Annotated in this window: 437 protein-coding genes, 9 tRNA genes and 1 pseudogene; 259 read left to right on the forward strand and 188 right to left on the reverse strand. The window is 49.4% G+C overall.

Annotation, left to right across the window (positions count from 1 at the left end):
- Window positions 1–18: 18 nt before the first annotated feature.
- Both WC593_00005 and WC593_00010 read right to left on the reverse strand, forming a co-directional pair.
- Window positions 19–93 (reverse strand) — tRNA-Glu (locus WC593_00005).
- 89 nt (window positions 94–182) lie between these two features.
- On the reverse strand, window positions 183–3707 hold the full coding sequence (locus WC593_00010; GenBank protein MFA4823520.1) for a PAS domain S-box protein: 3525 nt from the start codon (window positions 3705–3707) through the stop codon (window positions 183–185).
- 1016 nt (window positions 3708–4723) lie between these two features.
- Between WC593_00010 and WC593_00015 the strand changes: the two genes are divergently transcribed.
- Together WC593_00015 and WC593_00020 are read left to right on the forward strand one after the other, a co-directional pair.
- Complete coding sequence (locus WC593_00015; protein ID MFA4823521.1) at window positions 4724–5836, forward strand: GTP-binding protein; 1113 nt, start codon at window positions 4724–4726, stop codon at window positions 5834–5836.
- 149 nt (window positions 5837–5985) lie between these two features.
- Complete coding sequence (locus WC593_00020) at window positions 5986–7038, forward strand: PAS domain-containing sensor histidine kinase (protein MFA4823522.1); 1053 nt, start codon at window positions 5986–5988, stop codon at window positions 7036–7038.
- A gap of 39 nt (window positions 7039–7077) precedes the next feature.
- On the opposite strand, the gene WC593_00025 is transcribed toward WC593_00020, so the two are convergent.
- On the reverse strand, window positions 7078–8199 hold the full coding sequence (locus WC593_00025; GenBank protein ID MFA4823523.1) for a tRNA (guanine(10)-N(2))-dimethyltransferase: 1122 nt from the start codon (window positions 8197–8199) through the stop codon (window positions 7078–7080).
- 60 nt (window positions 8200–8259) lie between these two features.
- Here WC593_00025 and WC593_00030 point away from each other — a divergent pair.
- From WC593_00030 to WC593_00040, 3 genes are all read left to right on the forward strand, one after another.
- Window positions 8260–8334 (forward strand) — tRNA-Arg (locus tag WC593_00030).
- A gap of 57 nt (window positions 8335–8391) precedes the next feature.
- Window positions 8392–9231 (forward strand): geranylgeranylglycerol-phosphate geranylgeranyltransferase, encoded by an 840-nt coding sequence (locus tag WC593_00035; protein MFA4823524.1) that lies wholly within the window; start codon window positions 8392–8394, stop codon window positions 9229–9231.
- 85 nt (window positions 9232–9316) lie between these two features.
- On the forward strand, window positions 9317–9730 hold the full coding sequence (locus WC593_00040; protein MFA4823525.1) for a polymer-forming cytoskeletal protein: 414 nt from the start codon (window positions 9317–9319) through the stop codon (window positions 9728–9730).
- On the opposite strand, the gene WC593_00045 is transcribed toward WC593_00040, so the two are convergent.
- From WC593_00045 to WC593_00060, 4 genes are read right to left on the reverse strand one after another with little or no spacing between them, the layout of a single operon-like run.
- A complete protein-coding gene (locus tag WC593_00045; GenBank protein MFA4823526.1) occupies window positions 9695–10396 on the reverse strand; it encodes a DUF116 domain-containing protein in 702 nt (233 codons plus the stop codon). The two genes, WC593_00040 and WC593_00045, sit on opposite strands and share 36 nt — an antisense overlap.
- A gap of 22 nt (window positions 10397–10418) precedes the next feature.
- Window positions 10419–11462 (reverse strand): S-methyl-5-thioribose-1-phosphate isomerase, encoded by a 1044-nt coding sequence (gene mtnA, locus WC593_00050; GenBank protein ID MFA4823527.1) that lies wholly within the window; start codon window positions 11460–11462, stop codon window positions 10419–10421.
- Entirely contained in the window at window positions 11459–12739 is a 1281-nt protein-coding gene (locus WC593_00055) for a CoB--CoM heterodisulfide reductase iron-sulfur subunit A family protein (protein ID MFA4823528.1), read from the reverse strand. The genes mtnA and WC593_00055 overlap by 4 nt, the downstream gene beginning before the upstream one ends.
- Window positions 12732–13229, reverse strand: coding sequence for a gamma carbonic anhydrase family protein (locus WC593_00060; protein MFA4823529.1), 498 nt, complete (start codon window positions 13227–13229; stop codon window positions 12732–12734). The genes WC593_00055 and WC593_00060 overlap by 8 nt, the downstream gene beginning before the upstream one ends.
- Before the next feature lie 30 nt (window positions 13230–13259).
- On the opposite strand from WC593_00060, the gene WC593_00065 reads away from it, so the two are divergent.
- Window positions 13260–13718 (forward strand): phosphopantetheine adenylyltransferase, encoded by a 459-nt coding sequence (locus WC593_00065; GenBank protein MFA4823530.1) that lies wholly within the window; start codon window positions 13260–13262, stop codon window positions 13716–13718.
- A gap of 693 nt (window positions 13719–14411) precedes the next feature.
- Here the strand turns inward: WC593_00065 and pyrI are convergent.
- Both pyrI and pyrB read right to left on the reverse strand, forming a co-directional pair.
- Entirely contained in the window at window positions 14412–14885 is a 474-nt protein-coding gene (gene pyrI, locus WC593_00070; GenBank protein MFA4823531.1) for an aspartate carbamoyltransferase regulatory subunit, read from the reverse strand.
- Entirely contained in the window at window positions 14882–15784 is a 903-nt protein-coding gene (gene pyrB / locus WC593_00075; GenBank protein ID MFA4823532.1) for an aspartate carbamoyltransferase, read from the reverse strand. The genes pyrI and pyrB overlap by 4 nt, the downstream gene beginning before the upstream one ends.
- A 215-nt stretch (window positions 15785–15999) precedes the next feature.
- Between pyrB and WC593_00080 the strand changes: the two genes are divergently transcribed.
- The 3 genes from WC593_00080 to WC593_00090 are packed head-to-tail and all read left to right on the forward strand — an operon-like array spanning window position 16000 to window position 19451.
- Entirely contained in the window at window positions 16000–17094 is a 1095-nt protein-coding gene (locus WC593_00080) for a DegT/DnrJ/EryC1/StrS family aminotransferase (protein ID MFA4823533.1), read from the forward strand.
- Complete coding sequence (locus tag WC593_00085; protein MFA4823534.1) at window positions 17095–18006, forward strand: Gfo/Idh/MocA family oxidoreductase; 912 nt, start codon at window positions 17095–17097, stop codon at window positions 18004–18006.
- A 14-nt stretch (window positions 18007–18020) separates the two neighbouring features.
- Window positions 18021–19451, forward strand: a complete 1431-nt coding sequence (locus tag WC593_00090; protein MFA4823535.1) for a nucleotide sugar dehydrogenase — start codon at window positions 18021–18023, stop codon at window positions 19449–19451.
- 58 nt (window positions 19452–19509) lie between these two features.
- Here the strand turns inward: WC593_00090 and WC593_00095 are convergent, their stop codons facing one another.
- From WC593_00095 to WC593_00105, 3 genes are all read right to left on the reverse strand, one after another.
- Entirely contained in the window at window positions 19510–19926 is a 417-nt protein-coding gene (locus WC593_00095) for a type II toxin-antitoxin system VapC family toxin (GenBank protein ID MFA4823536.1), read from the reverse strand.
- A complete protein-coding gene (locus WC593_00100; protein ID MFA4823537.1) occupies window positions 19913–20149 on the reverse strand; it encodes an AbrB/MazE/SpoVT family DNA-binding domain-containing protein in 237 nt (78 codons plus the stop codon). The genes WC593_00095 and WC593_00100 overlap by 14 nt, the downstream gene beginning before the upstream one ends.
- Before the next feature lie 586 nt (window positions 20150–20735).
- On the reverse strand, window positions 20736–21593 hold the full coding sequence (locus WC593_00105) for a helix-turn-helix transcriptional regulator (protein MFA4823538.1): 858 nt from the start codon (window positions 21591–21593) through the stop codon (window positions 20736–20738).
- Between the two features lie 170 nt (window positions 21594–21763).
- Here WC593_00105 and WC593_00110 point away from each other — a divergent pair, with 170 nt between their 5' ends.
- Window positions 21764–22801 carry a hypothetical protein gene (locus WC593_00110; protein ID MFA4823539.1) on the forward strand — a complete coding sequence of 346 codons (1038 nt, stop codon included), beginning with the start codon at window positions 21764–21766 and terminating at the stop codon, window positions 22799–22801.
- Entirely contained in the window at window positions 22752–23651 is a 900-nt protein-coding gene (locus tag WC593_00115; protein MFA4823540.1) for a hypothetical protein, read from the forward strand. Before WC593_00110 ends, WC593_00115 begins: the two co-directional genes overlap by 50 nt.
- Window positions 23652–23669: 18 nt before the next feature.
- Here the strand turns inward: WC593_00115 and WC593_00120 are convergent, their stop codons facing one another.
- From WC593_00120 to WC593_00135, 4 genes are read right to left on the reverse strand one after another with little or no spacing between them, the layout of a single operon-like run.
- Window positions 23670–24395, reverse strand: a complete 726-nt coding sequence (locus WC593_00120) for a protein-L-isoaspartate carboxylmethyltransferase (protein MFA4823541.1) — start codon at window positions 24393–24395, stop codon at window positions 23670–23672.
- The gene (locus WC593_00125; protein MFA4823542.1) at window positions 24392–24733 is read right to left on the reverse strand and encodes a nascent polypeptide-associated complex protein; all 342 of its coding nucleotides are present in this window, start codon (window positions 24731–24733) and stop codon (window positions 24392–24394) included. The genes WC593_00120 and WC593_00125 overlap by 4 nt, the downstream gene beginning before the upstream one ends.
- A complete protein-coding gene (locus WC593_00130) occupies window positions 24657–25211 on the reverse strand; it encodes a PUA domain-containing protein (GenBank protein MFA4823543.1) in 555 nt (184 codons plus the stop codon). The genes WC593_00125 and WC593_00130 overlap by 77 nt, the downstream gene beginning before the upstream one ends.
- Window positions 25156–26556, reverse strand: a complete 1401-nt coding sequence (locus WC593_00135) for a DHH family phosphoesterase (protein ID MFA4823544.1) — start codon at window positions 26554–26556, stop codon at window positions 25156–25158. Before WC593_00135 ends, WC593_00130 begins: the two co-directional genes overlap by 56 nt.
- Before the next feature lie 55 nt (window positions 26557–26611).
- Between WC593_00135 and WC593_00140 the strand changes: the two genes are divergently transcribed.
- The gene (locus WC593_00140) at window positions 26612–28021 is read left to right on the forward strand and encodes an NAD(P)H-hydrate dehydratase (GenBank protein ID MFA4823545.1); all 1410 of its coding nucleotides are present in this window, start codon (window positions 26612–26614) and stop codon (window positions 28019–28021) included.
- A 4-nt stretch (window positions 28022–28025) separates the two neighbouring features.
- Entirely contained in the window at window positions 28026–28493 is a 468-nt protein-coding gene (moaC, locus tag WC593_00145; GenBank protein ID MFA4823546.1) for a cyclic pyranopterin monophosphate synthase MoaC, read from the forward strand.
- 153 nt (window positions 28494–28646) lie between these two features.
- Here moaC and WC593_00150 read toward each other — a convergent pair whose 3' ends face one another.
- A complete protein-coding gene (locus WC593_00150) occupies window positions 28647–28856 on the reverse strand; it encodes a hypothetical protein (GenBank protein MFA4823547.1) in 210 nt (69 codons plus the stop codon).
- Between the two features lie 121 nt (window positions 28857–28977).
- On the opposite strand from WC593_00150, the gene WC593_00155 reads away from it, so the two are divergent.
- The 12 genes from WC593_00155 (at window position 28978) to WC593_00210 (ending at window position 35063) form a co-directional block, all read left to right on the forward strand.
- A complete protein-coding gene (locus WC593_00155; GenBank protein MFA4823548.1) occupies window positions 28978–29253 on the forward strand; it encodes a hypothetical protein in 276 nt (91 codons plus the stop codon).
- Window positions 29213–29479, forward strand: a complete 267-nt coding sequence (locus WC593_00160) for a hypothetical protein (GenBank protein ID MFA4823549.1) — start codon at window positions 29213–29215, stop codon at window positions 29477–29479. The genes WC593_00155 and WC593_00160 overlap by 41 nt, the downstream gene beginning before the upstream one ends.
- A gap of 340 nt (window positions 29480–29819) precedes the next feature.
- Window positions 29820–30410 (forward strand): 50S ribosomal protein L15e, encoded by a 591-nt coding sequence (locus WC593_00165; GenBank protein ID MFA4823550.1) that lies wholly within the window; start codon window positions 29820–29822, stop codon window positions 30408–30410.
- A gap of 31 nt (window positions 30411–30441) precedes the next feature.
- Window positions 30442–31086: an RNase P subunit p30 family protein gene (locus WC593_00170; protein MFA4823551.1), complete on the forward strand. Its 645-nt coding sequence runs from the start codon at window positions 30442–30444 to the stop codon at window positions 31084–31086.
- On the forward strand, window positions 31083–31646 hold the full coding sequence (locus tag WC593_00175) for an Rpp14/Pop5 family protein (protein ID MFA4823552.1): 564 nt from the start codon (window positions 31083–31085) through the stop codon (window positions 31644–31646). Before WC593_00170 ends, WC593_00175 begins: the two co-directional genes overlap by 4 nt.
- The gene (gene psmA / locus WC593_00180; protein MFA4823553.1) at window positions 31618–32340 is read left to right on the forward strand and encodes an archaeal proteasome endopeptidase complex subunit alpha; all 723 of its coding nucleotides are present in this window, start codon (window positions 31618–31620) and stop codon (window positions 32338–32340) included. The genes WC593_00175 and psmA overlap by 29 nt, the downstream gene beginning before the upstream one ends.
- 15 nt (window positions 32341–32355) lie before the next feature.
- Window positions 32356–33060, forward strand: a complete 705-nt coding sequence (locus WC593_00185) for a ribosome assembly factor SBDS (protein MFA4823554.1) — start codon at window positions 32356–32358, stop codon at window positions 33058–33060.
- 43 nt (window positions 33061–33103) lie between these two features.
- Complete coding sequence (locus tag WC593_00190) at window positions 33104–33400, forward strand: 50S ribosomal protein L37ae (protein ID MFA4823555.1); 297 nt, start codon at window positions 33104–33106, stop codon at window positions 33398–33400.
- 11 nt (window positions 33401–33411) lie between these two features.
- Window positions 33412–33546, forward strand: a complete 135-nt coding sequence (locus tag WC593_00195; GenBank protein MFA4823556.1) for a DNA-directed RNA polymerase subunit P — start codon at window positions 33412–33414, stop codon at window positions 33544–33546.
- Between the two features lie 80 nt (window positions 33547–33626).
- On the forward strand, window positions 33627–33872 hold the full coding sequence (locus WC593_00200; protein MFA4823557.1) for a KEOPS complex subunit Pcc1: 246 nt from the start codon (window positions 33627–33629) through the stop codon (window positions 33870–33872).
- A gap of 170 nt (window positions 33873–34042) precedes the next feature.
- Entirely contained in the window at window positions 34043–34405 is a 363-nt protein-coding gene (locus WC593_00205) for a prefoldin subunit beta (protein MFA4823558.1), read from the forward strand.
- Window positions 34406–34484: 79 nt separating this feature from the next.
- Window positions 34485–35063 (forward strand): HD domain-containing protein, encoded by a 579-nt coding sequence (locus tag WC593_00210; protein MFA4823559.1) that lies wholly within the window; start codon window positions 34485–34487, stop codon window positions 35061–35063.
- An 18-nt stretch (window positions 35064–35081) separates the two neighbouring features.
- Here the strand turns inward: WC593_00210 and WC593_00215 are convergent, their stop codons facing one another.
- A complete protein-coding gene (locus WC593_00215) occupies window positions 35082–36599 on the reverse strand; it encodes a 2-isopropylmalate synthase (protein MFA4823560.1) in 1518 nt (505 codons plus the stop codon).
- Between the two features lie 152 nt (window positions 36600–36751).
- Here WC593_00215 and WC593_00220 point away from each other — a divergent pair.
- A tRNA-Tyr gene (locus WC593_00220) sits at window positions 36752–36857 on the forward strand.
- A gap of 16 nt (window positions 36858–36873) precedes the next feature.
- Window positions 36874–36946, forward strand: a tRNA-Asp gene (locus tag WC593_00225).
- A 297-nt stretch (window positions 36947–37243) separates the two neighbouring features.
- Here the strand turns inward: WC593_00225 and WC593_00230 are convergent.
- The gene (locus WC593_00230) at window positions 37244–38665 is read right to left on the reverse strand and encodes a cache domain-containing protein (protein MFA4823561.1); all 1422 of its coding nucleotides are present in this window, start codon (window positions 38663–38665) and stop codon (window positions 37244–37246) included.
- A gap of 151 nt (window positions 38666–38816) precedes the next feature.
- Between WC593_00230 and WC593_00235 the strand changes: the two genes are divergently transcribed.
- A complete protein-coding gene (locus WC593_00235) occupies window positions 38817–39419 on the forward strand; it encodes a cache domain-containing protein (GenBank protein MFA4823562.1) in 603 nt (200 codons plus the stop codon).
- A gap of 81 nt (window positions 39420–39500) precedes the next feature.
- Here the strand turns inward: WC593_00235 and WC593_00240 are convergent, their stop codons facing one another.
- Together WC593_00240 and WC593_00245 are read right to left on the reverse strand one after the other, a co-directional pair.
- Window positions 39501–39971, reverse strand: coding sequence for a YkgJ family cysteine cluster protein (locus tag WC593_00240; GenBank protein ID MFA4823563.1), 471 nt, complete (start codon window positions 39969–39971; stop codon window positions 39501–39503).
- Between the two features lie 100 nt (window positions 39972–40071).
- Window positions 40072–40692 (reverse strand): hypothetical protein, encoded by a 621-nt coding sequence (locus WC593_00245; GenBank protein MFA4823564.1) that lies wholly within the window; start codon window positions 40690–40692, stop codon window positions 40072–40074.
- 114 nt (window positions 40693–40806) lie between these two features.
- On the opposite strand from WC593_00245, the gene WC593_00250 reads away from it, so the two are divergent.
- The 4 genes from WC593_00250 (at window position 40807) to WC593_00265 (ending at window position 45088) form a co-directional block, all read left to right on the forward strand.
- A complete protein-coding gene (locus WC593_00250; GenBank protein ID MFA4823565.1) occupies window positions 40807–41256 on the forward strand; it encodes a hypothetical protein in 450 nt (149 codons plus the stop codon).
- A gap of 146 nt (window positions 41257–41402) precedes the next feature.
- Window positions 41403–43241: a zinc-ribbon domain-containing protein gene (locus WC593_00255; GenBank protein MFA4823566.1), complete on the forward strand. Its 1839-nt coding sequence runs from the start codon at window positions 41403–41405 to the stop codon at window positions 43239–43241.
- A gap of 54 nt (window positions 43242–43295) precedes the next feature.
- Window positions 43296–43931, forward strand: coding sequence for a PH domain-containing protein (locus tag WC593_00260; protein ID MFA4823567.1), 636 nt, complete (start codon window positions 43296–43298; stop codon window positions 43929–43931).
- 392 nt (window positions 43932–44323) lie between these two features.
- Entirely contained in the window at window positions 44324–45088 is a 765-nt protein-coding gene (locus WC593_00265) for a response regulator (GenBank protein MFA4823568.1), read from the forward strand.
- A 181-nt stretch (window positions 45089–45269) separates the two neighbouring features.
- Here WC593_00265 and WC593_00270 read toward each other — a convergent pair whose 3' ends face one another.
- A complete protein-coding gene (locus WC593_00270; GenBank protein ID MFA4823569.1) occupies window positions 45270–46181 on the reverse strand; it encodes a DUF4349 domain-containing protein in 912 nt (303 codons plus the stop codon).
- A gap of 362 nt (window positions 46182–46543) precedes the next feature.
- Here WC593_00270 and WC593_00275 point away from each other — a divergent pair, with 362 nt between their 5' ends.
- Complete coding sequence (locus WC593_00275; protein ID MFA4823570.1) at window positions 46544–47146, forward strand: HEAT repeat domain-containing protein; 603 nt, start codon at window positions 46544–46546, stop codon at window positions 47144–47146.
- A gap of 277 nt (window positions 47147–47423) precedes the next feature.
- Window positions 47424–49577: an ATP-binding protein gene (locus WC593_00280; protein MFA4823571.1), complete on the forward strand. Its 2154-nt coding sequence runs from the start codon at window positions 47424–47426 to the stop codon at window positions 49575–49577.
- A 23-nt stretch (window positions 49578–49600) separates the two neighbouring features.
- Here WC593_00280 and WC593_00285 read toward each other — a convergent pair whose 3' ends face one another.
- Entirely contained in the window at window positions 49601–50908 is a 1308-nt protein-coding gene (locus WC593_00285) for an acetyl-CoA hydrolase/transferase C-terminal domain-containing protein (GenBank protein MFA4823572.1), read from the reverse strand.
- A 1281-nt stretch (window positions 50909–52189) separates the two neighbouring features.
- Here WC593_00285 and WC593_00290 point away from each other — a divergent pair.
- Window positions 52190–53557 carry an ATP-binding protein gene (locus WC593_00290; GenBank protein MFA4823573.1) on the forward strand — a complete coding sequence of 456 codons (1368 nt, stop codon included), beginning with the start codon at window positions 52190–52192 and terminating at the stop codon, window positions 53555–53557.
- Between the two features lie 309 nt (window positions 53558–53866).
- Here WC593_00290 and metG read toward each other — a convergent pair whose 3' ends face one another.
- Window positions 53867–55855 carry a methionine--tRNA ligase gene (gene metG, locus WC593_00295; GenBank protein MFA4823574.1) on the reverse strand — a complete coding sequence of 663 codons (1989 nt, stop codon included), beginning with the start codon at window positions 55853–55855 and terminating at the stop codon, window positions 53867–53869.
- A gap of 40 nt (window positions 55856–55895) precedes the next feature.
- Here metG and WC593_00300 point away from each other — a divergent pair, with 40 nt between their 5' ends.
- Window positions 55896–56687 (forward strand): hypothetical protein, encoded by a 792-nt coding sequence (locus WC593_00300; GenBank protein MFA4823575.1) that lies wholly within the window; start codon window positions 55896–55898, stop codon window positions 56685–56687.
- A 32-nt stretch (window positions 56688–56719) separates the two neighbouring features.
- On the opposite strand, the gene WC593_00305 is transcribed toward WC593_00300, so the two are convergent.
- Window positions 56720–57244 (reverse strand): hypothetical protein, encoded by a 525-nt coding sequence (locus tag WC593_00305; protein MFA4823576.1) that lies wholly within the window; start codon window positions 57242–57244, stop codon window positions 56720–56722.
- A gap of 75 nt (window positions 57245–57319) precedes the next feature.
- Window positions 57320–58291: a phosphoesterase gene (locus WC593_00310; GenBank protein MFA4823577.1), complete on the reverse strand. Its 972-nt coding sequence runs from the start codon at window positions 58289–58291 to the stop codon at window positions 57320–57322.
- A gap of 105 nt (window positions 58292–58396) precedes the next feature.
- Between WC593_00310 and WC593_00315 the strand changes: the two genes are divergently transcribed.
- From WC593_00315 to WC593_00340, 6 genes are all read left to right on the forward strand, one after another.
- Window positions 58397–58470 (forward strand) — tRNA-Phe (locus WC593_00315).
- A gap of 93 nt (window positions 58471–58563) precedes the next feature.
- Window positions 58564–60552, forward strand: coding sequence for a cation:proton antiporter (locus WC593_00320; protein ID MFA4823578.1), 1989 nt, complete (start codon window positions 58564–58566; stop codon window positions 60550–60552).
- A gap of 205 nt (window positions 60553–60757) precedes the next feature.
- Window positions 60758–62653 carry a propionyl-CoA synthetase gene (locus WC593_00325; protein MFA4823579.1) on the forward strand — a complete coding sequence of 632 codons (1896 nt, stop codon included), beginning with the start codon at window positions 60758–60760 and terminating at the stop codon, window positions 62651–62653.
- A 115-nt stretch (window positions 62654–62768) separates the two neighbouring features.
- Window positions 62769–63047, forward strand: coding sequence for a hypothetical protein (locus WC593_00330; GenBank protein MFA4823580.1), 279 nt, complete (start codon window positions 62769–62771; stop codon window positions 63045–63047).
- Window positions 63044–63211, forward strand: a complete 168-nt coding sequence (locus WC593_00335; GenBank protein MFA4823581.1) for a hypothetical protein — start codon at window positions 63044–63046, stop codon at window positions 63209–63211. Before WC593_00330 ends, WC593_00335 begins: the two co-directional genes overlap by 4 nt.
- Window positions 63212–63220: 9 nt before the next feature.
- Entirely contained in the window at window positions 63221–64522 is a 1302-nt protein-coding gene (locus tag WC593_00340; protein MFA4823582.1) for a hypothetical protein, read from the forward strand.
- 11 nt (window positions 64523–64533) lie between these two features.
- On the opposite strand, the gene WC593_00345 is transcribed toward WC593_00340, so the two are convergent.
- Together WC593_00345 and WC593_00350 are read right to left on the reverse strand one after the other, a co-directional pair.
- Window positions 64534–64902 carry a response regulator gene (locus WC593_00345; protein MFA4823583.1) on the reverse strand — a complete coding sequence of 123 codons (369 nt, stop codon included), beginning with the start codon at window positions 64900–64902 and terminating at the stop codon, window positions 64534–64536.
- The gene (locus WC593_00350) at window positions 64892–66682 is read right to left on the reverse strand and encodes a PAS domain-containing sensor histidine kinase (protein ID MFA4823584.1); all 1791 of its coding nucleotides are present in this window, start codon (window positions 66680–66682) and stop codon (window positions 64892–64894) included. Before WC593_00350 ends, WC593_00345 begins: the two co-directional genes overlap by 11 nt.
- A gap of 88 nt (window positions 66683–66770) precedes the next feature.
- On the opposite strand from WC593_00350, the gene WC593_00355 reads away from it, so the two are divergent.
- From WC593_00355 to WC593_00430, 16 genes are all read left to right on the forward strand, one after another.
- The gene (locus WC593_00355) at window positions 66771–67451 is read left to right on the forward strand and encodes a 2,5-diamino-6-(ribosylamino)-4(3H)-pyrimidinone 5'-phosphate reductase (GenBank protein ID MFA4823585.1); all 681 of its coding nucleotides are present in this window, start codon (window positions 66771–66773) and stop codon (window positions 67449–67451) included.
- Window positions 67452–68092: 641 nt separating this feature from the next.
- Window positions 68093–69304 carry an anion transporter gene (locus WC593_00360; GenBank protein ID MFA4823586.1) on the forward strand — a complete coding sequence of 404 codons (1212 nt, stop codon included), beginning with the start codon at window positions 68093–68095 and terminating at the stop codon, window positions 69302–69304.
- A 144-nt stretch (window positions 69305–69448) separates the two neighbouring features.
- Window positions 69449–69679, forward strand: coding sequence for a ferredoxin (locus WC593_00365; protein MFA4823587.1), 231 nt, complete (start codon window positions 69449–69451; stop codon window positions 69677–69679).
- 51 nt (window positions 69680–69730) lie between these two features.
- The gene (locus WC593_00370; protein ID MFA4823588.1) at window positions 69731–70066 is read left to right on the forward strand and encodes a cupin domain-containing protein; all 336 of its coding nucleotides are present in this window, start codon (window positions 69731–69733) and stop codon (window positions 70064–70066) included.
- 227 nt (window positions 70067–70293) lie between these two features.
- Entirely contained in the window at window positions 70294–70662 is a 369-nt protein-coding gene (locus WC593_00375) for a cupin domain-containing protein (GenBank protein ID MFA4823589.1), read from the forward strand.
- Window positions 70663–70666: 4 nt separating this feature from the next.
- Window positions 70667–70951: an NAC family transcription factor gene (locus WC593_00380; protein ID MFA4823590.1), complete on the forward strand. Its 285-nt coding sequence runs from the start codon at window positions 70667–70669 to the stop codon at window positions 70949–70951.
- 87 nt (window positions 70952–71038) lie between these two features.
- On the forward strand, window positions 71039–71962 hold the full coding sequence (locus WC593_00385) for a DUF475 domain-containing protein (protein MFA4823591.1): 924 nt from the start codon (window positions 71039–71041) through the stop codon (window positions 71960–71962).
- A gap of 153 nt (window positions 71963–72115) precedes the next feature.
- Window positions 72116–74548, forward strand: coding sequence for a heavy metal translocating P-type ATPase (locus WC593_00390; protein MFA4823592.1), 2433 nt, complete (start codon window positions 72116–72118; stop codon window positions 74546–74548).
- A gap of 16 nt (window positions 74549–74564) precedes the next feature.
- Window positions 74565–74705 carry a YHS domain-containing protein gene (locus WC593_00395; protein MFA4823593.1) on the forward strand — a complete coding sequence of 47 codons (141 nt, stop codon included), beginning with the start codon at window positions 74565–74567 and terminating at the stop codon, window positions 74703–74705.
- Between the two features lie 141 nt (window positions 74706–74846).
- On the forward strand, window positions 74847–75449 hold the full coding sequence (locus WC593_00400) for a DUF5698 domain-containing protein (GenBank protein ID MFA4823594.1): 603 nt from the start codon (window positions 74847–74849) through the stop codon (window positions 75447–75449).
- A 128-nt stretch (window positions 75450–75577) separates the two neighbouring features.
- Window positions 75578–76591, forward strand: coding sequence for a hypothetical protein (locus tag WC593_00405; protein MFA4823595.1), 1014 nt, complete (start codon window positions 75578–75580; stop codon window positions 76589–76591).
- On the forward strand, window positions 76588–77046 hold the full coding sequence (locus WC593_00410; GenBank protein ID MFA4823596.1) for a tetratricopeptide repeat protein: 459 nt from the start codon (window positions 76588–76590) through the stop codon (window positions 77044–77046). The genes WC593_00405 and WC593_00410 overlap by 4 nt, the downstream gene beginning before the upstream one ends.
- Window positions 77047–77798: 752 nt before the next feature.
- Window positions 77799–78221: a ferritin gene (locus WC593_00415; protein ID MFA4823597.1), complete on the forward strand. Its 423-nt coding sequence runs from the start codon at window positions 77799–77801 to the stop codon at window positions 78219–78221.
- 481 nt (window positions 78222–78702) lie between these two features.
- Window positions 78703–79809: a DUF362 domain-containing protein gene (locus WC593_00420; GenBank protein MFA4823598.1), complete on the forward strand. Its 1107-nt coding sequence runs from the start codon at window positions 78703–78705 to the stop codon at window positions 79807–79809.
- A gap of 261 nt (window positions 79810–80070) precedes the next feature.
- Window positions 80071–81660 (forward strand): glutamate synthase-related protein, encoded by a 1590-nt coding sequence (locus WC593_00425; protein MFA4823599.1) that lies wholly within the window; start codon window positions 80071–80073, stop codon window positions 81658–81660.
- Between the two features lie 270 nt (window positions 81661–81930).
- Window positions 81931–83520, forward strand: a complete 1590-nt coding sequence (locus tag WC593_00430; GenBank protein MFA4823600.1) for an FMN-binding glutamate synthase family protein — start codon at window positions 81931–81933, stop codon at window positions 83518–83520.
- Window positions 83521–84679: 1159 nt separating this feature from the next.
- Here WC593_00430 and WC593_00435 read toward each other — a convergent pair.
- Window positions 84680–85411: a winged helix-turn-helix transcriptional regulator gene (locus WC593_00435; protein ID MFA4823601.1), complete on the reverse strand. Its 732-nt coding sequence runs from the start codon at window positions 85409–85411 to the stop codon at window positions 84680–84682.
- 206 nt (window positions 85412–85617) lie between these two features.
- On the opposite strand from WC593_00435, the gene WC593_00440 reads away from it, so the two are divergent.
- From WC593_00440 to WC593_00555, 24 genes are all read left to right on the forward strand, one after another.
- On the forward strand, window positions 85618–86592 hold the full coding sequence (locus WC593_00440; protein ID MFA4823602.1) for a hypothetical protein: 975 nt from the start codon (window positions 85618–85620) through the stop codon (window positions 86590–86592).
- Window positions 86589–87920, forward strand: a complete 1332-nt coding sequence (locus tag WC593_00445; GenBank protein ID MFA4823603.1) for a hypothetical protein — start codon at window positions 86589–86591, stop codon at window positions 87918–87920. The genes WC593_00440 and WC593_00445 overlap by 4 nt, the downstream gene beginning before the upstream one ends.
- A gap of 144 nt (window positions 87921–88064) precedes the next feature.
- Window positions 88065–88727 carry a hypothetical protein gene (locus WC593_00450; GenBank protein MFA4823604.1) on the forward strand — a complete coding sequence of 221 codons (663 nt, stop codon included), beginning with the start codon at window positions 88065–88067 and terminating at the stop codon, window positions 88725–88727.
- Complete coding sequence (locus WC593_00455) at window positions 88724–88963, forward strand: hypothetical protein (GenBank protein MFA4823605.1); 240 nt, start codon at window positions 88724–88726, stop codon at window positions 88961–88963. The genes WC593_00450 and WC593_00455 overlap by 4 nt, the downstream gene beginning before the upstream one ends.
- A gap of 15 nt (window positions 88964–88978) precedes the next feature.
- Entirely contained in the window at window positions 88979–89914 is a 936-nt protein-coding gene (locus WC593_00460; protein MFA4823606.1) for a hypothetical protein, read from the forward strand.
- Window positions 89915–90031: 117 nt separating this feature from the next.
- The gene (locus WC593_00465) at window positions 90032–90484 is read left to right on the forward strand and encodes a hypothetical protein (protein MFA4823607.1); all 453 of its coding nucleotides are present in this window, start codon (window positions 90032–90034) and stop codon (window positions 90482–90484) included.
- An 87-nt stretch (window positions 90485–90571) separates the two neighbouring features.
- Window positions 90572–91441 carry a hypothetical protein gene (locus tag WC593_00470; GenBank protein MFA4823608.1) on the forward strand — a complete coding sequence of 290 codons (870 nt, stop codon included), beginning with the start codon at window positions 90572–90574 and terminating at the stop codon, window positions 91439–91441.
- Between the two features lie 5 nt (window positions 91442–91446).
- Entirely contained in the window at window positions 91447–93636 is a 2190-nt protein-coding gene (locus WC593_00475; GenBank protein MFA4823609.1) for a hypothetical protein, read from the forward strand.
- Between the two features lie 61 nt (window positions 93637–93697).
- Window positions 93698–95035 (forward strand): hypothetical protein, encoded by a 1338-nt coding sequence (locus WC593_00480; protein ID MFA4823610.1) that lies wholly within the window; start codon window positions 93698–93700, stop codon window positions 95033–95035.
- A 46-nt stretch (window positions 95036–95081) separates the two neighbouring features.
- Complete coding sequence (locus WC593_00485) at window positions 95082–96188, forward strand: hypothetical protein (protein MFA4823611.1); 1107 nt, start codon at window positions 95082–95084, stop codon at window positions 96186–96188.
- A complete protein-coding gene (locus WC593_00490; protein MFA4823612.1) occupies window positions 96185–98599 on the forward strand; it encodes a hypothetical protein in 2415 nt (804 codons plus the stop codon). Before WC593_00485 ends, WC593_00490 begins: the two co-directional genes overlap by 4 nt.
- Before the next feature lie 36 nt (window positions 98600–98635).
- Window positions 98636–99886: a PQQ-binding-like beta-propeller repeat protein gene (locus WC593_00495; GenBank protein ID MFA4823613.1), complete on the forward strand. Its 1251-nt coding sequence runs from the start codon at window positions 98636–98638 to the stop codon at window positions 99884–99886.
- Between the two features lie 2 nt (window positions 99887–99888).
- Complete coding sequence (locus tag WC593_00500) at window positions 99889–101247, forward strand: hypothetical protein (protein ID MFA4823614.1); 1359 nt, start codon at window positions 99889–99891, stop codon at window positions 101245–101247.
- Window positions 101248–101447: 200 nt separating this feature from the next.
- Window positions 101448–101945 (forward strand): hypothetical protein, encoded by a 498-nt coding sequence (locus WC593_00505; GenBank protein ID MFA4823615.1) that lies wholly within the window; start codon window positions 101448–101450, stop codon window positions 101943–101945.
- Window positions 101945–102367, forward strand: a complete 423-nt coding sequence (locus tag WC593_00510; GenBank protein MFA4823616.1) for a hypothetical protein — start codon at window positions 101945–101947, stop codon at window positions 102365–102367. The genes WC593_00505 and WC593_00510 overlap by 1 nt, the downstream gene beginning before the upstream one ends.
- Window positions 102364–103359: a hypothetical protein gene (locus WC593_00515; protein ID MFA4823617.1), complete on the forward strand. Its 996-nt coding sequence runs from the start codon at window positions 102364–102366 to the stop codon at window positions 103357–103359. Before WC593_00510 ends, WC593_00515 begins: the two co-directional genes overlap by 4 nt.
- 779 nt (window positions 103360–104138) lie before the next feature.
- Window positions 104139–104402, forward strand: coding sequence for a hypothetical protein (locus tag WC593_00520; GenBank protein ID MFA4823618.1), 264 nt, complete (start codon window positions 104139–104141; stop codon window positions 104400–104402).
- A gap of 201 nt (window positions 104403–104603) precedes the next feature.
- The gene (locus WC593_00525) at window positions 104604–104807 is read left to right on the forward strand and encodes a hypothetical protein (GenBank protein MFA4823619.1); all 204 of its coding nucleotides are present in this window, start codon (window positions 104604–104606) and stop codon (window positions 104805–104807) included.
- The gene (locus WC593_00530) at window positions 104804–105199 is read left to right on the forward strand and encodes a hypothetical protein (protein ID MFA4823620.1); all 396 of its coding nucleotides are present in this window, start codon (window positions 104804–104806) and stop codon (window positions 105197–105199) included. Before WC593_00525 ends, WC593_00530 begins: the two co-directional genes overlap by 4 nt.
- On the forward strand, window positions 105196–105603 hold the full coding sequence (locus tag WC593_00535; GenBank protein ID MFA4823621.1) for a hypothetical protein: 408 nt from the start codon (window positions 105196–105198) through the stop codon (window positions 105601–105603). Before WC593_00530 ends, WC593_00535 begins: the two co-directional genes overlap by 4 nt.
- The gene (locus WC593_00540; protein ID MFA4823622.1) at window positions 105600–106016 is read left to right on the forward strand and encodes a hypothetical protein; all 417 of its coding nucleotides are present in this window, start codon (window positions 105600–105602) and stop codon (window positions 106014–106016) included. The genes WC593_00535 and WC593_00540 overlap by 4 nt, the downstream gene beginning before the upstream one ends.
- A complete protein-coding gene (locus tag WC593_00545) occupies window positions 106013–106384 on the forward strand; it encodes a hypothetical protein (protein MFA4823623.1) in 372 nt (123 codons plus the stop codon). The genes WC593_00540 and WC593_00545 overlap by 4 nt, the downstream gene beginning before the upstream one ends.
- Entirely contained in the window at window positions 106374–106613 is a 240-nt protein-coding gene (locus tag WC593_00550; GenBank protein MFA4823624.1) for a hypothetical protein, read from the forward strand. Before WC593_00545 ends, WC593_00550 begins: the two co-directional genes overlap by 11 nt.
- Window positions 106606–107259, forward strand: a complete 654-nt coding sequence (locus WC593_00555) for a hypothetical protein (GenBank protein MFA4823625.1) — start codon at window positions 106606–106608, stop codon at window positions 107257–107259. Before WC593_00550 ends, WC593_00555 begins: the two co-directional genes overlap by 8 nt.
- A gap of 73 nt (window positions 107260–107332) precedes the next feature.
- Here the strand turns inward: WC593_00555 and WC593_00560 are convergent, their stop codons facing one another.
- Both WC593_00560 and WC593_00565 read right to left on the reverse strand, forming a co-directional pair.
- Window positions 107333–107734 carry a HEPN domain-containing protein gene (locus tag WC593_00560; protein MFA4823626.1) on the reverse strand — a complete coding sequence of 134 codons (402 nt, stop codon included), beginning with the start codon at window positions 107732–107734 and terminating at the stop codon, window positions 107333–107335.
- Window positions 107712–108035, reverse strand: coding sequence for a nucleotidyltransferase domain-containing protein (locus tag WC593_00565; GenBank protein MFA4823627.1), 324 nt, complete (start codon window positions 108033–108035; stop codon window positions 107712–107714). Before WC593_00565 ends, WC593_00560 begins: the two co-directional genes overlap by 23 nt.
- Before the next feature lie 68 nt (window positions 108036–108103).
- On the opposite strand from WC593_00565, the gene WC593_00570 reads away from it, so the two are divergent.
- Window positions 108104–108247 (forward strand): hypothetical protein, encoded by a 144-nt coding sequence (locus WC593_00570; GenBank protein MFA4823628.1) that lies wholly within the window; start codon window positions 108104–108106, stop codon window positions 108245–108247.
- Between the two features lie 891 nt (window positions 108248–109138).
- Here WC593_00570 and WC593_00575 read toward each other — a convergent pair.
- Window positions 109139–110287 (reverse strand): hypothetical protein, encoded by a 1149-nt coding sequence (locus WC593_00575; GenBank protein MFA4823629.1) that lies wholly within the window; start codon window positions 110285–110287, stop codon window positions 109139–109141.
- A gap of 173 nt (window positions 110288–110460) precedes the next feature.
- Between WC593_00575 and WC593_00580 the strand changes: the two genes are divergently transcribed.
- Complete coding sequence (locus WC593_00580; protein ID MFA4823630.1) at window positions 110461–110820, forward strand: hypothetical protein; 360 nt, start codon at window positions 110461–110463, stop codon at window positions 110818–110820.
- Window positions 110821–110954: 134 nt separating this feature from the next.
- On the opposite strand, the gene WC593_00585 is transcribed toward WC593_00580, so the two are convergent.
- From WC593_00585 to WC593_00600, 4 genes are all read right to left on the reverse strand, one after another.
- Window positions 110955–111284: a P-II family nitrogen regulator gene (locus tag WC593_00585; GenBank protein ID MFA4823631.1), complete on the reverse strand. Its 330-nt coding sequence runs from the start codon at window positions 111282–111284 to the stop codon at window positions 110955–110957.
- Between the two features lie 15 nt (window positions 111285–111299).
- Window positions 111300–112514, reverse strand: coding sequence for an ammonium transporter (locus WC593_00590; protein ID MFA4823632.1), 1215 nt, complete (start codon window positions 112512–112514; stop codon window positions 111300–111302).
- 547 nt (window positions 112515–113061) lie between these two features.
- The gene (locus tag WC593_00595) at window positions 113062–114258 is read right to left on the reverse strand and encodes an ammonium transporter (GenBank protein MFA4823633.1); all 1197 of its coding nucleotides are present in this window, start codon (window positions 114256–114258) and stop codon (window positions 113062–113064) included.
- A gap of 220 nt (window positions 114259–114478) precedes the next feature.
- The gene (locus WC593_00600) at window positions 114479–115804 is read right to left on the reverse strand and encodes a glutamine synthetase family protein (protein MFA4823634.1); all 1326 of its coding nucleotides are present in this window, start codon (window positions 115802–115804) and stop codon (window positions 114479–114481) included.
- A gap of 120 nt (window positions 115805–115924) precedes the next feature.
- On the opposite strand from WC593_00600, the gene WC593_00605 reads away from it, so the two are divergent.
- From WC593_00605 to WC593_00645, 9 genes are all read left to right on the forward strand, one after another.
- Window positions 115925–116977: a glutamine amidotransferase family protein gene (locus WC593_00605; protein ID MFA4823635.1), complete on the forward strand. Its 1053-nt coding sequence runs from the start codon at window positions 115925–115927 to the stop codon at window positions 116975–116977.
- Entirely contained in the window at window positions 116974–118485 is a 1512-nt protein-coding gene (locus WC593_00610; GenBank protein MFA4823636.1) for a glutamate synthase-related protein, read from the forward strand. The genes WC593_00605 and WC593_00610 overlap by 4 nt, the downstream gene beginning before the upstream one ends.
- A 5-nt stretch (window positions 118486–118490) precedes the next feature.
- Window positions 118491–119234, forward strand: a complete 744-nt coding sequence (locus tag WC593_00615) for a hypothetical protein (protein ID MFA4823637.1) — start codon at window positions 118491–118493, stop codon at window positions 119232–119234.
- A gap of 5 nt (window positions 119235–119239) precedes the next feature.
- On the forward strand, window positions 119240–120262 hold the full coding sequence (locus WC593_00620; protein ID MFA4823638.1) for a Coenzyme F420 hydrogenase/dehydrogenase, beta subunit C-terminal domain: 1023 nt from the start codon (window positions 119240–119242) through the stop codon (window positions 120260–120262).
- An 809-nt stretch (window positions 120263–121071) separates the two neighbouring features.
- On the forward strand, window positions 121072–122946 hold the full coding sequence (locus WC593_00625) for a response regulator (protein ID MFA4823639.1): 1875 nt from the start codon (window positions 121072–121074) through the stop codon (window positions 122944–122946).
- 89 nt (window positions 122947–123035) lie between these two features.
- Entirely contained in the window at window positions 123036–124424 is a 1389-nt protein-coding gene (locus tag WC593_00630) for a histidine kinase dimerization/phosphoacceptor domain -containing protein (protein MFA4823640.1), read from the forward strand.
- 433 nt (window positions 124425–124857) lie between these two features.
- Window positions 124858–126426, forward strand: a complete 1569-nt coding sequence (locus WC593_00635) for a histidine kinase dimerization/phosphoacceptor domain -containing protein (protein ID MFA4823641.1) — start codon at window positions 124858–124860, stop codon at window positions 126424–126426.
- Window positions 126419–127198 carry a response regulator gene (locus WC593_00640; protein ID MFA4823642.1) on the forward strand — a complete coding sequence of 260 codons (780 nt, stop codon included), beginning with the start codon at window positions 126419–126421 and terminating at the stop codon, window positions 127196–127198. The genes WC593_00635 and WC593_00640 overlap by 8 nt, the downstream gene beginning before the upstream one ends.
- A gap of 91 nt (window positions 127199–127289) precedes the next feature.
- Window positions 127290–130238 (forward strand): HEAT repeat domain-containing protein, encoded by a 2949-nt coding sequence (locus WC593_00645; protein ID MFA4823643.1) that lies wholly within the window; start codon window positions 127290–127292, stop codon window positions 130236–130238.
- Window positions 130239–130479: 241 nt separating this feature from the next.
- Here the strand turns inward: WC593_00645 and cca are convergent, their stop codons facing one another.
- Together cca and thpR are read right to left on the reverse strand one after the other, a co-directional pair.
- Window positions 130480–131844: a CCA tRNA nucleotidyltransferase gene (gene cca / locus WC593_00650; GenBank protein MFA4823644.1), complete on the reverse strand. Its 1365-nt coding sequence runs from the start codon at window positions 131842–131844 to the stop codon at window positions 130480–130482.
- Window positions 131838–132377, reverse strand: a complete 540-nt coding sequence (thpR, locus tag WC593_00655) for an RNA 2',3'-cyclic phosphodiesterase (protein ID MFA4823645.1) — start codon at window positions 132375–132377, stop codon at window positions 131838–131840. Before thpR ends, cca begins: the two co-directional genes overlap by 7 nt.
- Window positions 132378–132538: 161 nt before the next feature.
- Between thpR and WC593_00660 the strand changes: the two genes are divergently transcribed.
- From WC593_00660 to WC593_00670, 3 genes are all read left to right on the forward strand, one after another.
- Window positions 132539–132808, forward strand: a complete 270-nt coding sequence (locus tag WC593_00660; GenBank protein MFA4823646.1) for a glutaredoxin domain-containing protein — start codon at window positions 132539–132541, stop codon at window positions 132806–132808.
- Window positions 132808–134988 carry an anaerobic ribonucleoside-triphosphate reductase gene (nrdD, locus tag WC593_00665; protein MFA4823647.1) on the forward strand — a complete coding sequence of 727 codons (2181 nt, stop codon included), beginning with the start codon at window positions 132808–132810 and terminating at the stop codon, window positions 134986–134988. Before WC593_00660 ends, nrdD begins: the two co-directional genes overlap by 1 nt.
- Before the next feature lie 83 nt (window positions 134989–135071).
- A complete protein-coding gene (locus WC593_00670; protein MFA4823648.1) occupies window positions 135072–136022 on the forward strand; it encodes a zinc ribbon domain-containing protein in 951 nt (316 codons plus the stop codon).
- A 1310-nt stretch (window positions 136023–137332) separates the two neighbouring features.
- Here the strand turns inward: WC593_00670 and WC593_00675 are convergent.
- From WC593_00675 to WC593_00690, 4 genes are all read right to left on the reverse strand, one after another.
- Entirely contained in the window at window positions 137333–139390 is a 2058-nt protein-coding gene (locus tag WC593_00675) for a hypothetical protein (protein ID MFA4823649.1), read from the reverse strand.
- On the reverse strand, window positions 139353–139898 hold the full coding sequence (locus tag WC593_00680) for a toll/interleukin-1 receptor domain-containing protein (GenBank protein MFA4823650.1): 546 nt from the start codon (window positions 139896–139898) through the stop codon (window positions 139353–139355). Before WC593_00680 ends, WC593_00675 begins: the two co-directional genes overlap by 38 nt.
- 202 nt (window positions 139899–140100) lie before the next feature.
- The gene (locus tag WC593_00685) at window positions 140101–140526 is read right to left on the reverse strand and encodes a CS domain-containing protein (GenBank protein MFA4823651.1); all 426 of its coding nucleotides are present in this window, start codon (window positions 140524–140526) and stop codon (window positions 140101–140103) included.
- Entirely contained in the window at window positions 140516–141142 is a 627-nt protein-coding gene (locus WC593_00690) for an ArsR family transcriptional regulator (protein MFA4823652.1), read from the reverse strand. The genes WC593_00685 and WC593_00690 overlap by 11 nt, the downstream gene beginning before the upstream one ends.
- Window positions 141143–141306: 164 nt before the next feature.
- On the opposite strand from WC593_00690, the gene WC593_00695 reads away from it, so the two are divergent.
- Both WC593_00695 and WC593_00700 read left to right on the forward strand, forming a co-directional pair.
- Window positions 141307–141579, forward strand: a complete 273-nt coding sequence (locus WC593_00695; protein MFA4823653.1) for a hypothetical protein — start codon at window positions 141307–141309, stop codon at window positions 141577–141579.
- Window positions 141580–141670: 91 nt separating this feature from the next.
- On the forward strand, window positions 141671–141859 hold the full coding sequence (locus tag WC593_00700) for a hypothetical protein (protein ID MFA4823654.1): 189 nt from the start codon (window positions 141671–141673) through the stop codon (window positions 141857–141859).
- A 1-nt stretch (window position 141860) separates the two neighbouring features.
- On the opposite strand, the gene WC593_00705 is transcribed toward WC593_00700, so the two are convergent.
- From WC593_00705 to WC593_00730, 6 genes are all read right to left on the reverse strand, one after another.
- Window positions 141861–142121, reverse strand: coding sequence for an integrase core domain-containing protein (locus tag WC593_00705; protein MFA4823655.1), 261 nt, complete (start codon window positions 142119–142121; stop codon window positions 141861–141863).
- An 87-nt stretch (window positions 142122–142208) separates the two neighbouring features.
- A complete protein-coding gene (locus tag WC593_00710) occupies window positions 142209–142655 on the reverse strand; it encodes a hypothetical protein (GenBank protein MFA4823656.1) in 447 nt (148 codons plus the stop codon).
- 47 nt (window positions 142656–142702) lie between these two features.
- Window positions 142703–144139, reverse strand: a complete 1437-nt coding sequence (locus WC593_00715; protein ID MFA4823657.1) for an amino acid permease — start codon at window positions 144137–144139, stop codon at window positions 142703–142705.
- The gene (locus WC593_00720; GenBank protein MFA4823658.1) at window positions 144136–146457 is read right to left on the reverse strand and encodes an Orn/Lys/Arg decarboxylase N-terminal domain-containing protein; all 2322 of its coding nucleotides are present in this window, start codon (window positions 146455–146457) and stop codon (window positions 144136–144138) included. The genes WC593_00715 and WC593_00720 overlap by 4 nt, the downstream gene beginning before the upstream one ends.
- Before the next feature lie 376 nt (window positions 146458–146833).
- On the reverse strand, window positions 146834–148303 hold the full coding sequence (gene guaB / locus WC593_00725; protein ID MFA4823659.1) for an IMP dehydrogenase: 1470 nt from the start codon (window positions 148301–148303) through the stop codon (window positions 146834–146836).
- A gap of 18 nt (window positions 148304–148321) precedes the next feature.
- On the reverse strand, window positions 148322–149008 hold the full coding sequence (locus WC593_00730; GenBank protein MFA4823660.1) for a (5-formylfuran-3-yl)methyl phosphate synthase: 687 nt from the start codon (window positions 149006–149008) through the stop codon (window positions 148322–148324).
- Window positions 149009–149051: 43 nt separating this feature from the next.
- Here WC593_00730 and WC593_00735 point away from each other — a divergent pair, with 43 nt between their 5' ends.
- Both WC593_00735 and tmk read left to right on the forward strand, forming a co-directional pair.
- Window positions 149052–149723, forward strand: a complete 672-nt coding sequence (locus WC593_00735) for a HisA/HisF-related TIM barrel protein (GenBank protein ID MFA4823661.1) — start codon at window positions 149052–149054, stop codon at window positions 149721–149723.
- The gene (gene tmk, locus WC593_00740) at window positions 149717–150334 is read left to right on the forward strand and encodes a dTMP kinase (protein MFA4823662.1); all 618 of its coding nucleotides are present in this window, start codon (window positions 149717–149719) and stop codon (window positions 150332–150334) included. Before WC593_00735 ends, tmk begins: the two co-directional genes overlap by 7 nt.
- Before the next feature lie 322 nt (window positions 150335–150656).
- Here tmk and WC593_00745 read toward each other — a convergent pair whose 3' ends face one another.
- Window positions 150657–153251: a valine--tRNA ligase gene (locus WC593_00745; GenBank protein ID MFA4823663.1), complete on the reverse strand. Its 2595-nt coding sequence runs from the start codon at window positions 153249–153251 to the stop codon at window positions 150657–150659.
- A gap of 142 nt (window positions 153252–153393) precedes the next feature.
- On the opposite strand from WC593_00745, the gene WC593_00750 reads away from it, so the two are divergent.
- A complete protein-coding gene (locus tag WC593_00750; GenBank protein MFA4823664.1) occupies window positions 153394–154599 on the forward strand; it encodes a TIGR00297 family protein in 1206 nt (401 codons plus the stop codon).
- A gap of 507 nt (window positions 154600–155106) precedes the next feature.
- On the opposite strand, the gene WC593_00755 is transcribed toward WC593_00750, so the two are convergent.
- Window positions 155107–155967, reverse strand: coding sequence for a hypothetical protein (locus WC593_00755; GenBank protein MFA4823665.1), 861 nt, complete (start codon window positions 155965–155967; stop codon window positions 155107–155109).
- 2 nt (window positions 155968–155969) lie between these two features.
- Entirely contained in the window at window positions 155970–156560 is a 591-nt protein-coding gene (locus WC593_00760; protein MFA4823666.1) for a pyruvate kinase alpha/beta domain-containing protein, read from the reverse strand.
- A gap of 99 nt (window positions 156561–156659) precedes the next feature.
- Between WC593_00760 and WC593_00765 the strand changes: the two genes are divergently transcribed.
- From WC593_00765 to WC593_00780, 4 genes are all read left to right on the forward strand, one after another.
- The gene (locus WC593_00765) at window positions 156660–157829 is read left to right on the forward strand and encodes a redox-regulated ATPase YchF (protein ID MFA4823667.1); all 1170 of its coding nucleotides are present in this window, start codon (window positions 156660–156662) and stop codon (window positions 157827–157829) included.
- Between the two features lie 167 nt (window positions 157830–157996).
- A complete protein-coding gene (locus tag WC593_00770) occupies window positions 157997–158257 on the forward strand; it encodes a hypothetical protein (GenBank protein MFA4823668.1) in 261 nt (86 codons plus the stop codon).
- Between the two features lie 4 nt (window positions 158258–158261).
- Window positions 158262–158528, forward strand: coding sequence for a type II toxin-antitoxin system RelE/ParE family toxin (locus WC593_00775; protein ID MFA4823669.1), 267 nt, complete (start codon window positions 158262–158264; stop codon window positions 158526–158528).
- 274 nt (window positions 158529–158802) lie between these two features.
- Complete coding sequence (locus WC593_00780; protein ID MFA4823670.1) at window positions 158803–159123, forward strand: hypothetical protein; 321 nt, start codon at window positions 158803–158805, stop codon at window positions 159121–159123.
- A gap of 280 nt (window positions 159124–159403) precedes the next feature.
- On the opposite strand, the gene WC593_00785 is transcribed toward WC593_00780, so the two are convergent.
- From WC593_00785 to WC593_00795, 3 genes are all read right to left on the reverse strand, one after another.
- Complete coding sequence (locus tag WC593_00785; GenBank protein MFA4823671.1) at window positions 159404–160903, reverse strand: histidine kinase dimerization/phosphoacceptor domain -containing protein; 1500 nt, start codon at window positions 160901–160903, stop codon at window positions 159404–159406.
- Window positions 160904–161334: 431 nt separating this feature from the next.
- Window positions 161335–163128 carry a DNA helicase RecQ gene (gene recQ, locus WC593_00790; GenBank protein MFA4823672.1) on the reverse strand — a complete coding sequence of 598 codons (1794 nt, stop codon included), beginning with the start codon at window positions 163126–163128 and terminating at the stop codon, window positions 161335–161337.
- 99 nt (window positions 163129–163227) lie between these two features.
- Window positions 163228–163719 (reverse strand): hypothetical protein, encoded by a 492-nt coding sequence (locus WC593_00795; protein ID MFA4823673.1) that lies wholly within the window; start codon window positions 163717–163719, stop codon window positions 163228–163230.
- Between the two features lie 178 nt (window positions 163720–163897).
- Between WC593_00795 and WC593_00800 the strand changes: the two genes are divergently transcribed.
- Both WC593_00800 and WC593_00805 read left to right on the forward strand, forming a co-directional pair.
- Window positions 163898–164650, forward strand: a complete 753-nt coding sequence (locus WC593_00800; protein ID MFA4823674.1) for a metallophosphoesterase — start codon at window positions 163898–163900, stop codon at window positions 164648–164650.
- Window positions 164651–164796: 146 nt separating this feature from the next.
- Entirely contained in the window at window positions 164797–164991 is a 195-nt protein-coding gene (locus tag WC593_00805) for an antitoxin VapB family protein (protein MFA4823675.1), read from the forward strand.
- 186 nt (window positions 164992–165177) lie between these two features.
- On the opposite strand, the gene WC593_00810 is transcribed toward WC593_00805, so the two are convergent.
- The 3 genes from WC593_00810 to larB are packed head-to-tail and all read right to left on the reverse strand — an operon-like array spanning window position 165178 to window position 167823.
- Complete coding sequence (locus WC593_00810) at window positions 165178–166479, reverse strand: hypothetical protein (protein MFA4823676.1); 1302 nt, start codon at window positions 166477–166479, stop codon at window positions 165178–165180.
- Between the two features lie 49 nt (window positions 166480–166528).
- Window positions 166529–167035, reverse strand: coding sequence for a nicotinamide-nucleotide adenylyltransferase (locus tag WC593_00815; GenBank protein MFA4823677.1), 507 nt, complete (start codon window positions 167033–167035; stop codon window positions 166529–166531).
- The gene (larB, locus tag WC593_00820) at window positions 167032–167823 is read right to left on the reverse strand and encodes a nickel pincer cofactor biosynthesis protein LarB (GenBank protein MFA4823678.1); all 792 of its coding nucleotides are present in this window, start codon (window positions 167821–167823) and stop codon (window positions 167032–167034) included. Before larB ends, WC593_00815 begins: the two co-directional genes overlap by 4 nt.
- Window positions 167824–167874: 51 nt before the next feature.
- Between larB and WC593_00825 the strand changes: the two genes are divergently transcribed.
- The 4 genes from WC593_00825 to WC593_00840 are packed head-to-tail and all read left to right on the forward strand — an operon-like array spanning window position 167875 to window position 172332.
- Window positions 167875–168195, forward strand: coding sequence for an ABC transporter permease (locus WC593_00825; GenBank protein ID MFA4823679.1), 321 nt, complete (start codon window positions 167875–167877; stop codon window positions 168193–168195).
- A 34-nt stretch (window positions 168196–168229) separates the two neighbouring features.
- Window positions 168230–169462, forward strand: a complete 1233-nt coding sequence (gene hisS / locus WC593_00830) for a histidine--tRNA ligase (GenBank protein ID MFA4823680.1) — start codon at window positions 168230–168232, stop codon at window positions 169460–169462.
- Window positions 169449–171251 (forward strand): DNA topoisomerase VI subunit B, encoded by a 1803-nt coding sequence (locus WC593_00835; protein ID MFA4823681.1) that lies wholly within the window; start codon window positions 169449–169451, stop codon window positions 171249–171251. The genes hisS and WC593_00835 overlap by 14 nt, the downstream gene beginning before the upstream one ends.
- On the forward strand, window positions 171244–172332 hold the full coding sequence (locus WC593_00840) for a DNA topoisomerase IV subunit A (GenBank protein MFA4823682.1): 1089 nt from the start codon (window positions 171244–171246) through the stop codon (window positions 172330–172332). Before WC593_00835 ends, WC593_00840 begins: the two co-directional genes overlap by 8 nt.
- Before the next feature lie 16 nt (window positions 172333–172348).
- On the opposite strand, the gene WC593_00845 is transcribed toward WC593_00840, so the two are convergent.
- The 17 genes from WC593_00845 to WC593_00925 form a co-directional block, all read right to left on the reverse strand.
- Window positions 172349–173272: a GDP-mannose 4,6-dehydratase gene (locus tag WC593_00845; GenBank protein MFA4823683.1), complete on the reverse strand. Its 924-nt coding sequence runs from the start codon at window positions 173270–173272 to the stop codon at window positions 172349–172351.
- The gene (locus WC593_00850) at window positions 173269–173973 is read right to left on the reverse strand and encodes a nucleotidyltransferase family protein (GenBank protein MFA4823684.1); all 705 of its coding nucleotides are present in this window, start codon (window positions 173971–173973) and stop codon (window positions 173269–173271) included. Before WC593_00850 ends, WC593_00845 begins: the two co-directional genes overlap by 4 nt.
- Window positions 173974–173976: 3 nt before the next feature.
- Window positions 173977–174966, reverse strand: coding sequence for an SDR family NAD(P)-dependent oxidoreductase (locus tag WC593_00855; GenBank protein ID MFA4823685.1), 990 nt, complete (start codon window positions 174964–174966; stop codon window positions 173977–173979).
- On the reverse strand, window positions 174963–176057 hold the full coding sequence (locus WC593_00860; GenBank protein MFA4823686.1) for a glycosyltransferase family 4 protein: 1095 nt from the start codon (window positions 176055–176057) through the stop codon (window positions 174963–174965). Before WC593_00860 ends, WC593_00855 begins: the two co-directional genes overlap by 4 nt.
- Before the next feature lie 129 nt (window positions 176058–176186).
- Window positions 176187–177626, reverse strand: coding sequence for an oligosaccharide flippase family protein (locus tag WC593_00865; GenBank protein MFA4823687.1), 1440 nt, complete (start codon window positions 177624–177626; stop codon window positions 176187–176189).
- A gap of 140 nt (window positions 177627–177766) precedes the next feature.
- On the reverse strand, window positions 177767–178606 hold the full coding sequence (locus WC593_00870) for a glycosyltransferase (GenBank protein ID MFA4823688.1): 840 nt from the start codon (window positions 178604–178606) through the stop codon (window positions 177767–177769).
- Window positions 178607–178623: 17 nt separating this feature from the next.
- On the reverse strand, window positions 178624–179586 hold the full coding sequence (locus WC593_00875; protein ID MFA4823689.1) for an SDR family oxidoreductase: 963 nt from the start codon (window positions 179584–179586) through the stop codon (window positions 178624–178626).
- The gene (locus WC593_00880) at window positions 179583–180032 is read right to left on the reverse strand and encodes a dTDP-4-dehydrorhamnose 3,5-epimerase family protein (GenBank protein MFA4823690.1); all 450 of its coding nucleotides are present in this window, start codon (window positions 180030–180032) and stop codon (window positions 179583–179585) included. Before WC593_00880 ends, WC593_00875 begins: the two co-directional genes overlap by 4 nt.
- A gap of 2 nt (window positions 180033–180034) precedes the next feature.
- On the reverse strand, window positions 180035–181099 hold the full coding sequence (rfbG, locus tag WC593_00885) for a CDP-glucose 4,6-dehydratase (GenBank protein MFA4823691.1): 1065 nt from the start codon (window positions 181097–181099) through the stop codon (window positions 180035–180037).
- On the reverse strand, window positions 181093–181875 hold the full coding sequence (rfbF, locus tag WC593_00890; GenBank protein MFA4823692.1) for a glucose-1-phosphate cytidylyltransferase: 783 nt from the start codon (window positions 181873–181875) through the stop codon (window positions 181093–181095). The genes rfbG and rfbF overlap by 7 nt, the downstream gene beginning before the upstream one ends.
- Window positions 181872–183068 carry a glycosyltransferase family 4 protein gene (locus tag WC593_00895; protein ID MFA4823693.1) on the reverse strand — a complete coding sequence of 399 codons (1197 nt, stop codon included), beginning with the start codon at window positions 183066–183068 and terminating at the stop codon, window positions 181872–181874. The genes rfbF and WC593_00895 overlap by 4 nt, the downstream gene beginning before the upstream one ends.
- A 53-nt stretch (window positions 183069–183121) precedes the next feature.
- On the reverse strand, window positions 183122–184075 hold the full coding sequence (locus WC593_00900) for an NAD(P)-dependent oxidoreductase (protein ID MFA4823694.1): 954 nt from the start codon (window positions 184073–184075) through the stop codon (window positions 183122–183124).
- 52 nt (window positions 184076–184127) lie between these two features.
- Window positions 184128–185675: a radical SAM protein gene (locus WC593_00905; GenBank protein MFA4823695.1), complete on the reverse strand. Its 1548-nt coding sequence runs from the start codon at window positions 185673–185675 to the stop codon at window positions 184128–184130.
- Window positions 185672–186232, reverse strand: a complete 561-nt coding sequence (locus WC593_00910; GenBank protein MFA4823696.1) for a class I SAM-dependent methyltransferase — start codon at window positions 186230–186232, stop codon at window positions 185672–185674. Before WC593_00910 ends, WC593_00905 begins: the two co-directional genes overlap by 4 nt.
- Window positions 186233–186390: 158 nt before the next feature.
- Window positions 186391–187590 (reverse strand): SGNH/GDSL hydrolase family protein, encoded by a 1200-nt coding sequence (locus WC593_00915; protein ID MFA4823697.1) that lies wholly within the window; start codon window positions 187588–187590, stop codon window positions 186391–186393.
- Between the two features lie 20 nt (window positions 187591–187610).
- Complete coding sequence (locus WC593_00920; protein ID MFA4823698.1) at window positions 187611–187835, reverse strand: hypothetical protein; 225 nt, start codon at window positions 187833–187835, stop codon at window positions 187611–187613.
- 37 nt (window positions 187836–187872) lie between these two features.
- On the reverse strand, window positions 187873–189717 hold the full coding sequence (locus WC593_00925; protein ID MFA4823699.1) for a carbamoyltransferase: 1845 nt from the start codon (window positions 189715–189717) through the stop codon (window positions 187873–187875).
- A 169-nt stretch (window positions 189718–189886) separates the two neighbouring features.
- On the opposite strand from WC593_00925, the gene WC593_00930 reads away from it, so the two are divergent.
- The gene (locus WC593_00930) at window positions 189887–192535 is read left to right on the forward strand and encodes a hypothetical protein (protein MFA4823700.1); all 2649 of its coding nucleotides are present in this window, start codon (window positions 189887–189889) and stop codon (window positions 192533–192535) included.
- Window positions 192536–192608: 73 nt separating this feature from the next.
- Here the strand turns inward: WC593_00930 and WC593_00935 are convergent, their stop codons facing one another.
- Window positions 192609–194180, reverse strand: coding sequence for a radical SAM protein (locus WC593_00935; GenBank protein MFA4823701.1), 1572 nt, complete (start codon window positions 194178–194180; stop codon window positions 192609–192611).
- A 119-nt stretch (window positions 194181–194299) separates the two neighbouring features.
- Window positions 194300–195832, reverse strand: a complete 1533-nt coding sequence (locus tag WC593_00940; GenBank protein MFA4823702.1) for a radical SAM protein — start codon at window positions 195830–195832, stop codon at window positions 194300–194302.
- Window positions 195833–195982: 150 nt separating this feature from the next.
- Here WC593_00940 and pseB point away from each other — a divergent pair, with 150 nt between their 5' ends.
- From pseB to pseI, 8 genes are read left to right on the forward strand one after another with little or no spacing between them, the layout of a single operon-like run.
- Complete coding sequence (gene pseB / locus WC593_00945) at window positions 195983–196978, forward strand: UDP-N-acetylglucosamine 4,6-dehydratase (inverting) (protein ID MFA4823703.1); 996 nt, start codon at window positions 195983–195985, stop codon at window positions 196976–196978.
- 11 nt (window positions 196979–196989) lie between these two features.
- The gene (gene pseC / locus WC593_00950) at window positions 196990–198144 is read left to right on the forward strand and encodes a UDP-4-amino-4,6-dideoxy-N-acetyl-beta-L-altrosamine transaminase (protein ID MFA4823704.1); all 1155 of its coding nucleotides are present in this window, start codon (window positions 196990–196992) and stop codon (window positions 198142–198144) included.
- The gene (locus WC593_00955) at window positions 198141–199118 is read left to right on the forward strand and encodes a Gfo/Idh/MocA family oxidoreductase (protein MFA4823705.1); all 978 of its coding nucleotides are present in this window, start codon (window positions 198141–198143) and stop codon (window positions 199116–199118) included. The genes pseC and WC593_00955 overlap by 4 nt, the downstream gene beginning before the upstream one ends.
- A 4-nt stretch (window positions 199119–199122) precedes the next feature.
- Entirely contained in the window at window positions 199123–199908 is a 786-nt protein-coding gene (locus WC593_00960; GenBank protein MFA4823706.1) for a glycosyltransferase family protein, read from the forward strand.
- Window positions 199908–201224, forward strand: a complete 1317-nt coding sequence (locus WC593_00965) for an aminotransferase class III-fold pyridoxal phosphate-dependent enzyme (protein ID MFA4823707.1) — start codon at window positions 199908–199910, stop codon at window positions 201222–201224. Before WC593_00960 ends, WC593_00965 begins: the two co-directional genes overlap by 1 nt.
- A complete protein-coding gene (gene pseG, locus WC593_00970; protein ID MFA4823708.1) occupies window positions 201221–202249 on the forward strand; it encodes a UDP-2,4-diacetamido-2,4,6-trideoxy-beta-L-altropyranose hydrolase in 1029 nt (342 codons plus the stop codon). Before WC593_00965 ends, pseG begins: the two co-directional genes overlap by 4 nt.
- A 12-nt stretch (window positions 202250–202261) precedes the next feature.
- Window positions 202262–203038, forward strand: coding sequence for a class I SAM-dependent methyltransferase (locus WC593_00975; protein ID MFA4823709.1), 777 nt, complete (start codon window positions 202262–202264; stop codon window positions 203036–203038).
- Between the two features lie 13 nt (window positions 203039–203051).
- The gene (gene pseI, locus WC593_00980) at window positions 203052–204098 is read left to right on the forward strand and encodes a pseudaminic acid synthase (GenBank protein ID MFA4823710.1); all 1047 of its coding nucleotides are present in this window, start codon (window positions 203052–203054) and stop codon (window positions 204096–204098) included.
- Window positions 204099–204154: 56 nt separating this feature from the next.
- On the opposite strand, the gene WC593_00985 is transcribed toward pseI, so the two are convergent.
- A tRNA-Thr gene (locus WC593_00985) sits at window positions 204155–204227 on the reverse strand.
- Between the two features lie 194 nt (window positions 204228–204421).
- Here WC593_00985 and WC593_00990 point away from each other — a divergent pair.
- The 5 genes from WC593_00990 to WC593_01010 all read left to right on the forward strand — a co-directional run bounded on the left by WC593_00990 (window position 204422) and on the right by WC593_01010 (window position 211331).
- The gene (locus tag WC593_00990) at window positions 204422–205150 is read left to right on the forward strand and encodes a hypothetical protein (protein MFA4823711.1); all 729 of its coding nucleotides are present in this window, start codon (window positions 204422–204424) and stop codon (window positions 205148–205150) included.
- 58 nt (window positions 205151–205208) lie between these two features.
- A complete protein-coding gene (gene mutS, locus WC593_00995) occupies window positions 205209–207887 on the forward strand; it encodes a DNA mismatch repair protein MutS (protein MFA4823712.1) in 2679 nt (892 codons plus the stop codon).
- A complete protein-coding gene (mutL, locus tag WC593_01000) occupies window positions 207884–209680 on the forward strand; it encodes a DNA mismatch repair endonuclease MutL (GenBank protein ID MFA4823713.1) in 1797 nt (598 codons plus the stop codon). Before mutS ends, mutL begins: the two co-directional genes overlap by 4 nt.
- A gap of 141 nt (window positions 209681–209821) precedes the next feature.
- The gene (locus WC593_01005) at window positions 209822–210706 is read left to right on the forward strand and encodes an A/G-specific adenine glycosylase (GenBank protein MFA4823714.1); all 885 of its coding nucleotides are present in this window, start codon (window positions 209822–209824) and stop codon (window positions 210704–210706) included.
- Window positions 210707–210797: 91 nt separating this feature from the next.
- The gene (locus WC593_01010) at window positions 210798–211331 is read left to right on the forward strand and encodes a hypothetical protein (protein MFA4823715.1); all 534 of its coding nucleotides are present in this window, start codon (window positions 210798–210800) and stop codon (window positions 211329–211331) included.
- Window positions 211332–211370: 39 nt separating this feature from the next.
- Here WC593_01010 and WC593_01015 read toward each other — a convergent pair whose 3' ends face one another.
- From WC593_01015 to WC593_01055, 9 genes are all read right to left on the reverse strand, one after another.
- A complete protein-coding gene (locus WC593_01015; protein ID MFA4823716.1) occupies window positions 211371–211547 on the reverse strand; it encodes a hypothetical protein in 177 nt (58 codons plus the stop codon).
- Window positions 211548–212368: 821 nt separating this feature from the next.
- A complete protein-coding gene (locus tag WC593_01020; protein ID MFA4823717.1) occupies window positions 212369–212953 on the reverse strand; it encodes a cobalt-precorrin-7 (C(5))-methyltransferase in 585 nt (194 codons plus the stop codon).
- Window positions 212950–213957: a cobalt-precorrin-5B (C(1))-methyltransferase gene (locus WC593_01025; GenBank protein ID MFA4823718.1), complete on the reverse strand. Its 1008-nt coding sequence runs from the start codon at window positions 213955–213957 to the stop codon at window positions 212950–212952. Before WC593_01025 ends, WC593_01020 begins: the two co-directional genes overlap by 4 nt.
- Window positions 213954–214619 carry a precorrin-8X methylmutase gene (locus WC593_01030; GenBank protein ID MFA4823719.1) on the reverse strand — a complete coding sequence of 222 codons (666 nt, stop codon included), beginning with the start codon at window positions 214617–214619 and terminating at the stop codon, window positions 213954–213956. Before WC593_01030 ends, WC593_01025 begins: the two co-directional genes overlap by 4 nt.
- On the reverse strand, window positions 214567–215352 hold the full coding sequence (cobJ, locus tag WC593_01035; protein MFA4823720.1) for a precorrin-3B C(17)-methyltransferase: 786 nt from the start codon (window positions 215350–215352) through the stop codon (window positions 214567–214569). Before cobJ ends, WC593_01030 begins: the two co-directional genes overlap by 53 nt.
- Window positions 215336–216208: a cobalt-precorrin 5A hydrolase gene (gene cbiG, locus WC593_01040; protein ID MFA4823721.1), complete on the reverse strand. Its 873-nt coding sequence runs from the start codon at window positions 216206–216208 to the stop codon at window positions 215336–215338. The genes cobJ and cbiG overlap by 17 nt, the downstream gene beginning before the upstream one ends.
- Complete coding sequence (locus tag WC593_01045; protein ID MFA4823722.1) at window positions 216205–216939, reverse strand: cobalt-precorrin-4/precorrin-4 C(11)-methyltransferase; 735 nt, start codon at window positions 216937–216939, stop codon at window positions 216205–216207. Before WC593_01045 ends, cbiG begins: the two co-directional genes overlap by 4 nt.
- Window positions 216926–217531, reverse strand: coding sequence for a cobalt-factor II C(20)-methyltransferase (locus WC593_01050; GenBank protein ID MFA4823723.1), 606 nt, complete (start codon window positions 217529–217531; stop codon window positions 216926–216928). Before WC593_01050 ends, WC593_01045 begins: the two co-directional genes overlap by 14 nt.
- Entirely contained in the window at window positions 217522–218064 is a 543-nt protein-coding gene (locus tag WC593_01055; GenBank protein MFA4823724.1) for a methyltransferase domain-containing protein, read from the reverse strand. Before WC593_01055 ends, WC593_01050 begins: the two co-directional genes overlap by 10 nt.
- 1011 nt (window positions 218065–219075) lie before the next feature.
- Here WC593_01055 and WC593_01060 point away from each other — a divergent pair.
- On the forward strand, window positions 219076–219774 hold the full coding sequence (locus WC593_01060) for a TIGR00266 family protein (protein MFA4823725.1): 699 nt from the start codon (window positions 219076–219078) through the stop codon (window positions 219772–219774).
- Between the two features lie 44 nt (window positions 219775–219818).
- Here WC593_01060 and WC593_01065 read toward each other — a convergent pair whose 3' ends face one another.
- Window positions 219819–220520 (reverse strand): hypothetical protein, encoded by a 702-nt coding sequence (locus tag WC593_01065; protein MFA4823726.1) that lies wholly within the window; start codon window positions 220518–220520, stop codon window positions 219819–219821.
- Between WC593_01065 and WC593_01070 the strand changes: the two genes are divergently transcribed.
- Window positions 220495–221043: a hypothetical protein gene (locus WC593_01070; GenBank protein MFA4823727.1), complete on the forward strand. Its 549-nt coding sequence runs from the start codon at window positions 220495–220497 to the stop codon at window positions 221041–221043. The two genes, WC593_01065 and WC593_01070, sit on opposite strands and share 26 nt — an antisense overlap.
- 133 nt (window positions 221044–221176) lie before the next feature.
- Here WC593_01070 and WC593_01075 read toward each other — a convergent pair whose 3' ends face one another.
- Both WC593_01075 and WC593_01080 read right to left on the reverse strand, forming a co-directional pair.
- Window positions 221177–222382, reverse strand: coding sequence for a TraB/GumN family protein (locus tag WC593_01075; GenBank protein ID MFA4823728.1), 1206 nt, complete (start codon window positions 222380–222382; stop codon window positions 221177–221179).
- A 254-nt stretch (window positions 222383–222636) separates the two neighbouring features.
- Entirely contained in the window at window positions 222637–224142 is a 1506-nt protein-coding gene (locus WC593_01080) for a potassium transporter TrkG (GenBank protein MFA4823729.1), read from the reverse strand.
- A 118-nt stretch (window positions 224143–224260) separates the two neighbouring features.
- Between WC593_01080 and WC593_01085 the strand changes: the two genes are divergently transcribed.
- The 3 genes from WC593_01085 to WC593_01095 all read left to right on the forward strand — a co-directional run bounded on the left by WC593_01085 (window position 224261) and on the right by WC593_01095 (window position 227325).
- On the forward strand, window positions 224261–225292 hold the full coding sequence (locus WC593_01085) for an AI-2E family transporter (GenBank protein MFA4823730.1): 1032 nt from the start codon (window positions 224261–224263) through the stop codon (window positions 225290–225292).
- Window positions 225293–225366: 74 nt separating this feature from the next.
- Window positions 225367–227181 (forward strand): KUP/HAK/KT family potassium transporter, encoded by a 1815-nt coding sequence (locus WC593_01090; GenBank protein MFA4823731.1) that lies wholly within the window; start codon window positions 225367–225369, stop codon window positions 227179–227181.
- Window positions 227182–227240: 59 nt separating this feature from the next.
- Window positions 227241–227325: transfer RNA gene (locus WC593_01095), tRNA-Leu, on the forward strand.
- Between the two features lie 435 nt (window positions 227326–227760).
- Here the strand turns inward: WC593_01095 and WC593_01100 are convergent.
- From WC593_01100 to WC593_01130, 7 genes are all read right to left on the reverse strand, one after another.
- Window positions 227761–228153, reverse strand: coding sequence for a type IV pilin N-terminal domain-containing protein (locus tag WC593_01100; protein MFA4823732.1), 393 nt, complete (start codon window positions 228151–228153; stop codon window positions 227761–227763).
- 396 nt (window positions 228154–228549) lie between these two features.
- Complete coding sequence (locus WC593_01105; protein ID MFA4823733.1) at window positions 228550–228942, reverse strand: type IV pilin N-terminal domain-containing protein; 393 nt, start codon at window positions 228940–228942, stop codon at window positions 228550–228552.
- Between the two features lie 464 nt (window positions 228943–229406).
- Window positions 229407–230513, reverse strand: coding sequence for a sugar-specific transcriptional regulator TrmB (locus WC593_01110; GenBank protein MFA4823734.1), 1107 nt, complete (start codon window positions 230511–230513; stop codon window positions 229407–229409).
- Window positions 230497–231483, reverse strand: a complete 987-nt coding sequence (locus tag WC593_01115; GenBank protein MFA4823735.1) for a homoserine dehydrogenase — start codon at window positions 231481–231483, stop codon at window positions 230497–230499. Before WC593_01115 ends, WC593_01110 begins: the two co-directional genes overlap by 17 nt.
- Window positions 231480–231971 (reverse strand): amino acid-binding protein, encoded by a 492-nt coding sequence (locus WC593_01120; GenBank protein ID MFA4823736.1) that lies wholly within the window; start codon window positions 231969–231971, stop codon window positions 231480–231482. The genes WC593_01115 and WC593_01120 overlap by 4 nt, the downstream gene beginning before the upstream one ends.
- Window positions 231972–232116: 145 nt before the next feature.
- Window positions 232117–232929: an NAD(+)/NADH kinase gene (locus WC593_01125; protein MFA4823737.1), complete on the reverse strand. Its 813-nt coding sequence runs from the start codon at window positions 232927–232929 to the stop codon at window positions 232117–232119.
- Between the two features lie 6 nt (window positions 232930–232935).
- Window positions 232936–233712: a bifunctional fructose-bisphosphatase/inositol-phosphate phosphatase gene (locus WC593_01130; GenBank protein MFA4823738.1), complete on the reverse strand. Its 777-nt coding sequence runs from the start codon at window positions 233710–233712 to the stop codon at window positions 232936–232938.
- Between the two features lie 97 nt (window positions 233713–233809).
- Here WC593_01130 and WC593_01135 point away from each other — a divergent pair, with 97 nt between their 5' ends.
- Window positions 233810–234187, forward strand: a complete 378-nt coding sequence (locus WC593_01135; protein MFA4823739.1) for a translation initiation factor IF-5A — start codon at window positions 233810–233812, stop codon at window positions 234185–234187.
- Between the two features lie 101 nt (window positions 234188–234288).
- On the opposite strand, the gene WC593_01140 is transcribed toward WC593_01135, so the two are convergent.
- Entirely contained in the window at window positions 234289–235128 is an 840-nt protein-coding gene (locus tag WC593_01140) for a hypothetical protein (GenBank protein MFA4823740.1), read from the reverse strand.
- Window positions 235129–235635: 507 nt separating this feature from the next.
- On the opposite strand from WC593_01140, the gene WC593_01145 reads away from it, so the two are divergent.
- The 16 genes from WC593_01145 to WC593_01220 all read left to right on the forward strand — a co-directional run bounded on the left by WC593_01145 (window position 235636) and on the right by WC593_01220 (window position 251335).
- Window positions 235636–236214 (forward strand): archaellin/type IV pilin N-terminal domain-containing protein, encoded by a 579-nt coding sequence (locus tag WC593_01145; protein ID MFA4823741.1) that lies wholly within the window; start codon window positions 235636–235638, stop codon window positions 236212–236214.
- Window positions 236215–236229: 15 nt separating this feature from the next.
- Window positions 236230–236826, forward strand: coding sequence for an archaellin/type IV pilin N-terminal domain-containing protein (locus tag WC593_01150; GenBank protein ID MFA4823742.1), 597 nt, complete (start codon window positions 236230–236232; stop codon window positions 236824–236826).
- A 348-nt stretch (window positions 236827–237174) separates the two neighbouring features.
- Window positions 237175–238119, forward strand: a complete 945-nt coding sequence (locus WC593_01155) for a hypothetical protein (protein MFA4823743.1) — start codon at window positions 237175–237177, stop codon at window positions 238117–238119.
- Between the two features lie 3 nt (window positions 238120–238122).
- Entirely contained in the window at window positions 238123–238629 is a 507-nt protein-coding gene (locus WC593_01160; protein MFA4823744.1) for a flagellin, read from the forward strand.
- A gap of 6 nt (window positions 238630–238635) precedes the next feature.
- A complete protein-coding gene (locus WC593_01165) occupies window positions 238636–239124 on the forward strand; it encodes a hypothetical protein (protein MFA4823745.1) in 489 nt (162 codons plus the stop codon).
- Between the two features lie 18 nt (window positions 239125–239142).
- Complete coding sequence (locus WC593_01170) at window positions 239143–239874, forward strand: ATPase domain-containing protein (GenBank protein ID MFA4823746.1); 732 nt, start codon at window positions 239143–239145, stop codon at window positions 239872–239874.
- A 1-nt stretch (window position 239875) separates the two neighbouring features.
- On the forward strand, window positions 239876–241747 hold the full coding sequence (locus tag WC593_01175; GenBank protein ID MFA4823747.1) for a type II/IV secretion system ATPase subunit: 1872 nt from the start codon (window positions 239876–239878) through the stop codon (window positions 241745–241747).
- A gap of 1 nt (window position 241748) precedes the next feature.
- Window positions 241749–243380 (forward strand): archaellar assembly protein FlaJ, encoded by a 1632-nt coding sequence (gene flaJ / locus WC593_01180; protein ID MFA4823748.1) that lies wholly within the window; start codon window positions 241749–241751, stop codon window positions 243378–243380.
- 10 nt (window positions 243381–243390) lie between these two features.
- Window positions 243391–244656: a hypothetical protein gene (locus WC593_01185; protein ID MFA4823749.1), complete on the forward strand. Its 1266-nt coding sequence runs from the start codon at window positions 243391–243393 to the stop codon at window positions 244654–244656.
- A gap of 70 nt (window positions 244657–244726) precedes the next feature.
- Complete coding sequence (locus WC593_01190; GenBank protein ID MFA4823750.1) at window positions 244727–245536, forward strand: CheF family chemotaxis protein; 810 nt, start codon at window positions 244727–244729, stop codon at window positions 245534–245536.
- A gap of 67 nt (window positions 245537–245603) precedes the next feature.
- Entirely contained in the window at window positions 245604–245966 is a 363-nt protein-coding gene (locus tag WC593_01195) for a response regulator (protein ID MFA4823751.1), read from the forward strand.
- Between the two features lie 2 nt (window positions 245967–245968).
- Window positions 245969–247009 carry a chemotaxis-specific protein-glutamate methyltransferase CheB gene (cheB, locus tag WC593_01200; protein ID MFA4823752.1) on the forward strand — a complete coding sequence of 347 codons (1041 nt, stop codon included), beginning with the start codon at window positions 245969–245971 and terminating at the stop codon, window positions 247007–247009.
- Window positions 247002–248954: a chemotaxis protein CheA gene (locus WC593_01205; GenBank protein MFA4823753.1), complete on the forward strand. Its 1953-nt coding sequence runs from the start codon at window positions 247002–247004 to the stop codon at window positions 248952–248954. The genes cheB and WC593_01205 overlap by 8 nt, the downstream gene beginning before the upstream one ends.
- Window positions 248955–248963: 9 nt before the next feature.
- Window positions 248964–249575 (forward strand): chemotaxis protein CheC, encoded by a 612-nt coding sequence (locus tag WC593_01210; protein MFA4823754.1) that lies wholly within the window; start codon window positions 248964–248966, stop codon window positions 249573–249575.
- A 16-nt stretch (window positions 249576–249591) separates the two neighbouring features.
- Window positions 249592–250083, forward strand: a complete 492-nt coding sequence (locus WC593_01215; GenBank protein MFA4823755.1) for a chemotaxis protein CheD — start codon at window positions 249592–249594, stop codon at window positions 250081–250083.
- Complete coding sequence (locus WC593_01220; GenBank protein MFA4823756.1) at window positions 250061–251335, forward strand: hypothetical protein; 1275 nt, start codon at window positions 250061–250063, stop codon at window positions 251333–251335. Before WC593_01215 ends, WC593_01220 begins: the two co-directional genes overlap by 23 nt.
- 37 nt (window positions 251336–251372) lie before the next feature.
- On the opposite strand, the gene WC593_01225 is transcribed toward WC593_01220, so the two are convergent.
- Genes WC593_01225 through WC593_01235 form a run of 3 tightly spaced genes read right to left on the reverse strand, consistent with a single transcriptional unit; the run spans window position 251373 to window position 254765 of the window.
- A complete protein-coding gene (locus WC593_01225) occupies window positions 251373–252572 on the reverse strand; it encodes a hypothetical protein (protein ID MFA4823757.1) in 1200 nt (399 codons plus the stop codon).
- Window positions 252573–252619: 47 nt separating this feature from the next.
- Window positions 252620–254392, reverse strand: coding sequence for a ribosome biogenesis/translation initiation ATPase RLI (locus tag WC593_01230; GenBank protein MFA4823758.1), 1773 nt, complete (start codon window positions 254390–254392; stop codon window positions 252620–252622).
- A 22-nt stretch (window positions 254393–254414) separates the two neighbouring features.
- Window positions 254415–254765, reverse strand: coding sequence for a hypothetical protein (locus tag WC593_01235; protein MFA4823759.1), 351 nt, complete (start codon window positions 254763–254765; stop codon window positions 254415–254417).
- Window positions 254766–254825: 60 nt separating this feature from the next.
- Here WC593_01235 and rqcH point away from each other — a divergent pair, with 60 nt between their 5' ends.
- Together rqcH and WC593_01245 are read left to right on the forward strand one after the other, a co-directional pair.
- On the forward strand, window positions 254826–256721 hold the full coding sequence (gene rqcH, locus WC593_01240; protein MFA4823760.1) for a ribosome rescue protein RqcH: 1896 nt from the start codon (window positions 254826–254828) through the stop codon (window positions 256719–256721).
- Entirely contained in the window at window positions 256711–257736 is a 1026-nt protein-coding gene (locus WC593_01245; protein ID MFA4823761.1) for an mRNA surveillance protein pelota, read from the forward strand. The genes rqcH and WC593_01245 overlap by 11 nt, the downstream gene beginning before the upstream one ends.
- Window positions 257737–257785: 49 nt before the next feature.
- Here WC593_01245 and WC593_01250 read toward each other — a convergent pair whose 3' ends face one another.
- On the reverse strand, window positions 257786–258862 hold the full coding sequence (locus WC593_01250) for an IPT/TIG domain-containing protein (protein ID MFA4823762.1): 1077 nt from the start codon (window positions 258860–258862) through the stop codon (window positions 257786–257788).
- Window positions 258863–258970: 108 nt separating this feature from the next.
- Here WC593_01250 and WC593_01255 point away from each other — a divergent pair, with 108 nt between their 5' ends.
- The gene (locus WC593_01255; GenBank protein ID MFA4823763.1) at window positions 258971–260137 is read left to right on the forward strand and encodes a TIGR04083 family peptide-modifying radical SAM enzyme; all 1167 of its coding nucleotides are present in this window, start codon (window positions 258971–258973) and stop codon (window positions 260135–260137) included.
- Between the two features lie 380 nt (window positions 260138–260517).
- Here WC593_01255 and WC593_01260 read toward each other — a convergent pair whose 3' ends face one another.
- Entirely contained in the window at window positions 260518–261195 is a 678-nt protein-coding gene (locus WC593_01260; protein ID MFA4823764.1) for a peptidylprolyl isomerase, read from the reverse strand.
- A gap of 55 nt (window positions 261196–261250) precedes the next feature.
- Here WC593_01260 and cyaB point away from each other — a divergent pair, with 55 nt between their 5' ends.
- A complete protein-coding gene (gene cyaB / locus WC593_01265) occupies window positions 261251–261793 on the forward strand; it encodes a class IV adenylate cyclase (protein MFA4823765.1) in 543 nt (180 codons plus the stop codon).
- Here cyaB and WC593_01270 read toward each other — a convergent pair.
- Genes WC593_01270 through WC593_01285 form a run of 4 tightly spaced genes read right to left on the reverse strand, consistent with a single transcriptional unit; the run spans window position 261768 to window position 264498 of the window.
- A complete protein-coding gene (locus WC593_01270; GenBank protein ID MFA4823766.1) occupies window positions 261768–262409 on the reverse strand; it encodes a metallophosphoesterase in 642 nt (213 codons plus the stop codon). The genes cyaB and WC593_01270 overlap by 26 nt on opposite strands.
- Complete coding sequence (locus tag WC593_01275; protein ID MFA4823767.1) at window positions 262406–263524, reverse strand: TIGR04013 family B12-binding domain/radical SAM domain-containing protein; 1119 nt, start codon at window positions 263522–263524, stop codon at window positions 262406–262408. The genes WC593_01270 and WC593_01275 overlap by 4 nt, the downstream gene beginning before the upstream one ends.
- A gap of 48 nt (window positions 263525–263572) precedes the next feature.
- Window positions 263573–264034 carry a hypothetical protein gene (locus tag WC593_01280; protein MFA4823768.1) on the reverse strand — a complete coding sequence of 154 codons (462 nt, stop codon included), beginning with the start codon at window positions 264032–264034 and terminating at the stop codon, window positions 263573–263575.
- Between the two features lie 50 nt (window positions 264035–264084).
- Window positions 264085–264498 (reverse strand): DUF126 domain-containing protein, encoded by a 414-nt coding sequence (locus WC593_01285; protein MFA4823769.1) that lies wholly within the window; start codon window positions 264496–264498, stop codon window positions 264085–264087.
- 44 nt (window positions 264499–264542) lie between these two features.
- On the opposite strand from WC593_01285, the gene WC593_01290 reads away from it, so the two are divergent.
- The gene (locus WC593_01290; GenBank protein ID MFA4823770.1) at window positions 264543–265703 is read left to right on the forward strand and encodes a proteasome-activating nucleotidase; all 1161 of its coding nucleotides are present in this window, start codon (window positions 264543–264545) and stop codon (window positions 265701–265703) included.
- Window positions 265704–265820: 117 nt separating this feature from the next.
- Entirely contained in the window at window positions 265821–266315 is a 495-nt protein-coding gene (locus tag WC593_01295) for a DUF5804 family protein (GenBank protein ID MFA4823771.1), read from the forward strand.
- A 102-nt stretch (window positions 266316–266417) separates the two neighbouring features.
- On the opposite strand, the gene WC593_01300 is transcribed toward WC593_01295, so the two are convergent.
- From WC593_01300 to WC593_01310, 3 genes are all read right to left on the reverse strand, one after another.
- Window positions 266418–267818: a carboxyl transferase domain-containing protein gene (locus WC593_01300; protein MFA4823772.1), complete on the reverse strand. Its 1401-nt coding sequence runs from the start codon at window positions 267816–267818 to the stop codon at window positions 266418–266420.
- Between the two features lie 157 nt (window positions 267819–267975).
- The gene (locus tag WC593_01305) at window positions 267976–269364 is read right to left on the reverse strand and encodes a PP2C family protein-serine/threonine phosphatase (GenBank protein MFA4823773.1); all 1389 of its coding nucleotides are present in this window, start codon (window positions 269362–269364) and stop codon (window positions 267976–267978) included.
- 161 nt (window positions 269365–269525) lie between these two features.
- Entirely contained in the window at window positions 269526–270701 is a 1176-nt protein-coding gene (locus tag WC593_01310; protein MFA4823774.1) for a proteasome-activating nucleotidase, read from the reverse strand.
- A 189-nt stretch (window positions 270702–270890) separates the two neighbouring features.
- Between WC593_01310 and WC593_01315 the strand changes: the two genes are divergently transcribed.
- Entirely contained in the window at window positions 270891–271406 is a 516-nt protein-coding gene (locus WC593_01315; GenBank protein MFA4823775.1) for a multiprotein bridging factor aMBF1, read from the forward strand.
- Between the two features lie 25 nt (window positions 271407–271431).
- Here WC593_01315 and WC593_01320 read toward each other — a convergent pair whose 3' ends face one another.
- Window positions 271432–272097: a DUF47 family protein gene (locus WC593_01320; GenBank protein ID MFA4823776.1), complete on the reverse strand. Its 666-nt coding sequence runs from the start codon at window positions 272095–272097 to the stop codon at window positions 271432–271434.
- Between the two features lie 6 nt (window positions 272098–272103).
- A complete protein-coding gene (locus WC593_01325; protein ID MFA4823777.1) occupies window positions 272104–273252 on the reverse strand; it encodes an inorganic phosphate transporter in 1149 nt (382 codons plus the stop codon).
- Between the two features lie 151 nt (window positions 273253–273403).
- Between WC593_01325 and WC593_01330 the strand changes: the two genes are divergently transcribed.
- Entirely contained in the window at window positions 273404–273781 is a 378-nt protein-coding gene (locus WC593_01330) for a hypothetical protein (protein MFA4823778.1), read from the forward strand.
- 131 nt (window positions 273782–273912) lie between these two features.
- Here the strand turns inward: WC593_01330 and WC593_01335 are convergent, their stop codons facing one another.
- Window positions 273913–274284 (reverse strand): hypothetical protein, encoded by a 372-nt coding sequence (locus WC593_01335; protein ID MFA4823779.1) that lies wholly within the window; start codon window positions 274282–274284, stop codon window positions 273913–273915.
- Window positions 274285–274614: 330 nt separating this feature from the next.
- On the reverse strand, window positions 274615–275181 hold the full coding sequence (locus WC593_01340; GenBank protein ID MFA4823780.1) for a hypothetical protein: 567 nt from the start codon (window positions 275179–275181) through the stop codon (window positions 274615–274617).
- Window positions 275182–275439: 258 nt separating this feature from the next.
- Here WC593_01340 and WC593_01345 point away from each other — a divergent pair, with 258 nt between their 5' ends.
- From WC593_01345 to WC593_01355, 3 genes are all read left to right on the forward strand, one after another.
- Window positions 275440–277539 (forward strand): C13 family peptidase, encoded by a 2100-nt coding sequence (locus WC593_01345; protein ID MFA4823781.1) that lies wholly within the window; start codon window positions 275440–275442, stop codon window positions 277537–277539.
- Window positions 277540–277677: 138 nt separating this feature from the next.
- On the forward strand, window positions 277678–277935 hold the full coding sequence (locus WC593_01350; protein MFA4823782.1) for a hypothetical protein: 258 nt from the start codon (window positions 277678–277680) through the stop codon (window positions 277933–277935).
- A 130-nt stretch (window positions 277936–278065) separates the two neighbouring features.
- On the forward strand, window positions 278066–278218 hold the full coding sequence (locus WC593_01355; GenBank protein MFA4823783.1) for a hypothetical protein: 153 nt from the start codon (window positions 278066–278068) through the stop codon (window positions 278216–278218).
- Between the two features lie 275 nt (window positions 278219–278493).
- On the opposite strand, the gene WC593_01360 is transcribed toward WC593_01355, so the two are convergent.
- The 4 genes from WC593_01360 to WC593_01375 all read right to left on the reverse strand — a co-directional run bounded on the left by WC593_01360 (window position 278494) and on the right by WC593_01375 (window position 282479).
- Window positions 278494–279585, reverse strand: coding sequence for a DUF6159 family protein (locus WC593_01360; protein MFA4823784.1), 1092 nt, complete (start codon window positions 279583–279585; stop codon window positions 278494–278496).
- Complete coding sequence (locus WC593_01365; protein MFA4823785.1) at window positions 279585–280715, reverse strand: hypothetical protein; 1131 nt, start codon at window positions 280713–280715, stop codon at window positions 279585–279587. Before WC593_01365 ends, WC593_01360 begins: the two co-directional genes overlap by 1 nt.
- Window positions 280712–281161: a hypothetical protein gene (locus WC593_01370; GenBank protein MFA4823786.1), complete on the reverse strand. Its 450-nt coding sequence runs from the start codon at window positions 281159–281161 to the stop codon at window positions 280712–280714. The genes WC593_01365 and WC593_01370 overlap by 4 nt, the downstream gene beginning before the upstream one ends.
- 313 nt (window positions 281162–281474) lie before the next feature.
- Complete coding sequence (locus WC593_01375) at window positions 281475–282479, reverse strand: transcription initiation factor IIB (GenBank protein MFA4823787.1); 1005 nt, start codon at window positions 282477–282479, stop codon at window positions 281475–281477.
- Between the two features lie 680 nt (window positions 282480–283159).
- Between WC593_01375 and WC593_01380 the strand changes: the two genes are divergently transcribed.
- Window positions 283160–283630, forward strand: coding sequence for an OsmC family protein (locus tag WC593_01380; GenBank protein MFA4823788.1), 471 nt, complete (start codon window positions 283160–283162; stop codon window positions 283628–283630).
- A 155-nt stretch (window positions 283631–283785) separates the two neighbouring features.
- On the opposite strand, the gene WC593_01385 is transcribed toward WC593_01380, so the two are convergent.
- Both WC593_01385 and WC593_01390 read right to left on the reverse strand, forming a co-directional pair.
- Entirely contained in the window at window positions 283786–283965 is a 180-nt protein-coding gene (locus WC593_01385; protein MFA4823789.1) for a hypothetical protein, read from the reverse strand.
- Between the two features lie 242 nt (window positions 283966–284207).
- The gene (locus tag WC593_01390) at window positions 284208–285029 is read right to left on the reverse strand and encodes a CPBP family intramembrane glutamic endopeptidase (GenBank protein MFA4823790.1); all 822 of its coding nucleotides are present in this window, start codon (window positions 285027–285029) and stop codon (window positions 284208–284210) included.
- A gap of 385 nt (window positions 285030–285414) precedes the next feature.
- Between WC593_01390 and WC593_01395 the strand changes: the two genes are divergently transcribed.
- From WC593_01395 to WC593_01405, 3 genes are all read left to right on the forward strand, one after another.
- Complete coding sequence (locus tag WC593_01395; GenBank protein ID MFA4823791.1) at window positions 285415–286557, forward strand: glycosyltransferase family 4 protein; 1143 nt, start codon at window positions 285415–285417, stop codon at window positions 286555–286557.
- A gap of 296 nt (window positions 286558–286853) precedes the next feature.
- Window positions 286854–287291 (forward strand): hypothetical protein, encoded by a 438-nt coding sequence (locus WC593_01400; protein MFA4823792.1) that lies wholly within the window; start codon window positions 286854–286856, stop codon window positions 287289–287291.
- Entirely contained in the window at window positions 287288–287497 is a 210-nt protein-coding gene (locus tag WC593_01405; GenBank protein MFA4823793.1) for a hypothetical protein, read from the forward strand. The genes WC593_01400 and WC593_01405 overlap by 4 nt, the downstream gene beginning before the upstream one ends.
- Before the next feature lie 262 nt (window positions 287498–287759).
- On the opposite strand, the gene WC593_01410 is transcribed toward WC593_01405, so the two are convergent.
- Window positions 287760–288005: a winged helix-turn-helix domain-containing protein gene (locus WC593_01410; protein MFA4823794.1), complete on the reverse strand. Its 246-nt coding sequence runs from the start codon at window positions 288003–288005 to the stop codon at window positions 287760–287762.
- A gap of 1631 nt (window positions 288006–289636) precedes the next feature.
- Here WC593_01410 and WC593_01415 point away from each other — a divergent pair.
- Window positions 289637–289999 (forward strand): hypothetical protein, encoded by a 363-nt coding sequence (locus tag WC593_01415; GenBank protein MFA4823795.1) that lies wholly within the window; start codon window positions 289637–289639, stop codon window positions 289997–289999.
- 207 nt (window positions 290000–290206) lie between these two features.
- Here WC593_01415 and WC593_01420 read toward each other — a convergent pair whose 3' ends face one another.
- Window positions 290207–290476, reverse strand: coding sequence for a hypothetical protein (locus WC593_01420; GenBank protein MFA4823796.1), 270 nt, complete (start codon window positions 290474–290476; stop codon window positions 290207–290209).
- 1017 nt (window positions 290477–291493) lie between these two features.
- Here WC593_01420 and WC593_01425 point away from each other — a divergent pair.
- The 9 genes from WC593_01425 to aroC all read left to right on the forward strand — a co-directional run bounded on the left by WC593_01425 (window position 291494) and on the right by aroC (window position 300559).
- On the forward strand, window positions 291494–292408 hold the full coding sequence (locus tag WC593_01425) for a hypothetical protein (protein ID MFA4823797.1): 915 nt from the start codon (window positions 291494–291496) through the stop codon (window positions 292406–292408).
- 340 nt (window positions 292409–292748) lie between these two features.
- A complete protein-coding gene (locus tag WC593_01430; protein ID MFA4823798.1) occupies window positions 292749–293537 on the forward strand; it encodes a 2-amino-3,7-dideoxy-D-threo-hept-6-ulosonate synthase in 789 nt (262 codons plus the stop codon).
- Between the two features lie 5 nt (window positions 293538–293542).
- Window positions 293543–294328 (forward strand): 2-amino-3,7-dideoxy-D-threo-hept-6-ulosonate synthase, encoded by a 786-nt coding sequence (locus WC593_01435; protein ID MFA4823799.1) that lies wholly within the window; start codon window positions 293543–293545, stop codon window positions 294326–294328.
- Window positions 294325–295311 (forward strand): 3-dehydroquinate synthase II, encoded by a 987-nt coding sequence (locus tag WC593_01440; protein ID MFA4823800.1) that lies wholly within the window; start codon window positions 294325–294327, stop codon window positions 295309–295311. Before WC593_01435 ends, WC593_01440 begins: the two co-directional genes overlap by 4 nt.
- A gap of 2 nt (window positions 295312–295313) precedes the next feature.
- Entirely contained in the window at window positions 295314–296138 is an 825-nt protein-coding gene (locus WC593_01445; GenBank protein MFA4823801.1) for a prephenate dehydrogenase/arogenate dehydrogenase family protein, read from the forward strand.
- Window positions 296135–296926: a prephenate dehydratase domain-containing protein gene (locus tag WC593_01450; GenBank protein ID MFA4823802.1), complete on the forward strand. Its 792-nt coding sequence runs from the start codon at window positions 296135–296137 to the stop codon at window positions 296924–296926. Before WC593_01445 ends, WC593_01450 begins: the two co-directional genes overlap by 4 nt.
- The gene (aroA, locus tag WC593_01455; protein ID MFA4823803.1) at window positions 296923–298188 is read left to right on the forward strand and encodes a 3-phosphoshikimate 1-carboxyvinyltransferase; all 1266 of its coding nucleotides are present in this window, start codon (window positions 296923–296925) and stop codon (window positions 298186–298188) included. Before WC593_01450 ends, aroA begins: the two co-directional genes overlap by 4 nt.
- Window positions 298185–299576, forward strand: a complete 1392-nt coding sequence (gene aroE, locus WC593_01460; protein MFA4823804.1) for a shikimate dehydrogenase — start codon at window positions 298185–298187, stop codon at window positions 299574–299576. Before aroA ends, aroE begins: the two co-directional genes overlap by 4 nt.
- Entirely contained in the window at window positions 299573–300559 is a 987-nt protein-coding gene (gene aroC, locus WC593_01465; GenBank protein ID MFA4823805.1) for a chorismate synthase, read from the forward strand. The genes aroE and aroC overlap by 4 nt, the downstream gene beginning before the upstream one ends.
- A 484-nt stretch (window positions 300560–301043) precedes the next feature.
- Here the strand turns inward: aroC and WC593_01470 are convergent, their stop codons facing one another.
- The 3 genes from WC593_01470 to WC593_01480 all read right to left on the reverse strand — a co-directional run bounded on the left by WC593_01470 (window position 301044) and on the right by WC593_01480 (window position 303462).
- Complete coding sequence (locus tag WC593_01470; protein ID MFA4823806.1) at window positions 301044–301538, reverse strand: hypothetical protein; 495 nt, start codon at window positions 301536–301538, stop codon at window positions 301044–301046.
- A 143-nt stretch (window positions 301539–301681) separates the two neighbouring features.
- Window positions 301682–302572: a sulfurtransferase gene (locus WC593_01475; protein ID MFA4823807.1), complete on the reverse strand. Its 891-nt coding sequence runs from the start codon at window positions 302570–302572 to the stop codon at window positions 301682–301684.
- A gap of 182 nt (window positions 302573–302754) precedes the next feature.
- A complete protein-coding gene (locus tag WC593_01480) occupies window positions 302755–303462 on the reverse strand; it encodes a type I 3-dehydroquinate dehydratase (protein MFA4823808.1) in 708 nt (235 codons plus the stop codon).
- Between the two features lie 73 nt (window positions 303463–303535).
- Between WC593_01480 and WC593_01485 the strand changes: the two genes are divergently transcribed.
- The 3 genes from WC593_01485 (at window position 303536) to tpiA (ending at window position 307504) form a co-directional block, all read left to right on the forward strand.
- Window positions 303536–304072 carry a hypothetical protein gene (locus tag WC593_01485; GenBank protein ID MFA4823809.1) on the forward strand — a complete coding sequence of 179 codons (537 nt, stop codon included), beginning with the start codon at window positions 303536–303538 and terminating at the stop codon, window positions 304070–304072.
- A 13-nt stretch (window positions 304073–304085) separates the two neighbouring features.
- A complete protein-coding gene (locus tag WC593_01490; protein MFA4823810.1) occupies window positions 304086–306740 on the forward strand; it encodes a DUF3656 domain-containing protein in 2655 nt (884 codons plus the stop codon).
- Window positions 306741–306835: 95 nt separating this feature from the next.
- Entirely contained in the window at window positions 306836–307504 is a 669-nt protein-coding gene (tpiA, locus tag WC593_01495) for a triose-phosphate isomerase (protein MFA4823811.1), read from the forward strand.
- Window positions 307505–307785: 281 nt separating this feature from the next.
- Here the strand turns inward: tpiA and WC593_01500 are convergent, their stop codons facing one another.
- A complete protein-coding gene (locus WC593_01500; GenBank protein MFA4823812.1) occupies window positions 307786–308340 on the reverse strand; it encodes a CBS domain-containing protein in 555 nt (184 codons plus the stop codon).
- A gap of 469 nt (window positions 308341–308809) precedes the next feature.
- Between WC593_01500 and WC593_01505 the strand changes: the two genes are divergently transcribed.
- The 5 genes from WC593_01505 to WC593_01525 all read left to right on the forward strand — a co-directional run bounded on the left by WC593_01505 (window position 308810) and on the right by WC593_01525 (window position 314246).
- Window positions 308810–309619 carry a RimK-like ATPgrasp N-terminal domain-containing protein gene (locus WC593_01505; protein ID MFA4823813.1) on the forward strand — a complete coding sequence of 270 codons (810 nt, stop codon included), beginning with the start codon at window positions 308810–308812 and terminating at the stop codon, window positions 309617–309619.
- Window positions 309616–310488, forward strand: coding sequence for an ATP-grasp domain-containing protein (locus tag WC593_01510; protein ID MFA4823814.1), 873 nt, complete (start codon window positions 309616–309618; stop codon window positions 310486–310488). Before WC593_01505 ends, WC593_01510 begins: the two co-directional genes overlap by 4 nt.
- 5 nt (window positions 310489–310493) lie before the next feature.
- Complete coding sequence (locus tag WC593_01515; protein ID MFA4823815.1) at window positions 310494–310970, forward strand: YkgJ family cysteine cluster protein; 477 nt, start codon at window positions 310494–310496, stop codon at window positions 310968–310970.
- A gap of 14 nt (window positions 310971–310984) precedes the next feature.
- The gene (locus WC593_01520; protein MFA4823816.1) at window positions 310985–312097 is read left to right on the forward strand and encodes a glutamate-cysteine ligase family protein; all 1113 of its coding nucleotides are present in this window, start codon (window positions 310985–310987) and stop codon (window positions 312095–312097) included.
- A 70-nt stretch (window positions 312098–312167) separates the two neighbouring features.
- Window positions 312168–314246: an acetate--CoA ligase family protein gene (locus WC593_01525; GenBank protein MFA4823817.1), complete on the forward strand. Its 2079-nt coding sequence runs from the start codon at window positions 312168–312170 to the stop codon at window positions 314244–314246.
- Between the two features lie 18 nt (window positions 314247–314264).
- Here WC593_01525 and WC593_01530 read toward each other — a convergent pair whose 3' ends face one another.
- The 4 genes from WC593_01530 to WC593_01545 all read right to left on the reverse strand — a co-directional run bounded on the left by WC593_01530 (window position 314265) and on the right by WC593_01545 (window position 317297).
- Window positions 314265–315944, reverse strand: coding sequence for a PAS domain S-box protein (locus tag WC593_01530; protein MFA4823818.1), 1680 nt, complete (start codon window positions 315942–315944; stop codon window positions 314265–314267).
- A gap of 151 nt (window positions 315945–316095) precedes the next feature.
- Entirely contained in the window at window positions 316096–316599 is a 504-nt protein-coding gene (locus WC593_01535; GenBank protein ID MFA4823819.1) for a hypothetical protein, read from the reverse strand.
- A gap of 97 nt (window positions 316600–316696) precedes the next feature.
- The gene (locus tag WC593_01540; protein MFA4823820.1) at window positions 316697–317041 is read right to left on the reverse strand and encodes an Lrp/AsnC family transcriptional regulator; all 345 of its coding nucleotides are present in this window, start codon (window positions 317039–317041) and stop codon (window positions 316697–316699) included.
- 19 nt (window positions 317042–317060) lie between these two features.
- Complete coding sequence (locus WC593_01545; protein ID MFA4823821.1) at window positions 317061–317297, reverse strand: LSM domain-containing protein; 237 nt, start codon at window positions 317295–317297, stop codon at window positions 317061–317063.
- A 187-nt stretch (window positions 317298–317484) separates the two neighbouring features.
- Here WC593_01545 and WC593_01550 point away from each other — a divergent pair, with 187 nt between their 5' ends.
- A complete protein-coding gene (locus WC593_01550; GenBank protein ID MFA4823822.1) occupies window positions 317485–317658 on the forward strand; it encodes a hypothetical protein in 174 nt (57 codons plus the stop codon).
- Window positions 317659–317866: 208 nt separating this feature from the next.
- Here WC593_01550 and fbp read toward each other — a convergent pair whose 3' ends face one another.
- From fbp to WC593_01575, 5 genes are all read right to left on the reverse strand, one after another.
- Window positions 317867–318964, reverse strand: coding sequence for a fructose-1,6-bisphosphate aldolase/phosphatase (gene fbp, locus WC593_01555; GenBank protein MFA4823823.1), 1098 nt, complete (start codon window positions 318962–318964; stop codon window positions 317867–317869).
- A gap of 38 nt (window positions 318965–319002) precedes the next feature.
- On the reverse strand, window positions 319003–320154 hold the full coding sequence (locus WC593_01560; GenBank protein ID MFA4823824.1) for a class II fructose-bisphosphate aldolase: 1152 nt from the start codon (window positions 320152–320154) through the stop codon (window positions 319003–319005).
- Window positions 320155–320174: 20 nt separating this feature from the next.
- A complete protein-coding gene (locus WC593_01565) occupies window positions 320175–321080 on the reverse strand; it encodes a class 1 fructose-bisphosphatase (GenBank protein ID MFA4823825.1) in 906 nt (301 codons plus the stop codon).
- Between the two features lie 562 nt (window positions 321081–321642).
- Window positions 321643–322086, reverse strand: a complete 444-nt coding sequence (locus WC593_01570) for a hypothetical protein (protein MFA4823826.1) — start codon at window positions 322084–322086, stop codon at window positions 321643–321645.
- A gap of 12 nt (window positions 322087–322098) precedes the next feature.
- On the reverse strand, window positions 322099–324510 hold the full coding sequence (locus WC593_01575) for a CDC48 family AAA ATPase (protein ID MFA4823827.1): 2412 nt from the start codon (window positions 324508–324510) through the stop codon (window positions 322099–322101).
- A gap of 315 nt (window positions 324511–324825) precedes the next feature.
- Between WC593_01575 and thiC the strand changes: the two genes are divergently transcribed.
- From thiC to malQ, 10 genes are all read left to right on the forward strand, one after another.
- Window positions 324826–326103, forward strand: a complete 1278-nt coding sequence (thiC, locus tag WC593_01580; GenBank protein MFA4823828.1) for a phosphomethylpyrimidine synthase ThiC — start codon at window positions 324826–324828, stop codon at window positions 326101–326103.
- 192 nt (window positions 326104–326295) lie between these two features.
- Window positions 326296–327090 carry an anaerobic ribonucleoside-triphosphate reductase activating protein gene (locus tag WC593_01585; GenBank protein MFA4823829.1) on the forward strand — a complete coding sequence of 265 codons (795 nt, stop codon included), beginning with the start codon at window positions 326296–326298 and terminating at the stop codon, window positions 327088–327090.
- Complete coding sequence (locus WC593_01590) at window positions 327087–327635, forward strand: AAA family ATPase (protein MFA4823830.1); 549 nt, start codon at window positions 327087–327089, stop codon at window positions 327633–327635. Before WC593_01585 ends, WC593_01590 begins: the two co-directional genes overlap by 4 nt.
- Window positions 327632–328405: a sugar phosphate isomerase/epimerase family protein gene (locus tag WC593_01595; protein MFA4823831.1), complete on the forward strand. Its 774-nt coding sequence runs from the start codon at window positions 327632–327634 to the stop codon at window positions 328403–328405. Before WC593_01590 ends, WC593_01595 begins: the two co-directional genes overlap by 4 nt.
- A complete protein-coding gene (gene rnz / locus WC593_01600) occupies window positions 328402–329340 on the forward strand; it encodes a ribonuclease Z (GenBank protein ID MFA4823832.1) in 939 nt (312 codons plus the stop codon). The genes WC593_01595 and rnz overlap by 4 nt, the downstream gene beginning before the upstream one ends.
- Before the next feature lie 170 nt (window positions 329341–329510).
- The gene (locus WC593_01605) at window positions 329511–331358 is read left to right on the forward strand and encodes an OB-fold nucleic acid binding domain-containing protein (GenBank protein MFA4823833.1); all 1848 of its coding nucleotides are present in this window, start codon (window positions 329511–329513) and stop codon (window positions 331356–331358) included.
- Between the two features lie 223 nt (window positions 331359–331581).
- Window positions 331582–331833, forward strand: a complete 252-nt coding sequence (locus WC593_01610) for a hypothetical protein (GenBank protein MFA4823834.1) — start codon at window positions 331582–331584, stop codon at window positions 331831–331833.
- Between the two features lie 29 nt (window positions 331834–331862).
- Entirely contained in the window at window positions 331863–332051 is a 189-nt protein-coding gene (locus WC593_01615; protein MFA4823835.1) for a hypothetical protein, read from the forward strand.
- Between the two features lie 582 nt (window positions 332052–332633).
- Window positions 332634–335138, forward strand: coding sequence for a DUF3536 domain-containing protein (locus WC593_01620; GenBank protein MFA4823836.1), 2505 nt, complete (start codon window positions 332634–332636; stop codon window positions 335136–335138).
- An 88-nt stretch (window positions 335139–335226) separates the two neighbouring features.
- Window positions 335227–336726, forward strand: a complete 1500-nt coding sequence (gene malQ / locus WC593_01625) for a 4-alpha-glucanotransferase (GenBank protein ID MFA4823837.1) — start codon at window positions 335227–335229, stop codon at window positions 336724–336726.
- 82 nt (window positions 336727–336808) lie between these two features.
- Here malQ and WC593_01630 read toward each other — a convergent pair whose 3' ends face one another.
- The 6 genes from WC593_01630 to WC593_01655 form a co-directional block, all read right to left on the reverse strand.
- Window positions 336809–337567: a glucose-6-phosphate isomerase family protein gene (locus WC593_01630; protein MFA4823838.1), complete on the reverse strand. Its 759-nt coding sequence runs from the start codon at window positions 337565–337567 to the stop codon at window positions 336809–336811.
- Window positions 337564–338604: an ATP-dependent 6-phosphofructokinase gene (locus WC593_01635; protein MFA4823839.1), complete on the reverse strand. Its 1041-nt coding sequence runs from the start codon at window positions 338602–338604 to the stop codon at window positions 337564–337566. Before WC593_01635 ends, WC593_01630 begins: the two co-directional genes overlap by 4 nt.
- 174 nt (window positions 338605–338778) lie before the next feature.
- Window positions 338779–339741 carry a phosphoribulokinase gene (locus WC593_01640; protein MFA4823840.1) on the reverse strand — a complete coding sequence of 321 codons (963 nt, stop codon included), beginning with the start codon at window positions 339739–339741 and terminating at the stop codon, window positions 338779–338781.
- A gap of 227 nt (window positions 339742–339968) precedes the next feature.
- Complete coding sequence (locus tag WC593_01645) at window positions 339969–341072, reverse strand: glycosyltransferase family 4 protein (protein MFA4823841.1); 1104 nt, start codon at window positions 341070–341072, stop codon at window positions 339969–339971.
- 20 nt (window positions 341073–341092) lie between these two features.
- Complete coding sequence (locus WC593_01650) at window positions 341093–342547, reverse strand: alpha-amylase (protein MFA4823842.1); 1455 nt, start codon at window positions 342545–342547, stop codon at window positions 341093–341095.
- A 317-nt stretch (window positions 342548–342864) separates the two neighbouring features.
- Window positions 342865–344115: an ADP-dependent glucokinase/phosphofructokinase gene (locus WC593_01655; GenBank protein ID MFA4823843.1), complete on the reverse strand. Its 1251-nt coding sequence runs from the start codon at window positions 344113–344115 to the stop codon at window positions 342865–342867.
- A 399-nt stretch (window positions 344116–344514) separates the two neighbouring features.
- Here WC593_01655 and glgP point away from each other — a divergent pair, with 399 nt between their 5' ends.
- Entirely contained in the window at window positions 344515–346671 is a 2157-nt protein-coding gene (gene glgP / locus WC593_01660) for an alpha-glucan family phosphorylase (GenBank protein ID MFA4823844.1), read from the forward strand.
- Window positions 346672–346858: 187 nt separating this feature from the next.
- Here the strand turns inward: glgP and ppdK (WC593_01665) are convergent, their stop codons facing one another.
- The 4 genes from ppdK (WC593_01665) to WC593_01680 all read right to left on the reverse strand — a co-directional run bounded on the left by ppdK (WC593_01665) (window position 346859) and on the right by WC593_01680 (window position 355085).
- Window positions 346859–349633: a pyruvate, phosphate dikinase gene (ppdK, locus tag WC593_01665; protein MFA4823845.1), complete on the reverse strand. Its 2775-nt coding sequence runs from the start codon at window positions 349631–349633 to the stop codon at window positions 346859–346861.
- 425 nt (window positions 349634–350058) lie between these two features.
- Complete coding sequence (gene ppdK, locus WC593_01670) at window positions 350059–352833, reverse strand: pyruvate, phosphate dikinase (protein MFA4823846.1); 2775 nt, start codon at window positions 352831–352833, stop codon at window positions 350059–350061.
- 188 nt (window positions 352834–353021) lie between these two features.
- Window positions 353022–353975 carry an aldolase gene (locus tag WC593_01675; GenBank protein MFA4823847.1) on the reverse strand — a complete coding sequence of 318 codons (954 nt, stop codon included), beginning with the start codon at window positions 353973–353975 and terminating at the stop codon, window positions 353022–353024.
- Window positions 353976–354437: 462 nt separating this feature from the next.
- Window positions 354438–355085, reverse strand: coding sequence for a hypothetical protein (locus WC593_01680; GenBank protein MFA4823848.1), 648 nt, complete (start codon window positions 355083–355085; stop codon window positions 354438–354440).
- Between the two features lie 164 nt (window positions 355086–355249).
- Here WC593_01680 and WC593_01685 point away from each other — a divergent pair, with 164 nt between their 5' ends.
- Window positions 355250–355510, forward strand: coding sequence for a hypothetical protein (locus WC593_01685; protein ID MFA4823849.1), 261 nt, complete (start codon window positions 355250–355252; stop codon window positions 355508–355510).
- Here the strand turns inward: WC593_01685 and WC593_01690 are convergent.
- From WC593_01690 to WC593_01700, 3 genes are all read right to left on the reverse strand, one after another.
- The gene (locus WC593_01690; GenBank protein MFA4823850.1) at window positions 355507–356337 is read right to left on the reverse strand and encodes a protein-glutamate O-methyltransferase CheR; all 831 of its coding nucleotides are present in this window, start codon (window positions 356335–356337) and stop codon (window positions 355507–355509) included. The genes WC593_01685 and WC593_01690 overlap by 4 nt on opposite strands.
- 21 nt (window positions 356338–356358) lie before the next feature.
- Window positions 356359–356829 carry a chemotaxis protein CheW gene (locus WC593_01695; GenBank protein MFA4823851.1) on the reverse strand — a complete coding sequence of 157 codons (471 nt, stop codon included), beginning with the start codon at window positions 356827–356829 and terminating at the stop codon, window positions 356359–356361.
- A 92-nt stretch (window positions 356830–356921) separates the two neighbouring features.
- Window positions 356922–358577 (reverse strand): PAS domain S-box protein, encoded by a 1656-nt coding sequence (locus WC593_01700; protein ID MFA4823852.1) that lies wholly within the window; start codon window positions 358575–358577, stop codon window positions 356922–356924.
- Window positions 358578–358878: 301 nt separating this feature from the next.
- On the opposite strand from WC593_01700, the gene WC593_01705 reads away from it, so the two are divergent.
- From WC593_01705 to WC593_01740, 8 genes are all read left to right on the forward strand, one after another.
- Window positions 358879–360987, forward strand: coding sequence for a methyl-accepting chemotaxis protein (locus WC593_01705; GenBank protein ID MFA4823853.1), 2109 nt, complete (start codon window positions 358879–358881; stop codon window positions 360985–360987).
- Window positions 360988–361004: 17 nt separating this feature from the next.
- The gene (locus WC593_01710) at window positions 361005–361574 is read left to right on the forward strand and encodes a chemotaxis protein CheW (protein MFA4823854.1); all 570 of its coding nucleotides are present in this window, start codon (window positions 361005–361007) and stop codon (window positions 361572–361574) included.
- 108 nt (window positions 361575–361682) lie between these two features.
- Window positions 361683–364265, forward strand: a complete 2583-nt coding sequence (locus WC593_01715) for a Cache 3/Cache 2 fusion domain-containing protein (protein ID MFA4823855.1) — start codon at window positions 361683–361685, stop codon at window positions 364263–364265.
- Window positions 364266–364277: 12 nt separating this feature from the next.
- A complete protein-coding gene (locus WC593_01720; GenBank protein MFA4823856.1) occupies window positions 364278–364844 on the forward strand; it encodes a chemotaxis protein CheW in 567 nt (188 codons plus the stop codon).
- A gap of 138 nt (window positions 364845–364982) precedes the next feature.
- A complete protein-coding gene (locus tag WC593_01725; protein MFA4823857.1) occupies window positions 364983–366659 on the forward strand; it encodes a methyl-accepting chemotaxis protein in 1677 nt (558 codons plus the stop codon).
- A 141-nt stretch (window positions 366660–366800) separates the two neighbouring features.
- Window positions 366801–367256, forward strand: a complete 456-nt coding sequence (locus tag WC593_01730; protein MFA4823858.1) for a chemotaxis protein CheW — start codon at window positions 366801–366803, stop codon at window positions 367254–367256.
- Between the two features lie 311 nt (window positions 367257–367567).
- On the forward strand, window positions 367568–369226 hold the full coding sequence (gene ade / locus WC593_01735) for an adenine deaminase (GenBank protein MFA4823859.1): 1659 nt from the start codon (window positions 367568–367570) through the stop codon (window positions 369224–369226).
- 166 nt (window positions 369227–369392) lie between these two features.
- Complete coding sequence (locus WC593_01740) at window positions 369393–371054, forward strand: PAS domain-containing protein (protein ID MFA4823860.1); 1662 nt, start codon at window positions 369393–369395, stop codon at window positions 371052–371054.
- Window positions 371055–371175: 121 nt separating this feature from the next.
- On the opposite strand, the gene WC593_01745 is transcribed toward WC593_01740, so the two are convergent.
- The 5 genes from WC593_01745 to WC593_01765 all read right to left on the reverse strand — a co-directional run bounded on the left by WC593_01745 (window position 371176) and on the right by WC593_01765 (window position 375456).
- The gene (locus WC593_01745; protein MFA4823861.1) at window positions 371176–372102 is read right to left on the reverse strand and encodes an EamA family transporter; all 927 of its coding nucleotides are present in this window, start codon (window positions 372100–372102) and stop codon (window positions 371176–371178) included.
- A gap of 255 nt (window positions 372103–372357) precedes the next feature.
- On the reverse strand, window positions 372358–372903 hold the full coding sequence (locus WC593_01750; protein MFA4823862.1) for a cysteine hydrolase family protein: 546 nt from the start codon (window positions 372901–372903) through the stop codon (window positions 372358–372360).
- Entirely contained in the window at window positions 372900–373589 is a 690-nt protein-coding gene (locus WC593_01755) for a CRISPR-associated endonuclease Cas6 (GenBank protein ID MFA4823863.1), read from the reverse strand. The genes WC593_01750 and WC593_01755 overlap by 4 nt, the downstream gene beginning before the upstream one ends.
- Before the next feature lie 102 nt (window positions 373590–373691).
- The gene (locus WC593_01760; GenBank protein ID MFA4823864.1) at window positions 373692–374519 is read right to left on the reverse strand and encodes a hypothetical protein; all 828 of its coding nucleotides are present in this window, start codon (window positions 374517–374519) and stop codon (window positions 373692–373694) included.
- 196 nt (window positions 374520–374715) lie between these two features.
- Window positions 374716–375456 carry a heparan-alpha-glucosaminide N-acetyltransferase gene (locus tag WC593_01765; GenBank protein MFA4823865.1) on the reverse strand — a complete coding sequence of 247 codons (741 nt, stop codon included), beginning with the start codon at window positions 375454–375456 and terminating at the stop codon, window positions 374716–374718.
- A 99-nt stretch (window positions 375457–375555) separates the two neighbouring features.
- Here WC593_01765 and WC593_01770 point away from each other — a divergent pair, with 99 nt between their 5' ends.
- Together WC593_01770 and WC593_01775 are read left to right on the forward strand one after the other, a co-directional pair.
- The gene (locus WC593_01770) at window positions 375556–376416 is read left to right on the forward strand and encodes a methanogenesis marker 8 protein (GenBank protein ID MFA4823866.1); all 861 of its coding nucleotides are present in this window, start codon (window positions 375556–375558) and stop codon (window positions 376414–376416) included.
- Window positions 376417–376572: 156 nt separating this feature from the next.
- A complete protein-coding gene (locus tag WC593_01775) occupies window positions 376573–376950 on the forward strand; it encodes an MscL family protein (GenBank protein MFA4823867.1) in 378 nt (125 codons plus the stop codon).
- A gap of 341 nt (window positions 376951–377291) precedes the next feature.
- Here WC593_01775 and WC593_01780 read toward each other — a convergent pair whose 3' ends face one another.
- Window positions 377292–377537 carry a hypothetical protein gene (locus WC593_01780; GenBank protein ID MFA4823868.1) on the reverse strand — a complete coding sequence of 82 codons (246 nt, stop codon included), beginning with the start codon at window positions 377535–377537 and terminating at the stop codon, window positions 377292–377294.
- Between the two features lie 57 nt (window positions 377538–377594).
- On the opposite strand from WC593_01780, the gene WC593_01785 reads away from it, so the two are divergent.
- From WC593_01785 to WC593_01815, 7 genes are all read left to right on the forward strand, one after another.
- Window positions 377595–377975, forward strand: coding sequence for a HEAT repeat domain-containing protein (locus WC593_01785; protein MFA4823869.1), 381 nt, complete (start codon window positions 377595–377597; stop codon window positions 377973–377975).
- 551 nt (window positions 377976–378526) lie between these two features.
- Entirely contained in the window at window positions 378527–378724 is a 198-nt protein-coding gene (locus WC593_01790; GenBank protein MFA4823870.1) for a hypothetical protein, read from the forward strand.
- Window positions 378721–379065: a hypothetical protein gene (locus WC593_01795; protein MFA4823871.1), complete on the forward strand. Its 345-nt coding sequence runs from the start codon at window positions 378721–378723 to the stop codon at window positions 379063–379065. Before WC593_01790 ends, WC593_01795 begins: the two co-directional genes overlap by 4 nt.
- Entirely contained in the window at window positions 379065–379811 is a 747-nt protein-coding gene (locus tag WC593_01800; GenBank protein ID MFA4823872.1) for a hypothetical protein, read from the forward strand. The genes WC593_01795 and WC593_01800 overlap by 1 nt, the downstream gene beginning before the upstream one ends.
- Before the next feature lie 15 nt (window positions 379812–379826).
- A complete protein-coding gene (locus WC593_01805; protein MFA4823873.1) occupies window positions 379827–381095 on the forward strand; it encodes an ATP-binding protein in 1269 nt (422 codons plus the stop codon).
- Between the two features lies 1 nt (window position 381096).
- Window positions 381097–381864 (forward strand): response regulator, encoded by a 768-nt coding sequence (locus tag WC593_01810; GenBank protein ID MFA4823874.1) that lies wholly within the window; start codon window positions 381097–381099, stop codon window positions 381862–381864.
- Window positions 381864–384473: a PAS domain S-box protein gene (locus WC593_01815; protein MFA4823875.1), complete on the forward strand. Its 2610-nt coding sequence runs from the start codon at window positions 381864–381866 to the stop codon at window positions 384471–384473. The genes WC593_01810 and WC593_01815 overlap by 1 nt, the downstream gene beginning before the upstream one ends.
- Window positions 384474–384798: 325 nt before the next feature.
- Here the strand turns inward: WC593_01815 and WC593_01820 are convergent.
- Window positions 384799–385236: pseudogene (locus WC593_01820) on the reverse strand (ester cyclase).
- Between the two features lie 666 nt (window positions 385237–385902).
- On the opposite strand from WC593_01820, the gene WC593_01825 reads away from it, so the two are divergent.
- Entirely contained in the window at window positions 385903–386484 is a 582-nt protein-coding gene (locus WC593_01825; protein MFA4823876.1) for an antibiotic biosynthesis monooxygenase, read from the forward strand.
- On the opposite strand, the gene WC593_01830 is transcribed toward WC593_01825, so the two are convergent.
- From WC593_01830 to WC593_01860, 7 genes are all read right to left on the reverse strand, one after another.
- Complete coding sequence (locus tag WC593_01830; GenBank protein ID MFA4823877.1) at window positions 386420–387811, reverse strand: ATP-binding protein; 1392 nt, start codon at window positions 387809–387811, stop codon at window positions 386420–386422. The two genes, WC593_01825 and WC593_01830, sit on opposite strands and share 65 nt — an antisense overlap.
- Before the next feature lie 413 nt (window positions 387812–388224).
- Entirely contained in the window at window positions 388225–388434 is a 210-nt protein-coding gene (locus tag WC593_01835; protein ID MFA4823878.1) for a type II toxin-antitoxin system RelE/ParE family toxin, read from the reverse strand.
- Between the two features lie 48 nt (window positions 388435–388482).
- Complete coding sequence (locus WC593_01840; GenBank protein MFA4823879.1) at window positions 388483–388815, reverse strand: DUF2683 family protein; 333 nt, start codon at window positions 388813–388815, stop codon at window positions 388483–388485.
- Window positions 388816–388842: 27 nt separating this feature from the next.
- On the reverse strand, window positions 388843–388989 hold the full coding sequence (locus tag WC593_01845) for a hypothetical protein (protein ID MFA4823880.1): 147 nt from the start codon (window positions 388987–388989) through the stop codon (window positions 388843–388845).
- Window positions 388990–389271: 282 nt separating this feature from the next.
- On the reverse strand, window positions 389272–389604 hold the full coding sequence (locus tag WC593_01850) for a HepT-like ribonuclease domain-containing protein (GenBank protein ID MFA4823881.1): 333 nt from the start codon (window positions 389602–389604) through the stop codon (window positions 389272–389274).
- Window positions 389601–389891, reverse strand: coding sequence for a nucleotidyltransferase family protein (locus WC593_01855; protein MFA4823882.1), 291 nt, complete (start codon window positions 389889–389891; stop codon window positions 389601–389603). Before WC593_01855 ends, WC593_01850 begins: the two co-directional genes overlap by 4 nt.
- Window positions 389892–390177: 286 nt before the next feature.
- The gene (locus WC593_01860; GenBank protein ID MFA4823883.1) at window positions 390178–390429 is read right to left on the reverse strand and encodes a hypothetical protein; all 252 of its coding nucleotides are present in this window, start codon (window positions 390427–390429) and stop codon (window positions 390178–390180) included.
- A 125-nt stretch (window positions 390430–390554) separates the two neighbouring features.
- Here WC593_01860 and WC593_01865 point away from each other — a divergent pair, with 125 nt between their 5' ends.
- Both WC593_01865 and WC593_01870 read left to right on the forward strand, forming a co-directional pair.
- The gene (locus tag WC593_01865) at window positions 390555–392753 is read left to right on the forward strand and encodes a DEAD/DEAH box helicase family protein (GenBank protein MFA4823884.1); all 2199 of its coding nucleotides are present in this window, start codon (window positions 390555–390557) and stop codon (window positions 392751–392753) included.
- Window positions 392754–393200: 447 nt separating this feature from the next.
- On the forward strand, window positions 393201–394382 hold the full coding sequence (locus WC593_01870; GenBank protein MFA4823885.1) for a hypothetical protein: 1182 nt from the start codon (window positions 393201–393203) through the stop codon (window positions 394380–394382).
- A gap of 209 nt (window positions 394383–394591) precedes the next feature.
- On the opposite strand, the gene WC593_01875 is transcribed toward WC593_01870, so the two are convergent.
- Genes WC593_01875 through WC593_01885 form a run of 3 tightly spaced genes read right to left on the reverse strand, consistent with a single transcriptional unit; the run spans window position 394592 to window position 399669 of the window.
- Window positions 394592–395617, reverse strand: coding sequence for a hypothetical protein (locus WC593_01875; protein MFA4823886.1), 1026 nt, complete (start codon window positions 395615–395617; stop codon window positions 394592–394594).
- 16 nt (window positions 395618–395633) lie between these two features.
- Window positions 395634–397295, reverse strand: coding sequence for a DEAD/DEAH box helicase (locus WC593_01880; protein MFA4823887.1), 1662 nt, complete (start codon window positions 397293–397295; stop codon window positions 395634–395636).
- A 1-nt stretch (window position 397296) separates the two neighbouring features.
- On the reverse strand, window positions 397297–399669 hold the full coding sequence (locus tag WC593_01885; GenBank protein ID MFA4823888.1) for an ATP-binding protein: 2373 nt from the start codon (window positions 399667–399669) through the stop codon (window positions 397297–397299).
- A gap of 143 nt (window positions 399670–399812) precedes the next feature.
- Here WC593_01885 and WC593_01890 point away from each other — a divergent pair, with 143 nt between their 5' ends.
- Window positions 399813–400223 (forward strand): very short patch repair endonuclease, encoded by a 411-nt coding sequence (locus tag WC593_01890; GenBank protein ID MFA4823889.1) that lies wholly within the window; start codon window positions 399813–399815, stop codon window positions 400221–400223.
- A 12-nt stretch (window positions 400224–400235) separates the two neighbouring features.
- Here WC593_01890 and WC593_01895 read toward each other — a convergent pair whose 3' ends face one another.
- From WC593_01895 to WC593_01910, 4 genes are all read right to left on the reverse strand, one after another.
- Window positions 400236–401081: a hypothetical protein gene (locus tag WC593_01895; GenBank protein ID MFA4823890.1), complete on the reverse strand. Its 846-nt coding sequence runs from the start codon at window positions 401079–401081 to the stop codon at window positions 400236–400238.
- Entirely contained in the window at window positions 401078–403372 is a 2295-nt protein-coding gene (locus WC593_01900) for an ATP-binding protein (protein MFA4823891.1), read from the reverse strand. The genes WC593_01895 and WC593_01900 overlap by 4 nt, the downstream gene beginning before the upstream one ends.
- Window positions 403373–404563 (reverse strand): DNA cytosine methyltransferase, encoded by a 1191-nt coding sequence (locus WC593_01905; GenBank protein ID MFA4823892.1) that lies wholly within the window; start codon window positions 404561–404563, stop codon window positions 403373–403375.
- A 589-nt stretch (window positions 404564–405152) separates the two neighbouring features.
- On the reverse strand, window positions 405153–405428 hold the full coding sequence (locus WC593_01910; protein MFA4823893.1) for a hypothetical protein: 276 nt from the start codon (window positions 405426–405428) through the stop codon (window positions 405153–405155).
- A 278-nt stretch (window positions 405429–405706) separates the two neighbouring features.
- On the opposite strand from WC593_01910, the gene WC593_01915 reads away from it, so the two are divergent.
- From WC593_01915 to WC593_01925, 3 genes are read left to right on the forward strand one after another with little or no spacing between them, the layout of a single operon-like run.
- Complete coding sequence (locus WC593_01915; GenBank protein MFA4823894.1) at window positions 405707–406027, forward strand: hypothetical protein; 321 nt, start codon at window positions 405707–405709, stop codon at window positions 406025–406027.
- A complete protein-coding gene (locus tag WC593_01920; protein ID MFA4823895.1) occupies window positions 406027–406326 on the forward strand; it encodes a hypothetical protein in 300 nt (99 codons plus the stop codon). Before WC593_01915 ends, WC593_01920 begins: the two co-directional genes overlap by 1 nt.
- Window positions 406323–406697, forward strand: a complete 375-nt coding sequence (locus WC593_01925; protein MFA4823896.1) for a hypothetical protein — start codon at window positions 406323–406325, stop codon at window positions 406695–406697. Before WC593_01920 ends, WC593_01925 begins: the two co-directional genes overlap by 4 nt.
- A 302-nt stretch (window positions 406698–406999) precedes the next feature.
- On the opposite strand, the gene WC593_01930 is transcribed toward WC593_01925, so the two are convergent.
- Entirely contained in the window at window positions 407000–407257 is a 258-nt protein-coding gene (locus WC593_01930; GenBank protein MFA4823897.1) for a hypothetical protein, read from the reverse strand.
- Between the two features lie 468 nt (window positions 407258–407725).
- Here WC593_01930 and WC593_01935 point away from each other — a divergent pair, with 468 nt between their 5' ends.
- The 4 genes from WC593_01935 (at window position 407726) to WC593_01950 (ending at window position 411953) form a co-directional block, all read left to right on the forward strand.
- A complete protein-coding gene (locus WC593_01935) occupies window positions 407726–408880 on the forward strand; it encodes a hypothetical protein (protein MFA4823898.1) in 1155 nt (384 codons plus the stop codon).
- Between the two features lie 29 nt (window positions 408881–408909).
- The gene (locus WC593_01940) at window positions 408910–409419 is read left to right on the forward strand and encodes a hypothetical protein (protein MFA4823899.1); all 510 of its coding nucleotides are present in this window, start codon (window positions 408910–408912) and stop codon (window positions 409417–409419) included.
- A gap of 261 nt (window positions 409420–409680) precedes the next feature.
- Window positions 409681–410802 carry a PDDEXK nuclease domain-containing protein gene (locus WC593_01945; protein MFA4823900.1) on the forward strand — a complete coding sequence of 374 codons (1122 nt, stop codon included), beginning with the start codon at window positions 409681–409683 and terminating at the stop codon, window positions 410800–410802.
- Between the two features lie 206 nt (window positions 410803–411008).
- Complete coding sequence (locus WC593_01950; protein ID MFA4823901.1) at window positions 411009–411953, forward strand: PDDEXK nuclease domain-containing protein; 945 nt, start codon at window positions 411009–411011, stop codon at window positions 411951–411953.
- A 138-nt stretch (window positions 411954–412091) separates the two neighbouring features.
- On the opposite strand, the gene WC593_01955 is transcribed toward WC593_01950, so the two are convergent.
- Complete coding sequence (locus tag WC593_01955; GenBank protein MFA4823902.1) at window positions 412092–412370, reverse strand: hypothetical protein; 279 nt, start codon at window positions 412368–412370, stop codon at window positions 412092–412094.
- Between the two features lie 398 nt (window positions 412371–412768).
- On the opposite strand from WC593_01955, the gene WC593_01960 reads away from it, so the two are divergent.
- Window positions 412769–412987, forward strand: coding sequence for a DUF2281 domain-containing protein (locus WC593_01960; protein ID MFA4823903.1), 219 nt, complete (start codon window positions 412769–412771; stop codon window positions 412985–412987).
- Window positions 412972–413385 (forward strand): PIN domain-containing protein, encoded by a 414-nt coding sequence (locus tag WC593_01965; GenBank protein ID MFA4823904.1) that lies wholly within the window; start codon window positions 412972–412974, stop codon window positions 413383–413385. Before WC593_01960 ends, WC593_01965 begins: the two co-directional genes overlap by 16 nt.
- A 731-nt stretch (window positions 413386–414116) precedes the next feature.
- Here WC593_01965 and WC593_01970 read toward each other — a convergent pair.
- Complete coding sequence (locus tag WC593_01970; protein MFA4823905.1) at window positions 414117–414488, reverse strand: HIT family protein; 372 nt, start codon at window positions 414486–414488, stop codon at window positions 414117–414119.
- 138 nt (window positions 414489–414626) lie between these two features.
- On the opposite strand from WC593_01970, the gene WC593_01975 reads away from it, so the two are divergent.
- From WC593_01975 to WC593_02000, 6 genes are all read left to right on the forward strand, one after another.
- Window positions 414627–415019: a PIN domain-containing protein gene (locus tag WC593_01975; GenBank protein MFA4823906.1), complete on the forward strand. Its 393-nt coding sequence runs from the start codon at window positions 414627–414629 to the stop codon at window positions 415017–415019.
- Window positions 414997–415218, forward strand: coding sequence for a hypothetical protein (locus WC593_01980; GenBank protein ID MFA4823907.1), 222 nt, complete (start codon window positions 414997–414999; stop codon window positions 415216–415218). The genes WC593_01975 and WC593_01980 overlap by 23 nt, the downstream gene beginning before the upstream one ends.
- Window positions 415219–415311: 93 nt before the next feature.
- Entirely contained in the window at window positions 415312–415521 is a 210-nt protein-coding gene (locus WC593_01985; GenBank protein ID MFA4823908.1) for a hypothetical protein, read from the forward strand.
- A 255-nt stretch (window positions 415522–415776) separates the two neighbouring features.
- Window positions 415777–416001: a type II toxin-antitoxin system HicB family antitoxin gene (locus WC593_01990; protein MFA4823909.1), complete on the forward strand. Its 225-nt coding sequence runs from the start codon at window positions 415777–415779 to the stop codon at window positions 415999–416001.
- Between the two features lie 694 nt (window positions 416002–416695).
- Complete coding sequence (locus WC593_01995) at window positions 416696–416968, forward strand: hypothetical protein (protein MFA4823910.1); 273 nt, start codon at window positions 416696–416698, stop codon at window positions 416966–416968.
- Window positions 416965–417294 carry a hypothetical protein gene (locus WC593_02000; protein ID MFA4823911.1) on the forward strand — a complete coding sequence of 110 codons (330 nt, stop codon included), beginning with the start codon at window positions 416965–416967 and terminating at the stop codon, window positions 417292–417294. Before WC593_01995 ends, WC593_02000 begins: the two co-directional genes overlap by 4 nt.
- Window positions 417295–417796: 502 nt before the next feature.
- Here WC593_02000 and WC593_02005 read toward each other — a convergent pair.
- Window positions 417797–417881 (reverse strand) — tRNA-Leu (locus WC593_02005).
- A 44-nt stretch (window positions 417882–417925) separates the two neighbouring features.
- On the reverse strand, window positions 417926–419788 hold the full coding sequence (locus WC593_02010) for an AMP-binding protein (GenBank protein MFA4823912.1): 1863 nt from the start codon (window positions 419786–419788) through the stop codon (window positions 417926–417928).
- A 531-nt stretch (window positions 419789–420319) separates the two neighbouring features.
- Between WC593_02010 and WC593_02015 the strand changes: the two genes are divergently transcribed.
- The gene (locus tag WC593_02015; GenBank protein MFA4823913.1) at window positions 420320–420874 is read left to right on the forward strand and encodes a TATA-box-binding protein; all 555 of its coding nucleotides are present in this window, start codon (window positions 420320–420322) and stop codon (window positions 420872–420874) included.
- 49 nt (window positions 420875–420923) lie between these two features.
- On the opposite strand, the gene WC593_02020 is transcribed toward WC593_02015, so the two are convergent.
- The 5 genes from WC593_02020 to WC593_02040 form a co-directional block, all read right to left on the reverse strand.
- Entirely contained in the window at window positions 420924–423620 is a 2697-nt protein-coding gene (locus tag WC593_02020) for a DEAD/DEAH box helicase (GenBank protein MFA4823914.1), read from the reverse strand.
- Window positions 423607–424365: a metallophosphoesterase gene (locus WC593_02025; protein ID MFA4823915.1), complete on the reverse strand. Its 759-nt coding sequence runs from the start codon at window positions 424363–424365 to the stop codon at window positions 423607–423609. The genes WC593_02020 and WC593_02025 overlap by 14 nt, the downstream gene beginning before the upstream one ends.
- Complete coding sequence (locus tag WC593_02030) at window positions 424362–425132, reverse strand: hypothetical protein (protein ID MFA4823916.1); 771 nt, start codon at window positions 425130–425132, stop codon at window positions 424362–424364. The genes WC593_02025 and WC593_02030 overlap by 4 nt, the downstream gene beginning before the upstream one ends.
- Before the next feature lie 610 nt (window positions 425133–425742).
- Window positions 425743–426291, reverse strand: coding sequence for a tetratricopeptide repeat protein (locus tag WC593_02035; GenBank protein MFA4823917.1), 549 nt, complete (start codon window positions 426289–426291; stop codon window positions 425743–425745).
- 59 nt (window positions 426292–426350) lie between these two features.
- On the reverse strand, window positions 426351–427388 hold the full coding sequence (locus WC593_02040) for a DUF3821 domain-containing protein (protein ID MFA4823918.1): 1038 nt from the start codon (window positions 427386–427388) through the stop codon (window positions 426351–426353).
- A gap of 140 nt (window positions 427389–427528) precedes the next feature.
- Here WC593_02040 and WC593_02045 point away from each other — a divergent pair, with 140 nt between their 5' ends.
- The 12 genes from WC593_02045 to WC593_02100 all read left to right on the forward strand — a co-directional run bounded on the left by WC593_02045 (window position 427529) and on the right by WC593_02100 (window position 439235).
- Window positions 427529–428497 (forward strand): replication factor C small subunit, encoded by a 969-nt coding sequence (locus tag WC593_02045; protein ID MFA4823919.1) that lies wholly within the window; start codon window positions 427529–427531, stop codon window positions 428495–428497.
- A gap of 8 nt (window positions 428498–428505) precedes the next feature.
- A complete protein-coding gene (locus WC593_02050; GenBank protein MFA4823920.1) occupies window positions 428506–430617 on the forward strand; it encodes a minichromosome maintenance protein MCM in 2112 nt (703 codons plus the stop codon).
- 6 nt (window positions 430618–430623) lie between these two features.
- Complete coding sequence (locus WC593_02055) at window positions 430624–430977, forward strand: dihydroneopterin aldolase family protein (GenBank protein ID MFA4823921.1); 354 nt, start codon at window positions 430624–430626, stop codon at window positions 430975–430977.
- Window positions 430949–431779 carry a TatD family hydrolase gene (locus WC593_02060; GenBank protein MFA4823922.1) on the forward strand — a complete coding sequence of 277 codons (831 nt, stop codon included), beginning with the start codon at window positions 430949–430951 and terminating at the stop codon, window positions 431777–431779. The genes WC593_02055 and WC593_02060 overlap by 29 nt, the downstream gene beginning before the upstream one ends.
- Window positions 431780–431824: 45 nt before the next feature.
- A complete protein-coding gene (locus WC593_02065) occupies window positions 431825–432118 on the forward strand; it encodes a DUF424 domain-containing protein (GenBank protein MFA4823923.1) in 294 nt (97 codons plus the stop codon).
- Window position 432119: 1 nt separating this feature from the next.
- Window positions 432120–433160: a 60S ribosomal export protein NMD3 gene (locus tag WC593_02070; GenBank protein MFA4823924.1), complete on the forward strand. Its 1041-nt coding sequence runs from the start codon at window positions 432120–432122 to the stop codon at window positions 433158–433160.
- A 3-nt stretch (window positions 433161–433163) separates the two neighbouring features.
- On the forward strand, window positions 433164–434042 hold the full coding sequence (locus WC593_02075) for an SAM-dependent methyltransferase (GenBank protein ID MFA4823925.1): 879 nt from the start codon (window positions 433164–433166) through the stop codon (window positions 434040–434042).
- Window positions 434039–435184: a bifunctional phosphopantothenoylcysteine decarboxylase/phosphopantothenate--cysteine ligase CoaBC gene (gene coaBC, locus WC593_02080; protein MFA4823926.1), complete on the forward strand. Its 1146-nt coding sequence runs from the start codon at window positions 434039–434041 to the stop codon at window positions 435182–435184. Before WC593_02075 ends, coaBC begins: the two co-directional genes overlap by 4 nt.
- Before the next feature lie 731 nt (window positions 435185–435915).
- Window positions 435916–436797: a pantoate kinase gene (locus WC593_02085; protein MFA4823927.1), complete on the forward strand. Its 882-nt coding sequence runs from the start codon at window positions 435916–435918 to the stop codon at window positions 436795–436797.
- The gene (locus tag WC593_02090) at window positions 436794–437525 is read left to right on the forward strand and encodes a 4-phosphopantoate--beta-alanine ligase (GenBank protein MFA4823928.1); all 732 of its coding nucleotides are present in this window, start codon (window positions 436794–436796) and stop codon (window positions 437523–437525) included. Before WC593_02085 ends, WC593_02090 begins: the two co-directional genes overlap by 4 nt.
- The gene (locus WC593_02095) at window positions 437512–438507 is read left to right on the forward strand and encodes an AAA family ATPase (protein ID MFA4823929.1); all 996 of its coding nucleotides are present in this window, start codon (window positions 437512–437514) and stop codon (window positions 438505–438507) included. Before WC593_02090 ends, WC593_02095 begins: the two co-directional genes overlap by 14 nt.
- Window positions 438504–439235 (forward strand): methyltransferase domain-containing protein, encoded by a 732-nt coding sequence (locus WC593_02100; GenBank protein ID MFA4823930.1) that lies wholly within the window; start codon window positions 438504–438506, stop codon window positions 439233–439235. The genes WC593_02095 and WC593_02100 overlap by 4 nt, the downstream gene beginning before the upstream one ends.
- 9 nt (window positions 439236–439244) lie before the next feature.
- Here the strand turns inward: WC593_02100 and WC593_02105 are convergent, their stop codons facing one another.
- Window positions 439245–440567, reverse strand: coding sequence for an AIR synthase-related protein (locus WC593_02105; protein MFA4823931.1), 1323 nt, complete (start codon window positions 440565–440567; stop codon window positions 439245–439247).
- A 309-nt stretch (window positions 440568–440876) separates the two neighbouring features.
- Complete coding sequence (locus WC593_02110) at window positions 440877–441842, reverse strand: tetratricopeptide repeat protein (GenBank protein ID MFA4823932.1); 966 nt, start codon at window positions 441840–441842, stop codon at window positions 440877–440879.
- Window positions 441843–442047: 205 nt separating this feature from the next.
- Between WC593_02110 and WC593_02115 the strand changes: the two genes are divergently transcribed.
- On the forward strand, window positions 442048–442542 hold the full coding sequence (locus WC593_02115; GenBank protein ID MFA4823933.1) for an archaellin/type IV pilin N-terminal domain-containing protein: 495 nt from the start codon (window positions 442048–442050) through the stop codon (window positions 442540–442542).
- Between the two features lie 29 nt (window positions 442543–442571).
- Here the strand turns inward: WC593_02115 and WC593_02120 are convergent, their stop codons facing one another.
- Together WC593_02120 and WC593_02125 are read right to left on the reverse strand one after the other, a co-directional pair.
- A complete protein-coding gene (locus WC593_02120) occupies window positions 442572–442763 on the reverse strand; it encodes a rubredoxin (GenBank protein ID MFA4823934.1) in 192 nt (63 codons plus the stop codon).
- A gap of 46 nt (window positions 442764–442809) precedes the next feature.
- Window positions 442810–443430 carry a DUF99 family protein gene (locus WC593_02125; GenBank protein ID MFA4823935.1) on the reverse strand — a complete coding sequence of 207 codons (621 nt, stop codon included), beginning with the start codon at window positions 443428–443430 and terminating at the stop codon, window positions 442810–442812.
- 38 nt (window positions 443431–443468) lie between these two features.
- Here WC593_02125 and aglJ point away from each other — a divergent pair, with 38 nt between their 5' ends.
- On the forward strand, window positions 443469–444392 hold the full coding sequence (aglJ, locus tag WC593_02130) for an S-layer glycoprotein N-glycosyltransferase AglJ (GenBank protein MFA4823936.1): 924 nt from the start codon (window positions 443469–443471) through the stop codon (window positions 444390–444392).
- A gap of 377 nt (window positions 444393–444769) precedes the next feature.
- Here the strand turns inward: aglJ and WC593_02135 are convergent, their stop codons facing one another.
- From WC593_02135 to WC593_02160, 6 genes are read right to left on the reverse strand one after another with little or no spacing between them, the layout of a single operon-like run.
- Window positions 444770–445306, reverse strand: coding sequence for an aldolase (locus WC593_02135; GenBank protein ID MFA4823937.1), 537 nt, complete (start codon window positions 445304–445306; stop codon window positions 444770–444772).
- The gene (locus WC593_02140; GenBank protein ID MFA4823938.1) at window positions 445279–445914 is read right to left on the reverse strand and encodes a Fe-S cluster assembly protein HesB; all 636 of its coding nucleotides are present in this window, start codon (window positions 445912–445914) and stop codon (window positions 445279–445281) included. The genes WC593_02135 and WC593_02140 overlap by 28 nt, the downstream gene beginning before the upstream one ends.
- On the reverse strand, window positions 445892–446545 hold the full coding sequence (gene npdG, locus WC593_02145) for an NADPH-dependent F420 reductase (protein ID MFA4823939.1): 654 nt from the start codon (window positions 446543–446545) through the stop codon (window positions 445892–445894). Before npdG ends, WC593_02140 begins: the two co-directional genes overlap by 23 nt.
- Before the next feature lies 1 nt (window position 446546).
- Window positions 446547–446819 carry a thioredoxin gene (gene trxA, locus WC593_02150; GenBank protein MFA4823940.1) on the reverse strand — a complete coding sequence of 91 codons (273 nt, stop codon included), beginning with the start codon at window positions 446817–446819 and terminating at the stop codon, window positions 446547–446549.
- Between the two features lie 53 nt (window positions 446820–446872).
- A complete protein-coding gene (locus WC593_02155) occupies window positions 446873–448333 on the reverse strand; it encodes a preprotein translocase subunit SecD (GenBank protein ID MFA4823941.1) in 1461 nt (486 codons plus the stop codon).
- Window positions 448330–449184, reverse strand: a complete 855-nt coding sequence (locus tag WC593_02160; GenBank protein ID MFA4823942.1) for a protein translocase subunit SecF — start codon at window positions 449182–449184, stop codon at window positions 448330–448332. Before WC593_02160 ends, WC593_02155 begins: the two co-directional genes overlap by 4 nt.
- Window positions 449185–449420: 236 nt before the next feature.
- Between WC593_02160 and WC593_02165 the strand changes: the two genes are divergently transcribed.
- From WC593_02165 to WC593_02235, 15 genes are all read left to right on the forward strand, one after another.
- Window positions 449421–449732 (forward strand): DUF2551 domain-containing protein, encoded by a 312-nt coding sequence (locus WC593_02165; GenBank protein MFA4823943.1) that lies wholly within the window; start codon window positions 449421–449423, stop codon window positions 449730–449732.
- 54 nt (window positions 449733–449786) lie between these two features.
- Window positions 449787–450077 (forward strand): hypothetical protein, encoded by a 291-nt coding sequence (locus tag WC593_02170; protein ID MFA4823944.1) that lies wholly within the window; start codon window positions 449787–449789, stop codon window positions 450075–450077.
- Complete coding sequence (locus tag WC593_02175; GenBank protein MFA4823945.1) at window positions 450074–450481, forward strand: archease; 408 nt, start codon at window positions 450074–450076, stop codon at window positions 450479–450481. Before WC593_02170 ends, WC593_02175 begins: the two co-directional genes overlap by 4 nt.
- Window positions 450482–450568: 87 nt before the next feature.
- Window positions 450569–452002: an RtcB family protein gene (locus WC593_02180; protein ID MFA4823946.1), complete on the forward strand. Its 1434-nt coding sequence runs from the start codon at window positions 450569–450571 to the stop codon at window positions 452000–452002.
- The gene (locus WC593_02185; GenBank protein MFA4823947.1) at window positions 451999–452574 is read left to right on the forward strand and encodes a hypothetical protein; all 576 of its coding nucleotides are present in this window, start codon (window positions 451999–452001) and stop codon (window positions 452572–452574) included. Before WC593_02180 ends, WC593_02185 begins: the two co-directional genes overlap by 4 nt.
- A 106-nt stretch (window positions 452575–452680) precedes the next feature.
- A complete protein-coding gene (locus tag WC593_02190) occupies window positions 452681–453103 on the forward strand; it encodes a DUF2111 domain-containing protein (protein MFA4823948.1) in 423 nt (140 codons plus the stop codon).
- A gap of 5 nt (window positions 453104–453108) precedes the next feature.
- On the forward strand, window positions 453109–454089 hold the full coding sequence (locus tag WC593_02195; protein MFA4823949.1) for a biotin--[acetyl-CoA-carboxylase] ligase: 981 nt from the start codon (window positions 453109–453111) through the stop codon (window positions 454087–454089).
- A gap of 45 nt (window positions 454090–454134) precedes the next feature.
- Window positions 454135–454644 (forward strand): biotin transporter BioY, encoded by a 510-nt coding sequence (locus WC593_02200; protein MFA4823950.1) that lies wholly within the window; start codon window positions 454135–454137, stop codon window positions 454642–454644.
- Window positions 454641–455312 carry an energy-coupling factor ABC transporter ATP-binding protein gene (locus tag WC593_02205; GenBank protein MFA4823951.1) on the forward strand — a complete coding sequence of 224 codons (672 nt, stop codon included), beginning with the start codon at window positions 454641–454643 and terminating at the stop codon, window positions 455310–455312. Before WC593_02200 ends, WC593_02205 begins: the two co-directional genes overlap by 4 nt.
- Window positions 455309–456001, forward strand: a complete 693-nt coding sequence (locus WC593_02210; protein MFA4823952.1) for an energy-coupling factor ABC transporter ATP-binding protein — start codon at window positions 455309–455311, stop codon at window positions 455999–456001. The genes WC593_02205 and WC593_02210 overlap by 4 nt, the downstream gene beginning before the upstream one ends.
- Window positions 455989–456618: a hypothetical protein gene (locus WC593_02215; protein ID MFA4823953.1), complete on the forward strand. Its 630-nt coding sequence runs from the start codon at window positions 455989–455991 to the stop codon at window positions 456616–456618. Before WC593_02210 ends, WC593_02215 begins: the two co-directional genes overlap by 13 nt.
- An 84-nt stretch (window positions 456619–456702) precedes the next feature.
- On the forward strand, window positions 456703–458442 hold the full coding sequence (oadA, locus tag WC593_02220; GenBank protein ID MFA4823954.1) for a sodium-extruding oxaloacetate decarboxylase subunit alpha: 1740 nt from the start codon (window positions 456703–456705) through the stop codon (window positions 458440–458442).
- Complete coding sequence (locus WC593_02225; GenBank protein ID MFA4823955.1) at window positions 458439–459914, forward strand: acetyl-CoA carboxylase biotin carboxylase subunit; 1476 nt, start codon at window positions 458439–458441, stop codon at window positions 459912–459914. Before oadA ends, WC593_02225 begins: the two co-directional genes overlap by 4 nt.
- A gap of 67 nt (window positions 459915–459981) precedes the next feature.
- Window positions 459982–460093: transfer RNA gene (locus WC593_02230), tRNA-Met, on the forward strand.
- A 159-nt stretch (window positions 460094–460252) separates the two neighbouring features.
- Window positions 460253–460756, forward strand: coding sequence for a DUF350 domain-containing protein (locus tag WC593_02235; protein MFA4823956.1), 504 nt, complete (start codon window positions 460253–460255; stop codon window positions 460754–460756).
- Window positions 460757–461373: the final 617 nt, after the last annotated feature.

Consider the following 461373-nt stretch of genomic DNA (forward strand, 5'->3'; position numbering starts at 1 on the left):
GAATCAGTCAAAATCGGATGCTGCTATGGGGATTCGAACCCCAGTCGCGAGCGTGAGAGGCTCGCATGATTGGCCGGACTACACTATAGCAGCGCAATTGCTCAATAACTTGGGCGATATTTTTACTTAAAGATGTCTGTAACGGTGAATTTAATTGCCTGACGCTGGTATGATACCATAATTTACTGGTGGATATGCCGGTATGCCCCTTTTGGAATATGCATCTCAAATCGTGCCCCTTTGCCCGGTTCACCCGTTTCTATTATGGTAAGGCCGGTAATAGAAAGGATCTCGCGTGCAAGGAAAAGGCCGAATCCGCTATGCCTGCCGAAACCACGATCAAAGATACGATCTTTTTCACTCCCCGGAATGCCAACACCATCGTCCAAGCAGAAAAGAACAAGCCCGTCAGGTCCCTCTGCAGAATAAAACCGGATTTCTGTCAGCTTATCGCCATAGCGAAGAGAATTGTCGATCAGGTTATAGAATACTTTGACCAGGAGCGGATCGGCATAAATTTCAATATCATTCAGGTCAATTTCCACGGTAATCGTTCCTAATGACAGTTGATTTACTGCCTGCCGGATGACGGTTGCAGTCATCTGCCACTCCGGGCCGTTCACTCCGATATCCTGATATAATTTGGTAAAGGTAATCTGCCGTTCGATATTTTGGATAGCAGTCTCACTCTGGCTGATATACATGAGATCCTGGTCATTCGTAAGATGATTCTTTAATAGTCCGGTAAATCCTGATAATGCCGTAAGCTGGTTGAGAATATCATGGCGTGTAATACTGCTCATAAGGTTGAGTTTTTTGTTTATCTGCATGAGTGCTTCTTCAGCCTGCTTGAGATCTGAGATATCGACCAGCGAAGCGACACTGTTGGATGAACCGGGGATCATGAGCACATTCACGATACAGTTGTGGATATGTCCTGCAGCATCAATCAACCGGCATTCGTATGTCCTGGGTACAAGGGAGGGATCCTTTCGGCGGGTATAGTGGTACTGCTTCATCCGTTCCACATCCTCTTTATCAATAAACACAGTCCAGCTTGTTTTGTGCTCCTGCTTTTCCTTTGGGACCCCGGTAAGTTTCTCCCACCGGTCATTTGCCAGCAGGATAGTGGTATCCGGGGCGATGATGATCGTAGCGGCACCCGTATTGTCAAAAACAGCACGGTACAGAGCCTCAGATTCCCTCAATAACTCTTCAGTATGTTTCATGCCGGTAATGTCCCGGAAAATTCCCTCTATCCCGCCGAGCGATCCATCCGGGTTGTAATAGAAATGGCTGTTGGTTGCTACCGTGACAACATTTCCGTCTTTCCGCCTGAGTTTTACCTCGTAGTCTTTGACATACCCCTTCTCCTTCATTGCATCAAGGAATGCGTTGCGGTCGTCGGGAACGGCATAGATCTGCCCGGCAATACTGAGCCCTATCAGATCATCAGGAGAATCATATCCCAGTAATACTGCACCGGAGGGGGAGATCATGATAAGATTGCCATTACGATCAGAGCGGTAGAAAATATCCTGGATATTATCAAGGATATTGCGGTATTTTTCTTCGTTCTTTTTCAACTCCTTTTCAGCATCTTTCATCGCAGTAATATCTTCCAGTGTTTCTACAGCCCCGATAATTATGCCCTTGGAATCCCGGATGAGTGCGGCAGTGAAGTGGAGATACGTTCCTGAAGGTCCCATGTGGGCGAAGAAATCGGTAGCCTCGTAAGCATCATTGATGAGAGGGGATTTTGTGTATTTACCGGAGTACCACCGGGGGATCTTCTCAATGTGTCCCTCAACGAGAAGATCTGCCATGCAGGGGCGTTCCTTCGGGTAGAATGCCCTCCACTGCTGGTTAGTGCCAAGAACTTCGTCTGCCTTGATCCCGCTGTACCTTTCAAGTGCAGCATTCCATTGGATTACCTTGTGATCTTTGTCAATGACAAACTGCGGGATGGGAGAACCCCTTACGATGGCATTGAGTTTGCTCTCGCTCTCGCGCAGTGCCTCTTCTGCCTGTTTGACATCAGTAATGTCCCTCCCCACGGTCTGGTACTCGGTGATATTGCCCTGCTCATCAAAAATTGCCCTGTCCACCCACCGCTGCCAGCGCAGACTGCCATCCGGCATGATGATCCGGTGATCAATGGCCGAGACCGGATTTTCCCGGGTAAATGATGAAAAATGTTCCTTCACCCGGTCATGGTCCTCCGGATAAATCTCCGGCCGGAACTTCTTCCTGATAAGTTCCTTGCAATTTTTCCTGAAATACCGGCAGTAGGCCTCGTTTGCAAAGACATGGGTGCCATCAGGTTTGAACCGGCAGATGAATTCCGTCTGCGTCTCGATAACATTCCTGTACTGCTCCTCGCTTGCCTTAAGCGCCTGCTCCTTTACGGTGATCTCGGTGATATCCTCAAGCGTCTCTACTGCACCGATAATATTGCCGGTTGAATCCTTGATCGTCGATGCAGTAAAGTACAGCCATATCCCGTCCGTCCCCATTTTTGGAAAGAAGTCTGTTGCCTCGTATGCACCCTCAACATACTTCGATTTGTTATATTTAGCCGGATACCACTCAGGGATTTTATCAATAGTACCATCAACGAGGAGATCCGCCATACAGGGGCGTTCCACCGGGTAAAATGCCTTCCACTGCTGGCTGGTTCCAAGGACTTCATCGGCCTTAACCCCGCTGTACCGTTCAAGGGCATGGTTCCAGCTGATCACCCGGTGGTTTTTATCGATCACGAACTGGGGGATGGGTGAGCCATGGACAATACCCTGCAGCTTCTTTTCACTTGTACGAAGTGCGTCCTGCCCGTATTTCAGTTCATCAAACTGTGCCTGCATCTCTTCGTCAAAAGCAGTGAGCTGTTCATACGCGGCTCTCAGTTCATCTTCGCCTTTTTTCCGTGCTGTAATATCCCTGAAAATCCCTTCAACGCCCAGGAAGTTGCCGGACGGGTCGTAGTATTTATGACTGCTGGTCAGCACAAATACCGGTGTCCCGTCCCGCTTTTTCAGCGTCACTTCATAATTGGTAACGGATCCACTGCGATTGATCTCTGCAAGAAACTCTTTCCGTTGCTCCGGGTTGTAATAGAACGTATGGGAGATATTTTCCCCATATAATTCCGACAGTGAATCATATCCCAGCACCGTGACCATGGAGGGACTTGCGAGAATGAGATTACCGTCAACATCACTGCGGTAGTAAACATCCTGGATGTTTTCCAGGATGTTCCGGTATTTGGCTTCACTTTCCTTAAGTGCATCATCAGCACTTTTCTGCCTTACTGCTTTTCTTATAATGTTGATTAATTCTGCAAACTGGGCTTTCGGTTCCCCCCCTTTCTGGAGGTAGAAATCAACCCCGCTGTTGAGGGCTTCTATAATAACATCTTCTCTGCCCCTGCCGGTAAAAATGATGAAGGGAATCTGATCTCCCCGGTTCCGCACTGCCTGCAGGAATTTGATGCCATTCATCACCGGCATCTGGTAATCTGAGACAATCGCATCATATTTTTTTTGTTCCAGCCGGACCAGTGCATCCGCTGCAGAAACCGAGGTATCTATAGAATATTCTCCGGACTGCTCCAGGAACAATTTACCTATTTCAAGGAGATCCGGTTCATCGTCTACATACAAGACGGACAACGTTTTGGTCATAGAATTATCGGGTACGCATGACATTCATGTATACCGGTAAATAATAGTATCGGGAAACGGTAAGTCAGCGCCGTCAGATGCATTTACCCATTTCTAATAATTTCCCGGTATCTCAAGGTAGGAAAAAAATGCTCTGTAGAAACGGGCATGAACCTATAACGTTCACTCCGGAACTTTGAAAATCGTTTTTATGATTATCCCCTCCCTTAGGGCCTCTCTTCAGGCACAGCAGGGCAAGGAGGCTTTAGAATATTTAGTCCTCAAACGCCGCGGGGGCGCCCCGTCGGGGGCGGTGACGTTCATCATTACCGGGGGTATGGGGGTCTCAACCCCCATTATCATATCTTGAGAACACGATTTTCATAGCAAAACCTTTTTTCACGTACTATATTGCCCCCCTCTTGCGCCCCCAGTCCCCCGTTGAGGGACGGGCGCAGTGCGATAGCCCGAGTAAGGTTACGGGTAATACGTTGTCATCGCAATGGGGGGTGCCCCAGTGGCGGGGGCGAAGCCCCAGAGAACGTCAGAGTTTTCTCAATGATTTCCTATGAAAATCAGATTATTTGGAAAAAATGGAGATGTATCCTTTCTTCAACTGCGATGAACCCCGCCGCCCCCGATGGGACGCCCCCGCGGCGGTTTTACGGACTGCTAAAAAATGAAACCTCATTGCCCCGCCGTGCCTCGGAGAGGCCCTGAAGCGGGGGAGAATCCTAAAAACGATTTTCATGATTTCGGAGTGAACTTAATGGTTCATGCCCGTTTCTACAAAGCAAAAAAATAATATCTGCTAAAAGCCAGAGATATTTTCCGGGGGTAATCGCTCGCTTTTCGGGCAGGTAAGCATAGTTGGTTTTTCTGTGAGTTACGGGATTCAGAACATCACGCGTACTATCCATACTGACATAACGGTATTATGCTCCATTTACCCGGTATTATGACATGCACAAAAATGGAATCGGGTCCTGTCATGACCGGTTTTCATTGTTCTTCCCTGTCATAAACAACTATATCTCGGACATGCGGCGATTAATATAGGAATGAGTAGTCTTGAAGAACAGATTAAAGAGCTCGAGGACGAGCTTGTCAAGACGCCGTATAACAAGGCTACTTCCAAGCATATCGGTCGTGTAAAGGCAAAGATCGCACGTCTCAGGGACGAAGCGGTAAGCCGCGCGATGAAAGCCGGCGGGGGCGGCGAGGGGTATTCGGTTAAAAAATCGGGAGATGCGACCGCAGTTCTTGTCGGGTTTCCCTCAACCGGTAAAAGTACGCTCTTAAACAAACTCACCGGTACTGACAGTGCGGTTGCAGCGTACGCGTTCACCACGCTTACGGTTGTTCCCGGGGCGCTTGAACACAAAGGGGCAAAGATCCAGCTGCTCGATATCCCCGGGCTCATTGCCGGTGCAGCGATGGGCAAGGGCCGGGGCAAGGAAGTGATCGCCGTTGTCCGTGGGGCAGATATTATCATCATTCTCGTGGATGTCTTCAACGAGCGGCACTTTGATGTGCTTATCAAGGAACTCCACGATGCCGGTATCCGGATTAATGTGCCAAAACCGGATATTACTATCAAGAAATCGTCACACGGGGGTATCCGGCTTAACGCGGTCGGCACGCTGGACCTTGATATTGAAGAAGTCCGGTCTATCCTTGCCGAGAGCAAGATGATGAATGCGGATATCCTGATCCGCGGGAATGCCACACAGGATGATCTTATTGATGCAGTACAGGGTAACCGGGTCTATATCCCGGCGTTCATTGCGGTCAATAAAGTCGATCTCGTGGATAAGGAACGATACCTTGAGATCGAACATGATATTGCAGAACGGTTCGGCAGCCCGCCGCTCATGATATCTGCCCATGCCGGTTATCACCTTGAGGAAACAAAAGATGCAATCTATGACAGTCTCGGGTTCATCCGGGTCTATCTCAAACCCCATGGCGGCGAGGCGGATCTTGAAGAGCCCCTCATTGTCAGGAAAGGCAGCACCATCGAGGATGTCTGTACCAAGCTCCACCGTGAATTTGTCCAGAAGTTCCGCTATTCAAGGGTCTGGGGCAAATCGGTCAAGCACCCCGGGCAGAGAGTCGGTCTCTCCCACAGACTAATTGACAGCGATCTTATCACAATCATCGTAGATCACTGATCCCGTAATACCTTTTTTTAAGACCTCTTTGGAAAAATATAATTTGCCTGCAATCCTTCTCTTTCACAAAGAGCTGACGGTATTTTTCCCTGATGTTGGGAAAAGCCCTTTCAGCTCGCCATTCACTTCCTTCTTATGGAATGCTGCCGATGACAAACCCTTCAAATGAGAATTCGTATCGCAAACTCGTCGAATCTTTTGATCAGGTTCTTTTCACGCTCGATGACCTGGGAAAAATTCTCTACATCAGTCCCGGTTGTACTGATATTATGGGTTTTTTACCGGACGAGATGATCGGCAGATCGATCTCCGCTTTCGTTCTGCCTCAGGATAATGGGAGTGTCCGAAAAATGTGTGAGCAGGCAAAACAAGGAAATCCTCATCCCTCCTGCTTTCCTGTTGTCGGTAAGGACGGAGGTTTCCATCAGGCAATAGCTGTTTCCCGGTCGGTTCTGGATGGGCAGGACAAGAGCGGCATGATCGGCATTATTGGCGAATGCAGCACCAGTAAACAGACAGAAAAAATTTTGCGACAGGCTAATACCCGGATCCATCGGTTAAACAGTATCGTCCGCCACGATATCAACAACCAGCTTACCGTCTTACATGGTTATCTCTCTTTGATAGAGCCGGATGACAGCACGATTACATCTCCGGAAATTGTCAGGATTCTCTTAGGTGCAACCGAAAAAATTCATAATCTCATCACATTCACCACGGAATATAAAGACCTCGGTGCACATTCACCGATGTGGATGAATCTTTATGAAATATTCCAGTCCGCCCGATCCATCTTTGGCGCTACAGATGTCCAGATCACCATAGGACCCGCGTGTAACGATATTGAACTCTTTACCGATCCGATGCTCACGAAAGTCTTTCATCATCTGATTGACAATTCGCTCCGTCACGGAAAGAGCGTATCCGAAATATCCCTGCAGTGGAGACTGGAGAATGGGGCAGCAAAAATTGTGTATGAGGATAATGGAACGGGGATCCCTGAATCCTTACAACCTTCCCTTTTTCAACCGGGTAAAGGGAAAAAAACCGGCAATGGCCTGTTTCTTGTACATGAAATTTTAGCAATCTTCGGTTTTACCATAACAGAGACCGGCACCCCGGGATCGGGAGTCCGGTTTGAGATTGTTGTGCCGGCAGGTTCATTCCGGGTCATGGAAAAGAAGCAACAGCAACGACGGTGAGAATTTCGCGTTGCTGTCAATTTCCTGTTTTATCCGGTTTCACGTTCTATCTGGCTGAATAGCCGATTTTATGATCTCAAGCGGCGCTTCAGTCTTGATCCCGTACCCGGAAAAATGCGTTCGTGTCGCAGCATACCCTGTAGCCCGTATACGTTCGAGAACGGTGTTGATATCCGGAGGAGAACAACCCAGAAGTTTTGCGATATGGTGATAATCGTAGAACGATGAGGTGGGAAGTTCGTCGATGCAGACGCTGATGAGTTTCTCCAGATCTTTTTTCGTGCCGAGTTCCATGGTATTCAGCTGCGCCTGCATCCGGTGGAGAATATCCTGGTTCCGGATGCTGCCCAGCCACAGGGGGCCGATGAATCTGAGTGGTTCATTGCAGTGCGGGCAGGATACCGTAGGGGGAACCATGCCCGGATGCTCCTCCCGATACGGGCACTTCGGGCACTGGAGGATAAACCCGATCTGTTTAAGGGTATTGTCTGCTGCACCTGCTCCCCGGAGTAACCGGAGGTGGAGCCGTACGAAATGTTCACGGGCATAACAGAACGTTGGTTCAACCCCCCGGTCATACTTGACCGTTTCGCGGACAACAAACCCGAGCAGGATGCGGAGCCCGACTTCACTATGGTACTCGGTGTTTAACGGTCGTGCGAAATACCTGCGGATTCCTGCTTTCAGGTGCGCACCGCAGAGAGGGGCTGTATCGGTAGCGGTTACAAAGAGAAACCTCCGCGTACCCCGGACAGCGGCGTCCACGACCATAGCCGGTGTCCCGAACGGATCGAGATCCACAGCATCAAATGATCGCTCTGAGAGCAGGGCACTGGCGTCCCTCTGCACAATCTCCACGAGCAGGTTTGCATGGTTTGCATTGTACGTTATCAGTTCGATCGCTTCGGACTCACGGTCATTGATGGTAACCGGAATGCCGCACTCATGCAAAACCCGCAACCCGCGTATGCCGGTTGCCCCCATGGCATCGAGATATTCGGATGGTTTGAGGATCGAGAGCAGAAGCACCGTGACATCGCGGTTCAGTTCCATCCGCCGGTTAAAAAAGATCGGCGCAGATCCGGGAGGAAACTGTGTCGTATTGTCCTGGACCGGGATAAAAAACCGGGTTTTTCCTTCCGTTATCTCGCTTAACTCCATTGCGGAGAATTGTTGCAGCGCGCAAACCTTATACATATTCCCTCCGAATTGGTATGGGCAGGGCGAGTGGCTTAGCCCGGACATAGCGTCAGCCTCCTAAGCTGAATGCCGGGGGTTCAAATCCCCCCTCGCCCGTTTACATCATCCTTTTCGTGCATTTTATTATCCCAACGACGATATAACTGGTATCCGATGAGCGCTGCAGGATTTTTCAGAATTACCCGCCCGGCAAATGCGGTGATTTCCGGGATAACGGCGATCATAGCCTATCTTATTGCTACCGGAACCGTGATTCCCTCTACCGTTCTCCTGTTTCTTATCGTCAGCCTGATCACTGCTGCCGGCAATGTGATCAATGATTATTTCGATGTTGCAATCGATCGGATCAACCGCCCTGAGCGCCCGATTCCCTCAGGACTCGTGAGTCCCGTAGCCGCACGATGTTTTGCCGTTACGCTGTTTCTCGCAGGTGTGCTTGTTGCCCTTTTCACGCCCGTGCTCTGTCTTGCCATTGTGGTGATCAATTCCGTGATTCTTGTCCTGTATGCAGCAAAACTCAAGAGCATGCCGGTGATTGGCAATGCAGCAGTCGCGTATCTTGCAGCCAGCATCTTTCTGTTCGGGGGAGCCTTTGCCGGAGGGAATGCGATTGTACTGATGATCCCGCTTGCCGCCATAACGTTCCTTGCGACCATGGTCCGGGAAATCTTGAAAGATGCGGAGGATATTGAGGGTGATGCAGCAGGAGGTGCCGATACGCTCCCGATCCGTATCGGGATCCGCCCGACTACCCGCGTTGCTCTTGTTTTTGCCTTCATTGCTGTCGTTGCAAGTGTTGTCCCGTATCTCTGGTGGGGGATGTGGTATCTCGCCGGCATAGTCATTGTTGATAGCATCATTCTCGTGGCGGTAATCAGGACGCTGCCCTGTAAGACCCCTGCATGTGTCAGGGCAACCCGTTCAACCACGCTCATCAAGGCAGGCATGTTTGCTGCTCTCGTGGTATTTGCACTGTCGGCAGTTTTCCTGTAACCCCGCCCGGCATCGTATGGAAGACCGGTTTTCCTTGAGCAACAAGTTTATCCCCTGATCATACCTCAATTACCTTGAGGGAGCAATGCCGACACTATTCCAGAAAGGCAATACTTTTTTTGCACAAAAAGGGACGTATTTTGAAGGGAACGTGAAGGTTGACGGGGACTTCATCGTCCCGCCCCACACTCATTTCTGGGGGCGGCTCACGGTCACCGGAACCCTTGAACTGGGTCCGCGCTCCAGCGTCGCACTCGATATCAGCTGCTGGAACGCGATCATCGGCAGCCAGTGCCGGATTAAAGGGCCGATTGTTGCGCACGGGGATGTCACGATCCTCGATCATGCAGCAGTCCATTCTGTCAAGGCAGGTGGCAAAGTGATCCTGCGCACCGGTGTCCATGTCGGGGATGTGACCAGTGACGACACGATCATCGTCCATGGCAAGATAAAAAGCGGGAAATTAACCGGTAAGAATATGAAGGTCCTCGGGGACTGATGCCGGATCCACCCCGAGCGTTGCCACCTCGTAAACATCCGGCCAGTTCACAATCGTCTCCACACAACCTTCTTTTAAGGTAACAACACCCATCACGATAAGTCCCATTTTATCGGCCATGTCGATGCCCTCTTTGACTTCTGAAAGGCAACCGACACCGATTATTGCTTTCGGCCGGTATTTTTTTACCATGCGTTTGATGAATGATGAGCCGGGAACGATGAAGATCCGGTAACCCATTTTCTCGAGCAGACCCCTTGCCTCGCCGACGGTGCACTGCCCGCAGGAGCGGCATTTGAGACCTTCGGGCGTGAGATGGGCAGGACAACGGGATGATCGTAAGCATTGCGGCATAAAGATTGCCCGTTCGGTGACCGGGATACGCGCAAACTCGGTCGTGTTCATCGTGTTATGGATCTTGATCAAAAATGTGAGCATCTCCCGGTCTTCAAGACCGAGAAGCCGGAAGAACGCTTTCATCAGTCCTTCAAAGAAGACAAGGCCCGCTTTGATGAGCTTAGGGAAGTAGAGATGCCCCTTCTTAATCGAGTAGAGTGATATCAGGGCAAGGATAAATGCGATGACCAGCGCGCCGAGTATGATGAGGACCGTGAGTTCCCCGATGAGAAACATGAGGTTATTGTAGGAGGCGAAATCAAAATCCATAGGTAACGGAGCCTTTTTAGCATTATGTGGTGCTGATACGCGATAAGAGTTTACGTATGTCTATTGGCGGACGCAGTACACCCGTTTCTGTTATGACCGCAGTGACCAGTTCCATCGGTGTCGCATCGAATGCATAGTTCCTTACGCCTGCGCCATCCGGAATATAGGTGCGGTTACCCATGACGGTCAGTTCATCGCGCCCGCGCTCTTCGATAATGACATCCCTTTCGGTATTTTTCGGATCAAAGGTAGAATGGGGCGCGGCTACATAGAACGGGATTGCGTGATGGTGTGCGCAGACTGCATGCATGTAAGTACCGATTTTATTGAAAACCGCATCGCAGGTGATGCGATCCGCACCAACAACCACCGCATCGATAATCCCCTTTCGCATGAGGTGGGCTGCGGTTGAATCCGTGATCACCGTGACATCGATCCCGTCGCGAGCGAGTTCCCAGGCGGTGAGCCGGGCCCCTTGCAGGAGCGGGCGTGTCTCGCAGGCGATCACCTTTACCTCTTTTCCCGCATCAACTGCCGAACGGATCACTCCCAGCGCTGTTCCCCATGATGAGCATGCCAGCGCCCCGGCATTGCAATGCGTGAGCACCGTGCACTGATCGGGCAGGAGTGCGGCACCGTGTTTACCCATCGCATGGCAGCAGGCAGTATCATTCCGGGCGATTTCCTCAGCTTCGGCAAGTGCACGGGAACAGGCATCATCACAGTCATATGCAGGTGCCATGGATGCGAGCACCCGGTCGATCCCCCACGCGAGGTTAATTGCAGTCGGGCGGGTTGAACGGAGCAGGTCGGCATCCCGGTGCACTGCCATCATGAATGAGTGCATATCTTTTTTATCGGAAAGTACAGCGGACAGCGCAATCCCATACGCCCCGGCAACACCCAGTGCGGGAGCCCCCCGTATCTCCAGCCGTTTGATCGCCGTTGCCAGTCTCTCAATACTCCGGCATTCTATGATCGCATACTCTCCCGGAAGCAGCGTCTGCTCAATGTACCGGATGCTCTGGTTGCCAGTATCCCACCAGAGTGTGGCAGTCTCGTTCACGCCGACCGCGTCCTTACCGCATCCATATATGCCCGCATTGCAGCAGATCCTCCGGATGCTACACTGTCCGGTATGTCACGGGGGGCGGTTGTTGTACCGGCAACATAGATCCCGGGACGCAGGGTTGCAACGGTGTCCATGGCATCGTGCACTGATTTAAAAAAACCCGTCTTTTCAAGAGGAATCCCACACGCTGAAGCAATCTCTGCAGCCTTATCTGAGGGTCCGATACCCAGGGAAAGCACCACAAGATCCGGCCGGAGAATCTGCACTTCCGAATTCTCCGAATTTTCCACCTGCACGATTAATCCGTTGCGATCGGCCAGGATATCGGAAGGCATACCCCGCAGGAACCGGATTCCCAGTGCCTGTGCCCGTTCGTAATATTCCTCGTAACCTTTGCCATACGCCCTGATGTCCATGTAACAGAGGGTGATTTCGGTCTCCGGTTGTTTCTCCTTGATAAGTATTGCATTCTTTATCGCCTGCATACAGCAGACACAGGAGCAGTAGGGGCGGTCAATGGACATGTCACGCGAGCCTACGCACTGGACAAATATGATACTCTTTGGCACCGCCCCATTGCTCAGGCGTTTGATCTTTCCCCCGGTCGGACCGCTGGCATTGATCATCCGTTCCAGTTCGAGGCTGGTAATGACATCCGGCAGGATGAGGTGGCCGTACTGCTCTTTGCTCCTGGCATCAAAGACCGTATAACCGGTCGTGATTACGATACTTGCTGCAGTGATAGTGATGGTCTCCTCTTCTTCCTTACGCAGGATCGCACCCGGGCCACAGGCATCATAACAGAGTCCGCACTCTATGCAATGTTCGGCATCCTTGATCACGATATCCGGAACTGCCTGTGCATGCGGTTTGTAGATTGCTTTTCTCACTCCTATGCCGGCATCGAACCGGTTATACACTTCAACCGGGCATATCTCGATACAGTCCCCGCAGCCAGTACAGAGTTTTGGGTCCACGTACCGGGGGTGTTGCCTGATAGTGACGGTGAAGTTCCCGACTTCGCCTTCGATCTTTTCGACTTCTGCACAGGTATGGACCGTGATGAGCGGGTGGCGTGCCACATCTACCATCTTGGGAGAGAGGATGCACATCGAGCAGTCGTTGGTCGGGAATGTTTTGTCGAGCTGGGCCATATGGCCGCCGATACTCGGTTCGCGTTCTACCAGGTGTACAGGGATCCCGTGACCCGCGATATCGAGCGCTGCCTGGATGCCTGCAATACCGGCACCGATAACGATCACATCACCCATGGTGGGCGTACTCCCCGGCCAGTTCGATATACGACGTGGCGTTTTTGAGGATCTGCTCCTGCTGTGCTGCGTCTGCCGGTTTGACAACCTTTCCCGGAACGCCGATTACTACAGATCCCGGAGGGATCAGTTTTCCCTCGGTAACCACCGCACCGGCACCGATGACCGATCCATCGCCCACGGTTGCCCCGTTTAAGACGATCGATCCCATGCCGACAATCACCCGGTTTCCTATTGTGCAGCCGTGAAGGATCGCGCCGTGCCCGACCGATACGTCGGTTCCCAGGGTGACCGGGTATCCCTTGCTGGTGTGAACTACGCAGTTGTCCTGGACATTGGATCGGTCTCCAATCACGATCCGGTCCTTATCGGCACGGATTACCGCACCAAACCAGATCCCCACCTGTTTGCCGATCGTGACATCGCCGATGATTGTCGCGTTTTCCGCTGCAAAGAGCGGCACGCCGGAGACCTTTCCATCCATACGCATAATAACATTAGAAATTAAGAATCAAAGAGCATGAAGGTTATGGTCGGGGGTACATTCGATCCCCTTCACGACGGGCATAAAGTCCTGCTTTCCCGGTCATTTGAGATAGCCGGACCTCAGGGTTATGTCGTGATCGGGCTTACCACGGATAGCTTCGCCAGCCGGAAAACCCACCCCATTCATTCGTTTGAGCTCCGGAAAACCGAGCTTGAACAGTATATCGCTCAAAGAAAATTTCCCACTCTTTTTTCTGTTGAGCCCCTGCAGGACCGTTTCGGTTCAGCACTCGATGCCGATTTTGATGCGATCATTGTATCCGAAGAGACCCTTCCGGTTGCTATTGAGATCAACAAATTGCGCAGGCAACAAGGGAGAAAGAAAGTCGATATTCACCAGATCAGCTGTGTGCTTGCCGATGATGGCCGCTGGATCTCCAGCACCCGGATTTATCGCGGGGAGATCGATATTCACGGTCACCTGATGCGCTGAGTGGTCACGGATAATTTCTTTTTTTGTTCCCGCTTCCTTCCCCAATGCCGGTCAAAAATACTTCTGTGGCTTCGATCCGGATATTTTTCCTTTTTCAGGTATTCCTGCTCTTTTATAACATACCGGAACCTTTAACGCTCACGCCAGGATCATGAAAATTGTTTTTGTGATTCTCCCCCGCCTCAGGGCCTCTTCGACGCATAGCGGGGCAAGGAGTTTTGACCTTTTATGGAGTCACTGATCCGCCGCGGGATTGCACCGTCGGGAGCGGCGACATATATCGTTACGGCAGGAGATGGAGGTTTCAACTTTCATCATCCTGTTTTCTTAGGAAATTTGTGCTCTGTAGATATCATTGAGAAAACTCTGACGCTCCTATGGATAAGTCATATCCATGGCCGCCTGTGGCCCAAAGGGCCATGAATAACTCCCGGGGGCACCCCCCCTTGCGATGACAACGTATTGCCTGTAACCTTCCTCGGGCTATCGCACTGCGCCCGTCCCCCAACGGGGACTGGTGGCGCAAGAGGGGGGCAATATAGTACGTGAAAAAAGGTTTTCTACAATGCAGAAATCCAAAACGAGAAATGAACAACGGGAAAAAGAGATTTTCAACAACGTCATTTGTCCTGTTTTTACCCTGTCAGCCATGTCCGCTGCCCTGACACTAAAAACATAAAAAGGCGGAAAAAATCAGATAATGTAACTGGTGAGATCTTTTGTAATCACCCAGTCACAGTAGTAACAGTGAAGTCCTGTGGGCCGGACATGGAACTTGCTCCGGATCGGTTCATGGGTATTCGAGATGCAGCCCGGGTTGGGGCAGCGGACAAGCCCTTCGATCAGGCTCGGGATCTCGACTCCCTTCTTCTCACAGACCTTAAAATTCCGGATGATGTTGATCGTTGCATGCGGCGAGATGAGTGCGATCCGATCGACTTCTTCTTTTGAGAGCTCCCGGTTGGTGAGCTTGACGATATCCTTTCTCCCCATGTCCCGGCTCGGGACATTGGTCGCAATCGAGAGCGCTTCCTGCGTTGTTCCGGTAATCCCGAGGATCTTGACGACATTGAGCGCTTCCCCGCCATCGATGTGATCGATCACGGTACCGTTCCTGATCCTCCTGACAAGGAGTCCTTCATTCTCACCGGAATCTGTATGGGTCATCGCATCACATCCATAAGCATCGCCATCCGCACCGGGACACCATTCCTGGACTGTTCAAAGTACCGGGCATGCGGCGACTCATCCACACGCGGGTCGATCTCATCCACTCGCGGGAGAGGATGGAGCACGATGAGATGTTCTTTGGCTTCGTTCAGTAATTCTGGTGTGATCCGGTAACTGGACGCTACGTTGAAGTACGAGGCCGAATCGGGAAACCGTTCGCGCTGGATCCGGGTTACGTAGAGCACATCGATCATCCCAATCATTTCATCGATGGAATCATGGTTCACGATCTCCATGCCCTTGTTGGTAAGCTCGGTGGCGAGCGTGTCGGGAAGTTCGAGTCCGGTAGGGGAGAGGGTGTGCAGCCGGGCATTGTATAACGAGAGTGCTGACGCAAGCGAGTGTGCCGTGCGCCCATACCGGAGATCTCCTACCAGCGCTACATCAATCCTGTCTATGGGCATTGACTGGCGGATGGTATAGAGATCAAGAAGTGTCTGGGATGGGTGTTGGCCGGCACCGTCTCCGGCGTTGATCACGGGTACCGTTGCAAACTCGGCTGCAAGGCGCGCTGCCCCTTCTTTGGGATGCCTGATAACAATAGCATCAGCATACCCGCTCACGACCCGTATGGTGTCTGCGAGCGTCTCGCCTTTTGCCATGGAACATGCATCAACGCTGCCAACTGACAGGGAAGTTCCCCCCAGCCGTGCAATGGCAGATTCAAAGGACATCCGCGTTCTGGTGCTTGGTTCAAAGAAGAGTACCGCAAGAATTTTGCCGTTCAGTGCATTCCTGTCGTACTTTTTGCTGTCGATCTGCTGTGCATGATCCAGCAGGCGGTCAATTTCGCTTCTTTCAAAATCCCCGATTGAAATGATATGTCGCGTTGCCACCCCTCCACTGTTCGTTCTTACGATTATATGATCGTCTCCTACTAATTAGCTATTCTTCGTTTGCGGGAACAAGGGCAGAAGCGTTGGATCCCGGGATTTGTGCCGGGAATTTCAGATAGATATTTCGGGAATCCTGTCACATCCTGACAGGAATGATATTATTGGATGCTCACGCATTTTTTATCCGAATTACCGATAATTTGCGAGGGTGAAACGTGGTCAATATACCCATTGCGCGACCAGCGATAGGTCAGGAAGAGATCTCGGCAGTAACAGCGGTTCTCGAGTCCGGAATGCTCGCTGCCGGAGACAGGGTTTTGGAACTTGAGACAAAATTTGCCGATTACTGTGGCACTACGCATGCGGTGGCGATCAATAACGGGACTGCCGCTCTTCATGCTGCCCTCCTTGCCGCAGATATCGGTCCCGGGGATGAGGTAATTGTACCGTCATTCTCGTTCATTGCCACGGCATCGGCAGTCCTGATGTGCGGGGCAACGCCGATCTTCTGCGATGTCAATGACCAGACCTATACCATCAACACCGAACAGCTCGAAGAGCGGGTAACCCCGAAAACCCGGGCGGTTATCGGTGTCCATCTCTATGGCCAGCCGTTTGATGTGACGGGTGTGCAGAACGTATGCGAGCTGCACAGTCTCAAGTTAATTGAGGATGCGGCACAGGCGCATGGTGCACTCTGCAATGGCAGTAAAGTCGGAAGTTTCGGGCACTTCGGCTGCTTCTCTTTCTATGCCACCAAAAACATGATCACCGGTGAAGGGGGGATGGTTACAACAAGCGAGAAGGCGTACGCTGAGCGCCTGCGCCTGATCATCAATCACGGCCAGAGCGAGAAGTATCTTCATACCCGCCTTGGTTACAACTACCGCATGACTGATATGGCAGCGGCATTGGGCATTGTCCAGTTAAAAAAGTTAGAGAAGTTCAACCTGCGGCGCAGGAAGAATGCGGATTATTATAATGCAAACCTTTCGGTAAAAGGTCTCATCACCCCGTATGTCGCACCCGGTATGCATCATGTCTACCACCAGTACGTCATCCGTCTCACCGATGAGTTCCCGATGAAGCGCGATGCGTTTATCGATTACTTAAAGGCCAAAGGGATTGGCTCTGCAGTGCATTATCCCATACCCATCCATCGCCAGCCGTTGTTCGGGCTTGCAAATGATCCGGATCCCTGCCCGGTCTCGACCCGGCTCTCCTCGTCAGTACTAAGCCTGCCGGTCCACCCCCTGCTCGACCAGAAAGAGCTTGCCTTTATCTGTGATACGATCAACCGGGTGAAGTGAATGGATGTCGGTGTGATCGGTGTCGGGACGATGGGAAAGAACCACGTCAGGGTCTATTCCGAACTCAAAAGTGTGGATTCCGTCGGTGTTTTTGACGTAAACACTGCGGGGGCAAAGGCGATTGGAGAAAAGCACGGGGCAACGGTGTATAGTTCTGTTGCAGAATTGCTTGCGCATTCCGATGCGGTGAGCGTGTGCGTCCCCACGCAGTTTCACAAGGATGTAGTCGGGCAGGTTTTTTCTTCCCGTAAATCCGTGCTGATCGAAAAACCGATCTGTGCCACAGCTGAGGAAGCCACGCAGCTCATGCGAACCGCTCCGGAAGGGATTACCATTGGCGTTGGTCATATCGAGCGGTTCAACCCGATTGTCGAAGAAATCAGGAAGATCGTGAAAAAACCGCTGTATGTTGAGATGAAACGGCATAATCCCGCGTCAGCCCGCGTCACGGGAAGTACGGTGATCGAGGATCTGATGATCCACGATATCGATATTCTTCTTACCCTGTTCTTTAATGCCCCGTGTACCATCTCCAGTGCCGGCACCGCAGATGTATGCAGTGTGCTGATGAAATGCGGAACGGTTCCCGTGTCACTCTCTGCAAGCCGGAAATCTTCCAAGAAGATCCGCATGATCTATATCGAGGAAGAGGAGTTCACTATTGAAGGGGACTTCATGACGCAGGAAGTGACCATTTATCGCAAGCCGGGGCAGTATACGTTCGAGGCGGAACGGTACGTGCAGGAAAATATCATCGAGAAGGTGATGGTGAACAAACTCGAACCGCTCAAACGCGAGCTTGCGACGTTCATTGACTGCGTGGAAAAAGGCCGGCCTTTCCCGATCACCCCGGAACAGGCGATTCACAACCTGCGGATCTGCGAAGAGATCCAGGCAGGACTTGCGAAATAGGTATGGGGACCGGTATGACGCTTGATGCAATCCTTAAGGAAAAAGGGCCGATCAGGACCATAGGGGTACTTGGCATGGGATATGTGGGAATCCCTGCGGCTGCTCTCCTGGCCGATGTACCGCAGTACGAACGGGTGTACGGGTTCCAGCGGGATTCTCCCTCTTCCGGTTACAAGATTGCCATGCTCAACCGGGGCGAGAGCCCGCTCAAGGGTGAGGAACCGGGGCTTGAAGAGCTCTTACAAAAAGTAGTATCTGCCAAAAAATTTGTCTGCACCTCTGATTTTTCAAAGATTGCCGGACTGGATGCCGTTACCCTCTCGATCCAGACGCCGTTTCTGAACAAGGAAGACCTGCTGCCGGATTTTTCCGCATTGTTCGACGGGATAAAAAATGTCGGCCGCTATCTCCGGCCCGGTATGCTTGTCGTGCTGGAATCCACGATCACGCCCGGCACCACTACCGGGATCGCCCGCGAGCTCCTGGAAAAGGAGTCCGGGCTTACGGCGGGTGTGGATTTCGCCCTCGCCCATGCACCGGAACGGGTGATGGTGGGCAGATTGCTGCGGAATATCCGGGAGCATGACCGTATTGTGGGAGGGATTGACGACGTGAGTACGCAGAGGGCAACTGAACTGTATTCCCCCGTACTGACCCTGGGAAAAGTGATCCCGATGTCAGCAACCGCTGCGGAAGTGACCAAGACTGCGGAGAACACGTTCCGGGATCTCCAGATCGCTGCCATCAACGAACTGGCACTCTATTGCGAGGCGATGGGCATCAATGTCTACGATGTCCGGACCGGCATCGACAGTCTCAAGGGCGAAGGCATCACCCGTGCCATGCTCTGGCCGGGTGCCGGTGTCGGGGGCCACTGCCTGACCAAGGACACCTACCACCTCGAACGGGGTGCCCGGGAGCTCGGTAAAGGCACGCTTGATTACCCGGCAAACGAGCCGTCGCTCTACGTGCTTGCCCGGCACATCAATGACTTCATGCCAACCCATATGTTCCGGCTTACGAAAGATGCCCTGCAGCGTGCGGGTGTCCCGCTGAAAGGCGCAAAGGTTGCCCTTCTCGGTTGGGCGTTTTTATCCAATTCGGATGATACCCGGAATACGCCCGCAGAACCGTACCGCGATCTCCTTGTGCATGAGGGTGCGGTTGTCCCGGTCCACGATCCCTATGTAGCGGAATATCCCGGGGTGCCGATTGTTCCTTTTGTTGAGGAAGCGGTTGAGGGTGCTGATGCGATCGTGATCTTTGCCGGCCATCACCACTACCGGACCCTGAATCCTCTTGTACTTAAGCAACTGTCCGGTAAGAAGCACCCGGTTATTATTGACGGACGGAACATGGTCGACCCGGATATGTATATTAAAAATGGTTTTATTTACAAGGGAATCGGGCGGGGCGACAGGAACGGGCACGCGATTGTGGAATAAACTTTTTTTTATCCAGGACATTTTTTCGTTACAATCCGGCTTGATGTAGGGTTCTGCACTATTCCTGTACAACGCGTACCGGTGCCTGGCTGAAATGCCGGTCGAAGGTATAGATCTCATCAATGCCTTGTTGTTCCATGACAACCAGTGCCAGGGCATCGTTAACGCTAATGGAATATTTTTGTGCCAGCCGGGCACTCTCCCGGTAGTTGTCAGCGGAGACCGGCTGGACAATAATCGAGGGCTTTGACAGGAGTGCGGAGACGAGATCGCAGGAAAACTTAAAGCCCGCCGCATCTTCGCAAACATTTGCCACTTCGCTGAGGTGCACGGTCGTGGTCGTGACCGGTTCACCGGCATTTACCCGCAGGAAAATCTCTTTTGCTGCAGTTTTTCTTGTTAAGACCGCTTCCGGAAGCGCTGTTTTTGGCTTGAGGACTGCATAGATGAATACGTTTGCATCAATGAACCGCATCTTTTCTCAGTTCCTTGCGCAGGGCGTGATAATCGTCAAAATGTTTACCTTCAACTTCGACCGCGTCAACAAATCGCGCAAGATCGGTATCAGCCGGGCGGATCTCAAGCCGGTCATCCTCATCGATGATCATGACATTATTTGTTTTCAGCCGGTTCCGCCATGCCTTTGGCAGGATGATCCGGCCCTGTGCATCAACCTGCTTAATCTCCACTTTTGTCATAATTCACCAGAATTACTGCACATTCCCAGAATATTAATTTTCTTCCAACTTTTCGAATCTATTGATATAAATGAGTAATCCGATATTATCCATGATTTTTATTCTGGAAGCTGATACGCCTATACTCCCGATTGCGATGAACGCCGCCGCCCCCGAAGGGGCGCCCCCGCGGCGGTTTCAATGACTAAAAGAATCAAACCGCCTTGCCCCGCCGTGCCTCGGAGAGGTCCTGAGGCGTGGAACCCTCCTTAATGCTGCCAAGCTCAAACAACCCAATGATTACGATCATGAGTCAATTCCGATTAAATTCCGGCAAGCCTTTTACAAAAAAATCAAGATCCGTTTCGCACAAAAAAATTTTCAATCAAGCTTTGAAATTTTTTTTTCAATCGACCTATCAGCCCCTGCCTGGAATTTTTTAACCAGACCTTGATTTTATTTCCGGCCCCTCACCCCGGAGAAAATGATTTGTTGTTAGATAATTATCCAACAGTTGGATAATTATCCAACAGTTGGCAGCTTTACTAACACCCTCGTACCTTGATTGAAAATTTTTCAGCAGACTTCGATTGAAAAAAATTTTGTTTTACCCTTTCTGGAGAGCCGTCCGGACAAGCGTATTGGTTGCCGGATCCGCAAAAAACCGGAATGCAATTTCGCCACTATCAGTTATGCGGTACGATTTTTCCCGCTTCGTCTCTTCCGATACCCGTTCCTCCACAAGCCCCGCTTCTTCCAGCGTCCGCATCAGGGTCGATAATGTACCGTGCGTCAGTTCTGCGGCGGGTTTCCTCCCGCGCCGGTAGTGGACCGGCGGGGGTACGGGATCGCCGGGTTTTACCTTCTTCGTGCGGGACGGGACATAGTACGGCCAGAGCTGCTTGTAGATGTAGTCCCGGGATGTCCATTCGTGCATCCCCGGTATCGCGTCCTTCCGTATGGTGCGGAGCAGCAGCGCAAGGATTGCTGGGTAATTGGGGTTTTCCATCATGCTTCGGACTGACCGTTCCGGCAGCGGGACGTTCCGGGGCGTCTTCTCATCGAAGGCGGAATAGACCTGTGCGCCAAGCCAGGGTCCGAACGAGAGGAGCGCCGTGCAGAGGGGCGTGGACCCGCCCGAGATATCGAACGTGTACCGGGCGGTGGGGAATTCGCGGTGGATTTTCGTGAGTATATCGCGAACCGATGGATAGGCGGGCGGATAGACCAGTTCGCGGGAGAAAGGGATGGAGAGCGATGCGGAGACCTCCTTCACGGCGGTGACTGCGTTCCTGATGGCGACCCGTTCTTTTTCTGTTGCAGGGCTGGACGAGATCTCGTACACCGTGCTATCCGCGAGGACGTACGTCCGGGTGATTGTTGGCAGTTCGCGAAACGTTGCCGGGTAGGTGGTGTGGATATTTTCGCCGGCACTGATGATGTGGACGTGTTCGCCCGTTGGCATGGATCAGTGTCGGGAGCGGTGGGTTAAATGGTTGTTTGTCATTTAGAAAATCTGTCGTTTAATATTTCTCAACAAAGTCTACGAAGATATCGATTAAATACAATATAGATTAATAGTGCGTAAGATCGTATTCTATAAAAGTAAAATTTCTTAGCGTGGTGAGAACAATAATGATACAGTCCTTTGCTGAAATGAAACATCTATTTCAAGCCGGACTGGAAGGAAATAAAGAATCCTTGATGTTGTTTGGAGCAACATATTCGAAACAATTGAAGGCATATCTTATCGAAAGCAATCTTTTTTTAAAAAATGTTTCGGCAACACCTGATGGAGGACGTTGGGTAAAACTGGATGTTAATAATTGGTATGTCAATAGTGGTGGAGATTTACCCGGAACATTATTTCTTGATACTTCCAGAAAACGTGTGTGGATATTATACAGTTTAATGAAAGCAAAAGAATCTGATGATAAAATTTCAAGTTGGATTTCTGTTAATCAAGGCCTTGATAAATGCTGGCTCTCTCACAACCATTTAATGCATTTCCAAAAATCAGGTTCTTGGATAGAAAAAGGGATTGGATTAAATTTCTCTGATGGTTTAACCCCCAAACAGGACGCAGGGAAGTTTAGTTTGAAGGCGTGGTATGGTTTGAAAGAACCAGTGCCCGGAGTAAATGAATTTCTTGCGTTAGCCAAGGAAAAAATCGCGATTAATAGTATCCGATGGCAAAAAAGATCTGGGGGATCCGTTAAGATTACAGAAGAATGGTACAGCAACGGAAAGGTGACTGTAAATCAAGCTGAAGATGCAGAAGAAGTAATGATATCAATCTCTGAAATAGCGAATCGCTATGAAGATGCACTTTTCGTAGCAACAGACAATAGAGATAAAAAATTATGTGCATTTGAACTAAATTTCACAAAAACTTTAGATCTTGATGCTTTTTCAGAAGCTGTTGCGATGGGAAAAAGTGGAATGAACCTATGGCTTATTGAAATTGAATCTAGTTCAGATTTTAAAAGATTTAAGGGGGTTGATCTCCACACTTGGGATAGAGTATTCATGGATGTGGGCCTTGATTATGCCTATCTCACAATTCCTGGTAACGGTTGCGTAAATGCTGCTCCAAGAATCGCAACTGTTCAAGGTGAAGATAATGCAGGGCGGACTTCTATCTTTTTTGATGGAGTTGAAATGTTTGCCTGAACTGCGAAAACGTATCACATTATGGCGAAATACTATCCGGCTTTTTTATACTTATAAGGGAGTTGCTGGCCCTTTCTTCGCAGCAGGAATTACTCAACTCCGGGTGGAAACACCAGTTCAAGAACGTTCTTTTGGAATGGATTATACTCCAGATATTATTGCAGCAGGTCCCGATGGATGGGTTGTAGTCGATATAACTTACAACGATAAATCCAAAGCAGGAACTCTGGATAATTATAAAAAAATTGATCCAAGGTGTTTATCCACATTTGGTTTTCCTTCATTCACAACCCCACCAGATACGATTAGTAGTCGTTTTTCTTTCAATGACGATGGAAATCATTGTCAAATTGTTGTTAAGGATAAATTTGATGTGAAAAAAGCGGAATTTCTTCAAAATTCAAAATTAAGAGACGCATTTGTTGCAATGAAAGGTCAGGATATGACTTCAATCGCAAATATGCCAATTACACTTCTTCCTGAAATGAATAATGGAGAGGAAATTCGCGAGGGAATCGTTGATATTGCAGCGCAGCTTTTTAGACCACAAGCGGATGGAAAGACATCTTATGAAATTTGTGAGATCGGACTCGAACGTCTTTTCACACTCGTTCCAGCCATTTCAAAAAAATCATTGGTAATGAAAATTGATAATGAGATGAAAAGTCTTGTAAATTATTATTTAAAAGGATATTTAGAATACAGCGATGGAAAATATCGCGCGGTTGAAAAGTACAAAAATCCAAAAGCTCAAACGAGAAAATTTATTGATTCTAAGTTAAAAGAATGGGTAAGATCTCCGCAAAAAACACTTTCTGATAATAGGTATAATTCCCAACGCATCAGATGATTTTTTTTATTTTCTCTCTTATTTCCTCGCAATCGTCACATACCCCGAGTGACTCACCGAAGTTGACGGCCGGGTCCCCCGCTTGGACCGCGTCATCTCCCGCTCGATCAGCTCGTGGGTGTGCACCTCGCGGAACAGTGGTGTGGCCTCATCGACCACAATTGACATCTGCTCTATGAATGGCGTGTAGCACGCGAGATATCCGCCCGATCGCAGAAGGGAAAATGCGTGTCGCACGTGCTCGGGCTGGATCTGGAGATCGAGATGCACTACATCGTAGCTTCCCTCGGCGTCCAGGAAATCCTTTGCCACTGCCTCCACATTGGTGAGTTTCGACTCCGTGATATTCTTCATTGCAAGCGTGGAAAACTCCGGCCGGATCTCGTAAGTCTTCACGGTCTTTGCCACACCGCCGAAGTAGATCGCGGCAATCCCGCTGCCGGTACCTGCATCGAGCACGTCATCGTTGTGGTTCATGCCGGTGTACGCTATGACCAGCCCGATATCCTTGGGCAGCATCGGGGCGCCTGACCGTTTGCCATACGCGAAAAAATCGGTCGGGCGCGGGATGCGGATGGTGAACTCTGCACCGCTGTGGGTGGTGATGATATCCCCGCCGGATTTACCGACAATGGATTCGAGCTCGATCTGACCCTTGTCAGTACCGAGTTTCCCCGGCCCTGCCTTGACCCAGAATTCCCTTCCTTCCCCTACGAGAAGTACTCTATCGCCCGGCTCAATCATGAGCTGGAGAGGCGCATGATCGCTTCGGCGATATCGCCCTTGGTCGCCACGAGGGCCTCTCTGGCCTTCTCTTCAGACACGTTTGCGGAGGACGCGACCATCGTGATATCCTCTTTCGGGATCTCGGCCGTTGCCGGTTCGAACCGGATATCGCCCACGATCTGGTACGTGGTCGAGCCCTGCATGGTCATCGCCGACACTTCTGCCGAATCGAAGATGTAGTTACCCTTCGGAGTCTTGATGACAATACTCTGCACGTCTTCAATCTGCTCGACGTTCATGCCGAGCTTCTTCATCATCGCCTTCATCTGGCGTGGATTGATATTTCCCGGAAGCATCTTTCTCACTACCCTGCCGTACTCTTACCGCTACTCCATAATTAAATGCAAGCATTTCCGCGCCTGATACAACCGCTGCGCCGCAGGCAATCAGGCGATCTCCGCCCGCCATGACCATGACGTCATCTCCCGCGCGGATTTGTGGGTCGGCTGTGACCACGTGTTTTGCAAACGCATTCTTGCCCTTGGCCACGAACTCTTCGACATCATCCTTGATGACCACCCGGTAGGCCGGGGCAGGCAGGCAGGCCTGGAGGCGTTTCGCCCCCTCGATGCCGAGCGTGAGCCTGCCATCCGAAGCCCGGACCGTTGCGAGGCGCACCCCGCCAAACCCGATCTGCCGGATACGCCCGGTGGTAGAGTAGATGAACTCGCATCCTTCGGGAAAGAGTCCCGTCCCTGCAAGCCCGCCGAACTGGTGATCAGCGATTGCCTGAACCCGCCGCAGCGAACTGTTCTCCGAGTATCCTGTTGACACGAATAACAAACTCCTCTTCTGCTGATTTCGGGATGTACGCCCCCGCCGCGATCTTGTGGCCCCCGCCCCCGCCGCCATACTCTGCTGAAGCACAGTTGAGCGCCTGCTGGAGATCGACCCCGCGTTCCACCACGCGCTCGGTGGTCCGCATCGATACCTTCGTCAGGTTGGTATCCTCGGGCACTTCGCACATGACAAGGATCGGGATATTGCTGTTGAGCTTCGAGAGCGCCATCCCGGCCCCGATACCGACAATGGTATCCGGGTACCGCCCGCCCACGTGGAGATACTGGAGGTTTTCGAGTTCCTTGACTCCCGTATCGATGATATATTCGAGCAGGTTGCGGATGATTGCCCGGTGGTTTTTCAGCATATGTTCGGCATCGCGGTATGCGGTGCCGCGATCCCCGCGAAGGATGGCTCCCCCGATCTGGGGCTTGGACCAGCGCCCGCAGGCATTAAGCATGGTTGCGTATTCCTGGGCATTGCGCAGCGGCGTCCGGGGGATTTCATCCGGGAACCCGTAGGTCTCGGCAAAGAGCCGGTCCACCGTATCCCCGTTTGCGATTAGCTGTTCGGCGAGTGCGGAGATGATCATCCGTTTCTCTTCCTGCGAGATCTCTTCCCACACGTACCAGCGCCTGCTTTCTGTCTGTTGCTGGATGCCGAGTTTCTTTAAGAACTGGCGGGCACCTTCGGGATTGTTGCTGATGCCTTTGATGAACGGATCGTCATTGTAGGCAAGCGAGAGGTGTACCGGGCGCGTGGCAGTGCCGTAGCAGTTAAGATCCCGTTTGCGCACCTCGACATTTTTGTGGCGCACCCCATCCTCGACAATGATATCGCGTGCAGGGCCGACAAGCCCGCACTTTTCCCGGGCCATCATGTCACCGACATTGCCGACAATGGCGAGTTTGGCGAGATCGATATTAGCCGGGTCCATCTGCTTTGCGATCAGGTACGAGACACCGGCAGCGCTCATCCGGTCATGGCCGTAAGGAAGGCAGTTCACCTGCGTATACTCCCGCTCACAGGGCTGGCTCACGTGGTGGTCAACAATTAATACCTCTTTTTCCGTAAAACCCCGTTCGAGAAACAGGTTCTGCTGTCCGGCACCGAGATCGGAAAAAATCTTGAGCGTATTGTCCGAAGGCACCTGCGGCATAGTCAGCGGTTCGAGTTGCCGGACAAAAACCGATTTTACGTCAATTCCCTGCCGTGAGATTGCCTGCGAGAGGATCGCCTCACACGAGATACCGTCAGCGTCGATGTGCGAGATGATGGTAATCCCGGGCGCATCCGCGATCTGCTCTGCGGCTGCTTTCACATCATCGCAAAAACCCATTGCATATTATTAGGGACTACCTACACATGAATTGTACGGGAAAAAGTGCAGGGATATGAGACCGTTTGCGATCGAAGGATATCCTGAGGTAGGGATCATCAGCCCTGCCCGGATGCGTGCGGTGGACAAAAATGCCATGGCGCTCGGGGTGACCGAGCTCCAGCTGATGGAGAGCGCCGGTCGGGCACTTGCGGATATGGTCCGTGCACCCTCGCCCGCACGGGTGCTCGTGCTCTGCGGGAGGGGCAATAATGGCGGTGACGGAATGGTTGCCGCACGGCACCTCCAGTATGGCGTGGATACCGATGTCTGCTATGTCGATTTCGGAAAACGAAGCGCAGCCTGCGGGCACCAGCTCAGCGCGCTGAAACGCTGTAATGTCGGGCTGCTCCCGTTCACCTGCCGGGATGACCTTGAGGCATTGCAATCGCAGTTTGCCATGGCCGATGTGATCATCGATGCACTGCTGGGCATCGGTGCATCCGGGGAACTCCAGGAACCGTTAAAGACCTGCGTGAAGATGGCAAATGCCTCGCGGGCGATGATTATTGCAGCAGACGTGCCGACACCGGGCATGCGGGCGGATCGCATCTGCGCCTTCCACCGGGCAAAGTGCGAAGGTTCAACAGTGGTCGATATCGGCATTCCGGTTGAAGCGGAGTGCTGTGTCGGGCCCGGCGATCTCACCCTCCTTCAGCCGCGTCACCGAAAGGCGCACAAGGGATTTGGCGGCGAAGTGCTGGTGATCGGTGGCGGGCCCTACCAGGGTGCCCCCTACCTTGCCGGGCTGGGAGCATTACGGGCGGGTGCCGATATTGTCCGGATTGCTTCGCCGGTCTTTGAACCGGTACCCGACCTGATCTATGAACGTCTCGATGGCAAGAAGATCGGTACGGAACATACCGGGCGCCTGATCGCCCTTGCAGAGCGTGCGAATGTGGTTGTCTGCGGGAACGGGCTCGGGACGGAGAGCCACGCGGTGGTAACCGCTATTGCCCCACACTGCAAGCGTGCGGTCTTTGATGCGGACGCCCTAAGGCTGCCTTTGCCTGTTGCGCAGGAAGAGACGATCTATACTCCCCATGCCGGTGAATTTGCCCGTATCACCGGAAAGACCCTGCCAATGGATACGATCGGGCGTGCCCGTGCAGCCCGGATTGCAGGGATTTCCGGGACCGTGCTGCTCAAGGGCCATATCGATGTGATCACCGATGGCACGCGGGTGCGGTTCAACCGGACCGGAAATCCCGCGATGACGGTGGGCGGGACGGGGGATGTGCTGGCGGGTATTGCCGGTGCCCTGCTCTGCCACCTGCCCGCGTTCGATGCCGCCTGCATTGCCGCGTACGTCAATGGCAGGGCAGGAGAACGGGTGGCAGCGGAACGCGGGAGCGGGATGCTGGCATCCGATCTCGTGGACCGGATACCGGCAGAATTATTCAAAAACAGCATGCAGGCAGAGTGAGTACATGGTCGAATTTACCCATATTCAGGACGATAAGGCACAGATGGTGGATATCAGCGGCAAGGGCGATGTGGTGCGGGAAGCAGTGGCGGCCGGTAAGATTTACTTGCGGCCGGCCACGCTGACCGCAATACGCGAGGGGATGGTCGTGAAAGGCAATGTGCTCTCGACTGCCCGTGTGGCAGCAACGCTCTCGGTGAAGAACACGCCCAACCTGATACCGATGTGCCATTCCATCCCCATAAGCGCGATTTCTGTTGATTTTACTGAGGGTGACGGGTTCATTGAGGCGATGGTGCGGGTGAAGTGTTTCGGTAAGACTGGTGTCGAGATGGAGGCCCTGACGGGCGTTTCGATCGCACTGCTCACTATCTGGGACATGGTGAAGTCGGCTGAGAAGGATGCGGATGGGCAGTATCCGGTGACCCGGATTGAGGATATCCGGGTGATTGAGAAGAAGAAGGGGAAGTGAAATTTCGGCTCTATAGAAATCATTTTTCCAGTTGTCCGGTTATTCTTTTAGGTCGCTTTAGATTTTTTATTAACCGTCTGTAAGTTATCGCTACATGGGGGATGCCCACGCGGCGGGGGTGAAGGCGCGAAGTCGCCGTAACCCCCAAGAGCGTCAAATCTTTTCAGGTTTTTTTATAAAAGCCGAATTTTTTTCAATAACTGGAATCAAAACTATCTCTCGATAGTCAAAGATGGGGGTTGAGACCCCCATGCCCCCGATCGCGATGAATGCCGCCGCCCCCGAAGGGGCGCCCCCGCGGCGGGTCAGGGACTTGTTATCCTTTTTAATTCGATATGATCCTTCCCTTAGCAAGGCTTCCATCACGCCCGTTCCCAATAAGATTCGAACGATTAGACTGGGGTAGCGAATCATAGTTTGAAGCACAGGTTAATTTCCCAAAAAGGACAAATGGTACATTCAGACCAAAAGGGAGAATATAACAATGGCAAAGAACTCCGAACCTCTCACCGAGAAAGTACTCGTTTCGACGGATACCAAACAAGCCCTGATGTCCATCAGGGAGCCGGGGGAACGGTACGGGGATGTGATCGGCCGGGTGTTGCAGGAGCGGAAGCGTCATGACTTCATTGCACACCTGGACAAGATTGCCGAAGAAGGAGATTTCGTCCCGCTCGACAGCGATCCCGAATACGCGAGCCTGAAAAAAGAGATGCGCCGTGAGAGTAAACATCGACAAGCGGGCGCTGCAGTACATTAACGGCCTGCCGGAAAAGGATCGCAGGATTGTCAAGCAGCATCTGCTGAAACTTGAAGATCCGTATACTGCCCCGGATGTGGAGTTGCTGCAGAACGGTCACTGCCGGATGCATATCGCCCATTCCTATACTGCGTTCTTCGATGTCCTGCCCGGGGGTATTGTCAACATTCTCGAAGTGATGACGATCGAGGAAGCGCATAAGCGGTACAAGCGGTTCGGGAAATAACCGGGGGGGGGGTAGGGTCAGTTCAAAATATTTTTAGGAGAAGGGGAGGTAGGCACCCTCACCTCTTTTTTTGGAGGGGGGGGTTACCTGTGAGCAAAATGGGGAACCCTACCCCCTTTTCATTATGGAGTTTGAAATTCAACGAATCCAAAAATCCAAAAAATTTCATGAGCATATTTTTTTGTTGAACTGATCCATTTTGTATCGGACTGTAATATCATAGATGGCCCGGATGCCACAGCTCTTTAATATCCGTCCACCCTATCTATACAGGCATACGGGATCCGTCCCGGTGAAAAGGAATGTAGCTCAGCAATGAGCCGAACCTTAGGTGATTACCATGGTAAAATCGATGTACGCCTTCGTCAGGGAGGCATGGAAAGTACCCGCAAAGAGCGGAGTGAAAGAACTCCTCTGGAACCGCATGCAGGAATGGCGCCGTGAAGGCAGCGTTGTCCGCGTCGAACGCCCGACCCGTATCGACCGGGCACGCACCCTTGGCTACAAGGCCAAGCAGGGCATTGCCGTCTGCCGTGTCCAGGTCCGCCGCGGTGGCCGCCGGGTATCCCGGTATGTCCGTGCACGCCGCACAGCAGCGATGGGCAAGAACAGCAAGACAATGGGCAAGAGCATCCAGCGTATTGCCGAAGAGCGCGCGTCCAAGAAATTCCCCAACATGGAAGTGCTCAACTCCTACTGGGTTGGACAGGACGGGAAGCTCAAATACTACGAAGTCATCATGGTTGACGGTCACCACCCCTCGATCAGGGCCGACAAGAACCTTGCATGGATGGCCAACGCCACCCACCGCGGTCGTGCAGAGCGCGGAAAGACCTCAGCAGGTCGCAAGGGTCGCGGTATGAGAGAGAAGGGTATCGGAACCGAAAAGACCCGCCCGAGCATCCGTTCCCACGCGAACCAGGGCAAATAATCTTATCCTCTTTTTACGCAAAGGTATCTTCATGAAGATCACCGATGCCGCTGTATATCCGTACCCGCTCGGAGATGCATCGGTCCGCAGGTTAGCGCTCGAAGCTGCAGCGCTCGGATTTGACAGCATTATTGCAGCCGACGCTCCTTCCGGCACGTATGCAGGAGTTGAGGTGCGTTCAGGGCTTTTTATCCGGGATGTCCCGGTTAAGGATGTCATCTCGGCAGTGAAACGCTCGAAAGATCCCGGCATGGTGATCTCGGTCAATGCGGCAAACAACAGCTTCAACCGTGCAGTGATCGGCGTCAAAGGGGTACACATCCTGCGCGGTATCCAGTCCGCGGACAAAACTGCATTTGACCATGTTGCGGCAAAGATGGCGGCTGATAACCGGGTAGCGGTGGATATCGATCTCTCCCCCATCATTATGGGGCGGAGTGTCGCACGACAGCGGGCGATTCACCGGTATCTGGATATCTTGGTGCTGGAACAGCGCTTTGAGTTCCCGGTCACGCTGTCCACGCATGCCCGTTCCCTGCTCGATATGCGGAATGTCCGGGACATCGCCGGGCTCTGTAGTCTCATTGGCATGGATGTGCCGGATGTGGAACGTGCGCTTGCCGGTGTCGGGACGGTTCTGACACCTCCGGAACCGTCCGTCAGGGTGATTGCATGAGTCCCCGCCCGCCAACCCTGCGCGAGAAGCGCCGGTATATTCTTGCACGGATTGAACCTGCCGGAACCGTGCTTGAGCAGAAAGAGTTGTATTACGCTATATCGGATGCAACCACTTCGCTCTGGGGCGATGCGACTACGGCAATTATCACACCCGCGGTTGTTGCGCTTGAATACGGGCATGTGGTCATAAGGTGCCGACGGGGTACCGAACGGGAGCTGGCGATTGCCTTATCTACCGTCACTGCGTGCCGTGACGTGCGCATCTGCCTGCGTATCATCGCAGCATCCGGCACGATCGAGAGCCTGCGCTCACGGTTCCGCCCGAAAAAAATCCCTAAATCCAAAACGGATCCTGAAAAGACAGCAACAGGCACTGGTGCGGGTGAAGAACCTGATCTGTCCGAATGCAGTTTTGCAAAAAAGACCTTTCTTATCGTGCAGTGTAACGGTCAGAAGGTTGATGTGATTGAAAAGGGATTTAAAAATACAAACCGATTGTTCTTAACAAAAGATGATCTGGAGGATTTGAATGCAACCACAATATCAGACAGGATATGACCGGGCGATAACCGTTTTTTCCCCCGATGGCAGGCTCTACCAGGTGGAGTATGCCCGTGAAGCAGTGAAAAGGGGTACCACTGCGGTAGGTATCAAGGCAAAGGACGGCGTTGTCCTGATTGTTGACAAGCGGGTGAGCTCCAGGCTCCTTGAAGCGTCATCGATCGAGAAGATCTTCAAGATCGATGAGCACATCGGGGTTGCCTCTTCCGGCCTTGTCGGGGATGCACGTGCCCTTGTCGACCGGGCACGGGTCGAGTGCCAGATCAACCGCGTGTCCTACGATGAACCCATCGAAGTTGAAGCGCTCTCCAAGAAACTCTGCGATCACATGCAGACGCTCACGCAGTACGGCGGTATCCGCCCGTACGGTACAGCCCTGCTCATTGCGGGTGTGAGCGACGGCGACTGTCGCCTTTTCGAGACAGACCCCTCCGGCACCCTGCTCGAGTACAAGGCAACGGGAATCGGTATCGGCCGCCCGGCTGCCATGAAAGTCTTTGAGGAGGAATACAAACCTGAAATCGAGATCAAGGACGCGATCCTTCTGGGCTTAAAGGCACTCCACTCCGCAACCGAAGGCAAGTTCGATATGGATACCGTTGAGATCGGTGTCACCGGGCGAGAGACTCCCATATTTAAGAAGATGAGCCGGGAAGAAGTCGCCGTGTATGTTGAACAGTTCAAACAGTGATCAGTCTGACCTGACATGATACCGCTCGAAAAGTCCACCGTTGCGCGTCTCGAGAGTTTCGGGGAGCGCTTCGAAATTCTCGTTGATCCCGACAAGGCTGCGTTAGTGAGGCAGGGCCAGGCTATTGACATTGAGGATGTAGTCGCGGCCCTCAATGTGTTCAGCAATACCTCCAAGGCAACCCGTGCTCCGGATGAGGCACTCATAAAAGTCTTCCACACAACGGATTTTGCGACAATTGCGCGCCGTATCATAGAGAAAGGTGAGATCCATCTCACGTCTGAGCAGCGCAAACATATGATTGAGGAGAAGCGCCGCCAGGTGGTAAACTTTATTGCGCGCAATGCCGTCAACCCGCAGACCGGCCACCCGCATCCCCCGCACAGGATCGAGATGGCAATGGAAGAGGCGCGCGTAAACATTGACCCGTTCAAACATCTCGATGAACAGGTCAAAGAAACGGTAAAGGCGCTGCGCCCGATCCTGCCAATACGGTTCGAGGAACTCCGGCTTGCCATCAGGATTCCTGCGGATTTTGCGGCAAAAGCCTATGGTGATATTGCGGCCGGGTCCATCATGGAAAAGGACGAGTGGCAGAAGGACGGCTCCTGGGTATGCGTAGTGCGCATTCCTGCCGGGATCCAGAGCGATTTCTATGATCTCATCAATAAACTCTCCAAAGGCGAGGGTCAGGTGAAGATCCTCAATCAAGTATATTAATTCAGACGACAAATACAACAAGACAGATCGGGGAATCTCCATTATGGCAAGCTCCACACATAAAGCAAAAGGAAAAGTGACAAGAAGTGCCGGACGTTTTGGGTGCCGGTACGGTAGATTTGTACGAAAGCGAGTAGCAGATATTGAAGCTGTTTCACGAGCACTTCACACCTGTCCGAAATGTGACATGCTGTCTGTCCAGCGCCGGGGAACTGGTATCTGGGAATGCCGCAAGTGCGGGTTCAAGTTTGCCGGCGGGTCATACGTGCCGCAGACGCCGGCTATGAAGATTGCCAAGCGTGCAATCGACAGAACCGTTGAAGAACACAGGATAAAATAAACGGATCGATTATGGCAAGTTCCTACAAATGTGCACGGTGCAAGCAGAAAGTTGAGATCGACGTCAACGTACGGTGCCCATACTGTGGACACCGTATTCTTTTTAAGGAACGTGGCGCAGCGATCAAAGAAATGAAAGCCAGGTAATCACTGCGCAATCAGGCAATCTGCCTGAACCCCCATACTTTATCTTCTTTTTTACCCTACTGGACAGAGGGATTCTTTGTATGCCACACCATGAAGCGATCTTCCGGTTTTCAACGGAACATGCCGCTGCCATCTATACAGCACTCTTACCGGAACTTGCCGATGAGGTCAACCCGCGTTCAAAGACGAGCTGCCGGCTGGAAGGCGATACCGTGCTCATACTTACCATTGAAGCAGAAGATATTCCGGCCCTGCGGGCAGCTCTCAATATGGCATTGCGCCTTGTCAATGTAGCCGATGAGATGCAGCAGATCGCGGTAAAATAAATCCGTTCCTGCACGTTTTGGGTGGTGACGGCAGCATGTTTTTCAGCTTCATGTGCCATTCTTTATGCCGTCCGAGGTTCAACACTACCGACAGCAGGTGAAGTATTCTGCTTTGCCCGGCGCAATCCTGAAATACCTTTAACGGGCAGAAATGTAGAGGGAGAACGATCATGAACAATATATCACCCAAAGTACAGAACCAGCTGGGCATGCTCCAGCAAATCCAGCAACAGCTCCAGACCATCCTCCAGCAGAAAGCCCAGTACGAGATGGCTGTCCGCGAAGCCAAGCGTGCGCAGGAAGAGATCAGCGATGCAGCTGAGGATGCAGTCATGTATATGAGTGTCGGCACTGTCATGATGCAGAAGAAGAAAGATGTTGTCAATGCCAAGCTTACCGAGAAGGTAGAGACTCTCGAGCTGCGTATCAAATCCCTAGAAAAACAGGAAAAGATGCTGGCGGGCAAGTTTGAGCAGATGCAGGCCCAGATCAAGGCAGCGCTCGAAAGCAAGGGTTCTCCTTCAGCCGCATAATCAACTCTCTTTTTTTATCTTTGCAAAGTACGCTGTTGGTTCCGGCAGCTTTTTTGTATCCGGGCGCAAAAGAGCATGTATGGATATGGCTCCAGCAGCCCGGCAGTTTTTTTCAATCAAATCTGCCGCAGACCATGCTTCCCGTGCGCATAAAGGGCAGTGCCGGAAAGACCGGAGGACCCCGTACATCGTCCACCCTGCCCGGGTAGCGGGGTACGTGAGTATGTTTGGCGGCTCTCACGTGGCGATCATCTCTGCGTGGCTTCACGATGTCTATGAGGATTGTACGCCGGAATGGATCTCCCTGACGGATTCTTTTATTTTAGCCCTGCCTCTGCCGGAAGATGAACAGCAGGATATTGCTGCCATTGTCGATGCCCTGACAAAAAAGAATACAATCGCCGGAAAATCCGCCCGCCTTTCCGACAGCATAGGGAGGATTCTTGACGCCCCGCCCGAAGCCACGCTGGTCAAGATCTGTGACCGGATCGATAATTTCCTGGATACAGCCTGTCGCGACGGGCAGGTAAGGAAACGCTATCTCGTGTCAACGGATGAGATCATCGACCGGCTCTCTGTGCGTGCAGATTTTTACGGGCACGAAAAAGCAATGCATACGCTCAAAGAGATCCGGTACGCCTCGCCAAAAAAGGATTAAATGAAAATGGGTAAAGAATTATTTCCGGCTGGTCAGGTTGATCGCATTGACCAGCGCCTCTACGGATGAGAGAACGATATCGTCCCCGCTTCCGCTGGCATCGAAAATCTTCCCGTGTTCGTCTTCTACGGCAATGGTGACGTGGCACATCGAGTCCGAACCCCCGGCAATCGCTTCGATGTTGAACTCTTTTAACTGGACCCGCGCCGGCACGATCCCGAAGATCGCGTTCAGGGCGGCATCAACCGGACCATTACCCACGGCAGAAAAGACATGCTCTTTGCCGTTTACCATCGCCTTTACACTCGCCGTGGGGATCATGTGATTGCCGGTCATGATCGCGATGTCCATTAAGTCGAACATCTTGTGGTCCAGTTTGATCTCCATCACGGTCTGGGCAATCTCGTAGAGATCGGCATCGGTCACCCGTTTTCCCTTGCTGGCGATTGCCTTGACTTTCTCGACAATGGCATCCAGCTGTTTCTCATCCGGATTGATCCGGACCTCGGAGAGCATCTGGTTCACCGCGTGCCTGCCGACATGTTTTCCAAGGGTCAGCCTGCGCCGGTGCCCGACCATCTCCGGAGTCATGATGCCGGGTTCGAAGGTTGCGGTATTTTTCATGACGCCATGCGAGTGTATGCCGCTTTCGTGGGAGAAGACATTCTCGCCAACAACCGGCTGGGTTGGCGGTATCGCGATGCCACTGAACCGGGATACGAGGCGCGAGGTCTCTACGAGCCGTTCCTTTCTGATACCGGTATTAATCTTGTAGATTGACTCCATGATCATGGTAGTCTGCGCAAGATCGGCATTACCTGCCCGCTCGCCCAGCCCGTTCACGGTAACCTGTACCTGCGAAGCACCGGCTTCGACTGCGGCAATGGTGTTTGCCACGGCAAGGCCGAAATCATTGTGACAGTGCACGTCGATCGGGCAATCCACATCCCGGTGTATCCGGGCGATGAGCGTCTTCATTCCTGAAGGTGAGATGACGCCTACGGTATCCGGTACATTGATGATGGTAGCACCGGCATCAGCAGCGGTCCGGAAGACTTCGATAAGATAGTCCCAGTCCGTCCGTGTCGCATCCATCGCCGAGAACATGCACTTGTCCGTATGCTCACGGATATAGCCGATAATATCGGCTGTTATGGCGAGCACTTCTTCCCGGCTCTTGTTGATCGTGTTCTCCCGCTGGATATCCGATGTCGGGATGAATACGTGCACCATGTCGACATCGCAGTCAAGACAGGCATCAACGTCTGCTTTGACCGATCGTGCGAGTCCGCAGATGGTGGCCCCGAGATCGAGCTTTTTGATAGCGGCCACCGTCTCTTTCTCGGCTTTTGACGATGCAGGAAATCCTGCCTCTATCGCGTGAACACCGATGTCAGAGAGCTGACGTGCGATCTGGAGTTTCTGTTCAAAAGTGAACGCAATTCCCGGGGTCTGTTCTCCATCCCGGAGCGTAGTGTCGAATACGGTCACGTCTTTCTTCGCTGAGCTAGCGGAGAAGATGACGATCCCCCGCAAAATCCTTGCGAGTAGCCATGCCTCTTTATTCGCATGCGGATTATTTAAAGGAAATCTCGATTCTGGAAAAACCGGCAGCAATTTCGCCGCAAATCCGATACGAATAGCGATATGTTTAATACTGATTTATCCCTACATTAATAGCGCAGTGCCCCGCCTTAACTCAGCCTGGTAGAGTGCGCGGCTGTAGATTGGTTTACCGTTATAGGTAACTGCGCGGCTACCGCGATGTCCCCGGTTCGAATCTGGGAGGCGGGATTTACTGTATCAATGTGCCCAGGTAGTGTAGTGGCCTATCATGATTGCCTGTCACGCAATCGACTCGGATTCGAATTCCGACCTGGGCGTCACTACGATTTTTTTCTTTTTGTTGTTTTTCCCTGAATAGTTCCTGCCCCCGGAAGCACAATGTATTTGGTTTTCGATTGGGGTAAATGACTAATCACCCCTAATGGAAAAATGTTGAAGTGGGTAGGGGGTACCTCCCTCATTAGCAATCCGGGAACGGATCGAACGGATGTATGTACCTTCGGATTACAGGAAATTCATCCGATTTAATGAAAGATAATCGGCTGGCCGGAATTATCCGGCATCACTCATTCCGGAACCTTTAGCAGGAAAAAAAGATGTGGGGTGTTGAACCTTCACTTCACCTGCACGCCATAGACCCCGCTGCCGATCCACCACGTGTCATCCACCGGTTTCATGTACACCAGTTTCGGCACCGATGCGGTGTGGTTAGCCGCTGTGTCCGGGAACATCGCGTGGGAGAACCCGGTCCCGTTGTGGATGGCATTGATGCCGACAACCGTTGTCTTTGCACCATACGGGTCTGTGTAGTCCAAGTAGTTGTATCCTATCCCATCCTTCCAGAACGGATCGGCAAGGATGGTCCCGTCAAAGGTCTCTGCCCAGACAAAGAGATCGTTGTTCACAAACTGTCCCTTTGGGTTGTTGATCTCTGCAAGGGTCTTTTCCTTGCCGTTCAGCTGTGCGTAAGTTACGGCACGGTCAACAAGATCGTACATCTCGGTGCGGGTATGGTTCCGGACAACGATCCCCCGGAGATTTCCTTCCCGGAGCTGCTCATATCCGGGGATAATGATTCCGGAGAAGATCCAGTAGGAATTATCCACCGGCTCGGCGTAATCGATCTTGGGGGCATAGAATGTCCTGCCGTTTTTTGTCACTGCTGCAACCGTGTACGAGTACCCGCCGCCATTCCCTGCAAGGTCCCGCATCTCCCGTATCGTGGGGACGCCATCCGGGTCATGGTAGTTGATCAGGTTGATGCGGTTCTTTGCAGTGTCCGGGGAGAGGGAACTCGCGATCACCGTTCCATTGTAATCGACTGCCATTATTGAGAGTTCCCCGTCGGCAAACGGGCCGGATGGATCACTGAATGTGGTAAGTGCCTTCTCCTTCCCGTTTGCACGGGCATATGCCACAGCCTGTTTCACAAATCCCGTAAGATCCGCAACTGCGTATACCCGGGTAGCCGGTCCGATGGCCGCTGACGGGTATACCATACCGGATCCCGCGTAGGTACCTGCACCGACATAACAGGTCCCGTCCATATCGGAGACGACCGAGAGTTTCGATTCAACACGGTTGTTGTTCTTCGGGTTGGGGTAATCGTAACTGACATACCCGATGCCGTACCTGGCAGTCTCCGCGAGATTCCGGCCAATGGGGACGCCGAAACGGTCGGTCAGGTTACGGATATTGGTACCCACCAGCTCGTGATGGAATGGTTCGGCAAGTGCGGTGCCGTCATAGGCTTCGGAAAATACATAGACCTCGCCCTGCACGAACGGTCCGTTCGGATCATTGAACGCGGCAATTGCCTTCTCCTTTCCGTTCTCGCGGGCGTATGCTGCTGCGCGGTTCACAAGATTTGTCAGCTCTGCCGGGGTTGTTACCCCGGTCGATACCTTCAGCGTGGGAACAGCGGTTGGCGGAGGTGCCTGCCCGGATTCTTTTGAACCGACCGACTGACTGCATCCTGCTGAGACCATACATACGATAATCACGACCAGAACAGGAAGAAAACCCCCCAGCTTCATAACGAAAATTTCGACGGGTAACCAGTTAAATGCTGTCTCAGGTTCAAGGGGGGAAACAGTTGGGCTGTCCGGCTGGGTTTCATTCCCTGTTCCCACCGGCTGATGTCTGCGGTGTTTATCTGTATTTGTGTCTAACCTGTGTGACATAGCTATGAATCTGCGCACCTTCGTAATATCGGGCATTCTCATCATAATATTCCTGTTTTTTGCCGGCTGCACGCAGGGCCAGGTTCCGGCACTGGTACAGACCCCGGCCCCCTCAACTGGAGAAACGGCAGTCAAACCGGTATCACCGGCAGCGACTTCCTCCATTCCGCCGGTAACATCAAAGGAAGAGATGGTAGCGTTCGTCAAAGAGGCCGTTACTTACGCAAAACAGAACGGGAAGCAAAAAGCGCTCACGGAGTTTTCCGATCCTCATGGATCGTTTTTCCGTGGCGTACTGTACATTTATGCGTATGATATCAATGGCACAACGATTGCCCATCCGGTGAACCCGGAAAAGATCGGGATCAACCGCCTCAACGAGAAGGATGCGGAAGGCAACCTGTTCATCCGTGACCTCCGGCAGGCTGCCATCAACGGCACGGGTTTTGCCACGTACTATTACATCAACCCGACCCATAACAACGCGGTGGAGAAGAAACTCGGCTACGCAATGAGCGTCGATCCCACCTGGTGGCTCGGTTCCGGTATCTACCAGGGCCCTGCCGATACACCTATCAAAGATCCGGTAAATGAAAATCTCCGGTAAATGAAACCCCGTCTGCTGCCATTGTCACGACAACACCCCCGGGTAAATACTTCCCTCTTTGTCGTGCACGTGGACCTTCTGTTACTCCACCCGGTACCCTTTCTCCCTTAAGAACGCGGCAATCCACGGCTCAGCCTCCGCGTCTGCCTTCGGCCGTTTCCGTTCTATCTCTTCCCAAATCACCCGGAGCCCCGGGTCTTCGGTATGCATCCCCAGTGTACCCCGTACAGTACCCAGTAATATCCCCTGTTGATCCATCACCCGCATCACAACGCAGCGATAGAACTTGCACTGGGCCGGGCTGTCCCGGTGTATGGTGCAACGACAGAGTGCCCCGTCCGGCCGGAGAAACCGGCACGCTGCCGGGTGCTGGTCCGGAAACGTGTGATCCACAAACAGGTGTCGTTTATCCTCATCGATCTCGGCAATAAATGGTGAGCCGGTTGAGACCGATTCAGCCGCAAATGTAAATGGCCCGAGCTGCTGTTCGATCACAATATAGTCACCCAGGTACATGCAGCACGTGCCGCATTGCCGGCAGGTAAATACCATTCATCCCCTCGCACAGCTCAATAGGATGCGGAACTTAAAAAAAAGCGAGTCTGGAAGGTGAATACTAAAAAAACAGGACCGTCTTTACGATTAAAAAAAATTACTGGATCCTGGCTTCTGCCTTACGAACCACTTCCTTTAACGTCTCGTAATCCGTCGTTGTACCCCCCATGGTGATGGTTTCTATTACGTTCTTCTTTTTGAAAATTACCGTGTAAATGGCAAAATCCTGAAGATCCCCTCCCCGGATTTCACGGAAGGCGATGCTCTTGTCACCGATTGCGGGGAACGGGATCTCATACCTCGTTGAACCATTTTTCCCGGAAAGGATCCCTTCCGTCTCGACAGCATAGACCTTGACCATATTCTCAGGCGGATAGACGCTGATTGACTGATAAATGCCGGTCAGATCATCTTTTTCTCGGTTCATCCGGTAGAATGTTACCCGGTACCCCTGCCGCCAGCCAAGATCGCGGGCGAGCTGGGTAACTTCGCCATAGGTCATCACCGTACGGTCTTTGAGCAGGTAATCCGGAGGTACATCCGTTAACTGGAGTGCCATATCGCCCGGCGGTATGGTGGCACTTGTGGTCTCTGGTGTCGGAGTGGTTGCAGCCTGCGTTATCTGCTGGGGTGGAGATATCGGAGCCGGAGAGAGACAGCCTGCGGAAAGGATCGCCAGTTGCACGATAAGCATGAGTGCAATGAGCCGGATTTTCATATGGTACTCCATCACCGGGTGAATTTAATATCTTACCGGAACCTGCATGGATATCCCCTGGTGAGCACAAGCACTTTATTGACGGGAGCAGAAGATCATTATACGGTGAGTTGTTTGACAAAAACCAGCATTGCCATGCTTGACAAGGATCACCATATCCACCTGATCCCCGGTGAACGCGTACTCATGCTGAGCATTGAGCACTCGGCGATAAGAAAAGTCGAGAATGAACGGTTCGAGGTGGAGTGTTTCATAAAACTCTCCGTTGAAACGTTCCCTCATCCGCTTGAGGATGTTATCCGGTTCACATTCGCGTGCGCCAAGACGCCCGGCCAGCAGATGATGACCGAACTGACATTTGTCCAGAATCATATCATCAAGTTCATCTTCGACCAGGGCCTGTCTGGCGAACTCTGCGATTGTACTCCTGATGATCCTGAATCCCGGGAGTGCGGGATTACGATCTCCTCTGAAATCAAAAAGCATATGCTTGCTTCTAAGCAGTTTAGGGAAGCACTCGCCCGGCACGGCGCATTGCCGGACACGGTAATATTCTTAAAATAATTCCGTGACCGTGATTCCGGAATGGGTGCAGATGCAGGATCGGTGCATCTCTCCATTCAGCAGGAAAAACACGTAAATACTGATAAATATCTTTTTCTCGCAATACATACAATTTGGGAAAGAAGGCTGACGTATGGAGTGGTATCATGGGTGATCCAGAACTGCGCAGTGACGAGACGGTGCTCGTACGGACGCAGGATGTGTATGTCAAGTCGATCCCGTTTGAAGGTATTCTCACCAACAAACGGATTGTTCTGATCGACCGGACAAAAAACCACCTGCCGCTAAAAGAGATCCCGCTTGTCACGATCAAGGATGTTGAGGGAGGAGAGAATGCTATCCGTGATCCGGTTGTCACGATCACCGTGATCACAAGGACCGGTGAGACCCGGCAGATGGTTCTTACCTTCTCCCGCACGGCAGGAGGCAACCGGAACAAGGAACGGGACGAATGGGTAAAAACCCTTAAAGAGAATGTCTCCTCCTCGTTTGAACAGGTAGTTCGAAAAGGCACACCCGGGCTGGATCAGCCCCAGAGAAGACCCGGCCCCACCCCCCGGATTGACGTGGCACGATCTCCGGTTCAGCCGGCTGTCCCCCGTTCTTTGCCGAGAAAAGAAGCAGAAATGATCCAGCCAATTAAAAAGATCATCGAGAAAGCACCTTCAGCAACTCCGGCAGCAGCAAAAGTGTCTGATGTACCAGCACAAGGATATGGCACGTTCTGCAGCCGGTGTGGGAACAAGGTCCCGGAGGGTTCCGGGTTTTGTAACCGCTGCGGATCTTCGATCATCCCGCCCGGCAGTACAGTCCCTGCGGTACCTGCTGCTCCCCAACGATATGTCCCCCCTGAACCTCCGGAGCAGAAACGCGCATCCCGTCCCCCATCCCCCCAGTATGAAAGACCCTTAGAACCCGTTGCGACTCCCCCTCCCGCACCTGCGGCTGCCGATTACCGGACGCCGGCGCAACGCCCGGGCGAACGGGAAATTCCGGTTGCTGAACCTCAGAATGAACGCTCACCGGTGGAGATGCCTGCTGCTCCCCAGAGTGTTCCTCCTGAACCTCCGGTGCAGGAACCTGCACCCCGTCCCCCCTCCCCTCTGTATGAAATACCCCCGGAACCCGTATTTACTCCCCCTCCCGCACCTGCGGTAACCGCACCTCAGCAGAAACCGGTAAAAAAGCGCCTGATACCCCGGTTATTCTCGCCAAAAGAGCTGTCTGCAACTCCGCTCAACCCGGCATCGATGCCCACGGCAGTACCCCCTGCCCCCAAAAAACCGCGTCGGACAATCCGTATGCCCGGCAAAAAAGTATTCATAGCAATTGGCGTGATTATTCTCCTGATCGTGATAGCGGTGGCAGGCGTGGTATTCGTTTACCCGATGATTTCCGGCAGCGAATCACCCATCCCCGGTTCCGCAACGCAAACACCTGCAACCACATCCACTCCTGCGCCCTCATCTCCATCTGCATCTTCCGGGGCAAGTGTTACCCCCCGGGTAACTACCGCAGCGAGTGCACCGGCTACCAATGTTTATGCTCATGTCAGTTACATCGGAAGCTGGAAAGGGACCTATGGAATGCCCTCGGCATTGCAGACCGTTACCAGTTCCGGTGACAAGTTTTTGGAAATTGAGAATGCGACCGGTCCTGTTGAAGTGACCATGGAAAAGCTGGACGGTTCTACCCGACACGAACTCGTTGTCGAGATCACCAAGAATGGTGGGGTGCTGACAAGCAGTAAAACCAGTGAAGGTTATGGTAAAGTGAAGGTGTCTGCCGATGTGACGACGGGTGTGGCACAAGCGCCCCAGACCGGGGTCGGTACCCCGGCTGCAACTGCAGCACCAGCACCTGGTACAGCTACCACTCCCGCAGTGAGTGCCACTACGGTTACAACAACTTCTGCTCCTGTCACCAATGTCACGACCGTGAGCACAACCACACCGGTGACGAATACCACAACTTCATCATCATAACCTTTTTCCGATACATTTTTTCATTTCTGGAAAGACATACACGTACGATTACGTATGGATCAAGAAACCCACTTTCCCCTGAGTACCCCGTTCAAGCCTGCCCCGGCGCTGGTCACCTGGTTTATTATTGATTTTGCCCTTTTTGGGGTCTTTATCCTTGCATTCACGGTATTTCCCCTTCTCCTTGCATCGCCGGATGCACTGTTCGCCGTGTTCCTCTTAATCTGTATCATGGTAGTGTTCGGGCTCTTTGCCTACTGGGTGAAGCTGTATTATGAGAGCATGTGGTATGAGCTCCATGACGATGAGATGCGGTGGAAGCGCGGTGTCTGGTTCCGCACTACGGGTATCGTACCGTATAACCGGATAACGAACCTGGATCTCAAGCAGGGCCCGGTGATGCGCTGGCTCAACATATCCACGCTCTCTATCCAGACTGCCGGCTATTCCGGTCAGGCAGTTCCTGAGATACGGATCGAAGCGATCGAGCATGCAGAGGAACTTCGCGAGCTGGTCCGCAGCCTGGTGCGGCAGTCAGGTTCCGGTGTCCAGTCAGATGGTACCGGAACAAATGTACCGGTTCCGTTACCTGCCGGTGTTCAGCAAGCAACGGGTTCTATGAGCACCAACCTGCTGATGCTCGATGAGCTCAAGAAGATCCGCTTCCTTCTGGAACAGCAGAACAAATAAAAGAGGATTTTTTTAATTTTTTCAGGGTCTGTTAAAATCCTCATTTCCTTTATTCACCTGGTCCTCTGTGGCAGTTAGGATTGTGACCCCCTCTCTCCCCCAAAGGGGGAAGCAGCCCAAGGGGAGCATCCCTTGACCCCCCCTTATCAGAGTTCTTCTTCAACCCTCTGAGGGAACATCGCAATTGGGGGATACCCGAATGGCGGGGGAGAATCATAAAAACGATTTTCATGGTTCGGGTGCGAACTCCCGTTCATGTGCGTTTCAACAGAGCCATTTTTTTAAGTATCTTTTAGGATCCAGAAGTTTCTGAAGCCGGCATTAAAAACCAAATTTTAACCGATCATACGGAGATAGTACCCGTATAATCCTGATGGTCAGCTGGTCTCTCTATGGCTTCAATCCCCCGCATTATGATTGTTGATGATGATACCATCATCACGCATCTCATCTCAATAATGCTCCAGAAGAAAGGATACAATGTTGTCGGGACGGTTACCTCCGGTGCGGAAGCCATTGGAAAATCCGTGGAACTGAATCCCGATCTGGTTATCATGGATGTAAACATGCCCGGGGCCATGGATGGCCTCGAGGCTGCCCAATACATATTCCAGCTCTTTCGTTATCCCGTTGTCATCATCACGGGGCTCTCTGATGAGAAGCGGCTCGAACGGGTCAGGCACTCGCATTCATACGGGATCGTCTTCAAGCCGTTCACCGCGATCGAGATCTCAACGAGCGTGGATCTTGCCATCACCAACCACAGCAACCAGCCCGGAGGCCCGGAGCAATACCCAGTGGGCGACCCGAAAAAGCTCATGGATCTTCCTGAAGGGATCTTTATCATCGACAAACGCGGCCGGATAATCTTTTTCAATACCTATGCAACGTGGCTTGTCGATATTCCGGCAGGACAGATCCTGATGAAACACTGGCGGGATGTCCTGATGCTGATCAACGACACGACCCAGGAGGAATTAAAAGATCCCATCGCAGATGCCATCAACCATCTGGCCGGTGTATTCTATGATACGTACACCGCGATGGTGACGACCACGTCCAAACGCCGGCAGGTGAAGGTAGCCGTGCGTCCGATATTAGATACTCACGGAAAGCTCCTTGCCGCTCTTATGTCTATAAGAGAGAAATCGCCCTAATCCTGAACCTGAATCACATAAATCCCCCGTGGCATGACAGCCGGATTTTTACGGGAATATCTGGCGGGTGTTCAACCAATTCGCGCAGGTTTGTGCCTCCATACCGATATTTCTCCCTATAAAACAGGAGAATCCAGCATCAGCGCCCGATTGAATGTTCCCGCGAAAAAAAGGTGAAAAATTATTTCTTTTCTGTTGGTTCTGCCGGTACCGGTGCGGGTTTCTTACCTTTTTTCCAGCGGTAAATGCCGTACCCGATGCCCCCGAGAATGATGAGCGGGAGCAGTGCCAAGAATATGATTATGATTGCATCGATCATACCGAGGAACGCGGCAATCCCTTCATTGATTACCGAGATGAAGTCATGCCCTGTATCCCCCCCAACCGGTTCTGGTTCCTGCAGGCTGACCGTGATGGTTGAGAGATCGATACGGCTGTTGAGGTACTTGAGCCGCCCTTCGAGCCGGTTCAGTTCGGTCTGGACACGATCGATCTGTTCCTGTACCTTGATGATGTCTTCGATTTTTGTACTCTGCTTCATTATTGCATTGTACTGGGCGAGCTGGTTCTGGTACGAGGTTATCTGGGCCTGGACATCCACATATTCTTCGGTAACGTCCTGTCCCTGCGTTGAGATGGATTTGACAGTACCAATCGCTTCCACTCCCGAAAGGGCATTTTCAAACTCAGCCTGGGGTATGCGGATGACAACGGAACCCGTAAGCCGGTTGTTGTAGCCCTTCTGGATATTGGTTGAGGAGAGATACCCGCCTTTCTGGGCAGCGATGTTTTTCAGGGCATCGACTGCGCCGGGAATGTCCTTTACTTCGAGCGTGAGGGATGCGGTTTTTATGATCTTGGTCTCAATAACCGATGTTCCGGAACCGGATTGTGTAGGGGCCATCGTAGCCACTGGCATAGAGGGAGCACTACTGCCATACGACATCTTTGCCTCTGAGGAATAGCGGACCCCGTTATCATACACCGGAGTATCCTGCGCCGAGGATGAACTCCCGGAAGAAAAACCTGTGCACCCGGCAGTTGCAACTACTGCGATGCACACCACAAGGAGTGCGATGACTTTGTAGTTCATACCATGAAATAGTTGTGAGAAATATAAAAGTAATGGGTAAACTGCGATTTTTTTGGCAGTTAAAAAGCAATGTATCCTGGACATGTTTTTACTTGTCGCCAGAGCATAAAAACGAAAACAATAACGGGAATCCATTGAGCAAAAGGAGATACTGCGAGCCCGCGAGCGGGATAACCTACCCTATGGCTATAAGAAAAGAAGAATCCTCATCACCGTGTTGTATTGTAGCACAGTACCCACGACCGGAAGTAATCCGGGAAGATCAAATGCCTGATTTTTTTTAGATCTTTTTACAATTAATTTTCCTGAAAAGGATCGGTTGCACTTAAATAACAAAACGGGAGATAATTCAATGAGAGATTATGGCATCACCCAATGTACCCGATAAACCCGAAGGAGCAGAGGATCTCGAGAAACAGAATCTTGAAGGATTGATAAAATCCCTTCTTGACAGCACGGACCCAAAAGTCCGGCAGTATGCCGCGTACCTGCTGGGACAGGCAAAGAACCCCCGTGCAATCGAACCCCTGATCCATGCACTTGCGGATTTCGATAAATCCGTGCGTGAGCAGGCCACGCTTGCCCTTTCCTCGCTGGGGAAATCTGCTATTGAACCACTCGCTGAAGCAATGAAGGAACCCCGATGGGAGACCCGGTACCGTGCAGCCGAAGCGCTGGGAAAGATTGCCGATGAAAAAGCGGTCAAACCCCTGATCCAGGGACTCAAGGATAACCGTGAACATGTCCGGTATATGGCAGCAAAAGGGCTGCGTGAATTAGGCGACTCCGATGCGACCGAACCGATGATCATCCTGCTCAAGGATGAGAATAATTACGTCCGGATGATGGTAGCGCGGGCCCTTGGAGCAATCGGCGGAAAGAAGGTACAAGCCGCGCTTGCCACCGCACTTGAAGCAGAACAGGACGATAAGGTAAAAGAAGCGATCCGTGAAGCAATGAAATAATTTTTTTGTTTCATTTACGCAAATACCCTTTTTTCATTCATTCCCGATCATGGGACTCTTATGATCGAACATGTTTCATTATTCCGGTGCGATCTCAATTAATTCATGTATGTGTCTAAAGAGCCTAAAACAAGACGATTTATAAAAAATATTGAATAGATATTCGTTTTTTTGGCAAAAATAACCATAATTTTATCATGATTCAGGTTATTTACACTGGTAATCACGATCGTAACTGAATATAACGGGATTTTTGTACATAATATGTGGGAGAAAAATGGGTGACAAAGAGATTCATTTTTTAAAAGACCGGTCATTCTCCCTCTACCTTCTTATTGCAATGGTGATTCTTGTCATCATCGTTGTTGGGCTTGTTGCGGTGAATGACTATTACAATACAAAAAACATGTTTGACCGGAATTCAAAGCACCTCCAGCGACAGACCGAACAGGATATTATCGCCACGATCAAGCTGACCGATGAAAGCTACACCCTGTATGACAACAGCTTAAACGAGCAGATGCGCAGCGGATTTGATGTAGTCCTGGCTGAGTACAAACGTGTCGGGGGCATTCCCGCTCACATGAATCTCACGACGATAAAAAAATCCTTAGGTAACCAGTATGACATTTATGTGATCAATGAATCCGGGGTTATCGAGTTTACATCCTATGAACCTGAACTCGGTCTGGATTTTAAAAAAGTCCCGTATTTTTTTACCTACTTAACAACTATCAGGAACTCTGAAGGTTTTTTCCCGGATCGCATTGTTGGAGATGAACAGGGGAGCGGTCAGCTGCGTAAATTTGCCTATATGCCCACACCGGATCACCGGTATGTACTCGAACTGGGACTTGCAAAACCAACGTTACCAAACGGGCACGGAACTATCCAATACAAAAAGACCGTTGACCGGATCGCTTCAGCTAACCCGTATATCGATCGTGTCCGCATCTTCAACACGATGGGAAAAATCTCTGACAATGCGTCATATGTTGTGGATGACCCTACGCGGATTAATCTGGAGAAAGTGCTGCAGCAACGCGGGGATCTTACTGTTATCAAACCCGAGACCGGGCATTCCATCAAATACCTCTTCATCGACCTGAAGAACGAACAGTACGGTTCCGACCTGAGCCGGATTGTGGAGATCACGTATAATGATGCAATGCTCGAACATGCGCTTCATGAGCATGGACAGTTCCACCTCGCCGTTGTCTTTTTTGCACTCATTATCGGGGGTTGTGCAGCATTTTTCCTCTCCCGGTACCTGGCAAAACCGATTGCCGGGATAGTCCGGGATGTTGACCGGATTTCTGAAGGTGACCTTAACTGGAAGATCTCGCCAACCCATGTGGCAGAGTTCCAGGTGCTGGAACAGAGCATCAACACAATGGTCTCGTCTCTGGAAACTGCGCTTCGTCATGTCGAGGATGAAAAAGCATTTCAAAAAGGGCTGATCGATCATCTCCCGGTCGCAGTATTTGTCAAAAATGCAGATGATGGGAAATATATCTTCTGGAATAAGACCAGCGAACAGATGTTTGATCGCATTGCCGCAGATGTAATCGGGAAGACCGCCCGCGAAGTATTCCCTGAATCAACGGCAAGCGTCATTGAATCAGAAGATCTTGCGACTTTAAACAACAGAGTTTACACGTGCAATAAAAGAATCTCCAGAAAACAATCGGGCGAATGCATTATGCATCTGGTGAAAGTGCCGGTATCCGATTCCTCGGGAACTCCACGGTTTATTCTCGGTATGGCGGACGATTTAACCGAGCAGACTGCCAGCCTGAAACTGGATCTTCTCTACAGCCTTACCCGGAGCGATATTCTCGATCAACTCTCAGTCATTATAAATTCCCTGGAGCGGGCGCAGCTCAAGAGTTCAGAAAGCGCGATACAGGCTTTCTTTGATAATACCATTGGATCCGTTGAATCCATAAGGAACCAGATAGGGTTTTTAAGTTCGCTCAAGGATCGCGGGGTTATATCACCGAAATGGCAACATATCTCCCAGTCTTTTAAGATCGCTGCGACACTTCTTCCGGCACACCAGATCAGTATAGGTTCTGAAATGGACGATTTCGAAATCTATGCAGATCCCCTCCTCCCCAGAGTATTTTACAATCTTTTAGATAACTCCATGAAGCACGGTGGCAGCAGTTTAACAAAAATACACCTCTCTGCCCGGCTTTCACATGATTCCCTTCATATTATTTATGAGGATAATGGTCCTGGAATTCCCCCTGATCAGAAACGGAAGATATTTGAGTTCGGGCAGAGTTCGGGAACCGGGATGGATCTTTTCCTTGTCAGGGAGATCCTGGGTTTTACCGGCATCACGATCACTGAGAACGGTGACCCGGGAAAAGGTATCCGGTTTGTTATCGTAATACCAAAGGGAAAGTTCCGTCTGAATAAGTGATTTAACAACGTATCCCGCATCGGTCAGATCAGGTACATGTCCTCGGCCTGTCTCATCAGCTCGTCCCTGAACTTCGGGTGAGCAAGTGAGATGATCGCAAGTGCCCGCTCCCGTGTTGATTTCCCTTTCAGGTTGACGATCCCATACTCGGTTGCAAGGTAATGGGTATCGGCCCTTGGAGTCGTGATAACCGATCCGGAAGCAAGGCGCGGCACGACCCGGGAGATGGTGCCGGTTTTTGCCGTGGAATAAAATGCAAGAAATGATTTTCCCCCGCGTGACGCGAATGCACCGCGGACAAAATCCAGCTGGCCTCCGGTTCCTGAGAATGTTGCCCCCTCGAGATATTCCGCATTTGCCTGCCCAAGCAGGTCCACTTCGAGAACCGAATTGATAGAGATCATATTCTCGTTCTGTGCGATCACGGCCGGTGAACAGACATAGGAGGCGGCGTAACTTTCCATACTGGGATTGTCGTTCATGAAGTCGTACATCCGCTTCGTTCCTGCGGCCGTGGTATAGACATGTTTTCGCGGGTGGATGTTCTTTTTCCTGCCATTTGCCACTCCCGCCTCGATGAGATTGATCATTCCCTCCGTCAGCATCTCCGTATGAATCCCAATATCCCTATGATCCAGAAGGTACCGTGCAACAGCATTCGGAAGGTTCCCGATGCCCAGCTGGATGGTGGCGCCGTCCGGTACCATTGCCGCTATCGCCGGCCCGATGATCTCATCTTCAGGTTTTGCATCCGCGATGCGGAGCTCCATGAGCGGGACATGGTTCTCTACCACAGCATCCACTTCCGAGATATGGATGAGGGAATCGCCAAAGACCCTCGGCATATTACGGTTCACTTCGACAAAGAGCCGTTTGCAGTGCCGGGCTGCGGTTGAAAAATAATCGTTCGCCGTGCCCAGGCTAAAGAATCCTGCGTTGTCCATGGGAGAGACGGTGGCCATCGCGATATCCGTATCCATATACTCGGACACGATCTGGGGAATCTGGTGCAAGTAGGAGGGAACATGATAATTGAGACCGACTTTTACCGAATCGCGATCCGCTGCCCCGACAAACCAGGAATAGTTCTCAATGCAGTCGCACAGGTCCGGGGAAAGGACGGTTTTTGTAGCGTGTTCACGGGGGAGGAACGTATAGACTTTGAGATCCCTGATATCCCCGCTCCGTGCCCGTTCTGCAAGGGCTGCGAGAAGTGCCGGGGGCTGCGCAATACTCATGCCATAGACGATGGTATCGCCGCTTTTCATCCGTTCCATAACCTGCTGAGGGCTGTTTGTCTTCTCTTCGTACTGTTGCACAATTGTTTTCATGCTATCGCATTTGAGCAATAGAGCGGATGGAGAGATAAAATGGATGGGATCGGTAGGGAGCGTTCAGGACCGATTCCGGGATAATGCGGCGGGATTTTTTGTGCGGGAACAGTTGTCCGGAATTTTTTGGCCGAAAATTTTCGTGCATGGATTTTTTATGTACCGTTTTTTCGCTGGGGAAATTATTTTACCGGATAATTTTTACGGGTAGATTTTGTTAAGAATTTTTTCTGGACCTGTTTTTTTTGCGCCGGTATTTGTCATAAAAATTTTGAAATCTGCGAACGATGGAAAAGACAAATGGAAATTGATTGAGGGGAGCAAAATTTTCATTGCTCTGGTATAAGTCCTTCTGGCTTCATGTGAATTTCTTCTGGAAAATCCGGGTACGCACTTCTCCCCACAAAATTAAATCTTTCGTGACTGCCAAAAAACCCGGGCAAACTCTGCCTAAAAACCCATTTCTCCGACGTGATTGCGATAGACTGCAACCAAGGGTATTTGCAGACCGTTTCTGCTGAAAAACCCCCTGAAATATGTGTTAAAAAAAGTGAGCAACAGAAGCCCGCTAAATTGCAGGATCAAATCACGATTAAATCGGTTATTTTGGGGAAATAACCATTTTAAACCGTATTTTTTGTAGCGGTGGACACCCCTTTCAAAAAAACTGAAAACCGGGTCCGGAAAATGGCAATCTGAGCCCGTATAGGGCTCAGAATAGATCATCTCCCGGGCACCGGGATCATGTTTTGAAGATGTCCGGACTCCGGGTTTTTACTATATCATTCCCAAAGGTATCCAATAGTGTTGAAAAACACCATTGTTACCGGACTTTTTTTCCAGAAGTAGGCATACCGGAAAAACAACCCTCATATTCGCATTCCGGCAGCCTTTCCGGGGTCCGGATGGGGTAAACCAAGTGACGAAAATCACATCAATTTAAGGGGCATTGGTGCCTGATAGGAGGGGTGCTTTCCAGCCATATTTTGGCAAACAGGGCACGATAATGCTTTCGTTTCCACAGGAACAAAAAAGAACGAATTTTCAGCGTTTTTGGGCACCAGCCCGGATATCAGAGAGCGAAAAGGAGCCCGAACAGGGCTTATTTTCGCTCAGGACCCAGACCCCCATCTCTCCGGTATCTCCGACAAAGGAAAAATGAGGGGGATAATTTCACGCCCGTTTTTCCAGTAATCCCACAGGTCTCACCCCCCATAAGAGCAACAACCAGAAAAAGGAAGAGAACCCTAACTCAGTACAAAGTTCTGAAGCCTTTCGATCATGACCCTCCACGAATCCGACACACTGGAATTCAAAAAATCCCTCTCCCTCATCGAGCCCGCGCTCAAATCCGTATGCGGTTTCCTCAACCATCATGGCGGCGTCATCTCGTTTGGCAGGACCAACACCGGGGCAATAGTTGGCGTAGATCCTGCCGACCACTCGCTCCGCAGACTCTCCCAGCAAATCGCCTCCCGGATAAAACCGGAGATCACACCGGATATCCGCGTCATTGAAGAAGGGGGAAAACACCTCATCGTTGTCACGGTGCTGGAGGGAATTGGCAAACCGTACTATCTTGATGCTATCGCATACATGCGGACAGGAACCGAGAACCGGGTCATGCCACCCGACGAAATCAAGCGGATGATCCTCACCATCAACCAGCCCCCTTGGGATCGGGAGATTTGCCCCGGTGCAACCATTGATGATATCGATGCTGCCATTGTTTACGATTTTCTTGCAAAGGCAAAAGACGAACGCCGCCATGATGCCGACGCAAGCGCATCCGTTTCCAGCATTCTCAAAAAACTTCATCTGCTCAAAAATGGAGTGCCTACTAACACCGCGATCCTGTTATTCGGAAAAGACCCCCAGCAGTTCATACATCAGGCTGAAATCCGCTGCGGCCATTTCAGCGGGACCAATGTTACGAGCCCCTGCATCAGCATGAAAGTGATCGGCGGACCGCTTATGCGCCAGATTGATGATACGGTCAATTTTATCCTGTCGGTAATCCGGAAATCTGCAAGGGTCGTTCCCGGAAAAACACGGCGGGAGGAACACTGGGACTATCCTCCGGAAGCCGTGCGGGAATCCGTTATCAACGCGCTCTGCCACCGGGATTACCGGTCCGTTGCACATGCCCAGATCCGGATATTTACCGGACAACTTCAGGTATGGAACCCGGGAAAACTCCCGAATGTCCTGACCGTAGAATCGTTAAAGATTGATCATCTTTCTCTTCCGAGAAATACCGCTGTTGCTGATCTGCTTTTCCTCGCAGGATTCATTGAACAATGGGGATCCGGAACCATTCACATGGTAAAGGCATGCCGTGAACAAACCCTTCCCGATCCGGAGTTCAGGGAACAGGATGATTCATTCTCCGTAACCTTCACCCGGTCAAGCATCAACCGCTTCATGGAAGAGCCGAATTTGATCAACGACCGGCAAAAACAGGCACTCGTATATCTAAGGCAGCACCCGGGGATCACCTCAGCTGAGTATGCAAAACAATTTGCCTGCACGCAAAAGACCGCTCAGCGGGATCTTTCAGAAATGGAAACTCTGCATATTGTCCTGAAAGAAGGAAAGACCAAGAGTACCGTCTATCTGCTAAATGATCCATTTCGGACATTTCTTTGAAAATTCCGGGCACTGATAAGGTTAGCAATCCGGCTGAAAATTTCCGCCTGTTTGAGTAAATAAGGCAAGATATTACCGAATAACCTAATGGGTAATTCGGACATATTCGGACATTGCAGCCAAATACCTGCGACCCAGAAAACGAGTGAAATTCAAAGAAAAATCAAAACCGCTGAAAATTTGAAGGGGAACAGGGAGATTAATAGCGGACATATTGCGGACAATAGCGGACAAAAATCTTTTCGACCCGTGAAGGGTTACAAAAAAAATTGATTGTGTCCAATGATCGGCCAAGACAATAAAAAAAAATTACCGGATCTTACTGCCCGGTTCCACCGGCCGGAACGGTACGAGCAGGGACGCGGCATCTCCCGCCGCGAGCACCATGCCGTTGCTCTCCACGCCAAAGATCTTTGCCGGAGCAAGGTTGGTCACGACCACCACATCCTTTCCCACCAGTTCTTCGGGCTTGTAGAACTGCTGCATACCGGCAACGATCTGCCGGGTCTCGCTCCCGATATCGACCTGCAATTTTAAGAGTTTGTTCGATTTCGGTACCGGCTCTGCGGACAGAACCTTGCCGGTCCTGATATCCAGTTTCTGGAATTCCTCGAATGTAACCATGGGTATCTTCTCCGTCTTCTTGTTTGCTTCTGCAACCCGTTTCTGGAGCAGGGCATCGAGTTCTTTGACCTGATCCTCTTCCATCTTTACAAAGAGCGGGGTGGGGGCTTTGATGCTCCCTTCCGGTACCGGGTGCGTTGCTTCGCGGATAGGGTGATTCGCTACCTGATCGGTGTAACCCAGCTGCTTCCAGCATTCCTGCGCAGTCGCGGGCATCACGGGTTCGAGGAGCAAGGCGAGGGCTTTTGTTATCTGGATGCAGTTTTTGATGACCTGTGCAGCGGCAGCCCTGTCGGTCTTGATGAGTTTCCACGGGGCGTTTGTCTGGATGTAGGTGTTGCCGAACGCCGCAAGCGTCATGATCGCATCGACAGCACCCTTGAACTCGTACTCCTGCATGTATCCATTGACGGTTGCAAGGCACTTTTCGATCTCCGCGGTGATCGCCGGGTCAACAACACCTCCGGGAATGCCCTCCCACTCCTTCTGGGCGAAGTAGAGCGTGCGGTACACGAAGTTACCGAAGATATTGACCACTTCATTGTTGATCCGTTCGGCAAAAATCTTCCACGAGAAGTTCAGTTCCTTGGTGTGGCTCGTGTACGCGAGCAGGTAGTAGCGCAGGTAATCGGCGGGCAGGCCCTTGTCAAGGTAATCGTCATTCGTCCAGACCACGTAGCCCCGGGATTTCGAGAACTTGTGGTCATCTACTTTGACCATCCCGCTTGCCACAATCGCGTGCGGAACCCCGTAGCCGGCTCCTTTGAGGAGCGCCGGCCAGAAGATACAGTGGTGGTAGATGATATCGCCGCCAATGAAATGCGTGACCCGGTTCTCCCCGCACCAGAACCGTTTCCAGTCGTTGCCGGTCTTTTTGGCCCATTCTTCGGTAAACGCGATGTAGCCCACGGGAGCATCGACCCATACATAGACCACGAGATCGTCGCGGCCCGGGAACTTCACGCCCCATTCGAGCGTCCGGGTGATGCACCAGTCGTGGAGTTCGTCTTTTATCCAGCCGATTGCATAGTTCTTCGCATTGCTCGTGCCCCGCAGGGTGTCAAGGTACGGGAGCAGGAACTCCTTGAACTCCGAGAGCTTGAAGAAATAATGTTCCTGGTCGCGGAACTCCGCTTTCGTCCCGCAGACCTTGCAGACCGGATCCTTGATCTCGCCGGGTTCCAGGTGCTTGCCGCACCCCTGGTCGCACTCATCCCCGCGTGCCGGCTTGCCGCAGTGGGGGCAGGTGCCCTCGACATACCGGTCCGGGAGGAACCGTTTGCACTTTGTGCAGTAGGCCTGGTGCACGATCTGCTTGTAGATGTACCCGTTCTTCCCGAGTTCGGCCATGATGGCCTGCGTGCGGTGGTGGTTTGCGGGATTGTCCGTCATGCCGAAATGATCGAACATCACGTTCATCCGCTTGAACGTCTCGTTGAAGTGCGCATGGTAGCGCTCGGACATGGCCCGCGGGGTGATGCCGGTCTCTTCAGCAGAGACTACGATGGGTGTCCCATGATTGTCCGAACCGCAGACGAATACAACTTCTTCTCCCATCCGCCGCATATAGCGGACGTACGCGTCAGCGGGAACGTACGTTCGCAGGTGTCCGAGATGGCAGGGGCCGTTTGTGTACGGCAGCCCGCACGTGACCAGCAGCGGTGGCGGTGTCATGACTACATTTTTTGATTGTGAACCGTAATAAGATATGACCATGGCCAAGCTGCACAAACTCACCACGCGGGCGTTCGGGGCCGAACCCGGTACTCCGGATGTTGCCCAACTTTCTGAATGGATCGCGGAGCACCGCGGCACCCTGGCCGATCTGACCACGTACCAGCTGTACCAGTCGCTTGCGCTGCAACTGGAGGCCGGGATCGTGCATCCCTGCGCCGGAGGGAAGTTCTGTGCCGACCGGATCCGGGCGTCCCTTCTTGGTGTGACTGAGGGGCGTGCAGTTGATGAGATCGCGGTGAATCCTGAAGCGCTCATCGAAGATGCGGCGGGCATCGTAGTGCAGAAGCGCAACTGCTGGTGTGCGCTGCCGGCGCCTCATGTGCTTGGGCTTACCGATGGATACTATGGCGATGATGAAGAGTGGAGCGATGCGCTTACTGATGCATACTGCACGCTTATGCGGGCAATGCGGGACATTGGTGTCGCAGGGCACGTGCTGATCTGCGACAAGGCAGATGAGATGGAGATCAGGGCACTTGCACAGCAGAAAGTATTCTTCTTCCAGCCGGATGCGGATCGCAAAAGTCTGGAGTGCCTTATGGAACACCAGCGGCAGATTGCGGTGCGCCCAAAGCAGCTGGAAACGGTTTTTGATCTCATGAATGAGTATGACCTGCGGAAGATCCATATTGTGGACGCGGATGCAGACGCGATAAAACTCACCCTTTCCCATGTCGATCCGGATCAGGTAACTGTCGGGGGTTATTGTCTGGATAAGAGCGAAGAATACTGGAAAAACCTTGTTGATGCCGCGGTATATACCCGCTGAGTAAAAAGGCTTGCGAAAAAGGGAGATCCGGATCAGTTCTGACCTATCTGGTGAGAAACGGACGGGATACTGATCTGATCGTTCCAGGTTTCCCGATATCCGTCGGGGAAAATTATGGTAGTTGTCGCGGGTGAGAAATCCGGCGAAATGAGTGGTGCAAACCAGTACGTGTTGAGAATTTTTTGTGCACGTTCAAATGACACGGCGGGCGTTTCCATTCCTGTTTTTCCCTTCTCGCTGGTAACCGTGGCAAATGAGGGGACAATCACCACCGCTGAAGAACTTGTTGCTTTTGTTACCGTAACCGGTTCTTTTGCATGTCCCTCGAATGCGGATTTGAGTTCAGCAGCCGGATCGGTGATCCTGAAAAATACCGCACTCTGTTCAAACAGGGACAGATCATACTGCATATCGATTGCCGCATTCCCGTTCTGGGCAAGGGTGATGGTGAGTGTCTTTAACGTAAATGCCTGTGCCGGCATTACCAAAAACACCAGAATGCAGAGGCACCCGATGATGAGGTTGATCTTTTTCATGGTGAATGGTTGTACGATCATGGAAGTTAAAAAATCATAGGATGGTTGAAGTAAGAACAATCCCGTGTTGTGATCATCCGGGCAGGAAAAATTATTTTATTGGGATTCTGCCGCTTTTACGAACTCTTCGAAATGCCGGCTCTTCTTGAACAGCCACCAGGTGAACCGCTCAACCACGGAAAAATTGAATGAACCCCCCGCTGCGTTCGGGTGCCCGCCCCCGCCAAATTCGCGGGCGATAATGTGGCTTATCGGGGGTACTGAGCGCACCGAGAACTTGCCGTCTTTTCCGATGATCACTTCAATATCGGTCTTCTTCGTGGTACGGATGAAATGGGCGGTCTCGCTCGGGTAGCCATACAGGGGCGCAAAAGCAATCCGGTATTTTTTCCCGAGGATGGTCGTGTGGTTCAGGCTGCGCTGCATCATTGCATCCATATCAGCCTTGATCTCTGCGTATTCCTGTTCGATCAGGGTATCGGAAAAGATCCCGGAAATAAGGCAGTTGCGGACATGTTCGCGGTTCTTCTTTCGCTGGAGTACCTGCCCGAGTACTGCTGAACGGGGATCTGCATGTTTCCAGAGATCATAATCGCAGACAACCCGGGCAACTTCGACAGCAACCGGGTTTTCGGAGGCGAGATCGCGGGCAACGATACCGGTCCCGCAGACAGAGGTATCGATGTGGAGCAGCGCAACGGTGCGCTCGACTTTTTTGATCTCGTCATCCCGCCACCGGTGGTGATCCCGCCACTCTATCTTCCAGCCGTTAGCTGTAGCCTTACGGGAAATCGCTTCAATCTCACGGTGATACCCGAGATCCGAGATCGAGAGCAGGTCACCTTTTCCCTCGCAGGAGGCAACGAGTGCAAAGAGCGTGGCAAATTTTCCCACCGAACTCCAGATGGTGAATACACCTTCGGTGCCAAATTTCATCCGGTGAATCGCATCCGCTCCCACGGCATCGAGATCATTGTGCGTGAGGTGGACGACATGTGCGGTGCGGCTTTTTAGTGCATTCACCAGGCCGCTGTTCTCGCCACCGCCACCGTTACCCGGGAGTGACATCTGTTAATACTGTCATCGCAGCGTATAAAAAAGAGCGGTCATGCCCATTATCAGGGCAAATGACCGGATCATTTATTAGTCACAAGCGACAACATTTGTACTCCTGCCCTAGTAGCTCAGCTTGGGAGAGCGCTAGACTGAAGATCTAGTTGTCGCCTGTTCAAATCAGGCCTGGGGCACTTCTTTTATTGTTTTTGTTTTTCAAAAACAATCTATTATCTCAAATCGGATTAAACAATTATCTCAATTACCATGATTTCCCGGAGGACTCTATGAACCTGATGCTTGCCGCGGTCATCGTCGTCATCCTGTCCATCGTGCTCCTGTATATCGGCAATCACTTCCGGCTCCCGAGTATTGTTTCATTCCTTATCATCGGGATGCTGCTCGGGCCGTTTGGGTTTGGCCTCATCACCGACCAGTCTGCTATCGAGACCTTTGGCGAGATTGGGATCATCCTTCTGCTCTTTACAATCGGCCTTGAGTTCTCGTTCGAAAAGCTCCTGCGTTCATGGCGGACGGTCATCATTGGCGGGCTGCTCCAGGTAACAACAACCATCGTCGCAATCACCCTTGTCACCTCGTATTTCAAGCTCCCGTTCAATGAAGCGCTTGTCTTTGGGTTCATTGTATCCCTTTCCAGTACAGCAATTGTGATGAAGATCCTGCAGGAACGCGGGGAAGTGGATACGCTCCAGGGCAGGACACTCCTTGGGATCCTCATCTTCCAGGACCTGGCAATCATCCCGATGATCCTCATAACACCACTCCTGGTGGGCAGCAGCGGTCCTGACCTGGACCGGCTCCCTTACCAGATTGGAAAAGTTGCCGGGCTCCTTCTCGTCATCATTATCCTTGCCAAATGGATCATCCCAGCTTTCCTGTACCGGGTTGCCCGCCAGAAGAACCGCGAGCTGTTCTTCATTACCATAGCCGGCACCTGCCTGGTTATCGGGTGGCTGACGAACGAGGCCGGCCTCTCGGTCACGCTGGGGGCTTTTGTGGCTGGCCTGATTATCGGGGAATCTGATTACAATATTGATGCACTCAGCCACATCATCCCGTTCCGGGATGTCTTTGCAGCAATATTTTTCCTCTCTATTGGCATGCTCCTTAATACCCGTACCGTCTTTGCGGATCTTAACTGGATCATCCTTATCGTCATCATCATCCTGTCCGTCAAGATCCTGACGGGGGTTTTTTCAGCCGCAGTCCTTGGCCTGCCCGCCCGGGTCTGCATCTTTACCGGGCTTGCACTCTGCCAGATAGGGGAGTTTTCCTTTGTGCTCGCAAAGACCGGTCTTGATTCCCATCTCATCACTGACGGACTCTACCAGCTTTTTCTTGCCGGGGCGATCATCACCATGGCGCTGACCCCTTTTACGATGAACGCCTCCCCGCGAATTGTCGAACTGTTTTACCGGATTAGCCCAAAACGGGCATTACGGCCCGGGCACGCGGAGACGGATGCCAGTACCGGGAGATTCCTCTCCGGCCATATGATCATTGCCGGGTATGGTGCAACCGGTAAAAGCGTTGCACGGGCTGCCGAGATCACCGGGATTCCTTATATGGTGATCGAGCTGAACCCGGAAATTATCCGGAAAGAGAAAACGTCCCGTCATCCCCATTTCATTTTCGGGGATGCAGCCCAGCGCGAAGTGCTCGAACATGCGGGAATATACAATGCACGGGCGCTCGTTGTTGTAGTATCGGAGGAGGAAGCAATACCTCGTATCGTCCACCTGGCCCGGCAGCTTTCGCCCCATATCCATATCGTGGCCCGGATACGTCATATCCGGCATACGCAGAAGCTTCTCGATATCGGTGCAGATGAGGTGGTATCCGAAGAATTCGAGGCTGCACGGGAGATCTTTACCCGGGCGCTGCGGAAATATCATCTGCCCGAGACCGAGATACAGAAGATTGTTTCCCGCCTTCAGAAATGGGGGTATGCAAAATTTATCAAGAATCCGGAGAACGGTGCAACAAAATCCAGCATAGATACCCTGCTGCATTCCCTCCGGATACATACCCTTCTTGTTGAACCCGGTTCTTACTCTGACGGAAAGATCATAGCCGATCTGGATATCAGGAATCGTTTCGGCATTGCAGATTTCGGGTTCCGGCACGGCGAGAAGACCGTTTTTGATCCCGAGGATTCCCAGGAGATTACTGCAGGAGATGCACTGATCATTTTTGCATCCGATGATAAAGTCGAAGAAATCTATCCCCTTCTCTTTAAAAAGCCAGACCGGTGATAATTTACCTGTTCAAATCCGGTTTTAATCCCTCTTTTATTGGTGTTGTTTTTGATCTCTCCGTCGACAAAGGAGGCACTCTGCACCACATTTTAATTATTTCTCTTATTTCTGCACCACAATAAATCCAATCTGGTGCACCAATGGGAAAAAATAAGTTCTTCGCTCCCAATTCTTTTGTACATACGGCGTGGTGGTGTGGTGCATGAGCGGGGAGTATGAACAGGCATTCCATGAATCGGTAACCTATCCGGAAAAATTCTGGGGTGCTGCGGCAACAAAGGTCAAGTGGTACCGGAATTATGATAAGGTTCTCACCAGCGATAATCCGCCATTTTACCGGTGGTTTGAAGGGGGCATGCTGAATTCGTGTTATAATGCCCTTGATTATCATGTTGAGCAGGGACACAAAGATCGGATCGCATTGATCTACGACAGCCCGGTAACAAAAACCGTAAAAAAATTTACTTACGGCGATCTGCGGGATCTCGTGGCACGCTGTGCTGGTGGCTTACAGGCGCTTGGCGTTGAGAAAGGGGACCGGGTTGTTATCTATATGCCTATGATTCCTGAGGCAGTAATTGCAATGCTGGCATGCGCCCGGATAGGAGCCATCCACTCCGTGGTCTTTGGGGGTTTTGCCTCCCGCGAGCTTGCTACCCGGATCGAAGATGCAAAACCGCGTGTCATCGTGTCTGCCTCGTGTGGCATCGAAGTCAACCGCATAATTCCCTACAAACCCCTGCTCGATGCAGCTCTCGCGCAATGCACCCACAAACCCTCAAAATGTATTCTGGTGCAGCGCAAAGAGGCGCCGGTTGATCTTGTACCGGCAAGAGATTTGTTATGGGAGACCCTCCTGGAGGCTGAACCCGCTGCCTGTGTGCCCGTGAGTTCCACCGATCCTCTCTACCTGCTCTATACCTCGGGCACTACCGGAAAACCCAAAGGTGTGCTGAGAGATAACGGGGGGCATCTTGTTGCACTTACCTGGAGCATGGAGAATATTTACGGGGTCCGGCCCGGAGAAGTGTACTGGGCTGCATCGGACATTGGCTGGGTTGTCGGCCACTCGTATATTGTCTACGGGCCGCTGTTTTTCGGGTGTACTACCATCCTCTATGAAGGAAAATCGGTTGGCACACCTGATCCCGGAGCCTTCTGGCGGGTTATTGCCGAACACGGCGTATCCGTGTTGTTCTGTGCACCGACAGCGTTTCGCGCGATAAGGAAGGAAGATCCCGATGGCGTGTACATAAAAAAGTACGACCTGTCACGGTTCAGAATGCTGTTTTTAGCTGGTGAACGGTGTGATCCCGATACACTGCTCTGGGCCGGGGCACAACTTAAGGTGCCGGTCATCGATCACTGGTGGCAGACCGAGACCGGCTGGGCGATCGGTGCAAACTGCGTTGGCCTTGAGATGCTTCCTGTTAAACCCGGTTCATGCACCAAACCGGTGCCGGGTTATGCTATTTCCGTTCTTGATGCTTCGGGCAGGAACACCCCTGTTGGAGAAACCGGAAATGTCGTGGTAAAATTGCCGCTCCCCCCCGGTTGTTTCACCACTCTCTGGAACAACGATACCGATTTTGTCAAGACCTACTTCTCGGCATATCCCGGGTATTACCTGACATCGGATGCCGGGTTCATGGATGATGACGGGTATCTCTGGATCATGGGCCGGACCGATGATATCATCAATGTTGCCGGACACCGGCTCTCTACCGGAGCAATGGAAGAGGTGCTTGCATCGCACCCGGATGTTGCCGAGTGTGCGGTCTCCGCGGTCCATGATCCGGTCAAGGGTGAAGTGCCGCTGGGGTTTGTTGTCTTAAAAGCCGGTTCAGACAGAACTCAGGAGCGTATCGAACCCGAACTTATTGCGCTCGTGCGGCAGAAAATCGGCCCCATTGCATCGTTTAAATCTGCTGCAGTTGTAAAACGTCTTCCCAAGACCCGGTCGGGAAAGATCCTGCGGGGCACGATAAAAAAGATTGCTGACGGGATCCCGTACACGGTACCGGCTACCATCGATGACCCCCAGATCCTCGATGAGATCGCCGGCATTCTTAAAAAAATGGGCTACCCGAGACGGTAAATGAACCATGCACCTGTAAGAAATTCATGAATTGGCGTAATGGCATACAGGAATATTGTCGGGTGATCGTTGCCTCGTCCTATAAGATTCTTTTTTATACTGAGGGGATAATCCCATGGTACCTGACTGCACAGGAGATGGAGGTACCATGGGATTATTCGATGACCTGAATAAGGCGATGAAGCAGGTTGAAGGTGACGTCAGGAAATCCGGCCTTGATCAATCCATGAAAGATCTTGAAAAAGGACTCAACAAAACTGGAAAAGATATCGACCAGAGCCTGAAAAGCCAATCATCAGGGCAGACAAACGCGCCTTCTTCCAAGACGGTATTACCTTCCGCTGTGGTGCCCGCCAGCAGCATCCCGGCTATACCCGGATTGCGGCTTGGGTGAAGAGGAACTACCGTTCAAAGATCACGGCCTTATCCGATCCTTACCAGATGAAACTCGAACTCGAACAATTCTCTGCAGAAGCCTGTTCTGGCATGTCGTTAAAAGCGAAAAAAGGATTTTTGGATTATCTCAAAAGCCAGAACTACGAGCAGCTCCTCAGATAATATTGTGCCATGTCAGATCCCATCCGTTCTTTTTACCAGCAGCATACTCCCGATCTGTCAGCAATTACCGATCTGTCCCACCGCCACTTCCGCATTCTTCTCCCCCGGGGAACTTTTTTAAAAGTGCAGGACCGGATCCGCGACAGCGTGACTCTGCAGCAATGGCTGGTCCGCTACCGTCCGTCCGATGTGTATTATTCAACCAGCTGCTGGCTCTCTCCGGAACAGATCGGCAGACGCGAGAAGACGCCCCTCTCGGCAAATATTTTCCTCTCCTCTGACATCGTGTTCGACATCGACCGCTCCCCGTTTTCCTTTGAAAATCTTGAGTCTGCCCGATGGGACACGCAGGATCTGCTCGCATTCTGTGCAAAGAAAAAACTGCCCGTTAAGTACATCGCATTTTCCGGCAGCAAGGGTTTCCATGTTGTCTGTAGTGATCCCCACCGGTACGATGATCCCAACCCCCTTGCCCGGGAAGATCAGGCAAAGGCAGTGCGCAGGGAGATCATTGCCGGTATTTCAGATGAAGATATCAATATAGATCCAAAAATCACCGCCGATACCCGCAGGATTCTCCGGGTCCCGGGAACGATCAATTCAAAGACCGGATATCTCTGCACCGTGCTCAGCGCTTCGCAACTGGAACAACCCGTTGAGCAAATTCTTAAATATATTCCACGGGTAGATCCTCTTACCCCTTTGATCCCCCAAACGGGAGCAATCCCGCGAGGGGGAGATGAAAGACCTCTTCGAGGCTGCCGTATTATATCCTGGCTTTGCCACCGACTGGGGGTCAGGTCAAAGCCACAACCTTCTTTCTCCTATGCCACATTTCTGGTCAATGCTGTTCCGGGTATCGACCGGCAGATCCCGTTTTTCGTCTACCCCCCACGGCGGAGCCTGCACAACATTGTCCTTGAACTTGCTACCCTGCAGGAGACCTATGGGCTGTCAGATATCCACCTGTACCGCTCAGAGACCGAAATCAGCGCTGTCTGTCTCCGGACATTTCCGCTGCGCAGGCTCGAGAAGATCATTGCTGCATCCTCATCCATAAACTATGGATTGCTGTTGAAGTACCGGCAGCTCTTTTTCCGGGTGGGAGAGAAACAAGATGATCATCAGCAGGTGTGTGCCTCAGCCCCTGTCTTTATCCGTTCCATCCCTGCTCCCCCGAAAAATAACGATCACTTTGTCAGCTGTCCTCACTACAAATTCTTTTCACACTATGGGCTTTCACACCCTGAGTATCCCCGGATGCATGGCGAGGGTGAGGTGTTCCTGACCCATGTTGCATTTGAAGAATAGAAAAAAGGCTGTTATTTTCCCAAGAATCTTTCAATACCCGCTTTAAGCTCAATGATGGAGACCGGTTTCTGAAGCACACCCAACCGTGTATCATGCAGTTCTGCGATCTTCTCCTCAACGGCGGGTGCGGCGGTAAAAAGCAGCACCGGTATATCCCGCATACCATATTCTCCCCGGAGTTTTTCTAAAAATTCCCAGCCGTTCATGGGAGTCATCATAATGTCAAGCAGGATGAGCGAAGGCGGATCCTCTTTTACCTGCCTGAGCGCATCGAGCACATCGGGAACGAGAACAGGTTCATAGCCGATTTTCCTAAGAAGGATCTCCATCATATCGAGTATGGGCAGATCATCTTCAATGAGCATGATTTTATGAGGCATTTTTTATCTCCTTGGGAATGTGTATGGTGAATGTACTACCTTGGTTCACTGCACTTTCCACTGAAATATCTCCGTTATGCATAAGAGCCACCTTTTTTGCTACAGAAAGCGACAGGCCGATTCTTTCATACCGGCGGGATAATTTTTCTGCATCCGCAAGCTGGAACGGTTCAAAGATCGATGAGAACGCACCAGGTTCAATGCCGATCCCGTTATCCTGGACGGAAATATGATGTTGTGAGTCACCGGTTTCTGAACGGTAAAAAATCTTGATTTTACGCGGGGGTTTGGAATAACTCACCGCGTTTGAGAGCAGGGAGTCAATCACGCTGTAGATGCGGTTCCTGTCGGCAGTCAGTGTTACGGATTCAGGGATATCGATGGTCACTTCTGCTTTTGAGAGGTATCCGCAGGTATCCAGAATGTTTTTCACGAGTGGTTCTAAGGGGAAGGTTGAATAACTCAACTGGAGTTTGCCGCTTTCAAGTACAGAAAGTTCGAGCATCTGGTTGATGATCTGGCGTTCACGATCAACACTGGCAAGACAGCGTTCAAGGATCTTTTTTGTATCTTCAACAATCCCGAATCCCTCTGGATCGGAGATGAGGAGGTTGAGATAACCCAGAATCGGCTGGAGGGGTGTGCGCAGTTCATGGGCAACGGTGATGATGACGCCCCGCCTTCTCTCGTTATCCTTTTGAATTTTATCAGAAAGACGCTGCCTTTCGGTGATGTCGACAATATTAATCATCGTTGCCGGTTTTTCAAAATGAATTATCGGATTTGCGGTGAGTGCACCAATCCTCACTTCCCCGGTTTTGGTAACAAACCGGATATCTGTCTCTCCGGGAATATGTTTGTTTTCTGACCAGTGTTTTGCAAATTCCATAAATGCATCCCGGTCCCGTGAATCAACACACTCCGTCAGGTTTTTTCCGGCAAGATCATTTTTGCTGTAACCGGAAAAAACAGAAAATGACGGATTGGAAAATCTTATGAATCCGTCCTGTATAAGGAGAATCCCATTGGGAGAATTCTCGGTTAACTGGCGATATTTTATCATATGGTCATTATTCAGTTTCTCGGCAATTTTGCGGCCATTGATATTCACCGCAGTGCAGCTGATGGTGGTTGTGTCAATAGTATTCCATGAGAGATTCATCCAGCAGCCCGCTCCGGATCTGGTTGCGAGACGTATCTCAAAATTATCCGTAGTATCATACTTGGTTATTCTCTCCAGAAATCGCTCTCTCTCTCTCGGTGTAAGGCATAGTGAAGAAAAAGGCTTGCCGATAATCTCTTCCTTGGTATAGTCCACCATTGCCAGAAACCGGGTATTTGTCTGTCGGATGGTGTAATCCGCGTGACTGAAAAGAACAAAACCCAGTTGCGAGTGTTCAAATACCAACCGGTATCGTTTTTCCCCATCCCGGATTTTTTCAATAAAGTATGCAATCAGGTAGGCAATAAGGATGAAGAGAATTGCTTCAGCAGTAACGGTGATGAGTGCCCCATAATTGGGATAATGGTAATAATAGCCGACTGCCTGGTATACAATGCTGCAGGTAAACGCAACCAGCAGTCCGCGTTTTGGATAAAAACAGGCAGCATAAATAATGGGAATAAAGAAGAGCTGGTAATTGATGAAATCAATTGAACGGGAGAATGAGAGGGCTGTTATGATGGTACAACAGATGGCAAGTGATGTGATAACGCAGAATCGGACAATATCTATCCGCGATATCGTATGCAGGAATGTCCGGTTCACTTTTTCAGCCATATCTTCTGTGGACAATTGAATTTCTTGTTATTTGAACATTCACTTTGCATGAGGGGTATATAATTGGCAGTGCAACCAACGATAATTCATGCGACCCTATGTCGTCGTCAATGTAGCAATGAGTGCTGATGGTAAAATTTCCACCCGGGAACGTCGGCAGGTAAAGATTTCCGGCGCACAGGATTTCCAACGCGTTGACCAGCTCAAGGCGGGTGCTGATGCCGTCATGGTCGGGATCGGCACGGTGCTTGCCGATGATCCCTCTCTTACGGTAAAAGGCGAGGAATGCCGATCCCACAGAGTGCACCGTGGTGTGGATGAGCACCCGGCCCGTATTGTCGTCGATAGTACCGCTCGGATCCCGCTTACAGCATCTGTCTTACACAAAGGGACCGGAAAACGGATTGTTGCAGTCTCCCGTCAGGCGGACCCCCGGAAGATTGCCGCACTGCAGGAATATGCCACCGTGATTATTGCCGGGGACGATGCAGTCGATCTGGTCACCCTGATGGACAAGCTGGGTGAACTGGGTATCCAGCGGGTCATGGTCGAAGGTGGCGGAACCCTGATAGCCGGGCTGATCCGTGCCGGGCTGGTCAATGAGATCTACACATTTATCGGCAACATCATCATCGGGGGAAAAGACGCTCCCACGTTTGCTGATGGCGAAGGATTCATCCAGGAATCTGAATTTTGCCGGCTTACCCTCATCGAAACCCACCGGATTGAGAGTGGAATTCTTCTTCATTGGTCTGTTGAAAAACGATAAACCTATCTTTTCTCCATCGTGTGTATGGCGCATTTCCTGATCGATGACCGTGTCCCTGTTCCCCGGGAGAATTTTGGTTTTATTCGGGTGTGACAAAATATGTGGGGGCAGATATGAATATCTGGAATTTCAGCATTTCCGAAGAGGGTATTTCTCAAGAAAATTGGATTGGCCGATCAATTAAGATAATGGGGCTCCGCCCCAAACCCCAATAGGATTGTGCCGCCGACCTCAAAGGGCGCCCCGCGGCGGTTCAGGAACTTGTTATCCTATTCGATCTGCCCAGCGAGGACCAAAACGAGGTGGCCAAGCGACCCCCGAAGGGGAGCATCCCCTTGACCCCATTTTAAAAAATTCTCATCAACCTTCTGAGGGTTATCGCAATATTGGGGGATGCCCGAGCGGCGGGGGCGAAAGCACGATGTGCTGTAGCCCCCAAGAGCGACTCCTTCTTTCCCTTAAGGATTTCAACAGAGCCTAAAAAATAAGAAAAAGTGGTCAGTATGCTGCATTGCATGCCGGGAAAATGTATGAACAAACCCCGTGTTCCCAATACAATAATTCGATCATCTGGATGGATGGGAATGCTCATCTTCCGGTATGATTGACATTCATCTACGTATATCGCAGTCATTGTATTGGTGGCAGTCTTCCTCCTGATCGCAGTCAGGCAGGTAGGCAGGTTCAACTTAAAGATCTGGCAGATCATGCTCGGGGGAGCACTGGCGGTCCTGGTATCCGGACAGATCGCACCTTCTGATGCACTGCGTGCGATAAACACCGATGTGATGCTCTTTTTATTCGGAATGTTTGTTGTCGGGGAGGCACTCACGGAGAGCGGGTATCTTGCCTATATCGCTCACCGGTTTTTCTCTCATGCCAAAAATCCCGACCAGCTGGTGCTTATCATCCTGTTTGGCATAGGATTGCTGTCTGCACTCCTGATGAATGACACGCTTGCGATTATCGCTACTCCCCTTGTTCTGACGCTTGCCACCCGGTTTAAGCTCTCACCCACGCTGCTCCTTATCACGCTCGCAGTTGCTATCACGACCGGCAGTGTCATGAGCCCGATCGGCAACCCCCAGAACCTGCTGATTGCACAGGACAGCGGGATGACTGACGCATTTATGACATTCGGGTCATGGCTTCTCATACCGACACTCATCAATCTCCTGATCGCATTTGGGCTCCTGCGCCTGTTATATCCGGGGGAGTTCACTAACCGGCCAATTACCTGCGATCCTCCCCATCCCTGTGACCGGAGAGTGACCCTGCCGGTCAGGTCTTCTCTGGGAATCATCGTCCTGCTTGTAGCGGCAAATATTCTTGGATCCCTGCTGGGAGCCCGGATGATGGTCACCCTGCCCCTGATCGCTCTCGCTGCCGCGGTCCCCGTCCTCCTCCTCTCCAGCCAGCGATGGGACGTGCTCCGTCATATTGACTGGGCTACGCTCGTTTTCTTTGCAGCGATGTTTGTCCTGATGGAGAGTGTCTGGCAGACCGGGTTTTTCCAGTCATTTGTCGACGGGAGCATGGTCTCCTCAGTGCCGATGATCCTGGGAACCAGCGTGCTGATCAGCCAGTTTATCTCCAACGTTCCCTTTGTCGCGCTCTTCCAGCCTATGATCCTCCAGGCCGGTGGTGGCACAACTGCCCAGCTCATGGCGCTAGCGGCCGGGAGCACCATTGCCGGAAACTTAACGATCCTTGGCGCTGCAAGTAATGTGATCATTATCCAGAATGCCGAGAAGCAGGGTAAGACGATCTCCTTTATTGAGTTTGCAAAAGTGGGTATCCCTCTCACGATCCTCCAGATTACGGTGTACTGGATTTTTCTTACGATAATCTGATCCGGATCCGGGATCAGGGCATCAATTCAGGAATCCCTGCGAGGAGCAGGAAATCACCCGGGTTCCCGTTCTTAAAAAATTATACCGGCAGTGCGGGAAATCCTTTAAGGTTCCGACAACGAAAAGAGGAACGGGCAAAACCGTATGAATGTGACCATCGATCGTGTGGAGTGTGTGAGTTGCGGGGCGTGCTGGAACACCTGCCCGGATCTCTTCGAGCAGAATCCCTGTGATTCGTTCTCGCAGATCGCAGAAGCGTTCAGGTTCTGTAACGATCGTGCTGAGGGAATTATTCCGGAAGATCAGGTTGCGTGTGCACGTGAAGCGGTGAATCTCTGCCCGGTGAATATCATCACCCTTTCGGGGCATGAATGAGAGAAACTTTAAGATCACATTAATATCTCCAGAACACAGGAGAATGATTTTATGAAAGACTCAGAACGGGAAGAACTCAAGGAAAAAGTACTTGCTATCAATGATCTGATCGCGTACCAGACGGGAACTGTTGCGAGCCGGATGATCGTATTCAGGCAAGCGGGGACACTTACCATCTTCTCTTTCGATGAGGGTGAAGGATTGTCAGAGCACACTGCCCCGTACGATGCCATACTCCAGGTTACTGAGGGAGAAGCAGAGGTACAGATTGCCGGTGCACCCTTCACTGTGCATACAGGTGAACTGATCATTCTTCCGGCGAATAAACCGCACGCGGTATTTGCCAAAAAACCGTTCAAGATGATGCTCACGATGATCCGTGAATGAAGATTAAGATTCCTTTTTAATAGTTCTCTATTTTTAACAATCGCTTCACAGGATTGAAAGAGGGGGTCGGACGGTATACTTGGAATATTCCCCGTTTGATTTACCTGTCTTCGCTTCCCGTGGAGATTTCCGGCAATTGGTATACGATTGGATACGGGGGGATGGGGAATGAATAACCGGATATTTTAAAAAGACCCTGTCGTATACTATCAACCAGCTGATTTCCCATGGTCGAGTACGAACCCCCAAAGCACGAAGACAAGCCGGATAAGAAACGCGAAGAGCTCAAAGGAAAAGTGATCCAGCTTAAAGATCTGGTCAGTTACGCAGACGGCGCTGTCGCGAGCCGGATGATCATCTCGCGAAAAGCGGGGAACATAACCATCTTTTCGTTTGATGAGAGCGAGGGTCTCTCGGAACACACCGCACCCTTCGATGCGATGGTTACTATCCTTGAAGGGGAATGCGAAGTCTGGGTTGCGGGGCAGACATTTCAGATGAAGGTGGGTGACACGATTATCTTTCCGGCTAATGTCCCGCATGCCCTGTCGGCCATCACAAAATTCAAGATGAGCCTGACGATGATCAAGGAGTGAATGTATGACCGGCAATGACAAGGATGGGTATTACTGTTCGATCTGCGGGGGGATACCCCCGGACAAAATAACAACGAAACGGATCCTGATTGACGGGAAAGAGACGGGTATCGATCATCTTGATTTTGTTTTTGATGAGGTAAAAAAACTCCGGCTTGATAACACTGCCCAGATCTCCGAAGAGCTTCTCAAACGGGTGAAGGTATTCAATTACGTGCCAACCAAAAAGATGGCAGAATATGCCGATGGCCTTCTCGCGGAGTACCGGAAATTTATTTCTGCTCCGTAATCGCACTCTCCGGAATCCCCGACAGATCATGGCACGACGCTGAACACAATTCTTAAAAAGATCCGGGCACAGATACGATACCAGCACATGGATATCCTTTCTATCGTTCTCATCATAGCCGGGCTCTGCCTGTTCGAGACGATCACCAGCATCGATAATGCCATCATCAATGCCGAAGTTCTCTCAACCATGGGAGAGCGGGCCCGCAAATGGTTTTTACTCTGGGGCCTGATCTTTGCTGTCTTTGCCATCCGCGGCCTGCTGCCATGGCTGATTGTCTGGCTGTCCACACCGTCCCTCGGGCCGATCGGTGCCCTGACTGCCACATTCTCTTCCGACCCGGTCGTTATTGCAGCCATCGAGCATTCTGCACCCATCCTCCTGATGGGTGGCGGGGTATTTTTAATATTCCTCTTCTTCCACTGGCTGTTTCTTGAAGAGAAAAATTTCGGCCTGCGGGGAGAGCGCTACATTGCAACAAAAGGTGTCTGGTTCTTTGCGATAGTCTCCATCCTGCTTGCAGCAATCGTCTGGTTTGCCTTAGAAAAAAGCCCGATGATTGCATTCGGCGCTGTTATTGGTTCGACTGCATTTTTTATTGTTCACGGTTTCCGCCAGAATGCAGAAGCAGCTGAGAGAAAGATGCTGCACGGTAACATGTCGGATATCAGCAAGATCTTTTATCTTGAGGTGATCGATGCGACCTTCTCGATCGATGGAGTTATCGGCGCATTTGCATTTACCATGGCAGTACCGTTAATCATCATCGGAAACGGACTCGGGGCATTTGTTGTAAGAGAGATGACCCTCCGTAATGTCGATAAGATCAAGAATTACCGCTATTTAAAAAACGGCGCAATGTACTCCATTCTGGTCCTCGGCATAATCATGATTCTCGACAGTTTCGGATTCCCCATCCCCTTCTGGGTATCGCCCCTTCTGACATTCGGTATCGTGGGCTGGTTCTTATTCAAGTCCATCAAAGCGATGCCACAGCCCGAAGGACACTAAAATCTTTTTTTGGAATATCTACGGCGGTCCTGTTCAGGAAAACCGTGAGTTTTTTCCATCTTTTCTTTTGTCCATTCATAAGAACTATAAGGCTGTAACAGGAGAATACCGGGCAACAGGATTTCTGCGAAAATATCGTGAGGGGAGATAACCATGCCAGAACCGGAAACGAAGAAGGCCGAGATAAAAATAGCGGGGATGCACTGCGCCACCTGTGCGGTGAATATTGAGGAATCTTTGGCGGGGCTGAAAGATGTGAAAAAAGCCCAGGTGAATTTTGGCACCGATAGCGCCCATGTCGAGTATGATCCGGCCAAAGTCTCCCTCGCTGCGATCGAAAACGCAGTAAAAGAGGCCGGATACGATGTCGTAAACCGCCAGGTCACGATCAAAGTCGGCGGTATGATGTGCGCAACCTGCGTTGAGACGATCGAAACCGCCCTGATGGAACTTCCCGGCATTGTTTCTGCAACCGTAAACCTCGGGACCGAAAATGCCTATGTCTCCTATAATCCCTCCCTGACCGGTATTGATGACATGAAAAAGGCGATCGAGGACGCGGGATACCAGTATCTCGGGATCTCCGGCGAAGTGAGCGAAGAGGCAGAGAAGATTGCCCGGGATAAGGACCTGCACGACAAGTTTGTCCGGTTCATGGCCGGTTTTGCGGTGAGTATCCCGCTCATGCTGGCGATGTGGGTCCCGCTCCCCATCTCCATGCATGAGCTCGGCTACGTGATGTTCGTTATCTCAACGCCGGTCTTTGCCTTCGTTGCCTACCCGATATTCCGGGCTGCATGGCTCTCGCTCTCGCACCGCATGCTCTCCATGGATGTGATGTACGCGATGGGTACGGGCGTAGCGTTCGTATCCAGTGTCATGGGTACGTTTGGCATCATACTCACGCACGAGTTCATGTTTTACGATACCGCGATCATGCTGGCGGCCTTCCTCATGCTTGGGCGGTATCTTGAAGGGCGGGCAAAAGGCAGGACTTCTGAAGCCATCAAGAAACTGGCCGGCCTCCGGGTCAAGACAGCGATTGTGATCCGTGACGGGCAGGAAGTGGAGATGGCGGTCGAAGATGTGGTTGTCGGGGACCAGGTACTTGTGAAACCAGGAGCCAAAGTGCCCGTCGATGGTGAAGTTGTGGCCGGTGAAAGTTATGTCAATGAAGCGATGATCACCGGAGAACCCGTCCCGCCCTTAAAGACACCGGGGAGTCGTGTCGTTGGCGGGACCCTGAACACCAACAGCGTGCTCACCGTGAAAGCAACAAAAGTCGGCAAAGATACGGTACTTGCCCAGATCATCCGGATGGTGGAGGATGCGCAGGGATCAAAACCCCCGGTCCAGCGGATCGCGGATGTTGCAGTCACGTACTTTATTCCTGCCGTGCTCGTCATTGCAGCATTCACCTTTGTTGTGTGGTTTTTCCTGCTGGGTTCTACGCTCCTGTTCGCCTTCACCGCCCTCATCTCGATCCTTGTGGTTGCCTGTCCCTGTGCCCTCGGGCTTGCCACCCCGACCGCGGTTACGGTGGGGGTTGGTCGCGGTGCACAGCTCGGCATCCTGATCCGGAACGGTGAAGCGCTCGAAGTTGCCGAGAAGGTGACAACCGTTATTTTTGACAAGACGGGAACCCTGACCAAAGGAAAACCGGAAGTGACCGATCTCATCCCGGTGGATATTTCAGAAGAGACGCTCCTCTCTCTGGCTGCCAGTGTCGAAAAGAACTCCCAGCATCCCCTTGCACAGGCCGTTGTGAGACGGGCGGAAAGCCGGGGGGTGAACATTGAACCCGCAGCGCAGTTCGATACGTTTGGCGGCAGAGGAGTAGCTGCGACTGTACTTTCAGAAATTGTTCTTATCGGCAACCGTGCTTTCCTTGAGGAAAAAGGCTTGGTAATTCCCGATGGGCTTGATGAACGGATAACGGTTCTCGAACAGGAAGGCAAGACTGCAGTGCTTGTTGCTGTGGGTGGCCGGATGGCCGGAGTAATTGCCATTGCTGATACTCTCAAGGACACAACCCGGGATGCCATAACGCAGTTCAAAAAAATGGGAGTCCGGATCGTCATGATCACCGGTGATAACCGGCGAACGGCCGATGCGATTGCCCGACAGATTGGCATCGACCGGGTGATTGCAGAAGTGCTGCCCCAGGATAAAGAGGCCGAAGTAAAAAAACTCCAGGCACAGGGGGAAGTCGTGGCGTTTGTCGGTGATGGCATCAATGATGCGCCGGCCCTTGCACAGGCAGATGTGGGTATTGCCATCGGCAGTGGTACCGATGTCGCGATCGAAAGCGGGGATATCGTCCTTATGAAAGATGATCTGCTCGATGCTGTGGCAGCAGTCCAGCTCTCCAAAAAAGTGATGGGCCGGATCAAGGGCAATATCTTCTGGGCGTTTGCGTATAATGCGGCACTCATTCCGGTAGCAGCAGGTGTGCTCTATCCTTCGTTGGGCATCACGTTCCGGCCCGAGCTTGCGGCTCTTGCTATGGCAGCAAGTTCCGTTACGGTAGTCACGCTTTCGCTCCTCCTCACAAAGTATATACCCGACGCGAAGAAAGGGAGATAACTGAGGTGTTGTAAAAATGGCAATCGATCCTATCTGTAAGATGACGGTAGATGAGAAGACCGCAAAGTTCACCAGTGAATACAAGGGGAAGAAATATTATTTCTGTGCACCGGGATGCAAGAAAAAATTCGATACGGAACCTGCAAAATACGCGTGAAAATCCGGCACGTATCCGTTTCCGGATAACCCTTAATTCTCCCTTTTCTTACTTACTCCGGATAACGTTGATATAGAAACAATCGTTAACATTTTTTTAGATCAATATGTCGGGTCATCGAATTGGTAAACAGGCGAAATAATGTCGTTTTTCATCATCAATCCTGAACTCTATGCAATGGTCATTCTCCCGTTCCTGATCTTTATCGCCCGAATCGGTGATGTGAGCATGGAGACCATCCGGGTCATCTACATCTCCCGGGGGATCAAGTATCTTGCCCCCATCATCGCCTTCTTTGAGATAATTATCTGGCTGCTTGCCATGGAAGTCGTGATGAGTGACCTTACCAATATAGCAAATTTCTTTGCATTTGCATTCGGCTTTGCGATGGGAACCTATGTCGGACTTATAATCGAAGAGAAGTTATCAATCGGCATGGTTATCATGCGCATTGTCACGACAGAAGAATCCAATGAAGAGATTACCCGGTTTCTCCAGTCAGAAAATATCGGGGTCACCAGTCTCGATGCAAAAGGTGCACGGGGCAACGTCAAGATGATTCTCACGCTGGTAAACCGTGTCGATGTATCCCGTATTACTGCACATCTGCAGACAACAAACCCTCATGCTTTTTTCTCGATTGAAGATGTGAGGTACGCAAATGAAGGTGTATTCCGCCCGAAAAAATCCAATGCCGTGACCGGCCTTTTCCCTTCGTTTTTGAGCCCGGGAAAGAAAAAATAATCATTGTCATGCATTAAGGATACTACGACTGACCTGTACCGGTTTATAACGATAATTTATGATGCATTGGCGCCAAGTGACATAGAATCAGCTTGAGCAGCAGTGTGTGATGATTGCGGAGATTGCAGATGAAAACTGAAATGCCCCTGTCCAAACCCATTCGCCGGTTTATCAATCATACTGAAGTGACTCTTGATACAGAGATCTCGCTCCTCCGCCAGCCGGATGCTGAACCCGGCGGCACACTCGTCGATGTATACACGTATGAAATTGACAGAAATGTCATTATTTTTCCCGCACAGTATGTCGGACTTCTCAAGGATTTTGTCATTGCAAAACACTGCACGAACCTGTTGATCAAAGGAGCGGCAGTAAAAAAAGGAGAGTATCACGTCTGCTCCTATACCAGTGATTCCGTATACCGGGGTATGCGACAGATCTACCTTGATGCGTTAAAGGATGAATCCACCAAGAAGAAGAAACTCCCCGTCCAGAAACTCATCCAGATGCTGTTTCTTCTTTTCTCTCACTTTAACGATGATATTAATGAGCTTCCCTGGAATGCGATTATCAATGCCAGTGTATATCACCGTATGCCCAAGATTCGGAAAACGCAGCTCTACCATGTCATGAAAGAGAGTAAAAATGATATGGATGAAATGATGGACCAGGAGGAGATCATTCCCCGCAGGTACTTCGTCTTGAACAAGGCCATGTTTTATTCCCGTGACATGTTTCTTGCAAAAACCCTGCCCGCAGATGAACTGATGCCGGTCCTCAATATTCCCCAGATGAAAAAATTTAATCACCTTGAGGTAAAGGAGATGCTCACCACCCGGTGGACTCAGACTGCCTGGTACCAGTCCAAGTTTTTCGGGGATAACATGCTCGAGATTATGGAAAAACCCCTGTCCCTGGTCAACTGGAATGCAGAACCCACGCTCGATCACTACTATGAACTCTACAAAATCGGGGTTAACCTGTCCAATCATCTTCTCTCGTATATGACCATGAAAGACTGGTTCGTCTGGGAATCCCCACAACACCTGCTCGAAGCTCATGAAAATAATAAGGCGTATGAAAAAGATGCCGTTAAAAAAATATTTGGGGATCTTGTAACTGATTCATGGGGTGATTCATGACCGTTAAAGAGGCGGTTGAACTATTAAAAAAAGGTCTGTCCTATGCCAGGAGGACCAAGTGCAAAGAGGCATTGGCCTATTATAACCAGGCGCTTGCGCTCGATCCGGACAATCCCGAAGGCTGGTACCTCAGGGCATCACTTCTTATTGATGCCGGAAAAAACCGTGAAGCACTCTCTGACTGTGAAAAGGCGATCGCGCTTAACCAGAACTATTCTGATGCATGGTCCAAGAAGAGTCTAGCGCTCTACAATCTCGAACGATACGAAGATGCCCTGCTCGCCAGCACACGGGCTTCAACCTTAAACGGCAACGACATCTCTGCCTGGTACCTCAAGGGGGTCTGCCTTGACGAGCTGGGAAGAAGCGACGAAGCACAGGAGGCGTATGGCAAATCTCTCGAACTGGAGATCATTTTAGACATGAAATCTGAGAAAAACAAGGTTGGCAGGTAATTTTTTCGTTTTTTTCTGCACTGTAGAAACAGGCATGAACGGGAGTTCACACCCGAACCATAAAAATCATGTTTGTGATTCTCCCCCGCCTCAGGGCCTCTCTTCAGGCACGACGGGGCAATGAGGTTTCATTTTTTAGCAGTCCGTAAAACCGCCGCCGGGGCGTCCCATCGGGGGCGGCGGCGTTCATCGCAGTTGAAGAAAGGATATATCTCCATTTTTTCCAAATAATCTGATTTAATATGAAAATGGAACTTCCGTTTTCATTCTGTGTGCCTGTGGCCGCAGGCATCGTGAGCGTTTCATAGGAAATCATTGAGAAAACTCTGACGCTACAATGGATAAGTCATATCCATGGTCGCCTGTGGCCCAAAGGGCCATGAATAACTCACGGGAGCTTCGCCCCCGCCACTGGGGCACCCCCCATTGCGATGACAACGTATTTTCTGTAACCTTATTCGGACAATCGCACTGCGCCCGTCCCCCAACCGGGGACTGGTGGCGCAAGAGGGGGGCAATATATTACGTGAAAAAAAGTTTTCTACAATGCAGTTTTTTCTATTTTTCTTTTTCCGGTAAGGTAGCGTTTGTTGCAGATGCCTGCTGTCCGCTCTGCATTTTTGCCGTATAACGAAACCATTATACTGATGAAAACCAACAACATCGATTAATCGGAGGTTTTCTGTATGATTTCCAAGACCATGGAAGAAGCAATAAACAAACAGGTAAACCGCGAGTAGTACTCTGCATACCTGTATCTTGCAATGTCTGCCTATTTCGCATCCGTCAACCTGAAGGGTTTTTCCCAATGGATGAGAGCCCAGGCACGAGAAGAGCAGACACACGGGGATAAATTTTTTGATTACCTTATAGCTCGCGGGGGAAAAGTTTCACTCGGAGCTATTGAGGCACCAAAGGCAAAATGGGCATCTGCCGGCAAGGTCTTTGAAGAGGTCTATACCCATGAACAGAAAGTAACGGGTATGATCCATGCTCTTGTCGAATTTGCAACCAAGGAAAAAGACCACGCAACCTTCGAGATGCTCCAGTGGTTTGTGAAAGAGCAGGTCGAAGAGGAGAGCAATGCCAGTGAGATCCTTGCCCAGATTATGACGGTCGGCGATGTGCCCGGGCACCTTTTTTACCTTGACCACCAACTCGGCAAGCGGGAATAATTCCCAGGCGTTTTCTTTTTTTTTTAAATTTTCTTTTTAGACCATTGACCTGATGTGTTTTTCAGGCTCTGTTTAAATCCTCATCTCCTTTATTCACCTGCTCCTCTGTGGCAGTTAGGATTGTGACCCCCCCCTCTCTCCCCCAGAGGGGTAAGCAGCCCAAGGGGAGCACCCCTTGACCCCCTAAAAAATCTCATCAACCTTAAGAGTTATCGCAAATGGGGGTTGCCCGGGCGGCGGGGGCGAAGGCACTTTGTGCAAAGAGCCCCTCAGGAGCAACCGCTTGTATCAAAGAAGGTTTCAACAGAGCTGTTTTTTTCTATTTTATCTCTGATAAGGATTACTCCGGAATGCAACACAATCATATCCTGCTTTATTCGGGAACATAATGTTACAGACCGCCCCTTCACTACCCTTGCCAGATTGTCACCGATGGATTATTCTCTTTTAAGGTGTTACTTCCACCCGGTGGAGAACTATCATGAAAAGTCGGGTCTATTTTGCGAGCCTCCGGGCACATTCCGATCAGGAGTGTACCACGGCAAAGGTGCGCAGGCTCTTTGAGCGGGCGGGATTTTCGGAACTTATTGCACCCCATGACAAGACTGCACTCAAACTCCATTTCGGTGAGATGGGCAATGACGGGTTTATCAGCCCGGTCTATATCCGACAGGTTGTGGAAAAAGTAAAAGAGTGCGGGGCATTGCCGTTCCTGACCGATACCAACACCCTCTATCTCGGGAGCAGGTCAAATGCGGTGGAGCATATCACCACCGCTATTCTGCACGGGTTTGATTATGCCGTAACCGGAGCACCGGTGATCATAGCTGATGGTCTGTCCGGCAAAAATATTGCCCGGGTTGAGATCGACAAAAAACATTTTAAGACCGTTTCAATTGCCGGCGATATTGCCGCAGCAGAGAGCATGATTGTCCTGAGTCATTTCAAGGGGCACATTGTCTCTGGTTTTGGAGGCGCCATCAAGAATCTTGCCATGGGATGTGCTCCTCCGGAAGGCAAACGTGCCCAGCACAATGCCCGCCCGTTTTCGATAGCAGAGAAATGTACCGGGTGCGGTGCGTGCACGGATGTCTGTCCGAAGGCAGCGATCAGTATTGAAAATGATACATCGGTGATTGATAAGGTTCTCTGCATAGGTTGTTTTGAGTGCATGCATGCCTGCCCGGAACACGCGATCGATATTGACTGGGAGACCGAGATTCCGGAATTTATGGAACGGATGGTTGAACATGCGTATGGTGCAACGAAAGCAAAGGATAAGAAGATCGGGTACATGAACTTCCTGATACGCATCACTCCCGACTGCGACTGCTTCCCGTTCAGTGATGCGCCGATTGTTCCGGATATCGGTATCCTTGCCTCGCTCGATCCGGTTGCCATTGATGCAGCCAGTTTTGATCTGGTAAACCAGCAGCAGGGATATACGGATTCCCTTCTTACTGCCCATCATCACACGGGAGAGGACAAGTTCAAAGGTGTCCATGCCCAGACCGATGGGTTCCGGCAGATCCGGTATGCAGAAGAGATTGGCATGGGTAACCGCGCTTATGATCTGATCAAGATCTGAGATTTTCTTTTTTTTTGATTTTTTAATTTTTTAGAATTTTTTTTGTAAATTTTGCATTTTTTGATGCTATTTTATGTAAAAACGTGGTGGAAATGTATTGCCACCGCGAAAAAAAACCGTAACGGTTATTAATGGGTGGAAAGCAACCGCTTATTAGCGAAGAGATTTTAAACAAGAATTGTTTGAGATCAGTTTTCGCTCAAACAACCCTATCGTGTTTATTCACAGGGGATATTCCGTTATTTAACTGGAAGTGTATTCATGAATCTTAGACAGCCAAATGCAAATGAAGCAAACGGAACCGTGAACCGTTCACGGAATGTTGCTCCGTGTTCAGGTATCTGCACCCGCTGCATCGACGGTTGCAAAGGCAGCTGCGAGATCTGGTTATCATCATTCAGGGGCAGGGAAGTACTTTATCCCGGTCCGTTCGGTGAGATCACGGCAGGTGCTGACAAGAATTACCCGATCGATTATTCCCATCTCAATATCCAGGGATATGCGGTCGGTGCGCGGGGACTACCCGATGGCGTTGAAGCCGGTCCGGATACAGCGGTCTTCTCAACCGTGGATACCGAGACCGAATATGGATGGGACAATAAAGTAAGGATGCGCCTGCCCATTTTTACGGGCGCTCTCGGCTCTACTGAAATTGCCCGGGCAAACTGGGAACATTTTGCGATCGGTGCAGCTATTTCCGGTATCACGCTCGTCTGTGGTGAAAACGTCTGCGGTATTGATCCTGGCTTAAAACGCGATAACAAGGGTAAAGTTATCGAGTCCCCCGAGATGGATCGCCGTATTAATGTATACAAGAAATTCCACGACGGTTTTGGAGAGATCCTTGTCCAGATGAATGTTGAAGACACCCGGCTTGGAACCGCGGAATATGTCGCCAGCAAACACAACCTGGACACCATTGAACTCAAGTGGGGACAGGGTGCCAAGTGCATCGGTGGCGAGATCAAGGTCAAGTCTCTTGAGCGTGCAATCGAGCTTAAGAAGCGGGGCTATATCGTTCTCCCGGACCCGACTCTTAAGGAGAACCAGGCCGCGTATAAGGCTGGAGCAATCAAGGAATTCGAGCGCCACTCCCGGCTTGGTTTTGTAACCAAAGAAGGGTTCTTAGAAGAAGTTGACCGCCTGCGTGACATCGGGTTCAAGCGCGTTACGTTAAAGACCGGTGCATACTCCATGGTTGAACTGGCAATGGCCCTCCGGTACAGTTCTGAAGCCAGAATCGACCTGCTCACCATCGATGGAGCTCCTGGCGGTACCGGCATGAGCCCCTGGCCTATGATGAACGAATGGGGTATTCCCACGTTCTACCTGCAGTCCCTTGCATATGAATTTGCCTGCAAGCTGGACAAGAAAGGCTTCCGCGTACCTGACCTTGCAATGGCCGGTGGTTTCTCTGATGAGCCCGGTGCATTCAAGGCACTTGCCATGGGCAGCCCATATTTCAAGGCAGTCTGCATGGGCCGCGGTCTCATGATCCCCGGCTTTGTCGGCAAGAACATCGACAAGTGGATCAAAGAAGGCGATCTGCCCAAGTCGGTATCCAAGTACGGCAACAATATCGAAGAGATCTTTGTCTGCTATGAAGACCTCAAGGAGAAATTCGGTCCCCGCATGAAAGAGATACCCATGGGTGCAGTTGGTATCTACACCTATGCCCAGAAGTTCAGGACCGGTCTCCAGCAGCTCATGGCCGGCAGCAGGAACTTCCGCCTCTCGACCATGTCCCGCGATGACCTGATGGCACTCACCCCGGAAGCAGCAGAGGTTTCCGGCATTGACTACGTTATGTCTGCACGGTATGATGAGGCGATGGGACAGTTGCTCGACTGATCTCATATATTTTTTTACGTCTGCTCCGGGAATTATTCCCGGTACTTTTTTTTAGGGATAATATGTTAGTTTTACTCAGTAAATCCTGTTTTGATTCGGCCGTGAAATTGTATATTGCCCAAAACCATACCTTATCGTGATCATGAGTGGGAAAGCAAGCGCTTATTAGCGAACAGATTTTAAACAAAATTAGTTGAGATCGATATTCGCCCAAACATCCCTTATCGTGTTTTCAGAGAAGAATGTCCGTTATTCACATGGAGTGTATTGATGAATCTTAGACAGCCAAATGCAAACGAAGCAACCGGGACGGTGAACCGATCACGGAATGTAGCTCCGTGTTCAGGTATCTGTACCCGGTGCATGGACGGATGCAAAGGCAGCTGCGAGATCTGGTTATCATCGTTCAGGGGCAGGGAAGTACTCTACCCCGGCCCGTTTGGCGAGATTACTTCAGGTGCTGACAAGAATTACCCGATCGATTATTCCCATCTCAATATCCAGGGGTATGCTGTCGGTGCAAAGGGACTTCCCGATGACGTTGAAGCCGGTCCGGATACAGCGGTCTTCTCGACCGTAGATACCGAGACCGAATATGGATGGGACAAAAAAGTAAGGATGCGCCTGCCCATTTTCACAGGTGCTCTTGGCTCGACTGAAATTGCCCGGGTAAACTGGGAACACTTTGCGATCGGTGCAGCCATCTCAGGCATCACCCTTGTTTGTGGTGAAAATGTCTGCGGTGTTGATCCTGGTTTAAAACTCGATAACAAGGGTAAAGTTCTTGAATCTCCCGAGATGGATCGCCGCATTAATGTGTACAGGAAATTCCACGACGATTTTGGAGAGATGCTCGTCCAGATGAACGTGGAAGACACCCGGCTGGGAACTGCGGAATATATCGCCAGCAAACACAATATGGATTCCATTGAACTCAAGTGGGGACAGGGTGCCAAGTGCATCGGCGGCGAGATCACGGTAAAATCCCTGGAGAGCGCAATCGAGCTTAAGAAGCGTGGCTATCTCGTTCTTCCCGATCCGACTCTTAAGGAGAACCAGGCCGCTTTCAAGGCTGGAGCGATCAAGGAGTTTGAGCGCCACTCCCGGCTTGGTTTTATTACCAAAGAAGGGTTCCTGGAAGAGGTTGACCGCCTGCGCGACATCGGGTTCAAGCGTATCACCGTTAAGACCGGTGCGTACTCCATGGTTGAACTGGCAATGGCCCTCCGGTACAGTTCCGAAGCAAAAATCGACCTGCTCACGATTGACGGAGCACCCGGTGGTACCGGCATGAGCCCGTGGCCTATGATGAACGAATGGGGGATTCCTACGTTCTACCTGCAGTCACTCGCGTATGACTTTGCCTGCAAGCTGGACAAGAAAGGCTTCCGCGTACCAGACCTTGCAATGGCCGGCGGTTTCTCGGATGAGCCCGGTGCATTCAAGGCACTTGCCATGGGCAGCCCGTATTTCAAAGCGGTCTGCATGGGTCGCGGTCTGATGATCCCCGGCTTTGTCGGCAAGAACATCGGGAAGTGGATAAAGGGTGGCGAACTGCCAAAGACCGTCTCGAAGTATGGTACCAAACTGGAAGAAATTTTTGTCTGTTATGAAGACCTCAATGAGAAATTCGGTCCCCGCATGGCTGAGATCCCTCTGGGTGCAGTCGGTATTTACACCTATACCCAGAAGTTCAGGACCGGTCTCCAGCAGCTCATGGCAGGCAGCAGGAACTTCCGGCTCTCGACCATGTCCCGCGATGACCTGATGGCACTCACCCCGGAAGCAGCAGAGGTTTCCGGCATTGACTACGTAATGGATGCACGGCACGATGAGGCTATGGCAGTTCTGCTGGACTGAGCTGGCAGATGTTAATTACGTCTGCTCCGGGGAATTATCCCCGGTATTTTTTTTTAATTGTCCCTTCTCTTTTTCGCATCTTACCGGTACCTGAAGATCGGGGTTTCCGGACCCTGAGTGTAAATAAGCCTTATACGGGCTCCTTTTCCTGTTTTTAGATTCTGGTCAATACCGGAAAACCCCGTTAATTCCCTATTTGGGGTTCCTGTGGAGAATATGCCTGAATATCGCCCCGATTGCCAAAATAATGGTGGAAACGACCTCTCCTAAAGCCTGCCAGGGCCTGTTTAATCGAGGCATTTTTCGCCACTTAGTTTACCCCATCCGGGCCCCGGAAACCCAGCCGGAATGCGAATGTGAGGCTCTTTTTTTTGGGTGGAAGTGTGAGACAACCAATCCCACATTTTCACCAAGTCGGAGGCGCCCGGAATATGGGGTCAGGACCCGAGGTCAAATAAGCCCTATACGGGCTCCTTTACCCTTTTTTGTATGCCGGTCAATACCGGAAAACTCCGCAAATCCCCCTTTTTCTGTTCTTGTGGAAAATACGCCTGAATATCGCTTTGATTGTCAAAATACGATAGGAAAGCCCATCTCCTATTGCCCGCCAAGCCCCTTTTTACTGAGGGATTTTTCGCCAGTTAGTTTACCCCATCCGGGCCCTGGAAACCCTGCCGGAATGCGAATATGAGACGCATTTTTTTCCGGGGTGGAGATGTGAGACAACCAATCCCACATTTGCCCCCAATCGGAGGCCCCCGGAATAAGGGGTCAGGACCCCGAGGTCAAATAAGCCCTATGGGGGCTCCTTTTCTCTCCCCGATATGCCGGTCAATCCCGGAAAAACCCGTAAACCCGTCCTTTTCGGTTCCTGTGGGGAATGTGCCTGAATATTGCGCTAAATGCCAAAATACGGCAGGAAAGCGCCTCGCCCAACGCCCGTCAAAGGGTATTATTTCGAGGCTTTTTCGCCACATAGTTTACCCCTACCGGGCTCCGGAAAGGCTGCCGGAATGCGAATATGAATGTCGTTTTTTCCGGGAATGGGATAAAAAATGAGAAAATAAAACGTATGAAACTAATAAGTCGGAAAATTTTCAGCAATACAAAGAGCGCAACAAAAATGAAAAACCCTGACCTGTTCGCGGAGTCCAGATTTTTACAATCCGACCGAATTGCCGGAAAAATAGTTCTGCAAAAACACCACAGATTCCTGATTGAGACAATATTTTTGTTGTCGGCCGTGTTTCTGTATCGAGACGATCCCCTCACGATATAGCCTTTTCATATGCCATGCAACCGATGGATTGGATATATCAAGGAAGTTGCTGAGCTCTGCCTGGGTGGCCGGTGCATCAAGCAGTATGTGAAGAATTGTACTCTTCCGTTCATTATTCAACGATGACAGGATTTTTTGTTCAAGTTCTGAATATTTTCCATCATTCTCGAAATAACGTGTATGACCCGAACTCCGGGTGGTAAGAATGGTATGGGTCTGTGCCAGTATTTCCAGGTGATACGAGAGCGTGCCGCGATTGGTGCCGGTCTCCCGTTCCAGTTCCCGGAAGTGGATACCGGGATGATTCTGGATCCATGAAAAAATCCGTTGCCGTTCAGGACAATCAAGTACATTCTCGGTAGATATCTGGCGGAAACCCATCCATATCCCGAACCCCACGCACCAGTACAACAGAAAATTCGCCGGCTTCATAAGCGCTGGAGAGATCAGGTAGATTGTGTGAAAGATAATTGCCTGCGGCAGGTGTTGCCAAAAGGGAATTGCTTCATCACCGGGTTTCATACCGAAAAGGGGGATGTAAACGTACTCAAGGATGACTAACGCAATCAGAATTCCCAGAACGATTGTGGTCAGGATTTTTTTGTTTTCCATTCGGCACATTCCTGCATTAAGAGAGAAGACACTCGTGGAATACCTGTCTCGATAGTATATCCATATCGGGTTATAGAAGTTCGGTTATATCATTCATAAAGATTCTGTGACAATCATATCAGGGTCAATGGGTAGAGATTTGTCACAGAAATCGTTTAAGAACCCTCAGCATTCTGATCCATATCCTAAACGGATGGCGAGAAGAGATGAAACCCCTTAAAAAATGTACAGCGATCCTACTCGTACTCCTGATATTCATTGTCGGACCGGTTGCAGCATCCACGACCTTCATATCGAGTGGCCAGCAAACTCTCGCAAAAGGTGACTCATTCACGATCACCGGAACGGGTGCAACCAATGGTTCGATTGCAGGATGGATAATCGGAAGAGATTACTTCACCGTAAAAACCGTGAACCCGGACAAAGAAGGGAATTATTCGTTCATCGTAAAACCGGAAGAGACCGGGCAATTTTCCAGTGGTCAATATGCCTTTGTGATCCAGGATCCGGGGACAAACAAAAAGATGGACATTGAATCCCGGGTAGCGGATAACGGAAACATCACTCTCCAGAACGAGGGAACCGCCATAGCCGATATCGGGCCAAAGCAGGGTATCAGGACAAGCGCAGAGCCGGTTGTCAGGATTCTTCAAAACAGCATAACGCTTTTTGGGATTGACGATATCCTGACACCTTATTATTTCATTGTCGAAGAACCATCCGTCCATTTTGATCAGAAATCCAGTGCAAACCCTGACGGTCAGCTGCCCAACCTGACTGCCGGCGAACGCATCACCATCAGCGGGACAACGAACATGGGCGTGGAAAATCCCTTGCATGCCGATATACGAAACCTCGACACCAATACCCTCATCAGCACTAAGACGATACCGGTCATTGCAGGCAGGGATACCAACCGCTGGTCGTTTGAACTGGACACATCCGGGTTTTCACCCGGTGAATATTTTGTGACCGTGGGCTGGATGAAATCCAATATAACCGGCACCGGATCCACGATATTTTCGGTTGTGGCAGAGTATGGTCCAACGCTGGTAGCACAGAACAGTGGGACGCCGGGGACTGACGCGGGCGGAGCACTGTCCCTGCCCCCCATCGCCCGGGCGGGAATATTCCTGAGACTCGTTGTTATCGGGATCTTTTTGTTGAAGAGGAAGAAATGATGATTTCCCTTGAGCACGAGATGCAGCGCCGGGCAAATCTGGTTGAAGGAAGGCATACCATCCTACTGTTTTTTCTCCTTCTGCTAATGCTGTCGGTATGCTGTGCTCCCGGCAGTGCAGCGGCCGATGAGATAGCACCCGGCACCACTACGTTTGGTATCAGCAACCACACCGGCATCATCTGGCGATCAGCCCAGATCGACGGGGACCGGATCGTCTGGGCCGAGCACATCTCAAATATTGCATTTGCATATAACATCTATCTCTACAATATCACGACCGGGACTGAAACGCTCATCTCTTCGTTGTCACCAGATGGAACGGGACGTGATACCTATACGGGTGACGAGCACCCGGTAGCAATTTCCGGTAACCGGGTTATCTGGATTGAAGATCTGGGCATACATATGTATGATATCACGACCGGGAAAAAAAGCACAATCATTGAAACTCCAGACGATTCCGGCCACCTCGTATTTCGCTACCCGGGGATCTCCGGTGATACGGTTGTCTGGACAGAGCAACGATTTGCAGCAGCTTCCCGTACGCCGGATATCATCGCATATAACCTGACTACCGGAAAAAAGATCGTCGCCTCACATGGTGCATGGGACAAAACCAGCGTCAGGATCGACGGTTCCCGGATTGTCTGGGAAGATTACCGGAATGACGGGATTTCCCGGGACATCTACCTCTATGATCTCACAACCGGAAAAGAGAGAGTCATCTGCAATGCAACAGGTCCGCAGGCGGAACCGAAGATCTCGGGGAATCGCATTGTCTGGAGCGATCGCCGTGACCAGAATTTTGATGTGTACGTGTACGATATTGCAACGGGTGAGGATACGGTGATTGCCACCGGCATCAAAGAGCAGGAGGCAGCGGATATCTCGGGCGATCTGATCGTCTGGATGGAATGGCCGTCCATGCTCCTTTACAATCCTTATAATGAGAGCAACCGGCTGATGATGTTCGATCTTTCTTCCGGAAAGGAGTACCAGGTCCTCAAAGATATTCCTAACATGTTCGCACCCGCAATCTCCGGTAACCGGATCATCTTTATGGATCTTGCGCATATTCCGGCCGACAAACGGGATAACCCGGTAGAGAATCCCGTGCAGGAAATTTCGCTGTTCACGCTCGATCCAAGTAGCTTTCCGTTATCAAAACCCACATTGGTGATGGGGGTAATTGCAACGACCCCCTCGCGAGTTCCGGAAGTAATTTCACCGGTTCGAACAACGACACAGACTCCGGGTTTTGGTACTTTTTGTGCTCTGTCCGCTTTGGTCATCGGTATCATCAGCATTCGAATGCGAACCGGATGACCCTGCCCGCTGGCAGACGACAAGCCCTTATAATTTTCAGGAATTAATAATCATGCGCATATTTATACATAAAGAATCAAACCTGAAGTCTGAAGCAGCGGGGTAGAAAATTACTACGAAAAACCAGAGTGAATCACTGTGACGATGGATAAAAAATCTCTGGCGCTTGCTGTCCTATCGGCAATATTTTTTTCAGTTTTTGGCATGTTTCTTCTCGTGTTCGTCGGGGGAATTTCCGGATCGCGCTTGGAAATTCCCTGGTTTGGATCCAATTATCTTGCAGCACTTCAGGGAGTTTTGGGGTTGATCTCTGCCTGTGGCTGCATATTCTTTATCAGCCTTACCAAAAATCAGTCCCGGCTCTGGTACTTTGGAATTCCGCTCGCCATTACCCTCACCGTAATTACTCTTTCATCATTCATCTCGCCGCTTCCCCTCATTCCGGATATGATGTTCCTGAACCAGAACACCGGGCAGGCCGCACTCTTCCTCCTCGCCCCGTGCAGCGCTCTTTTCTTCTATTCGGAAAAACAGACAAACGACGGCGGTATGGGGCTCGTGATCCTTTCACTTGTCGTCTGCATCCTGTCCGCACTCCTTCTCTACGGATTGATCTTCCCTCCGCAGTACGCCCCCGGCAGTAAAATCGGCACCGGCCCGACAGCATCTGAACTCTCCTTCTGGGTTTACTACATGTTCGGGTTACCCATTATCGGAGCATTGTTTCTTTCCCGTGCGCTTGGATTTCACCATCAGGATTCAGAACCCGGTAACCTCTCTGCCCAAAAACCAGCGGAGACGCCATGACCGACGATGAAAAGCCGTTCACCTGTCCCCGGTGCGGATTTAAAGATAAAATCTTTCACCAGGTCTGTCCTGAGTGCGGGCGCCCGTACTTCCGGGATTACATCGACACGCAGTTCTTCCCGCGTGACCCAAACCCCCAGGGAATCTATAAAGGAAAGTTCTGGGCCCGGGTATTTCTTGTGTTGATGCTCTTCGGACTGGCTCTCGGAATTCTAGCCTCGTTTCACATTATCTAGGAGAAAAAAATACTCATGAATCTTATCGACCGGAGACTATGGGAAAAGATCCTTGTTACCGTGTGCAGCGCTATCATTATTTTATGGATTGCGATATTTGTCATCAGCCCGGAGCATAGATTCTCTCTCGGAACCTGTGGCTCTGATACTATGCCGATGAGCTATTCAACAGATATCCAGCCGACATTTGAGGAGAGTTTCCTCAATAAATTCGGGGAATCCGAACCTGACCGGAACCTTACCCTGCCCCCGTTGCAGCGCTACTCTGAACGGAAAGTACTCATAGACTCCCTGATGGATCGGGCACAGATCACCGGTTCATCGGACTCCGTCATTGGCCTCTATGAATTTCCGGGTGCCCGACTCCTCCTCATCAACCGGAGTGAGCGGGTGACCGAAATTCTGGATAGCGGTGGCAAGCTGCAGACCGTTTCCCTGGCACCGGTTCCTGTGGGATCATTCCACTTTGAGGACAACCAGACCGAAAACCCCGAACATGGTGGATATCAGTACCACTATGAGAATTCGGTCTCGATCACGCGGATCGATTTGGTCATCCCCACCCCGGGAAATGTGACTCCCCCCCTGTATATCGTGAATAAGACGGAGATTGAACAGGTTTTTTATCCGGAAGGCAGGTCCCTTGCCACGATCACGACAACCGGCAGATTTTATGTGATATATGGGCAGCGGGTGGAACGCGTTACCGGAACCTCAGCAATCATACTCGATCCTGCATGGAAGCAGTGCTCTCACCGGATAGAGATATCCGGGGAAGGCAGCCGGGTGGGGGAGACAAAATATACGATAAAATTCGCACGATCTTCGGAACGGCTGTTGTGGTCCCGCCTGATCACCACAAGTGATCACATTCAGGTCTTTGATGCGGCAATGGGGGGCACAAGCAGCAGCCAGTGGATTTCCAGCGATAGTACCGGGTGCAGCTGTTGAAAGGGGGGGAGAAAAGTGTATGTCACCGGTACAATTTCTCAAGGATATGATCGCAGAAACCTGCCGGTATGACACCACGGCATCAGTGAGAGCTTTGCTAACAGGAGCTGAATAAATATGACATTTCTAACCAGAATTCAGGAACAGATTGTACCAGTCACGATTGCTGTAGTCATCTGTGCGATCGGATTTTTTTCCTTCACCAGGATGCCTGCGCTGGGAACCGCAGGAGATGTAATCGTATGGATAATGCTGCTCGTTGCCTTCTGTGTTTTATTCTCATTTTTCCCGGCAATTGCTATCATCTACGGTTGGTATACCGGGAACCGGGCCGGTGCAATCCTTGCCGGGGCACTACCGCTTCCCCTGTTATCTATTACTGTGTATTCCCTGTTCCGTGCAAATAACATGGTGTTTATTCATCACGACACAATCATTTTTATTTTAATTCTTTCAGCAATCTGCGGTTTTGCAGGATTTTGTGCAGCACAGAGGACGAAACCGTTCCTTGCGGTTTCGGTTGTTCTCAACGGATTCTGGCTTTTTTTCTGGATGAATGCATTCAATTGAGGTCTATGCGATGGAGTTCATTGCTGTTTATTACTGGAATACGGTTTGCCTGATGGTGAACCGGTTGAACAAAGAGGGATGTGATTGATGGTGATTACCTTAACAGAGAGCCTTGGTATTTCGATGATAGCACCGGATGCAGCTGCTGGCGGGGTGAAAGAAACCATGAAATTTCATATGCTTACCGTCATTGTTCTGGTTCTTGCAGCGATCGTTTCGATCCCGGGCGTGAGTGCGGAGAACCAGACGATGGACACTGCGTATTATCTGACCCATGCGGAGACTCTCGCAGGGCAAAAGGACATGTCGATGTATAATAAACCCCATCCCGTAGAACCGCTCGTGACTATGAACGAGTCGGCTGCCCGGCTCTACCCGAACGTGACCTGGTGCGGGAAAGACTGCATGGTAACAAGGCCGTGCTCCTTCCCGTTCATCCGGTGCGAGTCACTGCTCACGGTTATGGTTGTGTATAATGTGAATACATCCTGTGCTGATCAGCCCGGCCCGGTTATCGGGTACGGCATGGGCGGATGGCCATTGCAGAACCCTGTTTTCGTTCCAGGGTCCGGAATATCAAACCTAAATCTGCCGTTCGGGACACTTGCAGGGATGTTCTCTGCGACGGAAATTGTTTCCGTTGATATCGCCCCGTCCACCTCATATCTGCCCTCCCGGGAGTTTCTGGAATATGTGAACGCCCCGGCAATTACCCGGGAACAAAAAGAAAGTGCCCTCAGGATTGCATTAACGTCAAAAAAATTTCAGAGTTACATGAACGAATCGCACGGACCCATCTCGTTTGGATGGGCGTATCCGTATTCCGGAATGGTTCGTTTATCCATGACGGCAGGCTCAGCGACATCCCGGGTTTATGGGTTGGCATCTGTCTATATTGACATAGATCGTGGAGTACTCGACAATGAGAGCTTTATTGACTGGAAAAAATACTGGTAGGGAATATGTTCGATAAACTGTTTCAGACAATTAACGGTTCAATCGGGGAAACTATACTGTTCATTCTGCTGCTGGTGTATGTTGCTGGATCAGGGTGCATCGACAATTCAGTTAACCAGACAGCTACTGGAGTGATACACACTCAAAAAGAGAATACCTCCCTCCGGTCCACCGCAGATCCCAACAAAGTTCCCATTGAAACTGCGTACAACCAGTCACTTGCAGAATTCTGGAGGTTTGCCATTGAGGGTCCCTACAGTTCCGCACCGAACTGGGTTTCTGCATCTCTCGATCCCGAACCGGTCATCCTCTATGATATCAACGGCAGGCCGCAGTATTATGAATTTTATCTCAGAAACAAAGGAACCATTCCGGGTTATTTCTGGACGGCTGCAAACAAACTTCTGGGTCACGGGATTTTCCGGTTATATGAAGGGCCACCTTCCTACAACCATTCGCGGATTGCACTGGATGCAGAAGATATCGTCAAAGCCCGGTACCCGGATTACCCGGTCCTGTCGAATACGCCTGCCCTCTACAGCGGCGGGTACCCTCACCTCTGTGCCATGGTCATTATCCTAAACACGACCGCCGGTGCAAACGAGAGGATCATCGTCGATGCGTTCACTCATGAAATCGTTTCGGACCACCCCTCCGAAGATTACAACGGCCATGAATACGCCTGGTCCTGTCTTGATTCTATCCCGCAAATCGAATACCCGGCACGCATTGCACAGTGGGAATTGCAGGATTCAAATGCCAGCAGGATCGTGAATTATGCCATGGCGCAGGGCATCGATGTCCGGCTCCCTCTGTCAGAGCAGGATACGAGCATCCTCCGCAACTATTACGCATCGGTGTCTCCGGGCTCCTCATCGCCGGAACCTGACAGGACACCGGATATTCCGGATGACCGTCCGATTACGGAGGAGTTGATCAACGAAAATGTGGTGACGGTTGAAACAGCCCGCATCCACGCCCTCGCATATCTCTGGCGCTGTCAGCTGGACGACCCTGAGATCCACAGCTGGCCATCATACCGGAATGCAACCCTGAACATGACGGCTTATGGTCTGATAGAAGACATCAATGGAAGAAAAATACGGTACACCTTCCCGGTTGAACGCGGAGGAGTGTCTGCAGGAGAGATCGTTGTCGGTGCAAACCGGATGCTCAGTAGCATCCATGGTGGAACAGCACGGGGGGATTACGATTATGTAAACGCATCCCGAAAGGCATGGGAGATTGCGGACCGGGATTATCAGGCTGCCCGTATCATTTCAGAGCGACACGTATCTGCAATCGGGCAACATCCCGGGGTATGGGTTATCCTGCTTGTGGAACAGGAACAATCCCTGCAACAGACGCGTATCGGGGTCAACACCCAGACATTTGATCTCCTCACAGAAAATGTCACGGTATCAGAAGGGTCGGGCAGTTTCTCCCCGGGTTTATCCGCCATTTCCCGGCAGGATGCCAATGACGCAATAGAGCAATGGGAAAAAGAGGATAAAAAAGATCAGGATTTTATCACCCATGCAAAATCTCATGGAATTCGAACTGACCGACCGTTATCAGACAAAGAAATCGTCACGCTCGGTACGTATATCTTCAAAACGGAGCCCCGGTACCCGCCGGAGGGGTTATTATACAACCCTCTGTATCCACAACCTGCGATTCGCCCGACACTTGATACGGGAACCCGGGGATGGCATGAACAGGCCGACTGGTTCAGCGCGATCCTTGTCGATGCATCAATTGGCGAAGTGGAGGCCGGGCAGATCCTCAGTAGCCATTCCCTGCCCGGGAACTACACGGTGAATATCCTCACGGTTGGAGCCATGGGTGCAGATTATTATCTCGAAGTGCCCGAGCCGGATTACAACCGGACATTCAGTATTCTTAAAACGGATGGAAGTGCTGAGATCCGTGAACAGGTTGCACCGATGTGGGAATATGTGCAGATCGTTAAACGGAAAAATGGTTCGATCATCATTCCAGTTGCTATAGGATACCCGGAGGAAGCGAATGCACAACGGCTCATTGCAGCCGGTGTTCCTTTAAAGCCTATGCGGGAAGTCTACATCCAGTATGATTATGCAGCAATGCCCAAAAAATCAGAGCGGGAAAAAGCTCTTGCCGAACTCAACGCAGATGACCGGGTATTGTTTGCGTTCAAGGAGTATCCATCATGACAGGTTGTATATCCGGTTCACGCAATGGGGAACTCAGTGTTTTGGAGATTGAGCGATTCCCATGATCGATGAACCAACAGGCACAGGAACGCAATGGATGAAAGCCCAGGTTCTTGCCGGGATTACCGGAGGAATTCTCCTCACCATCGTTCTCCACCTGGCAAACGGGGGATGGCATGGATTGATGGAGTACAACAGCAGGCTTTTTGGAATTTATGCAGACTCTTATCTGATCCTGGTGCTGCTGGGCTTCCTATTCACCGGGGCATTATCCGTTTTTTTTCTTGCAGAACATGGGATTACCAGAAAAAAGGTAATGGCATCCGGCATCCTGTCAGGAATTATCGCAGGGATGGTGTTCAGTAATTTTTATCTTTACACGGATATTTTACTGAATCCTACGAATTATCCCCCGTTCCCGGGAGATTTTTTTAAGATGTGGACGTTTTTTAATATTATCAGCAGCGGATGGTTCATTCTCGTGGGAATATCCATGCTCACCGGCATGATTGTTGCGACCATGGATGCGCTGGCATCCGGTTTCCTCGAACAGAGGTTCGGTAAAACGACCGGTTACGGAGAGGATGACGTGAAGGACGGAAACGTAAACCAGACTGTCCTCTTTGCATTGTTCACCTTAATTATCGCAATTTTAATAATCCCACCGGTGATTGTTGCGATAGGAATCGAACAGGGCGCAATCGCACAGGAACCTTTCGGCCCGGTCAGTTTCGGGTCGGTCGGTCTTCCAGCCCTGCCGGATCAACCGATTGGGGACGATCACGCTTCCAACGTTACCCGGTGGATGCAGGAACATGCGGGACAAGAGGTATCGGCCGGAGAGTACCTGGTGATCACCAACCCCGGATATCTTGATTCCCGACCGCAAAACGTCCGGGCAGCGTATTCCCGGATGAAAGTCCGGGTGCCGAATTTCAGCAACCCGGATCCGGGAGATTATGACCGGTCAGCCGGAGGTATGCAGTATGGCAAGCGCAGCGTTGCCATCGCAGCATTTGGTTATCGGGGGATACCGGATGATCAACAACCGGCATATCCCCTGAATTACACCAGCCAGTGCATCCTGAATGAGTCGATGATCGAAGTCTCGAACGGGCTGGCGGACCGGGAGATCCCGGCAGTGACCTATTTCGAAACAGTCTGTCCGGACTTTTTTTTCAGCCTGACCGAATCGCAAAAAGCCGCGTTGAACAACCAGTCCATGAACGTGTCAAAAATCCCGGGCCGCGATGAAACGGCTGCATATGTTCCGTCATTGTACGTATCGGACACTCATATTGAGCTCAACATGGAATCGTTAAATGTCGTGGTCTTTGGAATCTTCGGGCTCACTATCGTGGCAGCCGGGTATTTAATACTCAGGAGAAAACGCAAATGACAATGAATGCAGATTTCCTCGTAAAAATATTTCTCACGGTGATGTAATGTATTCCCCCCTTTTCGACCCAATGATTATCGTTGCATTCCTCTTTATTACCGGAATGATGGGAGTCATGGCACTCCCGGTTGCAGCCCTGGCATCGTTGTTCTCTTATCTTATCGGAAGGACCCCGCAGAAATGGTTGCATGTGGTCATTCCCGTTGCGGTCGCGCTCGTTTTCATTGCGGGAGAACGCCCGTTCCAGGCATTCATGTATACATCGCTGAGCGCAAACGACTTTCTCCTGCTGGGCTCGTTCATCACCATCATCCAAGTTATCCCCCAGGCATGTATCCTCGCGATGGGAGTGATAACGCCGTTCCCGCTCATCCGAAAACATCTCACCCTGAAACGGGAATGGCATGCAGTCTTTGCTGCCGCCATGATCGCAGTGACCGGTATCTACCTGCATAATATGTTCATAGCTTTAGGCCCTCATATGGGAACATACCCGGATATCTCCGGGATTCCCTATATTGTGTTCTTCACCGGGCTCAGCCCGTTTCTCGCGGCAATGGTGATCGCTGCTGCGGTATTCGGTGCCATCCTGTTCCTGCAGCAGGTCCACAGCCTTGTTGCAGACCATCCCCGGAAACAGTCGATCCTTCTCGCAGTCGCGGCATCCCTGTTCGTTTTCCTGCCGGCTGCAGGTATCGGCGGGCTAGCCGTCTTTTTCATGACGATACTCAGGAGAATCCCCGGAAGGGTGATTCCCCTGGGAATATCCGTGGCTGCTCTGGTCGTGCTCTCCCTTATCGGTTCGATGCTTATGGGAATCCCCGGCCTGGAGCTGGTCGTGTATTTCTTCATTTTCACGATGGCGATCATGGCATTTGCCGTACTGGTGCCATTCCTGTATTTCGCCCCGGGTATCGGGAAAACCTGGCAACCCGTCATTCTTCTTGCCGGTGCAGTTGCCGCCGATCTTATCCTGTCACTGATTGCTGTCGTATTCGAACTGGGCGAGCGTCTTACCTCAGATCCGGTTACCATACTGACCTTTGCCGAAGGAGGTATGATCCTTGCCGCATGTGCATTTGCCACCGGGAAGTACCTTGTCACACGCCGGGATTTCCGATCATCACCGGCCACGGCAGGTGAAGTCCCTTGAGCAGTCACTCGCGAATCCCGCATATGCGGCTAATCGTGGTCGTTATCCTGCTCCTCCTGTTTGCCGGGCCGGTCTTCGCGGCTGAAGATCCCGGGATCAATTACCGTGATGTTGTGAAGACGGGTGACGGGGGGTATGTCCTTACCGGGACTCCCGAGACGCCGGTGGGAGACCAGATAGACCGGTATACCAGTGGGGGGGACATATCCCTGGAAAGAAGGGACAGCAACGATATCGTTATATGGAAACGGTTATTCGGGGGCGATAAAAAAGATGAAGCCCGGGGTGTCATCGGAGTGTCCGATGGCGGGTTCTTGGTATTCGGGTCAACGGAATCGTTCGGCACGGGAGCATGGGTGATCAGGACCGATGCCGAAGGCAGGGAATTGTGGAACAAGACCTTCGGCAAAGGATGGACGACCGGGATCAACGCGGTCATTGAGATGCGTGGCGGGGGATTTGCACTGGCGGGCACATCCGATGCGTTCAGCGATAAGGGACAGGGGGCATGGCTCGTCAGGACCGATTCTTCGGGAACCGAACTCTGGAACCGGACGTACGGGGGCGAGGTCTTTGACTCGGCAGAGTCCGTTGCAGAATACCCAAATGGAGGGCTGGTTATTGCCGGTGTCAGGAATACCAATTCGGGGAATCTTCAGGAGGCCCTCCTGATCAGGATCGATTCTGCCGGTAATCTCGTATGGGAGAAGACGTTTGGGGGGAGCGGGCAGGATGAAGCCCGATCGGTAGTGGTCACCCGCCAGGATGAGATCGTTTTTACCGGGTCATCCTTCTCCCCGGGGTTGACCATCGATGACTTCTGGGTCGTGAAGATTGATGCGGAAGGGAACGAGATATGGAACCGGAAGATCGCCGGCAAAGGGATCGAATGCGGCATGGCAATTGCCCAATCTCCCGAAAACGGGTTCCTTGTTGGCGAGGCCGTTGCTGCGGACACGTGGGAGATCCATCTCGTAAACCTGGATAATGATGGCACGGTACTCTGGGATAAGACCTTTACCGGGATTGACACGGAGATCCTGTCGGGAAGCTGGAGTCTGTCCCGGCTCACAGATGGATCGCTCGTCCTGTCAGGGACTGGTGAAGGATGGGGAACATGGGCTCTCGAGATGACGGCTGATGGCACGGAAACCGGTCGGCATCTGTTTGGCATGAAGACCCCTGACATTTCCCCCGCTCCGGAGACCACATGGCGGCAGCCGTACATTCAGAGCGGCTGGCTGGTCAGGACCGATGCACTGGGGAAAGAACTCTGGAACACGAGCTTCGGTGATAACCGGATGCAGGAACCCTTCTCTCTTCGGACGGTGAACAGCGGCGGATATGTGGTTGCAGGGTCTGCTGTGAACAATGGCGAGCATTCCGACGCATGGCTGACGTTCTTCGATGACCATGGTCAAAAAACCGGGCGGGTCATTGTGGGTTCGGATGGACTTGCAGAAATCCATGCTGTGCAAGAGCTGCCGGATGGTGGTTTTGTCCTTACGGGAAAGCATGATTATTCCGGCTGGGAGTCAACGAAAATGTGGCTCATCCGTACCGATAAGACCGGATCGAAACAGTGGGAAAAAGACATCCCTGACCTGCCAACAGGAGAAGGGGCGTCTGTCACCCGGTCATCTGACGGCGGGTATGTTGTGTCCGGGAGTTTCCTGTCACAAGAACACCGTTCTCCGGATGGCGTTATCGTTAAAACCGGTGCGGACAGAACGGTTCTCTGGAAACAGACTTTTGGCGGTTCCGGCCAGGATGGGATCCGAAGTGTCGACCAGACACCGGATGGCGGTTATATCGCGGTGCTGGCAACAACGGAAGGGGGTATGGTTGACACATTTACAAGTTCGGCGACACTCATCCGGCTCGATAATCAGGGAACCCTCGTGTGGTCCCGGCCATTGACCGAAAGTTCACCGGTTGAGCCCAGAATGGTTCTGCCGACATCGGATGGCGGGTTCCTTGTTGCGGGCTACGCAATCAAAGGGGATTCACTCGTTGGCCCGTGGATCGTGAAGACCGATGGATCCGGCAATATTCTCTGGCACCGGGTCTATGATTTCGGGACCTATGCACCGAAAGGATCGGAACTGGCAGTTGAAGTTCCGGACGGCGGGTATGCAATGATCGGTGATAAGGACGGGGATATCTGGCTCATCCGGCTGGATCGATCCGGTGCAGAGCTCTGGAACAGGACCTACGGCGGCTGGTCCGGGGAAAATGCCCGCTCACTCCAGGCAACCAGCGACGGGAGTTTTGTGATTGCCGGGACGACCACGTCATATCCTGTCACGGATACTGCACATCCCGGACGCCTGTATCCGCTGTTTATCCTGTTTACCATTATTCTTGCTGGCAGTGTGATTATCGTGTTCCGAAAAGAGCAGAAACGTTAGAGGTGGTTAATCATACGATTACATCGTGTCATCCTGATGGTACTTCTGGGGGCGCTGCTGGCGGGAATGGTTTTGCCCGTGAATGCAGCTGACACCGGGAACTCCCCGGTCCCAGTCTGGTCGGACCAGACCGGAACCCGTGATGTCCTCATCCAATGTTCCGGGAACGGGAAGTATATTGTTTCCGGTTCCGACACAGGAATTCTCCGGTTGTATAATCAGACCGGAACGATCCTCTGGACATTCCAGCGGGACGAAAAAATGGTCCGGTCAATCGCGATCTCCGGTAACGGGGATTATGTCGGCGCCGTATTTCTCAATCCCGATGCACCATCGTTTTATGCAGACGGTGAAATTCTCTTTTTCAACCGGACCGGAAGTGTGCTCTGGGATTATACCAGCGATTACACGGTGGAACGTATTGCGATATCCGATGACGGGAATTCAATCTATGCGTCCGGCAGCCCGAACCTGTATTCGTTTGACCGGAATGGTACCATTATCGGGCAAAATGTATCCCAGGGACGAACATGGACTCTTGATGCTGCCGGCGATGGTTCGTACGCAGTAGCCGGAGGTACAATTACTGATAGAATACATATAGCCGGATCCCAGACTCCCGCTAACAGAATATATGCGTTTGAAAAAGACGGGACAATTCCCTGGAATTATTCAACGAAGCAGCGTATTACCAGTGTAGGAGTATCTTCAGAGGGGGAGTCCATCGTGAGCGCAGGTGACTCCCATCTCTATTCACTTGATCGCAACGGAACATTGATGTGGCAGTTCAACAGCAGTCCGTATTATTCCAGCGTGGCTGTGTCATCGGATGGAGGATATACTGCTGCCGGCTCCCAGTATTATGTCCGGTTGTTCAACAGAACCGGGGCACTTCTCTGGAAATATGAATATAATTCAATGATCAGTAGTGTAGGACTCTTCAACGACGGCAATGTTATCATTGCGGGTGCTTCAGATGGCGTTTATGTTTTTAATAAGACGGGAAAGTTACTCTGGCATTATGGAACACCGAAATCAGTATTGCACGTATCTGTTGCAAAAGATGGCATGTATTTTGCGGCTGGCACATCTGATACCACGTATTTTTTCAACCGGTGGGGCAATGCGACAATTATTGATGAGCCGGAACTTTCCGTTGTGAGCGGTGATTCTCCAGCACCCGCTGTTACTGCTCCTCTACCCTCCCCGCTCCCGGTCACCCTTGTCATTTTTGCGATCTCGTGTATTACCATCATCGCAGCAATTCGAAAACACGAGGGGGAGTAATCATGGAGAAAAAAATGAAGGTTTTTCGTAAATGCATCATGGTTACTTCAGTGGTAGCGGTGATATTGTGGACCCTGATCTCAATAGTTTCCGGAGTTCCATTGTATGATTCAATCAATGTCCCTTCATCCACTGTAGGTCAGGGACAGCCCTGGATACTGACCGGAACAGCGCCGGGAGACGAGAACATCCAGGTCTGGATTTTTGGACCCGTTGAGGTATTGTTTTTCCTACAAAAGGTAGAATCCGATGGTTCCTACTCGATCTCATTACTCCCGGAAAAAACCCGGGAAATGGATCCGGGAAATTATCATGCTGTACTCCAGTTTCCGCACGAACCGGGATTATACGATATCAGGGTGAGAGACTGGGAGGTGATAAACACAAAAAAGCCGGCATCACAACAACAGATCTTCTCTTTATTGCCGGGTCCACACACTCCCTTCAGCCGGATTGCATATGCAAGTCTTATCCAGGCGCTGAATGATCCCGCAGTCAATGATACCTACGCGGAGGAATCTTTTTTCATCATACCAGCTCATGGGACAGAACCTGAGAAAGTGCCGATTCTCATTCATCCGATTGAGGATCATACCGTGGGAGATCAATTCGCGATCAATGGCACGACAACCCTTTTTGAAGGTGATGAAATCCTTGTTCAGATCATGCCATCCTCATTCGTACCAGGCCTCAAGATACCGGAAGGTATGCAGCAAGGCACGACCGGGATAGTCTCCGTCATGGGGAGCCACAAGGGAGATAACACCTGGCGTTTTCAGGTCGACACCACCCATTGGCTTGCAGATGAGTATCTCGTGAGTGCGGCAGCGGTCACGGGTAATGCAACCGCCTCTACCCTCTTTACGTTGTATAGCGGATCGATACATATCGATCCCGTAAGCAATCATACCGTAGGGGACACGTTTCCGATAACCGGAACAAGCGTGCTTTCAGAAAACAATCCCCTGTATGTTCAATTACTGTACCAACCTCACATTCTCACCAAAGAAATTACCGCACGGCAACCTTCCTGTGGGGATACCGGAGGTCATGCCACGACAATCAACCGGACATCGCAAAAATATTGGTCGTATGTTCTCAACACCAGCGGATGCACTCCCGGTACGTATCGTGTTGAAGCATTCTCCAGTATCAGTCAGGTCTGGGGAGATGCCCGGCAATTTGAGATCTATCCCGATACCAACACAACTTCCCGTCAGACAACAGGAATTTTTCCGGCAACCTCGAATGCAACGCCGCAAACCCCCACACAACAACCCGCACCGGTGCCGCTCTCAATCCCGTTCGCTGCACTGGTCATTTGTGCCGGTGCAGCCATATTTTTCAGGAGATTACTATGAAAATACCAGAATTTCGCATCATCCTTCTCATACTGGTACTCGTAAGTTTAGCGATAGTCCCAATGGTATCCGGGGAAGAACAGACTAGCAGCGTTCAGGCCACCCCAAATCCGTGTGGAGTAGCAGGCGCTCCCGCTCATTGTATACCCCCCTCATATTTTAAGGATTCAAAACCGGCGACTCCTCTTTCCGAGTCGGAGATGATCAACATCATCATCTCCGGGCAGACGTTCGAGCGGTTCGTCGGGGTAAAGCAGCCGGGCATTCTTGCTGTTCCCCTCTCATATCTCGACTTTTCGGCAAATTTTACCAATTCCACGTTGTCCCCAACATGGCATTATGAAAAAAACCTCGCGCCGGATAAGCCAGTCGCCGTGATCCGCATGTCTGGTAAGATGTATGACCGCATGTTGTCAATGTCGGATGGGAAAAACCTGGAACTACCGGTATCCGTGTACATCCGGCAGTACAGCAACCTCACGGACCTTCACGCACAGATCGCACCTGACGGGGTGTACCTGAATGCTGCGGCACCGGGTATTGATGAAACAGGGACCAGATCGTCCCCCACGGTCCCGACTACAACCCTGATAACTCCTCCCGGCACGCAACCTGCACCGATACCGGCTGTACTCCCTGTCATCGCAATTGGGTGCATAATCATCTCAGCAGCAATTAAAAACCTTAGGAGAGAGTGATGGACAAAAAAAACATTTCTTTCCTGCTCAGCCTCTATCTTATTTTATTCCTCACACTCGTAGCAGCTGGATTCTTCTTTGTGTTCGTCATCAACTGGGAGGACTGGTTCTTTGGGATTAAGCTCAATGGGTGGCCTGCCGGAGTGGCCTTATTTTCAAAAGGGTTCGTTGCTGCACTGCTGATTTTGTTATTATTGAAAGATGAAAGCAGGAGGATCCTGTGGAGTATCCTGTCCCTAGGGTTCCTGGCGTTCGTTTTCATTCTGCCGGTGTTTTCCAGCCAGCAGAACATGCGAAACGAGTTGGGCTGGACCATATTCTGGGCAGAACTTATTGTCCTGGTTGTCATTCCGGTAATTCTGCTCATCGGGTACCTGATAGTGAACCAGAAGAACAAAGAGGATGTGTCTAAACGGTTATGATGAAAAAATTCACTGAAAGTAATCTCTCGTTTATGACCGGAGTTTTAACATTCCTGATCTTTTCTACATATTTTCTTGGCATTGTCCTGTACGGGCGAACGGGAGTTACCGAATCGTTCATCATCGTTGGAATCGGCGTGCTTTTTTGTCTCATGATAATCTACCTTCAAAAGAAATACCCGGTGAAAAAAATCGTTATCGTGATTGGGATGGGCGTCGGGATATCTCTCCTGGTTCTTGTTATAGCGGTACTGATTGGTGCATCACTGGTCAGCAGCCTGAATCCTCCGCCACTGGCGGGATCACCCCCCGATCCCATCGCGCACAACCGCTCGATCACCCTTGAAGTCCCACTGCCAGCATCTCCCGCAACCGTCCCGCTGTACCGGGTGGTATCCGTGCAGAAATTTTCTTCCGGCACCGGCGCCTCTCTTACCGTGAAAAAGCAGATCCCGTCGCTGGAAGAAGGCTCCGGGCTGGCTGAAAAAGCGCTCGAAAAATACGGAGGGCTCCCTGCTGATGCGGTCCTTGAAAGAACCGAACAGGTGTTCATGAAAAAATACAATCTCAAGACCGGGACGGTCGAGGAACAATATCCACAGTATACCCGGGTCGCGTACAGCCAGTTAGTAAACGGCTTTCCGGTCATGGGTTCCGGGATCGCGGTCTCACTCGGAGAAAATGGGGAACTTCTGGATATTTCCAAAGACTGGAGCACCCTTGCATATGCCGGTGAAATCCCGGTTATCACCGCAGAAGAGGCATGGGAAAAGCTCAACCGGCAGGACCTGCTCATCCCGCTCCAGTGCAGTATTCTTGATTATCATATAATCCGCGTAGAGTTCGGATACCATATCGAGTCACATCTTCCCGATGCTTCAGCCCAGCCGACGCCGCCAAACGTATGTACGCCCGTCTGGATCTTTTACGGGAAGAAACCGGGAACAGACAGCGAGCCATTCCCGTTGCCGGTCAATGCTACGAGGGGATGAATGATGAATATTCTGGACCTTGATCGTTATGATGGCCGGGCTGGTGGTGGCCCGGGTGGTGGATCCGGTGACGGCGCAGCAGGTGGTGGGGATAATTACAGGGATGGGGGGATGAAACGCATTTTCCCCTTATTTATCCTTTGTCAGAGTGACCCGATAATCGGGGGGTAATGACCCTAGGGGTAAATAAGCCCTATACGGGCTTCTTTTCCTGTTTTCAGATTCTGGTCAATACCGGAAAACCCCGATAATTCCCTATTTGGGGTTCCTGTGGAGAATATGCCTGAATATCGCCCCGATTGCCAAAATAATGGTGGAAACGACCTCGCCCAAAGCCCGCCAAGGGCCTTTGGGCCGAGGCTTTTTTCGCCACCTAGTTTATCCCATCCGGGCCCGGAAACCCTGCCGGAATGCGAATAGGGGGGCTCTTTTTTTTCGGGGATGGGATCAAAATTTGGGTTTTGGCAATTTGAAAAAACGTTCGATGCGGCCGTCCGAGCGTGTGTGCAGAATGAGTAAAGTTTTACCGGGCAAGACTTCAAAAATCTCATTGAACTTCCTCAAACTTTTGCGGCACCTCCCGCTCCCGAAATCCCATTTAACCACAAGATTCATCATATTCAGCAAATTTCCAGAAAATTTCAGCCGCGCACGGGAAATTCTCCAGTAAAAATCCCAAAATAACAATCGTACGGGCAGATTTTTCCCAAAAACGATTCGTATAACCCGCAGGTTACGGGTAATTTAAATATGCGAATAATCCAGTTTTGTTTATTACAATGTTCCGGGAAATCGCAGCGTACCTGAAAATGAGGCTGAAAAAGACGGCAAAGGCCATTAAGGCCGGATTTGTTTCCGTCACCTATCACCGGGTTACCCCCTCCGTTTCAGCGTACCTTCCGTTCTCCGGATACGTAATCCCAACCGGTGCAGTACAGGCATTGAACCTGGGGCTGCGGTACAGGATCACGAGCGGCCACGCCCCGATATTTTCGCTCTTCACGTTTTTTGGTAATAGTCAGACGCCGGTATCCGGTACCTGAGTAGTTCTTGTGGCTGTCATCCGACAGGGGACCTGCCGAATAAAAAAGCAGGCATCATCGATCGGAATTCCAGCCCGGGCTCTACCCGGAAACACCGGGTGCCGTCGTCTTTTTTAAACAACATGAACGAGTGGCCGTTCCAAAGTCCCTCTCGTTTAAAGGAAAGTGCGGGTGAACATCAGGAAAAAATCGGTGGAAATTATGCAGAACACATCTGCCAACAAGCCCTCGAGGATTAATCAGGCAAAAACAGAGGCGAACGAAAAACTTACGGGCCTCTCCAGTAGTGGAAAAATCATCGTCGAATTCGGGTACGGAAAGATCGCAATAACAGAAGATAAGCGATCCCGGGTCCCGGCACGGAGCAACTGCAGTACCATTGTGGCAGGGCGGTGTGCAGCATGACACCAAGTGCGCTTCACACGATCTCACGGAAGGCTGCCCAGTACCTCAATCATCGCGGTTACGCATTGATCCGCTCTGTCTCGCTCCGGGAGCGCGATGCACCCGAGACGTTTGTCTGCACGCGGTTCACCGGAGAGATTCTCCATGTGAAACTGAAGATCTGCCCCAACACCCTCAGTACTATCGCGGAAGTTGCCCGGTACTGTGAAGATGAGATCCGTGTCCTCCGGAAACAGATGAAGAACAATCCACCGAAACCCGGCGAGCACTACGAGATCCTGGTAACGACCCTCGGCAAACATTTTGCCGTAGAGGTCCAGCCGGACCAGCTCATGGATAACCGGACCGGTGCTGTTCTTATCCAGTGCCCCCTTGGAGGAGTGTGGGCATGACCAGCCGACGCTGCACGCTGATCGAGCAGGGAGCAAAGGAACTCCTTCAGATCCACGGGTTCACGGTCCGGGTCATACCCCCGGTCGGATTCGACAAGCGGCTGCCCCCGGCCCACCTTGTCGCATCCAGGGGACTTAACGAGACGCGGTATATCAGGATACGGAAAATATCCCATTCGCCTGTTGCCGTTGACACCATTGCGACAAAATACGCCGGTGATATCGCGATGTTCCGCAAGCATCTCTCGCGCCATCCGGGAGAGACCGGGCTCCACTGCGAGATCTGGGTGTATTCCCTGTCGTACGGTTTCCGGTGTTTCGAGGTACAACAAGAGAGCGTGCGGGAGATCCCGAAACTCTCGCTCCACAGCCACGCCATTTCCCACGCCGGAGGCGCAGCATGACTGCCGTTCACCGCATGAATGCACTGAAACAGCAGGCCGGCACCATTCTCCTGACCAAGGGCTATGAGCCGTTGATCGTGAGTGATACCCGGAGTTCCCGGTACTCCGCGTACGATCTCATGGCTGCAAGGGAACTTAGCGAAGGGATCTTCGATGTCGTGATGGTGAAGCTGAAGATCTCCCTGCACCCGATCATGTCACCGGCCGAGGCAGCGGTTTTCTGTCGTGATGAGATCCGCTGCACGAAGAAATTCTTCGATCATGTCCAGGGGGAGGCCAATCCCTCGCGGTTCGAAGTCTGGATCTCCGTTCCCTCGAACAGGTTCCTGGTCTTTGAGATTACCCGTGACGGGATACGCGAAATTCTTTCACCCGAAGAACAGGTCGGGCTACAGCAGGGGCGTGCAGCATGATTGCCCGGAGTGCGTTCAACACCGCACGGGAACGGGCCATGGAGCTGCTCATCTCGCGGGGCTACGAGCCGTTCCTGCCGGTCGGGAGCAGTTTTCTCTCGCAGTATATCCCGCTCCATCTCGTAGGGATGCGGAGCGATTACGAGACGCTTGCGGTGAAACTGCGGCTGGCGAAGGGCTCGGTGAGCGGGCCGTACGTTGCATCGTTCTGCCGGTTTGAGATCTGCCAGTTCCGTTCGCTGATGACAATGGACCCGGGCAATGGGTATATCCGCTGCGAGGTCTGGGTCGTGTCTACGAACGGTTCGATCCACTGCTACGAAGTGCTGCCAAAGGAGATCCGCGAGGTGGTGGCATATGCCCGGTGAGGCAGGGTGCCCGGTAGCTGCGATCGAGAATATCGAGGGTATCCCGCTCTTCCTGATCCCAAAAGCGATCGCGGACCAGATTAAGAAGAAACGCGAAGCGGTCTTCCTCATCACGGTCGAAAAGCGGTTTCACCATCGATATACTGTTGTTGTGGAGACCCGTGACGAATATGTGCAGAGGGTTAAGCAGGAGGGCGCTGCCCGGGTGGAAGGTGACGGGCATGGCTGACCGGACATTTTTCTCACCACAGGACAGAGCCAGGATCCGGGAGTTGATGTGCGGATTATCGCTGCGGAATGCAATGCCTGATGATGCGCTGCGTGAACAATTATGTGACTGGTGTTATAAAAAAAAAGGAGGGAGATGCATGCCTGAAGATACGTATGAGATTCTCACGGAAATAAAATACCGGCCGGCAATCAAAGAACAGACCGAGGAAGAAGCCCGCCGGGGGCTGCTGGAGGGAGAGGAGTTCATGGTCCTTGAGATCCAGGCAGTCGGGATGGTGGAGGTGTTCGAAGGAAAGGATTCGCTCACGATCGATTATCTTGCCGCGTGCAACGAGAAGGCACTCACCTCACCGTGGATGAAGGAGAGAATGAGCCTGCTCTCGGATATCTGCGAAGGAACGGTCATGGTGCTGGACCATCACGTGAGAACCCGGCTCTTCCGCAAGCTCCAGGAACAAGAGGATCAGGAGCTGTGCCTGTACCGGTTGTCGGTATGGTGTTCGATGGGAGATGACGGTTCGCAGCGCTGGAGTATCCGGGACCAGATCGACCCGGTGTTTGAGCAGGAGGACCGGCTTGTGGGGAAGCGGGCCAGGGAGGCGAGGCGGCTGGCGGGGAAGGTGATGGGGGAGATGGCGGGGTGATACCCGTTCTTATGTGCTTAGAGCAGTGCGGACATCACCTATCTACGGGTTTAAGGCAGCTCTTTTCGGACATTTAGTTGCCTGCCAGTGATTTGAGCAGGGTATTCACCCATTCATGCACTCGCTCAGCTACTGCCAGTGCTTCCTGGAACTCTTCAGCAGTGACCGGTTCATAGAGTCCGGGATAACGGGTGTGAACCGCATACTCGGTGAGGTCTACGGCAGATTTCACATCCTCAGGAATTTTCACACCGCCCTGTTCAAGAGTTTCAAGCAGGCGGGCGATGATATGGGTATGCGGGCTCTCCTGGTCTTCTGCCACCAGCAATGCTTTGAGCGATTTCTCTACAGCCTGCTGGCAATCAAAACAGAGGTCTTCGTACAGAATGGTCTCCCGTACCTTTCCTGCCCGTGCCCGGTCAAGATTACTTTGAGCACGGCTGAGCCATTGTTCAACCAGCGTGCGGTTTTTCATAAATGATCTTTCCGTCCCGGGCAATGTCACGATAGATGAGATACGGGTTATCCTTGTTTTTCGAGAATATATCCGAGGCTTCCACAATCAGTTCAACCGGGACGCCTACGCCATAGAGCGCACGATACAGTTTGCGTGCCAGCGGGCGCCTTTGGGTAATACCGTCTTTCAAGACGCAGATGTCGAAATCGGAATCTTCCCGTGCGTCTCCTCGTGCACGCGATCCGAACAGGATGATGGTATCCGGGTCGAGCGTACGGACAATGACATCGATGATCCGTGAAAGTGCCGAGTCCGTCATGTAGTGTCTCATCTTTCATTGTTGGGAGGAATTATCAACGTTTGGTTACCGGGAGATGATCGCATCTTTTGTTTTTTGCAAAGGCAAGCGGAGGAGCGGTCGCGGTTGCATCGGTGATGGAAACATTACGAACCGTACCCGAAACCAGCCGTGCGATGAATGCGGCACGACCGGGTCTATACGAAATTGTTCCGGCACTGTCACGCCCCTGAATGTGTCTGGTCCTGAAAACCGATCAATGGTATTGCGTTGCTCCCCATGGATCCCATGATCCCTTTCGCGGCCGGGAAGAACAACAATCTCTGGAATTTTTTCTATGGACCAGTGGAGCAGATTGAGAAGATTTTCTCTGCGGCCGGGTACTCCCTCTGGTTCAATGCCCGCGGGGCGGGGGCTGCTCCTGGAATGATGCCATTGTTTTTTTATTCCTGAATATAGGGATGGGTAGGATCCGGGAGCTGGGGTGCGGGGAAGGTGATGGGGGAGAGGGGGGGTGACTACCTGTTCTTTCTTTTTATTCCTCCGTCGGGAACCCCGGGCATATGTGGGTCCGGAAGCCTGAGGGTAAATAAGCCCAATTCGGGCTCCTTTTACTAAAACCCTGTCCAAAAATCCCCCGTAAATCGGCTCGTTTCGGTTCGCGTGGAAAAAACGCTTAAATTTTGCCCTGTTTGTCAAAATGCGGGCGGAAACGCCCTCGTATAACGCTCACCAAAGGCCATTAAACCGAGGCAATTTCTGCCACATGGTTTAGCCCATCTGGGCCCCGGAAACCCTGCCGGAATGCCAATATGAGGCTCTTTTTTTCCGGGGAGGGTAAGAAAAAATCAGGTTTCGGAGAGTGAACGATGTAAGTTTGTTCGTGGAGCCGGGTGCGAGAACGGCGGGCTGATGTCCAGGCGCGTGTTTTAGCAGGAGTGAAGATCCAAGTAAAGGTACGCTCAATGGGGCTTTTGCCCCACGGCCAGCGTTGGCTTCCCCAACGGTGGTCAAACAGTGCAGACAGAATTAAACCCGGCAGGATATAATCTGGATTACGAGACAGCAGATTTAGAGAATATCTGCGAGGTTGCTCTTTCTTAAATCAAATAAATCCGGCGTCATCATTTCCGCGACTGTTCCTTTATCGAAAACGTATCGAGTACCTGGAGAGTAATCCTCGTACCGAGTGACGGCTGGATCGCTTCTAACCAGAGGAAGAATCCCACCTTGGGCGGTGTCGGGCGTTCGAATTTGAAGTGCCCGTCTCTGACCTGCACCATTTTATGGTATTCTTTCTTCTGCTTTGATCGCAGGTAGATGATCAGCTCAAATCCGGGAAGATCGGTTGCAATAATCGCTTTCGAATAATATTTTGAAAAATCTGCATACTCGATCTTTTTTCCTTTCACGGAAAGTCCATAACAATCACAAAGAGATTTTATTGCAGGGGGGAACAATCCGCCATACAGCACTTTTTTAACGATCTGCCCGGTCTGGCTTGTAATTTCCATGTTTTTCTTCCCCCCCGTTTTTGTGATCTCGGTAAAAAACTGGGTGCGCACTTCATCGTGATACCGTTTGTAATCAAACGGGTTTTTGGTCGGTATGTCCGTTGCCCGGATCAGTTTCGGGTGGTTTTCGGGATTGTTATAGAGGATGCGGGGGCGGTAATGTTTCACCAGCGATTTGATCTGTTCGCACGAGCTGGTGTTAATGATCGCATTTGTCTTGTCCTTTGCCAGCCGTTTGACAACAGAATAATTCGACAGATCAAATGAGGAGACTAAAAGGAAGGGGGTCACTTTCTGGTTGTAGAGGTAACCCAGAAGTTTTTTCTTGAATTCAATTTCTGCTTCAAATTCTTTTAAGTCTGCAGGCGATGTGACAACTTCAGCAAATGCAATATGGTTGTCCGAGTCGACAAGGAGCAGGTCAAACTCCGCAAGATCCTGACCGTTTCCCCGGACGGTGATATCTCCATATTTTGAATAAAAAATACCATTCTGGCCTAACTGGACATCCCCGCGCTGCCGGGGGGCATCTGCACCTTTCATGGCAAGATATTTAATCCGGTCTGAATTTTCTGAGATCTCTAAAAACATCTCGTATACGATCGCTTCGAACCAGCGTCCTTCTGCAGTCCGCATCGGTTCAATGTCCGGAGAGAAGAGTTTTTTCCGCTCGACCTTGTTCATGTGCCGCGTGGCGTTAAGGGCGATTTTGGCATTGGGTTTGAAATTTTTAAAATTTACATTCAGCCACGGGATCATAATTGCAGTATTAAATCTCCGCCATTATACTAAATAACAATCTGCTATAAAGGTGAAATTCATTTTTTGAAAAGTAGTAGTTAATTATTTATACTATGGAAGGATAGTTCCATCGTACCTTAGATCCGTACCGGATGTACGGGTTGAAGGGGATAAGAAGGGAGGGGAAAAAAATGGCAAGCGCAAAAAAAATAAACGGCGTGGATCCCGTGCCGCGGTATATCATGCCGGATGCATCGGAACCTGACTACCGGGCAATCCTTGAACAGTTGCAGGACTACCAGTCTTCGCTGATTGGTTCATCGTATTATTATATCCGTGCCGGGGAGGGGTCCTGCTCCCTGTGCCGGATAGTGCCGGGTGGTGGCAAGATCTACTTCCATGAAGTGGTGGATCATGAGAAACATGGGATTTCTGAAGACGATCTCGAAGAAGCAATACAGCAGGATACCGGTCAATTGACAATACCATCTCATTACCCGATATCTCCGCACATTGAACAGAAATTGCGGGTCCTGCTGGATTTTCAATAACCCTTTTTTTATTCACATCCAGATCATTTATCCGCGAGAAAATATTGTCGCATACGGTGTTTGCAAGGGCTAATAAAAACGAGAATAATCTGCCCCTGTTTAGTGAAAAAAATTTGATCTGATTCTTGTTTTTCTTATGTTTCAGTCTCTCCGGTCCGGATCCGGATCGACTTCTCGACCGGCAGGACAAAAATCTTGCCATCGCCAATCTTTCCGGTTCGTGCTGAATCGGTAATGGTGGCGATGAGGTTGTCGACATCGGTGTCCCGGACAACGATCTCAAGCTGTATCTTAGGCAGGAGATCAACGATCATCTGGCCCCCCCGGTATTCCAGGGTGATTCCCTTCTGTTCGCCCCTTCCCTTCACCTCGGTGATGGTCATACCGTTGAAACCTTTGTCCTCAAGTGCCTTTTTTACGAACTCGAATCGTTCCGGTTTGATGATTGCTTTTATCATTTTCATGTTGCATCCTCCTTTTCAGCAGCGCTCCCCGTGCTGGGAGATATCAAGGCCGACATACTCTTCTTCCTCTTTGACCCGCAGACCAATAGTTTTGTCGATGATGACTGCAAGGATGTAGGTGACGACAAACGCGTAGATGACCGCCGCGAATGCACCTGCCGCATTGGCAACGAACTGGTGAACGTTCCCCTCAAGCAGGCCGGATGCACCGTTGACTGCTGCGACAGCAAAGATACCTGTTGCGAGTGCTCCCCAGAGACCACCCATACCATGAATCGCCCATGCATCGAGGCTCTCATCGAGACCTTTTTTCATGCGGAAGAGCAGCATACCATAGCATATCACACCGCCAATCGCACCAATGAGAATCGCTGCCATCGGGGTCACATACCCTGCTGCCGGCGTGATTGCGACAAGACCGGCTATTGCGCCGCTGACTAACCCCAGCGAACTGGGTTTTCCATAAAGCCAGCTGACGAGGAGCCAGGCCATTGCACCTGCTGCTGCTGCGGTGTTTGTGGTCACAAATGCCTGGGCTGCAAGTCCGTTTGCGCCAAGCGCACTACCCGCATTAAACCCGAACCAGCCGAACCAGAGCAGGGCAGCGCCAAGGATCGTTAACGGGATGTTGTTGGGTTCCATGGAATACTTGCCAAAACCAACACGTTTTCCGATGACCAGGGCAAGAGCAAGTGCAGCAAATCCTGAGCTGATGTGAACGACCGTTCCACCGGCAAAGTCAAGCGCACCGAACTGTGCAGCCCAACCTCCACCCCACACCCAGTGGGCCAGGGGATCGTACACGATCGTGGTCCAGAGAAGTGCAAACACGAGATATGCACTGAATTTAATACGCTCTGCAAAACCCGAAGTCACAATTGCCATCGTTACCGTGGCAAAAACGAGCTGGAATACCATGAACAGCAGTCCGGGTATAGCGGTGCTGTAAGGGCCGGGGTCCATTCCCACATTGTTAAGCCCGAGGTATTGCAGGTTGCCGATAAACCCGTTGAGGGAATTAGCCGGATCATTTCCAAACGCCAGTGAGTACCCTATCACTACCCACTGGATACTTACAAGGGCAAAGGCGACGAACGACAGGGTGATCATGGAGATCAGATTTTTCCTGCGCACGAGCCCCCCATAGAAGAATCCCACCGCTGGCGTCATAAGCATCACGAGCGCCGTTGAAGCGAGGATCCATGCAGTTGCTCCAGTATCAATTGCCATTTTAGTTCACCTGTAAAAATAAAATTTGCATTGTCATGAGTGATGATTAAGGTATCTCTCCATAATCCCTGATTTCGATCGTGTAAGAGAACCTGTAAAGACTTCCACCCGACCAAAGCCGGATAGAAAGTCCGGTGAATTCATTGTTAGCGGGATGGCTGTCGTCATTTTGATCAGTTCTCTCTTTTTTGTTTAGTGATGTTGTTAGAAGGAAGTTGTATTCCTACGCATAAAAATATATCTATTGTACGTCGATTCCGCTTATTCAAAAAAACTTTCTCCAGTCAATAAATTAAAACAAATTTTAAAAAAAATGCTCTGTAAAATTTTTTTTTAATAATATATTGCCCCCCCCTCTTGCGCCACAAGTCCCCAGTTAGGGGGGGACGGGCGCAGCGCGATAGTCCGAGTAAGGTTACAGGTAAAACATCGTCATCGCAATGGGGGGTGCCCTAGTGGCGGGGGCGAAACCCCCGAGAGCGGTCGTCAGAGTTTTCTAAATAAATTCTACAGAGCAAAAAAAAGGATTAGTAAAAATAACTGAATTTCAGACTCGCTCTCCATGCTGGCAGATATCGAGACCCACATACTCTTCACTTTCGCTGACTCTCAAACCCATCACATGGTTAATGACGGTTGCAATAATGTACGTCATGACAAAGGCAAATACCATTGCCGCAACCGCACAAAATGCATTCACCATAAACTGGTGGACATTGCCTTCAATCAAACCTGAAAATCCCCCGATTGCTGCCGCAGCAAAAATGCCGGTTGCCAGGGTACCCCAGAGACCCCCCATACCATGGATGGCCCATGCATCAAGACTTTCGTCACATCTTTTCCTGACACGGAGGAGCATCATGCCATAACAGAGTACTCCGGCAACTGCTCCAATAAGGATTGAAACCAGTGGGCTGACAAAACCGGCTGCCGGTGTTATCGCAACCATTCCTGCAATTGCCCCACTCACCATGCCGAGCGAACTGGGTTTTCCGTGATACCAGCTGACAAACATCCAAGCCAGCGCACCCGCCGCTGCAGCAGTGTTTGTCGTGATGAATGCTGTTGCAGCGACACCGTTTACTGCAAGGGCACTTCCTGCATTGAACCCAAACCAGCCAAACCACAAAAGAGCTGCGCCGATAAGTGCCATTGGAATGTTGTGGGGTTCAAAGGCATACTCGCCATATCCGGCCCGGTTTTTAATGACCAGTGCCAGTGCAAGAGCTGCAAAACCCGAACAGATCTCAACAACCGTTCCCCCGGCAAAATCGATAAGGCCCAGTTGTTGTGCCCATCCCCCGCCCCATGCCCAGTGTGCAAGGGGACAGTATACGAGTGTAAGCCATACAATAACAAAAACGAGGAACGATGAGAACTTGATACGTTCGGCAACCGCTGAAGTAACAATTGTCACGGTGACTGAGGCAAAAAAGAGCTGGAACGCCATAAATACCAGCGGGGGGTATGTCCCGGATCCTGCATCCGCGCTGACCCCATTGAGCCCCAGGTAATCCAGATTGCCAATAATTCCGCCGATGTCAGGACCGAATGCAAGCGAGTACCCTATCAAAACCCAGTGGATACTCACCAGGGCGAGCACTACAAACGAGAGGGCAAGCATCGAAATAAAATTCTTCTTTCTTACTAATCCGCCATAAAAAAGCCCGACTCCGGGGGTCATCAGCATAACAAGCATTGCCGAGACCATGAGCCAGACTGTAACACCAGTATCCATAGCCATGTCTTTCACCTTTGATAGTTTTTTTCCTACGGGTAACCGTTCCTTTGGAAGAGACTATTCTGACTTGTGGCTTACCCCATACCGGAATGGTATGACAAACGCCACTAAGTACAAAATAGCCATTATTCCCCGATTATATCCCGGATTTTAGAACGGTCGACAGTAAGTTACTGGATTACAAGTCCGAACCTTGCCGATAAAAAATTTTAATTTTTTTTGATTAGTATGTTGCCAGGTAACGGTCCAGTTCCCACGGGTGAACTGCGAGCCGGAAGGCATCGGTTTCCATCTCTGCAATACGGGTTAAGTTCTCAACAACATGGTCGCCAAGAGTCTTGCAGATGACCTCATCCTTAAGCATTGCAGCATTCGCTTCAGCAAGGCTTGCGGGGAGCATTTCGATATGAAGTCTCTTCCTGTCTTTTGCATTGAGGTGATAGATGTTGGTATTCGTTGATTCCGGTGGCATGATCTTATTCTTGATCCCGTCAAGACCTGCTGCGAGCATGCAGGCAAAGGTAAGGTACGGGTTGCACATCGGATCAGGGCTGCGGAATTCTGCACGGGTGCTGTTGCCGCGGGCTGCGGGAACCCGGACAAGGGCAGAACGGTTGGCGGCACTCCAGGAAAGATAACAGGGTGCTTCATAACCCGGAACGAGACGCTTGTAGGAGTTGATAGTCGGATTGGCGACACGCGTGATTGCCTTTGCATGCTTTAAGAGACCGCCAATGTAGTACATCGCGGTATCGGAGATCTGAAGTTCAGCATTGGCATCAAAGAATGCATTCTTACCGTTCTTGGAAAGTGACCCGTGGGTGTGCATCCCGCTGCCGTTGATACCGGCAATCGGCTTTGCCATGAATGATGCATGGAGCCCATACTGCAGGGCAATCGACTTGGTTGCAAATTTGAACGTGATCACACGGTCAGCGGTGGTGAGCGCATCACCATATTTGAAATCAATCTCGTGCTGGCTGTCAGCGACTTCGTGGTGGGATGCTTCGATCTCGAATCCCATGTCACTCAGGGCAAGGACAACATCGCGCCGGACATCTTCTGCTGAATCGGTAGGTGCGAGATCAAAGTAAGCCCCATGATCTTCAAACTCCGTAGTGGGCACACCATCGTACATCTTGAACAGGAAAAACTCAAGTTCAGGTCCGGTGTTGAAGGTATACCCCATCTTTGCGGCTTCAGCCATGGTCTTGCGCAGGATGTACCGGGGGTCCCCGTCAAAAGGCTTGTTTCCGTACGTCTGCACATCGCAGATAAACCGGGCGACCTTTCCTTCCTGCGGTCTCCACGGGAGGACGGCATACGTTGCCGGGTCCGGTTTTAGGATCATATCGGATTCTTCAATCCGTGCGAATCCTTCAACAGATGATCCATCAAACCAGATACCTTCCGTAAGGGCTTTTTCAGCCTGGATGGAAGGGATAGCAACATTTTTTGGCATCCCCTGGATATCCGTGAACTGGAGACGAATGAATTTGACTTTGTCCGCCTCAATTTTCTTGAGCATCTTCGTTACGTCTGCTGACATAATGGAAGAAAGGTTCCACCCAATCGTATTTATATTTATTTTACTTACATTATTGAGCGAATGCTCACATTCAATTTCAAGAAATGCTTAGTATAATGGATCAGTGTTCTCTGTGATAATATGTGTGGTATAATTGGTGTAATTGACAGGCGCCGCCAGCTCATGGATGGCGGGAAGATCAGGGATTCGCTCGCCATGATGGATGAGCGGGGGAGCGGCGAAGGTGCCGGATATGTCGCATACGGTATATACCCGGATTACAAGGACTACTATGCCCTGCATGTATTCTTTGACAATATCCGCGAGAACAAGGGAGCCCTTGATACCCTGCTTGAGAAATGGGGTACGATTGTACACGATGAGCAGATCAAAACGTATGAACAGCCCAATATCCGGAAAGTCCACACCCCCTGGAGGTATTTCTTCCGTCCTGACCGCAGCCTGATGCCCAAAAGTACCACACCTGATGAAGATATCGTCACCCATCTGGTCATGAAGGTGAACGCAGAGAAGAACGGTGCGCTGATCTTCTCTTCAGGAAAAAACCTTGGCGTCTTCAAAGCAGCCGGCTGGCCGGAAGATGTGGCAAATTTTTACCGGATTGAGGATTACAAGGGATATCTCTGGCTTGCCCATAACCGGTACCCGACCAATACTTCCGGCTGGTGGGGAGGAGCGCATCCTTTCAATCTCCTCAACTGGAGTGTGGTGCATAACGGGGAGATCACCTCTTATGGTACAAACCGGCGCTACATTGAGAGTTATGGCTACAAGTGCACCATGTACACGGATACCGAAGTTGTTGCTTACCTCGTGGATCTGCTTGTACGGAAACACGGGCTCTCTGAGAAAATGGCCGTGCGGGCACTGGCCCCCCCCTTCTGGGAAGACATTGACCGGATGCCGCAAAAAGAACAGGAACTCAACCGGGCGATACGTCTCACGTATGGTCCTGCACTCATGAACGGTCCGTTTGCAATCTGTGTTGCGAACGAAAATGCACTGGTGGGATTCACGGACCGTATCAAACTCCGCCCCCTTGTCAGCGGGGAATCCGGAGACCGCCTCTACATCTCCAGCGAAGAAGCTGCAATACGGAGGATCGATCCGGATGTTGAGAACATCACCATGCCAAAAGCCGGCGAGCCGGTGATCGGGAGGGTGTACTCATGAGCATCGGGAGCACACCTCTCAAATTCAAAGTATCCATCGATCCTGACCGCTGTATGTCCTGCGGACGCTGTGTGGAAAACTGCTCGTACGGTGTCTACCGGAAAGAAGGAGACGATATAAAGATAAATTCCCGGAACTGTGTTGCCTGCCACCGCTGTCTTGCCTTCTGTCCGCGTGATGCGATCGATATTGAGGAAAAACCCAATGATTACCGGAGCCACCCGCTCTGGACCCGGGAAGTCAGGGAAGCGATCTTCAACCAGGCAAAAACCGGCAAAATTATCCTCGCAGGAATGGGAAATGCAAAACCCTACCCGGTCATCTTTGACCGGCTGGTGCTGGATGCCTGCCAGGTGACCAACCCGAGCATCGATCCCCTGCGTGAGCCCATGGAGCTGCGCACCTATATCGGGAAGAAACCTTCGAAGCTCACGTTAAGGGAGCTCCCGGATGGCGATGTCGAGCTCGTAACCAGACTCACCCCCAACCTCCAGATCGAGACCCCCATCATGATCGGGCACATGAGTTACGGAGCCATCAGCTTAAACGCCCAGACGGCGCTTGCAAAAGCCGTGAGCCGGATAGGTACTTTCATGGGAACCGGTGAAGGCGGTCTTCATGAGTCCCTCTACCCGTACCAGAAGAATATGATTGTACAGGTAGCATCGGGCCGGTTTGGCGTGGATATAAATTATCTTGAACGCGGAGCTGCCATTGAGATCAAGATCGGCCAGGGAGCAAAACCGGGCATTGGCGGGCACCTGCCGGGCGAGAAGGTCTGTGCTGATGTGTCTTGTACCCGTATGATCCCGGAAGGAAGCGACGCGATCAGCCCCGCCCCGCACCACGATATTTACAGTATCGAGGATCTCAAGCAGCTGGTACGCGGCCTCAAAGAAGCAACCGAATGGAAAAAACCGGTCTTTGTAAAGATCGCCGCCGTCCACAATTCATCTGCGATTGCTGCGGGGATTGCACGTTCCTCTGCTGATGCTGTCGTTATAGACGGGTTCCGTGGCGGAACCGGTGCAGCCCCCCGGGTCTTCCGGGATAACGTGGGTATCCCGGTTGAAGCCGCGGTTGCCAGCGTTGATGCCAAACTCCGCCAGCAGGGTATCCGGCACAAAGTCTCCATCATTGCAAGCGGCGGTATCCGCGAGAGTGCTGATGTAGCGAAGATCATATGTCTTGGTGCAGATGCCGTGTACATTGGCACTTCCGCACTGGTTGCCATGGGTTGCCGGGTCTGCGGCACCTGCTACCGGGGCAACTGTGCATGGGGTATTGCCACCCAGAAACCTGAACTGGTGAAGAGACTTGATCCCGAAACCAATTCCGTGCAGGTAGAAAATCTCATCCACGGGTGGACGCTTGAACTGGCAGAACTCATGGGGGCTGCCGGCATCAACAGTATCGAAAGCCTGCGGGGCAACCGCGACCGGCTCCGGGGTTACATGCTTGACGAAGGCCTGATGGAAGTCCTTGATGTCAAGACCGTGGGGGCGTAAAAGTGATGACTACGGTTCGCATCGATGCACACCAGCTCCATTACACCCTGTTAAACCAGCAGATCCGGGCTGCAATCGCCGGCGGCGCCAAAGAGATCATCATCGATAATGTCCTGGGCCAGCGTTTTATCGGTGATGGTGTAAGGGGCGATGGCGTCACTATCACGGTAAACGGTATCCCGGGCGGAGATCTGGGCATGTTCATGAGCGGTCCGACGGTCATTGTTCATGGCAACGCGGATCATGCTCCCGGAAACACGATGGACAAGGGCAAGGTAATTATCCACGGCAGCGCCGGTGACGCAGTTGCCCACAGCATGCGGGGCGGCAGGGTCTATGTCCGCGACAATATCGGGTACCGGGGCGGCATCCACATGAAACAGTATATGGAGAAACGACCGATCCTTGTAGTCGGCGGAGCAGCACGGGCATTCCTTGGCGAATACATGGCCGGGGGACTTCTCATTGTCCTGGGTCTTAACGGCGTGACTCCGATATCCGAGCGGGGTGTCGGAAGCGGCATCCATGGTGGCGAGATCCTGGTGCGGGGTCCGGTGGATGAAGAGTATCTCGGTGTCGGTGCAAAACAGACCCCGGCAACGGAAGAACAGAAAGCGATGATCAAACCGATCATTGAGGATTTTGCAAAAATGTTTAATCTCGACCCGGCTCCACTGCTGGCATCTGAATACACACGAATTGCACCGGCAAGTGCACGGCCGTTTGCAAACAAATACACATGGGAGTGAAGATGATGGCACTCAAAACTTATCTCGATTTAAAAAGCGAGGTCTGGGATACGGGCAAATGTTCAGGCTGCGGTGCCTGCGTGGCGGTCTGCCCGGCCGATGCCCTCTCCTTTGATGAGGGGGAGATGGTTCTTGCCCCGAAAAGCAACGGGTACTGCAAACAGGCAACCGACAGCGTGAGCTGCGGGGCGTGTTATTCGGTATGTCCGCGCATCGGGGAACAACCCGCAGTGACTCTCGGGAAGTATCTCGAACTCACCTGTGCGAAATCAGCCTTTGAAGTCCCGCATAAACAGAGCGGGGGGGCAGTCACGGCGATCCTTGCCAATGCCCTTGACCAGGGACTTATCGATGCCATTGTGACGGTCACAGAAGATCGCTGGACCCTTAAACCATCATCAGTCATCATCACGAAATCCGATGTACTCGTGCAGCAGGCCGGCAGCCGCTACAGCTGGTGGGTGCCCCTCCTTGCTGCGCTCAAGCATGCAGTCGTTGAACGAAAATTCAAGAGAATCGCGGTCATTGGTGTTCCCTGTGCAGTGCAGGCAGTTGCACGCATGCGGGAGAGCGATAATGATCTGCTCAAACCGTACGGGAATGCAATCCGGCTTGTCATCGGTTTGTTCTGCACCGAGACATTCGATTACACTGCGCTCATCCAGGGAAAACTCCGCACCGATTATAAGTTGGAGCCCCATGAGATCAAAAAACTGGATGTAAAAGGAAAACTCGAAGTCCTCAAACAGGATGGAACAACAACTATTGTGCCGCTCGCGGAACTGGAAACCTGCATCCGCAAAGGCTGCCACTACTGCACGGACCTCACCGCTGTGCTGTCAGATATTTCCGCAGGTGCGATCGGAAGCCCCGCGGGTACCACCACCCTGATCATCCGCACTCCTGCCGGCAAAGGATTCATTGACAGTGCCGTGCAGAACCACACACTTATCCTGACTCCGGGGGTCGATACTGCTCCAATCGAGAAGCTGGCGTCGGCTAAAATTAAGAAAAATGCAAAAAGATGAGTTCCTGTCCCGGCTACACTAGCAGGTTATGGAGAAAATGAATCCCGACATTATCCTGCCGGGATCATATTTTCCTTTTTTTAAAAATTTCCGTGCAAGACCTTGTTCTTTGACTGCCTCATTTTCTAAAAATCAGGCTCCCGGAAAAACGACTCTCACATTCGCATTCCGGCAGGGTTTCTCGGGTCCAATGGGCTAAACTAAGTGGCGAAAATAGCTTCGATTCCAGGGCCTTTGGCGTGCGATGGTCGAGGGTCTTTCCGCCCGTGTTTTGGCAAACGGAGCGATATATGGGCTCCATTATCATACGCACCGAAACGGACGGTTTTACGAGGTTTTCTGGATGAGGGTTTGACAAACGGAGCCCCAATTGAGCGTATTTTCCCTCAGTGTCCAGATTCCTGCACTCTAAAAGTCTCTGACGATGGGTAAACGAGAGGAGAACCCCTCATCCCCGCCACAATCCCAACCCCCTGCTTCAGAGGAATCATACCCCGGACATTGCTCCCCTCATAAACTTTGATCGGTGTTTGCCGGATTCCTGATCAGGACACCACAATTTTAATTAACAGGATCAATCCATCAGGCTATATTAATAAATTATGATAAAAGGTGAATTCGAAAAGATGGTGTGGTATCACGCTCGAAGACTCCTGATGAGTCTGGCATGGGATATGCTATTAACCAGCGGGAACCGGTTCAGTCTCCCGAACACACGGATGAAATGTATTATCTCTGGTAATACCCTTGAAACACGGAATACTCAAAATCATGGATCAGGATTATCAGAATCGTAAAGGAGCCTGGTAATGAGTGCTGAAGACAAAAAAATAAAAATTCTTGTTGTTGAGGATGAGAAGCTTATAGCCCTTGATATCCAGGAAAGCCTTATGAAACTCGGTTATGATGTTCCTGGTATCGCCATCAGTGGGGAGGGCGCTCTTGACGCGGTGCAGAAGGAAAAACCAGACATTGTCCTTATGGACATCTATCTTGGGGGAAGCCTCGATGGAATTCAGGCAGCAAAGATTATCCGGGATCGCGATAACCTCCCCGTTATCTACCTCACCGCCTATTCCGACACGGATACTCTGAAAAAAGCCTGTGATACAACACCTTACGGATACCTGCTCAAACCTTTTGATGGCCAGCAGGCCCGGGCCAGCATTGAGATGGCACTCGGTAAGCATGCAGTTGAGGAAAAACTGAAGTACAGCGAACGAACAAAAAACGTTCTTCTGAATGCCACCCCTGACTCACTCTTCTTAATTAATGGAGAGGGGGTAATCATTGCACTCAATAAGGCAATGGCGAAGCGGATTGGAAAGCCCGTCAAAGAGATTCTTGGGTTACACTATCTTGACCCGCTGATATCTGCCGTAATTCCGGTCAAAAAAGAGGATATCGATGCCACGATCCAATTAAAAGCACCATCCCATGAGGAAAAGGAGTACAACGGGAGATGGTTTGATGTCAGCATATACCCGGTTAATGAACAACCGGGGAGAACTTCTGACTTCGCTGTTTATTGTCACGATATCACGCCCCATAAGGAAGCGATTGAAAACCAGCTCAGGATAGCAAAACTGGAATCCCTCGGTCTTCTCGCCGGGGGAATAGCACACCAGTTCAACAATATTCTCACCAAGGTACTGGGGAATATCTCCCTTGTACAATCCCTGATCAATGACTCAGGGGAAGCGTCTTTACGTCTGTCATCTGCAGCAGAGGAAGTATACCAGGCCCGCCAGCTGACTGGCAGGCTTCTCACGTTCTCCCGTGGGGGCGAACCCGTCCGGAAGATTACCGATATTGTTCCTCTTATTGAAGGTGCTGTACAGCACGCAGTCTCTGATGCAGCATTCACCGTTCACTATTCCATTGATAAACCTCTGCCAAAAGCGTTTATTGACACTACCCAGATCATCGAAGCATTATTCCAGATCCTGGAAAATGCGGTCCATTCCATGCAAAAAGGCGGGGCAATACATATTGGCGTGCACAAAGATACTGTCGCGGTCACCACACCGATGCTCAAGAGCGGGGAGTATCTTGTCATCACGGTTAAAGATGAGGGAACAGGTATCCATGCGGAAAATCTGGGCAAGGTATTCGATATTTATTTCACAACCCGAAGTGGAAGACATGGACTCGGTCTGCCGATTGCACTCTCCATCATCCGCCGGCATGGGGGGGACATCAGGTTCACTTCGGAACCCGGAAAAGGAACTACCGTGAAGATCTTAATCCCGGTTGCGGAACCAGAAATGCCGAGGGAACGTGTGAAAAAATCAGCAATTCATGTGCTTATCATGGACGATGAATTTGCAATATGTGACATCGCCTCCACTTTCTTAACGAAGAAAGGTTATGTTGTAACTACGGCATCCCGGGGTGAGGATGCGATTGAGATGTACCAGTCCGCGATGAAAAGCCCTCACCCGGTTGATGTAGTCATCCTTGACCTCATCATTCCTGCCGGGCTTGGAGGAGTAGAGACTCTGGATTTCTTAAAGCGAGTGGACTCCGGGGTCCGGGCTATTGTCTCAAGCGGCTACTCTGATGATCCGGTCATGGCCAATCCCCGGCGTTACGGTTTTGCCGGGATCCTTCCCAAACCGTACCGGCTTTCCGATCTTGATGCAACTATCAGGGAGTTTGCCTTGGTAAAGCCTCCGGGTTAGCTGCGGCAGGAAACACCGGGAGGTTGGGTAATCATCTGGTTTTTCCCGCAGGTTCCCAGGCACCATGACGAGATGATTGAGGTAATAGTATGGAATCCACCCTAAGGACACACCTGTTGCAGGTAACAGCAGTCGCCGTTGCTACCGCAGCGGTTGTGATCCTGTCCGTCATCAGCATACTGCACGGGCAGCATACCATCTTTCCTTACTTTCTTCTCATCCCGATACTCTTTGTTGTCTGGTTCTGGCCAAAATACGGGGTTATCTATTCCGTTCTTCTCGGCTGGATATACCTCACAATAGTGTACTTCTTTTTTTCAGGGGATATCTCTAATCTTGCCAGCAGCACGGCATGGTTTTTTATTCTCGTCACTATCGGCATTGTCATGTCGTCTTTTTCTTTCGGTCAAAAAAGAGAGGAGCATAAATACAAGGCAATTTACGAAAGTTCCCAGGCGGGGCTGTTTACCTGCACTCCTGACTTAAAGCAGATCACCGGATCCAACCCGCAGTTAGGTATTCTCCTTGGGTATGATACAGCAGACCTGACGGGGAAGGATTTTGTGGTAATCCTGCCAGACGCTCCCTCCCGCGAATCGTTTTTTTCTGCGCTTAAGGATTCCGGTCATGTACGAAATCGGGAAGTTCAACTCCTGACCCGAGGGAGGGGGCCCGTATGGGTTCTGCTTTCCGCAGCCTTAGTTGACGAAACAACGGTAATCTGTTCGGTAATCGACCTGTCAGATCGTAAAAAGATTGAAGAAACTCTTCTTACCTTTAATGAAAACCTCGAAGAGGGCATTAAGAAACGCACCACTGAACTTAATGCTGCGCACCACGAGGAAATAACGTTACTGAGAGAGATTCATCACCGGGTAAAAAATAATCTCCAGCTGATTGCAAGCCTGTTAAATCTTCAGGTGCGTCGCACGGATGATGAGAACGTCCGTATAGCACTCACGGAAAGCCAGAACAGGGTACGGGCTATGGCAATCGTCCACCAGAAACTCCATGAATCTGAAAGTTTTACCCACGTCGACCTCCAGGAGTGTATCAGGTTTATGGTTCTTCAGATCTATCAAATCTTTAACACCGATACGCGAAAAATCCACCTGACAATCGAAGCAAAGGATATGATAATTGAGATTGACACTGCAATCACGGTTTGTCTGATAATCAATGAACTGGTAACGAATTCTCTTAATTATGCATTTCCGGCAAACCAGGACGGAAAAATCGAAATCCGCGGTCACAGGGAAACGGGAAAAATTATCCTCGTAATCGGGGATACCGGGGTTGGGATGCCCATAGGAGTTGACTGGAAACAACCGACAACTCTTGGTCTGATGATAGTGACCCAGCTTGTCCAGCAGATGTATGGCACCATTGACAAGCTTGATAGCAGCGGTACGGTTTTTCAAATAATTCTCGAGGAGCGGCCTGCCGTTACCATGCATTCGGTGTCCGGGCTTGAATGAGCAGGGGACAAAAACTGCGAATGGTTCCGGGGTATTATTGCCGGATAACCACAGGTCAAGGGAAACGATGCATTCGTTTGAGCGGTTCAGGATAAGAATGGGCAGCATTGACGCGCTTGTCTATGTCGTGGACCGGTAATCCTGCCACTTCCTCACTATCAATAGCTACGGGAAAAATTCACTGGACGATATTGATGGGGAGGTGTGCAGGCAGTCAGTCCAGGCCGGGCTATTGGGACTTTGCGCTTTCTGCACGAATGACAGGCTTGTACTCACCCGGGTGGAACAGAAAAATCGGGAACTCGCACGGGTCATCAACACAGCATCCTATGAACTCATGACATTTCTCACGTGGTCAGTGATGTCTTACTATCGCGCCCGATCGCAACCCTCAAGAGCAGGGTGTGCGAATACCAGCATCAGGTAACATCGTATGATCCCCAGCCGGATTCTTATTGTCGAAGATGAAGTGATTGTAGCAAACGACATAAAAGAAACCCTGAACAGCCTTGGATATACCGTAGTAGGAATTGCCAACTCCGGGGAGACCGCTCTCCAAAAAGTGGCTGAGGTCCACCCCGATCTCGTGCTCATGGATATCTATCTTGGCGGGAAGATGGATGGAGTCCAGACAGCAGGAGAACTGCACAAGGTCAGCGACATTCCGATCATATATCTCACAGCATTCTCTGACGAAGCCCTGCTTGCCCGGGCAAAACTTACCGAACCATACGGGTATATTATCAAACCTTACAGTGAGCGGGAATTGCATTCCGTCATCGAGATGGCCCGATACAAGTATGCGATGGATAAAAAACTCAAAGAGAGCGAAGACCGGTTACAGAAATTAAACGATGAACTTGAAACCCGGGTAGCTGCCCGCACAACCACCCTCCGTCAGCAACTTCAGTTCCTCCAGCAGTTGATCGATACCATTCCCGCACCGGTATATTACAAGGATTCGAAGGGAGGGTACCTTGGCTGCAACAATGCCTTCGAAGCCTACACCGGCATTCCCAAACGTGAAATGGTTAAGAAGACCGATGCGGCGCTTTTCTCTTCGGATATTGCGGTTCTCTCTGAAGAAAAAGATTCCCAGCTGATGAACGGGAAAGGGATCCAGGTATACCCGGCAAAATTCCTCCATGCGGATCATCATCTGCGTGATGTCATATTCAACAAAGCCACGTTCAACGATCCTGATGGAAGTATTGCCGGTTTCATCGGTGTTATGATTGACATCACCGAGCAGAAGAAGGCTGAAGAGGATCTGCAGATGTCCCTGCATGAGAAAGAGTTGCTGTTAAAAGAGATCCATCACCGTGTGAAGAATAACCTCCAGACAATCTCAAGCTTCCTGTACCTTCAATTACTGACCTGCGATAATGAACAGACAAAAAACCTGTTCAATGATGCACGTTCGCAGGTAAATGCCATGGGGCTCATTCACCAGAAACTCTACCAGTCAACAGATATTTCCCGCATACTGTTTACGGATTACATCACCAGCCTCATTGAATACCTTAAGGAATCCTATGGTGTTGATGATACAAAAGTACGGATTATCATATCGGTAAAACCCACAAATCTTGCTCTTGACATCGATACCGGAATCCCCTGCGGGCTGATCATCAATGAGCTGGTGACAAATGCCTTAAAATATGCATTCCAGGACAGATCCGGCGGCACCATCACGATTCAGATGGTACAGGATGAACTGCACCATAATCTCCTCTCGGTAAGTGACGATGGGCGTGGAATCCCGACAGGTTTTGATCTTATTACGAATAAGTCCCTTGGAATGAAGATCGTCTCCAGCCTGACCCGTCAGCTGGAAGGCACCCTGAAAATTGTCCACCAGCCGGGAACAACGATAATTATCAGGTTTCCTGAACAGGCAACTCATAAAAATACAATTCTGGAGATCACAAAAAAACCAGCTGCTGACGATGAATTAAACATAGATGAAAAAATCAAAAGAATCCGGGCACACTATGGCTGAAAAAAAGATCCTGATCGTGGAAGACAATGAAATTGTCGCCCTTGAAACCAACGAGCGGTTGATACGGCTTGGGTATATAGTTACCGGAATTGCAGCCACCGGCAATGATGCAGTTGCACTCGCACGTTCGACATTACCGGATCTCATCCTCATGGACATCAACTTAAAAGGTGAGATGGATGGCATCACCGCCACCGAACAGATCGCGGTATTTCTTGATGCGCCGGTGATTTTTCTTACCGCATATTCCGACGACGCAACCCTTCAGCGTGCAAAAAAGACAAAACCGTTGGCGTACCTCATCAAACCCTTCAAGGAACGCGAGCTTTACAGCAATATTGAGCTGGCCATGCACCGGGCCAAATCAGAAAAAGCGATGAAAAGATCCAGCCAGATGGATGAACTCATCGGTACATTTTCTGCAATGAACGAAGGCGTGATAGTGACTGATAAGGAAGAGCAGATCATCTACATGAACCATCCGGCATCCGCCCTGACCGGTTTTTCCGCTGATGAATACCTGAACAGTCCTGTAACCTCGGTCTTTACAATCCAGCGCGGGGATCCGGCACTAGAAACCATTCTTAACAATAAACCCTCAGGGTGTCCGGTCCTCCAGGAAATACGAATGAACGTAATCCTGTTGACACGTTCTGAAAAGGGAATCCCCGTTATTACAGAAACAATTGCCATAAACGATGCAAACGGCACTTCCGGAGGGTACGCCCTTATATTCTGGATACCACAAAAGGAGACACAACAAAAAAGCTGATTGCAGATCCTAAGAACGGTTTTCACGCCTGCTCAAAGATACTCTCTGCGGGAACCGGAATCCGAATCCCGATTGACATGAATGGAAAACTATGGATTTTATTCATTATTTCCGACCGGATTTAGAAAAATCAATCGCTTCAAAAGATGTGCGGGGAATTATCCGTGCGCTCAGTAACCCGGATACCGCAATTCAGCGAAAAGCAGCAGCTGCGCTTGCGGATCTTGCACCTGATGAGGCAGTTACCCCGCTCCTCCACACCCTTCTGTCTCCGGATAGGGATGTGCGACGCCTTAGTGCAATGGCGCTGGGGAACATACGTGACAGCACCGCATCCTCCGGTCTGGTCACGGCTCTTGGGGATACTGATCCCCGGGTACGGCTTGAGGTTGCAGAGGCGCTCGGGAAGATCCGTAATCCGGTAGCGGTTGGCGCCCTTCTCCAATGCCTTGAGGACAGCAATGCCGATGTCAGGATGAACACAATCTGGGCACTTGGCAGGATGGAAGATAAAAAAGCTATCCCCTCTATCCTTTCCCTGCTTGCCAACCCGGATCACGGGATACGGTTGAGGGCGGCAGAAGCCTTAGAGAAACTTAACGGGGTGCCGGGAGATCCACAGGATAAAGCGCTCTATTATATCGCAAAGAACGAATGGGACGAGATCCCGCGGATACGAGAGGCTGCGATCAAACCGCTGGTCTGGGCATTAAAGGATGATTATTACGATATCCGGATGCGGGCAGCCCGCACTCTCGGTATTATCAGAAGCCCGATAGCGGTTGAGGCGCTCAACAAGGCACTCTTTGATTTGGAAGAGTGTGTCAGTCTCGAGGCAGTTGAGGCACTCAGCAGTATCGGTACAGATGAGGCGATACGTTCGCTGGTTAACGGGCTCTCTTCACCTTATAAAACCACCCGAACCCTTGCAAGCACTGCTCTGGAGAGGGTGGGATGGCAACCCTCTCCGGATTTGAAAAAAACTCTGGAGGCCCCTGACCGGGAGGAGTGGGATATCTGCTGCTCGATGAGGGGTATGTCACCGGATACGCCCCTCGTCAGTAAAGAGTCTGCGGTTACACCCCGGATATTTTCAGAATCTGCAAATATTCCAAAAAATATTTCCCGTTCAACCCCCGTACGACCACCTATCCAACTGCGCAGCAGCCAAAACCCTCCTGTTACACCGGAAACGATGAAGCTGCATGGCATTAGCAATGATACCCGTTCAGCCCTCCCCCTCAACACTACACCCGACGATCCGGATCAAGGCATCCGGCAGCAGTGTACCCGGGACCTCAGTCAGCTGATAAAACCCCCTGCAGTGGAATCCCTGATCCGGGTCCTGGAAACAGATGATCCCGTTCTCTATAAACAAGCGTTGCGGGGGCTTGGCGCCATAAAAACACCGGCGACGGTTGCATCCCTCGCTCAGGCAACCCGTAACCCGGATATAAATGTCCGGCTTGGTGCCATCATAGCACTCGGGATCATCAGCAGAAGAACAGGATCCGATCGAATCCCTGATGCAGGGACGGGGATGCTCGGGGAGAAAATACAGGACACAACGGGTAAGCAGGCAGCAGAGGCACTTTTGGAACTCAAAGAGTCGACCCCTCTCATAGCGGGGATGATCAGTACGCTCAGCCACCCGTATGCATACATGCGAAGGGGTGCAGCTGATGTGCTGCAGGTTATTGGCTGGAAACCGGGCAATGATGACGAACAACTCCTGTTCAATGCTGCACATCCGAGCAGTGATGAGTGGACCGACAGCCTGGAAAAAGACCGGGGTCCTGGAGCAGAAAAACATGACGAAAGCCACGATCTTCCTGATGACATAATCGCAAAGATGGCAGATCCCCGGATCAGTACGGAAAAAAAGATAGAGTTTGTGCAGCAGATGGGTATGTCCGGAGACCCCCGGTATACCGATGTACTGATTGCTGCCCTGCAGGACAGTGACCCCCGCATTTGTCTGGAGGCGATGCTGGCGTGCGGGAAACGAGGGGATCAGCATTCCGTCCCTTTTCTTATCTCCCTGGTAAATGTTCCTGACACGGTGATCAGGAAGAGAGCTATTGAAACTCTCGGCGTGATTAAGGATTATAGCTCCATCCCATCAATTATTGAGGCGATTCACGACAAGGATCAGGAGATACGAAATCTTGCATTATTCACGCTGGGTGTCTTTCAAGATCCCCTCAGTGTCCAGGCGCTTGTTATGAACTTTACCGATGAGGACCCCTTTGTTAAAGAAACGGTGAGCACTGCCCTTAACATGCTGGGAGTGTATTCACTGCACCAGGTGCGGGATCTTCTCATCTCGGATAATACGGCACAGCGCTTCAATGCCCGCGAAGTAATAAAGAAAAACTATGGGCACACTATTGCTCTCAAATATTTTATATGCCTCCTCCAGGCCTCGGATAAAACTATCATACAAGAGGCAGCCGGTTCGCTCAAAGAACTCGGCTGGACCCCGGCCGTTGACAAAAATTTTGTCAATTATTTTATTGCACGATGTGACGGAAAAAACCAAGAGGAAATGGGAGGAGGATCTCTGGTAAAATGGCTCAAAGATAAGAATCCTGAAGTAAGAAAGGGTGCACTTATGGTATTATCGCGTATGAAACCGGCGTCAAGCAGCCAGATTATTACCTCAGTACTGCAGGATCCCGATTCCGAAGTGAGAGCTATGGTCGCATCGAATCTTGCAGCGATTGACTGGCATCCCGAAAACGAGTTCCAGAACGTGATCTTTCTTTTTGCACAGAAAAAATGGACCGAACTGGAGAAATGTAAAAAAAATGCCACCGGGGTTCTTACGGAGGGTTTAACGGACAGGGATCCGGAGGTGCGGCAGGCATCGATGGAATTGCTTGGAACAATCGGGAGTAAAACGGCAATATCTGCCCTTATGGAGGGACTGCATAACGATGATCGTGAAGTACGGTTTGCATCACTCCGGATGATTCTGAAAAAACCATCTCATGACGGTGCTGATCTCGTTTCAATTCTGAAAAAAGAGAGATGGTAGGGTTCTGTTATCGCATTTATGGTCAAAGACCTTACTTTTAATACTGTATTAATTATTTTGACCGCAATAACCTTCGTTTTCCCATATTCGGCTAATATTTCCTATTTATCTATTACAAATTGTATCAAACCAAAGGTTCTTGACTATACTATGAACAGGGAACTTCCGTTTTCACCCTGAATACTTGTGGCTCTCGGCATCGTGGCCATTTTTCCTGGTTCTGGCAGTAAAGAACCATTATTCACGGTCGTTTGACCCGCACCAGAGGAGAGCACCGGTCAAAAAACCGCCCAATGAACGGTGCGAACTCCTCATGCCAGCATTCAGCACCCTTCTTTAGTTCCCAGCCATGTGCAAGCACCTGCCGGACATGTTTTCCCAATCTCACCTGCAGCAGGGTATCGGAAGTGAGCAGGTCCTCAACCCGGGTAAATTCCCGGGGCACTTCCATCTCGTATTTCCCTTCGTTGATGTAGGGCCCCGGCAAGGGAGAGATGACATGCTTTTCCCGGAATTTTTCCGCATTTACCCGGTTCCAGAGAGGTGGTCCCTTGTGTATCCGGACATTGGGAAGTTCTGTCACCAGCAGTTCCATAAGAAACATGCACCGCTCTTCTTCCATCGTGTAATGGGCGTGATGCACGGCAAACCCGTTTCGCTCGAGATGCTCGACAATGGCACTCATACTTCGTTTCAGCTGCGGGACGATGACTTCTTCAATATAGGGAGGCGTGGCAAACGTAATTGCATAGAGACCCGTGCCCCGCTCTGCAAGAAGGCCGGCAAGCTCTTCTTGTGTTATCGTATGGAGAGCGGGTACCAAAAAGTATTTTTCTGAGGGGGATTCGAGATAGCCCCGGGCAAGTTCCACAAACTCCACCATGCGGTCAAGCGATACTGCCGCCGCGACATTGCGTCGTGGATCAACCGGGTCAATCACGATGAGGGGCTCGTCAAACTCTTTTGCCGCGTGGCGCTCCGGATCAACAATCATATGCGGATGCCATTCTGCCGTAGCTTTCAGGAGCGGGGTAAACCCGCCATAGTAGAGCACCAGTAGCTCGCAGAGATACCCGGAGAATCCCTCGGTCATCTGGTCGGAGCCATAGATGCCCCCGGCTTTGGTGAACCGCTTGAGGAGGAGCACGTCATCGATCAGGCCATTGATCTTATCGGTAATATAGCGCGTGTGGAACGGTGTGCGGTCGACTGCGCTCTGGATCTTTGTGGCACTGTCCACATTATAGCAGGGCACAAGATCCACGTCCACGTCATCGATAACCGCATTGATATATGGGTGCTCGGCGTACTTTTCATGAAACTTTGTCGAGAACTCCAGTGCAATCTTTCGTGCAAGGGAAAGTCCCTCCTCTTCCAGTTGCTCGCGGGAGAGACCGGTGTCAAAGAGCATGAACACATCGAGATCCCGGTCACCCCTTACCCATGTGTGGCGGGCAATCGATCCCACAACCATACCCTGCGCCTTCCCGCTTTTGGCAATCGCCTCCAGCAGGCGTTTTGCTATGCCACACACATGCTCGCGCTCCTCAAGAGTCGGGCGGAGGGTGGCAAGAACGGTTTCTTCGAGGGGCAGGTGGGCTACCATGGAATCTCCAGCAGGTCCTCATAGACAGGTCCCCGGGGTGTCAGGGTGCTCTTTTTCAGTTTCATACCGCTGATCATGCAGCTCCCGTATTCCCTGTTTCCCAGCTGGCTGATTGCGGCAAAGAGCGAGGGATCGGGAGATTTTACCCGCGCCACCGTGGCATGGGGAGTGAACTTACGGGTTTCGCGGGAAAATCCCAGGGGTGAAAGAGCATCTTCTACCTGTTGGAAAACCTGCCCGGATTCACCGGCATCATCGATCGTGCACCAGATCGTGTGCGGACGTAATGGGTTGTTTACGGTAATTTTTCCGGCAGTAACCAAAAACGGGGCAACCTGAACCGTGCGGAGTGCATCCATAACTGGAGGTAACTTCTGCTCTGTCACCTCACCTAAAAATTTTGTCGTGATATGAATGAGGGCGGGTTCTACGAAGGTAAGGCGCGCCCTGCATCCGCGCAGGACATCCTGCGCTATCGTAAGCTGCTCCCGTATCTCTGAAGATAATTCGAGTGCAACAAAAACCCGTACCATTGATTGTATTATTATTCTATTCCTCTACAAATGGTGATCGTTTTTCATGATACGGTTTTGTGCTGGTGAATGTATGTTTGGAAAAACCTGCGTGTACAAACCATGATTTTTTTATTCACATAATACCAAATGGATTACTGACAGAGTGAGGGTATTTTTTTATGGCAGAAAATCCGCAATTGATTGTATATACGCTTGAATACTGCCCGAACTGCGACCTCCTGAAAGGGTTTTTAAAAAAGGGTGGTTACGCTTTTGCCGAACGCGATCTTTCAACAGCGGAATCCCTCACCGAGCTGCGGCTGAACGGGGTCTTTGTCTCAGAAGCTCCTGTTCTCCAGAAAAACGATGACTTCTTCACGTCTGCAGATCTCTTTCCTTCCGGTAAACTGGATGGTGCACGCATTACAAAACTGATCGCGGGTGAATGATGGCCCATAAAGAGACCCGCCAGCAGACCATCTTCGGCGCGTATGCCCCGACACTCCCTCCGGTGCGGACGAGCGATGGGCATATCGTTGAGTGGGACCGTAACCGGATCATCCGCCAGATCGTAGAAGAGACAAAACTTGTCGAAACCTTTTATGGCTACGATGGTGCTGATGAGGCCACCGCGGCGGAGATTGCACGCGATGTGGAAAACAAGATAAAGAGCATGGGACTCAAGTCCCTTTCCGGCCCCCTCATCCGGGAAATCGTGAACATCACCCTGCTCGAAAAGGGCATGATTCAATACCGGAATGTCTCAACCCGTGTCGGTACGCCGGTCTACGATGCCCACATGATTGACGTGGGCAGGGGTTTTGAAGCGCACGACAATGCGAACCTGCAGGAAAATGCCGAGACCAGCCACAAGAAAAAAGCGGATAAGATCTCAAAGGAACAGTACCTGCTCCAGCTGCCGCCCAGTCTCGCCGACTATCACTTATCCGGCGAGATGCATATCCATGATCTCGAATACTTCGGCACGCGCCCGTTCTGCCAGGACTGGGACCTGCGCTACTTCTTCTACTATGGCCTGATGCCGGATGGCACCGGCACGAAAGCTTCGGTTGCCGGCCCGGCCAAGCGTGCGGAGGTTGCCATCCTCCACGCGGTCAAGGCACTGGGTTCAGCGCAGACCAATTTCGCCGGCGGACAGGGTTACTATAACTTCCTCACCTTCCTTGCACCCTTCGTCGAGGGCATGGCGTACGAAGAGATCAAGCAGCTGGTGCAGATGTTTGTGTACGAGATGACGCAGATGATGGTTGCCCGGGGCGGCCAGCTCGTCTTCTCATCCATCCAGCTCTCTCCGGGTGTTCCTACGCTCTGGCAGGACAAACCCTGCGTGTACAAAGGTAAAGTCTGGGACGGGAAATCCGCACCGAAACGGACGTATGGGGAGTTCGAGCGCGAGGTGCGCCTGCTCTTCAAGGCAACCATGGAAGTGATGCTGGAAGGTGATTACTGGGGTAAGCCCTTCAATTTCCCGAAGCCCGAGATCAGCATTGAACCGGATTTCATGCAGGAGCGCGAGGAGTTCAACAAGAAGAACCCGGATCTCCCGACCTACCAGGAACTGTACCTGATGACCTTTGAGCTCGCATCCAAGTTCGGCACACCCTATTACGACAACCAGCTTCCTGCCTATCGTGGCGCGGGCAAAGGTATCTCCTGTTACCAGTGCTGTGCCTACCAGTTCTCAGCGGTTGCTGATGAAGACTCGGATTTCGACCGGAAACTCTTCTTTGAAGAGGGCAAGCATTTCTCGATGGGGTCGTGGCAGGTCGTCTCGGTCAACTGCCCGCGGGCTGCATATAATGCGGAAGGGGACGATGCCCGCCTCTTTGCCGAGCTCAAGAAACTCATGGATGTCTCAATCGAGATCTTCAAGATCAAGCGCCGCTGGATGGACAATATCCGCGGGAACGGGCGGATGCCCTTTGCCATGCAGCGCCCCAAGGATCCCAATACAGGTGATCGCGGTGCAATAGCCGTTGATCTCGAAGGACTCGTGTATACCATCGGTGTGGTTGGTGTGAACGAGATGGTCCAGCACCATACCGGTAAGCAGCTGCATGAATCCAAGGAAGCCTTCAAACTCGCCATCCGGGCGATGACCGAGATGGAACTCTACGGGCGCGAGCTCAGCAAGAAGAACAACATGACCATCGCGCTTGCCCGGACCCCGGCAGAGACAACCGGCCAGCGGTTCGCCGTTGCCGACCTCCTTGACCGCCGCTACCACGACTTTGCGGTCAAAGTGATCAAAGGCGATGTCGAGCTGGGACTCGAGCAACTGGGCAAATCCCGGGATCTCCCGATCTATTACACGAACGGAACGCATGTAGCACCGGGCGCGGATGTTTCCCTGCCAAAACGCATGGAGATTGAGCATGTCTTCTTCCCGATCGTAGACGGCGGCAACATCTTCCATATCTGGCTTGGAGAAGCGCGACCCGACCCACGGGGACTGATGGATATGGCAATGAAACTCTGCCGTACCACGCAGATCGGGTACTTTGCCTTCACCCGGGATATTACAGTCTCGCTCAAGCAGTTCCATGAGATGCGGCCGAAAAAAACCATCAGCCAATGGGTGCCCACCGACATCAAGGTGAAAGTATAATCTGTTGATTGCGGGTATCTCCAGCGATAAACACATCGGATAAAATCCGCTTTTTTTATTAGTGCCTGCCGTGAATAATCTGTATGGGACAAAAATTCTGTACTATGTGCGGGGCTGTCCTATCCGATGGTGTAAAATTTTGCGAAAGTTGTGGTGCGGTGGTTGAACAGATCCCATCAGCACCCACACCCGCACCTATACCCTCACCGGTATCGCAGGCCCCTTTCCCCCCGGCAGCACCCCAGCCGGGATCGATACCCAAAGGAAATCCCAAAATAACGATCCTCGTGGGTATTGTGATCGCTTTGGTTGTTCTGGCAGGAGCAGGGTATTTTCTGGTTCTGCCCAAATTGTCGGGTTCAAATCCCCAGTCCTCCTCACTACCCGGGACGGGTCTTACAACGTTAACTCCCCTCCCGACAACCGTGATCGCAACGACTCCCATTCCCGTTACAACGACTATCGTTCCGACACCCACTCCGGACCTGTTCCCGGATGCGTATTCAGTCAGGCAATTGTTCAATTTCAACGAAGGCAAGTACGCCAGCAGGGCAACCGTCTACCGGTACTGGATGAATGAGACCTACCATTGGCACAATGATTTAGATAATCGCTACTATACCGAGCCCCTGACCCCGAAACCGGGATTCAAGTACCTGCTGGTGTTCGTGAACATCGAAAATATTGGTACGGATGGGTACCCCTACCCGAAAGCCAGCACGATTGTTGTGCATAATGGCGGAAATACCTATAATGTTGATTCCTCCCATTACATTCCGGATAAATCAGGGAACCCCAAAGCAACCCCCATCGAGATCCAGGAACTTGAGCACCAGTCCGATTATTTCAATATGGAGCGTGTTGAGGATTACGGGTACTCCCATGCAACGACCCAGGATTTTGTTTTTCCCGGGCAGGGTAATGCGGTCGATGGCTACCTGATATACGAGGTACCTGCCTCACTGACCCCGGAAAATACCTATGTTTACATAGAATTCGACGGGCAGGACAAGGCTGCCTGGAAACTGGGATAATATTCATCATTTTTTTTGGAAAAATGTGATCATCACTCTGTTAAAAACCAATGTAATCAGTTGAACTAACCTGACTCCGGGTGAATTTTTTAATCAAAGTTAGGCTTGAAAATGTTAATCAATGTCTGCCCAAAATTTTTCAATCAAGGATCGATTGATCCGGATCAAACTTTCAATCACGATCATGATCGCGATGACAAGTTTTCAATCAAGGTTTGATGAAAAAAATGTAATCAAGGTCTGCTCAAAATTTTTCAATTAAAGTGTGCTTGAAAATTTTCCATCAAGATCCGATGAAAAAATTTCAATCAAAGTCTGCTTAAAATTTTTCAATCAAAGTGCGCTTGAAGAATTTTAATCAAGGTCTGATTGATTTCCCGGTGTCTGTTCACGTCGAAAGAGTATCATAGGATCTGTTTTTCAATCGAACTCTGGTTAAAAATTTTCCATCAAGGTCTGCTTGAAATTTTATAATCAAACTCCGGTTGAAAATTCATCATCAAGGTTCGATGAAATTTTTTCAATCAAAGTCTGGTCAAAATTTTACCATCAAGGTTTGCTTAAAATATTTTAATCAAGGTTTGATTGTTCCGGATCAGTCTTTCAATCACGATCATGATCGCAATGACAAGTTTTCAATCAAGGTTTGCCTGAAATTTTTTTGTCAAGGTACGATTGAAATTGTAAAGTCCGACCCCCACACTTCACATACAGCAGCAGACTCAAACCAGACCTCTTTGATTAGGGAGTGTGTGATTCTATGAAAAATGTGGAGTGAAGTGCGATTAATATTTTTCATGTAGGTTTTGAAAAAATGAGCAATCCCACCCCTGTGGGGGTCGTTCGACCGCCTCGTCGGGGTCTCGCCGGGCAGATTCGGTTTAATCTGATGACCGGCTCCTGAACCGTCGCGGGGCGCCCGATTGAGGGCGGCGGCGTTCATCAATATTCTGAATTCATAAGGCAGGATTATTCCCTATCCATATGTTTGGAAACAGTTACCATATGACCAAGCTCACAAATCAGGAGGGTGCTTGGTTTTTTTCCCTTGACTCCATTCGAATTGATGCGATACCGCAAATTTGTTTTTGCAATTGATTATCATGCGGTGGAGATTTCGCGGATGGGGGCGGGCTCTGACAATAGGATCGGTATAGGTAGATATGTCACGATGTGGTTAAGGAGAAAGAAAATATGAAACTGGTTGATGCATACTCAAAAGGAAGCATATAAACTTATGTCGTTGAGAGAAACAATTAAACTTGCAGATAATATTTGAGATTCAAAATTCGACATCGTTAAAAAATTTATTATTCCAACCTTTTTTGAAGGACAGTTAATTGCTTCAATGATTCTTCTAATTGATAATTATTTGGGAATTTTCCTAAAGTGTTTTTCACAATTTCTAAACCTCTTTTGATTTTTTCCCTTGCTGCTTCATTATGTTTTTTTGCAATCAGAAATTTCGCTTCTTCATATTCGATTCTTGCTAAAGTATCCGCGCAATAAGTATCTTCAATATATTTGTAGGTTTTTAATTGTTCTCTTGCATCATCGAATTTGCCCTCCTTTAATTGCATTTCTGCAAATATTGTATCGCGAATTCTTCTTTCAACAAAAGGAATTTTTTCTGGTAATAAATTAAGCAACCTTTCAGTTTCTTTTATATCGTTTTTTCTTAATTCCAATGCAGCTAAATGGGTAATAGATTCATGCAGATTTTTGTTTAAATCAACTGCCATCTTTGCATCAAGATATGCCTCTTTAAAATTCCCTTTTGCACAATTAAGCATTGATAATCTATGATAAATTGCTGCTTCGTCAGGAAATGTAACTTTTAAATCGGACATAATTTCTATTGCGTCATCGATTCTACCTTTTTTCTCTAATAACGCAGCATACTTTGGAGTGATAAATCTATCACGTGGTGAAAGTGAATGAGCTTTTTCCAATTGTTTGAACGCTTCATCAATTTCCCCCAATTGATCCAAAACATCCCCATAATCTCTTAAAAGCGGTAATGACCATGGTTTGACATCTAATCCACGTTTGAAATAATCTTTTGCTTTTTCTTTATTCCCTTTTTGTTTGTAAAATAATCCCCAAGCGTGGAATATTTTATGTCGTATATACGTAGTTCTTTCCAAATTCTTCAGCTCGTGCTCGGCTTCTTCGAATATTTCCTCTCGGGTTAAACAACGCACTTTAATTAATCTAATTTCGTGATCATTTGGATTCATTTCCAGCCAAATATTTGCATATTTCAAACTTAATGAATAATCCTGTGCATGGAACAATTTTATTGCGGCTCCCCTTAATTCCCCCTGAAATTGATATGTTAGTTCTTTTGCCCCTTTGTAGTCATCAACTAAAATTAAGAGCCGATATGCCATCGAACAATAGCGTATGAAATCCTCATCGCTAATTTTTTCATATAATTGATTCTGACAATGATTCGATATCTGTCGGGATAACTGACGCCAATTTCCACTTTTTAACGAGCGATTCCAAAAATAATCTTTCATTAAAGGTAGTATTTGTAACAGCCCTAAATCAATAGAAATGAATGAATCTAGATATAACTCATCAACGGCCTCACGGATTTTTTCAACATCTTCTTTAATTATTTGAATTAAATCGTGTTGAGATAATCCCGAATCTGAAATTGTTAATAATTCAAGAATCGTTTTCTGTAAATTATTAAGTCCTTGCCTTGAACGTCCAATAAGTTGATTTGCGATATCTATACGAATACTTTTAAAGTGTTTTAAATCAATGAGAACTTGTTCTATTGAATATTTTGCTATTACATAAGATGCTAGTCTTGCAGCAAGGGGATAGCCATAAAGTTCGCTAGCAACATTATTTAGAATTTTTTTATCAGGAATTTTCAATTTAGGATTTGCTAAAGTGATCCATCTTTCAAGAATTGAAACAATATATTCGTCATCCAAATGACCCAATTTTAAAATGTGTGAATTTTTCTGAAGTTCTATCTCAAGTTTTGGAAAATATTGAGTTGCTATTAATATTGGGGGTAAATTCTCTAATGTTGACAATTTTTCAAGTATAATCCTAAAATAATCCTTAAGTGTACCATCGTCATTTAATGCATTTTCGACATCATCAAAGAAAAGTACTTTATCTTGTTTTATTAGAATAACTGCGGATTCTAATAAAATTGAATACAACTCATCTTGACTGGAATATGATTTTAAAATTTTAGTATTAGATCTTGTAGACATCTCCAACGATAATCGTAGAAGATCATGACCTTGTGTTAATGGAAATCTAGCTACTTTTTTATTAAAAACTTTATTTGAGACATGTTCACCTAATGTAGATTTTCCAATTCCAAAATAGTCCATAAATAAAAATAAATTTAATATTTTGTAAAGAGACAGATTCAATAGCTCTCATTTCATCAAATCGATTTACAACGGCACTTCTCCAATCACGAATTTTCTGTTCATGAGCAATTGTTTTGCCGCCATCTTTTAATATTAAATCTAAAATTTTTTCAATAGCCTCAAAAGGTTTATTAGGACAATCGATATATAAAAAACTTTGAAGTTCGGGATGGATTTTGCAATCGTCTATTCTAACGACAATGATACGATAGTTTTCATTTTTTATATATTGCGTGATTGCTAAATTTACTTCAAATTTTACCCAACGAGAATTCATTGAATTTTGTGAGGCAATTATTATGAACCATTTTGATTCGATAATCCCTCTTGCTAATTCACCAGGAATTAAATCTCCCGCATCTAAATTCCATTTATCATAATATACATTACTTCGACCTAATTTTTCAGCTAGATTTTCAACCAATTCTTTATCCTTACTGGAATGACAAAGAAATGCATACTCCATTAGTTTTCCCGCTCCACTATAAATCCTAATACTTTTTGATACATATAATGAATTTGATTTGATTTTTTTTTGATTTTTTTTTAAATATTAGTAAACACGTTATTTAAGCGACACATGGCCAATTGTGATAAATACAAAAATAGACACATTATAATCCACTAACTTCAAGTCACAATTAACAGCGAATTTCCAAAAAAAAGGATCAGAGATTTGAAGATAAATCTTTTTTAAGCGTGATATCCATGACGCTACGGTGGACCCGGTAGTAACTGTGGATACGGTCTACCTTATGTTCAAGCATGATCGTTGTGGTCCGGTCATCGGCAGTTATCTGCACGCGTTCTGGTTCGATGTCGACAACAGGCGCGTTCTTAATGGTGGCCGGCATCTCTGCGGTAATGAATATCTGGTCTTCGCTCTCGGTTATCTCGTAGGGGATCTCACCATCATCCTCCGGGATCTCTCCTCTGAATATCCCGGGCTCTCCATTCTGTGGGGAACGGCTGATAATGGTATATCCTACGATACGGGCATGTTCACTGTCCGGCATGTTCTTAACGATATCTTCAACGATCTTTGCCAGGTTGTTAAAGACGTCGTCGTAGGGATTGTTCGGATTATTCTGCATGAACGCCTCGAAGTGAGTAATGTTCTTTCACTCTCTTAATGATTCCTGTCCGCTCGAATTTTTTGAGGAGGGTGACAAGTTCTTCCGGTGGCACCTGGGTTGCTTCCTCGAGTTCAGGGAGCGTGAGTGAATCATGCGAGAGTGCGATTATTACGGTAAAATCTCTCTCGCTCAAAAATATATCCTTATGGTTATGGGCAATATCAGCGATCTTGTTTTCTATGTCATGGTTGACCTGTTCAAGGGTAGAGAGTATCTGGTCGTGCGCCTTGATCATCCGCGCGAGCATGATCACCGATTTTTTCAGCTGTTCGTCCTGTTCACTTTTTTTGTCGGTTATTGAACCTGGTACCTGGACCTGCCGAAGGCTCACATCAACGAGGATGTCATTTTCCAGGTAATAGTACTTCCTGCGCCGGTCATCGGTTTCGCAGGAGAGGATCGATTCGCGTTCCATCAGCTGGAGATGATCGATGACCGCTTTTGGGGAAAGTACGAGCGTATCGGATATTTCTGTGACAAAACAGGGTTTCTGCCGGAGCAGTTCGATGATACGCCGCCGGTTCCGGTTCCCGAGAATATCTAAGAGACGGGCCACTTCCATCGCGTCATGCATGATTTACATTATGTTAGTGTTGGCTACATTTAAAATTCATGAAGGCCGGTTCTGGTGCGTTGTCGTGACTTCGAGACTTTTAGAAACGGGTGATAAATGGCGGGACTTTTAAGTATCAAAGTAATTGGGATATACTTAAGTCAACGAAGAAAAAAGTTACATCTATGAATTATTCGGATCGGAAAGTATTCACCAATAAATATCTGAACTTTCAAACACTCCTCATAATTTTTGTAGCAATTCCGACGGTAGTCCTTGCCATCCTTATGTCATATGTGATGTATCTCGCGGTTATCAACAATATGAATACCTTAATTGCAATGATAACTCCCAATCTTCTTCTTGTTTTAACCTATGGAACGCTCGCGGTCGTTATCGTCGTTATCGGAATACTCTTAATCGCAATTGCAAAAGCCGGTCAAAAGATCTACAGATGACAATGAGAAAAATAAATTCTCAAGATTAATATTGTTGGTTTAAGATAGGATAGAACAATATCAAAACAATATCAAAAAATGGGGTTATCAAATGTCGTTAAGACTTTCGTTAAAATGGGCTATAATTTTGGTGGTTATACTTGGGATGATATTGATGGTTCCTCCATTGCTTCAAGGAAACTATTCAAAAGCTGGTGGAGCGTTTGCTCAATGGGCTATTATAAGTATCATAATTATATTGATTGGGACTTGGGATGAATACACGGCGAAAAAGAAATAATTTATTTTGTTGCCGCCAACCCGATCATCATTTCCCACCGATTCCCCATTAGATTGATTGGGAGATTTGCCATCTGTGCCGGCGTCATTCCATTGATTCCCATGTGAGGCCGGATATAATTATAAAACGTCTGCATTCCTGCGGCAAATTCTTCTGCACCCATCGCGCTGTCAAGGCTCCGCATAACCTTTATTCTCTCTCGGAACGTTCCATTCAACCGTTCAAGAATGTTATTGTTCGGCTTTGTTTCAAAGTCTTTCAAGCGGATATGAGGGTTTGAACATTCCTAGAAATATCAAAAAATATGTGAGTGGATCCCCCCTAGCCAGTAAACATTTTCCAAAAAAAATTACAATAAAATTTTCTTTTTGAGTTCCGGTGCAAGATTTTTCAGGATATTACTGTTCGCGGGTGTCACATGGATTAAGTGCTGACCTAAGACCACAAGGCTGCCGACGGGCTTACCACGCCCGACCTGCTGGGCATTATGGATGCGGATGGCTGCATCCCGGGACTCTGCACTGTCAAATGACTGCGTGGACACGGTAACTACTTCTCCGGCATTATCCGTAAGAACGTACGTTTTTCCGCCGGTGGCTCCGGGAAGGTTCCATGTCGTATCCTTGACGCTGGTAACGGTAATCCCCGTTGCCTGCGCTGCTTCATTCACTGGTTCACCGGAAACCGGGTGGTAGGGGGATTCTTCGGCAATGACCAGAATTAATCCCAAGGGTAACAGGACCACTATGATAAGGAATACGAAGAGTCCGATTTCCAGCCGGGTGTACGTGCTCATAGCCAGCCTCCTTTCCGGATGATGGTATCATTCGTTTTCATTGCCATTCACCTCAGTCCTCCCGTAGATTTCAGCCAGCTGGCCTTTTTGAATTTTAAGAAAACCAGCGGGGGCACGGCAAGGAGGAACGTGCCGAGTAACACCGAACCCACGTACACAATTCCGCTTGTCGAGAAGTATGATGGCGGCATAAGGCCGACAACAAACGCAAACAACGTTCCGAACATACCAATCCCGCCAACAAGCCAGATCCCGACCATACCGCCGGGGATCTTAAAGGGGCGTGGCGTATTCGGCTGGCTGTACCGGAGCTTGATCACCGATGCAAAGACAAGGACGTACACGATACAGAGCAGTTCAACAGTCATTGCCGAAAGAATCCAGTATGCCTGGTTGACGGAAGGTAAGAAAACATAGAGCAGGGAGATGACAGATCCGATAAGCGCCTGTATGAGGAGGACGGCTACCGGTGCGCCGTACTTGTTGGTCCGGTCAAAGAGCGGGGGCATATTCCCTTCCTCAGCAACGATACCCAGCCCTTTGGCAGGGCCAATTAACCATGCTGCCAGCGAGACAACCCCGCCAAGGGTGATCAACACTGCCATCGGTGCTACAAGCCATGTCACACCGGCTGCGGTGAAGAAGTACTCGATGGCCTGCATAACCCCGGAGGCAAGATTGAGCTTATCAGCGGGGATGACCATCGCAATGGCAAGCGTTGCAAGCACCGTGCAGACGACGATGATTACTGCTGACAACGCCATAGCCCGGGGGAAATCCTTCTGGGGATTTTTTGTCTCCAGTGCGTGGAACCCTGCCATCTCCATACCCGCGAACAGGAGAACAATCGTAGCAAAGAATGGCAATGTTGAGGAATTGATTGCCGGTATCATCGCGGCAAGAGTGAGGGGAGGCAGCACAATCGCTTGTCCCGAACCCATCCACCAGACGCCCAGCAGGATGATCAGGATCGCGGGGATGATGCTTCCTAAGATGACTCCTACATTACCAAATTTTGTTGAAGCCTCCTCACCGAAGTACGCGATCGCGGTTGTACCCCAGAACGCAATCATCATGACGCTGAACATGTACCAGGGATTGTTCGCAAGCGCTGGTGTCAGCGCGAATGCGAGCGTGGATGCGATAAACGAAAGGACCGTCGGGAACCAGACAAGGTTATTCGACCATTCGCAGAACAAAGCGGTAAATCCACCTTTCTCCCCGAATGCCTGTTTCACCCAGGCGTAGACACCGCCCCCCTGGGGCCAGCCGGTTGCCAGTTCTGCCCCGGCAAGGGAGATAGGGATGAGAAATATGACTGCACCTATAATATACCAGCCAATGCAGGACCAGCCATAGACTGCCATCGAGGGAAAATTCCGGATACTCAGCACAGCGGCCACGTTGATCATCGCAAGCGCAAAGAGTCCCAGGACTTTTTTTGACGGGAGGCTGTTGTTCTGGCCGGTTTCTTCTTCGCTCATTGTTTCTTCTCCTTCACTTTCTCCTTTATGCAGTACATCATATACTCTCCCTTGACATTTTCGATACCATGGGTATCATGCTCGAACCCGGGGAAACGTTTGTCGAAATCCTGCAATGATTTCAGGTACTGGAGTACCGGCCCGTTCTGTTTTCCGGTACGCTCACCGGGAGCAAGGATGGGGATGCCCGGCGGGTACGGGAATATCCCGGTTGCAACGATACGGTTGCCTGCTTTCTCTATAGGAATATGTTCGACTTCGTTATGCACCAGTTTTTCAAACGCTTCAGCGTAGGTTATCGCAGGTTCCGGCAGGATTGCATAGGCTTTCTGGAGGATGTCGCACATCTTATGATCCTTCTTGAACCGGTGCATCTCGCCCGCCAGCTCTTTGAGGGTGAGACCGCCATAGCGTTCCGGGCATCCCGTCGTGAGGTCCGGGAAGACCTCTTCAAGGGGAGTGTTTTCGTCAAATAACCGCTTGAACTCGAAGAGTTCGGTCACGAGCGTTCCCCATTTCCCTTTCGTAATTCCCATCGAGAAGAGGAAGAGGATCGAATAATCGCCGGACTTTTCGTTGATAATCCCCCGGGTATCAAGGAATTTGACCACGAGTGCTGCCGGTATACCCCAGCTTGCAAGCGTACCATCATCATTCACGCCGGGCATGAGAACCGTGACCTTGATCGGGTCGAGCATGCAGTAATTGTCCGGCAGGCCGGTAAACCCGTGCCAGGTATCGCCCGGATGAAGGGTCCAGCAGGAGGGATTGTCGCGGAGTGTACTGAGTGACGTATCCTCAAAGCTGGTCTTCTTGCGGGTTTTGGGATCGATGACCGTGTCCGGCTGCCACATCGGGAACCACCAGTCCTTCTTTCCCTTGCCAGTTTCAATCTCCCGCCTGATCCGGGCCATTGTCCTCCGGAACCGGATTGCCTCTTCAATGGATTCAGTGGTGAGCATTTTGCCGGATGCCCCATCCATCATCTTTGAAGAGACATCGAGCGATGCGATGATAGTGTAGAGCGGGGAGGTGGAGCTGTGCATCATGAACCCTTCATTGAACCGGCCGTGTTCAATGGGAATTCTCCCGTTTCTCACGTGGACCATGGATGCCTGCGAGAGTGCTGCCAGCAGTTTATGGGTGGACTGGGTGGCAAAGATGGTCGGGCCGTTTTCGTCCCTTACTCCATCGCGCATGGCAAACCTGTCCCGGTAGAGCGGGTTGAACCGGGCATAGCCGTACCATGCTTCATCAAAATGAATGCTGTCTACGCTTTTGCCGAGCACCTCTTCGACCTGTGCGGCATGGTAGCAGAGCCCGTCATAGGTTGAATTGGTGATGATCGCATGTACCGGCTTCTGGCTGCGTGCAGTTTTTGACAGCGGGCATGCGGCAATTTTTGCTTTTATCGCTTTTGGGGTCATCTCGTCCGGGGGGATCGGGCCGATAATGCCGTACCGGTTCCGTGTCGGAATCATGTATACCGCAACGGAGTGCGTCATGGTCAGCGCATGTTCTGCTGATTTGTGGCAGTTACGGTCAACGAGAACGATATCGTCCTTGCTCACCCTGCCAAAAAAGACAATCTTGTTTGCCGTGGATGTGCCGTTTGTGACAAAATAGGTCATATCCGCGCCGAACACCTTTGCGGCGTATCGCTCGGCCTCACCGACCGGTCCTGAATGGTCAAGAAGGGAACCCAGTTCCCCGACGGATATGGAGAGATCTGACCGGAAGAGCTGTTCGCCAAAGAAATTAAAAAAAGCCCGTCCTGCCGGTGATTTGCGAAATGCAGTTCCCCCGGCATGTCCCGGGGTATGCCACGAGTATTCGAAATCCTTTGAGAATTTCACCAGTTCTTTAAAGAACGGGGGGAGAATAATTTCCCGGTACCGTTTTGCTGCTGCCGATATTCGCCCGGCAATAAATTCCGGGGTGTCTTCCATCACCCAGATATATTCATTGACCTCCCGGACGGTTTTTAACGGGAGGGATGTTGGGGGTGCGTTTGTCGGCTCGCCCATCAGGAACAGGGGAATCTTTTCATTACGCTCCCGTATCTCGTCGATGATCTTTGCCGTCTCCGCGTGTCTATCAGGAGTGTCCCCGCCAAGGTTCCAGTTGATCAGGATACAGTCAATGTCAGGAAGTGCCGAGAAGGCTGCACGGGCATCCTCGGGTGAGGCTACTTCGCCGACATGGATGCCATAGTCCTTGAGCCCGGTAATGATCCGCTGGATAGCCCGCCCCTGGGGAGAATCGGTCTTATGGGCATCATCGATAATGGCGACATTCAGTGACTCTTCAGGTTTCATGTTCCCCCCATGGAGTCATGCTGAGGCTTTCGGTGTTCATCAGCGTATCAGATTGAGAACATTTGTGTATTATGGGGGGTTCTGGCATAATTTTCTCCTCAATTGCGGAGATCGTCTTTAAAGGATTTTAAACAATCATCCGGAATCGTGTAATACAAAACTATCATTCGATGTATATATATCGATCGCAATCTGCCAGTTCGCATTTGGAGAGGTATCTTTCAGGACCGGCCGGGTTTTGAGATCATAAAAACGTCCTGCAAGTCCTGAACGTGGACGGTAATTTTGTCCGGTAATTTTTTACCGGAAAAGATCATCAAACTTAATTTTTAATGGAGGTAAGTGCAGATGGTGTGCATCGTAAAACAAAGAAAAATTATTCAAAGAGCCGGTAGTTCGGCGCTTCATCGGTGATGAGAATATTGTGCGGGTGACTTTCGGTCATGCCGGCATTGGTGATCCGGACGAACTTTGCATTCTTGTGCATATCGGCAAGAGTCTTTGAACCCGTGTAGCCCATTGCCGATTTAAGCCCGCCCACCAGCTGGTACATGACTTCACCGACATGGCCGACATAGGGTGTCACGCCTTCAACTCCTTCCGGAACAAACTTGGTGGCCCCGATATCTTTCTTCTGGAAGTAACGGTCGCTTGACTGCCCGCTGCTCATCACACCGAGTGAACCCATACCGCGATACTGTTTGTAACGCCGTCCTTTGATAGTGATCACTTTTCCGGGCGATTCATCAGTTCCGGCAAACATGCTGCCCATCATGACGGTGTCTGCTCCGGCGGCGATGGCTTTTGCCACATCGCCGGAGAACCGCACGCCCCCGTCAGCAATGACCGGCACGTCGCACGGGTGGGCGATATCGGCCACCTGCGCAATCGCGGTGATCTGGGGTACTCCAGTACCTGCGACGATACGGGTTGTGCAGATAGAACCCGGGCCGATACCTACCTTGATGCCATCGACATTGGCTTTCACCAGTGCCTCCGCCGCTTCTGATGTGGCAATATTGCCCGCGATGACATCGGCTTTGACACTGCCTTTGATCTGTTCAACAGCAGCAACCACTTTCATGTTATGCCCGTGGGCACAGTCCACTACCAGTGCGTCCACGCCGTTCTGGTCGAGCAGGTTGGCCCGGGCAAAATCGAACGGCCCGACAGCTGCTGCTACGCGGAGATTACCCTTTGCATCCCGGGTCGCTTTGGGATACTGGCGCTTTTCCAAGATATCCTGCATGGTGATAATGCCGATCAGCTTGCCTTTCTCATTGACCACCGGCAGGCGCTCGACTTTGTTGGTGTACATTATCTCAAGCGCTTTTTCTGAGGTGATATCTTCTGGTGCGGTGACCAGTTTTTTTGTCATGATGCTTTTGATATTTTCATCACCGCGTTTGGAGACGATTGCGCGTACATCCCGTCGGCTGACGATCCCGATGATGCGACCCTTATTGACCACCGGGACACCCCCGATACTGTACTGGTGCATCAGCCGCTCCGCGTCGGAAACGGAAGCGTGCTCTTCTACAAAGAGCACGTCGCGCTCGATCAGTTCCTCTGCCTGCTTGACTTCGATGAGTTCCTGCAATTCGTGCTCAGGCGTCATATTCCGGTGGAGGACGCCGATACCCCCTTCGCGGGCAAGCGCGATCGCCATCCCGGACTCTGTCACGGTGTCCATCGCAGCAGAGACTAGCGGGATATTCATGTGGATATTTTTCGTAAATTTTGAGCGGATATCTGCTTCAGCAGGTTCCAGCCAGGAAGCCTGCGGCCTGAGCAGCACATCATCAAAAGTTAATGAGAGTGGCACATCCAGTTTTTCAACGTACATAGGTCACCAGTCCTTATGTTACCTGATCATTGCGAGTGCAGTATGAATCAGGTCTTCTCGCACGGTCGCATTCCGGTCGCCCCCGCAGACCATCCCGCGCACCCCGATAATTGCCGGGTTGATTCGTTTGAGTGCATCAATATCTTCGAACTTTAGTGCACCTGCCAGAGCAGTCTTAAGGCCGAGTTTTGTGTTAGTCTCGGTAAATGCCCGGAGCGCATCTTCGTTCATGAATGCAAACGTACTCTGCCGGTCCTTGATACCGGTATCGACCATCACAAAGTCGGCTCCTTCATCTGCTGCGATCGGTGCCATGTCAAACGGGGAGATCGATCCCATCCGCTGGTAATCCGAATATGCAGCAATCACGACAAACTTTTCAGGGTATTCGTCTTTTACCGCTTTTACCACCGCAGAGATCACAGCGCGGGCTTTTTCCTTTCCCTCAAACGTCAGCCCGATCTTGATATAATCTGCACCGGCGCAGGCCGCACCATATGCGGTGAGCGCAGCGCCGCCCGGTTTAAAATCGAAGTCGCCAATGGCCGCACTAACGGGTTTCTTTGCAAAGGATTTGATCTCGCGAATCACCCATGGATAGTTGGCGCCCAGCGAGCCCTCTGATGGTTTCTTTACATCGATGATATCAGCGGCACCAGAGCGCCTGGCCTCATCGATTGAGCTTGGGCTGACCAGCAATTGCATAGGATTTAATGATCTTTTGTCCTAATAGTGATTGCGCTCACCTATGGAACTCGTGCTTGCGATGGATTTGCGGCAGAATCTGGTTGTCCACGGCAAATCCGGGAACCGGGACAGCTATAAACCGCTCGACTGGGGTTTATCTCCGACGGCAGAACCGCTCGGGTACCTGGCAGATATCCGGCCAAAAAATCTCTACATTGCCGATCTCGACCGGATTGAAGGCACGGGTTCGCATGATGCAATCGTGAAGCAGTGCGCGGAAAATGTCTCATGCTGTTATGTGGATCGCGGTTGCCGTTTCCCCGATGATTTGCTCTCTGGAACAAATCTTAAAAATATTATCGGCACGGAAACGGGAGGCGCGGATCTCTCGCGATACCGTGGCGGTTACCTGAGCATCGATGTAAAAGAGGGTCGGGTGATTCCCTCCGGTATAACCCCGGAAGCATTCCTCTCCCGGGTAAATAACTGGAATTTCGAAGGATGTATTATTCTCAACATTGGCGCCGTGGGAACGGAATCTGGGATGGACTTAAGGGCACTGGAATCCCTGCGGGCAGCCTATGACGGCAGACTCTTGTATGGCGGCGGTGTTGCAACCGTTTCTGATCTCGAAACGCTCAGTTCGGCTGGATTTGACGGGGCAATCATTGCCACGGCCCTACACCGTGGGCATATCCCGGTTGCATGGATACGGAGGGGAACCTGTTGTTAATTACGATTGAAGGGATAGACGGGACCGGTAAGAGCACGCTGCTCACCGCGTTGAAAAGCCAGCTTATGGATCTCGATCCCCTCTTCACAAGAGAGCCCGGCGCAACATGGGTGGGCGAAGCAGTCCGGAGGGCGATCGCTGAACAGACCGATCCCATTACCGAAGCATCGCTCTTCGTTGCTGACCATGCGGCACACCTTGCTACGGTTGTCCGTCCCGCTCTTGCCGAAGGCAGGCTCGTGATCTCCGACCGGTACAGCGACAGCCGCTTTGCCTACCAGTCGGTGACGCTCAAAGGTATTGTTTCGGATCCGGAAGGCTGGCTGAGAGCAATGCACAACGGCTGGTCGATCACACCGGACCGCACATTCCTGCTCGTGCTCTCCATCGATGATGCCCTTACCCGACTCGCAGACAAGAGCGGGCGCGAGCATTTCGAGAGACGGGAAGTGCTCGAAGCAGTCCAGAACAATTATCTCGCGTATGCCCGTGCGGAACCTTCGCGGTTTGTTATCGTGGATGCTTCTTTGGGAAAAGAAGAGATTGCGAAATTTGTTGCGGATGGGATCCGGCTGGTTGTGCGATCGGGGAAAGAGGGGCGGAAGCGGTAGAGCTGATCAGGTTAGTAGGATTCTAATGTTGGGATGTTTCCCACCCCCTGAAGGGGGTCGCCGCGACGCCTCGTCGGGTCGCGGCTGGGCAAATTCCTGCTTTGTTGATTTCTGTCGCCGGAAATATTTCAAAATGCGATTGCCCATTCAGAAAGTTTGTGAAAACGAAGACTTATAAAAAAGTCAACAAAGGGGGTCAAGGGGCGCTCCCCTTGGGCTGCCTCCCCCTCTGGGGGAGAGAGGGGGTCACACTCCAATTTTTTCGATGAGCATGACCGAAATGATAGATGATTAAAACAATTTCAAAAAAAGTTTAATAAATTCACACTTTCGCAATCGTCAGGATCACATCGCCGACCGTGATCACATCAACCTGTGCGCCTTCCTCCATGTAGGAATATTTTGGCGTAAACGCATTATCCGGAACTGCGGTTTCCGTTCCTTCCAACATAATCGTTTTTGGTGGGTTTGCCAGTTGTTCCGGTGAGAGCGCCTTGATTGCGGCCATGAAAGCCTGTGCCTGTTTGCGGAATGTGGGGCCCACAACCGAGCGGTTGAAGTCGATATCCGTAATTACCCGGTCGAGTTTCGCAGCATCCGTGCGCCAGTGGACATCGGCATTGAGCGTACGGCCGGTATCGCCCTCGTCATTGACCGTGTGGGGTGCGTAGATGGTGACCTTCCCGAGCGGCGCGTTGAGGGCAAGGCCGGCGTCGTGCTTGTACTTGCGCACTTCGGCCACGACCTGTACGAGCAGGTTGCCCTCCATACGGGCTGCATCATCATCGTAGGTGAATGCCACCCACGGCTGCTTGTGTACGCTCTTGCCGGGACTGAGGTGCGAGTAGCACTCCTCGGCAAAGTACGGGGTGAACGGTGCGAGCAGGCGGCAGAGCGCATCGAATGCGGTGTGCAGGGCAAGGCACGCGCCTTTTCTTGATTCGTCACTCTTGTACAGCCGTCCCTTGACCAGCTCGATATAGTTGTCCGCCAGCACTTCCCATGCAAACTCGCGGATGGCCTTGAGGGCGACGTCAAACTGGTAGGCTTCCAGTGCAGCGCTTACCTCCTCAACCGTATCCGAGAGCCGGACGAGCAGCCAGCGGTCTGCGAGCGCGGTGATCTGTGCATCCGGATCAAAACCCTCTTTCTCCAACTGGATGAGGGCAAATTTCGTGATGTTCCACATTTTGGTCTGGAACCGCGAGGCCGCAACCACATCGTTCCAGTTGAACATGATGTCCGAACCCGTTGCCGCTCCCATAGCCCCCCACTGGCGGAGGGCATCGGCACCGTACTTCACGAGGATCTCTTCCGGCACGATAATATTGCCCCGGCTCTTACTCATCTTAAAGCCGTCTTCGCCGAGCACCATACCATTGACCAGGATTTCGTTCCAAGGTTTCTGTCCGGTGAGGGCTACCGACCGGAGGATCGTATAGAACGCCCAAGTGCGGATGATATCGTGGCCCTGCGGCCGGATCTGTGCAGGGAAGAAGGGGGGTTTGCCGCTGCCATCCCAGCCGGTGACGTTCAGCACCGAGATGGATGAGTCCATCCAGGTATCGAGCACATCCACTTCCCCGGCAAAATCCGTGCTCCCGCACTTCTTGCAGGGATGCTTCGGGGCGACCTGCGTGGGGTCAACGGGCAGGTCCTTGTCCTCCGGGACCGTCATCTCGCCACATTTCTTACAGAACCAGACCGGGATCGGGGTGGCAAAGATTCGCTGCCGGGATATGCACCAGTCCCACTCCATCTGCTCCACCCAGTTCTCCATACGAAGGAGCATGTGTTCTGGGAACCATGTGATCTGGTGGGCTGCGTCCGCAATTTCTTTGGGCTTGATCTTCACAAACCACTGGCGTTCTGACAGGATCTCGATCGGCGTCTTGCATCGCCAGCAGGTACCCACGCGCTGGGCAAGGTTCTCCTGCCATTTTAAGATATCCTGTGCCTTCATTTCGGCAAGGATCGCGGCCCGGCATTCGGTGGTATTGAGGCCCTTGTATTTGCCGGCAATCTCCGTCATCCGGCCCTGGCGATCGATCGCTTTTCTCAGGGCAAGGTTGTGCTGTTTCCACCAGTGGACATCCTGCTTGTCCCCAAAGGTACAGATCATAACGGCCCCGGACCCAAATGCGGGATCAACTGCCTCGTCCAGCACCACCGGCACATCGTGACCGAAGAGCGGGACTTTCATGGTCCTGCCTTTCAGCTCGCGGTAGCGCTCATCCTCCGGGTGAACCGCGATGGCGACACAGGCTGCCAGCAGTTCCGGCCGGGTGGTAGCGATCTCCACGCCATCGAAATCGAAATAATTGAGCTGGGTCTCCCGGTCTTCATAGGCAACTTCGGCAAATGCAATCGCCGTCTCGCACCGGGTGCAGTAGTTCACCGGGTGTTCGCTCTGGTAGATGTAGCCGGAAGAGAGCATGCGCAGGAACGAGAGCTGGGTCTTGCCGTAATATTTCGGTTGCATCGTGACGTACTCGTTTGACCAGTCAGTCGAGAATGCCATCTTTCTGAGGGTGATGCGCATCAGGCCGATGTTCTTTTCCGTGAGCTCGCGGCACATCCGCCGGAACTCTTCGCGGGAGACATCGTTTTTCGTGATGTGGTTGAGTTCCTCGACTTTCACTTCGGTCGGGAGCCCGTGGCAGTCCCATCCCTGCGGGAACATCACGTTGAACCCCTTCATCCGCTTGTAGCGGGCGAAGAAGTCGATGTAGCACCAGTTCAGTGCATTGCCGATATGGAAGTTGCCGGTAGGATACGGCGGGGGGGTGTCGATCACGAACTGCGGTTTTTTTGAATTCTTGTCAAAATAGTGATCTTCATCGCGCCAGATACTGCGCCAGCGCTCCTCCACCTCCGCAAAATCATAATTTTTTGGTAGATCCTGTGATGACGCCATTGACGCAGATGTTTGTCGTTGAAATAAAATATAGTAATCGGATTCAAAAGCGACGAACGGTAAAGTCCCCGCGCCTGCTTGAACAGATACCCTGCCTGTGCGATAAAGCTCTTTTTTTGTTTTAACAGCACATGATGTATAAATGGCGCGACAAAGAGGCCTTGGATATGCAGCGGCAATTACCGGTGCAGCTATCCTGGTCGGACCCTATCTCAAGCCGGCATGGCTCATGGGACTGGTCGTTATCCTTTTCGCACTGATTCTGTGGCGTTTTTTCGATGCCAAATATCTCAGTTATGCCATGTGTGCTCTTGCTGCGCTCTATGGCGTTACGCTCCTTCCCTTCTTTGTCTTTGCCACCTCGCTTGCGATGATTGTGCTGGGGGAGCTCGTCTTCCAGACTGATGCAGACGATCTCAATACGTACCTGTATTATGTCATCTCGACTGCATGGGCGGGGGTTCTTGTCATGGCATACCTGAACGAGAGGGCTATCCTGACCGTTATCTTTGGTATCATCGCTGCGGTTCTCTTAAAGGTAATTCTGCTCAAGTACGAGGACTCGCTGATCCTTGAAGCAGTTGGGGTCGCGATGACGATGTGGCTGATCCAGGAGCTCAACTACCAGGTGAATCTCCAGCTGGTGGTTGCTGCGGTGATCGTCGGGTTCACGTTCGGTTACTTTGCCTTCCGTGCCAAAACCGCTGATCTCTCCGGGCTCTTCTCCGCTGCGCTCGTGGGCATTATCCTGCTTGTTTTTGCCGATGCCCGGTGGTTCATGATCATGCTCGCGTTTTTTATCCTCGGCTCGGTTGCTACCAAGTATAAGTTCGAGTATAAGAAGCGAATCGGTGTTGAGCAGGGGCGTGGCGGGGCTCGGGGTTACCGTAATGTTTTTGCCAACGGGATCGTTGCCGCAGCAGCTGCAGTACTCTATGGTGTCTTCCAGGATCCGATCTTTATTGTCATGTATGTCGGTTGTGTGGCAACGGCAGCGGCGGATACCCTTGCAAGCGAGATCGGTGTCACCGGCGGAATTCCGTACATGATCACGACGTTCAGAAAAGTACCCATTGGTACGAATGGCGGTGTAACGCTCGTGGGCGAATCGGTTGCCCTTTTCGGGGGTCTTGCAGTCTCGGTTGTTGCCTTCCTGTTAGGTGTAATTACCCTTCCCATGGTCGCGATCTGTACGTTTGCCGGTTTTATCGGCACGAATATCGACAGTCTTGCCGGGGCAACCTTTGAGAACCGGGGTATCTGGGGCAATGCAGGTACCAACCTGATTGCAACGATCGGCGGCGGACTGGTGGCAATGGGGCTTTTTTTTGCTCTTCACCTGAATTAAGAGAACCTACCTTTTTTCATGGATGTCGTTTGGAAATACCGTACTGCGGTCGGAAGCTGATGCGCCAGTTTTCCCTGTACGATAATGTTGCACGCATTGACTTGATTACCAACATGAGAGCTGAAACCCCCATCCCCCAAAACATGATGAACACCGCCGCCCCAGGAGGGACGCCCCGCGGTGGTTTTGGTGACTAAATGCTACCCCCTCATTTGCCTCACCGTGCCTTAAGAGAAGCCCTGAGGCGGGGAACTCTTAAAATTGAATGTGTCATCGTTCTGGTGCGAACACGATCGGTTCATGTCGATTTCTCCAGAGCCAGCAAAATCCTCATTCAGTTGTTCAGAATTTCCTGCAGAGCTGATGGCCGACTGCTGTGCCTTCCTCTCACAGAAGAATTTCGGCAATACCAACTTGCTTGAAAGGGTGAAATAAAAGAAAAAAAAGTTTTATTATGGCTGACCTGCCATATCCCCGGGAGAATTTCTCCTTTTTTAGTTCCCGGTTTTAATATTTGTACCAGCGTCCCTTACTGTCATATTCACCGGTGATTTGCTGTTCGATTGGCACTGGACCCCGGGTAGACATTGTACCCTGAGTGAGCGAGCGGAAAAAACATGCCTTATAGGTTGAGAGGACAGGCAGGAGTACCAAAAAGCCTAAGAAGAGGCAGACTGCGGTTATCACCGCTCCGTCAGCCCCAATCATACCCATAAGCTGTTCGGGAGTAAATGCTGCAATCTGTGTCTCGTTAAAGCGCGTGAGCGGTTCGAGTTTGTCATAGAGTGCTGCTTCCCAGATAAGCATGAGTGAGAACGTAATTACGACGAACACTGCAGCAGATATTACATAGAACTTAAGCACCCGTGCGGATTGTGTGGTCACCAGTTCGATACTGCGCTTTATAGCGTCAAAGATCCGCAGGTTTTCGAAAACTGCTGCTGTATCGAAGAAGACCGTGAGGAATGCTACCGGAATAAGGATGAAGATGGAAAATATCCCTACGAACTCCGGGTTCGCCGGGACGCCCCCAAACGAGAGGGTGATCACGACAAGGGCAATGAGAATGAGTGCGCAGAAGATGATCACCAGCAGGGGCAGCAGTACCCGGAAGAAATACTGAATCCCCCCTTTGAAGAGTTCACGGATACCGCCGTTCCCGTTCCGGATCACCGCATAACTCCCGGCAAGGAAAAAGATCGCGATGAATGAAAAGATCAGGATCAGGCGACTGGCAACGAAGATGCCCTGTGTATTGGATATCATCCAGAGCACTGCAGCCAGTATACCTGCCACCAGTCCCGGCACCCAGAGTACCGGGATGGTCCTGAGCAGGCCGAGAGCTTCTTTGAGTTCAGTTAAAACCATGATTAACGGTTCCTCGGCATTGCAACGATCTCGCGCACCTGGAGATCGAAGAAGTTTGATGTGTGCGCGGGCCTGATTACGCAGACAGTATCCGCGCCGCTCATAGTGCCCCCGACCGCGATGACTTCATCGCTGATACCGATAGCCCCCTGGTCAGCGGCAATAAGTACGCATTCGACTGCAACCTTGAGCCCGACGGCGACCGTGCGCCGGAGGGATTCAGCGATCGCATCGGACCGCGATCCGCCGCCAATCTTGGGTGAACGGGAGAGTGCACGCTCCAGTCCTGAGAGCGCGTGCGTGCCGGTCACAATATTCACACCCTGCCCGCGCAGCCGCTCCGCGATTTCCCTGGAGAACTCCCACTCGCCGGGTTTTACAAATCCCATGACATGCGAGACGACAACCAGGTTGAGTCCCGAACCTTTCATTGCAGCAAAGAACTTGTCTGCAGTTGAGCCGGATGTGCTTGCGACAACGATTGTTTTAATGTTGAGTTCCTTTGCGCGCCCGATGGCAAACCGGGCTGCATCGGCGGTGTTTGCATCCCCCGGCTTTTCGAAATACCAGATATTTTTCTGCGTGAACGTCATAAGTACCTTTTATTAAGCCGGGATGGAAAAACTTTGTCAGTTTCTTCCCAGACCCAGAAATGATGGTTATGAGATAAAATATTCATTGAGGAACCAGATATGATTACCCTAGCGCTTGCAGGAAAACCTAACTGCGGAAAATCCACTTTTTTTAAGGCCGCGACCATGGCAAACGTTGAGATTGCCAACTACCCCTTTACGACCATCAACCCGAACTTTGGTGTCGGGTATGTGCGTACAAAGTGCCCGTGTCATGACCTCAAACTCACCTGCACGCACTGCGTGGACGGCAACCGGTTTGTGGCCGTGAACCTGATCGATGTAGCCGGTCTCGTGCCCGATGCCCACAAGGGCAAGGGGCTGGGCAACCAGTTCCTCGATAATCTCCGCCAGGCAGATGCAATCCTCCATATGATCGATGCCAGCGGCGGCACCGACAGCGAAGGCAACCCGGTGGGCGCGGGAAACCATGACCCGGAAGAGGATATCAAGTTCCTCATCTACGAAATGACGATGTGGGTGCACGGGATCCTTGACAAGCACTGGACGCGGATCAGCCGGCAGTCGCAGGGCAAGGGCGCGGCTATCGAGGCGGGAATAGCAGAGACCTTCACCGGCCTTGGCATCACCATGGAAGATGTGCGCGATATCGAACTGGAGCTCAAGATCGACCTGATCCACGCATCGATCGATGATCTCATTCCCCTGTGTGCCGAGATCGTGAAAATCTCAAAACCCATGCTCGTCATCGGCAACAAGATCGATGAGACCCCCGAGGCGCTGCGCACGAAACTCGCGGCAGCCAAGGTTGCGTTTGTGAGCGCGGCCTCCGAGCTTGCCCTCCGCAATGCGGCAGGAGCGCACATGATCCAGTACCTGCCGGGCGATGAGGAATTCAGGATTGCCAACGAAGGTTCGCTGACCGCACCCCAGAAAGCCGGGCTTGCAAAGATCGCTGCCCTGATGAAGCAGAACCATGGCACGGGTGTCCAGCAGGCGATCAACCGTGCAGTCTACGAGTTGCTCGATATGATCGTTGTGTACCCGGTCGAGGATGAGAACCACTTCTGCAACAAGCAGGGCGATGTGCTGCCCGATGCGTTCCTGATGAAGAAGGGCTCAACACCTCACGATCTCGCGTTCCAGGTGCACACGGATATCGGCAAGGGTTTCCTGTACGCAGTGGACGCCCGGACCAAGATGCGCATCAAGGAAAACCACGTACTCAAGGATGGCGACATCATCAAGATCGTGAGTGCGGCCAAGTAAGAAATCTTTTTTCTGTCTGGCTGAAGTACCGGAATAGTAATCCGTTGGTAAATTATCACAGAGGACCTGGCCGGATCCTGCCCTAGCCTCTAGAATATTTTGAGCCTGGAATCTGGGTATATCACGTACAAATCTTTATTCTTGTATACTGCTGTATACTGTAGTATATGGCTGAGGTTACAACGGTCAGGATGCGGGCTGAGACCAAGGCCCTCCTTGACGATCTGAAATTGTTTCCCCGGGAAACGTACGATGATGTAGTCCGGCGGTTAGCTGAATCTGCTTATGATGACGAGCCTCTGACCCCCGAAGAGATTGAAGCGATTAAAGAGAGTGACGAGGATATCAAAGCCGGACGGGTCCGGTCCCTCAGGGATGTTATGAAAGACCTGGGTGATGACAAAGTGATCAAGGCCCGGAAGCGGTGAAGTCTTGTACCGGATTTTTCTAACCCGCCGGGCAGAGAAAGACCTTGCTGCTATCCCTCAGGAACACCGTATCAGGATCGAAAATGCCCTTGAGCGGTTTGCAGCCAGCCCGGACCAGCGGCATGATATCGTGAAGGTTAAGGACAGCCCCAAGACTGTACCGCGTTACCGGCTCCGGATTGGAGAATATCGGGCCACTTTTTACATGCACCATGATGTGCTGATCATCGAAATTCTCGCTGTAGGGAAGAAAAAGAATTTCTCATATTAATTTCACTGCCTTGCGAGTACCGTGTCACGTTGAATCTCTATTGCCGACCACTCCGGACCTGCAGGCCAGGTAACGCTGCGGCGCAGTATCCCCTCCCGCCCGTCAGAGTATGACGGGTGTCATACAATTGTCTGACAATCCAGCCGCACATTGCAAAAAGAGCGGCAAAAATCCCCCTTTTTTGGCATAAAAGGGCATTTTGCCCGCAAGCCTTATATAATGAAAATTCGAACAGGAGAATTACCTAGAAAGAAACAGGCAGGAGGTGAAGTTCATGAGTGGAGAAATATACCAGGCACAGGTGATTCGGAATTTCTTTGAGTGTATCACGGGAACCGACCGGAACCTGACCCGCATCTACATGTGCGTAATGAGTCTTGCAAAACTCCGCATGGAATCTCCTGAGAAGATGTCGGCCCTTGTCGACCAGCTCAGGAAGAGCAAGATGCAGAAGGAGTTGTCCGTTGACATCCTCGATTACATGTGCGATGCAGCGAACCAGATCGAACTCAGCATGGTCCAGACTGCATTCGGTGTCAAGGATATCCGTGAAGTTGCTCAGGACTTCAGCGGTATCAGCATGGACAGTTTATAATTCTTTTTTTCAAGTGAAATTGTTTTAAGACATGAGTGACTACGTGAGTCGGCGCCCGCCCCCCTCTGCGAAAATGCCCCCTCATGATAAGCGCTAAAACCGGTTTGCGGGATTGCATGATGGAAGGAAGACTATGCGGTTTCTGGAGGGAGTGTCAGCATTTTTTCCAGGAACCCCCAGCGAATACTCCGAAGTACGCAGAGAATGATCGTTCTTTATCCTGCGTCCCTTTTTTATAGAGTCTGCCATCCCCTGGTAAGCGGATTAACAACAGACCTGATCATGTTGACCGGGGAATGATTATCTCCCACGTGGTGCCACCATCCTGTCTCATGCTGATCTGCCCGTTAAGTTGGTCGGTGAAGAGATTGACCAGCTTGAGCCCAAGTGAATCGGCATTCTGCCAGTCTATCCCTTCCGGCATGCCGATACCGGTATCCCTGATGGTAAGCATAATATCACCAATCGGGCGGGATTCCGCCGTAACTGCGATCTCCCCATGCCTGCCGTCCGGGAACGCGTACTTGAGACTGTTTGAGATGAGTTCATTGCAGATAAGGCCGAGCGGTATGGCAGTGTTGATGTCAAGAACCAATCCCCTGATGTTAACAGAACTGGTCACCTGGGACTGGGGAAAACCATAGGACCTGAACAGGTTCGTAGTAAGGAACCGGAGGTAATCCTCCATGTCAATATGAGAGAAGTCACCAGAACGGTACAGCCGTTCATGGACCGAGGCCATCATGCGCACCCGGCTCTGGCTTTCCTGAATAATGTCGAGCAGTTTCGCGTCAGTGATATATCTGGACTGCATATTGAGGAGGCTGATGACAATCTGGAGGTTGTTTTTTACCCGGTGGTGAATCTCCTTAAGAAGGCTCTCCTTCTCCTTAAGGGAGCTCTTCAGCTGGTCCAGTAGGTTCAACCGGTCGGTAATGTCTTCGAAAGATATGACGGCACCTTCAACGGTACCGTCCCTGATGATGGGTGCTGAACAGAACGCGACCGGGAACGTGGTGCCATCACCGTGCCGGAATAAGTCATGATCGCACATCTGCGTTGTGCCTGCCTGAAGTGTTTTGAAAAAGCTGCAGTCTTGCAGATCGCGAAGAGAGCCATCCGGGTTGCCGGGGTGGACCAGTTCGCCTGCGTTCCTTCCTATGAGATCGAGCGGTTTTTTGTATTCCAGTATCAGCGAACCGGAAGGATTGATGAAGGTAATACAACCCTTACGGTCGATACCGAATATTCCTTCAGCAGAAGACTCCAGGATAAGCCGCAACTGCTCCCTGCTGGAAAACAGGTTGCGTTCGCTATCAGCCAGCTTTTGCAGATTAAGTCGCAATTGTTTTTCTTTTTCTTCGAGTGCCCGGTTGGATTCCTGCAATTGGGAATTTTTTTCAAGAATTGCCTGTTTCTGGCGGGATATCATCTCAGAAAGTATGGCGATGACAATAGCGATACTTATGAACATGATAACCCGTCCAATTGCGGCAAAGAGCGCCGGGATATTCCCATTTGTCAGCAGGTAATCAGCGACGAGGTAAAATCCACTGAGGAGGATTGCATATCCGATACCCCGGAATCTGTACCAGTATGCAGCAAGGATTATCGGGATATAAAAAAAATGCGTAAATACAATTTCAATCCCTGCATCCAGACTGATATACGTGAGAACGAGAGCGATGATGGTAAGGATTGCAAGGATTACCGGTTTTATCTTTTCACGAGATGGGTTTTCCAGATACTGGTGGATTTGCTGAGATATCCCGTATTTCATTATGCCTCCTGTCTGGGGAAAATATTATGGAACGAGGGAATAACTGGTGTACATCTTTACAGGTTGATACGCGTTGGCACATTACCCCGATTAGGATATATTAATGCATGAATAGAGTTTTTCGTATATTTAGTTTATCTGCTCTGGCGATGACCTTCTCAAGCCATGAAATACTGGCTGTTAAAAGATCTGATATATCGTTTGTTTTTACCTTGTTATGCATAAAAATCGATGATGAGTGCAACAATTAACGCCTTATGCTGTTGTTACATATCTGCTCTTTTCACTTCGATTGTCACCGCCCCCCTTCGCGAAAATGCCCCCTCATGATAAGCGCTAAAACCGGTTTGCGGTATTGCATGAGGATGGGCATGCAATTCCTGAGGAGGTACCGGTTGTTTTTCACATCTTGCCGGGCAAGGAAACAATTCTCACCCTTTCCTTATCTCTTCCATAAACTCCGGCCCGTACTTCTCCAGCTTGTATTCCCCGACTCCGGAAATAAGAGAAAAACTCTGCCGGTCACCCGGTCGGGCACAGGCCATTTCATGCAGACTCTTGTCCGGGAAGATGACATAGGGTGGGACCCCGTTCCGGTCTGCGATTACCTTCCTGAGGGATTTCAGGCGCAGGAAGAGTGCCGCATCTTCCGTACTCGCGCTCTCCCTGTTCATGGCTGGTGCATGCTTTGCCGTTTCGCGTTCGGGAACCGGGAGCATGACCTGCGCTCTTCCTTTGAGCAGTTCCTCGCTTTTTCCGGTACAGCAGATTACCGGGTACTTGTCGCCCGTCCGGTCCAGGTATCCCTGCCGGACCAGCTCGTTGATCCAGGTGCGGTACTGGGCCTTGCTGTACTTTTTCCCGGAGCCATAGACCGGCAGGCTGTCCAGGTGGTAATCCTGTATTTTTGTACTCTTTGAACCGCGAAGTACATCGGATATCAGTTCGATGCCGAACCGTGAGGGCAGCTGCTTCACGCAGGCAACAATCATCGTGGCCGGCCCTGTGCTGTCGATCATATCGGGCGGGTGATCGCAGTTGTCGCACGATGCGCAATTCGCCTCAGGGTAGTCCTCGCCAAAATAGTTGAGCAGGAATTTCCGCCGGCACGTGGTGGTTTCGCAATACTCCGTCATCTCCTGGAGTTTTTTGAGTGCCAGCCGGAGATTCCGCTCTCCAGCGGCATCGTCATGCTCCAGCATGGAACGGACCCGGGAGTAATCCCCCCGGCTGTAGAGAAGAATGCATTCGCTGTACAGGCCGTCGCGCCCTGCCCGTCCGGTCTCCTGGTAGTAGGATTCCACGGTCTTGGGGAGATCGTAGTGAATGACATACCGGACATCGGGTTTGTCGATGCCCATACCGAATGCTACGGTGGCGCAGACGATATTGATCGCATCGCGGATAAACGCGTCCTGGACCTTTTCCCGCACCGGTTTTGAGAGCCCTGCGTGGTAGGCCTGCGCCCTGAACCCGCGTTTCTGGAGATCGGACGCAATCTCCTCGGTCTCTTTCTTACTGAGGCAGTAGATGATCCCGGAATCATTCCGGTGCTGGCTTACGTAATTTGCCAGAAAGACCATCGGGTTTTTCTTTAAGATGATGCGGTACTGCAGATTTTTCCGGTTGAAACTGCCGATGAATTCCTTAGCCTGCGACAACCCGAGCTGATCGCGGATGTCCCTGCGCACTTCAGGAATTGCTGTTGCGGTTAGTGCCACGAGCGGCACTGCCGGAAAGACTTTTTTCAATTGGGCGAGCTGCCGGTATTCCGGCCGGAAGTTGTGGCCCCATTCCGAGATGCAGTGCGCTTCATCGATCGCGATCAGATGAACCGGAGAAGCCCTGAGGGAATCCAAAAAATTGGTCTGCATGCATTTTTCCGGTGAGATGAACAGGAGCCGCAGATTTCCCTCTTTTAAGTCGTTTTCGATACGGGTCCGATCGCGATACTCAAGCGAACTGTTGTAGGCCGCTGCCGGTATTCCCCGGGCATTGAGATCGTCAACCTGGTCCTTCATGAGCGAGATGAGGGGGGAGATGACCACCGTGAGACCGCCAAGGTACAGGGCCGGCAACTGGTAGCAGAGCGACTTTCCGCCACCGGTTGCCATGATCGCGAGCGTGTCATTGCCGTTAATAACAGATTCGATGATCTCCTTCTGGTGGGGCAGGAACTCATGGTATCCCCAGTATTTTTTCAGGAGTTCATCGGGTTTGATCATTGCAGGTACCTTAAAAGAATTACAGGGGAAATGAGTGGAACTTAGTTCGTCGGATCGATACAAGAATCCTTTCACGTAAAAAAAAAGAAGTGTGCTGCGTTACACGATTCCGAGTGCTTTTTTGTATCCCGTCAGCAGTCTCACAATAAATTTCCGGTGCTCACCCATGGCTTCCTCATCCTCCTGAGAAGCGATGAGCGCTGCTGCGTAAATGAGGACGAGTGCATTCTCCAGTTCAACTGTGCCGGGATCTTCAACCGCTTCCGGCGCGAGATTGATTGCAGTATAGATGCGTTCCCGCTCGTCGAACCGCAATGACATATCCGCCGTGACCTGCGAATTGTCCAGGTCCTGCGCATTGGCAAGCACGATCATGAGTGCTTTTTTTAATGCTGCATATATTCCGCTATCGGCAGGTTTTTTCCCCTGTTCCAGCAACCCGATGGCATGCGTGCATTCCTTTGCCGCGTTGGCATACAGGCCGAACCGGAATGCAAGGAATGCAGATGCGATCTCATGGGCAGTCGTATCGGGAATATCATCGATCCCGTCTCTTATTCGCAGGATATAGTCATTGAGAAATTTCTCCATAAGATCAGTGCGCTCCCCTCAGGTTTTATGGAATTGGTATTGACGATTCCATAAGTAATTTTAAGAATCACTCTGACATGAACATATCTTTATGATCCGCTCGTATCCGGATCGATTCGCAGAACCCGGACCATCAGAGGATTATTAGGGCAAGCAGCGCCAACATAGAGGAACCGGTATGGGTGCAGTAATATTTTCTGATGTGCATGCCGATGCAGGAGCGATTGCCGCACTATCTGCATGTATACGCACCCCGTCTTTTTTGGAAACCTTTGGCCCGGTAGACCGGCTCATTAATCTCGGGGACATCCTTCATCGTGGGGGTCACCCGGCAGAAGCTCTTGAAACGATCCATTCCCTTGCGAATAAGTACCCCCTCATCTCCGTCATGGGAAATCACGATCACGCATACCTCAACGGACTGATGGTCAGCGGGAGTGATGCAGCGAGCTTGTACCGCCACGAACAGTTGCGGGATTCACCCCTGCTTTCCCTGTTTGAACGGATGCCTATGGAATGGTCGGACAATGGCATGCTCTTTGTTCATGGAGGGCCGATGGACCTCGGCACCCAGACACTCCGGCTCAAATGCTGGCAGCGTCTTTCCCACAAAGCCGGAGATTCATTTACCGGGTATCACTATACTGCAGAAATGGCATTTGAAGCCCTGCAGTTGCGGGGATTGACGCACATGTGTTGCGGGCACCAGCATACGCATGTCTGCTGCCGAAAAACTCCGCAAGGCATCGTGCAGTACCCGATTGAGTTTTTGCCACTTTTCCAGAAAAAAAACATGCATAATCTGCAGCTTGAAGTGGCAAGGATACCTCTGGATTTACCCACCATCAACAGGGTGGGCAGCTGCTATGGAAGCGAACCGGAATTTGCCTATACCGATCACTCCACCTTTTCCTACATCCGCATTGTCTGATAACAAGTTTTCATCCTGCTTTTTTCACGGTAACTCTGGGTGAAGGTGCCGGAACTCGCCGATTTGCAGCTGCTTTGCGCATTACATATAAAGTCAGACACGTTTTATCAGAAATGTTTATATGGCGTAACCACAAAGTGGTTATTATGCCTCGTGCAGGCGAGGGACGTTCGATCCGCATCGATCCCGAGGTGTATGAGGCGCTTCTCGTATTGAAACGAGGAAATATGACGTTCTCTGACGTCATTGCCCAGATGCTCAATGACTGCTATGGATGGTCGGAAAATTATCCGGCAAACCAGAGTGATCTCACAGACTTCGTAGAGATCAATGCGCGCTGACATTAGTGCAGGCAGATCAACGATGGATTTGTCCACACCTCTGGAACCCGTGTCGGATAAAATAAAAAAACCACGAAGACTTCACGGCAGATAAGCTCAGACGGCTTATCGAACCAGTCGATGAAATGTTTGCGGATCGGGATGAAAAATAAGAATGAAACCTGATGACGGGAATTGTCCGGTCTGTTACCCCCTCTCCGGCACATTCGTGTCAGCCTGAAATTGCACGTTTCCCCCAACAATACCCTCAATCTTTTCTCTGATCTCTTCTGTCACTGCCGGGATCTTTCCGGTGGTTTTGGCTTTCCACTGCACGAGTTCACTCTGGAGCTGCCGTTCTTTTTCGAGCATACTTTTGAGCTGCGTTTTTTCCCGCATCAGTGAATTGCTCCGTACTACCATCGGGTGCGTAGACAGCAACGTCTCTGCGTTCCTGCATGCTTCATCGCAGGCAGCAAGTTCAGTGCAAAGCTTTGACATCGTGGTGCAGAATGCATCCGTATCGGAAAATATTTCGCGCTCCTCCCGGTTTTTTAAGGGAATTTCTCCCGCCGCGATCATCCGCTGTGCAACAGGACCGGCTGCGGCAAGTGCGGTGTTCATGCGAACGGGATCCGGCAGATCATGATTGGAGAGTATCTCGATGGCATGCCTGATGGAGGATATGTCTCCGGTCTGATGCTGCTGTCGTGCTGCAACCTTTTCCGCTTTCCTGAATACGTGGGAAGCGGTCATGGAGCGTGCGGCATAGTTCCGGGTAATCTCATCGCGGGTCTTCTCTTTCTCCGCAAGTGCAGATCTGCATTCGTGAATCGCACGATTTCCATCAGCATCCGCTGCAAGCCCGGTCTCTTCGCGCTCGATTGCCCCGATCCGGGTGGTGATCTCATCGATGCGTGCAGATATCCGCCGCTCTTTCTCACGGGAGCGTTCCATATCCTCCTCCATATCCATCACGGATCGGTGCAGGGCATTGACCGCGTCAATCGCTGCTTTCTCCTTCTGGTATGTGGCGAGCGCGGCGGTCAGGACATTCATCTCCTTTCCCATCCCGTCGATCGCCATCTTGACTGCTTTCATCTCCTCAGGAAAGACTGCCTGCAGGTATCGTCCCTGCCCTCGGTTACTGTTGATGCAGGATTTCAGGCATTCTACGGCATCGGTATAGAACTCTTCAATCTCATCAGAAAGGGGTTTTGCAAGGGCGGCATTCATCGCTTTTACATACAGGGGAAGGGAATTTTTCGCAACGGCTTTGAGTTTGGGGTGGAGTGCCGGATCCTGTTCGGAGCCGGAAATGCTGTTGACAATATGTTGCAGTTGCGCTGCGGAATTCCTGATATTCTGCATCGGGGACTTACCCGCTCCTTCAAGTGCCATCCGTGCGTTCTTCTCCCGCTCTGCAGACCACGCGGGGATAGTACTAAGGGTAATAACTAAGGGATCTGGTTTTTTAGGATTCAGGATATTTTTTAGGAAATCGTACATTCATTTCACCTGTACCGGTTCCTTATCTGCGATGTGTGCCGGCATGACCCTAATCATCGCGGGCGATCTGGCAGAGTCGTTCAGCACCATCAATCTCCTTGATGACCTGGACGACTGCGGGAGGCAGGAGCATCTTCCACGGTTTACCGTTGAGTATACGTTCACGGATTTTTGTACCACTGAGCGTGTCGCGCTCGTACATTGCCGGTGACTGGACTTTTATCCCAGCTTCTGTAAAGAGCCGGACAACCAGCGGATTTGATGAGTAGCAGAGATCGAACGGCGGTGCCATCGACTGGACATGCGCTACCCAGAGCGAGTTGCGCTTGATGTCCTCGATCGGGATCACGTAATAGGGGCAGCCCAGTGACGCAAGCGCCCGGGTGATCATAAGCACGCGTTCACCCGCGGTAAACGGGTTGTCTACCTGGTGCGAGAGTTGTGCGCTTCCGATACCGATGATGAGTTCGTCCACTTCCTCTGCAATATGTTCGAGCACTTCGTGATGCCCGTTGTGATACGGCTGAAACCGCCCGATATACAATCCCCGTTTCATGGTTGTCCCCCGGGAGCTCCCGCGCCCAGATTTGCTATCCGCCCCGCAAATGCCCCAGCTGTGAAACCGGCATCGATATTGACGACCGAAATTACCGAACAGGACTGGAGCATGCTCGCAAGCGCGGCTCTTCCTTCACCCATATACCCGTATCCAACGCTGACCGGGACGCCGATGACCGGTTTGTCAACCAGCCCGGCAACGATGGAAGGAAGTGTCCCTTCGCGCCCGGCACAGACAATGAACACATGCGCATCCAGCAGCGGTTTCAGGGCCGGGAAGAGCCGGTGGATGCCTGCCGCACCGACATCATATGCCGTACGAACCGTACAGCCCATCTCCTCTGCAATGCACTTTGCTTCCTCTGCAACCCGGATATCGGATGTTCCCGCAGTAATGATCGCAACGATTCCACCCGTGGGTTTTGGAGATTTTCCTGATGACAGGACGAGTATGTGACCGGTCTGGCGGTATTCCGTGGCAATGTTCCTGCTTTTTGCAAAGGACTGGATATGTGTAACCTGTTCGGGGCTCACGCGCGTGATCACGCAGCGCCCGGTTGTTTCTGCATGCCGCACCGCAATCTCCGAGAGGTGCGTGGTATCCTTTCCCTCCGCGAGGACTACTTCCGGCATTCCGCACCGGACGCCCCTTCCCAGATCGATACAGGCAAACTCCCCCACATGTTCGAGACGGAGCCCTTCAATCACCCGGGCGGCCTCATCAAGGGTGCACTCCCCGTTCTTGTAGCGCGAGAGAATGTCCTGCACAGACTGGTTTGGTTGCATGGTTTTGACAATACAGATATGGAACGGCGTATAATAAGTTAGTTCATAGATATGTCCTATCTCATCTATGTCGCCATGTTCGGCACCGCTGCGGTTCTCTTTCTCTGGCTGCGGGATGCACGGATCTTTTTCAGGACGGGTCTGCCCGGCTACCGTAAGGCGGCGTACCATGGTGTGGGGTATGGGGCCCTTGCAACGCTTGGCGGGGCTTTTACCCTCACGATGCCCAATTTTGAATTACTGGGTCTTGGAATGATCCTTGCTGCCATGTACCTGCAGGGGCGAATTGTGCGGGAGAAAGTATGGGGAAACGAAGATACCTTCACCCGGTTCCTTGGCAGCGTACCAAGACACAAGGCGAATAAGAAATAACGATGCAAACAAAAACAGGATAAGGATTTTTACCATGCTCCAGAAACCGAGAGGAACGCGGGATTTTTTACCGGATGAGATGGAGGCGCGGCGCGCTGTCGAAGGGAAGTTGCGCGAGGTTGCGCGCTGCTATGGATACCGGGAAGTCTGCACTCCCGAGTTTGAGGATCTCGAACTTTTTACTGCGCGATCCGGGGAAGGTATCATCGATGAGATGTATGTCTTTGAGGACAAGGGCGGCAGGAAGCTTGCCCTTCGCCCGGAGATTACTGCCGCGGTGATCCGGATGTACATCAATGAGGCAAAGGTCGCGCCCAAACCGTTGCGCTGGTGTTATTTTGCCGACTGTTTCCGGTACGAGCGCCCGCAGAAGGGCCGGTACCGCCAGTTCTGGCAGTTCGGGGTCGAGCTGATCGGTGCGGATACGGCAGCGGCGGATGCGGAAACGATCATGCTGGCGTCCGATATGCTGAACGCAACCGGAGTCACGTATGAGCTGAAAGTCGGACACCTATCGTTCATGAAAAATCTTGTGAAGGATCTCGAACCGGCCATGCAGCGGAAAGTGCGGGCACACCTTGACAAGAAGGATTTCGACGGGCTGAATGCCACGCTCGAATCCTTGGACAGGACGGATCTTGCAGCCTCACTTACGGCTCTTATTGGCACCCGTGATCTTGCCGAAGCATTCGAGATTGCCGGTGAGATCCCGGAGAAAGAACGGTTTGAGAAGACCATGAGATCACTCGATGCATCCGGTGTTAAATACAGCCTGAACTTTGGCATTGCGCGGGGTCTCGATTATTATACCGGCATGGTCTTTGAGGGATTTGCCCAGAACCTCGGCGCTGAGAACCAGATCCTGGGCGGGGGAACCTACCGGCTAGCCCATCTCTTTGGGGGTGACGATGTTGCTTCCTGCGGGTTTGCCATCGGGTTTGACCGGGTGATGGTCTCGCTGGGGGACATCAAGCCAGCGATAGTTCCTGTTGTAGGACTTGTCTGCACGAGCGAAGGGCGCACCCGTGCGCTTGAAGTTGCACGGGCATTACGCAACGCGGGCATCCGCACGGAAATAGATCTTATGGAGCGTGGACTCGGAGCTCAGCTCGCCCACGCATCAAAAACCGCGAATTTTGCTATCGTGATCGGCCAGCGCGAGGCGGAGTCCGGGCAGGTTACGTTAAAAAATCTGACCACTGCCGAGCAGAAAACGGTCGATCTTGCAGCAGCCGTTGCTGAGGTGAGAGCGTTTGGTCCTCGCTGACGAACTCGCCAAGCAGCAGCGCAGCATCAGTGTCGCGGAATTTTTCGAGAAGAACAAACACCTGCTGGGATTCGATTCCCCCACCCGCGGGGTCATCACCACCATAAAAGAGGCGGTGGACAATGCACTGGATGCCTGTGAGGAAGCACAGGTGCTTCCGGATATTTTTATCAGCATCAAAAAAGTCTCCAGCGATATTTTCCGGATCATTGTTGAGGACAATGGCCCGGGAATCGTTCCGGCACAGGTGCCGTATGTATTTGGAAAACTGCTCTACGGATCGCGGTTCCACCAGATCCGGCAGACGCGCGGGCAACAGGGTATCGGGATCTCTGCCGCCGTTCTTTATGCGCAGCTGACCAGCGGTGTCCCGACTGTCGTGATCTCGCGCACCGGCCATAAGGAGCCGGCCTGGAAATTCGAGATCCAGATCAAGATCGAGACCAATGAACCTGACATCATCTCCCAGCAGCCGATCGACTGGGATCGGATTCACGGCACCCGGGTGCAGATCGAGTTCAAGAGCACGATGTCGGCAAAGAAGAAGCTGCTCGAATACCTCAAGTACACTTCAGTGGTGAATCCCCATGCGAGATTCCGGGTGGAGCTGGACGATGAAGCGTTCACGTTCGAGCGGGTGAGCCAGGAGATCATCGCGTGCCCCATTGCCGTCAAGCCTCATCCCCATGGGATCGAGTTCGGGCAACTGAAACGGATGGCCGTGGCAAGCAACGAGAAACTTGCCGATTTCCTGATGGAACATTTCAGCCGGGTGGGGAAAAAGACGGCGCAGGAGATGTGCGATAAATCCGGCCTGAAGGCTACGGCAAAGGTATCGGGCCTTTCTGCAGATCAGCTCAAGGCGCTCCTTGCTGCCATGCAGGACGTCCCGGTACCCCCCCCGCTCACCGTCCAGTGCCTTTCACCCATTGGGGAGGAACTGATACGGCGCGGGCTCGACAAGGAGTTCCAGATGGACTTTGTCGGGGCACGCACCCGGCCGGCTTCCGTTTTCTCCGGCCACTCGTTTGTGGTCGAAGCAGCGATCGGGTACGGGGGAAAGCTTCCTTCCGAGGGAAATGCGATCATCCTCCGCTTTGCCAACCGTGTCCCGCTGATGTACCAGCAGGGTGCATGTGCCATCACCCAGAGCGTTGCGAATGTGAACTGGAAACACTATAACCTTTCCCAGCAGGGACTGCCGATGGGCCCGGTTCTGATCCTTGTCCATGTTGCCTCCACAAATGTTCCCTTTACCAGCGAGAGTAAGGACGCAATTGCGAGTATTCCGGAGATTGAAAAGGAGATCGTGCTCGCCCTGCAGGACCTGGGACGGGATCTCAAGCTATTTGTCTCCCGCCGCGACAAGAACAAGGTGGCCGAGGACCGGGCGCGGGCCGTATGTGCAATTATTCCGGAGATTGCTGCAAAAGTGAGCGAGATCGTTGAAAAACCGCTCGTTGATACCACGCCCATCGAAGGAAAACTGATGCGCAAGCTGATCGTGAAGAAGGGGACCCTCGATGGCAGGATCACGATCGAGCTGAACAATTACACCGCACACGACGTGGATGTGTCTGTCTATGATATCTCGCAGGACAATGCGGCCGATGCCGAGCCCAAGGCAGCATTCGTGAGCGAGATGGACGGGCAGTTCACGAAGGTCTGGAAGCTGGTGATACCGTCACAGATGGTTACGCGTGTTGTCTATACCGGGAAAGGCGGGGGCCTGCTCGACATCCGGGGCATTGACGATAATAAGAAGATGGTGGTGGATCTCGATGTCTAAAGAGGAACTGGAAAGGAAATCGATGGCGGCCCTGCTCCGGATCGCGAGTGCATGGTACGACCAGATGAAGGCCGGCGATATCCCCTCCATCTCACTGCCCACGCGGACGAAATACAATATCGAATACGATGATGCGAGCGAGGTCTGGAAATACGGCGACAAGGAGAGCATGCGCACCGCTGCTTCGGCCAAGAGCGCGACGCATCTGCTGAAAATGGCGTACGTCATCGGGTTCATCAAACAGCAGCTGAAAGAGAACCGGTCGTCAACACTCAGGGAGATGTATTACATCTCGGAGGGATGGAAGCGGGCGAAGTTCGGTGCGCAGGAGGAGAGCAATTTCCTCATCGAGGATCTCGAGATCATTTCAGAAGTCCCGCGCGAGGGGTTCCATCTCCATCCTGAAGAGAATGGCGCATCGATTTACGGGCCGATGCGGATACGGGAGGAGACGCGACGGGGCATGCGGGCCATCCACTGCCAGGACGATGTGGGCCAGGCCGGGTACACGATCCCCAACAATGTCGAGAACATAGAGTTCGTGGATCATGATGCGAAGTTTGTGATTGCTCTCGAAACGGGTGGTATGTATGACCGGCTGATCGAGAACGGGTTTGACGAGGAGCACAATGCAATTCTTGTGCACCTGAAAGGCCAGCCGGCGCGTTCGACCCGGCGCATGCTCAACAAGATCAGTACGACATGGAATCTTCCCGTGATGGTTTTTACTGATGGCGACCCGTGGTCGTACCGTATCTTTGCCTCCGTTGCTTACGGTTCGATCAAGAGTGCGCACATGTCCGAGCTGCTGGCAACGCCCAAGGCGCAGTTTCTGGGGTTGCAGCCGAGCGATATCCGGGATTATAATTTACCGTCCGATAAGTTGTCGGATAAGGATGTTGAGGCATTGCATGCGGAGCTGACCGATCCCCGGTTTGCAACCGAGTACTGGAAAAAGCAGATCAACCTGCAGATCAGCCTGGGGCTGAAGTCGGAACAACAGGCATTTGCGGCGCGGGGGCTGGACTTTGTGACGAAGACGTATCTGCCGGCAAGGTTGACTGAGATGGGGATCATCTGATCCCTTTTTTTTTAAATCACTTTTTTCTTGCAACTGCAAGCATGTCGCGGAGTGTCTCTTTCAGGGAAATCTCCGGTTTCCAACCGGTCAGACTGGTTATCTTCGTATTGTCACTCTGTTGTGAGGGAATGAGAATCTCGGGTGGGGTATCCGGTAACTTCACGGGATAATGAGCTCCGGTGACCTCTTCAATCACGGAAATTATTTCTGAGATGCGGTAAGAATTTCCTGATCCGAGATTGAATGCTTTCTTTGAACAATCAAGAGTAAAGTCAGGCCGGGATACGAGCGCCCAGTATCCCCTCACCACATCGCGGACATCAATGAGGTCCCTCGCCGAGACGATCTCCCGAAGTTCAAGCGCAGATCTTTTCCGTTGTTCAATCTCTATAACCTGGTTTACAATCCTCCCGCAGACAAATGATTCGGACTGCTGGGGTCCTGCGAGATTGAAGGGACGGGCAACCGCAATATTGGCATCGCCATTGTCATAATTCAGTGAGATGTTCTCCTGCGCCACTTTGCTTGTTCCATAATCGCTCACGGGATGCAAAGCGGCAGTCTCCGCGATCGGTAAATCCCCGGCATACCCGTAAACTGCTGATGAACTGATTACAAGGATACAGCAATCCGGATTTGCGTTCAGGCTCGAATCCAGAAGGTTTTTTGTTCCAATAACATTGGTCGTGTACAAGGCATCGGGTGTTCCATGGGTCAGCCCGGCAAGGTGGATAACCGTGTCGGGACGGATCTTTGCTATGCTCTTCTCGAGGGTCTTGCGATCCAGCAGATCGGCAACAACAAACGAGTCCGGCTTTTTACACTCTTTTTGGACTGGATGGTGAACCAACCCGACAGGACTGGCACCTCCCATCGGTGCGAGAAATTCCATCATTCGCAGGCCGGTAAAACCGGAAGCACCGGTAACGAGTACTTTCATGGAAGGAATTTGTCTTTGTAGCGCTCGAATTCCTCAATGGAGCGGGCATAATCATCCGGCCTGCCGATATCGAGCCAGTAGCCATTATGGGGGTAACTGAAGACCGGCGCTTTTGTCTCCATCAGAGCATACATCAATTGATCGAATCCGAATGGTTCCCCCTTAGGGACATAGTCAAGGATCTTCTTTGAGAAGACATAGACCCCCATGCTGACATCGAAATGGTAGGTCGGTTTTTCGCGGAAGGCAACAATGCGGTTTTCTTCATTCTTCTCGAGCACGCCAAAATCGATATGGGTGTCACGCTGGTAGGTAGCAATAGTCGCGATGGCCTTCTTCTTCTTGTGCCAGTCGATGAGAGCCTTGTAGTCGATATCGGTGAGGATATCCCCGTTCATGACAAGGAACGTGTCATCAAGATTTTTCATAAGCCTCAACGGGCCAATTGTGCCAAGAGGTTCATCCTCATGTGAATAGGAAATTTTCAGGCCCAGGGTTTTGTTGCTGTCAATGAACGCATGGATCAGTTCATGGAGATACCCGGTAGAGATAATGACTTTATCAAAGCCGGCATGTTTCAACTGCCGGAGTATAACTTCAAGAATTGCATAGTCCCCGATAGGCATCAGCGGTTTGGGCAGGACTGTGGTGTACGGCATCAGCCGCCGCCCTTTTCCCCCGGCTAAAATGATTGCCTGCATGGTTTACACCGTATAGGATCCCGGCTTATAGGAAGCGATATGTTCTTTCATCCAGTCAATGGTCAGTGAGAGTCCCTCCTCAAGGGTATAAGCAGGTTTCCAGCCGGCCAGTTCCTTTGCGCACCGATTGTCACAGAGGAGTTCCAAGACCTCGCTCTTCTCCGGCCTTACCCGTTTGTCCTCGCAGATGATCCGTGCCTCCGGGTTCACTTGGCTGATGATGATATCGGCAAGTTCGCCGATAGTGACGCCACGGCCGGAACCCGTGTTGACGGTCATCCCGATGGTCTTTTTGCTCTCTGCAAATTTGATGAATCCCTGAACGGTGTCAGCGACATAAGTCAGATCCCGAATCGGCGTAAGTGATCCAAGTTTGATGGAATTAGACGTGAGGGCCTGGGTAATAATTGTCGGGATAACCGCACGGGTGGACTGGCGGGGTCCAAACGTATTGAACGGGCGGATAGTAGTGACCGGTAGACCGAATGAGCAGTAGAATGATTCTGCAATTTTGTCTGCACCGATTTTACTTGCCGAGTACGGTGACTGCCCCTGAAGAGGGTGCTTTTCATCAATGGGTGTGTATTGTGCAGTGCCGTATACTTCACTTGTTGAGGTGTGCACCACGCGTTCTACACCTGCATCATGGCAAGCCTGCATAATATTGAGGGTACCTTTGATATTCGTGTTGATGTAGGACTCCGGTGCTACGTAGGAATACGGGATCCCGATGAGTGCGGCAAGATGGAATACATAATCTTTTTCAGAGACCGCTTTTTTCACAAACAGGGAATCTGTAACATCACCGGCTATTACGTTAAGGTTGGGGGTTTCATCATTATACTGCCCTTCGAGCATGCCCCAGTTATTCCTGGCATTGTAATGCACGAACGCGGTGACATCCGCTCCTTTATTGAGTAACTCATCGACAAGGTGACTGCCGATAAAACCTCCGGCACCGGTCACCAGCACCCGTTTGTCCTTCCATTTCATGGTTTGTCCTGTCTATATGTTTCGATGAGTGCCTGATAATCTTTCTCTGCCTGTGCCATCAGGGTATTCCATTGACCATGTTTGAGAATTACTTCGCGTGCAGCAGATCCCATACGCGAGCAGAGGGCGGGATCTGAAGCAAGGGTGAGAATTGCCTGTGCAACCTGTTCCGGCGCTTCTGGTTGGATGAGCAACCCTGTTTTTTTATCTGTCACCCATTCCGGGGTTCCCCCAACCTTTGTGGCGATGCAGGGCAGACCACTCGCCATAGCCTCAAGGATGGAAACAGGAGTACCATCTGATATTGAAGTGGTAATGAAGATATGTGCATGCCGGTAGTCATTTGGAACCTCGGAATAGGATGTTTTTTTACTGAACCTGATTACTTCAGATAATCCCAATGATGCAACAAGATCCCGGATTGACTGTTCCAGCGGACCATCGCCTTTGAGAGTAAGCCGGAGCGCCGGATTTTTCCCGTATGCAACTGCGAATCCACGGACAAGGGTATCGTTATCATAGACGGGGAAAAACCCCCGATTGGAGAAGATCTCAATTATCTGATTATCCCGTTTTCTGGCTTCTGCGGGTGGGGAGAATATATCGGTATCGATACCAAAAGGGAGATAATGGACCTTTGTTCTGGCAATGGCAAAATCATTCGTGATATGATCCCCGAGATCATGGGAGACGGCATAAACGAGATCTACTGAATCCAGCACTTTTTTTGTATAGTAATGGATGAGCGGGTTCTTTTTTGGAAGGATAAGGATGTCGTCCCCCCATGCTGATACAACTGAAGGACGAATTTTTAATCCAATGAGATGGAATCCATACTTTGCGATGAACTGTGCGTGGATGAGATCCGGTTTGATTTTTTGTACAAGTTTTTTTATCGTGAAATGTCGGGGAATATAGGAAAGGTAGAGGTTTTTCCAGCGCGAGGTGATTACATGTTCATTGACCCCCGGTATATCCCGGCCCATCGGGTTATACGTAATGAGATGGACTTCGTGTCCCCTTTGGACAAAATATTCCGCCCAACGCTGGATATGGATACTGCGTCCGTCAGAGATGAAGCAGAGGATCAGGGTATGTCAACTCCCGGTAGATGTAAAAGTGTATTCGATAGTATCTGTTGTATACATGGAATTTTAAGTTCTTTCATAATTAGTCTGTCATAGGAACATAGTATTATCAGTCTTTTTTGGAAGATTTTTTTATTTTGGTATCCATGTAATTTTCAGGATTCTGTATGCATCATCACGTATCTGTTTATTAACTTTTAGAAGCACGAGAAAATAAATTGCTGCACCGGCAAAGACCATTAAGATAGTCTTGAGTGCGCTCTGGTTCAGGAGCACCCCCCCCAGAATGAGTAGGGAGATGGTCATGATAACAGTAGCAAGGACAATATGCCTGATCGGTGTTATTTCAAGTGTGATGGGGATTATCCGGGCAAGGTATATCCGGGCAATAAAAAAACTGATAATTACATTGACAAATGCTCCAATTGCAGCGCCAGCAATACCGATATGAGGTATAAGCAGAATGCAGAGAATTATATTTGCAGATATTCCAACAATGATTCCTACAACCGCCTGTTTTGCATGATCGGTTGCCATCAGAAAATTTGTGTAAAGGTTCAGAATCGACTGAATCACTCTCATGGCAATAATAATGACAAGCGCCGTTGCACCCGTGGCAAAGGAAGAACCATACAGGTAGTATAACAAGTTGTACCCGAGAAGGATACCCCCGGTGAGAATAGGTAGTGCAAAGATGAGGGAATAGGTTGTTGCACGGGAGAGTGAGATAGCAATGGCATTCATATCCTCCTGCGCATTCCACCTGCTTACCTTTACGTAGAGGGTATTGACAAGTGCCGTGCTGATGAACAAGGCAAAAAATGAAAATGTTAAGCACACTCCGAAGATACCTACATCGGAAACGGACAGGAAATACGCAATGAGTATGAGACTGATGTTATCGAAAAGGATAGTACCTGCACTGATGAGAACTGCCCAGCTTGAAAAGGAAAGCAGACTTTTGACATGTGCCCACATGAATTTTTTAAAGTGGTAATCAATGAATTTTAATTGGATTATTAATTCTATCAGGATGCCAACGACAAGACCTCCAATTAACCCATATACCTGATACCCGAGAAAAACTGAAATAACCTGAATTACGATTCGGGCAATGTTGTTTATCAGGGTTGTAGATGCTGCAAGTCCCAATCTATTACTGGCGCCAATTGCCATTGCAAAAGATGTTTGAAGTGTGGCGATACCAACAACAATAATTAACACCCAGAATAATCCAGTCTGGTTGAGATCAACAAACCGCTCCCGGAAAAAAATTAACCCTGCTGTCAGGAGTAAATAAATTCCAAGACGAATCACGAGACTGGCAGTAAAAAAACTATCCGGGTCTTTTCCTTCGCAGATGCGTTGTGTGCCTGCAGTTCCTATTCCAAAATCAGCAATGAAACCCAAAATACTAAAAAATGAAAGAAACAGGAAATATGCACCAAGAACACCCGCTCCAACCCAATGAGCATAAAAAATTGTGGCAATAAACCCAATAATCGTGATACCCATGGATGATATCAGGTACATAGTACCATGCCGCTGAATTTCACTATGGATTTCGCTCATGGTCAGGTAACTCGTTTGCTTTTCTTATGTAATATTTCATAAATAAGACAATTAATGCCTTCCTCTTCAAAATCCATCCAATTTGTCTTTTTTTTATCGATATGGATTTTTCTCTCTCACAAAAATGGAAAACATGATATCTAACAGAATATTTTGAAGAATGCCTTACAGAAATAGGGTATGGAATTGAGAGGGTGGCCGGATTGCCAAACCCGTATACCTGCGTGAAATACTATCATCATCTTCCTTTTTTGATAGGATAGTTTTTCTTCAAGATGTGGAGAATCATTGTGCCTGAAATACTTCATTACTACTTTTTCTTCAGCAAGCATTTGTCTTTTAACATTACCACTGGCGTTTTTACCGTGTACCGTATACTCCCCGAGTACCTCCGGTATAAATCCCCATTTGATGTTATTTTTTGAAAGACGGAGCCATAGTTCATAATCTTCTGCTGCTACTATCTCGGGATCTTCAGAAAACACACCATTTCTGTCGAAAGATTGCTTTTTTATCATAACCGCAGATGTTGCAATTTCTGAGTTTCCATTATACAGGAGTGTTTTATAAAAATTCTGATGGGATGGTGCGGGAATTAATTTTTTTTGTAAGATGCCATCTTTTCGGATCCAGAGTCCGTGACAGACTGCATCAGCGCCTTGTTTGAAGTTCTTGAGGCATATTGATAATTTTGATGAATACCATAAATCATCAGAATCCAAAAATGCGATAATATCTGATTTTGCCAGATGAATTCCGTAATTTCTTGATGCGGCGATTATTCCCTTATTTGATAATAAGACATGTTTGATTCTCGTATCGTTGATTGATTCAATAATATCCTTTGTGTTATCCTCCGAATAATTATCTACAATAATTGCTTCCCAATCCTGGAATGTCTGGTTAATCACGGATTGTAATGCCATCTGTAACAAATCTGCCTGATTATACGTTGGTATAATTATCGATACGACCGGCATAGGACTATTCATCTCAATCAGTGAACCGAAAAATGTTTTTGGCAGAATATAAGGGTATTATCAATTTCCTGTTCCAGATTCCCTTCTGGATAATATCCCGTTGACTTCAACTTCTCGATTAAATATTTTAATGGCACAGAATTCTCATTTGACGAGGGTTCCGGCCGCACTATTGGCGGTGTGAAATTAAACATTAATTTACAGCGTTCCTGAATTTTTGTTGCAAGATGGATGATGGATATCGATTTATCCCCCCCCAAATTAAAAATCCCATCTCCAAGTGCGTCATCCTGCAATTGGATCATATGAGAAACCGCCCGTGCCACATCATGGAGTGTGATAAAATCTCTTTCTTGTAATCCTGATGTTTTGAGTCGCATCTCTCTGGTTGTTATAGCCTGGCGGCAGAGATCATTTCCAATAAGTGACCATCTGTCAACTTTGGAATTGATAGGAGCACCAATACTATTGGAAAGTCTCAGAACAATACACTGTAATTTTTCCTGCCTGGTCGCTGCGAGGACAAAATCTTCCGCAGTACGATGCGATATTGCATAGGGATGAACCGGACGCGGAATTGTGGTTTCAGATATTGTACCTTCCAGGGGTGAGCGATAGATATGTGCCGTTGAGAAATAGATGAATCGTGTCACTCCGGCAGTTTCCGCTGATTTCACGAGTTTTTGTGTTCCAAGACCGTTGATGAGAAGAGCTTTTTCTGGATTTATTAAGGAATCTATCTCGTTCAATGCAGCAAAGTGGACGATTATATCAATATCTTCACAGGCATTTTTTATATCCTCATTATCAAGGATATCCAGTTTGATACAGTGATCTTCGGGAAGCCATTTTGGTAATTCTGCTGTTGCAGGATTCCTTGACGTGACAAAAATTTCAAAATCCGGATCCTTTGCCAGCCATTCGGCTACTCTCCCTCCAACGTATCCCAGGCCCCCGGTAAGGAGAATTGATTGTGTCATTTATTTTGGAGCTCCCATCTGTAGGGAATACCGGGGTCATCGGAATTCTTACGTTCAATTTCATCGGGGTCATGAGGAATCGTTGAACAATTTGCTATAATTGAAGGGGTGGTTCCCACTCCTTTAAAGCCATTCCAGACAAGTGGGGGAATCTGAACAAGACAATAATTCTCCGGTCCAAGGAAAATTTCCTGCAGTTCTCCACGGGTCTTACTGGAATTGCGATCATCATAGAGAACAAGTTTGATAGTGCCGAATGGGACTGCATAATTCAGGGTCATTTTCTTATGGATGTGCCATCCTTTGATCACCCCCGGGTATACGCATGAGAAATAGATCTCACCAAAACTGATGAATTCCGGGTCATCATTTCGTATCATATGCATAATTTTACCCCGTTCGTCAAGGATCTGCCGAAGAGGTTTAACCAAAACACCTTCAATCATCGTCAACTCTCCATATATTCAACAATCTGTTGCCTGGTAACAGATTCCGCGCTTTTTCCTGTTTTTACGGATTTATACCAGTTTGCGGTCTGCTCGACCGTTTTTTCAAAACCCCATCTGGGATACCAGCCGAGATGGTGATGTGCCTTATCGCAATTCAGATGAAGAAGACCTGCTTCCGGTGGATCATTGTCTTTTTTGGTGATTTTAATTTCCCCTGCACCCCAAACCGAAATCAGTTCTTTTGCAACATCCTGTACCGTATGCATTTCCCGGCTTTCAGGGCCAAAATTATAGGATCCACTGTACTGCTTGGGGTTGTCATACATACGTGAAGCAAGGAGAAGATAGCCGGACAATGGTTCCAGTACGTGTTGCCAGGGTCTGGTGGCATAAGGATTTCTTAATTCAATCGGTTTGTTATTTTGGAGGGCTCTGATGCAATCAGGTACAATCCGATCATTGGACCAGTCTCCACCCCCGATTACGTTTCCTGCCCTGACACTTGCAGCTCCGAATTGTGACCTGTCGTTGAAAAAGGAGTCCTGATATGCAGAGTATACGATTTCGGCAGCTGCTTTTGAAGCACTGTAAGGATCTTTTCCGCCCAGTTCATCATTCTCCCGATATCCCCAGCACCATTCTTTATTTTTATAACATTTATCGGAGGTTATTGTGATCAGGACTTTTACAGAAGGGGTAAACCGGACGGTTTCAAGAATATTGACTGTTCCTCCGATATTCGTATCGAAAGTGAGTTTCGGCTCATTATAGGATTTTCGTACAAGCGGTTGGGCTGCGAGATGAAAAACAAACTCCGGTTGAATTTTTTTTATGAAGTCGCTGATCTGGGCAAACTCTCGAATATCCCCATCCTTATGATGAATCAGTTTTTCGAGTCCTAGTGCAGCGTAATGATCATAGTCTCTCTCAGGATGCAGGGCAAATCCATAAACCTCTGCACCAAGGTAATGGAGCCAATATGCCAGCCATGAACCTTTGAAACCGGTATCTCCGGTAATCAGTATTTTTTTTTTCTTAAAGATCTCGAAAACGGAATTCACCATATCACCCAGGGAGCTTTCTTTTGTTCGTAGAGTTGATTGAGGAGCTGGTATTCCCGTGAAGTATCCATTGGTTGCCAGAACCCGTCATGCTTAAAGACCATCATCTCGCCATCTGCAACAAGGTTCCGGAGAGGTTCTTGTTCAAAAATATTGTCTTCTCTGTCGTCAAGGTAATTGAATATCTCATTACGGCAGACAAAAAACCCTCCTGATATTCTTCCTCCGGTTGTCTGGGGCTTCTCATTAAACTCCGTAACAAGTCCATGATCATTGCATTGGAGTTCTCCGAATCGTCCCGGGGGTCTTACCCCGGTAACTGTGAGGATTTTCCCATGCGAATTATGGAAGTCGAGCAACTTATTAATGTCAATATTGCCGACCCCGTCCCCATAGGTCAGCATAAAATTTTCCTCCCCTTTGAAGTATTTCATAACGCGTTTTATTCTTGCACCCGTCATTGCGTTCTGTCCGGTTTCAGCAAGTGTAACCTTCCAGTTTTCTGCTATCTGTTTGTTGTGATATTCAATGGGGGCCTTCCCACTCATATCAATGGTAAAATCCATTGTGTGGGAACGGTAATTCGCAAAATAATCCCGTATAATGTCGCCCTTATACCCCAGGCATAAAACAAAATTATCATGTCCCCACGATGCATAATACTTCATAATATGCCAGAGAATGGGATATTCTCCGATAGGGATCATTGGTTTAGGGATATTTTCAGCCACATCACGAATCCGGGTTCCATATCCTCCACATAAAATTCCTACTTTCATAATGGCATCTCCTCAATAAGATGTTTGTATAATTCGTTGTAATGTTCTATTGCAATTTTTTCCGTGAATTCATTATCAAATCTCATTTTTGCATTTTTTCCAAGGGTTATCCTAAGATCTTTACTGCCAACTATTTTTTTTATTGCATCCATTAAACCTGGTATGTCTTTAGGTTTAACAAGAATACCTGATTTCATATGTTCTATCTGTTCCGGGATGCCCGAAAAGTTGCTGGCAATTATCGGTTTGCAAAGACTCATTGATTCAAGAATGATATTGGGAAAATCTTCATTCTTCACTGATGGAAGGATGATAAAATCTGACGCATTCATCAGGTTAAATATCTGCATTTCATAGGGAATGAAAAGAACATTATTTTCTAATTCCTGTTCCTTTACAAAATGTTTCAATCTTTTTTCATCTTTTCCGGTTCCTTCGATTATGCAAAAAGGCATTTCTTTCGTGCCGTACGTATCTTTGAATAGTTTCAATGCCTGGAACAGGTACATCTGACCTTTGCGTTCATCAAGAATCGCGATTACAGAAAAAAAGAGACGGTTTTTTGGGATACCCAATCTCTGAATAACCTGTTCGCGGGTTTCAGTAACCACACGACCGGTAATACCATTGTGAATACATGAAATCTTAGATTGAGGCACTCCGAGATTTTTATGTAATTTGTGCCCGGCATACTGCGACCCGGTCACAAATACTGCCACTCGTTTTATAACAACCCGATCCAATAAATAATCCAGCCATCGTTCGGGAGATTGATACCCTTGGGCGATATTGTTTACAACAAATATAATCCTCTGGACGCCACATAGTTTTGCAGCAAAAACCATAGCGATTGCTGAATATGACCCGGGATATCCTCCATTATTCACATGAAGGATATCAATTTTGGTTTTTTGTAACATTTTCCTCAATTTGATAATATTTACAAAAAGGAAAATATACTTGATTAGCAGGAGGTTGATGAGAATTTTTAATGGTTTGTGACAGATTTTCCAACGGATTGAATCTGCCAGATTATACAAATCAAAGTGATCGTAGATATGAACCGGGATTTTTTCAATAGATGTAAAAATCCTTTTATTCATCCCATTTTCGTATTCGGGTGTATATCTATAGATAAATGATACATTATACGACTCCAGGAATTCTTTACTATTGAAAAAATTTGCAAGCATATTTTCACAGCCTGCAAAAAACGGGCAATCAGAATAAAAAAGAATCGATGGTTTCAAAGGAATTTCACTCCGCGGTAATAGGCAATTGTCTCTTTAAGACCATCTTCTAGCGAAGTCTTTGCTTTCCAACCCAAAATGTCCTCAGCTTTCTTTACATCCACATAATACTCCATTACTTCGTTTTTCCTGTACGGCTTTTTCCCGATATTGACAAAACCGTTTTTACCAATCAGTTTCTCAATTTTTTCTGCGATATCTGCGATTTTTATCGGAACACTACTTCCAATATTGATTATCTGGCCCTGTGCTTGAGTATTTCTGGAGGCGAGGATTAGCGCTTCAACAAGATCTGTAACATATATAAAATCCCGGGTCTGCTCACCCAGGGTCATTTCAAATGGTTTATCCTCAAGAAGTGATGTTATAAGCGATGGCAAAAACATATCCGTTCCCTGACCCGGACCATATGCCAAAGTAGGACGTATGATAGTAACCGGAAGATCGAAAAGGTCAGAAAACAATTCCCCCATATGTGAGACACATACTTTTGAAAACGAGTACGGTGTGACAGGACACTCCCGGAATTTTTCTGTAAATGGAGGTATCGTATTTCCATATTCTTCTGCAGTACCAAGAGTTACTATTGACTTTACGGAGTTCTCATCGTTTGCCGCAGAAAAAATATTTAACGTTCCCATTAAATTTGTGTCGATTGATGAATAGAATGCCTGAACTGTCTCATTTCTATCCTTGTAAGCTGCGAGATGAAAAATATACTCCGGTTGATACGACTCTATGCATTGCCGGATAGCATGAGTATCCTTAATGTCAACAATGCATTGCCGAACATCTCTTGGGAAATCATTATTATTTCTGCTGATTGTCGCTATGTGACTGCCGTATGCTCGTAATTGATGCAGTAAATGCCTGCCGATAAACCCACTAGCACCGGTGATTAGGACCCTTTTATCCCGGAAGATGATTTCAGAATTATCCATGTTTTCCATCATGTTTTACATTTATGAGGATTAAAATACGTTCTCAATACGTCATTTTCTATTATTGCATAGGTTCTTCCTTTTCAGCTATCTGTTTATTTCGATACATCTGGAGATATTCTACAAATGGAGCCGCAATCATCATCCGGATAAAGGAATACACATACTGGAACCTTCTGGGAGAGCATACGATTTTTTTCCAGTATCTCCTGTCACTTTTCAATACTGATATTTCAAATGGGGTATAAACACCAAATTTGAACTGGAAATAATAGAGGAGTTTTTGTAACGAGACGGAGTGATACGCCATTCGGTAATCATCACTCGGAAGGAGTCGGTTCAGATTTTTATAATCCTCTCTTCCTATTGGTTTTTTTATGTATTTTTCAAAAAACATTGTTCCGGGATAAGGCTGGGTTACACCTACCGACACAAAAGTGGGGTTGATCTCTTTGAGAAGTGTATCTGTCATCAGGATATCTTCTTCGGTTTCTGTAGGTAGATTCAGGAGAATATTTGCAAAAGTACGTATCCTGTATTTCTTACATAACGCAAAGGCTTTGTAAATCTGATCAACGGTAATTCCTTTTCTGATAATTTTTAACAGTTTGGGTGATCCTGTCTCGACACCAAAGTCGAGTTGGAGGCAACCGGAATTTTTCATCAATTCCAATAAATGTTCATTTTTGAAACAACTGCTGTTTACTCTCGTTTCAGCAGCCCAGAGCATTGTGAGACCGCTGTTCCGGTACGCCTCACAAAATTCAGTTACATCGTTTTCAGTGATACCGAACGTGTCATCCATTATATAAAAAAAATCAAAACCGTATTTTTTTTCAAGAATTTCCAGTTCCCTGATAACCATCTCAACGGGTCTTTTTCTTACAAAAGACTGTCCTTCCGGACAGCTATTGGCATTCCACACGGAATTGGCAGCACAAAATCCACATTTAAATGGACATCCTCTTCCAGTATAAATAACAGCACAAGACGCCGGCATTCTGCGGATAATATATTTTGTCGGTTTTGCATATCGGGCTGTATCGATTTTATGATAGGCAGGCATCCCACAATCTTTTAAATCCATTATCTCGCGTTTATCTGTTGTAAAGCATTTGCCGTCATCTAAAAAACTGATGCCATGTATTTTGCTTAATTTTGATCTATCCAAACCATTATCCAAAATCTCTTTAAGGGTGATCTCCCCTTCGCCCATCACTGCAATATCGAACGGGGATCCGGGAAAAATAAAATCATGAGGACATATTGAAGGATGAGCGTTTCCCACGATTATGGCAATCCCTGTCTCCTTTTTAATGATTCCAGCTAGGGAATGTGACTGTTCAAAATCTGTCACAAATGTTGCCAATCCCACAAATCTCGGTTTTGTTCGTTTCAGATAATCGACAACTGCCTTGCTATAGTGATCTTCATCTCGAATAGATTCATTAAAAATCTCACAATTATATCCTTCTTTTTCTAGAAATCCTGCCAAGTATAAAAAATAAAATGGCATATATTCGCTGTTTACATTTGTCGGGGAAACAATGAATGAAATATCACATATGTTCTTGTCGATTTGTGATTCGTGTTCTGTTATATTCTTCATTGGTTATCCTCTGGTTTTATCGTCATGAGATAGAACGTCAGTTGATCTAAAGGGAAGAAATGACTTGCATATTGTTCATAAAACCTTGGATATTTGTTGCAAAAAGGTAAAATAAATCTACTAATCAAACCGTTAATACCTCTTTTTGGAAAATCTTCATTAAATACAATTTTTTTTGTTTCAAAGAGGCTCTCTGAATAATTATATAATGTATGATGGATGTGGTTTGGATCAAAATAACTGAATGAATCTACGGTGAAGTAGTGTTTATGGGTAGGATCAATATATGCATACCGGGATCGAAAATAGGGCACTTTAATAACAATAATTCCGTCTGGCTTACTGATACGGTGAATTTCCTCCATCACGGTTACTACATTTTCAAGATGTTCGATGACATTATCTGCAAATATCTCATCAAATGTTGATTCTGCTAACGGATAGGGGGTTTTATTCAGGTCATGGATGATGTCAGCATCGGTTTTGGGATTGATATCAATTCCAATTGCACCCTGCATTTTTTTGTTTCCACATCCGAGATCGAGTGTTGTTTTCATCGTATCCTGTCCCAGAAATATCAAATTAGACTAAGCTGATCCTTTTAATTCAATATACCTTCCAATCCTTAATAATGAAACGTGGTTATCCTGTCACCCTGTTACCGGTATACCATGCCTCTTTTTAAAACCGGACATCTATGAGTGGGAAAATGTTATTATTTGTTTATTTTTTTCAGATAATCAATAATCGGGAGCGAAATATTTTCAGCAAGCAACCTCATGCCCTCGGGAGAAAAATGAATTGAATCTACAAAATATCGGTCTTCATAAGGAAATAAAACGTTGTTATCTACGAGTGGAATTGCATGTTTTTCGGCAATTTCTTTCATTGCACTATTTTCCAGTAATACTCCTTGATGATATTTGAGATGAATTTTGCTATTTTTTACATCCTCATACATGTAATGACAAAATGTTGATAAAAATACTGCGATTCCATTTGATTGACATAAATTAACAATATGTTCAATATTGCGTTTATACGTCTGGGTCCCTTGAAACTCAGAGTTAATATCAATTTTTCCACGCGATATTGATTCCAGGAGTGTCTGCCTGATATCACCCCCTATCAGATTATTCACAAAAAAATTGTATAATGCTATCGGCAAATCCGGAAAGAATGAAGATATTTGGTAATATGGCCATACCTCCCCCAGGTTTCTTTTTGCATGCGAATAATCGCTTTTAAAACCCGGTGTTAATGAGGGAACCAGATCGTTATACCCATGATATATAACGATTATGTCCGGTCGTGTATCAATCAGGTTCAATGTAAAATCGATTAGTATTTCGGTGCTCGTTCTGCCCCCCACTCCGCAGTTATTTACCTCAATTTTTTTATCTGGAAATTTTTCTTTCAGAATCCTCTCTAGTTCAAGGGGATAACTAAATTTTTCCCCCCCAGAATCAAGATAATTTCCTGTAGTCGAAGCGCCCAGGCAATTGATACGGATGAGATCTTTTGGTTTGGGAATTCCGATGTCCCTATCCCCGTTAGGTCCATTAATATACCCCATATTGTTGGTCACATATCGACCAAAGGTATATCTGTTTTCCCTGTTCAGCGGATATGTTGCCACTGTCGTTCTAGGGGTGGGAAAATTCTTTTTATTGACATATGGGAGATAGGGATGAGGTTCAACAAATATTTCCTTAAAGGGAATTTTCGGTTGAAAAATATATTTGTTTCCGGTTTTTATCCAGTACGCAACCCGAAAGGATATTTCGCATATTATTAATGCAATCGCAAAACCCAATACTGCGATAAGTGGATTGAATGCCATTAACAAAAATATTGGAATTGAAATTATGCCAATTGCAACGATAATGCAAGAAATAAAAATTCTGGAATTCATAATCTGTTCCAAAGATATTGTTACCACATCGGGTACATTGTATCAGGACAATCCGGTTCATCATCTTTTTTCTGATTGTCAGACTTACTCTTTTGTGAAGATATATTAACGTTATCTGGTTTACATCGATATGTTTCCGCGTTTTTATCTATGGTTACTTTACACCGGTTTCTGCCAGAAATTCTTAACAGAAATCCTTTCGGAATACTGTATATGTACACAAATATTGCCAGGATTTTATTCATATTAACTCCTCCAAAAGGGTAATTTTACAAATTGGACCTAATCCAATTCATATTCATTTTTCCAGTTATTATCATCTTTCCAACCTAATTGATCTTTTTTATCCAGCAAAAAGTTTTCCAGTATCAGATAATCCATTTCCGTTCGCATAAAGCATCGATATGCATCTTCCGGGGTACAGACAATCGGCTCTCCCCGGACATTAAAGGATGTGTTGATTAAAACCGGACATTTTGAAATTTTTTCGAACTCTGATAACAACCGATAATATCGTGGATTGGTTTCCTGGCGTACCGTTTGAATTCTTGCAGAGTAATCCACATGTGTTATCGCAGGAATCTGGGACCTTGCAATGTTCAATTTCTCGATTCCGAACAGAGATTTCTGTGCATTTGTCATCGGATAACACAATTGTCTTTTCACAGGAGCAACGAGCAGCATGTACGGACTGGAGCGATCAAGTTCGAAATAATCTGATAATCTCTCTTCGAGAATGGATGGGGCAAATGGCCGGAAAGACTCGCGATATTTGATTTTCAGATTCATCAGTTGCTGCATTTTCTGGTTACGTGGATCTCCCAATATTGATCTTGCCCCTAATGCCCTGGGACCAAATTCCATTCTGCCCTGGAACCACCCGACAACACAACCTTTTGAAAGTAGATCTGCAACTTTTGGAAGTAATGCGGAATCATCCAGATAAGAGTATTTTGCATCGATGGTATCGAGATACGTTTGTATTTCCTTATTTGTAAATGAAGGGCCAAGGTATGCACCATTCATCGAATCGGGTATATTGATCACTCGGGATTTATTCAGGGATAAATGCCAGAATGCTAATGCTGCCCCCACACTGCCCCCGGCATCCCCGGCAGCAGGCTGGATCCAGATGTCTTTGAATAACCCCTCCCGAAGGATCTTTCCGTTTGTTACGCAATTAAGTCCAACTCCTCCTGCTATGCACAGGTAATCCTCATTTGTCTCATTTTTTATCGTTTTCGCCAACCGGAATACTATCTCATTGGTTACTTCCTGAATTGATCGGGCGAGGTCCATTTCTTTTTGTGTTAAATCGGATTCTGGTAATCGTGGCTCCCCTCCAAAAAGAGTATGAAATTTGGAATTTGTCATCCTGAATCCAATAGGATAGTCAAAATAATCCATATTTAAACGAAATGTTCCATCGGCTTTCAGGTCGATTAATGTGGTTAAAATATCATTGACATATTTCGGCTCCCCATAGGGTGCCAGTCCCATTACTTTATACTCGCCAGAGTTCACTTTGAAACCAATATACTGTGTGAATGCAGAATAAAGGAGTCCGATAGAATGAGGAAAGTCAATCTGCCATTGTGGATAGAGCCCATTATCCGAACCCGTCCAGACGCTTGTTGTAGCCCATTCTCCAACACCGTCCAAACAAAGGATTGCGGCTCTCTTAAATGGGCTTGGAAAAAACGCAGATGCTGCGTGAGATAAATGATGCTGTACACTTGAAATTGGGGGAATTCTCTCTCGCTCGAGATTTGATAAAGATAACAGCTCATCCTGTATCAATTTCGAGGTATTGATTTTTCCTCCATACCATATGCCCATAGATTTATAAAATGAGTTAAAACCATGGGGGGTATATGCAAGATAGGTATTGAGCAGACGATTAAATTTCAATTGTGAGTCATCATAAAAGACAATATAATTTACATTACTCAGCTGAATTTGACCTTCTTTTAAACAATATTTTATTGAATTTGCCGGAAAACGGTGATCACCTTTCTTTCTTGAAAACCGCTCTTCTTGAGCCGCAGCAATTATTTTACCGTCTTTAATTAAACATGCGGCACTATCATGATAATATGCAGAAATACCGAGAATGTATATTGACAAATATCAACCCTCTGTAAGTACATTATGACTAAAATGACATAAGCGTGTCTGCAAAAAACAGCATGATGCCACTAGGGGGGTCAGATGACTTCAATAATAAAGATATAATAAAAATCAACCTTTAAACAATCATCAAGTATTTTTAGACCCATGAACATATTTTTACGATATGCAAGATCCTTCCGGATTCATTCTTTTCGATGATAAATTTTTTAATCTGATTCATGATGAAATTAAATCGTATAGTATCCATTTTCATTCGGTTTTTGTTCCAAGACTCTGCCAGACAAAATCACTCGATTCAATCAATATATTAATGGATAAAAAATTTCAAGATCTTTTTCTGAGACTTAATATAAAAAACAGTGAAAAGATCAATGTTTTCTTTGTGGATGATGCCGATTTTTTTTCAACAATCCTTCAAATTGCAAAAACAAAATCCATTGAAAAAATTGTGTTAATTAACCCTGAAAATCTCCTAATATCAGCAAAAGAAATTGATACCCTGGTTTCCCTTCATAATAAACTCAACCGGTTTTACTCTTTTAATCACAAAAACTATAAAAAAAATATGTACGCAACTGGCATCGGGGCGGAAATTATTGATACCTCTTTTTTGGAACAATTTAAAAAAACCCATTCTGATTTGAAAAATCGACAGGATTTTTTTGATGCAAAATTGACAGAATATGATTCAGGTGTCATTAATGTTGAACCTGAACGAGCGGCTCCTGATATTGATCTCTCCTTCCAATCGATAGAAAAGTATCATGAAATTTCAAAAATAATCCAAATTCTAAAAGATTCCATACCTGATATGAAGTGGTCAATTGACTCAATTTTTAAGGTATACCGAAATTATTATTCCCTAAAAACAAGTGTTCTCGTTGAAAATGTTGCAGGGGTTGAATCTGCATTAGAATGGGTAAAAAAGGCGGGAGGAATTGTTCAATTTGTTTCACTCCATCCTTATTCTACGTATGCATTAGAGCGATTGAATGTCCCCTATAAAACGAAGGATGATTTTTACGATGCGGAAGAATTCACCCGGTTCGGGATGGAGAATTTTGACCACACCCATACATTATGCGGGATTATTGATCGCTCTTTTACCGAACGGTTTGGTACGAAAACGATCCGGCCTGGAGAGGACAATTTTTTAAATATTAAAATTCTGCTTGATGTGCTTTTCATTCATACGAGAACCCTTCAAAAAATTATCGAGTCCGAAAAACCGGATTCTCTGATAATTTTTGCTGCTGCCGGGAAGGGAATAGATTATTTCCATCCAATAAACAACGAAGAATCCGTTTATGCTGAAATCCTGGAATCCGGAGACTGGGGTATTCCGATCCATATCAAATATCTTGGGGAACATCAGCTCCCAGATCATTTTTTTCACTCTAATTTCGTTCAGCGGATAATATCAAGAGGGATTCAATCATTTCTTTCACAGGCCCTTGTGATAAATACGGGTCTGACCTATAAAAAACGCGGTCTTTTCGCCGCAATCAAAATGATATTTTCTACAATTATACGTCATGCTGATCGTTCTCTTTTGATTTATGGCAGCGGCTATAACTGGGATGAGTGTCTCCCAGAGCTGAATGAAACCGTACGCTCTAATATCTTGCGCTTGGATGGCACTGTAATAAAAAAAAGTGTCCTTTCTCATAACAACTATGGACTTTCACAAGAATATACTTCAAACATCTCGGAATCAATACAAAAGTATTATGATACCAATTTAACATTATCATATTCTATAAACCTCTCAACTGTTGTCTTGAGCCGGTTGACCCGTTTTATCTGCAAATCTATTGAAGAATGCAACGCCGGCTATTTTTTCGTCCAAAAATACATACACGATCATCAAATACAGTGCCTCCTTATCTCGGTTCATCCGACTGCCTTGGATAATACAGTAGTCCGGGCAACGCGTGACATGCACATTCCCGTTATATCCTGGCAGCACGGCGGTGCAGGTTATACCTATCTTCCAATTATGCCTCATATTGAATTTGCGGGTTCCGATCTGCATCTTGTTTTTGGCGATGGTGTTGCCAGGAGCTATGAAGATACCTGTAAAAAATATGCACGTGCTTCATGCCCGCCGTTTCGACCCGTAGGATCTGCATCCGTGGATAGGTGGCTCATTCAAAACATGAAAGCCGCAAAAAAAACAATTACGCGTTCTCCTAAAAAAAATAGAGTATTATTTGTCACAACATCTTATCTGCAAAACTATCTGGGAGTATATACCCGCCAGAACCAAAGATCGTGGGATGAGCATATCTGGTCCGTACAAAAAGAACTTCTCATATTATCCTCAGCATTTCCAGATTATGAATTCACTATCAAATTACATCCATCCCACCGGTCCAAACAACCCCTCCGGATGTTCAGTGAGGATCATGATATAAAAAATGTCAGACTAATTACCCACGAAAAACCGTTGTCAGACCTGATCGATGAATCCGATATTCTTATTTTTGACCTTATCTCAACTGGAATTCTGGAGGCTCTGGCCACAACAAAAGATCTCTATGTGTATTCAGGCGTATCGCCTGTCGATGAATATCCATTATACCTTCTGAAAAAGCGTGCATATGTCACTGATGTCCTTGATGATTTTATCCAGCATTTAGCAACCCGTTTACGCGATGATGATGTAACTTCGGATCGTATTGACAATCAGAATACCGAATTCCTTGAGCAGTTTGGAGTATATAAAATGGACCATAACTGCAATAATCGTGCTTCTGAGGAGGTCAGAAAAATATTACAGATCAATAAAAATACGGTGTACCTGGAATAGGGCGTTTCAATCACGGTATACTACTTTGTCAGTTCAGGAAATTTTGTCGATTGGGGTTGGTTTACATAAGACGCTAATATATACCTCGTAATTTTAACCGGGTGTTATCGAGTGAATTTTGAATACATCCATAAATCCCTGAATACACACTGTTGATTGAATTTACGATTGAATTGTCCCGGTACCGATAAAAGATTGTTTTATTGATAAATTCATTCAATGCACCAATCTTCGGCTGCATATATTCGATCCCCAGAGCAATGATATTGATGTTCTGTCTCTTCTCCCGGGCATATTGTTTATTGATGAGGGAATACATCGCCATTACTTCGGGCTCGGTCATAGATGAGAGATTGAATATCTGGGCCCATTTGTTTTTCTCTGTAATTTTAGCGAAATACCTATCAAAAAAATCCTCATGGTTCTGGATTAATCCTTGTTTAAATAATAGATTATATAATTCCGATCCAGGGAATGGGGTAGTTATCATAAAATGATACGTCAGGTTCGGGTTATTGCGTACTGATCGCTGCATTAAGAGAATTGACGCTTCAACATCTTCTTTGGTCTCGGTATACTGGCCTACCATGATCGAGAGGTTGACCAGTATCCCCGCTTTCTTAAGCCGATCTAACTGATTGAGAATATTTTCGGATGTTGTATTCTTACCGATAATTTTCAGCATCCGATTCGATCCCGATTCGACCCCCAAACTTATCACCCGGCATCCGGAATCTTTCAGTTCTTTTAATAGCGCATCCTCCATTCTCGTGAGAATATCAAATCGCGTTGAAACTTTATAGGAAATTTTTTTATTCCATGTTTTCATCACATTGACCAATTGCCATGCTCTCTGAGGTGTTGCCAACACTAGATCATCAGAGAAATCAATCATATTGCCGTCAAATCGATCCAAGGCTTCTTTTGCTTCTGCCATAATAATTGAGATCGGACGATATCGCGGTTTACTATGATGGTAGCAGAAATTGCATCTGAACGGACAACCCCGTCCCCCATGAACGGTAATTATGCGGTCATTATACCGGTAGAAGGGAAGGGGGTAATGTTCTGCATGCCATTTTCCGATTGTTATCCAGTCTTCTGGAAACAGCTCGTACGGAATTGGTGGAAGACTGGACAGGTCGCTTATAAAATCCCCTTCACCGGTTAAAACAACGCCTTCACCAGTATTCACTGCAAGTCCTTTTACTGATAAGATATCTTTTTCTTCTCTGATTGCCCGTACAAGTTCGTAGAGGATGATTTCTCCCTCGCCAATGACACCGATATCAGCCCGGGTAATTCTCACCGCAAATTCCGGTATCGGTGTGACCATCTGTCCCCCAATGACAATAGGGACAGTACATCCAGAATTTTTTAAAAGTCCGATTATTCGTTTAATATCGTCCAATTCAGGATATAAACTCCCCAACGCGATGAGAACTGGATTTAATTTTTTGATTTCCTGAACCAATTCTGGAAACCGATGAGGATCTGAAGGCCTGAATAAAATGGTTACCTCTTCACCCTGCGCTTTAAGATATCCCGCCAGATATGCAAAAGAGAAGGGGACGGAAAACTGGATGGTCTGGCTTATTAACACAACCGGCCCATTTCGATTGATCTCATTTATCGGAAATATCATAATTAGCGGATATGATCTGCCGGATTCTTATTTGAGCCTTTCCAGATATCCTTCTGATTATTCTACGATTTGTTATGAGACGTTGTTTATGTAATCGAGGAAATCGAAACTCTCCCATTTCATCTAGGATCGCTGGACAATCGCACGGTTTCTCGTGAATTCAATTCGAATGGGATCGTGTCTTTTTTATAACGGGGAATTATTTGGGACAAACAGCGTCTTGCAAAGAAATATGAATTATAAATTATTGGAACAATCCCGTGTTTGAGAATACGATTTTTATATCCCATTCTGTACGTTTTATCGGCAGCTTTTTGATTTTCCTGAAAAGAGTTCTGGACCATGATATACATCATTTTAATAATTATATCCGGATAAGGTGTAAAATTTATACTCAATATGCTTGCATCTCGGTTGGAAATCATCAATAAATATGATTCAACATCATTAATGCGCCCTTGTTCCCTGCACCATCGGAACAAGCGAGAGCCTGGATATGGTGTGGTAAAAAACATGCCTCCTTCAACGATGCCTGCGCTCTTAATTGCAGAAATAGTATTCTTTATGGAATCCGAAGTCTCCCCGGGACTGCCAACCATGAAAGAACATAGTGGTATAATATTCGTTTCTTTGATTAATTTGAATGCATTCACATTTGTATTCGGGATCATACGTTTCCCAAGGATTTTCAAGATGGCAATATCTCCCGATTCAAATCCATAAAGTAGTGCATAGCAATTTGATCGTTCCAAGATGCGAAGTAAATCGCGTGTGACATAATCTGCTCGTGTTGAGCAGGAAAAATATGCATCAGGGAAACGTGTGTTCATCGCTACAACCAGTTCCCTGACTTGATCGAGTTTGTACAAGAACAAGTCTTCTCCAAATGCAAAGATGCGAACCCCAAATTGTTCATAAAGAATCTGTACATTAGCCATTACGTATTCGATAGAATGAACATGAAAACCCTTATAATCAAATTCGTGCACACAAAAGGTACACCTGTCTGTACACCCACGTGCGCCGATCACACTAAAGCTTCGCATAGGGGGGACAGGTTTTCCCGTTTTGATCAAATATTGATTTAGTGTGGGATTTGTTTTATCGACGGTAATGTAATATTCCATATCAATGAGATCATACGACGGATGAGGTACATCGTCAATGTTCTCAAAGAAAACCGTTCCCGGGTTGGTTTGAATCGCCCCTTCTTTTAGGTAAGATAACCCGGGGATATCGGTGATTTCCCGTTTTCCCTCCAAAAATTCAACTAAATATACAATCTTCTTCTCACCATATCCGACGATTGTATAATCACATCCCACGCTTTTAAGCAGCAACTCTGTATTTTCAAGGGAGATGTGGCCTCCAATTACAATCGGAATTGACGGGAAAGCAAGTTTTAGATCATGCGTCAACCCGTGGATAAATTTGTAGGCTGTGATAATACCGCTGATAGCGATTAAATCCGGTTGAAAAATATTTAAATCATCGATTGTAGTTTTATTGGATTGTCGTGTTTTTGCGATGTCGAGGATCTTGACAATGTGACCTTTTTTACGTAAACAGGGTGCCAGATACATTATGCCAAGGGGGGGAACTGTATTCGGTACGGAAGTCCGTGTTGGCGTACTCAGTAGAGCAATCTTCATTGAAACTTTATTTGCTTTTAACGATTTTATACATTCGTAATTATTGAATGAGGCAGTCCAACAATTGACATGATTCATTGGAAGGACTCCTTTCATTGCAAACCCGAGTCCCCAATGCATAAAATGGGATGAGTGATAATATTATACCATATGTCCTCATGTTTTGACGGAAAAACGATACTTGTCACCGGTGGCACAGGATCGTTTGGACAAAAATTTACAGAAATACTGCTAAGGGAATGTTCCCCAAAAAGTATCCGCATTTATTCCCGTGGTGAATTGATGCAGATGCAGATGAGCCAGATATTTACCGATCCCCGGATGAGTTATTTAATCGGGGATGTAAGGGACAAAAACCGCTTATATCGAGCAATGCGAGGAGTGGACATTGTCGTGCACGCAGCAGCGATGAAACAGGTTCCCGCTTGTGAATACAATCCGATTGAGGCGGTCAAAACAAATATTGATGGAACAATCAATCTCATTGACGCTGCTATTGACAATAATGTAAATAAAGTAATGCTAATCAGTACTGATAAAGCAGTCCATCCGGTCAATCTTTACGGCGCGACAAAGATGGTTGCTGAAAAGCTGGGTATTCAGGGAAATTCGTATTCTGGTGGAAAAACACCTTGGTTCAGCTGTGTCCGTTATGGAAATGTGATCGGTAGCCGCGGAAGTGTTATCCCCTTATTTAAGGAACAGCAGAAAAAGGGAGTCATTACCATAACTGATGAAAAGATGACCCGATTCTGGATCTCGCTTGATCAAGGTGTTCGTTTTGTAATGAACTCGATCGAAATAATGAAGGGTGGTGAGATTTTTATCCCAAAAATTCCGAGCATGCGTTTGACCGATCTAGCAGATGCAATTGCACCAAATATCAAAAAAGAATATATGGGAATTAGGGCAGGAGAGAAACTTCATGAAGTGTTGCTGACAGAAGATGAAGCCCGTCATGCAAAAGAATATGACTATGGTTTTGTTATTGAACCGGAACATCGATTCTGGAGCAAGAATAACGGCGGTGGGGGCAAAGCATTGCCTGAAGGTTTCAGGTATGCAAGTGATTCAAATACCATATGGCTGAGTAATGAAGACTTGAAAAAGATTATTGCCGTGGATGAAGTGACGAAAAAAGAATAGTTACGGTTTTTATGAATTCGATTCCTTATGGGCGTCAATCAATCGATGACGAGGATATCCATGCAGTTATTGATGTTCTCCACAGTGACTGGCTGACTACAGGACCGAAAGTCGATGAATTCGAGCGTTCGATCTGTAACTATAGCGGTTGTCAGCACGCAGTTGCAGTGAATAGTGGGACCAGTGCACTCGATATCGCGGTTCAATCACTCGAACTTCCAAAAGGGACTGAAGTGATCACAACTCCTTTCACCTTTGCAGCTACAAGTAATGCACTTCTCTATAATGGCCTGGTCCCGGTGTATGCTGATATAACTGGAGATACCCGTAATATTGACCCGGTGGATGTCCGGAAGAAAATCACAAAGAAGACGGGAGCGATCATTTTTGTTGATTTTGCCGGCCATCCCTGCGACATTGCCGAACTACGGGAGATCAGTTATGATAATAATCTCCTGATGATTGAGGATGCCTGCCATGCACTGGGTGCGGGATACCGGGGAAAGAAGATCGGAACTCTTGCCGACATGACCATTTTATCGTTTCACCCGGTTAAATTGATCACAACCGGTGAAGGTGGAATGGTAACAACCAATGATTCCAGTCGGGCTGATACATTGCGGCTTCTCCGCTCACATGGGATTGACAAGACCGCGCATCAACTCTCTGAAACCGGTGCATCCTGGGCATATGATATGGTAACTCTTGGGAGAAATTACCGGATAACGGATATTCAGGCAGCGCTTGGAATATCCCAGGTTAAAAAAATCGACGCGTTTGTACAAAAAAGAACCTACCTGTCCCGGCTTTACCAGGAGCTGCTGCAGGATATTCCCCAGATCGAAATTCCCCTTACTAGGAATGATGTGACCCACGCCTGGCACTTGTACACCGTTCTCCTTTCTGGTGTAAAACGGGATGCTGTCTACTCCTACCTCAAATCACATAATATCGGTGTTAATCTTCACTATATTCCGACATATCATTTTAGTTATTACCGGAAGAACCATCCCCAAAATCACAATCTATACCCGGTGACTGAAGATATATTCCGGCGTATCCTTACTTTGCCTTTATACCCGGGATTGCGCGAAGAAGATGTTGTGTTTATCGTTGAAACGCTGAAAAATGCAGTGCAACAGATCTCCTCCTCAGGACGAGTATGACCGAAAAATGTTCAGATCCTGAATCGCGAAAAAAGATTATTGTTGTTGGTGCAGGGTCCATCGGACAGCGGCATGCTGCAAACCTCGTAAAACTCGGTGCGGATATCAGTGTGACCGATGTCAATCTGGCGCTACTCAAGACGTCCTGTGCCAATAATTCCTGGAACCCCGTGGTGGATTTGGATGCCGCCTTGGATAAAGATGAGTTCGATGCGGCAATTATCTGCACGCCGAACCACCTTCATATTCCATCCGCGCAAAAAGCCGTTGACGCAGGATTGCACGTATTCATAGAAAAACCGATGTCCCATAACCGTCAGGGTGTGGATAAACTTCTCAACGATGTAAAGAAAAAAAGTCTTATCGGCATGGGAGGTTTTATGCTACGGTACGAACCGGGCCTGCTCTATCTTAAAAAAAACCTGTCTCCTGAAAATGTTGCATTTGCCCAGATAGAAAGCGGTTCACATATGCCAACCTGGAGACCCGGAACCAATTACCGTATGACGTATAGTGCGAACCGTTCTATGGGTGGGGGAATTATCCTTGACGATGTCCACGAGATCGACTATGCCTGCTGGCTTTTTGGGGATCCTGCAAACGTCCGGTGCTCTTACGGGACCTACAGCAATTTTCAGATCGATGTCGAGGATACTGCTGAGTTTCAGTTTCGGTATCCCGATAAAATCGTGACAATCCATTCGGATTATCTCCAGCGTCGGTACTGCAGACGGTGCAAAATCTGCCTTAAAGACGGTAATACTATAGAATGGGTCTTTGGCAAGCATGTAATCACGTATACCGATGATACTGAAAAAAAATTCGCGTATGCGGATACTTTTACCGTTAATGACCTGTACGTAGCCGAGATGCAGGAATTTCTTAAGTGCCTCACACTGAATAGAAATCCCGAATCCTCTCTTGAAAATGCGGCGAAAATTCTTGACATTGCATTAACCGCAAAAGGGGAATGAGATCTTGGTCACCGCAGTCATCATCCAGGCCCGGATGGGTTCCACGAGGCTTCCTGGAAAGGTGATCAAGGATATCAGCGGTAAACCCGTTCTCTGGCACGTAATACACCGCGTACAGCATGCATCGTTACCGGATGCCATCCTAGTCGCGACGACAACGAATCCGGAAGACGACGTGATCGAATCATTATGCCACGAATGGAATATTCTGGTCTTTCGCGGGGATGCAAATGATGTTCTCAGAAGATATTGTGATTCCGTGGAATTTCTCGAAAAAACCTTCGGCAACATAGATTCTATTGTCAGGATTACCGCGGATTGTCCATTGATCGATCCCCAAGTTATCGATATGGCTGTTGCTTTGATGCATTCCGGCAGTTATGACTATGTATCCAACACAGATCCCCCCACATTTCCTGACGGACTCGATGTTGAAGTGATCGCCCGTGATATCCTGTTTGCTGCTCATGAAAAAGCTACGCTTCTCTCGGAACGTGAACATGTGACTCCGTTTATCCGGAAAGATCCCTTCGTAAGAAAGACCAATATCCGGAACCCGACTGATCTTTCTGCACTAAGATGGACTCTCGATAATCCGGAAGATTATGCCTTCATTAAACAGATCTACCTATGCCTTTACAACCCATCAGGAATTTTTCTAATGACCGATATCCTTAATTTGCTGGCACAGAAACCGGAACTGGAAAAAATCAACTCTCACATTAAGAGAAATGAAGGATACGAAAAATCCCTTTCCCGGGAATCGGTAATTCGAGGTGACTTATCTTGATGAAAACAAATTCTGGTGCCGACTTGTGGCGGAAAGCAAAAAAGATTATTCCCGGCGGAAGCCAGCTTCTCTCCAAACGGAGTGAACAGTTCCTTCCCGATTACTGGCCTTCCTATTACCGTAAGGCTAAAGGAGCCGATGTATGGGATATGGACAATAATCATTACCTCGATATGTCGATCATGGGTATTGGGGCATGTCCTCTCGGTTATGCGGACCCTGATGTTGACACTGCAGTGAAAGCCCGGATCGATAACGGATCCATGTGCACTCTGAACTCGCCCGAAGAAGTCGAACTTGCTGAAAAATTAATCCACCTGCATCCGTGGGCCGGGCAGGTCCGGTATGCCCGGTGCGGCGGAGAGGCCATGGCAATTGCGGTAAGGATAGCACGGGCACATACAAAGAAGGATATCGTTGCATTCTGCGGGTATCACGGGTGGCATGACTGGTACCTTGCGGCAAACCTTGCTGATGACCAGCATCTTGACGGTCATCTCCTTCCGGGTCTTGCACCCGCCGGGGTTCCACGGGGCCTGACCGGTACATCCGTACCTTTTCAGTATAATCATCCAGAGGAACTCGAGGCCATTGCCGGTAAACACGAAGGAAAACTCGCTGCGATTATCATGGAACCTATCCGGGATCACAAACCCACACCGGTTTTTATTCAGGCAGTACAGAATATCGCCCGGCAGAACGAAGCGGTGCTCATAGTTGATGAGGTTTCTTCCGGTTTTCGTCTCAGAACGGGAGGAGCTCATCCGCTATATGGAATAAATCCTGATATTGCGGTATTTGCAAAGGCAATGAGTAATGGTTATCCTATGGCAGCGATTATCGGAAAGGAAGAAACGATGCAGTCGTCTCAGGATACCTTCATCAGCAGTACGTACTGGACTGAAGGAATTGGACCCGTTGCTGCACTTGCTACGATTGAAAAATATGAGCAGTGCAATGTTCCGGAACATCTCGTAAAAACGGGAACTGCCGTGCAGGAAGGATGGCAACTTGCTGCTGAAGACAAGCAGATCGATATAGATATCGGAGGAATTCCTCCACTCAGTCATTTTTCAGCGAAAGGAGAGACCGGGCCTCTGGTGCAGACCCTGTATACACAAATGATGCTCGATAAAGGATTCCTTGCCGGAAAATCATTCTATGCCTCGTATGCACACCAGAAAGAGCATGTCCAGCGGTATCTAAAAGCAACCGATGAGGTATTTGAGATGATTTCAAGTGGTCTTGACAATGGTAATCTTGGCAAGATGCTTAAAGGGCCCGTTGCAAAACCGGGTTTTCACCGCCTTACATGATGCCGCTTGTCATTCGTGCCGACGCAAGCCCGGAGATTGGAACCGGACATGTTATGCGGTGTCTTGCCCTTGCAGAGGCATGGCAGGATAATGGTGGGGATGTTGTCTTTGTCTCTACATTTGATTCTCCTGCCTTGGGGGCACGCATGAAAAATGAAGGGATCAAGATCATCCACATAAGCCCGGTGGCAGGATCATCAGGTGATGCAGATGAAACGGCGCGGATCGCCTTTTCTATTGGTGCAAAGTGGATTGTAGTCGACGGCTATTCATTTGATGCGGATTACCAGAAACGAATCAAAGATTCTGGATTATCTCTCCTTTTTCTTGACGATTACGGGCATGCAGATCATTACTACGCGGACATTGTCCTCAATCAGAATATGTCTGCCTGCATGTCCTTATACGGGCAGCATGAACCATACACCCGGTTCGCTCTTGGAACGAGATATGCCCTTTTAAGAAAGGAATTCTTGGTATGGTCCGGCTGGCGTCGGGATCATAAGGAAGTTGCCCGAAAGATTCTCATTACACTCGGGGGAAGTGATCCGGCGAATGTCACTCTCAAAGTTATTGAAGCCGTAAAAGAAATCGATGTGAGTGATCTCGAAGTTACCGTGGTTGTAGGGGGTGCAAACCAGAATTTCGACCGGCTTTGCGAAGCGGTGAATGATCAAGCCGGCTTCAGACTGATAAAAAATGCCGAGAATATGCCTGAACTGATGGCTTGGGCGGATATTGCGATTTCCGCAGGAGGAAGTACGTGCTGGGAACTCGCTTTCATGGGGCTACCGTCCTGCATTATTGCTCTAGCAGAAAATCAGCGCAAATCTTCAGAGTCCCTGTTTGCAGGCAAAATTACCGAATATGCCGGATGGTTCGAAGATGTAACTCATGAGGATCTGGTCTTGAAGATAACTGCACTACTGTTCGATAAGAAGAACCGGTCTATCCTGTGCCATAACGCCCGGCTGCTGACAGACGGAAATGGGGCACGAAAAATTATTCAACAGATGAATGCGTAAAAAGTAATTGAAATGAGTAACGACAAAAATATGGATATAAGAAATTTCTGGAACACTCAGGCAGATCGCGGTTTATGGGCGGGAAGCCGGGATCTCATTGCAAAAGAACTCGAGATCAAGGCGATTATTTCTTATATTACTGATGGGATGGATATTTTGGATTTCGGATGCGGAAATGGAATTACTGCCATGGAGCTGGCAAGGAGATTCAACAGCCGCGTTTCTGGAATAGATTTTGCAGAAGAGATGATACAATCTGCAAAAAAACTCTCAAAGGATATTACTTTCAAAGGGTCGGTGAATTTTCAGACCGGTGATATCCAGAACCTGAAGTTTCACAGCCACAAATATGATATCATTTACACAGAAAGGATGATTATCAATCTGCCCAATTGGGAGGCACAAAAAGAAGCAATTAGTCTGATTCTCTCTCTGCTGAAACCCGGTGGGAGATATTTGATGTGTGAAAACAGCCAAGATGGTCTTGATAAGATAAACCAGTACCGGAAGGAGATATTGTTGCCGGAAATTACTCCCCCATGGCATAACCGGTATATCAGGGATGATGAGATCAACAATTTCAACCCTCTTGATATCACCTTGGAAAAAATTGATTATTACAGTTCTACTTATTATTTCCTAAGCCGCATTATCAATGCATGGCTCGCACAACAGGAAAAGAAAGATCCCGATTATGACTCTCAAATAAACCGGTTGGCGCTTAGTCTCCCGTCATACGGCGATATTGGCCAGGGTAGAATCTGGATTTGGCGCAAACTTTTGGAATAAAAGGATTACATCGATGGATTTCTCCATAAATGCAAAAAGGATTGGCCATGGACATCGTGTGTATATCATCGCCGAGCTTTCTGCCAACCACAACCAGGACTTCAATGAAGCGGTGAAGCTGATCTATGCTGCAAAAGAAGCAGGTGCCGATGCAGTAAAAATCCAGACCTATACACCGGATACCCTGACGATCGAGTGCAACAATGAATATTTCCGGATCGGTAAAGGGACCCAGTGGGAAGGAAAAAATCTGCATGACCTGTACGGTGAAGCCTATACTCCCTGGGAATGGCAACCAAAACTCCAGAAAATTGCACTAGCGGCAGGTCTCCATTTTTTCTCCACACCTTTCGATCCCTCTTCCGTTGACTTCCTCCAGCAGATGGATGTCCCGGTATACAAAATTGCTTCTTTTGAGATTGTCGATATCCCGCTTATACAGAGGATTGCCCGGGTAGGTAAGCCGATCATCATGTCAACCGGTATGGCATCACTTGAAGAAATTGAAGAAGCGGTTGAAGCCATCCGGCATGAGGGTAATGATCAGATAGCACTCCTGAAATGCACAAGTGCATACCCCGCCCTCCCGGATGACATGAATCTGAAGACCATTCCTGATATGGCAGCAAAATTTAATGTACCTGCAGGGATCTCCGATCACACTTTGGGTACTACGATTCCCATCGCAGCCGTTGCTCTCGGGGCTTGCATTGTGGAGAAACACTTCACCCTGTCACGGAATACCCCCGGGCCTGACAGCAGTTTCTCGCTCGAGCCACAGGAATTCAAAACAATGGTTGATTCAATCCGTGTGATCGAGAGAGCATTAGGCAGTATAACTTATACCGCGACCGAACACGAAATTGCAAGCAGGGTTTTCCGGAGATCATTGTTTGTAGTTGAAGATATTGCAGAGGGGGAAGTGTTTACCCAGAAGAATATACGATCCATTCGTCCAGGATACGGGCTCTTGCCAAAACATCTTCATAATATTCTTGGAAGACGAGCGAAAAAGAGTATTTGTAGGGGAACTCCGTTGCACTGGGATCTCATACAGTAATTCACTCTTTTTTCGGAGTGAATTTTTTTTAAAATTTTTGTAATGAGATTAAAAAAAGCCTCAGCCGTGATTTGAACACGGGACCTGCTGATTACAAGTCAGCCGCTCTGCCAACTAAGCCACTGAGGCGCCATATACTATAGGAATTAACTGGTAAAAAAGATGGTGCTGATTGCGAATCGTTTACGTATGGAATTGATGAACCATTCTGGCGGAATTTTGTCTTATGGTGGGTCTCACATGATGAACCTTTCAGCAGTTCCGTACAATCATCGCTCATATTTTAATAAAAGCCCCCAACAGTACAGATTAAGGATTATTTCATGGAATCTGCCGGTTTTCTCCTTGTCATCGCTACTGGCATTGTTGTGATACTCTTATCGCTGGCACTGGATTTTCTCTGGGCCCGGTGTATGCCTGTCAGGTTTTTTTACTATTTCCTGCGTGCACCCGGCGTTGTAGTCCATGAATGCACTCATATCCTTGGTTGTCTGCTCACCGGTGCAAAAATCCGTAACGTGGTTCTTTTTTCCAAAGAGGGCGGATCTGTAACCCACAGCCCGCCGGTAATTCCGGTAATCGGCGATGTTGTTATCAGCACCGCACCGCTCTTCTGCATCCCGCTTGTCCTCTCGTTGTGCACATGGCTTTTTTCAACGTATTTCGGCTGTTCGTTTCCCAATCTTCCGCTTTCCATCGATTCGCCCGATACCGTGATACTCATGGGAGGGGGGATTCTGGGGATATTTACCCGGAACCTTGTAGTGCAGTTCAATGCATGGTTCCTTCTCTACCTTTACCTGGTCCTCAGCCTCATCCTTTCGGTGGCGCCGAGTATGCAGGATTTCAGGAATGCAGCGATTGGAATATGCATCCTTGCAGTCTCGGGCTTGCTTGTAATCTGGAGCCAGATCCCATGGGCTGTCAGTATTCTTTCAGAGATTGCAGGTATCATTGGAATGGGTTTTGCGCTCGGACTTGGCTTCGGGCTGATAGCACTGGTGCTTTCGTCTCCCCTTATCATTGTATGTCTCTACCGCAACGCTCCATGAACATCGAATGCATGAAAGATCGGTATTAATTGATCCGGAAGGCTACATTTCTGCACCCATGGTCCGTGAGTCTCCACAGGCAGAACCCGATGATGCACTGGCAGGTCCCCGCCTAACCCCGGTAATGCGACAGTACCGTGAGCTCAAGGAAAAATTTGCAGATACCGTCCTCCTGTTTCGTATCGGTGATTTTTATGAAACCTTTGAAGAAGATGCAAAGATCATTTCCCGGGAACTGGAGATCGTGCTCACATCCCGGTCAAAGATCGGTGACAATCCCATTCCGCTTGCCGGGGTACCCTATCACGCGATTGATGGTTATATTGCAAAGCTGATCAGCAAAGGTTACAAGGTAGCAATCTGCGATCAGGTCGAAGATCCCAAAACGGCAAAAGGGATCGTAAAGCGGGAGATTGTGCGGGTGATTACTCCCGGCACGGTAATCGATTCATCCATGCTATCCTCATCCGCAGCCACGTACCTGATGGCCATCTGTCCTGACGACCGGAAAAAATCGTGGGGGATTGCGCTTCTCGATATATCAACCGGAGAATTTTTTGTCACCACCATTGACCAGGACGACCATCACCAGAACCTCCTGTCAGAAATAGCCCGGTATCATCCGGCAGAATGCATCCTGCCATTCACAGTAACGGAGGATTTGAAAGACAGGATACAGGAGCGCGGGGTTCTGGTCTCGCGGGTGCCGGATGCACAATTTGATGAGGAACGGGCAAACCGTCTCTTAACATCCCACTTCCGCGTGAGTTCGCTGGCCGGGTATGGGTGTGACGGTGAACCGGCTGCGATAGGTGCTGCCGGCGCAGCGCTTGCCTATGCACAGGAGACCCAGTACTCCCCGCTCCCCCATATCTCCAGCATGTCACAGCGCACATCAGCCCAGAGCATGATGCTTGATGCCATCACCCTGCGCAATCTCGAAGTGATGGAGAGCATTCGCGGGGGATCAAAAGGCGCAACCCTCTTCTCCAGCGTAAATCTCACAAAAACCCCGATGGGCAGCCGGCTCTTAAGCCGTCATCTCACCCGCCCGCTCACCGACATTAACACGATCAATAACCGCCTCGATGCGGTCGAATATCTTGCAGGACATACCGCAGAACGGCTTTCCCTTCGTTCTCATCTCACCCGTGTCGCGGATATTGAACGGATTGCCGCCCGTATTGCATACGGCAATGCCGGGCCACGGGATCTCCTCGCCCTTGCAGATTCTCTCCGGACGCTGCCGGAGCTCAGGAAACCATTAGCGGAACACGCTGACAAAAACCCGCCCCGGTTGTTGCAGGAAGCGCTCGAACAGATCCGGGATCTTCCGGAGACCATTGATCTTATACAGAGAGCAATCGTTGACGAACCCCCGGTAATCGCCCGCAATGGCGGCGTGATCCGGCGTGGCTATTCCCCGGCGCTCGATGAGATCACTGTTGTCCTGCATTCCGGCAAGGACTGGATTGTTGAACTGCAGGCAAACGAACGGGAGCTGACGGGTATCAAATCATTGAAAATCGGGTACAACCGGATCTTTGGCTATTACATCGATATCACCAAGCCCAACCTGCACCTTGTTCCGGCGCATTATGAACGCAAACAGACCACGGCGACCGGTGAACGGTACACGCTTCCCGCACTCCGGGAGAAAGAGACCCTCATCACGAATGCCGATGAGCGGGTACTTGCGCTCGAACGGGAGCTCTATACCTCTCTTATAGAAACCCTGCAGAAACAGGTTGATGCCCTCCAGTCAATTGCCGCAGGTATCGCAACACTCGATGTTGCTGCAGCGCTGGCCGAAGTTGCCCAGACCCGGGACTATGTGCGCCCGCAGCTCAATGACGGTGACGCGATCATGATCCGTGACGGGCGTCACCCGGTGGTTGAGCAGGGCGTTGCGGGAGGATTTGTCCCCAATGATACCGAACTTTCGGGCAGCCAGACCCAGATCATGATCATCACCGGGGCCAACATGGCAGGCAAGTCCACATATATGCGCACGGTCGCCCTCTGCTGCATCATGGCACAGGCCGGGAGTTTTGTCCCCGCCCGCCACGCCGGCATCGGCATCCTTGACCGGGTTTTCACGCGGGTGGGGGCATTTGACGACCTCGCAAGCGGGCAGAGTACCTTTTTTGTCGAGATGCTCGAACTGGCAAATATCCTCAACAATTTCACTTCCAGAAGCCTGGTGATTCTCGATGAGATCGGCAGAGGAACGAGCACGGTGGACGGCTGCTCGATTGCAAAAGCGGTGCTGGAATTCCTGCACGGAAAGACAACGACCGGACCCAAGACGCTTTTTGCCACGCACTTCCACGAGCTGATCGCCATGGAAGAGCAGCTCAAACGGGTGAAAAATTATCATTTTGCCGTTAAGGAAACCAAAGAAGAAGTGGTCTTTTTACGAAAACTCATCCCCGGCGCTACGGACAAGAGTTATGGTATCCACGTTGCCCGGCTGGCAGGAATACCAAAAAAAGTAACCGAACGGGCAGAAGTGCTCCTGTCTGACAGCATGAACCGGGCCGTGCCTGCCGGCACCCGTCCCCAGCGCTATACGCAGATCCTCCTTGTCGATGACCGTGCGGAAAGTCCCATTCCTGCCGAACACCCCACACTCCGGGCACTTGCCCGGATCAACCCGGATGAGATGACGCCCATGCAGGCTCTCGCAAAGATTGCCGAACTGAAAAAGACGCTGGACCGGAATACCACGCCATGAGCAGCAAAGAGACCCCCCCGGTTATCCATGTCCTTGACCCGTCAACGGTTAACAAGATCGCGGCCGGAGAAGTAGTGGAGCGCCCGGCATCTGTGGTCAAGGAGCTGGTCGAGAATGCCATCGATGCCGGGGCCCGCACTATCCGCATAGATCTCTCTGCATCGGATGGCAGAATCAACTCCATACGTATCACTGATGACGGGTGTGGCATGTCACCTCAGGATGCTGCACTTGCATTTGTACCGCACGCGACCAGCAAGATCACCGATATCAAAGATCTCGATGTCATTCGGACCCTTGGTTTCCGTGGCGAAGCCCTCGCCAGTATTGCCGCAGTGTCCCGCGTGACGCTGGTCACCAAGCTCCACGGTTCGGGAACTGTTGCCGGCACAAGAATGGTAGTTGCTGGGGGTACGGTAACTGAAACGATAGGTATTGGAGCTCCGGAAGGTACCAGCATCCTTGTTGAAGATCTTTTTTTCAATACCCCGGCCCGGAAAAAATTCTTGAAAAGCGTCAACACGGAACTTGCTCATATCCACACGATCATGGAAGGAGTCTGTTTTTCCCATCCGGAAATATCATTCCGTCTCTTTTACAACAACCGTGAACAGATGGTGACCGATCGTTCAACGCGCCCTCTCGATACAATCGCCCGCTTGTTTGGTACGGACACGGCAGAGCACCTCATCCCGGTCGATGCATCGGTTCCTATTATGAAGTTGGCCGGACATATTTCGCGCCCGGCTCTGTCCCGAAAGGATGCTGCGCGGATGCTGGTATCCATCAACGGGCGCTTTATCTCCTCCTCCCTCATCAACGGGGCCGTCCGGGCCGGCTATGGCACCCTTCTTGCCAAAGACCGGTTCCCGGTTGCATTCCTCTCGTTGCAGATCGATATCGGGCTTGTGGATGTGAACGTCCACCCGACAAAAAAACTGGTGCGTATTTCCCGGGAAAAAGAGGTTACCGAAATAATAAAAAAAGCAATATCGGACGCCTTGCTCAGTCATGACCTGATCCCGGCAGTAGAATCCCCTGCTCAGTCACCGATATCTCTCCCGGATTACCCGGATAGTAAACCGGCCCGGCAATACATCCCGGCGGGTCCGGAACCCTCTGGCGTCTGTGAATCTACACATGCGGGAACCATTGACTCCGATGAACGTCTCCGCCAGACAGAGCTCGTGACCGGGCTCACCCCGGTACCGTCCCATCTCCCTGCAATGGAAGTCATCGGAGAGTTTGGCGGGATCTATATCCTCGCCCGCACCGTAACCGATGAACTGATGCTCATCGACCAGCACGCTGCCCATGAACGCATTCTCTATGAACAGGTGATCGCCCGTTCACGGTCCGGTCCCGTGTCCCAGGAACTCATCTCCCCGGTGATCATCCATTGCACTCCAAGAGAAGCATCCCTCCTGCGGGACCTTCTCCCGTCCCTGGCACAGGAGGGATTTGTGCTGGAAGAATTCGGCAAAACCTCCTTCCTTGTACGAGCGGTGCCGGTGGTACTCGGCAGGATGGAAGATACCGCAGTTATTGATGAGATCATCAGCGATCTGGTCGGCAGTAATGTTTCGCGTTCGGTGAACAACCGGGAAAAACTTACCCGGATTATCGCATGCCGTGGTGCGATCAAGGCTGGTACGGTATGTACCCATGAACAATGCCAACGCATCATCAATCAGCTGAGGCTTACGCAGAATCCATTTACCTGTCCGCATGGCAGGCCAACGATCATAAGGTTCAGCAGGGCAGATCTCGATGCGATGTTCAAGCGTACCTAGATCCTTTAACCCGTTCCATGTTCTAGTTTTTTTCTGAAACAATGTATAAATCGGGAACAATAATCGGTTTTGTCACGATCTGAATCATTATTATTCATGCCCGGAAACATCGTATGTTAAAAAATATCATCCGTTTTCCCTATGAGATCCATAAAACCTGTTCAACAGACAACCCCGGAAGAGGATGATTGCATATTTTCCCAGAAATTTGATACGGTTACGGGAATTTCAGAGTTCCAACTGATGGTACTTGACTATTACCACCAGCATGGCCGCACAATGGCGTGGCGCAATACCACTGATCCTTACAATATCCTGGTCTCTGAGATTATGCTCCAGCAGACGCAGGTGGAGCGTGTTATGATAAAATACCCGGAATTTCTCGCAGCCTTTCCTGATTTTGCTACGCTCGCACAAGCCCCGCTGGCAAATATCCTTGCAGTATGGCAGGGTATGGGATATAACCGGCGGGCGATATCCCTCCAGAAATGTGCACAACGGGTGATGAATGAATTCGGCGGAGTGATACCGGCAGATGCTGATACGCTTGCGACGTTTCCCGGCATTGGCAGGGCAACCGCTTCATCGATCTGCGCATTTGCTTTCAATATGCCGGTCGTATTCATTGAGACCAATATCCGCAGAGTGTTCATCCACTTCTTTTTTTCTGATGCTGCATCCGTGAGCGATGCGGAAATACTCCCGCTTGTTGAGAGGGCTGTATATCGTGATAATCCCCGGATATGGTACTGGGCACTGATGGACCTCGGTGCCTTGCTTAAAAAAATTGTTGCAAATCCAAACCGGAGGAGCGCCCATTACACAAAACAGTCCCCCTTTGAAGGATCGGACCGGAGGATCCGTGGCAGGATTATTGCATTACTCTTAGGAACCCCCCATCTTACAATGCATGAAATTGTGGCTGCATCCAGAGAGGATCCAGACCGGATTTTTCGGATTATCACGACACTGGAAAACGAGGGTTTCATCCGCTGCCTGCAAAACCGTTATTCCCTTGTTTCCTGACATATCCGAAAAAAGAAAACGTAAAAATGCCGCCAGACAACAATTGAAATAACCTGATTTCCTATACACGAGTAATTGAGGAGATGCCCTGATGCCGGATCTCAAATCCATTCCCGATGATGTCAAGTGGCGGCTTGCTGCAGAGTATGCTGCCCGGGTTCCTGCAATGTATGATGTTGCATTCCGAAAGATACTGGGAGAAAAATATGATGAGATCGAGCGGGAAATCTGGATCGAGCTCTCCTACAGGGCATTTTCAATCGTCCGGGATCTCGCGTTACCTGTCGGGAACGCACACGATCTGGCAGAGAGTATGCGTACGGTCATGGCCATATTGTTTGGCCCGGACTACAAGAGCGAAACCATCGATGTATCTGATGATGGTTCCGTGATTCTTATCAAACGCTGCCCGTTCTTTGATACCGGATATGAGCTCGGTGCAACCGGGGAGCATACCTTTCCCCGCTGTATGGCCCTCACGCTCACTACGGTCCCAGCCTTAAAGAAAGACTATTCCGCACGATATGTCCGGTCAATGTGTACGGGTGATCGCCAGTGCGAGATCAAAATCAGTTTAGACAAAAAACCGGAAACAACGGATAGCGGGAAAATAAAAAAGAGATAGTTTTACCGGTCAAGGCCTGAGTTGCAGTCAGATCCCGGATCATTTGAGATAATACCCGATAACCATGAAGATCAGGCCGATATAGAACATTATTGCAAACGGCAGGGAAAAGCCAAGGTTAATGGTGTCGAGGCGTTTTAAATCCTGCATGAGCATCATCGCTAAACCGATCACAAAGAACATGACGCTTAACTGCATTTTGGTTGCTTTATCCATAGATACACTCATTCCTTACTTCATTATCAAATCTGTCAGGAAAAAAGCTTGTTGTCCGGATGCAGTATTCCAGTGGAATACTACCGGAAAAAATTAAAAAAATTTCCAGCCAAAAGCATTTCTTATTTTTTTTATCGTGTGAGAAAAATCCGGATAATATTTTTCGAAAAAACGGTACATGCCCCCCTCCACAAACCAGAATTATCCCCCCACTCGAAAAACCAGACAAGCCTCAAAAAAACCCAAATTCTCCGACGTGAACTCGATAGTGGGCAACCAAGGGCATTTGCAGGCAGTTTTTCCTTAAAAACCCCCTGAACTATGTGTCAATAAAAGTGACCATCAGAAGCCCGCTAATTTAACAGGTTTTATTCGATTTAAAACGCTTATTTTTCGAAAATAAGCGATTTAATCGTTTTTTCTCCGTGATGTTGACACCCCTCCCCAAAAATCCGAAAACTGGATCAGGAAAATGGCAATCGGAGCCCGTATAAGGCTCAGAATAGTGTATCTTTTGTAACAGGCAAATTGCCCAATCTTATGTTTCTTTGATGTGCTCCGGACCCCCTGTTCATACAAATACTCCCGGAGTTTTCGATCGAACAGGTGTCTGTTTTCATATAATCGGAGCTCATATTGGAGAGATCCAGAAAACAAATCCCGCAAAATGCCCGGATTAGGGGTTTTTTCGATCGCCGTTAACTCCGTTTTCTTTTGGGGCAAAATTGCCAAAATTAAGGGGATCTGATTAATGTTTTTGCGGAAATTTTTCAAAAGTTCCTGGAATGACTACTGAAGTGGGAATAATGTCACAATTTATTTTAAAAATTTCCAACGACCAGCGAGTAGAGATCCGCTTTTGGTACGGGTGGCGCTGCGATTTCTCCTTTATCAACGCGCTCATCAGGATATCCTAAGTTCTCACAGACCGCTATCCGAAGCGGACGGCAGTCCAGAACCAACAAGCGACGATACAATTCTCCGACATCGAATTTCGGGTCGGCAAGGAGATAGACAATTTTTCCCCGCTGCACTTCCTCAAGCGTTTCCTGCATACCCTTTTCATGACCCCTGCCATGCGCAACAACTACCGCTATGCGGGAGAGGGGTATGTGCAGCCGGGCCGCGGCCACTTGAAGTGAAGATACACCCGGGGTTACGTCACCGGAAAGGTACCCGAGACCGGCAAGCATGGGATCACCGGTTGAAAGGATAACAGCATCTTCGGGCAGCGTATGAAGAGACTTGAAATCATCGATGGTCCTGACCACGCACCCCGGCTGGATATGCGGTCGTGCGATCCCGATTGCCCGGTCAGAGCCATAGATCGTCATTGCCGCTGCGATTCGGACCATCGCCTCTTCCGTGAGCATCCCGGGCCCACAGCCGACACCAACAATTTTCATAGACTCTCCCCGATTACCACACCATTCCGGTCTACGAGCATAACATGAACATTGGGTCGCTCTTTTTTAAAACCGGCAAGTGTTGTCCGCATTACGGGCAGGAATGCGGGAGAAGCGGCAAACTCTTCAACAGTTGAAAACCCGGTGCCTTCCAGTATCCCCGGATTGATATGGCGGAGAATCAGGGCCGGTAACCCGCAGAGAATAATCTCTCCCTGCGCTGCATCAAGGGCAGCGCCTATCTTGCCGCCAACAAGGATTACTTCCCGGTCCGGAAAGAGCAGCCGGGCATACCGGAGCCCGATACGCCCGGTTGTAATTACCGGGTTTTGGGCAGCAGATACCCGGCCACAGACTGATTCCTCAAGATGATCGTCCCACGGTTCGACCAGTCCCGTGGTACCGAGAATCGAGATCCCGCCTTCCACGCCTACGCGGGGGTTTAAGGTTTTTTTACCCACTTCTGCACCGTGAGGGACATGGAGTATCACCCTGATTCCGTAAAGCCCCAACTCTTCAACCGCTTCCTGTATCGATGCATGTATGCAGGCAAGAGGTGCCGGGCTGATTGCGGGATCTCCTTTCCGGTAACGGGGTGTGTCACGGGAAAACCTGCCGATACCATCACCCAGCAGGAAGTAGGTGCCTTCGGGAACGGGAAATGCTTCAGCCACAAAATTCAGGCCGGCAGTCAGGTCAGATGGATAATCCCCGGCATATTTTTTACACGATGATTTTCCTGCATAGGCATCCGCCGGTACTTTTACGGTAAGCCCGCAGGGAATGTGAATGGTGACGGAAGTGATTATCGCACCGGAAAGGGAGAGGACTGCCGCCTTGCATGCTGCAGCAGCGGTGGTGCCGGTGGTAAACCCGCGCCTGAGCACGGTTCCTGAAGATGTGAGGACTGCAAGGCCCTGCTCTGCGAGCAGGAGTTGTGCCGGGACGTTACACCGTTCCACCCATGCGCCAGGATATTCAAAACCGGTGACCGGATCTCTCATACCTTTGAGCCTTCGATAAAGATAGTGATGCACTCATTGATCGCAGCTACGGCAACCGGCGTACCGCCCCGGGTTCCTTCATTGGATATGGACGGGATATTGGTTGTCCGCAGGACTTCTTTGGACTCGGCTGCATTGACAAACCCGACCGGGGTCCCGATAATGGCTGCCGGGCGGATGCCCTCTTTGACAAAGTCACAGAGCATGAGCAGGGCTGACGGCGCATTGCCGATAACAACTATGGAACCAGGAAGGCGGTCTTTCAGGGCAATGAACCCCGCGGAACTTCGGGTAATGCCCCGTTCTTTCACAATATCCGCTCCATAATCGAGCGCACAGCAGACTTCGCTCGTATGCCCTTTCTTCTGGATACCTACCTGTACCATGCGGATATCAGTGATTATCGGCGCACCCGCCTCAAGAGCTTTGAGTGCAGCGGGGATGGGGTCGTTGCTGAACCGGAGAAGGTCCGCCATGGAAAAATCGCCAACCGCTATGGAGCACCGCTGGCGAATCCGGTCTTCCACGGTTGCGTTTCCCACCATCTTTCGGGCGAGCGCCCGGGATTTTTGCGAGATCGCATAGCCTTCCTTTGTATCGGCGCCCGGATCAATATACGTACTTGCGGTGGTATCCGCGTGGTGTGATGATTCCTTTGACATTGTTTCCCATCCTCCATATCCTGCTCTCGTTCCCGCCAATGAACACGGTCGTGTGCATGTCAACCTGGTCCATTACCTGCTCAATGTCTTTGAGCATAGTGACAATCTTCTCTTCATCTTTGTCCCGCAGGGCATTCTTTACGAGTGCCACGGGGGTCTCGGGCGGGAGATATTTCCGGGCGTGCTCTATTGCTACGGCAAAGTTGTACGGCCTGCCCCGGCTCCTCGGGTTGTAGAGGACGACCGGTATGCCGACCGAGAAGACCGCTTCGAGGCGCTGCTCGATCACTTCAAGCGGGGTTAACAGGTCTGAAAGGCTGATCACTGCAAAATCGCCGGAGAGCGGCGAACCGAGGGTCGATGCCCCGGCATTTGCTGCTGTAACTCCCGGTATGACTTCCACATCGATCTCGATGCCGCTATGCTCGAGTACTTCGAGCACGATACTGGCCATGCCGTATACACCAGCATCGCCGCCGGATACGATGGCAACAACATGGATTTTTGCAAGGTCAATGGCCTGCTGTGCCCGTTCCACCTCTTTTCCCATTGAGCTCCGGATCACATTCTTTCCGGCAAGCAGCGGTTCAAGCGGCTCGAGGTAGGAGGCATTGCCGATCACGTAATCAGCCCGGGCAATCGCCTTAAGTGCCCGGGCGGTCATGTATTCCCTCCTGCCAGGTCCGAGACCGACAATGGCAAGACTTCCCTTTTTTTCAGTGTGCGATGGCAACGGTAACTCTCCCGTAAACTTTCTTTCCCATGACCAGCGTTTTTCTCTTTGCAACGGCAAGCGCACAGGGTTCTGCAACTCCCAAAAGCCCGAGTCGGGTGGCTTTGGAGGGAGACGTTCCTGTCTGGGCGTTTATTGTTTCATCGTCAAGGAATATTAAATTGCCAGAAAGTGCCGTGATTGCATCGGTGAGCCCGATCTCGTTGAACTTTTTTACCGTGGTTGCATAGACCAGCACATCCTCTTTTGTGATGCCGGCAGATGAGAGCGCTTCCTGTATCGCGTCGATCACTTCTTCAGAATTGACCCCTTTCCGGCAACCCACGCCAAGGGTGTATTCACCTTTTTTTACCAGCAGGGAAACACCGGGACCGGCGATCACAATGCCGGGACTCTGCACTGCATGCACAGGGACGTCAGCATCCAGCATCGCTGCATTCACCTGCCGGGTGGAGTCGCGGTTTACAATATCGCATCCATACCGTTCTGCAATCGCTTCAACAGAATCCCGGCCCGTTGCTTCGGTGGCAGTCGTAATCACGGGCAGTATGCCCAGTGCGCCTAACTCCTTTGCGAGTGCATTTGCCCCATGATGGCCACCGAGCAGCGGGATTGCATGCCGGAGATCCGGGCTGATGACCACAATGGCCGGATCCGTCCATTTGTCCGAGAGTAACGGGGCGATCTTCCGCACTACAATACCCATCGACATCAGGGCAACGATCCTGCGGGCACTGGAAAAATGTTTGGAAAAGATATCCGGAGTATATTCATGACATGGGGCATGTAAGAACCCAGCAATCCGTTCTGCTTCCGGCATGAAACGGGCAAGTGCAATGACAACAGTCTCGGTCATGAATAGAGATGCGATCGCTGGTAACCGGATTCCGTACCTTTGACCGCTTTACCCACAATGAGCAACGCGGTTTTTGTGATGCCGGCAGCCTGCGCCTTTTGTGCAATATCAGCAACGGTGCCGGAGATGACCTGCTGGTCGGGCCACGAGGCATGGAAGATCACTGCAGCCGGTGTATCTTTCGGGCATGCAAGTTTTTCGGTGATATCAAAAAAATGCTCGCTGCCGAGGAAGAAGGCCATGGTAGCCGGGTACTGCGAGAGTTCTGCGATGTAGTCTTTCTCAAGTGTTTTTCCGGCCGGGCGGGTGATGATCAGGGTTTCTGAAACCCCCCGTGGCGTGAACTCGGTCGTGAGTGCAGCTGCTGCGGCAAAAACCGAAGATACTCCCGGCACGATCCGGACCGTAATGCCCTTTTTCCGGAGCTCAGCGATCTGTTCAACGATCGAGCCGTACAGTGCCGGATCACCGGAGTGGAGCCGGACAACCGTCTTTCCCTTTTGCACGCGATCGGCCATGAGAGCGATCATATCGTCAAGATGCATGCCCCAGCTGTCCACTTTCTCCTTAGCGGAACTTGAAGCAACCAGAACGGGGTTGACCAGCGAGCCCGCGTAGAGCAGCACGTCTGCCCGGTCGAGCAGGGCTTTTCCTTTGACCGTGATCAGCTCGGGATCGCCAGGACCGGCCCCGACAAACCAGATGAGTTTATCAGGATTATTTCCGGGCATACATCACGCTCATGTAATCGCTCTTTTCCGGGAGCATATCGTCCCGGTAGATTTTCATGTCCCCAAAGAACATCCGCTCGACAAGGACAAACTGCCGGTAACCCTCGGCACGGAGTTGGCCGGCCCGCTCTTTTGGCTTGCGCACTTTTAAGAGGATTTTTGAGTCCGAAACCGTCCCATCCGAAACCGTGAATCCTTCATTGATGGAAACGCCGGCTGCAGCAGCAAACGCGGTGATGGAACTGATGCCGGGTTCCGTCCGGTACCCGATGCCGGGATGCGTTTCGTCAATGACATCGCAGAGCCGGGAGAACGTGGAAAAGAAATTCGGGTCGCCAAGGATGCCAAAAACTGCAAGACCATCTTTTGCAACGGGTGCGATTTTCTTTGCATTCTCTTTGAGACACTCGCGGATTTTTGCTTCGTCATCAGTCATCGGGAAATCGAGCATGACCGGTTCGCGGTACGGGGCAACGAGATCATGGGCGATCCTTCCCGGGACAAAAACGGTATCCGCTTCTTTGAGGAGCCGGACCGCCCGTAGCGTGAGAAGTTCCGGGTTCCCGGGTCCTAGGCCAAGACCTATGAGCATGCTGCTCCTCTTCCGACAATAATAAAGACGGGATCTATTGGCCGGAACATGATACTGTCAGCAATATCGTACGATCGCGAGACCTGCACCTGCACAACTTCGGTAAATATCCCGAGTTCTTTTAACATTGTCACCGCCCGTTCGAGTGTGCTCACCATGACTGCGTTGATCACAATCGTCCGCTTCACGTTCTTTGCCAGAATAGGAAGGATCTCTGCCAGATGTTTTGTGCCGCCAAGGAATGCACAGTCAAATATCTGATCGTTTTTGAGAAAATCCGCAGCTTCCGTGCAGAAAAATTCGATATTATGCACTCCGGCAGTCCGTGCGGTTTCTGTTGCAAGCGATACTGCTTCTTTCCGCTTGTCGAGCGAGTATACATTTTTTGCAACTTTTGCCATCGCAACCGAGACCTTGCCGGTACCACAACCGATCTCAATGACGGTATCAGTCTTGTGCAGTCCCAGTTTGAAAAGGGAGACTGCCATGATCTCGTCCTGCGTTGGGCCGCCGGCAAGTTTTGTCCCGTTCATCTGCACAAGTTTGGTTGCGTTAAGGTATTAAGGCTTGTTTTGACGACAGAGAGATAAGTTACCAGAAATATATAAATTATCTATTGTCGACCTTTAGAGGAACTACATTCCCTATCCACAAAATCCCCGTTCTTTTTCCTTTTCCCTGGTATCTATTGATCGACCAAGAGATCGGCCAACCAATAGGGTCTAATAACGCACTTTTCCGGGCACGATAACCCTCTCAATCAGCCAATCTGGGGAAGAGTTGAAGGATTCAAAAAAGATATAGCTCCGTTTTACACGAATTCCGCATTTTTTTAAGCCCTCGACCACATTGCGGCAAGGAGGTCTCTGACGGAGAAGTAAGGTTGGGAGAGTGCAGGTCTTCAATGATCTCAAACCCGGGCAGATCGCCAATATTTACGACGGTTGCCGACGAGATGATTCTCCCTTACGACCCCTAAAAACAGGCCTTCTTTTCATTTTCCACCTACTTCAGCCCATCCGCCAAACGATCGACCATCCCAATAGGGTCTATTAGCGCACTTTTTTAGAGCCCGCTTTATGCCTAATCCAGTCAAACTAGAGCAAAATGCGTTTTTTAAAAAATTTTGGCACTTAACTTCCGCAAATTTGGCACTAAATTGAGGCCTGGACCCCCACTTAAGGTGGGGGTCTCCGACGGATGTCGGTGTCGGGTAATAGTACAGGTCCTCCAGGTCGCGATCCGGAATTGCTCCCGGATAATTTTAATTTTTTTAAGTTCATGATTTTTTTTCAAAAAACGCGTGAAGCCAAAAAGCTTTACACCCAAACAATAAAAATAGTTATAATCCCTATGCAATTTACGGTCATGTTTTGGATCATCAGCAGTCCTCAAATATTTTCGTGACCGGATCTTGAAACCGTTTTAAATTTTTAAAAAAATATCAAAAAATTCTCACACACATTTTTAAAATAATTTTTTCACACTAAAAAAATCCCAAACACATTTCTCCTTCTCCGGTGAATGTTCTGTTAAGGAATATTATGAAATCCGAGATCATAGGCAACAACCTGCAGATGGCAAAGATCGACCTGCTGCCGGGCGAAGGAATCTTTGCCGAGGCAGGATCGATGGTGAACATGAGCGGCACGATGGTCATGGAGAGCCAGCTCAAAGGCGGGATCATCTCCGGGCTGAAACGAGCCGTTATAGGTGAGAGTGTCTTCCTCACAAAGTTCACGTGCCAGAATGCAGCGGGATTTGTATCGTTTGCCGGTACCATGCCGGGAAAAATTTTCACCGTCAATGTCGCACCCGGCAAGGAATTTATCGCACAGAAAAGTTCATTCCTCTGCTGCGAGGAGTCGGTCGAACTGGACATCGCGTTCACGGAAGAAATTCGTGCCGGTCTTTTTGGGGGTGAAGGATTCATCCTCCAGCGCATGAACGGTAACGGTACCGCTTTCCTGCACTGCTGCGGGGATATTATCGAAATGACGTTAAGACCCGACGAGGTTATCAAAGTTCAGACGGGGCTCGTTGTCGGTTTTGAAGACACGGTTAAATATGATATCGCCCTTGCCGGTGGTATTACTACCGCACTATTCGGAGGCGAAGGTCTCTTTGTCACGACCCTCACTGGCCCGGGCAGGGTCGTGCTCCAGTCCATGGATATTGCAAAGATTGCTGCTTCAATCATCCCGTTCCTGCCCAAGCCGGAAATAAAAGTAAAGCCGGTATAATTTTTCGGCATTTTTTGTTTTACAACCGGATCAATAACCGCAGCTTATTTTTTCCAGCCGAGTCGTTCCATCAGGGCACTGGTCTCATCCTGTGCCTTGCATCCTATACTGCGGGGCTGCACAACAAGCGTGATCGCATCTTTTAAAGGAATGCTCTTTCCCTTTTCCTTGCAAAGGATATATTCTCCATTAAAGCGCCTGAGAGCTTTTTCAAAGGCATCAAGAATTTTTTTCCGGTTTTTAAGATCGCTTTTTTTTAATCCCATCAGGTGCTCGAATATCGAGACATCAATGAGCGTGCTTGCCATCCACCCGATCTCGCAGGTGTACCCGAAGATCCACGCAATATGTGAATTTTTTGTCGTTGAAATGAAATCATCGATATTGTTACCCACACTGCACGAGCCAATGAGCACACCTTCGATATTGGAATAATTTGCGGCATTTCTGACGGCCTTGAACATCGCAGGGAGTTTCATGCCTGTCTTGGCTTTTAATCCCCCAATCCGTTTGCCGGTCCCATGCGCTGCAACATACAGGAAAAGCCGGTCCTCGCGGGTATTGGTCAGGTCATCTTCAAGTGCATGGCGGAACCCGGTCTTCTCATAAAAATTCGCATAATAGATATTGAAATCACCCTGGATACTTTCCAGCCCCTCTAAAAAAAGCAGAACCGAGGGGCGTTTGGGTTTCTGCTCCGGAGTCCACCAGAGCCCTTCAATGACCAGCAGTGCTGAGCTTGACATGGTTTCACCAGTAACAAGTCTGTTAAACTATCAAAAGCACGCTGGCAGGATAAATATTTTGCAGGATTATCCTGACACCAATGCATTTATCCCAAAAAAAGAGAACTTTTTTTATCATATTATTCATCGTATTAATTTTGGAGAAATTATCGGCAAATACATCATTCCCGGGGAAAATCACGTGACAGAAAAAGACATTCCTCCTGAAGGTTCATCCACCTGCCTTAATCCGGAACCGGTATGCGATACACCAACTTCAGATTTTTCCGGAAGTGTAACCTTGGAACGACTCATCGATGAGACGGATGAGATGAGCCACCTGAACCAGCTCGTCCTGCTTCATGTGGATAGAAACGGGGGATTTACTACTCATGAGGCGTATTTTTCCCTGGTGCAACCGATCTTGACTCTGCTCGAAAGAGAAATTCGGATAAAGTACTGGCCTGGCATGACAAAAAAGGATATGAAACTCGTGGTGCAGGACTGGATAGACTGCGAAATTGCAGCACTGCAAAAAAGATAATGCAATGTATTTGCCGTCCGGTACCGCAAATATAAAAAATCCTTCTTTCAGAATAATGAAGAAAATTTCCGATTCGGTTAAAAACCAATTATTGTATCTCCAGATCTTTTCAGTCCAGAGAGAAATTAAAAAATCAGATGAGATGGGTAATCCAGGTCCACATATTCTGGATACCGGTGGATATTACCACACCTGGATCGATCCCGAGCACGGGAAAGACAAAGATGAAGTACAGCACCGTGCCCAGCAGGCTGCCCAGGTTGGTCAGGGCCGCAACCAGAACCACTTTGAAGAGGGGGATTCTTGCCATCTCAGTAAGGGATTGGGCATCATAGATCTTCCGGAAATCCGACATAGGGGGTTTCCTGACTTTGGCTTCAACAAATGCGGCGATCCAGCCGGAATGAAGCATGGGGTTGAGCGAAGTCATCCATGCCACGGCAAAACTGGTTAGGGCTGAATACGGATGTCCGCCAGCTGCGAGAGTACCGATTGCCGCAAGCACGCCATGAATGATCACCCAGAAGAGGAAGGCATAGAGCAGTACTCCCCACCCGACGCCGGAAAATGCAATTGCGGCGAGCAGGAATGCAAATAGTGCAGTGACCGTAAAACCGAAGATTTTTGCCCACGGGAAGGATTTAGGTTCCCGTGTAAGTGAATCGAACGGGGGCAGACTCGCCGGGTTTATGATATAATTTTCAATTCCCTGCCGGTGCCCGGCACCCACAACCGCGAGGATACGTCCTTCGGGGCGCTGCACTTTTAACAGGACCAGCTGGTGAGCGATATATGCGTCACGCTCATCGATCAGTGCACGGGCCCCGTTGGGAGAGAATTTACGGAATTCCACCATAACCATATCGATGACATCCTGCTGCTTGAGCGATTCGATATCAATCTCCTGTCCGTTGTCAATTTCCGCAATGGAGATGACCAGTGCCCAGATCATCTTTAATTTCTCTAAAAAACCCATTGCATTCCAGAAGCGAAGGAGTGTAAGGCGTATATCCCGGTCTACCAGTGCAATGGCAATGCCGCATCGTTCTGCCTCTTCGATCGCCGCTTTCATCTCGGCTCCGGGCTCAACCCCGACATCAAAACCGATCTTGCGCTGGAGATATGCCATCAGCCACTGGACCAGAAGAGTATTGAAATTTTTTACTTCAAGGACATCATTTACCGAAGGATCCCGGCCCTGCTTTTTTAAGGCAGCATAGCGCGACTGGTCAAGTTCAATTGCAACGACATCCGGTTTATATTCCTCAATCGCCACCCGCACTTCATCGACGCTTTGCTGTGATACATGCGCTGTTCCGATTATTTTTATTTCGGCCATTAACCACCGTGTTGTCACCAGTATTGGCGTTGGGGGGTGATTAAGAATAGCGATGAGATGATTATAATTTTGAAAATTCAATAGGGGGTCATCCACGATTTTTGCTGGAATATGTTCTGTTTATTTATTACGCGCAGATTTTTTAAAAGCACAATATTTGCTACTGGCTACCGATTCGTCATGTTTTCACTGGGAAAAAAGATTATCAAACAGGGAATTCTGACATTGATAAAAAAGGTACCTTGCCATCCGCATTAATTTGGGGGTAGACGGTCCTGATCCTGAGACGTGTGGCTTATATCGATCTCGATCTCCCGGGCAATACCCATGATAATAATGATTACCGGTACAATCTCAAGTCGTCCTAACCACATCAGCAGGATAAATATCCATTTTATCGAGACCGGGCTTGCAGCACTGATAAAACCTACGGTAAGTCCCACATTGCTCAATGCTGAGACAATCTCAAAAACAACCTCTTCTAACCGGAACGAGGTAATGTACAGATGCAGAGTCATGATTGTTGCAATAAAAATCGTTATGACATACAACACTACAACCAGCAGATTCTTTGAGATGGCCAGTTCGGAGATCTCCTTTGACAGGGTATGCCCCCCGGATTTTAAGGGAACCAGCACGCGGCTGCTGACAAAGAACCTGCGGAACCACCATTTTACCCCGTCAAAGACCAGCATCACACGGTTTACTTTCACTCCGCCGGCAGAGCTGCCCATAGCTCCACCAATAAACATCAGCATGGCAACGACCGCAATCGGGATTGCCGCCCAGTAGTGTGGGTTTGAATTCTGGAGACCGCAGGTACACAGGCCGGAGACTGCAGTAAAGACACCCTGGCGGAATGCTGTAGTGATCGGCAGGTTTCCAAAGATAAACAGATCCAGTGACGTGATGACTGATCCCACCAGCGCGATGAGCAGCAGAATTCTCACCGTTGGATCCCGCATCATGTTCAATACCTTGCCATGGTACAGGAAAAAAAAGACCTTAAACGGGATTGCTCCGGCAAGCATCACGGGAATAAGCAGGACTTCAAGAAGCGGGTTATTGTAATAGGTCAGGCTCCCCGCATGAAGGGTAAATCCGCCCGTAGCTATTGCTACCATGACAATATTGAGCGAGTCCCAGAGCGGTATTCCCGAGAGCATGATAAGGCCGGTGAATGCAAATGTAAGGACGAGGTAGATCATCCACATGCGGCGACTGGTTGAGACTGAGGCGGGAACCAGTTCCTCTTCCCGGCCTTCGGCGCGATAAAGCCGGAATAGCGATGTACGCGTCTTGCGGCGCAATGAAATCCCAAATACAATGATCCCAATACCGCCGATCCATTGCGTAAATGAGCGCCAGAAGAGAAGTGTTTTGGGAGTTGTATCGAGAGATGTGATCATGGTAAACCCGGTACCTGTCCAACCGGACATTGCCTCAAAAATACTATCCACATAACTCATGTGTAGCCCAAACACAAACGGAAGTGCGCCGATAAGTGCGATGGCAAGCCACGAAAGTGCGACAGCGGCAATCGTGATGGAAGAAGAAGGTTCGAGATCCTGGTGAGGGATGTGAGATATTACATACCCCAGCAGGATAAAAACGAGCGGAGCGGTTGCCATCGGCAGGATAAGGTCCCACTCGCGAAAAACAACGAGCACCAGAAACGGCAGGAGTGATACGACACCAAGGAACTCAAAGATCAGCCCCATGTCGTGCGCGATCATGGCGATATGCTCGATGCGCTTCATCTGATAACCAAGGTGATTGGGCGGTTATTAGTGTTATGGGTATCGCTTTCTGATGTGAAGCAATAAAAAAATTGGACGAACCTATTAATTTCCTATCCTGCACAATAGGAGATCATTCATGATCCGTATCCGAGCTGACCAGTTCCCGTCAATTCTTTTAATCGTTCTCATTATTGTGGCGTTTGTTGTATTCTGGTCAATTATGGATATGGTTCTTCTCGGTGCGTCGCTGGCAATCGTTCTCATTCCGCTCCATAACCGGCTTTCATTCCACGTGAGACCATGGATCTCGGCATTGGTTATGACGCTGGCGGTGCTGGGAGTTTTTTGCATCATGGGATTGATCACCCTTGCAATATTTTCTGCAAATGCTACTACCCTTTCCCAGATGTTTATCACCATCGGCAACTGGCTCAATAATCCCCTGACAAATCCCATGGCATATGGCATCCCGTTAAGCAAGACCACCCTTTCCGTTCTCTTACAGGAAGGAACCGAACTCTTTGTCGATTATAATAAAACCCTGATCACTTACCTTCCCGTTATCCTCTTCAAAATGTTCGTCTTTTTCTTTACTCTTTTCATGCTCTTTTTACGAGGGGAGGAACTCCGGATAAAAATTATTGAACATGTACCTGGGCCATTAAAAAAATATATCAACCGTCTTTCCGATGCTACGGGAGACACCTTGTATGCCATCTATTATGTCCAGATTGTCATCGCGGTGCTTACGTTCTTCATTGCAATCCCGGTTTTTTACCTGCTCGGGTATGGCGACATCATCTTTTATTCATATTTTGCTGCATTCTGTGAACTGATCCCTATTATCGGATCATCCGTTGCGTTTGTCCTTATCGGTGCCTATGCACTCTCAATTGGGGATACCCGTGGTGTGTTGATCCTCTTTTTCCTTGGGTACCTGATCGTTTCTCTTGTTCCTGAGGTTTATGTCCGCCCGGTCCTTGTCGGCAGGAGAGTGAAAATCCACCCGGTGATCATGTTCATCGGTATAATCGGGGGACTTCTCACTATGGGGCTTGCTGGTTTTGTCTTAGGGCCGCTGATCATTGTGCTTCTTATCACCAGTTACCGGATGTACACGGAAGAAAGGAAAGAACGCGGCTTGTCCTCATTTGCTGATGACCCGTAGTCAACCGGAGAACATGTCTTTATTTAATTAAAAGGAAAGGATTATACCCTATTTCCGACGACTGGTAATAACGAATGGCGAGCACTTCTTTTTCCATGCATGGAGTCGTCAAGTCACTGGGGCTTGTGTTTGGCGATATCGGTACCAGTCCGATTTATGCGCTGACTGCTATTTTTTTCCTCATTCCCCCGACACCGCAGAACATCATGGGAATTCTCTCGCTGATTATCTGGACACTGATCACGCTTGTCACTGTCCAGTATACCTATCTCGCCATGCACCTTGGTAAAAAAGGTGAAGGCGGGACGATTGTGCTCAAAGAGATCCTGCTACCGATGTTAAAATCCGGCAACCAGATCGCATTTGTCTCTCTTCTTGCCATTGTCGGTATAGCACTGTTTATTGGCGATGGTGTGATCACCCCGGCGATCAGTATGCTTTCTGCTGTGGAAGGTATCACCCTCATCCCTGGTTTGGAAAATACTCCCCAGATACTGCTGATGCTCATCGCGGGCATCATCGCGGTTGGTCTCTTTGCAATCCAGGCCCGGGGGAGCGAACGGGTGGCGTGGGCGTTCGGGCCGGTAATGGTCATCTGGTTTATTGCACTTGCCGGTGCTGGTCTTGCTGCCATCTGGTTCTCACCCCAGGTACTGCTTGCAATTAACCCGATGTATGGTATCAATTACTTAGCCACTCACGGGCTTGAAGGCTTTTTAATCCTGTCTTCTGTCATACTTGTAGCAACGGGGGGCGAAGCGCTGTATGCAGATATGGGACATCTGGGCAGGGAGCCGATTGTCAAGGCATGGTATCTTGTTTTTATTGCTCTGGTGATGAACTATCTTGGCCAGGGGGCATTTTTAATGACGCACCCCGGTGCTCACAACCTCCTCTTTGAGATGATCTTCTCGCAGTTCGAGATCCTGTACATCCCCTTTTTGATCCTGAGCATCGCAGCAACCATCATTGCATCGCAGGCCATGATCTCCGGGATCTTTTCTATTGTGTACCAGGGAATCACCACCCGTATCCTGCCGCTGTTACGGATTGAATATACTTCACCGCAACTCCGCTCCCAGATCTATATCGATATCGTAAACTGGGCATTGCTCTTTGCGGTTCTCTTTGTCATTGCGATCTTCAGGTCTTCCAACAACCTCACGCTTGCCTACGGTCTCGCGGTGTGTGGCACCATGACAATTACCGGTATCCTTATCGCGTGGATTCTCATCCTTCGCGGGGAGGTTGTCAAGTCTTTAGTTGCAGTGACCATCTTTGTCATTACGGTTGTATTCCTGATCTCCAACTTCCACAAGATTCCCTACGGGGGATACTGGTCCCTGCTGATCGCATTCATTCCATTCTGCATCATCATGATCTATGTGAACGGCCAGAAGAAACTCGCCGCTGCGTTAAGTCCGATTCCTCTGGATGATTTCTTAGTAAAATTCAATGAAGTCTACCCTTCAGTGAACAGGATCTCGGGTACTGCATTATTCTTTGCCAGGGACTTCCGGAAATTACCCCAGTATGTTCCCCGGATTATGTTTACCAATAATATCGTCTACGATGACAATATCATTATCTCGATCATACGTACGGAACAGCCGTTCGGGGTAACCTGGGGTGTCACCCGCGAGATCACCCGCGGCCTCTCGATCTTTGAAATATATCTTGGCTACATGGAGATTGTCGATATCGGCAATATTTTAAAAGAGGCAGAGATTGATGAGAAGACGATCTTCTATGGCATGGAAGATATCATTACGACCCATGTTGCCTGGCGTATTTTTGCGGCAATCAAACGCCTTTCTCCCTCTGTCGTGCAGTTCTACAAGCTGCCATCCGATAAGATTCACGGCGTAGTGACAAGAGTGGATATGTAATTTTCCTGATAAAAAAGGAATAATCTCTTTATCACGCCAGCACCAATATATCAGAGAGAGCGAGGGTTGCCGAGCCAGGTCAAAGGCGCTGGATTTAGGGTCCAGTCTTGCAGGAGTTCAGGGGTTCGAATCCCTTCCCTCGCATTTTATTACTCTTTTTGAATCTTTTTGGTACAATTACATGGAATGATTCCGGTCATACCGAACGCGGTCGTCTATTTTTTCTGTATCTTTAGTAGATCTCCACCATATCGTCACAGAACAAAATCTCATAGTGGCTATGTGCGGCATCTGAATTCCATCTGTTTCTTCGATTTTCTTTTCAGGAATCCCACAATCCTCCATATCATCTGATGTGGTTTGTTGTACGTGATTAATCAAAACGGGATTGAAAATGCATCGCTGGTCTAACATACCAGATGATGAATAGTGGGGTTACTTAGATCTGTAAATCTAGAAAGCAAAAAGCAAACAGGAAATTATTTAGTCAATTCCTAAGTTGAGAAAAATTCACCGACTGATTATCAGTGAAACTCCGGATATGAACCGGGCTAATTGGTATGCCCAAAAGAAAAAAGATTAGAATTTTTTATCTATGAGCATTTGCGTGGTGCCATCGCTGAAATAGCCGGTTAATATTACCCGTTTGCCTTTGATAGTGGCTGTAGTGGTATTAAACTTGCCGACTGCTATGGATGCTAATGGAAGTATTACTTGTTCCTCGCCGCCGTCTATAGAGACATTGACCTGAGTAAGAGAATTGAGATCAGGTCCTCCCGTAATAGTGGCAACCCCATAATTTGTTGCATTGCTCGTAAGAGTCATACCAACTGTCTTGGTGCTCTGGATGTTCCCTGCCATGCCGAACACGAATGCAGCGATAACCGCTGCGAGAATCACCGTGATTGCGACCATTAAGATCACACCAATGACCGGTGATACTGCTTCTTCATTTTTTTTGGTAAATGCCATAAGTTAAGACTCCTTAAACATGCCCCAAGAGGGACATGACAATGTGTAATTACGTTAATACCAATGTAAACATATAAGGATGTTGTTGATTATGTAATATCCAGCACTCACTTGATCTAATGAGTGATGAAACAGGTTGAAAGAGAAATCTTTTCGGAAACCGTACAATCTATCGTATGTTCTGATGTAGGTTATTGTACGGGGAACTAAACAGGATTGCGATCGAGTCTGCCTGATACCAAATTGTGTGGGGAATGTAAAACTGGCGATTCTAGAAAACAAAAAGCAAACAGGAAATTATTTAGTCAATTCCTAAGTTGAGAACAATTCACCGACTGGTTATCAGTGAAACTCCGGATATGAACCGGCTAATGAGTATGCCCAAAAGAAAAAAGATTAGAATTTTTTATCTATGAGCATTTGCGTGGTGCCATCGCTGAAATAGCCGGTTAATATTACCCGTTTGCCTTTGATAGTGGCTGTAGTGGTATTAAACTTGCCGACTGCTATGGATGCTAATGGAAGTATTACTTGTTCCTCGCCGCCGTCTATAGAGACATTGACCTGAGTAAGAGAATTGAGATCAGGTCCTCCCGTAATAGTGGCAACCCCATAATTTGTTGCATTGCTCGTAAGAGTCATACCAACTGTCTTGGTGCTCTGGATGTTCCCTGCCATGCCGAACACGAATGCAGCGATAACCGCTGCGAGAATCACCGTGATTGCGACCATTAAGATCACACCAATGACCGGTGATACTGCTTCTTCATTTTTTTTGGTAAATGCCATAAGTTAAGACTCCTTAAACATGCCCCAAAAGGGACACGACAATGTGTAATTACGTTAGTCCGCTTGTAAATATATAATAATATCATTTAAGGCTGTAAAAATCATATGAGCCGGATAAGGATTCCTCCAGTAACTCACAATGAATCCTGATTCGTGAAATGCTGATGTAAGATTTTCAGTCAGATGTTGATTGTTTTTCATCTAGATCATACTCAGAAACAATGAACTCGTAAATTAAGCTTTGATTAAATATTCAACTGATCCTTCTCTCTCTGCACGGAAATTTTCAATAGCAATCACGACAGTATCTAAAAAATGTGTCCGGATCAATCGTACCTTATTGAAACCTTTATGGTGAATTTTTATGGATCTTTTTTGCCACTTGAATTATACTATGGTTGACTGTAAAAAGGTTGCCGGAAATCTACTATTGCTCGCCATCGTATTATTGGAAAAAAAGAGTTTCATTCAATTTTACGGGCAGTATCCAGAAGTATTTCATGCGGAAGTCCGGCAAGCGCAACTGCCCCCAGTGCACCGATCACGCCATTTCCCCCAATCAGGGAAATGCCAAAACGCTCTGCTGTCGCTTCTGCAACCGTACGGGTAATCACCTGCTCACGCACAAGCCTGCCATATCCCCTCAGTGGTTCAGGAACGCCAAGCCCCGTGCGAAGTGCAATACCCCATTCCGGGGAAAGTGATTCATCAGCCACAAACCTCCTTACTTTATCGGCAAGTTCATCCAGCATATCGGGAACCACAGCCACTTCGATGAAACTTGCCGAGTTGCCCGCTGTTTTTACATATACATCCTGGTTAAGCATCACCACATGATGACTGATGGGCAGAACACCTTTTATCCGGGTCACATGCGAAAGAAGGGCAAGAGCGAGAGCGAATGTCGCGCCGCCCTCCTTTGAATCGGTGTCATCAATCCCGATTGTCACGTGGACCATTGCCTGTGTCCAGACCTCTCCTTCAACAATGTGACCTTCGTGATGAGTATCAACCCTTGTCACTCCTTCCGCCCGGGCCATCATATCGGACAGGGAATAAGCCGGTCCGCCAATGCACCGTATCTTCTGGATTATCGAATCATCTGTACGTTGAATGCCAATAACCCCCACGGCTGGAAGAGGCAACAGCCCGACTGGGACATCACGGTACCCGATGCGGGCACATTCCCTGAGCAGCGTGCCATCCCGCTGGACATGGGATAATACTCCTCCGGCAAGTGCGTGATGGTGCCCGCAGAACGCTGCACAGGCACCACTCATACAGTCATGATAAATTTCAACATTCTCCCCATCAACGGTGGTAAATATCCGACGGCAGGTACTGGAAGGTATCGCACTGAGCGCAGCATAGCGTGCTGCATTCCGTCCCCGTTTTTCCTCCCGAAGGAACACGCATCCCTCCCGGAGCAGTCGACTCACCCAGTCCTGTGCGGTGCTGCGGGGAATATTTGCTGCAGTATGGATATCAGTAACGGTAAAAAAACCCTTGTCGAGCGTGATCTGTCGCATCAGGCGCAGGTACTCACGCCGGTGCTCAAGAACGCCCGTCATAGCGGTCCTTAATGAACAGGAGGTCACCGATAATTGCACTTGCTGTCTCTATGGATCCTGCACCTCTGCCAATAAGCGTGATCTCTTTGGCCATATCGGTCTCAAGCGTCAGGGCATTTAATGTGCCATCAACAACGAGAGGATGGCTCTTTTCGATGATACGGGGAGATACACGAAGAATGTGCTTTCTGGGTATCGCTTCGGCAATAAGACGGATCGTGCATCCTTCATCTTCAGCAAGTCGCAGTGCATCTGGCGTTAAGAGATCGATGCCAGTGCAGTCCACATCGCTCAGCTTGACACCGTTTCCCCAGATCGTGTTTGCCAGGATAACCAGTTTGATCGCTGCATCGATACCCTTGACGTCATAGGTTGGATCCGCTTCAGCATACCCCATCTCCCGGGCTTCCATCAGGGCCTGATCATAGGTCAGTCCTTCAGCGGCCATCCGGGTAAGAATATAATTACAGGTGCCGTTGAGGACTCCGTAAAGTGCGAGGATCTCATTACCGGCAAGTCCCTGTTCTAATGTATGCATAATGGGAATCGCGCCGGCAACCGTTGCCTCATACCGGAGGGCCACACCATTTTTGTGCGCCATTGCACGAAGCTCTTTGTTCGCCAGTGCGATGGGACCCTTATTTGAAGTGACGACATGTTTTTTCCGGGCAAGGGCGGTTTTAATATAGCCAATCGAAGGTTCACCCGACAACGCATTTGTCGGAGTGACTTCGACAAGTGCATCATAATCTGCCTTTTCGATGATATCAATTGTCGAAAGATTTGGATCGCCGCAATGTCCGTTCTTTTTCTTATATGCAAGAAGGGAGGGAATATCTAGTCCCCCGTAGTCCATTGCCCCGCTTTTTGAATCGGCGAGTCCGGTAATCGTTAGTCCTAGATCTTTTTTGGTGATCATTTCTGCAACGCCACGTCCCACCGAACCAAGACCAATCAGAGCGATCTTCATGCGATCTCCTCCAGGGGTTCAATAAGGAGCAGCGATTTCTGCAGGGACACGCGTCGCAGGATGGCGAGTGCCGCTTCCATATCCTCTTTGGTTACCGATTTTATTGTCAGTCGTGACGATGATCGTTCTTTTACAGCAGGCATACTCATGGCAAGTTCACTTACTTCAGCAAACCCGGTGGAATCAATCTTGTCAACGGTGTCGGAAAGATCCGTATGCATGAGATGCCCAATCATGATGACCGTCCGCTTGTAGAGCAGGCGTTGTTCGCCAATGCGCTGTATGTGCACCCCCTGTTCCTTGAGAAGGACAACTAACTTTTCAAGCCGCTCTTCCGGTATTTCGAGCACAATCTGGACATCAAGAGTGTTATGATCCGAGTCCGTTTCGCGCTGGTGAATCACTGCAATAATATTTCCACCGACTTCGGATATGGGTTTTAATGCCGCAACCAACTGGCCCGGCGAATCCTTCATCTCAAGTTTCATGGAGACCTGCACAAAACCACCTGACCAGTAGTAGCACGGCTATTTAGATAAGTCTTTTATTTTGATTACCGGCCTAAAAACCTACAACCGTGAAATACATTGCAGATATGAAAACAGACAATAAAAACAAACGAGCAAAAAAGAATCAGAGCTTTCGTAATTTGTTATCGACCTTTTCAAAGAAATTTCGCCCGATATCAACAAACTTTGCCGGGTATGCCGCAGGTTTTACCTCAATGGTCATAGAGGTACCCAGTTCAATGGTCTGTTGACCGTCAATAACAAGATTTGCCGGTTTTGTGCTTTCAAGTCTCACTTCAAGACGCCGGTTACTGCTGATAATGTGGGGACGCGACGAAAGGAGGTAGGGGGCGAGCGGGACCAGGATAAAGCCTTGTATCCTCGGATCGACAATAGGTCCGCCAGCGCTCATGGCATATGCAGTGGATCCGGTTGGAGTGCTGATGAGAAGTCCGTCAGCCCGGAACTGCTCAGTTGTGATACCATCAACAATGATTGAAAAACGCAGCATCTTTGCCGGACGTGTTGTTACGATCAAAGCTTCGTTGAGTGCGGTTCCCAGACTAATGCCCTCTTTTAAGAGCGTGATCCGCATCCGTTCTTCAACAGAAAATCCCCGGGAAAGAGTTCTCACAAAATCTATAGCCTCAGCAGGATCAAGATCTGCTAAAAATCCCACTTCCCCCCGGTTGATACCGATCACCGGAACCGGATGCCGCATCTGCTGGATTGTGCGGAGGATCGTACCATCTCCGCCAACAACCACAACGACATCGGCAGTGGTATCAGCTAACGGTAATCCGGTTTCACCAAGAATTGCCGCAGTATCGTCATCAAAATAAACCTCTACCCCATCTTGTTCCAGTACAGCCTTGACATTCCGGGAATAGGCAATTGCATCCGGATTATCGATCCGTGAAACAAGTAACAGACGCATACAAGATCACCGCAGATATTCGATTACTTTGTGGTGGACAGCACCGTTGGTTGCAACAATGCATCGCCCTATGGTCACTTCATCCGGGAACTGTATGGTGCCCCCGTTGAGATTCGATACTTTGCCCCCGGCTTCGGTACAGATAAGCATGCCCGCAGCAGCATCAGTAACCCTGAGTGTATCACGCAGATCGATAAAACCATCAATTCTTCCGCAGCCGACATAGCAGAGTTCCAGAGCCGATGCTCCGAAAAGACGCCAGCGACGGATTTTTTGTCCCAGCTGCATCACGCGCGTTGGATCAAATTTACGTCCGTAAATGCTCATCGCACATTCATCGAGATTCGTGACATTCGATACATGTATCGGTTTATCATTGCACCGTGCATACTTTCCTTTTATTGCAGTGAATGTTTCCCCGCTGGACAGGTTCCGGACAAATGCCTGCTGAATCTCTCCTTTTTCTGCGTACGCAATGGAGAGTGCATAAAATGGTATTCCGGCTACGGCATTGAACGTACCATCAACAGGATCGAGATAGATAGTTCCCCGATCACCAGTAAGATCGACTTTCCCGGCCTCTTCACTTATGAGAAGTTTGCCTAATGGATTATCCTGTAAAAATTGCAGGATGCAGTCTTCAGCAACCTGATCAATTACCTTTGTAGGTGTAAGATCAGCTCCCATACGGACCGTTTTACCCCCCTCGGAAGTTCCTACGAGATCGTGGATTCTCTGTTCTACTTCATCTGCCATCTGGTTGCATGCTGACAGGAACTCCATGGCCACATTACCCATTTTTCTACGCTGTATTTATGTAATGCTATGGTGATAAATTACTACCGCGATTATTAAATTCAAAAAAAGAGATGTGAATAAGATGAAAGAACAGACAGAAATCGGAAAGATTAAGGAAGGACGCTATATCGTTATTGAAGATGAACCCTGCAGGGTGCTGAGTATTGCAACATCCAAACCCGGCAAACATGGTGCAGCAAAAGCCCGTATTGATGCAATGGGTCTTTTTGATGGTGTCAAAAGGTCTATCGTCTCACCGGTATCCGCAAAAACCTATGTGCCGGTTGTTGAGCGGAAGAGCGCCCAGATTCTGTCCATTGCCGGAAGCACGGCTCAATTAATGGATATGAAAGACTTTACCAACTTTGAAATTCCAATTCCGGATGACAAGAAAGGAACCATCGAAGTTGGAAAAGAGTATATCTATATGGAATCCATGGGCAAGAGAAAATTCGATTAATTTTTTATTCTCTTTTAACTTATACTAGATAATTCCATTACGGTAACAATTATAAATGCTTTGGGAATATTTGTACAAAAAATCCTGAAACATTGATTATTTCAAATATATCGTGTAGGCACATGGATTTCAATACTGTAAGATTGCAGGTTGTGTGCATTGATAATAAAAAAATAACTCATTTGTCCACTGTAGAATTTCTCTGTCCATGGGCGGGGATCAACAGATTTAAAATCACTGTCAGCAGTTTTTTGATTGGTTTTTAAATTATCCTGAGGATTGGTAATTTCTTTTTTCTTCCCAAGCCATAAATCAAGATCGATACCCCCCGGGGGTGTAATGATCCTGACGATTCGATTGGGATCACCTGCATCCATAACCTGAATGGAGAAATCAGGATTTGCAGTAGAATAGGACCCCTGCAAACCACTGTACGATAATCCTTCACCTTTTTTAGGGATCACTTGGATCATATCGGGTACAACCGCAGGAGATGGTTCAATGGTATACACAAGTTCCCAGTATGGGAACGGTATACTGATAGTCTCTGTTGTCCCGCTGTATTGTCCCGAAAACTTTGCATAGGTGGTCATGTTAGTATCCGGCAGTTTTTCATCAAACCGGGTACTATTTGGAAGGGATTGATTAACCGATATACCATATTTTGATGGATCAACAAAGGACAAATTAGCTACATTCTTATCCCACGTTGGAACCGGTGTTGGGGTTGCCGTAGGTATTGCAACGGCTGTCACAACCGTGACAACCTGCCGGGTGATATTCGCATCAGCAAATGTCAAAGGTGTAACTGTGGGTTTTGGCGTTGTTGATGCAATCCCCGTATTGACTGGTTGGCCAGTCATGACGGGTTTGATTACCAATGCTATTACGAGTATTATGCAGAATGCACCCACCACATACATGATATCTTTTTTATCCATCGCTTTACAATATGCTATTGATTTTTACCAGATAAATACTCGTTCGATGGTACCGAATTTACATAAGATCGATATTGAATGGCTCTTCGCTGTTTCGTGTGGGTAGATTTGTAATAACGATTATCGAAACTGGCATTTTTCGGCTTATTCGTGAGTTCTGATATTCGATTAATATCCATGAATTAAGTACAAAATCGTCAACAGGACTTAATCTTTGAAGATCCAAAATATCATAATTTATAGATTATAGGGCGTGCAAAGACCTAATCAGACTTGGTTTATAAGGAGTTACCCACTCAGAATAGCGAAGAACCTATTGAATGTTGTTCTTCGGTCTTACGACGGGGGTGGTGTCCGATTTTAGCAAAATCATATTCATTTTTTCAAAAAAACGGATTATGGGTGAATTTGGACTCCGGTTTATCGCTAAAATATAAATACCATGACATCATCCTATGAAACAGGGATGCTGGGACAACCAGTGTCCACTATGAAAAAGGTGAAAACATGAATTCGTCCAAATATAATGATGAAGGGTTCACCGGTCTTGAGGCAGCGATTGTGCTCATTGCATTCGTCGTTGTCGCGGCGGTGTTCTCGTACGTGGTACTCGGTGCCGGGTTCTTCACAACCCAGAAGGCACAGGAGTCCGTGCACACAGGTGTTCAGCAGGCAACCTCGGCACTCGAACCTTCGGGTCCGGTAACGGTTCGAGCTGATACTTCCACTACAGCAAACAACGTGTCATTCTACCTGCAGCTTGCTGCCGGGGGTGCTCCGGTTGATATGAATACTATTGCATACACCGTTTCTACGAAAAACAGGGTTTCAACCTATTCTGCCAGCCAGGTAAATCTGCAAGTCCTGAACTCACAAACTGCGGGAAATTCCCTTGAACCACGGGAGATGGCATTAGTTTCAATTTACCTCGCCGGTGCTACGTATCAACCGGCATGGACCGCGAGCCAGTTAACAGTCAACGATAAGTTTACTATTGAGGTAAAACCCTCCGTCGGAGCAGCACTTCCGATCAGTAGAACTATGCCCTTATCGATGGCTGCATTGACTTATTATGAGGTATTTTAAGGAGGGTGAACAAAAATGAAAAATCTTTATTCAGAGGATGCATTCACCGGACTTGAAGCCGCTATCGTGCTGATCGCATTCGTTGTCGTTGCAGCAGTGTTCTCGTACGTGGTGCTCGGCGCCGGGTTCTTCACATCCCAGACGGCTCAGGCGACCGTTCACACGGGCGTGCAGCAGGCGAGCTCAAGCATGGAGCTGGTGGGCAATGTATATGGTGTCAATGCCACTTACCATGCTACTCCTTCCCTGACTTATGCCAACATAACTGTTGCTCTTACTGCAGGTGGTACCGGAATGGACTTATCGCAGATGGTGGTTTCTTATCGTGATAATAACGGAGGCTATAATTCAAGCTTGACAAAGACGGCTACTTGTTCTGATGCCATGGGTGTCGAACAGGCAAACCTCTATTGGTGTATAGGGGACCGCCTCTATGGCAATACCAATGATGTACTCGATCCCAACGAACAGATGGTTATTATCGTGGAACTGCCCACAACGACAATTGCCAACACGAAGTTCACGATCAATTTCCAGCCCGCGATTGGAGCGGTTTTACCGATTACTAGAACGGTACCCGGTACAATTGACACGATTCAACCCCTCTACTAATCTCTTTTTTTTGGATCTTACTATGAGTTGTATATCAATTCTGTAATGATTGCGCACGTGGCCGGGACAGAGATCAAAAAAACTCCTGCCCGTGAAATATCGGAATAGGTATCTGTCTTATTGAAAATAAGACTCAACCCGTTATGTCCCCCGGATTGCAGGATCTTGTGGTAACAATTGTATAAGAATTTTTACCGGGTATATAACTGCAATTAAAACGAAAAAAACCGGTGCACGCTTATCAAAAGCCCGCAACGCTCTCAAAATTAAACCCCTGTTCCAATTTCTCCGTATTAGACAATAAGAATATTTATTAATGACAAATGTGATATATCGCATAGATATACTATGGCGGTAAACCAGTCCCAGGTAGACCATATCATCACTGCCGCATCAGAAGATGACCCGGAGGTCAAGCTCCAGAATCTCGAGCGGGAAGTCGACCTGATCAAAACCTCCATCAAACGTCTCCTTATGGACATCCGCGAACGGATGAATGAACTGGAAAATCCTTTCACGCTTACTGCAACGGCCGGTGGAATGCCGGGTCAGACTCCATCATCTGCTGATGCTGATGCTGAAGAAGCAAAACGGTCAGCCCTTGAAGCACGGGAAGCCGCCCTTGATGCCCGTGAATCGCAGATAGATGCAACCAAATCGAAGGATGAAGCAGAGAAGATAAAGGCAGACCGTCAAAAAGAACCTGAAAAACCCGCTCAACCCCCGACTCAACACGATACAGAACGAAAGATGCTGGATGAACAGATGCTCGCTGCCTTAAGAAACCATGTTATTGTCCCTCCCCCTGCAAATCAGCAACCAAAAATAGTACTGCCCCTTGCCGTCCCCGCAAACGAAAAACTCCGGCTCCAGAAGGTGTATAAACTCTTCAAATGGACCCACCAGGCTGTAAAAAAATTCGGACATGACCGTCTCGAAATAATCCTGGGATCCTACCAGGCTATGGGGTACATCTCCAAAGATTCCTGCGATGAGATCCGGGAGATCTCCCGCCTCATGCCGGCAAATCTTGGCGAAGAGCACGAAGTGGGCCCGGATGAATTTGTAGCCGAGCTCTATTCATTGAATCGTATACTCGCACCTACCGACACATCACTTGACCGGGATATGATTGAAGTAATGATGGAGCACCGCCAGCAGGATGTTTCCCCAAAGGAAAAACCCGGCAATGACAGAATCGATATTTCCGGTGTTTCCATGAGGGAACGCTCCACCCCCTCAAAGAGCAAAGAAAATGATGATGACTGGATGAATCTGCCCGACAGGATATGATCAATGTCTGCCGAGACATTTACCACCGCTCTGTTTTTGATTACCGCAGTCATTGCGGCCGGTGTATTGATCAACGCTGTTTTTCCGGTTGTTTATACCATGGCAGGAACATTCCAGTCTGCTACGCATGAATCTGACCAGCGTCTCCGTACGGATTTTAAGATTGTCACTACCTTTGGCAAGTCATCGACATCAACGGTGCAGGTATGGATGAAAAATGTCGGGAGCGAGAGAATACCCCTGGCAGATATCCAGAAGTCTGATGTTTTTTGTGGTGAAGTGGGAAATTTTGGCCGGCTTGATTATGTTACCGATGATCCCCCTGTAATTGCTCCTCGTTGGACAGAGTATCTAAGTGATCTCAATAGTAATGGCTACTGGGATCCAGGAGAGACTCTTGAGGTATATGCAATACCTTCTACCATGCCTGCAAGTGGAAATATCGTATATTTCCAGTTCGTACTCCCGGACGGCATCTGGCGCTCGAGTGAATTTACTGCTGTGAGCTGATGCACTATGGCTGTCGCGGAGATCATTGGAGCAGCAATCGGGGTGATGCTGCTGGTTATCGTCGCATATATGCTTGTCGGGAGTGTACTCACAACAGCAGAAGTTGTCTCAACCGCCCAAAAAGATCTCACCCTGCAAAATGAGGCACAATTGAGAACCAGCCTCAGTGTAAACAAAACCGAGGCATCAATAACCGGAAATGGATTCAATTTCAGCGTGATGAATACGGGCAATGAAATAATATCCGATTTTAATCACACGGATATTTATACTTGGGATGGATCTGAATCAGAGTACCAGCATTTTACCTATAGCACATCGTGTGGTACTGATAATCACTGGTGTAAACGAATGATTGTTCCTGATACAATTCATCCCAACCAGCTGGATCCCGGTGAAAAGATGTGGGTCTGGGCAACATTTACCGGTGGCAATCCAATTTGGTTCCAGGTGACAACAAGCAATGGAGTTAATGCTCAGACAACATATCCCTGATATTGAAAGGAGAACCTGATGGCACACATTTCTGACCTGATGGGGGGCGAAGATAAGCATATCCTCTCTACCGGCAACAGTGAGCTGGATAAAAAGATTGCCGATGGTCTCCCGCTTGAGTCGCTCACCTTAATTGAAGGGGAGAATGATACCGGAAAGAGTGTACTGACCCAGCAGATCATCTGGGGCGCAATGAAGCAGGGATTATCTGTTGACCTCTTCACCACGGAGAGTACCACCAAGAGTTTTATCAAACAGATGGAATCGATGAGTCTCGATATATCCGAGTACTTTGCCTGGGGCTACCTCAAGGTCTTTCCTCTTCACGTTGTTGGATTTGAGTGGAAAAAAGAAGAGATGGCCGGTATCCTTGCACACCTCATCACGCACATCCAGAAAAGCAAAGCTCAGGTGGTCGTCATCGATTCACTCACCTTGTTTACCGAATACGCAGAGACGGACGCAATCCTTACCTTCTTTACCAGCTGCAAGTCCCTCGTTGATCATGGCAAGACAATTCTTGTGACCCTTCATACTTATGCATTCGAGGAAGACACTCTTGTGCGGATACGATCAATCGCTGATGCTCACCTGAACATGAAAAAAGCTCTGGTCGGGGACAAATATGTCATGGTGATGGAGGTGAATAAGGTACGCGGTGCAAGAAAGATCACCGGAAACCTTGTCAGTTTTGAAGTCCATCCGGGTTATGGAATGAAAGTCATCCCCATGAGTTTTGCGAGAGTCTGATATGGGCAGTCCTTCGATTGCAGTCAATCTTCCGTACAAACCCGAGGTGGTTGATTCAAATGTTGATTTTTACACCGACATTGAATCAAGCCCCCTTTACAAAATGCTCCCGGCAAATGCCAAAGAATATGTAAAAGCAAGCCCTCACCTGCTTGAATACCTTCATACCTTTCCGGTAAATACGTATGGCATCCCGCTCTTTTTATCGGAGCTGAAAAAAGATCTCCGCAAGATGGAAAGTCCCAATATTATTTATCCGGTCAATGAAACAACCTTTATTCACATCCTTCCCGACCCAGATGATGTACGGAATTATTATATTCCCATTGAGCCCTCGTTCCTCCATAGTGTCGGTGCGATGCTGCCTGTAATTGAGACCAAATTAATTGACCTGATTGATGGTCTGGATGAAGATCCGATCAGCGACAAGGAACGTGCAGAAGTCATCAAAAGGATGCTTGCAATTGTGGCAGTGATCAGACCGAAAAATGTTGATCTTGCACAGTTTTCTGGCAGTGGTGGTTTAGTAAAGCAGGATATGGCATCCAGAATCACAACTTTTTTGAAAACGGACTTCACAGCAAAAGACAAGATGAAGAATGTCAAAAAGAAGCATCAGGTCCCTCTCACTCCTGATGGCAAGGTAATTCTTACGAATGAGGAGTACCGGGCCATTGAGTACCTGCTTATCCGGGACAAGATCGATATGGGGGTACTCAAACCCTTCCTCTCGGACTCCTATATTGAAGATATCTCCTGTGATGGTATCGGACCGATCTTCATTGAGCACAAGATTTTCAAAGGTCTCAAATCCGTCATTGAATTCAAAGTCTCGAGTGAACTTGACGAATTTGTAGTCAAAATGGCAGAAAAGATCAAGCGCCCGATCACTTACCGGAGTCCAATTGTTGATGCTACACTGCCGGATGGTTCGCGTATCAACATTGTCTATGGAACTGCAATCAGTCGCCACGGGAGCAATTTTTCCATCCGTAAAGTTAACGAAGTTCCGCTTTCCATTCTCAACATCATTGAAAGTAATGGTCTTGACTATCTGTCAGCTGCCTATCTCTGGATCTGCGTAGAGTACGGGATGTCACTCTTCGTCAGTGGCGAGACCGCGAGTGGGAAAACAACCCTCCTGAATGCAATTACAACATTCATTCCTCCGGAAAACAAGATAGTCACGATTGAAGATACGCCGGAACTCAACGTGCCTCACAGGAACTGGATCCGGGAAGTTGCGCTTGCCAAAGGAAAAGGTGAAGGCGGCGGTGCCAGTGGTGAAGTGTCCATGTTTGACCTGCTCAAGGCAGCCTTACGTCAGCGCCCCAACCAGATCCTTGTCGGTGAGATACGAGGAGTAGAGGGGGCAGTGGCATTTGGTGCAATGCAGACCGGTCACCCCGTTATGAGCACATTCCACGCTGCATCGGTTGAAAAACTCATCCAGCGTCTCTGTGGAGACCCGATCAACATTCCCCGGACATATGTGGATAACCTTAACCTTGTGGTCATCCAGAGTGCAGTCAAGCGCCCGGATGGTTCACTGGTACGCCGGATGATCAGCTGCAATGAACTGGTAGGGTTCAACCCGGAGACCCAGGGATTTACCTTTGTCGAGATGTTCAGCTGGGAACCGGTTTCAGACACTTTTACCTGGAGTGGTAAAGGCAGTTCTTACCTGCTTGAAAGCAAGATTGCCACAATGCTGGGGATGCCTGATAGTAAAAAATCAGAAATCTATCTTGAAGTAGAAAAACGGGCAAAAATTCTTGAACGCCTGCATAAAGCCGGCTATACAAAATTCTGGGATCTGTTCCATATGATGACCAAGATCAAGAAACAGGGACTCCTGCAGATTGGTTCCTGATATGGCTGATACCGTACAAGGTCCTAAAGAAACGACGGCTAAAAGAGAGATCCCCTTTGCGTCTACTCTTGAGGAACTCAAAGAAAAAGTCGCTCTCGTAACTGAAGCCAAAAAAATGGGAGCAGATCTGCTCTTTATGATCACGTACATGGCATCTCTTGGACTTGCCAGTGCCACCCGCCCGGAAATTTTTGCCTACTCGGCTAATCGTACGGAGTATATTTCTGCAAAATACATCGGCAAAGTGGATACGCTCGCAAAGAAATGGGGTTTTAGTTATGCAGAATCGTTAAGCATTGTGGCAGAACGCACAAATAACATTATTCTCAAGAGTATGCTGAACCGGTATTCAAATGCCATTGATTCTGGTGTCCCTGATGATGATTTCTTAAAAAATGAGCTATCGACCGTGCGGACCGTATACCGGAGCCAGATAGAGCAGGGACTCGAGATGCTCAAGAAATGGGGAGATGCCTATATCGCGATGCTCCTGTCGGGAACTGTGATAGCTGTGGTCATGATGATCTCGATTGCCATCTATGCCCCGGCAGGCATTCAGGGCACATTGAATATTGCCTATGGGATCATCCTCGCCATTTCCGTCAGTGGCAATGTCCTTATGTATTCGTCTGTTCCGGATGATCCAAAATCCCATGGTCTTATAACCCGTGTATCGAAGGAACAGGAGACCATTCATGCCATGGAAAGGATCATCGTACCTCTCACCATTGTCGCTGTTATCGTCCTTGTACTACTCGGTATTCACGCGGGTCTGATCTTTCTTCTTGTAGGAATCCTTCTGGCCCCTCTTGGTATCATCGGTTATATTGATGATTCCAATATTACTCTTCGCGATGCAGATTTTTCAACATTTATCAGGAGTCTCGGATCCGTTATGGGAGGGCAGGGCACCACAACGGTATATGCGCTGGGAATTATTGACAGGAAATCACTTCCGGCACTTGAGCCTTTGATAAATTCTGTATATTCAAAGATGAACCTGGGTCTGGATGATAAACAAATCTGGGATAAATTTATTGGTGAAGCGGGAAGCAATCTCATCTACAAATACTTAAATATCTATCTGGATACGATCATGCTGGGGGGTCCTCCAGACCCAATCGGTAATGTCGTTGGATCTTCAGTGCTTGAACAAACACTCCTGAGAGAGAAGAAAGATATGCATGCCAAAAGTTTTTTCGTGCTCCTTATACCCATGCATATCGCAATGATAGGAATTTTTGTTGCACTCTACCAGATCATGGTCGTCCTGACCGGCTCCGTAGCAAAAATGATGACGCAATTCCAGGAGAATGCGGTAGCCGCAGGATCAACTGGCGCGGGCGGAGCGGGCGTCTCGTCTGGTTCTGCTCTTGGAGGTATGAGCCTGCTCTCCAATTTCCCGGAAAAAGAGATGATGACGTTTGTAGTAATAATTGTGACAATCATCACAATAGCCAATATCCTTGCAGCACGGATAGTCGGAGGAGGGGATCGGTATATGTATTATTTCTACTCAGCAATATTCTGTTCATGTACCGGACTCGTATTGCTTCTGGCACCCATCGGTGTCGGTATGTTCTTCAGCCCGGAAGGACTGGCGAATATGGCAAAGTCTGGTTTGGGAGGATAAGAGATCCGCAATGAAAGAAAGTCTCCGCAGGCCAATATTGTTTGCAGTTATTGTTATCACGGGATCTATCCTGATTCTCTTTGATATCCCCCTTATTGTTTTAATTCCCATTCTCCTTATCGTGGGCTTTATAATCCTTCTTATTCTCGGTGCTATCACGGTTGCAGAGATTAAAACTTCTCTGGGTAACCTGAAAAAGATCGGGATAATCAAAAAACTCGACAGTATGAAATTTTTTGAAAAATCCACTCCTGTGCAGAAGGATAAAACGCAACCGGTGAAAGCAGAGGCAAAACAACCTGTAAAAGGTCCGGCTAAGAAGAGTGGTATCGGCCTTCATCTCACTTCATTTGTATCTTCCATAAAATCACTGGGATCTTTGCTCAAAGAACGCAACAAACGTGGGAAAAAGGTAGAGGATATCGATAAACAGCTTGACAAAACGGTAAGTGAAAAAGTTGAGAGAAGTCCGGCACCTGCACGAACGGGCAACGTCTCAGATACATCCGTGCCCTTACCCGCAGGGGGTGCAGGTACCAGTAGCTCCACAAAAGATCAGGATCCCTTCCTCTCATTGTCAGAAGATGAATTCGATCTGGGTCTGCTCGATTCCCTGGATGACCATGATTTTCCGGGATCAACACCTGGAATTTCGGAAGGCTCAACGACCTCAGCTCCGGATACAACATCACTCGAACTCAGTCAACCGGAAATTCCTTCCCCCACAATCGATATTGACGGGGAAGCAGGGGATATCCTCAAGGATAATGATCAGGGACTTGAAGGATTCCCTGGTCTCGATAGCGGTGACGCAAGTGATAGTGACTTTGGTGATCTTGACAACCTGAGCCTTGATGATATCGAGCTTGATGAGGATACTGGGGAAAAAGCCCCAAGTCCATCAACCCCCCAGCCAGCCCCGGCTGCAGCCAGCGTAGCTGCTCCCCCCAAACCCGGCAAAGAACCGGTAAAGACAGAATGGATTAAATCTGATGCTCCGAAAGATGCCAGTCAATTCGAGGATCAGATATCAACCCAATCTGATATGGCTGCATTCGCCGGAGGTGGTGGGAGCGATGCAGATCTTTTAAGCTCGCTTGCGTCTGATGTTAAGCATGTGAAAGTAGAAAAAAATCTCAGCCTTCTCCGTGAATTAAAGGATTTTAAAGCCCCTGCTAACGAGATTGAGAGCGAACTCACCGACATGTATACACGGATGGACGCGATCAAGAAAACGCAGAAAAAGGAAACCCCTCCCCCAGAGGAAACAAAATAAGCCATAGCACTACACACATATATCTGGATATTTTCGATCCCCATAAAAACGAAAAAATTATCGAGGTCCCATGAAAGAAGTACCCATAAAAATTGAATTCAATAAGGAATGGATCGTCACTAAACTGGGAGTAGGTGAAGATCGTATGGTACTTCCGGCTCCGATAAACAAAGAGATACTCTTTAAGTCCGTATCTGATGTTTCTGAAAAGAAAAATATGCTTATTGTAACGGTAAAAACGGATACTGAAGTGATTTATAAGATACTTTCCGTTGAAAAAGTCCTCCAGATCTTAAAGAAACTTATTCTCACGTCCTGTAATGCCTATAGGCTCATGGCGTACTTCATGTCACCTGCTATCCGAGGGGGTGTGATGGTCCAGGAAGCCCAGTGGGAAAAGGGGAGTGTCGTTGTTGTCAAGAGTGGAATCTGGTTTGTAGGTGCAGTAAAACAGATCTGTGTTCCTATCAATGATGTGGCAGCGATCGAACTCACCAAACGGGATGTACAGGGAAAACCCACCGATGTGGTAAGAATCGACCATCTGGAATCTGCTGAAGTGGTTTCAAGTCTTGTCCTCTGTCCACTTTCAACCCTGCAGGTCCTCTATAATTTCTTAAAAGACACGACAAAAAGCATGGATATGAAAGGGACTGAACTGGACGGGGTTGACCAGCAGGTTGCCATGCTCGTATATTCGGGAATGGATTCCCATGCTATAGAGAATATGCTCAACATTCCCCACAAGCAGCTCGACAAGATATATGATAAAATACTGGCACTGGGTATTGGTGAAGTGGTTATTATCCGAAGAGAGATCCAGCTCACGACAAAAGGGGTAAGATATATTACAGATGCCACCAAATCTCAAACAAATTAATATTTTTCCTTATTTTGTACCAATACTTCTTTATGCAATGATCTCACTAACTTTAATTTGATCGTCAATGGGAAAGATTTTGATCGTGGATGATACGCTCTTCATGCGAACCCTTATTAAAAATATTCTGTTTACTGGCGGACACACGATTGCTGGTGAAGCCGGGGATGGCGAAGAAGCGATAGCAAAATACCAGGAATTGAAACCAGATCTCGTCACCATGGATGTCGTGATGCCTAAAATGAATGGAATTGAGGCATTAAAGGGCATCAAGGCGATTGATCCCGCAGCAAAGATCATCATGTGTACAGCTGTTGGCCAGGAACAGATGGTCAAACTCGCGATAAAAAGCGGTGCGAAAGGATATATCGTCAAACCGTTCCAGGCACCCAAGGTTCTTGAAGAAGTCAAAAACGTACTGGCGTCCTGATTATGGTTAAGGTACTTATCGTAGATGATTCCGTGTTCATGCGGACAATCATCAGAGATATGCTGACAAAAGATACGTCCATTGAAATAGTGGGAACTGCGTCAAATGGTGTTGATGCGTTAGAAAAGATCAAGAGTCTCTCACCCGATCTTATCACCCTTGATATCGAAATGCCCGTGATGAATGGGATTGAAGTCCTAAAAGAACTCCAAAAACAACCGAAACGTCCAAAAATACTGATGCTGAGTACACTCACTTCAAAAGATGCTGAACTGACTGTTCAGGCAATACGGCTCGGAGCAGATGATTTTATGCTCAAGCCAAAGGATATACCGCATGTGCGGGAGATTGGGCAGGAACTGATCAATGCCGTCAAACATCTCATGATCCTGCCCTCTAAAGCAGTAGCAAGAAAAGAATCCTTATCCACACGCCCCGCTGATCGCGTGGTTCTCATCGGATCATCAGCTGGAGGTCCGCCGATGCTCGATATGCTACTGGCGGATCTCCCTGCAGATCTTCCTGCGGGTGTTATTGTTACGCAGCATATGCCCCCGGGTTTTACTGCACCCCTTGCAGAACGATTTAACCGTATCTCTCCAATCCCGGTCAAAGAAACAGAAACGGGTGATCCTATCCTGACCGGAAGGATTCTCCTTTCAAAAGCAGGTGTGCATACCGTTGTCAGCGGTGCATTATCGGAAAACAATAAAAAAACCGGACGCATTATCCACACCAATTCACCTCCCCTTCATGGCGTCAAACCTGCGGTTGATAAAACGTATGAATCTGCAGTCAGCGTCTATGGAAAAAATATTGTATCCGTAACCTTGAGCGGCATGGGAAATGATGCCGGCGCAGGGGCGCTGGTAATAAAAGACGCGGGCGGAAAAAATCTCGTATGTGATGAGAAAGACTGCCTGGTTTATGGCATGGCACGATCCGTTATCAAACATGATGCCGCCGATAAGATCCTGCCATTGAAAAAACTTGCAAAGGAGATCGAGAAGGTAGTGCGTGAAATGGAGGGCATCAATGTCTGAATTTGAAGCATACCGTGGCTTGTTTGTTGCAGAATCCCGTGAGAATCACGAGAATCTGGTAAAGAACATGTTAATCCTGGAAAAAGGCGGAAGCCAGACTGCTATTGATGAAATATTCCGTTCCATCCATACGCTTAAAGGCGCCTCGGCATCGATGGGATTTTCTGAGATGGAGCGACTTTGCCACACCATGGAGGACGTGTTCCAGCTCATCCGCAGCGGGAGTGCAGTGATTACTGCAGATTTGAGCAATATTCTTCTTGCAAGCTCTGATACCATCGAACTGATGCTTGACGATATTGAAGGCGGGGGAGATTCTTCATCGGTTAACCCTGATGAGCAGGTAAAAGCCTTAAAACAATGGCTTACACAGAATGCGGGGGAATCAAAAGGTGTTACTGCCAAACCGACTGTCACATCCCCTAAAGCAACCACAAAAAAATCAGAAATAATCGATGAGACAGATCGACCACAATATTCGATAAAAATTACCGTTGCTGATGACTGTGTCATGAAAGATATACGGGCGCTGCTTGCAATCGGCAATCTAGAGTCTCTGGGAACCATCCTGTCAATAGATCCATCCCGGGATGATATCGATGAAGGTAAATTCGATGGCTCACTCGTATTGAAGATTGCCAGCGACGTGGGCGAGGATGCCTTGAAGACTGCAGCAACCGGGACTGATATTGCATCCGTTGAAATAGCCCCTGCAGAAAAAGCAGAGCCGATCTCCCAAACTGAGGTATCCGAAGAGATAAAACCTTCAGAATCCGATAAAAAACAACCGTCTGCAAGTCAGGATAAAAACCGGGAAATAAAAAACCTCAGGGTCGATATCGCCCAGCTCGACCATATCATGAATCTTGTCGAGGATCTTGTCATCAATCGTGGGAGGCTCAAACAGATCGCTGAACAGAACAAGATCAAGGAGCTGGATGAAGCAATTAGTACGGTTGATCGGTCCGTATCAGATCTCCAGAACCTGATGATGAACATCCGTATGATCCCCTTAAACCATATCTTCAATCGCCTTCCAAGGGTTGTCAGGGATGTTGCCCAGTACGATCACAAAGAAGTGGAATTTGTTATCGACGGAGGAGAGACCGAACTTGACCGGAGCGTTATGGACGGGCTCAATGATCCTCTTCTCCATTTAATTCGGAATGCCGTGAATCATGGGATTGAAGCCCCTGATATAAGGGAAAAAGCCGGTAAACCCCGCAAAGGGTTTGTTAAGCTTTCTGCTCATCGTGACCGGGATAATGTAATTATCGAACTTATTGATGATGGCGGGGGTATCAATGTTGAGAAGGTCAAGTCAAAGGCGGTAGAAAAAGGCCTGATAACGCCGGAAAGTGCAGTGACCCTGACTACCGATCAGGCTGTCGATCTCCTGTTCCTGCCGGGATTTTCAACCGCAGATACGATTACCGATATCAGTGGAAGGGGTGTCGGACTCGATGTGGTCAGACGATCCATTGAAGCATTAAAAGGTTCTATCCGTGTCGAAACAACTCCGGGAAAAGGCAGCCGGTTTGAACTCCTGCTTCCTCCCACGATGGCCATCGTTGATGTTATGATTGTACGGCTCAACAAGCGGAGACTTGCCATACCTATCAGCAGTATTGTCGAAGTAGCGAATTTTAAGAGTGGTTCGACTCACCGGATAGGAAAAAGTGATACCATTCTTTTAAGAGATGAAGTGCTTGAGATTTTCTTACTCGATGATATGATGGGAAAATCAGATGAGCGTGAGATCCTCATTGTTGTGCAGTACCTGAAACGCAAGTGCTGTATTGCAGTTGACGTTGTCGAAGGAAAGCAGGAAGTAGTAGTAAAACCATTGAGCAGCATTATCGGTAATACCCGGGGAATAAGCGGGATTACCATACTTGGTGATGGTGAAGTGGTTCCAGTACTTGATGTAAATACTATGGTGTAGGTGGATGAGATGAAATTATCAACAGTGCAGGCAGATGCGATTCAGGAACTGGGAAATATTGGTGCTGCCCATGCAGCAACAACGTTATCACAGATGCTTTCGAGCCCTGTTTCGATGAGCGTCCCGGCAATAAAGACGATTGACCTTGCCGAACTCGGAAACCATATTGGCGACGAGTCTGCCGCAATGGTTGTATTCGAACTTCAGGGGGAGATCCAGCATGGCGGATATATTATTTTTTATATCACCAAGGAATCTGCCATCCGACTAACCAACACTATGCTGGGAATGACCGAAATGGATCGTGAATTAAATGAGATGGACCAGAGTGCCCTTCTCGAAGTTGGCAACATTATGGTCTCTGCATTCCTCGATGCCACCGCAGAGCTTCTCGGTTTTATCATGCTGCCGTCACCGCCTGCTCTCAGTATCGATATGGCACATGCCGCAATGGAGTCGCTCATTGCCCAGTTAGGAGATGACGTGGACGAAGTTTTACTCTTCTCAACAGAGCTGATTTGTGAAGAGCACAAGATTGACAGTGATATCATCATGCTGCCAGAGATTAGTACATTAAAAAGAATTACTGAACTCCTTGAAGAGATGATGAAAGCGACCTAAAAGACTGTGAGCAGAAATGGCCGATCAAAATCCCCAGACCCCGCAAACGGCGATGATTGGCATCGGTGAATACCGGGTCGGTTCCTTTCCCATGATGACCATCGGACTGGGTTCCTGTATCGGGCTTACCCTGTATGACCCGCAACATAAAACCGGTGCAATGGTACATATTATGCTTCCGGATAGCAGCGGGAGAACCGAACGTCCGGGGAAATATGCAGATACCGCCATCCCCCTCCTCATAAAAGAACTCGATAAGATCGGCAGTAATCAACGGTCACTCGTTGCAAAAATTGCGGGCGGGGCATGTATGTTTGAGTATTTCGGAACCAATCTCAACATCGGTGAACGGAATACGGAAAAAGTACGGATCGTGTTAAAAGAGCAGGGAATCAAGTTGTCTGCTGAGGATGTCGGGGGCAAGGTCGGGCGATCGGTTACCTTCTTCCCCGCCAATGGCGGTAAAGTCTCTATCAGGAGAGCAGATGGCGTCACGAGCGAGATATGAAATCGCAGTAATTTTTCTCATTTTTCTCATTTTTTACCCGGTTAGTGCAGTTCAGCAGGATAATACTTCTTTTCCCGGTGAATCGATCCCAACCGGCTCACAAACTGTGCCGTATACAATTACCCTGTTCATCCCCTCTGCAAACCAGGTACACTCAGATCAGATCAAGGACCAGATCAATAGCCCGAACGGCGATGTCATTATCGCGACGGCATACGGGTTGTCCTCTTTTAATGGAACCTGGAGTACCCGCCACATCAACCGGGACAATCTTTCACAGGGGCTTATGGATGATTATATCACGGCAATTGAATTCGATCATCTCGGAAATCTGTGGCTCGGGTATTCGGGCGGAATTCAGATTTACAATGGTGTCTACTACCAGGTAATCCGGGATCAGCAACTCCTCAAGGAGACCCGGATACATGATCTCCAGCGCTGGAACGATGACATGTGGGTTGCAACCGGTCATGCAGGGATTCACCGTTACCGTAATGGTGAATGGACATGGTTCCAGCCCATGATCCGGAACGGACCGGGGTTTTATGAGATCGACAGTATGACCCTTGATTCAGCGAGCAATTCACTCGTGATAGCAACAGAAAATGAAGGACTGTGGATTGTACGTAATCAGGATGACCCGGTCGAGTTTGAGATGCTGGCTGACAAAGAGAGTCCTGCCGGACAGATGCAGCATGTGAAACGAGATCCGCTGGGTGGGGTATATTTCTTCAACCCGGAAAAGATAATTCACTTTGACACAGTATCAGGTTTTGAGGATATCCTGACTACCAAAGATCTTACTCAGGAACAAATTACCTTCAATGATATTGCAGCAGGATCTGATGGGAACCTCAACATTGCAACCGATGACGGATTATATATCTGGCGAAATGGGGGGGTATATCGTCACTTCAGCCGTTTCGAAGGAATCGGCACATCTGAAATTGTCAAAACAGTGAATGTAGATATAAAAAACAGGGTCTGGTTTGCGACGCAGGGATATGTAGGTTATTACATCGACAATGCGAATCCTGAAAAACAACTGCAGATTGATCTGGTTACGCCGACTGCCTCACGGATTCCGATTATCATGGTCACACCCGTTAAGCCCAATCCTTCAGCAACTACAGTCATTAATCCATCCTCTGATTCATCATCCATTATAACGATGTTTACCCAAATCACCGATCCCATCGTGCATGCCATCAGTGCTATAGCTCAAAAATTTGGCGTGAATATCTTTTCCTGACTCTGAATGGTTGTTCCGACGGGGCAAGGGAGATGAATCAATTTTCCTTTTTCTTCTTCAGTTCTTCAGAACAATACTGCTCAATAGAATCGATGAGAGTTTTCCTGGCCCGTTTAACCCGTGTTTCATTATCAGAAAAGAAATCTGCTGCTATATACCGAAGGGCTGTTACATAATACTGGTATTGCGGGAATTCACGTTCAAAATCCGTTATTTTGCTCATTGCTGCCTTTTTGTCCTGGTTCAGCAGATCAAAGGATAAATCAAACAATTCGATAATAGATGCAGGCATACCCTTTGTAGTGGCAAGTTTTCTGAAGCTCTGGTACGTGATCTTCTTTGTCAGGAGCAGGGACAATTTCAAACCGAGATAGATAGGCTCGAGATCATCCGGATACTGCTTGATCAGCTGATACACAACGCCCGCAGCACCCGCAGCATCGCGGTTTTCGAGCTTGAAGTAATACATCTCCCGTAAAAAGACTATGTCGGTGTAGAACCGCTCTGAACCGATTTCCAGCAGGCGCTTCTTCATTTCGATATTGTCAGTATCCGTGGCGTTTTTCAAACCGACTTCAACAAACCATTGTTCGCTCGGGAACCATTCGAGGCCTAAAAAGATCATCTGCCAGAAAATCTTTTCAAGAAATGCCGGGTCATCAATATCCAGTTGTCTTAACGTGTTTACCGGTGGCTTTATCCGGGCCAAGTTGAGCATGGTCTCCCGTGCTAATAGTTCCATCTCACCGGGCCGCTGGTTTTTCTGGACCTCTGTGTCCTTTTTAAATTCCCTCAGTGACAGGACATAGTGGCAGTAGGCTACCGCCGCTCCAATCTTCGCATCAAGTTCGCTATATTGTTTTAAGAAATCCAATGCGTGACCATAGTCCCCGGTTTTTAACAGTTTCAGACCGACAACGAGGTTCACTCCCATATCGGCATTTTTCCTTTTCTTCAGGCGAAGTGCATTGAGAATAACCTTTCTGATATATTCAAAATCATTGATATTTGAACTCGCATCCAGCACCTTGAAGGTTATGTTATCGATGAAATCATCATACGACTCATCGGGAATATCAGGAAAAGATTTTTCGAGAGCAGAAATCATGTGCCCGAAAAAGACCGGGAGGTTTGCATCCACTTTCTCAGTATTGCGCTCGATATAGCCAGAAAAATCTTTTTTCAGCAGGTTCAGCTTTTCATAGACAATCGCATCGGTCAGCTGTTCTCCCCGCATATAGGAAAAATGGCATGTCCAGATATTAAAAGGTATATCAGACGAAGTTATTCTTCGTCAGCAGTATAATAATAGAATTCTCCGGAAGTTTTCTGTTCCCGGTCAAGGAATGACCCCGGTTTATTGATTCGGGGTCGTCCGCTCTGGTCTCTTCTGAACGTAACATCAAGCTCATCAAGGAACCGGTTCATTCCATCCCGCATCTTAAAAGGTCCTGACGCAGTACCGGAGATACCTGGCTCTCCTTCAAAGACCAAAATCCGTTCGCTGATCATATCAATGAGGTAGATGTCATGATCGATCACCATGATACCGACTTGTTTTCCTTCAGCATGGTGCTTGATCATCCGGGTAACTTTGACCCGCTGCTCAACATCGAGATGTGCACTGGGTTCATCGAGAATATACACGTCAGCCTCCCGTGACAGGCATCCGGCTATGGTTACCCGCTGCAATTCACCGCCACTGAGCTTATCCACCGGTGACTGGAGTATAGGCTCGAGTGAGAGCGATTCTATGATCTCGTGCTGGTAATATGATGTGTCAAATTTGGTTGTGCATCCGCGCAGGTACATTTCCACGCTGTCTGATGTGTCGGCTTTGATGTACTGGGGCTTATACGATATTTTCAGGGTTGTTTCCATCTTGCCCGTTGTCGGAGTTTCGACTCCGGCAAGGAGTTTTGCAAAGGTGCTCTTTCCCATACCATTTGCACCCACAATCCCAAGCACTTCCCCGCTCTTGATAGTTCCTCCGGAAACCGTGAGGTGGAATGATTCGTATTCCTTTGTCATTGCCGGGATGATGAAAAGATCTTCACGATTGGATCCTTTATCATGCGCCCGCTTCTCAAAGACAACCTGCGTGGTACGGAACCGTACATTCTCTTCAGTCAAAAATCCTTCAAGGTACTGGTTGATACCTACACGGACACCCTTGGGGCGGGTGATTATCCCAAAGACTGCAGGTTTTCCGTAGCCAACGTGAACGGTATCTGCAAGCATATCGAGGATTGCCAGATCGTGCTCAACGACAACTACCGGTCGTTCTGCTGCCAGTTCCCGGATCAGTTTTGCTGCTGCAATCCGCTGGTAGATGTCCAGAAACGGCGTGATCTCATCGAGGAAGTAGAGATCGGCATCGCGCGCAAGGCAGGCAGCAATCGCCACCCGCTGGAGTTCCCCCCCGCTTAACGTACTGATATCGTGATCAAGTATCGCATCGAGCTTGAGTACCGGCATCATTTCTGCCAGTTTATTGCGCTCATCGGTTTTTTTGAGGAGTGCCCGGACCGTCCCCGTGAACATTTTGGGGATATAATCGATATACTGGGGTTTTGACGCGATCTTCAAACTCTTTTTTGATACCGTCTGGAGATAATCGAAGAGTTCGGTACCTGCATACCGCTTGAAGATCTCGTCCCAGGCAACTTCTGTATCGAAATTACCCAGGTTTGGGCGGAGCTGGCCGGAAAGGATTTTTACGGCAGTGCTTTTTCCAATCCCGTTTGCACCAAGGATACCGGTGACTTTTCCTTCAAGAGGGATTGGGAGGCCATAGAGCGCAAACCCGTTCTTACCGTACCGGTGAGTGGGGTGCTCAAGTTCTTCGGGAAGGCTCACAATATCGATCGCACCGAACGGGCATTTTTTTATGCAGATGCCGCAGCCGACACAGAGTTCTTCGGATATGACGGCTTTTCCCTCTTCTCCGATAATGACGGTTTCGTCCCCGGTCCTGACGCGGGGACAATAAATAATGCATTCGGTACCGCACTTCTTGGCATGGCATCGGTCTTTATGAACAATCGCAATTCTCATGAGGATCAAAAAATGATGGGGATTATTTCGGCATTGCAGTCAGCAGGATTGTCCATGACATGAACCAGAAGGCAAAGGTCATGAATCCCTGGTAGAACCAGTCTTTTGCTCCCAGTTTTTCGGTATTCATACGCAGGAGCATGAAGATATGCTTCTGGACTACAATTCCTGCAATCATTATCATGAAAGCGAGGAGCCCGGAATCGGTGCTGTAGGATATGCTGATGTAGTATGATAGTCCGCCAACAAAGATACCAATAAGACTTGCAGCAAGCGTCCGCTTGATGCGGTCGATATGTTCTGCCTGTTTATCTGCCTTGGTCTTCTGTTTCTTGGTCTGGACCGGCTTTTCTTCGATAATCTCGTCGCTCATCCCGTTACACCAGTAGTCTTATTTTTTAGTGCGCAAGCCATATGTAATTTGGTATAATATATGGCATCCGAACAGGGCATGAGCGGGATCGACGTTAAGGCAATGACGTCTGAATTGTGTGAAAAGCTGCCGCTCTGGATCGACAAGGTCTACCAGTTCGACTCCCGGACGCTGGGAATCCGGCTTAACGGTGAGAACAAAGCGAGGAACCTGCTGCTCATCGAATCCGGCAGGAGAACCCATCTGGTAAAGGAATTCCCCGCACCCCCGAAAAATCCGCCCCAGTACGCGATGCTCCTGCGCAAGTACCTGTCCGGCGGAAAGGTGCTCGCAATCCACCAGCACGGACTTGAGCGCATCCTGATCTTTGATATCGGAAAAGGTACCACGGTATACCGGCTAATCATTGAACTTTTTGATGAAGGAAACGTGATACTGACCAACGAAGAATACTCCATTGTCAAACCCCTCCGGCATCACCGCTTCAAGGAACGCGAAATTGTTCCCGGTGCAGTGTACCAGCTGACAGCAATCGATCCGACTGCATCGTTAGAGAACCTGACCGCAGTACTTAAGGCTGAAGACCGGGATCTTGTCCGTGCGCTTGCTATGGGGTGCATGCTGGGGGGTGCCTATGCGGAGTATATCTGCCAGAAAGCAGGGCAGGAAAAAACAATGCCTGCTGCGTCTGCTGATCCGGCTCTTCTGTTTACCGCAATACAGGAATTTTTTGACCAGGTACTGCATGCACGCACCCCTGTTATATCGGCAAAGCACTGCGAGTCTGTTGATATCAGGGGCGGAAAGGACCAGCAGACTTTTCCCAGTTTTTCTGCCGCACTCGAAGCATTCTATCCCCTGACCAAGAAAGAGACGGCAACAAAAGCGGCAAAACCCAAATTCTCCAAAGAGGAGCGAATCAGGAAATACCAGGAATCAGCAATAAAAAAATTCGATGAGAAAGTTGCAAAAACCGAAGAGATTGTTGCTGCAATCTATGAGAACTACCAGTTTGTCTCAAACCTGATCACCTCTCTGGATGCAGCCAGCAAACAACTCTCCTGGCAGGAGATCGAGCGCCATCTGAAAGGGACTTCATCTGCGGATGCAAAAAAGATCACGGCATTTTATCCCGATGAAGCAGCGGTCGAGATCGATATTGGAAAACGGGTAAAAATCTATGTGCACGAAGGTATTGAACAGAATGCCGGCAGGTATTACGATATTATAAAGAAATTTAAAAAGAAGAAGACCGGTGCACTCGCGGCTATGAAGAATGTTGTCGTCAAAAAGAAGGCACAACGACGTGATATCATCCCGATGAAGAAACTCTGGTACCACCGCTTCCGCTGGTTTATCACCAGTGATGGCATTGTGGTTCTCGGCGGGCGCGATGCGTCCCAGAACGAGGAACTGGTCAAGAAATATATGGCTGGCGGAGATCTTTTCGTGCATGCCGATGTTCACGGTGCGAGTGTCGTGATCGTCAAGGGCAAAACAGAACATATGGACGAAGTGGCACAGTTTGCCGCCTCCTACTCCGGCGCATGGCGGAGCGGTCATTTCTCCGCAGATGTCTTCAGTGTTCTTCCCCCCCAGGTGAGTAAGACCCCTGAATCCGGGGAATTTGTCTCGCGGGGTTCATTTATCATACGGGGCGAGCGCACCTGGTACCGGAATGTACCGCTCTCTGTGGGTATCGGGCTTATGCTCGAACCGAATGCCGCAGTGATCGGGGGCCCCCCTTCTGTTATCAGGGGAAAATGCAAGGCATATAATGAGCTCAGGCCCGGGCAGTTCGAGCCGAATGATGTTGCAAAGAAGATGCTTCGCCTGCTGAAAAGCAAGATATCTGAAGACGAGGAAAAGGCATTAAAAGGCATCCTGAATACCGATACGGTGGCCGCATTCGTACCTCCTGGCGGCTCGGATATTGTTGGTCAGCATGAAGGCTGATTGCGGGGACCTGAAAGGAAATAATGGCGAAATCCGGCTCTTTCCGGAAAGTGTAGATGATCTCTGGCATCTCCAGCATCTCGTTGCCCCTGGAGATCTTGTCTTTGCCACCACATTCCGGAGTGTGGATACGGCAAGTGACAAACTCCGCCCGGAGAAAGTGGAGAAACGGCCGGTACGACTTGGCGTCCGGATTGAGCGGGTTGAGTTCTCGGAACATGGAATCCGGCTCCGGCTCAGCGGGGTGATCGAGCACGGGATTGACATCGGGGCATATCACACCCTCAATGTCGAGACGGGTTTTGAGATCTCGGTCATCAAGCAGTGGCGTCCTCATGAGCTGGAACGGATCGAACGGGCAGTGAAATCGTCGGCATTCAGCCTGATCCATATTCTCACGATCGAAGAGGGAGAAGCTGAACTCTTCCGGCTCCGGCAATACGGCCCGGAGAGTGTCGTCACCTTTTCAGCCGGGAGCGGCAAGGGGGGAGAGTCAGACAACCGTCCCGCATTTTTTGAACAGGTCCTTGCTCCCCTTGCCGCAATTGACGGACCGTTGATCGTTGCCGGCCCGGGTTTTATCAAAGACGATTTTGTCAAACATGCGAAAAACAAGGGCAACCCCATTGCGGAAAAAGCGATTATTGTTGAGACACGGCGCATCGGGCGGGGTGCAGTGCAGGATGTCATTGGCAAGGGTGCACTTGAAAAACTGATCGATGATCTCCAGCTCTCCCGCGAAGTGAAATTTATGGATGAAGTGCTCTGCCGGATTGCACAGGACGGGGCAGTTGCGTACGGGCAACAGGAAGTACAGGATGCCATCGGCTATGGTGCCGTTGAGCAGGTGCTGGTCGCCGATACACTGTTGCGGGATCCGGCAACCATGGCTCTTATTGAAAGTGCAGAAGCTATGCGGGCGACGGTTGTTGTGCTCTCATCCAGCTTTGAACCCGGCGAACGACTGGTAGCTTTGGGCGGGATCGCCGCTTTACTCAGGTATAAACTGGCCTGATTTTTCCTAACAAAATCTGAATAAAATCCGATTAAAAAAGGTAAAATAATCAGGAATTTACCGTAAATCCGTCGGACAATGTCCCTTTAGTACCATCGGTGTTTGTCAGAACGAGACTCCATGTCCCGTATGATCCCGAAGGGATTGTGAAATAGCATTGCATTTGCGTCTCACTGGAGCGCGGTGCTGGCAATGCAAGAATATCAGCATTTCCACTCTTGGTCAGTTTGCAGGTAATACCATCCTTGAAAATTGAGCCATATACAGTTACCGGTTTATAGTCCCCCGAAAAAGCGGAGGTTGGATCTATGGAGGTAATGTTGATACCTGCTGGAGGGGGTGTGGTTGTAGTAGTAGTCACCGCGGAATTCACACGAACCGTAAAGGCATTGCTGTAACGGGCAGACTGCCCATCAGGATTTGTGACAATAATGTCCCATATGCCGGTTGTGGTATCCGAAGGAAGCGGGAAGGTACATGACATGTGTGTCAAAGACAGGACATCTACATTTGTCGCAGAGATATTGGGACTGTTGGACCGTACGAGCTTAAGAGATGCACCACTCTTGAATCCATCCCCGAGAATATCCGTAATTGAGACCGATGTTCCTGCCATACCACTGTCCGGAGAGATACCTTTTATCTGGGGTTTAGACGCAGGTGTAGTCGTTGTTACCGGCGAGGTGGCTGGTGAAACTGTACCAGAGCTGGTTGCTACAGCAGTTACTGGTGAAGCAGCGACTGCAGGTTGTTTCTGGGGTACACTGGATGGATCAACGTTGGTTACTTTTACCGTGTTGACTTTTTCAAGCACAGACCGGCCAAGGGTCTCGGTTCGTGTATCAACCCGGTAACCCCAACTCCCATCATTATTTCTGTAGATAAATGCCCGTTCGTAGGAATCAGAGCCGGAATCATATTTGAGAATTAACCAACCTGTTTCTGCTCCCGCTTTTGCACTTCTGACAATATCTCCTGCACTGTAGAGGGCAGTTGTTGGAGCCGTTGTCGTTACCGTGGCTGTTTGGGCAGAGATATTATTTGATGATGCAGAATCCGAACAGCCGGCAATCAGTACACTTGTAATAAGAAGAACGACCATGACAAAGCCTGACATCCGGTTCATGATCAATTATTTTACTCTGACGCTATTTAAAAAACCGTTTCTTCATACGGTAAAAGAATAACGATTATACATTTTAAAAAGAGAAGAACAATCAGGGTACTCCATTTCATGAAAAGTCCGTTTCATATCATGCTCATCCCGACACTGGGCTGTCCTGCGCACTGCAGCTATTGCTGGAGCTCAGAAGCGGGATCGCCACGGATGAGCATTGACACTGTCAAAGAAGTGGTGGCCTGGCTCAAGGACTTCAGAAAAGATCAGGTCACTATCACCTTCCATGGGGGTGAACCGCTCCTCGGGGGTGCGGATTTTTACCGGCAGGCACTTCCCCTGATCTCGGATGGATTGCGCCATCTCAAACCTACGTTTGCCATGCAGAGCAACCTCTGGTTGCTCACCCCGGAACTGGCTGACATCCTTGCGAAATATAAAATCCCGATCGGTACCAGTATCGATGGCCCTGAAGCGCTTAATGATTCCCAGCGGGGTGAAGGATATTTCAAAAAGACTATGCGGGGATACGAACTGGCAAAGGCGCATGGCCTGCAGGTCAGGTTCATCTGCACCTTCACCGGTGAATCGGTAATACAGAGAGAGGAGATCTTCCGGTTTTTCCTGGATCACGGGTTTGTGATGAAACTTCATCCGGCCCTGCCATCCCTCCGCAGCGATAATTCGAAACAATGGGCGCTTGAACCAGCAGTGTACGGTGAACTGCTCGTCTTCCTGCTTGACAAGTATCTGGAAAATTTCGGAAAAATCGAGATTATGAACATCAACGACCTGTGCCGGTGCGTTTCAACCCGACGGGGTTCGGTCTGCACGTTTGCCGACTGCATGGGCAACACGTTTGCCATTGGTCCCGATGGCAGCATCTATCCCTGCTACCGTTTTGTTGGCATGGACGATTGGGTGATGGGACATGTGAAGGATTGTCCGTCCCTAGAAACGCTTGCAAATTCCCTGGCAGGAAAGCGGATGCAGCAGTATAAGGAATTTGTTGATACCGCATGCAAAGAATGCCCGCATATCAAGTACTGCCGTGGCGGGTGTCCCTACAATGCAATTGTCCCGACAGGAGGGATGATTCAGGGTGTCGATCCCCATTGCGTGGCCTACAAACGAATCTTTGATGAATTAAATGACCGCGTGAACAAGGAGATGTTCGGATCCGATGATATGGACATGACTGCATTCTCCCCGTTCGGGCCACGGCCGAAACGCCCGGCAAAGGCGGGAATGATGACCCTGATGCACTCGGTGCTTTCAAAATAATAGTGTACGGGCTCAATATCCTTTCGCAGGTGTTAGAAAAATACAGAATTTTAATTGGGATGTCTCCCACCCCCTTCGGGGGTCGCGGCGACGCCTCGGCGGGTCGCCGCTGGGCAGGGTGGTTTATCCTGTTCACTTTTTTATTCATGGAAGGCCGAAAAGATGCAAATGGAATTGCTACATCGCATTATGATCTAAACCGACAGATCCGCCGCGGGGGCGCCCCGTCGGGGGCGGCGGGGTTCATCGCATTTGGGGGTATGGGGGCATCAGCCCCCATTTTGTAATTCATAATAGCTCCCGGTATTCTATTAAAATTGTGAAAATTCAAAAAAGTTCTTACCGTCAAATTCCGATAAAAATAATTAAAATAAAAAAAATTATTCTTCTTTCTTCTCTGGTTTCTTATAGGTCTCTACGAGAACAATCTCGGAGATTCCCTTGATCTGTTCAAAACCTTCGTGGATAATCCGACCCCGCCAGAGCATCCAGCGGCGGTCATAGTTGATCCCTGCCGGGAGGATAACCGTTGCCTTGCCATCTTCAAGGGTTGCTTCCATTTCCCTTCCTGCATACAGGCGGATAAGACCTTTGAGCTCTTCGAGCGGATCAGTGACCACTTCTTCAATCTTGTAGTGGTACTCGAGTGTCTGGCCGGCAAGGGGAGCATTGAAATCAACAATCACACGGTTGCCGATAACATCAACAACAGTACCTTCTCCCAGTTCTTCCATCTTCACCGGCATGCCACGAACGGGTTTCTGGGTGAATTTGTTCTTGGGATATGATTGTACACGCTTCATATCGCGTTCGCCGAATGCTTTATCGGGAGCAACGGTTACATCGCCCTCATCACCGGCTTTCTTGCCCACAAGTGTCTCGTCAAGACCGAGAATCACATGCTTCTGGCCGACACAGATTGTTACCGGGCCGTAGATCGCATTTGCGCTGTGAATATTGGCTTTTTTTGCCTCTTCTTCAAAGGTAGTATCAAAAACATTGCCATTCACACTGCCCGTATAACTCAGTTTAATAAAATCTCCTTCGTTTATTGCCATGCTTCACCTGACTATATTAAATCGCAACGATGACAGATAAAAGTGTGGCACACCTATGCTCGAAGTTGAATTAAAAGTAAGAGTACCCTCGCTTGAACCTGTCCGCAAACTGCTGCTGGAGAAAGGAGCCGCATGTTCCGGCAAGATACACGAGCACGATATCTACTATAACGCACCTCACCGGGACTTCGGCCTTACCGATGAAGCGGTCCGGGTCCGGTACACCAACAACCACGCCGTGGTCACCTACAAGGGAGCCAAGATCAAAAAATTCGGTCTTAAGGCACGTGAAGAGCTGAACACTGCGGTTGAATCCGGCGAGGTTTTTGAAACAATGCTCGTTCGTCTCGGGTTCACGAAAACCACCGAAGTCAACAAGTGGCGTGAGAACTACCGTTTCTCCGGATCTGCAATCTCACTCGATGAAGTTGATGAGCTTGGCACTTTTGTAGAGATTGAGATCATGGCAGAGGATGAGAGTTCCAATGCCGCTGTCCTGATTGAAAAGATTGCAAAAGAGATTGGTGTATCCGGCGAGCCAATCCTCGCCTCGTACCTTGAACTGCTCCTGTCTAAACGGTCAGCAGTTCAATCTTGATATCCCGTGCATCGTTGCCGAAGTGGATCATTGCACAGTGCCCGTCCATTGCCGGACCGGGGTTCACAATTTTTACACCGTCGACTTCCATAATGCCCCGTGCCTCATGAATGTGGGCACAGCACACGATATCGAACGATTTCATGTGTTTCCTGATACTGTGGCTGCCAATGTGCTCACCCGCAGGTTTGTCGAGAGTCTCGAACGGGGGTGCATGGCAGAGCAGTACGTTGTGAACGGACTTCTCCATCTTTTTCATCGCGCTGTTCAACACGTCATCTATCTGCTTGTCGGTCAGCTCGAACGGGGTTCCGAACGGTGTGGGGTTGGATCCGCCAACACCAACGATCGTCATTTTGCCCAAGTTGATCTGGGCGCCATGAAGGCTGACGGCGTCGGAGTGTTCAAGTGTCTCGAGAATCTCACGCGGGTCACAGTTTCCGGGAACTGCAAAACACGGGACATCGATGCGTGAAAGCACGTCGTCGATCGTGTCAACTGGACCCATATTGGTGATGTCTCCTGCAATAAATACCGCTTCTGGATTCAATTCCAGAAATGAATCAATTTTACCGAATTGACCATGGAGATCTGCTATCAATAGCACATCTTTCATGGTATATCATTTGAAGGGGGTCTAAAAAACCTTACCGCAGGTTCACTCCAAGAACCCGTGATTTTTCCCGCCAAAGCGAGTTTTCCACAGGCTTTTTCGGTTTGCTTCAGGAGTGGACGCGCGGTTGTACCGGCGAGAGAAGTACCGGGCAGCGGGATGAACCGGTGGACATGAACTTTTCCGGACCGTGCCACCTGCTGGATCAGGTTCACCGTTGCCACCTGCTCTTCGTCGCTCTCGAACGGGAAACCAACAATAAAGTCTACTACGGGAGTGATACCGGATTCCGTGCAGAGTTCGACAGCATGGATCACATCTTCAACCGTGTGCCCGCGATGCAGCTGTTCCAGCACATCATCACTGCCCGACTGAGCGCCGAAATGAAGTTTAGTATTGGTACAATACCTGTTAACGAGATCGAGCGATTCTTTGCAGATAAATTCCGGACGGACTTCTGAAGGAAACGTGCCAAAAAAGATCTGATTACGGAGACTTTTTAAAAGTGCCTCAATTTTTTCCCAGCGGGGGTGAATACCGTCAGATCCGTAAGCAAATGCATTGGGCGAGACAAACCGGGCATGCTCATACCGGTTCGAGAATTCAGCAATCGTATCGATCGAGCGGTGCCGCATGCAGTAACCGAAAATCTGCGGCGTCTGGCAGTACCCGCAGGAAAACGGGCAGCCCCGGGAGATCTCCACAAAACCCTGCTTCTCAGAAAATGCCGGGTAAGCGTCAAGTCGGACGCTGGATCGTGCAGGGGTATAATGATCGCGTGTCGCCACACCGGCAATAGTCCCCGTCCCACCACGCTCGATCTCTTCTAAAAGCCGGGGCAGGGTATATTCCCCTTCCCCGATAATGACATAGTCGGCATACCCGGCAACCTCCTGAGGACACGCGGTTGCGTGGGGCCCGCCAACAATGGTGATACAGTCTGCTCCCGCAATCTCATCGCGATAGTATGGTTCATTGAGCGAGTTGAGACTGTAACAGGTCACTTCCGTTTCAGGGTGTTCCACCCGTTTAAGAGAAAACCCGGACTGTTCGCACGCTGCAAGGAGTGCTGCGTACGAGTTCCGTGCCGCGTGAATCTGTCGCCAGTTTACCTGCATGATAAAAATTGTCCTTCAAGTCCTGTCAAAAAAGAGAGGAGTGATTGTTTACTGGCGGGTGCGGTATGGGCTCAGGACATCCTTGATCGTGTAACTCTGACCGTTATCCATAGACACCCTGACAACCACGCGATCGGTCTGTTTCGTTCCTTCAAGTTCAGCCTGATCGCCTTTCTTGGTGCCAATCGTCGCTGTCTTAACCTGACCATCGGAACGATACAGGGTCACATCGATCTTTTTTACATGGATCTGACCCATGCCGCCCTGGAAGATGACCGGAATGTTCCCCAGGTAATCCTTTTCACCGACATCAGCGGTGACCATATTATATTCCGGTACTACCTCGGTTGGAGAGACAACCAGGTTCCCGGCAGGGGCGGATGAACCGGTAGGGCCGGTTCCTGATCCTGGAGCAGATGCAGCAGGAGTATTCTGTGTTCCTGTACAGCCTGCAATAGCTAGTGCGGCACACATAAGGAAAACCATGACAACAATGATTCGGTACTGCATACCAGAACGTACGAGTTGGAGTTATATGATGCTTGTGCTGAATGAGCCTGTCAGGCAGGGGCGAGTTCCCCGTCATATTCCATCTCACCAAGTCCGCCATCCACCGTAACGCGGGTCCCATCCTTCAGCCGGGTGAGGGGAACATCTATCCGGTCGATCATCGGGATTTTTCCGATAATTGCACCTGTTGCAATGATTGCTTCTGCTTCAGTATTTACAAGTGCTGACGGCGCTTTTCCGTTCCTGCTCAGGGCATACAGTACATAGGATCCGACTGTTGAACCCTTGCCATAGGGAAAAACGAGCACGGTACCCGCAATGCACTGCCCTTTGAGCGGGTGGCCTTTCTCGACAATAATGCCGGTGTCCGGATCCACACCGGACAGAAACGAGATTGGCTGCGGACTGACGAGCAGCGGGCCACTTGCCTTGCCTGTTGAAATCCCTCTTCCCCTGATTAGCAAAATCACACCTAATAAATGTTTGAAGATTTCAGTATATGATAGATATGGAAGAGACAGCCGTCAATACTTCTGCACCTCAGAATGAGCTCAAATACCAGATACAGCTCAACGAGCTCGAGGCTACCCTCCTTGACTTAAAGGTGAAAGTGGACGATCTCCAGAAGGAGAACGGCCAGCTCAAGCGCGAGAACAACCAGTTAAAGCGCATGCCGCTTTTTGTAGCTGTCGTTGTCGATATCCTTGAAAATGGCGAGATTTATCTTCGCCAGCAGGGGAACAACCAGGAATATCTCACCCAGGTCTCAGAAGAGCTCCGCCCGCAGATCAAACAGGGTGCGAAAGTTGCCGTCAACAATGCCCTCTCAATCGTGAAAGTGATCGGCAATATCTACGATTCCCGCGTCCGGGTGATGGAACTCGAGGAATCCCCGGATATCAGCTATGCACAGATCGGGGGTCTTGTTGACGAGATAAAAGAAGTCCGTGAAGCGGTTGAATACCCGCTGACACGACCCGAGATTTTCAAGCGTGTCGGTGTCGAGCCGCCAAAGGGTATCCTGCTCTACGGGGCACCGGGAACCGGTAAAACCCTGATTGCAAAAGCGGTTGCCCACGAAGCACAGGCTACTTTTATCCGCATGTCGGGAAGCGAGCTCGTGCACAAGTTCATCGGCGAAGGTGCCGGCCTTGTCCGCGAACTGTTCCAGCTGGCCCGCGAGCGGGCTCCTGCAATCGTGTTTATTGACGAGATCGATGCAGTGGGAAGCATGCGCACCAATGACGGGACCTCGGGAAGTGCCGAAGTCCAGCGGACGTTAATGCAGCTCCTTGCAGAGATGGACGGATTTGACAACCGGGGGGATGTCCGGATCATGGCGGCAACAAACCGCGTGGATATGCTGGATCCGGCCCTCCTTCGTCCCGGCCGGTTCGACCGGTTGATCGAGATTCCCCTGCCCGACCTGGACTCCCGGCTGGAGATCCTGAAGATCCATTCGCGGAATATGCACATGGAAGGCGTCAGCCTCGAAATCATATCTGCAATGACCGAGAAGGCGACCGGTGCAGAACTCCAGGCAATCTGCCGCGAAGCCGGTATGATGGCCGTGCGGCGGGAAGCGGTATCCGTAGGAATGACGGACTTTATCTCTGCGGTCAGGAAAGTCAAGCTGGAGAAAAATACCGATACCCGCATGTATACATAAAACCCGTATGATCACGAGTTTTTCTGGTATACCGGCACATAATAATGGCGGAGCCATTTTCATAATAAAAGGGTGTCCTGCAATTCATCCTTTACAGGACAAACACCAGGAGATCGCATGAACATCCTTGTGCTCCAGAAAGAAGGCATTGATCTTCACCACACTCTTTTTGCATCGGAGACCAGCCGTATGGTGCTCCGTTTTTACCACCCGAAGAGAAAACCCTGCGGAGTTCTGATAACGACAACTTCTTTGGGAAGCGCCATGTCCCTTGTGGCAGAACTGCGCTGGTATATCCGGCGCTATGCAAAGGAATCGCTCTTTGAAGTGACAAAGGGGGTATACTGCACCCAGCAGATGGCCCAGGACATCTATTACGAACGGGTGACTGTGCTTGGCACGACGTGGCCGTATCGCCGGCTCTACGGGTTCCGCGAAGGAAAACTGATCAGCACCGTGATCATGTCACCGGGCTCCACCGTTGACGAGTACCACCAGGAATATGCCGGTGTCGATAAAGCGATCGAGATCTGGTGCACGGAAGACGAAGTGGAAGATATCGGAGAACCCATCCCGCTCGAGGATGCGGGCGGGGCTGGCAGCGAAGAATAACCGTATCGGCGGTTGCGGGATCCTGTTACACCCCGTCACGCTTTTTTATATCCCTGGTCAATACGCCGGTTCATTATTGCCCGTCCTGATTACCAACCGGCATTAAAGACAAAGTACCCGCCGGGGTGTGGTCCGGTCAAGGGGTTTTTTATAAAAGTGCTCAAGGAACTGATCAACCTCAGCCCGGAGATCGTCTTCCCCGATGACCGCATCCAGCACGCCGGACTCAACATACCTGAGCACATTGCAGTTCTCTTTGATCTGGTCTGCCATCGTTAACTGTGCCTCCTCGGAATACCGGCTCTCTTTTGCAAGGAGCTGGATCGCTTTGGGGCCATAGATGGTAATAGAAGCATCCGGGAAAGCAACGAACCGTTCGGGATCGAATCCGGCCCCCCCCATTGCATAGAGACCGGCTGTATACGCTTTGCGCACAACAACGCAGATATGAGGAACAGAAAGATTGGCTATTGTCGTAAAGACGAGGGCACCGTTATGGATGATACCTGACTGTTCGGCAGTTTTTCCCACCATGAAACCCGGAATGTCGGCCAGGAATACCAGCGGGATGTTGAATGCATCACAGAGGGATGCAAAGGCAGCAATTTTCCGGCAGCTCTCAGAAAAGAGGATCCCTCCTTTCTGTTCCGGGTTATTTGCTATGATGCCGACACCTTTTCCACCTACCCGTGCAAAGGCCGTGATAACCTCCCGTGCGTATCGCGCCCGGTGTTCAAGAAAGGACCCTTCATCGATGAAAAAATGTACCACTTCATGCATATCGAAGGGAAGATCCGTATCTGCCGGGATGATACTGCTGAGCGGGGGGTAATCCGGCTCCGGTAGTTGAGACCGGACTTCCGGAGGTTTTCCGGTAAAATGCGAGGGAAAGAATGCAATGTATTTCCGAACCCAGTCAATAGCTTCCTTTTCAGAAAAGACGAGTTTATCTGACGTTCCCGAGATCTCGGTATGCATCCGGGCACCCCCGTAATCCTCATAGGTGCTCGTGTCTCCCGTCATCAGCCGTACCATGTCGGGACGTGCAAGCGACATACCTGCCCGGTCCATCATAACAACGGTATCACATTCTGCTACCGGATAGGTCAGGGTTGTTGCAATGGGATTAAAGACAACGGCAATTCTCGGGACAACCCCTGATAAATGCGCAAACCGGGCAAAGATCCTGCCGGCTCCCCGCGAATCAATGAACGTCTGCATGATTGTCAGCGGGATTGCTGTCGTCTCCATTGCCACACGGCCGGGACGATCTGCAAGGTGAATGATCGGGAGGTGCTGTGCTTCTGCCAGGTCGAGCAATGCATGTTCCTGCTGGAGAACCGCAAAGGCATCGACCTGGCCGCACGGTTCCGGGTTGATGGCGATGATACAGACACGGCGGCCCCCTATCGTGCCCGTGCCCCCGACAAGTTCTCCTTCCCCGTCAGTGAACCGCGGGACAAAACTGCCGGGATCCAAAAGAAGAGCAAGGCGACGGGTCATCAGCGGGTTTATAAAAAATCATCTCCTCATCGGGTTTTAATCAGTGACGTTATTTTTTTTATGTTCTCACAATATCAAGTGAGTAATCGGGCATGAATATTCGCAATTATTTCTTATTGGTTAATTATTAATGCCTCCGGAGGTGCTGCATGTTCCGTTACTTCACCTTGACGACCATAAGGGTGATATCATCGTATTGCGGCTGGTTCTGGCTGAAATCATTTACACTATTGATTATTGCGTCCACGATTTCCTGCGCAGTCAGGGAGCGTGATGTCAGGATGGTGTTCATGAGCCGGGGGATCTCAAACATCTCCTCTTTGTCATTGACCGCTTCGGTTACCCCGTCCGTATAGAGAACAAGCAGGTCACCACTCGCAAGCGGTCTTTCCTGCTGTTCGTAGGGAGCATCATCCATTGCACCGATGGCAATACCGGTGGCTTCAAGCTCTTCAGCTACGTCAGAACCTGCCCGTATGAGTAGGGGCGGGTTATGGCCGGCATTGACATAGGTAATATTGTGATTTACGTTATCCAGGACACAGTAAAAGACCGTGACAAACATGCCGGTTTTTGAGTCCCGGCTGATGATGGGATTGGCAAACGCGATCGCTTCTGAGGACTTCGAGAACCAGGTTGCGCTGACCCGGATCACGATCCGGGAGAGGGCCATGAAGAGGGCAGCAGGTACCCCTTTGCCGGAAACATCGGCGATCATCACCCCAATGCGTTGCCGGTTAAATGGAATGACCTCAAACGGCATCACGTCATAAAAGTCTCCGCCTACCTCTTTTGCCGGAATGCTGGTACCTGCGATTTCGAACCCGTCAATCTGGAGGATTGTATCAGGGAGGAAACTTTTCTGGATCTCTGCGGCGATCTGGAGTTCTGCATCCTTCCGGGCCATCTCGCGTTCAAGAGATTCCTTCTCCCTCTGTGTTTTTCTTTCATTGAGCAGGTTATGGACGATATACGAAAAAACGCCGACAGCAATGGACGTAAGGATGATCATCGGGAGAGCCACATTGACAATGACCGTCCATACCGATGATGAAGAACCGCTCAATGCCCGTATGATGAGGGTTACTGCCGAGACAAACGATTCTATGACGATAGTGAGAATAATTGCATTCTTTGTCGAGAGCAGTTCGCGTTTATTGTAGAGGTATACAATGCCGGAGAAGAGGCCGGCAATAACCGGCCCGATTGCTGCTCCCATGACATTGGAGCCACCCATCGAAAGCCGGTAAGCCCCGCCTATCAGCCCGGCACCGAGCCCGACATACGGGCCACAGGTAATACCGGCGAGGATAGGGCCGAGATCGCGGATATTGACCGTTGCCCCGGAGTAGGTAACGCCGCTGGAAAGACCATATATCGAGAGGGCCCCAAAGACAACGACAAGGATAATCTGGGTAGAGATTACCGGATGATGCTCGAGCACTTCGACAAAAAAGCGGCTGCGGGTGAAAAGATAGGCAAAAACAATGACCACGCAGATCATCTCAAAAAGCATCAGAAATGTCTGCAGGAGGCTTAAGTCCATGTAGACGAATGTAGGGGTGATTAGAATAAAGATATTGAGTTTTTTCCTGTATTTTCCTGTTGAATGATTCTAAACGGGTGAGAGTATTATGAGATTACATACCGGTGAAGGATTCACCAATTCAAGGTTTAAAAACAGAAAAAAAGAAGAATTATTTGCCGTTAAGCAAACATCTCGCCTTCGACATCGACCGGGCCGCGGGTGAAGTCAAGAGTGACTTTTGCGACTGCTGCACGGAAATCTTCCTGCGTGATGGACGAACGTTCCTTCCTTATGGCAAACATACCGGCCTCCATGCAGATCGCGTACAGGTCAGCACCGTTCCTTCCTTCGGTGATCTGGGCAACTTCCTTGAGATTGACATCATCGGCTACCGCAAGGGAGCGGCTGTGCACCTTTAAGATCGAGAGTCTGCCGTCAATGTCGGGCAACGGGATCTCGATGATCCGGTCAAACCTGCCGGGCCGGAGCAGTGCCTTATCGAGAATATCGATACGGTTCGTTGCACCGATGATCTTCACATCGCCCCGGTTCTCGAATCCGTCCATGCCGGCCAGCAGCTGCATGAGCGTCCGCTGCACTTCGCGATCGCCGGAAGTATTTGCTTCTGTGCGGGACGCACCCACCGCATCGATCTCATCGATGAAGATGATGGTCGGGGCTTTCTTCTTGGCAAGGTCGAAGAGCTCACGTACCAGCCGGGCACCTTCCCCGATATATTTCTGGACCAGCTCCGAACCTACCACCCGCATGAAATGGGCGTTGGTCTCATGGGCGACAGCTTTTGCCAGCAGGGTCTTTCCCGTGCCCGGGGGGCCATGGAGTAAGACCCCCTTGGGTGGTTCAATCCCAATCTGACGGAATAATTCCGGGCGTTTGAGCGGGAGTTCCACGGCTTCCCGGATCTCGTTGATCTGGTCCTGCAACCCGCCGATATCAGCATACGTCTCTGCGGGGGAATCCACCAGTTCCATGCCATAGACCTGTGCATCGAAACTGTTGGGCAGAAGTTCGACAATGGCAAGCGACTGCTGGTTGAGCGTGCACCGCACACCGGGCTTAAGATCCTCGGCACTTATCGAAGGAGAACTCCGCACCATGAAGCGGGGGCCTGCACTGCTCCGCACGATCACCCGCGTGGAATCGACCACATCGGTAACCGTCCCGATGATAAGCGGGGGGCTCCGGAGCTGTTCGCTCTCGCTTTTGAGCTTCCGCACCTCGCGTTCGTACCGGATCTTCTGGGTCTCGATATACCGCTTGTCAGCCTCAGTCTGGCGCAGCTGCTCGCGGAGTTCAAGGTTCCGTGATTCAAGGTTACCTACCCGCTCCATCATCTGGACTTCAAGCTCGTGCTTGTCGTTCTCTATCTGGCCCAATTGTTCCCGGAGCTGTTCGGTGAGCGTACGGTACAGTCGGTACAGCTCTTCCGGCGTCTGGGGGTCCGTGGGTTGATGGAGGATGTCGCCCATCTCGTATCTCAATTAGGTATATAGGGAAATTGGGTATAAAGTGTTTGTGAGATTATGCAGTGCGAAATGTGCGGAGAAACGGTACGCGGCGCCCCAAAGTTAGTCCGTGTCGAGGGAGCCGAACTTCTGGTATGCTCCAAGTGCGAGAAGTTCGGCACCGAGGTGCAGCAGGTCCGGCGGACGGGTATTCCCAGTCCAGCCCGAGCCCCGGCAAAGCCCGGCTCGCCAGCGGGCGGTGCCCCCGCCCCAACCTGGCACAAGCGGGATATGTTTGATTTCATGGAAGGCGAAGTGGTCGAGGACTATGCAGTCCGGATCCGGACTGCACGGATGGAAAAAGGCCTCTCCCAGAAAGATCTTGCCATGCAGATGAAAGAGAAGGAACACCTGATCCGGAAGATCGAGAATGCCGAGCTGATCCCGGAAGATGATGTGCGGAAAAAACTCGAGAAGGTTTTGAGCATACGTCTGATCGATACCCCGGCAGATTCGGAAACTGAGAAAAAAGTACCGGGTAAACTCACCCCTACCCTTGGCGATGTTACCATTATCCGGAAAGTAAAAAAGTAACAATACCTGTTTTTCCTATCCCTTTTTAGGCCAGATCGATGACCGCATTGTGCAGGGTATCCAGGGTATCCCGCATTGCCCGTCCTGCATCCCGCAGGTGATGATAGATCTCCCGTGTCCGCAGGGCATTCATCGCATCATCTGTCCTGAACAACTCAGCCATGCTGGCGATATACAACTCTTCCATCTGGTTGTACGTATCCCGGGCATGGCGGATCTCTTCTTCAACCGCGTCCTTATCGGCATTCAACTGTTTGATGCCCCGGGATATGCACCTCGTACCGTCCAGAAGGTGTTTTGCCATCACACGAATGGGTGTATCCGGCATTACACCAAATGCGTACATCTCTTTTGCCGTCTCTTTTGCATAGTTGAGGATGTAATCCATCTCGCGGGAGATGCTGTAAATATCCTGGCGATCGAAGGGCGTGGAAAAGGAGCGGATAAGCTTGTCCTCCATCTCATGGCGCATGTGGTCCACCTCATTTTCAAACCGTTCGAGTTCATGAGGATTGTTAAGAGGTACGGTTTCGAGCCACACCACAAATGCCTGTACACCCTCAGCAGTCCGGTCGGACTGGTGGGCGAGCATGAATTCAAAATCATACTCGCGGGGAAAAATGGCTGACAGGATACCCTGTCTGCGTTCCGGTTGCGGTTTTTTTCCAGGATTCTGTTCATGGTTAACCATAGGAAATCACACTCCCGCAAAAGGGGAAATTATCCGGTACAAGACGGCAGATATCAGCATAGTGACCGGGATGGTAATTATCATAGCGATCAGGATATGCGTCCCGACCGACCACTTCACTTTCCGGGGATTTTCAGCCGCACCGACACCGATGACGGACATGGTAATGACCTGCGTGGATGAGACAGGGGCGCCAGCAAGCGTGGAAAGCGCAAGGGAAGCTGACGAGAAGAACTGCGAATCAAAGGAATGGATGGGTTCTATCCTGAAGATCCTGCGTCCCAGCGTGTTCATGATACGCCACCCCCCGCTGATGGTGCCGAGCCCGAGCAGGAGGGCACAGGCAATCCGGGCCCATAACGGCACGTCAGCAGCAGCGGACAGTCCGGCCGCGAACAGCGCAAGAGCAATGATACCCAGTTGTTTCTGGGAATCGTTCGCCCCGTTCGAAAACGCCATGACGGCAGCAGCGCACCAGTTAAGGTGAACAATCGATTTGTTTGCCTTCCGTTGTGCATTGCGCAACAGCAGGGCCGTGGTTTTGTGCATCAGGTAACTCCCGGCAAACCCGATCAGGATCGAGATGCCGAAAAATAAGAGGATCTTCACCAGACCTGTACATGCATAGGGAGGGGTGACCAGTTCATGAAATCCCCAGAAAACGCCTCCGATACCAGCCGCAGCGATACCGCCCCCAACAAGCCCCCCGATAAGGGAATGCGTGGAAGATGCGGGAAGACCGAATTTCCATGAGATGATATTCCATAATGTTGCTGTCAGGAGGGCAACCAGGAGGACGAGCATCAACTGGTCGGATGATGGCAGGATCAGCAGGCCGGTTATCGTGAAGGCCACTGCACTCCCCCCAAGGATTGCTCCCAGAAATGAGACTCCGGCAATAAAGATGATCCCTGTTTTCGGGGTTGCTGAACGCGATGCGATGAATGTCGCGGCAATGGAACTGGCATCCTGGAACCCGTTGGTAAACGTGAACGCCAGTGCGAGTATGACCGTGATTATGGCGATCTCAAACATAAAAATACCGGGCACCAAGTCTGCGGCAGGAAAATTTCCCGGCAACAGGCACAGCGCTGTATCGTATTTCTGTTCATAAAAACATGATGCCGGTTTCTGCAGGTTCTGATGATCCATCATGCAGGGAACAGGATGCTGTCGGTTATTAACGAGCAGAATGAGAAAACCCCGCTTGTGGATAATATTGGGGATATGTTATCTCCCACCATGGGATGTCTCTGATTGCAGGTATCCCAAAATATAAGAAGTGAAAATGCGAGAGGAATCGTATATGCAGGGATCGGAAACCCTTCTTATTGTGGATAATACCGATAGCGGGGTGTTGCCATCACTCAAGGACTTTTCTACCGGTAAGGTAGGGGCTTCCAGAGCGGGGACCTTCACTATCAGTTCAATCACCCACAGCCCGGTGGGGATGAAGAAGGAGTGGAAACGATTTTTAAAAGATCTGGAGATCCCGTCACGCACACTGGAAAGGGGTGAGTTCATCGCGGAGTTTGGATCCGGGCACTCCCAGATGACCTATCCGGTTGTGCTTATCCAGAAAGGAACGGAACTGTCAGTTCTTATCAGTACCGAAGAACTCTGCCGGTGCAGGGATCTCAGTGATCTGATTACCCTTATGAGACAACGGTTTTTATTCGAATAGTCATCTCACGCGACAAGGAACCGTGAAGACAAGCGCATCAAGTATCCGTTCTATCGCTTCTCTGATGTTGGTAAGCAATTCCCCGGAACCGATATGCCGTAACCTGAAAAAAAGAAAATTCCCGGGAGGGGTTATCGTATGATGGTTCCAGCGACCCGGTAACCCTGCGTGCATTCACCGTCGAGAACCGTCTCGAACATGTTCGACTGCCCACCCTGCATGGTGCCTATGAATACGGATCGCGAATCGCGTATGGTCCCGGTCTGGGTATTGATAAGGTTGAAGTTCACCGCCACGTTATCCATCGTTGTGTTGCCCGCATTGTAGGCATACCCGGAGACTTTACCGTAGCATCCGAGGCCGACAGACCAGCTGTCCTGATATTCATAGTGGGCCCGGATCGTGTCCCGTGCGATCTCCTGGCCGGCAGTTGTGGTTGTAGTGCATCCCGCAAGAAATACCGCCGCGACGATGAGCGTGAGAACAAGGGCAGTTTTTTTCATCGTTCAATCTCTTTGTTATGTTGTTCAGCTATCAGATTATCCCGCCACGCTATTTGTTATTACTGGTCTGTCCGCAGTAGTGGGTATGATCCCGGCTTTTCCAGGATCACCTTCCGGGAAAGAATAACAAAGGAGGGGGTATCTCTCTTGTGCCCGGACCGTGGGTAGGGACTCACCCCCTCATGCTGATGAGGGGCACCCACCCCCTCAGTTGGATGTTGAAAAAGAGACGCGAATGTGGATTATGGGTCAAAGACCGCTTAAGTAATCCTATTAATTATTCATGGAACTGCCCGCAAGGGTAATTGTCCCCATCCCCCCTGAGGTGACTTACACCTTTGCACGGTCTGACTTGTCTTTCTCGGCAGCGTAGATCAGGGGAGCCTGCTTGCTGCTCGCAGCAGTGTCTTTCCGGTTGCGCCCATATCCCCCGGAGGAGTCAATATGTTTCGCTTCCCCGTACCGGGGCTCCATCTTCATCGTGCCATCGGACTGCATGATCCGGACCATCTCGGGCTCTGCCGGAGCGACCGGGACATCGGGCTGGTGTGTGCCCCGTGAATGGATAACCGTACTGCCCTCAGAGGAGGTTGTGATGAACGGTGATGAGGGTGTAGACATGACGGGAGATGTGTTGCCCTGCACAATCGATCCCCGCTTAAGCTCCTGACGGTTGTATTCGTCGGCCTCCCGGGACATGGTCATGGCGAGCGCCTTTAAGTCGAGCAGCTCTGCGATCAGTCCCTTGACCAGCGCTTCCATCTCCGTTAATTTCTGTTCAAGTGACGCTATCCGGTCTTCTGATCCACCTGTTCCTGAAAGTTCCATAACAGTAATCAGTTTCTCCTGGTGATCGGGTTCATACCCGGGAAATTTGATTCTTGCATCAGACTGCACATACAAAACACTACTGGTTCCCTGACATGTTATAGTAAGGAGGTGGTTTCGGGAGGGGCCGGAAGCCAACATGACTAATAGGATAGTGTGAGTGGGTGGGAGTATTGAGAATGGGTGGCCGGGAGAAACAGCCAGAGGAGATGGATGCGGGACTGCCGGTTTCCGGATAACCATCCTTATCATGCCGTTTTCCCAACTCTGATTACACAAACCTGAAACCGGCACTCACCCGGGAATACCCGGTCCTACGGTACAGAGGTGATATCCATAAACAAGAAAACGCTCGGGCTCATCGCTCTTATCCTTGTTTTCCTTGCCGCCGGCGCATGGATTGGGTACACGGTTATCCACACGAACACGCCGGTCCGTATCGGCGTCCTCCTTGCCCTGACCGGGGATGTAGAATATAAGGAACCGCTCGAATGGGCAAAGGACACCATCAACAGCCAGGGCGGGATCGCGGGAAGGCCGGTCGAACTCGTGTACAAGGACACGGGGTCCGGCAATATAACGCAACTGGCACAGGAACTCTTAAACGATGATTCCATCCGGATCGTCATCGGGCCCACGGCCAGCGACGAAATGTACGCGATAGCGCCCTCATTCATCACAAAAAAGAAAGTTTTGATCAGTCCGACCGCGACATCCGGTGATATCCTGAGGGCGTTTGGAAAGAACGGGTATGTCTGGCGGACGGTGCAGGGCGATGCGGCCCAGGTGAAGGTCATCCTCACGATCCTGAAAGGAAATGGGGTGACAAAAGTAGCACTCCTCACGGAGAACAGCACGTACGGGCAGACGTTCTATGACTGGACCGGGTTCTTTGCAACCGAATACGGCATCGATGTCCCCTTCATCCGGCAGTTCGACGCGGGGTCGCCCACGCTCGACTCTGATGTTCTTGATGCCCTGAAGACGGGACCGGATTATATTGTTGCAGCTGCCGGGCCGCAAGACGCTGCAACGATCAAGCGGGCGATCGACCGGTCCGGAAGCAGGACAAAACTGTTCCTCACCGATGCTGCAGCCACGCCGGTCCTGATCAGTTCGCTCGGTGCTGCTGCTGAGGGGCTCGAAGGCACCAATCCCACGGCTGACCCGTCAACCGGATTCACTGACGCATACGAGAAAAAGTTCGGGCAGCGCCCGGCCGATTTCGCGGCGCCTACCTATGATGCCCTCCTGATCGCGGCGTTTACTGAAGCCCGCCAGGAGAGGGCCCCTTTCGAGTCACTTGCGGACTCGATCCGGCAGGTGGTGTACGGCGAGGCCACGGTCACCGGCTGGGACGCACCGGGAGTCCGCACGGCGCTTGAGGATACCCTGCACGGGCCTATGCCCTGGATCACCGGCGCAAGCGGCGGCCTGGAGTACGATGAAGTCCTGGGCGTAGACCCCATCGCCTCGTATTACGCCCAATGGCAGGTGAACAACGGCACTTTCCGGACCGTCGGCGTCATCAATTCACAAAACACCACCGTCATGGAGAAAACCGGCGGCGAATCTGTCGGGCAGTCCCGAGCATCGGCCGGGCTCATGTCCTCTTCGTCAACCCTTGCCGGGACCTATAGTGCTCCCGATGAGAGAACGAATTTTAAGGCAGTGATCGTCGGCCCTTCGCGGGGATGGAAAAATTACCGGCACCAGGCCGATGCCCTGACCGTCTATACCCTGCTCCGCCAGAATGGGGTTGACGACAACAACATCATCCTCATGGTATACGACGATGTCCCCACCGTCCCGGAAAATCCCCTGAAAGGAGACATCCACAATGTCCCCAAAGGACAGAATATCAGGTCCAAAGCGCAGGTGGATTACTCCGGTGCAAACATAACCGCTGCCACGTTCAGAAACGTCCTTACCGGTACCAGGACTACATCCAATCCGGTTGTGCTGGAGAGCGATGCCGGCACCGATGTATTCGTGTACATTGCGAGTCACGGTGCTCCGGGAGAGATTGTATTCGGGACCGGTAATTCGGTACTGACCACGGAAGATTTTACTGCCCTCACGGATTCGATGGAGAAGAACCATCAGTACCGGCAGATGGCCTTTTTCGTTGATACCTGTTTTGGAGAGAGTATTGCCACCAACATTACAGCACCGGGTATCCTGTACCTGACCGGGGCAGCCAAAAACGAGCCCTCACTCGGGGCGGTCTATGATATGGATATCAAACAGTGGCTCTCGGACGAGTTCACCTCTGGCGTTATCAGCACACTCCGGGCAAACGGCAATATCACGTTCCGGCAAGTCTATCCTGCGGTGTACACGAAAGTGACCGGCTCGCATGTCCGCATGATTAGTACGGGAAATTTCAACATGGATACACCGGTTATGGAGTTCCTGAAACCCTGAACCGGGACTTTTCTCATCACCGGCGCGAGTGGTTGGGAATGTTCACCGTCACTGCAGGTATCCGGGCAGATTCCGGGGTCTTGAAACAAGCCCACGCGCCCGGTTGTTTACATCACCGGTCACTTGAGAAACAGGAGCATGTCCCGAACCGTTCCGCAGAAATTACCGCCAGGATGTACAATAAGGGTGCAAGGGCAATCCATAGCTGATACAGGCAGTGGCGGGATCTCTACAACCTCGTTCCATGAACACTTCCTGTGCGGTAAAATGGGCGTCGGGGGTTGCCGGAAACCCGGTATAACGGGTCATGGTGCTGATGATCGCGATGATCTCGTCTTTCCTGAGCCCGGCATTGAGACCGGCATTGCCCCCAACCTCCCTGTCGAAGAAACCTGATGGAAATTATGCCAGGCATTAGTTTATACACTCACCGGTCTCATTTCGGTATATGCTTGAGGAGTTCTGTGAAGGAAATCACTGCGATCAATACATCCATTCTCTTGGGGGGTCTTTTGCACAGTGTCTTATGGTACAGAGAGAATTATCCCGGGTTGGTACCTGTCCTCTCCGCTATGACAAGATTGTGGTAAAGGCGATCCCGGAAGCAAGAACCCATTCCCGCAGCGAGGTCAAAAGCGAGCCAACGAAAATGAAAGGATTTCCCATCAGATCAAAATGATCTGAAGTTATTAACGGCTGAAAAGATCGCAGATGAGACTCTCGTGAATATTTCGAGATGTTTTAATACTTTTTTCCTAATGAACAGCCTCATGAAACGTACTACGGGTTTTCATTAGGAGTATCGCTCCTTATGCTTGTGATCGATGCCCGGGTCTGAACCAATTCTCACATTTTTCACAATTTTAAAAAACATTTTTTATCCTGATTCTTCCCTGCGTCAGGGCCTGTCAGAGACATGGCGGGGCAGGGATTGAAACAGGGATTTAAAAAAAGTTATGCGTGGGGTTCCGTTTCAGCAGATTCGGGCATGTGCCCGGTCTTTGCAGTGGTGTAAAGATCCAGCGCTGCAATCCCTCCAACCGTTGCCACCACAAACGCAACGCTGAACAGTGCGAGATAATAGAGGAGGCCAAGAGCAATCCACGGGCCGGTGGGAATGGCGTAGAGAAGATCCGGTGGTGTGACCATCCCGTGCGCTGCCTGGACAAGCAGGTACGTAAGGAACACACCGGATACGACAACGCCAAGGAAGACAGCGCAGGCAGCTACCTCAACCCAGGTCTTTTTCATCATGGCAAACGATCCCCCGACTGCCTCCCTGAGGGTCTTTTGCTCGAGAACGATAAAGGGCACGACAAACGCGGTCAGGATGAACAGGAGCAGATTGATCGCCGAAAAGGTCAGGGCGTCCATAAACCCATAGGGATATGTCCAAAACAGCGGCGTTCGTCCTCCATAGCCCGGAATCTCGGCAAAGGTGCTCGGATTGAGGTTCAGGGTGAAGGGAAACTGGAGGAGCGGGCTGAGAAGGAAAGAACTGAAAGGCCAGAAGAACCCGCCGGGATAAAAGAAAATCCTGTTGAGCAGCATGCCTGCGAGTGCCAGAACAAAAGACCACAGGAAGATTGCTTTTAAGTATTTTTTTGCCCCTGCAAGCTCCACAAAAAACGAGGCAGAATTTTTTTTCTTTGAAGAGATGCTTAAGACAAGGCCCGCGAGTAAGAACACCAGGCAGAACAGTGTTGCGAACTCGATTAAAAAGCGCAGGACAAGCGGTATAATTCCATCAGACATGATCCAGTCGATGTAGCAGATGGCACCCTGGCCGATGGTGTTTCCCGCCAGCACAAGCCCGGCGAGGAGCGTAAACCAGAGGAGCTGCCGGTTCTGGTTCAGTGTCCTCATGCCAGAGAGGGCAGATCCGATTCCCCGGCGAATAGTTCCCGATCCTCCACCCCCGCCATCGGGAAGTCCCTCATGGGCGGGTTCAGGCAGGTTAACACTATCTGCCTGCGAGGCATGGACCAACGGGGGTTTCCGGCACAACCCCAGCCACTGGCCAGCGATTCCGGAGATGAGACGCATCAGATCACAACCCCTGTTGGTTCAGTGGATTCAGCGGCGATCTGCCTGCTTTTTGCCGATGTGTAGAGGTCCAGAGCGGCAATCCCCCCGACCGTTGCCATTACAATCGCAAAACAGAACAATGCAATATCATACACGAGAGCAAGAGCAATCCATGTATTTTCCGGGCGTATCGTGACAACCTCGTCTGGTGTGACCATCCCGGATGCAGCCTGGACGAGCAGGTACGTAAGGAACACACCAAATGCAACAACTAAAAGGAAGACGATGCAGGAAGCTGCCTCAATCCAGGTCTTTTTCATCATGGCAAACGATCCCATCACTGCGTCACGGAGGGTCTTCTGCTCGATAGCGATAAAGGGCACGACAAACGGGGTCAGGATAAACAGGAGCAGATTGATGGCCGAAAAGGTCAGGGCCTGTATGATCCCGGATGGATATATCCAGGATGTCAGCGAGAGTCCCCCATAGCGTGAGGGGTCGGAAAATATGTGGGTGAGCGTCGGGTTGAAGGGATACTCCACAAGCAGGTCGACCCATCCATTGAGGGTTCCCAAGATATTGAGGAACAGGTGATTACGCGGCAACCAATCGTAAGAATAAAAGTAAATACTGAAGAGCAGCATGCCTGCGAGTGCCAGAACAACAGACCACACAAAGATTGCTTTTATGTATTTTTTTGCCCCGGTAAGTCCTTCAAAGAACGACGCATAACCTTCTTTCTTTGACGAGATGCTCAGGACAATGCCTGTCAGTAGGAACACCATGCAGAACAGTGTTGCGAACTCGATGATAAAGTTCAGGACAACCCATTCGGTTTCACCAATATACGGTTGCATGGTCCAGGTGATGTAGCCAAGTGCCCCCTGGCCGATGGTGGTTCCCGCCAGCACAAGCCCGGCAAGGAGCGTAAACCAGAGGAGCTGCCGGTTCCGGTTCAGTGTCCTCATGCCAGAGAGGGCAGATCCGATTCCCCGGCGAATAGATCCCGATCCGCCGCCCCCCCCGTCAGGTTGCCCTTCGCAGGCAGGTTCCGGCGGGAAACTAAAACCTGTCTTCAGGGCATGTACTGCCGGTGCTTTCCGGCACAGGCCGAACCAGTGTTCAACAATTTCCGATACCCGGGTCATGTTAGACTCTCCCTGATTTTTGTGAGTAATTCTTCAGCCATTTTTGTCGGTTCGGCAGTTTTCTCAATTTTGATCCCGAGTTCTGAAGCGAAATCCCAGATGAATTCGATACACTGGGTGAATTCATCGCAGGACTTACAGTCGCCGTCATGCTCGTACCAGACCTGCATGCCGTGCTTTTCTGAGACAAAGATGAACGCCGCGGTCTGGAACGGGATGGATTTGCCGAAAAGTACCCCACGTCCCACATCGATCTTCTCAACCTGGATCCGGTTTGCGTGTGCCATCTCCCGCAGCGAGCATTCAATCTTCTCGTCCATCACGAGGAGTGCCTGTGATACACCTTGTCTTGTTATCCCGACAAGGTTTGCGATGGAGATGTTCGACATCCCGCTGCGCCGCATCTTCCAGAACCCGAACTGTTTCTCGTTCATTGGCAGGAACATGTGTAAATGTATGGACATTTACAATATAAAAATTTCGTATGTTTTGTTGGCTGATGTAGTATGCCATCTTACCCTCACCCCCTTTCCGGAAAATTCTCAGAGGGTTTGTGATCTCGCGAGGGTTCCCGGCCCCAGGACACCTTCAAGGCATGGCGGGGCAGGGAGGTTACATTTTTATCAGGCACCAGAACCGCCGGGGGGGCATCCCTTCGGGGGTGGCGGCGTTTATCTTTGTTGAAAAATGAGGGCGCTCTAATGATATAACTGAATATCGGTGCCCCCCCGTGGATCTAAAGTATTACCAGGACCTTAATCAGAGAATGATCTCGATATTGAGTTTTTCTGCAAGTTCCTTGTACCGGTTCCGTATGGTGACCTCGGTCACGCCCGCAACTTCCGCCACTTCGCGCTGCGTACGCCGTTCTCCGCCAAGGATGGAGGCGATGTAGATCGCTGCTGCCGCGACACCGGTCGGCCCCTTGCCGCTCGTCAGTTCCTGTTCTGTAGCCAGCCGGAGGATCTCGATGGTCCGGCTCTGGACTTCTCCTTTGAGGGTGAGGCCCGAACAGAACCGGGGCACATAGTCCATCGGAGATGTCGGCAGGAGCCTCAAACTCAGCTCACGGGAAACGAACCGGAAAGTCCTGCCGATCTCTTTTCTCGATACCCGGGAGACTTCTGCAATCTCATCGAGTGTGCGGGGCACGCTGCACTGCCGGCAGGCGGCATAGAGCGCTGCTGCAGCAACGCCTTCGATGCTCCGGCCGCGGATCAGGTTCTTGTCAACGGCGTCACGGTAGACCACGGCGGAGCTCTCGCGGATGTTCCGCGGCAGGCCAAGTGCGGAAGCCATCCGGTCCAGTTCCGAGAGTGCGAACGCAAGGTTCCGCTCGGTCGCATTGCTGACACGGATACGGCGCTGCCATTTGCGGAGACGGTACAGCTGGGCCCGGTTCTTGGAAGAGATCGACCTGCCATAGGAATCCTTGTTGCGCCAGTCGATCATCGTGGAGAGACCCTTATCGTGGATCGTCATGGTCATCGGTGCGCCGGTACGGGCCCGTTTATTCCGCTGTTCGGAGTCAAACGCACGCCACTCGGGACCGCGGTCAATGAACTCGTCATCGAGCACAAGCCCGCAATTCTTGCAGACCAGTTCTGCCCGCTCACGGTCATGGACCAGCACGCGGCTGCCACACTCCGGGCAGGTGGTTTCGGTCTGGTTTTCTGCTTTCTTCTCCAGCTCATTCTGTTTCGTTCGTGATTTAAACGATTCCCGTTCAGACTGGAGGACTTTTAATCTTTCAATTTCCGCCATTCGCATTTCCCTTACTTAATGATCTGGTTATCCTGGTACTTTCTGCTGCATTGAACCGGTATATCCGCATATAATTTTTAGTACGCGGACATTTGTGCGGATTTGCGCCGGTTACCGGAATCCACTTCGCTTCCCGCGGGTTGAACCGGGCCGGGCAGGACATTTCTTTCACTGCCGATCTCTTGAGTCACGGGACCATTTTGTTTTTGATAGATTCACAATCTGTACAAAAATGATAGTGGAACAGTCAGCAGTTTACCGTCCGGTTAAATTCACCGGACTTGTCGTGGTGTCTTATCCGGGTGAGGTTATATGCCTTCGTGTGATGGAATAGGCCGGGAGAAATGCGGAGCAGGGCAATCAGCGAGCCCGGTAAAAATAATCCTGAGATAATTTACCTCATACCCTGTTCCCGATATGACGTATTTAAGGTATTCAGGGGGAACTGTACCGCGGCAGATTACGACACGTTGAGGCAGGCAGCCGCCATTGCCGCAGCGAAGATAACATACCTGTTTTTGATAAAATAGTCCGTTCTGATCATCTGCCTGGTTTTTTGTACGGGAAACGGTTTCGTGATTATCATTTGTTTAACCACAAACCCTTCAACCCCCCTGTCAGTCCCGCCCGCCACGTCCCTCCCCGCATGATTTCTTATGCAGCAGGGACAACCGGTAAGCATGAGCGCGGAGATCCCCTGGGACAAGTCAAGGATGGAGTGGAAACCGGTTGACATGACCGTCACGTACAATGGTGACGGTGCTTTCACCACTCTCACATCGTCCGGGATCACCTTCCCGATGGAAGCCCCGGTCGGTATGGGCGGGCACGGGAAGGTGCCCAACCCCATCCAGTACCTGGTCGGCTCGCTGGGCGGCTGCGTTGGTGTGAAAATCCTCCTTGCGCTGTCGGACAACGGCATTGTCCCGGAGGAGCTGACTATCGGCATCCACGGGACCCGCAAAAAGACCATGCCTGCATTTTTCGATCATGTGCACCTGACCATCACGCTCCGGGCCGATGTGGATGAGGCTCTTGTGTCAACGATCATCGACCAGACCCTTACCCGTCTCTGCCCGATCGCTGCAATGTTTGCCGAGGTCGGGAACGTGACCGCGGAACACCGGATTGTCCGGACAACATCCGGCTGACGTGCCCCCGGCAATTCCCGGCAGGGTATTTATAGGAAGGAACAGCCGTGAAACGTGCCATTTGACCTGACGGTGGGGGCGAGCCCCTTTCTGGACTATTCAATCAACACAAAATTTGGTTGTTCAACACTAAAATTTCAGGTGCCTTTTCTGCTTCACATGCCAAGGAACTTTAACAATCCATATACCAGAAAAGCAGGCCAGAGAATCGCTTTAATGACTCCCAGGATTCCCCCCAGCAGGCTTGTTGCCGTGGAGAGATAATACCAGAGGGCCCCCAGGAAGCCCAGTCCATACAGTGCGCCTCCCGATCCGTGGCAACACATATGCTTCATCATGTGAGTTGCGGACCCGCAACAGTTTTTCGTATCCTGCTCAGATGTTTCCGTCTCCATGTCTCTCAACTCACAGAATTTTATCTTCTCTAGGGATATAAAAGAAGCAGGTAGAGTGTTGTCATGTCTACCGGAATCCGTTGCTTGTAGGATAAAAGGCGAGGAACGTAATGCCGATTCTCCCGGCTTTCTGCCTCGGGTGCCCGGTTCCGGGCACCTATTGACGCATGACTCATGGGTTTTCATGGGACCGGGTACGGTGCATTTCTCTCAAAATAGAGTCTCCGGTCCCCGATGACAATCGCAGCCGCGATCAGGAGCAGCAGCACCGTAATGATGCACTTGGTGAATTGCTCCGCCATAATAAAACTCATCGCGATATTTGCTGAAAGGTGGAAGAGGAAACAGGCAACCACGCTCCGGTTGTTCCGGTAGTACAGCCAGTTAATGATGAATGCCAGCGCGAAGGCGCTTACAAAGAAATTTGCCGTATACAGCCAGCTGGAAAGGAGCGTGTTGTGATAGAAACCATTGATAAAGAAGAGCGGCGTGTGCCAGAAAGCCCAGAGGATACCAAAGGAGAGCGATGTGACAAACAGCGTGGACCGGCTCCTGAGACTGTCAACCCCGTATCCCCGCCACCCGGCTTCTTCCATTGCCGGCGCAGCGAAGAGGCCGAGGAGGCCTGGCAGAGTCACAAAGGCTGAGCCAAGCAGGATCGTGAACTGGTCCGGAGATTTCCCGAAAAGGAGGGAGATCCCAATCGCAATGCACATGACAGCCGGCATCAGGAAGATGATGACCGGAAGCGTCCGCGGATCGATCCGCCGGAGGCTGAACAGCCGGTCCTTGTAATCGCGCCAGAGTTCCGGGCTCTTCGTCCGCCAGAACATGATGAGTGCCGCGACAATGGGACCACTCATCCCCAGGAACATCACGAAGCCCTGCAGCCCCTCAGCCCCTCCGTGCCCGTTGAGGTATGCTTCAACGAACCAGAAGGTCCAGGTGACGACATACGCGATCAGAAAGAACTGTGCTGGTTTGTATAAGATCCGAATGTCCATCGTAATTTCTCCGGTCCATCCGCTATGCATGTGAATATGCAGGAGGGTAACATAAGGCATTCGCCGCCCAGTGCGGGCGGCTGTGACCGGTGGCGGAGGGAGCCGCCGGGGAGTGTGGGGGGGAGGGGCGGCGGGAAATTCCCCTAATTCTCCGTCGATACTGTTGTGTTGGGATCTCAGGGAGGAGATACACTTTTTTTTAGCTCTCCTCCTGTTGCGGCCAGCTGCATTAACCATGAATAGTCTTTTATTGGCATACACGTATTCTGGTATGTCTGAAAATAATCCCCGGGGTTTTTACCGGATTCGACGCTCATGGATAACCTCCTTAGTATCAGGGAAGGGACGAACTAATGACGGCTATGAACGAGGGGAGAGAGTCAGTATGGAATCATTTAAGGTAGCGTTCTTCTGCTGGGAATCGATGTATGCAGAACGGGTGGGCGGCCTTGCCAGGGCTGCGACACTTCTTGCAGAAACGTTAGTAAAACAAAACCATGATGTGCATTTCTTCACGCGGGGAACTATTCCCGATCAGACGATAAAAGGTGTCAGTTATCACTATTGCCAGCCATCCGGAAAAAACATAGTTGAATATTGCGACAGCATGAGCGCCTCGATGGTGGAACAGTTTCACCTCAATGATGCACCCCGCCGCTTTGATGTTCTCCATTTCCATGACTGGCATACGATCCAGGCTCTCCACTCGCTGCAGGACCGGAATACAATCCTCACCTTCCACTCAACCGAATACGGGAGGAATGGCAACCAGTCCGGAGACTGGTGGGAATTTAAGGAAATATCCGCGAAAGAATGGTATGGCGGACTTATTGCCAAACGGGTTACGGCAGTTTCTGCATCCCTGAAAAATGAAGTGATGGGGTTATACACTATACCTGATGAGAAATGCGACGTAATCCCGAACGGTGTGGTCCCCCGTGAGTTCCGGACATTGATCGATCCGGGGGAAGTGAAGAGATCGTATGGAATACATCCCTATACGCCCCTCCTCCTGTTTATCGGCAGGCTTGTCTGGCAGAAAGGGCCGGACCTGCTAATAGACGCGGTAGGGAAAATCTGCCAGCACCACCGGGACGTTCAGGTCGTTATAGCGGGGGAAGGGGATATGCGGCAGTACCTGCAGGATCGGGCAAAAAACCTGCCGGTCAACTTCATCGGATACATTCCGGACTCTGAGTATGTAAGATTATTAAACGCCGCTGATATCGTTGTCATTCCCAGCAGGAATGAACCCTTCGGGCTTGTGCTTCTGGAAGCATGGAGTGCCGAACGATGTGTTGTTGCATCCAATGTCGGTGGACTATCGGAGAACATTGACCCATTGGTAAATGGTGTCAAAGTGGATGTTGACCCCGAATCGCTCGCATGGGGAATCAAGATGATGCTGGATGACCCGGAGACCGCGGGAGCCTTTGGGAAACGTGGCAGAACCAAAGTGGATCGCTACTTCCTCTGGGATCCGATTGTCAGAAAACTGACAGAGACCTATGCTCGTATAGTTTCATGAAAATTGCTTTTTTTGAGGGACCCGGAACCGTTACGGTCCCCGTTCAATCCTGTATCTGCATCGCTGCCGGCGGCGGGGGCTCTGGCCGGGCCGGTTATCGTTTGGGGGCACGAACAATGAGATTCGTGAACCCGACGGCACTCTTTGAGATCACGAAAGCGGAACCCACGACATGCAGACAGGTAAGGTGCAGCTAATCGGAACAAATGTTCAGATTATTTTCACACCCCGCTACCCTAGTATAAGAGAATGAACATCCGGATAAATATTAGAAGACAGTAATAAAGGAGAATGAAATGAAAATTTACATGGACGTCTGTTGCCTGTGCAGGCCGTTTGATGACCAGACAATAGGACGAATCCGTCTTGAAGTGACCGCAGTCCAGGAGATCATCCGTCGCTGCGCAGCACGGGAATATACATTGGTTACCAGCGAAGCGATAACCGAAGAACTCTCAAAAATCCCTGACATGCAGAAACGGCTGCGTGTAGAAAAAATCGCATCCATGGCAAAAGAATCCATTCTTATTGACGAGGCAATAATCTCCCGGATGCACGAGTTAATTTCCCTGGACGGTGATGCAATGGACTCGCTCCACATTGCCTGTGCTGAACGGGCTGGTGCGGTACTTCTTACTACAGATGATGGACTGATAACATTTTTTAAGTTGCACCGGAACATACAGGTATATATAGAAAACCCGGTCACTTGGTTGAAGGAGGAAAAACTATGAGTGCCAAAACATTACACCAGATCCAGCAGGAGGGGCTTGACGTACTGGTAGAGAAGCTTGGCCCGGACGATGCAATCCGGTTCCTCCAGATCTATGAAACAGGAAGCGGCGACTGGACAAAAGACCGGAAAAAAATCCTGGATAAAGACCCGGATAAAATTATCAAGAGCATCATGGAGCGGAGAAAAAAAATACCTGCTCCGTGAATGCTGTTCCCGGTTTTTCCTCTCTAACTTTTTTCATTATTTTATTTTTAGTAACTCACTTTTTTCAACGATAAGCGGGAGCGTCTTATCGGCATTATCCGTGGAACACCTGTTTCTGTTAAAAACTCCGGCACGGGCCGGGCAAATGATATGACCTACGGCACTACATGAGAAAAAAGGGCGGAACCCGGGTATGCAGGAAAAACGGGCGGCCTATGCGGTGAGAGGGAAAGTCCCGTTGAAGATCAAATCCCCGGAGAAATTATTTTCCCTTTCCTTCAATAATCTCGGCAACCTTCTTCCCGGTCTCAGTGATCCTGTAATACCGGTCCATCTTTTCATCCGGCGTCAGGCATTCCACGAGTCCCACTTTCTCCAGTGCCTGGATGGTTCGGCTCACTGCGGATCGTGCAACTCCAACTGTCTTCGCAAGTTCTGTGGGAGTATTAGGCCTGAGAAGACCCTTGAGCACTTTTCTTCTCACACTCCCCCGTGTAACAAAACTCACGAGATTGTACATTAAGGGATAAAGGAAAAATATACGTATGAAAACTCGTTACGAACGTGTAACAAATTTTATCTCTTCGCCCGCCGATAACTATAATGGTGCCTGGTGATAGTAAATCGCACAAATATGATACAAAATAAAATCCAGTGCGGCCACCCCCGGCTTTAGTTACTTGTCCCGAAGTGGAGATTCGTCGCTCCGAAGGGACTTCACCGGACACCGCTTTTTGTCAGCGATCCCTGGTTTTAGAGTACCTCTAAAATAACCCCTATACGGGCTCCGATTCCCTGTTTTTCCGGAATCTAAGGTAATAATTCGGGAAAATGCGGTAATAATTCAGGTGATTTTGGATAGTTTTACGTCTGAAAACATGAGGTAATAATTAGCAGCATTTAGGCAACGAAAACTAAGAGTATGCGGGTTTTAACCTGCGTCTGTAAATTTTCTAGAACCGGAGAGCCTCCTGTGGTGGTAACCTTTTTTCGACTTGGACTAGTGTCACACCTCAGGGATTTCACCAGACACCGGCATTTTATCAGTGATCCCTGATTTCAGAGTACCCCCTAAATAACCCCTATACGGGCTCAGATTCCCTGTTTTTCCGGAAACAGAGGTAATAATTCGGGAAAATGCGGTAATAATTCATGTGATTTTGGGTAGTTTTACGTCTGATAACATGAGGCATTAATTAGCAGTATTTGGATAGTGAAAAATGAGGGGATGCAGGTTTAACCTGTGTCTGAAAATTTTCAGGAACCGGAGGGGTTTTTAGACCTTTTAAACGGGTATCGCGGGATTTACGTCGGAGAAAATGAGCATTCCGAACGATTTTCTCTCTATACGCGGACGGCCGTAACTCCTTTGTAGACCGAGGAGGGGGTGGTACCCTGTCCCGGGCAAGAGGGGGGGTAGGGCAGGCAGGGTACCCCCCCTCATATTTTGGAGGAGGGGAGGGGGTCCCCCCCATCATGCTGAGGGACAGGCCCCCACCCCCCCTCCGGATACGGGCCCGAAAACCGGGTCATCAGACGGAGGTTCCATGCGAACCGCTGATCACGCAGATGCCGGCAAGGGGGGGAGGTACCCCCTCTTGGCCAAGACAGGGGGGTAGGGGGTCCCCCCCTCTTTTTTTGGACAGGGGGTGGGTATACCCCCCCTCGAATTTTAGACAGGGTACCTCCCCCCCTCCCGGGATGGACCGGTAAATTGTTCTTCAGACGGGACTCTACGCGAAGCGAGGGTCATGCGGGTGCCGGCATGGGGGGGGTGGTACCCTGTCTTTGGCAAGACTGGGGGGGAGGGGTCCCCCTCCCGGGTTTTGGAGAGGGGGGTGGGTATCCCCCCCTCGTACTTTGGACAGGGTACCACCCCCCCTTTTTTCCGGAAATTTTCCGGGTTGGTTGTTATCTTGCGAGAGTTCCCCGCTTCATGGCCCCTCCGGGGCACGGCGGGGCGGGGAGGTTTTTTTTGTCAGGCACCAGAACCCCCGCGGGGGCGTCCCTCCGGGGGCTGCGGGGTGTTTGATTCCGTGAAGTATCGTGTAAGCATTTTTTTGTAAGAACGGGTTTTCCCTGTTTTTGATCCGGGTCATTTTCATACAATTCAAGAAACCGGGCAGCTCAGTACACTGCATGAGCCGGATGGAAAACGACGGGTTAAGGATCATTGCCCTCTACGAGAGAAGGAAACTGCAGGAGACGCCGGATCCTGAAGCGGTAATGTATCACGATCAATCGCTGCGGGTCGATGGCCAGGGGCTGATACCGAGAGCAGGCCCGAATTACTGCGTGCAGATCACCATCAAAGACGATCCCAAAGACTACCGGTTTCCCGTTCCCGCTGAATTCAACAAACGGGGATATTTTGTTATCATGGCACCAGAACTACCGGTTTCCATCCCCTACGGTGCTGACGTTAAAATATCCATCATTGAGACAGACCGGAAAGGTGAAAAGATCCTTACACAATCCCCGCTCAGGTACCGCACCGTCTGACGGGCAGTGTTTTCACACCGGCATATCGCAAAGATCCTCCCTCGTTACAACCCATACCAGAAAAGCATTCCTCATATCCGCCAGCGGAATTTCGGTTAGGTAGCCGGACGATCCCTCTTTTCGTTTGAAGGGGCAGGAGGTGGGAAAAGGGGCGCCAAGTTTTCGAGATCGTAGTGCGCAAATATGGGAGGGGGATCCCCCGGGTGTTCAGTACCTGCCGCAACCGGCCAGGCAGGCAGCGTAACCCGCATCGCACTGCGGCTGGTCGGGGATCATGGCGATGCAGTGCATCGACCGGCAGGTCTGCTGGCACTTCCCCGGGATGTCAGCCGGCCCGGCGTTCTGCGGGGCCGGCATATGCTGCTGCGGGAGATCGACGACGTACCAGTGCACCCCGGTGGCGAGGCTTCCTGCGATCGCAAGGAAGACCATGAAGAAAATAAGCCGGGCAAGCGGTGACATTTCGGGAAGGGACATTTCCAGTGCTCTCCTGCAGAACTATTGTTGTCCAGAGATGAGACGGGGGCCTAAAAAAGTGGATGGGATCTGCATGGACGCGGGGTCAGCAGTTTTTGGATGAGGGGCCGGAGGATCAGCCCTCCGGGTGAACGTGAACGGGGGGGGTCCGCCATGATGAGGAAGGGGTTTGGCCACTCTGGTTCCGGACAATTTTCAGGGTGGTCGTTATCTTGCGAGGGTTCCCTGCCTTAGGGTCTCTTCGAGGCACGGCGGGGGGGAGGTTTCTTTTTGTTTGGCGCAAAGATTGTCGCGGGGGCGTCCCTTCGGGGGCTACGGCGTGAATCGCTGTTGGTGAGGGCGCTCTACCGGGATATCTGAATAAGGACACCCTGCGTGAGTCCTAGTGCCGGTAATCTACTCAGCGAGTCCCGATGAGATAGGTGAGCGAATGGGAAGATAATCATTTTTGTAGAAATCAAAAACAAAATCATAATTCTGCAGTTAATTTGATAAGAAAAATTGCGATATACAAGTAAATCGCGGCCCTTATTAAATCCCATACAACTCCAGGAACATACTGTAAAAATGGGAGATAATCAAAGATTGATAGAAAAATTTGGCTATAAAATTCATCTCTCAATTTCGCAAAAACGTTGTATGTTTTAACAGCTGATGAAGATGTATTGGAAACGAAAATTACAATTTCCGATCCTGTTTTAATTCGGTTTATCGCGGATATTATTTCGATTAAACACATAATGACTGCGATTAAAGCAACAAAAGGAGCGAGAATTTTTGTAATAAATTTGGTCATAGGTTTCCAATTAAGGCTATGAATGGCTTCTAATTCTATTAAATTTGCGATAAACGACCGCCGCCCCGGAGGGCGCCCCGCGGCGGATCAATTACCGGAAAATCCAGGTGATTATAATCTGCCTCGTGCGATGTCCGACTGTGATCATTTTTCCATAATTTATTAAACGCTGAAGTTTACAAATGAATTAATTAGATCGAATTGTTTCATATAATATTATAATGCCATCATTCTCTGAAAGATACGATTTTAAACCGAAACAATTAGTTCAAACTCTCTCTCTTGCTGATGAGTCAAGAAACTTACTTTGGAATGTATTTTTTAAAAATTATCAAGAATCACCAAACAACACTAACAAATATTGCAAAGCTACCGATAGAATCGCTAAGATTCAAGAGGCTCGAAAATTTGGTTATGAATTACATAATTTATTTAATGCAATCTGGTGTGATTTTTTAAAGAAAATTGTAGATGAAAGACCTTACGGGTCCACTGATTTTTTTATTGCAGTAAAAAAAGAATATTTTGAGACAACTTTCAGTTACGGAAATGATGTCTTCAATTGGAATTGGTGGAAAGTTTATGATTTTCTGGAATTTGTATCGATGAATGACAAAAACATAGAACGAAAAAAAGTATTTCAGGATGATTGCAATAAAATAATGGAGAAAGAAGGTCTTGAATATCGATTTATTGAGAATCTTATTTCACCGATAATTTCTGAAGAACAAATTACAGAAATAAAAACCGCTATTTCTAATTCTACAGAGGAAGTGCAAGTCCATTTAAGGCAATCATTGATAATATTGTCAAATCGAGAGAATCCAGATTTTAGAAATTCTATAAAAGAATCGATTTCAGCGGTTGAAGCTCAATGTAGAATAATTTGTGACGAACCTACTCCCACTCTAACAAAATCTCTTGAAATAATTCAACGAAGTGGCCGTGTCAAAGTTCATCCAGATTTGAATGGAGCTTTTCAAAAAATTTATTCTTGGACTAATGATGATGAAGGAATAAGGCATGCGCTTAAAAATATGCCAACTGTAGATCAAGAAGACGCACAGTTTATGCTTATTGCTAGTTCAGCATTTATCAATTATTTACAAGTAAAAAAGAGGAAATCTGAAATATAATGGATTAGGGAAATGTAATCTGCAATATTTTATCAACATTCCACTTATGTTGGACCGTGCTAAGCATTAGCACACACAATTATATACCCCCGGCATCCTACAATAGAGTATGCAGGACGAGTGCCACAGCATTCATGAGGGTTTTTTTGCCCGTGAATGTCTTTATCTCCACTAGCCAGTCACCCGCCCGCTGCATTGCATCATCCGTTTCTGAACCGTCTGAAGCAAATACCGCAGGGTATCGCTTTAGCTTTTTTGGTTTTTATTATTGGTATCGTTAAGCCCTCTGGTTCGCTGTTAAAATAATCGCGAAGGCAGGGGGAGGAGTTGTTGTTACACTATGAGAGGAAAGGAAATTCGTCTGGAAAGAATCATGAACCGCAATACGAAAAAGACCATCATCGTACCGATGGATCACGGGGTTTCGGAAGGACCAATAGCGGGCCTGATCGATATGGGCCAGACCGTCAACATGGTGGCAGACGGCGGGGCAAACTGCGTGATCGGCCACGTGGGGCTCGCGCTCCACGGCCATCGGCAGGGCGGACGGGATGTGGGGCTGATCCTGCACCTGTCCGCAAGCACGAAACTTGCACCGGACCCGAACAGCAAGGTGCTGGTGAATTCCGTGACCAATGCCTTAAAGATGGGGGCAGACGGCGTTTCGATGCACGTCAACATCGGGGCGGAGTCCGAAGAAAGGATGCTGCACGACCTCGGCATGGTCGCGGTGGAGTGCATGGAGTGGGGCATGCCGCTCCTTGCGATGATGTACCCGAGGGGCAAGAACATCAGCATCGCAAACGACATCGACCAGGTCAAGCTCGCGGCCCGGGTGGCAGCCGAGCTGGGCGCAGATATCGTCAAGACCGTGTACACCGGTGACCCGGAGAGCTTCCGCGAAGTGACGCGGGGCTGCCCGGTGCCGGTTGTTGTGGCCGGAGGTTCAAAGACGGATGACCGCATAACGCTTGAGCTGATTGAAGGGGCGATGGCAGGCGGGGCGGCCGGTATCTCGATCGGGAGGAACGCCTTCCAGCACAAGAACCCGGCCAAATTCGTGCGGGCCGCTGCCTGTATCGTACATGCGAACAAGAGTGTTGAAGAAGCACTGGAAATACTGAAGTGATTACTATGATTGGAAAAGATATTCGGATCGAACGGATTATGGACCGCAATACTGCACGGTCCGTCATTGTACCGATGGACCACGGGTTCTCGATGGGCCAGATCGACGGCCTGCTGGACATGACGCAGGTCATATCGGATGTGAGCAACGGGGGCGCGAACGCGATCGTGCTCCACAAGGGGCTTGTCAAGCGCGGGCACCGCAAGCACGGCCGCGATATCGGCCTGTTCATCCACCTCTCGGGGAGCACTTCTTTGAACCCGGACCCGAATGACAAGGTGCAGGTCTGCACGGTGGAAGAAGCGATCGCGCTCGGTGCCGATGCGGTCTCCATTCATATCAACCTCGGCTCGCCCAATGAGTCAAAGATGCTGGAGATTGGCGCCAATGTTGCACGGGACTGCAACCGCTGGGGCATGCCGCTCCTGATCATGAGCTACCCGCGGGGCAAGGGCATCGACTCCTTCTCGGCGCAGTCGATCGGGCACGCAGTCCGCGTTGCCGAGGAGCTTGGCGCGGATATGATCAAGACCAACTACCCCAATGATGCCGAGGCGTTCAAAAGGATCGTCAGGGCCTGCTCGGTGCCGGTCTTTATCGCCGGCGGGGAGAAGTGCGCAGACCTCGAATCCCTAAATATCATCCGGGACGCGGTCAATGCCGGGGGTGCCGGGGTCTGCGTGGGAAGGAACGCCTTCCAGCGCAAGGACACCAAAGCGTTCGTCCAGGCACTCTGCAACGTGGTGCACCACAATGTGGACCCGGCAAAGGCGCTGGAGCAGCACAAATGAAACAGTTCTGGGTGGATATCCGCCCATGGAACAAGGAGATTGCCACAACCGCTATCGAAAGCGGTGCGGATGCGCTGGTCGTTGACCGGGCAGAAGATGTAAAGCGGCTCGGGCGGATCACCACAGTAGCACCCGATGGCGACATTAAGCCCGGAACCGACGTGACGGAAATTACCATAACGGACAAGGCCAGCGAGAACAAGGCGGCACAACTCGGGAAGCACAAGCCGGTCATCGTCACTACCAGCGACTGGACCGTGATTCCCTTAGAGAACCTTGTCGCCCAGTCCGACCATATCATTGCCCGGGTAAAAAACGTGGCGGAGACCGAGATGGCAATCCACGTACTGGAGAAGGGCGTGTACGGCATCCTTCTCAGCACGACCGATCCAGCGGTGGTCAAAGCGGTAGCCGCGATCCTCAAGAGCACCACCGGAAAAGTCGGCCTAATTCCGTTCACGGTCACGAAGATCCATCCCGTGGGTATGGGCGACCGCGTCTGCGTCGACACCTGCTCGATGCTTTCCGATGGCGAGGGGATGCTGATGGGCAACACCTCGTCAGCCATGCTCCTTGTCCATGCCGAGACGCTGGAGAATCCCTACGTGGCCCCGCGCCCGTTCCGGGTGAACGCCGGGGCAGTGCATGCCTATATCATGCTCCCCGACGGCAAGACCGCGTACCTCTCGGACCTCTCCATTGGCGGGCAGGTGCTCGTGACCGATGCAAAGGGATCGGCACACACCGTGATCATCGGCAGGACCAAGATCGAGCGCCGTCCGCTCCTGCTGGTCGAAGCCACCGCCGGGAAAGCAAAGGTCAGCCTCGTACTCCAGAACGCAGAGACCATACGGCTCGTCAAGGAGGACGGGGGTGCGATTTCAGTAGTGCAGCTCGCCCCGGGCGACAAGATCATGGGCTGCGCACTCGAAGGCGGCAGGCATTTTGGGATGGCCGTCAAAGAGACCATCCGCGAGAAGTAGCCATGAAAGCAGGCATTATCGGCGGAACCGGGAGGATGGGACGGCTCTTTGTACCCGTTTTTGAGCAGGGCGGGTACGAGGTCGTGGTATCCGGAAGAACAACGGAACTCACGAACCGGGATATCGCGGAGCAGTGCGATCTCGTCATCGTATCGGTACCTATCCATGATACGGTCCGGGTCATCGATGAGATCGCCCCGCTCCTGGGTAAAGACCAGCTGCTCTGCGATTTTACGTCAATCAAGGTGAGGCCGGTTGAGGCAATGCTCCGGTCAAAGGCGGAGGTGATCGGGCTGCACCCGATGTTCGGGCCAACCGTTCACTCCTTACGCCACCAGACCATCATCGCCTGCCCGGCACGTACCAGCGATGCGAAACTTCACGATCTCCTCGCCCTGTTCCGCCGGCAGGAAGCAGAATGTACCATCACGACGCCCGAAGCGCATGACCGGATGATGGCAGTGGTGCAGGGTCTTACCCATTTTGTCACGCTCTGCATGGCCGACACCGTCAGGAGACTGGGGATAGAAATAGAAAAAACCGACGCGTTCACGAGCCCGGTGTACCAGATCGAACTCTCGTTAATGGGCAGGCTGCTCTCGCAGGACCCCGCGCTCTATGCAGACATCCTCCAGCAGAACCCGTTCGTGCCGGAAGTGCTCTCGGCATGCAGGTCCTCGGCGGGCGATCTCTGTGCGATTGTCGAATCAAAGGACCCCGAATTATTCCGGGTTTTTTTTGAACAGAACAGCCGCCACCTCGGCGATTACGGTAAAAAAGGGCAGGATATGACCGACGCACTGATCGAATGCATGGTGGAACGATGACGATCATAACCCTGGGGCCGGAAGGCACCTTTTCCCACGAACTTGCCCTGAAGATGGGGTGCAAATCCGTACGCCTCGTTCCCACCATCCACAGTATCCTCGCCGCTGTTGCACAGGGCGAGGGTGACGGGCTCGCGCCGATTGAGAACTCCGAAGCCGGGGGTGTAGGGGAAACTCTCGACGGGCTGATGCAGTACCCGCTCTTCATCACGGCGGAGATGTATATGCCCATCCATCATCACCTCGCATCAACGGTACCTCTCGCACAGATGAGGATCATATACGCCCATCCCCAGACGCACGAGCAGTGCAGTGAACGCATCGAGGAATGGAAGATTCCGGTAATCCATACCAGCAGTAATGCATCCAGTGCACTGGAAGCGAGAAAAACCCCCAATGCCGGTGCCATCATCTCGGTATCCGCAGCATCGCTGTACAAAATGCCCATCGTCGTTTCAAACGTGCAGAATAATTCGTTCAACACGACCCGGTTTGTACGCATTTCTCAGACCCCTGCTCCCCCGGACAATGCCCGGAAATGCAGTATTGTCATCGATCCCAGCACGGATCGCGCGGGTCTCTTACATGATCTGCTCGAAGTGTTTGCCAAGCGGAAGATCAACCTCTCCCGGATCGAATCGCGCCCCTCAAAACGCGGGATTGGCAGCTATGTCTTTTTCCTTGACACCGCAGCAACCCCGGCGATTCCCGATGCACTGGCCGAGCTGAGGACAATTGCTACGGTCAAGGAACTCGGGTGCTATGCGAAGAGGGAGGTTCCCGTATGATCCAGGCGATTCCCCGTCTTCAGGATGTTGATATCACGGTTGCAGCTCCCCCGTCCAAGAGCTACACGCACCGTGCACTCATCGCGGGAGCGCTGGCCGAGGGCAAAACCACCATCTTCCGCCCTCTCGACGCTGAAGATACCCGGCTGACCGCCGGCGCCCTCCGGTCTCTCGGTGTTGTCGTGGAGGACCAGCCGGGTCGGATCCTTGTCACTGGCTGCAACGGTTCTCTGCCGAATCGTCGGCCGACAACCCTTGATCTCGATAACTCCGGCACAAGTCTCCGCCTTCTCACTACCCTTGCCCTGCTCTGCCAGTACCCCGTGGTATTGACCGGCAGCGCCCGGATGCAGGAGCGCCCCATCGGACCCCTGGCCGGGGCACTACCCGCCATTGGCGGAACCGTGGAGTTCCTGTCAAAGGACGGTTACCCGCCGCTTCGCGTGAGCGGGAAACTGCTCGGCGGGCCCGTGGTCATCGACGGCTCCATGAGCAGCCAGTTCATCTCCTCGATCCTGATGGCGGCGCCGTACGCACACAAGGAAGTCGAGGTTATCATACCGGCACCCCCGGCATCGGCTTCGTACCTCGACATCACCCTCAGCGTGATGGAAGCGTTCGGGGCAAAGGTTGAGCAGACCGGCTACGAGCGCTTCATTGTCAGCACCGCAGACCGCTACAAAGGAAAGCGGTACACCGTTGAGGGAGATTACTCCTCCGCGTCGTACTTCTTTGCGCTTGCAGCCATCTGCTGCGGAAAAGTGACCGTGAAGAACCTGGCTCCCGCATCCGTTCAGGGAGACCGAAGGTTCCTCGACGCGTTAGAGCTGATGGGCTGCAAGGTAACCTATGGGGCAAAGTCCGTTACAGTGGAGAAATCCGGTGAACTGAACGGGATAACATTCGATATGGCCACCTCGCCCGATACGGTCCAGACCCTCTGCATGGTGGCAGCCGTGGCCTCAACCCCGACCACCCTCACGGGCATCAGTCATTTAAAGTTCAAGGAAAGCGACCGTATCAGTAGTACAGCAGAGCGGTTGCGGTTGCTGGGCGGCGATGTGCAGGTTTATGAGGATCGGATCACGATCCGGCCTGCTCGTCTGCATGGCGGCTCTATCGACCCGGCAAACGATCACCGTACGGCCATGAGTTTTGCCGTGCTGGGCTGTGGCATCGGGGGAGTAACCATACTTAACGCAGAGTGTGTCAATAAATCGTTCCCGGGGTTCTGGGACCAGCTCGCGGGGATTACCGGATGAAACGGATTGTGCTGACCGGCTTTCGCGGCACCGGAAAAACCGAGATCGGCAAGGTCCTTGCCAGCCGGCTGAACCTGCCGCTCCTCGATACGGATGCACAGGTCGAGTTGAAGACCGGCAGGTCCATTCCCTCCATCTTTCACGAGGAGGGAGAGGAGCGGTTCCGCATCGAAGAGCGCGAAGTGATCGCTTCCCTCCCGCCCGACAACGTCGTCATCAGCACCGGCGGGGGAGCGGTGATCGATCCAAAAAACATGGAGCACCTCCGCAGGCAGAGCGTTGTCGTCCTGCTCACCGCAGATATTGACTCGATCGAATCGCGGCTGGCCCGTGCCCCCCGGCCTGCCCTGACCAGTCTTCCGCTCAGGGAAGAGATTTCTGAGCTCCTCGATCGCCGGCGCCAGCACTATTACGCTTCTGCCGATTTCTGCGTTGACACCAGCGAGACCACCCCCCAGGCAGCCGGCGAGAAGGTGCTGCATTTTCTCTCCGAAGGCAACTCATCACTAAAACAGCGCACCACCGCGCTGCAGTTCTTTAAAACGGGGCGGATTCCTCCCCGTGCATTCCGGAAACTGGAGGATGTGCTGACCGGAAATAACCGGGATCCTCAGGCACGGATCCTGGGAGTCGCCGGTTACCCGTGTGCTCACAGCAAGGGCCCGGCCCTTTTCAACGGGCTGTTTGAACGGTATGGTCTCAATTACCATTACACGTGGTTTGAAGACCCGGAACTCGATGAGATCATGCGGGTTGCACATTGCATCGATGCAAAAGGGCTCTCGGTGACAATTCCGTTCAAACAGGACGTGATGGAGTACGTCGATGAAGTGGATGAGCATGCAGCCCAGCCGATTGGTGCCGTGAACACGGTGGTCTTTGCCTGCGGGACGGCGATCGGGTATAACACTGACTGGCTTGGCGTCAGAAAGCCGCTGGTTCACTTAAAAGGGGCAAAAGCGGTACTGCTCGGGGCCGGCGGCGTGGCAGCAGCTGCGGCTTTTGCCCTTGTTGACCTTGATATGGATGTGACAATCCTGAACCGGACCCCGGCAAATGCAAAAACCCTTGCAGATCGGTTTGGCTGCAAGTCGGCCGAATGGGATGCTTTTGACGGGATAAAACCCGATCTGGTGGTGAATGCCACCCCCCTCGGTATGGAGCCGGACACCCGGAGCCCGCTTAACGAAGATCAGATCCTGCCGGGCATGACCGTGTACGACCTGGTCTACACACCGCCGGTGACCCCGCTCATCCAGTCTGCCCAGAATAAAGGATGTCATACCATCCTTGGCACCGAGATGTTCATCCACCAGGCGCGTGAGCAGTTTTATCTCTACTTCGGTATCGATGTACCGGACACGATAATCCGGGAGTTGGTTGCATGAACACATTTGGGAAAAATTTCAGGATTACGACATTCGGGGAAAGCCATGGTCCGGCACTGGGCGTTGTTATCGATGGGTGTCCGGCAGGGATCGAACTAACGGAGAACGATATCCAGCCCCTTCTTGACCGGCGACGGCCGGGCACATCTCCCCTCAGCTCACCGCGAAAGGAGTCCGACCGGGTGGAGATGCTTTCCGGTATCTTTGAAGGAAAGACAACCGGTATGCCGGTTGCCCTTATGGTGCGAAACGAGAACCAGCAGTCAAAGGACTATGAGGAACTCCGGGAGAAATTCCGTCCGGGTCACGCCGACTTCACCTACCGGGAAAAATATGGCATCCGGGATCACCGGGGCGGCGGCAGGAGTTCCGGCAGGGAAACACTCTCCCGCGTAGCAGCCGGTGCTGTGGCGATGAAGTGCCTGGCTGCCCGGGGAATCATGATTACCGGAACCATCAGTGAAGTGCATGGCAGAACCCGTCCTGCTGAAATAGAAAAAGAGATCCTCGCCGCAAAGGCAGCCGGGGATTCGGTGGGGGGAGTCGTGCAGGTTACTGCCACCGGCTGCCCGGCCGGCCTTGGCGATCCGGTCTTTGGGAAACTCGATGCATTAATCGCCGGTGCGATGATGGGTATCGGCGCCGTCAAAGGTGTTGAAATCGGCGATGGGTTTGCCGCTGCACGGACATTTGGGAGCGAGAACAATGACCAGATGACTGCTGAGGGTTTTTCCAGCAATCATGCCGGGGGCATCCTTGGCGGTATCTCTTCGGGGCAGGACATTGTCGTCCGGATTGCCGTGAAACCCACCCCTTCAATCGCAAAAGTCCAGCAGACCCGGGATATTCACGGTAATGTGGTTGAGATCACGGTCGGGGGCAGGCATGATCCCTGTATTGTTCCCCGCATCGTGCCGGTTGCAGAAGCCATGCTCGCGCTGGTGCTCATGGACTGCGTGCTGGAACAGATGAAATACCGGTAACCCCTTTTTTGGAACGGGACTGCTACCTTTTTTACATCTGACTTATGTCACTGTTTATGAAAGAATGATTAGCTCATCGCTGTTTTGAATGGGTAACGTGGGGCAGATTACAAAGATGGGGAACAGATGCCCCCCTATACCAAAAATACGATGAACGCCGCCGCCCCCGATGGGACGCCCCCGCGGCGGTTTTACGGACTGCTAAAAAATGAAACATCCTTGCTCCGCCGTGCCTAAAGAGAGGCCCTGAGGCGGGGAAACATCACAATCAATTTTTTAGTAACAACTTTTATCCCCATAAAACTAGCGAAAAACCGAATAATTGTTAACATTCGGACGTGAAGCAAGTTAAATTGCCATCATCGTCCGGTAAGGATATTCAACGCCGATTAAGAATCGCATTTTTTAAAAGCGGGGACTGTCATTACAATCGGAGGATTGAATGCCAAAATGAGAGGGACTTTACCTCTAAAAAAGGATTTTCTTAATAATACCCGCCACCGACAGCGGCTTCGTCCAATACCTTATAGCGGATTCCGGCAGAGACCACAAATACTTCACACCGGTCCTTTCCCCGGGTTCCCGGGACCACAATTTCATCGCCGGGCAGGGGTTTTTTGCCGTCGCTCATCACAAATTCCTGGTACTCGGTATCCGAGGTGTACACCCGCATCAGGACCTTATTGATAAATCTCTCTCCCGGCCCGCCCTGGTATTGTAAATGAATTTCCGACGTCGGGCGATCTTTGGTCAGCAGGACATTGACCTGCTGGTCTGTGGGCAGGAACTGGAGGGGTTCTGTTGTCGGGGCTGCCGAAGGTGTTGCTGGCGGCGGGGTGGCAATCACGGGTACCGTTGTGGGTACCGGCGTAGGTACCGCTGTTGCAGGAGCAGGTGTCCCGAAAATGGTGGTGCAGCCAGAAGAGAGCACACACAGCAGGAGCAAAAGAGCAGCTATCGGGATGATGATACGTTTCATGTCAAGATGCTTGATTTTTCTCACTATTTCTGATTTGCGCTTCAGTCTTCCCGTATTACATCGATTGGATGGGGGATCTGGAACACGAACTCATGGATGCTATGCCGTCCCTCAGAATATACGGGTAAACCGTGGGAAATGGATTACCGGGGCATTGTTCCGGTCACAGTGGTATTTTCCGAATGCGATACCCACTCGGTGAACCCGCCTTCGTACATCACGACATCCGGGTACCCCAGATACCATTTCAGGATGAGAAACACTGCTGCGGCTGTCCTTCCCGTACCGCAGGAGCAGATAATCCTTTTTTCCGGGGCAATCTCCAGCCCTGCGAGAAGTGCGCGAATCTCTCTCTCCGGTTTTAAGAGTGAGGGATTATCGGCATCAAAGAGGTGGGTTGCCGGAAGACTGACTGCGCCGGGGATATGACCCGGTTTTCTCCATGGTCCCTGCCCCTCATACCAAGGTGACGGCCGCGTGTCTACCAGTATTACCTCCGGGTCATCTTTTATGCGAACGCATTCTTCGTACCCGATGAAGAGGTCGAGCGGCATCTCCACCGTAAATGCTGAGGGAAAAGACTCCCCGAAATCCTGTGCCGGCGGATAGCCCCCGGCTTTCCACTGCTCTAGGCCGCCATTGAGTATCATCACCCGCCGGCACCCGAACCGGACCAGCGAGTAGGCAATGAATGGCGCTTCCAGCCCGTCACCGGTTACCGGTGTGGACACGTTTGCCGGCCGGCATGCTGAATACACCACAATCGGGCGGTCCTCCCCGATCCCCAGCGTACGGAACAGTACCTGCGCCACTTCGGCGGGAATCCAGCGAACGGGTATCCCCCCGATGTGCATGCGGAGCAATCCTTCATGGAGGTGAATGGCACCGGGGATATGCTCCGTGAAGTAGGCATGGGTATTCTGCCGGCAGTCGATAATGACCAGCCCGGGATCGTTCCGGTGTGCGTCCAGCCATGCCGGAGTGACCCAGCGGACCACGCTTTTATCCGGGCTTTTTGGATTACTCTCTTTCATAAACCGAATTATTCCGTTCTGATTTCACCATCAGACTTGGTCGTAGTAACGCTCTTTTTCACCGGAACGGTTATAGTTTATGCATAAGGTAAACCTGAGACAACGAAATGCATCCTGCCTTGTTTTCTCTGTCAGCAGTATCCTTTTGCCCGAATGGCTACCGGCAAAAAAACTAAAAAAAATTATCCCAGCAGCAGTTTTTTGAGCTGGACAAACTCCTCAACCGTGTACTGTCCCTCGGCAGTTGTCTCACCCATATGACAGTACACCAGTTCAGAGCCAAAGAGCGGCAGCACTGCCCGGGCATACCGGAATGCAGAGCCCATCACCCCGCAGCAGATCGGTTGTTTCACCGCGTGCGTGAATGCGATCAGCTCGATGACATCATCGGCATTTCCCGGCGTGACAATGATCTTCACGATATCCCCGTACGCCCGGAGTTCGCGTTCCATGACGAACAATACATGCAGCGGCATCATCATGGGCGCATGGTGGGAAGCGATGATCTTTGTTCCCGCGTCCTTTACGCAGACCGCATTTTTTACAAACTGCTGTTCCACGTCCACGTATTCGACAAGGGAGACGATCGGCCGGATCTTCTTCTCCCATTCCTTACCGTCACCGAAAAACTGTCCCCCCTCCCGTCCGGAGCGGAGGGTTGCAATAATAGGCAGCGAACAGGTTTTTTTGCACTGCTGAACCAGCTTCTTCGGATCCCCCTTCATCAGGTCAAACCTGAGTTCAATCATATCGGCTCCCTGTTCCTGTGCACGGGATGCCTGGAGCGGATCCGTAAGCGCTGCAACGATCTTCATGTACCGTGGTGTTGGCCGGCTGCTCACAAAAAGATACGCCAAAACCTGAACGGGATTGAGACGACCGGTTGTCACGTGAGCGGTTTGTTCGTTACCTGACAAAAGATACCTGTTTATCCCTTTTTAAGGCAATAGATCTGTCACGGTCATGGAGAGCGACGCGATTCCCCCCTATATCCGCCTGTTTATCATCGCGATAGCGAAATGCGTGGGACTTGTCATTATTGTTCCCGTTGCAGCTGCTGTTCTCTTCTCCCAATCGGTCATGGCAACGGTCGCCCTTATCCCGAGCATGCTCCTCATCGAATACGGGGCTGCTCCCATCGGTATCGCTCTTGGCCTGCATCCTGCGTTTGTCCTTCTGGTACTGAGCAGCATGGCGCTGGGAATCACCCTGTGCATGTTCGATATCTTCGATACGATCGGTCAGCATTCCGAACGGGTAGCACAGTTTCTTGCACGATCGGAAGAAAAAGTAAAACAGTCCACGCTCATTTCAACATACGGCATCTACGGGCTCATTCCCTGCGTTATCACCCTGGGCCTCTATGTCTGTCCCCCCGTTGCATGGGCATTTGCGTGGCCCCGGCAACGCTCAATCATCCTGATCATGGGAGGCTTTATCGCCATTTCGGTAATCCTTATTCTTGTTACACTCGGAGTGTTCAGCATCATCTTCCATTAAAGAGGAGAGTCTTTTGTCCAACCCTGTCTGCATCCCCGGCAAAAAACCGCTTCCTGAGCTGCTCGCACCAGCGGGCTCGCCCGAAGCGTTCCGGGCGGCAATTGCCGCGGGTGCTGATGCAGTCTACCTGAGCGGAAAGCGGTTTGGCGCCCGGAAATTTGCTGCCAATTTTTCCGACGCAGAGATTGAAGAATCGGTCAGTTTTGCCCATGCCCGCGGCGTACGCGTGTACGTGACCGTCAATACCCTCATCCATGACCGCGAGATCGCAGGCACTATCGAGTATCTCATCTGGCTGTACTCGATCGGTGTTGATGCAGTCCTTATCCAGGATATCGGGATCGCTGCCCTGGCGCGGGAGATTGTTCCCGGTCTTGTCATCCACGCCTCTACCCAGATGACCATTCACGATGCTGAAGGGGTACAATGGGCGGCAGAACAGGGATTTTCCCGCGTTGTGCTCGCACGGGAACTCTCGCTTGCCGAAGTGGAGCAGATCGCAACCACTACCAAGGATACCGGTGTCGGGCTCGAGGTTTTTGCACACGGGGCGCTATGCTATGGTTATTCCGGGCAATGTCTCCTCTCCTCCGTCATCGGGGGCAGGAGCGGGAACCGGGGAATGTGTGCCCAGCCGTGCAGGAAACCCTACACGCTTGTCACCGGAACAACCGATGCCTATGGCAGGCCGGTACAGGTTCTGCCCCTCCCTGCGCGGGAACCCTATCTCCTCTCACCAAAAGATCTCTGCACGTACGGGCATCTGCATGCACTTGCCGCATCGCCGGTTACCTCGTTAAAGATTGAGGGAAGGATGAAATCCCCGGAGTACGTGGCAGTGGTTGTTGCTGCATACCGGCGGGCACTCGATGCCATCGCAGCAGGAGACAAGAGCCCGCTTCCTGACGAGATGGACAACCTCCTCATCGCGTTCAACCGCGGTTTTACGGCCGGGTATCTCTTCGTTAACCGGCACCGGGCACTCATGGGCAGGGATGCGCCCGATAACCGGGGATTGTTTATTGGAACGGTAAGCCGGTACGATGCGAAAACGAGAACCGCAGCCGTGAGGATCGATAGTGAAAGGGTACCGAAACCCGGAGACGGGCTCTTTTTCATCGATCAGCAATTCCCGGAACAACAATTCGGGTTTGCCCTCAATACTGCCCCGACCCGGACAAAGGAAAGTATCGTCCTTGCCCTCCCACAACCGGCAGGCCCGGGCACAAAGGTATACCTCACTTCTTCCGTGGACCTGACCGCCCATGCCCGGCAGATCATCGGTCATCCCTCGACAAACCTGCGCCACCCGGTACCGCTCGATCTTGACGTACGGGTAGACGATCGCGGTCGGCTGACTCTCGATGGCCGGATACATCCGGCTGACGGGCGGGAAATCACGATATCCTCCACGCCGGATATTACGCTTGTGCCGGCCGAGTCCCGCCCGCTTACGGCTGAACTGATGGAGCAGCAGATGAGAAAGAGCGGTGGCACCCCGTTTGTTATCGCGACAGTAACCATGCACTATGCCGGGGATCTCTTTGCCCCGCTTGCGGAACTGAACCGGGCACGCAGGGATTTTCTGGCACGTGCACAATCCGAACTTGTGGCCGCATCCCGTCCACCATCAGAACAGGTTTTGCGGGCAAAAACCTGCTGGCAGACGCGGGAAGGTGATTATCTCCCGGCAAATCCTGAGTCGCCGTCCGTCAAATCCCCCTCCCCGCTCCGGCTCGCAGTCTATACGGATTCCCTTGACGCGGTTCGCGTGGCCACGGAGTCGGGGATTGACCGGGTATATTTCGAACCGGATATCACTCTTCCGGACACTGTCACCAGCTGTTGTCATACTGAACATGCAGGGACAGAAGAACAGATCAGGATGGCTGTTGAACTATGCCGGACCCATAGTATTCCCCTTGTATGGAAGTTCCCCCGCATAACAAGAACGGCATTTTCTGACGCCATTCTTCCTTTGGTAAGGGAAGTATCTGGTAGTGGCATAGAGGGAATCATGGTAGAAAACCCGGGCATGATCCATGCTCTCCACCGGATCGCACCCCGGTGTGTCATATCGGGTTCCACCGGGCTGAATGTGTTCAACCATGTAACCGTAAAAAAACTCTCATCCGATTGCCACCTGCTCACCCTGTCACCGGAACTCTCCCGGCAGGAGTGCAGGGTTTTGGTATCTGCTGCGCGGAAGACGGGGCTGGATACCCGCTTTGCCCTGATAGTGCAGGGTGTCATTGAGGCGATCATCTCCGATGACTGCCTGCTGGAACCCCACCTGCACTGCAGGGGCGAACCAGAAAAACAAAAAGATGTTTTTTTTGGTATCCGTGACTCCACCGGCCACGTATTTCCGGTCCGCACGGATAGTGAATGCAGAACCCATATCGGCAATGCCGCTGAGCTCTGCCTCGTGGATCATCTTCCGGAAATCCGGGATATTGGCATCAGTGAAGTGGTGATCGATGCCCGGGGAAGGCCCGGGGCCTATGTTTCGGCAATGATACCTGTTTACCAGGACGCGCTGGGTATCCTTGCTGCCCTACAACCGGTGGGGGAAAAGAGACTGCAGGCGCTCAAAGACCGGATCAGGAAGTGTTCCCTGGGTGAGATCACCGCAGGTCATTTCATCCGGGGGCTGAAAGAATCATAAAAAATGCGGTGCAGTGTGGAGTTTTTTTAAAAACCTTCATCAGGTAAAAAACTGCAATCGTGTAATCAGGAATTAATATTTAAGGAGTGTCAGATATGCCTTCACCACTAATCCTTGTGAACCTGAAAACGTACCGGGAGGGGATGGGCAACCGTGCCCACATGATCGCACAGGCAGCAGAACTCGTATCGCGCGAAAGCGGGGCGGTTATTGGTATAGCCCCGTCATACATCGATCTCCACCCGATCAGTCATCACTTTGCCATTCCGGTCTATGCACAGCACGTGGACGGGTGTGAACCCGGCGCGAACACCGGGCATATTACCGTTGATGCGATCAAAGTCGCGGGTGCGGCAGGTTCCCTCGTAAACCACTCGGAACAGCGCCTGACTCTTGCAGATATCGAAGCTTCGGTCAGGGGCCTCGCGGCGCACAAGCTCATCTCGGTGGTCTGTACAAACAATGAGGCCGCCAGTGCCGGTGCCGCTGCCCTTGGGCCGGACTATGTAGCCATTGAGCCCCCGGAACTTATCGGAAGCGGCGTATCGGTCTCAAAAGCAAATCCGGATATTATCAGGAGATCGGTTGCTGCGGTCCACGCAGTACATCCAAAGGTAAAAGTATTGACCGGCGCCGGGATCCAGTCAGGAGAATGCGTAAAGATCGCCGTGGACCTCGGAACGGATGGCGTGCTGCTCGCATCAAGTGTAGTAAAAGCAAAAGATCCGGGCGCGATTCTTCGGGATCTCGTCTCAAAACTCTGATAACAAAATTTTTTCGTTTAAGGGCGAGTTATTTGAGGAAAAGGTACCAGATTCCCACAATCACCACAAATATTACAACGCCGATTCCGATGACCGTCATGCTGCTGATTTCCGTGGATTCTTCTGCCATGTAAACACGTCCTTGGTGGATTCAACCACGATAGGTAATCGTTTAATTATTACTATAAATACTCTCTGTCTTTACCGTATCCTGTCTTTCCGAGGATCTGAATACATATTTTACGATAATATGAGGCAGCCCAATAAAATGGGAAAAAGGATCAAACAATTAACGAGATCAGGTCATGCTTGGTAATTACACCCCGGACCATTCGGCCCTCCACCACCAGCACCGCGTGGTTCTGCTGGAGGATATTAATAACCGTCTCCACATCCATGTCCGGAGGCACTGTCGGAAATCCCGGCTCCATAAAATCCCGCACAACAAACAGGTGGGTCTTGTGCAGGCGCTGCTGTTCGATTGCCTTTACAATCACTGTTTCTGAAATGCACCCGACAGGAGATCCCCGTTCAATGACCGGCAACTGTGAGATATTATTTTTCTCGAAAATCTCAACTGCGCGGGTAATTGCGTCCTGAGGCTGGACAGAGAGCACGGGCATGTGCATGATCTGCGCTGCCTTGATCTTCTTGGGCTCGGAGCTGTTGAGCACCACAATGATCTTGTTGAGAGTACTTATTCGGGGGTCAACATTTCCTGCTTCGATCCTTGCAACCATTGACTGGCTGATTCCTGCCCGCCGGGCCAGTTCGGTCTGTTTCAGACCAAGCGATTCGCGGCGCGTGCGAAGTTCTTCCGGGGTTGGGATATGCATCTTGATTACTGATGGTGATAGAAAGTAATCAATCTTATGCTCACTTCAACGTGCCCATGATAAAAAGGTACACTTTACGCGCTGTTTCATCGGGCAATGGGAAATTGCTCTCTGAGGCTGGGTGATTTTTTCTATGAATCAGGGTTATTTTCCTCCCGGTCATGCAAAATTCTTTAAACAGTACTGCATATAGCTATCAACGATAACCCAATCCACACATTGTTGGATTAGTGTTCAACATGGCCGATTGTCTCTCTGAAGATGACGATGAAGAGCACCATCCGGTGTTTCTTACCTCTTTAATTATTTATCCCGGTACACATGGTGCAGAGCGAAAAATATGCTGTTCCATCCCGGCATATGCACATCTGTCAGCCTGTAATAACCCCTTGTCACAGATAATTCCGGGCGAAACAGGTGCAATTAACCCGGTTTTTCAGAACCGTTGTTCTTACGGGTTGATGGGATTATGAACAATAGAGGGGGTAAAACCCCACCCCCGGAAAAAATCGCCCTTCCCCAAAGTGCAGGATACGGTCCAGCTGCAATCGCCATCACACCACAACCTGCAGCAGTAAAACCGGCTTTCTACCTTTCACCTGTAACGTGTGCAGGGAAACTTCCGGCAAAAACAAACGGCAGAAAAAACAACCTGCTGCACAAAGATTCGCTTTTTATTATCAGGCGTGGTGAGATTTCCCACGTAGTAAGTGAAGATTACTCGTACAAAACCGACACGTACTATACTATCCTGCAAAAGGAGATGGAGGGAATGAAGATACACCCGTCCTCCGGTGCGGTGATCGATGCGTTTGTCGTGCCCATCTGTCTTGAACGGGCAAAACTCGCCGGTATCCCGGTCTGTGATTGGGAGATCTCGCAGGGATATGTACCGCTGCCAGCCATCATCTATGGCCTGAACTATTTTGCAACAACCGCGGAGTATATTACCGTCTATGACAACGAGGGAGCAAAAGAAGCAGTCCGGCATTTCACCAACAAAGGGAAATACCCTTTCTGTTACCAGAAACTGGGCGAAGATGTAAAAATCAGCGAGTGTACGGTAATCTTCGGAAAGACCGGTGGTGAGGATGACGCTGTCGCAGATATAGCCGGGAAAATCTATGATCTCTTTTCAATTCCTCTCTTCCAGATGGTGCTGGTGAAAAACGGAAATCACTCTGCCCTTTCATCGCTGTCTCCTGCCCGGTATTCTCACATGACCGACAATGAACGTGTGATCCTTGAAGCATTCCTGTCCCACCAGGAGTTCCTATGAGCCGGCTGGGGATCTTCGTTGACCGGAAAACCCTTTCGAATTCCGAGCAGCTGAATGCCCTGATCCGGTGCCGTGACGTTGCCGAGACTCTGGGTCACTCAGCGAATTTTATCTTCCCGGTGGATATCCAGAAGATCAAAAAGATGGATGCGCTCTTTATCCGGGCCCGGACTGACCCGATGAATATTACCTATGTAGCCGCACAGATGGCAGGGTTTCATGGAATCCCGGTCATTGATGATCCGGATTCGATACGGTGCTGTTCGGATAAGATCCACATGTATTCCCGGTTGATCAAAAAGAATGTCTCTCTCCCAAAGACGGTCTTTTTACCCAGGCAGGAGCTGAATGTCGAACGGGTGACCCGGCTTTTTGACGAACTCGGCACGCCACTTGTAGTGAAAGAACCTTCCACTTCCTTCTCCCTCCGTGTCGAAAAAGTAAGCGATATTGCAGATTTTTTCAAGGTTGCCCACCGGTTCATCAAGATGTCTGACTGGATTGTCGTCCAGCAATATATCGAGAGCAAATATGACTGGAGGATCGGGGTGCTTGATGGTAAACTGCTCTATGCCTGCAAATACACGATTCCTTCGGTCACGTTCAAGATACAGGCCTCGGTCAATGGTCATATTGTCTATTGCGGGGTTGACAGTGTTCCGCCCGAAGAGGTTCCGCCCCACGTGATCCAACTGGGGATCGATGCGGGGAATGCCATCGGACGGGGATTGTATGGCGTCGATATAAAAAACAATAACGGCGATGCGTACGTGATTGAAGTGAATGACAACCCGTCGATCGAGAGCGGTGAGGATGATTGTTATCCCCGTGTCTTCGAGACGATTATATCCCATCTTTTTGCAGCGTGATTGTTATGGAAAACTGGTTACTACGTGCTGAAACGATCTGTATGGAATGCGGCGGTCACTGCTGCGATGAGGCTCATCCCCCGGTATCATCCGCGTGTTGTGAGCGTCTGACAGCGGCCGGGGTATCCCCCGATGTATTTGAATTCGTCGGGTACAAGCGGTTAAAAACCCGGGAAAATGGTGAATGCGTCCTCTCAAAGAATGGCAAATGCAGTATTCATGCCTTTAAGCCCGAGACCTGCCGGTCAGGACCGTTTACCTTTGATATGAACGGCGACATGATCGCAATTTACCTCAAACATGAGCGGATCTGTCCCATTGTCGGCCTGTTAAAGGAGATACCGGAAGCGTACCGGCAGCAGTATGAGCTTGCAGTCAGGAGTATCACGCACCTCGTTAAGAATCTGACCGATGACGAGCTTGCGGTGATCTGCCGGATCGAAGAGCCCGAAACCGACAAAGTGGCAGAAATCCCCCGGTAGGATCATCTCTGATTATGACGATCGGCACCGAACACGAGTATTCTATCAACGATAACCGGTTTAATCCCCTGCCCCTATCGGACGAGATTATTAAGACGATATGCGGGAGGTACGAGAGCGAGATCCTCTTTGGGGATGTGAAACTGGGAAAGGAACTCCAGAAGACCGTGCTCGAGATCATTCCCCGGGTACCTGTGGATACTCTATCGGTTCTCGAATCGCACCTCATGAGCGGGATCCACAAGTTTTATCGCATATTTCCCGACCAGTACCGGTTGCTGGGCCTGGGGATGCATCCCACCTTACGGCTGGAACAGACGGCTGTCTGGGACCATGATGAAGGGGAATATTACGAGATGTATGACCGGCTCTTCAACATACAGCAACATGGCTGGTTAAACATACAGGCACTCCAGATCAACCTGTCCTACAGGAATTCAAAGGAGCTCGTCCTGCTTTACAACCGGTTGCGTTGTATCCTCCCCTACCTGATCGCCATTACTGCTTCCTCACCGTTTGTTGAAGGAAACCTGACCGGCTCCATGGACAACCGTCTGGTATACTACCGCGAGAACCAGCGGGAAATGCCACGGATCTGCAATGGCATCATTCCGGAAAAGATCCAATCGGTTGACGATTATCATTCCTCGCAGGAAGAGATCTATGCAGCACTGAAGAAACGTGATGCCGGTATTCTCTGCGAGGAATGGCTGAATTCCAGCGGGGTGATCATCCGGTTCTCACGCAAATGCCTTGAGATAAAGGCGCTTGACGAACAGGAATGCATTCATTCGGACATGGCTGTCTGCGCATTTGTCCGTGCCCTTCTCCGGTGTAAGTCACTCCCGGTTGAAACGGATCAGGATACTCTTATGGCACTCACGGATCAGGTGATCCGGAATGGCACCAGCGGGCTGCGGTCAGACCTTGATAAACTGTATGATCTGGCATGGAAACATGCAACCGAGGATGAACGCCAGTATCTCCCGGTGATCCAGCAACGCCTCGGTAAGGGTAGTCTGGCAGAGCTCATGCGGGATCGTTATAAAATTAATGCAGATCTCTTCCCTGTCCTGTCAGATATGGCGACGTCTTTGCAAAAGAACGAACCATACTTCACCCCATAATTCGATAACGGTCTGTAATCACAACACTTAATACCACAATGCATGTATCCATTGGTTGAGTGAGGGGGACATGTCGCGTCAACTGGTTTCAGAGGCACAGGGGTATGAAATTTTACAGAAAATGGGCGTACCGATTCCCCGGTATGCACTTGCCACTTCCATTACTGAGGCAGTTTCTGCTGCTGAAAAAACGGGATTTCCCCTGGTACTGAAAGTTGTCTCTCCCCAGATCGTCCACAAGAGTGATGCCGGCGGGGTGATCACCGGTATCCGGAATAAAGAAGTGCTGCTTGGCGCATATGACAAGCTCCTCACCAATGTCCGAACCTATAATCCGTCAGCAACAATTGAAGGGATCATGGTCGAGCAGCAGCTCGAGAAGGGACTGGAGATCATTATTGGCGGGAGGATCGATCCGGCGTTTGGAAAAGTGATCACTATCGGTATGGGCGGGACTCTGGTCGAACTGATAAAAGATGTATCACTACGGGTGCTCCCGGTCACGGCTACGGATATCAATGCCATGCTCCATGAGCTGAACGGGTACCGGTTGATCAAGGGGTTCCGCAACGAACCCCCCCGTGACAAGGAAGCACTGGTAAACCTTATCGACACCATTGCACATTTTTTTATGGAGAGCACTGATATCGTGGAATTCGATATCAATCCGGTCTTTCTCTATGAGCACGGGCTGTGTGCGGTGGATGCCCGGTTCTATACGGATGACACCCCCCTTCCTGTGAAACCGGAACCCGTCCGGCCACTACCCAAAGAACTGCTCCATATCAAATCCATCGCATTGATCGGTGCTTCTGCTGAACCCAACAAGGTAGGCTATGCGGTACTTCGCAATCTTCTCTCGTTTCCCGGAACACTCTACCCGGTAAATCCGAAACACCATATGATCCTTGGCCGCACCACCTATCCTTCACTTACCTCCCTTCCCGGCCCGGTCGATGTTGCAATCGTGATTGTCCCGGCAAAGGTTGTCCCTTCGATAGTAGAAGAAGCAGGAAAGAAAGGGATATCTCTTGTCGTGATCATCTCCTCAGGATTCCGGGAGAGTGGGCCTGTGGGAAGTGAACTGGAAGATCGTGTCATTTCCCTTGCAAAACAATACAATATCCGGATTATGGGTCCCAACTGCCTGGGGCTCATGTTCCCGCACCAGGGGATCAATTCCACCTTTGATCCGGTCTCTCCAAAACCCGGAAATCTTGCCTTCCTGTCCCAGAGCGGGGCGATTATCACAACCATGGTGGACTGGAGTCTGCCCGAAGAGATTGGGTTTTCTGAAGTGATCAGTGTCGGCAACCAGGCAGATCTCACCTTTGAAGATTATATCCTCTTTGCTGCTGATGATCCGGACACAAAAGCCATCATCATGTACGTAGAGCAGATCCGCAACGGCAGACGTTTCATGGAGATCGTGCGGCAGGTCACACCAAAAATGCCGGTTGTGGCAATAAAAGCCGGTTCATCGAAAATTGGCCAGATGACTGCTGCATCCCATACGGGTTCCCTTGCGGGCAGTTACGATGTATACCAGGCAGCCTTCTGGCAATCCGGTGTAATCCCTGCGCGATCGATGCGGGAGGCATTCCAGACCGCCCAACTCCTCGCATCGGAAGGGTATCCCAAAGGTATCCGTGCAATTGTGATCAGCAATGCGGGGGGTTTTGCGGTCCTGTCTTCCGATTACGCAGACATAATGGGTATTGAGATGGTGGAGATTCCCCCGGCGGTAATCAAAGAACTGGACTCCATCCTGCCCGTAGACTGGAACCGGCGCAACCCCATCGACATGGTCGGTGATGCAAGCGCAGACCGGTTCGCCCGTACATTCGATGTGATGATCCGTAACCAGGATCTCTGGGATATCGCTTTTATTATCGCAGTCCCATCGGCTATTTCCGATCCGATCCGCGTTGCCAATGAGCTGGTCCGGTTCTCAAAAAGCACGCACAAGATGATTGTCGGGTGCATGATCGGTGGCGATTCGATGAAGACCCCCTTGCGGATATTGAGGGATTCCGGCATCCCCAACTTCCCGGATCTTGAAGATGCATTCAAAGCAGTAGGCAACATCTGCCGGCACATCTGCTGGGAAGAGTTCCACGGGCGCCGGTGCAGTACAGATAACCGGTAAACGTGCTGTCCATCACCATTATAACGTAATCTTTTTCAAGATCTGCCCGTTCCGGAAGATGGTGATCACGCCGCCGCTCTGGGAGACGACGATACCCACCGTTTTTGTAACCTGCGTAATGGCCGCAACCGAGTTATGCCGTGTCCCCATCCCCGGGGGGAGTTTGACACTGCTCGTGTCGACGGTAATGTAACGTCCCACAGATTCGACAAAACCATCCCCGGTAATGATAAACGCTCCGTCAAGCTGGGCCAGGGCCTTGATATTTTCCTTGAGCTCAGGATTCATGATACGGCGGGCTTCCGGGCTATGTCCTTCGAACGGATTTAAGATGATCTGGCGGGACTTTTCCAGCACGTTTTTGGTATCGCCAATGAGAAATGTTGTCCCTACCGGTTTTCCTTCCCGTCCTTCAATAGAGATCTCCGTGCAGATGTGAAAGACTGCATCAAAGACTTCTTCTTTTACATCGCTGTCTGCTACTACGAGGTCTTTCCAGGTATCCGTACTGATTCGCACAACGCCATCCCTTTTACGGTCCGTGATATCATTACCGATACAGAGAATCTCTACAATATGCCCCTTCTCGTCGCGGATGGCTTTATTGATCCAGGCGATCCACACCCGGTCACCGTTGCGCCGGACATTTTCATTCACGTTGACGGCATATCCTTCGGCATTGAAACCCAGATCATCTGCCATCATGGAGAGATCATTACCCGAACGGGTCTTTGCCGGAATGATCGTGCTGTTGACGTTCTTTCCAATCACTTCATCGCTGGTATAATCAAAGAAGGTGAGTGCATAGTGATTGAAGAACGTGATAATACCCTGCATGTCCATCCGTATGATGATACTCTGGGTGTTCTGGATAACTTCGCGGTACTTTGCCTCACTCTCTTTTAATGCGTCGGCAATCTTCTGTTTTTCTGAAATATCGGTTACGACAAATGTTCCGCCTTTACAGATGTCGCGGGTGTCGAGAGGCAGCACCTGAAGCTGGCATGCAATGGTTTTTTTATCTTTTTTCACAAAGAGGCACGTCGCGTGGGAAACTCCCTGTGCATCCCGTTTGATCTGCAGTTCCCGGGAGATAAGATCAAAATCTTCAGGAGATGAGAGAAATGCCCGGAGATCTTTTCCCACCAACTGCGACTCATCATACCCGAGAATAGCAGGGAACTGGCGGTTCACCCATTCGATGATGCCATTGCGTGCCTGGAAGATACCCAGCGGGGTTGCAGAGAGGATGGCGGCAAGCTGTTCATTCTGCGCCTTGATCTCGCGTTCGGATCTCTTGCGCAGCATGGTCTGCTTGATCAGGTTGACCATCTCAAAAAGTTGCGGCCGGAGATCACCTGTTTTCGGAAAGGCAATCTCAGTTCCGTGGGCAACTTCCATAACGGCAACCTTACCCGAGCTTCTCCTGCCGAGCAGGATAACCGGGGTTACATTTCCCACGGATTTGAGATACTTGATGAACTCGATCCCGTTCATATCCGAGACAAATTCAATGCCATTCACATCCGGCTGCTGCTCGTACGCAACGATAACATCGTAATTGCGGCCTTTAAGTTTTTCAATGGCCTGTTTTATGGTATGGGCATTATCGATCTTGATCTCCCCGGTCTTTTCTAAAAACGAGCGCACTTGTGCAAAAAGATCCGTATTGTCATCGACAAACAAAACAGAGATCATCGGGCATCTCCCGGAGAAAATTGCGTTGAATTCACTACTAAGAGGTGGATGGCTGAATGATAAATAGTTGTTGAGAATGGCGCACCGGGAAGGGTCGGGAAAAACAGAGGGGCTGAAAACGATGAGCGGATAAAAGGATAAACCGGTGATTTCAGGAATCCGGTACTTCTTCCAAATCATCGTCAGATTCCATGTCAATCTCCTCTTCAATACTATTTTCCTCGTATATCCACCATCCGATTATGAGGATAATGGGGACCCCGATGGGAATGGCAAAACCGCCCTGGAACCGGCATAAAGCGGATACCCCCAGAATGATCCCTCCGCCGATAGTAAAAAAAGAAGCGTTTTTGAGCATCGAAGATCTTTCATCACTATAAGCGTAAATCGTGGTGAGAAGACCGACAAAAAGAATTATTGATCCCATTGTCCATAAGCAGGCTGCAGCAATGTTGAATAATCCCGTATTCTGGCCAAAATAAATATAGGAAATATCCTGGTAACCAAAAACCAGGCAGTTCCCCAATTCTGATTGCTGAAAACGGAAAAATGCCCACTGTACATTGACCAGCAGCCAGTTCCCCCACATGTAGATGTTGAGGGGGATCAAAAAAATCAGGCACTGGAATAGCAATGAAGTCCGGTATTTATCCATAATAACCCCTGTGCCATAAGGAACATCGCTGTTTTTTGCCAGTCAGATTAATCATACCTGCAAAAAAGCAAATTGTCAGAAAAATATTAGTTGAAATTTATTCCTCGGTATGCTGGACGATCGCCAGCTGGTACATCCAGTCCATGAGCGGGTGGCATTCTTCGACAACGCACTCCAGCTCGCAACCGATACACGGGATTAATTCATCTCCTGCCAGCAGGTCGGAGGGATTGACCGGCATCTGCCGGGCTTTAAGGAGGTAGGTCTTGATCCCGTCCTTTTTGAATTCGATCCGGTCGATGAGTTCGCCCTCTTCGAGTTTCTTGACAATACGCGAGCACTTCCGGCTATCAACACCCAGCTCTTTCCAGAGCTCGCTCTGAAGAACGCCTTCAGGTTTTGACTGAATTAGTTTCAGTGCTTCATCAACAGGATCGTCCACAGTTCCACCTTTGATCATTTCAGATAACCGGTGCGATGGTCAGGATATTGTTGCCCCGGATTACAACGGTTCCAAGGCTCCTGCCCCGCTGGTTATCTACAAACTCGATCGTCTCGTCCATGTGGATATTGAGATACTCATCCACAGCAACGAGACGGCCCTGCAGTTTCCTGCCTTCGTCTTTGATCTCTACGGATATTTTTGAATCCACAAGCGCAAACACTTTTTTTATCGGCAAAACAATTCCGTTAACCATCTGCCCTAATTTGGGATGTAAGATAATTAAAGTTTGCTCATTGCACCGGTCCTTTGAGCTGTACGTACGTGTCCATGAGCAATAGAGAGAGGAAAATACTGCTGCAAAAACGAATGGGTAAGTGATAGCGAATCAAAAAAAAATTGCATTGTAGAAACAGGCATGAACGGGAGTTCACACCCGAACCATGAAAAACAAGTTTGTGATATTCCCCCGCCTCAGGGCCTCTCTTCAGGCACGGCGGGGCAAGGAGGTTTTAGAATATTTAGACCTCAAACGCCGCGGGGGCGCCCCGTCGGGGGCGGCGACGTTCATCATTACCGGGGGTATGGGGGTCTCAACCCCCATTATCATATCTTGAGAACACGATTTTCATATGAAACCTTTTTTCACGTAATATATTGCCCCCCCTCTTGCGCCACCAGTCCCCCGTTGGGGGACGGGCGCAGTGCGATAGACCGAGTAAGGTTACAGGTAATACGTTTCGCAATAGGGGGTGCCCCAGTGGCGGGGGCAAAGCCCCAGGGAGCGTCAGAGTTTTCTAAATGATTTCTCCAGAGCAAAAAAGATTATTCGGGAATCGGCGCCCAGCGTGCCCTGAGATCTTTTTCAACGGCAGGCAGGGTGGTGTACTCCATTTCCTCTAATGAAAGACGATGGGGTTCAAAGGGCCCTTGTGATCGGATGATATCGGCAAGATCATTGCACCGGGAGCGGACCCGGTCAAATGCCGGGTCATCAAACATATCTGCAGGGCCAATCAGTTCGCCGTTGCAAATCTGGAACCCGAAGCAGATGACCCGGGGTGGACCGTCGAACCGCGTCATGTTTGCATCACACAGACCTACGGGCATAAAAGGGCCATGGTGTGATCCCCGCATCCAGCCGGCCACAAGTACCGGTGTGCAGAAGGGTTCGAGCACTTCACCAACCGCAGGAAAACCACTCTGAGAGCGGACAATCATGACCGGATCGTCCTTACCCACATACCTTCCCGCAATCAGGCTCAGGCGCTGGGTGCTGCTGGAAGCTGCAATCACACCATCCCGGGTAAACACGTGCTTGATAACGTACCGTGACGGTGCCCCGATATATGCAAGAAGACTGTAGATCTCTTCGGGGCATTTGAACATGATCATGCGCTTTTCCATGAGGTCATGGACCTCGAAAATGAAACCCTTGCGCATCGAAGGGTCTATTACCAGCCCGGAAGTATTGAAGGGATCGGCAAAAATCTTGTACAGGAAGAAGTTCCATGCACCCGGCTCGGTCTTATCTGCCATAAAAATAAGAACGGGATCACTTGCCCGCTCTTCAAATTCCATTTCTGCGACGCCGGGCCCGAGACCTTTGACATTTCCGGAAAATGCATCCGAGAGCATGTCCTGTCCTGCGCCGTAGAGTTTCATGCTCTTGGCAATTTTGGTGCATTCCATGAACACGTCCCATGCCAGCTTGTGGACTTTCTCATTGTCAACGCCATGCGTATGGGTCATGATCAGCTCGAGATCATCCCCACAGTGAGTGACTAAGCAGTCAATGAGGAGCTTGCCTTTCTGGTCCTTGAGCATCTTTGCCGCTTTTTCCAGAAGTTTCGGGTGGGTGCGGGAGTGACCGGGAAAACTTCCCACATCTGCTTTAATAACAGAAATAGTGGTTTTTGGCATACGAGATCACTATAGAATCTCTTTTATATATAAAAAAGTTACGTTGATTTTTTATTTATGGATTTTCTGACAAGAGATGCGGAACCATAGGAACTGAACGCTTTAAAAAAGACAAGACTTTCCGCATAGGCCATGGCTTCAATTGCCTGTTCGGTATCGCCGTCAACCGCATAGAGCTCCTTGAAAAATTCTTTTATGGCAAATTTGCAGTTCCCGTCAAATATCTGCGTGTCCGTTTTGCCGGGGTTTAACGGCCGGTATTTGCCAAGCGTCCATTCCTGGATACTTTTGTAGAGTGCAGGTTCATACACTTTTAATGTGGCGAATACAACATCCTGCCAGAAGGTCCCGACATTTCCTTTTATGATATCTCCTTTCGGGAAGTGCTGGTTGATGAGATCCCGGGGAGTACCGGTGATCCCATGCTGGGCTATGCCGACATGCAGGTGATTATCCCGCAATGCTTTGGCAACGGCCTGCGTCTGCGGGATATCGATGGAAAGTTGTTCAACGACATTTCCCTTGTCATCATATACGTGCCCGTGCGTGCTGCCATTGGCAATCGCAAGCACATGGGGATAAACCCCGTTTTCCTGTAATGCTTTGATAAATTCAACCGCTTCTTCCGGTCTCGTAAGAATGAGCCCGTGGCCGTCTTTTCTCCCAATTTCACCGACTTCCACTTCAAGACCGAACTCCTTTCCATTCATCCGTTTTGTGATGTAAAGGGCCAGATCCGTGGTCGCCTGGATATTCTTTTCAAGTTCTTCCCTTACGGTTTTTCCTTCAAAATTGAAGAGGTGGGAGGCATCAATGGCAAAAGATGTGTATCCAGCAGCGATCTGTGCATCGATCAACTGTTTCGTTCCATCGATCTCGGCAGGATTTCCGGTTTTAATCGATATATGATCCGCATGAAGAGCCCATATATCACACTGTGCTGCCTTTGCAGCTTCATTCATCTTTTCTGAGAATGTTTTTGGGGTGAACCCGGTATACCCTCCGCTCAGGTCACATTCAGACCTGGCAAGCTCCATAAATAGTGCAGAATCGGTATCTTTCGCTGCTTTAAAAATCCCCTGTGCGACAGTAGCAATCCGGATATTCGCAGCCATAATTATTGCTTTCCGGCCGGAAATGCCTTTCAATATTGTCGAACCGGGGATTGGGCCAAAAGTATTCTTAGTCATAGTTCCTCACTCCTGTTTCATCACCCATCAAGCATAAACTTTTCAATCAGCCGGATCTCTTCTTTACACCCGATATAAATAGGTGTGACATCGTCGATACCTTTAGGCTGGATATCCAGGATATCGCCCTTTCCATTGCTGATTGCCCCTCCCGCTTCGGCGATGATTTTTCCCATGGGGTTTGCTTCATATAATAATCTTAGTTTTCCCCGTTCCCTTCCTTTGAAGCCGGGATAGGTAAATACACCTCCCTTATGGAGAATCTGATGGACATCGGCAACAAAACAGCCACTGAACCGGAGCTTATATCCAGAATGCTCAAGATGTTCAATCCACCGTGCATGTGCAGGGAGGTAATCCCTCCTCAGGGCGCCGGGTGCATATATCTTCCCTTCCGGAATTTTGAGATCCTGGTGCCTTAAGAAAAATTCACCCGTACCGTCTTCAGCGAATTCATGAACTCCCTTGCCGGTGGTAAATGTCAGGGTTGTCAGAGGGCCGTAGAGGATATAGACGGCAGCAATCATTGTTGCGCCCTTTTCAAGGACATGGCCGGGATAGATGCCGATGATGGAACCCGTGCAGAGGTTTACATCAATAAGCGATGATCCATCCAGGGGATCGATGACAATCCCGAAATTGTTCTTCGCATCTTCAACTTCGATGATCTTATGCTGTTCTTCCGTTGCGATATAACGGACAAGCCGCGTCTGCTGTAATCCTGAAATGAACACATCATCAGCGTACATATCGAGAGCCATCTGCTCTTCGCCGTACATGTTTTTGGTCTGTTCATCTGCCGGGGTTTTCCTGATTGAACAGAAAAATCCTTTCTTCACCTGTTGAGCCTGTTTTCCTAAAAAAAGAATTAACTCCATCAGGTTTTTTTCTGTTCCTGCACGGACAAGGAAATCTTTGAGTATCATTTTTGCCATCCTCTGCAACAAAGAGCGTTACATCACAAATTATCCAAATGGATATCCATGATCTCTATGTAGTCGTTTGATGCCGTTGTTTATCAGGATTATTGTCATGCCGTAACGATCAATCCTCCCCCCATCTTACCTATCTCATGCCGAACAGACTGATACCATTTATCTGCCACCTTAACGTCACGCGCGGATAAACGAATCTGACGTGACGGATACTTTCACAGGGCCGTCATAGAGAGTAAAACGATATTAAACCTAAATTGGATTATTGAAAAAATTGCTCTGTAGAATTCATTTAGAAAACTCTGACCGCTACTATGGATATCATGTATCCATGGCCTTCTGTGGCCCAAAGGGCCATGAATAACTCTCGGGGGATTTGCCCCCGCCACTAGGGCACCCTCCGTTGCGATGACGATGTATTACCTGTAACCTTACTCGGGCTATCGCGCTGCGCCCGTCCCCCAATGGGGGACCGGTGGCGCAAGAGGGGGGCAATATATTATATAAAAAAAGGTTTTCTCCAGATCAGAAAAAACGATTGTTTCTCATTTCATCAATCATCGTATGAGTTCTCTGCCGGAATCCTGAACTTCACTTCGAGGACTCCGTTTTTGATCGAGGTCTGTATTGATCCCGGATCTACCGGGGGGAGTGAGGCAGTAATATGATACTGTCGGTCACCGCTGTCGGCATCTATAATGAGTTCATCTCCCTTTACAGCGAGATGGATTGAATCTTTGGTTGCACCCGGCAGTTCGGTGATTACCATCACTTCGTCTCCTATACGGTGCACTTCCGGTATGGGTTCTGAACCAGAACGCGCAGGGATTGTTTCAGGTTCCTCGATCTGTTCAGGAGAGTTATCACCATTCTGGATAACCACGCGGTAACCGTATACCTGCGGTATCCCGGTTCCGAAATCGCGGGCCATGCGGGCAAAGAGATGGTCAGCAAGTGTGTCCATCTCCCGGAATATATCCTGTACATCATCGTTCATTTGATTTCCTCCTTATTTTTCAGATTTTTTTGTTTTGGGGGATTCTTCTTTTTTTTCCAGTTCTCCGGTAAGTTTTTTAATGGCGGCAAAATCCTTTTTACCGTGATAGGTAGCCTTTCGAAGTGCATCAAACGCAGGACTGTCAGTGTCCTTGTGCATCATACCGGCACGGGCGAGTGCTGCTGAAGCATTTTTCAGGATGATGCGCTGCTCCTCATTATAGAGCATCTGCCATGACTGCTGTTCTGAAATTTCGATTGCCTCACGGTCCAGCGAGCCCCTGACGTTCAGCAGTGCAGCATCGAAGTGCGCTTTTGTGATCATCACATTCTTGATGGCGTCCTTTCGTTCCTGCTCGCCCCGGGTACCCATTACGACAATGAATTCACGCATTGCCGCCATCTTGGCTTCCCGGACAAGCGATTCGATATCTGCACCCACGTACCCTTCGGTCTGTTTTACCAGTGCATCGATATCCACATCCTTGGCAAGGATACTTCCCGTATCCCCACCGAGGTAGACTTCGAAGATCTTCTTCCGGCTGTCTTCATCCGGTGCCGGTACGTAGATGTGCCGTTCGAGCCGACCGGGACGGAGCAGGGCATCATCCAGCATGTCCGGGCGGTTCGTTGCTGCAAGGATGGTGACATTCTTGAGTTCTTCCATGCCGTCGAGTTCAGTCAGGATCTGGGAGACTACACTCTCGGTTACGTGAGATGACCCCTCAAAGCTTCCCCGTTTTGGGACCAGCGCATCGATCTCATCAAAGAAGATGATAGACGGCGATGCCTGCCGCGCTTTCCTGAAGATCTCCCGGACACCTTTTTCAGATTCCCCGACCCATTTCGAGAGCAGTTCAGGGCCTTTGACCGCAATGAAGTTGCACTCGCTCTCGTTTGCTACCGCTTTTGCAAGCAGGGTCTTTCCCGTGCCGGGCGGACCGAAGAGGAGAATTCCTTTAGGGGGTTTGGTCTGGAGTTGCTCAAATACCTCCGGGTACTTCAGTGGCCACTCAACTGCTTCTTTGAGCTCCTGCTTGGTTTCTTCAAGTCCACCTACCTGTTTCCAGGTGATATCGGGTACTTCAACAAGCACCTCGCGCATTGCCGAGGGTTCTACATGCTTACGGGCCTCGGCAAAGTCATCGTTAGTTACCCGCAATGCATCAAGTACTTCATTGGGGATCTCCTCATCGAGCTTAATCTGGGGGATTATCTTTCGAATTGCATGCATTGCCGCTTCTTTCACAAGCAATGCGACATCCGCTCCTACAAACCCGTGGGTGGAATTTGCGTATTCCTCAATTTTCACATCATCTGCCAACGGGACGCCCCGGGTGTGTACCTGGAAGATCTCCATGCGCCCTTTTTTATCCGGGATACCGATCTCAATCTCCCGGTCAAACCGTCCCCCACGGCGGAGTGCCGGGTCAATGGAATCCGGCAGGTTGGTTGCGGCGATCACAATAACCTGCCCGCGTCCTTTCAGACCGTCCATGAGTGCAAGCAGCTGGGCAACCACGCGTCGCTCCAGTTCTCCCTTGGTGTCTTCACGTTTGGGTGCGATGGAGTCGACTTCATCGATGAAGATGATCGCTGGTGCATTAGCCTGTGCTTCTTCAAAGACTTCCCGGAGTTTTCCCTCGCTGGCCCCATAGGTACCGCTGACGATCTCCGGGCCGGAGATGGTGATGAAATGGGCATCCACTTCATTTGCTACCGCTTTTGCGATCAGGGTCTTACCCGTTCCCGGAGGCCCGTAAAGCAACACACCCTTAGGCGGCTGAATCCCCAGGCGTTCAAAGATTTCAGGGTGCCGCAGCGGAAGTTCGATCATCTCCCGCACGAGTTGCAGTTCCCGTCCCAGTCCCCCGATGTCTTCATAGTGAATGTCGGAGAGCTCCCTCTTTCCCTCTTCGGGTTTGTAAGGCTCTTCCTTGAGTTCAATCTCGGTCTCATCAGTAACAATCGCAATTCCTTTCGGAGCGACTTTTGCTATCACTAACGTGATTGAATTGCCGATCACATCCACGCGGACAGTCTGGCCTTCCATCACCGACCGGCCGCGTAACACCCGTGCAAGGTACTGTTCACCACCGACAAGGCGTATCGGCTGGGTGGGCTGAATCACCACCTTTTTGGCATACACAGCCTCAGATTTTTTGATCTTTACCCGCTCGTCAATGCCGGTACCGGCATTCCCCCGTATGTTTCCGTCAATGCGAAGGATGGAGTACCCGGTATCCTGTGCAAACCCGGGCCAGACAACTGCCGCTGCCTTCTTCTTACCCTGGATCTCGATAACATCTCCTGAGACCAACCCGAGCTTCTTCATCACTTCGATACTTACCCGTGCGATTCCGCGACCGGCATCATCATGGGTTGCTTCTTTTACTGTAACTTCTGCATAATCCTTTTCTGTCATCGTAAAACACTTCGTTCATTCAAGGTTTACCATAAGTTAGCGTTCCATACTATATAAAATGCTTGTACGCCTCCCCTAAAAGAAATTCCAAAGAATCATGGTATAGATTTCTGTCCGAATAAGGCGGGGTTTCCCATTTCGTATCTGATTACCCGTGCTCTCGTCATCAATAGACAACCGGTAGTTGCTACCAGACAATAAACAAAAAAATCTGCGTTATTCCAAATCAACTTTACTTGTTGAAAAGACAAGCCAGTTTTAGTCCAGAATTGAAAAAAGAAGCCTTTATCTGGTCTTTACTGCAACGTGTATAGCATGAGTATTGTCGCTGATGCCAAACGTGGTATCATTACAGAAGAGATGAAGATCGTTGCCAAGCAGGAAGGAGTCACCGAAGATTTTGTCCGGCGCGGTGTTGCAGGAGGCCATATCGTTATCCCGGTCTCACCCTATAGAAAAGTAAAAATATGCGGGATTGGCGAAGGGCTCCGGACCAAGGTTAATGCATCGATAGGGACCTCCACTGATATCGTTGATATTCCCCAGGAGATCGAGAAGGCAAAACAGGCCGAACGTGCTGGTGCTGATACCCTGATGGAACTTTCTACCGGTGGCGATTTTGTCGAGATCCGCAAACAGGTAATCGCTAATACCTCCCTGTCTGTTGGCTGTGTTCCCCTCTACCAGGCATTCATCGAGGCGGCAATCAAGGACGGCGCTGTCGTCAACATGAAAGAGGACGATCTCTTCCGGATCACTGCCGAGCAGGCCAAACTCGGAACCAACTTCATGGCCATCCATACCGGCATCAACTGGGAGACGGTCAAGCGCCTGAAAAACCAGGGCCGGCACGGCGGACTTGTGTCACGTGGCGGCGCATTCATGACCGCATGGATGCTCCACAACGAAAAAGAGAACCCGCTCTACAGCGAGTTTGACTACCTGCTTGAGATCATGAAAGAACACGAAGTCACGCTCTCCATGGGTAACGGTATGCGGGCCGGTGCAATCCATGATGCAACCGATCGTGCCGCCGTTCAGGAACTACTCATCAATGCTGAGCTTGCTGATATTGCGCACAAACAGAATGTCCCGGTCATTGTCGAAGGCCCGGGACATGTACCAATCGACGAGATCGCTGCTAATGTAACGTTGATGAAACGTGTCACCAACAATAAGCCATTTTACATGCTCGGCCCCATTGTTACCGATATCGCCCCGGGTTACGATGACCGGGTTGCTGCGATCGGTGCTGCAATCTCCTCCTCTCTCGGTGCTGATTTTATCTGTTACGTCACTCCCGCAGAACACCTTGCACTCCCGACCCCTGAGGAGGTCTATGAAGGGGTTATGAGTTCCCGCATCGCTGCCCATGTCGGGGACATGATCAAACTAAAAAAGACGCGTGACCTCGATCTTGAGATGGGACATGCACGCCGTGATCTTGACTGGAACCGCCAGTTTGCCGTAGCAATGAACCCGGCACGGGCACAGGCTATCCGCAAGGAGCGTATGCCTGCTGATACTGACGGGTGTACCATGTGCGGCGACTATTGTGCAATCAAGATTGTGAATAAGCATTTCCAGTTCTAATCAGGCCCCCCCATTTTTAACCACGCCATCACCTCCTTTTTTATGGGTTTTTATAGGCCCCTGATAATCAAACCCTTATGGATTCTACTGTCAACTATTGTCTGACAGTAATGATGTAATGCTCCAAATTTAACTCAATACAGTCAAATATTCTTTCTGCTAAAATAATCCGGCACGGTGATCTTAATCAAAGTGAACTTTGGAGGATTTGTTTCTCTCTCGACAATTGACTGGCGGGGAAAGGCAGTCTGCACAGTTTTTTTGCGGGGTTGTCCGTTACGATGTACTTACTGTCAGAATGAAAATATTCAAGCGGGTGAAGATTATCGCGATATTGATGAGATCAATAGCATGATTAAAACTTCCTCGCCATTCATTAGCGGCGTTGTCTTTTCCGGAGGCGAACCAACGTTACAAAAAGATGCTTTGATCGCATTGGCCCGTTATTCAAAAAAAGTCAACCTGTGTGTCGGAATCCAGAGCAATGGATATTTTCCTGAAACTATTGAAGCATTAATTATTAACGGGTTGCTGGATAAAGTCGCAATTGATTACAAAACGACCTGGGAAGGATATTCAGGTACAACAGAGGGCTATTGCCATCTGTCAAAAGAAAATTACGAAAGAAATGTCCAAAAATCTATCCGAATCTGCAAAAAGGCACTTGAAAAAAAACAATTAACTGAGTTTGAAGTAGTGTTTACCATATTTTATGAGAATCAAGAACATATCCGACAAATCTCCGAAAAAATCGGAGATGTATCTATTGTTCTTCAGCAGGGTGAACATAAAATACCAGTAATACGCAATGCAACTCCTGATATGACCAATGGGGAATATATCTGCAAAAAACTAACACAACAGAACAAACACCCCCCACTCAAACTAAATGAAATTAAAGAAATTGCAGACTCTCTGAAAAAAACAGTTCGGATAAGGACACGAGAGGTTGGGGAAATATCTTATAACTGGAGAAATATCCTGTGAAAGTTATCGGAGTCGTCGGGCTGCCAGCAAGCGGCAAAGGTGAATTCTCAAAGATTGCCGCAGATGCCGGGATCCCCGTCATAGTCATGGGCGATATGATCCGGGCTGCGGTTCTTAAAGCGGGACTTGAACCCACGGATGCTAATTTCGGGGCAACCGCAAACAGGCTTCGTGCTGAGGGGGGTATGGATGCAGTTGCTGCATTGTGCGTGCCCGAGATACTGCGTCAGACCGCTCCTTTGGTGCTTGTCGACGGGATCCGTGGCGATGCTGAAGTGAGATTGTTCCGGAAGCACTTTTCCGGTTTTACCCTCATCAGAATCGATTCCTCCTTTGAAAAACGGCTGGACCGGATCAGGGCACGTGGCCGCTCTGATGATTTTGTTCAGGCTGAATCCCTGCGTAACCGCGATGAGCGCGAGATCGGCTGGGGGTTAGGAAACGCGCTTGCCGAGGCAGATATCAGCATAGCTAACGAAGGCAGTTTGGGGGATTTCTCCACCGCTGTAACATCCGTCCTTGACTCACTGAGACGTGATCCATGAGCCTCAAACCGTATTTTTCTTCATCATCAAAAGTCTGGGATGATATCTCCTGGGTATACGGGATCGAAGATGCCGGATATGACGGGTGGGAGATCGTAGCTGATGGCAACTATAACCTTGATAATCCCGAATGTTTCAAAAAAATAGAAGGTATGATTGCGAGTACACATCTTGGCGTTACCGTACATGCCCCCTTTGGGGATCTGAACCTTGCTACCTTGAATGATCCCATCTGGCGCGAATCGATACGGCAGATATGCACGTGTATAACCCATGCGTCTGCTTTCACCGACCGGATTACTATCCATCCGGGCTATCTCTCTCCGGTTGGAAAACTGATGCCACAAAAAGTCTGGGATCTCCAGAAAGAGGCGCTCCGGCAGATAGGAAAATGTGCAGCAGAACATTCTGTCCTTGCATGTGTTGAAAATATGATTGGGGTAAAAGAGTTCCTCTGCCAGCTTCCCGAAGAATTGATTGGTATGACGGACGGTATTGAGGGAATAGGCATGACCTTTGATTTCGGTCATGCGAATACACTGGGCAAAGTGAACAGTTTCCTGCCTTATGTAAACAAAGCCAGCCATATCCATATTCACGACAACCACGGGATGTCTGACGAGCATCTTGCACTGGGTGACGGAACTATCAGCTGGAGTAGTATCGGAAAGACGATTGCAGAAAACTATTCCGGGGTTGTTGTGATTGAAGGGCGATCTATAGAAGAAGCAAAAAAGAGTATAGCGGTATTCCGGAAGTGTTTTTCGTGAGCGGTGAGACCCTGCATGTATATTTCCTTGGCACCGCCGGTGCCCTGCCAACGCCACAACGTAATCCCCCCTGCATAATGATCCGCCGCGGATCCGACACCCTGCTCTTTGACTGCGGGGAAGGCGCCCAGCAGCAGATGATGAGGGCCCGTTGTGGTTTTTTAGTAAACGCGATCTTTGTCTCCCACTGGCACGCTGACCACTTTCTAGGGATATTTGGGCTGGTCCAGACGATGTCATTTAATGGGCGCACCGAACCCCTTACAATCTACGGGCCGGAATGGGTACAGGAATTCGTTACTACCCTGCGGCATGTTGGACGATTCAATTTAAAATTCCCGATTGAAGCAGTTGAGTTATCACATGGTTCTTGGGTGAGGTTTGACGGGTACACGATCACCGCATTTGCCGTAAGTCATGGTATGCCGGCACTGGGATATTCATTGGAAGAAGATCCCCGCCCGGGCAGGTTCGACCGCGAGGGGGCAATTGCTCTGGGGGTTCCCCCGGGTCCCTTATTTGGGCGGCTCCAGCGCGGGGAGATTGTTACCATTGGGCCTGAAGGGCAAAAGCGTGAAGTGAAACCCGAAGACGTTCTTGGAACCCCACGTCCCGGACGTAAGATTGTGTACACCGGAGATACCCGTGCAGTTCATACAACCTTGGGAGAGATTGCCCGGAATGCAGATCTGCTGATCCATGATGCCACCTACGATGAAACCGAAGCAGTCCGGGCAGCTGAATTTTATCATGCGACAGCATCACAGGCAGGAGAAGCCGCCACTATCCTTTCAGCCCGCACTCTCGTTCTCGTCCACATAAGTTCACGGTATATCGATTCAACGGCGCATATCAGCGATGCAAAGAAAAAATTCTCCGGGACGGTCATATCACCTAATGATCTCGATATGATTGAAGTACCATTCCGGGATTGATCCGGTATTCCTCTTTTTATCCTCTTTTAATGCAATTTTACTTTTTTGCGGATAACAAGCAAATTTAATCTTCAGACACCCATTCATGAATATACAGAGCAGTATCCAATTGCGTGGCATTAATAAAAAAGGCAAAAATGCCCGTTTCGCTGTGTGTGTGGTGAGAGAAAATGGAAAATAACAATTCAAACGATGTGCTCGTCTACCGGCTCGGCACCGGCTGTGATCTTGCCGATGTCGAAGCAGGAAATATCTACCAGGGAAAGGTGCAGGGTTTTGCAACTTTCGGTATGTTCGTACAGTTAAACGACCGGATAAAGGGACTTGTGCACAAGAGCAATGTCAAGGCAGAACACAAGGAGCGCGATTCAGTACTGGTCAAGGTCCGCGAGGTACGGCCAAACGGTAATATTGATCTCGAAGAGGTCCAGTACCAGGTTTACCAGGTTCAGAACGTTGAGCGCAAATCCACTACTGTAAGAATAATCGATCTTCCTTCAAAACTTGGAAAGACGGTTGCTATCGAAGGTGAGATCGCCCAGATCAAACAGACAAGCGGTCCTACCATATTTACCATTGTTGACGAAACGGGTACCCAGAACGGTGCCGCGTTCATCGAAGCCGGTGTACGGGCATACCCGGAAGCGGAACTGGGGGATATGGTCAAGCTCATCGGAGAAGTGATGATGAGAAATGGCCAGCTCCAGATTGAAGTGGACGGTCTGTCCATTCTCACTGATGAAGAAGCGGCTGTCGTTAAAGTAAGAATTGAAAAAGCTCTGGATCTCCGTTCAGAACCGGAGAATATCCCGCTCCTTGTTCAGAGTGACGTCATGGAGAAACTCCGTCCCGAGATGAAAAAGGTTGCAAAGATCATCAGGAAAGCAGTCTTCACTTCTCAGCCGATCATCCTTCGGCACCATGCGGATGCCGATGGCATCTGCTCAGCGGTTGCAATCGAGCAGGCGGTTGTTTCACTGATCCGCGAGAGTGGCGGTGATTTTGATGCAGAGTATTTCTTATTCAAGCGAGCGCCTTCAAAAGCACCGTTTTACGAGATTGAGGATATCACGCGGGACCTCGATTTCTCATTAAAAGATCATGTCCGTTTCGGCCAGAAGATGCCCCTTGTGATCCTCACCGATAATGGGTCGACCGAAGAAGACGAACCTTCGTATAAGATCGCCAGTGTCTACGATATCCCGTTTGTCGTCATAGATCATCACCACCCGGATACTACCATTGACAAGTATCTTCTCGCTCATGTCAACCCTTATCATGTCGGGGGAGATTTTGGGATCACTGCCGGGATGCTCGGAACAGAAGTCGCACGTTTGATCAACCCCAAAGTCGAACCGCTAATTCGCCATCTCCCGGCAGTCGCAGCGGTCGGGGACCGGAGCGAGGCACCCGAACGGGCATTATATCTTGCACTTGTGCGTGATAATTTCCCAGAACAGGCCTGCAAGGATATTGCCCTCGCGCTCGATTACGAGCAGTTCTGGCTCCGGTTTAATGACGGCAGGGAGATTGTAAAGGATATCTTAAACCTTGCTGGAAATACCGAGCGCCATAAAAAACTCCTTACCCTCCTTATCGATGGGGCAAATACGATGATTGCAGACCAGATGAGCGCCTGCATGGCTCACGTGGATCCCCGTATCCTGAAAAATGATGCACGTCTCTTCCTTCTCGATGTGGAGATCCATGCCCACAAGTTCACCTTTCCCCCGCCGGGAAAAACCTCCGGTGAGGTACATGATCGTCTCTGCCAGCAGAATGCAGGTAAACCCGTTGTTACTATCGGGTTTGGGCCGGATTTTGCTGTGCTTCGATCCCGTGGCGTCCTGATGAATATCCCCAAAATGGTCAGGGAATTACGTGTCGAGATCCCGGGCGGCGGAATCAGCGGTGGCGGACACTTGGTAGTGGGCAGTATAAAATTTGTTGAAGGTATGCGCTCTGTAGTAATCGAAGCATTGATCAACAAAATTGCTGATGCACAGGTTCAACAATAATTTTTTGGATAATGATTGTCAGTTATGCGTAAATAACGCCGTAAAAGTCGAAACCTGCCTGCAAATCTGCATTTTCAAAAACAGCTCGACCAGAACGCCCGATAAATTCTTTCTGGTCTGAATTATGATGTAGTACAAGAAAAAAGACAGGATTTGGGACCTCCAAAAAAGATAAGTTTATATAGTAATTAATTTATATGAGTTTCTAATGCTGAGGCACAACATGTCAACTACCAAAAAGTTACGTGAGACGTATAATGAGACCCAGCACAAGATCGTCCAGTACCTCAATTCCGGTATAACCTTGGGCAAGCATTATTTCAAATCGAAATATATTGCCAAAGACCTTGGGTTATCACCTAAAGAGGTAGGTACCAACATGGCGATCCTTGCAGATAACTGCAAGGAACTGGACATCATACGGTGGAGCTATTCGAACAGTACAACATGGATGGTCACACCAAGGGTGTGCTGAATCCATCCATAAAATCTCTCTCTTTTATCATGACAAAAGTTCTGGAATTCGAATCCGAGATCGAATTTGTGGCAGATATAAACGACCATAAGGACTGCCTGATGTCACAGGATCCCACGCAAGAGACCCCGAATGCTCTCTGGTATAATATCGACATCCCAAAAGGCCATATCTTAAAAGCAGGTGATAGGATCCGTATTACCGTTGAAAAACTCTAGTTTTTTTGCATTGTAGAAAACCGTTTTTTCATGTAATAGATAGCCCCCCTCTTGTGCCACCAGTCCCCCGTTGGGGGACGGGCGCAGTGCGATAACCCGAGTAAGGTTACAGGTAATACGTTGTCATCGCAATGGGGGGGTGCCCCAGTGGCGGGGGCGAAGCCCCCGAGAGCGTCAGAGTTTTCTAAATGTTTTCTACAGAGCAGTTTTTTTCAAAAGCCAATTAACCCGACACGTTATCCATGCTTTTTTCGTTACGGGGTCATCGATTTTACAGTAATTTTTTTAAAATATGACTATCGTAAGTGAATGACGGATGATATTTATGATTATCCGGTTGCGGGTATACGCCGTTTGTCCCCCCAAGACCCAAAAAAAAGGTATTCTTTGCACTGACTAGGATCACTATTTGTCAGAACACTTGGCAATCCAAAAAGTGCATACTACCTTTGCATACTAAAAAGTCTTAAAATAATTCAGAAAAAACCCGTACGGAAGATTATTATCTGGTAAAAAAGAGAATGGGTGAATACTTAAAAAATTTGCAGTCTGACCAGGGAGATTTTGTGAGAGGATAAAGGAATGAGTCGTTTTGTCTGTATTCATGGCCATTTTTACCAGCCTCCCCGTGAAAACCCCTGGCTTGAGGAAGTTGAGACAGAGGATTCTGCATATCCCTATCATGACTGGAATGAACGCATCACCGCTGAATGCTATGCCCCCAATGCTGCGTCCCGAATTCTTGACTCGAACCGGAAGATTATCGACATTGTCAATAACTATGCAAAGATTAGTTTTAATTTTGGCCCTACCCTGCTTACCTGGTTAGAGCAGAACAACAAGGAACTGTATCTGTCAATCCTAGAAGCGGACAAAGAAAGTATTAAACGGTTTTCCGGTCATGGCTCTGCCATTGCACAGGTCTACAATCATATTATTATGCCCCTTGCAAACTACAGGGACAAACATACCCAGGTAATCTGGGGGATTAAAGATTTCAAATTCCGGTTCAAACGAAAACCTGAAGGAATGTGGCTGCCCGAGACGGCAGTTGACTTGGAAACTTTGGAAATTCTTGCAGAACAGGGAATCAAGTTTACCATTCTCTCTCCTAAACAGGCCAACCGGGTAAAACCGGTCGATGATACACAATGGACTGATGTGAGCCGGGGGGGCATTGACAGTTCCATGCCGTATCTCTGCCGGTTACCATCCGGTGAATCGATTGTCATCTTTTTCTATGATGAGGGCATTTCACAGGAAATTGCGTTTTCCAATCTTTTGGAAAATGGTGAAGTGTTTGCCAACAGGATGATGCGGTTTTTTTCCCAGCACCAAAAACAGTCCGGGCTGTTAAATATTGCATCTGATGGGGAGACTTATGGGCATCACCATCGGTTTGGGGATATGGCGCTTGCATATGCCCTCTATCTCATTGAATCAAAAAATCTTGCGCAGATAACCATCTATGGAGAATACCTGAGTAAAAATCCGCCAACCCATCTGGTAGAAATAATTGAAAATACATCCTGGAGCTGCACTCACGGTATCGAACGCTGGAGAGATGACTGTGGGTGCTGTACCCCGGGTTCAATTGTCCAGATGACTGCATCTAATCCGTTTATCCATTCTACTGCAAAGGATGAACCAATCGCGGTTAAAAGTTGTGCACTTCTATCACGACAGAAATGGCGTTCCCCGCTTCGGGAAGCCATGGACTGGCTTCGTCAGACACTGGTGACACTCTTTGAAGACAGAATGAGCTTGTTTGTAACAGATCCCTGGCAGGCACGGGATGATTATATTGATGTCATCCTGAACCGTTCTCCCAAAAATATTGAATTGTTCTTTTCAGAACATGCGACCCGTACACTTTTAAACAAAGAAAAGGTCGAGGTACTCAAACTGCTTGAGATCCAGAGAAATGGTATGCTCATGTATACCAGTTGCGGGTGGTTTTTTGATGATATTTCCGGGATAGAATCAGTCCAGGTACTGCGTTATGCCTGCCGTGCAATGCAGCTTGTACGGGAGGTCGCGGGTATTGATCCTGAACCGGATTTTATCTATATATTGAAAAATGCCCCCAGTAATGTACCGGAATATAAGGACGGAGCGCAAGTGTATCGTAATTTCGTCCAGACCTCTGTTGTTGATCTTTCAAGGGTAGGTTTTCACTATGCATTGACATCGTTGATTGTCGATTCCCCGGAAAAGATACGGATAAAAAATTATACTCTGAAGAACGTGACGTACAATAAGAAAGAAACCGGAGAACTTAAACTTGCCATTGGGAAGGTCTTTTTATATTCCGATATTACCTGGGAAGAAAATACCCTGATGTTTGCCGTTCTTCATCTAGGAAACCATAATTTCATGGGTGGGGCAACAGAATTTCCCGATGAAAAGACATTTTTTTCTATGCGGGATGAATTACTGGAAGGTTTTTCCAAAAGTGATATCCCAAGGATGATTCTCTGCCTTGAAGACCACTACGGCATTCGTTTTTATTCACTCTGGGATCTGTTCCGTGATGGGCAGAGGAAGGTATTGTACGCAATTCTTGACTCAACTCTTGCAGATATGGAATCTGCATTCCGGCACATCTACAACCAGTTTTTCCCGCTTCTCCATGCCATGAAAGAGATGCAGATACCCCCGCCAAAAGTGCTTGAGAATCCTGTCTGGTATATTATCAATCTTGATCTCAAGAAAGTTCTTTCCGATTCTAATCTCGACACACAACGACTTGCAGTCCTCGTTGATGAAATGACCAAGGGAAAATTTGAGCCGGATACTCCAAGCCTCAATTTTACTGCAAGCATTGCATTAACTAACCTCATGCAGCGTCTTTATGAGAACCCGGACGATCTCATTCTTATGGAAAAGATCGCAATCGTTTTCAGGCTGTTGTCCCCACTTTCATTGAAATATAATCTTTGGGAATGCCAGAATGACTATTTCCATATTGGTCGAAAAAAAGCAGCAGCTATGCAGGCACTTTCTGGATCGGGGGATATTTATGCAAAGCAATGGATGCGACTGTTTGAGGAGCTGGGAGGGTACCTGGGAGTGAAATTCTCATGATACCTGATGGCAGAGGAGTATCTGCAGAAATGAGCGATTGCCGGGACAGCACTGGACATTGTTCTGTGAAAAAAACGGGGGACCTTGTGTGAAACGGAGAGGAAGCGGAATCCTTTTACACATTACTTCTCTCTTTTCAGAATATGGCATCGGCGATCTCGGCCCCTCTGCCTACCAGTTTGTGGATTTCCTTGCAGATGCACAACAGAGTTACTGGCAGATACTCCCCTTAAACCCTACCCGTCAGGAATATGATAATTCCCCGTATCACAGTACATCCGCCTTTGCATTCAATACCCTGCTCATAAGCCCCGATTGTATAGCCAGAGACGGTTTTTTTAATAAAAATGAGATTGCTGCAATTCCGGAATTTCCCTGTGGCACAGTAGATTTTAATGCTGCGATTCGGTTTAAAGAAGGTATTTTATCACTTGCTTATGATCGGTTCACGATGGAAAAAACCGAACTTATTGTGTATAACGAGTTCTGCAGGAAAAATTCCTGGTGGCTTGAGGATTTTGCACTTTTTACATCGTTACATTGGCATTATAAGGGGAGCTGCTGGAGCAGTTGGCCGGAGGAGATAAAATATCGCGATCCCTCGGCACTGGATGCGATGCGCCTGTCTCTTAAAAAAATGATTGATAAGGAAAAATTTCTCCAGTATATTTTTTATAAACAGTGGCAGGCGCTGAAGAAATACTCCAAAAAAAAAGGTGTCTGCCTGATCGGGGATATTCCGATTTATGTTAATTATCACAGCGCTGATGTATGGGCACACCCGGCATTGTTCCGGCTCGATGACAACCTTTTGCCAATCGTTGTGGCGGGAGTCCCCCCGGATTATTTCAGTAAAACCGGACAACTCTGGAAAAATCCGCTCTATTGCTGGGAAGAACATGAAAAAGAGGGTTTTTCCTGGTGGATACGCCGTGTTGAGCACAATCTCTCCTTATTTGACTATACAAGAATTGATCACTTCCGGGGTTTTGTTGCATACTGGGAAGTGGCAGCCGGAGAAACTAATGCAATAAACGGGAAATGGATCCCGGCACCGGGTGAAAAATTATTAACTCTGATGAAAAAACGTTTTACCGATCTACCCATCATCGCAGAAGATCTCGGGATTATTACCCCAGATGTCTCTGAACTTATTGCCAGATTTAATCTTCCGGGCATGCGGGTGCTTCTCTTTGCTTTTACTGATGATCCATCCAAAAGTCCGCATGCCCCGCATAACCTGAAACGAAATTGTATCTTTTATACCGGCACCCATGACAACGCTACAACCCGGGGATGGCTCGAATCTGATGCTACACCGGAAGAGAGAATGAGACTCTTAAAGTATATGGGACGGAAACTACCTGCAGAACAATTACCCTCAGAATTTATCCGGCTTGCCATGATGTCAGTTGCAGATACGGTAATCTTTCCCCTGCAGGATGTTCTCTGCTTGGGAAACAAATCCCGGATGAACCGTCCGGGAACCGATGAGGGCAACTGGAGATGGCAGATGGAAAAAAACCAGATTACTCCCCCCGTGACCCAAAATCTTGCCGAAATGACGCGGATTTTTGGGAGATCCTGAAACAAAAAAACACATGCTCCCGATGGCCACAAGTATACTTGTACATAAGAATGGCTGAGCCATTTTCCTATTAAAAAGTTTTTTACGGATAGAGTTGCCGGAATAATGATTCGAACTTTTCTGGATGGTTGAGAAATTCGAGGACAGGGGCCCGGTTTTCAATGAGATTATAGAGCGGGTCAGGGATCGCATCCTTTACATCCGCAAGGCGCTGCGCTTTTACCAGCCGGAGATGCGGATGGTTCCTGTAGGTCGGGTTCTTTACAAACCCTTCTTTTACCCACTCAAAAAAAGCTGCCCCGTTCTGCGCTTCATAGCTGTGATAATTGCTGGAAAAACGCGAGGAGACAATGTTTGCCATCTGGAGAACGGTAGAATGGGTAGGGTTGATGGTCACATGCCCATATCCCGGAGGAACCACAACAATATCGCCGGCACATGCCGCTATCATCACTATATCAGAACAATCATGGTTCTGGATCAGGTAATGTGCCTCGCCAGCGAGAACTTCGTATATCTCCGGGTAACCGGTGCCGGATGGATCAGCGGGGTGATAATGCCCTTTGGTCTTGTTGTATTCACCGCAGAGTTCACGCGGGAGGATGACCGTGATATCGAATCGCAGATCCTGTTTAGCAAGCCAGCTGCGGTCTTCAGCAGATCGGGCAACATCACGGTACATATAATATACAGGTCCTGTGCAGGTACAACCGGGATTTGCCAGGACCCCCCGGAGATCTTCTGCCGTTCTGACAGCGGGCTCGGGCAGGGGCCCATTCCAGCAAACTGAAAATGCAGGATTGATCGGAAGGCCTTTTTGATAACGAGAATTTCCTTTCATTTCCGACCCCCGATTACCATCATTGCCAAATCATAGAACTCCTTGTCCACCGTTTTTAGCTGGTTAACGGCGGATTCAAGAGAGATGCTGGTGATACGGTTTCCCTGTAACGCAACCATTTTCCCGAAATCACCGGCGTGTACAAGCTGGACTGCTGCAACACCAAACCGTGTGGCAAGAACACGATCATATGCGGTTGGCGATCCGCCTCGCTGGACATGCCCGAGAATGGTGACGCGTGTCTCAATACCCAGACGACGCTCCAGTTCTTTCCCAAGAATATTTCCCACCCCCACAAACTTCTCATGGCCACATTCGTCCCGTTCATTCACGGGAACGGAGGGCATCCCGAGATCCTGCTCATGAGCACCTTCTGCAATTACAACAATTGAAAATTTTTTCCCTGCATCGTACCGGTCCTGTAATTTTTTACAAACCGCATCCATGGTAAAGTGCACTTCCGGGATCAGGATCTCGTCCGCTCCCCCGGCAATTCCAGCCATGACTGCGATCCACCCAACATTTCGCCCCATCACCTCAACAACGATGATCCGGTGGTGTGACTCAGCTGTAGTGTGAAGGCGGTCGATCGCTTCAGTTACCGTAGCAACCGCAGTGTCAAAGCCGAATGTCACATCGGTTCCGCAGATATCATTATCAATAGTTTTGGGAATACCCACAACAGGAATTCCCTGCTTTGCCACATCACGGGCTGCAGAAAGGGTCCCGTCACCGCCAATGACTACCAGCGCATGAATGCCGTATTTTTTTATATTGGCTTTGATCTTCTGGAAATCCGATGTTTTTTTGAGCGGGTTCGTGCGGGATGTACCAAGGATCGTTCCACCCTTGGGAAGGATTCCAGAAACAGAGAAATCGGTAAGCGGTTCAACATCCCCATCAATGAGGCCCTGCCACCCGTTCCGGATACCGAGCGTTTCAAAGTCATATTTCACTCCCGCTCTCTCCACAGCCCGTATCACCGCGTTAAGCCCGGGACAGTCACCACCTCCGGTCAGGACCCCTATGGTTTTCATACCGTGACAACTCCTGAGTTCAGGGTACCCTGATCCGATATATCTGCATGAGGATCGATAGGCACATCAAGCGGGTTTTTGAATGGTGCATCTTTTTTCATGAGAGTCTCCTACACTTTCCTTTTCATTCACAGGTTATGGTCTTTTTGTATGCAGGGATCCTTTTGAATGGTATTACCTACAGCTTTCCATGAAAATGCGGCGATGAATTATGCGCCAGCAAAGAATCAGCTGGACAAGATCTCCTGCGGTTACGTAGGAACGGTTATTGAAGATAGATATGGGATGAACCCGGGTCTGTTCTTCAATGCTGTGTTCAAGTTTTTTCACAACATGCTCACTCAATTCCCCGTCACTAATCAGCTGACCCATCTTGTGACCATCCTGCTCACTGGTCACAAACTCCAGTGAGAAATTTCGCTCGGATAATGAGAGGATAGAATACAGGTCTAATGAGAGATCGATATTTTCAATACTCTGCTTCATCCGGTTCTGGGAGAGGGTGATCTTATACACATTCCGTTCCTTGCCTAACTGCTGCCCGTACCGGGAATAATCGATACTTATTACGGCATCCGCATATTCCTTCTGGGGGGCGATATAACGTTCATACTCCGGTTCCCGTTCTGCAATTTCCCGAAGGACTGCTTCGCGGGAATACCCCCGCTTGTTTACATCCCTTAGGATCTTCCAGTCATACTTCACCTGATTTACCGGATCCACAAAAAGGGTAAAATCGAGATATTTTCTCAGTGTCGGCGTGAACAACGTGTGCAGTCCTTCAAGGATGAGGATCTTCTTTGGAAAGAAGATGGCCGGTGGGTCGAATTTGCCCGTAGTATGGTTGTAAGACGGTTTTTCGACCGGGACCCCCCGTTTCAGGGAGATGAGATCCTGTTCGAGCCGCTCAATACGGTTTGCCTTTGGGTTCAAAGCCGTGATCCCCTGCTCCTTGCGCCCGTCCCGGTCCAGACTGTGATAATCGTCAAGCGTGATTGTTGAAACAAGATCATCGCCAAAGATGCTCCGCACACCCTGGGTAAAGGTAGTCTTTCCTGAACCACTGTCACCGGCAACCCCAAGGGTAAATATATACGGCGATGCTGCAATCGTGTCCTTAAAGTTCGGATGATGCATGCGTAATTCCTCTATGGTCTTGTATCTGGTAAAAAGCATCCGGCATTTTCATCAGATCCCTGTGGTAATTCAGTGATTCCCGATTCTGGTACGATTGGTGTAAGCAATGGGCCGATAAATAATTCTGAGAAATATTCGTAAAATCTATCATCTGTCTGCCCTTCAGGAAATTTTTACTGTATCAAACCAAAAAAGTGGAGAGCCCGTCCAATGCAATATCCTTTATTTTATGAGACTGTACGGGCATACGTTTCGGTTAGTCCTTTTACTATAGGACCCCAGAGAAAGATCCGTTTTACTTTCTTACTCCCCCGTTTCCCCAGAGCTTCAGCAGTCCAGGGATCATCAATCATGGTATTGATACCCCAGGCAAGGGATTCCGGGTTCACTTCAACCTTTACACCGTTCACAAACGCGTCGATATTCTCTGAAAGTCCACCAACATTACATGCCACAACACATTTTTCAGCACTCCATGCCTCGAGAAGCACGAGGCCAAACGGCTCATTGCGACTGGGAATTACGACAATATCTGCGGCATTTAACAATCGGATATACTCCGTATCAGGTATATAGCCAACAAAGTTCACCGGCAGATCCTTTGAACGTTCCTCCAGGAGCTGTCGCATCCCCCCATCACCGGCTACAATCACTTTTGCATCCCAGCGGTACTGGCAGACATTCCGTATCGCCTCAATAAATAAATCCGGGCCTTTCTGGAAAACGAGTCTGCCAATAAACAGGACCATGGGAGCATAGGGATGGATTCCATATGCCCGTTTCACTTCACCTGGATCGATATTTGTTTTATATTCACGTGGGACTACTCCGTTTGGAATGACGTCGCATTTGTCGAAGGGTATGTTATATAACTTCATCACTTCGTTTTTGAGTGTTGCCGATACCGCAGTCACCCGTTTTGCAATCAATCCGCCATACCACTCCTTTCCGGAGATCTCTTTGAATTCCCACCAGTCCCCAAACTGGTTGCCATTTCTCCCGTATTCTGTAGAATGATAGGTGAGAATGGTATTCCTGTCCTGAAGGTAATGAAGAGCCTGCACAACGTGCCAGTCATGGAAGTGAAGATAATCAAACCGATGGGGGGTATCAAATTTCTTGAACTGATCTACCATCGCTCTGCTCATGGCATCGCAATATTCTACAATGTTTTTTCCGGCGGGCTCACAATAATGATAATTGACACCTTTGATGGTCTGATCGGGCATCTTTCCCCGGGTAAAAAAATGAACTTCGTGCTGCTGTTTCACTAATGTTTCTGCAAGATTGGTTGCCGCATTGGCAAGCCCGCCAACGCGTTCTGCGTACATAGATTCCCAGCAGAAAAAGGCTATTTTAAGTGACTCCACAGCAGTTCCCTCCGCTCTTTTATGACTTGAGCCAGATCATGGCGCTCGTTTATACCGGCAATACTCTCTGCAAGACGTGGATCTTCGAGAATATCTGTTATCCATAAGGAGAAATCGCCTCGTTCCTGGTGGAACTGGATCGAATCCTTAGGCACGATGTAAAGCAGTTCTTCAAACTGGTCAAGATTATAGGCTGTATGCCCGATGAACCCTGAAGGTCCGGCGAAATGAAATGCCTGTTCAGGAGCCAGGGTTCGCAGTGTTTTGGCAGACTTCCGGTTTTTCATCACGCGGATATTTCGCAATTCATAATCTGCCAGAACTTTCATGTAGGTTTTGAATGCGTCATCAGCTTCGTGGTGACTGAAATAGGTGTGAACTTCTCCGCAGGTCCCGTATTTGGAAGCCATGTAATAGAAATGGTCACTCGTCTGGAGATATCTCCAGATCGGTTTGTCAATGGCATAGGGTCGTGCCAGCTGGACTGCATGAAAAGCTGCACGCTGTCGATCGTTTCCCATCCATGCGGAAGTATCTTTTTCAAGGTCCGCCCAGGAAATTGTCTCCCGTACATCTATCTCGCCAGAGGGAGAAAAACGGGAGATGCAGTCTGATGGCAGGATCGATTCTACACCTTGTTTTGCAAGTTCGTCAGGAAGGAAGTTTAAGAAGTTAAATATCCCTGTTTCCTGCCAGAAGTGCTCGCCAAAGGTTTCGTAATCGAGGAAAACATTGATTACATCCCCTTGAGATGAGGCAATCCATTGGGCATAGGTATCGGCTGTCAGTGGGTACATATCCCATGTGCGGTTGGCAAAGCGGAATGCAATGTCATCAGAAAACCGGGTGTTGCGAAGCATCACAGGAATACCCTGACAGGTGTACACATAATTCGGACTACGCCACCCGAGTATACGATCCACACCTTCAGTAAAGATTCCCGAGAAATCCATCTCTTTTGTCGTGGTGGCAATATCATTATTAAATGTGAATTCTGTATTTTCAAAAATTGTTGGTCTGACTTTGAACAGGTTATACATCAGATCCGAGTGAAGCCTGACTTGTTCCTTGAATTCAGTTTTATCATGAAAACAACTGGCAATACTGTGATAGTAAGTCTGCCCTATCATCTCGCTGTTCTTATGCCGTGCCACCTGTTCGAAGAGGGAGAGGGTATCCTTGCTCCATTTTTCCAGTTGCTCAATGAGTATCCCCGACAAGGAAAAAGAGCAGGAAAAACCATTATCGAGTTTTTCAAGAATAATTCTGGTTGCTGGATTATAGCACTTTTCTGCTACCCGTATGAGTATTTCTTTATTCAGACCGTCAAAATAGCGATCAAACAGATCTTTCTTTTTCATCTTTGGATCTGGTTCAAACTGCCGGTTCAGCCGATAGGGCTGGTGAACTTCGAATCCGATACAGATTGGTGGCATGGCAAATACTTCCTCTTCAGAAAAAAGGGACAATCCACCTGATGCTCGATTAACAGGATCAACTAAATGAATCGGTTATTACAAGGTTTTTCTGTGTTTTGATGATTAGGTCGGGTGGAATTCTTGTTCATAAAAATTTTGGATCGTTCCTTTTTTGGGTATTACAACAATGCCCGTAGATAAAATATATATCTTTCCACTATTATACGTGCAAAACATAATAAAAAATGAAAATGCATCTCACACAAAAATGCATTGATTGCATTTCGTTTTTAATCTGCGAACAGGAGCATTTGGGTGACTGGCAAGGATTTCGTTCAGAATGTGTCAGCAACAAAAGCGCTGGATGAAAGGATGTCACCGAGCCCGGAAGATTTCCTAATATCCTTTGCAATAATTGTTGGGATCATAACAATCGTATGCGTGCTATTTTGAAAGATTCCCGGAGCGATTTGGGGCCCGAATATCTCATCGACCTCGTCATATGCAAAGATACCGACTGGAGAAATTTCCGTATCTGTTCCCTGAGCAGCCTGAGCGACTGCTCGAGAAGCAAAGAGCAGGGCATTGAGTGATGCCTGAGGGTGTGCACAATCATTTCTGAGAACCTGCACATAATACCCAAATGTGTGAAGGTGAAGGCGTTTGATGCCACATTTTTTACAGATTAGCAGTGCCCCTTGTACCTGTTGAACCGGAGATAAAATCTTAAAACCTCCCGGTTCATCTTCCGGAGATTCCAGACAATGAAGAAGTAATACGAGCTCATGTTCATTGAGTCCGATGCTGTCCGATACAGGCAGAATATGACGGATAAAACCATTAATAACACCAGTATCGGTTACCGATACGCATTCCACATGGATTCGCATCTGGTTGTTATTCTTTTTAATGAGCAGGATCTGATCTGCCGCCCGCCGAAATTCTTTATCGGTATGAAGGTACTGGTATCCTGAGAGAAATGCACGGTTGTACTGAGCGATCGCTGCACTGAACGCATCGCTTCTATCATCTGGTAACAGTATCGACTTCGGTGAATGAGCCGGGGAAGCAATAAATCGATTATTTCGCGGCATTATTCCATCAGCCGTCGGTACAATGCCCGGAGAGTATTCGAAGACTAGATGAATGGTATCGGGACAATCTTTGCTGCCTCCTTTGAGATCCAAAAGATGAACCCCGGATTTTTCAAGGATTTTTCGGGTTTCCGGCCCCAGGGAATGAGCAATACAGAGCACATCCGAAATACCAATCGATGCCAGATGAACTGCTGCAATACCTGCCTGTCCGCCAATGGAGAGGTGGCCGATATCGGCAAATAAGCGGGTAAACTGCCGGTATATCTGGAGATCGGCCACGAACCACTCTTCGGCAGTGCAGGTATACATGGAATGCAGGAGGCGGGACCGGAGTTCAGACAGTATTGGCTGATTGAAGAGCGGAGAATTAAGTAATTCTGGGGTCACTGTGATGATGCGATCAAGATTCACATTGAATCCGACAATAGCGGGGTTTGGGATTCCTGAACTCACATCATCATAGAGTTTTTGCCACATCTTGTTATCCATGCAAGAGTACCCCTGAACTGTCTTTTGGCGTTGTCGGATTTCAATTGTTTTGTTGAAAATGGTGTAGTTAACATTTTGCTGTGTTTATTACTTAATTGATTTTTTTAATGAATCCGGTTGTTGAACTGCCTTAAAATGTGCCATGATTTGGTGGCGGTGTCTATCGTCAATGGAAGAATGAGGAAATAATCCCATCTTACCGATTCCACCTAATCTTATTTTTTCCCTCTTGAAAAAATGCCACCCGGTTTTTCATTCCTGAAAATATATGAGCTTTTTATTCAATGCTTGGATCATATCTTTTTTAGAATTACAAAGAACAATCCTGAATTGTTTTAAGCATTTTTTGCGATAGTTTTTAAAGGAAATGAAACCACTACTCAATCACTGAGGAGTATTGTGGCCGATATTACCAATAAGGATTTTCCGCATGTACCGGATCGTATTTCAGGGCTCATCGATCTTGCGTACAATCTCTGGTGGAGCTGGAATCCAGCGGTAAAAATGGTTTTTAAAACCCTGAACCCTCAGGCATGGATAGAAAGTATCCATAATCCTGTAAAAATGCTGCGGGAACTGCCCGAAGAAACCCTGATCGCCGCATCGAAAAACCCCCAGTATCTCCGGCATTACGACCTTGTAATGGCACGCTTCCGTCAGGAAATGAGCCAGAAAAACAGCTGGTTTACCGAGCATTTCTCGAATAATAATGGTCTCACCATTGCCTACTTCTCTGCGGAATATGGTCTCCAGCACTCCCTCCCGTTCTATGCCGGGGGGCTTGGTTTTCTTGCCGGCGACCACTTGAAAGAATCCAGTGATCTTGGTCTGCCGCTGGTTGCGGTCGGTTTCATGTACTCGGAGGGATATCTTCACCAGCATATTGGCTCTGATGGCTGGCAGGAGGATATCAATGAACTCCTGAACAGGGATGCCGCACCGATCAAACGAGTTATGTATAATCACGATACCCAGCTGCTGGCGCGGGTACCCTATATCGATCCTCCAATCTATGTTGCAGTCTGGAGAGTAGATGTCGGAAACATACCTCTGTATCTTCTCGATACGGATATCAAAGAGAATGATCCGGTTAACCGTATGATCTCGTACCGCCTCTATACCGGCGATAACGAATTGAGACTTAGACAGGAAATTGTACTGGGAATTGGTGGTAGTTATGTCCTGGACATTCTGGGCATACGTCCCTCCATTGTTCATCTGAATGAAGGGCATCCCGCATTTGCACTGCTTGAACGGATACGGGAACAAATTGGCGATAAAATGAGTTTTGAAGACGCATCAAAAAAGGTGCGCGAAACAAGTATCTTTACTACACATACCCCGGTACCCGCAGGCCATGATGCATTTCCCTACCCCCTTATGGATAAATATTTCTCCCATTATTTTCCCCTCCTTGATATCGACCGGCAAACCTTCCTTGAGTTGGGCCATTCTTCCAGGGATCATGGGGAGTTGTTCAACATGACCGCATTTGCATTAAAAATGTGTGCCTTCAAAAATGGTGTGAGCAAAAAGCATGGTGAGGTTGCCCGGGAGATGTGGCAGCCACTCTGGCCAGATCTTTTAAAAGAGAAAATCCCTATCCATCATATAACAAATGGCATTCATGTGCCGACATGGCTCGACCCTAAAATGCAACTCCTGTTGAACAAATATTTCTCACCTTCATGCCCGAACTGGCTGACCGATCATGACAACCCGCTCATATGGGAGATGATCCATGAAATTCCGGATGAAGAATTATGGGAGGTTCATACCCAGCTGAAAAGAAAACTGGTCAACAGGATACGGGAGTTTAAACGCCGTAAATGGGGCGGAGAGGGTACTGATCCTATTAACGTAATAACCGGTGGAGCACTTCTCGATCCCTATGCGCTTACGATTGGATTCGCCCGCAGATTTTCAACATATAAACGTGCTGACCTCATTTTCCAGGATATCGACCGGCTCAAGAGGATCGTTAACAACCGGTGGATGCCGGTGCAGTTCGTCTTTGCGGGAAAAGCACACCCTGCTGACGAAGAGGGAAAACGGATTATCCAGAAGATATACAAGTATGCCCACCAGCAGGACTTTGGAGGGAGAATTGCCTTTGTTGAGGATTATGGAGAACAGATGGCGCAGTATCTTGTTCATGGTGTTGATGTCTGGCTCAACAACCCGGTCCCCCCTCTGGAAGCCTGTGGGACAAGCGGTATGAAAGCATCGTTAAACGGTGTCCTTCACATGAGTGTTCTCGATGGCTGGTGGATTGAGGGATATAACGGGAAGAACGGCTGGGCATTTGGAGATACAGCCCCCGGTCAGAACCGGGACCGGGGCGATGCTGAACAACTCTATAATCTGCTTGAACGCGAGGTTGTCCCGATGTATTACACCCTTTCGGATGATGGAATCCCCCACATGTGGGTGAAAAAAATGAAGGAGACAATACGAAGCACAGCACCCCGGTTTTCTGCAAAAAGGATGCTTAAGGAATATGTCAGAAACGGATATGACCCGGCACTTGTACTCGCAGCGAAATATAATAAATGAACTTATTCAAAAAGATAAATGAGTGGATATTTGATCCATTTTTCCTATTTCACTATTCTTTTAATTTCCCTCTTGCTTCACTCAATATTATCTTCGAATAAAAGCAGTAAAAACAGAATATATGTACTCGTATAGGTACGGAAAGACCCGCAGGACATAATGTATCATAGTAAAAAAAAAGAGGAGATCAGACGGTCTTGTCTGCAATTTTTTCACCATCGAGAATCGCAGCCTGGGCTGCTGCGAGCCGTGCGATAGGGATACGGGGACCGGAACAGGAGACGTAGGTCAGGCCAATCTTATGACAGAACCGTATTGAGGCTGGATGGCCACCATGTTCCCCACAGATCCCCATCTTCATGTCCGGACGGGTGTGTCGTCCCCATTTCACAGCCTGTTCCATAAGTCGTCCTACCCCCTTGACATCCAGTACCTCAAACGGGTTATCCTGAAGGATACCTTTCTGGTTATACATTGGCAGGAACTTGTTCTCTGCATCTTCGCGCGAGAAGGAGAACGTGGCCTGAGTCAGATCGTTTGTCCCAAATGAGAAGAATTCTGCCTGTTCCGCGAGATTGTCCGCGCGCATACAGGCACGGACCACTTCGAGCATGGAGCCGAACTTAAAGTCAAGTTTTACCTTATAGTTCGATTCTACATCCCTTCGGATCTCGTCAACCCACACTTTTACCTGCTTGAGTTCCTGGGCGGTGCATACCTGAGGCACCATGATCTCCGGGTGAACGCTGATACCCGCTTTCTGGCACTCGGCTGCAGCTTCGAGAATGGCCCTGATCTGCATGGTGTAGATTTCGGGAAAAGTAAGGCCGAGCCGGACTCCCCGGTGACCGAGCATGGGATTTACCTCATGCAGGGCGCGGACTTTCCTTAAAATTGCCTCTTTTTTCACAATCGCCTCATCAACCAGAACCGGGTCGGTAAATTTTTGCACCTGTGGTTTTGTATCCCGTGTATGATTCATAAACGTGACTGCTTCTGAAAGCACCTGCATGCCCCGCAGGATCTCGCGAAGGTGACGGAGATGTTCGATATCGTCTACAAGCAGGTTTTCCGTTGGCAGGAACTCATGGATGGGTGGATCTAAGAGGCGGATAGTAACCGGGCGGGGAGACATGACCTTGAAGATTCCATTGAAGTCCTCGCGCTGTATTGGCAGAAGTTTATCAAGAGCTGCCTGACGGTCGGCTTTTGTCTCAGCAACGATCATCTCCACCATGATGGGTAAACGCTCGGTACCATTGAACATGCGCTCGGTACGGCACAATCCAATTCCTGCCGCGCCAAACTTAACCGCTCGTGCTGCGTCATCTGGAGTGTCCGCATTGGCCATGACACCGAGCCGGGCCATTTCATCTCCCCAGGACAGCAGGGTGTTGAGTTCCTGTGAGAATTCCGCCTCGATCATTGCAACCTCTCCAAGATAAACAGCGCCGGTAGTACCATCGATGGTAATCAATGCGCCCTCACCAAATTCCTGGTCACCAGCCCTTGCCTGGCGCATGCGGACGTTAACGTGGATCCCCTCGGCACCGGATACGCAGGGCTTTCCCATCCCCCGCGCTACAACAGCAGCATGGGATGTCTTACCCCCACGGCTTGTAAGGATACCCTGTGAGGCAAAGAATCCGTGAATGTCCTCAGGTTTGGTTTCTTCCCGAACGAGGATAACGCGCTCACCAGTCCGCCCCATCTGTTCCGCCCGGTCAGCATCGAACACTGCAATACCAACCGCCACTCCCGGAGATGCTGGCAGTCCTTTTGCAATGGGCTTTTCAGTAACCCGGGGATCTATACGGGGGAAGAGCATCTGGTCAAGCATTTCCGGCTGGATGCGAAGAATTGCGTGGGATTTATCGATGAGCCCTTCTTTTACCATTTCAACGGACGTACGCACCAGTGCAGAAGCGTTCATCTTGCCATTTCTTGTCTGCAAGAGGTAGAGCACACCTTTTTCTATAGTGAATTCGAAATCCTGAACTTCCTTATAGTGGGCTTCTAGTATTTTATGCAATACCTGAAGTTCCCGGTAAATGCCCGGCATCTCATCGGCCATTGCTGCAAGCGGCTTTGGGGTCCGGATACCGGCAACAACATCCTCTCCCTGTGCATTTACCAGGTACTCCCCGAACATCACGTTCTCGCCCGTACCAGGATCGCGGGTGAAACCAACGCCAGTAGCAGAATCGTTGCCCATGTTGCCAAATACCATCTGCATAACATTTACAGCAGTACCGTTGGCCATATCGGGCGTGATTTTGAACTCCCTGCGGTAATCTACAGCGCGTTTACCACTCCATGAGTTGAAAACAGCCCTGATGGCAATCTCCAGTTGTTCATAAGGTTCAAAGGGGAAGGGTTTACCGGTATTGCGGTGAACTACCTTTAAGAACCGCTCCGAGATTTCAGCGAGGTCATGCGAAGAGAGATCTACGTCATGTTTTGCACCGGCTTTCTGCTTAATTGCTTCAAACTCCGCATCGAACTCCGCTTCCGGCACTCCAAGCGCGACTTTCCCAAAGAGCTGAATAAATCGCCGGTAGGCATCGTAACAGAATCGTTCATTACCGGTCTGGGCGATGAGACCCTGAAGCGTATCAGCATTGAGACCCAGATTAAGGATGGTATCCATCATGCCCGGCATGGATATGGCTGAACCGGAACGAACCGATATCAAGAGGGGGTTGTTTCGCCCCCCAAAAACATGCTTGCTTTTGCGTTCTACTTCCGCAAGATGGGTATGCACCTGTTCCATCATTCCTTGCGGGAGTTCTTTCTTAGGATCATTCACAACGGCGAGACAGGCTTCAGTTGTAATCACAAAACCGGGTGGCACCTTAAGCCCAATCTGCGTCATTTCGCACAGGTTTGCGCCTTTACCGCCCAGAAGTTTCTTGTTCTTGCCATCGCCTTCGGTGAAGGTATATACCCATTTCTTGTTCATGATCTTCTCCTTAAAATCTGCACTGGGCCAACGGACTTTCAGGATCGCTAGTCAGGGTTATCCGGGTTGAGCTGCGTGAATGCGAAGGTACGAGAAAAAAGCAAAGACGTTGTCATTGATCTCTTCTGCTCGTGAACGCGGTAAGCATCATCCTTAATGATCCGGCGAACGCGAAAGGCATCCAGTACTTTGTTAATATCCAATGAAAAATTGGCACCGGGACAAAAAAAGGTTCTGTATTTTAATGAGTTCCTTCCATGCGGGTATTCATAAAAAAAGACAAATTTCTCTAATCCCTTTGCATGATTTTTGGATCTTTTTTAGAAACATAGCGCGAAGAGTGAAGAATCCTTATTGATAATGAAATTCTCGACTCTTCCATGGGAGAATATCCTGACACTAACCTGAAGAATAACAAACCTCTCTTATGCTGCCTTGTCTGCCATTTTTTCGCCTTCGAGAATCGCGGCTTGGGCAGCTGCCAGTCGGGCGATCGGGATACGGGGGCCCGAGCAGGAGACGTAAGTCAGTCCAATCTTGTGGCAGAACCGGATGGATGCAGGATGTCCACCATGCTCACCGCAGATACCCACTTTCATGTCTGGCCGTGTGTGACGCCCCCACTTGACCGCAGACTCCATGAGTCGGCCAACGCCCTTGATATCCAGCACTTCGAACGGGTTGTCCTGCAGGATTCCTTTCTGGTTGTACATAGGAAGGAACTTGTTCTCTGCATCTTCGCGCGAGAAGGAAAATGTTGCCTGTGTCAGGTCGTTTGTCCCAAATGAGAAGAATTCTGCCTGTTCCGCGAGATTGTCCGCCCGCATACAGGCGCGAACCACTTCGAGCATGGATCCGAACTTGAAGTCCAGTTTTACCTTATAGGTCGATTCCACACTCTTTCGGATCTCATCCACCCACACTTTCACCCGGATAAGTTCCTGGGCTGTGCAGACCTGGGGAATCATGATCTCCGGGTGCACTACGATTCCCTCTTTCTGACAATCAGCCGCGGCTTCGAGAATCGCCCGAATCTGCATCCTGTAGATTTCCGGAAAGGTAAGACCCAGCCGGACTCCACGGTGGCCTAGCATTGGGTTAACCTCATACAATGCCCGAACCTTTTTCAAAATCGCTTCCTTTTTCAAAATTGCTTCATCCACCAGCACCGGGTCGGTAAATTTCTGCACCTGGGGCTGTATCTCTCTTGTACGGTTCATGAATGTCACGGCATCAGAAAGCACCTGCATACCTTGAAGAATTTCCCGGAGATGGCGGAGATGGTCGAGGTCTTCTACTACGACATGTTCGGTTGGCAGGAATTCATGGATGGGTGGATCGAGCAGGCGGATTGTTACCGGCAGGGGGGACATAACCTTGAATATACCTTTGAAATCTTCGCGCTGGATCGGTAGCAGTTTGTCAAGTGCAATCCGGCGTTCCTCTTCAGTATCGGCTACAATCATCTCCACCATTATCGGAAGGCGCTCGGTACCGTTGAACATGCGCTCCGTCCGGCAAAGGCCTATGCCCATTGCACCGAATTTCAGCGCGCGATCTGCATCATCTGGCGTATCGGCATTGGCCATAACCTTGAGCTTTGCCAAACCGTCCGCTATTGAGAGGAGTTCGGCAAGTTCTTTGGAGAACTCCGCTTCTATCATCGGAACCTCCCCGAGGTAAACCGAACCAGTAGTGCCATCAATGGTGATCAATGCCCCCTCCCCAAACTCCTGATCGCCCGCTCTTGCATGACGCATGCGGACATCCACGTGAATACCCTCGGCACCTGATACACAGGGTTTTCCCATCCCCCGCGCGACGACGGCAGCGTGTGAGGTCTTGCCCCCACGACTCGTCAGGATTCCCTGTGAGGCAAAGAATCCATGGATATCCTCGGGTTTGGTCTCTTCCCGCACCAGGATCACCCGTTCACCGGTCCGGCCCAGTTTTTCGGCACGATCCGCGTCAAAGACGGCAATACCAATCGCAACACCCGGGGAGGCAGGCAGGCCTTTTGCTATAGGTTTTTTTGTAACCTTAGGGTCCAACCGGGGGAAAAGCATCTGCTCAAGCATCTCCGGCTGGATGCGCAGGAGCGCCTGGTGTTTATCGATAAGCCCTTCTTTTACCATCTCGACAGATGTGCGTACAAGGGCATGAGCGTTCATCTTGCCATTGCGTGTCTGCAGGCAGTAGAGGGTCCCTTTTTCAATGGTAAATTCGAAATCCTGCACTTCCTTGTAATGAATCTCGAGCTTGTTTCGCAGGTCCAGAAGTTCTTGGTACAACCCCGGCATCTCATCAGCCATTGCGGATACCGGCTTGGGAGTACGGATACCGGCAACCACATCTTCACCCTGGGCATTTACCAGGTATTCCCCGAAAATAACATTTTCGCCGGTACCGGGATCGCGGGTAAATCCAACCCCGGTAGCTGAATCATTCCCCATATTGCCAAATACCATCTGCATGACATTGACTGCAGTGCCATTGGCCATATCCGGAGTGATCTTGAATTCCCGCCGGTAATCCACTGCCCGTTTGCCACTCCACGATTCGAATACCGCCCTGATTGCAATCTCCAGTTGTATGCGGGGATCAGCCGGGAAAGGTTTGCCGGTCTTGCGATGGACTACTTTGAGGAAACGTTCGGAAATTTCGGCGAGGTCATGGGATGAAAGATCTACATCATGTTTTGCGCCTGCCTTCTGTTTGATCGCCTCGAACTCGGCATCGAATTCCGCTTCAGGAACCCCGAGAGCAACCTTACCGAAGAGCTGGATAAAACGGCGGTAGGCATCATAACAGAATCGTTCATTTCCGGTTTGTGCGATAAGGCCCTGGAGTGTCTCTGCATTAAGGCCGAGGTTAAGGATAGTGTCCATCATGCCAGGCATGGACATGGCAGAACCCGAACGGACTGAGATAAGGAGCGGATTATTACGTCCGCCAAAAACACGTTTGCTTTTGCGTTCTACTTCCGCAAGATGGGTATGCACCTGGTCCATCATCCCTTGCGGGAGTTCTTTTTTCGGATCATTCACAACAGCGAGACAGGCTTCTGTTGTGATGACAAAGCCTGGTGGTACCCTAAGCCCGATCTGTGTCATCTCACACAGGTTGGCCCCCTTGCCACCCAGTAGTTTTTTATTTTTTCCATCGCCTTCATTGAAGGCATAAACCCATTTCTTGCTCATGATTTCCCCCTGCATTTGGCCGCGTCAGCGCTACCACAACTCAGGATCGCGCTTGAGCTACCAGCATGGGTCCATTATGAAACGAAAGGTTAAATAATAATGCCCGTATTTTGCATAACACTGTACAGTTCAAACCTGTCATGTTATTCTGCCAACTTACGAGATAACCGGTGATGGGAACTATCGAATCAGGGGCTCTGGGGAACGTTTGCCAGGGATCGTATCAGTCTTTGTGTTACCGGGGCAGAATTGATAGTATTAACAAGATAAACTGTGGTTCTTTCAAGGAGATTTGTAATATATCGTTGCCGTATATGCTTTTTATACGGGTTATTGACGAGAAGGTGAGGGTTGAAATAGTTATTTTCCTCAAAGAGAGCGAGAGCTTCTTCCGGGAGCAGAGACCGTGCCTCGTTTTTATCCGTTGGATCCCGTTTAAGAAGTATCATCATCTTCAACGTGGTCATAGGAAGAATTCTGCCCTTGCCAATTACCCACCGGAGATCTGCAACAGCCCTGCCCTCTTCATCAAAATCACCCTCAGGAACAAGTCCATCATACTCCTTCCAGACTGTCGCGAGATCCTTTCGGATGTAAAAATTTTTTTCCGATCCATAGGCAAGGATATCTGACCCATATACCCTTGAAAAGAACCAGTCATCCGATACTATGCGGGTATGCGGATCTTTTAATAGTCCATAGGTCTGGGTTGTTTTGCCCGCGCCGGAATTTCCGATAAGGCAGAGGCCTTTTCCATCAATGTCCATGCATGCACCATGCACAGAATAAATATTATGTTCGTCTTCCAAGATATCACCGGCAAGACTGAGGGCAATTGATTTTATCCAGCCGTAATAATTAAAATTGAACAGGTACGCAGACCTCGAATGTGGATCGAAAAAAACAGTATTTGGTTTACACGAGGAGTCTTTGAATACAAAAAGCCTGCCATGTGACCGGACATTCTGTGACATGGGGTAAAAATTCTCCTGCCAGGTCTCTTTTAAGGTATGATCATCAGAAAGCAGTTTAATACAGCATCCGTATATTTCTGATTTGATCTCGTAGAGAACCTTGGGAAGATAGAGCTCCATCAAACGCTCGTTCTCATCCGTTGATATCAGGGCAATAGTATATGTCATAGAGCATCCTTTGGGAACATGAAGATTATCCAGCCATTTCCCGTTAAGGAAACAGCAACGATTTCTATCTCATCAACTGTCGGCTGAGTGTCAATACTTCAGGGGCGAGTCCATGAAGAATTTCAATGCCTTGCCTAAGGTTTTTTCAAATGGCAAATGCTGAATGTAACTCAATCGTTATGGCTAGGTAATAAAAGTATGGCTAAATTGCATTTGATAATTCAGTAATTAATCAGGTTATTCTTTCTTTTGAGCATGATTATCGGATCCCGGCAGCGACCTATATCTGATGGTGAAAAATGAATCTGAAAACCAGAGGTCCTTCAACCCGGTAAGGCATACTCATTACTAAGCGTATCGGAAATTATCCCCCTTATTTCATTCGGATTTAATTTTTCTCCTTTTTTTATTATTAGGAAAAGAAAAATTTTTCCTGTTCTGTGGAATTGATATCATGAGGTATCATCGGGGCCGGTAGATGTCATAGTATCTCCGGGGAGCTTCAAGACTGATATAATAGCGGTCAATATACGCAGTACTGATTATCATGTAAAGATCAGTATTGGATGTCTGGATTAAGCGGTATGAAGTACCCCGGTTTAGAATTTCCTCTCCTTCAATGAGAGTACCATTTGCAGCATAACAAAGCGCCATACGGAACCTGCCATACTGCGGAGTTGTATTTGCTATAACGGTGGTATTGAGTATCCACACGGGATAAGGAACAGAGAATGTCTGCGTCAGGCCGCCCCGTTTTTCGTCCACAAATGCAAATGGAACCATCTCCTGGCTTCGCGAGATAATATCCGATCCCCCGAATGTTTCCATGTTTTCGGGAAGTTTAAAAACCGGATAGAGAAAGGGTTTGTCGGAATAGAAGATCTGATACGGAGGTGCATCAGCAGGTATTGGTGTGGGTGTCAGTTGGAGATGGGTCGGGGATACCGTTGTCTGGTAGGTGACCGTTGGAATCGGGATCAGAGTGGGGGAAGGGGTGGTTTTGTCACCCGCACTCTTGATGGAAGCCAGGTACTGGGGGTTTGCGACTACCGCTATTACCAGCACGATGAGAAGGCCCCCGGCAAGAGTAAGAATATCGCCTTTTTCCACACAAAGTACTGGGTGATGCACTATAAAAATTATGGCGATGTTTGCCTGAAAAAAACACCGTTCCGGATACCCGGAACGGTTTACGCGATAATTTGAGCAATTGTGAGTCCACTAACAGGAAATCCACAGATATTTTTTATGCCTTCGGTGAGTAAGTGATGTATATGGAGCTTCCAGGACTTCAGACGTGGGTAGTTTTCTATCTCATCTCGTTTGTCGTTCTCCTCTGGGCTGCGTTTCTGTCTGCACAGGGAATAATGCTCTGGGTGAGCCTCATGCTCGTCATTCTCATCATCGGAGTCAATTTCTATGTGGTGTTTACCCAGATTAAGCTGCACGCATCCCGAAAACAGATGCAACACGATCTGACAAAAGATTTTGCCCGTGGTGATGAACTGGAAATTGATGATCGGCAAAAACATTAACCCGTTTTTGGGACTGTAAGTTTTTCCTTTTTAATAAAAATTTTCTGGGCTGTGTTCTTTGGTGCAAAAAGATCCTCGACCTGACGCCCAAGATATTCAGTTTTACCCATGACATAATAGCCATCGGCGATGAGCGCTGAATGGAAAGTACGCGCAAGATCATCTTTCTGTTTTTCTGTAAAGTAGATCGTGACATTGCGGCAGGTAATAAGATCAACATATCGTGCCGGGGGAACTCCGCTCATGAGATCATGTGGCCGGAACCGTATCAGGTCTTTTAAGTGCTGTTTGGCTTCGTACGTGCCATCCGGCCTTTTGGTAAAATGGCGCTGGATCTGTGCGGTGCTCAGTTTTGAGATAGCTTTTTCTTCAAAAATTCCTGCCTTTGCCTTTCCCAGCACCACTTCATCAATATCGGTTGCAATAATATGACCGGACCAGTCCTTATGACTGGCAAGTATGTCATGAAGAATAATTGCCAGAGAATACGGTTCTTCCCCCGTTGAACTACCGGCACACCAGATAGAAATACGTTTCCTCTGCTGGAAGAGTGCCGGAAGAACCGTATTTTTAATCTCATCAAAAACCTCCTTGTCACGGAAAAATTCGGTCACGTTGATGGTGAGTGCATTTCGTAAAGGTTCGTTTTCCGCAGGATGTGCTTTGAGATACCTGAGATAATCCGCATATGTTGTAGAATTCGTTGAACGCATACGGGACAAAAAACGTCTTTTGATATAATCCTCTTTGTAATTTGAACACTGGATTTTTAACAGCTGCTCGACATGACGTTTTAAAAGGTTGAATTCAGTCGCAGACTCTTCCATAAATGTATTTCCCCGATGCTATTACGTATTTTCTATATCCTTAAACATCTTCTGTATGTCAAGCCAGATTATTAATCCCCGCTCCTCTTTCTCTTCATTCTCTGTGCCGGTAGTGATGATACCCTTGATATATTTTGATTCATTGCCTGCGATTCCGTCAGTCATGCAATCAACCTGGGCTTCAGAGATTTCGGTTACACTGCTCACATTATCGACAATCACACCAACATTGTTGCCATTTGCTGCATCTGCCATGAATACAATGATCTTCTGTGATTTTGTTATCGGCCGGTTGGGTAACTTGAGGAATGAGTTAAGATTCAGAATATTAACGATCTCTCCGCGCAGGTTGATAACCCCGGTAATGTGTTCGGGTGCACGGGGAATAACGGTGATTGGTGTCATCTCGACAATCTCACGGACGGGTGTAATATCAAGCGCATAGTGCTCTTTACCCAACGTAAATTCCAAAATTTCTCCAGCATCTGCCATTATATGCTCTCCTGAACACCTGTGGTATTCTCCTGTCTGCCTGAATTAATGAGTACTCCATTCCTTTTACACATCTGCTCACCATCCTTCCATCATCGGTACAATCCTTCCGGCACGAGGATTTCAAACCGTGCTCCCCTGCCGGCTTCCCCGGTCTCTTTAATCGTAAGATTGGTTATCGCGAGCACTTCCCGGGAGAAAAACAATCCATAGCTGATGCGCCCCCTTCGGGTATGCTCAAAGACCAACTCCTTTTCATCAGCGGGTATGCCGATACCGTCGTCTTCATAGACCAGGATCAGATCCCTGCCCTGTTGTTTTGAAAAGAACCTGATTATCGTTGTTTTGACGCCATGTTCAAGAGTATTTTCAATCAGGTTTGCAAATACGCGTTCAATTAAATTATCGGCAAAGATCTCAATTTTTTTAATATCTACGGAAACTGAAATTTTTCCGAGAGGGACCGATGCTACTGCAGCATGGAACCGTTCCGCGATATCCTTCCACTGGGGCGGGCGTATACCAATATTCTGGTAGTCCCGGGTAAAATTTATCTGGTGTTGTATGGAGGCGATAATTACTTCCTGCTGCTCAAAGAAGTGGAGAAGTTTTTCATCCCGTGTCTCATTTTTTGCCAGATCGAGAGATAACCGCATCTTTGTGATGCCATTGAGAATATCATGCCGTGTTATGCTGGTAAGGAGGATGATCTGCTTGTTTGCATGGCGAAGCGCATCTTCCATGCGTTTGCGTTCATGAATATCAGCAATGACCCCGTGGAATCCGGTACCCGTCTCTTTTCCCGGCAGGGTCTTTCCCGATACCTGGACCCAGCGGTTTGACAGGTTTTTTGTCCGGAACCGGAATTCAAATGGTTCAAAGATTCCATGGCGGTTCCGTTCAAGACCTTTTTCGAACGGTACAATATCATCATTATAAACAAATTCCTGCATTGGATGCCCAAGAAACGCGGAGTGGTCGTTTCCAGACAGGTTCTTTATTGCCGGGCTGATGTAAGTGATTATATCCTGATCATTAAGCGTGAATATGACCTCAGTGATATTCTCAACAAGTGCCCGGTATTTTGCTTCTGATTCGATGAGTGCTCTTTCGATCTTCCGGTGTTCGGAGATCCTGCGTTCAAATTCTACGTTTTCTGGAATCTTGCCGGTAACGGTATCTTCCTTACGACTGGATTCCTGGAATGATTCCGGCACATGGGGTATCTGTTCGAATATGATACCGAGTCCCTGTTCCCCGTGGTCCAAAACAAGGGGAATCATTTTCATACGGAAATGTTGTGCCTGGTCCTGTATCATGAACTGAACGACATGTACCTGTTCATGCCCTTCACGCGCTTTCTGCAGGTGATTCATTCCTGATTCGGTAAGCATCACTGCGAGCGGGGATTTATCGATCTGCATCCCAACAAGATCATCACGTTTCAGGGAGAGCAGGGCCAATACGGGATCGTTGACCTGCTGGATCAGGAGGTTATTATCCAGAATAATGATGCCGTCCTGCCAGAGATTCAGGAAATGGGAGAGCGGGATCCGGGGCGACAAGGTAAAGATTTTTGCAGGCCCGAGATTGCGTTTCTCAATTTTCCCCGAAGCTATCAGAAAGTTAAGGTACTTTGCTGCAGTGGTCCGGTTTATGGAAAGCTGGCGGGATACCTGTTCAATAGTCAGTCCTGCTGGATTTTCCGCAAGCAATTGAGTAATCCGGTTAATTTCCTCCTCACGCACCACAGTATCTACATCCTGAATAATTGAATTAGTGTATTCATAGCAGTTCTGCCAACCCGTAAGTATTCATCATTATTGCTCAACAGTATTAAACATTGCTTTTGATGAGCAAAAGCCCAACATTTATATACAATCGGTGACGAACGTCTATGTTACCCTTGACTCTATGATGAGCACAAGTGATGATGATTAATGGGGGTGCTCTCCACAGACACAGGGAGCACGTGATGGTGACCCCCGATAACCGGGGTAAGCAGGAGCACCAAACCTAAAATGAAAAATCAGAGATGGGTGAGTGAGTATGAGTTTCATCGATGATATTCCAATGAGTAAGAAGCTGATGGGCGGATTCAGTGTTGTCCTGCTCATTCTTGTTGCGGTTGCTGCCATCGGGTACGTGAATCTGCAGGATTCAGCAGCCCGCCAGAATGCATTATATGAAAAAATGCAAGGTGCAGAGAACCTTGCACTGACCAATGCCGCACTGGAAAAGATGCGGGGAGATATCTACCGGTACATTGCGGTTCCCGCTGATCGCCCGGCAACAAGTACTTCACTGGCCGCACAGGTTGGAATTATCAATGATAATATGAAGGAGTTCCGCACACGACCGCTCTCTGCTGAGGACAAGGCCACTCTGGACAAGTTTGACGAGGCATGGGGCAGGATGCAGGTAACCTACAAGAAACTCGAGACCGATACCGATGCCGGTGACACAAAAGCGGTGGATGCGGGTCTCGCTGCAGGGAGCCCGGCCGTTACCGCCCGTAGTGACTGTCTCGCGGCTGTCAAGACACTGGTTACCAGCTCGTTTACGACTGCCGAGAACTTAAACAAGGCCACCGCCGCTGCCGCCGCATCAGCGTCCCTGATGATGATCATTGCAACTATTGTTGCGGTCATTGCCGGACTGGGTATTGCACTGTACATTGCAAGGAGTATTACCGTCCCCCTTGTTGAGGTAGTAAACAATCTCAAGGAACTCAAGAAGGGACACCTCAATTCAAGACTCCATATCGAGCGCAAGGATGAGATTGGGGAGATGGCAAGAACCCTGAACTCCTATGATGACTGCATGCAGAAATGGATCATCGGCACGTTAAAGAAAATTGCCGAAGGTGATCTGTCAACAGACCTGAAAGCAGCAGATGTTAGTGATGAGACGATTACTGCACTCAATACCACAACCCATGCAATCCGCGATATGGTGACCGAAGCCAACAAGCTCTCGATAGCTGCTGTAGAGGGAAAACTCTCCGTCCGTGGGGATGCCACGAAATTCAAGGGAGGATACTGGGAGATCATTGCCGGTATCAACAAGACCCTTGACTCGGTAGTTGTCCCGCTGAATGAGGCAATGAGGGTTTCTGATGAATATGCAAAAGGGAACTTCACCGCACGGATTGACGAGAAAATCAAGGTAAAAGGGGATTTCATTAAATTCAAGAACTCTCTCGATAACATCGGTATCGAGGTCTCGAAATCACTCTCGGTCATCAACCATTCGGTTGGAGACCTTGCTGCAAGCGCTGAAGAGGCCAACGCCAGTGTCGAGGAAGTCTCTGCCGGATCAGCACAGGTTGCAAAGAATGCAAGCGGGGTCAGCGTCAATGCTGAGAAGGCCACGCAGGGAATCGAGCAGGTGCAGAAGGCCATGGAAGATCTCTCCCGCACTATCCAGGATGTGGCAACCAAATCTGAAGCAGTAGCAAAGATCGTGCAGGACACGACAAACTTTAGCAAGGAAGGCATGGAACTGGCCCAGAAGACCGAACAGGGTATGCAGGGCATTACCAAATCGTCCAATGACGTGAACCAGATCATCGGTGAGATCAAAGGCCAGATGGATAAGATCAGCGAGATCGTCAACCTCATCACCGATCTTGCAAACCAGACGAACCTGCTTGCCCTCAATGCCGCGATCGAAGCAGCCCGTGCCGGTGATGCAGGACGGGGGTTTGCCGTAGTGGCAACGGAAGTCAAATCCCTTGCCGTTGAATCCCGGGCATCCGCAGAACGCATCGCTGAGATGATCGATAATCTCCAGAAACAGACGTTAAATGCAGTCGATGCGGTCACCTCCGCAAATAACGGGGTCCGGGAAGGCAGTGAAGCCCTGCACGAAACACTTTCCAGTTTCAGTAAGATCGTCTCGTCGATCGACAAGATCAGCCAGAATGTCAGCGACGTGGCTGCGGCAGCTGAAGAGCAGGCGGCATCGGTTGAGGAAGTAACGGCCAGTGTCAATGAAGTGGGCGGGCTCATGCAGAACACTACGAGAGAGGCAACTGACGCGGCTGCGGCAAGCGAAGAGTCCAGCGCTGCTATTGACCAGATCACTAAAGTGGTGGCTAATGTCAACACCATTGTCGACAAGGTGACAAAAGAAGTCTCGCGGTTCAGGGTCTGATTACGGGGGTTTTCTTAATGGCAAAAACCGCAGGTGAAAAAGAGGAGAAACACTCGCCTCCCGTATCAGCCGAATTACCAGCAGGGGAACCGGCGGAACTAAAAACCGATGGACCCCGGAAGGGTAAACTCCAGGTAGTGGAGTTCCTGCTTGGAAAAGAGCACTATGCAGTTGATCTCTTCGATGTGCGGGAAGTGGTGGAGTACACCTCCATCACCAAGCTCCCCAATACCCCTTCCTTCATGAAAGGGATCATTGACCTCCGTGGTGAAATCACCACGATTATCGATCTCAAGGAACGCCTCAACATTCTTGAGAAGTCAGATCTTCCCATTGAGAACAGCAGGATCATTGTTCTCGATGAGAAAATCACCAAAGCCAAGACCGGTATCCTCGTAGACGATGTCCTCGCTGTGTCCACGTTCGAACGAACCGATATTGACTCTACCTCAGCCTCCGGTGGGCGCGAAGATGCCGCTATCCTTGGAATCATCAAAAAGAAGATCAGGGAAAAGGAGCACGAACGCCACGAACTGATTATCTGGATCGATATCCGGCATCTGCTCAGGGATATTGGTGAAGAATAATGTGTTTTTTTAAAAACCTGTCCAATCATTTGACGAGGATTGTTCACATTCACCCGCAAGGAAAATTCCCTGGACACACTTTAGGAGATGTTCACAATGATTCAAGAAATGACTGAAAAATTCAACCGCATGAAGATCGGCACAAAAATCCTGATCATCTGCCTGGTCCTCGTTATTGTCCCCACCCTTCTGCTTGGGACGGTCGCCTATATAACTGCAAGCAATGCGATCAACGACCAGCTCGACATGACCCTGAATACGCAGATCACCGATATTCGGGGAATGACATCCAATTCCTATGATCTTTCAAAGAACAAGCTGAACGGGGATCTTAATCTTTTAAGAAGCCGGTTCACTGCTTCGGGAACTCCTGCCATTGTTGGCGGCAAGATTGCTTATGGTGACCAGATCGTTAATGATAATTTCCAGATTGTAGATTCCATTGAAAAGGATATGGGCAGCAAGGCCACGGTCTTCCAGAAGATCGGGGACAAAGCGATCCGTGTCTCAACAAATGTCATCGGTGCTGACGGGAAACGGGCCATAGGCACGCCGATTTCTGATGCTGTTTACGATGCAGTCATCAACAAGGGACAGACCTTCTACGGAACTGCAGATGTTGTCGGGAAAAAGTATGCTGCAGCGTACGAACCGATTAAAAATGCAAAAGGGGAGATCATCGGTATCCTTTTTGTCGGAGTACCTGAAGATGTCGTTTACGGCCCGTTAAAAGAACAGATCCTGGAAACGAAAATCGGCAAGACCGGTTATCTCTATGTTATGGACAACAAGGGCACCCTGATCATCCACCCGACCGAACAGGGTTCCAGCGTTGCCGACGCAGAGTTTGCAAAGACAATGATTGCAAATAAGGATGCAGTAACCAGCAGCAATAAACGCCTTGCCTATAACGACAATGGCAAAAATGTAGTGACGTATTACACCTATTATGCACCAACCGGCTGGATTATTGCCTCGCATGTTGATCCGTCAGACTTCAGCGGCCCGGTAGATGGCCTGAGAAATGCGATTATCATTATCCTTATCATCAGTATTGGTGCCGGAGCTGCAATTGCCACGAGTTTTGGCCGGTCAATCGCCCGGAGAATGGGAGACCTTGTCGGTCTTGGCAGGAAAGTAATGAATGGGGATCTCTCGGGTGCTGCAATGGAGATTGACTCAAACGCACGGATGGTCAGTGGCGGCGATGAGATCGGCGAAGTATCAGAAGCTTTCAGCGGGGTGGTCAATAACATCCAGCAGTTCAGCGATGAAATTACCACGATAAGTAATGCTACCGTTGAAGGACGACTTACTGCGAGAGGAGACAGCAGCAGGTTCAAAGGCGAATACGCGACCATGATCAACGGGCTTAACAACACGATAAACTCCGTAGTTGGTCACCTTGACGCAATTCCCGTCCCGGCATTCATCGTAAATAAGGAATTTTCCATTCTCTACGCCAACAAGGCTTCGGCCAGTATGGCGGGCGTAACCCCACAGAGCATGCTGGGACAGAAATGCTATGAACACTTCAAGACGCCAGACTGCCGTTCGCAGAAATGTGCATCCGGACAGTGTATGCAGTCAGGAAAGATGGTCACCTCTGAAACGCAGGCAAACCCGAAAGGACGCAAGTTTGACATTATGTATTCCGGAGTTCCCATCACCGATTCGAAAGGAACGGTCATCGGTTCGATGGAATTCTTCACCGACCTGACCGATGTCCGTAATGCTGCACGCCAGGCACAGAAGAGGATCGATGATGCACTTGCAATGATCAACAACGAAATGACCAAGATCTCGCAGGGTACTGAAGAGGCAAACGCTAATGTTGAAGAAGTATCTGCCGGTGCGGGACAGGTAGCAAAGAATGCAACTGCAGTCAGCGTGAATGTTGAAAAATCCATGGAGGGTATCATCCAGGTGCAAAAAGCAATGGAAGACCTGTCGCGTACTATCCAGGATGTTGCATCCCGTGCTGAATCTACCGCTAAGATTGTCCATGACACCGATGATTACAGTAAGGAAGGAATGGCGCTCGCCCGAAAGACCGAGCAGGGTATGCAGGGCATTACCAAATCCTCAAACGATGTGAATGTCATCATCCTTGAGATCAAAGGCCAGATGGACAAGATCAGCGAGATTGTCAACCTTATCACGGACCTTGCCAACCAGACAAATCTCCTTGCACTGAATGCAGCAATTGAGGCTGCCCGGGCCGGGGATGCAGGACGCGGGTTTGCGGTTGTTGCAACTGAAGTCAAGTCCCTTGCTGTCGAATCCCGTGCATCTGCTGAACGCATCTCAGGAATGATCGAGAACCTGCAGAACCAGACCCTGCATGCAGTTGACGCTGTCTCCGCAGCCAATGCCGGGGTTAAAGAAGGCAGTCTCGCACTGCAGAACACCGTTGCAAGTTTCTCAAAGATTGCAGACTCCATTGGCCAGATCACCCGCAATGTGGGGGATGTGGCATCCGCCACCGAAGAGCAGGCAGCCTCGGTTGAAGAGATCACTGCCAGCGTCAATGAAGTCAACAGCCTGATGCAGAACACGGCAAAGGAATCCACTGATGCCGCAGCAGCAAGTGAAGAATCATCGGCTTCAATCGAGCAGATCAGTAAAGTCATCGGCCATGTTTCAATGGTTGTTGAGAATGTCAAAAAAGAGATCAACAGTTTCAAGTAAGGAGAAGGGAAAATGACCGCTGAAAGTTCGGGAACGGTAAAAACTCACGGAAATGCGGGGACGGTTACACCCCCTTTATCCAATGGGAGAACTGGTTCTGCCCGGCAGCAGGATTCGTTCCAGGTCCTGGAATTCCTTTTAGGAAAGGAACACTTTGCAATCGATCTCTTCGATGTGCGGGAAGTAGTAGAGTATACCACTATAACCAAACTTCCCAATACGCTTCCCTACATGAAAGGCATCATCGATCTGCGGGGCGAGATAACCACAATCCTCGATCTCAAGGAGCGACTCCATATCCTCCGTGTAAATGACAGATCCGATGAGTCGGGCCGGATTATTGTTCTCGATGAAAAACTGACCGGTGCAAAGACGGGCATCCTTGTTGATGATGTACTGGCCGTTTCGACATTTGAAAAAGGTGATGTTGACGCTGCATCCACTGCCGGGGCAGGTGACGATGCCGCGATTCTCGGCATCATTAAAAAGCGTGCAAAAGACAAGGAAAACACTGTGCATGAACTGGTCATCTGGATCGATATCCGGGAAACACTCCGCCATATTGATAAAAGGGTCTAGGTCATCAAACCGGCGGAAGTGATGGGAGCACATCCCTGATCCCCCGGATAAAAAATGTTCATTTCACATCTTACGAACACAAAAGTAAGTCCAAAAATTCAGGAATCACTCAAAATTTACCCTATCAGGCAAGATACCATGGAATTTATTGACAACCTTCCTCTCGGAAAAAAGATCACCGGATCCTTCCTCATTACCGCTGTGATCTTTGCTATTGTTGCGCTTATCGGATACAGCAGCATGAACAATGCAGGTGCTGCCGGTTCAAATGCCGCGGTAATTGTGCTGTTATGCATAATCGGTGTCATCAGCTCTATTGGAATGGGAATCGCACTTTCCCAGAGCATTGCCGGTCCGTTACACCTGGTGACAAAAAACATCAGCGAGATCCACAAAGGTCACCTGGGAGAGCGGATCCGTCTCAACCGCAAGGATGAGATTGGCGTAATGTCTCAGGAGATGGACAAATTCTCTGATGATCTCCAGAAATATGTTGTCGGCACCATGAAAATGATCGCTGATGGTGATCTTTCCCGGGATCTCAAAGTCCGGGATGACAAGGATGAGATTGTTCCCGCCCTTAAAAAGACCATCGACACATTGAAAGGGCTCATTGCCGAATCGAACAAACTGTCAATTGCAGCCGTTGAAGGAAAACTCTCCGTCCGCGGGGATGCAGACAAATTCAAAGGTGGGTACTGGGAAATTATTGCCGGCATCAACAAGACGTTTGAAAACGTCGCAATTCCCCTTACGGAAGGGATGCGGGTTTCGGAAGAGTACGCTGCCGGTAACTTCACTGCCCGGTTTGAGGATTCAATCAAGGTGAGAGGGGATTTTAAGAATTTCAAAATATCCTTAAACAGCATCGGTACCGATGTTTCGAAAGCAATGCTGGGAGTAACCCATCAGGTAACAAATCTCGCCGCAAATACCCAGGAAGCAAATGCCAGTATCGAGGAAGTCTCAGCCGGGGCAAACCAGATTGCGCAGAATGCATCGGCAGTCAGTGTAAACCTGGAAAAATCCTCACAGGGTATTGGGCAGGTGCAGCAGGCAATGGATGATCTCTCCCGTGCGATTCAGGAAGTTGCTACAAAATCTGAGTCCGTTGCACAACTTGCCTCAGAATCAACCAACTACAGCCGTGAGGGAATGGATCTTGCACAGAAAACTGAGGGGGGGATGCAGGGTATCACTAAATCCTCAAATGATGTGAACCAGATCATAACGGAGATTAAAGGGCAGATGGATCAGATCAGTGAGATCGTCGACCTGATAACTGATCTTGCCAACCAGACCAACCTGTTAGCTCTCAATGCAGCTATTGAGGCAGCCCGGGCCGGGGATGCAGGACGCGGATTTGCTGTCGTTGCAACTGAGGTCAAATCGCTTGCCGTTGAATCGCGTTCATCCGCTGAACGTATTGCCGGGATGATTGAGAAACTTCAGACCCAGACAAATCATGCCGTTGAAGCGGTAGCATCAGCAAACTCGGGAGTCAGCCAGGGAAGCCGTGCCCTTCATGAAACCATCGCAAGTTTCAGCAAGATCGCTGGATCTATCGATAAGATCAGCCAGCATGTGAGCGAGGTAGCTGCTGCTGCAGAAGAGCAGGCAGCATCCATTGAAGAAGTGGCTGCAAGTGTCAGCGAGGTCATGACATTGATCAACAGCAGTTCCAAAGAGGCCATGGACTCTGCCGCTGCATCCGAGGAATCCAGTGCAGCAATTGACCAGATTACACGCGTTGTCGCCAATGTCAATTCCGTTGTTGACAACCTGTCAAAAGAAATATCCCGGTTCAAGTGCTGATTCGGGGGTACTGGTATGGCAAAATCTACAAAGCCTGCGGAAGGAGAGAAAATCTCTTCTATTCCCGCTGCCCCGGGCACAGATTCTTTGGATAAAAACCCGTCCATTAAGGAGACAAAGAAGGGGAAGCCTGATAGTGGGATGCTGCAGATCGTAGAGTTCCTGCTCGGAAACGAGCGATTCGCCATTGATCTCTTTGACGTCAAGGAAGTAGTGGAGTACACGACCGTTACCAAGCTCCCGAACACTGCCTCCTACATGAAAGGCATCATCGATCTCCGTGGCGAGATCACTACTATAGTGGACTTAAAAGACCGCCTGCATATCGCGGCACGCGCAGAGACCCTTGTAGAGAATAGCAGAATCATTGTGCTCGATGAGAAGATCACCAAAGCCAAGACAGGGATCATGGTTGACGACGTACTATCGGTTTCCACGTTTTATATGAGTGATATCGACAAGACCTCGGCAGCAGATAATAATAAAGATGCGGGAATTCTCGGGATTATCAAAAAGAAGGTCAAGGATAAAGACCACGAGAAGAATGAACTCATCATCTGGGTTGATATCAAGTACCTGCTCAAAGATATCAGCTGAGTATCAGCGGTTGCCTGAATGTGGTGTAAGTATAGGCTCGTCAAATAAATTCGAGCCTCATGGTATCAGTATAAAAACCTTTTTTTATGACGGAGAAAAAATTCCGGAATACTTTTTTCCCGCAGGGGCATATCATTCGGATAACCATATCGTTTTTAAGCTAGCAGTTTTACCATTGGATCATGACCGGGCTGAACAGATCCCATCTCCTTGTATTCTGCCTCATGCCCGATACAATCAGTGGATGTCATCGTATCCAGAAACATGACTAAAAAAATTGTAGCAATCCCGGATATCATGGTGTAAATTATATGACAGATTTTTCTTTGGCCAATCTCAATGCAGCCCGGGGCAAAGCGCCGGCGGATGCCGTGTTCACAAACGCGAAAATTTTCAACCCTTTTACCTGTGCATGGGATGAAGGAACCCTTGCTGTAAAAGATGGAATAATCCTTGGTATCGGTGATTATTCCGGGAAAAAAGAGTATGATCTCACGGGCATGTACATCGTTCCCGGACTGATCGATGCCCATGTCCATATCGAAAGCTCGCTGCTCACCCCCGGCGAGTACGCACGGCTGGTAGCACAGCACGGGACGGCAACCGTGATTGCAGATCCCCATGAGATCGCCAATGTAGCCGGGGTTGCCGGTATTGACTGGATGTTGTCCCAGCGGGCAGGACTACCCGTTGATATCCGGTATATGCTGCCATCATGTGTCCCGGCAACACCGGTGGATGTCGGGGGGGCAATTCTTGATACCCCGGATCTTGCCCGGTTCAAAGGCCGTGAGGGGGTCTTAGGCCTTGGAGAGATGATGAACTTTCCCGGGGTGCTTGGTGCAGATCCCGCTATCGGAAAGAAACTGGAGCTCTTCTCCATTCGTGACGGACACGCTCCCCTGCTTTCAGGAATGGATCTGAATGCCTATATCCTGGCTGGACTCCAGAGCGATCACGAATGCACCACCCGGACCGAAGCTGAAGAAAAATTAAAAAAAGGCATGTACCTGTATATCCGGGAAGGTTCGACAGAACGAAATATCAGCGAACTTGCGCCCCTGATCTCACCCATTACGGTTTCCCGCTGTTGTTTTGCGACTGACGACTGCCACGTTGACCTGCTGATGACAGACGGGCATATCGATCGCTGCATACGGAAGGCCATTGCATGCGGAGTGCTCCCGGAACTGGCTATCCGTATGGCCACACTTTCTGCTGCTGAACGGTTCGGGCTTACTGATCGCGGGGCACTTGCTCCCGGACGCCGTGCAGACTTCTGTATTATTGATAACCCGCTCACTTTTATCATTCACCAGGTATTTGTTGCCGGAAATGAGCTTGTGGACCGCATACCAGATGAACGACAAAACCAAAAAGCCCCTTTCCGGTGCACGGTCCCCTCTATGGACTCAATCCAGATTCCCTGTAAAGGTACTGCACGGGTTATCGGGATTGTGCCGCACCAGATCGTGACGGATGCTCTTAATATTCCCATCAATGGACCTCTTCAATCCTGTGATGACATCCTGAAAGTTGTGGTTTGCAACAGGTACGGCACCGGCGCTTGTGGGGTGGGCCTTGTTCAGGGTTTTAAGTTCAGGACCGGGGCAATCGCATCCAGTGTGGCCCATGATGCGCATAACCTGATCGCTGTCGGTACCAGTGACCAGGAGATCCTGCGGGCAATTGACGCGGTGATACGGATGAAAGGCGGCATGGCTGCACTATCTGAAGAACAGGAGGCCGCTCTCCCGCTTGACTGTGGCGGGCTGATGTCGACCCTGCCATATGACGAAGTTGCGTCCCGGTTGGAAGAACTCCATTCTGTCACCCGGAAGATGGGGGGGATTGATGATCCCTTCATGTACCTCTCGTTCCTTTCGTTAACGGTAATCCCTTCTTTGCGGATCACTGACCGTGGTGTATTTGATGTGATGGAATTCAGGGATGTGCCACTGTTTTTTTAAATAATCAAACCAGAAACATTCTTTCCTTTTTTTATCTGCACGGCAACCAAAGATTGATTACCAGAAAAAAGTGAATACAGACAATTGTCAATATACTAAAAAAAAGTAACCTGCCGGAAAATCTGTGTTTTTCAGGCAAAGAGATCACTTCTTTCGAGGGGTTTTAATGGAAAAACAACCGGAACCGGAAAAAAACATGAATGGTATTCAGCAGGAATGGGCATCTACCCTGGACTCTCACGCCCTGAGCCAGTTTCTGGAGAGTATCATCATCAACGCAAAACTCTGGATGACGTTTCTGGATACCAACAGAAATGTGGTGATATGGAACCGTGCTGCGCAGGAGATCACCGGGTATTCGGCTGATGAAGTGCTTGGCCACAATACCATCTGGCGATGGATCTATCCCGATGCTTCTTATCGCAGGAAGGTCACACAAAAAATTATAGAAAATATCCAGACTAAAAAATCCCTTGAAAATTTTGAGACCACAATTGTCACCAAAAACCAGGAGATGAAAAAAATTTCCTGGAACACCCGCGAACTTGTTGGAGAAGATAAGAAAAGTATCGGGTTCATTGTTCTGGGAACTGACATCACCGAGATCGCTAAGGTAAAGAGCGATTTAAGGAGATATGCAGAGTTCCAGAAAAGCATCATTATCAACGCAAAACTCTGGATGACGTTTCTTGATGCCAATAACAATGTGATTATCTGGAACAAAGCGGCAGAAGCAATTACCGGCTATGCAAAAGAGGAAGTCATCGGCCATTCTGACGTATGGAAATGGCTGTATCCCGATCCTGCGTATCGGCGTGAAGTAACAAAAATGATCAGGGATATTATCCGTAATAACAAGTATCTGGAAAACATCGAGACCCACATTCTCACAAAACGGGGACTGACACGGTATATCTCGTGGAATACGCGGGAACTTACCGGGGATGATAACAAACCCCTGGGCTACATTATTGTGGGAAATGATATTACCGAGAAACTGCTGGCAAAAAAAGAGTTGAAAGAGCACGAAGAGATGTTCCGCGGGATCACATCTTCTGCAAATGATGCTATTGCACTTCTTGACCGTAACGGTGTCATCACGTACTGGAATCCTGCTGCAGAGCTATTATTCGGGGCATGTTCAGGATCCGTGTTCAGGCAGAATTTTTTCTCCTTGTTCTCTCCGGAAAAATACCGTAATGACGATAAATCAGACCTGAAATTATTTTTCGAAACCGCTACTGGCCCATTTGCACATAAGCCCCGCGAGTTACAGTTCCAGAAAATTACCGGGGAAATTATCCAGGCAGAGATCTCCCTTTCGACAGTAACTATCCATGGGATCCTGAACGCGATTGCGGTCATCCGGGACATCCGCGAGCGGATTGAAACTGAGACCCGTGAACGGGAAATACTGATCAATGAAGTCATTCAGGGATCCCCTATCCCGCAGTTCATGCTGGACCAGAACCACAAAATTATCTTCTGGAACCGGGCGCTTGAAGAACACAGTGGGATAAAAGCCGAAGAAGTCATTGGTACAAATCAGCACTGGAGGGCGTTTTATGAAACGCAGAGACCATGCCTTGCCGATCTGCTGATCGACGGAATGATCGATGATATTCCTAAGTGGTATGCAGGAAAATTCAACAAGTCCCGGCTGGTCAGGGGCGCGTATGAAGCTACAGATTTCTTCCCGAAGATGGGGCGTGAAGGAACCTGGTTGTATTTCACTGCAGCCATTATCCGTGATGCAAAAGGAGAGGTTCTCGGCGTGCTGGAAACTCTTGAAGATATTACCGATGCGATTATGTACAAGTCCCGGTAACTGGAGTTGTACCCGGATAAGATTCCTTTTATCCGGGTTTTTTAATGCTGGTTGCTGACGGTATTTTTTTTCACCGTCGTTTTCTTGTTTAAACGATACCCTTTTAGATGCCCGGAAAGTATCACGCAAACAAGAGGATAATAATTGCACCCGCAACCATGAGTGCAGCCCCCAGAATGCGTTTGAGGATATCCTCTTCGGAGAATACGAGGGTTCCGTAAAGGACCATGAAGATGATACTCATCCGCTTTATTGCAATAACATAGGGAACGATCTGGAGAGTATAGGCCATATTTATGGACGCAGCCTCAACAGCAACGAAAAGGCCAATGAGAAGGCACAGTCCTGTAAACTGCCTCAGGTGTAATGACGTGACAGCAGGTGCAACATGGACCGGGTTATTCATAACCTGATTCAGAGATTTGTTCCTGCCGGAGTAATGGGAATATCCAGACTCAGCAAGGAAAGCAATCCCGATTAAAAAAACCGTGAGTGCCATCCCAAAGAACGGGTCGGAATTGAGCAGTGCGATCTTGTCAAAATTGATCGAGATGGCAAACAGGAATGCTACAATGAGCATGTACCAGCTGCCCCGGTTCCGGATCATCGCCCGGACCGGGTCCAGGAAATGTTCATGTTCTTCTGAAATGTTCAGCACATATGAACCGCATACGATGATGCAGATACCCAAAAAACCGAACAATGATGGCACTTCATGGAGCAGGATATAAGAAGTACCAATAAGGATGGCTGGCGTGAACGACAGCATCGGGACTGAGAGCGAGAGGTCGGATGAAGACAGGGCTTTAAAAATCAGGTTAAGCCCGATGATGTTCAGGATTAAGGTAACTCCCACTGCTGAAAAAAAGTCCGGGCCGAGAGGGGGAAATCCCCGGTAGGCCGACACCAGAAAGAGCAGGCCTCCCCCAAGAGTGAACCCTATTCCTGTCAGGAGCTTTGGATCCAGTGCGGTGATATACTTCTTGACAATAATGAAATAAGCGGCATTGGCCAGGGCGCCAAGGAGCGCTAAGAAAATCCAGAGCATGTATTCAGAGTCCAAGGTATTGTGAGGTTGTTATCGCATATCGGGCTTTGTATCAGGAAATATCTCTTTGTTGTTTCAGGTCCGGTCATAGAATCGCTGCCGGTTTGCCTTTGTTAAATCGATAGTAATATCGTTTTTACGGTATGGGAACATCAGTCCTTGCCTGAACAATAGGATTTGACAAAAGGAATGCAAAAAAATCAGCGAATAAAAAACCCTAAAAAAGTCTGGTCAATCCGCACGAGCATGACCCTCTCATGTCCGCTGCATCCATTCAGCAGTTGTCAGAACACGGGAGAACCGCTGCTGCTGAGTGACGAGAATTGCGCGGTGGAGATCTGCATCGCTGATCGTGCCGGCAGTATTTTTTATCGACAGGGTTCCGGTTGCATCGGACAGAAAATTTACTGTATATCCACGATGGAATGCCTGCCGGGCAGTCGTGTCGCAGCACATCTGGGTCATATAGCCGGCAATAGTTATGACGGATATGTTGTGCTCTTTTAACCAGCCATCAAGGTTCGTTCCGGTAAAACTGCCGGGCATGTTTTTTTCAATGATGATATCCGTATGCCTCTGGTTGATTTCATCGTGAAGTTCCCAGCCACGTGTCCCTTTCCTGAATGCAGTTGCTTCCGGTACTGGATTTGAATGCTGGATCACGAGAACCGGCATGTGGGTGGCATGGGCGTGATCCATTGCCACCAGAATTTTTTCAAAACTTCCCGGGGGATAGGTAATGGGAAGTTGTCCGGTAAAATATTCATTCTGGACATCGATGACCAGCAGTGCCTCTTTCATGGTGTATCCGCCTCTTCCGGACCAGGAATGTCCGGGATACTTTTTATCGTGCCGAATCCCTGCGAAACGGACTGGCCTATGCCGAAATATTCCGGGATCCGTATATTCGTCCGGAACTTTCCCAGAAAGACGATGACATTTTCACGATCAATCCGGTCTATCCGGAATTTTATCTTTGCCTCGCAGGTTATCGGCACGGGCGTTTTGTAGTCCAGCGATTTTGCGAGCGTTTCGAGATTGCCGGTAAGTATCTTTTGCATGAAAGCATCCCGGTCAGGCTTGCCTTTAAGGTCATAGAACTTCTTTGCATTCTGCTGGTTCAGGGCAAGCCATGGTGTCAGGAATTCATAGGTATGAGTTGTGCCGGAAATTCCAAACTCTTCATGCCGGATGGAGGTATCACGCTCAAGGATTGTGCAGGCGGTCTTTCCCTGCGAAAATTCCTTAAGCCCCTCCGAGTGCTGGTAAAGGAAATCGGCACCCTGGCTGATACCGAGAGTGATTATTGAACTCTTTACCTGCTTGCACTGTACCACCGGGTAGCGATGAATGAACCCGGCTGCACTCTCTTTGCGAAGTGTTGTGAATTCACCCAGTTTCCCGGCGATATCTGACCGTAATTCACTGAGGGAAAACTGTACCGGGTTCACCGGTTCAAGGGCAAGGGTGAATATTTTCAGGTTCATGGATTATTTGCTCACACCATTTTTGCCGGCCACCTTCATGGAGTTATCCATGAGCAGGTGCATGTTCAGATGGCCGGGCAGTAAATACGCAGGATACGGATTTTATAAAACGACAAATCTCTTGATAGCCGTAGCATTCAGGGTGCCTGCCGAGATCATGATGTAGTATTCCTGGGGATTTGGTATATTGAGATCAACCGACCAGGTATTTTCACCACATTCCCCCTCTGTTACGAGAGTTGACAAGGGTTTTTCGTTTCCCATGGACATGTTTTTTGGCAACATTCCGCTGGGGAATACGAGATATTTGAGTTCTTCACCAACAGCCCGGTTTGTTGTCCCCCTGATGGAAAAATTTTTACCGGAATATGAATTACTGACAGGATTTATGCGAACCCATAAGGGTTCAGGTTCTTTTGGGGGGCAGAGCGTTGGCACCGGGGTTGGTGCAGGACGGATAAGGAATTCACGGGAGACTCCGCAATCCGATACAATGCGGTAGCGGTTGGGTTCCCAACCGGAAGTGATGAACCTGTATGCCTGGGTTGATTTTCCTGCATCCAGGTACGTTTTATTGGTTTTAACCGGCGTATCTGTTCCCATCCGCGTTGCCCAGATCCCGCTGCCTGTCTGGAATTTTACCGAAAACGTCGGGGGATCGTTTAAGCATTCAAGCGTTCCACGCCCCTCATTGGAGATAAAAAACTCGACAACCTCTCCCTGGTTATACACATCGGTATCCATCCGGATGAATCTGGATCTCTCCTCCGGCTGGGCTATGGTCACTTGGTAGCTGGACGGGAGCTGTTGTACCCCGGGGGTTGCATTACCCGTCTGGTTGGTTTGATCAAAATGTGATGTGCACCCGGCCACAAGAAGTATGCAGACAATTGAAATGATCAGGATAAAAGTTGTGGAGATGCGGGTCATGGGATCACCTGTTACGATTTGAACAATACGGAAAATGGGGAGCGGATCGGTAAATAGGTTGTGAAGTATTGTTGGCCCCTCGGCCAACTTTTATTTCGCGGGGTATTTTCTCAATCTGTCTGATCTGGAGACCGGGAATGGACGAGTTCATGATTCTCGGGAAACCATGGGACTCCAGGACAAATCCCCCCATCTCTTACAGCACTTTTGTTCCGGTCACCAGTGCCAGCAGGAGAATGATCACCGGCTGGTGGACGAGATATATTACAAGCGAATGACGGCCGAGAAACGAGAGCGGTGCAACCAGCAGATCCGGCAATGGTTCGAGGGAAAACTGCCGTACGCCTCCGTCATAGAGGTACTCTCCCAGTCCCATACCAATCAGCACCATCCCAAACCATGGGAAAAGCGGAGTATAATCAACAGAAGAAAATCCGTGCGGGATTATTCCCAGTGGCAGCAGGAATGCCGGGTCGCTCAAACCCGAAATTATCCAGCCAACCGGAAGGCATGCGAGTCCGAACAGGATGTTCAGCTTTCCAAACCGGAAAAAAAGGGGAGAGAGCATGATAGAAATCCCGATAAGGTGCAGAATGCCGAAGATCACACAACCTTCACGCAGGTACAACCAGGTACCAAACGTTACAAGGAGCCCGAGCGCAAAAATTCCTGCACCCCGGATGAAATATTTTTTCGCAAGCGAAACGCCGGATAATTTCAGCCCTGCCCGGGCATGGCTGATGATCAGTGATACCCCGACAATCATAAGGAAAAGCGAAGCGGTCATATAGGCAAAGTACCGCCAGAATCCGTCCGACACATCTACCGGTGCAATGCTGAAAAAACTGAGATCAAACACGGTATGGAACACAATCATCATGAGGATCGCGATGCCCCGGAACAGATCGATCTCCCAGAGCCGCGAGCACTCGTTCATAGAGAATTATCGTCGTTTCTGAACATATGTTTTTGTAGCTTTGTAATGGTGCACGATTCCTTATTATGTGACAGTCCCAGTATTCTTAAGGAAACAATAATGGCTGACAAAAAGGATGAACACATCATCGAAGCGATCGGCAAATGCCGGGTCGTTGTACGCGATGGGAAGGTAGTTGAAGTCGGAAAACCGATCATTGCTGACTGCCCCCTGGCAAAACGGTTTGCATTTCCGGTACCCGAGATCACACCGGAAGCGATTAAGGCAAACATTGAACACCGGATCCGGGCATTCGGGATGTGCACGCCCGCACGCGAAGTGCTGGACACCCGGGCGTTTGTCGGGTTCGGAGCTTCGGAACTGATCAGTTTCGGCATACAATCCGGCATACTCGATGCAGCGGTTGTTGCCTGTGATGGCGCCGGTACGGTGGTTGCCACCACCCCGGAAATGGTACAGGGTATCGGTGGCAGGATGTCAGGACTCGTGTCTACATCGCCACATCCATCAGTGATAGATAGAATCGAACAGAACCGGGGGTATGTCCTTGATCCGATCAACGCACGGATCGATCAGCAGTCGGGTGTTGCCCTCGCCCACCTCAAAGGCTTCCGTCGCATTGCTGTGACGGTGGCTATACCTGCAGATGCAGAAGCGATCCGTGCTGCGTACCCGGACTCAGTTATTGTTGCCGTTCATGTCAGCGGTTTATCCCGGCTAGAATCAGCAAGACTTATCGGTGCATCCGATCTGGTAACGTCATGTGCATCTAAACCCATACGGGAGATTGCCGGTCCTCTTGCGCTGGTTCAGGCAGGCATTGCGATACCGGTTTTTGCTATGACACCGGCCGGAAAAACACTTATTATCGAAAAAATCCGTTCATCGAATGAACCGGTTCTTATAAAACCCACCAAATTACCGGTAACCGGTGATCGTGAGCCTTCACCGCTGGTATAGGAAAACCAGAAGACACTTTTGTTCCTTCCGGATAATTCTTTTTTTACGGCATTGTATCAACCACTTATTTACCGTACTGTAGATGTAAAAAGATTGAAGTGGTGTTCCGTCAATCAGTTTCTCAACGGGAAAATTGTGGTCCCGGGGTGATATTTTATGGTTGATAAGAATCTTGGTGATGCAGAAAAATTGATCGGGGGCGGAGTCTCGACCCTCGGAAAAGGGGCAGAGGGCTTTAACAAGGAATTCATGGATTTCCTCCAGAAATACCAGGTGATTGGACTTGCAGTCGCATTTGTCATCGGTGCTGCTGCCACAAAACTGGTCAACTCAACGGTATCCGATATCATCATGCCGATCATTGCAGTAATTATCCCGGGCGGAAACTGGAGAGAGGCGGTATTTCAGGTGGGTCCCATTAAGTTCCTGCTGGGCGATTTTGTCGGCGCAATGATAGATTTTATCATTATCGCACTCGTGATCTTTATCATCGTCAAGTATATCATGAAGGGAGATGTCTCGAAGAAAGTATGAGCTTGTTATTGCCTTCCAACTTTTGTAAAAAGTGATGCCCCGGAAAACCGACCTTCACATTCGCGTTCCGGCAGGGTTTCGGGAGTAAGGATGGGGTAAACTAAGTGGCGAAAAATGCCTCGATTCCAGGGCCTTTGGCGGCCTTTAGGGGAGGTTGTTTCCGCCCGCATTTTGGCAATCCGAGCGAGAATCAGGGGAATTTTCCACACGAACTGAAATGGACGGTTTTACGGGGTTTTCCGGACAGGGATTTGGTAAACGGAGCCCTGTTTAGGCGTATTTTATCCTGGGTCCATACCCCCCTGATTCCTGGTATCTCCATCAAGCGATAAATGAGGGGGTCATCTCAAACCCCCCGCAATAATCCCGATCATTTGCTGAGCGGTCACCGGATCCACAACCCGGGCCTGCATCAGCCCGGCCTGATCCCATCCCCGGTATATTTTCATCCAATTCAACGCGTCGTTTGCATTAATCCGTGAGCTGCAAATCTCCATATATATATATATATCTTTGATATATATATCCACATGCTCTGCCCGGATATGACCGTTCAAGTCCGCACAAATTACGAAGAGGTCTTCCATACCATATCCCGATATCCGCCATATCAGGGAAGTTCCAGTAAGAGGTTGTAACATATCATGGTTTCAAAAAGTAAAACGAAGTCAAAGATACCGGTCCACAATAAAGTCGAACCTGCCCGTACAGACACGACCGTACCATCAGATATTCCCGCAGAAAAAACCATTGAACATCTGATTCAGGAACTCAAAGATCCCAACGAAATTGTCCGCTCGACCGCAGCCGGGGCACTTGGGTACAGCAAATCGGAAAAAGCGGTTGGACCGCTTATCCTGGCCCTGAAAGATCAGCATGTCTACGTCAGGCACGGGGCAGCATGGGCGCTCGGTGAGATAAAATCAGAAAAAGCAATTGACGCACTCAGGCTGGCGTTGAATGATGAGGATGAAATAACGCGGGGGAAAGCAGCCGAAGCATTGGGAAAAATACAGGGGAACTAAACGGGCAATAAACAGGGTCCGGAAGATCATCTTCACGTGCCTGTTCCTGCCGATTGCCTCGTTCAATCATCGTGGCGGGATATATGACGGGAGTTCCACGGCAGATAAAAAAATATGAGCGCAAACAGTTCCCGATGAAGATTCAGTTAAACGGTTTTCAACAGCATCTATGAAATGTTCCGGATAATGAGGAATTCACAGGGTGTTTTTCATGAAAAGTTATATATAATCCGCATAATAATTGGTGATCGTTCGAATATGCAATGATGAGAGCAGTGCATGTTCACCATTCAATGACTCCAAAACACAACCAAATCTGACACCAACAATTCACCAACCACCGGTTTCCCCCACCCTGTTCCGCCGGACCTGAAAGAAGGAACAAAGATCCTCTGCTCTGCATCCCAATTGGTCAAGTCGGATTGGTATTATGATCGTGCAGGAAAAAGGTACAGATGGGATAACGGAAACAGACAGCCGCACTCTCATATTTCTTCCTGCCGGTTTGATTTTTTGCACATGTCCCGAATACCGAAGATCCCGCTAGCCTGATGTTTGTAGTAGCAGACAATGGTGCAGGAATGGCGTCTGACATCACGCTTGAGAACCAGACGTCGCTCGGGCTCCAGCTGGTAAGCACGCTGACCGATCAGCTCAATGGCACCGTGGCGATCGACCGCACGGAAGGAACGAAGTACACGTTTACATTCTCCAAACCGGAAGAAATCAGGAGGGAGGCAGGTTCATGACAGGAAAACCCCCGGACGATGCACTGATGAACGAACAGCAGCTGAGAACGACAGCGGACACGATTCCCAGTGTCATCTGTCAATTCTACGAAGGGAGAGCCGGGAAGAGGGGGCCGGGCTGGACGATGGCCGGGACAACCGGATCCAGCGATAGTATCATCGTTAATGATGGCAGTGTGCCGGATGCCAACCCGGAATATCACAGCCTGACCGGAAATCGCACAATGGAAGAAATTTTAAGAGAGCGCGTGGCTGAGTGGACAACCGGTTACGGGGATGAGAAGAATGCGGGGCTGTCTTTCTTTAATGCCGGAATAATCCAGAATCCTGAGGGGACCTGATGACAGATATTGCTGATTTTACCGTAAAAGACATGGTTGAGATTTCGGCCGCCCTCCGATCGATGGGATCGGGTGCTGCCAGCATGGAAGAGATTGCCGACAGGATCGTGCATTACCTGTGCGATCATCTCATTGACAAGGACGGGAACAGGGCCTTTGTTCTGGTCCGTCTCTTCAAGACGCACCCGTACGGGGAACTCGATGCGAATCTCCAGGAATTTGCACGGAACGTGCTGAACGACCTACCTGAATCTCCTGCAATGAAATGTCTTACCCTGCTGGCAAGAGCCGGAGCGCTACCGGAGTGGAACTCGCGCAAACTATCCGCAGGACACAAGGCAATTCCCCTGCCCAGTGAACACTTCATTGAAGCATTTCCGATGGTCAGGCAGCTCATCCAGCAACTGGGGCTGGATGTCAATACGGTATTACGACCTGATCCTGCAGTTGTCATGGATATGGCACAAACGACCTACAATGTTTTCCTGATACCTGATGCGGCCGGCAGCCGGTATGTACCCGCCCAGGATGACTTTGTCATCCCGTTCGGTGTCCGGTCAGTGCTCGGTTTTGGTGGTATCCTGCCTTCGGGAAATCTCTTTGCAATCATCATGTTCGGCAAGGTTACGGTTTCCCCACAGACAGCAGATCTGTTCAGGTCGCTGGCACTAAGTATCAAGATTGCCCTATTGCCCTTTGATGGCGGGGATATCTTCACCGGATCACAGGAAAAAGCGGACGTATAGAGGAGAAAATAACAGATGGATACCAAAAATGTGATCCAGACGGTTCCTCAGCTGAAATCCATGGTTGCTGCCTTAACCCAGTTGCTGGAAGTTCAGGAAACGGTCGTAAGCGGGCAATCAGAAGACTTGAAAAAGAACCTGGAAGCGCTGCAGGAGAGCCGGGGAAGGTACCGCGAGCTTGTCGAGACAACGAGCGACTGGATATGGGAAGTGGATGAAAACGGCGTCTTTACCTATGCAAGTCCTCAGGTCCGTGACCTGATTGGCTACGCGCCCGAAGAAGTGCTGGGAAAAACCCCCTTCGATTTTATGCCTCCGGAAGAGGCTGCCCGGGTCGGGGAGATCTTCATGAAGATCGTTACAGCACAACAACCGTTCTCATCGCTTGAAAATGTCAACCTGCATAAAGACGGCCGTATCGTCATCCTTGAAACCAGTGGCGTGCCGGTATTTCGCCAGGATGGGCAGTTTGGCGGGTACCGGGGGATAGACCGGGATATCACCCACCGCAAGCAGGTCGAGGCAGAACTCAAAAAATATTCCGAAACATTAGAAGAGATGGTCAGTGAGCGGACACGGGAACTTCAGGACGCACAGGAGCAGCTGGTAAAAAAGGAAAAACTTACAGTCCTGGGAAAACTTGCCGGGGGAGTAGGCCACGAGCTGAGAAACCCGCTGGGCGCTATCAAGAATGCGGCCTATTTCTTAAACATGGTGCTCGAAAACCCGGAACCGGATGTAAAAGAGACCCTTGAGATCATGACCCGGGAGGTGGCACGCTCCGAAGATATCTTAAGCAGCCTTCTTGATTTCGCCCGACCGACCGTCCTGACTCTTCGGAAAGCAAAAATCAACGAAGTTATCTCTGAAGCAGTTACCCGCAGTCACCTTCCGGAAAATATCCGGCTGGCCATGAACCTTGATGAGAACCTGCCGGAGATCATGGCCGACCCTGATAAGCTGCTGCAGGTCTTCACCAACATTGTCACCAATGCTGTGCAGGCCATGGGCGAGGGCGGGGAACTGACGGTAACATCCATGATTCCGGAAGCGGGCGGCGTGGTGATATCGGTCAGCGATACCGGCTCAGGCATAACGGACGAGAACATGAAGAAACTCTTCGAACCGCTCTTCACCACCAAGGCAAAGGGTATCGGCCTCGGGCTTGTGGTCACGAAGGCGATTGTCGAAGCACACCATGGCCGTATCGATGTCCAAAGTACGGTGGGAAAAGGTACGACCTTTACCGTGACGCTGCCGGTCGGCATCAAAGGGGGACCGTAACATGAGTGAAAAACCACGGGTCATGATCGTCGATGATGATGAAAACCTGTGCAGGACGTTAAGCCTCATCCTGAAACGGAAAGGGTACGAGGTGACGGTTGCGCACAGCGGCCCGGAGGCGATCGGGCATATCAGGGACCAGACCTTTGACATGATATTCATGGATATCAAGATGCCGGGTATGGACGGGGTTGAGGCCCTTGAAGAGATCCGGAAGATCAGGACCGATGCTGCCGTCACGATGATGACTGCGTACGCGGTTGACGGCCTGGTTGAAAAAGCGCTGGGCATAGGCGCACAGGGGGTCCTCTATAAACCGGTTGACGTAAACAAGGTGATGAGCACGATAGAGGATGTTTCCCGGAAACCGGAAGGGTTGAACATCCTTGTGGTGGATGATGACCCCGGGACCGCGATCACGCTCAAAAATATCCTCGCACGACAGGGTCATGCCGTCAGTACTGCCCCTTCCGGCGAGGAAGCTATAAGCATGGCACAACAACAGCCTCCGGAAATCGCATTGATTGATATGAAACTCCCCGGAATCAATGGCCTGCAGGCATACCTAGCACTGAAAAAAGACCATCCGGGTATGACTGCCGTCATGATGACCGGGTACCGGCAGGAGATGACCACGATGCTCGAGACTGCCCTGGACGCGGACGCGTACACGGTGATGTACAAACCCCTTGAGATGGGTGCCCTCTTGAAAATCATGAACGAGCTGTCAAGGAAAAAAACCGGGATGAAACCCCGCAGGATGATCTGATGGATGAGAGGGATAAGATTCTTGTTATCGATGACGATGAAGGCACACGAAAGACCCTTACGCTCATCCTGAAAAAGAAGGGGTTTGACGTCATCACTGCCGGGACCGGGGAGGAGGGGCTGCAACAGGCACAAGGCAGGAAGGTTGCGGTAGCTCTTCTCGATATCAACCTGCCGGATATTGAGGGCATACGATTGATTGCTCCCTTAAAGGACATGCACCCGGATCTGGCGGTGATCATGATCACGGGCTTTGCGTCGATGGAAAATGCCATGCGGGCACTGAACGAAGGCGCAGCCGGCTATGTCCTCAAACCCGTCAACATTGATGAGATACTCTCAAAGATACATGACGCCCTCGAACGGCAGCACCTGATTAAAAGCAAACAGCAAGCCGAAGAAGCCCTTCGGGTATCTGAAGAGAAGTACCGCAGCCTGGTCGAGAACATCAATGACGCCATCTACTCGCTCGATGAACGGGGGATCATCACCTACGTCAGCCCGGTGATTGAAAAAATTTCCGGGTACCCCCCGTCCCATTTAACGGGGCATCCCTTTACCGGATTTATTGTAAAGGAAGACCTGCCAGGCGTGATGCAGGCATTCGAATCAGCAAAGAAGGGTATCATCTTATCATTCCCGTTCAGGGTTGTAACAAAATCCGGTGACCAGCGGTGGCTGAGCGTTTCGAGTTATCCCGCATTTGCCAACGGGGCATTCTCCGGAGTCCAAGGAGTTTTATCGGACATTACCGAGCGCAAGCGGGCAGAGGAAGCCCTCCGCGATAGTGAGGAACGCTTCAGGACCATGATCGAGCAGTCCCCGTTAAGTATCGAGGTAATGTCACCGGATGGCCGGACCCTGCAGGTCAATCCTGCCTTTGTGAAACTCTGGGGAGTGACGTTGGAGGATCTCAAGGATTACAATATGCTTCAGGATGAGCAGCTCACCCTCCTTGGAATTATGCCCTTTATCGAGAGAGGTTTTTCCGGGGAGGCGGTTGCGTATCCCCCCCTGGAATACGATGGTGCCAAGACCCTGGGATTCGGGGATAAAAGGTGGGTACAGGGCAGTATCTACCCGGTCCGGAATGCAGCCGGGACGATCCGTAATGTCATTTTAGTGCATGAAGACATCACTGAGCAGAAGAAAGCTGAAGGTGCACTCAGGGAGAGTGAGGAGAAGTTCCGCGACATTTTCAATAATGCAAACGATGCGATTGAAATTGTCAAACTGTTGGACAACGGGCTTCCCGGCATGTATCTCGATCTTAATGATGTCGCCTGCCGGATGCTGGGATATACCAAAGAGGAGATACTCCGGCTCGGCCCATTGGATATCAATACGGATTACTTCAGCTGGCCTTTCGATGAGATCATGCGGGAATTACATACCACCGGTCACGCAACCTTTGAAACGGAACACCGGAGAAAAGACGGGTTAATTGTCCCGGTTGAGGTCAATTCCCACAAGATTGTCCTTATGGGAAAAACCGTACTCCTCTCAATTGCCCGGGACATTACCGAACGCAAAAAAGCAGAAACCGCGATTCAGCAGAGCGAGCAGAAGTTCCGTGATATATTCAACAATACCACCGACGCTATCCATATCCACGGGATCAATGATGACGGGACACCCGGCAGGTTCACCGATGTCAACGATGTCACATGGCGGATGCTGGAATATACCAAGGAGGAGTTACTTACAAAAACTCCGCTCGATATCGCTACGGACTACCACAACCCCCCCATTGAGAAAATTCTTGAAGAGCAACGTACTACCGGAAGTGCGCGGTTCGAGACTGAGTACAGGAGAAAGGACGGCACGGTCATTCCCGTAGAAGTCAACACCCATGTCGTCACCATCTTGGGAAAGAATGTGATGCTCGGGGTTGTCCGGGATATTACTGAACGGAAGAAAGCCGAGGCGTTGATGATACATTTCAACGAGGAACTTGAGCAGGAAGTGAAAGTAAGGACCGAGGAGCTGAGCGCATTGCTGGATGAGAAAGTCCTCCTCCTCCGCGAGATCCATCACCGGGTCAAGAATAATCTCCAGATCATCATCAGCTTAGTCAACCTCCAGATGCGCCAGATCGATGACAAGCGGTTAAAACAGGTCATGGCGGAGACGCAGAACAGGGTGCGGGCGATGTCCTTTGTCCACGAAAAACTGTACCAGTCCGAGGATATCTCCCATATCGATCTCGCCAGCTACACCCGGTTTTTAGTAACTCACCTTATCTCGTTCTATGGAGTTGATTCCCGGCAGGTGGCCCTGGATATCGATATCGGGAAGATCATGGTCGGTATCAACACGGCAATCCCGCTCGGGCTTATCATCAACGAACTGGCCAGCAACGCGTTGAAACACGCGTTCCCCAATGGAAAAACAGGATCGTTGTCCATCACGGTACGGGAAGATGACAAGACACTTTCTATCACCGTTAAGGATGATGGTGTCGGGCTACCTGCGGATTTCGACTGGCGGAATGCAGAATCACTTGGGCTCCGGCTGGTGATCTCGCTGGTGGAGCAACTGGACGGTACCATTGAACGGGACCGGAATGCGGGGACGATGTTTACGGTTGTCGTGCAGGAGAAAGAATGAGCTGGATTGGATCAAAAATTTCATTCCATACGGATGGAGCCCAGCCCAGCGACCCGAACGAGCCCCTGTGCATCGCGCGAACGAGTCAATGAGCGTTACACATGTGCCCGATCAACAGCGACGAGTATTCCGCGAAGCGGTATGTGAGGAGCGGGCCGGGACAGCCGCTGGCGCTGGAGCAACGCGACAAGCCAGGGGCGTCATCCTACTAACAGGAAACTCCAAAAAACAGCGAGCCGGAGCCTCAGCGAGGACGAGCGAACATGACCGAGCGTCTTCATCTCTCTTGATCAGTGAGAGAGGATCGACGCCCGCTTACAGGCTTTCACATGAGGCCGATCTGCTGCATCAGGGACATCTTGTCATAGAAGAGCTTCTCCTCCACGATCTCCCCGTTCTTCCAGTGCGCAACCGTACAGAACTCAACCTTGAACTTCTTCCCGTTGGGCTGTATTACCTTGCCATCGGGAGTGGTCATCGGGCCCTCGAACGTACCGGTGAAGTCGGCGACCGAGCACGTCCAGTCCCCTTAACCGAACAGGGTCTTGTAGGGATGGTTCCCGACCTTGTTGTCAGGGAATATTTTGAAGAATGCGATTGCTTCTTCCTTGTGGGATAGTCGGCTGTGAGTCGGTTTTTCCTGTCCCGGCCAGAAGACATCGACATCCTTTGCATGGTGTTTCTCGAATGTTACCCAGTCCTGGGAGTTCCAGGCATCATCCAGCGTCTGCATGAGACGCATATTTTCCTCAACAGTTGACATTCTTGCATCTCCTTCGTATCTCCGGAAACCTGAACGGACTCAAGAAGCCCGGATATATAGTCCCCTTTATGCAAAACAGGATAAAGTATTGGATTGAGAGCATGCTTCAATTCTCGTCGGGGTCATTTTTGAGACCTCCGTCGGAGAAAAAGACCTTCACATTCGCGTTCCGGCAGGGTTTCCGGGGCCCGGATGGATTAAATTACGTGGCGAAAAATGCCTCGGTTTAATGGCCATTGGCGGACTTTAGGTGAGATTGTTTCCGCCCGTAGTTTGGTAAACGGGGCTGAATTTAAGCATATTTTCCACGCGAACCGAAACGGGCTGTTTTACGGGGTTTCCCGGGAGGGGATTTTGTAAACGGGGCTCAAAACGGGCGTATTTGTCCCCGGGATCCAAACGTCTGGGATGATACCAACCAATTACAAGAGATCCATTATGAGAGACGTCAATTCATTCCGTGTTCGGGGAGGTTACGCGTCAACCGGGGCTTTTGCCCCAGCCGCTTAGGCTTGCCCCAGAAGTATATGACCCGGCGAAAATACCGGGCGGGATTTGAGGCAGGGAGACCGGTGAGAGACCCCCGGATGTACCGACAGTACCGGACATTTTCGAAAGATTTTAAGCACGGGAAACCCGAACTACCGGGACAAAGGTGACTTCCCCTTGGCTGAATCTGCTGATAATCCCATCACGGTCGTACGCGTCCATTACGTGAAGGAAGGCTGCGAACCGCGGTTTGAACAGGAAATAAAAAACTACATGCACGAGTTTAGTTTCACCCCTGGCAATCTCGGGATCTCGATCTTCCGGCCGGGTCAACACCATGATGGCGTATACCGGATCGTGTACAAGTTTACTTCCCAAAAAGAACTCGACCGGTGGCATACCTCATCAGACTACCTCGCGTGGATGAAGACCGAACAGGAGCTCACGATTGCCCCGCCCCGCACGGAAGTACTCTCGGGCCTGGAGACATGGTTCACGCTCCCCGGGCAGCATGTCCTCAGGCCCCCGACAAAAGCACGCATGGCGGCCGTGACCTGGATTGCGGTCCTGCCGGTCTCGATTATCATCTCGCTCGTCACGGACCCGTTTTTGGATACCCGGTCGTTTCTTGTCCAGAAACTGGTATTTGTCTCGCTTCTGGTATGCCTGCTCACCTGGGTCGTGATGCCGGTGGCTACCCGGATTTTTGCCCGCTGGCTGTACGCTCCCGAAGACCTGGCCCCGGCGGGGGAAGGATAAGCGTGCTCCCGGGGGCTTTTATTTTTTTAACATATGCGGGTTTGATGGCCGATTCCGGAGGGTACCCGGCCTCGTCCCGGTATTCGATGAGCCATTTCCAGGCTGGCAGCACCCGGATGACCGCATTACCCAGCGTAATGGTCTCCTCCTGGTGGTACGTGAGGATGAGGCCGGCAGTCAGATCATGCATGGTCATCGCACCGGCAAGACCGCCGAGTTCCCGGTCCCGGTTCTCCCGCGTGAGTTCATAGCAGACCTGGATCGCCCCGGTTATCGTTCCCTTGTCTTCCGTGATAAAATCGCACTCTTTGGGGTTTTTGAAGAAATATACGGATTTTCCCCGGCGCAGGAGCTCGATGAGCACGAGATTTTCGAGTATCCTGCCTTTGTCATCCGAAAACCGGAACGCGACAGCATTTCTCATGCCGGTGTCAATGCAGTAGAGTTTCTTTTCGTTGACGTACTGTTTTTTTAAGGAAAAATCGTACCTGAAGATTTCGAAGATAAGGTACGCCTCTTCTAAAAAACCGACATAATCCCGGACCGAGACAACACTTTTGAACCCGAGCGTGTTTTTTAAGGCATTGTATGTTGCCGCATTTGCTGCATTGGTGAAGAGGTAGTGGGCGAGTTGCCGGAACCCTTTAACCTCCCGGATCTTGAACCGGCTGATGATGTCCCGGAACAGGATGTCGTCATAAATCCGCTTGAGGTATTCCTGATCCCCGTATTTCAGGAATTCAGGGAACCCCCCGCCGGTGAGATACCGGTCGAACTCCGCGAGGATAGCGGCTTTCTTCTTCTCCGTGATCCGGTCGGTGACAATCGACCTGAACCGTAAGCATTCCCGGAACGAGAACGGGTACAGGGTGATTTTGGTATAGCGCCCGGTAAGGTGTGTGCCGAGTTCCGCCGAGAGGAGATTGGCATTGGAGCCGGTGAGAAAGACTTTGTACCCCTCGTCATGGATCCTGCGGACGAACCGCTCCCAGCCCGGGACATTCTGGATCTCGTCGATAAAGAGAACTTTTGTTCCCGGGGTAGTCTTTTCAAAGACGAGCATCAGGGCGGGAAAATCTGACAGGGAAAAGTCCATGAGCCGGTCATCATCGAAGTTGATGTACAGGAAATCGCTGTACTGCGCTGACAGCTGGCGCATGAGCGTTGACTTGCCGCACCTCCGTATGCCGGTGATAACGACAATCGCATCGGTCTTTACGAATCGTTCGGTTGCGATCTCCCGGGGTATGCCGGGATCCCGGGAAAGGAATGATTCTTTCTGGGTGAGTACCAGTTCTTCGAGCTGCTGTGCCAGGATCATATACATTACCAATGTATGCTTTCTGCATTTTATTTACATTACTAATGTATAAAAATTTATTTACCCGCTATGGTTCTGCGGGAGTGAGGGCGGCACCTGAATTAAAAAAAATGACGTTTGAATATGCGTTGGGAATTTTTTTAGGATTGTTATGATTGTACCGGTAAGTCTGGTAAAGCAGAGTTACACGCGTTTATCAGGTTTAAGTCTGTTTAACCAGAATAAGATGTGATACTGGGAAACGGGACTAAAAGGGTGCCGGATGCTGGTGATGGACCGGTGCTGATGCATCAACCGGGGCTCCGACCGGGACTTACCCCGGGTGCACCCGGTCCCGGGCCGGTGTCAAAGATCGCAGGGTTTATCCCGGGTGAGCCTCCCGGTTTTTCATGATGGGATTTTATTTTTGAAAAAATGTTTTAGTATATCTCATCGTGATGGGCATAATCCACGAGAGTAATTTTCTGGTTTTTCTTATCGATTTTGTACATGAGGACATAGTGCCCGATATGCAGCCGCCAGAATCCTTTCAGTGGTTTTTTCAGGGGTTTTCCTGTCTCCGGGTTTTCTGCCAGTTCCAGTAACTTCTTTTCAAGCTGGCTGAACCTCGCAGAATCTTTCTGCCACATCTTCTTTGAATATTATTTCGACTTTTGCATCCGGAACTATCGTGTAGGTCATTGTTTGATATTCCGGATGAATTCATCCATCGTAGCGTACGTTTTGCCTTTCCCCTTTGCGAGTTCTGCATCGATTTCTTTGATCTTTTTCACATATGCCGGCTTGATGGCAGATTCCGGAGGGTAGACGGCTTCATCAATTTTTTCTTCGATACGCTCGAGTTTGATGAGGATATCTGACAGGATCTTTTCGATCTTCTGGTTGCCCGGAGTGCCGGGGACCGATTCCATTACGCACGGAACAGATTCATTCAGGGAAGCTGCTGTGCGGGAAGATTGGGAACTTCCCTTCCGTACTTTTTTTGGCTGGATGATATCGGAATACTGCATGCTTATTGTCACATGGGGTTTTACTCTTCAATAGTCTTTTTGTTGCATCCCGGTTATCCTGAGGATTGGTACGCCAGCCGGGGTTTTTGCCTCACAACCCGCGTGGACCCTGCCCCGGTCCCGGGCCGGAGACACCGATGGTTTTGCGCCGCAGGAATCTTTTTTTGCAGACATCCGGGGAACCTGCCGGAGGACATGAGAGCGATCGGTTTTCAATACGATAGTACTGTGTTGGGATTTTCACCACGAACGATTACCTGGTTCGCCTTTCACTTCCTCGTTTATCGGGTCTGTGCTTGGGCTCTTTGGATCTTTTTACCCTTGCGCCGTGGCAATGCCAAGACGATGGTGGCGTGGAGTGGCGGGAACCCACGATATTGAAAGAATTAAAAAAAGAATCAAAGGGCTTTCTTCTTGCGGCGTTCCTTTATGTCCGCCATACAGGGTACCGATGAATTACCCGCTTTTTAAAATTCGTAAGATCTCCTGCTGAAGTTTGGGAAGATCCTGTTGGGCAGTACTCCAGACTTCGCCCAGATCGATGCCGAAATACTGGTGAACGAGAAGATGTCGCATCGCGATAATATCTTTCCAGGGAATTTCCTTGTGATCATTCTGGAACCCTGGAGTGATACCGTTTGCAGCTTCACCAATTACCTGGATGTGATAGAGTACCCATACCTGGAGCAGGTCGGATTGAAAGAACTCATCTTTTCCTGATGGGAGTTTTTCTCCGATACGCTGTATTGCTTCATTGATATCACGGAGCCGGTCAATGTCCGATCTCATAGCGGCACTGCTTCCTGTATCACCGCATGCCGGATCTGCTCCTTGAGCCCGTTTACTGATGCAACATCCACATCGCAGCCAATGAGGTCGGCAAGTTCCCGCTGGAATGCTGCATGGGTAAGGAGAGATGTGCCGGGGGGGAACCCGACAAGGAAATCGATATCGCTTCCCTCATGGGCTTCATGCCGGGCTACGGAGCCGAAAATACGGATATCTTTTATCCCGAACCGGGCTGCAAGTACGAAGATCTTATCCCGGTTTGCCGCGATCCGTTTGTAGTGATCCATGTCTTTGTTCCTGGTACCAGTTAGGTATACCGGGGGGATTATTAATGCATTGACCCGGGAATTCGGTTAAGCCGGGTATCCCCGCATTAATGACACCCGGATTTATTTTTCTAAATTGAGAGGGGTCGGAAATGAAAAAAATCCCGGGTCCTGCCCGGAGGAGATACGAGCGATCGGTTTTTAATACGATAGTACTGTACCGGGATTTTCACCACGATCCATTACCTGGTTCGCCTTTCACTTCCTCGTTCATCGGGTCCGTGCCGGGGCTCTTTGGATCTTTTTATCATTGCGCCGTGGCAATGCCAAGACGATGGTGGCGTGGAGTGGCGGGAAGTATGCGTGCTCCCTTGATACCGGGTGGTATCTTTTTGTTGTACGGGTTGTTTTTGCGGGGTTTTCCGGGTACCGGGTGGATTGGATGCGGCGGGATCTTACCGGGGAGTAATGCCTGTAATTTTATTTTCACTGGGAGGTTACGCTCAACGGGGCTTCGCCCCACAGCCAGCGTGGGCTTGCCCCGGAGGGAAAAACTCATAATTTTCGAATTTTCTCTGACTGAAGGTAAACATTGTGTCATAGAATGATCGGGTTTGTACAGGAAAACGCAAAACCTGGTGTCTTAATCTCTCTTCAATCCAATCTCCCTACAAGGCACATCCCATGAAACCGCTCTCTCATGGTATCTACGAACAGCTGATCAACACCCATCTCGAAGAAAAACTTCGGGAACAGGGAATAACGATAAGCAAGGAAACCCTGAAAAATTTTGATTCATCCGTTCTTCTCTCCCAGTACCTCGGCCCGGTCCTGAAAAAATCTCTCGGATTCCTGGAGGATTCCGAAGGCTCAACCGCAGAACAGATCGCATGCTGTAATGAGATCATCCGGCTCCTCGCGACTATCACGGAACAGGAATGTCTCAGCGAGTGTACAATCCCAGGTGAAGGAGAAATTATCTTTTCGGTCGGCAACGAAAAAGGGCCCGCATCACGGCCCGTCACCCCCCTTGCGCAGAGCAGCCTGTTTACCGGCTCCGCTCTCGAACCCAGCCTGATACAGGAGCTCAAGGCAGAGATCCTCTCGGCCGACCGGATCGACCTTCTCGTCTCGTTCATCAAATGGAGCGGCATCCGGCTCCTCATGGAGGAGCTGAAACAATTCTGTATGAGGGGCCGGTTGCGCGTGATCACGACTGCTTATACCGGTGCGACCGACATCCGGGCCATCGATTTCCTTTCCTCGTTGCCGAACGCAGAGGTGCGGATATCCTATGATACGGCCCACACCCGGCTGCACGCCAAAGCCTACTATTTCGAGCGGGACTCCGGGTTCTCAACCGCGTATGTCGGGTCCTCGAATATCTCGAATCCCGCGATCACGTCGGGTCTTGAGTGGAACGTAAAACTCACCGAGAAAGATGCAAAGCCTTTGATCCGGAAGATCCAGGCATCGTTCGAGAGTTACTGGCATGACCCGGAATTTCTGGAGTATACGGAGAACGACCGGGCAACCTTTGAAGAGGCGGTCCGGAAGGAACGGAAAGAACCCGGTGATGAGGGCACCCCGTACTTCTTCGACATCACCCCGTTTCCCTTCCAGAAAGAGATCCTCGAACGCCTCGAAGCGGAACGAACGATCCACAACCATTACAAGAACCTGGTCGTGGCGGCGACAGGAACGGGAAAGACCGTCATCTCGGCGTTTGACTTCCGCCGCTTCCGCGAGAAGATGCCCCGGGCCCGGCTGCTCTTCGTTGCGCACCGCGAGGAGATCTTAAAGCAGAGCCTCCACACCTTCCGGGGGATCTTAAAAGACCAGAACTTCGGGGATATTGCAATTGCGGGTAGGATTCCTGCGCAGACCGATCACGTCTTCATGTCGATCCAGACATTCAACAGTACGAAATTTTCCGACCGGACTGCTCCCGAACATTATGATTTTATCATCGTCGACGAATTCCATCACGCTGCCGCCGCATCCTACCAGCATCTCCTGTCCCATTACCAGCCGAAGATTCTGCTGGGGCTGACGGCAACGCCCGAGCGGATGGACAACCTCGATATCTTAAGCTGGTTCGATGGCCGGATTGCGGCCGAGATCCGGCTTACGGAAGCCATTGGCAGAAATCTCCTTGCCCCGTTCCATTACTTTGGTATTGCGGATTCGGTGGACCTGGATGATGTGGAGTGGTCACGCGGCCGGTACAACCAGGGCATCCTCTCGAAACGCTATACGGGGAATGATACCCGGGCGGGCCTTATTGCGGATTCGCTCCGGAAGTACGTGACGGCCATTGACGAGTGCATCGGTCTCGGGTTCTGCGTGAGTATCGAGCACGCGAATTACATGGCGGAGATCTTCACCCGGATAGGTATCCCCTCGGTGTCCCTGAGTTCCGAAAGTGCAGATGACGTGCGGAGAACCGTCCGGAAGCGATTGCAGGCAAAGGAGATCCGCTTTATTTTTGTCGTGGACCTGTATAACGAAGGCGTGGACATTCCTGAAGTGAACACGATCCTCTTCCTGCGTCCCACCGAGAGCATGACGGTATTTCTCCAGCAGCTGGGCAGGGGCCTCCGGCTCTGTGAGAGAAAGGAATGTCTGACGGTGCTGGATTTTGTCGGGCGGCAGCATGCGAACTATCACTTCGATGCAAAGTACCGTGCCCTGCTGGCGGATGCGCATGTGCCGCTCGTGCAGCAGATACGGGAGAATGCCTTTTCCCTTCCCCGGGGGTGCTTTATCAACCTGGAGAAGGTTGCGCAGCAGACCGTGCTTGCGCATATTGAGCAGGCGCTCACCCGGCGGAAGGGGCTCGGCCACTGGAATCAGGAACTATTCCTGGGTATCACGTGCTGACTTTTTCACCATCTAAAATAGCAGGAACTTTCCTGGGTGTGCAGAAACTTCTGGAGGCCTGGAGGGATCAGGGGATTTGACGCTCAACGGGGCTCCGCCCCTTGCCGCGTGGGCTTCCCCGTCCTGTACTACAGGAGGAATTGGTTACAGATTCCATGCATTCCTTCTGTTCCATAAATCTCGAAGACAATGAAACCGTGTTTATCAAAAAAATTGAAACCATCCTCTCAAACAAGAAATGTAATAATTCTGTGGTTCTGTATCAACCTCCAACTATGAAATGAATCACAGGACATGGCTGGCTAGCGGCGGGGATTCTCCAATTATTCAAATCGAAGACGAACCGTTGTAATATACCAAAAATGGGCAACAGGTCTATTAATTGATGAGTTAATCTCAAATTAGGAATCGTGTGCGGATAATCGAACAGTGTGATACTGATAAACCATGAGTATAGATCTGAATTATCTGGAAGAATATGAGATCAGGGAAATCGAGGCTGTCCAACGAAATATTCCTTTTTCTAAAAGAGTCGATATATCACGATCTCCAACTTGTTATATCGTTGATGAAAGCTCATCATTCTGGAGTCAGGTGGCATTTGCCGGCACGGTAATTTTCCGACTGTATCCCATCCCACCAGATATTTTTGAAAAAAACTGGAATATTTCTATAGATACTCTCAATGATTTTCTACGCTTTGTAAAGGAAACAAAAAAAATCCAATTTGTATTGACCACACATCCAACCCATTACGCAGAATTTGACTATTTAGAACCGATATTGCGAGAATTTTCACCTCCAGTATATACAGTGAATCTCGATCGGATGGACGAAAAAATTTATGAGACAGAATCAACCTGTCTTGATGAATTCAATTTATTGGTTTCATTGTCCCCAGAATGGCAAAGTTGGACATCATCAGTAACTGGTCGAAATCACCTCAGAACTCAAAGATTGCAATATACCTATTTACGTTATCTTGGGTTCGATGAATTTGCTGATACGTTTATTGAAAATTTTTTAATCGAACCAGATTTTGCGAATGCATATATTTCGCTTGTTTCGAAGCTTATTCTTTATCCTATCAATGATCCCTTAAAATCCACATTATCAATCAGCATTGATACACTGCAGGACGCTAGCCAAATGGGCATTAACACTGCCGGGACCACGAAAAGATCATCCTTTCCGGAGATTGGCAGTTACTTAATGAAAAAATGTACATACTATCCTGAAAGTTTGGAAGCATGTAAGAATGTAATTTCACGATACGAGGAAAATGATCTTTATAAAATAAATTCTGCTTTGAACGAAGCAATCGTTGATAAAAATGATACTCTGGTCCGGCAGAAAAATGATGAATTGAGCGAGATAATGGATAATATCTGGGCGGATTCCACAATAAAAAGGAATGCTACGTTATGCAATTATGGCATTGATGTTACTAGTGGAATGATCGGCTACGGTCTTGGGGGTATGCCAGGGTTATTAGGATCTATGGGCTTAGGCATATTAGATAAAACAAAATCAAAGTATCTCGATCAATTTTCAGAATTAATTGCAAAAAAAACCGCATCTCCCTATATGGCGACAATATATGATTTTAAAAAGAAATATCCGGTTTAATCCGATATTTGGCCTGCTCGGCTTTTTTTAATTCTTTCAAATTATGATTTTTTATATTCATGGAGTTCTTTACTGATTTCATTGACGTTTTGAAAATATCCGGTAGCGCCTTGAATCAACTCAAAATCATGCTGTGAATTAGCAGTCCATTGATTCAGTTTGTAATTTACAAGATCCCATGACCTCTCATCTTTGGGACGCCTGAATCTTTATGTTGCGATACCTATAACGGTTTTGTTTTCTTTACGCAACCCCCTGGCCAATATACATCGCATCTCCAACTCGGCCTTGCGATCCTCCCGTGGTAGATCCTCATCATTGACTTGAAAAACATAAGTGACACCCGACATTGAAGTGGTGATTCTTGCCGAGCCTTTTTTCAATTTTTTCATGAAAAAGAAATCAGAAAATAGTTCGCATAAACTCCTGCGGTTAAAACGATCTTCTTTTACAATTACACGGATTGCGGTTTCAAACTCATCTAAGGTATGAGTAGTTAGTAGAGTTTTTTTCTTAAATTGCGAATATTGTTGTTCAATGAATTTATCCCAAGCATAGCTGATTTGTTCAAGATCTTTTTTTATGCGATAGCCTTCAGATTGGGAAAATTGTTTCCATAATCCTTTTGGAATCAAAACCTGATCAAGCCCTGCTGGGAAAATTCGATTATTTATTAAATAATACGCAAGAAGATCTTCTTCGCCTCCTTCCAGGCAAAGTCCCTTCCCCGATTCTTGGAACTCTTCTTTCCCTTTAAGGTATTTAATAAAATCAGTTATTGTGTCCAATTCTTGTAACAAAGTATCTAAAGACTCTTCATCGAAAACATGAACAAACCCTTTACCAAATTTCTTTGATTCAACCGGTACTTTTCTTTTGCTTCCAAAAGCTACAGCTATCCGATAAATACACCTATCTTTATCGGGAAAAATTAATGCCTTTTCTCCTTCGGAGGTGATAACATTTGAGGCTTTTAAAATCCATCTTTCGGCTCCGTATATTTGGCTAACTGATTTTTCTATGGCCCTCGATCTCCACCTTTGAAGTGCTGTTTCAAGATCAATTGTGTCCTTAAATTCTATTTCTTTTACTGAAAAAATAATAATCGCAGGTTCACATACTACCAAAAAATCACAAAGCTCTTTATTATCCTTGGATCGAGGATTTGGGTAACACCAAAGAGATAAGAATGATTTTTCGCAAAGATTTTTCACGAATTCTTCTGAAGGGATCATGTAAAATTCCTTCCAATTAAGCCGGGAAAACTATCGTATCATCATCAGAATATTCCTGGATTGCCGCTTTATCACGTAAATATTCTTCAAAGAAGGTCTTAGCGTCCTGTACCGAAAATTGGACGTTGAACTGGTCTTTCAAGACTTCGTGATCCTTCTCACCATACACCTTGGCATCGATATCTATTGTTTCTGCAATCCGTTTGATATCCGCAACGAAGTCCAACACGACAACTTTTTCTTTTCCTTCTGATAGTCTCAACCCTCTCCCAAGTTGTTGGAGGAAAATTATCCTACTATGAGTTACACGTAGGAAAATTATCAAGTCGACTTCAGGGACATCGATCCCTTCATTCAACATGTTCATGGAAGTTAGGATCTGGATCTTTCCTCTCCTGAATTCCCGGAGCCTTCTTTCGGATTCACGGAAATCAAGATCGCTGTGGAGGCACCTTGCAGAAAAATTGTACTCACGCAAAACGGTCTCCATCCTCTTCGCATGGCTGATGCTGGCACAATAGACGATCGCACGTTTCGGCGATAACTCGGCCCATAATTTCTGTATTTGCTCGATTACTTTCTCATCCCTCTCCGGTAAGAAAAGCCGCTTGTTCAAATCCTTGATGGAATATTTTTTCTTGGATTTCCCTTGGATGAAATTCCAGTCGAGGTTATCGCACAATAACCGGTAATCAACTTTGGAGAGGTACCCGTTTTGGAGAGCTTTGACAATGTCAATAACGCAATTCTTGCACGGATTCCCGAAAATATCGTAAAGTTCTTTCTCGTCTGTTCTCCACGGGGTTGCAGTCATCCCGAGCAAGAATTTCTTGTTGAGTTTTTCAATCACTTCCAAGTACGTATCCGAAGGTGCGTGATGTGCTTCATCGACAATCACGATTTCATATTCCCCCTCGAAATTATCCCGGACGATTGCATTTCTCATCGTCTGGAATGTTGAGAGGGTGATCCCGTCATCATAAGCGGGCTTTTCAGAACTATCCCAAATGTGTGTACTAACATCTTTCGGCAGATGCTTCCAGAGTGCCCGTTCGAATTGGCTTAAAAGTGCTTTTTGGTTTGCAAGAATTAGGATCCGGGCTTTTGGTTTATCGTGTAATACCCTCTTTAGGAAAGTTCCTGCGACAAAAGTTTTTCCCAAACCTGTCGCTAGTATAACCATTGTCTTAGTCGTTCCCTGATGGTACATTCCCCATAGCGAATCGATCACTTGGACTTGGTACGGGTATGGGGTGTATTCGATATCAGGAAATCTAGGTAATTGGGAATAAAAAGAAAAAAGGGAATTTCCCTCAAGTTTTTCTATTGAGTACCCGGTCTTATTTAATTCCTGGATATAGTCGTTAGCTGTCGAGGAGAGGCGGGTATTGGTGGCAAGGTACCCCTTGTTGATCGAGTAAAAATCCAATGCAGTTTTCAATTCGGTCACTGCACCTTTATTGACGAGAGTTGAACTCTCTTTCTTGAACTTGACCTGAATGATAAAATCCTCGTTTTCATCGGAGACAATTATATCGCCACCATGATCTCCTGGACCTCCGATCAATGCGACATGTGGCCATCCGATGTGCTGGTATAGTCTTGCTACCGCTCTCTCTAGTGCTTGCCAAGGGCCTTTTTCAATCCGGTATGACGACAAGAAACCTGTATCGCCCATTTCATTCACGGTACCGTTCGAGCAGTCGCAGGCTATATGCTCCCCGTTGGAGACGGAACTCGACATCGTCTGCCATTATTTCAGGATCATAGTCCTTGGCTTCGTGGTTCAGCCAAATGATATCACTGATGAAACCGGAAAATGTCCTTTTAATTTCATCTTGTAATTCCGGCGTTACAAGAGAACTGTATGGCCGGTTCCAGAATCCTCCGTCAAGGAAAATTTCTGGTGAATGGTTGAAAATATTCAGGATTTCCTCGTCAGGAGCATATGAGATATACTTACTCGTCTTCACCAGTTTCTTGACATCTTCTTCCCCTTTTCCCATTTTAGAGAGGAAATTTTTCCGGATTTGGTCCATCGTCCGATCATTGATCAGCTCTTCTGGTATCGTAAAATTTTTTGAAGCGATGAATTTTTTCATGCTCATGATCATGTCACTTGCTTTCCCGCCAAGATCACGGGGCGAAAGTCGTTTTTCAGGGGAATATTTTTTCTTGAGGAAATAGAATATCTTGGAGGTTGGCCAATCCCTCGGGTCGTCTTTCCTTTGGTTTAGGACTTGTGCTAATTCAAGTAAAACCAAGTCGATCGGTTCAAGGTTATATGTCTTAAATATCGGGTGGTTCGGGTTGTAATAGGCCACGAATTTTTGGGTTGAATTCTTTTCGATTTTTATTGGGCTGTCTTCGATGGAGCCATTTGTAATCTTATTGGCCGATACAGAAATGGGGACCTCACCAAGCTCATCGACCTTGTATTCTTGCGAGAGGAAGATATCCGGTTCAAACTTGAGATCGTTCTTTGTTGTAGACGCCGGCCCGTATTGTAATTGAATGCCGGTTACAGGTTCCTGGACCCCTCCTATAGGAGATTGCGCGAGAGGCGGTTGGTTGGTTTTTTGTCTCTTTGCTGCTGGGACCGCCAAAGACGGTTCTTGTCCTCCAGAAGTCCGCTTATTCATCTCCGCATACTCTACTGCTTCCCACCATTTCGTATCGTCTTGGTATTCCAGAATCCCTTGGTAGAACTTCTCAACCCATTCCCGGATAATCGAGTCATTCCAGCCTTTAACTTTCCTTTCCGTCTCATTCCATTTACCGGGAACAAGCCAGTACTTCCCTGGATCCTTGCCGGACCGGAATCCCTTGTATACCAATCCCATCGGGCTTTTATTATCCCCGCCGTATCCTTCCTTTTTCGAGATTTCCGGCCTTAACGGGCCATCGCCCCTTATATAACGGTCTATTTCCTTCCATCGTTTGTCAGCTTTCTCGAAGTGGTCTTTGGTATAAGTAACCGGTACGAAATCAATTTCAAGCTCACCGACGATGCGACCCCCCCAATAAACCGTGTCGATTGGGTACTCAAGTTCTTTCTCTTCAGTCCTGGGATTGAACCAGCTGAAAAATTCTTTTGATAAGCCCTCGATTACCCTACCATTACGGATGAGATCTACTCCGAAATCATCCATGTCGAAATACCGGAGAATGCCCAGCCATCCAGTGACTTTCTTATCCTTTACGACAACACCGGATGAATCGCCACATTGCGGGCAAATGACTTTCGGGAGATCCTTTTGGGCGGGAACTGTGTCTATCCACTCCCAACAATTCTTGCAGTAATATTGCTCGCCGAATTTCTTATCGATAGGGATCCAAGCTTGGATTATATCCCCATTTTCCCGTTCCACGTACCGGTTCTTGCCCCAGATACAATGGCCCCGGCTTGTTAACTTGTCATCATCGATGTGAATATTGATATTCCCATTCTGTAGGATAGGGCTGTAAACTTTTGATAGTCGTTTCTTGATTATTTTCTGTTTCCTAATTGTCCGGACTCGTTCGGAAAGATTTGTTATTGATATTATTGTCCCTGTGTCATTCTTGTTCTTTTTTGGGATAGCATACAGGGAGCGGAAATAACTCCCAGATTTCTCCATCTCATGGAAATCGATAGTTACGACAGTCCAGTTTTTTTCACCTTTCCGGCTTGTCATAACGTTTGTTGTCCTGCCAAGCCGTGCGGTTGCGATATTGAATCCCATGCCGAAAAGGCCAAGTTTGGAGAGGGGATCATTCCCAGAATAGCCGGCCTTAAGTGCATTCTGGAGTTGTTCGGGTGTCATACCCGGGCCATCATCACGGACTTTAATCGAAACGTCAGGATCATTTTCGAATTGGGTTGAACTTGGGAGGGTGATCCAAACATTCCCTCCGCCGGTTTCCATCAGGGCATCGATTGAATTGTCTATTAGCTCGGCGAGACATTGCCAATTATCAAACTCAATTTGCCCGAGCATTCGCAAGACGCGAGGATTCGGGGTGAGGTCAATTTCCCCGATTTTTTGTTTACCGTTCTCAAGTTCCCCCATTTCCCACTCCAAAAATTATTAAGTTTATTGTTATAGGAAGCGTGACGATTAATCTTTCTTAATACCGATGTTCCCAAAACGAGTGAAGATTTTATTTACCTCTGGAAGAAACAATCCGTGTACCCTCAGGTGCGATTTTTTAGATGGTTGACATTTTCTCCCCAGAGAAGCGTAGCAAGATCATGGCCTCGATAAAAGGAAAGGATACTAAGATCGAGCTCATGCTTCGCAAGGCACTTTGGAAGGAAGGAATCCGGGGGTATCGTGTCAATACGAAATTACCTGGGAAACCGGATATTGTTTTTACAAAATATAAGGTTGCGATTTTTTGCGACGGTGATTTCTGGCATGGGAAGGATTTTGATGAATTGAAGAATCGGTTGAATCCGTACTGGATAGAGAAAATCCAAAAAAATATTGAACGTGACGAGAAAAATGATACTCGCCTATCAAAAGAAGAATGGATTGTTTTGCATTTTTGGGAAAGTGATATCCTAAAAAATTTGGAAGGATGCATCTCCAAAATCCAAAGAACAACACAATTACGAGAATAACACGGTGAAAACTTATTCTTTTGGAGTTTCAAGATTCCGAATGAATTTCGTTAGTTCATCAATTTGCAATGCTACGGTGTCAATTTTGTTGAGTAAATCTCTCAGGTCTGATCTATTTAATGGGAAGGGTTCACCAGATGATATGAGTACTGTAGGGTTAGTTGGATCAATCTTACAATGGGCTAATTTATTCCTTAAATCAGCCACCTGCATCAATTTACCTACCATTCCAGAAAATTTCGGATCTGTTTTAATGTCATATTTGTCTAGGATTTTTGCCAAGACCTTCTTTTTCCCTTCTAATGGGAGATATGATCCTTCTAATACATAATCGTGGAAATCATCCCTGAGAAAAACTTGGATTTTGAAATACTCAGCGAAAAATTCATTTAATTTTAGTTCAAGATCAATGACTTTGGAAATGACAAATCCTCGCAAAAAAATAATATTTTGGCTTCGTCGAATATTTTTATCAATAATTAATTTCAATCTTTCAGCTACATCTTTTCCTTCCATAAATTCGATGAAGCCAAAACGACTGACCTGTTTCAAGAGTTCTATATCATTAGAAATTTCAGGAACGACAGAATAGAGAAGAATATCGATGAGTTTCTCTTTTTTACGAACTAGTTTAATTATATCAATTCCTGTAAATTCCTCTGAAATATTATAATCAGTAACAATAATTTCAATATTCTGGTTTTGATTAATGAATGCTTCTACTTTATCCCCTTCTTCATCATAAAGAAGAATTAAATTAAAACCTAACTCTTTGAGATGTTGTCTAACTTCCTCAATTTGGTCATCGACTACTGATTTCTTATCTTCCACCCAAACAACTGTAAAATCGTCGCTCATCTAAAAATTACCTCAAAGCATGCCCCTTTTTCCATCCCCGGAAGATTGTTCCCGATAAATCTAATCTCACCTTTGTTCTGGCCAATAAGTTTATTGACATAAAATAATCCGAGGCCTGATCCATTCGTCGTTGTATATCCCCTATTGAATATGTGTTTTATTTTTGTGTCTGGGATACCTCCACCATTGTCGGAGATAAAAATATGTAGTTCGTTAACTTGCTTTTCATATTTTATTCGTATCCATGATGCGCCCGCTTTTCTCGAATTGTCAACCAAATTTTCGAAAATTATTGAAATCTCTAGCGGTTTAAATTTATATGGAAAAATAAGGGTCTCATTTTCATATTTTATCTTTAAATCCTGTTTATTTCCAAGTAGAATCCGATCAAGATACTCTTTTGTGAATTGGACTAGATCACGTTTAATAGATTCAACTTTTGTATCGAACGATGCCAAACTGACATAACTTGATAATACCCGGATTTTGTCATTTTCAATTTTGATATCGTCAACTAAAGGTATCATCTCACTTGAGTCCTTTCCCTCTTTGATAAGCTGATTAAGTCTTTTGAGAATTCTCTCAATAGTAAAAGTTGTAATTTTTATTGAATGATTTAAGCTCATCAGTACATCTTTGTCTGCGGATACTGCTTGTTCGAGAAAAAGGGAGGACTTTTTGGCAGCTTCTAGGTCTTCTACAATATCAGCTTTTTCCTCCTCTAAAATTTTTATTCCAATGCGAGCTGCTTTCAATTGGCTTTCAATATATTTTCTTGCAGGTGCAGATTTTACATGAACTTTCAGTGATTCAATGTTTTTCATTACTTCTGAAAGTTTTTCGACTTGTTTCTCCTTCGCAATCTGGAAAAGGTTAGGGTTTATTTCCAAATCTTTTTCGGGATCATTGATCATGCCCACGAGTTTATTGATAAGTTTTAAGCTGTCCTCTTTAATTTCTGTCGGAGTTTTCGCATCGGAGTCCCAATCTATGCCTTCGACGACATACCTTTCCAGTCTCCTAAGCACTTTTTTATGGAAAAAATCGTTCAGCTGGTTAAAGGCATCTGTCTTGATGACTCCTCCATCTCTGCTTGATACTTCCTTGAACCCAGGCTGGTAACCGTTAACTTCGATGCGTCCCATTAATTCCCGATTAGAAAGGTATCTTTTATACCCTTGTCCCTTCCTTCCTTCAAGTCCTAACCAATCATCTCCCTCATCCCCGTATGGATGAACACGGAATCGGTTTTTGTACAAGAATATTGATCCATACCTGAATGGTTGCAATCCCATTATTCTTGAAAAAGCTTGTTTCGCTTCTTTATTCAGAAAAAAGATCTTAATATTGATATTTTTTAACAGTCGATAATCATTTTTTTCTTCGAGACTGAAGATGAATTCATTTTTATCGTAAAGTTTCGTAACTATTTTCTCACCAGTCTCATTTACCTGACAACTAATTTGGGTCGTTTTTATTCCAAGTTTTTCAAAAACAATATTTTTTACTATACCATTGATAACTTTGATATCCCATTCTTTGTCTTTTTTCTTTGCCTCCTCAATGTTTTTCTTATCTTCTTGAACAAATTCCTCGGCCTCTAAAGAGATCTCGATCTCGGTGATTTCACCGGTTTCTGAAGGATTTATTAATCTCTGAAGGTACCTTTTTAAATCTAATAATTTTTTCTCATCCCAGGTATCATTCAGTGAAGAGATTATGAGAATTGTGCCGTTATTAAAATCCTTTTGGATACCGTAATCTTTTATTTTGGTTTTACTGACTTTTTCATAATCTACCTTAATTGTATGGAATTCTTTTTTTGGGTCTTCTTCAAATTTTTTCCAATTTAACTGGAGTTGTTGATATTCTTTTTCCCCTTCTTTTTTTGTTAATAATATGAGGTCGCTTCCCAAACGATCGCAAGAAAATCGGCCAATACCTTTTTGGCCTGCAAATATCCTATTCCCAATAATTTTTTTACGATAATTCGGATTTTCCCCGTCTAATGATTTCTCAAAATCTTTTTTATCAGAGTAACCGACGAAAAGCCATTTATTGAGCAGATCTTCATATGACATCCCCGAGCCATCATCAATAATAAGAATTCTAGATCCTTTTGATTTATTTTCATCCTTAATGTTTTCAAAAAGGATCCTTACTTTTTTTGCATTTGCATCATACGAATTTTTGACAAGCTCAAAGATTGCCATTAAATCATTAGTAATTAATTCACGACCAATGATATTCTTTAAACCAGAGCTGATTTTGAAATCAAGTTCGTGCTCCATTTAACCCATCGCCTTCAATACAATCCCCGCTTGTTCAACAAATAAAGGCGGTATCGCGTTGCCTACCTGAGTGTACCGGGGAACCTCAGAAGTTCTTAACGTACCGCCGGTCGTATACTTATCCTTGAACTCGAACCAATCATTGAATGATTGGAGACGGGCAAATTCCCTTACCGTAAGGACCCGTGGTTCGGAATAATGGATATAGTCATCAGTTAACGTTGTAAGGGTTGGGCTCGGCTGGTTTGGGTCCATGGGAGTGATGCTTTGTTTCTTTAGGTTAAGATCCTCTTTTGTGACGCTACTTATGTTCTTGTTCCGGGGGTACGTGTCCAAATAAAATTGGAATCGTTCCATTGTCTTATTCCTGTGGTTAACGAACCTGTGGCTATCTGGGTTTTTTGTGTAATCCCCTTTCATGACTTTTTGGTACTCGCTTTGAATCGGCCCATACACACCAAATTGAAAATTCGGGAATTCGGAAGATTTTATCTTGCCATGTCGCTGTTCAAGATCTGATATTGCATCCCAGGCCGTAGATATTTCAGGTAACCCTTTTTCATGGAGGAACGATTTTTTATTTTCCTTAAGGTTTTCAAAGAAAGTTGCAGCATTTCCCTCGTTTATTCCCACAAGGATAAACCTTCTTCTCCGCTGGGGAACACCATATTCCGAAAAATTAATTATCCTTGGTTCTACGTCATATCCCAATGATTCTAATTTTTTCTGGACAATTTCCGAGTAGATCTTGCCGTCCGAGGGTTTCTTTACGAATTTTGCCGTAAATCCCCGAACATTTTCGAAGAAAACCATTTTTGGCTTGACAAGTTCCACAAAGTCCAGGTAAGAATTGACAAGCTGGTTCCGGTGATCCTGTTCATCACGCTTCCCAGCAAATGAGAATCCTTGGCATGGCGGGCCTCCTGCAATCAAGTCAACTTCGCCTTCAAGTGCCTTTAGTTCTTTAGCATGTTCTTTCAGGACAACTTTGATGTCATGAGCTTTAGGAGATAGCCAATCAGGCCAATCAAAATGTTGGTGTTTATCTATCAAGTTATGCTTGAGGGTCGCGAAAGCCATCTGGTTTTTTTCAATCGCAAAGAGCCCTTTCCATCCAGCGTTGTGTAAGCCCAGAGATAGTCCGCCGCATCCGGCAAAAAGGTCGATATAATTTTCTGGGCGATCGGCCATGCTACAAGTTTTACTTTTATGCCTATATTATAACTTGTTAATGTGGTGTGAATATATATCTGGGCTAGCCCACGCGGCAAGGGGCGCCAGCCCCTTTTGAGCGTCAATCCACTCACACCTTCGTTTTATAGACTCGCTCGTATTGTAAAACTAGGTTGCCCTTTTCTTCCTTGGTAGTCAAACGAAAAAAATCGCCTGGATTAATCTCTTTGGATTTAACGACGTCAGAAGGGATTGTGAGATCGAGAGAATTGGAACCAAAGTGGTACCGGGACTTAACAATAATTTCCTTCTGAACCATATCTCCCAATTGGAGATATGCACATATAGGGATTAATGCACAAATAGAATATGGTATATACCATGTGCATAGATTTATCCTCCCCGCCGCCAACACTAACTCCGGTGCACTGGTGACAAATATTCGTCAACCCCGTACCCCGGAGAAACACACCGGTGAGGATACCCCCGGCTTTAACCGATACGTCTGAACACGGTGCTCCGGCGGCCCGGGAAAATATCACCAGTCACCAGAATAGTAACGAAATAAGTATCAAAGAAGAGACCTGTTTTTTCCATCCAAAAGAGATTAAAAAAAATAAAAGAACTTCAAGTGACCAGCTCGCCACCCCCGGAACAGCCCCCACGCCGAAGCCGCTCCAATCCCAATGAATACCGCTGTAAGGCCGAACCAGCCGATGCCAATCCCGCATTCACCCCCGCTCGAATAAATCTCCGCGCACCTGGCAGAAACAATCACGAAGATCACGATCAGGTTTGCGATGCAGAGGATAAGGAGAATGGCATAACAAAGGGTCTGATACTCATCCGAGGATAGTACTTTGATAAGAAAATCTCTTGACATAATCACTCCTTGTTGGTTTTTCGAGAGAATTCTTCCCCAGTTCATTCCCGGCCGCCATCCCTGCATTCTTCCCGTGGATCAGCCTTAAAGACATTCGCCCCCGCCGGACTAAGGGTATCCCGGAGCGGATTTCCTTAATCCGGCACTTAACATTTCTAACGCGCTCGTCTACCATTCAGGGATCCGGTAGATGGTTGCGTTAGAATCGTTATATAACGCGTGACAAAACCCCTATTCGTGGACAGCCGGGGGTTGTCCCAAAAAGAAAAAACGGGTCAATGCGATGCGACGAACATCGCAAAAAGACCCGGTCAGCCCGGGAGGACCATGATAATCAGCGTATTTTTTTACCAGGATTATCGCGTCTTCGGGTTGACACCAAAGGAAGTGATAGCATAGAAACCACAAACAGAAGTAAAAACGCTCCTGCCGGTACCCGGCAGGATACCATGCTGGTCAGGAAAGAAAAACAGCCATTATCTCCGGTTCGGGAGGTATCCCGCAAGACGGAGATACTCGGCACCGGCTTCCGGTCACGTTCTCACCGGAAAACACAAAAGAACCCGGACGGGGATGATGATGGCAACGAGGAACACTGATGATGAATCGCCCGGCAGGCGGAGGCGGGCACGGGATACCAAAGAGTAGATCCGTGACCGAGGGGGAAATCCCCCTCTACCTGCTGCCCCGGGCAATTGCCCGGCAGATCAACCGGATAGGCGATTCGGTGTACCGGGTCAGCGTGAAGCGGACGCACTGGCATCATTACAACATTTCCATCCGGACAAAATCCCTGCCAAAGGAACTTGCCCCGCCGCGGGTTACCGGAGAACGTTCCCGGGATTCCATCGTGGAACCCCGGAATAATTCCGGTGAACCGGATCCAGGTGAGAGATGAGCCGGGGACCGCCGTCGCGCCGGGCCCTGGCGGATGCGATACCTATTGCACGCCAGCGGGGTGCCATCCAGGTTGCCGGGCGTGGTCCGGAAAAACTGTATGATTTCACGATCGTCTCTGTCCTGCCGGTAGTATTCGTACGTGTCTCGTATTGTGCACATATTCATGCGCCGGCAGCAGAACTCGCAGGGGAATTCAAAGACTGCCTGGATCGGCTCTGCCTGATCACGAAGCATGAATCCATATCTCGCGAACTCTGGCTCCGCTCAAGGCATGGCACGTGGCGGTTCTTCCGTCTTATTGCGGAATGTCTTGTCGAGCTGGGGCGGGATGGTCAGCCGCTTGCAGGGAAAAACGCTGCAAGCGTGTAAGCTGCTATGGTGTAGGAAGAGATCACTCGTTTTTTCATCTGGCAGAGACGGGATCTTCCTTTGGATTCAAATCCGAAGTTCCCCCGACAGAGGGACTATCCCTCCGGGGGGTATGATCCCTGTTTTTAGAATACCTCCAAAATACGCCCGTATAATGCCCCGTTTTCCCCTTTTTCCCGGTTTTGAGGTAATAATTCGGGAAAATGCGGTAATAATTCGGTCAAATCAAGTATTTTTACGTCGGAGAACCAGAGGCAATAATTAGCAGTATTTGGGAGGCGAAAACTAAGAGCGATCATAGTTCAGGAGGGGTTCATCTTTTTACGACCAGGATCGCGGGTGATAAAAGATCCTTTTTTGGAATGAACCCCTTTTTCAGACATCCCGTGAGTACCCCTGAAATACGCCCGTAAAATGCCCCGTTTTCCCCTTTTTTCCCGCATCTGAGGTAATAATTCGGGAAAATGCGGTAATAATTCTTTCAAATCAAGTGTTTTTACGTCGGAGAACCAGAGGCAGTAATTAGCAGTATTTGGGAGGCGAAAACTAAGAGCGATCATAGTTCAGGGTTAGCAGGTGATGAAACCAGGCTTATGGGTCAATAAGAAATCCTTCTGAACCTCGTTCCTCCTGAACTTGGCATTCTTGTAGCCAGTGTAGCCAAAGCACGTAACGAGCATCTACTTGAGTATTGAATCGATTAAGGGAACCGCGATCCCCATACTGACCGCTTCATAGACTTCCAACTGCAGCATTTTTTGCAACTTTCCAGCAATCCTGCCAGGTTGTCCACCTATCGGAGGACCAGTAGCTGAATGCGCTATAAAATTTATAATCCTGAGAAAAAAATCAAATTCCCGTGGACATCAATAAGGTGTCCCAAAACTGTAGGACGGGTTCACCAAGCGACAAAACTACGTTGAACCCGGTCCCGCCCGTAGGCACGTGATCATTATCTTCTGATCCTGAAAGTTTTCCCATGCCTTCGAGCGTAGCGTATGAAATACGCGAAAAGGAGTTGAAGAGAAATGAACCTACGAAAATTTGGCGTCGTCCTGTTGGCACTGCTGCTGGCAGCGATGGCGGTGGTACCGATCGCGAGCGCGGCAGAAAGTGTAAAAGACGTTGTGGCGGATAATGCTGGTAGGGATGAAATACCCGTTCAATTACCGCAGTTGCAGTATAATATCAATCAGAATACTGTCATGGTGGGAAATGATTTGAGTCCTGATGAAAATGTACAAAATGATCAGATCATCCAAACCTCTAAGGCAATCCAGAATCCTACAATATCGAAAATCCCCTATGGATCAATCATCCAGCATTCAAAAAATGGCATGACATCGGTATTTGATTCGACAGGAAAACAACTTCTCATCACAGATGACGCAAACGCGAAGAGAATTGCTGCTCCCGGGGGATATAAAGCAGCATCAAAGATTCATCAGGTTCCAAATGGATCCATTATCCGGACAAATGGCGAGATAACCACTGTCGATTCTGATGGAAGACGTATTTTAACCGTTTTGAATCCGGATAATCCATTAATCCTTCCGGGATATGATGGCTGGATTGAGTCTTCACGTGACTTGACGGTAAGCGAACTAGGGCAATTCATAGCATATTGGACAGTCCCTTCATCGCCACCAACCCCGCAAACAGACACGACAGATTTCCTGTTTAATGGTATTCAGCCAAGTTCGAGCGGCGGAATTGTTCAACCTGTATTAGAATGGAACCAAGCCGGAAGTGGTCGCTGGACCGGGAGAGCATGGTATGTTGATCAATATGGTGTAGGGTATCCTAGTAATCCTATCAATGTAAATGTCGGAGATAGTATTGCAGGAACACTAGGCTGGAATCCCAATATCCAACACTGGAATATCATATTTGCCGATCAAACCACGGGACAATCCATGAGTATCGTTTCAGAAAACGCAGCAAATATTGGATCTACGAATCTTCAGATGTACACCGCACTTGAAGGGTATGGTGTGGATGATAATTCCGATGTGCCGGGGCATACAACATTTAATAATATGCGGATCAGAGATGTCAACTTAAATGTTGTTGATATTGATTGGGTAAAGCTGGTGGAATATGATCCACACAATGCGTTGACGAACCTTGACGTAACCTGGACCTCGGATACACAGGTGACCCTGCACACTGCAAATGCATAATGAAAAAATACCTTTTTTGGTGAAGATGAATGAAACGACGATCAATAATCGGGATAATTCTGATCCTTGCGATACTTGCCGCCATATGCTATGTATCGATTAATCAGATGTTACCTAGGTCAGATGAAATTGATAAAAACAATATAACACTGATCGTTCCCGGCAAATCTCATTTTGGGGCAGAAGAGACATACTTATCCTCAAACTTTGGGAAAGTTGAAGCCGGAAAAAATATTGCCTTCGAATTGCGAATTGAAAAAAACCAGGAGGCAATCAGGAATGAGACGATTATTCCTTCCCGTGTGAAGGGAAAATACTCCGATGTTGAATTACCGTTGCCCAGCGGTATGACCATCAGCTGTACTCCATCTGCATTTACCTCGTATCCCGGAAAAGTGTATAACGTGAGTACTATCCTGACGACAACAAACGAGGTTCCGGAAGACACATATTTCTTTAGAATTCAACGATATTTTGATTCCGGTATTGAGACCCTTTGGATCAGTGTGCATGTAGCCGTTCCAACCCAAAGTACCTGAATATCCGAACGTGACGCAAGAGGAGTAGATGCTTCAAAGGCTATCGAGACAATCACCAATGGCCGATACCAGAGCGATACATTGGTTTCCTCCAATTTCCCGCAGTCACACACCGTATACCTTCAATCTGGACAAAAATACGGGCTGTGGCTTCTTGGGGCTCTCATCCTCCTGATGCGCATCCCCCTCACTTTCACCCCGCTAACCGGGTTCCTTATCCTCACAAGTACCGAGACTCTGGATAAGGAACGCGATTCAACCATGAAACCCAGTACCGCGATAGCAAAACCATCCGGAGAACCCCTCCTCCCTCTCGTTAAAGAGATCCGGGAGCTGGTACAAAGCGCTCGCAGGACCGCCAGCCAGAACGTCAACAGCCTGCAGGTTATCACCAACTTCGAGATAGGCCGGCGGATTGTGGAGTTTGAACAACAGGGGAGTAAACGTGCGGAATACGGGGAGCGAATAGTACGGGAACTATCATACAGATTAACCGAAGAGCTCGGGCGCGGTTTTTCAAAGAGAAACCTTGAGTATATACGTCGGTTTTATCTCGAATACCGTGACGTAACTCCGCAAATTGCGCAAACACTGTCTGCGCAATTGCCGGTAAAAACACCGGCGAAAATACCAATAAGTCAGACAGACCCTGCCCAATTCACCCCCCGGTTCACCCTCAGCTGGTCCCACTACGTCTTCCTCATGAATATCGACAACCGGGATGAACGCCGGTTTTATGAAATAGAATCCGGCCAAAACCAATGGTCACTTTCCGAGCTCAAACGGCAGTTCAACTCCGGGATCTACGAACGGCTCGCACTCAGCAGGGATAAAAACGGGGTAAAATCTCTCGCTGATAAAGGACAGATTATCGGTAATCCGCAGGACGTGCTCAAAGATCCCTACGTCCTCGAATTTCTCGGGATCGATGAGAGCACGCATTACTCCGAGAGCGATCTCGAATCCGCCATAATCGATAAACTTGAAACTTTCCTGCTGGAACTGGGGAAAGGATTTCTTTTCGAATCCCGGCAGAAGCGGTTCACCTTCGATGCAGATCATTTCTACGTGGACCTCGTCTTCTACAACCGCATACTCCGGTGTTATGTTTTAATCGACCTCAAGATCGGAAAACTCACCCACGATAATCTCGGCCAGATGCAGATGTACGTCAACTATTACAATCGTGAGGTAAAACTAAAAGACGAGAATCCTACCATTGGAATGATACTCTGCAAGACAAAGAACGATGCTCTTGTCAGGCTCACCCTGCCTGAGGATGCAAACATCTACGCTTCCCAGTACCAGCTCTACCTCCCCTCAAAAGAAGAGTTGAAGCAGAAACTGATCGAATGGTCAGAAAGCGCTGGTGAACTACCTTAAGTCCGGGTAACTTATCATGAAGTTCCGGATTGATGCGGACATGAATGATTTCTGCATCATTCAAAGTCCCCTTCGTCTCCGGTAATTGTCCCACAGGCTGCGGGACAAACAAGTAAGAGCCAGGGTAGAGAAATGATCTTGGGCCCCCTCATCGCGAACACGATACAGTACTTCTAGCTTAGGCTCAAGCCACAGTCTGGATCCTGATTGATTTTCAGAGCACCAGGCCCTGCCCACACAGCCAGGGGCGGAGACTTACCGATGAGTTTGGAAGAGGTTTTTCTTCAACGAATCTGAAGAACTTTCGTAAGTTCTTTTTAGCATTTCCTGATGGTTGTCAGGAGGGCGATATTCCGATTGCCCGAAAAGGGTACACAGTGTGTGCCGAATTGAGCTGGTCGCATTACCGTCTCCTGATGCGGGTGGAGAACCCCGCCGCCCGGGGATATTATATCAGCGAAGCAATAAGCCAGAACTGGAGCGTCCGGGCCCTTGAGCGGCAGATCGATTCCCTCTATTTTGAACGATTACTCACAAGCCGCGACCGGGATGCGGTTATGACTGAAGCAAAGGAATTGACACAGCCGCTTGCCAAACGCCCGGAAGAATTTATCAGGGACCCGTATGTGCTGGAGTTTCTGCAAATTCCAACTTCCGCTTCATACCTGGAGCGGGATCTTGAGCAGGCACTTATCGACAAGCTGCAGCAGTTCCTCCTGGAGCTGGGTAAAGGATTCTCATTTGTATCCCGCCAGTACAGGATCAGCACTGAAACATCGGAATTTTATATCGACCTTGTCTTCTACCACTTCATCCTCAAGTGTTTTGTTCTCATCGATCTCAAAACGGGAAAGCTGACACATCAGGATATCGGGCAGATGGATATGTATGTACGGTTGTTTGAAGACCGGGTAAAAACAGATGGAGACAACCCGACAATCGGCATTATTCTTTGCACGGAGAAAGATGAAACAGTGGTCCGGTATTCAGCGCTGAATGATAACAGCCAGCTCTTTGCATCGCGGTATAAACTCTACCTCCCCAGTGAACAGGAACTGATCGAAGAGATTGAACGTGAGAAGGAAATAATGCGGAGACAGCAGACGAATCGCTCCCAAAGATCCGTAACCTCGCGATCAAAATCGAAGTGATTCGGGGTTACTCTGTCTGTTTCCCCGGCACAACCCCCCTCACTCCCCCTCTCGCATCCGGCACATCCCCGACATATCGCGGAATCACAGGACAATTGCAATCCCACAACATCCTACCCGGCCGGAAATTCCCTTAGCTCACTCCCCCACCGCATCAATCTCCAGCACCTTCACCATCACCGAACCCCCCGGCCCGGCTCTCAGCCACAAGGGAAACAACCCCCGGATCAATCGCATAAAACTATACACGACAATCACTCCGAACGCGAGGAAGAACACCCACACTTCGAGCGAAATGACCTGCACGTTCCATGCCGAAAGCCAGAGCAGGAGCCAGCCGATCATCGCAAGGGAAAGGAGGATGCAGGAGAGGCAGGAGAGCACCTCTAAGAATGGCGGGCAACCGGTATCACGCATACCCGTATTGTATCGCTGGTGGATGATAGATGCTTTGGAGAATTTTTTGTTTTAAAAAAATGAGAATTTCTCCGGCTCCATGCACCAGTTCCCCCGGACCTCAATGAGATAATCGCATTTCTCCCAGAGCCGTTCCAGTGCTGCATCCTGCCAGCCGGGCATCTTTTCCGTGAACCTGTCAGGGTGAGATTATCTCCCGGGAAAAGCGGCGGGGATAGACCTCGTACATGTGGTCCAAATAATTGACAATCGCATCAGATCTCTTGTCGATTAACGCCGGAGAGGGAATCTTGTCCCGTTTCTTGGCATTCACGTTTCTCCAGTGCCGGCAGCAGGTTCCGGAGATTGGTCGCCCGAAAAGATTCTATGCATCAAAAACAATAAAATCCTGAATCATCATGTCCTCCTCAACAGGCTCAGTCGATGAAAAAATCCGTCTGCTCCCTCCTGATTTACGTGAAGAAGCGATTCACTATATCGATGAACTGGTGAAGCGCTCAAAGAGATCATCTCCCACCTCATTCCGTTGTGCGGCCGAAGGTACGCTTGCTGAACTCGGCAAACGCTATTCCTCCGTTGAGATCCAGCACAAGGCACTGGAATGGCGGGAAGCCTGATGTACCTTCTCGACACCAATATTTTCCTCGAGTACATTCTCCGTCGCTCGCGGGTTGAGGAAGTAAAGGATTTTTTTCACCGGGCCGATCTTACGACTCTGAATATCAGTGATTTCTCCCTGCACACGATTGGCGTAATTTACCTGCGGGAACATAAATCCCGGGAATTCCTTACGTTTGTCGATGAAGATATCATCGCCAGCGGGATTCGTATCCTCCGTGTGACAACCGATAATTTCTCAAAGATCACCAGGGCCGCAGACCGGTTTCACCTGGATTTTGATGATGCGTACCAGTATGCTGCTGCGGAGCAATACAGGTTCTCGATTGTCAGCTTCGACAAGGATTTCGACCGGACAGAAAAAGGAAGAGTGGAGCCAAAGGATCTCTTCCTCTGATTCCCACAAAATCTCGCTCCGAAGCCCCTTTTGAGCGTAAAATCCTAAACAATAGTGTTCAATTGCCGTTGATCGCCACCAGCACCACGACCATCTAACGTCGTTCAACTCCCAAAACCCCCTCTTCCAATAACCTCCGTCGTGAAAAAAAGATCCTCGCATTCGCATTCCGGCAGCCTTTCCAAGCAGAGGATGGGCTAAACCAGGTGGCGAAAAAAGCCCCGATTCCCGGGCCTTTGGCAGCCGTTGGGCGAGGGCGTTTCCGCCCGTATTTTGGCAAACAGAGAGGAATTTAAACAGATTTTCCACGTGAACTGAAACCGGCCGTTTTACGGGGTTTCCCGGGAGGGGATTTTGTAAACGGGGCTCAAAACGGGCATATTTACCCTCAGGGTCCAAACCCTGGAATGTTAAGTACCAGCGGTAAGGGATCCCTAAGGAGGGAGATCAATTCTTCACTTACATGATTTTTTAAAAACCTCCGTCGTAAAAAAGTTCCCCACATTCGCATCCCGGCAGCCTTTCCGGGCCTGGAATGGGCTAAACTACATGGCGAAAAAAGCCCCGATTCCCGGGTCTTTGGCAGCCGTTGGGCGAGGGCGTTTCCGCCCGTATTTTGGCAAACAGAGAGGAATTTAAACAGATTTTCCACGCGAACCGAAACGGGCCGTTTTACGGGGTTTTCCGGGCAGGAATCTGGTAAAAGGAGCCCGCTACGGGCGTATTTACCCTCAGGGTCCATACCCCCTCTTCCCCGGCACAACCCCCCACACACCCCCGCGTGCATCCGGCACATCCCCGACATACCGCGGAATCACATGACAATGACAGTGCATCACCGTCTGCCCGGCCGCCTCCCCGACATTGAACCCGATGTTGTATCCCGCAGGAGAGAGCTCCGCCTCAATCACATCCTTACAAGCATCAATCAAAGAGATCAAAGCCACCCTCTCCTCCGGAGTCATCGAGAAAAAATCCAGCGTATGCCGGAACGGAAGCACGAGCAGGTGCCCCCTGCTGACCGGGTAACGATCCCAGCGGCCAAAAGCACAGTTCATTACGGGCGACGATCTCATCCGCGACGGGACTCGCAGAACGGGCATTCCTGTAAGCCCCGGTAATAGAATCATTTATTGATTCCGGAAGTGAATGGTGAATCTGGAAGTTTTAAGTGAAAGTCTATCTCGATGTGTGCTGCCTGTGCCGACCGTTTGACGACCAGCTCATTCCAAGAATCCGGTATGAAAGTGAAGCCGTCATTGCAATTCTCAACCGGTGTTCACGGGACTGGGAACTTATCTGGAGTTCCGTTAGTCACGTATGAAGTTGCCAAAATTGTTGATCACGATAGAAAACGGTACGTCAGCACCTTCGCCACAAAGACAACCACAAACATTCTCGTAGACATGGCAATAAAGGAACGTGCAACCGTGCTCATGAACCTGGGAGTAAAAGCCCTTGACGCGTTGCATATTGCCAGTGCGGAACGGGCGGGTGCAACGGTTCTGGTCACGACTGATGACGCATTGAAAAACATTATGAGTCACCACAGCGATATAATTTCCATACGAATCGTAAATCCTGCTGAATGGTATGAGGAGGTGACCGGGAATGAAAGTGAAGACACTGCATGAAATTCATGATGAAGGGATTGATGCCCTGCGTAAGACACTTGGTCCCGTTGACATGGTCCGCTTCATTCAGATGTTTGATCATGGAAAGGGGGATTATACCAAGGAGCGCAAGCAGTGGCTAAGTAACGATCTTGATGAAATCTACAACGAGATCCTTGAGATGCAGAAACAGGCCAAAACGGTCTCTGGTTCAGAATAAACATCCTTTTTTTGTGACCGGAAAAGCGGCATGCTCATCAGATAACTATTGAAGTTAAAAATCCCGTTGAATGGCTTATGGAGGTGAACGAACATGGAAGCAAAGACACTCAATGAAATTCACAAACAGGGTATTGATGCACTCGTGAAAGTACTTGGACCCCTCGATGCGGTCCGGTTCCTCCAGATATATGACCCGGGAAGCGGTGATTACACCAAAGAACGAAAACAGTGGCTTGAACAGGATCCTGACAAATATCTTGCGGCTGTTATCGCTCACGGGAAGAAAAAGACCAAGGCTTAACTCTTTTTTAATTTATTCCGGGGATACCCGGGCTCATCCCCCCGCACCCCCTATATGCATCCGGCACATCCCCGACATCTCGCGGAATCACATTATCCCTTCACAAAAAAGTCAACCCGGCCGCCACACCGGCATTGAACCCGTGGTCATACCCCGGGTGCTGGATACAACAAGGGAAACCGGAAAAATTCCCCTAACAAAGAATTATCGCCCCTTGTGTTACACTGTACAATAAAATATCACGGATGTGCTTTCATGCTCGTCAAATTTGAAATTTATTCTGATAACAAATACTGGTGCGGCCGGGGCATCGGTGTCGATATTTTCACGCAAGGGAAAACTCTCGATGAACTGATGGTAAACATCCGTGAAGCAGTCGAGCTTCACTTTGAAGAAGAACTGGCTAAAGGGGAGAGTATCCGTATCCTCTCGATATCTGAAACCGAGGTAGGTACTGTTGCCCGGGCTTCCGGTTGTTAGTGGAAAAGATCTCATCAGGGTCTTTTCAAGACTGGGGTACCATTTTGTCCGTCAGCGGGGCAGCCATGCCAACTAAAATGTATGACACCTGCCTGTGAACATACAATAACAATTCCCCTGCATAATGAAATTGCACCAGGAACATTGAACGATATACTTTCAAAAGTTGCGATATGGAAAGGAATATCAAAAGATGAATTGATTCGGATGCTTAAGTAGCAGATGAATCGATCAAAGTGAGCAAAGCCCCGATGAGCATTAACTCCTAATCAATAGTGTTCAATTGCTGTTGATCGCCACCAGCACCACGACCATCTAACGTCGTTTAACTCCCAAAACCCCCTCTTCCAAAAACCTCCGTCGTGAAAAAAAGATCCTCGCATTCGCATTCCGGCAGCCTTTCCAAGCAGAGGATGGGCTAAACCAGGTGGCGAAAAAAGCCCCGATTCCCGGGCCTTTGGCAGCCATTGTGCGAGGGAGTTTCCGCCCGTATTTTGCCAAACAGAGAGGAATTTAAACAGATTTTCCACGCGAACCGAAACGGGCCGTTTTACGGGGTTTTCCGGGCAGGGATCTGGTAAAAGGAGCCCGCTACGGGCGTATTTACCCTCATGGTCCATACCCCCTCTTCCCCGGCACATCCCCCTATTCCCGGCTCAAATGTTATATATAGTTATATAACAAAAATTATCCTATGACATCAGAGGCCAAAGCGGTTCACTCGCCCCAGCTCGATACCGTACTGATGGTCGAGTCCTTTATCCGGGAGCACAGCGGGGAATATAAAAAAAGGGCATTGTGGGAGAACCTGCCCAAGAAGATGATGTACCAGACATTCTCTACGGTCGTCAGCTACCTCCAGGATTCCGGAAAGATTGCAACGGACGCTGACAAAAAAATCTGCTGGATCTATAACCCGGAACTGATAAATCGATACCTTAGTAACAATAACCTGAAGATCCGATGAAATCCGCCCTCTACTTCGCTGACGATCAGGTCAGTGACGCTTTTTTTAAGCTCCAGTCCGGGAGGGTGGAAGAAAAAGAGATTTTTAATCAATTGAATACAGCGTTCGATATGATTGCCGAAGATCCCTTTTGCGGGATCCAGGTACCTAAACGATTAATCCCAAAAATATACATCACAAAATACGGAATAGACAACCTGTGGAAATGTAATTTTCATAAAAACTGGCGGCTGATGTATGCGGTTGCCGGTGACGGGACGCAGGTTGTTGCCCTGGTACTGGAATGGCTGCCCCATAAGGAATACGAGCGAAGATTCGGGTACTGATCAGCGGTACCGGAATTATCCGCACAAAACTCGTTCAACTCCAAACCCCCCCTCTTCCAAAAATCACCGTCGTGAAAAAAGATCCCCCTATTCGCATTCCGGCAGCCTTTACGGGGCCCGGATGGGTTAACGTGGCGAAAAATGCCTCGATTAAAAGGCCTTTGGCGGGCGTTATACGAGGGCGTTTCCGCCCGCAGTTTGGTAATCGGAGCGAAAATCCAGGGGATTTTCCACAGGAACCGAAAATAGGGAATTTACGTAGTTTCCCAATAGAGATTGAAATGCGAAAAAGGGAAATGGAGCGCGTATTGGGCTTATTTACCCTCAGGGAATGGACCCCCCCCTTACTACAAGGGTCTCCGACGCAGGTCGAATGAAGACGGAAGATGATCTCATACACAGATACGATAATTATGACGGACCTGCACCACCCGGGCCAGCCAGAGCATTATGATTACAAGCTTCAGAAAAAATTGTGCGATTTCTCAAAATCGCTTTACAATGCGAGGGATGGGATTCGAACCCAAGAACTCCTGCGAGACCAGGCCCTGAACCTGGCGCCGTTGACCTGGCTTGGCTACCCTCGCGCCTGTATAGATTACGATTGAAATTAAATAAAGATAGGGGGTCGTTATGCCTTTTTAGGGGCACCATTATCATTGGAAGATTTTTTCAGTTCCTGCTCACGGAGCTCTTTGCGCCGGATCTTTCCGGATATCGTCTTTGGCAGGGAATCCACAAACTCAATTATCCGGGGATATTTGTACGGGGCGGTGACCTTCTTCACATGATTCTGGATCTCCCTGACCAGGGTTTCGGAAGGCTGGAACCCGGGTTTGAGGATGACAAAAGCCTTGACAACAAGACCCCGGACATCATCCGGAGACCCGACAACCGCTGCTTCCTGAACTGAAGGGTGCTCAATCAGTGCGCTCTCCACTTCAAAGGGACCGATACGGTAACCGGATGATTTTATGACGTCATCATCCCTGCCGATAAACCAGAGATATCCGTCTTCATCCTTGTAGGCCTTATCTCCGGTGTAGTAATACCCGTTGACAAAGGATTTTTTGTTCTCTTCAGGATTGTTGAGATATTCCCGGAACAATCCGACCGGGTGAGGATCTGTTTTTATCGCGATCCTGCCCTCTTCATGGAGGGGGACAGGTTTGCCGTTGTCATCATGGAGTTCAACGTGCCAGCCGGGCGAGGGTTTCCCCATGGAACCGAATTTGGGGGTCATGCCCGGGAACGTCCCGATGCAGAGCACCGTCTCGGTCTGCCCGTATCCTTCGAGAATAGTCATACCGGTTGCATCCTTCCAGGCCTTGATCACTTCCGGGTTGAGAGGTTCGCCTGCGCTGGTGCAGTGACGGAGTTCTGAGAAATCGAATTTGTCGAGATCGGCCAAGATCAGCATCCGGTAAATGGTGGGCGGGCAGCAGAACGTGGTGATGCCATATTTTTCTATGAGCGGGAGTATCTCGGTGGCATTGAAACGGCTTCGTATATCATAGACAAAAATTGCCGACCCTTCGATCCACTGCCCGTAGAACTTTCCCCATGCGCTCTTTGCCCATCCCGTGTCCGAGAGGGTGAAGTGGAGATCGTTGATGCGCAGGTCATGCCAGAAACGTGCAGTAACGATATGTCCCAGCGGGTAACTCTGCTCATGTACCACCATTTTGGGTTCGCCCGTTGTACCGGAGGTAAAGAAAATAACGAGCGGGTCGGTGCTCTTTGTCTTTTTCATACTGGGGAGATTGACGATTTTTGCCGATACGGGTGCCGGGTAGTCAAGTTCGGTGGGGTAACTGATCCAGCCCGGGCGTTTGCCATCGATCAGTACTTTACACGAAAGGGAAGGGCAGTCCTTTGCGATCTCTTCGATCTTATCCGCCTGTTCTTCCATCGTAATGACCATCTTGATATCAGCAATATTGATCCGGTATTTCAGGTCCTTGGGGGTGAGCATCGTGGGGGCGGGAACATATACTGCACCACGCTTGATCAGGCCAAGGGTAAACGTCCACCACTCAGGAACCCGGGGCAGCATGATCAGTACACGGTCGCCCTTACTGATGCCATACTTGATAAGGATGTTTACAATCTGGTTCGAGAGCCGCATAAGGTCCCAGAACGTAAACGTCTTCTCTTTGCCTTCCTGGTTCACCCAGAGCATGGCAAGTTTGTTCCGGTCTTTGTTTGCCCATGCATCGATGACATCAAAACCGAAGTTAAAGTATTCAGGGACTTCGATGGAAAATTTCCGGAACATTTCATCATAATCTGGCATGTTATGATCTTCAGGTCCAAAAACCGGACCGGCAGAAGGGAGTGTTGTTGCACCAATCCTGCTAACACCTGTACTTTTGGTAAGTTGTGTGGTGCATGCCTCGTTTATCCAGTCAGACCGGGAAATATCACGCTTCTCACACGATTTATCAATACGTTCTGCAAGTGAATCGTCCATAGTGACAGAATACCGCACCATACATGATCGTTTAGTGGTGCAGAAGAAGAGGATTTCGATTAAATTATGCACCACGATTCAATGATTTTTTTGTTTCAACAAACATTGATCTTCCGGATGAGAACGAAAACAAAAAGTGGCTTAAAAAATATAATGATTTACGTGATGCAGTCACGTTCGGTTCTGGTTTTTTCAGCTCTGCTACCTGCAGTTCCCTGCGTTTGATCTTACCGGACAGGGTTTTTTAGAAGGTCAGGCACAATTTCAATGTCGCGTAGATATTTGTACGGTGCGGGGGTCCGTTTCACCGGGTTTTTTGTATCTTTGATCGGTGATTCGGTGGGACCAGAGCCAGTACCGGGAACAAAAAATGCTATGCAGTCATATCCCGGATAACAGATCCGGATACAAAAAGCACACGATTTGAGATGATTATCTTTATGCAATCCGGTTTTACCGGCATACCCGTAAACGTCAGCAGAAGACAGAAAATAAGGGACATAAAGGTTGTCCATTAGTATTATCGTTCACAAAAAAAAAATAGTACAAAGGATGGCTGATAAAAAGTACGAATCATTGAAGATTGAGAACATCGTAGCTTCGGGTGTAATTGCCGATTCTATTGATCTTATTGAGGTGTCAAAAAAGGTCAGGAACTGCGAACTCAATACCAAACGGTTCCCCGGGGCAGTATACAGGCTGGAGAATCCAAAAATTGCCTCCCTGATCTTTTCTTCAGGAAAGGTTGTCCTCACCGGTATCCGTGATAAAAAGGCACTTACCCAGGGTCTCAGTCTGATCATCAAGTCATTAAAAGAAGCAGGTGTTGATACTCACGAGAAACCCAGCGTTGCAATCACCAACATTGTCTGTTCGTATGATATCGGCAAGTACATCAATCTCAACAAGGTAGTCATCACACTCAATCTCGAAAATATCGAATACGAACCCGAGCAGTTCCCCGGACTCGTCTACCGGATCAAGGACCCCAAGATTGTTGCCCTGCTCTTCTCTTCAGGAAAGATCATCCTCACCGGGGGAAAGAATCTTGAAGATATCAAGAAAGGTCTTGACTTCCTCGAGCAGAAACTCGAAAGTATCATGTAATACACAAAAACGGTTTTTTCTTTTTTTCTTTTTCCTTACTCCACCGGGTTCATGACCAGTACCGGTGTGTCTGGATAAATGTACGCTCTGCTTTGAGAATCTCACGGTAGAACGCATCGCCATCCGTCTGGGTTGCAAGAATACGTGACGCATTTTCCGGACCTACTCCCCGTGCTGCAAGTGCAATAACCGCTTTCTTCCCGCTGGAAAGCACGATATTGGCATTCTTTTTCAACCGCTGTTCGATCGCCCGCTCATCAGCGTTCTTCTTTAACTTCCGGATCATGACATACTGCTCCTCATCAAAGGGCTTGAGCGCAGCAATCAGGCGTGCTCCGCATTTCGGGCACTGGGGCGGATCCTGTACCCGGGATACAATGGTCCGGCTCTTCCAGTCCCGGCAGTTCATACAGGCAAGGATGACATCATCCTGCTCAAGCCTGCGCTTTAACGTGGCAATTACCGCGTGATCCGCAGTCGGCGGGGGAATCTGATCCCGGGAGGAAAGCAGTCCCCCGGCACCAATGAGTGAATGGGGGCCTAACGCAACCTGGATCTTTTCCTGCTTAACAAGAGAGACGAGGGCAGATGCCGTATCAATATCCATGTATTCCGTCAGCAGCTCGCGGTACGCTTCCTGCTGGACAACGGTATTATCAAAAAAATCGAGCAGGCGGTGAATGCTGATCTTCTCGTAATCCGCATCCGAATCGATTGCCCCGAACTTCTTTGCGATCTGCACCAGTTTCCATTTGAACAGCGCAGTGCGTTTCAGGGCGAGCCGGAGAATGCCGGACATATGTGCCGGGTCGAGCGCGAGAAGCAGATCCCGCACATCGGCAGCCCGGATGGACGAGGGAAGGCGCAGGAGCATCCGGTAGGCATCGAGTTCGAGCCCGACAGTGGTCCCGTAGCGGGCGGAGATCAGGATAGAGAGTACACGCCCGAGCACTTCGTTTGCCTTATGCCCGGCACAGACATTGCAGACCACCCCGTCATCAGTATTCTCAAGCGTGATGAGGTGATCCGTGGGAACCAGCGACCGGTTCTTATCCATCTCGGAAAGGAACGCTTCGGCAAAGGCAATCCCCTCATCACCGGCAGAATAATCGGAAATCTTCCGGGTTCTGCGCATCTCGCCGACTTCACGGGCAACATTGAACGGCACCGGGATCTGCTCTCCTTCCCAGGAGGGCAGTTCCCCGAGCGCCTTCTTTGCCGGTTCAACGGTCAGTTTCCCGTCAGCAATCTCCAGCACGCGCCAGAGCTGTCCCTTGGTGATAAAGACTGCCCCGGTATGCACCCAGCCAACCACGAATGACTCATCGAGTGTGCCCACGGTCCTCCGCGATACCATATCAAAGACCGGCACTTTCCGTTCATCGTGTATCATCGAGAGGTTGTTGGAAAGGTACCGTCGCGCCCGTCCGGTTGTGATGATACGCCCCCCGTCATTGCGGATAAGGCGGTGTTCTTCCATCTGCCTGCATACATCCTCCAATAGCGCCTCGCACCGGGGATAGAGCGCGGTACGCTCAAGAATCTCCAGAATCGCTGAACGCTCGATCTCACCGTACTCAACTGCAATTGCTGCAATCTGGTTGGCGAGCACGTCTGCGGCATTCCGGGGGAGTACAACCGGCTCGATCTCGTTTCCTTTGGCCTTTTTTGCAATGACAAGGGATTCGAGCAGGTCGTCAAAGCCGGTTGCAAAAATGGTTCCCCGCGAAATGGTATTCAGCTGGTGCCCGGCACGCCCCACCCGCTGTACCAGCCGGGCCACTTCGCGGGGGGAACCGAACTGGATCACGTGATCGACACGGCCGATATCAATCCCCAGTTCCATGGAAGAAGTACAGATAAGGGTCCGGATCTCACCTTTTTTGAACCGTTCTTCGGCATCGATCCTCACCTCTTTTGAGAGCGAACCGTGATGAACCTCAACATCCCCGTGCTCAAAGAGCGCGTGCCCCAGCGCTTCAGCAGTCACCCGGGTATTGACAAAGACCAGCGTGGAACCTTCGCGTTTCAGTGCTTTTGAGAGCACGTTTGTCTGGTGTTTGAAATCGTCTCCAACGTACTTAACCGAGATCTCAAGGTGTTTTGCCACCGGTACCTGCACCACAGAACACGGGCGGGCCCCGCAGAGGAACCGGGCGATCTCTTCGGGATTACCCACGGTTGCTGACAGGCCGATGCGCTGGAATTCCCCGGCATACACATGCAGCCGTTCCAGCGCAACAGCAAGCTGTGCGCCCCGTTTGCTCCCTGCCAGCTCATGGACTTCGTCGACGATCACGTACCGTATCTGCTTAAGATGCTGACGGAGGCGCTTTCCCATGAAGAGCGCCTGCACGGTTTCCGGGGTGGTAATCAGGAGATCTGGCGGGTTGAGCGCCTGTTTGCGGCGTTCTGCCATCGGGGTATCGCCATGCCGCACGCCCACCGTCAGGCCAAGTTCCCCGCACCACCATTGCATCCGGGAGAGGATATCGCGGTTGAGTGCACGGAGAGGGGTGATATAGAGCGCCTTGAACCCCCCGCCGGCAGGGAGCGAGAGCAGGCCGTTGAAGACCGGAAACATTGCGCTCTCGGTCTTTCCGGTTCCGGTCGGAGCGATCAGGACCAGATGGTTCCCATGAAGGATCAGGGGGATTGCCTGGTTCTGTGCATCGGAGAGGCGGGCAAATCCGCGTTTCCGGATGCATTCCTGCACTTTTGGATGCAGCGACTCAATCTGCTTCATCGGGAATCAATGCACGCAGCGGGCCGATGTATGTCCCATCGGCAAGGATGATCTCGGTATTCTCTTTTTGCATCATTCGCGAAAGGGGTGAAAAGGGTTTTTTTATGATCTGGAGGATGTCGTACCCGGCAATCTCATTGAACGAGGGCACAAACAATACACGGGAAGGAGTACTATTATCGGACGGGGTTCTGCCACCAGGATCTTTTTTTGCATCAATTCCTGCCCGCAGGTATGCAGGGGTCTGCAATGCACAGCCAACCTCGTCCCTGAGTGAGAGCAGGGGGTGGTGATGACCGATGACGATAAGGTGACCGTCCAGTACAGGCGAAGGAATCATGTGCCCGTGAAGGTACCCGACACCATCCAGGATCGCCCCGTCTTTTGGCTGGATCTCCCCTTTGTGCAGGAACCGTTCGATGCCGATATCATGATTACCCGGAAACACATGGAGCGGTATCCTGGCCCGTAAGGAATCGAGGATTTTTGGCAGCTCGTAATGCTCCTGCCACGTGGGGGTGGGGATACTGTGCTTCACATCGCCCAGCAGCACCAGAGCATCCGGTTTTGTCGAATCGATAACCGAGTGAAGGCGTTCAAGCCTGCGTTCACTCCGGCTCTTAAAATGCAGGCCGTGTGCAGCCAGATCCGCCTCTATGCCGAAATGCAGGTCGGCAACAACCAGCATGCGCTGTTCACCTTCGATGACAAGTGCCGGCCCCTCACCGATAAATTCCATCTTCATAATAGTTTGACAAATCCCTTCTGGGGCTGGTAGCATTCATCTTCAACGATAAGTGATTCTATAGCCAGAAGCACTTCCGTCTGGGCGATCCCGCGATCCCCAGCCTGACTGATGACAACATCGACTGCAATGCCACGGGGACTGCTGGTGTTTTTCAGGATCTCCATCACCAGTTCCCGGACATCCGACCGGATGACTGCAATGAGTTCTGGGGGTTTGATACTCTGCACAGCACAACCCACCATGTCAGCGAGTGCCCGGATGCTTTCAGGTGAATGGCTATAGTGGCGGTGCGCCTTGAGAATATGATCATCTGTACTCCGGCCCAGGAAGGCTAGATGTACCTGTTCAAGTCGTCCAAGGGTCGCTTCAGCGGTTTTCAGGATCCATTGATCCCGGATCGCACGATCAACTACCATCACATTATCGGGACGAATCGAAAGATCCACCAAATCGTTCCTGCGGTACAACTGGGCACGACCGGTTACCGTTACAAAGGAAGGCACGGGAATTTTTCTGAACTGCCCGGCAAGCGGTGAATTCCTCCCCCCGATAATCAGGTTGAACGCTCCCGTGGGATCGGCAAGCCGGCATCGCAGCATATCGCCGTTCTCTGTCACTTCTGTAACAGCCCCCGCAAGGTACACCAGCCGGCACCAGGCAGCACCCGGTGTCACTACCCATGCGGGACTCTGCCCGTCTGCATCCTGAACCGAGAGGGTTGATCCGGAAAAATCTCCGGCAAATACCCGTGCTGCACCTTCCATAGATCCTAGTAAAATGGTTGGCGGAAGGTATTCAAGATATAGTCATTACCATGCATACTCTTAACCTAATGACACAGACACGACGTATGTTAATGTGCTGCATGTTCACCTCATCGAACAGTTTTTTAGTTCAATAGTGAGTAATGGGGAATTACCAAAAGGGATAATTTTGCTCTGTAGAATTCATTTAGAAAATTCTGACCGCTCTCGGGGGCTTTTTCCCCCGCCACTGGGGCATCCCCCCATTGCGATGACGATGAATTAACAGTAATCTTACTCGGGCTATCGCGTTGCGCCCGTCCCCCAACGGGGGACTGGTGGCGCAAGAGGGGGGCAATATATTATTTAAAAAAAGGATTTCCCCTGAAAATCATATTATCCGGAAAAAATGGAGATGTATCCTTTCTACAACTGCGATGAACCCCGCCGCACCAAAAAGGGACGCCCCCGCGGCGGTTTTGATGAATAATCTGTTGAAATCACATTGCCCCGCCGTGCCTAAAGAGAGGCCATGAGGCGGGGGAGAATCATAAAAACGATTTTCATGATTTGGGAGTGAATTTAATGGTTCATGCCCGTTTCTACAGAGCAAATATTTTTGTTTTTTGTATTATTTGAGGCGGGAGAATAAGCCCCCTATAAGGAAAACCAATGCAAGTGCACCCGCTGCAAGAGATGGCGAAAGAGATGATTTTGCAGGTGTAGTAACCGGTGTGATAATCGTCATATCTGTGGGGGGGATGAGTGTGGGGTCTAAAGCCTGTGCCTGTGCAAATGCAGCCTTTGCCTCATTAATCCTGCCGAGATGCCGGAGTGCGTCACCCTTGTTGTACCAGGCAATGGAATGCGTGGTCGTCAGGTTGCCCTCAGATGCCAATGCGGCATCGGCAGCAATAATTGCATCATTGTACCGTCCAATAACGGTGAGTATTCCCGCACGGTTTGCCTGTATAACGGGCATTAAGGAACTTTCATTGAGTGCAAGCGCTTGATCTGCTGCTTGTAACGCTTCCATGTATTTTCCACCATTTGCAAGATCCACACTTTTTGAATAGAGTGCACCTGCGGATTGAAGCCCCGCGGGAGATTCTGCTGCAGTCACTATTCCCGCAACGGAAAGCAGGAGAAGGACACATACGGTAACCACACGAAAATTCATCTGAACCTACCTTCTTAATCCTTTTACTTAAGATATGATAAAAATGGAGGCAGGTCCGGTCAATTATTGCGACGGACTATTACAAGAAATCCTGCAATTCCCACGCCGAGCAGTGCGATCCATGAGGGCATGGGAGTGTAGGTAGTCTTTTTTGCAACAGGAATTGAAGTCGCTGTTGCGGGTGGAATCGTCGTAACGGGAGTTGCCGTTGCTGTAATCGTCACTTCCGGTAACGTGGAAACGGCAGTGACGGGAGAAGATGTTATTACCAATGGCTCAGGACTAAGGAAAGTAACCGTTGCCGTTGATACGGTCTTTCCTTCCCGACCGGCCCCATCACTTGATGCATAACTTTCCCGCATGTTGTTGAGATCCTGGGTTACATTGAAGGTATACGTGCCGGGAGGGTAGATCATGTCACCCTGAATATTGCGGGCGGTATGATCCCATGCATTTCCGTTTTTCCAGATATACGTTGAAGAAGTAATATAGGGATAATTATCAAAAAGCAGAATCTGGGTATTTGCTCTTCCATATGTTCCCGTATAAATATTGGGAATGTTCCGGCCCAGTGGATCGGTCAGTTTCACCGTAAAAAAACCATCGGATGGATTTGAGTTGGGGCGGTTGAGGTAGTTGAGTGCCGGGTAGAGATTCGTATCAATCCGGTAAGTGATATTTGTTGCGCGGGGTATCGTCTTTCCCGTTACATCCTGATTATTATCCAGATCCCAGACCATTATCGCAACCTGGGGATCACGGATTTCAAAGACCGGGAAATTGGGTTCCTTTTCCTCACAGTACCACGTGCCGGTATATCCCGCATATATTTCCGGGCTGACATTGTAGTGATAAATTTTTTCAGAAACGGAATTCATTTCATAGATGGTGATATTTTTTGCGGGGGGTCCACTCATTGAAGTGCCGTTTTTCCACCACGCGATTGTATGACAACCGTTCAGGGCAGATGAGATATCAACATCATTTTCGCCAAGGAATACCGGTGAACCTGCCGCTATCTTGTTTAAACTTGCTGTAGCGGGGGCTATGAGCAGAAAAATCAGGCAAAAAGTGAATAAAATATTTTTTCCTTGCATGAAAGTAATTTCAAAACCATTATGATAAACATTATGACATGCATAAAAGAATGCAACAGTTTCTTCATGCAGGAAAATGAGTTTAACAATCAGGCATAGCGTATAATATAGTAAAATTATCAGCACACAAGAGGACAGCTATGGAGGAGAGCCACACCATCTGGATAGAAAAATATCGCCCATCCCGGCTCGCTGATATTGTGGGTCAGGATGAGATCGTGGAGCGATTATCATCATATGTGAAGAATGGCAACCTCCCCCATCTCCTGTTCACGGGAAGTGCCGGTGTGGGTAAAACCACCGCGGCAGTTACCCTGGCCCGGGAATTTTTTAAGGATTCCTGGCAGATGAACTTCCGCGAGATGAATGCTTCCGATGAGCGTGGGATCGATGTAGTGCGCAACCAGATCAAGCAGTTTGCCCGCACGACCCCTCTCGGCGATGCCACATTCAAGATCCTCTTTCTGGATGAAGCTGATGCCCTCACAACTGATGCGCAGGCTGCATTAAGAAGGACGATGGAAAGCTATGCCCAGACCTGCCGGTTCATTCTTTCCTGCAATTACTCTTCAAAGATCATCGATCCAATCCAGAGCAGGTGCGCGATCTATCGCTTCAAACCCCTGGGCGCAGAAGCGGTAAAAGAAGAAGTCCGGAGGATTGCCGGAAAAGAAGGACTCAGTATCACCGCTGGAGCAATGGATGCTATCGTGTACATTGCTCAGGGTGATATGCGCAAGGCAATCAACGCGCTGCAGGGCGGGGCAATCATCAGCGCAACCATAGATGAGAAGATGGTCTATGCGATCACTTCGACTGCCCGTCCTGACGAGATCAATGAACTGCTGGCCCTTTCCCTTGCCGGCGATTTTGACGGGGCCGAATCGCTCCTCAACCAACTGCTGCATGAACGCGGGATTGCTCCCAACGAGCTGATCAACCAGTGTTACCGGGCACTGGTAAAACGGGATATGAACCGGAATTTAAAAGTGCAGTTGATAGACCATATCGGCGAGACAGATTTCCGTATTTCTGAAGGTGCGAACAGCGATATCCAGATGGAAGCTCTCATTGCCCGGTTTGTGCTGACCGCACAGAAGAACCAGTGAGGACGTCCATGGATAAAACACCCGACCTTCAGGAGTCAGACCGGACCGGGGACTGGAGCCGGTTACTTAAAAGCCGGTACAAAAAAGAACTGGGTGAGATCTCGCGTGAGTATCCCCACAAGCGCTCCCTCTATATTGACTACCGGGAGATCGAGCGGTTCGGTAAAGCCGGCATTGCAATGGCCGATGAGCTCCTCGAGAATCCGGGAAAAGTCCTCGAAGATGTCGGTGAGGCGATAATAAGCGGCCAGCTCGTCCGGACAAAAGATGGCAAACCCCCCAAAGGCATCAATATACGGTTTACCAATCTCCCGAAAAAAATCGCTATCCGGAACATCCGATCGGATGATATCAATACGTTTGTCTCGGCCGAAGGGATCCTGCGCAAAACAACCGAAGTCCGCCCGCGCGTAGTCGAAGCCGTTTTCAAATGCCCTGCAGGCCATTTCACGGTCCGGAAACAGAAGTACGGGAAGTTCATCGAGCCCGACGGGTGCGCTACGGACGGCTGCGCATTCAAGAAACTCGAACTGCTGCCCAAGCGCTCGAAGTTTGTTGACTCCCAGAAACTCAGGATCCAGGAGTCCCCGGAAGGATTGAGGGGTGGCGAACAGCCCCAGACGCTGGATATTGACGTAACGGATGATCTATCCGGAATGGTTTCTCCGGGCGACCGGGTCATTATTAACGGGATCCTTCGTTCAATGCAACGGGTAGTCAAAGGCGAGAAAAGTACGGTATTCGATATTTTCCTCGAATGCAATTCCATTGAGATTGCGGAAAAAGAGTTCGAGGAAGTCGAAATCGACGAGGAAGCGGAAAACGAGATTCTTACCCTGAGCAAAGATCCGATGATCTACCGGATGATCACGCACTCCGTTGCTCCGACAATCTATGGCAGCGAAGATGTGAAACAGGCAATCGTGCTCCAGTTATTCGGGGGAATTGCAAAGGAGATGCCGGACGGGAGCCGGCTGAGGGGAGATATCCACGTCCTTCTGATTGGAGATCCTGGTATCGCAAAAAGCCAGCTGCTCCGGTATGTGGTAAAACTCTCCCCCCGTGCTATCTACACGAGCGGGCAGTCATCAACCTCTGCCGGGTTGACTGCAGCAGCAGTCAAGGATGAATTTGGTGAAGGGCGCTGGACTCTTGAAGCAGGTGCGCTTGTCCTGGCAGATATGGGTATTGCGGCTGTCGATGAGATGGACAAGATGCAGAAAGAAGATCGCTCTGCCCTGCATGAAGCAATGGAACAGCAAACCATCAGCGTTGCAAAAGCGGGCATCACGGCAACCCTCAAGTCCCGCTGTGCACTTCTCGGTGCGGCAAACCCGAAGTACGGGCGGTTTGACATGTTTGGCGATATCTCGGACCAGATCAATATGCCCCCATCCCTGCTTTCCCGGTTTGACCTGATCTTTATCATGACCGATCAGCCCGAACAGAAGCGGGATCTTGCTATTGCCGAACACATCGTTAAAACGCACCGTGTCGGTGAACTGATTGCCCAGCACAAAAAGTCCCCTATTCCCGGCGTAACGCAGGATTACATTCTCGAGCAGCTCAAACCGGTGATGCCGGATATTGAACCCGCCCTCTTCAGGAAATATATCGCCTATGCAAAACGTTCCTGTTTTCCGATGCTCTCTGTAGAGGCAAAAGAGGCACTCATCGGGTACTATCTCCGTCTCAGGGGACTTGCCGAACCCAACAAAGCAGTTCCGGTAACGGCACGACAGCTCGAAGCGCTGGTCAGACTCGCAGAAGCAAGTGCGCGCATCCGGCTCTCAAATACCATAGAGGTGAGCGATGCGGAACGGGTAATCCATATCGTGGATGCCTGCCTGCGCCAGGTTGCCTACGATGCAAAAACCGGCACCTTTGATATTGACAAAGTTACTACGGGGATTTCGAAAGAGAAACGGGATATCGTCCGTGTAATCAAGGACGCGATCCGTGATATTGGCGGGGAAGGCCGGCGTGCCGGTATTGATCTGGTGATTGACGCAGTCACGTCCAAAGGATTCAGCCGGGACAAAGTAAAAGATGGCATTGACATGCTCCTGCGCCATGGTGAAGCAATGGAACCAAAGCAGGGAATCATCCAGTTGATTTGAGGTAACATGATAACTGACAGGGAACAGGCCGTCTTTGAGGCAGGCATCAAGCTTGGAGCGCTTTACCACCAGTGGGTTGGCACGCCGATTTCACGGAATTCCGCTTCAAGTGTGGAAACAGCGATAGAAAAAGCAGTGATCCTGCAGCCTTTTGTAGAAGAGATCACCGTTCGCCTGAACCGGGACCTGATGACAGAAAATGTCTTTGGGTATAGTGAACTTTCCGGGCTTATGTTCGACGTAGAAATCCTCACCCGGGTCGGGTTTGCGTATTGCCGGGCGCGGCTTGCACCTGAAAACGGGTATCCCCTCATGAAGATTGTGGAGTGCAATGAAATCCCCGGCATTTCCGATCACTGACGATCATATCCATTTTGATCCGGTGAACGGGCGTGGCATTGAAGCCGCAAAGGATTTTCTCAGGGCGGGAGGAACACACGTGTTCCTTGTTTCAAAGCCGTCATGGTCCCTGTCTGTGCATCCCACCTGTGGCGCTGACTATTCGGGAGTTTTTGATGAAACGTTACGGGTTGCAGACATGGTTGCGGGTATCGGGCTTGGGGTCAATACCATCCTTGGGGTCCACCCGGCAGAGATCAGCAGGCTTACCGAACGTATGACTCTTGAACAGGCTGTTACGGTCATGAAGGGAGGACTTGACTGTGCTGCCCGGTATGTGCAGGAAGGAAAGGCCGTTGCTCTCAAGAGCGGAAGACCTCACTATGAGGTCAGCCCGGAGATCCTTGCTGCATCCAATGAAGTACTTGCGCATGCACTCAGTCTCGCTGCGGAATGCAGGTGCGCCCTCCAGATCCATGCGGAAACCGGGCCCTGTACCGATGTGGTGGAGATGGCACAACGGGCAAACGTGCCAAAAGAGCGGGTGGTAAAACATTACGGATCTCCTGACACTCCCCTTCACCCCTCCTTAATTGCAAAACATGAAGCAATATCCCGGCTTGCACATGATAAACGGCCATTTACCATGGAGAGCGATTATATGGATGAAAATTCCCGGCCGGGTGCAGTGATCGGACCCAAATCCGTGCCCCGGTATACGAACCAGCTTCTCGACAAAGGCCTGATCTCTCCGGATGATTGCTTCCGGATCCATGCCGAGACGATCGAAAAGGTGTACGGGGTCATAATCACCGTAAAATAATTCACCTGCTTACCTTTTTCATGCCCCCCGCTCAATGAATATACAATGTTTTTAAAAATTCATCACTTGCCCGGGTCGGCGGATGTGGTTGCGGTCTGCGACCGTGAACTTCTCAATACAACAATCAGTCATGAGAAGCTTACCGTTTCAGTTCACGATTCATTTTATGGCACTACTCCCGCAAGCGAAGATGAAGTGCGGTCAGCGCTCGAGAAGGCGGGAAATATCAACCTGATTGGCGAGCGTGCGGTTAACGTAGCCATCAGCATGGGCTATCTCACCCGTCCAGAATGTATCATGATTGGAAAAATACCGCACGCGCAGATTTACCGGGTTTAACATGAGTATACAGGATCGATTCTGCCCGAAATGTGGCAAACCAACAGAAAATGAAGGGCTTTGCAATGAGTGCCAGGTTGTCAGTACCAAATGGTTCACCTTCGACCGGCGTGCTTTGAGCACGCACTGCCCCAGTTGCGGGGCTATCAAAATCGGAAACACCTGGACGGACTCTTCAAAGGAACGGGCCGATCTTGCACCGGACCTGGCACGATCAGCGGTGCACCTGCATCCGGATATAAAAAAGCCTGTTATTGATGTCACCGTTGTGGATATGACCGTGAACCGATCGCGCGCATACCTTGTTATCCGGGGCGAGCTGTACAAAAAATCTGTTGAAGAGAAATGCACGGTAGAACTCGTCTGGCACAAAGAGCAGTGCGACCGCTGCAACCGGATCAGCGGAAGTTACTATGAAGGGGTAGTGCAGGTACGGGCTGAGGGAAGGATTCCCAGCAAGTACGAGATCCAGATGGCTTCATCCATAGCCCAGCAGGTCGAAGACGATCTCCAGGCCGGGGGTGAACGCCTCTCGTTTATCAACGATATGAACGAGATTCATGACGGTCTTGACATCATCATCGGGTCCCAGCATATCGGCGTCCTGATCTGCAAGGCAATCATTGCCCAGTTGGGGGGCAGGTACACCACGCATCCAAAACTGGTTGGGGAAAAAAGCGGGAGACAGCTCTTCCGTATCACCTATGCACTTCGGATTCCCCGTTTCCAGAAGCAGGATGTCATCCTGTCCCGGGGAAGATATGCAGAGGTCGACCGCGTAGAGTCCAATCATATCCGGGTGATGGATCTTGCAGATGGCAGCTTCCGTGCGGTAAAAGACGAGGATGTGGAGAGAGTGATCGGCAATGCCCGGAATGCAACACCTGCACTTGTGGCTTTTTCTGATAAGGATATGATTGGGATTCTTGATCCTGATTCCGGTCGGACTATTGAGTTTAAGAAATTTGCATGGATGTGTGCCCGGCCCGGGGATCATCTCAGCATTTTACGCGACGGGGAGCAGATCATAGTAGTCAGGTAACGGATGCGCGTCAGAGCGGTGCCAAAGGAAAAGATCCGGACTATCCGGGATGAGGACTGGATTGACCGGAGCCGGAGTCCCTACGCGGAAGGCGAGACGATCTGGGTCCCGGTCAAGGATGATGCTGCATTTGACCGCGTGATTCCTGAAAAAAGGCAATACCGGGGACGGGGTTTTTTCATGATCGGCGAAATTGCTGTCGTTCACGGCAAAAAGCCCGCACATTCTGAAGTTGAGACGATTGTTCAGTTCCGTCACCCGCAGGGTGTACTCTGGATAGAGTCGCTCAATGACGTGACACGGACCCCCTCAACGGAAGTGATGTGGGGAGAAGCCGGAGAAGTCCGGCATCATGAGAACGGGTATACTTATTTTCTGGACCCCCGCAGAGTGATGTTTTCGCAGGGAAACCGGATCGAGAAACTACGCATGGCAGCACTGGTGCAGGAGAGCGGTCTGCGTGAACGGGTGGCAGACATGTTTTCCGGTATCGGCTATTTTACCCTGCCTGTTGCGGGGAGCGGGGGAAATGTCCATGCAATGGAGATAAACCCGGTGGCATTTGATTACCTGCAACGAAATATCATCGCCAACGGACTATCGGATCGCATTACTCCATCACTGGGCGATTGCAGGGATCTGCTTTCCGGGATCTATAACCGGATCATCATGGGACATTTTGATGCTATCTCCCTGCTGCCTTCTGCCCTGCAGCATGCTGTGGCGGGAAGTACTATCCATGTCCACAGTATCGGAAGCGTGGAAGATCAGATCAGGGAGCTCTGTAAGAGCGCAGGTTTTTCTCCCACTATCATGGTACATAAAGTAAAGAAATACCGGCCACATGCCTGGCATGTGGTGCAGGATGTGTTGCTCGCATGACCCTTGTCCAGACCCTTGCCGGAAAACAGATCGTTATTGCTGTTACCGGCAGTATCGCGGCGGTTGAAACGGTAAAGCTCATCCATGCCCTGCGACGTCGTGGTGCGATTGTCCAGCCGGTGATGAGTGCTGCGGCAGCCGGCATCATCCACCCGGACGCACTCACCTATGCCAGCGGGAGGGAGACCCTCCAGCGGTTATCCGGTATGGTGGAGCATGTGCAGTACTGCGGGGACGAAGGAAGTGCTGACCTGCTGCTCATAGCTCCCTGCACAGCAAACACGATTGGCAAGATCGCAGCCGGCATCGATGACACCCCGGTCACAACGTTTGCCACGACCGCTATTGGCAGCAGGAAACCCGTGCTCATTGTTCCTGCCATGCACCACAGCATGTATCGTCACCCGGCGGTTGTGGAGAACCTTGCACGCCTGCAATCATGGGGTGTGGAATGTGCGGGCCCCCGGATCCAGGAGGGAAAGGCAAAGATTGCTGATACCGAAGAGATTGTTCTCCGGTGCGAGCGTGCAGTCTTACAAAAGCCGCTCAAAGGACAGCGTGTATTGATCACCAGCGGCCCCTGCCGGGAACCGGTGGATGATGTCCGCGTGCTGACCACGCGATCGAGCGGATTAATGGGCCGGGCTCTTGCTCTCCAGGCGTACCGTCTCGGTGCGGAGGTAACCGTTGTGCACCGGGATACCTTTCCCTGCGTAGACAATGTCCATGTCGAGTCCGCTGATGAGATGCGCTCTGCGGTTCACATCCGGTTTGCCCGCGAGGGCGTGGACATATACATCAGCGCAGCAGCAATCTCAGATTTTGCTCCACGGAAAATTGACGGGAAAATTCCCAGCGGAAAGAAGGCTCATATCGACCTTGAACCCCTCCCCAAGCTGCTGGACGAGATCATAAAAAAATATTCTCCCCGGATTGTTGCATTCAAGCTGGGCAGAGGCCAGGAAAAGATGGCAGATGCAATGATCTCGGGTGGAGGTATTGACATGGTACTGATAAACGCACCCGAAACCATGGGGAGCGAATCCGGCGAGTATATGATGGTAACGCGTCGGGACAAGTCCCCCGTGAGCGGAACTAAAGAAGCGATCGCGATCGCTATCTGGGAACAATTATTACAATAAATACCCGGCCAGGATTCCGGATTGCACCCCGCTTGCGACAAACAGCGGGATCTCATTGCTGGTCAAATGGTGATCGTTTGCTTCCACCAGTACCGGGGGCGTATGCCATTACTCTCCCTCGCTCCCGGGTATGGCAAGAGATCCCCCCATTTAAAATGGGCTCATTTTGCCAAAATACGCCTGAAATGGGTCTATTTGATTTTCGGCGTTTTTCTAAAGACCGAATATATTCTCAAAAACCGGGAATCCTGACACGAAGTTTTGGAAATACGCTATTATTGGATGATTTAAGGCTAAACACCCCATTTAAACGGGTTAAAATGATCCCTAATGGTACCTTTTGGATTGAGGATCGGCTTTCAGATGACCACTAATCCGTGAATTGCATGAAAACCCCTGTTTTGAAAACTGGTGTTTGGGATTAAATATCACCCCCGATATTGGCCATTTCCCACCACAAAAAAAAGGAGTTGACTGCGATGGCAAAAAACCCGTATCCGGGCATTTTGCGGGCTTTGATTTCTGTATCTCTCCAATATACGCTCCGTTTTGGGGTAAATTGACCCCTCTTCGATCGAAAACTCCAGGAGTATTTGCATGAACAGGGGGTCCGGAGTATGCTCGGGATCATTATCGGTAATGAGCTCTTTTAGTGTCGATTGAGTAAAATGTACCCGTACTGTCTGACAGGATGCATTATGAGGAAAAACGCCTAACTGTTTTATATGTGTATGGAGGGCTCCCCATCAGACAAAAACAGAGTTGTTGCATTCTGTCCGGGCCACATATCCGGATATTTTAAAAGGATAGAGGGGAGCACATCGTTGACTACGGGTAGTATGGGAGCAGGCATTGTCATCACGGAAGGAGTGACAGCAACGGTCCGGCACTCTGAGACTCCCTCGGTTATTATCCGGCACCGGGCGGTAAATGGTAACCCCTCAATAATTTCATGTGAGTCGCCTCCCCTTGCTTCAATTATGGAACGATTAGGGGTAACCGCATCCATCACAACGGAATGTCACCTGCCGATCGGTGCAGGATTCGGACTTTCTGCCGCGGCCCTTCTTGCAACAGTTACGGCCCTCAACCGTCTTTTTAATCTCGGGTTAACTCCCTGGGATATCGCCCGTTATTCTCATGAGATTGAGGTTGAACACCGGACCGGGCTTGGCGATGTGGCAGCAGCTCAGGGTGGCGGGCGGGTTATCCGGCACGGTCCGGGAATCGATGCAAGGATTGAACGGAAATTTGATCTGCCGGAATCCCTGTACTCGGTAAGTTTTGGGCCGATTCACACGCCAACGGTTCTTGCCTCACCATCCCAGATGGAAAAGGTATCCTCTGCATTTCCCCTGGCATCTCCCCGTGATGCACGGGATTTTTTCTCACTCTCAAAACAGTTTGCCGAGCAGAGCGGATTGATGACAGACGCGGTAAAAAAAGTATTTCATATCTGTGATCAGGAGAATGTTCCGGCAGGCATGACCATGCTGGGAAACGGCGTTTTTGCCTATGGGAAAAAAGCACGGGAGGTCCTCTCTCCTTTTGGGGAAGTATACGAGTTTCAGGTATCCCCTACCGGCCCAAGAATTTTGGAGAATCCTGTATGATTCCAAAAGATCATCCACGATATCATTCACTGGTCACCCGTGAGAACCTTGCAGAGAGCGTCCGCTCCGGTATTGTATCCATGGAAGGGCTTACCGCTCACGGGAGAGGGGAGGCGTTTGATTACCTTATTGGGGAGAGGACAACTGAGAGCGCCCGCCTTGCTGAACGAATCGCTGCAGCGATGCTCATCTCCGCACGCAACCCGGTCATTTCGGTGAATGGCAACACTGCTGCGCTGGCCGCTCACCAGATTGCATCTCTCCAGAAGGCAAGCGGGGCAAAGGTAGAAGTAAACCTGTTCCACAGGACAGAAGAACGAGTGAAACAGATCGAAGAACTGCTCAGCAAGGCCGGTTCCGATGTTTTTTCCGGCGAAGCGGAACGGTTACTTCCGCTCTCGCATGACCGGGCGTGGTGCCGGCGGGAAGGAATGTATTCTGCGGATGTCGTGCTGGTTCCCCTTGAAGACGGGGACCGGTGCGAAGCGCTGGTGAAAATGGGAAAGAAGGTCATTGTAATAGATCTCAATCCTCTTTCCCGTTCAGCCCGGTCAGCAACCCTTTCCGTTATCGATGAGCTCACCCGTGCGCTTCCTGAAATTACCCGTGCGTGTACAGAATTATCTGACGATGAATGCAGGAAGCTCACCGGTACTGTTGACAATCATTATCTTTTGTCAGAAGCTATACGTGAGATATCATTGAGGCTTGAGCATGCTATGGATTGAGAGATACCGCCCGAAAGAATTCAGAGAGATCGTGGGCCAGGATCCGTCAATCCGTCTTCTTTTATCCTTTGCTGAAAAGCGAACCCTGCCTCACCTGATCCTCACCGGTCCGCATGGTACTGGAAAAAGTGCAGCAATCGAATGCTTTGCAAGACAACTGTATGGGGAGAACTGGGAACTGAATAGTTCCCTGTTCCAGACTGCTGACCTTTTTTCCCAGGGTAAAGCGTTGCTTGAACAGGATGACCGGTATTCCCACCTCTACCAGAAAAACCAGTCACTCATTAACAATTTCAAATATATTATCAAATGGTACGCATCCCTGCGCCCGCTGGACACAGAGTTCAAGCTGATGGTTTTTGAAGATGCCCACACGCTCACGCTCGAAGCCCAGCAGGTTTTACGGAGGATTATGGAACGCTCAAGTGGTACGTGTCGTTTTGTCTTTACTACAACAAACCAGAGTTCGATAATTCCCGCCATTGCATCCCGCTGCCTGCCCCTGTTCTTTGCCCCGATCGATCAAACGGTGATACTTCACTATCTTCGCATGGTAAAGGAGAATGAACCAACCGACAAACAGGGTTGTTCAGATGATGATCTGGAATTGATTGTCCAGGCCGCACATGGAGATCTGCGCCGGGCAATTCTGCTGCTTCAGGTCGCCCTTGAAACAGGAAAATGCAGCAATCTCTTTGAAATTGATCAATCTGAAACAGCAAATGTGTCGGATTCTGCAATTAAGGCAATAAAAGATGGGGATATCCGTGGCGCTATCAGAAGACTTGAATCCCTGATGATCGATTACGGATTGTCCGGCAGTGAAGTGCTCGAACAGATCAGGATAATTACCAAACGGGAATACAATCACCCGGAAATTGCCATTGCACTTGCCGACGCAGAACTGCGCATGCGACACAGCAACAATGAATTTGTTCAGATCGGCGCATTTACCACACGAGTCCACCAGGTGTTTTCTTGAGCGCAACCAAACATAACAAAATCCAGCACCATTACGATTCCATAGCCGATGTGTATGATCATCATTACGATCATCACCGGGGAAGGAGTTACCATATACACATCAGCAACCAGCTCATGCGCCCATTACCCCCGGGAGGCAGACTTCTTGACATCGGATGCGGAACCGGGTTGTTTGTGGAAAAATTTATCAAAAACGGTGGCACTGCTGTTGGACTGGATATCAGTGGAAATATGATCTCGCGTGCGCACGCGCGGTGCCCGACAAGTGAATTCATTGTCGGGACCGGGGAAAAAATCCCCTTCTGTGACAATTCATTCGAGGCTGTTGCCAGTCTTCTTGTGTTCAGTTATGTAAAAGATCCGCATGCAATGCTCAGGGAATCCTACCGGGTATTAAAACCCGGAGGAGTCATTTCAATCTGCACGTTAGGGAAAAAACTTCTTACCCGTGGGATTCCGGCGATCTATCAACTCAGTGAGAAGATGAAGATCAAACATATTCTGATGAAGGATTTCGGGGAGCATTATTACGATAAGAACGAGATGATCAGTCTCTTTATACAGGCTGGATTTTCAGAAGTTAACGTATCCTGGTGTTCCTTTGCCCATATCGATATGATCGACCCGCTCTTCAACCTCGCCTGTAAAGTCGAACCATTTGTTGAGAAGAGAGTTCCTCAGCTGGCATACAATATTTGTGTGAGCGGAAGAAAGCCCCTGGAATAAAAAAGGATATTATTTTTTCTGTAACTTCTCAAGAACGCGCTTCTTTTTCTCAATTGCCGCTTCTGCAGCATGCAGCACCCCTTCTTTCATTGCTTCAAAGTCCCGCAGATCAGTATCGACAACTTTTTTGACCGGTGTGTAAGCAGACTCCCTGAATCGCGGCGTGAAATCGCATTCCTTTCCCTCCATGATGAGAACCGATTCAGGTTTGCCTGTTTCAACATAACCTACCGGGCGCATCCGGACACCTGCGGTTTTTACAATGCGGCAGATTTCATCTGCAACATCGGGAGGAGCAACAATGAGGAGTGCATCGAGTGATACGCCAAGGTAGTCGATCTGAAGTTTCTCAAGCATTGCCCTGACGTGGGGCTCAACCAATGTCGTAGTAGCTGATTCATCGATCACGATCCGGCAATTCGCGGTTTCTGCCATCTCGAACACATCGCCTCGTAACCCCCCATTCGTCACATCGGTCATGGCGTGGATGCGGGAGAAAACATCACTTTTCATCAGGGTTTCGCAGGCCATAAGGAAGTTCAGATTGATCGTATGTTCTACAACATCGGGAAATCCTGAATAGATTGCTGCGGTTGCAATCGTCCCGCCACCTGCACCTTCAGACATGAGGATAACATCGCCGGCTTTGGTTGCTTTGCGGGCAGTGAGATGTTCGGCAACTCCTACCGCCCCAACACACCCGGTTAAACGGTTCCCAAGAACCATATCCCCGCCGATTCGTAATGTCGAACCCGTAACCAGCGGTACATTCATCGCTTCGCCCACCGTGGTTATCCCGGCAGTATAGTCAAAGATCTTTGCTACGTCCCCGTCATCGGCAACATGGATATCGGAAAAGAGCATGACAGGTTTTGCTCCCATTACATAGGCATCGCGGAGCGTTGCCCGGGTAACATGAAACCCTGCAAGAAACGGGTAATCGGAAAGACGGGAGTGCATGCCATCAACGGTACAGACAATATATTTTCCCTCAGCACAGACTGCACCTGCATCATCCATCTCATCCACACCCACAGAGGCGGATGTTTTTCCGATGATACGGGCGATCTGGCGGTGCGCAAAAAAATCGCCTTGTCCCCGGGACCCCACGCCGAACTCGCCCATCTTCACATGAGCGGGCTCAAATTCAAAAAAGTCACCCTGTAATCCCAGTGTATTGTTGACTTCATCAATCACCGCCCGTGAGAATGCATCTGCATAGGATTTCTTTACATTTTTTATTTCAAGGATTCGTTCGGTGAGTTTTTTTTGCAGGGTTTCCCGGTCCGCACAATCAGCAATATTTCTGCGGACATATTCCTCAACATCCATACTCTTCTGTTCGTTTGAGAGACATAAAAAAGCGGAGTATGTAAAAAAGATCTTCTTATCGAATCAGGAAGATGTATTAATGTAATTGCGACACTTCCTTACCCTGAGAAGTAATCCCGGTCGCATTATTGGGGCATTGTAACCCGGAGCGTTTTTTCTGACTATGTGAAAAAAATCTATGAAAAAATGCAACGGGAGTAATCGTATGAGAACAATAGTGTTTTTTTAAGATTGAGTATTGAGACAAAAAAACCCCAATGATGTCATCGTACGAAAATCATACAAAAAGGGTAAAATTATTCTGCCGGATTATCTGAGAAGGATCCCATACACATCGGAAAAACACCGTAATGCATCGTCAAATTTCCCGTTTTTTAACAGGGAAAGACCCTTTACTATACCGGTTCGGACATCCTTAATATCAAGATAATACGCCTGGTCAAATGCACGAGCCGATTCTTCAAGTTTTCCGAGCATAAAACACGAATTGCTCATCACAACCCATGCATCAGCAATTGTTGGATCGATTTCAAGTGCTTTCTTAAGACATCGTATCGCGTCTTCATGCCGGGATAGCATACAGAGAGAGAGACCTTTCCGGTAGAGAACTTTGGCATTTCCGGGATCGATGGTAAGGGCACGATCAAGCTCTTCAATCGCGTCCTGGTACCGTTTGAGGTTGATTAAAGCCAATCCCTTTTTCACGATAGCTGACAGGAATAACGGATAAATTTTCAGAGCGTGATCGTAACAGATAATCTCTTCTTCATACCATCTCAGTTTTCCATAGGCAAATCCTTTGTTTACCCACGCTGAAAGATAGCGGGGCCTGAGTTCAATGGCACGATCACAGCAGCGAACCTCCGCTTCATATCTTCCCATCATCCCCAGCGCAACTCCCTTGTTGTTCCATGCCACAGCATTCTCCGGGTCGATCGCAAGCGCCTCATCACAGCACTTGAGTTTGTCCTCAAACCGGTCAAGCATGCCATAGGCAAATGCTTTGTTGTTCCATGCATCAACGCACCGGGGATCTAACACAATCGCTTTTTCACAGCACTCTATCTCTTCTTCATACCTTCCCAGTTTTCCCAGGGCAAACCCCCGTCCTACCCATGCAAGCGCAAGGGTCGGATCAACCGCAAGCGCGAGAGAAAATGAAACGAGTGCATCCGCGTGCCGCCCCTCGCGTCCCAATGCAAGACCTTCAAGGTAAAATTCCCGCCCTTTTTCTCGTGCGTCAATTGTTTTGGAACATTCAGGAAGGGTGGACATTTAAGGGCAATCCTTAGCAGGAGACGATAAACCTCAGGAAATGCTTGGAGCCGGGGATATTTATGTTCACGGTTCATCCTCATCTGACTCAGTTATGAGAGAGAGACGAAATTTTTTAGGTACCGTGTTCACTGAAGGGTGAGATCTTTATGCATTTGAGAACGATTTCAATAAAAATATAATGTTGTATCTTTTATATCAGGTATTGTCTTTATTTCCCGGGAATACTGATGCGGCATCTCCGGTAATTGCCGGGGTCCTCACCATAGCGATAACGCTAATTCTGGCAATGCTTGTCCTCCTCTTCTTTCATATGCCGGATTTTGAACCGCATGACACGGAAGTGCCTGCGATTTTCAAAATTACCAATATCTTACATGGCACAAATTTTGATAGTTCCATGGTGGTGAAAAATACGGGTTCAATCGGATATCAAAACCAGAACCTGTATGCTAAAACCTACAAAAACGGGCTCCCCCTGGATTGCATTATTCCAACCATGAACGGACATGATTTTATCAGTTCACACCATTTTGGCATCCAGTATATCGCGGGGATGACTAAACAAACCTGGAACGTTGATCAATCGATCAGGATCGATTACAAGGACAGGACATTCCACCCGGGAGATAAGATCACATTTGAAGTGTACGATTCGACAACAGAACAGATCCTGTCGCGCCATACGTACTGCGCGTAAGTCAATAAAAAAAAGATGGTCCTACAGGTTCAGTCATCCAGTCGTTTGAATACGCCTTTTTTTGCCTTAAGAATTTTGCATTCGGGACATCGCCACGTATCAGGTACATCTTTCCATGCCGTTCCACAGGCAATGCCGTTTTTTGGATCTCCCTTTACCGGGTCAAATATATAGTGGCATTCCAGGCATACCCAACGCTTACATTTTTCTTCCTGTGTCATATCCCTTCAACTCCTGATAATTGTCCCTGTTATTCTCATTTTTATGTTAATATTTATGAATTCTCTCCTCCGGGCAATCCGCTTTATTGATTAAGGGGAGACGATGACCTGATCGATGTTTTATCAACTGGCGGGAACAAAGCCGCGCAACACGAAGAGGTTCCGGAATCTTTCCCTCAAGAGTAAAATCATTGCATAATTTCATTGCATCCGCTGGGTCCAACCCCCATGCCCGGAGAAAAATGGTCTGGTTTGTGTGAAGAATCACGGGTATACGCTCTCCCAGTTTCCTGTATGCATTGATTCTGTCCTCATCACCGGGAAAATGATACCTGATGTCCGTTTCAAGCCCGTATGAGTCTTCGTAAGTGACACAGATAACCGGAATTCCGGTTTCTTGACAAATGCGTGCTGGATCCACTATATTGAACCATGCAATTACACAACCGGATAACATAATGACATTGATATCACGCCGGTTAAGATCACGCACCATGGCAAGGATACAGTCCGTAGCATCCATTCCCCCAACCGTCACATCTCCAAACGAGAAGCCATCTATCCGGAGATCCTTTCGCATCACCACTCCTGCCAGCGTGGAACTGGTGCGGCCGGAATAACTTTCTGCAATGCCAAAAGCGCGCAGCCCTTTTTTCGGGATGTGCATAGAAGCACTTATGCCACTCTATTAAAAATACTATACCAATGAAATTCAACAAAGATGAGGTCTGCATATTAATTCCCACGTTGAACGAAGGTCCGACAATCGGCTCTGTCGTCCGGGAGTTCACCGCGCTCGGGTATACTCATATCCTGGTCATTGATGGTAAGAGCACGGACAATACCGTGAAAAGCGCCCGTGAGGCCGGAGCAACTGTTCGTACACAATCCGGAACGGGAAAGGGAAATGCAATCATCGAGGCGTTTGAGGTAATAGAGCAGCCCTATATCCTCATGCTTGACGGTGATGGTACGTATTCTGCAAAAGATGCGGAAAAGATGCTGACACCTTTGTTTTTGGGATTTGATCAGGTTATCGGCGATCGCCTCATCAATGCTGAAGAGGGTTCATTTTCCCATATGAATCTCTTTGGAAACCATATGCTCAATCTCCTCTTCAAGGTCGCCCACAGCCGGGATCTGCATGATATCCTTTCCGGGTATCGGGCTTTTACCAAGCTTGCAATCCAGCAGATGCACTTAAAAGAGAAGGGATTTGAGATCGAGACCGAGATATCTGTTGAATCCGTCAGAAACGGCCAGCGGGTAATGGTAGTACCGATAAAGTATTCCAGCCGTCCGGGCACAGCAACAAAACTATCCCCCTTCCACGATGGCATCAAGATCGTCAGCACCATCTACCGGCTTGCGCGGGTGAACAACCCGATGTTCTATTTTGGCATGATGGGCCTTTTCACAACGGTTCTTGGTCTGCTTGTGGGTGTCTTTGTAGTACTCGAATGGTTGCACAACATCGAGCACATCCCGCTCACTATTCTTACGGTGCTTCTTATCGTTGTAGGTATTGAGATCTTCATGTTCGGGATGATCAGCGATATGCTGCTTATCTTTCACCGGGAGATCATCCGGGAGATCCAGCTCCTGGAGCCTCCAAAACATCCTAAGTAATTTTTAAAATAGGTGATTCACCATTTGGTGCCACCAACCTTTAATGTCAGATATCAAATCAACAAACAGTTAACATTTTGTTGTCTGTAGTAAGCCTATTTTGATAATACCATACCCCCCTCTTGCGCCACCAGTCCCCCGACGGGGACGGGGCGCATGGTGATTGGACGAGGCGGGTTACAGGTAATACGTCGTTATCGCAATCCGGGGGATGCCACAGTGGCGGGGGCTGAGGTGGAACCAAAGCCACGAAGAACGTCTGATAAGTTTTCTCTTGGAGATGGCTTTTTAAAAAAACCGAAACAAAATCTTAATTGGCGGCTCTAATTAACGAATCACCTTAAAACAATAACCGGAAAAAAATCAAAACCCTTTTTTTAAAGAAACTGTCGTTTCAATGCAAGTATCCGGCAGGAATGCTCGGCAAGTGAGGTTAACACATATGCTTCATCGAGAGTTGCACCGGCAGCAAACGTTCCATGTCCCCGGGCGATGACCAGTTTCGATGTAGTAAGTGCACGCGCTACATTGTCAGCAATCTCCTGCGAACCCGGCTCACCCGTCACCACGGGAATGAGCGGACAGAGCATCTCGCCTTCACTGTCTTCCGGCACAATCTGTTCCATCACCAGCGATGCGGCAACTGCATACGGGGGATGGGCGTGAACAATGGCCATGTGATTTGAACGGTTATAGACTTCGCGATGCACCCGGTACTCACTTGACGCTTCTTTCGGTGCATTACCTGAGAGGGGGACAAACACCGGCTCGGTGGCAATGTCAAGGCAGGCACCCGTGCGCTTGATAAAAAAACCTCCGTTGCTGGTCCGTATGCTCATATTACCAAAGTTGCCCCCGACAAGGTGTTCTGCAAACAGCCGTTTTCCTATCCGTTCAAATTCACCAGAATACATTCACTGCACCTCTTTTTTCCGCAGAACTCTTTTGCATATTCCACGATATGGGCATGAGTCTGTCGGTACACTTTCGGATCACCGGCAAGTACCTTTTCAAACAGGGTTTTTAATTCCTGCCGTTTATCCTTAATACCTATACATCGCACGATCTTTTCGGTATATGCGTCAATCACAAAACTGGTCCGTGAAAAACCAAAACAGAGGATGCTGTCGGCAGTTTCATCACCGATTCCTTTAACACTGAGCAAACCGTCCCGGAGTTTTCCTGTTGGAACATGATTCATCCGGTCCACACTACCATATGATTCCAAAACATGGGCGGCAAGAGATTGCAGGCGCTGTGCCTTGATCCGGAAAAAACCCGTGCACCGTATGGCCTCTTCGATATCTTTTTTTTCTGCAGCATACAACGAACGCATACAGTTCAGTTCTTTCCCCCGCAGTTCAAGCAGTGCCCGCTCTACATTCTCCCAACGGGTCTGCTGAGTAAGAATTGCACCGATCATCACTTCATCCGTGTCGCCCGGCCACCAGTCAATCTCGCCATAATGACCGGCAAGTGACCGGACAATACGCTGCACCTTAATGGAACTGGATTCCGACATCCCGCATCTTGTTGTACCGTGCAATATTGAGAAGCAATGGGGTGAGTGACTCTACCATACAGGAAACGGCAAGCGGACCTGCATCGAATGCCTGGAGTTTCGAGATGTTGTTTACAATACCCATTACCTCACTTTTTGCATCTGCATCATCCCCGCAGACCGGTACTGAATACGCAAGTTCCTCGTCAAGCGCACGCCACTTGTTAGCCGCAATGGTGTTAAACGCGGAACAGACCCGTGTACTTTTGGGCAGCATCTTCTGCACAAGGAGAGCTGCCGATCCCTCAGCCGGAGGAACGAATTCAAAGAAATTACGTTTCTCCATGGGGTTGACAGGACTAATCACAATCTTGTCTTCAAAACAGTCCAGTGATTCAATAGTACTCGCCAGGTGTTTATACGGGATGGCAAGGATCACGATATCTGCACAGGTTACTGCATCCTGGTTCGATGCACCAACGAGTGTGCCGGCATTTTTGCCACGCTGTTCACACACATCAAGGGTACACTTGCAGACATTCTCTGCTCGTTCCTTATCTCGGGATCCCACAATGATATCGTACAGTGGCGAAAGGCGCAGGGCCATTCCTTCACCAATATCACCGGTTCCTCCGACAATACCGATCTTCACGTTATTCCACCAGAGGTTTTAGGAGTTTTTCGAGAGTTGCGAGATCCGTAACTCCTTCCATAGACTGGATAATTTTTTCATCCTTTTCTATAATGAGTGTTGGTACAACACGGATTCCATATTTCTCTGCCAGATCCATGTGTTGATCGACATCAACTTTCCGGATCTCAACAGAAGCTCCCATCTTTTTTGCAAGTTCATCTAAAATGGGCGTCTGCATTTTGCAGGGACCGCACCATGTGGCAAAAAAATCAAACAAGACTGGTTTGCTCATTAAACATACCCGGAAGAATAGTCGATTAAAAAAAAGATAAATCTATGGTATTGTTACTTGGAGAGGATCTGCATGATGATCTTACCGTATGCCGGTCGGGTAACCAGTACTCCTACCAGTACACCGAGGATGGTAATGATCGCAAATCCCTTGAGCGTGGAGAGATCCATGAGCGCAAGGGGCAGCATCGCAATCACTACGGTTGCTGCAGCAACGACGATGATTCCCAGTGCCCGGGAAAGTCTCTTTAAGTAGAGATTCGGTGAAGGAACCTTGCCTTCATGCAGGATCTCATCCGTGATAACGACCAGTTGGTCGATACCCGTACCTACGACTGCAATCAAACCGGCGATGGTCGGGAGATCCAGCTGGAACTTGATGAGACTGATAATTCCAAGGAGAATAACAATTTCCGAGGCATTGATCAACACCATGGGTAACACAATGCTCGGTTCCCGGTACCTGAAGTAGATGACTAACCCGACTGTTATGAGCGCAAAAATACCGGCAAGCAATGCCATCATTTTATAACGTTCACCAAGGGGGGCAGATACCCCTCCGGAGCCGGCGATCGTCACATCAACAGGAAGAGCTCCTGCCCGCAGGTGGATTTCCAGGTTCGTTGCCTGAGTGGTTCCGGCTTTCCCGGAACCGGTTGATGCGAAAAGCTGCCTTATGGTTTCTGCCTGAAGTTTACCGGCAAGGTCTTCGGACAAGGGAGCAGAGTACACCGTTTTGTTGTCAAGAAGCATGACCAGGTTGTGGTGCTCAGGATCAACGGTTGCTCCATATTTTATTGCCCCTTCACGGAATGCTGCTGCACCCGCATCGCTTAAGGAAAAGCCTACTCCCCAGTGATCACTGCCTGCAGGTTCCTGGGATGGGTTCTGGACACTGGTAATGGCATCGCCAAAAATTACATGTTCGCTCTCGTTTCCGACAGTCAGGATACGAATCTCGAATTTACCCTGTTTTCCGACAATTTCCTGGGCCTGTTTCATATCTACGCCGGCTAGTTCGACACGGATATAACGGCCTACATTATTCAAGCCAATCAGGGTGTTGACCTTTGCATCCTTGGTGCCAAGGGTGTTGATCTTGCTTTCAAGAATACGCTTGACATCTTCAGCAGTGGATTTTGAAACACCCTGCTGGTAGGTGGTGATTTTTCCACCAGCAGCAGTAAATATCGCTTCGAGATCGGCCTGGGAATAATATTTCCGTATCTCAAGGTGTGTAGCGTCAACGAGCAGGACCTCCGTGTCCAGCTTCTTGGAAAGATCTGTGATAAACTCTTCAACCGGACGATCCGTAGTAAATCCTACGACTTCCGCGCGGAATTCGAGCTGTAACCACGACCCCTGCTGAAGATCAAGGCCATACTGAAGATTGGAGGCCATCTTGCCATTCTGATCGACATGGGGAAATATCGCCACTACAGAAAGAACAACAAGGATGATGAGCATGGCTACCCGCCAGTCAGTCACGAGTGCTTTTAACTCAGCTGCGTTCATTTGGCACCTCCTTTCTGGGCATACCATTTCAGGATGCCGGCATTCGTCAGCCAGGTGTTCAGGATATCAAAAACCAGCCCGAGCAGAAGCACTGCGGATATCTCCATAAGTATCTGCACCGAGCCAAACCATGAAACGAGAAACAGTGCCGCTGTTGCCGCAAGAGTAGTCGAGGTCATGATGATGCCGGTCTGGAATGCTCCGGTCAGTTTTTCGTTGAGCTTTCCCTGCCGCTTCAGAACACGGTTGGTGAGAAGGATATCACTGTCAACGGAGTACCCGATAAGCATGAGCAGTGCAGCAACAGTCCCCAGCGTCAGGGGGATTCCGATAATGTTCATCGCTGCTGCAGTCATTACCATGTCAGCAAATGCCGAAAGAACAACAGCGGCTGCCGGGACAAATGTCCGGAATGCTAAGAAGATCACGATTGCCATGCCGATAAAAGAAAAGATCAGCGCAATTACAGCCTGGTATTGCAGGGTTTTTCCAAAAGATTCCCCGATCTGGTCGATCTTTGCATCCGGATATTTCTGGGTTATCAGGGCCGTCAGCGACTGGAATTTTGCGTCATCCATTGTGCTGAATTTTAAAAATTTCCCGTTGTTCACGCCTTCACTGATATCAGTAAGCGGGTACCCGGCAAAGGTTGCCTGGATCTGATCCCGTGTATCAGAAGTGTCAAGGGTGACTGCCGTGCCCCCGGAAAAATCAATTCCCGGTGTTACTGGCATACCCGTAGTTGCCATATTGAGCGCAAGCAGTACGATCGAAATGACAAGAAGAACCAGCGGGATTATCACCAGTTGTTTTGGTGAATATTTTTCGATGTTATATTTGAACAATCCCATGTCATATTCATCTGTCAATCAACGATTAAATAGTTACCAGAGTCTGGCATGGACCATAGTCAGGTACGGCAGTAATACAAAGGGAAATAAAACCCGGGATGGGAAACATTCCCCCTCTAAAAAAAAATTTCGCAGAAAAAAATTGTTCCTTTTAAAAATGGCTGGATTTCCGTTCTGGGATTTTAAAACGCATAAAATCAATAAATATATATACCTTGACCTTTGACACTAAAAGTATGAGATCTCCAACTGAGATCAGAAGAGTCATTGAAGGGCGCCTGCAATCCTACCTTTCCCGGGACAGGACTGGGATCCGGCGTGAAGTACTCCGGCTCTTTGTAAAGATCAAATCCATCACCATTGCAGAAATTGTTGCAGAATTGCAAAAGCAGTTTGTGGTAACATTTCATGCAATTGCATCCATGGTCGGCATCATTGCTTCCCGGATCGGTATCCTCCATGCAACGCGAAATGAGGATGGAGTGAACCGCTATGAACTCAAGGACAAATACTTTGATGTTGTTGTCAGGATTGTCGGCGTCTGCTGATGCGTTCCTGATCCATATCGTTTTTTAGCCGGGCCTTCTAATAATTAAAGCATCATGCATACAGATTCCCATGACCGCTCAGGTTTGAGCGAGGTCACCATTGTTCCTGATGTTATCGATTTTATCAATAAGCGGAAGTGTGATTTTCGTATCAGTACATCCTGCGGAGGGCCCATTCTTTTACCCGTCCAGGTAAAACCCCCGAAAAAAACAGACCTTCTCTTAAAAGCCGGGAACCATACAATATATGTTTCGATTCACCAGGCGCGGTTCCTGCACAGTATCCATATGGAAATGATTCCTTTCTTTGATGACAATGATCTGATCAGGCACGAACGCGGATGAGTTTTGAAGAGATATCTCATACGGCGGATGTAAAAATCCGTGCTCAGGCTTCAACGCTCGATGCCCTTTTTACCGATGCTTTCCTTGCCCTTATGCAGGTTGTATATGGAACAGACCGTAATGATGGAATAATTAAAGAGATCCGGATCGAATCTGACAATATTGAATCACTCTTATGCGATTTTCTCTCAGAAGTACTCTTTATCGCTGAAGTTGAAGGACTGGTCTTTTCACGAGCAGAGATCATTATCGATCACCTGCATCTGGCTGCGGTTCTCTATGGGGAATCTTTTGATCCTTTACGACATTCATCGGGAACAGAAGTAAAAGGGATCTCCTATTCGGGACTTGTTATCAGGAAGGATACGAACGGATATATGCTGGATATCTTATTTGATGTATAGGCGCGGGTGAAATAATGGGAAAAGATCTCAAGGAACAAGGTCTTTACAATAATTCGACAATAATTCAGATAACGGGGGTGAAAACTGATGCTTGACGGTGTGCGACAAACAGGAGTAAATGAATGGGAAATACCGATAGGGTATGTCCCGGGTATGAGGGTTGCGGGAAAAATTTTCCTGTCGGAGTTATTAGGAAAAAGCCTGGAACCCGGTGCGCTTCAGCAGGTTGCAAATGTTGCAACCATGCCCGGTATTATCGGCCATTCGCTTGCGATGCCGGATATCCACTGGGGTTATGGATTTCCGATTGGGGGCGTTGCAGCATTCAGTCTCGATGAAGGGGTAATCTCGCCGGGGGGTGTAGGATTTGATATCAACTGCGGGGTCCGGTTACTCACCACACCGCTTGCACAGAAAGATATTTCCGGGCGCCGCGACCTGATCGAAGAACTCTTTAAGGCAGTTCCAACCGGTGTTGGCGGCAAGAGTTCGCTCAGGATATCTCCCAAGAATCTCGATGGTATGATGATAAAAGGGGCAAGCTGGGCTGTCGATGCAGGTTTCGGTACCAAACGCGATCTTGTCCGCTGCGAAGAGGGTGGGTACATGAAGCAGGCTGACAGCCGTGCAGTATCGGCAAAAGCAAAACAGCGGGGTGTCCCTCAGGGAGGGACACTGGGATCCGGCAACCATTTTCTCGAAATGCAGGTTGTGAGCGAGATCTTCGATACGGATGCTGCCCGGGCATTCGGGATCCGGCTGGGCCAGATCTGTTGTATGATCCACTGCGGATCACGCGGACTTGGGCACCAGGTCTGCACCGATCATTTAAAACTCCTTGAAACTGCGACAAAAAAATATCATATCACCCTTCCGGATCGGCAACTTGCCTGTGCACCCATCCAGTCCCCAGAAGGAAAGGAATATTTTGGTGCAATGGCAGCTTCGGCAAATTATGCATGGGCAAACCGGCAGCTCATTACGCATACGGTGCGACAAGTTCTTTCAAAGATGTTCCGGATCAATTATGAAGATATGCCCCTGGTCTACGATGTGGCACATAATGTTGCAAAGTTCGAAGAGCATGGAGTTGATGGCAAACGCATGAACGTCTGCGTTCACCGCAAAGGTGCCACTCGTGCATTCGGCCCTGATTCCGATGACCTTCCTGCGGATCTGCTGAAAATCGGGCAGCCGGTAATCATTCCCGGCAGCATGGGTACATCTTCCTTTGTGCTGCGCGGAACAAAGATCGCAATGGAAAAGACTTTTGGCAGTACCTGTCATGGGGCCGGGCGTCTCATGAGCCGCAACCAGGCAAAAAAGCAATTGAGTGGAAAAGAGGTTACGGCAAATCTCCTGAAAGCAGGGATAATCGTACGGGCGCATAGTGAAAACGCAATCGCCGATGAAGCGCCGGAAGTCTATAAATCCAGCGATGAAGTCGTGGGTGTTGTGCATGATGTGGGAATTTCCCGGCTTGTCGCCCGTCTCACCCCCCTGGGTGTGATCAAGGGATGAATTGTCGAGCCGGGTTCGTGTGGGAAACTTCCCAGCATTTTAACCGGTATATTGAGGACTGCGGTATTACCTGTGAATTAGTCACCCCTCACATGCTGGCAGCACCATTCTACCGGGGAGCATTCAACTGCCTGATCATTCCCACCGGTTTTGGAAATCACCTCTATACGAATCTGCTACCGGCACTCCGTGCCTCTTCTCCGCGGATAAAAAAATTTGTTGAGAATGGGGGGCACCTGTTGGTCTTTGGTGCAGCAACCGAAAAGCCGTATGTGTATGACTGGCTTCCATTCGCAGTAACCTATGAGCATGACTGTCATCCCCGGCAGATTGTGTGTATCCCATCATCTGCTGCCAGTACCCTGATTGATGATTACGATCCTGCATGTATCGAATGCGATGGCTCATTTGCTCATCATGACGGTTTATCTGTTGGCAAAGCGGATTCCGTGGATGTTATTGTTGAAAAGCAGCTGGGAAAGGGGGCCATTGTCATCACAAGTATTCATGAATATCCTTCGCGCAATTTCTTAAAAAAATTCTGTTGCGAAGGGATACAGACATGCCTGTAGGATGGGGAACAATTTCCTGTAATTGAAATCTCCTGATATGGTTACACAAACGGTATACGCAATATTCATCTAGATAGAGAATGACCAGACATATGAGGCAAGTTCCATGCACCGTTATACCTTATCCTGCAATGCAGATGCCGGCGATCTCGAACCTGTTGTCCTTGCAGTTCACGAACTGATCCACCACCTTCCTGTTACGGCAAAATCACTCGAGAAGGACGGTATACGGGTTGAAGATGGAAAGGTTATCGATCGCCACTACAATGGCCCGATCCTTATAGAGGCAATCAGGACCAACCACATGATAAAAATAATTCCTTCAAGTGGAGCGTACAAGGGTGTTCCCGTAACAGTTACTCCTTTCAGAGACCGGGATGGAAAGGCAATCGGTGCAATAGGTGTTGTCGATATGACCGGAATTTTTGATCTTGCAACGCTTATGGAAAACCAGTCTGCGATAATAAAACAGGTGTGTGGCAAAGATCCGTGTCCGCTTCCTTCAGAACAAATTGATTCCAAACGGTGAGTTCTATGTCTGATTCCGCCTTTAAAGTGCTTGAGATTCTTGAACGAACTATTGCACCGATATCCGGAGAAATGATCAGCAATGAACTGGGAGTCACCCGTTCAGCGGTCTGGAAGCACATAAAAGAACTACGCCAGATGGGATACGACATCCAGTCATCCCAGAAGGAAGGCTACAAGCTCATGCATTCCAGCAGCAAGCTCCTTCCCTATGAAATTCATAAGAAACTCCATACCCAGATCATTGGTAAAAACATCCGTTATTTCCAGCATACACCTTCCACGAACAGTGTGGGAAAACAGATCTGTTCCGAGGGCGATCCGAAAAAGCTCCATGGCACAGTTATCATTGCAGAAGAGCAGACCGGCGGTGTCGGCCGAATGGGGCGGGCATGGATCTCCCCCGCTGGGGGAATCTGGATCACGATTGTTTTAAAACCACAGGTTCCTATCGACCACATCTTTATGATCACGATGGCAGGTTCCATTGCCGTGGCACGGGCAATAAGGAAGGAGTTCGATCTCGGGGCGCTGATCAAATGGCCCAATGACATATTTATCGGGAAAAAGAAGGTCGGGGGGTTGCTCCTTGAGATGTCGGCAGAATCAGACACCCTTCATTACTGCCTTGTCGGTATTGGGATCGATGTCAACAACCCGGTCAAGGATTTCACCTTGGACCTTCAGAGGGATATCACATCCATCAGCGCTGAACTCGGACATGAGATCGACCGTGCCTCATTCCTTGCCCGTATCTTACGGGAGTTCGAGAACCGGTATCAGTTGGTAGAAAGCGGGGAGTATGAATCTATCACGCAGGAATGGAAGAGCCTCTCTGCCACACTCGAGAGCCGCGTCCAGATTCGTACTCTCAAAAACAGTTTTGAAGGCGAAGCGATTGATATCGATGAATACGGCGCTCTTATTGTCCGAAAAGATAACGGGAAGCTGGAGCGGGTCATAGCTGGCGATTGTTATCAGCAGTAAGCGGATATTTTTTATCGTCAACCATCATTTTTTTTATGGTTGACGATGTTTGGTGATTTACAGAGATCCCGGGTTATTGCATATTCTGCAGCATTTATCGGACTCATAGCGCTGGGCAGCTGGATCTCCGTTCCGATCGGGTACATCCCCTTTACCCTCCAGACTCTTTTCGTTATCATGGCTGGTATAATCATGCATCGCTATGGTGCGATTCCGGTGCTGCTCTATATTATTCTCGGTGTGCTTGGCCTGCCCTTGTTCCATAATGGCATGGCGGGTTTAGGCGTGCTCCTTGGGCCAAGCGGGGGTTATCTCATCGGTTTCATTTTTGCAGCACTTATCACGGGTCTTGCCTATGAACAGAATTCAAAGCTTATCCGGATTGGCGGGATCGTTGTAGCAACTGGTGTGATCTACCTGTTTGGTGTCGCATGGCTGATGTATTCCTTAAAACTTGGGTTCCTGCCCGCGATCACTACCGGTGTACTCCCTTTTATTGCCGGTGATGCAATCAAGGCCGCTGCTGCATATCTGATAGGGCAACGAATTGCATGATCCGTATCGAGAACCTTAGCTACCGTTCACTGGCGATTGATACCCTGTCAATAGGAACGGGAGTTACTTCGGTTATCGGTGCGAATGGCAGCGGGAAGACCACTCTCCTCAAGCTCTGTGCGGGAATTACCGTGCCCGATACCGGCTCTGTCCTGATAGATAACAGAGAACCACGCAAGTCAGATATCGGCTGGGTCAATGAATTTCCGGATCGGAATTTTCTTTTCGATACGGTATCTGATGAGATAGCATCCACGCTTCGCTTTCAGCATATCTCCCCCGGCGATATTTGCCAGCGCATGGAAGAGATCCAAAACCGGTTCGGGCTTGCCCGCTTGTCTGCCCGGATGGTGCGGGAACTGTCCGGGGGTGAGAAGGTCCTTGTTGCCCTTGCTGCCGCGATGATCCAGGATCCCCGGGTCCTCGTCCTTGATGAATGCGACTCACACCTGGATGCCTGCAGCATTCAGGCAATTGACCGGATTATTCACCAGTCAGGCATACCATTTGTACTCCGCAGCACGCAGGATATGGAGCTTGCATCTTTGAGTGATCACCTTGTCTTTCTCGAAAAAGGCCGGATCCTTTTTTCGGGAACTCCGGAATCGGTCTTTGCCAAACTTGCAGATACCGCGTTTTATCCACTGTCATGGAAGTGCAGGGCATGAAACTCGTACTGGATGATGTGAAGGCAACTCTGGGAACATGGAGCTTTTCAGCACAGGGCACTTTTGATGAGGGACTGCATCTCGTTTGCGGAGATGTGGGGAGCGGAAAGTCTACGCTTGCCCTGATGATGGCAGGCCTTTTACCGGCAGCATCAGGTTCCGTTACCCGGGAGCAGGTATCGTCACTGATGGTCTCTTTCCAGTTTCCCGAATATCATATCACCGGCACAACCGTTCATGATGAATGTAAATCATGGGGTCTGGACCCGGAAACCATCCTTTCCTCAATCAGCCTTGGAGAGAAAAGAGACCGTGATCCATTGCGATTGAGTCGGGGGGAACTCAAGCGGCTTCACCTGGCCTGTGTTCTTGCAAACCCCTATGATCTCCTCATTCTCGATGAACCCTTTAGTTCACTCGATGTGAATGAGAAACAACGGATCTGCAACACCCTTTCCAGCCGTTCAAAAGGAATTACTGTGCTGTTCACTCACGAGCAGGCAATATTTCCCCGGGTCGCGCATATCTGGGAGATCCGTGAGGGCAGGCTCTGGTACTGCGGTTCGCCCCCGGATGGTCTTTGGAACTGGCACTATGCACCCCCCCTCATCCGGACATTGATAGCTGCGGGAAAAACACCGAAGAACATCTCTCCGGAAGATCTCATGGAGGCAGCATGCATGACATAAGGCTGCGGACTGGCGCAGCAACCCTTCTGTCTCTCGTAGCATTTCTCAGTATTCCCGGAGCCATTGCAGCATTCATCTGGTGGCTGCTGTTTACGCCCAATCTTCATCTCATCCGGAAAAACCGGCTGGTTCTCCCTTCCGTGATACTTATTGGTTTTTTCAGTGTAATACTCGAAATTACCGGTGGTGGAGGTATCTCGTATTTCTTCCGGATGATGGTTGTCATCCTTATCGGGGTCTGGTTACTTGCTGGTCAGAAAAGGGGGGAATTCCTGAATCTCGGCTGCTGGCTCTTTGGAAACCGGACCGGTTTTGAACTGGGCATGCTTGCTGAAATGGCTTTGCAGAACTTAAACACCCTCACCACTGACTTTGACCGGATTCGCGCTGCGGAACGAATGAAAGGAGTGCGGTCTGGAGTTCGGAGTATCATTCCGGTCGGGCGGGTCCTTGTCCACGGGACTCTCATGCGGGCAGAGGATACTGCAGAACTATTGGCAATAAGGGGTTATGTCCATGGCGGGACCTGCATCCCGGTCTTTGCCCGGAAAAAAGGAGATCTCGTAGCTGTGTTTTTTGCCATATGCGCAGCAGTCATTGCGGTCCTTTTTTGTTAGTGCATTGTTAGTGCATTTTTTATACTTTCCTGATGAATTTTTGAGAGGCTAAATCTGATCGAATTGTCCTAAAGAGGCTATCCTTTGTACTCATCAGTTCCTCATAAAGTCAAAATCACGGATACCACGCTCCGTGATGCGCACCAGTCACTCATAGCCACGAGACTCCGGACCGAGGATATGATTCCTCTCGCAGAAGGGCTTGACAAATGCGGCTTTTTTTCCGTTGAGGCTTGGGGTGGGGCAACATTCGATACATGCATCAGGTTCCTCAACGATGATCCCTGGGACCGTCTTTCACTTCTCAAAGATGAATTGAAACGCACACCCATTCAGATGCTTCTCCGTGGCCAGAACCTTGTCGGGTACCGTCATTATTCTGATGATGTTGTCGACAAATTCGTGGCTGCGGCGCATAAAAACGGTGTGGATGTCTTCCGTGTCTTTGATGCATTAAACGATATCCGAAATATGAAACGGTCAATGGACCAGGTTAAGAAATCCGGTGCCCACCTCCAGGGTACGATCTGCTATACGACGAGCCCGGTCCATAACACCGGCACCTTCATCGAGATGGCAAAGGAACTCGCTGCACTGGATTGTGATTCTGTCTGTATCAAGGATATGGCAGGGCTTATCATGCCCGAAGCGGCCCGGGAACTCATAACGGGGATTAAAAAAGCCGTGGATATCAAGGTCTGCCTGCACAGCCACTCAACCAGCGGGATTGCACCGATGAGTTACCAGACCGCAATTGAAGCCGGGGTGGACATTCTCGATACGGCAATGTCCCCGTTCTCGATGGGAACTTCACAGCCCCCGACAGAAAGTATCGTTGCCGCGCTGAAAGGAACCCCCTATGATACCGGTATTGATTTATTGCGGCTGCGGAATGTGAGAAATGCCTGTTTACGGGTTCGGGAAAAATACGGCGGGCTGCTCAATCCCATTTCAGAAAGGGTAGATTCCGACGTCCTCATCTACCAGCTTCCCGGAGGGATGATCTCCAACCTCGTCTCTCAATTACAGGAACAGGATGCCCTCAACCGGATGGAAGAAGTGCTTGCCGAGATCCCCCGCGTCCGGGAAGACCTTGGCTACCCTCCGCTGGTCACGCCCACCAGTCAGATTGTCGGGACACAGGCGGTCTTAAATGTCCTTGTCAATGGGGAACGCTACCGGAACGTTACCAAGGAAGTCAAAGACTACATTCACGGGCTCTACGGAAAATCCCCCGCACCGGTCAATGAGACGATTCGCCGCCAGATTATAGGCAATGATCCCGTCATCACCGTAAGGCCAGCCGACTTACTGGAACCCTCCTATGAAAAGATGAAAGCTGAAGCCACCGCAGCAGGTCTCATAAAAAAGGAAGAAGATGTCCTTACCTATATTCTTTACCCGGCAATAGCCCCGGCATTTCTGAAAGGGGACCGGCAGCAGGAGCCGCTTCCCAAGAAGCAGACCGTTATGCAACCTAAAACCGAAGTCCCGAACGAGATGGAAGTCGAGGTTGACGGAGAAGTATTCAATGTCCGCATCGTATCGGTTGGAGGCAACAAGGTCGATGTGACAAGTATCGCCCCGCAGAAGATCCCCCGGGGAGAGTTTGAGGGGGGAATCAAGAGCAACATGCAGGGCATGGTTCTCAAAGTCAATGTCAACAGGGGATCTATTGTCAAGAAAGGTGACACGCTCATTGTACTCGAAGCGATGAAGATGGAGAACCCTATCCACAGTCCTGCTGATGGGAAGGTTACAGAAATCTTTGTCGATACCGGAGATGTCGTCCAGAATGGCGATGTTCTGCTGGTGGTGCAATGAAATTTTTTGAAAAACTCCTGATAGCAAACCGGGGTGAAATTGCCATCCGCATTATGCGGGCATGCCGGGAGCTCGATATTGAGACAGTAGCGATCTATTCTGCTGCTGACAAGAATGCGCTCCATGTGAAATATGCAGATGAGGCATTCAATGTTGGGGAAGCCCATCCCTCAAAAAGCTACCTTAACATGGAGCGGATCATCGATATCGCCAAGAAAAGCGGGGCTGAAGCCGTGCACCCGGGATATGGGTTTCTTGCCGAGAACTATAAATTCGCAAAACTTTGCCTTGACGAGAACGTAACTTTTGTCGGACCCCGCTGGAAGACCATCAAGGCGATGGGGTCGAAGATCGGCAGCAAGAAGATGATGAGGGAGAGTGGCGTACCGGTTGTTCCCGGTACTGATGGTGGCATCAACAATATTGAAGATGCAAAGAAGATCGCATTTGAGATCGGGTACCCGGTTATCGTCAAGGCCAGTGCCGGCGGTGGCGGTATTGGGATGCAGATCGTAAACAATGAGAAAGATTTGGAAGAAGCGATCTCGGCAAGTATGCGCATAGCCCAATCTGCATTCGGAGATGCCACGGTCTTTATTGAGAAATATCTTGTCAAACCCCGGCATATTGAGTTCCAGGTTTTTGCTGATGAGCATGGCAATGCAGTCCATCTCTATGAGCGCGAATGCTCGATCCAGCGCCGGCACCAGAAACTTGTGGAAGAGGCGCCCTGCCCGATCATGACTCCGGAACTACGTGAACGTATGGCCGAGTCAGCCCTCAAAGTTGCAAAGGCTTCGGATTATTCGAATGCTGGAACCGTCGAGTTCCTCTACAGTAATGGCAATTATTATTTTATGGAGATGAACACCCGCCTTCAGGTCGAACACACCATAACGGAGTTCATCACCGGTGTAGATATTGTCAAGCTGCAGCTGGCGATTGCGGCCGGTGAAACCCTCCCTTTCGAACAGAAAGACCTCTCCATCAGGGGGCATGCGATAGAGTGCCGGATTAATGCCGAAGACCCCCTTAACAATTTTGCAGCCGATCCCGGAAAGATCGTACGGTACCGTTCCCCCGGTGGACCGGGGATCAGGATCGACAGCGGCATCCACATGGGCTATACCATCTCCCCCATCTATGACTCCATGATCTCGAAACTGTGTGCCTGGGACCGTACCCGGGCTGACACGATCAAGCGCATGCGCCGGGCAATCTCGGAGTACATTATTCTTGGCGTAAAGACCACCCTGCCCCTTCACTATGCGATCATGAACAACCAACAGTTTATCGAAGGTAATACCCACACCCATTTCCTTCAGGAAGAACATATCTTCAACACTCTCGAACGGTACACGCGTGATGAGGAGACCCGGATGCAGACCCTCGCGGGATCTTTTGAACAGGAGAAAAAAGTCGCTGCAATTTCTGCTGCTGTCAACCAGTACCTGCAGCAAAAAAAGGATTGATGGACGATTTAAAATGCCTATCAGAACCTTTAATAGTTTTTACTGCGTTTTTATTATGCACTTTCGTGCTGCGGTGGCCTAGCTGGTTAGGGCGCCAGACTCATAGGGTTTATTGAACGTTTTTACGCGTTCAGGCTTGAGATATCTGGAGATCGGGGGATCGTAACCCTCCCGCAGCATTCCGTTTTATCAGATTGTTTTTATTAGATCCCTGATAATTATACGCTCATTTTTCTTTCTGATTGTCAAATATGCGGTGAATATCATTCTTTTTTGCCTGATTTGACGATATATTTATTTACCGTTTGATCAAACACCATACGGTAATTAGGAGTGAAATGATGCTTTTAGCAAATGTAGCAGTAGGATTAATCCAGTTAGTTATTGCCATCATCTTTGCCGTGGTGGCATTGTATGTCGGCTTTGCGGTGCTCGGGAAGATCACCAAGGGCATTGATGAGGAAAAGGAACTCGCAAAGGGAAATGTGGCAGTCGGTATCCTTGTTGCCTCCGTCTTTGTTGCAATTGCGCTCGTTGTCCAGTCCGGTGTATCCGGCTTGTCCGTAGGAATCAACAAGGCACTGAGTGTAGGCATCCTGTCCGTTGATGGCCTGCTCTCCGTTGGTGTTGCATTCATCCAGCTTATTCTGGGTATTGTGCTTGCTGTTGGTGCGATCTACCTTGCGCTCAATATCCTTGACAAACTGACAAAAGGCGTTGAGGAATTTGAGGAACTCAAGAAAGGTAATGTCGCAGTAGCACTCGAGATGGCTGGCGTTATTATCGCTGTTGCTGTTATTATCCAGTCCGGTGTTATTGGCATCACAGCAGCAATCATATAATTTTCTTTTTTGTGATTCGTTAATTAGAGCCACCAATTAAGATTTTGTTTCGGTTTTTTTAAGAAGCCATCTCCATGAGAAAACTTATCAGACGTTCTTCGTGGCTTTGGTTCCACCTCCGCCCCCGCCACTGTGGCATCCCCCGGATTGCGATAACGACGTATTACCTGTAACCCGCCTTGTCCAATCACCATGCGCCCCGTCCCCCTTGGGGGACTGGTGGCGCAAGAGGGGGGTATGGTATTATCAAAATAGGCTTACTACAGACAATAAAATGTTAACTATTTGTTGATTTGATATCTGACATTAAAGGTTGGTGGCACCAAATGATGAATCACCTTTTTTTTATATCATTGTCCAATCATCGGATTTTTTTCTTTGTTATAATTTCCAGAATAAACCAAACCTCTGATCTTACGTTTTCAATCGCGAGAAAAGGACATCTGCATTAATGGAAGTAAATGGATTATTAGTAAAACAGGCTCTATTGAAATCCTTGTGGGGCACCAAAGAATCGCTCTTGGGGGTTACAGCACATCGTGCTTCCACCCCGCCGCTCGGGCATCCCCCAATGTTGCGATAGCCGTCAGAAGGTTGATGAGAAAACTTGAGGGGGT

Origin of the sequence: Methanoregula sp., from assembly GCA_041645435.1 — an archaeon.
In the GTDB taxonomy this organism is placed as follows: domain Archaea; phylum Halobacteriota; class Methanomicrobia; order Methanomicrobiales; family Methanospirillaceae; genus Methanoregula.

What these genes read in the sequence shown, in the direction of transcription:
- WC593_00880 (MFA4823690.1), bottom strand. Translation starts at nt 180,032, where the DNA reads ATGATTGAAGGTGTTTTGGTTAAACCTCTTCGGCAGATCCTTGACGAA.
- WC593_00625 (MFA4823639.1), top strand. Translation starts at nt 121,072, where the DNA reads ATGAGTGCTGAAGACAAAAAAATAAAAATTCTTGTTGTTGAGGATGAG.
- WC593_01870 (MFA4823885.1), top strand. Translation starts at nt 393,201, where the DNA reads ATGAGTATAGATCTGAATTATCTGGAAGAATATGAGATCAGGGAAATC.
- WC593_01760 (MFA4823864.1), bottom strand. Translation starts at nt 374,519, where the DNA reads ATGACCCGCATCTCCACAACTTTTATCCTGATCATTTCAATTGTCTGC.
- WC593_00300 (MFA4823575.1), top strand. Translation starts at nt 55,896, where the DNA reads ATGGCCAAGCTGCACAAACTCACCACGCGGGCGTTCGGGGCCGAACCC.
- WC593_01610 (MFA4823834.1), top strand. Translation starts at nt 331,582, where the DNA reads ATGTCAACTACCAAAAAGTTACGTGAGACGTATAATGAGACCCAGCAC.
- WC593_02025 (MFA4823915.1), bottom strand. Translation starts at nt 424,365, where the DNA reads ATGAAGATGGAATTTATCGGTGAGGGGCCGGCACTTGTCATCGAAGGT.
- WC593_01840 (MFA4823879.1), bottom strand. Translation starts at nt 388,815, where the DNA reads ATGCAGTATTCCGATATCATCCAGCCAAAAAAAGTACGGAAGGGAAGT.
- WC593_01535 (MFA4823819.1), bottom strand. Translation starts at nt 316,599, where the DNA reads ATGGATAAATACCGGACTTCATTGCTATTCCAGTGCCTGATTTTTTTG.
- WC593_01935 (MFA4823898.1), top strand. Translation starts at nt 407,726, where the DNA reads ATGAACCTACGAAAATTTGGCGTCGTCCTGTTGGCACTGCTGCTGGCA.
- WC593_00135 (MFA4823544.1), bottom strand. Translation starts at nt 26,556, where the DNA reads ATGGGTTTTTGCGATGATGTGAAAGCAGCCGCAGAGCAGATCGCGGAT.
- WC593_01550 (MFA4823822.1), top strand. Translation starts at nt 317,485, where the DNA reads ATGAAAAACAAGTTTGTGATATTCCCCCGCCTCAGGGCCTCTCTTCAG.
- pseB (MFA4823703.1), top strand. Translation starts at nt 195,983, where the DNA reads ATGTCCTCATGTTTTGACGGAAAAACGATACTTGTCACCGGTGGCACA.
- WC593_00875 (MFA4823689.1), bottom strand. Translation starts at nt 179,586, where the DNA reads ATGACACAATCAATTCTCCTTACCGGGGGCCTGGGATACGTTGGAGGG.
- WC593_01100 (MFA4823732.1), bottom strand. Translation starts at nt 228,153, where the DNA reads ATGGCATTTACCAAAAAAAATGAAGAAGCAGTATCACCGGTCATTGGT.
- WC593_01710 (MFA4823854.1), top strand. Translation starts at nt 361,005, where the DNA reads ATGGCAAAAACCGCAGGTGAAAAAGAGGAGAAACACTCGCCTCCCGTA.
- WC593_00045 (MFA4823526.1), bottom strand. Translation starts at nt 10,396, where the DNA reads ATGGATTTTGATTTCGCCTCCTACAATAACCTCATGTTTCTCATCGGG.
- larB (MFA4823678.1), bottom strand. Translation starts at nt 167,823, where the DNA reads ATGCAACCAAACCAGTCTGTGCAGGACATTCTCTCGCGCTACAAGAAC.
- WC593_01215 (MFA4823755.1), top strand. Translation starts at nt 249,592, where the DNA reads ATGGCCGATCAAAATCCCCAGACCCCGCAAACGGCGATGATTGGCATC.
- WC593_00260 (MFA4823567.1), top strand. Translation starts at nt 43,296, where the DNA reads ATGGATCAAGAAACCCACTTTCCCCTGAGTACCCCGTTCAAGCCTGCC.
- aglJ (MFA4823936.1), top strand. Translation starts at nt 443,469, where the DNA reads ATGAAATTCAACAAAGATGAGGTCTGCATATTAATTCCCACGTTGAAC.
- WC593_01375 (MFA4823787.1), bottom strand. Translation starts at nt 282,479, where the DNA reads ATGGCGGAAATTGAAAGATTAAAAGTCCTCCAGTCTGAACGGGAATCG.
- WC593_00155 (MFA4823548.1), top strand. Translation starts at nt 28,978, where the DNA reads ATGGCAAAGAACTCCGAACCTCTCACCGAGAAAGTACTCGTTTCGACG.
- WC593_01290 (MFA4823770.1), top strand. Translation starts at nt 264,543, where the DNA reads ATGGAAGAGACAGCCGTCAATACTTCTGCACCTCAGAATGAGCTCAAA.
- WC593_00765 (MFA4823667.1), top strand. Translation starts at nt 156,660, where the DNA reads ATGATTACCCTAGCGCTTGCAGGAAAACCTAACTGCGGAAAATCCACT.
- WC593_01370 (MFA4823786.1), bottom strand. Translation starts at nt 281,161, where the DNA reads ATGTTCCTGCCAATGAACGAGAAACAGTTCGGGTTCTGGAAGATGCGG.
- WC593_01005 (MFA4823714.1), top strand. Translation starts at nt 209,822, where the DNA reads ATGAGATCCATAAAACCTGTTCAACAGACAACCCCGGAAGAGGATGAT.
- WC593_02070 (MFA4823924.1), top strand. Translation starts at nt 432,120, where the DNA reads ATGAGTATACAGGATCGATTCTGCCCGAAATGTGGCAAACCAACAGAA.
- WC593_00040 (MFA4823525.1), top strand. Translation starts at nt 9,317, where the DNA reads ATGCCGACACTATTCCAGAAAGGCAATACTTTTTTTGCACAAAAAGGG.
- WC593_00735 (MFA4823661.1), top strand. Translation starts at nt 149,052, where the DNA reads ATGGAACTCGTGCTTGCGATGGATTTGCGGCAGAATCTGGTTGTCCAC.
- WC593_01685 (MFA4823849.1), top strand. Translation starts at nt 355,250, where the DNA reads ATGGAGCTTCCAGGACTTCAGACGTGGGTAGTTTTCTATCTCATCTCG.
- WC593_00105 (MFA4823538.1), bottom strand. Translation starts at nt 21,593, where the DNA reads ATGCCAACGGGCGAACACGTCCACATCATCAGTGCCGGCGAAAATATC.
- WC593_01675 (MFA4823847.1), bottom strand. Translation starts at nt 353,975, where the DNA reads ATGACATATACTATTGCCCTGATATCAACGGATGAGAACGAGCGTTTG.
- WC593_00420 (MFA4823598.1), top strand. Translation starts at nt 78,703, where the DNA reads ATGAAAAGTCGGGTCTATTTTGCGAGCCTCCGGGCACATTCCGATCAG.
- aroE (MFA4823804.1), top strand. Translation starts at nt 298,185, where the DNA reads ATGAAACGGATTGTGCTGACCGGCTTTCGCGGCACCGGAAAAACCGAG.
- WC593_00380 (MFA4823590.1), top strand. Translation starts at nt 70,667, where the DNA reads ATGACCGGCAATGACAAGGATGGGTATTACTGTTCGATCTGCGGGGGG.
- rfbF (MFA4823692.1), bottom strand. Translation starts at nt 181,875, where the DNA reads ATGAAAGTAGGAATTTTATGTGGAGGATATGGAACCCGGATTCGTGAT.
- WC593_00675 (MFA4823649.1), bottom strand. Translation starts at nt 139,390, where the DNA reads ATGGACTATTTTGGAATTGGAAAATCTACATTAGGTGAACATGTCTCA.
- WC593_01930 (MFA4823897.1), bottom strand. Translation starts at nt 407,257, where the DNA reads ATGATCGCTCTTAGTTTTCGCCTCCCAAATACTGCTAATTACTGCCTC.
- WC593_01560 (MFA4823824.1), bottom strand. Translation starts at nt 320,154, where the DNA reads ATGACTAAGAATACTTTTGGCCCAATCCCCGGTTCGACAATATTGAAA.
- WC593_01995 (MFA4823910.1), top strand. Translation starts at nt 416,696, where the DNA reads ATGACATCAGAGGCCAAAGCGGTTCACTCGCCCCAGCTCGATACCGTA.
- pseI (MFA4823710.1), top strand. Translation starts at nt 203,052, where the DNA reads ATGGATTTCTCCATAAATGCAAAAAGGATTGGCCATGGACATCGTGTG.
- WC593_01855 (MFA4823882.1), bottom strand. Translation starts at nt 389,891, where the DNA reads ATGGATCACTACAAACGGATCGCGGCAAACCGGGATAAGATCTTCGTA.
- WC593_01275 (MFA4823767.1), bottom strand. Translation starts at nt 263,524, where the DNA reads ATGCAGGTAAACTGGCGACAGATTCACGCGGCACGGAACTCGTACGCA.
- WC593_01865 (MFA4823884.1), top strand. Translation starts at nt 390,555, where the DNA reads ATGAAACCGCTCTCTCATGGTATCTACGAACAGCTGATCAACACCCAT.
- WC593_01010 (MFA4823715.1), top strand. Translation starts at nt 210,798, where the DNA reads ATGCCGGATCTCAAATCCATTCCCGATGATGTCAAGTGGCGGCTTGCT.
- WC593_01315 (MFA4823775.1), top strand. Translation starts at nt 270,891, where the DNA reads ATGCAGTGCGAAATGTGCGGAGAAACGGTACGCGGCGCCCCAAAGTTA.
- WC593_00140 (MFA4823545.1), top strand. Translation starts at nt 26,612, where the DNA reads ATGAGACCGTTTGCGATCGAAGGATATCCTGAGGTAGGGATCATCAGC.
- WC593_00540 (MFA4823622.1), top strand. Translation starts at nt 105,600, where the DNA reads ATGACTGCCGTTCACCGCATGAATGCACTGAAACAGCAGGCCGGCACC.
- WC593_01880 (MFA4823887.1), bottom strand. Translation starts at nt 397,295, where the DNA reads ATGGGCGATACAGGTTTCTTGTCGTCATACCGGATTGAAAAAGGCCCT.
- WC593_02000 (MFA4823911.1), top strand. Translation starts at nt 416,965, where the DNA reads ATGAAATCCGCCCTCTACTTCGCTGACGATCAGGTCAGTGACGCTTTT.
- WC593_01500 (MFA4823812.1), bottom strand. Translation starts at nt 308,340, where the DNA reads ATGCATATCCCAACCCCGGAAGAACTTCGCACGCGCCGCGAATCGCTT.
- WC593_01530 (MFA4823818.1), bottom strand. Translation starts at nt 315,944, where the DNA reads ATGATCTCTGTTTTGTTTGTCGATGACAATACGGATCTTTTTGCACAA.
- WC593_01440 (MFA4823800.1), top strand. Translation starts at nt 294,325, where the DNA reads ATGAAACAGTTCTGGGTGGATATCCGCCCATGGAACAAGGAGATTGCC.
- WC593_00630 (MFA4823640.1), top strand. Translation starts at nt 123,036, where the DNA reads ATGGAATCCACCCTAAGGACACACCTGTTGCAGGTAACAGCAGTCGCC.
- WC593_00940 (MFA4823702.1), bottom strand. Translation starts at nt 195,832, where the DNA reads ATGAAGATTGCTCTACTGAGTACGCCAACACGGACTTCCGTACCGAAT.
- WC593_00450 (MFA4823604.1), top strand. Translation starts at nt 88,065, where the DNA reads ATGGATAAAAAATCTCTGGCGCTTGCTGTCCTATCGGCAATATTTTTT.
- WC593_02120 (MFA4823934.1), bottom strand. Translation starts at nt 442,763, where the DNA reads ATGACACAGGAAGAAAAATGTAAGCGTTGGGTATGCCTGGAATGCCAC.
- WC593_01645 (MFA4823841.1), bottom strand. Translation starts at nt 341,072, where the DNA reads ATGTACGCAGAACGCGTTGGCGGGCTTGCCAATGCGGCAACCAATCTT.
- WC593_01770 (MFA4823866.1), top strand. Translation starts at nt 375,556, where the DNA reads ATGGCTGACAAAAAGGATGAACACATCATCGAAGCGATCGGCAAATGC.
- WC593_01470 (MFA4823806.1), bottom strand. Translation starts at nt 301,538, where the DNA reads ATGAAACGTATCATCATCCCGATAGCTGCTCTTTTGCTCCTGCTGTGT.
- WC593_01140 (MFA4823740.1), bottom strand. Translation starts at nt 235,128, where the DNA reads ATGGATAAAAAAGATATCATGTATGTGGTGGGTGCATTCTGCATAATA.
- WC593_01960 (MFA4823903.1), top strand. Translation starts at nt 412,769, where the DNA reads ATGTCCTCCTCAACAGGCTCAGTCGATGAAAAAATCCGTCTGCTCCCT.
- WC593_01980 (MFA4823907.1), top strand. Translation starts at nt 414,997, where the DNA reads ATGAAAGTGAAGACACTGCATGAAATTCATGATGAAGGGATTGATGCC.
- WC593_00810 (MFA4823676.1), bottom strand. Translation starts at nt 166,479, where the DNA reads ATGTACGATTTCCTAAAAAATATCCTGAATCCTAAAAAACCAGATCCC.
- WC593_00485 (MFA4823611.1), top strand. Translation starts at nt 95,082, where the DNA reads ATGTATTCCCCCCTTTTCGACCCAATGATTATCGTTGCATTCCTCTTT.
- thpR (MFA4823645.1), bottom strand. Translation starts at nt 132,377, where the DNA reads ATGGTACGGGTTTTTGTTGCACTCGAATTATCTTCAGAGATACGGGAG.
- guaB (MFA4823659.1), bottom strand. Translation starts at nt 148,303, where the DNA reads ATGTACGTTGAAAAACTGGATGTGCCACTCTCATTAACTTTTGATGAT.
- WC593_01310 (MFA4823774.1), bottom strand. Translation starts at nt 270,701, where the DNA reads ATGATGGAGCGGGTAGGTAACCTTGAATCACGGAACCTTGAACTCCGC.
- WC593_00330 (MFA4823580.1), top strand. Translation starts at nt 62,769, where the DNA reads ATGGTACCTGACTGCACAGGAGATGGAGGTACCATGGGATTATTCGAT.
- WC593_01305 (MFA4823773.1), bottom strand. Translation starts at nt 269,364, where the DNA reads ATGGACTTAAGCCTCCTGCAGACATTTCTGATGCTTTTTGAGATGATC.
- WC593_01380 (MFA4823788.1), top strand. Translation starts at nt 283,160, where the DNA reads ATGAGCGCGGAGATCCCCTGGGACAAGTCAAGGATGGAGTGGAAACCG.
- WC593_01650 (MFA4823842.1), bottom strand. Translation starts at nt 342,547, where the DNA reads ATGCCACCAATCTGTATCGGATTCGAAGTTCACCAGCCCTATCGGCTG.
- WC593_01790 (MFA4823870.1), top strand. Translation starts at nt 378,527, where the DNA reads ATGTTTGTAGTAGCAGACAATGGTGCAGGAATGGCGTCTGACATCACG.
- WC593_00430 (MFA4823600.1), top strand. Translation starts at nt 81,931, where the DNA reads ATGAATCTTAGACAGCCAAATGCAAACGAAGCAACCGGGACGGTGAAC.
- WC593_01890 (MFA4823889.1), top strand. Translation starts at nt 399,813, where the DNA reads ATGGTTGACATTTTCTCCCCAGAGAAGCGTAGCAAGATCATGGCCTCG.
- WC593_00870 (MFA4823688.1), bottom strand. Translation starts at nt 178,606, where the DNA reads ATGCCGGTCGTATCGATAATTATACCAACGTATAATCAGGCAGATTTG.
- WC593_00585 (MFA4823631.1), bottom strand. Translation starts at nt 111,284, where the DNA reads ATGAAAATGATAAAAGCAATCATCAAACCGGAACGATTCGAGTTCGTA.
- WC593_01775 (MFA4823867.1), top strand. Translation starts at nt 376,573, where the DNA reads ATGGTTGATAAGAATCTTGGTGATGCAGAAAAATTGATCGGGGGCGGA.
- mutL (MFA4823713.1), top strand. Translation starts at nt 207,884, where the DNA reads ATGAGCAGCAAAGAGACCCCCCCGGTTATCCATGTCCTTGACCCGTCA.
- WC593_00390 (MFA4823592.1), top strand. Translation starts at nt 72,116, where the DNA reads ATGCCAGAACCGGAAACGAAGAAGGCCGAGATAAAAATAGCGGGGATG.
- WC593_01740 (MFA4823860.1), top strand. Translation starts at nt 369,393, where the DNA reads ATGGAAAAACAACCGGAACCGGAAAAAAACATGAATGGTATTCAGCAG.
- WC593_02035 (MFA4823917.1), bottom strand. Translation starts at nt 426,291, where the DNA reads ATGAATTTTCGTGTGGTTACCGTATGTGTCCTTCTCCTGCTTTCCGTT.
- WC593_00865 (MFA4823687.1), bottom strand. Translation starts at nt 177,626, where the DNA reads ATGAGCGAAATCCATAGTGAAATTCAGCGGCATGGTACTATGTACCTG.
- WC593_01160 (MFA4823744.1), top strand. Translation starts at nt 238,123, where the DNA reads ATGTCTGCCGAGACATTTACCACCGCTCTGTTTTTGATTACCGCAGTC.
- WC593_01105 (MFA4823733.1), bottom strand. Translation starts at nt 228,942, where the DNA reads ATGGCATTTACCAAAAAAAATGAAGAAGCAGTATCACCGGTCATTGGT.
- WC593_00660 (MFA4823646.1), top strand. Translation starts at nt 132,539, where the DNA reads ATGGCAGAAAATCCGCAATTGATTGTATATACGCTTGAATACTGCCCG.
- WC593_01750 (MFA4823862.1), bottom strand. Translation starts at nt 372,903, where the DNA reads ATGAAAGAGGCACTGCTGGTCATCGATGTCCAGAATGAATATTTTACC.
- WC593_00190 (MFA4823555.1), top strand. Translation starts at nt 33,104, where the DNA reads ATGGCAAGCTCCACACATAAAGCAAAAGGAAAAGTGACAAGAAGTGCC.
- WC593_01505 (MFA4823813.1), top strand. Translation starts at nt 308,810, where the DNA reads ATGAACAATAGAGGGGGTAAAACCCCACCCCCGGAAAAAATCGCCCTT.
- WC593_00805 (MFA4823675.1), top strand. Translation starts at nt 164,797, where the DNA reads ATGCCTCGTGCAGGCGAGGGACGTTCGATCCGCATCGATCCCGAGGTG.
- WC593_00245 (MFA4823564.1), bottom strand. Translation starts at nt 40,692, where the DNA reads ATGAAAATCCGGCTCATTGCACTCATGCTTATCGTGCAACTGGCGATC.
- WC593_02235 (MFA4823956.1), top strand. Translation starts at nt 460,253, where the DNA reads ATGATGCTTTTAGCAAATGTAGCAGTAGGATTAATCCAGTTAGTTATT.
- WC593_00855 (MFA4823685.1), bottom strand. Translation starts at nt 174,966, where the DNA reads ATGAAATGGAAGGACAAACGGGTGCTGGTGACCGGTGCCGGAGGTTTT.
- WC593_00610 (MFA4823636.1), top strand. Translation starts at nt 116,974, where the DNA reads ATGAGCATCGGGAGCACACCTCTCAAATTCAAAGTATCCATCGATCCT.
- WC593_01720 (MFA4823856.1), top strand. Translation starts at nt 364,278, where the DNA reads ATGACCGCTGAAAGTTCGGGAACGGTAAAAACTCACGGAAATGCGGGG.
- WC593_00825 (MFA4823679.1), top strand. Translation starts at nt 167,875, where the DNA reads ATGTCCTATCTCATCTATGTCGCCATGTTCGGCACCGCTGCGGTTCTC.
- WC593_00500 (MFA4823614.1), top strand. Translation starts at nt 99,889, where the DNA reads ATGGAGAAAAAAATGAAGGTTTTTCGTAAATGCATCATGGTTACTTCA.
- WC593_00895 (MFA4823693.1), bottom strand. Translation starts at nt 183,068, where the DNA reads ATGCTTGCAAATTTTTTCAATAGTAAAGAATTCCTGGAGTCGTATAAT.
- WC593_01945 (MFA4823900.1), top strand. Translation starts at nt 409,681, where the DNA reads ATGAAACCCAGTACCGCGATAGCAAAACCATCCGGAGAACCCCTCCTC.
- WC593_02065 (MFA4823923.1), top strand. Translation starts at nt 431,825, where the DNA reads ATGTTTTTAAAAATTCATCACTTGCCCGGGTCGGCGGATGTGGTTGCG.
- ppdK (MFA4823845.1), bottom strand. Translation starts at nt 349,633, where the DNA reads ATGAACAAGAAATGGGTATATACCTTCACCGAAGGCGATGGCAAGAAC.
- WC593_01230 (MFA4823758.1), bottom strand. Translation starts at nt 254,392, where the DNA reads ATGAGAATTGCGATTGTTCATAAAGACCGATGCCATGCCAAGAAGTGC.
- WC593_01510 (MFA4823814.1), top strand. Translation starts at nt 309,616, where the DNA reads ATGAGCCGGCTGGGGATCTTCGTTGACCGGAAAACCCTTTCGAATTCC.
- WC593_00620 (MFA4823638.1), top strand. Translation starts at nt 119,240, where the DNA reads ATGGCACTCAAAACTTATCTCGATTTAAAAAGCGAGGTCTGGGATACG.
- WC593_00850 (MFA4823684.1), bottom strand. Translation starts at nt 173,973, where the DNA reads ATGCAGGCAATCATTTTAGCCGGGGGAAAAGGGCGGCGGCTGATGCCG.
- WC593_00465 (MFA4823607.1), top strand. Translation starts at nt 90,032, where the DNA reads ATGACATTTCTAACCAGAATTCAGGAACAGATTGTACCAGTCACGATT.
- WC593_00290 (MFA4823573.1), top strand. Translation starts at nt 52,190, where the DNA reads ATGACCCTCCACGAATCCGACACACTGGAATTCAAAAAATCCCTCTCC.
- WC593_00365 (MFA4823587.1), top strand. Translation starts at nt 69,449, where the DNA reads ATGAATGTGACCATCGATCGTGTGGAGTGTGTGAGTTGCGGGGCGTGC.
- WC593_01135 (MFA4823739.1), top strand. Translation starts at nt 233,810, where the DNA reads ATGAAAGAACAGACAGAAATCGGAAAGATTAAGGAAGGACGCTATATC.
- WC593_00195 (MFA4823556.1), top strand. Translation starts at nt 33,412, where the DNA reads ATGGCAAGTTCCTACAAATGTGCACGGTGCAAGCAGAAAGTTGAGATC.
- WC593_01170 (MFA4823746.1), top strand. Translation starts at nt 239,143, where the DNA reads ATGGCACACATTTCTGACCTGATGGGGGGCGAAGATAAGCATATCCTC.
- WC593_01475 (MFA4823807.1), bottom strand. Translation starts at nt 302,572, where the DNA reads ATGAAAGAGAGTAATCCAAAAAGCCCGGATAAAAGCGTGGTCCGCTGG.
- trxA (MFA4823940.1), bottom strand. Translation starts at nt 446,819, where the DNA reads ATGAGCAAACCAGTCTTGTTTGATTTTTTTGCCACATGGTGCGGTCCC.
- WC593_01300 (MFA4823772.1), bottom strand. Translation starts at nt 267,818, where the DNA reads ATGACCCGTCGCCTTGCTCTTCTTTTGGATCCCGGCAGTTTTGTCCCG.
- WC593_01070 (MFA4823727.1), top strand. Translation starts at nt 220,495, where the DNA reads ATGACCAGCAGTGCTGAGCTTGACATGGTTTCACCAGTAACAAGTCTG.
- WC593_00845 (MFA4823683.1), bottom strand. Translation starts at nt 173,272, where the DNA reads ATGAAAGTACTCGTTACCGGTGCTTCCGGTTTTACCGGCCTGCGAATG.
- WC593_01250 (MFA4823762.1), bottom strand. Translation starts at nt 258,862, where the DNA reads ATGAACCGGATGTCAGGCTTTGTCATGGTCGTTCTTCTTATTACAAGT.
- WC593_01025 (MFA4823718.1), bottom strand. Translation starts at nt 213,957, where the DNA reads ATGAGAGATCCGGTCACCGGTTTTGAATATCCTGGCGCATGGGTGGAA.
- WC593_00965 (MFA4823707.1), top strand. Translation starts at nt 199,908, where the DNA reads ATGAAAACAAATTCTGGTGCCGACTTGTGGCGGAAAGCAAAAAAGATT.
- WC593_02195 (MFA4823949.1), top strand. Translation starts at nt 453,109, where the DNA reads ATGTCTGATTCCGCCTTTAAAGTGCTTGAGATTCTTGAACGAACTATT.
- WC593_00460 (MFA4823606.1), top strand. Translation starts at nt 88,979, where the DNA reads ATGAATCTTATCGACCGGAGACTATGGGAAAAGATCCTTGTTACCGTG.
- WC593_01905 (MFA4823892.1), bottom strand. Translation starts at nt 404,563, where the DNA reads ATGGCCGATCGCCCAGAAAATTATATCGACCTTTTTGCCGGATGCGGC.
- WC593_00710 (MFA4823656.1), bottom strand. Translation starts at nt 142,655, where the DNA reads ATGAGCACGTACACCCGGCTGGAAATCGGACTCTTCGTATTCCTTATC.
- WC593_01815 (MFA4823875.1), top strand. Translation starts at nt 381,864, where the DNA reads ATGGATGAGAGGGATAAGATTCTTGTTATCGATGACGATGAAGGCACA.
- WC593_02055 (MFA4823921.1), top strand. Translation starts at nt 430,624, where the DNA reads ATGATAACTGACAGGGAACAGGCCGTCTTTGAGGCAGGCATCAAGCTT.
- cheB (MFA4823752.1), top strand. Translation starts at nt 245,969, where the DNA reads ATGGTTAAGGTACTTATCGTAGATGATTCCGTGTTCATGCGGACAATC.
- WC593_01395 (MFA4823791.1), top strand. Translation starts at nt 285,415, where the DNA reads ATGGAATCATTTAAGGTAGCGTTCTTCTGCTGGGAATCGATGTATGCA.
- WC593_00915 (MFA4823697.1), bottom strand. Translation starts at nt 187,590, where the DNA reads ATGAATTCCAGAATTTTTATTTCTTGCATTATCGTTGCAATTGGCATA.
- WC593_00795 (MFA4823673.1), bottom strand. Translation starts at nt 163,719, where the DNA reads ATGGAGAAATTTCTCAATGACTATATCCTGCGAATAAGAGACGGGATC.
- WC593_01110 (MFA4823734.1), bottom strand. Translation starts at nt 230,513, where the DNA reads ATGACGGGCGTTCTTGAGCACCGGCGTGAGTACCTGCGCCTGATGCGA.
- WC593_02085 (MFA4823927.1), top strand. Translation starts at nt 435,916, where the DNA reads ATGGAGGGCTCCCCATCAGACAAAAACAGAGTTGTTGCATTCTGTCCG.
- WC593_00120 (MFA4823541.1), bottom strand. Translation starts at nt 24,395, where the DNA reads ATGATTGAGCCGGGCGATAGAGTACTTCTCGTAGGGGAAGGAAGGGAA.
- WC593_00690 (MFA4823652.1), bottom strand. Translation starts at nt 141,142, where the DNA reads ATGCATGACGCGATGGAAGTGGCCCGTCTCTTAGATATTCTCGGGAAC.
- WC593_00435 (MFA4823601.1), bottom strand. Translation starts at nt 85,411, where the DNA reads ATGGAAAACAAAAAAATCCTGACCACAATCGTTCTGGGAATTCTGATT.
- WC593_00565 (MFA4823627.1), bottom strand. Translation starts at nt 108,035, where the DNA reads ATGACGGACTCGGCACTTTCACGGATCATCGATGTCATTGTCCGTACG.
- WC593_00200 (MFA4823557.1), top strand. Translation starts at nt 33,627, where the DNA reads ATGCCACACCATGAAGCGATCTTCCGGTTTTCAACGGAACATGCCGCT.
- WC593_00580 (MFA4823630.1), top strand. Translation starts at nt 110,461, where the DNA reads ATGGCAAGCGCAAAAAAAATAAACGGCGTGGATCCCGTGCCGCGGTAT.
- WC593_00345 (MFA4823583.1), bottom strand. Translation starts at nt 64,902, where the DNA reads ATGCCTCATAAAATCATGCTCATTGAAGATGATCTGCCCATACTCGAT.
- WC593_00840 (MFA4823682.1), top strand. Translation starts at nt 171,244, where the DNA reads ATGTCTAAAGAGGAACTGGAAAGGAAATCGATGGCGGCCCTGCTCCGG.
- WC593_01630 (MFA4823838.1), bottom strand. Translation starts at nt 337,567, where the DNA reads ATGAAAGGAAATTCTCGTTATCAAAAAGGCCTTCCGATCAATCCTGCA.
- WC593_00785 (MFA4823671.1), bottom strand. Translation starts at nt 160,903, where the DNA reads ATGAAATACGGGATATCTCAGCAAATCCACCAGTATCTGGAAAACCCA.
- WC593_00535 (MFA4823621.1), top strand. Translation starts at nt 105,196, where the DNA reads ATGACCAGCCGACGCTGCACGCTGATCGAGCAGGGAGCAAAGGAACTC.
- WC593_00640 (MFA4823642.1), top strand. Translation starts at nt 126,419, where the DNA reads ATGGCTGAAAAAAAGATCCTGATCGTGGAAGACAATGAAATTGTCGCC.
- WC593_01055 (MFA4823724.1), bottom strand. Translation starts at nt 218,064, where the DNA reads ATGAACGGGACAAAACTTGCCGGCGGCCCAACGCAGGACGAGATCATG.
- WC593_00605 (MFA4823635.1), top strand. Translation starts at nt 115,925, where the DNA reads ATGTGTGGTATAATTGGTGTAATTGACAGGCGCCGCCAGCTCATGGAT.
- WC593_00730 (MFA4823660.1), bottom strand. Translation starts at nt 149,008, where the DNA reads ATGCAATTGCTGGTCAGCCCAAGCTCAATCGATGAGGCCAGGCGCTCT.
- aroC (MFA4823805.1), top strand. Translation starts at nt 299,573, where the DNA reads ATGAACACATTTGGGAAAAATTTCAGGATTACGACATTCGGGGAAAGC.
- recQ (MFA4823672.1), bottom strand. Translation starts at nt 163,128, where the DNA reads ATGATCAAACCCGATGAACTCCTGAAAAAATACTGGGGATACCATGAG.
- WC593_01965 (MFA4823904.1), top strand. Translation starts at nt 412,972, where the DNA reads ATGGCGGGAAGCCTGATGTACCTTCTCGACACCAATATTTTCCTCGAG.
- WC593_01955 (MFA4823902.1), bottom strand. Translation starts at nt 412,370, where the DNA reads ATGCGTGATACCGGTTGCCCGCCATTCTTAGAGGTGCTCTCCTGCCTC.
- WC593_01385 (MFA4823789.1), bottom strand. Translation starts at nt 283,965, where the DNA reads ATGAAGCATATGTGTTGCCACGGATCGGGAGGCGCACTGTATGGACTG.
- WC593_02110 (MFA4823932.1), bottom strand. Translation starts at nt 441,842, where the DNA reads ATGTCCACCCTTCCTGAATGTTCCAAAACAATTGACGCACGAGAAAAA.
- WC593_01050 (MFA4823723.1), bottom strand. Translation starts at nt 217,531, where the DNA reads ATGCTCATAGGTCTTGGCCTAGGACCCGGGAACCCGGAACTTCTCACG.
- WC593_00265 (MFA4823568.1), top strand. Translation starts at nt 44,324, where the DNA reads ATGGCTTCAATCCCCCGCATTATGATTGTTGATGATGATACCATCATC.
- WC593_01910 (MFA4823893.1), bottom strand. Translation starts at nt 405,428, where the DNA reads ATGTCAAGAGATTTTCTTATCAAAGTACTATCCTCGGATGAGTATCAG.
- WC593_00285 (MFA4823572.1), bottom strand. Translation starts at nt 50,908, where the DNA reads ATGAAAACAATTGTGCAACAGTACGAAGAGAAGACAAACAGCCCTCAG.
- WC593_01130 (MFA4823738.1), bottom strand. Translation starts at nt 233,712, where the DNA reads ATGGAGTTCCTGTCAGCATGCAACCAGATGGCAGATGAAGTAGAACAG.
- WC593_02075 (MFA4823925.1), top strand. Translation starts at nt 433,164, where the DNA reads ATGCGCGTCAGAGCGGTGCCAAAGGAAAAGATCCGGACTATCCGGGAT.
- WC593_01185 (MFA4823749.1), top strand. Translation starts at nt 243,391, where the DNA reads ATGAAAGAAAGTCTCCGCAGGCCAATATTGTTTGCAGTTATTGTTATC.
- WC593_00355 (MFA4823585.1), top strand. Translation starts at nt 66,771, where the DNA reads ATGCGACCCTATGTCGTCGTCAATGTAGCAATGAGTGCTGATGGTAAA.
- WC593_01445 (MFA4823801.1), top strand. Translation starts at nt 295,314, where the DNA reads ATGAAAGCAGGCATTATCGGCGGAACCGGGAGGATGGGACGGCTCTTT.
- WC593_00340 (MFA4823582.1), top strand. Translation starts at nt 63,221, where the DNA reads ATGTCAGATCCCATCCGTTCTTTTTACCAGCAGCATACTCCCGATCTG.
- WC593_00150 (MFA4823547.1), bottom strand. Translation starts at nt 28,856, where the DNA reads ATGGAAGCCTTGCTAAGGGAAGGATCATATCGAATTAAAAAGGATAAC.
- WC593_01755 (MFA4823863.1), bottom strand. Translation starts at nt 373,589, where the DNA reads ATGAACCTGAAAATATTCACCCTTGCCCTTGAACCGGTGAACCCGGTA.
- WC593_00025 (MFA4823523.1), bottom strand. Translation starts at nt 8,199, where the DNA reads ATGGAGTTAAGCGAGATAACGGAAGGAAAAACCCGGTTTTTTATCCCG.
- WC593_01565 (MFA4823825.1), bottom strand. Translation starts at nt 321,080, where the DNA reads ATGATACTCAAAGATTTCCTTGTCCGTGCAGGAACAGAAAAAAACCTG.
- WC593_01520 (MFA4823816.1), top strand. Translation starts at nt 310,985, where the DNA reads ATGACGATCGGCACCGAACACGAGTATTCTATCAACGATAACCGGTTT.
- WC593_00205 (MFA4823558.1), top strand. Translation starts at nt 34,043, where the DNA reads ATGAACAATATATCACCCAAAGTACAGAACCAGCTGGGCATGCTCCAG.
- WC593_00055 (MFA4823528.1), bottom strand. Translation starts at nt 12,739, where the DNA reads ATGGGTGATGTGATCGTTATCGGTGCCGGTATTGCAGGCATCCAGGCA.
- WC593_00645 (MFA4823643.1), top strand. Translation starts at nt 127,290, where the DNA reads ATGGATTTTATTCATTATTTCCGACCGGATTTAGAAAAATCAATCGCT.
- WC593_01430 (MFA4823798.1), top strand. Translation starts at nt 292,749, where the DNA reads ATGAGAGGAAAGGAAATTCGTCTGGAAAGAATCATGAACCGCAATACG.
- WC593_02210 (MFA4823952.1), top strand. Translation starts at nt 455,309, where the DNA reads ATGAAACTCGTACTGGATGATGTGAAGGCAACTCTGGGAACATGGAGC.
- WC593_02105 (MFA4823931.1), bottom strand. Translation starts at nt 440,567, where the DNA reads ATGGATGTTGAGGAATATGTCCGCAGAAATATTGCTGATTGTGCGGAC.
- WC593_00695 (MFA4823653.1), top strand. Translation starts at nt 141,307, where the DNA reads ATGAATTATTCGGATCGGAAAGTATTCACCAATAAATATCTGAACTTT.
- WC593_02190 (MFA4823948.1), top strand. Translation starts at nt 452,681, where the DNA reads ATGCACCGTTATACCTTATCCTGCAATGCAGATGCCGGCGATCTCGAA.
- WC593_02020 (MFA4823914.1), bottom strand. Translation starts at nt 423,620, where the DNA reads ATGAAGCAGATTGAGTCGCTGCATCCAAAAGTGCAGGAATGCATCCGG.
- WC593_00060 (MFA4823529.1), bottom strand. Translation starts at nt 13,229, where the DNA reads ATGCGTATGGATGGAAAGGTCTCCGGCGTGCCGCTCTTTGCAGCGGAA.
- WC593_02135 (MFA4823937.1), bottom strand. Translation starts at nt 445,306, where the DNA reads ATGTATTCTGGTGAATTTGAACGGATAGGAAAACGGCTGTTTGCAGAA.
- pyrI (MFA4823531.1), bottom strand. Translation starts at nt 14,885, where the DNA reads ATGACCCATACAGATTCCGGTGAGAATGAAGGACTCCTTGTCAGGAGG.
- WC593_02175 (MFA4823945.1), top strand. Translation starts at nt 450,074, where the DNA reads ATGAGTTTTGAAGAGATATCTCATACGGCGGATGTAAAAATCCGTGCT.
- WC593_01270 (MFA4823766.1), bottom strand. Translation starts at nt 262,409, where the DNA reads ATGAAAGATGTGCTATTGATAGCAGATCTCCATGGTCAATTCGGTAAA.
- WC593_01420 (MFA4823796.1), bottom strand. Translation starts at nt 290,476, where the DNA reads ATGTCCCTTCCCGAAATGTCACCGCTTGCCCGGCTTATTTTCTTCATG.
- WC593_00455 (MFA4823605.1), top strand. Translation starts at nt 88,724, where the DNA reads ATGACCGACGATGAAAAGCCGTTCACCTGTCCCCGGTGCGGATTTAAA.
- WC593_01985 (MFA4823908.1), top strand. Translation starts at nt 415,312, where the DNA reads ATGGAAGCAAAGACACTCAATGAAATTCACAAACAGGGTATTGATGCA.
- WC593_00015 (MFA4823521.1), top strand. Translation starts at nt 4,724, where the DNA reads ATGAGTAGTCTTGAAGAACAGATTAAAGAGCTCGAGGACGAGCTTGTC.
- WC593_00110 (MFA4823539.1), top strand. Translation starts at nt 21,764, where the DNA reads ATGATACAGTCCTTTGCTGAAATGAAACATCTATTTCAAGCCGGACTG.
- WC593_00930 (MFA4823700.1), top strand. Translation starts at nt 189,887, where the DNA reads ATGCAAGATCCTTCCGGATTCATTCTTTTCGATGATAAATTTTTTAAT.
- fbp (MFA4823823.1), bottom strand. Translation starts at nt 318,964, where the DNA reads ATGCCAAAAACCACTATTTCTGTTATTAAAGCAGATGTGGGAAGTTTT.
- WC593_01640 (MFA4823840.1), bottom strand. Translation starts at nt 339,741, where the DNA reads ATGCATCATCCGAACTTTAAGGACACGATTGCAGCATCGCCGTATATA.
- WC593_00445 (MFA4823603.1), top strand. Translation starts at nt 86,589, where the DNA reads ATGATGATTTCCCTTGAGCACGAGATGCAGCGCCGGGCAAATCTGGTT.
- WC593_02170 (MFA4823944.1), top strand. Translation starts at nt 449,787, where the DNA reads ATGCATACAGATTCCCATGACCGCTCAGGTTTGAGCGAGGTCACCATT.
- WC593_01525 (MFA4823817.1), top strand. Translation starts at nt 312,168, where the DNA reads ATGTCGCGTCAACTGGTTTCAGAGGCACAGGGGTATGAAATTTTACAG.
- WC593_01695 (MFA4823851.1), bottom strand. Translation starts at nt 356,829, where the DNA reads ATGGCAGATGCTGGAGAAATTTTGGAATTTACGTTGGGTAAAGAGCAC.
- WC593_00990 (MFA4823711.1), top strand. Translation starts at nt 204,422, where the DNA reads ATGGAATCTGCCGGTTTTCTCCTTGTCATCGCTACTGGCATTGTTGTG.
- WC593_00035 (MFA4823524.1), top strand. Translation starts at nt 8,392, where the DNA reads ATGAGCGCTGCAGGATTTTTCAGAATTACCCGCCCGGCAAATGCGGTG.
- WC593_00405 (MFA4823595.1), top strand. Translation starts at nt 75,578, where the DNA reads ATGAAAACTGAAATGCCCCTGTCCAAACCCATTCGCCGGTTTATCAAT.
- WC593_00400 (MFA4823594.1), top strand. Translation starts at nt 74,847, where the DNA reads ATGTCGTTTTTCATCATCAATCCTGAACTCTATGCAATGGTCATTCTC.
- WC593_01575 (MFA4823827.1), bottom strand. Translation starts at nt 324,510, where the DNA reads ATGACAGAAAAGGATTATGCAGAAGTTACAGTAAAAGAAGCAACCCAT.
- WC593_01690 (MFA4823850.1), bottom strand. Translation starts at nt 356,337, where the DNA reads ATGGAAGAGTCTGCGACTGAATTCAACCTTTTAAAACGTCATGTCGAG.
- WC593_01860 (MFA4823883.1), bottom strand. Translation starts at nt 390,429, where the DNA reads ATGAGTTTTTCCCTCCGGGGCAAGCCCACGCTGGCTGTGGGGCGAAGC.
- WC593_00670 (MFA4823648.1), top strand. Translation starts at nt 135,072, where the DNA reads ATGGGACAAAAATTCTGTACTATGTGCGGGGCTGTCCTATCCGATGGT.
- WC593_00910 (MFA4823696.1), bottom strand. Translation starts at nt 186,232, where the DNA reads ATGAAAACAACACTCGATCTCGGATGTGGAAACAAAAAAATGCAGGGT.
- WC593_00275 (MFA4823570.1), top strand. Translation starts at nt 46,544, where the DNA reads ATGGCATCACCCAATGTACCCGATAAACCCGAAGGAGCAGAGGATCTC.
- cca (MFA4823644.1), bottom strand. Translation starts at nt 131,844, where the DNA reads ATGGTAGCCCACCTGCCCCTCGAAGAAACCGTTCTTGCCACCCTCCGC.
- ade (MFA4823859.1), top strand. Translation starts at nt 367,568, where the DNA reads ATGACAGATTTTTCTTTGGCCAATCTCAATGCAGCCCGGGGCAAAGCG.
- pseG (MFA4823708.1), top strand. Translation starts at nt 201,221, where the DNA reads ATGATGCCGCTTGTCATTCGTGCCGACGCAAGCCCGGAGATTGGAACC.
- WC593_00395 (MFA4823593.1), top strand. Translation starts at nt 74,565, where the DNA reads ATGGCAATCGATCCTATCTGTAAGATGACGGTAGATGAGAAGACCGCA.
- WC593_01970 (MFA4823905.1), bottom strand. Translation starts at nt 414,488, where the DNA reads ATGCCCGTTCTGCGAGTCCCGTCGCGGATGAGATCGTCGCCCGTAATG.
- mutS (MFA4823712.1), top strand. Translation starts at nt 205,209, where the DNA reads ATGGTCCGTGAGTCTCCACAGGCAGAACCCGATGATGCACTGGCAGGT.
- WC593_00210 (MFA4823559.1), top strand. Translation starts at nt 34,485, where the DNA reads ATGGATATGGCTCCAGCAGCCCGGCAGTTTTTTTCAATCAAATCTGCC.
- WC593_00175 (MFA4823552.1), top strand. Translation starts at nt 31,083, where the DNA reads ATGAGTCCCCGCCCGCCAACCCTGCGCGAGAAGCGCCGGTATATTCTT.
- WC593_02010 (MFA4823912.1), bottom strand. Translation starts at nt 419,788, where the DNA reads ATGGTGCGGTATTCTGTCACTATGGACGATTCACTTGCAGAACGTATT.
- WC593_00700 (MFA4823654.1), top strand. Translation starts at nt 141,671, where the DNA reads ATGTCGTTAAGACTTTCGTTAAAATGGGCTATAATTTTGGTGGTTATA.
- moaC (MFA4823546.1), top strand. Translation starts at nt 28,026, where the DNA reads ATGGTCGAATTTACCCATATTCAGGACGATAAGGCACAGATGGTGGAT.
- WC593_01975 (MFA4823906.1), top strand. Translation starts at nt 414,627, where the DNA reads ATGAAAGTGAAGCCGTCATTGCAATTCTCAACCGGTGTTCACGGGACT.
- WC593_01090 (MFA4823731.1), top strand. Translation starts at nt 225,367, where the DNA reads ATGGCGAGCACTTCTTTTTCCATGCATGGAGTCGTCAAGTCACTGGGG.
- WC593_01205 (MFA4823753.1), top strand. Translation starts at nt 247,002, where the DNA reads ATGTCTGAATTTGAAGCATACCGTGGCTTGTTTGTTGCAGAATCCCGT.
- cbiG (MFA4823721.1), bottom strand. Translation starts at nt 216,208, where the DNA reads ATGACCGAGACTGTTGTCATTGCACTTGCCCGTTTCATGCCGGAAGCA.
- metG (MFA4823574.1), bottom strand. Translation starts at nt 55,855, where the DNA reads ATGACACCGCCACCGCTGCTGGTCACGTGCGGGCTGCCGTACACAAAC.
- WC593_00505 (MFA4823615.1), top strand. Translation starts at nt 101,448, where the DNA reads ATGATCAACATCATCATCTCCGGGCAGACGTTCGAGCGGTTCGTCGGG.
- WC593_02180 (MFA4823946.1), top strand. Translation starts at nt 450,569, where the DNA reads ATGCTTGACGGTGTGCGACAAACAGGAGTAAATGAATGGGAAATACCG.
- WC593_00470 (MFA4823608.1), top strand. Translation starts at nt 90,572, where the DNA reads ATGGTGATTACCTTAACAGAGAGCCTTGGTATTTCGATGATAGCACCG.
- WC593_01235 (MFA4823759.1), bottom strand. Translation starts at nt 254,765, where the DNA reads ATGAGCGACGAGATTATCGAAGAAAAGCCGGTCCAGACCAAGAAACAG.
- WC593_00555 (MFA4823625.1), top strand. Translation starts at nt 106,606, where the DNA reads ATGGCTGACCGGACATTTTTCTCACCACAGGACAGAGCCAGGATCCGG.
- WC593_01245 (MFA4823761.1), top strand. Translation starts at nt 256,711, where the DNA reads ATGAAGGCTGATTGCGGGGACCTGAAAGGAAATAATGGCGAAATCCGG.
- WC593_01545 (MFA4823821.1), bottom strand. Translation starts at nt 317,297, where the DNA reads ATGGTTAACGGAATTGTTTTGCCGATAAAAAAAGTGTTTGCGCTTGTG.
- WC593_01280 (MFA4823768.1), bottom strand. Translation starts at nt 264,034, where the DNA reads ATGCAGTACCGAATCATTGTTGTCATGGTTTTCCTTATGTGTGCCGCA.
- WC593_01925 (MFA4823896.1), top strand. Translation starts at nt 406,323, where the DNA reads ATGAGCCGGGGACCGCCGTCGCGCCGGGCCCTGGCGGATGCGATACCT.
- WC593_01175 (MFA4823747.1), top strand. Translation starts at nt 239,876, where the DNA reads ATGGGCAGTCCTTCGATTGCAGTCAATCTTCCGTACAAACCCGAGGTG.
- WC593_00920 (MFA4823698.1), bottom strand. Translation starts at nt 187,835, where the DNA reads ATGAATAAAATCCTGGCAATATTTGTGTACATATACAGTATTCCGAAA.
- WC593_01330 (MFA4823778.1), top strand. Translation starts at nt 273,404, where the DNA reads ATGCAGGGATCGGAAACCCTTCTTATTGTGGATAATACCGATAGCGGG.
- WC593_01795 (MFA4823871.1), top strand. Translation starts at nt 378,721, where the DNA reads ATGACAGGAAAACCCCCGGACGATGCACTGATGAACGAACAGCAGCTG.
- WC593_01940 (MFA4823899.1), top strand. Translation starts at nt 408,910, where the DNA reads ATGAAACGACGATCAATAATCGGGATAATTCTGATCCTTGCGATACTT.
- WC593_02015 (MFA4823913.1), top strand. Translation starts at nt 420,320, where the DNA reads ATGGCTGATAAAAAGTACGAATCATTGAAGATTGAGAACATCGTAGCT.
- WC593_00255 (MFA4823566.1), top strand. Translation starts at nt 41,403, where the DNA reads ATGGGTGATCCAGAACTGCGCAGTGACGAGACGGTGCTCGTACGGACG.
- WC593_00020 (MFA4823522.1), top strand. Translation starts at nt 5,986, where the DNA reads ATGACAAACCCTTCAAATGAGAATTCGTATCGCAAACTCGTCGAATCT.
- WC593_00720 (MFA4823658.1), bottom strand. Translation starts at nt 146,457, where the DNA reads ATGAAACCTGAAGAGTCACTGAATGTCGCCATTATCGATGATGCCCAT.
- WC593_02165 (MFA4823943.1), top strand. Translation starts at nt 449,421, where the DNA reads ATGAGATCTCCAACTGAGATCAGAAGAGTCATTGAAGGGCGCCTGCAA.
- nrdD (MFA4823647.1), top strand. Translation starts at nt 132,808, where the DNA reads ATGGCCCATAAAGAGACCCGCCAGCAGACCATCTTCGGCGCGTATGCC.
- WC593_01605 (MFA4823833.1), top strand. Translation starts at nt 329,511, where the DNA reads ATGGAAAATAACAATTCAAACGATGTGCTCGTCTACCGGCTCGGCACC.
- WC593_00170 (MFA4823551.1), top strand. Translation starts at nt 30,442, where the DNA reads ATGAAGATCACCGATGCCGCTGTATATCCGTACCCGCTCGGAGATGCA.
- WC593_00385 (MFA4823591.1), top strand. Translation starts at nt 71,039, where the DNA reads ATGGATATCCTTTCTATCGTTCTCATCATAGCCGGGCTCTGCCTGTTC.
- WC593_01850 (MFA4823881.1), bottom strand. Translation starts at nt 389,604, where the DNA reads ATGAGATCGGACATTGACCGGCTCCGTGATATCAATGAAGCAATACAG.
- WC593_00240 (MFA4823563.1), bottom strand. Translation starts at nt 39,971, where the DNA reads ATGGTATTTACCTGCCGGCAATGCGGCACGTGCTGCATGTACCTGGGT.
- WC593_01225 (MFA4823757.1), bottom strand. Translation starts at nt 252,572, where the DNA reads ATGCGGGGAGAACAGCTGACCGATGCGATTGTCTATGAAAAGCTGAAC.
- WC593_00100 (MFA4823537.1), bottom strand. Translation starts at nt 20,149, where the DNA reads ATGACAAAAGTGGAGATTAAGCAGGTTGATGCACAGGGCCGGATCATC.
- WC593_01990 (MFA4823909.1), top strand. Translation starts at nt 415,777, where the DNA reads ATGCTCGTCAAATTTGAAATTTATTCTGATAACAAATACTGGTGCGGC.
- WC593_01195 (MFA4823751.1), top strand. Translation starts at nt 245,604, where the DNA reads ATGGGAAAGATTTTGATCGTGGATGATACGCTCTTCATGCGAACCCTT.
- WC593_01415 (MFA4823795.1), top strand. Translation starts at nt 289,637, where the DNA reads ATGAGCCGGATGGAAAACGACGGGTTAAGGATCATTGCCCTCTACGAG.
- WC593_01920 (MFA4823895.1), top strand. Translation starts at nt 406,027, where the DNA reads ATGATGAATCGCCCGGCAGGCGGAGGCGGGCACGGGATACCAAAGAGT.
- WC593_01335 (MFA4823779.1), bottom strand. Translation starts at nt 274,284, where the DNA reads ATGAAAAAAACTGCCCTTGTTCTCACGCTCATCGTCGCGGCGGTATTT.
- WC593_00715 (MFA4823657.1), bottom strand. Translation starts at nt 144,139, where the DNA reads ATGAGCGAAGAAGAAACCGGCCAGAACAACAGCCTCCCGTCAAAAAAA.
- WC593_01355 (MFA4823783.1), top strand. Translation starts at nt 278,066, where the DNA reads ATGGTACAGAGAGAATTATCCCGGGTTGGTACCTGTCCTCTCCGCTAT.
- WC593_00590 (MFA4823632.1), bottom strand. Translation starts at nt 112,514, where the DNA reads ATGGCAATTGATACTGGAGCAACTGCATGGATCCTCGCTTCAACGGCG.
- tpiA (MFA4823811.1), top strand. Translation starts at nt 306,836, where the DNA reads ATGCCTTCACCACTAATCCTTGTGAACCTGAAAACGTACCGGGAGGGG.
- WC593_00935 (MFA4823701.1), bottom strand. Translation starts at nt 194,180, where the DNA reads ATGATATTTCCGATAAATGAGATCAATCGAAATGGGCCGGTTGTGTTA.
- WC593_00495 (MFA4823613.1), top strand. Translation starts at nt 98,636, where the DNA reads ATGGTACTTCTGGGGGCGCTGCTGGCGGGAATGGTTTTGCCCGTGAAT.
- WC593_02045 (MFA4823919.1), top strand. Translation starts at nt 427,529, where the DNA reads ATGGAGGAGAGCCACACCATCTGGATAGAAAAATATCGCCCATCCCGG.
- WC593_02225 (MFA4823955.1), top strand. Translation starts at nt 458,439, where the DNA reads ATGAAATTTTTTGAAAAACTCCTGATAGCAAACCGGGGTGAAATTGCC.
- WC593_01045 (MFA4823722.1), bottom strand. Translation starts at nt 216,939, where the DNA reads ATGCCCGGAAATAATCCTGATAAACTCATCTGGTTTGTCGGGGCCGGT.
- flaJ (MFA4823748.1), top strand. Translation starts at nt 241,749, where the DNA reads ATGGCTGATACCGTACAAGGTCCTAAAGAAACGACGGCTAAAAGAGAG.
- WC593_01295 (MFA4823771.1), top strand. Translation starts at nt 265,821, where the DNA reads ATGAACATCCTTGTGCTCCAGAAAGAAGGCATTGATCTTCACCACACT.
- WC593_01705 (MFA4823853.1), top strand. Translation starts at nt 358,879, where the DNA reads ATGAGTTTCATCGATGATATTCCAATGAGTAAGAAGCTGATGGGCGGA.
- WC593_02125 (MFA4823935.1), bottom strand. Translation starts at nt 443,430, where the DNA reads ATGCACATCCCGAAAAAAGGGCTGCGCGCTTTTGGCATTGCAGAAAGT.
- WC593_00370 (MFA4823588.1), top strand. Translation starts at nt 69,731, where the DNA reads ATGAAAGACTCAGAACGGGAAGAACTCAAGGAAAAAGTACTTGCTATC.
- WC593_01835 (MFA4823878.1), bottom strand. Translation starts at nt 388,434, where the DNA reads ATGTGGCAGAAAGATTCTGCGAGGTTCAGCCAGCTTGAAAAGAAGTTA.
- WC593_01570 (MFA4823826.1), bottom strand. Translation starts at nt 322,086, where the DNA reads ATGAACGATGATGTACAGGATATATTCCGGGAGATGGACACACTTGCT.
- WC593_00090 (MFA4823535.1), top strand. Translation starts at nt 18,021, where the DNA reads ATGACGCTTGATGCAATCCTTAAGGAAAAAGGGCCGATCAGGACCATA.
- WC593_00575 (MFA4823629.1), bottom strand. Translation starts at nt 110,287, where the DNA reads ATGATCCCGTGGCTGAATGTAAATTTTAAAAATTTCAAACCCAATGCC.
- WC593_01915 (MFA4823894.1), top strand. Translation starts at nt 405,707, where the DNA reads ATGCGATGCGACGAACATCGCAAAAAGACCCGGTCAGCCCGGGAGGAC.
- WC593_00320 (MFA4823578.1), top strand. Translation starts at nt 58,564, where the DNA reads ATGAACCTGATGCTTGCCGCGGTCATCGTCGTCATCCTGTCCATCGTG.
- WC593_01150 (MFA4823742.1), top strand. Translation starts at nt 236,230, where the DNA reads ATGAAAAATCTTTATTCAGAGGATGCATTCACCGGACTTGAAGCCGCT.
- psmA (MFA4823553.1), top strand. Translation starts at nt 31,618, where the DNA reads ATGCAACCACAATATCAGACAGGATATGACCGGGCGATAACCGTTTTT.
- WC593_00780 (MFA4823670.1), top strand. Translation starts at nt 158,803, where the DNA reads ATGAGTGGAGAAATATACCAGGCACAGGTGATTCGGAATTTCTTTGAG.
- WC593_01715 (MFA4823855.1), top strand. Translation starts at nt 361,683, where the DNA reads ATGACTGAAAAATTCAACCGCATGAAGATCGGCACAAAAATCCTGATC.
- WC593_02060 (MFA4823922.1), top strand. Translation starts at nt 430,949, where the DNA reads ATGAAATCCCCGGCATTTCCGATCACTGACGATCATATCCATTTTGAT.
- WC593_01325 (MFA4823777.1), bottom strand. Translation starts at nt 273,252, where the DNA reads ATGATGGATCATCAGAACCTGCAGAAACCGGCATCATGTTTTTATGAA.
- WC593_02140 (MFA4823938.1), bottom strand. Translation starts at nt 445,914, where the DNA reads ATGTCGGAATCCAGTTCCATTAAGGTGCAGCGTATTGTCCGGTCACTT.
- WC593_00480 (MFA4823610.1), top strand. Translation starts at nt 93,698, where the DNA reads ATGATCGATGAACCAACAGGCACAGGAACGCAATGGATGAAAGCCCAG.
- WC593_01615 (MFA4823835.1), top strand. Translation starts at nt 331,863, where the DNA reads ATGACAAAAGTTCTGGAATTCGAATCCGAGATCGAATTTGTGGCAGAT.
- WC593_01360 (MFA4823784.1), bottom strand. Translation starts at nt 279,585, where the DNA reads ATGCGTCTCATCTCCGGAATCGCTGGCCAGTGGCTGGGGTTGTGCCGG.
- WC593_01485 (MFA4823809.1), top strand. Translation starts at nt 303,536, where the DNA reads ATGGAGAGCGACGCGATTCCCCCCTATATCCGCCTGTTTATCATCGCG.
- WC593_01405 (MFA4823793.1), top strand. Translation starts at nt 287,288, where the DNA reads ATGAGTGCCAAAACATTACACCAGATCCAGCAGGAGGGGCTTGACGTA.
- WC593_00975 (MFA4823709.1), top strand. Translation starts at nt 202,262, where the DNA reads ATGAGTAACGACAAAAATATGGATATAAGAAATTTCTGGAACACTCAG.
- WC593_00125 (MFA4823542.1), bottom strand. Translation starts at nt 24,733, where the DNA reads ATGCTTCCGGGAAATATCAATCCACGCCAGATGAAGGCGATGATGAAG.
- WC593_01635 (MFA4823839.1), bottom strand. Translation starts at nt 338,604, where the DNA reads ATGAAAACCATAGGGGTCCTGACCGGAGGTGGTGACTGTCCCGGGCTT.
- thiC (MFA4823828.1), top strand. Translation starts at nt 324,826, where the DNA reads ATGAGTATTGTCGCTGATGCCAAACGTGGTATCATTACAGAAGAGATG.
- WC593_01220 (MFA4823756.1), top strand. Translation starts at nt 250,061, where the DNA reads ATGGCGTCACGAGCGAGATATGAAATCGCAGTAATTTTTCTCATTTTT.
- WC593_00095 (MFA4823536.1), bottom strand. Translation starts at nt 19,926, where the DNA reads ATGCGGTTCATTGATGCAAACGTATTCATCTATGCAGTCCTCAAGCCA.
- WC593_01365 (MFA4823785.1), bottom strand. Translation starts at nt 280,715, where the DNA reads ATGACCCGGGTATCGGAAATTGTTGAACACTGGTTCGGCCTGTGCCGG.
- WC593_00550 (MFA4823624.1), top strand. Translation starts at nt 106,374, where the DNA reads ATGCCCGGTGAGGCAGGGTGCCCGGTAGCTGCGATCGAGAATATCGAG.
- hisS (MFA4823680.1), top strand. Translation starts at nt 168,230, where the DNA reads ATGCTCCAGAAACCGAGAGGAACGCGGGATTTTTTACCGGATGAGATG.
- WC593_01730 (MFA4823858.1), top strand. Translation starts at nt 366,801, where the DNA reads ATGCTGCAGATCGTAGAGTTCCTGCTCGGAAACGAGCGATTCGCCATT.
- WC593_02040 (MFA4823918.1), bottom strand. Translation starts at nt 427,388, where the DNA reads ATGCAAGGAAAAAATATTTTATTCACTTTTTGCCTGATTTTTCTGCTC.
- rqcH (MFA4823760.1), top strand. Translation starts at nt 254,826, where the DNA reads ATGGCATCCGAACAGGGCATGAGCGGGATCGACGTTAAGGCAATGACG.
- WC593_00815 (MFA4823677.1), bottom strand. Translation starts at nt 167,035, where the DNA reads ATGAAACGGGGATTGTATATCGGGCGGTTTCAGCCGTATCACAACGGG.
- WC593_00185 (MFA4823554.1), top strand. Translation starts at nt 32,356, where the DNA reads ATGATACCGCTCGAAAAGTCCACCGTTGCGCGTCTCGAGAGTTTCGGG.
- WC593_00955 (MFA4823705.1), top strand. Translation starts at nt 198,141, where the DNA reads ATGACCGAAAAATGTTCAGATCCTGAATCGCGAAAAAAGATTATTGTT.
- WC593_00770 (MFA4823668.1), top strand. Translation starts at nt 157,997, where the DNA reads ATGGCTGAGGTTACAACGGTCAGGATGCGGGCTGAGACCAAGGCCCTC.
- WC593_01725 (MFA4823857.1), top strand. Translation starts at nt 364,983, where the DNA reads ATGGAATTTATTGACAACCTTCCTCTCGGAAAAAAGATCACCGGATCC.
- WC593_01320 (MFA4823776.1), bottom strand. Translation starts at nt 272,097, where the DNA reads ATGGTTAACCATGAACAGAATCCTGGAAAAAAACCGCAACCGGAACGC.
- WC593_01780 (MFA4823868.1), bottom strand. Translation starts at nt 377,537, where the DNA reads ATGGAAGACCTCTTCGTAATTTGTGCGGACTTGAACGGTCATATCCGG.
- WC593_00755 (MFA4823665.1), bottom strand. Translation starts at nt 155,967, where the DNA reads ATGGTTTTAACTGAACTCAAAGAAGCTCTCGGCCTGCTCAGGACCATC.
- WC593_02095 (MFA4823929.1), top strand. Translation starts at nt 437,512, where the DNA reads ATGCTATGGATTGAGAGATACCGCCCGAAAGAATTCAGAGAGATCGTG.
- WC593_00310 (MFA4823577.1), bottom strand. Translation starts at nt 58,291, where the DNA reads ATGTCACTCCCGGGTAACGGTGGCGGTGGCGAGAACAGCGGCCTGGTG.
- WC593_00165 (MFA4823550.1), top strand. Translation starts at nt 29,820, where the DNA reads ATGGTAAAATCGATGTACGCCTTCGTCAGGGAGGCATGGAAAGTACCC.
- WC593_02200 (MFA4823950.1), top strand. Translation starts at nt 454,135, where the DNA reads ATGTTTGGTGATTTACAGAGATCCCGGGTTATTGCATATTCTGCAGCA.
- WC593_00235 (MFA4823562.1), top strand. Translation starts at nt 38,817, where the DNA reads ATGAATCTGCGCACCTTCGTAATATCGGGCATTCTCATCATAATATTC.
- WC593_01210 (MFA4823754.1), top strand. Translation starts at nt 248,964, where the DNA reads ATGAAATTATCAACAGTGCAGGCAGATGCGATTCAGGAACTGGGAAAT.
- WC593_00635 (MFA4823641.1), top strand. Translation starts at nt 124,858, where the DNA reads ATGATCCCCAGCCGGATTCTTATTGTCGAAGATGAAGTGATTGTAGCA.
- WC593_00680 (MFA4823650.1), bottom strand. Translation starts at nt 139,898, where the DNA reads ATGGAGTATGCATTTCTTTGTCATTCCAGTAAGGATAAAGAATTGGTT.
- WC593_00520 (MFA4823618.1), top strand. Translation starts at nt 104,139, where the DNA reads ATGTTCCGGGAAATCGCAGCGTACCTGAAAATGAGGCTGAAAAAGACG.
- WC593_01155 (MFA4823743.1), top strand. Translation starts at nt 237,175, where the DNA reads ATGGCGGTAAACCAGTCCCAGGTAGACCATATCATCACTGCCGCATCA.
- WC593_00595 (MFA4823633.1), bottom strand. Translation starts at nt 114,258, where the DNA reads ATGGCTATGGATACTGGTGTTACAGTCTGGCTCATGGTCTCGGCAATG.
- WC593_01085 (MFA4823730.1), top strand. Translation starts at nt 224,261, where the DNA reads ATGATCCGTATCCGAGCTGACCAGTTCCCGTCAATTCTTTTAATCGTT.
- WC593_00685 (MFA4823651.1), bottom strand. Translation starts at nt 140,526, where the DNA reads ATGCAGAATAATCCGAACAATCCCTACGACGACGTCTTTAACAACCTG.
- WC593_01060 (MFA4823725.1), top strand. Translation starts at nt 219,076, where the DNA reads ATGAAATCCGAGATCATAGGCAACAACCTGCAGATGGCAAAGATCGAC.
- WC593_00600 (MFA4823634.1), bottom strand. Translation starts at nt 115,804, where the DNA reads ATGTCAGCAGACGTAACGAAGATGCTCAAGAAAATTGAGGCGGACAAA.
- WC593_01900 (MFA4823891.1), bottom strand. Translation starts at nt 403,372, where the DNA reads ATGGAGCACGAACTTGATTTCAAAATCAGCTCTGGTTTAAAGAATATC.
- WC593_01805 (MFA4823873.1), top strand. Translation starts at nt 379,827, where the DNA reads ATGGATACCAAAAATGTGATCCAGACGGTTCCTCAGCTGAAATCCATG.
- WC593_00905 (MFA4823695.1), bottom strand. Translation starts at nt 185,675, where the DNA reads ATGAAGAATATAACAGAACACGAATCACAAATCGACAAGAACATATGT.
- WC593_02090 (MFA4823928.1), top strand. Translation starts at nt 436,794, where the DNA reads ATGATTCCAAAAGATCATCCACGATATCATTCACTGGTCACCCGTGAG.
- coaBC (MFA4823926.1), top strand. Translation starts at nt 434,039, where the DNA reads ATGACCCTTGTCCAGACCCTTGCCGGAAAACAGATCGTTATTGCTGTT.
- WC593_00525 (MFA4823619.1), top strand. Translation starts at nt 104,604, where the DNA reads ATGCAGAACACATCTGCCAACAAGCCCTCGAGGATTAATCAGGCAAAA.
- WC593_00560 (MFA4823626.1), bottom strand. Translation starts at nt 107,734, where the DNA reads ATGAAAAACCGCACGCTGGTTGAACAATGGCTCAGCCGTGCTCAAAGT.
- WC593_01015 (MFA4823716.1), bottom strand. Translation starts at nt 211,547, where the DNA reads ATGGATAAAGCAACCAAAATGCAGTTAAGCGTCATGTTCTTTGTGATC.
- WC593_00800 (MFA4823674.1), top strand. Translation starts at nt 163,898, where the DNA reads ATGGGTGCAGTAATATTTTCTGATGTGCATGCCGATGCAGGAGCGATT.
- WC593_02205 (MFA4823951.1), top strand. Translation starts at nt 454,641, where the DNA reads ATGATCCGTATCGAGAACCTTAGCTACCGTTCACTGGCGATTGATACC.
- WC593_01435 (MFA4823799.1), top strand. Translation starts at nt 293,543, where the DNA reads ATGATTGGAAAAGATATTCGGATCGAACGGATTATGGACCGCAATACT.
- WC593_00760 (MFA4823666.1), bottom strand. Translation starts at nt 156,560, where the DNA reads ATGACGTTCACGCAGAAAAATATCTGGTATTTCGAAAAGCCGGGGGAT.
- WC593_01620 (MFA4823836.1), top strand. Translation starts at nt 332,634, where the DNA reads ATGAGTCGTTTTGTCTGTATTCATGGCCATTTTTACCAGCCTCCCCGT.
- WC593_00325 (MFA4823579.1), top strand. Translation starts at nt 60,758, where the DNA reads ATGAGCGGGGAGTATGAACAGGCATTCCATGAATCGGTAACCTATCCG.
- WC593_02030 (MFA4823916.1), bottom strand. Translation starts at nt 425,132, where the DNA reads ATGGAAGGTGCAGCACGGGTATTTGCCGGAGATTTTTCCGGATCAACC.
- WC593_01125 (MFA4823737.1), bottom strand. Translation starts at nt 232,929, where the DNA reads ATGCGTCTGTTACTTGTTTCACGGATCGATAATCCGGATGCAATTGCC.
- WC593_01065 (MFA4823726.1), bottom strand. Translation starts at nt 220,520, where the DNA reads ATGTCAAGCTCAGCACTGCTGGTCATTGAAGGGCTCTGGTGGACTCCG.
- WC593_00900 (MFA4823694.1), bottom strand. Translation starts at nt 184,075, where the DNA reads ATGGAAAACATGGATAATTCTGAAATCATCTTCCGGGATAAAAGGGTC.
- WC593_01390 (MFA4823790.1), bottom strand. Translation starts at nt 285,029, where the DNA reads ATGGACATTCGGATCTTATACAAACCAGCACAGTTCTTTCTGATCGCG.
- WC593_00440 (MFA4823602.1), top strand. Translation starts at nt 85,618, where the DNA reads ATGAAACCCCTTAAAAAATGTACAGCGATCCTACTCGTACTCCTGATA.
- WC593_02215 (MFA4823953.1), top strand. Translation starts at nt 455,989, where the DNA reads ATGCATGACATAAGGCTGCGGACTGGCGCAGCAACCCTTCTGTCTCTC.
- WC593_01655 (MFA4823843.1), bottom strand. Translation starts at nt 344,115, where the DNA reads ATGGATAACAAGATGTGGCAAAAACTCTATGATGATGTGAGTTCAGGA.
- WC593_00475 (MFA4823609.1), top strand. Translation starts at nt 91,447, where the DNA reads ATGTTCGATAAACTGTTTCAGACAATTAACGGTTCAATCGGGGAAACT.
- WC593_01190 (MFA4823750.1), top strand. Translation starts at nt 244,727, where the DNA reads ATGAAAGAAGTACCCATAAAAATTGAATTCAATAAGGAATGGATCGTC.
- WC593_00010 (MFA4823520.1), bottom strand. Translation starts at nt 3,707, where the DNA reads ATGTCATGCGTACCCGATAATTCTATGACCAAAACGTTGTCCGTCTTG.
- WC593_00750 (MFA4823664.1), top strand. Translation starts at nt 153,394, where the DNA reads ATGGCGCGACAAAGAGGCCTTGGATATGCAGCGGCAATTACCGGTGCA.
- WC593_01765 (MFA4823865.1), bottom strand. Translation starts at nt 375,456, where the DNA reads ATGAACGAGTGCTCGCGGCTCTGGGAGATCGATCTGTTCCGGGGCATC.
- WC593_01875 (MFA4823886.1), bottom strand. Translation starts at nt 395,617, where the DNA reads ATGATCCCTTCAGAAGAATTCGTGAAAAATCTTTGCGAAAAATCATTC.
- WC593_01165 (MFA4823745.1), top strand. Translation starts at nt 238,636, where the DNA reads ATGGCTGTCGCGGAGATCATTGGAGCAGCAATCGGGGTGATGCTGCTG.
- WC593_01145 (MFA4823741.1), top strand. Translation starts at nt 235,636, where the DNA reads ATGAATTCGTCCAAATATAATGATGAAGGGTTCACCGGTCTTGAGGCA.
- WC593_01030 (MFA4823719.1), bottom strand. Translation starts at nt 214,619, where the DNA reads ATGTCAAAGGAATCATCACACCACGCGGATACCACCGCAAGTACGTAT.
- WC593_02160 (MFA4823942.1), bottom strand. Translation starts at nt 449,184, where the DNA reads ATGGGATTGTTCAAATATAACATCGAAAAATATTCACCAAAACAACTG.
- WC593_00510 (MFA4823616.1), top strand. Translation starts at nt 101,945, where the DNA reads ATGGACAAAAAAAACATTTCTTTCCTGCTCAGCCTCTATCTTATTTTA.
- WC593_00305 (MFA4823576.1), bottom strand. Translation starts at nt 57,244, where the DNA reads ATGATCGTACAACCATTCACCATGAAAAAGATCAACCTCATCATCGGG.
- WC593_00375 (MFA4823589.1), top strand. Translation starts at nt 70,294, where the DNA reads ATGGTCGAGTACGAACCCCCAAAGCACGAAGACAAGCCGGATAAGAAA.
- WC593_01515 (MFA4823815.1), top strand. Translation starts at nt 310,494, where the DNA reads ATGGAAAACTGGTTACTACGTGCTGAAACGATCTGTATGGAATGCGGC.
- WC593_00530 (MFA4823620.1), top strand. Translation starts at nt 104,804, where the DNA reads ATGACACCAAGTGCGCTTCACACGATCTCACGGAAGGCTGCCCAGTAC.
- WC593_01075 (MFA4823728.1), bottom strand. Translation starts at nt 222,382, where the DNA reads ATGGCCGAAATAAAAATAATCGGAACAGCGCATGTATCACAGCAAAGC.
- WC593_01885 (MFA4823888.1), bottom strand. Translation starts at nt 399,669, where the DNA reads ATGGGGGAACTTGAGAACGGTAAACAAAAAATCGGGGAAATTGACCTC.
- WC593_01260 (MFA4823764.1), bottom strand. Translation starts at nt 261,195, where the DNA reads ATGGCAATAAACGAAGGAGATTTTATTAAACTGAGTTATACGGGCAGT.
- WC593_01800 (MFA4823872.1), top strand. Translation starts at nt 379,065, where the DNA reads ATGACAGATATTGCTGATTTTACCGTAAAAGACATGGTTGAGATTTCG.
- WC593_00230 (MFA4823561.1), bottom strand. Translation starts at nt 38,665, where the DNA reads ATGAAGCTGGGGGGTTTTCTTCCTGTTCTGGTCGTGATTATCGTATGT.
- WC593_01350 (MFA4823782.1), top strand. Translation starts at nt 277,678, where the DNA reads ATGTCCCGAACCGTTCCGCAGAAATTACCGCCAGGATGTACAATAAGG.
- WC593_01120 (MFA4823736.1), bottom strand. Translation starts at nt 231,971, where the DNA reads ATGAAACTTGAGATGAAGGATTCGCCGGGCCAGTTGGTTGCGGCATTA.
- WC593_00065 (MFA4823530.1), top strand. Translation starts at nt 13,260, where the DNA reads ATGAAGGTTATGGTCGGGGGTACATTCGATCCCCTTCACGACGGGCAT.
- WC593_01810 (MFA4823874.1), top strand. Translation starts at nt 381,097, where the DNA reads ATGAGTGAAAAACCACGGGTCATGATCGTCGATGATGATGAAAACCTG.
- WC593_00270 (MFA4823569.1), bottom strand. Translation starts at nt 46,181, where the DNA reads ATGAACTACAAAGTCATCGCACTCCTTGTGGTGTGCATCGCAGTAGTT.
- WC593_01450 (MFA4823802.1), top strand. Translation starts at nt 296,135, where the DNA reads ATGACGATCATAACCCTGGGGCCGGAAGGCACCTTTTCCCACGAACTT.
- WC593_00545 (MFA4823623.1), top strand. Translation starts at nt 106,013, where the DNA reads ATGATTGCCCGGAGTGCGTTCAACACCGCACGGGAACGGGCCATGGAG.
- WC593_01020 (MFA4823717.1), bottom strand. Translation starts at nt 212,953, where the DNA reads ATGAAAATTGTTGGTGTCGGCTGTGGGCCCGGGATGCTCACGGAAGAG.
- WC593_01845 (MFA4823880.1), bottom strand. Translation starts at nt 388,989, where the DNA reads ATGTCTGCAAAAAAAGATTCCTGCGGCGCAAAACCATCGGTGTCTCCG.
- WC593_02050 (MFA4823920.1), top strand. Translation starts at nt 428,506, where the DNA reads ATGGATAAAACACCCGACCTTCAGGAGTCAGACCGGACCGGGGACTGG.
- aroA (MFA4823803.1), top strand. Translation starts at nt 296,923, where the DNA reads ATGATCCAGGCGATTCCCCGTCTTCAGGATGTTGATATCACGGTTGCA.
- WC593_01785 (MFA4823869.1), top strand. Translation starts at nt 377,595, where the DNA reads ATGGTTTCAAAAAGTAAAACGAAGTCAAAGATACCGGTCCACAATAAA.
- ppdK (MFA4823846.1), bottom strand. Translation starts at nt 352,833, where the DNA reads ATGAGCAAGAAATGGGTTTATGCCTTCAATGAAGGCGATGGAAAAAAT.
- WC593_01115 (MFA4823735.1), bottom strand. Translation starts at nt 231,483, where the DNA reads ATGAAGATCGCTCTGATTGGTCTTGGTTCGGTGGGACGTGGCGTTGCA.
- WC593_00615 (MFA4823637.1), top strand. Translation starts at nt 118,491, where the DNA reads ATGACTACGGTTCGCATCGATGCACACCAGCTCCATTACACCCTGTTA.
- WC593_01255 (MFA4823763.1), top strand. Translation starts at nt 258,971, where the DNA reads ATGAAAAGTCCGTTTCATATCATGCTCATCCCGACACTGGGCTGTCCT.
- WC593_00085 (MFA4823534.1), top strand. Translation starts at nt 17,095, where the DNA reads ATGGATGTCGGTGTGATCGGTGTCGGGACGATGGGAAAGAACCACGTC.
- rfbG (MFA4823691.1), bottom strand. Translation starts at nt 181,099, where the DNA reads ATGGTGAATTCCGTTTTCGAGATCTTTAAGAAAAAAAAAATACTGATT.
- cyaB (MFA4823765.1), top strand. Translation starts at nt 261,251, where the DNA reads ATGCTCGAAGTTGAATTAAAAGTAAGAGTACCCTCGCTTGAACCTGTC.
- WC593_02185 (MFA4823947.1), top strand. Translation starts at nt 451,999, where the DNA reads ATGAATTGTCGAGCCGGGTTCGTGTGGGAAACTTCCCAGCATTTTAAC.
- WC593_00425 (MFA4823599.1), top strand. Translation starts at nt 80,071, where the DNA reads ATGAATCTTAGACAGCCAAATGCAAATGAAGCAAACGGAACCGTGAAC.
- WC593_01595 (MFA4823831.1), top strand. Translation starts at nt 327,632, where the DNA reads ATGAGCCTCAAACCGTATTTTTCTTCATCATCAAAAGTCTGGGATGAT.
- WC593_01895 (MFA4823890.1), bottom strand. Translation starts at nt 401,081, where the DNA reads ATGAGCGACGATTTTACAGTTGTTTGGGTGGAAGATAAGAAATCAGTA.
- WC593_00410 (MFA4823596.1), top strand. Translation starts at nt 76,588, where the DNA reads ATGACCGTTAAAGAGGCGGTTGAACTATTAAAAAAAGGTCTGTCCTAT.
- WC593_01745 (MFA4823861.1), bottom strand. Translation starts at nt 372,102, where the DNA reads ATGCTCTGGATTTTCTTAGCGCTCCTTGGCGCCCTGGCCAATGCCGCT.
- pseC (MFA4823704.1), top strand. Translation starts at nt 196,990, where the DNA reads ATGAATTCGATTCCTTATGGGCGTCAATCAATCGATGACGAGGATATC.
- WC593_02155 (MFA4823941.1), bottom strand. Translation starts at nt 448,333, where the DNA reads ATGAACGCAGCTGAGTTAAAAGCACTCGTGACTGACTGGCGGGTAGCC.
- WC593_01830 (MFA4823877.1), bottom strand. Translation starts at nt 387,811, where the DNA reads ATGTATATGATCCTGGCACAGCAGCTCGAAGAACTGGTACTCACCCAG.
- WC593_00280 (MFA4823571.1), top strand. Translation starts at nt 47,424, where the DNA reads ATGGGTGACAAAGAGATTCATTTTTTAAAAGACCGGTCATTCTCCCTC.
- WC593_01425 (MFA4823797.1), top strand. Translation starts at nt 291,494, where the DNA reads ATGCCATCATTCTCTGAAAGATACGATTTTAAACCGAAACAATTAGTT.
- WC593_00515 (MFA4823617.1), top strand. Translation starts at nt 102,364, where the DNA reads ATGATGAAAAAATTCACTGAAAGTAATCTCTCGTTTATGACCGGAGTT.
- WC593_01080 (MFA4823729.1), bottom strand. Translation starts at nt 224,142, where the DNA reads ATGAAGCGCATCGAGCATATCGCCATGATCGCGCACGACATGGGGCTG.
- WC593_00745 (MFA4823663.1), bottom strand. Translation starts at nt 153,251, where the DNA reads ATGGCGTCATCACAGGATCTACCAAAAAATTATGATTTTGCGGAGGTG.
- WC593_01400 (MFA4823792.1), top strand. Translation starts at nt 286,854, where the DNA reads ATGAAAATTTACATGGACGTCTGTTGCCTGTGCAGGCCGTTTGATGAC.
- WC593_00350 (MFA4823584.1), bottom strand. Translation starts at nt 66,682, where the DNA reads ATGGCTGAAAAAGTGAACCGGACATTCCTGCATACGATATCGCGGATA.
- WC593_00115 (MFA4823540.1), top strand. Translation starts at nt 22,752, where the DNA reads ATGCAGGGCGGACTTCTATCTTTTTTGATGGAGTTGAAATGTTTGCCT.